Below are 461,373 nucleotides of genomic sequence, written 5' to 3' on the forward strand. Positions count from 1 at the left end.
CAGACGTCGAGCTCGGGACGGAACAGGGTCAGTGCCAGCGGCAGGCCCGAGCCGGAGATCGACTTCGAGAGGCAGACGATGTCGGGCTCGATGCCGGCCTCTTCGAAGCTGAAGAACGAACCGGTGCGGCCACAACCGGCCTGCACGTCATCGACGATGAGAAGGATGTCATGCTTCTTCGTCAGCTCCGACAGGGCGCGCAGCCATTCGGCGCGAGCGGCACGCAGTCCGCCCTCACCCTGCACAGTCTCAACGATGACGGCGGCAGGCTTGTCGACGCCCGAACCGGAGTCTGCGAGGACCCTCTCCAGCCACAGGAAGTCCGGGACCTCACCGTCGAAGTAGTCGTCGTAGGGAATCTTCGAGCTGTTGGTCAGCGGGATGCCTGCGCCTTCGCGCTTCATCGAGTTGCCGGTCACCGACAGCGATCCCAGCGTCATGCCGTGGAAGGCATTGGTGAACGAGAGCATGTGCTGACGTCCGGTCACCTTGCGGGCCAGCTTGAGGGCCGCCTCGACGGTGTTGGTTCCCGTCGGTCCGGGGAACATCACGGAGTAGTCGAGTCCGCGCGGCTTGAGGATGAGATCCTGGAAGGTCTGGAGGAACTCGCGCTTGGCCGGGGTCTTCATGTCCATCGAGTGCAGCACGGCACCCGACTGCAGATATTCGATGAGCGGACCCATCACGGCCGGGTTGTTGTGGCCGTAGTTGAGCGCACCGGCACCGGAGAAGAAGTCGAGGTACTCGTTGCCGTCCTCATCCCACTGCTTGGCGCCCTGCGAACGGGCGAAGGTGGCGGGCCAGGAGCGGCAGTAGCTGCGCACAGCAGATTCGCGAGTTTCGAAGATGTCGGGCTTGTCAGATGGTGCGGGCTTAGAGCTTTCAGTCATGACTTGAGTCCTTTCGACTTCTTAAGTTGCGCGCCTGCATCGGATGCAGGCGCCGAGGCGGTGGCCGCCGCCGCTCATTGCGGGCGATCTCTTCCGCCTCCTGGCACCTGGCACGTCCAGTCCCTTGAACCAGGGGTACACGCGGTGCCGGGGTGGGGCTCGTTACAGGGGCGCGATCTCGTAGAGGTACTCGGTGTCGTGGCCGTCCGGGTACATCTCCGGAGTGAACAGCGGGCGACGGTCGTAACCGGCCCCGCGCTGGTCCGCAAATGCCTGGAACAGACGGTTGGACGCCGCGTTGTCATCGGTGATCGTCGTCTCCATGCGGAGAGCGCCGGTGCGATCGGCCAGCTCGTGGAGCATGGTCGAGGCGAGTCCGTGACCACGGAACTTCTCGTCGACGGCGACCTGCCAGATCATCAGGGTGTCCGGATTCTCCGGACGGGTGTACCCGGTGATGAAGCCGGCGGGCTCTCCGCCGATACGCGCAATCACCGAGGTGTCCGCGAAGTCGCGGCACCACAGCAGGTAGGAGTACGACGAGTTCAGATCGAGCACGGCTGTATCTTTCGCGAGCCGCCATAGATGTTGCCCGTCCTCCAGCTCGGGAGTACGGACGTCGGTTTGCGTCTTCGGTTCAGCGAGTGCGTTTCTCACGCCATTAAACCTAACGGGATGAGAATGAGCGTCAACCCCGAAACCGTCGATTTCGGGGCACTTCCGCAACCCTCACCCCGACCTACTGACATGTAACAGACCCGGCCTTGCCCATGGCATCGTTGGGATGCGACGGGGCGCTCCTTCGCGCTCATCCCGCGCCGGAGGTTCGTTATCGTTTCGTTACATTAGGGCGCAGTTGGAACAAGGGTTCCACGTGTTCCATGTCACTTCGCGTGAATTGAGACAGCAAGGATGCCTGTTCCGTCAGGGGCTGATCGGAGGCTCTGTGAGCGACTTCGAGGCGATTCCGGGGCTACGGACGAAAGTGCGCAGCGTCGACTTCGGAGCTCGACGACGTGGATCGGCCAGAGAATCCGCCCTCGGCGCACCTGCCTCAGCACTCGACGACGTTGACGGCGAGGCCGCCCATCGCCGTCTCCTTGTACTTCGAGGACATGTCCGCGCCGGTCTGGCGCATCGTCTCGATCACCTCGTCGAGGCTGACCCGGTGCTGCCCGTCGCCCCACAGCGCCATGCGGGAGGCATTGATGGCCTTACCGGCGGCGATCGCGTTGCGCTCGATGCATGGCACCTGCACGAGACCGGAGATCGGGTCGCAGGTCAGGCCGAGGTTGTGTTCCATGGCGATCTCGGCGGCGTTCTCCACCTGCTCCGGCGTCCCGCCCATCACGGCGGCCAGTCCCCCGGCAGCCATCGACGAGGCGGATCCGACCTCACCCTGGCAGCCCACCTCGGCGCCGGAGATCGAGGCCCGCTCCTTGTACAGGACTCCGATGGCCGCCGCGGTGAGCAGGAAATCGACGATGGCCCGATGCTTAGCGGGTTCTCCGCCCTCCGCCACTGCGGGAACGTAGTTGAGCGCATAGTGCAGCACGGCAGGGATGATGCCGGCCGCCCCATTCGTGGGTGCGGTGACGACGCGGCCGCCCGAAGCGTTCTCCTCATTCACGGCCATCGCGATGAGGTTGACCCACTCGAGGTAGTAGCCGGGATCCCGGTTCGGGTCCTCGGCCTTGAGCTTGAGGTACCAGTCGTGGGCACGGCGACGCACCTTGAGTCCGCCGGGCAGATAGCCCGAGCGGTCCAGGGATGCCGAAGCGCACTCCTCCATCACCGAGTAGATGTGCAACAGGCCGTGCCGGATCTCGTCGTCGTCTCGCATCGACAGTTCGTTGGCGTGCATGATCCCGGCGATCGACAGGTCGTTCTCGCGGCAGCGCCGAAGCAGCTCGCCGCCCGAGTGGAACGGATAGGGCAGCTCCTCGTCATACGACTCGAGCTCGGCGTCGACGACGGAATCCGCGACCGCGAACTCGGCGTCTCCGCTGTCGTCTGCGACGTCCGCCTCGGCGGTCTTCTCCTTGTCGAGGAATTCGGTCTCCGAGGTCACGAATCCGCCGCCCACGGAGTAGTAGGTCTCCTCGGCGAGGGTCTCTCCGGAGGCGTCATAGGCGGTCACGGTCATGGCGTTGGTGTGGCGCGGGAGGACGGTCAGCGGTCGTTTGACCATGTCATCCTCGGTGAACGCGAGTTCGACGCCGTTGCCGGTGGAATCGCCGAGGATGATCTTCCCGGTCTCGGACATCCGTGTCCGCCGGGCGGTGAGTTCGTTGGCTTCGATGAGGTCGGGGCGGCAGCCTTCGAGGCCGATGAGGATGGCGTCGAAGGTCCCGTGACCGGCGCCGGTGGCGGCCAGGGAACCGAATACGTCGACGCGCAGATCCGCCACGGATCCCAGCGAATCGCCGAGGAGGTCGATGAAGCTCGCGCCGGCACGCATCGGCCCGACGGTGTGGGAACTCGAGGGTCCGATGCCGACCGTGAAGAGGTCGAAGACACTCAATGGCATGGCAATCACTTCGTTTCTGTGGATATGCACAGCGGGGCCGACGAGAGACCGGCTCGGCCTTCTGTCGGCCCCACTGCGGGGAGGGAGAGCGTCAGAGAGAGTTCGCCTCGGCGTAGCCGGCGGCGTCCATGACCTCGCCGACCTCGGTCACGGCGACTTCGAACAGCCAGCCATCGCCGTAGGGGTCGGAGTTGAGCAGCCCGGGTGAGTCCACGGCCGCCTCGTTGATGGTGATGATCTCACCGGTCACCGGGGTGTAGAGGTCGGACACGGACTTCGTGGATTCGACCTCACCGCAGGTCTCACCAGCGGTGATGGTGTCGCCGACCTCGGGCAGGTCGACGTAGACGACCTCGCCGAGGGCATCGGAGGCGACGGCGGTGATGCCGACTTTGACGGTCTTGCCGACGAGCTCATCGGCCTGGCCGTCGACCCATTCGTGTTCGGCGGAGTAGGTGAAGTTCTGCGGGAGCGGGGGCAGCTGTGCCATATGTCTTCCTTACTGTGACCCCACCGGAAGCGGCGGTCACGACGTTGTTGGGCCAGGTGGGACCAGTGTACGAGTCACAGGTCCCACCTGGATGAACTTTGGGTGGGCCTCAGTGGGCCGGGCGCTTGTAGAACGGCAGTTCGGCGACGGTGAAGTCGTGCGCCTTGCCGCGGATGTCCACGGTCACCGCGGTGGCCGCCTCGGCGCGATCCCGGTCGAGGTAGGCCAAGGCGATCGGGTGGCCGAGGGTCGGTGAGGGCTGACCGGAGGTGACGATGCCGACCTCGGCGCCGTCGACGGACACGGCGGCTCCGGAGCGAGCGGCTCGGCGTCCCTCCGAGGTCAGGCCGACGAGCACGCGCGGCGGTTCGGTCTCTCCCAGCTTCGCGAGGGCATCGCGGGCGAAGAAGTTCTCCTTCGTGGTGAACCCGATCATCCGGCCCAGTCCCGCATCGTACGGGGTGGTGTTCTGGTCGAGTTCGTTGCCGTAGAGGGGCATTCCGGCTTCCAGCCGCAGCGAATCGCGTGCGGCCAGTCCGCAGGGCACGAGTCCGTAGTCGACGCCCGAGGTCACCAGGGTCTCCCACAGGCGGGTGGCGCCGATGTTCGGCGCGTAGAGTTCGAATCCGTCCTCTCCGGTGTATCCGGTGCGGGCGAGCATGAGGTCGATCCCGGCGATCATCAGCGGCATCCACGCGTAGTACTTGAGCTCGCGCACTGCCTGACCGATGGTGATGGTGTCATCCCCCGCCGAGGTGGCTCCCCCGTTGGCATCATCCGTGGCCTGGGCCTTCGCGTGGTCTCCGGCACCCGTGCGGGGCCCGAATTCGCCGTGGCCGGCTTCGTCGAGAGCGCGCAGGATGATCGCTTCGGAGTTCGGCCCCTGCACGGCGATGAGCGCGGTGGCATCGGATTCGTCGGTCAGGCGCACATCGGAGCCGGGGGCGACCTCCTGGACGAAGTGCTGCACCCGGTCCTTCAGCGCCGCGACCACGACGGGCGTGTTCGAGGCGTTGGGGACGATGAGGAACTCTTCGTCGCCGATGCGGTAGGTGATGAGGTCGTCGAGGAGGCCTCCGGCCTCATTGACGATGACTCCGTACTTCGCCTTGCCGATCTTCATCTTCGAGTACTTCGCGACCAGCGCGTAGTCGAGGAAGGCGGCGGCGTCGGTGCCGCTGATGCGCACCTCGCCCATATGGGAGAGGTCGAAGAGGCCTGCGGCCTCACGAACGGCCCGGTGTTCGGCCAGTTCGGAGCCGTACTTCAGCGGCATGTCCCAGCCGCCGAAGTCGGTGAACGAGGCACCGAGCTCGGCGTGGATGCTGTGCAGCGGGGTCTCTTTGGGCGTGTTCGCAGTCGTGTCGGTCATCATTTGTCCTCTTCCTCGAACTCTTCGAAGGCCTCTGGCGGCGGGCAGGAGCACACCAGGTTGCGGTCGCCGTAGGCTCCGTCGATGCGGCTGACCGGCGGGAAGTACTTCGTGAAGCGCAGGCCGGGAACCGGGAACACAGCGGTCTCGCGGCTGTACTTTCCGTCCCAGTCGTCCATCACCACTGTCGCCGGGTGCGGCGCGATGGCCAGCGGCGACTCTTCGTAGGAGTACGACGTGCCGATCTCGTCGATCTCGGCACGGATGGTGCGCATGGCTTCGATGAAGCGGTCGAGCTCGTCCTTGTCCTCGGACTCGGTCGGTTCGACCATGAGGGTCCCGGGCACCGGGAAGGCCAGGGTCGGAGCGTGGAAGCCGAAGTCGATGAGGCGCTTGGCGACATCTTCGGCGGTGACTCCCGTCGCCGAGGTGATCGCACGCAGATCGAGGATCGTTTCGTGGCCGACGAGTCCGTTCTCACCCGAGTAGAGGATCGGGTAGACGTCGCCGAGCTTCTTCGCGAGGTAGTTCGCACCCAGCAGGGCCGAACGCGAGGCCTCGCGCAGTCCTTCGGCGCCCATGAGCTCGAGGTAGGCGAAGCTGATGGGCAGGACGCCGGCGGAGCCGAACATCGATCCGGAGATCGGTGGGGTCACGGCGTGATCGGCGTCGGCGACCATCTTCGGGTCGGTGGCGTCACCAGGCAGGTACGGGGCGAGGTGTTCGCGGACCGCGACAGGGCCGACTCCGGGGCCGCCGCCTCCGTGGGGGATGCAGAAGGTCTTGTGCAGGTTGAGGTGGGAGACGTCGCCGCCGAATTCGCCGGGCTTGGCCAGGCCGACCATGGCGTTGAGGTTCGCACCGTCGACGTAGACCTGGCCGCCGGCGGCGTGGACCTTGTCACAGACCTCGCGTACCTGCGATTCGAAGACGCCGTGGGTCGAGGGGTAGGTGATCATGATGCCGGCGATCTTGCCCTCGTGCTTGGCGATCTTCGCGTCGAGGTCGTTCATATCCACGGAGCCGTCGTCGGCGGTGCCGACGACCTGGACCTGGAGTCCGGCGAGCACCGCGGAGGCGGCGTTCGTGCCGTGGGCCGACTGCGGAATGAGGACGACGGTGCGTCCCTCCTCGCCGCCCGACACATGGTAGCTGCGGATGGCCAGCAGTCCGGCCAGCTCACCCTGCGAGCCGGCGTTGGGCTGCAGGGATACGCGGTCGTAGCCGGTGACCTCGACGAGCGAGTCCTCGAGGCGGCCGATGAGCGCGCGCCAGCCCTCGGTCTGCTCGGCCGGGGCGAAGGGGTGGATGGAGGCGAATTCCGGCCAGGTGATGGGTTCCATCTCGGCGGCGGCGTTGAGCTTCATCGTGCACGAGCCCAGCGGGATCATCGTCCGGTCCAGCGCAAGGTCCCGGTCGGCCAGGGTGCGCAGGTAGCGCATCATCGAGGTCTCGGAGCCGTGGGCGCTGAACACGGGGTGGGTGAGGAATTCGGTATCCCGGTGGAACTTCGCATCGAATGCGGGTTCCGGCACGGCGTTGGCCCCGAAGGTTCCCGCCGAGGCTGCTTCGAATTCGTCTGCGTCGACCCGGGCGTAGATGCCGAGGGCTTCGAGCAGACCACTGGCATCGGCGACCGTGTGGGGTTCGCCGAAGGAGACGCCGATGGTCGAGTCGTCGATGACGCGGATGTTGAATCCGGCCTGGTCGGCGACGAAGCGGGCGGCTTCGGCATCGGCCACACGCAGGGCGACGGTGTCGAAGAACTCCCAGGTGGCCACCTCGGCGCCGGGGGCGGTGTCCGCGGCACCTGCGAACGCGTGGGCCAGGCGGTGAACGCGGGAGGCGATGCGGGTCAGGCCGATGGGGCCGTGGTAGACGGCGTACATCGAGGCGACGTTGGCGAGCAGAGCCTGGGCGGTGCAGATGTTGCTCGTCGCCTTCTGGCGGCGGATGTGCTGTTCGCGGGTCTGCAGGGCCAGGCGGTAGCCGGGCTTGCCCTGGGCGTCCTTGGACACACCGACGAGGCGGCCGGGCAGCTGGCGCTGGAGTCCGGATTTCACGGCCATGAAGCCGGCGTGGGGGCCGCCGAAGAAGAGGGGCACTCCGAAGCGCTGGGCCGAGCCGACGGCGATGTCCGCGCCTTGGGAGGCGCAGTCCTTGAGCAGGGTCAGTGCGAGCAGGTCGGCGTCGAAGGTCACGAGTGCGCCGCGATCGTGGGCTCCGTCGACGGCTTCGGTGAAGTCGCGGATGGCGCCGGTGGTGCCGGGCTGGGCGCAGACGATGCCGAAGATGTCTTCGCCGACGAGGCCTTCGGCGAGGTCGGCGACGGTGACGCGGAAGTCCATAGCGCGGGCCCGTGCGCGGACGACGGCGATGGTCTGCGGGTGGAGTTCGGAGTCGAGGACGACGGTCGTCCCCTTCTTCACGGCGCGACGCATGAGCAGGACCGCCTCGGCGACGGCGGTGGACTCATCGAGGAGGGAGGCATTGGCGATGTCGAGGCCGGTGAGGTCCTGGACGACCTGCTGGAAGTTCAGCAGCGCTTCGAGCCGGCCCTGGGAGATCTCGGGCTGGTACGGGGTGTAGGCGGTGTACCAGGCGGGGTTCTCGACCAGGTTGCGGCGGATGACGGCCGGGGTGATCGTGTCGTAGTAGCCCTGGCCGATGAGCTGAGTGCGCATGACGTTCTGGGAGGCGAGGTCGCGCAGGTCGGCCAGGACGTCGAATTCGGAGCGGCCTGCGGCCAGGTTGAGTTCGTCGTTCTGGATGGATTCCGGGACGGCGGCACTCGAGAGTGCTTCCAGGGAGTCATAGCCGAGTTCGGCGAGCATGGCCGTGACGTCGTCGGCGCGGGGGCCGATGTGGCGGTCGGAGAAGGGGCGCGCGGTGTCCCCTGTTGCCTGCGTCGTATGGGCGAGTGAACTGGTCAATTGCCGTCCTAGGGTCGGTGTCGCGTCCACCGATAGGAGGACGCAGCGATCGCTGAGAGTCCTCCCCGATCTGTCGGAGCTGCGGCCCGTCCGGCTCGTGCGCACGTGGGCTCGATTTCGGTTGCGGTCGGGACTCGCTGTCCTTCAGATATGCCTGCAATCGGTGGTACTGGGCCTGAGAGTTTCCCGGGGAGGGAATTGCACCTACGGCGCTGCTCGGAGTCTTGTGCTTCTGCGTCAGCCGATGCTCCAGCGGTGGCTGGTGCTCGTCCGTGCGTGCAGTCGCGGCTGCCCGGCAGCTCTCCCACGTCTTGTCTTAGCGGCGTATGAAGTTGTGTGCAGAACCGCGTGGAACTGCGCCTCTGATTCTAGTGAAAGAAATCACCCCCGACAAACCTCGAGGCCAGGTGCAGGTCGGCACCCCTGCCACGGTCGTCGGTGGTCGAAATGGTCACGCAGTTCCGCGCAGAACGTGACCATTTCTCCCACCTAAGCGGCCTTCCACTCAAGCAACCCTCGCCGAGGCGGCTCTTCCAACCCGCCCTGATGCTCAGATCGCGTTGAGGTCCTTGCCCTTGGTTTCGGGCAGTTTGACCACGGCGACGATCGTCGCCAGGCAGAGCAGGACCACCCAGCCGCTGGAGAGCCAGCTGAGGTCGAGCGAGTTGAACAGACCGTTGAGGTACGGTGCCGTTCCGCCGAAAACGGCCACGGAGACCGAGTAGGCGAAGCCGATTCCCTGGGTGCGGACCTTCGTCGGGAATGCCTCGGACAGGACTGCCGACAGCAGAGCTCCTGCCATCGAGACGACGAGCAGAGCCAACGTCGACGCGACGAAGAGCGTCCAGCCGGTGTCCGTGATCATGCCCATGAGCGGATACTGCAGGATCGCCATGAGCACACCGAAGCCGATGAGCACCGGGCGACGACCGATCCGATCTGAGAGGAATCCCCAGAACGGCAGCGATACCAGAGCGATGATCTGCGCACCGACGGTCGCCCAGTAGGCGGTCTGCGCATCCATGCCGCGCTCGGTGATCGCCAAAGTCGACGCGTACGACGTCCAGGTGTAGTGAGCTGCGGTGATGCCCGAGGTCATGAGCACGACGAGGACGATCGCACGAGCCACTCGGCCGCGATCCAGCGGAGTCGGGTCGACGACTTTCTCAGCTTCGTCGGCTTCGAAGACATCGCTTTCGACCATTCCGCGGCGCATCCACAGCGCGACCAGCGCGAGCAGACCGCCGAGCGCGAACGGGATCCTCCACGCCCATTCGGCAACCGCCGCCTCGGAGAAGACGTTCGTGATCACACCCCCGATCGTGTAGGCGACGACCGACCCGCCGAAGATGGCGACGAAGACGATGGAACCCCAGAATCCGCGGCGGTGGGCCGGAGCGATCTCGGCGATATAGGAGTTCGCCGTTGCCGACTCACCACCATGGGCGAAGCCCTGCGCAACTCGGATGAGGAGGAGGACCAGTGAGGCGAAGACCCCGATCTGACCGTAGGTCGGCAGGACAGCGATGAGGAACGAACCGCTGGCCATGATGAGCATCGTGACGATGAGGACGAACTTGCGTCCCTTCACGTCGGCGATCTTGCCGAACACGATGCCGCCCAGAGGTCTCATGAGGAACCCGACGGCGAAGACGCCGAGGGTCGCGAGGACGGATGAGACCTTGTCCTCGCTGTTGAACATGGCCGCGGCAATGAACGGAGTGAACACCGCGTAGGCGCTCCACTCGTACCATTCGAGGATATTTCCGATGGTGCTCGCGACGACGGATCGCCGTTTCAGCTGCAAAGGCACCTTTGTCTCTGCGATCGTATCGGTCATAGCTTCCTTTCCACTGCTTCATTGGATGTGGTGGTGCTGCGCATCTCTGGGATGGTGCTGGCTCGGCTCGTCGCCCGGCCGAAAGGTGTTCGCAATCAGATACTCTTCGCGTCTGGAGATGTCCGATTGCGACCGCCTCTCGGTCGCTCGCCATCAGCCGACGGTGGCGGCGATGGCTTCGGCAGCCTCGATGAGTTCGGGCACTCCGGTCTCGAGGCTGCCGGTGAAATCACCGGCCGACGTGGCTTCTCCGTTGAGCCATCTCGTGTAGATGGCTTCGCTGAAGATCGCCGCCTTCCACAACGCGAATGCCTCGTACCAGGGCAGCGCGGAGAGGTCGAGCCCCGTCTTCCTCTGGTAGCGCTCGGCGAGTTCAGCGCGGGTGAGGAACCCCACCCTCGCCGTGACCGGGGTGAGGTCCATGACCGTGCGCGGGTGCTCGCGGTCGGTGTAGGTGACGAGGAAGTAGCCGAGGTCGGCGAGCGGATCGCCCAGAGTCGACATCTCCCAATCGAGGATCGCGGCGACCTCGACCGGCGAGGACGAGGCGATCATCGCGTTGCCCGCCCGGTAGTCACCGTGGACGACCGCGTGCCGCTGAGTGGTCGGAATGTTCGCAGCCAACCACTCGCCGAGGCGGCTGACCTGGGGCAGGGAACGCTGAGTGTTCTTTTCCCAGAGGGAGGCGAACAGCTTCACCTGGCGCTGCATGTACCCGTCGGGACGACCGAGCGCGGCCACCTCGGGAACGGTGACGTCGACCGAATGGAGGTCGACGAGGCGGTCGACGAGGGCTTCGCTGAAAGCGCGACGGTCGGCCGCCTCGGCGAGGAGATCAGGCAGGGCGTCGGTGACGACGGTGCCCGGCACGAAACCCATGATGTAGAACGGGACGCCGAGGACCGATTCGTCCTCGCACACGTGGAGGATGGTCGGCACGGCCACGCCCTGTGCACCCAGGACCTGCTGGATCCTTGCCTCCCGGACCATGTCGTGGGTCGACTTCGGGATCGGCGGGCGCGGTCCGCGGCGGAGCACCACATCGATGTCGTCGCGGCGGATGCGGAAGGTGACGTTCGACTGCCCTTCGCCGATGCGGTCCCAGCGGATGGGGCCTGTGCCGATGCCGTGCTTGTCGAGGTAGTCGGTGAGGACGTCGACGATGAGCAGCGGCGGCGCGGACAGTGCCCGCGCCTCGGCGGCGGTGTCGACGACGTCGATGAGCTTCACGGTCAACGCGCCTCCCCGACGATGTCGAGGCGGGGAGCTCCCGCGGCGACTTCCCTGCGGCGCTTCGACGAGGCGCGGCGGGAGATCGCGAACTTGTGCGTCTCGGTGGCGCCGTCGTAGATGCGGAACGGGCGGACGTCATTGAGGTACTGGACGAGCGGCAGCTGGTCGGAGACGCCATCGCCGCCGGTGAGCTGGATGGCCCGGTCGATGACGCGGTAGACAGCTTCGGAGCAGTAGACCTTCGCGATCGAGGACCGCGAGTTCGCCTCCTTCGCATCGGTGGCGAGCACCTCGGAGGTCTTCGTGATCATCGCATCCGAGGTTTCGATGTCGATGACCGACTGCGCGATGAGCTCCTGCGCGAGCCCCTGACGTGCGAGGATGTCACCGAAAGCCTCCCGATGTTCGGCTCGGTCGAGCGCAGTGTCCAGCGCGCGACGGGCCAGCCCCAGCCACCGCATGCAGTGGGTGAGTCGGGCGGGGGCCAGGCGCACCTGGGCATAGGCGAAGCCCTTGCCCGGTTCGCCGAGGATCGCCGAAGCAGGAACACGGACGTCATCGAAGTGGACGTAGGGGTGGCCGCCGGCGATCGTACGATCGACCGTGTTGATCGACCGACCGACGCTGACCCCGGGGGTGCCCTTGGGTACGAGGAACATCGTGGCCGCCTGCCCTTTCTTCGCCTGTGCGGAGCCGGACCCCTCGGTCGCCTCGGCGGAGTCCTCTGGGGCGGTGGCGGCCATGACGATGAAGAAGCTGCACAGTTCGGCCCCGGAGATGAAGCGTTTGTCACCGGTGATGACCCACTCATCGCCGTCTTTGACCGCGCGGGTGGCGAGCGCCGACGGATCGGAGCCGGTGCCCGGGTGCGGTTCGGTCATGGCGAAGGAGGAGCGCACGTCGCCGGCGGCCAACGGAGCGAGGAAGCGTTCCTTCTGCTCCTGTGTGGCGATCTGGGCGAGCATGTGCATATTGCCTTCGTCGGGCGCCATGCAGCCCAGCACGGCGGGTCCGATCGGCGAGTAACCGGCCTCCTGGAACACCGGGGACCAGAATTCGATCGGCACACCCTGGCCGCCCCATTCTGCGGGCACATGCGGGGCGAAGACTCCGGCGGCCTTGGCCTTGGCTTTGGGATCGGCGAGCACCACCTCGTCGAGGTAGTCCCCGGGACGAGGTTCGGCGGGCATGACGACTTCGCGGATGAAGGTGCGGGTGCGCTGGCGCAGCTCTTCGACGTCGGCGGGGATCTGGCTCACGCTGTGCCTCCTGCTGTGATGAGTCCGCCGTCGGCGGTGAGGATCTGAGCGGTGATCCAGTCGGAGTCGTCCGAGGTGAGGTATGCGGCGGCTGCGCCGATGTCCTCGGGGGTGCCGAGACGGCCGGCCGGATAGGCGGCGGTGACTTCGTCTTCTCTGCCTTCGTAGAGGGCGGTGGCGAAGCGGGTCTTGACGATGGCCGGAGCGATTCCGTTGACGCGGACATCTGGCCCGAGTTCGACGGCGAGGGTCTTCACGAGGTGGGAGACGGCGGCCTTCGAGACGCCGTAGAGGCCGATGCCTTCGCTCGGATTCTGGCCGGCGACCGAGGAGATGGACAGGATCCGGCCCTTGTTCTCACAGAAGCGCAGTCCCTCGTGGTGGACCGCGCCCTGGACCCAGGCCAATGTGCCGAGCACGTTGACCTCGAGGATCTTCCGGGCGGCGTCGAGCTCGATGTCGACGGTCTGACCGTAGACGGGGTTGATGCCGACGTTCGTGACCAGGACGTCGAGACGGCCGAACTTCTGGGCGATCGTGTCGAAGACTTCGTCGCGGTGGGCCGGATCATCGGCCTTGCCGGCGATGCCGATCGCAGTGCCGGCGGGGAATTCGGCGACGGTCTCGGCCAGCGGTTCGGGCTTGCGGGCGGTGAGGACGACGGTCGCGCCTTCGGCCTGCAGCCGCCTCGCGATGCCGAGGCCGATGCCGCGGCTCGATCCCGTGACGAGGGCGACCTGGCCCTCGAAACGGCGTCCGAACGATGATTCGCTCATTGCTTCTCCTGTGTTGCGGGTTCTCTGTCTGTGAGTTCTCTGTCTGTGGGGCCGGTCAGGGGCCGGGCCTGTCCTCGGTAGGGCCGCCTCGGTGACGGCACGATCGTCAGTTCTCAGCGGTGGTCTCGCGGCCGGAGTCGCGCAGCAGTCGGCGTTGGATCTTTCCTGTGTGCGTCTTCGGCAGATCGGACATGACATGGACGATGCGGGGGTATTTGTAGGCGGCAAGCCGTTCCTTCGCGAATGCGATGAGCTCATCGGCGCTCGCGCTCTGCCCAGCGCGCAGAGAGACGTAGGCGACGACGGTCTCACCGCGGTAGTCGTCGGGCTGGCCGACGACGGCGGCTTCGAGCACGGCCGGGTGCTCATAGAGGACGTCCTCGACCTCGCGCGGCCACACCTTGAAGCCCGAGGCGTTGATCTGGTCCTTGATCCGGTCGACGAGGTAGATCCAGCCGGCGTCGTCCATGACTCCGACATCGCCGGTGCGCAGCCAGCCGTCGTCGAAGGCCGCCTCATCGGCTTCGGGTCTGCCGAGGTAGCCGGGCGTGATCTGCGGTCCGCGCAGCTCGAGTTCACCGGCCGTGGCATCGGTGACGACGGTTCCGTCGGCGACGTCGACGATGCGGGCCTCGAGTCCGGGGAACGGCACGCCGACGGCCAGGGTGTCGGTGGCCGCGTCGACGGGTGCCTCGGTGTTCGGCGGGACTCCGATGACCGCCGAGGCGGTTTCGGTCATCCCGTAGATGTTGTGGATGTAGTGGCCGAACCGGTTCCGGAAGCGCTCCACGGTGGCCGGCGGCACGGGGGCTCCGCCGGAGTAGAGGCAGCGGATGCTCTTCAGGTCGTCTGCGGTCGCCGTCTCGTGTTCGAGCAGGGCGTTGTAGACGGTGATCGAGCCGATGGTCACGGTCACCTTGTCGTCGCGGATGGCGGTCACGATCTTCTCCGCGTTGACGCGGCCGATGAAGTCGAGTGTGATCGGGAAGATCAGGGAGGTCGCCGCGCATGCGACGGCACCGGTGATGTGGAAGAGCGGGGCGATGGCGAGCATGACGTCGCCTTCGCCGAGGTTCATCCACGCTCCGTACGACCGTGCCACTGCAAGGACGTTGCGGTGGGTGCCGACGGCACCCTTGGCCGGACCGGTGGTCCCGGAGGTGTAGGTGAGCAGGGCGGCGTCGTCGAGGCCGGGCAGCAGGTCCGTGCGGCGGTTGGGCGCATCGGCGCGACCGGCGAACGCCTCGGTGCGGTGGGCGGCGAGGAAGTCGCCCCACGAATCGACGGTGATGCCCGCATCGGGGGCGGCCGCCTCGGTGAGGGTGGCTGTGGTCTGGGTGGCGTTTCCGGTCTGAGCTGCGGTGGTGAGCTCGGCGGGGTCGCGGTCGTATTCGTCGTCATCGGTCGTGAGCACCCAGGTCAGGGAGCTGCCGGTGAGGGTCTCGCGGACCTGGTCGAGGTCGGCTTCGTCGCAGATGATCGCCGAGGCGGCCGAATCGTCGACGAGTGCGCGCAGTTCGCGACCGCGGTACATGGGGTTGAGGACGAGGGGGACGACTCCGATCTTCCACGCCGCCAGCAGTGCCACGGCGAACTGCGGGACGTTCTGGAGGTAGACGCCGACGATGCTCGACTTCGTCAGGCCGCGGGCGAGGAATCCGGTGGCGAGCGCTTCGGATTCGCGGTCGATGTCGGTGGTGGTGAATGTGCGACCGCGGTAGGTCACGGCGGTCTGGTCGGGGTGGGCCTCGACGCGGTCATTCCACGCATGGGCGGTGGACTCGTCGTGGATCGCCGGCGCCTCGCCGACTCCGGCGGGGTAGAGCCGCGTCCACACGTGCTGCGTGGGAGTAGGAGTGTCTTCGGCTGCCATCTGACTGTCGCCCTTCATCGCGTCGGATCGGAACTTTTCTTTGTGGCCGACCGAGCGCTCGCTCGGTTAGTTCTGTATCGTAGGTCACATGGTGGTCGGGCGCAAGGGCGCGCGGCGGGATGCCTCGGCGGTCAAATGGAACCGCCGGGCCGGATTGGCCGTAGATTAGGGATGACGAGACAGTGAGACGGATCAGGCAAGGACACCCCGTGAGCAACACACCCAAGCCCGACTGGCGAGACTACGACGCGCCACTGCTGACGCCGATCCTCCAGTCCGCGCTCGACAGCTTCGTCAAAGGCGGCTTCCACGGCACGAGCATCCGCCAACTCGCCGGTGCCGCTGGTCTGTCAGTGCCCGGTCTCTATCATCACTTCGCGTCGAAGCACGCGATCCTCGCCGAGATCGATCGCCTGGCGATGGAGGATCTGTGGCAGCGCAGCGTCGCCGCACTCGCCGACGGAGGGCAGGAGCCGACCGCGCGGTTCGATCGGCTCATCGAATGCCTGCTGCTCTTCCACGCTCACCAGTCGGATCTCGCCTTCATCGCGTTCAGCGAGATCCGGGCCCTGCAGGATCAGCACCGGGACGCCCATATCGCCGCGCGTGACCGGCAGCAGAAACTCCTCGACGAGGTGGTCGAGGAGTGTGTTGCCGACGGCAGTTTCAGCACGGAGTTCCCGCGTGATGCCTCACGTGCGATCACGACGATCTGCACAGGTGTCTCACAGTGGTACCGGACCGGCGGCGAGCTGACACCAGCGGACTTGGCCGACCGCTACGGACTCATCTGCGCCCACGCCGCCGGCCTCCCGGTGAAGTAGCGACCGGCGCTCAGGCGCTGCCGCTTGCCCGCACGCGGCAGCGAACACCTTCTGCACTGGATTGTTGGGGCGATCCACGGTGGTTTCCACGCCTGAAACACCGTGGATCGACCCACCAATGCGCCTCAGAAAGGTACCGCAAAGAACTTAGGTCGCCATCGGATACTTTCCGTCAAGAGAAGTATCCGATGGCGACCTGAAATCGAGCCGCAGGCTCAGTCTCAGGCGCTGCCGCCGGCGGTGACGACTCCCCCATCGGCGGTGAGCACCTGGGCGGTGATCCAGTCGGCGTCGTCGGAGGCGAGATAGGCGACGGCACCGGCGATGTCCTCGGGAGTGCCGAGGCGCTTGACCGGGTACGCGGAGGCGACCTCCTCTTCCCTGCCCTCGTAGAGCGCGGTCGCGAACTTCGTCTTCACGACCGCCGGGGCGACGGCATTGACGCGGATGTCGGGACCGAGCTCGACTGCGAGCGTCTTCGTCAGATGCGAGACCGCAGCCTTCGAAATACCGTAGAAACCGATCCCCTCGCTCGGGACCTGTCCGGCGACCGACGACAGGGTCACGACGCGGCCTCTGTTCCCTCGGAAGTTCAGGCCCGGGTGGTGGACAGCGTCCTGCACCCAGGACAGCGTGCCGAGGACGTTGACGTCGAAGATCTTCCGCGCGGCATCGAGGTCCATGTCCACCAGCGGCCCGTAGACGGGGTTGATCCCGGCGTTGGCCACGAGCACATCGAGGCGGCCGAATCTCTGCGCGACCGTGTCGAACACCTCTGCCCGGTGAGCCGGGTCATCGGCCTTGCCGGCGATGGCGAGCGCCGTGCCTTCGGGGAACTCGGCGGCCGCTTCGTTCAGCGCCTCGGGCTTGCGTGCGGTGAGGACGACAGTGGCCCCCTCCGCGTTGAGCCGCCGAGCGATTCCGAGCCCGATGCCACGGCTGGCACCCGTGATGACGGCGACCTGCCCTTCGAACCGACGACCGGACTTCGGAGCCGCCGAGGCGGCTGCCGGCTGAGTGGCTGAGGTGCTGTCTGACATAGATGAACTCCAGTGTTCGTGCGGTGACATGAGCATTCGGTGCTGAGCTGGCGAAACGCTGTGAAGCGAGCGTTCGTTCAGCGATCAGTTCTCATCGTAGGCATGGGCACCGAAGGAAGACAAGGACAGCGGCATTGAGTTGGGACGAGAATGAAGACATGAATCACCTCGAGTTCCATCTCGACCTCGGTCCGGCCGACCGGTTCCCGCTCGCTCGGGAGGCCGTCTTCTCGTGGACGCTCCAGGAGCTCGCGGGCGTCGTCGTCCGCCCCGCCCGGCGCGTGACCGCAGGCCAGATCGTCGATCTCCACCTCAATCCCGTATGGCCGATCTCGCCGAGGCGGCTGCACGGTCGGGATCTGCTCGTGCCGGTCGGTTCGTGCGTCGTCACCAGAGTCGTCGACGAGGAGGACCGGGCCGGGTTCACCTATCGGACTCTGCCGGGGCATCTCGAGGACGGGGAGGAGACCTTCCTCGTGTCCATCGGGTCCGGCGGCCGCCTCGGCGTGACCATCAGCGCCGATTCCGTTCCTGCTCATCCGCTGCTTCGCCTGGCCGCTCCAGTGACGGTGGCCGCGCAGGAGATGATGGCCGGGCGCTATGCCGAAGGGCTGAAGCGGCAGCTCAGAACCGCCGACGGCAGTCGTCTCGCACGCGCCCTCGCTTCGGCCTCGGCCCTGCTCGGGCGGGAGCTGAGCTTCGTCGAAGCCCTTGCCGGCGGTCAGCACGCGGTGACAGCGGCGGCCCGAGTCGGAGACGAGGAGCTCGTCGTCCGCCTGTTCCCCGTCGGCCACGACGCAGCGATCCGAGAGACCGCTGTGCTGGATCGGCTGGCCCCTCTCGGTGATCTCGTCCCCCACCTCGTCGCACACAGCACAGACCTGCACGACCCGGTCATCGTCACGACCCGCGTGCCGGGCTCAGCACCGGATCCGGCGACGCCACTGACCACCATCGCCCGCGAGATGGCAGCAGCCCTGATTCGCATCCACGCGCTCGACGGGACCGGCCTGCCTCCGACGCCGCAGTCCCCGCCGAACGGAGACTCAGCCCTCGCCGTTCGGGCACAACGGGAGTGGGTGAGCCTCGACATGACCGATCCCGTCCTCACACATACGGACTTCTGGACCGGCAATGCCCTTTGGGCGCGGGGACGCCTCACCGGAATCGTCGATTGGTCGGGCGCGAGCCGCGGACCGCGCGGCGTCGACCTCGCCTGGTGCCGCCAGGATCTCGTGCTCCTCGGCTCCCCCGAGGCGGCGCACATCCTCCTCGACGAATACGAACGTCTTCTGGGCCGCCGCATCTCCGACATCGGCGCGTGGGACGTCCAAGCCGCGGCACGTGCCCACGAACGCGTCGAGACCTGGCTGCCCAACTATCACGGGATCGGTCTCACGGACATGACCGCCGAGGATCTCCGCCACCGCCTCGACACATGGAACGCGCGGCTGTGAGCACCGCCTCGAAATCTGGAACGCGAGGCTGTGAGCACCGCCTCGACACTTGGAACGCGGGGCTGTGAGCACCGCCGGACGCCAGCTGCAACACCATCGGACAGCAGGGCTGACACTGCGCCCAGCCGGCGGTCGGTGCCTCATTCCACGGTCGGCAGGACCGCCTCGGCGAGGGTGAGCACCGCCTCCACGGATGCCTTTCCGTGGTCGGTGCGGTGGGCGAGGTAGAGCTTCGTGGGCTCGTCGGGGATGTCGAGCGGCACGGCGACGGTGCCGGACTCACGCGTGGCGGCGGACACCGAGTCGAAGGTGATCGAGATGCCGACCCCGGCCGCGACCAGAGCCCCGATCGTCTGTGAATCCGGCGCGCTCTGGACCAGCCGCGGCGAGAATCCCGCTTCGTGGCACAGCCGCAGCGTCGTCTCGCGCAGCGTCGAGCTCGGGTGCTCGGGCAGAGCGATGAAATCCTCGTCGGCGAGCTCATCCACCCGCACCGAGGCGCGTCCCACCAGTCGATGCCCCACCGGCAGTGCGGCCGAGAGCCGCTCGACCATCACCGCCCGGCCCGTGACCCCGGGCGGCCGCTTCGCCCACCTCACGAGGGCGAGGTCGAGCGAGCCGTCGACGAGGCGGGTGATCCCCTCCTCGGCGTAGACATCGGACTCGAGCCCGAAGCTGATCCCCGGTCTGTGCTCAGTCGATGCGGCCACGAGCGCGGCGGCCAGCCTGCGCGAGGACGAGCGGGCGAATCCGAATTCGATGCGCCCCGTCTCTCCGTCGGCCGCCCGGCGCACCGCCTCGGCGGCCAATGATCGGTACTCGACCATCTTCCGAGCCGGCTCCAGCATCGCCTCCCCCGCCGCGGTCAGCGCCACATGGCGGGTCGTGCGCCGGAACAGATCGACGCCGAGGTGGTCCTCGAGCGCACGGATCGTGCGGCTCAGCGGCGGCTGCAGCATCCCGAGCCGCTCGGCCGCGCGACCGAAGTGCAGCTCCTCAGCGACGGCGAGGAACGCCTTGACCTGCTGAATCTCCATCGACTGCCCTTCTTCCCACTCCGCGCCGATATCCGTCTTGATAATAATGCATGTACATTATTGCCGGTTTTGTTATATGGTGGGACGGACCACGCGCCGACCGCGCAGGCTCGAGCCTCGAATGCCGAGCCCGACAGCGCGCAGCAGCGCCGCCGGACCACGACAGACAGGAAGACTTTCGACGATGAAGCAGTCGACCACTTCTGAGCACGACCACCGCCGGTCGCCTGCCCACGACCGCCTCGAGGAGTTCCTCCCCCGCGCCGGCTCGGGTCCGCTGTCGGGACAGATCGTCGTCGACTTCTCCCGCGTCCTCGCCGGACCGTATTCGACGATGATGCTCGCCGACCTCGGCGCCACCGTCATCAAGGTCGAAGGACCCAAGGGCGATGACACCCGGCATTGGGCTCCGCCGGTACGCGACGAGGACGCCACCTACTATCTGTCGATCAACCGCAACAAGTACGACATCGTCCTCGACTTCACCGACCCCGACGACCTCGCCACCGCGCAGAAGCTCGCGGCCGAAGCCGATATCGTCGTCGAGAACTTCAAGCCCGGCGGGCTGGCGAAGTACGGCCTCGACTTCGACAGCGTCTCCACGACCAATCCGACGGTCGTCTATGCTTCGGTGACCGGTTTCGGGCGTGAGAACCCGCTGCCCGGATACGACCTCCTCATGCAGGCGCTGTCCGGTTTCATGTCGGTCACCGGCAGCCCCGACGGTTCGCCGTACCGCGCCGGTGTCGCCGTCTTCGACGTCATGACCGGCCTGCACACGACGATCGGCATTCTCGCCGCCGTCCAGCACCGCACCCTGACCGGAGAGGGTCAGCTCGTCGAGACCAACCTCATGTCCTCGGCCATGTCCGGCCTGGCCAACCAGTCCGGCGCCTATGCCGCCGCGGGCGTCGATCCGACCCGGATGGGCAACGCCCACCCCAGTCTCTACCCCTACCAGCCGATGGCCACGAAGTCCGGCGAGATCATCGTCGCCGCGGCCAATGACGGCCAGTTCCGGATCCTCGCCGAGGTGGTCGGCCGCCCCGATTGGTGCGACGACGAACGATTCGCCGACGCGAAGAACCGCAACGCCAACCGCGACGCCCTCGAGCCCGAGCTGCTCGAGGCCCTTCGGGCCCACACCGCCCAGGAATGGTTCGACAGGCTTTCGACCGCCGGGCTGCCCTGTGCCCCGATCAACACGATCGCCGAAGGCGTCGAACACGCCAAGAGCCTCGGCTTGGAGCCGGTCGTGGACACCGGCAGCGGCGGACGCGTCGTCCCGACCGTCCGCAACCCGATCACCCTGTCGAGGTCGCAGGTCTCCTACGATCTCGCACCGCCGGAGCTCGGCGCCGACTCCGATCGGGTCCGTGCCTGGCTCGACAGCCTCTAGACCGCACCAGTTCGCACTCATCCAGTCAGAACCTCACCCCCGACGCCTGGCCGCAGACACCTGCACAGCGTCCGTCCGAAGGAGACACAGCAATGGACAACTCGGAACTCGACGACATCCTCGCAGCCGTGCGCGAATTCGTGCGCGAGAAGGTCGTCCCCCTCGAGACCCAGGTCGAGGACGAGGACGCCTTTCCCGAGTCGATCATCAAGGAATCCGCCGAGATGGGACTCTTCGGCTGGGCCCTGCCCGAGGAGTACGGCAGCCTGGGCCTGAACGCCGAACAGGACGCGCTCCTGGCCATGGAACTCGGCTACACGACCCCGTCGTTCCGCTCGCTGTTCGGCACGAACAACGGCATCGCCGGACAGGTGCTCGTCAGCTACGGCACCGATGAGCAGAAGTCCGAGTGGCTGCCCCGTCTGGCCTCCGGCGACGTCGTCGCCTCCTTCGCCCTCACCGAGTCCGAGGCCGGTTCCGACCCCTCGGGCCTGCGCACGAAGGCCGAACGCGTTGGCGATGACTACATCATCAACGGCTCGAAACGCTTCATCACCAATGCCGAGGCCTCCGATGTGCTCATGGTCTTCGCTCGCACCGACCCGAACGCCACCGGGTCGAAGGGCATCTCCGTCTTCCTCGTGCCCACGAAGTCCGCAGGCGTGACCGTCGGCCCGCACGATCACAAGATGGGTCAGGCCGGAGCTTGGACCTCGGAGATCTTCTTCGACGACGTCCGCGTGCCCGCCGCCAACCTCATCGGCGGTGAGGAGGAGAAGGGCTTCTACGCAGCCATGGCCTCTCTGAACAAGGGTCGCCTGCACATCGCCGCGATCTGCGTGGGCCAGTCCATCCGCATCCTCGACGAATCCGTGCGCTTCGCCGCCGAGGCGAAACAGGGCGGGGAGCCGATCGCCCGGTTCCAGCTCGTCCAGGCGATGCTCGCCGATATCTACACCGAGGTGGCTGCCGCCAAGGCGCTCGTCCTGTCGGCCGCGCAGCGCTGGGACGCAGAGACCGATCGCAAGCTCGGCCCCTCCTCGGCGAAGCTCTTCGCTTCCGAAGCCCTCGCCCGCATCGCCGACAAGGGCGTGCAGATCCAGGGCGGAATGGGCTATATGCGCGAATCCGCGGTCGAACGCTTCTACCGTCACGCTCGCCTGTTCCGCATCTATGAAGGCACCTCCGAGGTCCAGCGCGTCGTCGTCGCCCGCCAGCTCCTCAAAGGCGCACACAAGCCGCAGTTCAACCTCTGAGAACAACCAACCACGTAAGAAAGGCATCACATGACTGAATCCACGACCGGGAACTCCGGCATCACCATCACCGAAACCGGCGGAGTCACCGCCGTCCCCGGCCTGCTGAACGGCAAGGTCGCCGTCGTCACCGGCGGCGGACAGGGCCTCGGCCTGGCGATGGCCCGCAGCCTCGTCGACTCCGGCGCGAAGGTCGTCCTCGCCGATATGAACGAGGAGAGCCTGCAGGCGGCCGTGGTCGAACTCGGCGGGGACGGCGTCGCCACCGGCGCCGTGTGCAATGTGGCCGACCTCGCCGCCGTCGAGAAGCTCGCCGAGGCGGCCACGACCGCTTTCGGCGGCGTCGACATCTGGGTCAACAACGCCGGCATCACCCGCGATGCGACGATCCGGAAGATGACCGAGCAGCAGTTCGACGACGTCATCTCCGTGCACCTGCGCGGCACCTGGAACGGGCTCAAGGTCGCGACCGCGCTCATGCGCGAACAGGATCGCGGCGGCTCGATCGTCAACGTGTCCTCGATCAGCGGCAAGGTCGGCAACCCCGGACAGTCGAATTACTCCGCGGCGAAGGCGGGCATCGTCGGTATGACGAAGGCCGTGGCCAAGGAGGTCGCGTTCAAGAACATCCGCATCAACGCGATCCAGCCCGGCTTCATCAACACCGCGATGACCGCGGCCATGCCCCAGCACGCCATCGATTCGAAGCTCGCCGAGATCCCGCTCGGCCGTCCGGGCGAACCCGAAGAGGTCGCATCCGTCGTGCTGTTCCTCGCCTCCGGCCTGTCGAGCTACCTCACCGGCACCGTCACCGAGATCTCCGGCGGCCGCAACATCTGATCGAGCCTGCCCTCGCCGAGGATCAGCTCTCCGTCGTTCGCCTGCCGGGGAGGCGGACGACGCCGAAGGCGACCATGCCGATGAGCGGCAGCAGCGGCCAGATCCAGGTGACGCCGTCGTCGACCATCCCGGTGTCGGCCATGATGGCCAGGCCCGCACAGATGGTCGCCGAGGCGGCGATCGGCATCCACATGGGAGGGGCAGGCCGGTCGTCGGGCGCGGGCGTTTCGAATCGGCCGAAGATCACGACGAGCACACCGGTGATCGCGAGCAGGACGAGAGCCCACAGCGGGCGGGTCAGCCACCAGATCCCGGTCAGCGGAGTCGGCAGGAGGGCATCGGCGCCGAGGGCAACGAGCGCATTGGCCAGGGCCGTCAACGAGGTCAGATGCCAGAGGAACCAGGTCATGATGCGCTGGTTGACGAGCACCGTGAGGAGCCAGAGTCCGGGACTGCGCAGGAGCTTCGCCAGCGGACGCTGGAGGATGAGCACGATTCCGGCCTGGGCCATGCCGAGAAAGGCCATGGTCACTCGGGTCGGGGCGGAATTCGAGATCGTGTCGGTGCCTGCGGTGATCATCGAGACCGGGTAGGGGCCGAAGCCGACGAGGAGTCCGAGGCCGACGGCTCCGATGACGAAGAGCAGCAGGCAGCGTTTCAGGCTGGTCAGTCGGCCGTCGAGCCAGGCGTAGCCGAACTGGTGGAAGCTCGCCCAGACGAGCAGGTAGTTCGGGTAGCCGGCGAGCCTGCTCTCGGCGACGATGCTGATGAGGTCGATGAGGCCGGCCAGGCCGACCCCGACGATGATCGACCACCAGCCCCATCTCTCCCACAGGATCAGACACGGCGGGGCGACGATGACGACGAGCAGGTACGCGGCGAGGAACCAGGTCGGCACGAGTGCCATCTGAGACGCCAGCTGCACCGAGGCAGGTTCGGCGCCGGCGGCCAGGGCGATGACGCAGGTGGCCAGCCACACGAGCAGCAGCGGGATGAGCGGGAGGCCGAGTCGGCGCAGGCGGGCCCGCAGCCATTCGGCGTAGCCGGTCTGCCGCCGGCGTGCCAAACGCCAGGACAGAGCATTGGAGTAGCCGCCGACGAGGAAGAAGATCGGCATCACCTGGAACACCCAGGTCAGAGGGTGCGTCCACCGGGCCTGGTCGAGCAGTCCGTGCGGGTCGATTCCGCCGTCGACGCTGACGGCGATGATCGTCCAGTGGCCGAGCACGACGACGGTGATCGCCGCGGCCCGGAGGAAGTCGACCTCGCGGCTGCGGGTGTCCGGGGTCGCCTCGTCGACCTTGCGGGCCTGGGCCAGGAACGAGCGGGGCATGCGGGGATGTCCTTGTCGGTTGATGTTGAGGGGGGCGACGGTTGGGGCTGGGGGCTGCGGCTGAGGTTGGGGCTGTTGCTGAGGGGGCCGCAGGTCAGGCCCGGTATCTGATCTCGCCGCCGACGACGGTGAGTGCGACTCGGGTGTCTCGGATCGCCTCGGCGTGGGCGAACAAGGCTTCCTCGGAAGCGTAGCCGAGGAGGTCGTCGGGTCCGGCGGCAGTCGCATCAGGGTTGAGCCCTTCGGCTGCGCACGGATCGGTGTCGACGAGGATGAAGTCGGCGTCCATGCCCGGAGCCAGGTATCCGCGGCGGTCCTCGAGTCCGGCGGCGAAAGCGGGACCCTGAGTGTGCAGGCGGATCGCCTCGACCGCACTCAGGCGACGGTGTGCCTGGAAGGTCGTGGACGCGTCACCGGAGATATCGGCTCTGGTCATCGCCGCATAGATCGCGGCGAAGGGGTTGGCGGGTTCGACGGGGCCGTCGGAGCCGAAGACGACGTGCGCACCCGCGTCGAGCAGGTCCGGCCAGGCGTAGGCGGCCAGCTGTGCGGATTCGTCGATGAGGTGGAGTAAGTGCAGGTCGGAGATGCAGTGACGCGGCTGCATGGATGCGATCACCCCGAGCTCGGCGAAACGGGTGACGTCCGTCGGCTGGATGAACTGGGCGTGTTCGACGCGGTGGCGTATGGGCCGGTCGAACTTCTCTTCCGCGGCCTGCGTAATGTCGCGCAGCCGCTCGTAGACGGCGAGCACATGGTGGTTCGCCTGGTCGCCGATGGCGTGGATGGCCACGGAGATCCCCGCCTCGGTGGCGATGTGCGCCTGGTCGAAGAGTTCGTCCTCGGTCATCTGCGCGATGCCGAAGTTCCCGGTCTCACCGTCGGTGTCGGGAAACGGTGAGGACATGTGGGAGGTGTGTGAGCCGAGTGCCCCGTCGGAGAACAGCTTCAGTCCCCCGCATTGCAGCCAGTCGTCTCCGTCGCCGGTGTGCCACCCGGTCTCGATCGCCCACGGCACCTCCGGTGAGCGCAGGAACAGCGTGACCCGCATGTCCTGTCGTCCGGCTTCGTGCAGGTCGCTCCACCCCAATGTCGCGGCGATGCCGTCGAAGTCGTGGATCCCGGTCAGCCCCTGGGACAGAAAGAGCTCCTGTGTGGTGGCGAGGCGTTGGACCTGTTCCTCGCGGCTGGGTTCGGGGATGAAGCGGGCGACGAGGTCGGTGGCGTCCTCGCGCACCAGACCGGTGAGCTGCCCGTCGTCGTCGCGGACGAAGCTCCCGCCCGAGGGATCGGGGGTCGCCGCGTCGATTCCGGCGATCTCGAGAGCGTGGGCGTTGGCCCACAGGGTGTGCAGGTCGAGTGACCACATCGCCACGGGATGGTCGGGAACCTCGGCGTCGAGCAGCGTTCGGTCCGGATAATCGGGCACATCCCATTTGTTGAGGTCCCACCCGGAGCCGACCACCCAGGAGCCCACCGGGAGGGAATCGGCGCGTTCGCGGATGGCCGCGACCGCCTCGGTCAGCGATTTCGTCTGGGACAGGTCGAGATCTGTCAGGGAGTCGGCGTACATGACCGAGTGGATGTGGCCGTCGACGAATCCGGGCAGGATGACCTGACCGCTGCAGTCGATCTCGTCGATCTCGAGGCCGGGGATGACCGTGGTCGCGCCGACCCCACCCGCCGAGGCGAGCGCCGCAGTCGTCGACGACTGCGCGGCGGCGATGTCGAGGAGTTCGGCCCGGGTGCCGACGGCGACGATGGTCTCCCCGTCGACGAGGATCGCATCGGGGGCGGGCCGGGTGAGGTCGAAGGTCGCGGCAGTGGGCGCTGCAGGGGTGTTCGTGGCGGTCCGGGGCGCGAAAGTGCGCACGACGGCGTTGGAGAACAGACGCATGGACACCAGTCTAGAGCGGGTGCGGCGGTGAGACTGGTCGGGCGCGGATCGGACGCGGCAGACATTTTTCTACGAAGGGTAGAATCGGGATCATGACTCACTTCTTCAGCACCGATGACTCGCGACTGGCGGCGGGCGCTCGGATCATCCTGCCTGCCGTCTGGCTCGGGCTCATCATCGGCATCTCGCTCATCGAGGCGCCGCTGAAGTTCACGGCCCCGGGCATCACGATCCCGCTGGGGTTGGGCATCGGCCGATTGGTGTTCGGCGTGATGAACTGGGTCGAGCTGGTCATCGCCGTGATCCTGCTGTGGGCGCTGCTCAAGTCGGGCGTCGACCGGGCCTACCGGAGCGTGGCCTGCGGGCTCATCGCGGTGCTCATCATCAAGGTCATCGTCATCCGACCGCTGCTCAACCAGCGCACCGATGCTGTGCTCGCCGGCGTCGACGAGGGCGGGTCATCGTTGCATCTGCTCTACATCGCCGCGGACGGGCTGCTCATCGTCGGACTCATCGCAGCACTCGTCCTCGCGGTGCGCCGGTGGGTGACGATCCGACCGGCGGTGAGAGCAGATTCCGCGGCGGAGTGACGCGAGCCGAAAACGTCATCACATTTCGTCCCCTGATGAGTCACGTTTCGCACTGGTCATCTGGATTTGCCCTGATGACCTGTTCAGAACGTGATGACGATCCTGGACCCGGCGGGGGCCGAGCCGGTTGAGGGCCCGCCGGCCGCGATCAGAGCGTGACGAAGGAATAGCCCACGTCGGTGGCGGCGACGAGGTCTCGGTCGTGGGTCGCCCAGACGATCGTCTTCCCCGCCTCGGCGAGGTCGTTGATGAGCCAGGCGATCCGTGCGGCATTCGACGAGTCGAGCGCCGCCGTCGGCTCGTCGCAGACGATGGTGTCGATGCCGCTGGCCAGCGCACGGGCGATGCACACGCGTGCCGCCTGACCGCCCGAGAGCTCGCCGCAGCGATGCTGAGCCAGCTCCGGGCCGAGCAGCGCCCGATCGAGCAGGGCCGGCAGGCCGAGGCTGTTCCCGGCACCACCGGAGGCAACACGGTCCCGTCCTGCACCACCGGCACCACGCGCGGCGCGAGTGTGTTCGATGACCTCGGCGACGGTCAGGCGCGGGTTGAGCCATTCGCGCGGGTTCTGCGGAACGAGCACCCCGAGGTCCCCCTCGATCTGCCCGCTGCTGGGCGTGAGGAAGCCCGTCATCGCCAGGCACACGCTGGTCTTTCCGCTGCCCGACGCGCCTTGAAGCACCGTCACCGTCCCCGCGGGGACGTCCGCGTCGACCGGTCCGACACGGGTCGAACCGTAGTCGATGACCACGTCTGTCAGCCTCATTTGGGCCCTCCCCCATCGACCGTACCCTCGCCGAGGCGGCGCAGCTCGTCCCCGGCCCTGTACACCCACGGCTTCGGTCGAGGCCCGTCGGCCAGCGGCAGCGGGTGCGCGCCTGCCGCAGGTGCGGCCGCGGCCAGGGCCTGAACATAGGCATTCGCGGCGCGACCGGCGAAGAAGTCCGCGACCGAGCCGTTCTCGACGATATGTCCGTTGAAGACCACGGCCACTCGATCGCCGGGACGGGCATTGCGCTGCAGACCCGACAGGTCGTGAGTCACCGCGAGCACGGCGCGGCTGCCGGCCGCTGCCTGTGCATTGAGCACGCCCACCACGGCGTCGGCCTGCTCGGGGTCGAGGCCCGCAGTCGGCTCATCGCAGGCGAGCAGCCGCGGGGACTTCGCCACCGCCGCCGCCAAGGAGATGCGCGAGATCTGTCCTCCGGAGACCTGATGCGGCAGCCTGCGAAGGATCGAGTTCTCCAATCCAAACGGTGCCAGGTCGGGACTGTCGAGCCCCGCCCGAGCGAACCACTCGGCCAGGCGCATCGCCGGCGGGAAGGTGTCCATGGCATTCTGCGGAGCCCAGGCGATCACCCCGCCACGTCGCATCGTCGCCATCGCGCGGCGCCCCCGACCGGTGCCGAGGTCGATCCGACCGCCTCCGGGTCCAGCCGCCTCGGCGATGTCGCGCTTCCCACGGGCACCCCGCCCATCACGGTCGCCGACGATCTCACTGAGATCCAGCACCCCGCTGACCTTCGCATCGACGGGACTGAGGCCGGCGAGCAGATTGCACAGCGTGGACTTCCCGGCCCCCGATTCGCCGACGAGCCAGGTGATGCCCCCGACGCGCATCCCGAGGTCGAGGGCTGACAGCACCTCACCGGTGCCCGGCAGACTCAGCGTGATGTCACGGAGATGAAGAGCAGTCACAGCGATCGGGGCCTCTCTCCGAGGCGGCGGGCCAGGATCGTCGGCGGCAGAAGCAGCAGCATGAGCGCACACGTCGGCACGACCAGCGTCCACCACGCCCCGACCGTCATATCCGACTGCCCCCACGCGATCAGCGGCCCCAGCGACACCGCGGCCGGATCGACACCGATCCCCAGAAACGCGGTCGTCGCCTCGTGCACGACCGCCGACGGGAAGATCACGGCCATGGCCGCCGCCACCCGTCCCCCGGCCGCCGGCAGCACGTGCCACCGAAGGATCTGGACTCGACCGGCACCGAGGCGCTGATCGAACCGCACCCACCCGGAGGCCCATTCCTCCCGCACCTTCGGTCCGATGAGCTGAGCCGCCAACGGCCAATGCGTCAGTGCCACGGTCACCATGATCGCCGTGCGACCACCACCGAGGATGCCGACGACGATGAAGGTGAACAGCATCGACGGCACGACCAAGGTGGCGATGAGCAGTCCCGTCGACACCTTCGACAGACCGTGAGACAGGGTCGAGATCACACCGAGGCCGGCGCCGATCGCGGTGGTCACGGCCGCGGTGATGAGCGCGGCCAGAGCCGAACCGCCCGCGGCATCCCACACGGTCACGGCCACGCTGCGACCGAAATGGTCGGTCCCCAGCAGCCCGCCGAGGCCCGGCGGCAGGAGTGCGCGCGAGAAGTCGGTGCCCTCGCCGGGCATGAACCGTCCGCAGATGAGCAGGATGAGCACGATCCCAAGCATGATGGTGCCCCAGATCCGCCGGTTCATGCGTACCCCTTCCCGAGCACACCGGCATCCGCACCGGCGGCGAGGAATCGGTCGTCACCGCCGGCGCCGAACGAGCGCACACCGAGCACCAGTCCGGTCGTGACGGCCGCGGCGATCGCCGTGACCGTGGCCAGCAGCGGCAGGTCGGCACCGGCCGCCGCCTCGACGAGGGCATTGCCCAGGCCCGGATAGGACAGGACCGCTTCGACGGCGGCCTCACCGAGCACGACGACGGGAACATAGATGACAGCCGGAGCCCGCACGGCCGCCACGACCGACGGCAGCACGGTGCGCACCCGTGCCGTCGAGGAGAAGCCGCGGCCGATGAGGGCGCGCGCCCACGGCGTCGACCACACCTCGGCGGCGGCGGATCGGGCGGCGGCGATGAGCATCGCCGACCACGCCAGAGCGATCGTGATCGCCACTGGAGGAATGAGGGTGATGGGGGCGCTGGTCGCCGGGTTCGGCAGCTGGCGTCCGAAGGCCACGACGATGATGAGCGCGATGAGGAACGACGGCACGGCCAGCCAGGCGCCGATGAGCCCCGAGGTGGCCGAATTGTGAGCGAGCCCGGGGAATCTGGCCAGCACCACGGAGGCGATGAGCACGATGACCGCAGTGATCACCACGGCACACAGGGTGGCGGCCATGGTGTTGAGTCCGCGGCCGAGGACCACCTCGGTCACATCAGTGTGCAGCAGCCGCGAATACCCGAGGTCACCGGTCGTGACCGTGGTCAGCAGCCACTGCCACCACACACCCGGCCAGCCTCCGGTGTCATAGGCGGCGGCGAGATTCTCCCGAGCCTCCGCGGAGGCGAATTCCCACCCGGCCACGGTGTGTGCCAAGGGGTTCGACGGAGAGGCCGCGGACAGGGCGAACACTCCTGCCCCGCCGGCCAAGCCGGCAAGGATCATCCCGCCGAGGACGATTCCGCCTCGGGCCACGATGTGCCGGATCCGGGATGACCTGGAACCGGTCGGGTGCGATGTCAGTTCTTCTTCCAGTCGGCCAGATTCCACCACGGTCCCCAATCGGAGCCGTGGACGTGTGGTTCGAACGTCGTGTCGGGAACATCCCAGTCTTCGGTGTCGGCGACGTAGGTGTGTTCGAGGAAGGCGACGATGAGGTAGCTCGGCGCCTCCATGTACTTCGACTGCACTTCGCGGTAGTCGGCATCGGCCTCGGCCCGGTCGGTTTCGACGGCGGCATGGTCGAGCAGCTCATCGGCTCCCGGGACCGCCATGTTCGCGGGGTTGTCGAAGACCCCGGAGGTCTTCGTCTGCGTGTGCAGCGAGGCCCTGATCTGGTGGTCGATATTGTAGGGCTGCTCGCCACCGGCGTAGACGATGGCCTGCCCGGCCAGGTCCTTCTCGATGTCGTCCCATTCCTGGCCCTTGATCTCGAGCTTCACACCGAGTTTCTCCAGCTGTGCGGAGATCTCGGCGGCGATGTCACCGCGCACCGTGTCTCCTGCCGGGTAGGTGACTGCGATGACGGCCTTCTTCCCGTCCTTCTTACGGACTCCGCCGTCGGCTTCCTTCCACCCGGCCCCGTCGAGCAGCTTCTTCGCCTCGTCGAGGTCGACGTCGAACTCGGCACCAGGGTCATAGGCGTCACCGTAGAACTCGCCGACCGGCGTCGAGGCGGGTGTGCCATGACCGGCGAGCACCTCGTCGACCAGCTTCTGACGGTCGATGGCGAGGTTGAGTGCCTTGCGGACCTTCGCGTCCTTGGTGAATGGGTTGTCGCTGGGCAGGGTGAGTCCGCGCCAGTCGGCGGTGCGGGCGGTATAGATCTCCTGCCCATCGCCCTTGATCTGGTCGACCGAGCGCGGGGGCACGGCGGCGCCGGAGACCTTGCCGTCCTTGACCGCCGCGGCCAGCGCGGAGGTGTCGGCATAGGCCTGCAGGGTCACGGACTTCAGCTCCGGCGTCGTCCGCCAGTAGTCGTCGCGGGCCTTGAGCACCGCGGTGTCCGCGGTGAGCGAGTCGAGGGTATAGGCACCGGTGCCCACGGGTTCGGAGTTGACCTTCCAGTCCGCGGCCGGCGTGCCCTCTTCGATGGCTTCGGACGGCAGGATGCCGACGGCCAAGCGCGAGGTGAAGGTGGGGGTCGGTTCGTCGAGTTCGAAGATGACCGTGTGGTCATCGGGGGTCTTCACCGTCTTGATCATGCGGAAGGCGTCGACGGATTCGGACGCCACCTCGGGATCGACGATGGCCTCATAGGTGGCGGCGACGTCCTTCGCGTCGAAGTCCGATCCGTCGGAGAAGGTGACATCGTCGCGCAGCTGCACCGTCCACTCCGTCGAATCGTCGTTCGACTGCGGCTCCTCTGCGGCCAGTGCCGGTGCGAGTTCGGGCATCTCCCCGGAACCGGAGTCTTCTTGCAACCGCAGCAGCCCGTCGTAGAAGGGAGAGTTGCCGTCGACGGAGTAGCCGTTGACGGGGTTGTACCCGCCGAGGTTCTCCGTGCCGATGACCAGGTCCGAGTCTCCCCCACTGGGGGCTTCGCAGCCGCTGAGCAGGAGCGCGAGTGCCCCCACACCGGCCGTCCAGGCCGTCGCCTTCCGTCTGTTCATCCGTCGTTCGACCGCCTGGGCGGCTGTCCTTCCTGTTCGTGTCTGCGCACCGAGTGGGGGTCGGGTCCGACCCCCACCTCGGTGACGGTGTCATCAGTGGCTGTGCGCGGCTTCGCCCTCGTCGTGGGTGTGCATGTATCCGCCGCCGTCGGCGTCTTCGTCGGCGTGGAAGTGCGGGGCCATCGGGCCCGGATCCACCGGGGTGTGGTCGCCCTTGACGAAACGGGCGTGGACCTCGCGGACCCAGTCGGCCAGGGCCTCGACGGTCTCGGGGATCTTCCGGGACACCCCGAGCACGGGGTGGCCCTCACGGGCCTCCTTCGCATCGGCGAGCATCTGTTCGACGTCGACGTCGACGTGAACGCCCAAGTCGATCTTGTTGATCACGAGCAGATCGGCGCGGCCGATTCCCGGTCCGCCCTTGCGTGCCACGTCGCCGCCTCCCGCGACGTCGAGGACGAACAGCTGTGCATCGACGAGTGCCGGGGAGAAGGTCGCGGTGAGGTTGTCGCCGCCGGATTCGACGAGGACGATGTCGAGCGGGTCGAAGTCCTCTTCGAGAGCCTCGACGGCGAGCAGGTTCATGCTCACGTCATCGCGGATCGCGGTGTGCGGGCAGGCACCGGTCTCGACGGCGCGGATGCGCTCCTCGGGCAGGACACCTGCGGCCTTGAGGAAGCGGGCGTCCTCATCGGTGTAGATGTCGTTGGTGATGACGCCGATGCGGAACTCATCGGCCAGGGCCGTGCAGATGTTCGCGATCGACGAGGACTTGCCGGTCCCGACGGGTCCGGCGATTCCCAGGCGCAGTGCGCGCTTTCCGTTGCTCATGGTCTCCTCCAATGTGCGTTGCGGTTGATGTGATGGTCTTCAGGATCTCGCCGAGGCGGCTCTGCGTCACCGGGGCACCGCCGACCAGCCGGTCTCCCGGCCCCAGGGTTCGCCGAGTTCGGTCAGGGCTGCGTCGAGGCGCTTGCGCAGAGCCAGCCCGTCGTCGCCGAGCGAGTTGACCTGCACGCAGGTCTCGTCGATGGGCAGCAGAGCCGATTTCGGATCGGCGATCGCGGTCGCACTCGGCAGTCCCCCATCGGGTTCGACGATGACGACCGAGCCGACGCCGAGGGATCCTCCGACCACGGACGGGGTGTCGAAGCCCTTCCCGGCGGGGCCGAGATCGAAGCGTTGGATGCTCAGGGGGCGGCCGCCTCGGCGGACATTGAGTCGGGAGCTGAGGTTCCCGGGATCCTCACCGTGGCGACCGAGCAGCAGCTCTTCGCGGAAGAACAGGCGAGCATCCTCGGCGAGGTCGATGTCGACACGGTGCGTGTGGTGGCAGCCTTGGGCGGCGATGACGGGTTCGGGCACCCAGATCAGGGTGCCGCCCGATTCGACGGTGACTCGGCAGTGCATGAGCGAGGGATCGCCGTGGGCTCCGGGCAGGACCAGGGTCGCCGAGACCTCGCGCAGCAGCAGGGTCGAGCCGGCACCGACGTGGACGTCGAAGATGTAATGGTCCCCGCCGAGCGGACCGGCCGCCGCAGTCGTCAGCGCCACCCGGGCGATGTCCGGGTCGCCGTCGACGAAGGGTTCGAAGCCGCTGGCTCCGGTGGGGCGTGGGACGAGTGGGGCCTGGCGGCGCAGTCCGTCGATGCGGGAGCGGGTGCGGCCGTTGGGGCCGGTGCCGTCCGTGGTCGTGGCGACCGAGGCCCGGCAGGTCATCCCGCTGGCCGACCCCTGCGGGTTGAGCGCCCAGGTCTCAGGAAGCGAAGAGTCGGACATTGTCCCCCTCGTGCAGTTCGGCGGCGAAGTCCGACAGCGGCGCGCTCAGCGCCGGAATCTCGGCCGGATCGCCGCGACCGAAGTCCGCGGCGCGTTCGGCCGCTTCGTCGAGGTCGGCGGCGAGGTCGATGATCGCACCGTGGGCCTGGAACGGATCGATGTGCATGAGCTTGACCGCCGCCGTCGCGGGACCTGTGACCGCCTCGTGGAGGATGGTCGCGGCCGTGTCGGCATCGCTCAAGCCGAGCACTCGACCGACCGCACCATAGACGAGCGGCTGCTGCAGGCCCTTCGGGAAGTCATCGAGCAGCGGGTGCGGATGGATGCTGCGCAGGGATCGGAGCATGAGCGTGCCCAGCCATGACCCGATCCGGCGCAGGGCCGGGGACGGGGTCCGAGCGATGAGCTCGGCGTCGAGATCGCGCAGGGCCGTCTCGGGGAAGGCGCCGGTCTCCGGGGTCGGCTCTGCGGTCGACGCGGAAGTGGGGGCAGCCTCGGCGAGGGCGCCCACATCCAGGGCATTCCACGCGGCCACAGCGAAGGCCGCGTTCATCAGTCCCGTCGTGTGCAGGCGACCGCGCAGGAAATCGCGCAGCCCGTCGATGTCGTTCACCCACCCCTGACGGATGGCCTGCTCGAGCCCCGCGGAATGGGCATACCCGCCGGTCGGCAGGCGCCCGTCGGCGAGGACGAGCAGTGCGGAGCGTGATCTCAAGCGCTGCCTCAGAACAGGAAGTAGCGCTGGGACATGGGCACGAACTCCGCGGGCCGGTGCTCGACGAGTTCCCCGTCGATCTTCACCGCATAGGTGTCCGTGTTGACCTCGATGTCCGGGCGGGCGGAGTTTTCGATCATGTCGTCCTTCGTGACCTTCCGCGTCGAGGTGATCGGCACGAAGTCACGCTGGACACGGTCGAGCTTGCCCGCGATGTCGTCGGCGATGGCCTGCTCGGACACGAACGCGAGGCTCGTGGCCGCCGCCGAGGCGGAGCGGTAGTTGAAACCGAGTCGCTCGGACACCGGCTGCGGGGTCGGGATCGAGGCGTTCGGGTCGCCGAGAGCGGCGACCGCGGCCATTCCGCCCTTGAACACGGTGTGCGGACGGACGGCGAACATGGAGGGCTGCCAGAGCACGAAGTCGGCGAGCTTGCCCGGTTCGATCGAACCGACATAGGAGTCGATCCCGTGGGCGATGGCCGGGTTGACCGTGTACTTCGCGATATAGCGGCGGGCTCGGTTGTTATCGGCCCGGTCGTCCCCGGCCAAGGGTCCGCGCAGCTTCTTCATCTGATGTGCGGTCTGCCAGGTGCGCATGGCGACCTCACCGATGCGGCCCATCGCCTGCGCGTCCGAGGACATGATCGACAGGGCTCCGAGGTCCTGGAGCACGTCCTCGGCCTCGATGGTGCCGGCGCGCACGCGCGATTCGGCGAAGGCGAGGTCGTTGGGCACCTGCGGGTTGAGGTGGTGGGCGACCATGACCATGTCGAGATGCTCGTCGACGGTGTTGACCGTGAACGGACGGGTCGGGTTCGTCGAGGCCGGGAGCACGTTGAGCTCCGAGGCGATCTTGATGATGTCCGGGGCGTGACCGCCGCCGGCACCCTCGGTGTGGAAGGAGTGGAAGGTCCGGCCGGCGACCGCTTTGAGCATGTCTTCGACGAATCCGGCCTCGTTGAGCGTATCCGAGTGGATGGCGACCTGGACTCCGGTGTCATCGGCCACGGACAGGGCCTTGTCGATGACGGCCGGGGTCGCCCCCCAGTCCTCGTGGATCTTGAAGCCGGCGGCTCCGCCGCGCAGCTGCTCGTACATGGCCTCTTCGTTCATCGTGTTGCCGCGGCCGAGGAACAGGACGTTGACCGGCCACGGGTCCATGGACTCGAACATCCGGCCCAGCCACCAGGGGCCGGGGGTGGCCAGGGTGGCCTTCGACCCCTCGGTGGGTCCGGTGCCGCCGCCGACCATCGTCGTGGTGCCGGCCATGAGGCCGACCTCGAACTGGTCGGGGCCGACGAAGTGGATGTGGGTGTCGATGGTGCCAGGGGTCATGATCAGACCATTGCCGCTGGCCACCTCGGTGTTGGGGCCGACGACGAGGTCCGGGTGGACACCATTCATCGTATCCGGGTTGCCGGATTTGCCGATGGCTGTGAACTTGCCGTCGCGGATGCCCACATCGGCCTTCACGACTCCCCAGTGGTCGAGGATGATCGCCCCGGTGATGATGAGGTCAGGGGTACCCTCGGCGCGTGTGCGCGAGGACTGGGCCATCGATTCGCGGGCGGACTTGCCGCCTCCGAAGACGACCTCGTCGCCGCCGGCGCAGTAGTCCTTCTCGATCTCGATGACGATGTCGGTGTCGGCCAGGCGCACCCGGTCACCTACGGTCGGTCCGAACGACGCGACGTATTCCGAACGCGAAATCTCAGCCATCCAACTCTCCTCTGCAGTCTCCGCGGAATCCCAGGGCGATGCGCGCACCCTGGATCGGGATCAGTTCGACTTCTTCATCGGCCCCGGGTTCGAAGCGCATGGCACCGCCGGAGAGCACGTTGAGGCGCTTGCCCCAGGCGCGGGCACGGTCGAACTCGAGGCCGGGGTTGACCTCGGCGAAGTGGAAGTGGGACCCGATCTGGATCGGACGGTCCGAGGTGTTGGCCACGTGCAGGGACGTCACGGCCAGTCCGGCATTGATCTCGACCGGTTCGTCCTTGAGGAAGATCTCGCCGGGGATGACGCGGTCGGCCGAGGTGACCGGTCGGTCGTGTTCCTGCCGGGGCGCCTGCCGTGCGCCGGAGCCGGGACGACGGGGGCTCGACGGGCTGCTCTCACCCGAGGACGGATGGCGTTCGCGGTCGCCGTCGATGCCGGGTTCGTCGATGACGGTGGTCTCGGCCTCGTCGTAGCTGCGGCCGGGGTCGTCGGTGGCGTGTTCGGCCTCGAGGTGGCGGTCCTCGGGCTGGAGCTCTTCGTTTTCGAACGGGTTGTCGTCGAGAGACTTGTTGTCGTCGTTCTGCTCGCCAGGGGCGTTCTCGTTGCTCATCATTGCAGCGGCCCCGTCACCGTGACGAGCTTTGTTCCGTCGGGGAACGTCGCCTCGACCTGAACCTGTGTGAGCATTTCGGGAACCCCTTCCATGACATCGTCTTTGGCCAGCACGTGGCGGCCGGATTCCATGAGGTCGGCGACGGATTTGCCGTCGCGCGCTCCTTCGAGCAGGTACGAGGTGATGATCGCCGTTGCCTCGGGCAGGTTGAGTTTGAGGCCACGGTCCTTGCGCTCGAGCGCAAGCTTTCCGGCGGTGTAGATCATCAACCGCTCTTGTTCGTACAGACTGAGAAACACTGCTACTCCCGGTGAAGTCGGCTGGACAGCGTCGATTCGCTCGGATGATCTGGAATGCCTGCGTCGCACCGGGTGGTTCCGACCCGATTCGCAACCGGCATCTCCTATGCCGGAATTCGGCCTCTCACCCGCGAGAATGCGCTCATGCTCGCTACTCTACCCACCGGCCGGGGCCAGTCAAGCCCGACGAGCGGGTCGGTTTCGATCGGTGACGGACACCACCGAAAATGCCGCAGGGGCGGTGACGGACACCACCGGGAAGGCGGAAAGATGCGGGGTCGGGGCCGCAAGGCGGCCGGGTCGGTGGCGCCGGGAAGGCGGCCGGGCCGGGAACACCGGAAAGGCGGCCGGGTCGGGCCGAGCTCAGACCGTGAGCGCGGCCATCCTCCGCGACCTCACCTGGTCGGAACGCCACCTCGTCGAGAACGGACCAGCTTCCGGGCTGAACCGCCAGCGGCCGGGACCTCTTGTCGCCTGGCGTCGAGATACGCGCAGCGCCAGCGGGCGTTATAGCGAATCGTCATCACGTTTTGCTTCCAATTTGGTCGATAGACCACTCTTAGTATGGGTCATCGGGTTTTGCTCCGATGACCTGTTCAGAGTGTGATGACGTTCGGGACCAAACGTGATGATGACGGGCACCAAACGCGATGAAGCTCTGTTGCTGTCACCGGCCCCTGCTGCCGACGAATCGTTTGAGGCCGGGTGCCTGCGAAAAGATCTTTGCCGAGAAGTCGCTGATATTGAGCAGGTCTCGGAACGCCAAGTGAATGACCTTGTAACCGGCGCCGAGCAGCCGATTCTGCTGCTCACCTTCTCGCCGCAGCAGCGATGAACCGACCAACGCGTACTTCCCACTGCCGTCAACGGCAATGATTGTGCGGGTCGCTTCGTGTAGAAAGTCCACGCGGCTGATGAAGCCACGACTGTCTGTCACAACTGCCTGCTGAGTAAACCCCTTCAGCTTCAGCACATTGAAGTTGAAGGAACAGTAGCTCTCAGCCAGGCTCTCGGACATTGGGCTCAGTGCCTCAGCCATGCGCATACTTGTGGCTTGGCCTGTCGTCATCCGAAGAATTGCAGGGTGGAACTCCTCTTCGATGCGTTGCCGAGCCTCAATCAGGAAGTCTTTTGGATATCCGAATTTCGGGTTGAAGCTCGGGTACTGCTCTATCGTCGCCTGTCGCAGGACCCATTCCAGCGCAGCATATGCCTCTCGTTGGCCCAGTTTCCGTATAAGCTCCAGCCCTGTTCGAACTGGCGAAGTAACAACAAGGTGACCCATCTGAATCTGGTCTTCCGCGGGAACTGTACATCTCAACCTGACGAGCTCGTTGGAACGCGAGTTGCTCTTCGGATGTTTGACCGAGATCCTCGTCGATTTGTCATCGTAAAGTGGGATTCCGTGAAGCACTGCGGCCGATGTTCCAGCAATCACATCATCGGGTCGATACCAGCGATAATTGCGGATCCGGATCGTCCGCAACAGCGACTGGTAGTCGAAGTCATCGAGCAGCTCGGACTCTGTCTTCCCGGCATGGAACTCCGTCCATTGCCGATCATCGATGAAGGAAGCTATTCGCCGATGTCCCGTGACTTTGCAATCTCGGGTCACCGAGTAGAGCCCCCGACAGAGTCGAAGCAGGCAACAGTTCTGTGCGTCAGAGACCGTTTTGGAGGAGATCCCTGCGGCGGAGAGTTCCTCACGATAGACCGTGTTGTACATCTTGCGAGTATCAGCGGCTCGTTCAATTGGAGAACACCTTTGGATTCTTGACTGTGGATTAGGCGGATTCGCGCACAGGCTCGAGGTGTGCGAGTCGACCGGTCCTCCACAGTTCACCGTGGTTGAGTCGCGCAGCTTCGCCGCACAGAACGCGATCACAGACGCGGTTCCGGGCAGAGCGGACAGGGCTCATAGGTGCTGACCGGAGTGGGCCGACGGATTGCCACGAATCACCTGGAAGCGACCTATCCGTCAATCCGACATTCAGGTGTGTGCGCAAGCCATGAACTGTACGGAAGTCAGTGCCAGGCAAGTCGGCATCCCCAGCCGCTGGCACTCGAGTGGACGACCCGTAGGGGCTTCGGCGGTTGCCGTCCTCTCGTTTTGCCCCTCGCCAGCGTCATCACCTTTGGTACCCAGGATCATCACGTGTTGAACAGATACTCGGGCTCTGCCTCGATGACCTGTTCAAAAAGTGATGAAGACAGGAAGTGACTCCGGATAAGTCTCGGCGGGCAACGAATGGCTCGCCTGCCAGGGACCGGTCGTCTGGCTCAGTCGACTCGCGCCACCGGACCGTCCCCCGCGTCAGTAGTACACGGCCAGCGGGCCGCGCGGGCCGTCGACGACGTCGACCGGGGTGTCGAAGACTCGTGTGAGCACCTCGGCGGTCATGATCTCTTCGGGCGGGCCGAACTCGACGACCTTCCCCTGCTTCACCGCGCATATGTGGTCGGCGTAGTGACCGGCGAAGTTGATGTCGTGGAGGACGATGACGATGGTCCGATCCATCTCGGCCGCGGCCCGTCGCAGGTGCTGCATCATTTGCACGGAGTGCTTCATGTCGAGGTTGTTGAGCGGCTCGTCGAGGAGCACGTAATCGGTGTCCTGGGCGAGCACCATCGCCACATACGCCCGCTGGCGCTGTCCGCCGGAGAGCTCGTCGATGAACCGGTTCTCCAGGTCACCGAGCTCAAGGAAATCGACGGCCTGAGAGATGATCTCCTCGTCAGCTGCGGTCAGTCGCCCCTTGGAATAGGGGAAGCGGCCGAATCCGACGAGCTGCCGGATCGTCAGCCGGGTGATGAAGTGGTTTTCCTGCCGCAGGATCGACACGACCTTGGCCAGGTCCTTCGACTTCGTCGAACTCACGTCATAACCGGCCACTGCGATGGCTCCGGAGTCGAGCCCGAGCAGCCTGCCGACCATCGTCAGCAGAGTAGACTTTCCCGCACCGTTGGGACCGACCAGCGCGGTAACCCCGCCGGTCGGGATCTGCAGATCGACGGGTCCGATCTCGATCTCGTCGCTGTAGGTTTTGCGGACATCGCTCAGTGTGATCACAGGCGTCCCTTTCTCATGATGACGACGAGGAATGCCACGCCGCCGACGACCTCGACGATGATCGAGACGACGCCCTGGGCGTAGAAGATGTTCTTCATGACGAAGTACGCCCCGCCGAGGACCGTGAACGCGATGAGGGCCGCCATCGGCAGGATGTACTTGTGGTCATAGGTGTCGGAGAACTGGTAGGCGAGCATCGCGACGAGGAATCCGAGGAAGACCATCGGTCCGATCATCGACACGGACACGGCCATGAGGACGGAGACGAAGAAGAGGATCTTCATCATCTCGAATTTGTGGTTGAGACCGAGGCTGCTCGTCGTGTCCCGACCCAGCGCGAGGACGTTGAGCCTCCCGGAGCTGACATAGATCGCGAAGCAGGCGAGCACGCACAGCGGGATCGCGAGCGGCAGATAGGCCGAGTCCGAGTTCGCGATCGAGCCGAAGAGTCGGGCGGAGAGGATGTCGAACTCACTCGGCGTCAGGGTCCGCTGCATGAAGGTCGCGATCGAGCCGAGTCCACCGCCGATGACGACTCCGATGAGCAGCATGATCGCCACGCTGCCGTGCCTGCCGGAGAGCAGCCAGCCATACAGCGCCAAGGACAGGCCGATCATGACCACCAGTTGGATGGCGAACGGCGTCAGCCCCTTGAGATCGACGATCGCGGTGACGCCGAAGAAGTACATCGCCCCGGTCTGGATCGCCACGTAGAGAGATTCGAAGCCCATGATCGACGGGGTGATGATGCGGTTGTTCGTCACCGTCTGGAAGGCGACGGTGGCGAAGGCCTGACTGAGCGCGACGATCGCGAGGACGACGAGGTTCTTCACTCGCAGCTGGGCGATGAGCCAGAATCCGTCGTCGGTGATGGGCATCGGATTGTCCCAGGCCAGGAGGCCGAGCGCGACCGCTGCCGAGACGATGACGAGTCCGGTCATGATCGCCCAGTACCGGCGGCGCGCCCGCGAGGTGGGCAGCGAAGCCGCCGACCGCTGCGGTGGACGAGGAGTCACTCCCGATTCCGACCTGGAAGTCGCCCGCTTCACTTCGCGGAAAGCCGTGCGCGAAGACTCCACCCCCTCCACTCGCCGAGGTGGTGGTGCGGCCTCGGTGGGATGCGAGTCAGTCGTGGTGGGACGCGAGTCAGTCGTGGGTGTCGTTTCGTGCATCTTCACCCCTTCCTCCGTGCGCGCAGGAGGAGAGCGACGAACACTGCGGCTCCGACGACTCCGAGGATGAGGGATACCGGCACTTCGAACGGCATGACGACGGTGCGGCCGATGAGATCGCAGATCGTGACGATCGCAATGCCGAGCAGGCACACCCAAGGCAGGTTGCTGCGCAGGTCGTCTCCGCGCAGCATCGAGACGATGTTGGGCACGATGAGTCCGAGGAACGGCAGGTTGCCGACGACGACGGTGACGATGCCCGTGGCGATGGCCACCAGGATCGTGCCGATGAGGATGATCCGGTTGTAGTTGAGCCCGACGTTCGTCGCGATCTCCTTGCCCAGACCCGCGACGGTGAAGCGATCGGCCGTCACGAAGACGGCGGCGACGACGAGGACGACGATCCACAGCAGTTCGTACTGTCCGCGCAGAATGGAGGTGAAGCTGCCGGCGAACCAGATGCCCAGGCTCTGGAGCATGTCCATCTGGACGGCGACGAAGGTCGAGATCGCCCCGACCACGGCCCCGAGCATGATGCCGATGATCGGCACGATGAGCGAGGACTTCAGCGAGACGCGGCGCAGGAACAGGAAGAAGATGAGCGTGCCGAGGAATGCGGCGATGATCGCGCCGACCATCCGCGCGAGGATCGAGGCATCGGGATAGACGATGACGGTGAGCATGAGTCCGAGGCCAGCCCATTCCGTCGTGCCCGTCGTCGTCGGTTCGACGAATCGGTTCTGGGTGAGCAGCTGCATGACGAGCCCGCACATCGCCATCGCCGCCCCCGAGAGGACGAGGGCGATGGTGCGCGGAACGCGGGTGATCTGGAACATCTCCGCCCCGCCGTCGCCGCCGAAGATGTCGTAGACGCCGGTGAGCAGGGACGCGGCGAGAAGCGCCAGAACTCCGAGGACGCTGAGCAGGAACTTCCAGTTCAGCAGCTGCCCCACCAGCGCCGAGGCGGTTTCCCCGGAGCCGCCTTTCCCCGTCGCGGGAGCAGCCGCGGTCAGAGCGGAACGGTCGGCCGCCTCGGTGCGGGGAGAGCGGGATTCGGAACCGGAGATGGGAGCCGAATGATCGGCCGCCTCGGTGATGGTCATGCGACTGCCGGCACCGGAGTCACCGGTGCCGGCAGTGCTGCGCGGGGCTCGTGTCATGCGCGGGAGCGGGCCTTACTTGTCTTCGAGCTTGTCGGCGAAGTCGTTGAAGAACTCGGTGTAGGTCTGGATTCCCTCATTGAGGTAGGTGTCCTCGGGGAAGTAGACGATCTTGTCATCCTTGATCGCGGGGACGTCCTTGAGGGCTTCGGAGTCCTCGAGAACCTCGGCCGCGGGCGCCGACCCTTCGTCACGTTCCTCGGGGGCGAAAGAAGCGTCTCGGTCCATGACGACCATGAGATCGGGGTTCGAGTCGGCGATGGCCTCCACGGAGACGTCGTCTCCCTGGTGGTCCTCGCTGCTCTGCTCGACCTCGAGGGCCGCGGTGAGGTCGAGGATGTCGAAGACGGGCCCGACCGTGCGGCCGACCGATGGGGCTCCATAGCCGATGTCGCCGGCCGAGGTGATCAGACCCATGGCCTTATCATTCCCGTCGTAGGCTCCCTTGGCGCGCTCGATGGAGGCATCGAAGTCGTCGACGAGCGCCTTCGCTTCATCCTGTTTGCCGAAGACCTCGCCGAGGACGGTGGTCTGGCGCTTGAGCTCTTCGCCGAAGTCCTCGTCGTCGCGGGGGTCGAGCTCGAGGATGGTCGCGTCCGGGGCGAGCTTGGCCAGATCGTCGTGGTACTGGGAGAAGCGCTGGCCGTTGACGATGAGGTCGGGCTTGGCCTCGACGACCTTCTCGAGGTCGGGCTCGCGGTGGCTGCCGAGATCGAGGACCGAATCGTCCTTCGTGTAGTCGAGGTCCTCGCTCATCAGAGACACGGCTCCGGCGCTGAGGTCGATGTCCCAGTCGGCAAGCGTTTCGAAGGTGCGGTTGTCGGTGGCGACGACGGACTGCGGAGGCGAGGCGACGGTCTGCTTGCCGTTGTTGTCCTCGACCTCGATCGTGCCGCCGGAGCCCTCGGCGTCGGCCTGTGCCGAATCGGAGTCTGCAGAGCCGCAGCCGGCCAGAGCGAGAGCGACAACGCCTGCCAGGGCGCTCAGTTGAAGGCGAGCCGAAACCATGGGGTCCCACTTTCAAGAATGAACGTATAAGAAAAGCGTGTGCGCACACTGAAAGTAAGCTTAGCCTATGCTTTGAGAATAAGGGCAGAAAAACGTGTTGTTAACTGCATCACACCTGAAGTGGACTGGGCTCAGATGGCTGCGACGAGGCGGTCGACCTCTTCCTGTGAGTCGGCGGCGGCGGTGGGCCCGCCGGACCCTCCGCGGCTGACCTTGAGTCCGGCCTCTTCGACGATGACGGCCCCACCGGCGTAGTCGTAGATGCCCAGGCCGCGTTCGGCGTATCCGTTGACCCGGCCTTCGGCGACCATGCACAGGTCGAGTGCGGCCGAGCCGCACCGGCGGATATCGTCGTAGCCGGTCATCAGATCGTCGAGCTTGGTCAACTGGGCTCCACGATTGCTCAGCGCGTAGGCGAACCCGGTGGCCAGGAGCCTGCCGGACAGCCCGGGCGGAGTCCCGCGCAGGCGTCGCGCCGGAATGGCGGAACCGCCCTCGCGGCAGTCGGACAAGCGCCCGTCGATCCGAAAGGCGCCGCGGCCCGCGGCCGCCAACCAGGTGGCACCCAGTCCGGGTGAGGCGACGAGTCCGATCCGCCAGTCTCCGAGCCCGAGGCCCGCCTCGCGTCCATCTGCTGCCTCGCAGACACCGACGGAGAATGCGTGGTGTTCGATATTGCGGACATAGTTGACGGTTCCGTCGATCGGGTCGACATGCCACTCCAGACGCGGTCCGCTGTCCTCTTCCCCGACGTCCGGCCCTGCGGCGCCGGGCACTCCGGCATGTTCTCCTGCTTCGCCGAGTTCGACGAGTCCGCCGGCCTCCGAGTCGAAGGCGTGGAGCTTGAGCAGGAGGTCCGGCGGGAAGAACTCGACCGGGTCGAGCGCTTCCGCCCCCTCTTCGCCGACCATGAGGTCGTGTGGCCTGACTCGATTGAGGTATCCGCGAACGAGTGCTTCGATCTGCGCGTCGGCGCGAGTGACGAGGTCATTCGGTGAGGTCTTCGTGTCGACGACACTGGCATCGAGGCTCGCGCCGAGCAGCGGCCGCCAGGCGACCATCTGCTCCCACGCCATGAGTGAGAGATCGGAGGCGATGCGGAGCAGAGGAAGGCCGACGATCTCAGCGGGCAGCGATTCGAGCTCGGAGTTCATACGGCCACTCTAGACAACCCGCTCCGGGCCTCGCCCGAGTGTCCGCAGACGGATACCTGCTCGCCCGCACACAGCCACTCCGCCTTATAGCCGCTGTGCGCTCACTGCGTGTTCACCCAGCCATCTGCGAGCACCGCAGATGCGCACTCTGTGTAACAAGACTGCAATACAGCGACGAATATGTACTTCTTGTATCTAAGCCCCCTCAGCCGGAAGAGAAGTCCGGGGTCACGGTCATTCCCGCCCATTCGAAACGCATCTGCGGTTGCCGATACGACGCCTCCGCCGCGGTCATTTCACAAAGCGGCGAAGAGTCAAATCCGGAACGTTTTCCACACACTGAAGAGAAATCGCTTCAGAGATTTGCCCCTTCTCCGGCTCCGTTGTCCCCAGAGTGAGAATTCCGGTTGCCGACCGGCCCGATGATCCGGTCACGGAACCGTCAGAAAACGTCCATGAATCGCACAAGGGCGGTGATCCGTATCGAGTATGGATCACCGCCCTGGTCTCTGCGCGGGAAGTCTGAGCACACAGGCGACCGGCGAATGCCGTTTGGCCCTGCAGATCCTGGAATCAAGCGGGGTCGGCCACTCCGGGCTTCGGCTCGCTGCGCTTGACCGGTCCGTGCCTGCGCACGATCTCCTGAACGGCCTGCGAGGAGGTGCCGGCCGCCTCGGCGATCGCACCGAAGGTCGCACCTTCTTCACGGGCGCGCAGAATCGCCATCACATAGTCGGTGTTGATTTTCGAACGCTGTCGCGCGACCTTTCGGACGACTCCGACTAATGCAGTCTGATCAACTGTCAATTCACGAGCTCGACGAGACATGGCTTCTTCCCTTGCATTCATGTAGTGGCCCGTTGCCACGAATTGGTGTAGTCCCATTAGATACCACGAATATGTCAAGACGCCAAGAATTCCCGGATATAGGAACTCAGGCTACCGAGTAGCACCGTTCTGAGCATGTGAGATAACGAACGCATAACGTTTGTTGGAGTGGATGATGACCGGCTCCCACGACTCCCGGGCGTGGAAGGGATCGATATTCCGGCAATCCAAGTGGCAGAATGCGGACATGACGACTATGGCCCATCCCACTGGAGCGAATCGGGCGACCGTCGACGAAGACGAGTCCCAGACGGCGCTTCCCACCACACTCGCCGAGAGGTTCCGCATCGCCGGCATCCGCGATTTCAGCATCGACGACACCGACCGTGCAGCGTACTCCTCCGATGCCTCGCTCTTCCGGCTCGTCCCCGCCGCCATCGTCTTCCCCCACGACGAAGAAGAGGTGGCAGGTGTCCTCTCCATTGCGCGCCGCCTCGGTGTGCCCATCACCAGCCGTGGTGCGGGCACCTCGATCGCCGGCAACGCCATCGGCCGCGGCATCGTCTTCGACTTCTCCCGCCATATGAACGAGGTCATCGAACTCGCCCCGGAGGAGCAGTCGGCTTGGGTGCAGTCCGGTTGCATCCATGCCCACCTGCAGAAACAGGCGAAACCGCACGGTCTGCGCTTCGGCCCCGACCCCTCCACCCACACCCGGTGCACGATCGGCGGGATGATCGGCAACAACGCCTGCGGCCCCAGGGCACTGGGCTACGGTCGCACGGGCGACAACATCCTGGAGCTGAAGATCATGCTCATCGACGGCACCGTCGTGACCCTCGACGACTCGGACGCCTCCACGACCTTCCCGCGACTGCACGAACTGATCGCTGCGAATCTCGGCACCATCCGCACGAACTTCGGCACGTTCTCCCGCCAGGTCTCCGGCTACGGACTCGAGTCCCTCCTGCCGGAGAACGGCTTCGATGTGCGCCGAGCCTTCGCCGGCACCGAAGGCACCTGGGGTGTCATCCTCGCCGCGAAGGTGCGCCTGGTCAAGGAGCCGAGCTTCACCTCGGCGGTGGTGCTCGGCTATGAGGATATGGTCGCCGCCGCCCACGATGCACCGCTGCTGGGGGACTTCCCCGTCGCCGCCTGCGAGGGCCTCGATTCGCGCATGCTTGCCCGGGTCATCGACACCAAGGGCGCCGAGGCGGTCCCGCCGCTGCCCGAGGGCGCGGGCTGGCTCGTCGTCGAACTCACCGGCGAGGACGAAGCCGCATTGGAGAAGGAGACTCAGCGCCTCATCGCCGAATCGAAGTCGCTCGATTCCGCGGTCCTCGGCCTTCAGGCGGCCGCAGAGGTGTGGGCGATCCGCGCCGATGGTGCCGGTCTGGTCTCACGCACCCCCGATGGGCGCGACGCCCATGCGGGGTGGGAGGATTCAGCGGTTCCGGTGGACCACCTCGGCGATTATCTGCATGACCTCATGGAGCTGCTCGAGGAACACGGGCTGTGGGCCATTCCCTATGGGCACTTCGGTGACGGCTGCCTGCACATGCGCGTGGATTTCCCGCTCGCGGACCCGAACGGTGGGCAGGTGATGCGCGATTTCATGGTCGCGGCCACCAAGCTCGTCGCCCGCTACGGCGGCTCGGTCTCCGGTGAGCATGGGGACGGTCGGGCGCGTTCCGAGCTGCTGCGCCTCATGTACACGCCGGCAGCTCTCGATCTGTTTGCCCAGGTGAAACGGCTCTTCGACCCTCGGCATCTGCTCAATCCCGGTGTCATCGTCGACCCGGATGCCCTCGACGAATCGGTCCGGCTGACCCAGCTGCCGCTGCGTCAGGAGCTGCCCGGGACCTTGGCGATGGCGTACGAAGGCGAATCCGCGGGCTTCGCCTCGGCGGTTCACCGATGCACCGGAGTCGGCAAGTGTCGTGCGGACTCGGCGGCCGGCGGCGACATCATGTGCCCGTCGTATCAGGCCACCCGGGATGAGCGGCATTCGACGCGGGGCCGCGCACGGGTGCTGCAGGAGATGGTGTCGGGGGATCTGCTCGAGCCGCGGTGGGACTCCCCCGAGGTGCACGAGGCCCTCGACCTGTGCCTGTCGTGCAAGGCCTGCGGCACCGAGTGCCCGACCGGCACGGACATGTCCACGTACAAGGCCGAAGTCCTCCACCAGACCTATAAGGGCAAGATCCGGCCGATGAAGCACTATTCGCTCGGTTTCCTCCCGCAGCTCGCCCGCCTCGTCACCCCGGTGGCGCCGGTGCTCAACCGGGTGTCGGGCCTGCCGGGGCTGACGACGCTGGCGAAGAAGATGGCTGGGATCGACGTCCGCCGGTCGATCCCGCAGTTCGCGGCCACGACGTTCAGGAAATGGTGGAACACCACCGCCGAGGCGGCACCCCCGTCACGTCCGACCGCCGAGGTGGTGCTGTTCGCCGATTCCTGGTCGAACCATTTCGCCCCGCGCATCCTCGCCGCGGCCGTCGCCGTGCTCGAACATGCCGGTGTGCACGTGCGGGTGATCGATCAGACCGTGTGCTGCGGACTGCCGCTCATCTCCACCGGTCAGCTCGATGCGGCGAAGACGAATCTGTCGGAGACGATCACCGCTCTCGATGCCACCGGCGATGTGCCGATCATCGGCGTCGAGCCCTCATGCCTGGCCACGCTCAAGGACGATTCGCCCAAGCTCGTCGCCGATGAGGCGTCGAACCGAGTGGCCGGACGAGTGCAGACTCTCGCCCAGTACTTGCTGAGCATCGGCGCCGAACTGCCGGACCTGTCCGGAGTCGAGGCGCTCGTACAGCCGCACTGTCACCAGTCGGCGATCTTCGGCACCGCCGCGGACAGGGAACTGCTGGCCAGGACCGGAGCGAGCACCGAGTTCCTGGGCGGCTGCTGCGGTCTGGCCGGGAACTTCGGCGTCGAAGAAGGACACTTCGAGACCTCGGTCGCCGTCGCCGAGGTGGCTCTGCTGCCCGCGTTGCGCAATCGAAGGAAAGCAGGGGGTTCAGAGCCAGCACCCGATTCCGGCGCACACGCCTCGTCGGTTGGCACGGCAGATGCTCCGCCGACCGGTTCGACGGAACCGGTCACGGCCGACCGGCTGCAGATCGTGCTGGCCGACGGGTATTCGTGCCGCACGCAGATCACGGATCTCAGTGACGCCGACGGCGTGTCGCTGGCCGAACTCCTCGCATGGGGATGGGAGCTGGAACCGCGGCGATAGGACCGGGGCCGGGACCGCCTCGGCGGGGTGTCAGGCCTTTGCGGTCAGCACCGGGACCTCGGCCTCGAGGAGGATGCGCTGTGCCTGCGAGCCGAGGATGAACTTCCCGATCGCCGAGCGTTTGCGCAGGCCGATGACGATGAGCTGGGCCTTGTACTCCTCGGCGAGGTCGTTGAGCGTGCCGGGCAGATCGTCTTCGTGATCGGGCTGGAGCACCTCGACCTCGATGTCCGACTCCTTGCCGAGGTCGACGATCCGTTTGATCTCGTCCTCACCGATCTCGGTCGGAGTCCCACTGGCACCTCGTCGCTGTGAGTTGATCACGACGGCAGCGCTCGACCGCAGCTTGGCTTCTGCGAAACCTGCACGCAGAGCAGCCTCACCCTCGGGAGCGGGTAGGTAGCCAATGAGAATCGTCATGGCCCCCAGTATATGGACTCACCGATGATTCATTCACTTCGGGATCACGCTGCGGTCAGGTAGGCGCAACCCCCATTGCCTCCCATTTGCTACCCGACGGCGGCGCAGCAACCTCGCGCGAGGTTGCTGGGCCCCCGTCGGGTGGCAATTAGGGCGTTGAGGCGTCGACGACCGCTTGCGCTCTCGCCGCGTGGTCACGCAGGGAGTCGATGAGCTCCGGCGGGTGGAGCACCTCGATCTCGGCAGGGATGCCGGCCAGGGTGGCCGCGACCCATCTGAGGTCCCAGAATCCGCAGGTGATGCGTGCACCGTCGGCCGCCTCGGTGATGGTGGCACTCCGGGTGGGGAACCATTCCTTCGCTTCCTGCGCCGAGGCGGCCGTGCGCAGAACGACGGTGTGCGGATACGCGGTGGTGGTGACGGCGGCGGAGACGGCCGCCTCGGCGTCGGGGTGCTCCCGCGAGGTGACGTTCAGCGTCGTCGCGTGGACCTGGCTCATCCGGTCGAGGCGGAAGACCCGGTGGTCATCGCGGTCGAGGTCGAAGGCGAAGAGATACCAGTGCGCGCCGAAGACGACGAGGCGGATCGGTTCCACCCGGCGAGGGGACGAGGTGTGCTCGTCGGCCTCAGTTCGTCGCGTCTTCCGGTAGTCGAAGGTCGCGATCGTCGAAGCATTGATCGCCGAGGCGAGGGCGATGAGCGCGCCGATGTCGACTCCGGGGACATTTCCTTCGGACACGGACACTGCGGCCGCGATATCCGCGACGGTCGCCCGCATCGCAGCCGGGAGCATCGCCTGCAGCTTCGTCGTCGCCGAATCCGCATATTCGGTGTCCAGACCGGCCCCGCGCAGCAGTGCCAGGCCGACCGCGGTGGCCAGCGCCTCCCCCGCCTCGAGCTGCAGCGGCGGCAGCACTGTCCGCGATTCGGCGCGGTAGCCCCCGGCGAGACCGGGAATCGACGAGATGATGTAGCCGAGCTCGCGCAGCGCGGCGATATCGCGGCGGACAGTTCGCGGGGTGACGTCGAAGCGAGCGGCGAGTTCGGCGGCGGTGTACGCACGGCCGGAGGCGAACAGGCTGAGCAGGCTCAAGAGCCTCGTCTCCGACCGCATGGCACCTCCACGTGGAATCCATCCAAGTGGAATCCATTCACACTGACTTCTTGATGCGGACAGTATATGTCCGCAGATGATCAGAGGATGGGATCACCGACGCAGCGATCCGACTGCGTCGACCGTGCCAGGCGGAGACCTCACAAGGAGAGACCATGCCGTTCTTCACCCCGACCGTTACGACCGAAGCCGATTCCGCATTCACCTTCATGGCCCAGCAGTGCACTCAGCTGCGCCTGACCGCCCGCGGCCTGAGCGATGAGCAGGCCCGGTCCGCTCCGACAGCGAGTCCGCTGAGCATCGCGGGGCTCATCGCCCATGTCGCACAGGTCCTCAACGGCTGGCTGCAGATGGTCAAGGAACCCGATCAGAAGCTCAGCGTCGATGACTTTCCTGCCATCAATGCCCGGATCGGCCTGACGGAGATGTACGACGGGTCGACTCTGCCCGATCTCGACATCGCCGATGTGCTGACCGCCTTCGATCGCGCCGTGGACGAGCTCGAAGACACGCGTCGAGTCGTCGCCGAGAAGAACACCGACCTCGGCGCCGAGGTGGCCGAGCTCGACAATCCGTGGATGCCCGACGACTTCGATATGAGCGTGCGCTGGATCCTCTGGCACCTGGCCACGGAGATCGCACGGCACGCCGGTCACGCGGACATCATCCGTGAGTCGATCGACGGTGCGATCGCCTACCAGCTCAACGCCGAGGCCGACGGTGAACCATGGCCGCCCGAGGGCATGGACTGGAGCTGAGTCCCCACAGACTCCCTCCAGAACTACCTGACGGCGGCCCAGCAACCTCGCGCGAGGTTGCTGGGCCGCCGTCGGGTAGTAGTTGTTAGGCTACGAAGGCTTCGCTGGCCTTCGACACCCGGTCGACCAAGTGGTCGGTGTAGGCCGGCATGGTGAGGAACTCGGCGAACTCCTCGCCCAGCGCCGTCTCCCGGAAGATCTCCACGGCCTCGTCGAAGTGGTCGTCGGCGCGACGCTCCATGCCCGCCAGCTCCTCGCCGAGGTAGCGCTCCACCAGACGCGAGGTCAGCTGCTGGCCGTTGTCCAGGGCCACCTCGTGACGGAGCCACTGCCAGATCTGCGAGCGGCAGATCTCGGCCGTCGACACGTCTTCGAGCTGGTTCTCCAGAGCCACGTGCCCATTGCCGCCGAGCCATTCGTTCATGTATCCGATGGCCACGCGGATGTTCACCCGCACGCCCTCTTCGGTCACGATCGGTTCGAGACCGGTGATGTCGAGGATGTTCTCGCTGGTCACCTGCACATCCGGGCGCTTGTTCTCCAGCTGGTGCGGCTCCGATCCCAGAGCGGCGTCGAACACGGCCAGAGCCGCCGGAACCAGAGCCGGATCGGCCACCCAGGTGCCGTCGAAGCCCTGCCAGGCCTCGCGGGCCTTGTCCTCACGCATGCGCTCGAACTCGGCGGCCACGAACTCCTGGTCCGGGTGGTCGGCCATGAGGTTGGACATGGTGCCGATCGCGTGTGCTCCGCGGCGGTGGCAGGTGGCCACGAGGCGATCGGTGAAGGCCTTCATCAGCGGCAGGTCCATCGTCAGACGCTCGCGGTCGGGCAGAACGTAGTCGGTGGTGTTGCGCAGGTTCTTCACCACGGAGAACAGGTAGTCCCAGCCGGCGGCTTCGAGGCCGGCGCAGTGGTCACGCAGCTCGAAGAGGATCTCTTCCATCTGGAACACAGCGGTGATCGTCTCGATGTGCGCGGTGGCCCGGATGGTGCCCTGCTCGATGCCGAGCATGTTCTGTGCGCTGACGAAGACCTTGTTCCACAGGCGTGCTTCCTGCGAGGACTCGAGCTTCGGCAGGTAGAAGTACGGGCCGGAACCGTTGTCGATGAGGTGGCGGGCATTGTGGAAGAAATACAGACCGAAGTCGACCAGCGCTCCGGAGGTCGAGAATTCCTGGCCGTTGTCATCGACGTAGATCAGGTGCTTCTCGGGCAGGTGCCAACCGCGGGGGCGCAGTCCGATGGTCGGCTGGTTGTCGTTGTTGACGCCGGGCAGCTGTCCGCGGATCGCGCGGAACAGATTGACCTGTCCGCCGATGATGTTGGCCCAGGTGGGGCTCGTCGCGTCTTCGAGGTCGGCCAGCCACACCTTCGCCTGCGAGTTCAGTGCGGCCACGACTTCGTCTTCGGTGACCGGACCGGTGAGCTCCACGCGGCGGTCTTCGAGGCCGGGGGCGCCGGCGGATCCGGCGACCGACCAGGAGCGGTCGGCGCGGATGCGGGCGGTCTCGGGCTTGAAACGGGGGAGGGTGCCGCCGTTCATCTCGGCCGCGCGGACCCGGCGCGTGCGCAGCAGGTCGCTGATGGTGCCGGCGAACTCGTCGTGGAGCTTGGCGATGAACGTCAGGGCAGGCTCCGAAAGGACGGTGCCGAAGCCGGTTTCGAGCGGCGCGTTGATCTTGATGTAAGACATGGGCTTCTCCTCACCCGTCGTAGTGTGTGCCTGGAATGTGCGGCTTGGGTCTGTGGGTGATCCTCGCCGAGGCGGCTCTGCGTGATCGTGAGCGTCCCGGTGGGATCGTGGCGGGGTTCGATGTCATCTGTGGTGTGACGGAGCGGATCGACAATGCAAACCCCGTGAAAACTTTGCCGATCCGCCCCGAGTTCCTGGTGGGTCCGTCCCCGCCGGTCAGCAGGGTGAGAACCCGGTGCGGCTCAGCTGAACTGAGCGGTTTCGGTGGAGCCCTTCAGAGCCGTGGTCGAGGACTCCGGGTTGAGTGCGGTCGAGACCAGGTCGAAGTAGCCGGTGCCGACCTCGCGCTGGTGGCGAGTCGCGGTGTAGCCGCGGTCCTCGGCGGCGAACTCGCGTTCCTGCAGCTCGACGTAGGCCTTCATCTGCTCACGGGCGTAGCCGTGGGCCAGATCGAACATCGAGTAGTTCAGGGCGTGGAAGCCGGCCAGGGTGATGAACTGGAACTTGTAGCCCATGGCTCCGAGCTCGCGCTGGAACTTCGCGATGGTGGCATCGTCGAGGTGCTTCCTCCAGTTGAACGACGGCGAGCAGTTGTAGGCCAGCATCTGGTCCGGGTACTCCGCGTGGATCGCGTCGGCGAATTCCTTCGCTGCTCCGAGGTCGGGCGTGGAGGTCTCCATCCAGAGCAGATCCGCGTAGGGAGCGAAGGACAGACCGCGGGCGATGCCCGCTTCGATGCCGTTGCGGATCTTGTAGAAGCCCTCGGAGGTGCGCTCACCGGTGACGAACTGCTGATCGCGCTCGTCGATGTCCGAGGTCATCAGCGTGGCCGCTTCGGCGTCGGTGCGGGCGATGACGAGGCTGGGCACGTTCTCGACGTCGGCAGCCAGGCGCGCTGCGTTCAGCGTGCGGATGTGCTGCGATGTTGGAACGAGGACCTTGCCGCCGAGGTGGCCGCACTTCTTCTCGGAACCGAGCTGATCCTCGAAGTGCACACCGGCAGCGCCGGCGGCGATCATCGAACGCATGAGCTCGTAGACGTTGATCGAACCGCCGAAGCCTGCTTCCGCGTCGGCCACGATCGGAGCGAACCAGTCATCGACCTGCTTGTTGCCTTCCGAGGTCTCGATCTGGTCGGCGCGCATCAGCGCGTTGTTGATGCGGCGGACGACCTGCGGCACCGAGTTGGCCGGGTAGATCGACTGGTCGGGGTAGGTCTGTCCGGCGGCGTTCGCGTCGGCGGCGACCTGCCAACCGGAGAGGTAGATGGCGTTGAGGCCGGCCTTGACCTGTTCGACGGCCTGGTTGCCGGTCAGCGCACCGAGAGCGTTGACGTATTCGCCCGACTTGATGTCGCTCGAGCTGATCTGCTTCCAGAGGCGCTCGGCACCGTGACGAGCCAGCGTGTGCTCCTCGATCAGGGAACCGCGCAGTTTGACGACATCCTCGGGCTCGTAGTCGCGAGCGATTCCCGACCAGCGGGCGTTGGTGGCCCAGTCGCGGCGGATGGCTTCAGCATCGTGCAAGCTGTTCTGCGTGGTGTTCTCAGTCATTGTCCTTCTCTTTCCGGATCTGTCGGGGTCGTTGATGTATCCAGTCTGCGGGGGCCGCAAGGGCTCTCGCATTGAAAATGCGTAAGAATAATCGCGATATTTCCGGTTTCAGAAATTTCGCGGTTCTGTCATACTGATTTTCAATCGTGTGAACCAGCACACAGCAGCGAAGGGAGACGCCTTGGTCAGCGTTGGAGCGGAAGTCGAGAGCGAAGAACAGCAGACCGACCCACTCAGCATCGGCAGAAGAATCCGATTTTTTCGCAAGAAGCGTGGATTGACCCTCAACGAGCTGGGGCAGGAAGTGGGCCGCGCGGCCTCTCAGATCTCCACGATCGAGAACGGCAAGCGAGAAACTTCTGTCACCCTCTTGGCCGCGATCGCTAAGGCGTTGAAGACGGATGTCTCCGAGCTCATCGACCCCGCACCGATCGACGAACGCCAAGCCCTCGAGCTCGAGGCGGAACGCAATCAGGCCTCCCCCATGTATTCCTCTCTGGGGCTGCCGCAGGTGCGGATCAAGTCGCTGCCGGCCGACGCCCTCGAGGCGATCGTCGGTCTCCAGCGGCAGCTCGGCGAGGTCCTCGAACGTCGTGCGGCCACCCCCGAGGAGGCTCGGCGGGCGAACCGCGAGCTGCGCGATCGGATGAAGGAGAAGAACAACTACTTCGCCGATCTCGAGGCCACCGCTGCCGAGCTGCTCGACCTAGTCGGCTACGAATCCGGAACGGTGTCACAGCGGCAGACGGCGCTCATCGCCGAGAAGCTCGGCTTCAGCCTCCACTACGTCTCCGACCTGCCCGAATCGACTCGGTCGATCTCGGACACCGCGAACAAGCGGCTGTATCTGCCCAACGCCGATGCCGCTTTCGACCCTCGCTCGCACCTGCTCATGAGCTTGGCTCCGCATGTGCTCGGCTATGACTCTCCGAAGGACTTCCACGAGTTCCTCCAGCAGCGCGTCGAGGCCAACTATCTGGCTGCGGCGATCCTGCTGCCCGAGTCCGCGGCCGTGCCGATGCTCGAGGAGGAGAAGAAGAAGCGAGTGCTCTCGGTCGAGCATCTGCGCGATATGTTCGGCGTCGGCTACGAGATGGCGGCCCACCGGTTCACGAACCTCGCCACCGAGCACCTCGGACTGCCCGTCCACTTCATGAAGGTCCACAATTCCGGCACGATCCACAAGGCGTACTCGAACGACGGGCTGCCGTTCCCCACCGATCCCCTCGGCGCCATCGAGGGCCAGTTCGCGTGCAAGCGCTTCACTTCACGCACCGTCTTCCGCGTCGCCGACCGGTTCAGCCCGTACTACCAGTACACCGACACCCCGCAGGGATCGTATTGGTGCACCGCCCGCGTGCTGCCCGGCGGCGACTTTGCCATCAGCGTCGGCGTCCCGTTCTCCCACGTCCGCTGGTTCGAGGGGCGGGAATCGCCGATCCGTTCGCAGTCGGCATGCCCGGATCCGTCCTGCTGCCGGCAGGCGCCGGAAGACCTCGCGGAGAAATGGGAGGATCAGGCGCTGCCGTCGGCGCGGATGCACGCGTCCCTGCTGGCCGCGGTTCCGCCCGGTGCGGTGCCCGGCGTCGACGACACCGAGGTCTACGAGTTCCTCGAGCGCCATTCCGGCTGATCGTCGACACCGATCGACGGTGCAGAAAATCCTCGCCGAGGCGGCTCCCCCACTTCGGGTGCCCCGTGACCGCCGCTGACGAGCGTTCGGATCATTCCGCCAGGACTTCCGCCAGGCGGACGAGCATGAGTTCGCGCCACCACAGGTATTCGTGCCCGCCCACGAACGGTCGAGGAGCGATGTCGATGCCGCGAGCGGCGAATTCTTCGGTCGCCTCGGCGACGGAATCTGCGATGGTGGTCTCGAGGATCCCGTGGTCGACGCAGAACGTCGGACGTGCGGCGGTAGCCGTCCGGGTTTCCACCGTCCGAGACTCCGGCTCCCCCGCGGGCCCGCCCGGCTCACTGTCGGCTCTGCTCGGCGAGAGATCCCAGATCCTGCGCCCCCGATCGTCGGATTCCCAGAACGACGGCGAAAGGCAGATTCCGCGGAACGACTCCGGGTGCCGCAGAGAGAAGAATGCCGCGGCCAGCCCTCCGTATGAGGCCCCTGCGACGATCGTGCGGACCGAGAACTCCGGCACCGTCTGACGAACGAGAGCGAGGACGTCGTCGCAGAACCGCGGATTCATCACGAGGTCATCGGCGCGCTGGCAGACGGCCGCGCCCTCGTCGGGGCCATCAGCCCCGACGGGTGCATGGTCGACGGCGATGACCACTGACGGAGGGGACACCAGCTCGTCGATGGCCGTGAGCAGTCCGCCGCGGATGAACCGCAATCCGTCGAAGACGACGAGCACCGGCGCCGAGGTGGGACCTCGCTGCGGTCGGTGGATCCAGATCCGCCTCGGCGAGGCACCGAGGGTGAGCACGTGCTCGTCGGCGGACGGCCGATCATCCCCGGCCCCGCCGGGCACCTCCGATGCCGGCGCGTCCCCACCGGTCCAGATCAGGGGTCGGGCATCAGGTGCGGCGATTTCGAGGACCTGCTTCCCGCGCATGTCCGTGACCTCGCGCAGGCCATGGTGGCCGGCGGGAACGAATCCCCGCTCGAGAACATCGAGCCAGGTCGGACGGTCGGCGACCTGGAGCCCTCGCGGCACGGGCAGGAACTGGAGGGACCCACGGTAGCCTCTGGGAACCGCCAGCTCGATCGAATACTTCGTCTCATCGGCACAATCGACACTGTCGCCACCCTCATCCCGGACTGAGTGCCGAGCCATGATTCCCCCGGGCACATTGCGCCGGTCCGTGACTCCGTTGAGGTCGACGAAGATCTCCTGCTCGTCACCGGGAGCCGCCTCGGCGGGGATGGTTGAGGCCGGAAGATCCACCTGCAGCGCCCAGCTCTCGTCCGGACCGTTTTCGATCCATGTGCACAGCGCGGGGACCAGTCGAGTTGTGCTCATGGACACAATCACCTTCATTATAAGTTTGGTTAGCCTCAGCTAAGTTATCACGGTCCATGCGCACAGATCCCCAGGGATCTCCGACCTCGACAGCGGTGACGGTCGTCCGGCGAGGGGCCCTCAGCGGGCCGCGTTCTCGAAGGCCCGATCGACGATCGATTCGGCGATCGCCAGCGCCGAGGTGGCCGCCCACTTCGGCACGGACCTGACCACGGTCAGCCTTCCGCGCCTGGTCATGGTGAGTTCGTCGATGAGTTCGCCTTCGGCGGTCATCGCCTGTGCTCGGACTCCGCGAATGCCGGGAGTGACGGCGTCGGGGTCGAGTTCGGGGACGAAGCGGCGGATTCCGTCGACGAAGGCGGTCTTGCTGACCAGGGGTCTGACACCGCGGACAGCTGTCTTCGCGGTCTGCGCGGCGAACTTCCAGAATCCTTTGGATCTGGCGGTCGAACCGATGTCGGCGAGGTCGAATCCGGGCCGGTCGTAGGATTCGCGGCCGAGGGCGACGAAGGTGTTCGGTCCGAGGATGAGCCCGTCGTCGAGTCCGCGCACGATCGAGGTTTCGGCGAAGGGAGCCTGCGGGTCGGGAACGGACCCGATGATGCCGCGGACCACCTCGGTGTCGGAGGCCGGGATCCGGTAGTAGTCACTGGTGAAGGGCACGATCCGCGGTTCGGCGTCGAGTCCGGCGGCGACCGAGAGGCGATCGGCCTGGAGACCGGCGCAGACGATGACGATGTCGAAGGTGCCGAGCACTTCCTCGGCGGCAGCGTCCCGATCCGAGCCGTCGCGGTGCGGGGCCTCGTTCTGCCCGCCGTCGGTTCGTGAGCCGTCGCTGCGAGCACTGCTGCGTTCGTCGTCGATGCGCCCATCCGGTGGGCGCCTGTCGTCACGACGCGACCAGGAGTCCGAGAGCTTCTGCGTCCACTCGCCGATCGTCGACTCGGCCTGCTTGAACCAGTCTTGCCCGCCGAAGCGATCGCGCAGCTCATCGCCGATGCCGATGACGGGCTCGCGGCGGTGATACGTGCGCGGCCGCTCGTGGCGGTGATCTCGATCGCCGGCAGTGCCCTCGTCAGGGCCGGACGCGACATCGCCGTCCCGAGCGCCGGCAGCGCCCTGGCCCCGGTCGTCATCACCGGAATCCCCGGCTGCGGACTCATGCCCCGACGGCGAGTCATCTGCCGGAACGGATCGCCCGCGCAGTCGGACTTCGCTGCTCATGGTGTCGAAGGCGGTGACCTCGGTGCGGAAGCGGAATGTCCCTCCCGCGGCGCGCACATCGGAGGCGAGCGCGTCGGTGAGTGCCGAGAAGTCGGCGATGGCCGCGTGGGGTGAGAAGAGTCCGAGGACGCCTCTGACGGCTGGTTCGACGGCTCCGATCTCGTGGCGTTCGAGCAGTCTCGCGCCGGGGACCTCATTGTCTTTGGCGCGGGCGAAGATCTCTTCGAGACGTTCTGCTTCGTCGGTGTTCTGGGCGATGAGCAGCTGACCGCATTCCCGGTAGGGCACTCCGGCCTCGGCCATATAGGGGATGAGCAGCTGGAGGCCTCGCCGGGTGAGCTTCGCTTCCGCCGCCCCGGGCCTCTGGTCCAGTCCGGAGTCGACGATTCCGGAGGTGTGGCCGCTCTGATGTGCGGCGACGGAATCGGCCTTGTCGAAGACGGTGACCTCGGCGTCGGGGTGCCTCATGGTGACTTCGCGGGCGGCGGCGACACCGAGGATGCCGGTGCCGACGACGGCCACTCGTGAAATACTCATACAGCAATCTTGGCACCGTTCGGGGTGAAGGAGAAGGATGACGACCGTCTTGGAGTGGCCGGGCAAGGCCGCCGCCTTCGCCCTCGGTCGCCGCCTGGCCGCGGAATCCGGAACCGGGCCCTGCCTCGGTGCGGGTGAACGGGAGCCCATGCGCCGCCTCGGGGACGGTGTCTCCGAACGGGAGGGTCGCCTCGGTGGGGGTCGTCCGCACCTGCGGGATGCCGACGGCTCCTCTCATGTTCCCGATCCGCGCGAGAATCTGCTCATCGTCGGGGACAATCTGCCCGCGCTGACGGCGCTGCTGGCCACGCATCGCCGACGGGTCAAGGTCGTCTACATCGACCCGCCGTACAACACGGGCAATGCTCATACGTACAAGGACCACGGGCACGATCACGCCAGCTGGCTGTCGTTCATGACGCCGCGGCTGCTGCTGGCGCGTGAGCTCATGCGCGACGACGGGGTGCTGTTCCTCCATCTCGATGACAAGGAGAGCGCGTGGGCGCAGCTGCTCGGGCACGAGATCTTCGGTGAGGACAACTCGCTGGGCACGCTCATCCATCAGCGGGCGAAGGGCGGGGGCAATGCGCGCTCGTTCGTGCGCGGACACGATTATGTGCACGTGTGGGCCCGCGATGCGAGCCGGGCCGGGCCGTTCCTCACGGAGAAGAAGTCACCGGCGAAGCTCGAGGTCATCGATGGGCGCCGCATGCTCGTGGAGACCGACGTGCTGCGTGCCGGATTCGGTCGGTATGCGCGCGGGTCGGAGCGGCGCCTGATGTATGAGGACATCTTCGCGGTCAAGGGCGAGACGAAACTCGCCGAGGTGGACGCGAAGCTCGCGACCGGCGAGTACATCCTGCGGCCCTGGGGCTCGGAGGGCAAGCACGCGGTGGTGCGGGTGACGCCGGCGGAGAAGGCGAGCTCGAAGATGTACTCGATCGTCAAGGCTCTCGGCGGGCAGAACGACCTCGAGCCGCTGGGGCTGGCCGGGGTGTTCAGCTATCCGAAGCCGGTCGAGCTGGTCAAGGCGCTCGTGGCCTCGCAGACATTCTTCGATCCCGATGCCATCGTGCTCGATTTCTTCGCGGGGTCCGGGACCACGGCGCAGGCCGTGATGGCCGCGAACGAACGGGACCAGGGGTCGCGGTCGTTCGTCCTCGTGCAGACTCCGGAGCCGCTGCGGTCGAAGACGGCCCGGGACGTGGTGGCTGCGAGCGATGGAGTCGGTGCGGGCGGCATCGGTGTCGACGTTTCCGAGGCCGGCGGTTCGGAAGCCGGTGGCTCGGAAGCCGGCGCGCCAGACTCAAATGCCGGTGGCGGGTTCCCGACGATCAGCGAGCTCACCGCCGAACGCATCCGCCGCGCCGCCGACATCCACTCCCCCGGCCTGGCGTTCACGCAGCTCGAGGTCACTGAGCTCGGTCGCACCGAGTAGAGCTGCGCGAGCTCCTCGAGCCGCCGTGGAGCCGCCCGACCTGGAGAATCGACGCCCTTGGAGAGATTCCCTCCGTTCAGCCGCACTCGTTGCGGCCGCGCACGTTGCGGCCGCGCTCGTTGCGGCCGCGCACGTTGCGTGGATTGTCTGGTCGATCCGGGGCGGTCTCACGCGGCAGAACGCCGTGGATCGACCAGACAATCGCTTCCGACTGGGCTTCGCCTCACCCCGCCCGTCTAGCGCGGGGTCAGTGAGTGGCCAGCGGTGCGAGTTCCGCCTCGAGGATCTCCTTCGCCGAGGCGGCGCCGCGCTCATCGAGCATGACCTCCTGAGCCAGCCCCTTGCCCAAGGCGATCATCCGCATCGCCCACGTGCGAGCAGCATCGCCGCCGCTTGAATCGTCAGAACCGGCTTCAGTGCCGACGGCTGCCCGATACAGCCGGATTCCGAGCGTGAGAGTCGCACGGTCGCTGGCGCGGATGATCTCGGCGATCTGCTCGTCCATCACCGCCCTGGCGACGTACGTGTACCACACGGACGCACCAATGCGCATGGCCTCACCTGCGGGAACGAACGCGAAACAGAACTCACGGAGCGCGCTCAGCGCACGCACGGAACCGGGGCCGGATGACGCATCGACGTCCTCCGGATCGGCCACCTCGGCGCCTTGGACGAGCTGTCGGCAGCCCTCGAGGATGAGCTCACTGCGCGAGGGGAAGTAATGCTGTACGCGGCCGACGGAGATTCCGGCCGCCTCGGCGACCGAACGGAATGACACTCCATCGATCCCTTTGAGGTAGATGACCTGCCACAGGGTATGAACGATCTCGGTGCGGCGCTGGGCATGGTCGACGATCTTCGGCATCCTCCCACTTTACAATACGATCAACTTGAATCATTATTGCAGTATGAGTGTATTGCCATCGAAAAATGAAGGCATATCGGTGCGCGGGCTGACGAAGAGCTACGGCGACCATCGAATCGTGGACGATCTCAGCTTCGATGTCGCATCAGGCCAGGTGACGGGGTTCCTCGGTCCCAACGGCGCAGGAAAATCAACGACGCTGCAGATGATCCTCGGCCTCGCCTCGCCGGACTCCGGCACCGCGACCATCCACGGCCGCCGTCTGCCCGAACACGCAGAACCTGGACGCATCGTCGGAGCGTTCCTCGGCGTCGAACATATGCTGCCGGGGCTCACCGTGCGGGGGCACCTCGACTGGATCGCCACTGCGACGGGAACTGAGCCCGCCCGGATCGACGAGATGCTCGAACTCGTCGACCTCAACCATGCATGCTCCCGCCGCATCTCCCAACTGTCATTGGGCATGCGGCAGCGGCTGGGGATCGCCGCCGCACTGCTCACCGACCCCGAAGTGCTGATCCTCGACGAACCGCTCAACGGACTCGATCCTGCCGGAATCTCCTGGCTGAGGTCTCTGCTCACCCATTTTGCGAGCACGGGCAGGACGGTTCTGCTGTCGAGCCACCTGCTCCGGGAGATGGAGCTAGTCGCCCATCACGTCATCATCATCCGCGACGGCCTCCTCATCGCCGACCGCTCCCTCGACGCACTGCGGCGGGAGTCCTCGATACGGGTGCGCGTTCAGGGCGCGAACCTCGCACCGCTGCTCGAACATCTGCGGGCAGATGGCATCTCGGCCGAGCCCGATGACTGGGGCACTCATGCCACGGTCTCCGGGCGCGAACCCGGCGAGATCTTCCGACTCTGTGTCCGCCTCGGAGTGGAACTCACGGGGCTCGCCGCCGAGGAATGCGGCCTCGAAGACACTTTCCTCGGCCTCACCGACGCCACCGACGATCGGCACAGACACACTCCTCGACACCCGAGACAGGGAGCGACGGCATGACCACGACTCCACCGACCGCATCGATCTCCACAACCGGACCGTCCTCGCCGATCATCGCTCGGCCACGATGGACAAGGGCCGAATGGGCGAAGTTCCGTGACCTGCGACGGCCGCGGCAGCTGCTCATCGTCACGCTCATGCTGGGCGTGGTCTCGGCCGTCCTGCTCGTGCTCACCATCCCCGCCACCCGCGGTACCCCATTGTCGGAGACCAGCACCGAGGATGTTCTCTCGGCCAGCGTCCTCGGCGTGGATGCCGCCGCGGCCGTTCTCGTCGTCCTCGCGGCCTGGTTCGCCGGGGTCGAATTCCGCACCGGCGCAATCACCGATGCCCTGCTGCGCGCCCGCGGCCGATCGAGCATGGTCACGGCGAAGGCCCTCGTCATCGCCGCAGCAGCAGCCGGCACCGCGATCGTCACGGCCGTGGCGGTCACGATCGCCGGCAGTCTCCTTGCGAGGACTGCCGCCGGTGCGGACTGGACCGAGGTCCTCGCCGCAGTCGGCAGCCTCGATCATCTGCGGCTGGTGTTCGGCAGCACGCTCCTTCCCGTGGTCTGTTCGATCCTCGCAGTCTTCGGTGCGATCGTCTTCCGTTCGGTCACCGGCGGGGTGCTCACTCCGCTGGCCCTGCTGGCCGGTTCCATGCTCGCCGGCTGGCTGCCGGAAGGTATCGCTTCCATGCTTCGACCGTCCCTGCCCTTGGGTGGTGTGCACAATATCAGCGGGGTCGCCGAGGCGGGAGGAACCGAATACATCGGTGCCCTCCCGGCTCTCGTGGTCCTCGTCGCGTGGGTGGCCGGTGGAGCGCTGCTCGCGGCGTGGCGTCTGCGCCGACAGGATTTCTGAGACAGGTTCTGAGACTCCGAGTGCGAACAGTCGGACTTCTGAGACAGCACTCGGCTCGGCGTCGTAGGGTCGAGGTGACTCAGCTGCACAATCCGAAAAGGAGCAACCATGTCCGTCGTCGCCATCAACACCCTCACCGTCCCCGAACCGGCCCGCGCCGAACTTGAGAAGCGCTTCGCCGAGCGCAAGCACTCCGTCGACGGCGCCCCCGGGTTCGAAGGATTCCAGCTGCTCCGCCCCGTCGCCGGCGGCGACCAGTACTTCGTCTACACGCAGTGGGCGACTCATGAGGACTTCGAGAACTGGCGCGCCAACCGCTCCTCGGCGCACGAGACCAGCGGCAAGAAGCCCGTGTCCGAGCAGGCGAATCTCCTCGAATTCGAGGTCGTCGACCTCGGCGAGTGAGGGCAGCACCCGCGGATCGGGCGCACCCGAACCTGGGCTGCCTCGGCGAGAGGACGTCGAGAACTCAACGGCCCGCCTCGGCGAGGCAATACCCATACCCAGGGACGTCGACCTACGGGCCGGCGTCCTTGTCCGTTCCACTCAACTCCTGGACTTTTCTGAACTCCTCGACTTCTCTGGACTCCTCGACTTCACCGGCCACGAAGATCTCATCGTCGGCGCACAGCGTCACGTCGCGGTCGGCGATGTCCCGGTGCGAGCGATCTCGGCGCGTGAAGGCGCACCTCGGAGATGCGGCACCATCGCAACGGTTCGCCCCTGCACGCAGACAACTCATCGGTAACGATCAGAATCCTGCTACTCTGCTTTATCGGAACTGCCGTGCGTTTTCGGAACTGCCGTGATTCGGCTTGTGCCCGCGGCACAGCCCTGCATCTGTTCGTCCATCCACAGAGAAGTGTCGAGGAAACTCATGAGTCAACCTGAAACACAGACGGTCACCGACGATCGGGGGCACGGCTTCGTCCGGGCCCTCGGCACGGTCGACGCACTCTTCATCGGCTTCGGTGCCATGATCGGCTTCGGCTGGGTCGTGCTCACCGGAGAATGGCTCAACGGTGCGGGCACACTCGGTGCCATCATCGCCTTCGCCGTCGGCGGTATCATCATGTGCTTCGTCGGCACCGTGTATTCGGAGATGGTCGCGGCGATGCCGCACGCCGGCGGTGAGCACAACTACCTCATCAGGGCGATGGGCCCGCGGGTGTCCCTGTTCGGCTCGTGGGCGATCACCGGCGGCTACATCAGCGTCGTGATGTTCGAGGCCGTATCGGTGCCGAAGACCGCCGTCTACCTGTTCCCGAACCTCGAGCAGATCAAGCTCTGGAATATCGCCGGCTTCGACGTCTACCTCACCTGGGCTCTCGTCGGTACGATCACTGCGATCATCATCGCCCTCGTCAACATCCGCGGCGTCAAGGTCGCCTCCCTGGTCCAGACATTCGTCGTGTGGTTCCTCATCATCGTCGGTCTCATGCTGCTCACCGGCGGGTTCGTCGGCGGCAGCCTCGAGAACACCGAACCGCTGTTCACCGGCGGTGGCGCCGGGTTCATCGGCGTCATGGCGGTCGTGCCGTTCCTCTTCGTCGGCTTCGACGTCATCCCGCAGTCCGCCGAGGAGGTCAAGCTGCCACCGGCGAAGATCGGCAAGCTCGTCGTACTCTCGGTCGTCATGGCCATCGTCTTCTACATCATCATCATCGGCACCACCTCGATGGCGATGCCCGCCGATCAGCTGGGCACTCATGATCTCGTCACCGCAGACGCACTGTCGATCATGTTCGACTCGGACATCTGGGGCAAGATCGTCATCGCCGGCGGACTCGCAGGCATCATCACGTCATGGAATGCCTTCCTCATGGGCTCGTCCCGTCTCATGTGGGCGATGGCCGCGGCCGGCATGATTCCGAAGTGGTTCGGCAAGCTCCACCCGAAGTACCGCACCCCGTCGAATGCCATCATCTTCATCGGCATACTCTCGGCGATCGCTCCCTTCTTCGGCACTGCGGCGCTCGGCTGGATCGTCGACGCCGGCTCGCCTGCCATCGTCATCGCCTACTTCCTCGTCAGCGTCGGCTTCCTCGTCCTGCGCAAGCGCGAACCGAACATGGAGCGCCCGCTGCGCATCGGCGGGGATCGCAATGGAGGGGTGGTCATCGGCGTGATTTCGGCTGTGCTCACGCTCATCCTCTTCATCCTCTACATCCCGATCACCCCGGTCTCTGCACAGCTGGCGTGGCAATCGTGGGTCGGATTCGCCGTCTGGCTGCTCGTCGGCATCTGGTTCATGTTCCGCCTGCCCACCGGCATCAAGGCCGGGCCGAACGCCGAGAGCGAACTGCTCGCGAAGGTCAAGGCACTCCGCGGGAAGTGATCGCGCCGCCGCGCCGCACGGTTGGCCCGCTTGTTCGCCGAGGCGGCCCGCCCACCGAGACGGGGCACCCCATTTCGTCTCGCCGCCGCGCCGCACGCTCACGCATCCCTCGCCGTCAGTCGCACTCCTCGCCGTCAGTCGCACCCCGCACCGTTGCGAGCGCCCCTCACACTTAGCGGCTCATCACCCCTTTGCCACAGGGTGATGAGCCGCTAACGGTGAGGGGTGTTTTGCTACCTGTAGGAGAAGCCGCTCGGGGTGGGGGATACCTGCGTTCCCGACGGGAGGATTTGGCGCTGTCGGTGCGTGGTGCCGACGCTCTGCGGAGACAATTGCGACCGGGCATCCAAGCGGCCGCGCCTACAAGCGGCCGGACTTCCCAGCGTGCCGGGCATGCGAACGCGGCCGCCGGCTCGAAGCAACGGCGACCGCGCTCGGTCTCGGGGCGGGAGCGGTCTCAGACGGCGGCGTCGAGGCCGCGCATCTTCAGACGCTCACGCTGGTTGGGGTTCACACTCGGGCGGAACGGCATCTCGACCACCTCGGCGCGGACCGGGACTCCGGGGGTATCTGCGAACGGCTCAGGCAGGTGCACCCAGTATTCGGTGCCGATCTCAGTTGCCGACACCGGCACGTGCGCCATGGCGATATTCGCTTCGAGTTCCGGCGAATACCACGGCGAGGTCACGTATCCGACCGCCTCGCCATCAGGAGCGGCGGAGACGAGCCAGAAATCCGGGGCGTAGTCCGTGATCGGTCTGCCGCCGACCAGCAGACCCACCAGCTGCGTGCGATACGGCGGGGTTCCGGCTTCGATCAGCCCGCGCACCTCTTCGAGCCTGGCCTTGCCGATATAGTCGGCCTCCTTCTTCCGCGGCACCTGGTAGGACAGGTTGACCTGGAACGGGAGTGTCTCGAAGTCCATGTCCTGGCCCCACGAGAGGATGCCGGCGGCGATCCTGCGGTGATGGCTGGGGGCGACGACCTTGAGGTTGTACGGCTCGCCGGCGGCCAGGACGGCGTTCCACATGTCCTCGGCGTACTTCGTCGCATCCTTGAGATAGATCTCGTAGCCCTTCTCACCGGTGAATCCGGTCTGGGAGATGATGACATCGCGACCGCCGACCTGGGCCTCCATGAGTCCGAAGCTCGGCAGTGTGCGTCCCTCCTCTCCGACGAGGTCGGCGATGACGTCGACGGACTTCGGCCCCTGGACCTGCACGGGAGCGACATCGATCTCGCCGATCGTGACGTCGAACCTGCCGCCGACATTGACTCCCTGCAGCCAGAGCATGAGGTCGGTGTCGGAGAGGCTGAACCAGAACTCGTCGATGCCGACCCGCAGCAGGATCGGATCGTTGAGGATGCCGCCCGCCTCGTTGCACAGGATGACGTAGCGGGCACGCATGACCGGGATCTTCGTCGCGTCACGGGTGATGACGAAGTTGACGAATGCCTCGGCGTCGGGCCCCTTGACCTGGATCTGCCGCTCGACGGCGACGTTCCAGAGGGTGACGTCGTTGACGAGGGGCTGGTACTCGGCCATCATCCCGCCCTCGTCGCGGGGAATGTAGCCGCGCGGGTGATACATGCGGTTGTAGATCGACGCCCGCCAGCACCCCTGCTGCATGGACAGCTCCCAATAGGGCGACTTGCGGACACGCGTGTCGATGAGCATTTCCACCGGGGTAGGGCCGGATTGACGAAGGTTGATCGGGACTTCTCTGTCGCTTTGATCCACTGACGGGACATTGTTGTCCATGGTGTTCCCCCTGCTCGCACAGTTTTATATTATGGAACTTGATTCCCATATCATGGGTATAATGAGTGTAGGATCGGACACACCAGGACGCAAGGGACTCGAACTCCGAGTTTCATGAATCGACCCCACAAGGGAGACGAGGATGTCACAGGCAACGCTGCGCACGCTCCTGACCACCGCCCGCTACGAGGTTCTGCCCACGGCCGGAATCGTCGAACGCATCGAGGAGTACGTGGCGCCCGGCCGCGAGATCACGGTGACCGCGTCGACGGGGCTGACCCTGGAGGCGACCCTGTCCACGGCCGAGCAGCTCCAAGCCTTGGGCTTCCGCGCCGTGCCCCATCTCGCGGCACGGATGATCCACGGCAGACCCGAGCTCACGGAGATCGTCGATCGCCTCGCCGAGGCGGCCGTGGACCGGATCTTCGTCCCCGCCGGCGACGCCACTCCCCCTGCCGGCGGTTATGTGGGTGCGCACGACCTCCTCGTCGATCTCTCGAGCATGGCCGCACCGTTCCGACACATCGGCGTCAGCGCCTACCCGGAATCGCACCCGCTCATCCCCGACGACGTGACGATCCAGTCCATGTGGGACAAACGCGACTACGCCACACACCTGGTCTCGAACCTGTGTTTCGATCCCTCCGTCATCGCGTCTTGGGTGCCCAGGGTGCGCGCACGCGGCGTCGAACTCCCGCTCGTCCTCGGCATCGCAGGCAAGGTGGAGCTGACGAAGCTCGCCCGAGTGGCGACGAAGATCGGGGTGGGCGAGTCCACGCGGTTCCTGCGCAAGAACACAACGACGTTCACGCGGATGGCCAAGCCCGGCGGCTACAACCCGCGGAAGTTCCTCGACAAGATCGGCCCGGTCCTCGATGATCCGAGCATGGGCGTCGCCGGTCTGCACATCTATACGTTCAACCAGATCAAGGACACCGAGGTGTGGCGCCGCAGACAGCTCGCAGCGCTCGGCGGCGCCGAAGAGGTCTCGACAGCGTGGTGAGCAGCCACCGCACTCAAAAATAGGTCGCAATCGGATATTTTCAACGCCGGGAAGTATCCGTTAGTGACCTATTTTCGGCTCGCTTACCGGTGGGTGACCTTGCGTTTGAGGGTGCGCGAGAGCAGGCCCGCTTCATCGACCAGCAGCGCACCGAGGCGGTCATGGTGTTCGGCGATCCGCATCGTCGGTCCGGAGATTCCCACGGCCGCGACGACGTCACCGTCGATGCCGAACACCGGTGCGGCCAGAGCGTCGAGGCCGATCTCGAACTCTTCGTGCACGATGGCGTATCCGCGTTCGCGCACCGTGGCGAGGTCGTCGGTGAGTTCCCTGCGTGAGCCCAAGGTCTTCTCGGTGCGACGCTCGAGCCGACCGGTCGGCAACGGGATGACGTCATAGGCGAACATGACTTTGCCGAGAGCCGAGCAGTGCGGCGGAACCTCGACATCGGCCCAGTTCGTGGCGCCGAGGACGAAGGTCGAGTCGACCTGAGCGACCTGCACGACGCCCTTGGGCCCCGGCATGGCGAGGTTGACCGTCTCGCCGGTCTCCTCGCTCAGACGCTGCAGGGTCGGGTCGGCCGCGGAGACGAGATTCTCCACTCGGTCGAAGCGGGAGGCATAGGTCGCGAACAGCGATCCGCCGCGGTAGAGGCCGTCGCCGTCGCGTTCGACCAGACCGTTGCGCTCGAGAGCGGAGAGCAGGCGCGAGACCGTCGACCGAGCCAAGGCAGTCTCTTCGACCACCTCGGTGTAGGAGATCGGGGCGTCGGATCTGACGACCAACGACAGTATCTCTGCCGCCCGGTCGATCGACTGGGTCCCATTGCTCATCGTGCTCAGCTCCGTCGGGGAAAGGGGGCCGGCGGAATCGAGGTCCACCGACCGCACTCACCCTACCCCACGCCCTCAGCCTCTGGTCGGGTTGCGCGTCGTGAGTTACAGTTTCGAAATGAGCAACAGCGAAGCGGGCTCGGGCGGCGTCCAATCCGTGGATCGGGCTGTGACGATCCTTGAGATCATCGCCCGCACGGGGCTGGCCGGGATCACCGAGATCGCCGGTGAGCTCGGGGTGCACAAATCGACGGCTTCGCGCATCGTCTCCACTCTCGAAGCTCGCGGCCTCGTCGAACAGGACCAGCATCGCGGCAGGTACCGGCTCGGCCTGGCCATCCTCCGCCTGGCCGGAGCGACCACGGCACGTCTCGACATCGTCCAGGAGGCCCGACCGATCGCCAAGATGCTCGCCGAGGCGACTGGTGAGACCATCAACGTCGCCGTCCTCTCCGACGGCGCCGCCCTCTACCTCGACCAGGCGGCGTCGACCGCCTCGGTGCAGAGCCACAACTGGGTCGGTCAGCGCATCCCGCTGCATGCGACCTCCAACGGCAAGGTCCTGCTCTCCGGCCTGAGTGAGGCGAGCATCCGTGAGACTCTGGGCACGAAGCTGCCCCGATACACCCCGCACACCGTGACCTCGATTCCGCAGCTGCTGACCCAGATCGCCGAGGTGGCCGCCACCGGATTCTCGCTCGTCATCGATGAGCTCGAGGTCGGGCTCACCGCTGTGTCCGCTCCCGTGCTCAACGCCCACGGAGACGTCATCGCCTCGATCTCGGCCTCGGGACCGAGCTTCCGCTTCACCGCGGACAAGGTCGCCTCGGCGAGGGGCCTGCTCATTCAGGCGGCCGCCGACATCTCCGCCCGCCTCGGTTGGCGCGAACACTGAACAGCGTCGATTTCCCCGAGCGCTGAGCCAGCTCGGCCGGCGCGACCGCTGACCCCGCGGGTACGGCGCGGAAGAACCTCTTGACACACCCGCCTCGGCGGAGGACGATCATCGTACGCAGTTCCACATAGCGCGCAACGTTGCTTAATTCGCAACAATGCCGGTGAAGGCGATGATGCCTTCAGAGAGGAGCCGCTCATGGCTTCCGTCCCCGCCCAGGCCAGCGTCGTCGTTGTCGGAGCCGGCATCGTCGGCAACAGCCTCGTCCATCACCTCGCCGAGCTCGGCTGGACCGACATCGTCCAGGTCGACAAGGGTCCGCTGCCGAATCCGGGCGGCTCGACCGGGCATGCCTCGAACTTCATCTTCCCCGTCGACCACTCGCGTGAGATCACCGACCTCACCTTCGACAGCATGCGCCAGTACAAAGAACTCGGCGTCTTCACCGAATCCGGCGGCTACGAGGTCGCCCGCACCGAAGAACGTATGGAAGAGCTGCGACGGCGAATGGCCTCGGCGCGCGCGTGGGGCATCGACTCCTCACTCGTCACCCCCGCCGAGGTCGCAGAGAAGGTGCCGTTCCTCGATCCCGAGGTCATCCTCGGCGCGCTCTGGACCCCGACCGTCGGAGTCGTCGATTCGGTGCGGGCGGGCACGATGATGCGCGAATCCGCCGAGGCGAAGGGTGCGCTCATGGTCTCCCCCAACACCGAGGTGACCGGCATCGACGTCGATCGCGGGCAGGTCGTGCGCGTGCACACGACGAAAGGTGAGATCGCGACGAACCGGATCCTCATCGCCTGCGGAGTCTGGTCCCCGCGCATCGCCGCCATGGCCGGTGCCGCGATCCCCCTGACCCCGGCCGTGCACCAGATGATCAGCGTCGGGCCCGTCCCGCAGCTGGCCGAACGGCCCGGTGAGATCTCGTTCCCGATCGTGCGCGATATGGACACCTTCTGCTACGAACGTCAGCACGGATCGGACATGGAGATCGGCTCCTATGCGCACCGGCCGATCCTCCACGACCCGGATGAGATCCCCTCGATCGAGGCCGCGAAGCTCTCCCCCACGGAGATGCCGTTCACGGACGAGGACTTCGACCCGCAGCTCGAACAGGCCGTCGAACTCATGCCCGAAGTGCTGTCGAACCCGGACGTCGAGATCCGCTACGCCATCAACGGCCTGCTCTCGCTGACCCCGGACGGCCCGCCCATCCTCGGCGAATCACCGCAGGTCACGGGCCTGTGGTCGGCGGCGGCAGTATGGGTGAAGGAAGGGCCGGGAGTCGGTCGTGCCGTGGCCGAATGGATGACGAACGGGCTGCCCGAGATCGACGTCCAGGGCGCGGACATCGCCCGCTTCCACTCCCATCAGCGCACCCGCACCCACGTCAAGGCGCGCACCTCAGAAGCTTTCAACAAGACCTACGGCATCGTCCACCCGGCCGAGCAGTGGAACTCCGATCGCAACGTCCGCCGCTCACCGATGTGGCAGCGTGAGTCCGAGCTCGGGGCCGTGTTCTTCGAAGCCGGCGGGTGGGAGCGCCCGCAGTGGTTTGAGTCGAATGCCGGTCTGCTCGAGGAGTTCGGTGACGCCGTCATGGACCGCAGCGCCGAATGGGACTCCCGCTGGTGGTCCCCGATCATCAACGCCGAACACCTCGCCATGCGACAGCGCGCCGGACTCGTCGATCTCTCCAGCTTCGTCATCTTCGACGTCTTCGGGCCCGCCGCCCTCGACGCGGTCCAGCGTATCGCCCTGGCGCAGATGGATGTGGCCGTCGGTCGCGTCGTCTACACTCCGATCCTCGATGAGGGCGGAGGGTTCCGTTCGGACCTGACGATCATGCGTCTGGCCCACGATAGGTTCCGTGTCGTCACGGGCGCCGCCCACGGCATGGTCGACGTCAAATGGTTCGCCGACCGACTGCCCGATACGGGCGCGCAGATCGCCGACCTCACGAGCTCGTGGACGACGATCGGTCTGTGGGGACCGCGAGCCCGCGACATCCTCGGCGGTCTCACCAGTGCCGATGTCTCCCATGAGGGGTTCAAGTTCGGCACAGCCCGCACGATCGAAATCGGTTCGCTCGAGGTTCTCGCCTCTCGGATCTCCTATGTCGGCGACCTCGGATGGGAGCTCTACGTGCCGATGGAATCCGGGCTGCGACTCTGGGATGCGCTCTACGAGGCCGGGCAGGAGCACGGCCTGATCCCCGTCGGCCTCGGCGTCTACAGCACCACAGGGCGGATCGAAAAGGGCTACCGGGCCTTCGGAGCGGAGCTCGATTCCGAACGCAGCGTCGTCGAGACCGGCATGAGCCGACCGAAGGTGAAGGCCCAGGACTTCATCGGCAAGGCCGCTCACCTGCGCCACCGGGAGGAAGAGCCGAAGACGGTGCTGTGCTCGCTCACGGTCGATGACCACACGAGTTCCAGCGGTGAGGCACGGTACATGCTCGGCGGGGAACCCATCGTGGCTGCGAACGGTGAACCGCTGACCGACGGGCGCGGGCGCCATGCTTATGTCACCTCGGCGGGGTCGGCTCCGAGCCTCGGCAAGCATGTGCTCATGGCGTTCCTCCCACCCGCCGAGGCTGTGCTCGGCAATCGATTGCAGGTCGTGTACATGGAGGAGTTCTTTTCCGTCACGGTGGCGTCGATCGATTCGACACCACTGTTCGATCCCGACAACGAGTGCATCAGGAGATGAGATGAATATCCTCGTCTGCATCAAACGCGTCCCCGATATCGCCGGTTCCGTCGTCCTCGACGACACCGGGACCGGGATCGACGAATCCGGGCTCGGCCACACCATGTCCTCACATGAGGAGTGCGCGGTCGAGCTCGCGATCCAGACCGCCGCCGCGACCGCTGGGACGGTCACGGTGCTCACGGTCGGTCCCACCGAGGCGGTCGAACAGCTGAGAGCGGCCGTGGCCGTGGGCGCGAACGACGGAATCCTCGTCGAGGCTGCCGACCCGTCCGTGTTCGCTCCCGAGGACATTGCGCAGGTCATCGGTGACGTCGTCCGCGATCGCGCCGAGGCGGGACAGACCTTCGATCTCGTCCTCACCGGTGATGATGCTGCCGACACCGGTGATTTCCAGGTCGGGATCCGGCTGGCATACGACCTCGGGTACCCCGCCCTCACGAACATTCAGACGATCAGTGCCGCCGACGGTGACAGCGGCACGGGCGGCTCGGGTCCGGCTCCGGGAGGCGGCGAGCGCAGCTCCGGACGCATCGAAGCCCGCGGGATCGGGCCGGCCGGCACCGAGATCTTCGCACTCGACCTGCCCGCAGTCATCGCCGTCCACGAGGGCGGGGTCGATCCGCGCTATCCATCCATCACGGGGCGGATGAAGGCGAAGAAGGCGACGATCGTCGAGTACGACGCTCCCGAACCAGGGACGGGCAATCCGCGAATCCGCCTCGAACTGCCCGAAGTGAAGGCCAGTTCGGTGACCATCCTCGGTGAGGGCCCGGAGGCGGCTCCCGCCCTGGTCGATGTGCTCGAAGAGATCGGAGTGATGAGGCCATGACCGTCGTCTACGTCGAAACGGACCCCGCCGGCGAGGTGACTCTCACCTCCGCCGAAGCCATCACCTTCGCCCGCCAATTACTACCCGACGGCGGTCCAGATACCTCGCGCGAGGTTGCTGCGCCGCCGTCAGGTAGTCCTGAGGGGGTGGTGATCGGGCAACTCAGCGATTCTGCCGTCGCAGAGCTGGGGCGGCTCGGGGTGAGTGTCATCCACCATCTCGAGCATCCGGATCTCGCGGAGTACTCCGCTGCGGCTTGGGCGCAGGCGATCGTCGACATCACCCCGGAGTCCGGCACTCTGCTGGCCTCGGGCACTCCGCGCGGCATGGAGCTCATGGCCCACGTCGCCGTCCGCACCGGTCAGCGCATGGCCGCCAACGTCATCGGCGCCGACGAGGAGGGTCTGCTGCGACAGGTCCACGGCGGCACCGCCTTCGAACGTCTCCGCCTCGATGGTGAGCTGCACGTGCTCACGATCGCCGGCCACGCCTGCAATCCGGAGGAGACGACCCCGGTGACCCCGGAGGTCTATGACTACGAGCTCGACGTCGCCGAGGCGGACCTGGCCACCCGTGTGCAGCGCACCGAGGCAGAGGCCGCCGATGATGCGTCCGGACTGACCTCGGCCAGGGCCGTGGTCGGCGCCGGCCGCGGGGTCGGTTCGGAAAACGGCTTCTCCGAGGTCCTCGAACTCGTCGACCACCTCGGCGGAGCCCTGGGCGTCTCCCGTGTGGTCACGGGACTGGGTTGGCGCCCGCACGCCGAGCAGGTCGGCCAGACCGGCAGCCGCATCTCCCCCGACGTCTACATCGCCTGCGGCATCTCCGGAGCGATCCAGCACATGGCCGGAATCGAGGGCGCGAAGACGCTCGTGGCGATCAACTCCGACGAGGAGTCCACGATGGTCCAGCGTGCCGACTATGCGATCATCGGCGACCTCCATGAGGTGGTCGGAGCCGTCAACGAGGAGATCGTCCGCCGGAAGCAGTGATTTCCGTGGCCGCCCGCAAACTGATTAACTATGGAACGATCGTTCAGACGTTGTTCCCAATCAGCTCCAGGAGGCAGTTATGGCCACATTCGAACTCTCACCCGAGGTGCGCTGGTCGGATCAGGATCTGCTCGGCCACGTCAACAACGCACGGATGATCACCCTCATCGAGGAGTGCCGCGTCCGCTGGATGCATGAGATCCGGGCCGGACACATCACCGGCGGCGGGCTGCTCGTCGCCCGCCAGGCCATCGACTATCTTCTCCCCGTCATGTACGGCCCCGAACTGACGATGACCGTGACGGTGAAGAAGCTCGGCAACTCCTCGTTCACCGTCAACACCCGCGGTGACCAGGACGGACGTCAGGTCTTCGACCACGACTGCGTCCTCGTCCACATCGACCGCGAGACCGCCGAGCCGACCCCGCTGACACCCGAGCTGCGCGCAGTCTTCGAACCCTACCTGCAGGGCTGAGGCGCGAACCCGTCGGTCCGCACAAGGATGGCCGGCCATTTGAGCCTGCACGCCCGGCGACCGGTTGCCCAAGCGCAGTCCGCACGCTTAAGTGGGAGAAACAGTCACGAAAACCCGCGGTGGGCGTGACCATTCTGCCCACCTAGTGTGACCGTTTCGACAGCCCAAGGGCAGCGAGAACGTCCAGAGGGTCGCAAGGTCATGGCCGATTCGTTCAAGCCGACACCCCGCCCGTCCGCATAGTCTGAAGCCATGAAACTCGACGCGATCTCCATCATCACCTCAGACATGCCCGCCGCCATCACCTTCTACTCCGCGCTCGGCCTCGAGCTCGTCGACGGCGGCCCGGATGCCCCGCACACGGAGTTCACCTCCGGCGCCCTGCGCATCCTCCTCGACACCGAGGCGGTCGTTCTCGGCATCGACCCCGAATGGACCCGACCGACGGGCGGAAACACGATGTCTCTGGCCTTCGACTGCACTGCCGCCGAGACGGTCGACCAGGCATTCGCCCAGCTCACCGGGCCCGGCGACGGGGGAAGCGATCCTGTGGCTAAAATCGTCCACGAACCCTGGGACGCGTTCTGGGGACAGCGCTACGCCGTGGTCTCCGACCCCGACGGCAACACGGTCGACCTCTTCGCCCCCCTCAACTCCTAATTGCTACCCGACGGCGGCTCAGCAACCTCGCGCCGGGTTGCTGGGCCGCCGTCGGGTAGTTCTAGGCGGGGGCGAACTTACGGAACGAACGCCGAGAGCGCCATCATCCGATGAGTGAGCGCTCGTCCCGGCGCAGGTGAGCGGCATCGGCATACCCGACCTCGGCCGCGGCCTCGGTGCGCGACCGCCCCGCCTCGATGAGGTCTCGCGCGGCCTGCCAACGCAGGATCTTCGCCAAGTGCTTGGGCCCGTAGCCGAACCATTCGGCACTCAGCCGACGCAGCTGCCGCGGTGAGTACGCGAACTGGTCAGCCGTCTCGGTGACGGTCTGCGCCGCCGACCCCGAGCGCACATCCAAGCGTTCGGCCAGCGCCATCGGCCGCGGATCCAGCAGCGCCCGGTCCGACAGGCCACAGGCCATGTCGAGCAGGGCCCGCACAGATCCCGTCACCGAGGCAGCCCCTTCCTCACCGTCATCCGGTGCCACCGAATGACGACCGCCGATCACCGCGTCGAGGGGCGTGACCCGGTCGGCCAGCTCATCCGCCGAGGTGGTCAGAAGCTGCGGCAGCACGCCCGAGTCGAAACGCAGGCCCACGGTCGGTACGGCCGAACCGTGAAACGGCCGGGCCATGGAATCGGCGCCGGCGATGACGATCTGCCCGGCGATGACGATGAGGTCCATGCACCCGTCGGGGACGATGAGCGAGGCCCCGGGCCCCGCCTCGGCGAGGGAATCTGACTCAACGGGAGCCGAGACCCACAGGCTCGCCCGCAGGCGGGGGATGCGGGTCTGTCGATACATGGGCTCGGCCTCTTGTCGCTCTCGGCGGTAAACTCGTCTGTGTTCATCTGGTGCGGGCGGCGCGATCTGCCCTCAGAATAACGCGTGGACGGCCCGGTCGGGCCGAATGCCTGAGCTCACGGGAAGGAATGATGGCTGCAGCACCCTCGGCGCCGAAGTCGGCGCGCAGGCAGGCTCGCCATGTCACGGTCTTCCTCGATGTCGATGGCGTCCTCAACTCCTACCCGGTGCCCCGGCTCCGCGGCATGGCCGAGGGGCGGAAGAAGCTGCATGCGTGGCACTACGAACTCCACTACCGGCCTTCCGTCGTCGAATTCTTCGACCGCATCGTCGAGACCCATGAGGTCGACGTCGTGTGGCTGTCGACCTGGTCTCAGCGATGCAAATCCGAGCTCGAACCGAAGTTCGGTCTGCGCAACTCCTTCGACGTCATCGAAATGCCTGACCAGACGCACAATCGCTTCGCCCACGATCCGCAGCAGTGGTGGAAGGCCCGGGCCATGGAGGACTGGCTGGCCACGCACGAACACGGGCGTGCGATCTGGATCGACGACGACCTGGCCTGGCCGGCCACCCGCGAATACTTCCTCGAACACTACTCGCCCAACCGCCTCAAACTCATCGCCCCGGACTTCGCCCACGGTCTGACGAAGGCGCATCTCAAGGAGATCCGGGAGTTCGCCTACCCGAAGACCGGCGATCCGACGACCGGCGATCCGACAGCATCCGACCCGAAGGGGACTTCATGACGCGCATCGGCCTGCTCGATTCCGGACTCGGACTCCTCGGCACCGCCGACGCGCTGTTCAATCTCGCCCCCGACGCGGACCTCGTCCTCGCGATGGATCCGGACTACACACCGTACGGCAGTCTGAGCACCGACACCCTCCAACAGCGGGCCCTGCATTCTGCCGGTGTGCTCGCCGAATGGGACCCCGACGCCATCGTCGTCGCCTGCAACACCGCCTCGGTGCAGGCACTCGAAGCCGTGCGCGCCCGCTACGAACCCGCCATTCCCGTCATCGGCACCGTTCCGGCGGTGAAGATGGCCGCCGGCACCGGCCAGGACTTCGCGATCTGGGCGACCCCGGCGACCACGGGCAGCGACTATCAGCAGAACCTCATCGACTCCTTCGCCGCCGACCTGCACGTGGCCAAGGTCGCCTGTCCGGGGCTGGCCGAGGCCATCAACGTGGCCGATCTGGACAAGATCGATACCGCCATCGAGGATGCCTTCACCCAGATGGGGCCCGGAATGGAGACCGTGGTGCTCGGCTGCACCCACTACGGACTCGTCGCCGACCGCATCATGGCCGCCCGTGCCGGTGCCCTCACCGTCTTCGACTCTCCCATGCCGGTAGCCAAGCAGACGCTGCGCCGCATCGGCCTCGAACCCGCCGGAGTCGGCGATGCCCAACCGGGCACCGGACAGGTGCTGGCGGCCTTCGCCTCCGGCAGACGCGTCAGCCTGCCGGAATCACTGGCCGCCTACCCGGCGGGCAAGCGACTGCTGACGCGGGAAGCCTGAGCGGCCCCATGGAGCCGTGAGCGACGGCTGGGAGACGTGAGCGTCGCCCTGGAGGCGTGAGCGGCCGCCGAGAAGAGCATCCGCACGCGGGGAGTGAGCGGACAGCCGCCTCAGCGTTCCCTCTGAACCCCGGGCTTTCCGCACCCCGAAAGAGTAGAATAGAGCGGACAGTCAATCGTCAAAGGAGGCGATTCGGCATGTTGGCACTCAGTATCCTCGCCGCACTCGTCGCGCTCGGAGCCATCACGCTGGGAAACAGCCTGAAGATCGTCAAACAGTATGAGCGCGGGGTGGTCTTCCGCCTCGGCAGAGTCAACGCCGAGCCCAAGGCCCCGGGGATGACAGCGATCGTCCCCTTCGTCGACAAGCTCGAGAAGGTCAACCTCCAGATCGTGACGATGCCGATTCCCGCTCAGGAGGGCATCACCCGCGACAACGTCACCGTCCGCGTCGACGCGGTCATCTATTTCAAGGTCGTCGACCCGCGCAAGGCCGTCGTCGATGTCGAGGACTACCAGCTCGCCGTCGGCCAGGTCGCCCAGACCTCCCTGCGGTCGATCATCGGCCAGAGCGAACTCGACGATCTGCTCACCAACCGCGAACGCCTCAATCAGGGGCTGGCGATCATGATCGACAGCCCCGCCGTCGACTGGGGCATCCACATCGACCGCGTCGAGATCAAGGACGTGGCCCTGCCGGAGACGATGAAGCGGTCCATGTCGCGCCAGGCCGAAGCCGAACGCGAACGCCGCTCCCGCGTCATCATCGCCGATGGTGAGCTGCAGGCGTCGAACAAGCTCGCCCAAGCCTCCGAGGCCATGGCCCACACCCCGTCCGCCCTGCAGCTGCGCCTGCTGCAGACCATCGTCGAAGTCGCCGCCGAGAGGAACTCGACCCTCGTCCTGCCCTTCCCCGTCGAGCTGCTGCGCTTCCTCGAGAACAACACCCCCGCCGCTCCTCCCACCGCCGAGGCGAAGGCCGAGCCCACGACGGACACCCCCACCGAGGCGGCCGACCGGTCCGCCGCGGGCGCGACATCGAGCGCCCCGGCCGACCTCGATGCCATCGTCCAGGCGATGTCCGAATCGCTCAAGCTCACCGGGCTGATGCCCGAGCAGGAGCGTGTCACCTCGGACATGCCGGAGGAGGAGCGGACCACGTCGGATTCGGCCGCACAATCCGACTCAGCCGAACAGGAGGAGCACCTCGGGCACGCCTGAAGCGCAAGCGCCCCGCTCATTCACCGACCCCGTCTCGCAGTCTTCAGCGTCTGTCCAATCCAGAGGACTAGGCTGAGCGCATGGACCTCAAGCGCACTGGAAGAACAGTCATCGTCAACGGCGTCATCGCCCTCGTGATGGGTGCGCTGATGATGGTCTGGCCCGGCACCTCCGCCGAGGTGGTTGTGCGGATCTTCGCCTGCTGGCTCGCCGTCATCGCCATCTCCTCCCTCGTGTTCGCGCCGCGGGGAGGCCGCACCGGCAGTTTGGTCACACGCGCGGTGCTGCTCATCCTCCTCGGTGTGCTCATCTTCCTCACCCCGATGCTGTTCGCATCCATGGTCACGGTCCTCACCGGTTTCGCGATCATCTTCTTCAGCTTCCTCGCACTCACCGTGTCCCTCTTCATCCGCCGGATGGGTGTCAGGTCCTGGTGGGTGCTCACCGTCATCGGTGTCCTCGGCATCATCCTCGGCGCTTTCTTCCTCTTCGCCCCGGGCGCCGGGGTGACCGCGCTGATCTTCACTCTCGCCGGATTCATCATCCTCGTCGGAATCGCCCTCATCGCGCTCGGCCGTCGCCTGCGCAGAGTCGATCGGCAGATGAAGTCCGATCCGCACCGGAACCGTCCCGACGACGGTGGCGGCGACGTCATCCGCGGCGAGATCATCGACTGAATCGGGCCGCCTCGGCGAGCTCCTCCGGCTTCGACTGAGCCCGGATCCGCAGAAGCGCGGATCCGGGCTCGTTCGTGCACCCGTTTCGGGCCGAAGTGGTCATTGTCACAACATGACTTTTCGCGCATGCAACCTCCACCCGCTCCTCCCGCGAGGACCCGCTCATTTAGCACCTGACCTGGAACATTGCGTGAACGGACGGCGAAAAGCACCGATTGTGCATGAGCATTTCGCGGATGCCGGCATGCGAGTTAACCGTCCATTCACTTTCCTCGTAACCTGGCGGTCATTCGGCCTGCGAATCATGGAGGCAGACACCGCCTCATCGACTGAATCTCGCTAGGAGTACGAATGACCCAGGTTCTGGCACCGGAGCGCCACACTCCGCCGCCTGCCGTCGGCCGCAGCAACGACCGTCTCTGGCATCTGGCCTTCGGCGGCCTGCTGGCGATCACCCTCATCGCCTTCACCCTGTGGTCCTTCGACTTCGTGGGCCGGGACGCACCCCGCATGGTGCTCATCACCACGGTCATCTTCGGCGCCTTCATGGCCTTCAACATCGGCGGCAACGACGTCGCCAACGCCTTCGGCACCTCAGTCGGCGCCGGCACTCTGACGATGAAGCAGGCACTGCTCATCGCCGCGATCTTCGAAGTCAGCGGCGCGCTCCTCGCCGGCGGAGACGTCACCGACACGGTCAAGAGCGGAATCGTCGACCTCAGCGGGGCCGACATCAACCCGATGGACTTCGCGTTCATCATGATGGCGGCCCTCCTCGGCGCCGCGGTGTGGCTGCTCCTGGCGACTCGGATGGGTTGGCCGGTGTCGACGACGCACGCCATCATCGGCGGCATCATCGGCGCCTCCCTGACGATCGGCTTCGTCACCGGCACCGGCGGATTCGCCATGGTGCAGTGGTCGGAGGTCGGTCAGATCGCGATCTCCTGGGTCCTCTCCCCAGCTCTCGGCGGACTCGCCGCGTTCATCATCTACGGGCTGATCAAGAAGTACGTGCTCGGCAAGACGCTGTCGCACACGCTGAAGCCCCACATGCTCGCCCCGGTCTCCGCGGCCGAGGGATCCGTCGACGCACAGATCGACACCGCCGCCGAGGAGGCCCCCACCGGCGACGGATCGATCGGCACGCACTCGGCACTGCAGCGGTGGGTCCCCCTCATCGCCTCCGCGGGCGCGGTCATCATCACCGCAATGCTGCTGTTCAAGGGTCTGAAGAACCTCGACATGAGCGTGACCACCGTCGGCGGCCTGCTCATCATGGCGATGATCGGCGCGGCCGTGTGGCTGGCCGTGTTCGTCTTCGCCAAGACGCTGCGCAAGCAGACGGTTCCGCGTGCCACGTACATTCTGTTCTCCTGGATGCAGGTGTTCACCGCCTCAGCCTTCGCGTTCAGCCACGGTTCGAATGACATCGCCAACGCTGTCGGCCCCTTCGCCGCCGTCCTCGATGTGCTCCGCACCGACAGCATCAGCTCCGAGACGACCGTGCCGTTTGCGGCCATGCTCACCTGCGGTATCGCCCTCATCGTCGGTCTCTGGTTCATCGGCCGCAAGGTCATCGCGACCGTCGGAACGAACCTCACCGAGATCCACCCGGCCTCCGGATTCGCAGCGGAGCTCGCTGCCGCGGGAATCGTCATGGCCGCCTCGGTGAGTGGTCTTCCGGTGTCGTCGACGCACATCCTCATCGGCGCGATCATCGGTGTCGGCCTGGTCAACCGCTCGGCGAACTGGAAGCTCATGAAGCCGATCGCGCTGGCTTGGATCATCACCCTTCCGGCCGCCGCGGCCATCGGTTCGATCGGCGTCATCACCCTGCGCACCATTATGGGATGACCCACTGACACGAACGCCCCACAGCCGTTCGCCGGGACCCAGTCGAGACATCAGTTCGACCGGATCCGATCTCCCGCCCCGCCGATTTCCACACGAAGTCGGCGGGGTGTTTTTCGTCCGCACCCTGGTGGAGGCAAAGCCTCCTGTGCTATCTTGTTCGGCATGGGAACATTGAACAGCAGCGCAATGACTGCGCCTTGCTTCTACATTCGTCACCGCAGCGCCTGACAGCGCGCCAGACGAATTCTTCTGTGATCGGCTGACCGACGACGGTCACCCTGATCTCCTCTGCAAGCGCGTTGTCCTCCCGGAGAGCCCTCGGCATCCGGGCGATGCGGCAATCGGCTGAATCCCTTCCGGCCCTGTGACCACCTCGATCGTCAATGGTCGACCAGGTCATCACGGACCGATCTGACTCACCATCATTGCGCTGCCTCGGGTGCCTCCATCTTCTTGACTGGAGCACATCCCATTGCGACCCCAATCGCCAGGAAACCGTTCGACACATCCGCGTTCGACTTCACGGTCGATGCACGGCGGCCGGCATGAACTCGGCCAGAACTTCCTCCGCTCACACACCACCATCACAACGATTGCGAGCCTGGCTCGCTCCACCTCCGGACCGATCATGGAGATCGGCCCGGGCGACGGGGCAGTCACCGCCGAGCTCTACCGGCTCGGGCGAGAGCTCACACTCGTCGAACTCGACGAAACGAGGTTGGATCACCTTGAAGACACGTACCCGCGGGCCGAGGTCCGCCACGCCGACGTACTGACCACCCGGCTCGACCGGCCGGTCATCGTCGGCAATCTGCCGTTCCATCTCACCACTCCCATCCTCCGCAAGCTGCTGCGCTCCGGACGCTGGCAGCAGGCGATCCTGCTCACCCAATGGGAGGTCGCTCGCAAGCGCGCAGGAGTCGGCGGGTCGACCATGATGACCGCCCAGTGGGCCCCGTGGTTCGACTTCCGCCTCGTCACTCGCGTCCCCGCAGACGCGTTCACCCCGAAACCCAGCGTCGATGGCGGCATCCTCACCATCGATCGCTGTCCCACCGGATCGATCCCAGCCGGTGCTCGATCCGATTATCAACAGTTCGTCCGTTCGGTCTTCACCGGTCGCGGGCGAGGAATGAAAGGAATTCTTACGAAGATGAGCATCACCGATCACCGCACGCTGCAATCGACCATGGACCGCAATGACATCAGAGGAGACACCTTGCCCAAAGACCTCACCCCCGACCAGTGGACCGGACTGTTCACCGAACTCGCCGCCGAACCGAGCCCGAAGAACACCGGTGACCGACAGAAATCCGCGAAGACCGCGAAGCAACAGAAGACTGCGAAGAAGGGAAAGACCATGCGCAACGACAGAGGGCCCAAGAAGAACCCCATCACCGAGGCGGCACCGCAGACACCGTTGATCACCGGGGAGCTGCCCATCGTCGGCGCCAAACCGGCGACCGAGAAGCTGCAGGCCCCCATCCCGGGTGCCGATCCGAAGGCGAAGAGCCATGACAAGGGTCATCTGCAGGCCGAACGCGGTTTCATGAATCAGCATCAGAAACCGCAGCAGCCCCAGCCGAGGTGGAACCTGCCCCGCAGGTGAGTCTCCAGCGCCTCGGCCCGACGTTTCCCCGTCGGGCCGGGGCGCTGACAGGCCAGTGTGCTGACGGATCAAGTCACCGCAGCTCCGTCATCTTCTCCGGAAGTTCATCTTCACCGGCCGCCGACGCCGATGAAGAAGGACTCGTCCAGCCTTCTCCGCGGCGAGACCATAGAACTCGTCTAACCTCCCAACCGGTCGTGTCAGACCCTCCGTCTACACTGAAATCACGTTCGCGAGCTGTGGCCATCGGTACCTGGCCGGCCACACGGCAACCCGTCATCGACCGGGTGCCCCAGGGGAAGAACGGGCCCGCGCCGACCGCTCGGGCAAGCTTCGATTCGGGCCGATGCGCCCGAGAAGGACGGTCCGCCATGTCCGCAGACTTCCATGACAACTCAGACTTCCACGACGATTCCGCGCCCGACGGTTCAGCCGATGGCCGTGGTGCAGCCGAATTCAATGAAGCAGCCGATCGCCGCGATGCCGAAAACCGCCGCAGGGCGGCTGAACAGTGGCCGGGTTTCGAGCCCGAGGAGGCGCTGCACTGGTCGAAGGTGCTCCTGCATCACTCCCCCGGTCCAAAGCGGGCCGCCATCAAAGCTCAGATGAGTTCAGCGATCGCCCGCGGAATTCCGATCGCCGGCCCCGATTGGGTGCCCACCGCCGACTCTGCCCGCGCAGACGGCTTCAACCCGGTGCTCTATCAGGCGCTGTTCGAGAGCCTGCGCACGATCTCGAAAACGGCATTCCGGTCCCATCCTGGACACCGGCAGTCGACATTCAAGACCTATCTGCCCGGCACACCGTATGAATCCGAACTCTGGTGCGATTGGCCGAAGCTCTTCCTCACCGAGGGATTCGATGCCCGCACTGCCACGGCCCTGACGCTGCTGCGCGCCGAACCGAAGTTCCCGCGGCCGCGCACCGACGACTGAGGCGAGAGTCGCCGACCTGGCCCAACCCAACTGCCCGAGCCGGTCGGATCAACCGGACCGACCCGGTCGATCAGCCTGTCGCCGCGGCCGCGCGCAGGTACACGGCCGCGGCGAGCGCGGCAGCGATCGTCTGCCGGGTGCCTCCGATGTCCACGGTGACCTCGTCATCGGTGCGGTCGAGGACCTCGAGCGCGACATCGGGGAGCACCCCCGCCTCGGCGAGCTTCCCGAGAACAACAGGATCGGCGTCGGAGACCCTCAGCACCGCATAGGGCCCGGCAGCAGCCTCGGCGAGGAGGGTCGGGGTATGGGAATCGACGGCACCGTCGGCACCCGGAATGGGATCGCCGTGCGGGTCGGACGTCGGGTGGCCGAGGAACGCGTCGATGCGGTCGATGAGCCTATCGGAGGCAGCGTGTTCGAGGATCTCGGCCTCATCGTGGACCTCGTCCCAGCCGTAGCCGAGCGACTCGACGAGGAAGGTCTCGATGAGCCGGTGCCTGCGCACCATCGACAGGGCGATCCCCTTGCCCTGCTCGGTGAGCACCGGCGGGCGGTAGGGCACCCGGGTGATGAGGTCGAGCTCGTCGAGACGTTTGAGCACCTCGGAGACGTTGGCCTTCGTCGTCCCGAACCGGTTCGCAAGCTCGGTGGCCGTCATCGGGTCCCCGCCCCATTCCTGGGCCGACCAGATGGCCTTGAGGTAGTCCTGGCTGACCTCGGAGACTTCACCTGCACGCATGCCTTCAGTATCCCATGGACGAACCGGCACAGATGTTGCGAAACGATTACCTGCGATCCGGCCCGGCACCGAGGCGGCCCTGCCAGAATCACAGACATGACCCCACATTCCCTCCCCTCCGATCCCGTTCCCCCAGACGACGCCGATCGATCGGAATCGGCCCGACCCGAGATCCCCGACGGTCCCCCCGCTGGGGCGGGGTCGCCGCTCCGCGTGTTACGCCGCTGGTGGCGAACCCGCAGGACGGCATCAGCAGCCCGTCGAAGGCCGAGCAGCCCACGGACGCGATCAGAGTCGATCGACGCGACCGGCCTGTTCCGCCCCGGTGAGATCGAATACCAGCGGCTGCAGAGTCTGCCGCCGTTCGACACCGATCTGCTCATCCTCACCGACCTGCGGATCATGCGGGTGCGCACCGATGCCCAGGGCTCCGTCGCCCAGCTCTCGCAGGCGACTCCGCGGCAGATCGGCGCAATCCGAGCAGAAGAGTTCCGTGGACGTGCGACCGTCACCGTCGAACTGCACGTCGGATCGTCGATGCGGCTCGAGGAGACCACTCCCGCAGAGGCGCAGCGTTTCGTCGACACCGTCACCGAGGTGGCTGCCCGCTCCCGGACATGACGACGTCCGTGCCGATCCTGACCACACCCGCTCCCGGACATGACCACGCCCGCTCCCGAGCCTGAACTGGACAACCCTGCGGCTTAGTCCGTTTCCTGAAAACAGGGGGCGCTGAATTTGTGAGAAACCTCCACCCGTAGAATGGATCGGGCCCGATTTCGGGCCCTGTCCCCTTTTTTGTCTACCGGAGGTCGATGCGTGCAGGATCCGAACGAAGAGAAGTTGAAGCGCCCAGTCGTCGAACGAGAACGATTCGGCGGCACCGACCGGGCGACGAGAATCAGCAGGCACGTCGACCCCGAGAAGCGCGCTCCGATCGACAGCACGGAGATGAGCAAGGGCCCGGAGGAGCTCTCCGACGAACGCGGCTCCCGAGTCAATTGGCGGGTCTTCATCGTCGCCTCCCTCATCATCCTCGCCTTCTCCGTATGGGCGATGATGATGCCGGACTCGGCTCAGTCGACGATGAAGACCGCCGTGGACTGGATCGCAGAGAACCTCGGCTGGTTCTATGTCGTCACCGTCACCGTCGTCATCGGCTTCGTCCTCTGGGTGGCACTGTCCAAGGAAGGCAGCGTCAGGCTCGGCCCGGACCATTCCCGTCCGCAGTACAACCTCTTCACTTGGGTCGCGATGCTCTTCGCCGCCGGCGTGGGCATCGATATGCTCTTCTACTCGGTGACCGGACCGATCACCCAGTACCTCCACCCCGTCAATGCCTCCCCGGAATCAGCGGCTGCCGCCCAGGACTCGGTCGTGTGGACGATGTTCCACTACGGCATCGCCGGCTGGTCGATGTACTCGCTGCTGGGCATGGCGATGGGCTACTTCGCGTACCGCTGGGGCATGCCCCTGTCGATCCGTGCGGTCCTCTACCCGCTGCTGGGCAAGCGCGTGCGCGGCACCACCGGTGACGTCATCGACATCTTCGCGCTCGTCGGCACCGTCTTCGGTGTGGCCACCTCGATGGGCATCGGCGTGGTCCTGCTCAACGTCGGATTCGCCACCCTCTTCGGCCTCGAAACAGGATTGGCCCTGCAGATCGCTCTGGTCATCGTGGCCGTCGTCATGACCGTCGCCGCCTGCACCTCGGGCGTGGACAAGGGCATTCGCCTCGTCTCCGAACTCAACCTCTGGTCGTGCGCGGCGATGATGCTCTACATCCTCGTCACCGGCAAGACCGCCTTCCTGCTCAACGCCATGGTCGAGAACATCGGCCGCTTCATCTTCACCCTTCCCGAACGCACCTTGTCGACCTTCGCCTATGTCGACGGCGGCTCCGAATGGATGGGCGGCTGGACCCTCTTCTTCTGGGCCTTCTGGCTCGCCTGGGGTCCCTTCGTCGGCCTGTTCCTGGCCCGCATCTCCCGCGGACGCACCCTGCGTGAGTTCGTCATCGCCGCAATCACCGCTCCCGTCATCTGCGACTTCATCATCGTCACGATCTTCGGCAACTCGGCCCTGTCCGAGGTCTTCAACGGCAACGACGAGTTCGCGCAGACGGCCATCGCCTCCCCGGAACAGGGCTGGTACGACCTGCTCGGGATGTTCCCGGGATCGACGTTCCTCATCGGCCTGGCAACCCTGTCGGGACTTCTGTTCTACCTCACGAGTGCGAACTCCGGTGCCATGGTGATGTCGAACTTCTCCTCCTCGATTCCCAACCCGGAGGAGGACGGAAAGAAGTGGCTGCGCATCTTCTGGGCCCTGGTCACTGCGGTGCTCACCATCGCCATGCTCGTCGCCGGCGGTGTGACGACGATGGAGTACGCGACCCTCATCTTCGCCCTGCCGGTCACAATCATCGCCTACCTCGTCATGGCCTCGTTCTCGAAGGTGCTGCGCATGGAGCGCGCCGAGCGCGAGGGCCGGATCCGTCGTCGCCGCACCACCGCCGCCCACGGCGGGCGTGCTCCGGAGAAGACCTGGCGTCAGCGTCTGGCGACCCTGCGGTCCTACCCGACGAAGAAGTCCGTCGAACGCTTCGTCGCCGAGGTGGTCGGACCGTCCCTGGAGGCCGTGGCCAAGGAGTTCCGCGAACTCGGCTACACCGTCGATCACATCCAGACCCTCGACGAGGACAGCGAGATCACGACGAACACGCTCAATGTCGACATGGGCGATCAGCGCGACTTCCACTATGAGGCCGCGGCCATCGAGGCGAATGTCCCGTCGTTCGGCGCCCGCAATGCCCCGCGCGGTGACGACAAGTACTTCCGCATCGAGGTCTTCACCCAGACCGGCTCGGAAGGCTACGACCTCATGGGCCTGAGCGCTCAGCAGATCATCGACGACGTGCTCGACCGGTACGAGAACCACCTGTCGTTCCTCGCCTACTCGCACGAGCATTCGTATCAGTCGGTCGTCACCCCGCCGACGCCGCCGACCACGGACACGATTCCAGCGGTGCCCAAGGACGCCGACGAAGTCGAGGAGCTCGACGAGCCGAAGCACTGAACCCGATTCGGTGAAGGCATGAGTTCGGAAGGAGCGGTGGCCCATCGGGTCACCGCTCCTTCTGCATCGTCGAACCAGAACTGGAACAGAATATCTCTGCGCGATGCGGATCCGGCTGAGAGAATCGATTCATGAAGCTGAGAGCCCGAAAGCTGAGCACGACAGTTCTCTACGGAATTGCCCTCGCCGGATTCGTCACTGTCGTCTTCTTCCTGACGAACGCAGGCATCGATCCGCGACCCAATCGCTATGGCGACTTCGATCCCGCGGGCGCCGGCACTGTGGGCATCGGTCTCTTCGGTCTCTATCATGCGATCGCGATCATCTTCTTCGACGACGACCCCGCACTGGTCTCTGCCGAGGATGGTCGGCAGTCCGATGATCCGACGGCACCGAGGAAAGCCGGGTCATTCACCGAGTTCGTCCGCCAGCCGGCGCTCAAGGTCTTTTCGGTCGGCCCGATCTGGGCGGCGGCCTCGGCGGCGGTGATCTTCATCTGGTTCGCTGCGGCAGAGGTGCCCGGCACCATCGGAACGGTGTGGGGCGACTACGGCCATTCGCCGCTTCCGGCACTGGCCGTCTTCTGCGGCTGCTGGGCGGCGACGAATCTCTGTTTCATCCTCTCCACCCTCGCCGAGGCGGGCCGCCGTGACAATCCGCCGCTCTGCATCGTCTCTTTGGTACTGCTCTTCCTCGCTGCCGCAGGAGTCGTCGTCGTCTTCCTGGCCGCATTGCCGGACATGCAGCCCGGCACAGCACTGGCCGGGTGCGGATCTGCCCTCCTCGCCTCCCTGGCTGGGCTCACCGGTGTGCGGCTCTGGGCGATGCCCCGTTTCAGGGCCGAAGCGAAGGAAGATCAGCTGGGAGCCCGCGCACGCCGTCGGCGGAAGCGGTTCGGATCACGCCACCAGGGCACCGGTCAGCCGCCGTATGACATACTCGGTGCCGGGGAGACGCTGCTCGCCCACTTCATCGGCAGCGGGGCGCCGGAACCGGAGATGCTCGTCGCCACGAATCGCCGAGTAGTCAGGGCCCTCGTCCGCGCACCGGGACAGACTTTCGTCATCGAGCAGGCCGAGCCCGGCCAGCTCCTCGGCGCGCGCTCCGAACGACTCGGAACAGGACTCGGCAACCCAGGACCCGGCGGGCCGGGACCCGAACCGTTCGAGACCGACCTCGTCACCGCCATCGGTCTGCGCGGACAGCAGGAGATGACGGCACACGGCGGCGATCCGATCGCGTCGCAGCGCTTCGCCGATGCACTCAATTCGCTCGCCCGTACGGGCAGTCTGCCGAGGTGACTCATGGAACTCAGCCAGCTGACCGCTCTGCTCACCGCAGGCGACTACACGATCTCCCGCGAGATCATCCAACGCGGCTTCGGTGTGCTCTTCCTCATCGCCTTCGTGTCCGCGTTCAACCAGTTCCCGGCCCTCCTCGGCGAACGCGGGCTGACCCCCGCCCCACGGTTCATCGCCCTGACCACGGCAAGGCAGGCTCCGAGCCTCTTCCGGTGGAAGCGGTTTTCGTATTCGGACCGACGGCTGCGCCTCGTCTGCGTGATCGGAATGGTCCTGGCCGCCTCGGCGATCGTCGGCCTGCCGCAGGCGGGCCCTGCGTGGGTGCCGATCCCGGTGTTCCTGGCGATGTGGGCGATGTACTTCTCGATCGTGTCGATCGGGCAGCGCTTCTACGGCTTCGGCTGGGAATCGCTGCTGCTCGAGGCGGGATTCCTCATCGGATTCCTCGGCTCCCACGAGGTGGCCCCGGCCCTGCCGATGATCCTGCTGCTGCGGTGGTTCGTCATCCGCGTCGAATTCGGTGCCGGAATGATCAAGATGCGCGGGGACTCATCCTGGCGCGACCTCACCGCGATGGACTATCACCATCAGACTCAGCCGATGCCGAACCCGGCCTCCCGTCTGGCCCACCTCATGCCCGGCTGGTGGCACAAGGGCGAGACCCTGGGCAGCCATATCGTCCAGCTCGTCGCCCCGTGGCTGCTGTTCGCACCGCAGCCGATCGCCTCCTTCGCGGCCTCAGCCATCATCATCACCCAGCTCGCACTCGTGATCAGCGGCAACTACGCGTGGCTGAATTGGGCGACGATCCTGCTCGCCTGCTCCGGTCTCAGCGACACCTTCTTCCGCTGGATCGTCGGCGGACCGTTCCCCGGGTGGGGGTGGAATGTGTTCACCGATTCCACCGGCACCGAGGCGGCCGACCGTGCCGCTGCCACCTATCCCGGCGAGGCTCTGCCCGTCTGGTGGCTGATCGTCGTCCTCGTGTTCGTCGCGTGGCAGGTATGGCTGAATGTGCCGGCTCTCCGGAACCTGTTCTCCCCGAATCAGCTGATGAATGCGAGCTTCAATCGGCTCGGCCTCGGCAATGCCTACGGGGCATTCGGGTCGATGACCGAGACCCGCAACGAGATCATCATCGAAGGGTGGATCGGCGACGGCGACGCTGAGGGCGCAGCCATCGACAGCGCAGACGCCGGCGGTACCCGCGCAGACGGTCCGAGCCGCGATGACCCAGACGCCGGTTGGCGGGAGTATCGGTTCAAGGGCAAGCCCGGGGATGTTCTTCGCCGCGGGCCCGTCGTCGCGCCCTATCATCTGCGGCTCGACTGGCTCATGTGGTTCGCCGCGCTCGGTGACTATCGGCAGACCTGGTTCTCCGAGCTCGTGCGCCGGATCGGCTCCGGGGACGGCCAGATCCGCCGCCTCATGGGATCAGACCCCTTCGACGGCGTGGCGCCGGACCTCATCCGCGTCCGCGTCTTCACCTACCGTTATGCCACCCGCACCGAACGCCGCGCGGCGAAGGCCGCGGGTGAGCCGCGACCTTGGTGGGTGCGTTCGGATCCGCGCATCCTCGTCCGCCCGATCGGCCTGCGGGAGGACTGACCGGTCTTGCGCGAACGCAGACGAGGCCTCTCCCCCACCCTCGCCCGCGCGGAGATCCTCCCCGTCTGAAGAGACGCCTCGGTGACGAGGTGCGACTTGGCTTTCCCACGGTCAGACTCTAAAGTTAACGTACCTTAACTTTTATTCGGGACCCCGACGACAAGGAGCCCCTCGTGTCTGACCACAGCAGTTCCACCACCTCCGCCGAGAGACCATCCGCCCCCGACGACGTTCCCGCAGAGCAGGGTGTTCGCCGCGCCCACCGCGCAGCCGCTGCAGCCCTGGCCGCGGCTCTGCCCCTCGGTCTGGCCGCCTGTGGCGGCACCGCGACCGCCGAGGATGCCGGCGACAGACCGGTCGTGCTCACGACGTTCACGGTGCTCGCCGACATCGCAGACAATGTCGCGGGCGAGCACCTCGATGTCGAGTCGATCACGAAGGCCGGAGCCGAGATCCACGGCTACGAACCCACTCCCGGCGACGTCCGCAAGGCCGCGAAGGCCGACCTCGTGCTCGACAACGGACTCAACCTCGAACAGTGGTTCTCCCAGTTCGTCGACGAGATCGACGTCCCCCACGTCGTCGTCAGCGAGGGTGTCGACGAGCTCTCGATCACCGAGGATGCCTACGCCGGCAAACCCAACCCGCACGCGTGGATGAGCCCGCTCAACGTCCAGATCTACGCCGAGAACATGGCCCGCGCCTTCGCCGACCTCGATCCGGACCACGCCGAGGACTTCACCGCGAATGCGAAGGACTACGGCGAGCAGCTGCAGACGGTCCAGGACGACCTCGTCGACGACCTCTCCACGCTGCCGAAGTCCCAGCGTGCGCTGGTCACCTGTGAAGGAGCGTTCTCCTACCTCGCACGCGATGCCGGACTGAGCGAGAAGTACATCTGGCCCGTCAATGCCGAATCGCAGGCGACACCGGGCCAGATCACCTCGGCGATCGACTTCGTCGAGGACAACGAGGTGCCAGCGGTGTTCTGCGAATCCACGGTCTCGCAGGCGCCGATGGATCGAGTCGTCGAGGCCACGGAGGCCGAATTCGGCGGCACACTCTACGTCGATTCACTGTCGGAGGCCGACGGTCCGGTGCCCACCTACCTCGACCTCATCCGCCACGACGCATCGGTCATCTCCGAGGCGCTGACCGGGAGCGAATCGTGAGTTCCGCAGCCGCTGCGTCCGTGAACGAACAGAAGAGCTCCACGGTCGGGCCGGCCGGCGATGCACCACCGGCGATCACCGTCGACGAGGTGACCGTCCACTACGGGGACACGCTCGCTCTTGATCGCGCCTCCCTGACGCTCGAGCGGGGACGCATCTGCGGGCTGATCGGGATGAACGGCTCGGGCAAGTCGACCCTGTTCAAAACGATCATGGGCATCGTCGACCCCGACACCGGGCGAGTGAGCATCGACGGCGGCCCGACACGGCGGGCCCGCAGGGCCGGAGCACTCGGCTATGTCCCTCAGAGCGAGGACGTCGACTGGGACTTCCCACTCTCGGTCCGCGATGTGGTGATGATGGGTCGCTATGGCCGCATGGGCCCACTCCGGATGAGCCGGAGAGCCGACCGCGAAGCCGTAGAGAGTGCCCTGGACCGCGTCGAACTCACCGAGTTCGCCGACCGCCAGATCGGTCAGCTCTCGGGCGGGCTGAAGAAACGGGCCTTCGTCGCCCGCGGACTCGCGCAGGGGGCGACGATCCTGCTCCTCGACGAGCCTTTCGCCGGCGTCGACAAACGCAGCGAGGCGACGATCACCGGCCTGCTGAAGGAACTCGCCGAGTCGGGGGCGACGGTGCTCGTGTCCACTCACGACCTCAATGCGCTGCCTGCACTCGCCGACGAGGCGATCCTCCTGATGCGCCGCGTCCTCCTCCACGGCTCTCCTGCCGAGGTGCTCCGACCGGAGAATCTCGCCCTGGCGTTCGGCCTCGACCCGTCCGGTGCGAGCGAGACACCCCGGGACGGTGAGAGTCCCAACTCCGACCGAGCCGACCGCATCGAAGGAGAGACGGCATGACGCTCATCGACTTCCTGCTCGAGCCCTTCGGCTTCGACTTCATGCTCCGCGCCTTGGCGACGACTCTCATCGCTTCGGTCGTGTGTGCCGTTCTCTCCTGTTGGCTGGTGCTCATCGGCTGGTCACTCATGGGCGATGCCGTTTCGCATGCAGTACTGCCCGGAGTCGTTCTCGCCTATGTCGTCGGCGCGCCGTTCGCCCTCGGTGCGGTGGTCTTCGGATTCCTCGCAGTCGGACTCATCGGAGCCGTCCGCGATACCAGCCGAATCAAGGAGGACGCGGCGATCGGCATCGTCTTCACTTCGCTCTTCGCCCTGGGCCTCGTCCTCATCTCTGTCACCCCTTCCCACGTCGACCTCAACCACATCATCTTCGGCAACCTTCTCGGAGTCTCGAGTTCCGAACTGGTCCAGGTGGCCATCCTCGGGGTGATCACCCTGCTCGTGCTCGCAGCCAAGAACCGCGATTTCACGCTCTACGCCTTCGACCCGACTCATGCACATGCGCTGGGGATCAATCCGCGCCTCCTCGGCGCCGCGCTGCTCGGGCTGCTCGCCCTGACCTCCGTGGTCGCACTGCAGGCGGTCGGGGTCGTGCTCGTCGTGGCAATGCTCATTGTGCCCGGCGCGACCGCATACCTGCTCACGGACAGGTTCCAGCGGATGCTGCTCATCGCCCCGGTGATCTCGATTCTGTGCGCAGTGATCGGTCTCTATTCGAGCTACTACCTCGACACCGCATCCGGTGGGATGGTGGTGCTTTCGCAGGGCACGGTCTTCGCGCTCGTCTACCTCTTCGCTCCTCGACACGGGCTCATCGGCCGTCGCCTGGCAGCGATGCGCCGACGGCGCGGGAATACCCGGATCCGCCCGGTGTCGACCGAAGCCGGCCGCCCCGCCTCGGCGAGGGTCAGTCCACGCCGAGCGCGAGCAGAACGATGAGGACGACGTTGAGGACGATGATGAGCACCGAGGCGGCCACGGCGATGAGCGTGATCCAGCGTGCGTTCGCGAATTCGCCCATCACTCGGCGGCTGCTCGTGAGCCTGACCAGGGGGATCATCGCAAACGGGATGCCGAGGCTGAGCACGACCTGGCTGAGCACGAGCGCCCAGGTCGGGTCGACGCCGATGGCGAGAACGATGAGCGCCGGGATCATCGTGACCGCGCGCTGCCACACGATCGAGATGTTCACGCGCAGCAGGCCCTGCATGATCGAGGCGCCCGCATAGGACCCGACGGCGCTCGAGGCCAGCCCGGAGGCGAGGAGTCCGATGCCGAAGAAGAGGCCGACGATCTCGCCGAGGTTGGCCGTGACGACCGCGTGCGCACCTTCGATGGTGTCGGTGCCGGTCTGGCCGCGCAGGGAGGCGGCGGCCAGGAGCAGCATGGCGATGTTCACGGATCCGGCGACGACGAGGGAGAGCACGACGTCCCAGCGGCTTGCGCGCAGCAGCTGTCCGGTCGAGGCGGTCGCATTGTCGCGGTGACGGTCGACCGAGAGCGCCGAGTGGAGGTAGATCGCGTGGGGCATGACGGTGGCGCCGAGCATGCTCGCGGCCAGGACCACGGAGTTCGTGCCTTCGAGCCGGGGCACGATTCCACCTGCGGCTTGCCCCCAATTCACGTCCCCGACGAACAGGCCTGCTAGAAAGCCGATGGCGATGATGACCAGGAATCCGATGATGACGAACTCGAAGGGACGCTGACCGCGGGTGGATTGGATCGAGAGCAGGAACAGCGACACCACTCCGACGATGACCCCGCCCAGCAGGAGCGGCAGGTCGAAGAGGATCTTCAGGGCGATCGCACCGCCGATGACTTCGGCGAGATCGGTGGCGATGGCGACGACCTCGGCCTGTCCCCAGTACGCGAGGCGGGTTCGCCTGCGGAGGCGATCACCGAGGAGGCTCGGCAGCGACTGCCCGGAGACGAGCCCGAGCTTCGAGGACAGGTATTGGACGAGAACGGCGATGAGATTCGCAGCCACGAGCACCCAGACGAGGAGGTATCCGTACTCCGCGCCGGCGGTGAGATTGGCCGCGACGTTTCCCGGATCGACATACGCGATGGCAGCGACGAAGGCCGGGCCGAGGAGGACGGCGGTGGAGATCTTCTTCCGGCCGTGCTTCTTCCGCCTGCGCCAGCCGGCGTGTACAGCGACAGAGGGATCGACGTTCATGAAGTTAAGGTACATTGACTTTGCCGATTCGGGCAACACGGCGAGCGCGGCTGGCACAACCGGCGAGTGCGGCGGGCGAAGCCGGCGGGCACGGGCTGCGCGGCATGGAACCGGGCCGGCTGCACTGCGTTGAACGGATGAGGCTGCGCGGTATGGAAACTGAACAAGGACCTAGGCTTCGAGCATGGTTGGTGAACGCGTTCAATTCCGCTCCGAGAAGTGGCGGCAGACGGAGGCCCGGATCATCCGCGCCGCTGCCGATCTGTTCCTCGAGCACGGATTCAGGGCCACGACAGTGCGCGCCGTCGCCAGGGCCGCCGAGGTGTCCGTCGGCCGGGTGATGTCGGTCGGCGACAAGGACGCGATCCTCGTCGCCTGTTTCGACAGGTGGATCGGCCAGCTCCAGGACGGGACATATTCGCCGCTGCCTCGGCGAGCGAGCCTGTCGAAGCGGGGAGCCGGAACCGCGCCGCGAGCATCTGCGGGAACCGGAGTGTCGGCGAATGCCACCTATGCGGCCGCGCCCGGGCCTCCCAGGGCCACCTCGGCGGTGCAGCGTCATCTGCCTGAGCTCTTTCTGCCGTTCCTCGAATTCTTCGCCGCGCATGAGGACCTGTCGCGGGACTATGCAGCGGCGATGATGCGGGTCAAGGCTGAGCCCGAGGTGTTCAACGCTCTCGCGCTGGATCTGCAGGGCCGCCTCAGCGAGTCCTTGATCTCGATCGGAATCGACGACGGCCATGCGCGCGCCAGCGCTGCGGCACTCTACGACTCCTACCTGGGGATTCTCTTCCGCTGGGCCGCGACGACGATGACGCTGTCCGAGGCGAGTGACGCGCTGCTCGCCACGATCGCCTTCCACACGCGTGCACGGGGGCCGCTGTGACTCTGCTGCCCGACCCGGTCTGGCCGGCCGTCGTCCTTGCCGTCATCGTCTTCGGGGACGGTCTGCTCACCTTCCGTCCGCCGCGGGCGATCGCCGACTGCCTCGACGGGGTCGGATTTCCGCGCGACTGGTGGTGGGTGCTCGCGGTCGTGAAATTCCTCGCTGCGGCGGGGCTGGTGGCCGGGATCTGGGTTCCCGGCCTCGGCGCGGCAGCCGCGGCGGGCCTCGTCGTCTATTTCCTCTGCGCAGCTGCCGCGCACCTGCGCGCCCGATATGTCGGGCGGGATTTCTGGCTCAACTGTCTGGGAATGCTCATCGTCTGCCTGGCGGTCCTCGTCTTCAGCTTCCTCGGATAGGGGCCGGGCCCCAGAGCCGGCGCCTAAGTCTCAGTACGGAGAATGCTTCTCCCACATCCTGCACGTCGGCCGTGTTTTGCCCTAGAGTCGAAGTACGGCACCGGCGCCGCCGAGGCGCTGAGCCGACCGGCAGCATCGCTGAACTGCCCGGCAGTGCGGCCGGGCCACCCCGGCAGAGGAGTGTAGACATGCCCGAATATGCCGACAGCAGTCGCACCCGCGACGAGACTCCCCACGAACGCCATGAGCGGTGGGCCTGGATCCATGAGACGGCGTCGATGACGGGGTGGGATTTCTCTCCGCTGTCCGGCCGCCTCATCGCCGATGATCCGCCATGGGACTTCGATCAGATCTGCCTCGACGCGATGGCCGAGTCGAGCAGCTGCCTCGATATGGGCACGGGAGGCGGCGAGCGCCTCGGCGAACTCATCGATCGTCTCAACGAGGCCCGGCCTCCCGGCGAATCGTCACCGACGATCTCCGCGACCGAGGGGTGGGAGCCGAACGTTCCCTTGGCCACCTCGATGCTGGAGGACTACGGCGTCGAGGTCACCCGCTACGACAGCGATCATCACCCGGAGATGCCGTGGGGCGACGGGGAGTTCGACCTCGTGATGAACCGCCACGAAAGCTACGACCTCGCCGAGGTGGCCCGCGTGCTCTCCCCGGGCGGGCTGTTCCTCACCCAGCAGGTCGACGGCACGGAGGCGCAGGAGTTCCGCGACCTCTTCGGCGGTGGGGTGGGCGATCTGCATCAGCAGCTCGAACCCTGCATCAGCGATGCCGAGAGTCAGGGCCTGTCGATCGAGGCGGCTCGCAAATGGCAGGGGACGATGCGCTTCACCGACGTCGAGGCGGTCATCGAGTACCTCGCCTATATTCCGTGGGACGTGCCCGGGTTCACCGTCAGGTCCAACCTCGACGTCCTCAGACGCCTGGCCGAGTCGAGTGAGCCGATCTCGGTCACGCAGAAGAGGTTCCTCATCGTCGCCCGCAAGCCCTGAACCCCGAACATAGGTCACCAACGGATGCTTCTCGCGCCCGCTCGAAAGTATCCGTTTGCGACCTATGTTTGCGGCGACCGGTCGGGCAGTGACCGGAAGGAGGTTTTCCCGACCCCACTCATGGGATAGCAGGATGGGACGCCGATGGTCCGCGTCGATAGCGTCGAAGCATGACTTCGACGGACTTCTCGTACCCCCAGCCCACCGATGATGAGCTCGCGGCACAGCAGCCCCGGGTCCCGAACCCTCCCGCCCAGCCGATCTATGCCTCTCCGCACCCCGACGACCTGGACCATGCGCACGATGCTGGCGCGACGGCTCGAATGGATGGTGACGCCTCGGCGAAGTCGCCGACACTGGGCAAGGCGGCGTTGACCCTCTCGATCGTCGCCATGGTTCTCAGTCTGGCCGCCTCGGCGATTCTGGGAGCCACCGCCGGGCCCTCCGAGGCGGCGTCCGGCTACTACTTCACCGACACGCCGGACTGGTATCAGACCCTGGCGACCGTGCTCGTCGGGGTCCAGGGCCTGTGCACCTGCGTGGGCATCACGGGCATCGTGCTCGGCATCGTCTCCACGGTCACCGGGCGGGGCCGGACACCCGGCATCATCGCCATCGCAGTGGCAGCGATTGCCCCGTTCGTCTCCTTCGGCACCTTCGTCGCCCTCAGCTTCATCTTCGCCTGACACCGCTCTCGCCCGTCACTGCCCTTACCTGTCTCCGCCGAGAGACTGGCTGCAGGAGGCCAAGGCGTCGGTGCCGCGGCAGCAGCAGCCACGGTCGTTCAGATGGCCGACGCTCATGCCTGCAGCCTGAGTCTGAGCACGGCAGAGTTTCGAGAGCGCTCGGGTCGCCCCGCGGACCCTGAACCCCAAACTCAGGTCGCAAACGGACACTTCTGAGCCGGCGAAAGTATCCTTAGTGACCTATGTTTGAGGCGGCTGGTGGCCTGGTGCCGTGCACGCGCCTGCCGTCCGAATTCCGAACCAGTCATTGACACCGCCTCTCCCGCGATGCACGATTGAACAAATCGATTTGGCCGCTGGATTTCAGGCCGATCACGATGTGCCTCGAGGAGCAGTGCCATGCCCGCAACACCCGATCCGGACAAATCCGACAGCACCGCCGGCAACGACGCCGACACCGCCGTCGAAGCAGACACAACCCCATCCGCGGACACCGACGCATCCGGCACGGCCGTCCACCCCGTCGATCAGCTGCGTCCGATCCGCAACCTCATCCCGTTCGCCATTCAGCACGTGCTGGTCATGGTGGCGACTCCGATCTCGTCGGTGTTCCTCATCGCCACCGCACTGGGGCTGGATGGGCAGACCACCTCGGCGGTGCTGTCGGCGGTCTTCGTCTTCTCCGGTCTCGGGTCGATCCTGCAGTCGGTGGGCGTGTGGAAGATCGGCGTCCGACTGCCGTTCGTAATGCTTCCCGGTGGGGCGGCGACGATCCTGTTCATCACGATCGCGCAGGGCACCGATGTCGAGACCGCGGTCGGTGCGGTCCTGCTCACGGGTGTCTTCTACATCCTCGCGGTGACGCTGTTCGTCAAGGTGCTCAAGTTCTTCCCGCCGCTGGTCATCGGGATCGTGGTCATCGTCATCGGCATCAACCTCGTCCAGGTGACCGGCAAGCTCATGGTCGGCGAACCTGATTCGCCGGACTTCGGCGACCCGCAGAACCTGCTCCTCGGCCTCATCACAATCGTCATCACCGTGCTGTGCTTCCGGTTCTTCCGCGGAATGCTCGGCAAGCTCTCCGTGGCCGTCGGGCTCGTCGGCGGCACCATCGTCGGCGCGCTCATGGGCGCCACCGACTTCTCCGGCCAGACCGACGGCCCGCTGTTCGCCGTGCCGACCCTCTTCCCCTTCGGCTCGCCGAAGTTCGATCTCATCGCCGCGATCCCCATGCTGCTGTGGGCGCTGGCGTCGATGGCCGAGGCGACCGGACAGACGATCATCAACGGCGAGATCGTCGGCAAAGAGGTCGAACCCCACCGCGCGGTCCCCCGCCTCATCCGCTCCGACGGCATCATCACCGTCCTCGGCGGCCTCTTCGGCACCCCGGCGATGGTCACCAGCGGCGAGAACGTCGGAATCGTGCGTGCCTCGGGTGTGCGCAGCCGATACGTGACCGCGATCGCCGGAATCCTCCTCATCCTCATCGGCCTCAGCCCCGTCGCACGCATCCTCAACGGTGTGCCCTCGGCCGTCGTCGGCGGCACCGCCGTGGTCGTCTTCGCGATCATCGCCGTCCTCGGCATCCAGATGCTCGCGAAGATCGATTTCAATCAGACGGGCAACCTCATCACGGCCACCGTCGGCCTGGCCGCAGGACTCATGCCGGTGCTCATTCCCGGCATGTACTCACAGCTGCCGCAGAGCGCATCGTCCCTGTTGGGAAGCGGTGTCGCCATGGCTGCGTTCGTCTCCGTGCTGCTCAACCTGCTCTTCCACCACACCGGCAAGCGCAATCGGCACCCGAAGGCCCGGACCCCGATCGCCGATCCGAGCAAGCTCGACCAGAGACCCGCCGACTACCGGATCTGAGGTTCGGCCAGGAACCGAAGTCCCAGCTCGAGTATCCAGCTCAGTCCCTGCGCCTGTCCGGGGATACGCCGGCCGTTGATTCCCTGACGACAAGGGCAGGGCCAGATGAACCCGCCGAGGCGGCCGACCCGGAATCGTCCGCCGCGGCGGGTCCCCTGTCGCCGCCGACAAGGGCTGCTCCCGCATTCGACGCGTGGTCGCCATCGAGAACGGTCACTAGCATCTCGACCGCCGCACTCGAGATCGCCTCGAGCCCGAGGTCGACGGCGGTCAGCGGCGGATTGCTCGTCCGGGCGCGCAGACCGTCGTAGCGAGTGGCGACGAGCAGGTCTTCGCCGACCGTCCGACCGGAGTCCTGGGCGGCCCTCACCGCGCCGGTGGCGAAGGTGTCGATGGGGGCGAGCACCGCGTCGATGTCCGGGTGCTCTGCCAACAGCCTCTTCGTGGCGGAGAAGGCTCCGTCTTCTCCGGAGGTCTCATCCGCCTCGGCGATCAGCGGTGTGAAACTGCGGGCTGCGGCGGTCTCTGCGTAGACTTCGCGGGCCGCTGTCTGGGCGCCGCGCAGGCTGCGGCTGACCAGCAGCGCCGGCTGTGCGGCGCCCTGCTCGACGAGGTGGTCGAGCAGCAGTCCGGCTGTCGCCCGGTGGTGCAGGTCGATGCTCCACTTGCTGTCGGCCCCTGCTTCGGCATCTCCGGCCTGATCGACCGGCAGTCCGCCACCCGCGCCCGGCCCGACTCCCGCACCTGGTCCGCCACCCGGGCCCGGCCCGTCGATCGTGACGTAGGGGATGCCACGGTCACGCAGCGCCTCGGCGAGGGGGTCGTCGACGGTCGGCTCCAGGAGGATCGCCCCATCGATGTCGAGCAGGTCGACGGGATTGGTCTCTTCATTCGGCGGAGCGAGGGCGAACACATAGCCCTCGAGCAGCGCGGTTCGCGCACACCCCATGGCCAGTTCGGTGAAGAAGCCGAGTTGGGAAGGCCCCGCGGAGACGGCTGCCGGCATCGACGACAGGAGGGCCAGGGTCTGCGACTTACCCGATCGGAGGCTCTGGGCTCGGACGCTGGGCCGATAGTTCAGCCGGTCGGCGACCTCTTTGACCTTGGCACGGGTGGCGGCGTTGACCTTCCCCTGACCGCTGAGCGCATGCGAGACCGTCGTCCGCGAAACACCGGCCTCATGCGCCACATCGGCGATCGTGACGCGGTGTGCGCGTGGGAAGTCAGACATGGAATCAGCCTACTTCACGCCTGGCAACCGCCCTCACGCCTGGACGATGACGATGATGCCGGAGACGATGGCGAAGCCGAGCACGATATAGCGCAGCACCGGCCCGTCGAGGCGGTGGTGGACGTAGCGGGAGAGGAACGATCCGACGGCGAGGAACGGCAGCATCCACGCTGTCGTGATCATCGTCTCCGTCGACACCTGCCCGCTGAAGGCCAGCACGATGAGCGAGATGACCTCACCGACGAGGAAGCACACCGCCACCGTCGACCGCAGCTCCGGCCCCGGGCTGTGCTGATAGGCCAGCGCATAGGGCGGCCCGCCGATGCCCGTCGAAGTCTCGGTGACTCCGGTGACGAGCCCGACCGTCGCGAGCACCGGCTTGTTCGGCGTGAATTTCGGCGCCAGCAGCGCGACGACCGCGGCGATGAGCGTCGACCAGCCGATGAGCAGCGCGAGCTGGTGGAGGTTGACGATGACGAGGATCCACAGACCGGCGAATGTGCCCGCAAAACGCCCGACACTGATCCATTTCACCCCGGTCCAGTCGATATGCTCCCGCTCCCGCGCGGCGATGTAGAGGTTGAGCGGGATCATGAGCACGAGCAGCATCACCGGGATGAGACTCGGGTCGATGAACGTCACGACCGGGGCGAGGAGCATCGCGAACCCCATCCCCGTCGATCCCTGCACGAACGCGGAGATGAGGACGACCGCGGCGATGATCGCGAACGCGAGCATCGACATCAGAAGTCATCCCTCGCCGAGGCGGCTGCTCCGTGCAGTTCCGACGTCGGCTCGTGCTCGGCCATCCATTTCGCTCTGTGCTCGGTCGCGCTCGGGTCGATGCGCGTGATCGGTGAGTTCTCTACGACGCGGCGGGAGACGTCTTTCGCCTGCTCGAGGAATGCCCTGCCGTCCCAGTCGACTGGCCAACCGTGTTCGAGGCGCAGCTTGCCGTCGACGATGACCGCTTCGATCTGGTCGCGATTGGCCAGGCGCACGAGTTCCCACGGCACATCCCACGAGGGCACGAACTCCGGGGTGTCGATGTTGAGAACGAGCAGGTCGGCACGGGTGCCGGGCGAGATCTCTCCGATCTGCCCGCCCAGTCCCACGGCGTCGGCACCGCCGCGCAGACCCTGTTCGAGCCAGGTCCAACCGCCGCCGGCGGAGGAGTCGATGACGTCCATTCCGCCGGTGAGTCGCTGGGCGGTCTCGGCGGCGTCGAGGAGGCGGAAGGCATCCGAACGGGTGCCGTCGGTGCCGAGGCCGATGCGCATACCGAGCTCGTGCATGAGCAGAGCCGGCGCCACTGCGTTGCCCTTCCACGAACTCGCGACCGGATTGTAGGCGATCGCGCCCCCGGAGTCGCGCAGCAGTCGGATCTCGCGCGAGGTGAGCAGCGTGGCATGAGCGGCCAGCAGTTCCGGCCCCAGAGCCCCGAGGCGGGCCAAGCGTTCGAGCGGGCGTTCACCGCTGGAGATGAGGGAGCGCTCGACGGCGACGATGTGTTCGTTGAGGTGGGTCTGGAAGGGCACCCCCGCGCCTCGGGCCATCTGCGTGATCTCCACGAGCGCCTCGTCGGAGGCGCCCTCGGGGATGGACACGGCCAGGGAGGGATGGACGAGGGGCTCGGCGTCCCACCTGTTCAGATGTCTATCGGCGGCGGCGACCACCTCGGCGACGGTCGAGGTGCGCACTCCCCCGCCGAGGTCGTTGCAGATGACGCCGAGCACGCAGCGCAGGCCGACGTCCGCTGTGACGTCGGAGATCGCGGAGACGTCGACGCTCGAGCGGGTGCCGGCGTCGGCGACGGTGGTGAAGCCGCCGCGCAGGGACTCCCAGGCTGCCAGTCGGGTGGCGACGTCGATGGCTTCGGCGTCCATGTTCGACTCCATCGGCACCCATACGCGCTGGAAGATCTCCGAGGGTTCGCCGAAGACGAGGGACTTGCCGAAGGTCTGCGTCAGGTGGTGGTGTGCGTCGATGAAGCCGGGCATGAGCAGGCGTCCGGGCAGGTCGATGCGGGTGAATCCGGCTGCTCGGTCAGCACGGAGATTCGGATCGTCGGCATCGGCACCGATGAGCAGCGATTCGGCCTGGGCGGCCACCTCGGCGAGGGGACCGACGGCAAGGATCCGACCGTCGTCGACGAGCACCGCATGGCCGGTCTGCGCGCCTTCGGGCAGGAGGACCTTCTCCGGGACGAGCAGGGTCGGGGATTCGTGGAGGCCGCGCAGCTGAGTCATGGGGTCCTTTGCGCTCGAGGGTGGGCCAAATCGATTTGGCTAAGTCCAGTCTACGGCCCCCCGTGGGCAGGGTCAACGGGATCTCCCAGGAGGATCGCCGATTAGAATGAGGGGATGACAACCCTGCCGCTCACCCCCGCCTCGGCGGATCATGGGCACCTGCATTGCGGCTATTTCGAGCGCGGGGAATGCCGTTCCTGTGCGCTCCTCGAGACCTCTTACGGACAGCAGATCACGGACAAGGAGGCCTGGTGTCGGGAAATCCTCGCCGAGGCGGCCCCGCGGGAATGGCTGCCGACCTTCGCCGGCGGAGTGCGGGGCTTCAGGAATCGGGCGAAGCTCGCCATCGGAGGTTCGGCCGGGCGGGTGACCTTGGGCATCCTCGATCAGGAGTTCCACGGCGTCGACCTGCGCGAATGCGGGATTCAGGCTCCGGCGATCCGAGCTGTCATTCCGGTGCTCGCGAACTTCCTCGATGCCACCGGACTCGAGCCCTACGATGTCTCTGCTCGTCGCGGAGAGTTGAAGTTCGTCCATGTCACGGCGGCTCCATCGGGTGAGCTGATGATCCGGTTCGTCGTGCGCACTCAGCATGGTCTGGACGTGCTGAGGTCGCGGCGAGCGCGATTGATCGAACGTGTGCCGGATGCCTCGGTGGTGTCGGTGAATCTGCTGCCCGAACACAAGGCGGTCCTCGAGGGCAGTCGGGAGGAGATGCTTCGCGGCGAGTCGCTGCGGATGAACCTCAATCGGGTCGATCTGCATCTGCGGCCGCAGAGCTTCTTCCAGACGAACACGCACGTGGCTATCGGCTTGTACAACCAGGTGGCCGAGTGGGTGGACGCGGTCGAGTCTGCGAATCTGTGGGATCTCTACTGCGGTGTCGGTGGGTTCGCGCTCTACTGTGCGACCCCGTCCCGTCGGGTCACCGGCGTCGAGGTCAGTGAGCAGGCGATCGAGTCGGCGAAGATCAGCGCCGGTGAGCTCGGTGTCGATGCCCGGTTCCTCGCCGGCGATGCCACGGAGTTCGCCGAGGCGAACTTGGTCACCTCAACCGATGCGACCGGCCCTGCCGGCGTCGAACGTCCGGACTGCGTGATCGTCAACCCGCCTCGGCGAGGGATCGGTGCACGGCTGTCGGCCGCGCTGGAGGGTTCCGGACTCGAGCACATCGTCTACTCGAGCTGCAATCCCACCTCTCTAGCGAAGGACCTCGCACGGATGCCCAGCTATCAGGTGGCTCAGGCGCGGATCTTCGACATGTTCCCGCACACAAAGCACCTTGAGGTCGCGGTGCTGCTCGAGCGGCGGTGAGGCCGGTCCGCGGGGGACGGCAGCGTCGGTGCTCTACCGCGAGAAGACTCACACTCTGCCGTTTCCGTCCTCAACCATGTGGTGATTCGTCACGGAGCGCATAGACTCGTCAGTCGCACGGCCCCACGAACGTCCCAGTTCGCGGGGCCTGTTGCGTAATCTGCCGATTCCGACCAACCGCCCCGACTACTGCTCATGCCTGCCACCGAGGCGGCCATGAGTCCGGAGACCACGATGACGATGCTGAACTCACCCGCCCCTGGACCCGCAAGCAGCACTGCAGGCGGATCCGATCGCTCAACTGCGACCGCCTCCTCGAGCGGGTCCGACGACCCTCCCCCTGCTGACCGGACCGGGACCGAGCCCGGTCCGGGCGACGGCCAGACTGTATTTGCCGCGGCCACCCGCTCGAACCGGGTCGGAAAAGTGTTCGTGTGCTCGGTCGCCATCGTCATCGCGTTCATGGTGTGGGCGACGATCTCTCCTGACGCCCTGGCTGGGATCATGACGCGGGCGATGACCGCGGTCTCCACCGGATTCGGCTGGATCTACCTCGTCGTTCCCTTCGCCGCGATCGCGATGCTGGTGTGGTTCGCCGCCAGCCGCTTCGGTCGCCTCCGCCTCGGCTCATCCGATTCCCGCCCCGAATACCGGACGATCACCTGGTTGGCGATGATCCTAGCCGCCGTGATGGGAATCGGTCTGGTCAGCTATGGAGTGGCCGAACCGATGTCGCACTTCATGGTTCCGCCCCACGGTCTGGCCGAGCCGGAGACCATGGACGCGGCGATTCGCGCGATGCAGTTCTCCTACCTCGACTGGGGCTTCCAGGCCTGGGCGATCTTCGGCGTCTTCGGACTGGCGATCGGCTATTCCACCCACCGGAAGGGTCGTCCGGCACTCGTGTCGACGATGCTGCGCCCCGTCCTCGGCCGATTCGTCGACGGCTGGGTCGGCAACGCGATCGACATCCTCACCATCATCGCCACACTCTTCGGGACGACGACGTCCCTGGGCCTCGGCGCCTCGCAGATCGGCGAAGGTCTCAACACGATCTTCGGCATCGACTCCACCATCATCCTGCAGATCCTCGTCATCTCCGTCCTCACTCTCCTCTTCACCGGGTCGGCCCTGACCGGAGTGAGCCGCGGCATCAGATACATCTCACAGATCACCTTGACCATGGCGACGTTGCTCGGGCTTTTCGTCTTCGTCACCGGTCCCAGCGGCTTCATCTCCAACCTGTTCGTTCATTCCGTCGGCGCGTTCGCCGGCGACTTCATCGAACTGAGCTTCATGACACCCACGAACGCCGAGGACAGCGAATGGATGCTGAGTTGGACGTACTTCATGATGGCGTGGTGGCTGTCGTGGAGCGCGTTCGTCGGCATCTTCCTGGCGAAGATCTCGAAGGGCCGCACGATCCGTCAGTTCGTCGCCGGAGTCCTTCTCGTGCCGAGCGCCGTATTCTTCGTCTGGTTCACCGTGATGGGCGGTTCGGCGATCAAGTTCGACCTGGACGGGGCCGGAATCGGTGAGGCGACTCAGGACAACTTGGACACCGCGTTCTTCAGCCTGCTCGACCAGCTGCCGCTGTCCATGCTCGCCTCGGTCTTCACGATCATCATGGTGATCCTGTTCTTCGTCTCCTCAGCCGACTCGAACACCTTCGTCCTCAGTTCCCTGTCCTCGCGAGGGTCCTTCGCTCCCCGGCGCCCGGTCATCGCGACCTGGGGCTTTCTCACCGGAGCCTGCGCGATCGTGCTGCTCCTCGTGGGCGGGCTGCAGGCTCTGCAGCAGGCGGCGATGCTCTCGGCGGTTCCGTTCACCGTCATCGTGGTCATTCTCGGCATCGCACTGGTCAAGGAACTGCGCAGCGACCACCAGATCGTCGAGGAGGTCGCACGCGAACGGCGAGTCCTCGGATTCTGACACTCCGTCGGCAAGGACTTTCAGCTGCGGCAGCCGAAGCAGGTGGCGTGACCAGAACTGAACAATGTCACCGCAGCTTGGCGGTCACCTCGGCGGCGGCGGTTCTGACCCGCTCGATCAGAGATTCGGTGTCCTCTGGCAGGGTCTCGGTGACGAACGAGAGGCCGATGGCCGCGATCGGGCGACCGAGCACGTCGAAGACGGGAGCCGCGATCGTCGAGATTCCGGGGGTGACTTCCCCGTGTTCGATCGCACTGCCGGTCCGTCGTTCCTGGGCGAGGACCGCGTTGAGCGCCTTCACCGAGTTCGGGCCTTTGCCGGTTCGAGTGACGAACTCGGTCTCGGACTGCAGCATCGCGAGCACCTCGGACTTCGGCAGCTGCGCGAGGATCGCCCGTCCGGTCGCCGTGAGGTAGCTGGGCATGCGCACCCCGGTGGCGGTGATGAGTGCGACGGATTTGAGCGACTGCTCCTTGAGCACGTACTCCGTCTCCCAGCCGCGGATGACGGCGAGCTGTGCGGTCGTGGCCGTATCCTCGGCGAGCTGACGGACGATCGGCTGCGCCAACCGCTGCAGGGGGTTCGTCCGCAGGTAGGACGACCCGAGCTCGTGCACGCCGGCTCCCAGCACATACCCGGATTCGGTTCGCGCCACGAGCCCGAGTTCCTCGAGCACGGCGAGGATGTCGTACGCGCTCGACCGGGGAATATCGAGGGACCGGACCAGCGCACCGGCCGTGATCGCCCGGTTCGACGACGCCATGTGCCGCAGGATCGCGATCGCCCGCCGCAGTGCGGGAACCTCAGCCACGACTCAGCCCTCCATCTCCAAGGCTGCGAAGGCCTGCGCGTAGAGTCCGGAGATATCGCCGAGGTCGGTGTGCACTCCGTCGCGCACGCGGACCCGGCCGCCGCTGACGGTCAGATGCACATCCGCCGAGGTGGCCGTGAGGATGATCTGTTCGTCCAGTGATCCCATGGTGCGCATGCTGTCGGTGCGCAGGGCCACGAAGTCACACGCCTTCCCGACCTCGAGCGAGCCGACGGGAAGCTCGAGGCTGTGCGCCCCGCCTTCGGTCAGCGCCGTGATGAGTTCGGCTGGGGAGAAGCGTCCGCGCTGTCCGGAGCGCAGGCGTTCGCCAGCCTCGAGTCCCTGAGTCTCCCGCAATGCGTCGAGGACGACGTGCTGGTCGGAGCCGAGCGAGATCACGGCTCCGGCGTCGGCGAGTTCCCGCGCCGGTCCGATGCCGTCGGCGAGGTCCGCCTCGGTGCACGGGCACATGACGATCGTCGAGCGTGAGCCTCCGAGGAGCGCGATGTCCTCATCGCTGAGGTGGGTGGCGTGAACGGCCGAAAGCCGGTCGTCGACGGCTCCGGAGCGGGCGAGCACCTCGGTCGGGGTGGCACCGTACGCGGCCTGGCAGGCTTCGTTCTCCGCCGGCTGTTCGGACAGGTGCACATGCACGGGCCCGGTCAGTTCGGTGAACCTCGGCAGGTTCGCGGCGGGCACGGCGCGGATCGAGTGAATGGCCGCCCCCACGTGCACGAAGCTCTCACCTGGAGCGTTGACGGGAAATTCCTGCGCGAAGGATTCGGCGAGGGCAGAGTGCCGGTCCATATAGCCGTCGATCGTGCCGTCGCCGAATCGGGCCTGTTCGACCGAGAGTTCGGCGTCGATGGCGCCGGTGAGGTAGCAGGTGTCGAGCAGTCGAATCCGGATCCCCGCCGAGGCGGCCGCCCGTGCCAGCGCTCGCTCCATCGCGTGGGCCCGAGGCCCGGCACCGGCGTCCGCGTCCCCGCGGGGACGTTCGGTGTGGTCGTGCGCCTCGGCGACCGGATCCGCGCCGTCCCTGTGGGGACGGTCGGTTCCGTACGGCGTCCCGTCCTGGTCGTGGTGGATGTAGTGGAATTCGCCCACCGAGGTGTACCCGCCGGCGAGCATCTCGGCGAAGACGGCACGGGCTACGGTCTCGTAGGACTGCGGGTCGAGTTTCGCGGCGACGGAGTACATGACCTCGCGCCAGGTCCAGAAGGTGCCGCCGTCACCGTGGGTGCGGCCGCGCAGCATCCGGTGGAAGGCATGCGAATGCGCGTTGACTCCGCCGGGCAGAACGAACCCGTGTACCGCCTCGGCGTCGGAGGGTGCGGTGTCGATCCCGGTTTCGACGGCGGTCAGCGTTCCGGCGTCATCGGCGCTCAGCAGGACTCCGCGGGCGACGGCTCCGTCGACCCAGGCGGATTCGCACCAGTAGCGGGTGCTCATTGCGCACCTCCTGTCGTCGGGCTTCCGGCGGCACCGTCGGCGAGGGCGTCTTCGATCCCGAGTTCGCGGGCGAGCACCTTGACGAGCGCATCGACTCCGGCTCGCTGATCGTCGACCTCGCAGGCTTCTTCGGGAGCGTGGGAGACACCGGTCGGGTTGCGGACGTAGAGCATCGCCGAGGGCACATGGGCTGCAAGGATTCCGGCGTCGTGCCCGGCACCTGAGGGCAGCAGCGGCGCATCCGGCAGCACCGAGGTCAGGCGCGAGTTGAGGTCGGCGGTGAAGTGGGTCGTCGGCGAGTACGACTCCTGCGAGATGCTCACCTCGACCCCGCCGTCGGAGGCGTGATCGCGGGCCCAGCGGCTGATGGCCTCGAGCACCTGATCGACGACGGCGTCGTCGGGGTGGCGGATGTCGAGCCAGAAGCTCATGGCAGAGGCGATGACATTCGTTCCGCCCGGATGGATGAGCGTACGGCCGACGGTTGCCACGGCGGTCGCGTCAGTGGCGGCCGCTAGGGTCGGGATATCCCCGATCACTCGGGAGGCCGCGACCACCGGGTCGGCGCGATGACTCATCGGCGTCGTGCCGGCATGGTTGCCCTGACCGGAGAAGGAGAAGTGCCACCGCCCATGGCCGATGATCGAGGAGCCGATGGCGACGGCCTGATCGGTGCCCACCAGACCCACGCCCTGTTCGACATGGAGTTCGATGAAGGAACCGATTCCGGCCAGCCGAGACTGGTCACGCCCGATCCGATCCGGATCGAGGCCATAGCCACGGGCGACGTCGGCGAAGGTGTCACCGGCTGCGTCCTGGAGACCGAGTGCCCGGTCGGCGTCGATGGCACCGGTGAGCAGTCGCGAACCGAGGCAGGCGACACCGAAGCGTGAGCCTTCCTCCTCGGGGAACACGGCGAGCGCGAGGGGCCGGGTGGACCGTTCGAGTGCACCGGAGGCCTTGAGCACGTCGAACGCCGCCAGCGCCGAGGCGACGCCGAGGGGCCCGTCGAACTCACCGCCGCCGGGGACGGAGTCGAGGTGGGATCCGGTGACGACGGCATTCGCGCCCTGCGGGGTCGCCCATGCCCAGGTGATGCCGTTGGCGTCGATCTCCGTGTCGAGACCGCGGCGGGCCGCCTCGGCGAGGAACCACTCACGCAGTTCCCGCTCGGTGGCGGAGAACCCGGGCCGCTGGTAGCCCGGGCCGCGGGTATCGCGGCCGGTGTCCTCGATCTGGCTCAGCAGCGAGACGACATCGCTCATTACAGTTCACTCCGTTCGAAATCGGTCGGATCCGGTCGACGACCGGCCCCTGCCCAGGCCGGCCGGGTAAAGGCGGGCCGCTGTGCAGACCGGGCTCGGGTGGGCCAGCCGCATTGCAGGATGGGCCCCGAATCGGTCTCAGTCCTGGTGGGTGGTGGCGGCGTCCGTGCCCGATGCTTCGGCTGCGGCTTCGAGATTGCCCAGCGCCGTGAACTCGGGGTCGTTGACGGCCGGTCCGCCGCCGACCGGCTGCCAGGTTCCGGCAGCGGAGGTGACGGTGTGGTTCAACGGTGACACCGACTCCGCGGCGGCGACCAGCGTCCCGTCCTTGACCTTCGCGATGGTCTCGGCGAGTTCGGGCGAGAGGAACCGGTCGGGGCCGGGTCCAGGCACGGTCTCGCGAATCGCTGCGATCACGGCTCCGGTCACCGGCGCCGGTGCTGCTTCCCGCATATCGCAGGCTCGGGATGCGGCATAGAGTTCGATGCCGACGACGGAGGCGAGGTTGTCGACGACCTTGCGCAGCTTGCGTGCGGCCGACCAGCCCATGGACACGTGGTCTTCCTGCATCGCCGAGGACGGGATCGAGTCGACCGAGGCCGGTGTCGCGCCCCGTTTGGCCTCCGAGACCATGGCCGCCTGCGTGTAGTGGGCGATCATCAGGCCAGAGTCGACTCCGGCATCATCGGCGAGGAACGGGGTGAGGTTCTGGTTGCGGGCGACATCCATCATCCGGTCGGTGCGACGCTCGGACATCGAGGCGACGTCGGCGGCGACGATGGCGAGGAAGTCCAGGGCGTGGGCCAGGGGTGCGCCGTGGAAGTTGCCGTTCGAGGACACCATTCCGTTGGTGAGCACGACCGGGTTGTCGATGGCGGCGCGCAGTTCGCGCTCGGCGACCTGGGTGGCAAACGCAACGGTATCGCGGGCGGCACCGTTGACCTGCGGGGCGCAGCGCATCGAGTACGCATCTTGGACGAGGTGGGTGGAGTCGCGGTGGCTGGCGGTGATGCCCGAGTCGGCCAGCGAGGCGAGCATGTTCGCGGCCGAGGCGGCCTGGCCGTCGTGCGGACGCAGCGCGTAGTGGAGTTCGGGAGCGAAGACGGCGTCGGTGCCGAAGAGTCCTTCGATGCTCATGGCCGCGGAGACGTCGACGGCGGTGAGCAGGTTCTCCAGGTCGGTCAGGGCCATGATGAGCATGCCGAGCATCCCGTCGGTGCCGTTGACGAGCGCGAGGCCCTCCTTCTCGGCTAGCGTCACCGGGGTGATGCCGGCGGCGGCGAGGATCTCATCGGCGGGGCCTGCCACTCCGTCGGGTCCTTCGGCCACGCCTTCGCCCATGACGACGAGCGCGCAGGCCGACAGTGGCGCGAGGTCGCCCGAGCAGCCCAGCGAACCGTATTCGTGGACGACCGGGGTGATGCCGGCGTTGAGCAGGTCGACGTAGGTCTGGAGGACCTCGGCGCGGACGCCTGCCCGGCCGGTGGCGAGCGTCCGGGCGCGCAGCAGCATCAGCGCCCGCACGACTTCGCGTTCGACGGGTTCGCCGACGCCGGCGGCGTGGGAGCGGATGAGGGATTTCTGCAGCTGAGTGCGCAGTTCGGCGGGGATGTGCCGCTGGGCGAGTGCCCCGAATCCGGTGGAGACACCGTAGACGGGCTTCTCGGCCTGGGCGAGGGCGTCGATGGCCTCGCGGTACTTGTTCACTCGGGCCAGTGTGGCCTCGCTCAGGGAGACCTTCGCGTCGTGGCGGGCGACGTCGACGACCTGGGCGAATGTGAGGGTGTCGGGGTCGAGATCGATGAAGACTGACATCTGGGACCTTTCGGTTGCTTGAGTGAAACGTTCGTGTGGTGCTGTTATGCGCTTCGTGTGGTGGCGTTAGCCGGTGAAAGCGCGGAAGTGCCCACGACGCCTGTGCGTCTCAGACCTGTGGGCGGTTGTCGACGATGAGCTCGCCGCCGGAGTAGACGCGTTCGACCAGTTGGACACCGGGCCGGTAGGCCAGGTGCCGGCAGCTCGGCGCGTCGAGGACGGCGAGGTCCGCACGGGCTCCCACACCGAGGTGGCCGACGTCGGTCCGCTGCAGAGCGTTGGCTCCGCCGGCGGTCGCCGCCCACACCGCCTGTTCGACGGTGAAGTGCATATCGCGGACGCCGATGGCGATGACGAACGGCATGCTGTTGGAGAACCCGGAGCCGGGATTGCAGTCGGTGGCGATGGCCAGCGCGACTCCGGCGTCGACGTAGCGGCGGGCGTCGGGGTAGGGCTGGCGGGTGGAGAACTCGATGCTCGGCAGCAGGGTGACGACGGTGCCCGCCTCGGCGAGGACGGCGAGGTCCTCATCGGAGGCGAAGGTGGCGTGGTCGACGGACACGCAGCCGAGTTCGGCCCCGAGCTTGAGCGCCCCACCCTCCGTGAGCTGATTGGCGTGCAGCCGCGGTTTCATTCCGACGGTCTTGCCGGCGTCGATGATCCGCCGCGTCTGATCCTCGGTGAAGGCCCCGGTTTCGCAGAACACGTCGATCCACTTCGCCTTGCCTTCGGCTGCCGGGATGATCTCGTCGACGACGAGGTCGACGTAGCGTTCCGGATCGTCCTTGAACTCGGGCGGGACGACGTGGGCGGCGATGAGCGTCGATTCCGCGGTGTGCCGGTTGATGATGTCGAGGGCCTGGATCTCATCGGCAACGGTCAGTCCGTAGCCGGATTTGATCTCGAAGGTCGTCGTTCCCTGCCGCCTCGCCTGGTCGAGGAGGTGGACGAGGTTGGCTTCGAGTTCGGCCTCGGTGGCGGCGCGGGTGGCGGCCACAGTGGTGGCGATGCCCCCGGCCGAGTACTTCTGCCCGGCCATCCGGGCGGCGAATTCCTCGGACCTGTCACCGGCGAAGATGAGGTGATTGTGGCTGTCGACGAAGCCGGGGATGACGGCCTTGCCGCCGAGGTCGGTGGTTTCGACTTCGGCCAACCCGCCCACCGAGGTGACTTCCCCGTTGACGATGTCATCGTCGTTGACCGTGGCCACATCGGCCCGCGGGGATGCTGGAGCATCCGCATTGGCATCGACGAAGTGCTCCTGCAGCGCCGTGTCCGCCTCAGCGGACGGTCCGGACCAGACGACTCGACCGTCGTCGATGAGCAGGGCGGCATCGGTGATGACGCCGAGTTCTCCGAGTGCATCGAGGTCGTTGACGACCAATTCGCTGATCCCGGTGATGAGCTGCATGACGGTCGGCCCTTTCCGATCGAGAGTGGTTCCCTCTCAGTATGGACGCACTCGATGGCGGGGCAGAACCGCTCTCGCCGATAATTGTCCGATATTTCGGACAATCGGCGTTCTAGGCACATGCCCGCGATCCGGGACCGTGCGGGTGGTCCGGACCCGTGCGGGCGATCGGAGGTGACGGCCTGGGCACAACCTCCGGCGACGAGTAGCCTGGCAGCATACCGACGACGTCCACCGATCCACGGACACGATCAAGGTTCCACTGACAGAGGAGACGGACGATGACCACTGACAACAACCTCGGCGCAGGAGGAGAATCCGGTCGTTCGCTGGCCGGTCGAACGATGATCATGAGCGGCGGCAGCCGTGGAATCGGTCTGGCGATCGCTCTGCGCGCGGCCCAGGACGGGGCGAATGTCGCGCTGCTGGCGAAGACCGCCGAACCGCATCCGAAGCTCGAGGGCACGATCTATACCGCGGCCGAGCAGATCGAAGCGGCCGGCGGCAAGGCCCTGCCGATCGTCGGCGATGTCCGCGGCGAGGAATCCGTCGCGGAGGCGGTCAAGCAGACCGCGGAGACCTTCGGTGGGATCGACGTCGTCGTCAACAACGCCAGCGCCATCGATCTCTCCTCGACCGAGGACCTGCCGATGAAGAAGTTCGATCTCATGAACTCGATCAACTCGCGCGGCTCGTTCCTGCTGGCCAAGACCGCCATCCCCCACCTGAGGGCCTCGGATGCCGCGCATGTGCTCACGCTGTCTCCGCCGCTCAACCTCAATCCGGCGTGGGCAGGCAAGCACTTGGGCTACACGATGGCGAAGTACGGGATGTCGCTGGTCACGCTCGGGCTGGCCGAAGAGCTGCGCGGGTCGGGAGTCGCGGCCAACAGCCTGTGGCCGCGGACGACGATCGCGACGGCCGCTGTGAACAACCTCCTCGGCGGCGAACAGCTCATGGCGCGCAGCCGCAAACCCGAGATCATGGCCGAGGCCGCATGGGCGATCCTCACCTCCGATCCGCGCGAGGTCACGGGCAGCTTCTTCATCGACGACGAGGTGCTGCAGGCTCGGGGCGTCACGGATCTGTCCGTCTATGCATACGATCCGTCACGGCCCGGCTCTGTCGGTCACGGCCCCGACGACCTCGAACTCGACCTCTTCCTCGACGAATAGGGGTGGGCGGCGGCCGATGACTCGCGGTCGGCAACTCCCCGCGACACACAAAAAGTCGAGCAGCACAGTTTCAAACCTGTGCTGCTCGACTTTTTCCGAGCTATTCAGCGGGTTCGTGCTGTGGATTCCACGTTCGGTACACCTTTCTCTGAAATGCCCCCCGAGGAACGTGAGCATTTCGCAACAGCGTGTACCAAAGAGCCTGCTTGGACCGCAGGCCGCTTACTGTGCGGCGGATTCCTCGTCGCGTCGATCGAGCTCGGGGATCATCGGCACGCGCTGGCCGCGTTCTTCGGCCACCTCGGCGGCGCGGTCGTAGCCGGCGTCGACGTGGCGGATGACGCCCATGCCCGGGTCGTTCGTGAGCAGGCGCGCCAGTTTCTGGGCGGCCAGTTCGGTGCCGTCGGCCACGGAGACCTGTCCGGCGTGGATGGAGCGGCCGATGCCGACGCCGCCGCCGTGGTGGATCGACACCCAGGTGGCACCCGAGGAGGTGTTGACCAGCGCATTGAGCAGCGGCCAGTCGGCCACGGCGTCGGTGCCGTCGAGCATGGATTCGGTCTCACGGTAGGGGCTGGCCACCGATCCGGAGTCGAGATGGTCCCGGCCGATGACGATCGGGGCCGAGATCTTGCCTTCGGCGACGAGTTGGTTGAACAGGAGTCCCGCCTGGTGGCGTTCCTTGTAGCCGAGCCAGCAGATGCGGGCCGGGAGACCCTCGAACTCGACGTACTCGTTGGCAGCGTCGAGCCACGTAGCCAGGTGTTCGTTCTCCGGGAAGAGTTCCTTGAGAGCGGCGTCGGTGACCTCGATGTCCTTCGGATCGCCGGACAGCGCGACCCAGCGGAACGGTCCGAGTCCCTCGCAGAAGAGGGGACGGATGTAGGCGGGGACGAAGCCGGGGAATTCGAAGGCGCGGTCGTAGCCGGCCTTGCGGGCCTCGTCGCGGATCGAGTTGCCGTAGTCGAATACCTCGGCGCCGCGGTCCTGGAATTCGACCATGGCCTTGACGTGCTTGGCCATGGACTCCTCGGCGCGGATGGTGAACTTCTCCGCATCCTGTTCGGCTTCGTCGTGCCAGTCGTCGACGCTCACGCCCACCGGCAGGTAGGACAGCGGGTCGTGGGCCGAGGTCTGGTCGGTGACGATGTCGACTTCGGCTGCCTCAGGGCGGTCGAGGATGAGCGGGAGGATCTCGGCGGCGTTGCCGACGAGTCCGACGGACAGGGCCTGCTTGTTCTTCTTCGCTTCGATGACCTTGGCCAGTGCGGTGTCGAGGTCGGTTTCGACTTCGTCGAGGTAGCGCTTGCCCTTGCGGCGATCGAGGCGGGTCTTGTCGACGTCGATGATGAGGCAGGCGCCGCCGTTGAGGGTCACGGACAGCGGCTGGGCTCCGCCCATTCCGCCGCAGCCGGCGGTGATGGTCAGGGTTCCGGCGAGGGTGCCGTCGAAGCGCTTGCGGGCGATGGCGCCGAAGGTCTCGTAGGTGCCCTGGAGGATGCCCTGGGTGGCGATGTAGATCCAGGACCCGGCGGTCATCTGGCCGTACATCATGAGGCCTTCGGCCTCGAGTTCGCGGAAGTGCTCCCAGTTGGCCCAGTCGCCGACGAGGTTGGAGTTCGCAATGAGCACGCGCGGGGCCCATTCATGGGTGCGCATGACACCGACGGGCTTGCCCGACTGGATGAGCAGGGTCTCGTCGTCCTCGAGGTCGTCGAGGGTGCGCACGATCGCATCGTAGGCTTCCCAGGAGCGGGCGGCGCGACCGGTGCCGCCGTAGACGACGAGGTCCTCGGGACGTTCGGCGACCTCGGGGTCGAGGTTGTTCATGAGCATGCGCTTGGGTGCTTCGGTCTGCCAGGACTTCGCGGTGATCTCGGTTCCGCGGTCGGCACGGATGACGCGGGACGGGTCGTGCTGGGTGAACGACGGCTTGGTGGTCATGGGATTCTCCTTGTCGCTGTGTCCGACGAGGCGGATGCTTGGCTACCGCTTCGCCGTCGCGCCGAGGTGTGGGCTCCCCTGCGCTGTCGGCTCTGACTACACCATCCATTCTGACGACTGGAGCAGAATGCGAAAGTGGCCCGCATCAAGTTCCGTCCGACATTTCGGACATAGATGAATCGATGCCGGGTTCGCCGCTCCCCGAGACTCACGCAGCACTGGTCGGTTCCACGCGCCACCCACACAGATTTCCCACCGAGGCAGCCCCGGCAGTTTCGTTCAGATCCTCGCCGACTCCTCGACAGCCGCGTGCGGGTGCCCTTCGACCTCCGCGCCATACTGCCCTTCGCCATCGTCCCCGCCGGCGACCTCCGCAACCGGCTGCACCGGCGAGATCCGGTAGCTGGCCGGAGTCCGGGCGAGCTTGATCGGCGAGGCCACTCCGCGGTAGCCGTCGCCCATCTCCACGACCATCTCCCGGTGCGCGGTATGCGGATGCTCGACCACCTCGGCGGCGTCGAGGATCGGACCGGCGGGCACGCCGATGCTCATGAGCTCCTCGGACAGCGCCTCTGCCGACGTCGAGACCATGAGCGCTTCGAGTTCGACCCGCAGCGCATCCCTGTTGCCCAGACGCGCAGCATTGTCGACGAACCGCGGGTCCCGGGCGAGCCCCGGAGCACCGAGGTGGTCGACGAGCTTGGCGAACTGCCCGTCGTTTCCGGCAGTGATGAATACCTGCCCGGCCCCGGTCGCGAACGCCGAATACGGGGCGATGTTCGGATGGTCGTTGCCGGACAGCTTCGGCACGGCCCCACCGCCGAAGAAGTTCGGCAGGTGCGGATGCATGACGGAGATTCCGCAGTCGAAGAGCGTCGTCTCGACCCGCTGACCGCGTCCGCTGGTCACCCGTTCCTTCAGCGCCATGAGCACGCCGATGGCCGCGTTGAGCCCGGTGACCATGTCGACGGCGGGCATGCCGATGCGCATCGGCCCGGTCGACTCATCCCCGTTGACCGACATCAGTCCCGACATCGCCTGGATGATCGCGTCGTATCCGGGCCGCCCACCCAGCGGACCGTCATCGCCGAAGCCGGTGATGGACGCGTGCACGAGGTGCGGGTAGCGGTCCGGAATGTCCGACACCGGGTCAAGCCCCCACTTCGCCAGGGTCCCGGTCTTGAAATTCTCGACGAGCACATCGGCCCCGGCCAGCAGCCCGTGCAGCGCCTCCTGTCCCTCCTCGGTGCGCAGGTCGAGGGTGATCATCCGCTTGTTCCGGTTGATCCCGGCGAAGTAGCTCGACACTTCCGGCGCCACGAACGGCGGCCCCCAGCTGCGCGTATCATCGCCGGCCGGAGGTTCGACCTTGATGACCTCGGCACCGTGATCGGCCAGGATCTGCGTGCAATAGGGCCCGCCGAGGATGCGCGAGAGATCGATGACCGTGATCCCGGCGAGTGCTCCCGCGCTCACTGCCCGCTCCCTCCGGAACGCGCAGTTCCATCCTCGGCGGACTGAGCTGCTCCACCCTCGCCGAGGATCTCCTCGACAGCCGCGAACGCTTCGTCCCGGCCCATGCCGGCACCGTCGATGAGGGCGTCCAGTACGGCATCGTCTTCGACGACCGGGACGAGCGGGTTCTGCGGCATCAGCTTGTGGCGCAGCACCAGTGCGGCGATGACGATGCGCGACCAGTCGCCGCGGCTGTCTCCGATCCGCGCGCCTTCCGAGGCCATGATGGACGCGCACACGAGGTTGTAGGTCGCGGTCGCGAGCTGACGCACCCGTGCCTGCTCAACACCTTCGGGCGTGGACTCGAGCGCGTGCAGCAGCGTCGAGCTCAGCGATTGGATCTGGCTGCGGAACGCGGCCGGGAGGTCGGCCGCCTCGGCGATGAGCGTCTCCAGGTGCAGGAACAGCGGTTTGAGCGTTCCCGCCCGGTGAGCGGCACGGATGACGTCGAGGGCGACGATGTTCGAGGTGCCCTCCCAGATCGATCCGAGCTGGGAGTCGCGGAAGACGCGGGCGTCACCGTACTCCTCGATGTAGCCGACTCCGCCGCGGATCTCCATCGCGTCCGCGGTGACCTTGCGGGCGTCGCGGGTGGCGCGGAACTTGATGAGCGGAGTGAGGATGCGCAGCACCGAGGCGGCTTCGGCATCACCGGCATCGGCCCGGGCGAAGACCTCCGCCGTGTGCAGGGAGATCGACAGCGCCTGTTCCGTGGTCGTCATGATCTTCGCGAGCTGGCGACGCTGCAGGGGCAGCTTGCTCAACGTCGAACCGAAGGCTTCGCGATTGCGGCAGATGAACTTCGACTCGCCGAAGGCCCGCCGCATGAGGCCGGCCGCGCGCACGGCGTTGGACAGGCGGGAGGAGTTGACCATATCGGCCATCTGCACGAATCCGCGTCCGATATCGCCGACGAGGTAGGCCGTCGCTCCCTGCAGGCTCATCTCGCCGCTGGGCATCGACCGGGTGCCGAGCTTGTCCTTAAGGCGGACGATGCGCATGGAGTTCGGCGAACCGTCCTCAAGAGTGCGCGGTAAGAGGAAGAGTCCGATACCCTTGATTCCCGGCTTCGCACCCTCGGGGCGGGCGAGGACCATGGCGAGCTCGGCGTCGGCGTTCGAGCAGAACCACTTCTCACCGGTCAGCGCCCAGGTGCCGTCGCCGTTGTCGACGGCCGTGGTCGTCGCCCGGCCGACGTCGGAGCCGGCGTCCTGTTCGGTCATGAACATCGCACCCTGGGTCAGAGCGTCGACGTCGGTGCTGGTCAGCCCGTCGATGAAGCGGTCGACGAGTTCGGGTGAACCGTACTTGCGCAGGGTGCGGGTGAGCGAGTCGGTCATGTTCACCGGGCACAGCAGTCCGAATTCCGCCTGCGTGAAGAGGTACACGAGGAGGTACTTGACGATCGGAGGCATCGGTTCGTCCCAGCCGAGGACGCCGGGCCGGTGGCTCATCGCGGCCAGGCCGAGTTCGCCGAAGGCGACTTCCTGGAGACGACGGTAGGCCGGATGGATCTTGATCGACTGCTGATCGGCGCCGTTGCGGGTGCGGTGCTGGAGAACCGGAGGATTGACGTCGGCATCGTGGGCGAGGTCGTCGAGTTCTCCGCCGAGGCGGGGCCCGAGGTCCTCGAACACCGGTCGCAGATGCGCGAGCAGCTTCTCGTCGAGGTAGAGCGGCAGCAGGTCGTTAAGCGACCGGTCGTCGGCGAATCGGTCGATGCCGAAGCTGTCCGGCACGGGGGTCATGGTCGTATCGGGCGACGGGATAGTCTCGCGCAAGATAATCTCCTTTGATGGTTGCTTCGACGGTACGCCCGCGAATCTGCGGCTGACAAAGACATTTCTCTTATCCCTGATAATCTTCGGTTATGGCTGAACCGAGTCTCAAGCGCCTCCAGTACTTCATCGCTCTGGCCGAGCACGGCAAATTCCAGCTCGCCGCCGATGCTGTGAACATCTCGCAGCCCGCTTTGAGTGCCGAACTCAAACGCCTCGAGGACTTCGTCGGCAAGCCGTTGTTCCAGCGGAGCCCCGTGACGAAGCTGACGGCAACGGGAGCGGCACTGCTGCCCTATGCGAAGTCCGCCGTCGGCGCCGCCCACCGATTCAACGAATTCGCCGTGGCCGTGAACACCGGGGCGCCGACGTCGATCTCGATCGGCACCGTGGCCACATTCCTCCACCGCGGTCTGCCGCAGACGATCACTGACTTCTCCGACGCACACCCGGATATCCTCGTCACCACCGAAGAGGCCACCTCGGCGGCGCAGTCGGATATGCTGCTCGGCCACGATATCGACATCGCCTGTGGACACATGCCGCTCCAGAACCCCGGCGTCGTGTGCACCCCGGCGGCCAGGGAGTCCTTCTGGCTGTGCACTCCGGCGGGATCGCCGATCACCACCATCGCCGAAGCGGTCGACTCCCCGTTCGTCATCTTCCGCAAGAGCGCGTCCCCGATCTACCACGACACCGTCGTGGGCATCTGTCGCACGCATGGCTTCGAGCCGCAGATCCACCATCGGACGGCAAGCTGGTCTGCGGCCGTCGAAATGGTCGCCCACGGACTCGGCGTCTCCCTCGTCCCCTCACCCGTGGCGCGCAGCTACCACGGCGATGAGCGACTGACCTTCACGCGGGTCGGCACTCGCCCGAATGCCCCGCAGGCGTGGATCACGGTCCGCCGGGAAGATCAGTCGACGCTCATCGGCGATCTCGCGCTCGACCTCGTCATCGCTTCGGAAACTCTCGCCGACCCGGTCGCCGACTGAGGAACCGAGCCCCGCCGCACGGACACTCCGGCCCGGCTGGAACCGGGCGGCCCCACCCCGCCCGGCACCGCAACGGCGAGCGAGAGCATCTGCTTCGCTTGACGTGCGGGCACAGCCGCCTCGGCGAGGGCTTGGCCGCACTCTGATACACATCGCGCAACAATCCGTTACTCGACTACCGGTGCCAGTATCAGCAGAAATTCTCTCCTCGCGTCCTACGGCCCGGTAAGCCGCAGAACATAAGGGAACCCGGCTATAGCATCACTCCAAGTTATGACGATATAACTAGAAAGTGTTTGCGCGGCCCACAAGGGCAACTTACGGTGAACGAGCACCCATGCCACGTCAGAGACGCCTGGCATCGGTCGGCGCAATGACGCTCCACCTGAGAGGAATCGCATGTCTGATTCGGTCAACACCGCGAAACGTGCCCGCAAAGCCGGAATCGCATCATTCATCGGAACCACCATCGAGTGGTACGACTTCTACATCTACGGCACCGCCTCGGCGCTGGTCTTCGGGCATGTGTTCTTCCCCGACACCCTGCCTGCCGGCGTCGGCACTCTGCTCTCCTTCGTCACACTGTGGGCGGGTTTCCTCGCGCGTCCGCTCGGCGGCATCATCTTCGGTCACTTCGGTGACAAGTACGGCCGGAAGAAGACCCTCGTCGTCACCCTCGTGCTGATGGGCGCGGCGTCGTTCCTCGTCGGTCTGCTGCCCGGATATGCGACCATCGGCATCGCCGCTCCGATCATCCTCACCTGCCTGCGCATCCTGCAGGGCATCGCGGTCGGCGGCGAATGGGGCGGATCCGTGCTCATCGCCAGCGAGAACGCCCCGAAGGGCAAGGGAGTCCTCTACTCGGCCTTCGCCCAGCAGGGATCACCGGCAGGAAATCTCATCTCCTCGGGCATGTTCTTCCTCCTCGCGCTCCTGCCGACCCCGCAGTTCCTCCTCTACGGCTGGAGGATCGCGTTCCTCGCCTCGATCTTCCTCATCGTCATCGGCCTCGTCATCCGCCTCAAGCTCGAAGAGCCGGAGAACATGAAGGTCGTGAAGAAGAAGGACGCCGTCGCCAAGGTTCCCGCCTTCGAGGCGATCAGGAAGCACTGGGTGCTCATCCTCCTCGGCGCCGGTGCGCTGCCGCTCATCCAGGTCACCTACCTCAAGACGACGTTCGCCACGGCCTGGGCCACGGACACCTCTCACTCTTGGGCGTACAGCTCGTCGACGTTCCTCGCCGTCGTCACGCTCGCGCTCGTGGTGCAGTTCATCGTCCAGCCCTTCGGCGCGATCATCCTCGACCGGGTCAAGGACATGCGCAAGGCGATCTTCTGGATCATCCTGCCGGAGTTCGTCCTCATGCCGCTCATGTTCTTCGCGATCGAATTGGGCCATCCCGGCATCGCGCTGGCAGCCATGGCCGCTGCGACCGTTCCGCACTCGCTGTTCTATGCCGGCATCGGCGGCATCATCGCCCGGGCGTTCCCCACGCGGGTCCGGTACACGGGAATCTCGCTGGCCTACCAGCTGTGTTCGATGACCGTGGGCGGCGGCACCGCTGCGGCAGCACAGTGGATGTACACGAGCTCGGGATCCATCGTTCCGGTGGCGATCCTCAGCGCCGGCTATGCACTCGTCTCCCTCGTCTGCACGCTCATCCTGCTCAACAAGACCGGCTGGACGGCCAGCGAGAATTCGAAGGCCGAGGCCGCCGACGAGGAGGAGTTCGCCGCAGCCCTCGCCGCCGAGCAGACCGAGCGCGACGCCGACTCGAAGGGCGCGCCTGCCGACGCCGCGGTCGCGCCTGGCGCGACCGGCTCGGCGCCGGCCGCCGGCTCCGCGGACGCGGTCGGCACGAGCGATTCCGTGCCGGCCGCCGACGCCACAGGCGCGGACTCCGAGCCTGCACCGGCGCGCGCTCCCGTCACTCCCTGAGGTCTTCGCCTCGACGGCGATGAGGCCCCGGCCTCAACAACGATGACCTCAACAACGATGAGGCCCCTGCCTCGATAACCATGCGGTCCCGAGTCCCCTGATGGGCTCGGGGCCGCACGGATTTGCTCGGCCTGCTAGGTGTCAGAGGTCAAGACGCTATCGACGGGGGCAATCAGCCGAAGAAGTGGAACTGCGACCAGCAATGCCGTTGCGGTCGCGACGACGGCAACCCAAACAGGTCCGAGAGCACCTGGCATGACGCTGAGTGCCACAGCGGCAAGGACGGGGCCGACGGCTGCGCCGATGTTGAGTGCTGCTGTCGCATACGCCCCCGCCATGGTGGGCGCACTCGCCGCCGCATAGAGCACTCGCGTGATCAGCGTGCTCCCGACAGCGAACCCCAACACTCCCTGAGCGAAGATGAGCCCGAGCAGGGCAACGGGGTTCGTCGCGAATATTGCCACCGCGATCCACCCGAGCACAAGGATGCTTCCGCCGCCCACGATGACGATTCGGGGTCGGGAGTCTGAGAACCGTCCTGCAACTGTGACGCCGATGAAGGAGCCAACACCGAAGAGCACAAGAGCCACCGACACCCACCACTGGCTCAGCTCGGCGGTATCAGTAACGATCGGCGCCAGGAAAGTCAGAGTGGAGAAGGTTCCGGCATTCACCAGGGCGGCGAGCAGCATCGTCAAGACGAGGCGAGGGGAGGCAAGCTGCGACAGCTCCGCCCGCAGCGAAGTCGAGAACGGCTCCTCCTCTGACGGGTCCTTTGACGAATCGTCAGGTTGAGCAGTGAAGCCCGTGGCAATGCCGACGGCGGCGGGATGCAGAGAAGAGCGATCGCCCAGAACGTCGACTGCCAACCGAGTGCCGTACCGAGCAGAGCCCCCGCTGGTACGCCGGCGACGGTTGCGACGGTGGTCCCCGCCAGCAGAATCGCCACGGCCCGACCTTTGGCATCGGGCGCCACGAGTTTCGTCGCCGCGACCAGGGCGACAGCCAAGAAACCTGCATTGACAACTGCGGCGATCACGCGCGCAATGAACAGAACAGTGAAGTCGGGCGTGAGTGCTCCGACGGCATGGGACAGCGCGAACACGACTACGCAGCCCACGAGCGTCGCTTTCACTGGGAGGCGACGAGTGAGCGCGGCCATCGCAGGTGCGCCGATCACCATCCCTACAGCGAACGCCGATGTCAGGAGACCGGCGGTTGCCACGGAAATGCCGAAATTGGTCGAGATGTCGGGCACGAGGCCGGCAAGCATGAATTCGGAAGTACCCATGGCGAAGACCACCAGGGCAAGAAGATAGAGAACGAAAGGCATCGATTCAGCTCCGAAGCGAGAGTACGAACAAGAGAACGTCTCGTCACCACGGCCAGCACCCAAAGAAACACCTGAAGATCGAGCTGCGTGCAGCACTGGGCAGCAGCGTCAGGGGTTCAGCGAAGGTGAGGGGCTGACGGCGTGACCGACAGCCCCTGAGTGTCCGATTCAGGGCTCGACATACGGCTCATCGTACGGGTCTGCACCGCACCTCCCAAGACACGTCAACAACTTCATGGCCAGCAACGTTGAGGTACTGTCTGCTCTGAACTGCTCACGTTCCTCGGTGGGCAATTGAGAGAAAAGTGTACCGTCTCGACATTCCACTCCCGCAGCCAACAGCTGACGGCACTGTCTACGACGAATAGCACGGGTTGCAACCAGTGCTATTCGTCGTAGACAGTGCCGTGGCGCTGGTGCCCTCGGGCTGGCGCAGCGGGGCTGGGGCCGGCCGACCAAACTCTGCCGACTCCCGCACCCGCCCCCGCCTCAGCGCAGGTAGAGGCGGACCGTGTCGATCTCGTCACGGAGCAGGCGCACTTCTTCGGCCGTCGGCGCCTGGGTCTGCGTGACATCCTCGGCGACGGCGAGGTCCCAGCCGGTCGCTTCCTGCACCTGCTCGACGGTCACTCCCGGGTGGACCTCGCTGAGTTCGAGCTCACCGAGGCGCTCACGCCGCCGCAGGATCCCCAGTGGGGTGATGACGGTGGAGACTCCGAATCCGCGCGGTTGGATGAAGTCCGGCTGCTCCGCCGCGCGCACGGGCGAGGCCGAGGTGACGAAGTCGAGTTCGGCGGGAAAGGCGGCCGGGTCATGGCGGCGGAGGACGACGAAGACCTCTCCGGCATTGGCCATGATGTCGGCGGCGCCGCCCGAACCGGGCAGACGCACTCTCGGAGATTCCCAGTCGCCGATGACGGTGGTGTTGAGCGAACCGAACCGGTCCACCTGCGCTGCACCGAGGAATCCCACATCGACGTTCCCACCTTGGAGGACGTAGCCGAAGAGAGCATGCATGCTGACGACCGCCTCGGCCCCGGAGACGACGACGGAGTCCGCGATGCCTTCGGCCATCGATTCGGGGTGCGCGCCGGCGACCCCGGATTCGTAGATGAGCTGGATGCTCGGATTGACCGTGCGGTGGGCGAGGTCGACGGCCAGCGTGGGCAGGCCGACCCCGGCGAAGACGGTGCGGCTGCGGGCGAGCATCTTCGCAGCCGCGCAGACGATGAGTTCGGTTTCGGTGAAGTCCTTCGCCGAGGCGGTGCTCACTTCAGGCTCCCTTCGCTCGGTTGCGTACGGCGTCCGTAATCGACCACGCCCGAGGGGTGCGGATCCACGAGCAGACCGCGGAGACGATCGTGACCGATCGATTCGAGGTACTCGGCATGGTCGCGGGCCCCGCGCACATGGACGTCGAGCCACTCCTGCAACCGGGCGGGGTCCTTCGAGATCGCGGTCCATTCGCGATAGAAGGCATTGTCGCGATCGTAGGAGCCCTGCACATAGGACGGGTGCGCCCCGGTTCGCACTTCGCACACCGCGTCGACGGCGTGAGCCGGGATGAGAGTGCGGTTCGGGTCGGAGCGGACGACCTCGTCGTCGACGATCTCCTCGACGGTGACGATGACATGGTCGGCCGCGTAGACGGCTTCCTGCTGAGTGCCGGTGATGCCCCAGATCTGGACGTTGCCATGACGGTCGGCGCGCTGGGCGTGGATGATCGTGACATCGGGGTTGAGCGGCGGCACGACGTACGTCTTCTTGCCCGAATACGGGTCGACGACGGAGCGGATGTCCGGGTTGATGCCGGGGATGTCGGAGCCGACGAAGGAGCCGATCGGAGCAAACGGCAGGCGAGCGGCTCCGGCGTGATAGCGCAGGGTCATCGCGTGGTGTGAGTACTCTTCGACCGCGAGCGGCCGCGGGTCGGCCGATTCGATGCGGCGCCGCGCCTCGTAGAGGCTGCCGGCCGAACCGGAGGCGAAGAAGGAGCAGACAAGGCGATCGACGCAGTCGGCGGCGATCATCATGTCGCTGAGCAGATCGGGGGTGAGCCGGCAGAAGGTGAGTCCGGAGATTCCCTGTCGGATGATCTCGTGTCCGGCGGCGAACGGGATAAGGTGGGAGAACCCCTCGAGCGCCACCGTGGCCCCGTCCTCGACGTAGCGTTCGATGGCCTCAGGCAGACTGACGACTGTGTCACTGTGCATGGTTCGCAGGCTATAGCAATTACCGAAATCCGCAAAATATCTCTGTGATTATTGTCAATTCATGCAATAATTAAGACATTCGCCCGGACCGCCTGATACAGGAGAACACAGTGGAGCTGCAGCAGATCCGCGCCTTCGTCGCCGTCGCCGAGGAACTCCACTTCGGCCGCGCCGCCGAACGCCTCGGCATGGCCCAGCCCCCGCTGAGCCGCACCATCCGCTCCCTGGAGACCGAACTCGGCGCCTCAGTGTTCCAACGCACGACGCGCTCAGTCAGCCTCTCCCCCGCCGGTGAGGCTCTGCTCGAACCGGCCAAACACATGCTCGCCACCCAGCAGGCCGCCATCGAATCCGTCCACCGTTCTTCCAGCGGCGAGGTCGGCCGCGTTCGCTTCGGGTATTCGCACCCGTCCTCCCGTGACCTGGCCGCCACCCTCGTAGCGGCCTCGCACGAACGCAATCCGGGCATCACCTTCCAGCTCGAGTCGACGATCTATGCCGACGAGGGACTCGAGCGGATCATGGACGGCACTCTCGACCTCGCGCTGGTCCGCTGGCGCAGGCGACCTCCGCTCATCGCCGGCCGCCCCGTGGCGATCGAGCGCCCCTGCGTCGCCATGCCGAGCTCCCATCGCCTGGCAGGTCGGAAGAAGATCGGCGTCGACGAGCTCGCCGACGAACCGTTCGTCCTCCTGCCCGCGCGACCGAATTCGAACCTGCGCGAGACCGCCATGCGCCTGTGCCTCGATGCCGGGTTCAGCCCGCGCACCGTCCAGGAGGCGCCCGACTCACAGTCGATCTCTGCGCTCGTGGCCGCCGGGATGGGCGTGACGATCACGTTCGACTCCGTCGCCGCCGGCTATGACTCGCGGATCACTGCGGTGCCGCTCGATCTCCCGAACGAAGCCACCCAGCTGCACCTCGCCTATCGACTCGATCAGCAGGACGCGGCCCTGAATACGGTCCTCGATGTCGCCGAGGCGGTCCTGCCGACAGTCCGCTGAGCTCGGCCGGTCTCACCGACGTTCACAGAACCTCCGCGACCGTCGCCCACGCGACCGGCCCCACCACCGCGCACGCGTCCGCCGTCGGCGCATCCGCCGTCGGCGCGTCTGCCGGCCATCAGCTGCGTGTCCGGATGCCCATTCATTGAGACGACCTCTTGTCTCCGGCAATCTATTCGGATATGTTCATAAATCAGAATGTATTGATATCAGCTTCGGCAGTGATGCCGAAGGGATCGATGCCCCACCGCCGCGGCAGGACGGCTCGATCACAACCAAAAGGGAGACACTGTGTCCGAAGACATCGTCATCTGCGAACCTCTCCGCTCCCCCGTGGGCGGATTCGGCGGACAGTTCAAGGACGTTCCGCATGAGGAGCTCGGCCGACAGGTCCTCACAGCCCTGCTGGAGAAGACCAACCTGCCGGGCGAGGCAATTGAAGATGTCGTCCTCGGCAACTGTTATCCGCACATGGAGACGCCGGCGATCGGTCGCGTCGTCGCCCTCAATGCGGGACTGCCGATCACCGTTCCCGGCCGCCAGGTCGACCGTCGCTGCGGCTCCGGCCTGCAGGCGATCGCCGACGCTCACGCGATGATCTCAGCCGGCTTCGCCGACCTCGTCGTTGCCGGCGGCGTCGAGTCGATGAGCCGCGCACCGTTCTTCAACGAGGAGATCCGCTGGGGCGTCAAGGGCGGCAACATCGAGCTCAAGGACGGTCTCGTCCGCGGCCGCCTCACCGCCGGCGGCAACGATTACCCGGTTCCCGGCGGAATGATCGAAACCGCGGAGAACCTGCGTCGGGAGTACAAGATCTCGCGGGAGGACCAGGACGCCTACGCCGTTGAATCGCATCGTCGGGCCGCCTCGGCGACGGAAGAAGGGAAGTTCGCCGATGAGATCGTGCCGATCACCCTGCCTGCCACCCGGAAGACTCCCGAACAGGTCATCACGACCGACGAGCACATCCGTCCCGGATCGACGGTCGAGAAGCTCGCGAAGCTCAAGCCGATGCTCGGGAAGTCCGACGATGAGGCCACGGTGACCGCCGGCAATGCCTCGGGCCAGAACGACGGCGCTGCTCTGTGCATCGTCACCACCGCGTCCAAGGCCGCCGAGCTCGGCCTGCGGGTCTTCGCCCGCATGCGCAGCTGGGCAGTGGCCGGAGTGCCGCCGAAGACCATGGGCATCGGTCCGGTCCCGGCGACCGCGAAGGCACTGCAGCGAGCGGGTCTCGAACTCGGCGAGATCGACCTCATCGAACTCAACGAGGCATTCGCGGCGCAGGTGCTCGCCTGCACGACCGAATGGAAGCTGTCCGAGTCCGACTTCGCCGAGCGTCTCAACGTCAACGGCTCGGGCATCTCCCTGGGTCACCCGGTCGGCGCGACCGGTGGGCGCATCCTCGCCACCCTGCTGCGCGAGATGGATCGCCGCGAATCGCGCTACGGCCTCGAGACCATGTGCATCGGCGGCGGTCAGGGCATGGCAGCCGTCTTCGAACGCGTGGCCTGACAGGAGGGCCTCGCCTGAGGCCCACAGCTCACCGCAGGCCGAGTGAAGGGCCGTCCGCATCTGTCGCGGACGGCCCTTCATACCGACTCAAGCCACCCCAGCGACGGACCGCCCGTCAGCACCCGTGACAGTCCGACACCTCGGACGAAATCCTCGCCAACCCCGTTGTCTTCGCCCTGGTCAGCGCCGAGGATGAGGATCATGAACGCAACGAAGCAGCTGCTGACCGGGGTGCGAGTCGCCGATTTCTCCCGCGTCCTCGCCGGTCCCTACGCCACGGCGATGCTCGCCGATCAGGGTGCCGAGGTCATCAAGATCGAGATGCCCGGTCACGGCGACGATTCCCGACATCTCGGACCCTTCACAGAATCCGGGTCGACTTACTTCACCGGACTCAACCGCGGAAAGCGCTCGATCGAGGCCGATCTCAAGGACCCAGAGGACCACGCTCGCCTACTCGAACTCATCGCCGAATGCGACGTCGTCGTCGAGAACTTCCGCCCGGGTGTCGCAGCGAAGCTCGGCCTGTCCTACGAGGACCTCAAGGCCGTCAAGCCCGATATCGTTTACGCGTCGATCTCCGGCTTCGGCCAGGTCGGGGAGCAGGCCAAACGCCCCGCCTACGACACCGTCATCCAGGCGCTGAGCGGACTCATGGCCTCGACCGGCTTCCCCGAAGGCTCCCCCACCCGCGTCGGCGAATCCATCGCCGACGTCTCCGCGGGAGTCTTCACCGCCTTCGGCATCTCAACGGCGCTCTTCCACCGCCAGATCACAGGCGAGGGCGCCCATATCGACATTCCGATGCTCGACGTCATGCTCGCCATGCAGCCGACAAACGCCTCCATCCACGCCGCCGGCACCAGCCCGACCCGAGTCGGCAACCGCCACCCGGTCTCGGCCCCTTTCGACACCTACCGCGCCGCCGACGGACTCCTCGTCATCGCCGTGGCCAACGACCGGCTCTTCGGCGCTCTCGCCCGCACCCTCGGCAAGCCCGGACTCGCCACCGACCCGCGGTTCGCCACGGACGGGCAGCGCTCGGCCAACGACGAGTCACTGCGCACCGAGATCGAGGACTTCACCATCGGCCGCACCGTCGCCGAGCTGTGCGAGCTCTTCGATGACGCGGGAATCCCGAACTCCCCCGTCCTCGATTTCGCCGAGGCGGTCGACGGACCGCTCGGCACCGCCCGGGGGCTGACAGCCGCCGATGCCCGCACCGGGCACGCCTATCTCGGCCATCCGCTCCTCGTCGACGGCACCCGCCCCGCGTCAACGCTTCCGGCACCCCGCCTCGGCGAGCACAATGCCGACTTCGCCGAGGCGGAATCCCCGGACTGAGCGCCTGACCGCAAGGCTCGGCCCCACCCCGCGGCCGGTCGCACTCCACGATCGGCCCGCCTCGGCGATCCGATCGGCCTCATCCCACATCCACGACACCTCCAAGGAGCACTCATGGCCTTTGACATCACTGCCGACGAACAGGAATTCGTCGATGCCGTCGCCCAGATCAGCAAGGACGTCCTCGTCCCACAAGCCGCGGCCGCCGACGCGAATGAATGCGTCTCGGATGAGACGTTGCAGACCCTCGCCGAGGTGGGAGTCATGGGACTGAACCTGCCCGAGAAGTTCGGCGGGCCGGGAGTCGGTTCGGTGGCGATGAGCCAGATGGTCGCCTCCGTGACGGAGGCGTGCGCCTCGACCGCGTCGATCGTCACCGCGCAGTTCCTTGCCACGGATTCGATCCTGCTCGGCGGCACCGACGCTCAGCGCGTAGCGTGGCTGCCGCGGGCCGCCGCCGGCGAGGTCATCGGCTCGTTCGGACTCACCGAACCCGGTGCCGGCTCGAACCCTGCGGAGATGTCGACGAAAGCCACCCGGGTCGACGGCGGCTGGCATCTCAAGGGCACGAAGTGCTTCATCACGAACGCCGGGTTCGCGGACTTCATCGTCGTCTACGCGAAGACCGACGTCGACGCCGGCCACAAGGGAATCAGCGCATTCATCGTCGACACCAAGGCCGCGTCGTCGGGGTTGGACTTCAATCCCCCGGAGAAGACGATGGGTCTGCGCGGAAGCCCCGTCTACGAATTCGTCATCGACACGGTCGTGCCCGAGGACGCCCTCCTCGGCATCGAGGGTGAGGGCTTCACCACGGCCATGCGGGTGCTCGACCGCGGCCGCATCGAGGTGGCGGCGATGAGTCTGGGGATCGGCAAGGCCGCCCTCGACGCGGCCGTGGATTGGGCGGGCGAGCGCACGATCAGCGGCAAGCCGCTCAACCGCCTGCAGGGCATCGCGTTCAAGCTCGCGGACATGTACACGAAGTACCGCTCGGCGTGGCTGCTGACGATGGACGCCGCCGAACAGCGCGACGCCGGAGTGGACTTCACCCGGTCGTCGGCGACGGCGAAGCTCGCCGCCTCCGAGGCCGCCGCGTTCATCGCCGACGAAGCACTGCAGATCCACGGCGGCTACGGCTTCACCCGCGACTTCCCGCTCGAGCGCTACGTCCGCGACGCCCGGATCTACCGCATCTACGAAGGTTCCTCGGAGATCCAGCGCACGATCATTGCGCGCTCCCTGTCGCGCTGAGAGGCAGATGCCGAGGACAACGGCGCCGAGGCCTCGGACTGCCTCGGCGGCATGTCGACGACTCACGATTCTGCGGGAACTGACTGTTGAATTCCGACGCCACAATCGACACTCTTCTCCCGCGGAATCTTCAACCCTCCGCGTACGGCCCGAAGATCATGGCGTCCTCCAGGCACCAGCGCCCCAATTCCGATATTTCGGGCAGAAAGTGTGATCCGGGCCTCGTCCAGGGTTGCTCAGCGGTGGCACACTGAACCAGGTTCATCAGTTCAAAGGAGAAGATCATGGCTGGTACGACCAATTCGGGGATCGAGAAGCGGTCCATCGAGATGGTGCCTGACGCCGAGCGTCACGGAACACCGCGTTCCCAGTTCACCCTGTGGTTCGGCGCCAACACTCAGATCACCGCCATCGTCGACGGGGCCCTGGCCGTCGTCTTCGGCGCCGATGCGCTGTGGGCCATCGTCGGCCTGCTCATCGGCAACATCATCGGCGGCATCGTCATGGCTCTGCACTCGGCACAGGGACCGCAACTGGGTCTGCCGCAGATGATCTCCTCGCGCGCCCAGTTCGGCATCATCGGCGCGATCATCCCACTCGTGCTCGTCGTGCTCATGTACATCGGCTTCGCCTCGACCGGCGCGGTGCTGTCCGGTCAGGCCGTCAACCTCATCATCGGCGTCGAGACTCCGTGGATCGGCATCGTCATCTTCGGTGCGCTCACCGCGCTGGTGGCCCTGCTGGGATACAAGTACATCCACGTGCTCGGTCGGATCTCCTCGGTGACGGGTCTGCTCGGGTTCCTCTTCATCACCTACTGCGTGCTCACGCAGGTCGACGTCCCCGGACTGATCTCGAACTCGTCGTTCGCCTTCCCGGCCTTCCTGTCCGCAATCGCGCTGTCCGTGGGCTGGCAGCTGACCTATGGGCCGTATGTCGCCGACTACTCGCGCTACCTACCGCGCTCGACCCCGTCGTCGAAGACCTTCTGGTTCACCTTCGGCGGATCGGTCATCGGTTCGCAGTGGTCGATGACCCTCGGTGCGCTCATTGGCGCCGCCGCCATGACGGAGTCGGGCAACCTCTTCGTCGAGAACCAGGTCGCCTATGTCGGCGACATCGTCGGCGGGGGCCTGTTCGCACTCCTCATCTTCATCGTCATCCTGCTGGGCAAGCTCACCGTCAACACGCTCAACGCCTACGGCGCGTTCATGTGCACGCTGACGATCCTCACCTCCTTCGGCAACCGGGCGACGATCCGCCGTTGGACCCGTGCGGTCTTCGTCGTCGGCATCGTCACCCTCACCGTGCTCGTGGCGCTGCTGGCATCGGCGGACTTCCTCGCGAACTTCAAGAACTTCGTGCTCGCGCTGCTCATGGTGTTCACGCCCTGGAGCGTCATCAACCTCACCGACTACTACCTGATCTCGAAGGACCGGTTCGACATCCCCGCGTTCTACCACCGGGCCGGCCGCTACGGCGCATGGAACTGGCGCGCGCTGGTGGCCTACGGAGTCGGTATCGTCATCCAGATCCCGTTCCTCGCTCAGTCCTTCTACACCGGCCCGCTGGTCGCGAAGCTCGGCGGCGCTGACATCTCGTGGCTCGTGGGCATCGTCGTCACCTTCGTCCTCTACTTCGTCCTCATCCGCAATCACGGGGTCGCCCCGAAGGAGACGATCTACCCGAGCCTCGAGGAGCTCGAGCGGAAGTAGAGACTCTGCGGCTCGTCATTTGCGGACGGGCTGGCGATTCGGCCGTCGGTCGGCAGCGCACCAGGCTGTCGACCGGCGGCCGCTGTCGTGCCGGGGCGATCCCAGGGAGATCGTGATCGCCAAGGTTGCTGTTCCCGCTTCGCCTGAACAGTCGTCCACTTCGCCTGAATAGTCGTCTATTTCGCCTGAATAGCCGTCCGCGTCACCAGCGCTTGAATCGACGCAGAACAGAGTTCGCTCCTTAACTACCGTTCGGTTCTACTATCCAGTAATGTGGGTGACGCCCGTCACGGATCGGGCACCGCACTTCGGGTGGCTTCGACGACGACACCCCTGTCCCGAGGCTCAACTCCGCTCAACCGTACGACCTCAACGCAGAGTTCCACGACTGAACAGGACAACCGCCTATGCGCACAACCGCCTATGAATCCGCACTCACTCACGAGGGCACACTGCGGCGCCGCAGACGTCTGACCGCCGTGGTCGGAGCCGCAACGCTGACCAGCCTCGCGCTCGCCCTGGGCGCCCCCGCAGCTCCCGCGAATGCCGCCGACCTGGTCCCGCAGACCGAGTCCGAAGCCGAACAGCTCATCGAAGACCGCGCAGCTGAGGATCCGAGCTCACTCGACCGCAGCAGCGTTCCCGAAGGCGTCAGCGTCGAACGGGCGCAGAAGGCCGTCGAGAAGTCCGATGAGCTCACCACAGCCGACGTCGAATACGCCGCCGCGCAGGAGGACCTGCCCGTGTCCGGAGTCCCCGAGGACTTCTATCAGACTCCGAACTCGCTGCCGAGCGAAGACGGCGCAGTGCTCAAGCAAGCCGATTCGGAGTTCTACCTCGATCCCGTCAAACTCATCAAGCATGACGCGAAGTCGACGGTCTTCATGTACAAAACCACCGATGAGAAGGGCCAGGCCCGAGCCGCCACCGCCACCCTGCTCACTCCGAAGGGCGCGAGCGGCCACGCCGATGACGCCGTCGTCCTCTCGCCCGGGACCCAGGGGATTGCCGATAAGTGCGCTCCCAGCCGTCAGATGGGCATGGGCACCGAGTACGAGGGCATCTCCATCGCCTCGGCCTTGGCCGCGAAGCATCCCGTTGTCGTCGTCGACTACATGGGCCTCGGCACCGAAGGCACCCACCACTTCGTCAATCGTGTCGAAGAAGGGCGTTCGGTCCTTGATGCGGCGCGCGCCGTCCAGCAGGTCGACGGCAGCGACGTCGACGAGGAGACTCAGCTCCAGCTGCGCGGATACTCGCAGGGCGGCCACGCCACGACCGCGGCCCTGGAACTGCAGAAGGAATGGGCACCCGAGCTCAACATCGCCTCCGCCTCGGCGGGCGCCGTTCCCACGGACCTGTACAAGACCGTGTCCGAGCTCTCGAGCGTCTATACGGCATTCGCGCTGTACGGTGTCGCCGGGTTCGCCGATCAGGCCGACATCGATCTGTCCGAATTCCTCAACGAGAAGGGGCAGAAGACGGTGGCCGAAACGTCGAATAAGTGCACCGTCGAGGCGCTGCTCTCGACTGCGTTCACGGATTCGCAGTCGCTGACGAAGGACGGCCGGACCCTCCAGGAGATCATCGATGAGCGGTTCCTGGACATCGCGGACAGGCAGCGCTTGGGCGAGGCTCCCGTGCCCGATGTCCCGCTGCTGGTCAACCACAGCCGCCTCGATGACGTCATTCCGTTCGAACAGGGCAAGGAGCTCGCCGCGACCTGGTGCCGCGCCGGTCACAAGGTGGCGTTCGAGGACAATCTCGGCCCCACTCACATCGGCGGCTACATCGCTGCGCTGCCTCGCGTCGAAACCTTCACCAGTCGCACCTTCGCCGGCAAGGCTCCGCTCGACAGCTGCTGGAGGCTGTGACCTCCCACCTCGCCGAGGCGGCCCACCCCACCGAGGCGGCCCGACCTCACCGAGGCGGTCCATCCCACCGAGGCGGTCCATCCCACCAGGGTGGGCCGCCTCGGCGACATTCACCTCACGTTCGCGCAGCCCACAGCACGTACGACTGGATCATCGACACGAGCGTGGCGATGATAAGAGCTCGGTCTCGTCGAGGCCGCTCATCCCAGCCGAGAGGCGAAGGCGAGGAGTTCGCGGTCACCGCCGGGACGTCCGACCAGCTGCACGGCCTGCGGCCCTTCCGACGTTCCGGCCCCGGGCAGCGGGATCGTCAGCGCCGGCCAGCCGAGGACGTTGAACGGCATCGAATAGCGCATGAACTTCGCAGCCGAATCCGCGGCGATCTCGTCCCAGCGGATCACGGGTCCGTCGATGGCTGGAGTGAGCAGGAAATCGGCGGCATCGAACACCGTGAGCGCCCGTTCCCGCAGTTCGGCGAGCGCCTTCAGCTGCATCCGATATTCGGCCTCGCCGAGGCCCAGGCCGGCTTCGATCTTCTTCGCCACCCCGGGCTGATAGTTCGCGGCGTGCTCGGCGAAGAGCTCCCGATGCACATCGAATGCCTCGTAGAGGCGGATGAAGTCGTAGATCGGTGCAAGGTCGTCGAGGAGTTCGACCAAGCCCGGCCCGTTCGCCGAGGTGATCGTGAGGTCCGGGACCGTCATGAGCAGGTCTCTCGCCCGGTCGTCCTCATCGGCGAAGAGACTGACATCGATCGTCCGTTCGCCGCTGCCCGCGGGGAAGGACGCCGCACTCGAACCGGTGGCCTCGCCGGAATCGTCTTCCCTGATCACCTCGAACGCCGTGGTCAGCAGGCCGAGGTCGGAAGCAAACAGTCCGACGGTGTCGAAGGCAGGCGAAAGCGGGAACACCCCGTCGACGGGCACGACGCCGAAGCTCGGTTTGAACCCGAACACGCCCTGGCAGGCGGCGGGGACACGCACGGATCCGGCCGTGTCCGTGCCCAGCGCCAACGGCACAGCGCCGGCAGCGACGAGTGCGGCCGAACCCGAGCTCGACCCGGCGGTGCACAACGCCGGATCGACGGTATTGACGACGCGGCCGAATGCGGATTCGTCACCGAGGATCCCGTACGAGTACTCCTGGCAGTTCGTCTTCGCGACCGGGATCGCACCCGCTTCCTCGAGTCGGGTCACGACCGTCGCCGAGGCTGCCGCCGACTTATCGCTGCGCACGTCCGATCCCATCGTCGTCGGATATCCGACGAGGTCGATGACGTCCTTGATCGCGAACGGGATCCCTTCGAGCCGCCGAGGCGGCTGGCCGGAGTCCCGACGCTCGGACGACTCGGCGTCGACTGCTTCGGCGCGGTCAACGGTCATCGCTGTGACGGCGTTGAACTGCGCACCGGCACGCTCCACCTCGGCGAGGGTGTGCGCATCCATCCGATGAGCCTGCCGGCCCATCGGCTGAACCTGTCCATCCGTCGGCTGCGACTGCCCGTCGATCATCTGCCTGCTCCTTCTCATTTGGCTATGGAACGATTTCTGTCGTCGAAGAAGACAAAGACCCCTGCCAACAGGTTAGCCGCAACGAGGTACAGGGCCACTGGCACCCACGACTGGAACGTCGTGAACAGCAGCACGGAGATCATCGGTGCCGGAGCTGAGGAGATCAGACCGCCGATTTGGTAGGAGATCGATGCGCCGGTATAGCGGACCTGCGGGTCGAAGAGTCCGGAGATGAAGCCCGAGGACGTCGCATAGACAATCGAATGTGCGACCGGAAACGCGATGATCATGGCCAGCACGGCACCGAGGAACGTCCCGGTATTGATCGCCCAGAAGATCGGGATTGCTGCGATCGCGGTAACGAGGCTGCCGATGAGCATCATGGTGCGCTTGCCGTGCCGGTCGGCGAAGATCGCCACGAGAGGGATGGCGATGACATCGAAAGAGGCACCGATAGCAATCGCCAGCAGCACCTCACCGCGAGTCAACCCGGTGGCCTCTGGAGCATAGGACAGAAGGTAGACGCTCGCGATATAGAAGAGGGTGTTCGAGCCGACGAGGCAGAAGACGCCGATGAGCAGCGACTTCTTCGAGGCTTTGAAGAGTTCGATGAACGGCAGACCGGCGACCTTCTTCTCTTCCTTGACCTCATTCAGTTCCGGAGATTCGGTCAGGCGCAGGCGAATGAAGAGGCCGATGAGAACGAGCACGGCGGAAATGAGGAACGGGATGCGCCAGCCCCAGGACATGAACTGGTCATTGGGCATGAGCTGGACGAGAAAGAACACGAGGCTCGAGAGGACTGACCCAGCTGGCACACCCGCCTGCGGCCAGGCTCCGTAGAACGCCTTCTTATGCGGAGGGGCATGTTCGACGGCCATGAGAACCGCGCCTCCCCATTCCCCTCCGACACCGAAGCCCTGGACCACCCGCAGGAGCACGAGAAGGACGGGTGCGGCGACACCTATCGTGGCGTAGCCGGGCAGCAAGCCGATGGCGAAGGTCGCCACACCCATCATCAGCAAGGACAGCACGAGCATGGATTTGCGGCTGAGTCGGTCACCGAAGTGCCCGAAGATCACGCCGCCCAGGGGCCGTGCGACGAAGGCGACTGCGAAGGTGCTGAGCGAAGCTAGCTGACCGGCGACAGGGTCGAGCGAGGGGAAGAACTGCTCATTGAGCACGAGCACGGCTGCGGTGCCGAAGAGGAAATAGTCATACCACTCGACGGTAGTGCCGATGAAGCTGGCGAATGCAACCTTTCCAGGGTTGGTGCTTGCGCCGCCCGCGGGACTGGTCAGAGCACCCTTACGGGTCGCACTCTGTGGGCTCGTGCCATGTGGATCAGACGTCAATGTTGGTCCTTCGTGCTGAGTGATTTGTCAGTTTCTATAGGAATCGAATGGCCTTGCCGCCTCTGGTCTGGGCGTCACCTGCCCTCGGTGTCACATTGGCGCGAGCCCCGTCCACGGACGCAGTGCCTCGATCGCGGCGGCGACGTCGAAGGCAGTGCCGTCGTCAAACGGGTGGGCGATGACCTGGACGCCGGTGGGGATGCCGCAGTCGGCCATCCCGGAGGGCACGCCCACGATCGGCACCCGGTTGCAGATGTTGAACGGCATCGTCATGTGCGCCTGCCAGTAGTGATCGAGGCGCACACCAGCCGTCCCACCAGTGGCAGCGACTGCACCGTCACCTGCGCCCTCGCGACCGACTCCGTCGCCACCGACCGTGATCCCGTCGAGATAGCTGGCTCCGGCTTCCAATCCCGCCACCGCCGAGGTGGGGGCTAGCAGCACATCGAATCCGTCCATCGCTGCGGCGAGCTCCGCCTGGATCTGCGCTTCCATGGCGAGACCGTCATAGAAGGAACGACGGGAGGCGACCGCCTCGGTGTCGGCCATGAACCGCAGCGTGTAGTCGGCCAGAGTGTCCTCGTGGCCGCGGGTGGCCGCGCGCATGGCGGGGGCGAGCAGGTACCCGAAGTGCGTGAACGCGGTCTCGAAGATCCGCTCGTATGTCCACGGCAGTTCGATCTCCTCGACTTCCGCGCCCGCCGACTCCAGCGCCGAGGCGATCGCGCGGGTGTTCGCTTCGATGTCCTTCCCGACGGGGAAGTCCCCCAAGCGCACGCACAGCGCGACCCTGCGTCCGCGGAGCCGGTCGGCCGCCTCGGCGGGGTCGAAGTCATCGAGGAATCCGGGCGAGGCGATCGTCGCGTGATCGCTGGCATCGACTCCGACCATCACCCGGGCGAGCAGGGCGGTGTCGGCGACGGAGCGGGCCATCGGCCCATCGCCGCGGTACCAGTCCGCGGCCAGGGGCTGGACGCCGGGGATGCGGCCGTAGGGTGCCTTGAACCCGACGGTTCCGGTGAACGCTGCGGGCAGCCGCGTCGAGCCGGCGATGTCCGAGGCGGTGGCCAGGGACGCGAAACCGGCGGCGAGCGCGGCACCCGATCCGCCCGAGGACCCGCCCGGTGAGAGCTCGAGGTTCCAGGGATTGCGGGTGACTCCCCACATCGGCGAATGCGTGATCGTCGCGCAGCTGAACTCCGGAGAGGTCGCTCTGGCATGGACGTACCCGCCGGCGGCGCGGATGCGTCCGATGATCGCGGCGTCGGCTGTCGCGACGGTGTCGCGTTCGTGGAGGAGACCCTGGGTCAGCCCGCGCCCGGCCAGGGCGTGCTTCTCCTTGGCGATCACGGGAAGTCCGAGCAAGGGCCGGGTGGCGGCCGCCTCGGCGAGGTCATCGCTCGTGGCGTTCGCGTAGAAGTCCTCCGCCTCCCGCGCCGAGGTGACCGCCTCCTCGATGACTTCCGTGACCGCATTGATGCGCTCATCTTCGGACGTGATGCGGCCGAGGAGAGAGGTCAGGTAGTCGACCGGCGACAGCTCCTTGGACCGGAAGGCGGCGAGCGCCTCGGTGGCGGACAGGGTCCAGGGTTCGGTCGCGTGGCTCGGTGGGGTGGCTGGCCCGGTTGGATTGGCGGTGCCGGGGCGCGGGGTGTCGGTGTTCATGCGCGCACCTCGGCAACGGACGAACCGACCCACACGGCGCCGTCACGGACATCGGCGAGCTCACCGCGGACGAGTTCGCCGGCCACGGACGTGAGCACGCGGACACCGCGAAGCATGTCCTCATCGGTGGTGAACTCGCGTTCGCAGTGGGAGACGCCGTCGACGCTGGGCACGAACATCATCACGGCGGGCACACGGTGATTCATCGCTACGGAATCGTGACCGGCCATCGTCTCGAGGCGGCGGATGCTCAGGCCTTCGTTGGCGACGGCCTTCTCGGCGAGTTCGACGCCTTCGCTCGGGAACTGGCGCTTGTCGCGGATGTCGAAGTCCTCGACGTTGATGGTGATGTCGTGGGCGCGGGCGATCTCAGCGATCTGCGATTTCAAGGAGTCTCTGGCTGCCTTGACGATGGCTGGGTCGGAGGAGCGGAGGTCGGCGACCATGTGGACGCGGCGGGGCACGACGATCGGCGAGTTCGGTTCGACGACGTGCTGGCCGACCGAAGAGACGAGGGCTTCTTCCTCGAACTCGTTCACCACCTCGGCGACGGCGAGGACGACCTTCGCGGCCGCGACGAGCGCATCGTGACGATCGGCCATGGCTGTGGCGCCGGTGTGGGACTGTTCGCCGAGGACGTCGATGTCGAGCTTCTGCGTGTACCAGCTGGATTCGACGACGCCGATGTCCGTGACTTCACGCTCGAGGATGCGGCCCTGTTCGATATGGATCTCGGCGTAGGAGATCGCCTCGGGCGGGGCGTCGGTGCCGGCGTAGCCGATGGCGTCCAGCGCCTCGGCGACGGAGGTGCCCTCAAGGTCGGTGACGGCGAGCATCTCGTCGAGGTCGAAGAGTCCGGCGTAGACGGAGCTGCCCATGATCGACGGGGCGAAGCGGCCGCCCTCTTCGTTGAACCAGTTGACGACAGCGAGGTTGAAGGTGGGTGGGAGCCCGGATTCGGCGAGCTCCTCTTTCACACGCAGGGCCGCGAACAGGGCGGCGATGACGCCGTAGGCGCCGTCGAAACGGCCGCCGAACGGCTGTGAGTCAAGGTGAGAGCCGATGAGGACGTAAGGGGCGCCGGGAACGAACTCGAGGCACGCGAACATATTCCCGATGGCGTCCACGCGCACGTCGAAGCCCTTGTCGGTCGCCCAGCCGCGCATCCAGTCGCGCGTCTGCTTGTCCTCCGGAGTCAGCGCCTGACGGTCGACGCCGTTGTTGTCCGTGGCGCCGATGGTGGCGACGAAGTGGAAGTCGGTGAGGAAGGCTGCGTCGGAAGACGGGGCTGCGTCGGAAGACGGGGCTGCCTGATGGTTCATTGCTGATCGCTTCTCTCTGGTGGGTTGGGTGTGGATAGGCTGGCGGCGGCCTCTGCTGTCATCGCGCACTCACCCCAGCCTGCCGCGGGTCTCGGGCAGACGGGTGACGAAGATGAGGACGAGGCACACGGCTGCGGCCGCAGCCATGTAGTAGCCGGGTGCGGTGTTGACGCCGGTGATGTCGACGAGCCACGTGCCCACGAATGGCGCGGTTCCGCCGAGCACCGCGTAGGAGATGTTGTAGCTGATGGCCGCCGAGGTGAATCGCGTCTTCGTCGAAAAGCGCTCACAGAAGAAGGTGTAGCAGCCTCCGCCGTAGCAGCAGAGCGCGAGGACGAAGATCGTCTGCCCGAGGAATGCCAGCCCCATGTGTCCGCTGGTCACAAGCCCGAATGCCGGCACCGAGGTGACCGCGAGCAGAATCGCACCCGCGATGAGCATGGGCCGACGTCCGAACCGGTCACCGAGGTGGCCGGCGATGGGCAGGAAGATCGTGTAGCTGGCCATGGCGATCGCGTTGGTCAGCAGCGACTGTTCGCGGCTGAGGTCGCCGGTGGTCTGGATGTAGGTGACGAAGTAGGCCGAGAGCATGTAGAAGCCGAGCGCGGTGACGCCGAGGACGAAGAAGACCTGGAGCATGCCGACCCAGTTCTCGCGGAAGGAGTCGCGGATCGGGCTGAATTCCTTGGGCCGTTCGGCGGCTGTCTTCTTGAACAGCTCGGACTCGTCGGTCTTCGTCCGGATCCACAGACCGACCGCCGACAGCGGCAGTGCCAGAAGGAACGGAACACGCCAGCCCCATGAGTCGAAGGCAGCGTCGCTCATCACGGTCGACAGCAGGAGTATGAGGCCGCCGGCGAAGACCGAGGGCAGAGCGGTCGCGGCCAGAGTGATGTTGATCCACAGTCCGCGCTTGGTCACGGGGGCGTGTTCGTAGACGAATGAGGGCCCGCCCACGGATTCGCCGCCTGCGGAGAAGCCCTGGCCGAGTCGGGCGAGGATGAGCAGGATCGGGGCGAACCAGCCGATCGTGTCGAACCCGGGGAGGATGCCGATGAGTGCGGTGCAGGCTCCGACGAGGAAGATCGTGATGGTCAGAGTCTGGCGCCTGCCCACTTTGTCACCGAGAGCTCCGAAGAACAGTCCGCCGAGGGGGCGCATGACGAAGGCGACGCCGAAGGTCGCGAAGATGACCAGCAGACCGGTGATCCGGTCGCCGTCGGGGAAGAAGTATTCGGACAGGATGACGGCCGAGAGCCCGTAGAGCGTGAAGTCGTAGAACTCGACGAACTGGCCGATGCTGCCGCCGAGAAGCACCTTCCGCTGCATCTTCGTCGATCGGCCGTGACCGTCGGCTGCCGGCGCGTGGTCCTGGCCGGTGATGGGAGTGGACATCAAAGCTCCTTTGCTCTGTCACCCTCTCGGGTCTGTCGTCCTGGTGGGCCTGTCACCCTGGTGGGACTGTCACTTTGGTGAGCGTGTCACCCTGGTGGGCGGATGCATCACTGTCTGTCCCAGTGATGCTTGCCATTCATTCTCATCAGCGAATCGGGATCGGTCCAACAGATACTTTCTAACATTGTCATCAAATGAATCCATGGCAGAGGCTCAGGCTGTCTTCCGTTCCGCGTCTGCCGCTCAGGAACGACGCGGTCGCCGCTCAGGGCCTTCGCGCTTGCCGCTCAGGAACGCCGCGCTTGCCGCTCAGGGCCTTCGCGCCTGCCGTTCAGACAACCCGCGCCTACCGCTTCGACGGACCGCACATACAGGTCAATTCCGAGGCATCACCCTTTCGAAGCAGCACCCAGCACCTCTCTGCTGACTTCACAGAAGGCTCTCCCGCGCCGGCTCAAACGCACGCCATTGGGCCAGATCACGGCAAGATCGATGCTCGGGAAGTCGTCGAGCAGGGGAACATCGACCGTCTGCAGACCGATATAGGTTCCCGATGACACGCTTTGGCTCAGCAGCGAGTACCCGTGCCCCATCGCCACGAACGACCGCAACGTCTCATAGCCGGAGAACGAGTGCCGAATCTTCGGCACAACCCCGGCGATGCGGAACAGCTCGTCGTAGTACTGCCTGGTGAACGGCAGATCGAGTTGAATGTAGTCTTCTGCGGCAAGCTCACGCAGGTGCACCGGCTTCGGCTTCCCACCCCTGGCAAAGCGATGATCGCGGGACACCAGAACGTGAGGTTCGACGACGTCGAGAAGGAAGGTGTCGAATCGGCCCGTCGGACCGAGCATGTACGTCAGCGCCAGATCGCAATCGCCTGCCGCGACGGCTTTCTGCAGGTCCTCCAGATCGGCCTCGAGGTACGTCACCTGCACCTCCGGGAACCGCTTTGCGAACTCGTCGTGGATCAGCGGCAGCCGAGTCGGCGCAATCGGCGAGAACACGCCGACGGTCAGACTCCCACTCAGAGACCGGGACAGCCCCTGCGCGGTCTCGCCGAGCGCGTCAGAGGCCTCGAGGAAGCCGGTCACTTCGGCAAGGAAGCGCTTCCCTGCCGGAGAGAGCACGACAGACCGGTTCCTCTGCCGGATGAACAGGTCCAGTCCGATCGACCGCTCGAGCTGAGCCATCGCCGTCGAAATCGCCGACTGTGTGACGTTGAGCTGCTTCGCCGCCTCGGTCATATTCTCCCGCCGGGCGACCTCCTGGAAGTACCGCAGCTGCACGAGTGTGAAATCGAGTCCCATAGCTCCTCATCTTCCCACCCACAATGACCCTGCATTCAGACGCAACCCCGCCGAGGCGGTCCCGCCGAGACGAGGAGGCCCTACCGGGGCCGCTCCGCCGCAGAGAATCCGCTCTCCGGCTCAATCGGCACCGCTCCATGTCAGTGCCGACGAGTAGAATCGACGTCAAATCAACCCTGAAACAAGCATTCGCCGCCGGCAACATCTCAAACACCGACTATGCCAGTTCAAATCGAATTATTTTCGAAGTTTCTATTGTTTTATCCAGATTGACTGTCTACACTATGAATAAGAGACCTTCAACGACGAACGGAACTCGACAGCGATGACCTTCACCCCCGACCGCAAGCGACGCAAGTCAGGAAAGCGCGACCGTCGTGCCGCCGCTGACTCGCGCAGCGGAGCGAGCAGAAGGCCGCCGATCAATTCGAACCCTGCGGATTTCCCCGACCTCCCGCCGCGCGCTGCTCAAGAATCCGCGGACAACGCACCCGTGCAGCCCGAAGCCAAGTCACCACACCCTGCATCTCTGGCGGAACAGCTCAAGGCAGCCGGACTCGATCTCAGCGGCCACTACCTCGCCGAGATGTTCGACGCCCTTGACCCTGTATCGACCGACGATCCTCCGTCGACCGACGGTCCTCTGACGACCGACGGGCCCCCGCCGACCGACGGCAAAGAATCGCGCGAAGATACGTCGGCTCCCGACGCCGAACAACCGACCGAAGCCGTCGAACCAGCGATTTCCGCCGAGGCTGAACCGAACGCACAGACGGATTCGACTGCACAGTTCGATGCGAATGAGCAGACCAGCTCAACCACGCAGCCCGAGACCTCCGGGCCCGCGAACCCGACCGCCGTAGGCAGCCACAGCACAGTTCCCGTTGCTGCTCAGCCCGAGGCTGGAGACGATTCTCAGCGACCCGCCTCGCAGCACCCGATCCTCACCGACGCGGCTTGGAACGACCTTGCCGCGAGCGCTCCCGAGATCACTGACTCGATCGCCTCGCTGACCGGACTGGTCGGAGCGCTTCGGGCATTCGACCGACCGATGGGGCCGAGCGAGGCCCTGCAGGTCATCGATGGTGCGGAGGCTCTGCGTCGGCTCAGCGAATCCCTGTCCACTTTGGCGCTGGCCGTCTACGAACGCGTCGGCACGCCCACAGACAGTGGCGCCAAGTCGACCAAGGCGCTCATCCAGGAACGCCTCAATCTCTCGGGGCGAGAAGCGAATCGCCGGGCAAAGCTCGCAGAGAATCTTGGTGGACGTGTCGCACTCGATGGCCAACCGCTCGAGCCCGAACACCCACTCGTTGCCGAGCAGCTCCACCTCGGCACCCTGCCGGCCGAGCATCTCACTGTCATCGAAGACTGCCTCAAGGCGCTGCCCGCATGGGTGGACCAGGAGACGAAATCCCGGGTGGAAGCCGACCTCGTGAAGTACGCGGCGTCGGTGACCGTCAGCGAGCTCCGCGACATCTTCCGTCAGATGCTCGCTCTCATCGACCCCGACGGTGTGGAGCCGCTCGACCCCAGCGATCGCTCCGCCTACTTCGTCACCGCCCGTCCCAAACGCAACGGCGATTGGAGGCTGGAGGGCGTCCTCGATCCCGTAGCGGGATCCGAGCTTCATGGGCTGCTGACATCGCGGATTCAATCCGGCAAAGGCAACACATCGAGCACAGCGGGAGCAGAGCCCACGAACGCCGAGGCGGCCGTTGCCGAGGGCGAAGACGTTCCAGCAATCGTCCCGAACGCCGGACTCGGTCAGCCCCCCGGCGAGGAACGGTTCGAACCGATCGACGCTGTACTCACCGGAGACCGTTTCGACGCACCCCCGTGGGCCGTTGTCGAGGCTGCCGGTGAGACCGAGGCCGGTTCCGCAGATTCCCCTGCCGACCGCTCCATTCCTGCCGGTCACGGTGTCCGCGCCGACGGTGCGGCCGTTGATCTCATGAGCGAGCAGCCCGGCGCGAGGGTCTGGATCTACGAGCGTTTCGCCACCCTCATCTCGCGCATCAGTATGAAGGAAGCCGCCAAGGGTTCGCCTTATGCTCTCGTCGTCACAGCCAAGGCGTCTGATGTCGCCGACGGCACCGGCGAAGCCACCACAGGCTCCGGCGACCGCTTCCCGATGAGCGACATCACCCGTCGCGGCCTCAACGGCACGGTCTTCTTCCACTTGATGGACGAAAAAGCTCGCACGGTGGAAGTCCGCACGGATCAGCGCTTCGCCAACAAGAAGCAGACTGCGATCGTCACCGCCCGGGATCGCGGATGCGTGTTCCCCGGCTGCGACGCACCGGCGGGATGGTGCGACGTGAACCATGTCGTGCCGCACGCCAGGGGCGGTGAGACCGACATCAATAACATGTGCCTGCTCTGCAGCTTCCACCACCACCTCATGGACCGCTCTGACTGGGAAGTCCGTATGCTCACTGATGGGCGGCCGGCCTGGCGCCCGCCAGAGAGCATTGACCCCGCTCGCGCTCTCATCCTGCACTCACGGTTCATCACCGACGACATCATCGACGGTCTCTTCGGCACGTAGCTCTGCTCGGTCGCTCAATGGCACCGTTGTGTCTTCATCCCGGCGTGAGCGCGCAGGACACAATCCGCGCCCACACCCACAATCGGCGTCCGCACCGCAGTCTGACTCCACGACCGCCGCCCTGCCGACCACATTTGATCCATGTTTCATGACGCGAGCAGATGCGCGAGACGCGAAATGACGCAGACGCACACTGCAGCCTGTGCGAAATATGGCCAGTCGGCCTCACAGCGCGAGCCCGCACACCGTCACCGAAAAGGATCCGTGATTTCGCGCAGTTCGATGAGCAGCCGGCGTAGCGTGTCGAATGATTCGTCCCCGAGGTGGTTCGACCATTCTTCCTCGACCTCGGCCTCCGACCGACGGGCGACAGCGATGACCTCATATCCTCGATCGGTGATGGTGATGAGCTTGGCGCGGCCGTCCTCAGGATCATGCGAACGCCGCAGGTAGCCTGCCGCAATGAGTTCGTCGACGAGGTAGGCAGCACTCTGCTTCGTCAGCTGCGCGGACTCGGCGAGTTCGGTCAGTCGTGAGCCTTCCGGGTTCACTCGCTCGAACAACCTCGCCTGCGACAGGGTGATGGAGTGCCCGGCGGCTTCGACGGCGGCCATCGACCGCATCTCCACCTGCCGGTAGGCGAGGAAGGCGAGCATCCCGAGGCCCGGCTGCCCGCTCGGACGCGACAGCTCACTTGAACCCGATTGCGCGCTCTTCCCATCCATCAGCATTCCCCCACCGCTCGAAATAGCTCTTGTGCCGCTTCACTGCGGCTCCTATAATAGTCAGACTATCTGACTATTATTGTTCGTTCCACCGCCCTCACCGATCGCGAATAACTACTCGAAATCCGAAACGGGCCGTCCCCCGCAGACGGGAGTTCCCGCGCAGACTCGCTGTCCCGCACAGACGGGCCGCCCCCACACAGACCGGCCATCCCGCACAGACACGCCGTCTCACACAGACGCGTCAACCCGCACAGAAGAACAGAAGTAACGCTCTTCACAGAGGAGAAAGCATCATGGACGATGCACTGTGGTCCACTGTCGAAGCCGAACGCCTCAGCCTGGCCGAGACACTCGACTCACTCACACCCGAGCAGTGGGCGACTCAGTCCCTGTGCTCCGAATGGAGCGTCCGGGACGTGGCAGCACACTTGGCCATGACACCGACCGCGCCCACATTGGGACAGATCGCCGTCGGCCTCCTGCGCTCCCGCGGCGACCTCTGGGCCTTCGGCCGAGACATCGCCCGAGACTACGCCCAACGAGCGACCGACAAGATCGTCGCCGAACTCCGCCGCACCGCCGCCTCCCGACACCTGCCGCCACTGACCAATCCGGACAACGCCCTCCTCGACATCATCGTCCACGGACAGGACATCACACGGCCGCTGGGAATCGACCGTCCGGCCCCCACCGGCGCGGGCCTCGCCGCCTTCGACCGCGCCTGGTCGATGGGCTGGCCCTTCCACGCACAGCGACGCCTGCGCGGCATCCGGCTCACCGCCACGGACGCGGAGCTCGCCGTCGGATCGGGCGCACCGGTCGAGGGCCGCCTCGGCGATCTGCTCCTGCTCGTCACCGGTCGCACCGAGGCCGCGCTGCCGCACCTGTCCGGAGCGGGAATCTCTCTGCTCAATTCACCACCGATCCCAAGGAAATGATCATCATGATCGCCATCGTCACCGTGCTCGGAGCCTTCGGGCTCGGCTGCCTCCTCCACTCGCGGCTGGCCGCCCACCTCAGCTATGCCGTCGCCTACCTCTGGGCATTCGTCTTCCAGACTCTGTACCTGCTTCTGGCCAGTTTCGATGAAGCCGATGACCCGGTCTTCGCCCCGGGATCGTTCCCTCTGGAGTACGGGCTGTTCACCCTCGGGATCCTCATCATCGGCTTCGCCCTGGTCGAAGCCGGCCACCGACTGCGGGCCCGACTGCGCCACCGCCGGAGCATCCGCGCGGAAGAGACGGCCGACGGCGGGCTGGCGGCCGCATAAGAGATTCTCAGGCGGGTGCAAATAGACTGGACTCATGCCTGCAGTTCCCACGAGCGCGCTCCTCGCCGAGACCACCCTTCCGCACGACATCTCGGCAGCGATCCCCAGCCCATCCGTTTCGAGCTTCCAGCTCGGGCCGCTGACGATCCACTTCTATGCGCTGTGCATCCTCGTGGGCATCATCATCGCAATCGTGCTGACCAACCGCCGCCTGACCAAGCGCGGCGTCGAGGACTGGCAGGTCCTCGACATCGCGACCCTGGCCGTGCCGATGGCCATCGTCTTCGCCCGCATCTACCACGTCATCACGCATTACACCGACTACTTCGGTCCCGGCCGCAACCCCTGGAATCCGTTCGAACCCGGATCCGTGTGGGCGATCTGGGAGGGCGGCATCGCCATCTTCGGCTCCCTCATCGGCGGCACCCTCGGCGCGTGGATCATGTGCCGCAGACTCGGTCTCAGACTCACCACCCTGCTCGACGCTCTGGCCCCGGGCCTCATCCTCGCCCAGGCCTGCGGACGCTTCGGCAACTGGTTCAACCAGGAGCTGTTCGGCCTGCCCACCACCCTGCCCTGGGGCCTCGAGATCGATCCCGGCAATCCGGCCATTCCGCTGGGCACTCCTCCCGGCACCCTGTTCCACCCGACGTTCCTCTACGAGGTCATCTGGAACAGCCTCGGCGCTCTCGTTCTGCTCTACCTCGGCCGGCATGTCTTCTTCCAGTGGGGACGCCTGTTCGCCGTCTACCTCATGTGGTACGGCGCCGGCCGCATCGTGTGGGAATCCATCCGAATCGACCCGAGCTTCGTCATCCTCGGCCTGCGCACGAACGTGTGGGGCGCGATCGGCGCCGTCGCCCTCGGAGTGGCGATCATGCTCATCCAGTGGAAACGCCACCCCGAACCCGAGGAATCACCGTTCATCCCCGGCCGCGAACCCCAGCCCGCGAAGGACTGAACGAACCCCTCGCCGACAAGCAAACCCTCGCCGAGGCGGCTCTCCCCTTCGCGCAATCGTTCACTCCCAGCCGAGGCGGCTCCCCCGCTCGCGGAAGCATTCACCCCCAACCGTGAAAACTCTCTCCCACCCGGGATGCGTTTCCATGTAAAGCTACTGTCAAGTAACATAGTTCGTATGCACTTCCTACGCATGCTCTTGCACCTGCTCAGATCCCGGCGACGTTCTGCACGCGACATCTGGGACACGTATTCCCTCCCCATGCGCGTTCACCTGGGCGAGATCGACATCTTCATGCATCTCAACAATGGCAAGTACTTCTCGATCATGGATCTGGGGCGACTCGACATGATGGTGCGCAGCGGAGCATGGCAGGCGATGCGGGACCGCGGATGGACCGGCGTCGTCAGCGCCGAGACCATCAGCTTCCGCAAGTCGCTGAAACTCTGGCAGAGCTACAGCCTCGAGACCAAGGTCTGCGGGGTCGACGAGCGCACAGTGTTCTTCGAACAGCGCATGGTGGTCGACGGAGAGATCTTTGCCCGGGCCTTCGTCGCCACACGCCTGATCTCCGAGAACGGCACGCTCACCAGGGACGACCTCGGGGATGCATTCGGGATGCCGGAGATAGAGCCTGAACTGCCCGACTGGATCCACGACTGGCGCCGTCACAACTCGCTGCCGAGCACTCGACGACCGGCGTGGCACAGCTGGGCCTAGCCGAGCCAGTGGCCAGGCTCGGCTGGGCTCTGTCGGTCATGCCCGGGCTCCCGTCCCCCGCGGTGCACGGCTGGATACGGGTCCGGATCGGACAGGAGCCCACCGCACGAGCTACTCGCCCGCAGCGATCCACTCATTGAGGCGGCCGAGCCCGGTCGTGATCGCGGCTTCGTCGATGCCCGAATAGGCCAGACGGATATAGGAGCGGTCCTCCCCCGGCTGCGGTGAACCGAAGTGCTCACGCGTGCAGAATGAGACTCCCGTATTGTGCAGGGCTTCGGTGGAGAAGTCGGCCAGGGTCGCGATCCCCTTCGCTTCCATCGCCTCGGTGACATCGGGGAAGACATAGAACGTCGACCCGGGAGTCGCCACGCTCATCCCGGGAATCTCATTGATGAGGCGGCAGGTGGCATCGCGACGTTTGCGCAGCACCTCCAACATCTGGCCGACCGGTCCCTGCGGTCCGCGCAGCGCAGCGATCCCGGCCCACTGCACATACTGGTTCGTGCAGGATTCGTCGTTGGTGTTCATGGTCGAGATCGCCTCGGCGACCTCTTTCGGCGCCACCGCACAGCCGAGCCGCGAACCGGTCATCGCGTACTTCTTCGAGAACGTGTAGAGGATGACAGTGCGCTCGCGCATACCCGGCAGAGCGGCGATCGACTGGGAACGGCCCTTATAGCGCATCTCGAAGTACGCTTCATCGGAGAGCACCCACAGGTCGAATTCCTGCGCGATCGCGGCAATGGCCTCACGCTCGCCCGGAGTAGATTCGGCGGAGATCGGGTTCTGCAGATCGTTGTAGATGATGGCCGTGGTGTTCTCATCGATCGACGCCCGCAAGTGATCGAGGTCGATGGCGAAGCCGTCAGAGGTCGGCACATACCGGTACGGCAGCGCCGTGCCGCCGAGGTACTCGATCTGGGACTCGTAGATCGGGAATCCCGGGTTCGGGTAGAGCACGCCTTCACCGGGGTTCATCACCGCTTGGAGGAATTTCGTGATCACGGGTTTGCCTCCGGTGGTCACGACCACCTCGGCGGGGTCGATCGTCATTCCGCGCCGGTAGCCGATGTCATCGGCGAGCGCCTCCCGCAGTTCGGGGATGCCCGGTCCGGGGCAGTAGCCGGTCTTGCCGTCGGCGATGGCCTGCTCGAGCGCTTCGACGATATGCCCGCCCATGGGGAAGTTGAGGTCGCCGAGGTGGAACGGGAACACCTCGTTGCCCCGTGCCTTCCACTCGGCGGCGGCTTGGGCCACACGGAACGCGGTCTCGGTGCCGAGGTTGTCCAGGCGGTGAGCAGTCTTCATTTCGGCTCCTTCATATAGGCGATCGCGAAGCCAGTACTCGGCCCGGCTCGTCACGGTTCACTCACGATAGAACACCAGGACTGGAAATGTCAGTGGCTTCGGCGTCCCGGACCGGCCCCAGCCCCGGCAGAGACGGTGCCGGAACCGTCCCGGCCCCGGGCCCAGCCCCGGCAGAGACGGTGCCGGAGCCGTGGCGGCCACAGGCATCCCAGCCCGTGCGGGACGGCACCGGGCCTTCGCACGTCGACCGCTGCCTCAGCCGGCTGCCGACGCACTGCGTCCGGCCAGCAGACACCACAGGCCGATGACGAGGAAGACCGGAGCGCCGAGGATCCCGCACCAGAAGCTCGGCGCGGCAGTCTCGCGCGGCAGGACGAAGGCCAGGACTGCGATGAGCGTCAGCAGCGCTCCCGCCAAGTGGAGGACGGGCTGCCCGAACACAACGGCGAGCGCGAAGAAGTGGACGCCGACGATCGCGAGGATGAGCGGGGCGACGATCTCGGCCTGTCCGGTGCGAATGAGGAAGAAGCTCGCCACCGCCCCGATGATGACCTCCGCCCAGAACACGATGAGGTAGAGCGTGAACGCTGAACTCCCGGTGGTGAGGGCACTCGATTCCGACCAGCTCCCGATGACTGTCAGGATGCTCGGGATCATCAGGCACAGGCCCGCGACGGTGAGACCGGCGAGGACGAGGCGGAAGATGAGGCCCTTCGGCGGAGCTTCCTGCGCCCAACCGGCCCAGGCGAAAGCGGCGAGCCCGAAGATCGCTCCGATCATCAGGAGGTCGCGGGGGTGAGCCAGGTCGATCATCGGAGTTCCTCTTCATCGAGGACAGGTCACCTGCAAGCCTATCCCGGTTCGCGATCTCGGCCGACGAGCGGAATATCGGCTCAGGCAGTGCCCCAGATGTCATCGCCGCGGCTGAGGGCGTCGAAACCGCCGTCGACGAAGATGATCTGCCCCGTCATCCGCGAATTCGCCGCGGAGACGAGGAACGCGTGCACCGCCGCGATGTCCTCGGCGTCGGCGGGGCCGTTGAAGGGCGTGGGCATGGCCGTCGCAGCCTGCTTCCGTCCCTCCTCGGAGGCGAAGAGCTCCTTCGTCATCGCGGTGCGCACCTGACCGGGCCCGACCCCGTTGATGCCGATGCCCAGCCCGGCGTAGTCGTCAGTGGGCGCGACTCGGCGGATCCACCGCGAGATCGCCCGCTTCGAACTCGAGTAGTTCGCATATCCGGCCTCGGGTCCCTGCTCGGCCAGTTCGGCACCGCGGGCCAGAGCCGCCTCGACGTCTCCGTCCAGCAGAAGGTCGACGAGCTTCTCGTCGTTTCCCTGCAGCGTCGCCGCTGAGGTGGTCACACTGATCCGCGGCGCCCCGGATTCGACGAGCAGCGGGCGCAGGGCTTCGATGAGCCGGACCGTGCCGATGTAGTTGATCTTCGGCGACAGCGGAGTCGGGAAGGAGACGCCGGCATTGGCCACGAGGCCGTCGATGCGACCGCCGCTGATGTCTGCGATCTTCTGGGCGACCTGTGCGATGGAGTCCCGGTCCCCCAGGTCACCGGTGACGTCTCCCTTCTCGAGGTCGACGCGGAGCACGGTGTCTCCCTGGCGTTCGAGGATCTCGGCGGTCGCCTCCCCGATTCCCGATGCTGCTCCGGTGACGACGATTGTCCGTGCCACGATGCCTCCTTCAATCTCCGCAATGGCTTGAATCTCCGCAATGGCTTTGTCTGCCGGGCGTTTGGCCCTCAGCCCAGTCTAGGGATGATGCAGCTGAACCGGCACCGTCGACGACAGGTGAGCTGGGGATGCTCGCTGGTCGGCCGCCAACCTGAGCAGTCAGAGGATTCAGCATGGAGCCAGGACGATATCAACAGTCGATACATTCGGGCGCAACCATTTACTTCGCCTTGAGCGTGAGATAGAACTGTTTCCGTAGGCAACCGACTGGTCCGCCTCGAGTTCAGGAGTTGATCCGTGTCCTACTTCAATGGTGAAGCCTCGCACTGGCTGGCGGCCTCCCCCGCCGAAGACATCGCCCCCGCCCCGCTGCCGCGCGAGAAACAGGATCTCGTCATCGTCGGCGGCGGGCTGACCGGCCTGTGGTCGGCGTATTACGCCAGACGGGCCCATCCCGATTGGTCGATCACGATCATCGAGGCCCGTCACATCGGCTACGGCGCCTCCGGCCGCAACGGCGGATGGCTGTCGACCCTGATGCCGGGCAACAGGGCCAAGTTCGCCGAGGCGGTCGACCGTGCCCGCAAGGACGATCCCGACGGGCCGGTCGGGTCCGCGGGGCTCGACGGTGTGGCAAGTGTGCGGGCCTTCCAGTCCGCGCTCTTCGACTCCATCGACGAAGTGCTCGAGGTCTGTGCGACCGAGGGCATCGATGCCCACCAGGTGCGCGGCGGCCATATCGACATCGCCCAATCCGAAGCCGGCCTGTCCCGGCTGGGAGATCTGTTCGAGGGGAATGAGAAGTTCGGCTACGGGGCCGAGGACATGCAGTTCCTCGACGCCGAAGCCACCCGCGCTCACATCAACGTCGACGGTGCTCTCGGCAGCATCTTCTTCCCCGGCACCGCCGCCGTCGATCCGGCGCTGCTCACTCAGGGACTGGCCCGGACCCTGAGGGAATCGGGCGTGACCATCTGCGAAGCCACCTCGGCGAGGCATATCCGCAAAGATTCGGTCGCCACGGACCGCGGTCCCGTGTACGCGGACACGATCTTCGTGTGCCTCGAAGGGTATTCGGACACGGTCGGCGGCGAGCTTCCGGGGCTGAACGGGCGGCAGGTCATCCCGGTGTTCTCGTCGATGATCGCGACCGAGCCGCTGTCAGCCGAGGCGTGGGAGTCGATCGGCTGGGAGGGGCGCGAATGCCTCGGCGATACCGCGCACACCTTCATCTATGCCCAGCGCACCGCCGATGAACGGATCGCGCTCGGCGGCCGCGGGGCACCGTATGCGTATCGGTCGGGACTGCCCGGTGACGGCAAAGTTCCCGCCGAGGTGGTCGACCTCCTGGCCGGGCGCCTGTCCTCGCTGTTCCCGGACCTCGATTTCGAGGTCGCGCACGCCTGGCGCGGGGCGCTCGGAGTGACACGCGATTGGTGCGCCGGGATCTTCTTCGATCGGCAGCAGCGGATCGGCGTGGCCCGCGGCTATGCCGGGCACGGAGTGACGGCCACGCATCTGGCCGCGAAGACCCTGCTCGATCGGGCTGCCGGGGCGTCGACCCCACTGACCGGGTTGCCGTGGAACGATCACTTCTCCGGTCAGTGGGAGCCCGAGCCGATCCGCTGGCTGGGCATCCGGTCGATGTACAGGATCTTCGGCATCGCCGACTCCTGGGAGGCCGCAACCGGGGCGAAGAAGACGAGCCTGCTCGCCCGCTTCGGCTCCCGCCTGGCCGGGCTGCACGAGTGACGGGATGGCTTCGGCTTCGGCTTCGGCTTCGGCGTCCACCAGGCGAGCCGACGTGCGGGCCCTCCGGCAATCCGCGCTACCAGCTTGGTGGACCGACAAGAGCTTGGCCAGGGACCGAGCTGTTGTCATTTCACCAAGCTGAAGTGCTGGATCGCTCAGAAGTTCGGCACTGACGAAACTGCTCATCTGCAGTCACGGTCTTACGCTGTGACCGACCTCTGTCGCACGTGCAGAATCGGGTGCAGACTGAGGCCATGACGAGTTCGCACAGCCGCATCTCCCCCATGGCCACCTCCTACCCCGCCTCGAGCATCCGCAAGATGTTCAACCGCGCGCTCGATTTCCCCGACGCCGTGAAGCTAACCGTCGGCGAGCCGGACTTCAACACCCCTGAGCACATCAAGGCCGCCGGAATCCGCGCCATCGAGAATGACAACACCCGCTACGTCGCCAATGCCGGCGTCCCCGAACTGCGTCAGGCGATCGCCCGGAAGTACTCGGCCCGGTGGAATCGCAGCATCACGTCCGAGAACGTCATGGTCTCCTTCGGTGCGATGGAGGCACTCACCTTCGCCCTCGACATCACCGTCTCCCCTGGTCAGGAAGTCATCATCCCCGACCCGAGCTTCCCGAACTACATGGGTCAAGTGCATCGCCTCGGCGGGTTGGCCGTGTCCGTCCCCGTGACTGAGGACAACGACTTCAAACTCCGCGCCGAGGATGTTCGCGCCGCGATCACGGACAAGACCGCAGCGATCATCATCAACAGCCCCTCGAACCCTCTGGGCTCGGTGATGGACCGCGCCGACATCGAACAGATCGCCGACCTGGCCGATGAGCACGGTTTCACCGTCATCTCCGATGAGGTCTACGACGAGATGGTCTTCGATGACGCTGCCTTCACCTCCATCGCCGAGGTGCGCCCCGACTTCGATCGGTTCCTCGCCGTCGGCAGCTTCTCGAAGACCTATGCGATGACAGGCTGGCGGTGCGGTTTCGTCATCGGTGCGACCGACTTCATTGCCCCGATGGCGCTGCTGCAGGAGGGGCTGACCTCGAGCCTGCCCGGCTTCGTCCAGGAGGCAGCTCTCGCAGCGATCGAGGGACCGCAGACCGCGGTCGAGGAGATGGTCGCCTCGTATGCGCGACGGCGCGAGCTCATGGTCGAACGCATCAATGCCATTGACGGCCTGAGTCTGCTGCGGCCGGCGGCGACGTTCTACGCGTGGGTGAACGTGTCCGAATGGGGTTTGGACTCTTGGGAGCTCGCCACTCGACTGCTCGAGGAGCACAATCTCGCGACGATTCCCGGTTCGGCCTTCGGCCCGGCCGGCGAAGGCTACCTGCGTCTGACCTTCGCGGTGTCCGAGGACACCATCAACACGGCGTGCGACCGGCTGGAGGCTTTCGCCGCCGGGCGGTGAGGTCTCAGGTGCGCGGGTCAGTCATCAACGCGGCTGACTTCCACGCGCCCCACCGGTCAGCGGTGAGGTGTGAGGAATCCCTCCAGCCGAGCGGCAAGAACTACGGGATCGACGTCATGGGCCTGGCCGGCGAGGGTGTCGAACCGTCCCTGGCTCACCGCCCTGGCAAGTTCCTCGGCGCCCCACCGCAGCGAGTCAGTCGAGTCTCCTCCGGCAAGCGCCAGAGTGGGCGCGGACACTTCGGAGGCAGACTCCGGAACCGCCCCGTCCGCCATGATCTCGTTGTCATAGGCCAGCGTCGGCGCAATGGCCGTGAAGGTCTCCCATTCCGGCGACTGCTGCATTCCCTCGATCATCGGCAGGGGCATACCGATTTGGTTCATAAAGGCTGCGACCGCTCCGCTGTGATCGTCGGCTTCGAGACACGCGGCCACCTTCTCCGCCTGCTCCACGGTGTTGGAGTCGGCGGGTTCCGCCGAAAATGGAGGTTCGTAGACGAGCAGGTGAGTCGCCGCTGAGCCGACCTTTGCCGCGGCCCGAACAGCCAGAGCACCGCCCGACGACATCCCGAACAGAGCTGCTCGTCCGCCCACTTGCGCGATGAGAGCCTCGATATCCTCGACTTCTCGGGCGGGTGCATAGGGAAGAGTGTCACCGCTCTCGCCACGGCCGCGCCTGTCGTAGAGACACACGGTGTGAGTGCCTTGCAGCTGGTCGGAGATCGCGCGCATCGGGCCTGCCTCGCGGTAACACATCGCCCCGTCGACGAGGATGACGGGCGGACCCTCGCCAAGGAGTTCGTAGGCGATGGACGTACCGTCCGCGGAAGCTGCTGTGCTCATGATCTCTTTCCTCTCTGGTTCAGGATCAGTTCTCTCAGTCGGGCGAGCGCGGCGGAAAAGTCCTGTTCGACATCTCGCCCCTCACCCCACAGCGGCGAGTGCTGCGTTCCAGGAACCATAGAACTTACGCACGGCCGCAGCTGAGGGCACCTCGCCCTTGTGCTCGGCAGCGTATTCCGTATAGGACTTGTAGGTGGCTCCGACGCCGCGCGATTCGCAGTCGGCGACGAAGGCGGCGATCGCCTTGTCGTAGGCGGCCGAGTCAAACCGCAGCTGCCCCTTGGCACGGCCGACCTTGTTAGTCGCCAGTCCCGCCGCCTTAAGTGCTTCGTTCCAGGAGCCGAACCGCTGCACCGCGGTCTGACTGGTCGGCGGCCAGATGGTCGCGCCCTTCGCTGAGGTCGCTCCCAAACTGTCGAGTACCGTTGTGCGGACCTTGTCATACCTGCTGGCGGTGAGACTCGGGACCTCGGCCCGACCACGGACGTACGCTACCGCCGCCGCCACCTCGGCGAGAATTGACGTCACGGACGTCGCTGAGTCCTCGAGTTGGACGGTCAGTGCGGATTCCACCTCGGCGAGGGTCTCCCGGTCGGTGGGGCTGAGCTTCGCGGGGTCGGCGCTCGCGGGGATCCCCGGCGCGCCGGTGGAGTCGAGGCTGCGGGCGGTGATGAACAGCAGCGCACCGAGCACGGCCAGCGACGAGGTGTGGGTTCTCCCGGTATCAGACATCCATTCCATCTTACGATCTCAGGCGTCGGCGCGCGCCTAAGACGGGAAATGCATGTGCCCGACCGCGGATGCTCAGGTCGATCATCGTGCTCAGCATGAAGATCACTGCGCTGACGACTGCCGCGATGAGGACGGACAGCGGCACCGAATCGATGATGAGCAGGTAGCCGCCGCCGAGGAGGAGCAGGGACGCGGCTGCAGAGATGGCTCGGCCGGTGAGCGTTCCGCTGATCGCGCTGCCGTCGAGGATGACGTCGATCGTTCGGGAGACGACGAACCAGGCGCTGAAGACTCCGAGTGTGGCCAGCATCGACTCGGCGAAGTTCAGTCGCATCGGCAGCTGCATCGTCCACCCGATGATCGTCGCCGAGAACGGAAGGACGATCGGCAGACCCAGCGCGACGATGACGAGCGCGGAGAGAGTCAATGGGCTCCGATGTCGGTGGGCGATGGTCATGGGACGTCCTTTCTCGTGCGGACTCGGTGATGGGTGGGGAGGCGGTGCTGAGTCGAGCGGCGGTGGCGCTGCGGCTGTGGGCGCTCGGTCTCAGCCCGCCAGCAGGGCGAGCGAGCCGGTGGCGATGAGCGTGGTCAGGGTCGTCCAGGCGATGATCGCGATGCCCTGCCACAGCAGGATCCACGAGGTCTTCACACCGGCGCTGACTAGGATCGTCGACGTGATCTGAGTGGGAATCGCGAGCGGTCCGAGCAGGCTCGCACCGGGAACCCCGAAGCGGGTGAGGAACTTCTTGAACTTGACCCGCCCCTTGGATTCGGGCTTCCCATCCTCGCCGAGGCTGCCCTCCGTGACCGTCTTACCTGCAGTGATATCGGCAGGAGTATCAATCGCCGACAGGTCGACGGCACCGTCGATTCCTGACAGATCGGCTGCGGCCTTCGACGGTGCAGACATCATTGGAGGCGCTGCAGGGGCGGCACCGAGGGCGGCGAGTTCACGTTTCTCGTTCTGACGAGCCGCGACGGCACGGCGGGCCCTGGCGCCGAGGAGCACGATGACGGTGACGCAGATGAAGTTGCCTACAGCTCCTGCAATACCGGCAAGGACGGGGTTCATCCCCGCCCAGACGCCGATGATCGACGAGACCTCACCCTCGATGAAGGGGATGGCACCGGCGGTCGCGATGATGAAAGGCTGCAGCAGATCGGGGACCTGGGCGGCGAGGCCTTGGAAGAATTCGATGATGGGGTTCATGGGCGTCCTCCTGAACGTGTTCGGCAGAGCCGGCCCCGATGGACCGGATCTGATGGTCGATACGTTCAGTACAGACTGTGTTCTCGGAACAGGGTCAAGCCCTCATCGGCGAACCCAGCGAATCCTCAGCTCTCTTCCTCGGCCGCCATCTGTTTGATGAAGGCGATGAATCGCTCGCGATCGTCGTCCGGAATATCGAGAGTCGGGAAGACGGAGATGAAGGCGCGCTGGATGACGTCGATCTGGGCGTCGTTGTACAGCTCGCTGATCGTGCCGATGATGGCGGCTTGGCCCATCCTCACGTCCCCGGTCATCCGCTCGGTGGGTGCGAGCATCCAAGGTTTGGCCTCGAGATGACGCTTCATCGTCGGGGCGATCTGCTCGGCCAGTCGCGCACGGGTGGCTTCATCGGCATCCTCGGCGAGTTCGTCGACCTCCTGGTCATAGGGCGCGGTCTCGGACATGATGCTTCTCATCTCCGCCAACGCCGAGTCTTCGTAGAGGCTCGAGTAGATGTTCATCAGACTGCGGTCGGCGCTCGACATCCTCGTGGCGATGTCGATGAAGCTGGAGGCCGTATCGATCGGCGCGCCGTGTTCGAGGAGTTGGGCCACCTCGGAGCGGGCTTTCTCCAGGGCAGCGATCTGGTCGCCGAGGTCGCTCTCGAGCTGTTTGAGCGCAAGCTGCTGCTGTTCGTGGTCGTCCGCGACCGAACCGATGTCGGACAGCGGAATCCCCAGCTCACGCATCCGCCGGATCTGGTTGAGCCGCAGCAGGTGAGACGCCCCGTACTGCTTGTAGCCGTTGCTCATCCGTTCGGGCTCGGTGAGCAGGCCGAGCTTGTGATAGTGCCGAATGGTGTTGACCGTCGTGCCGGTCAGGCGCGCCAATTCGCTCGTGCTCCATCCCACGGTCAGGTCCTTCCGCCGATGCCGTGTGGTTCCGTGTCGATTGGTTCCGTGTCGATTCCGGATGGGGTCAGTCTATGCGTACGGACTGACATGGACGGTCTGATGTGCTCGGACTACCGTGAAGCCATGAACGCAGGATTCGATTCGGTCGAGGCCCTCGTCTTCGACATGTTCGGCACCGTCGTCGACTGGCGTGAGAGCGTAGCCGCCGAGGTGGCCGTGCACTTGCGCGACCACGTTCCCGACCTCGTGCCGCGGGAGTTCGCCGATGCATGGCGGGCCGAATACCAGCCGTCGATGGAGCGGGTGCGCAACGGTGAGCGAGAGTTCGTCCGTCTCGATGTGCTCCATCGGGAGAATCTCGAGGCGGTTCTCGAGGGCCTCGGCGTGATTCCTTCCTCGATCCCGGCCGAAGTGCTCGACGAAACCAATCTTGCCTGGCACCGACTCGATCCGTGGCCGGATGCCGTTCCCGGACTGACCAGGCTCAAGAGGAGTTTCATCATCGCGCCGCTGTCGAATGCGAACCTTCGCCTGGCCCTCGACGTCGCCAAACGTGCGGGCCTGCCGTGGGATGCGGTCCTCGGCGCCGAGGTGGCTCGTGCCTACAAACCCGATCCCGACGCGTACCTGCGCACCGTCGACATCCTCGGCCTCGAACCGCATCAGGTCGCCATGGTCGCCGCACACAACAGCGACCTGGCCGCGGCGCAGGCTCTCGGGCTGCGCACTGCCTTCGTCCGTCGCCCCACCGAGCACGGTCCTGAACAAACGACGGATCTCGAACCCTCCAGTGCCTGGGACGTCGTCGCCGACGACTTCGAGGACCTGGCTGACCAGATCGGCTGACGCATCGAGCAGGCGCTCGGCCGGAGTCCCTTCAGAATGTCAGCGAGTCGTTATGGGCAGCGCGACCGGCGAGGATGCCGCCCAGTGCGGTGATGAGCATGCTCAGTATCAGCAGAACTGCGGTGGCCCAGATCGTCCCGCCGAACACGGTCACCGAAGCCAAGGCGACCGAAGGCGCGAAGCCGCCGATGGCTCCCGAGACGTTGTAGGAGACAGCAACAGCGGTGTAGCGAGATCGATCGGGGAACATGTCCGCCATCATCGAACCCAGCGCCCCGTATGGCAGGCCGAGCAGTCCGATGCCGACACCGATGCCGATGATCACCAGCGGCGGTGAGGCCGTACCGACCAGAGCCATCAGCGGGAAGGCAAGGACCACAGAGAGCAGCGCCGTCATTCCTACGGCTTTCCAGGGAGTGAACCGATCGCCGAGCTGACCGCCGAAGAAGATGGCGATGCCCTCGAGGACGGCGCCGAGCATCGTACCCGTCAACAGTATGCCGGCGGCCAGATGGAGAGTCTCGGTGCCGAAGTTGACGATGAAAGTCGTCAGCAGATAGAAGGGCGCGCTTCCGACGAGGCTGGCACAGACGCCGATGAGCACCCGACGCCAACTTGTTCGGAGCACATGGAACAGGGGGACCTTGACCCTTCGGTCCTCCTGAACGATCTTCCGGAATTCCGGTGTTTCGTCGACCTTGAAACGGATGTAGAGCGCAATGCCCATGAGGAGGAAGGACAGGAGGAACGGAACGCGCCAGCCCCATGCGATGAATTGGTCGTGGGGAAGCAGCGTCACCAAAGCGACGATTCCGCTCGAGCCCAGATTGCCGATCGGTGACCCGTACTGTGGCATCGCGCCGTAGAACGCGCGTTTCTCGGGTGGGGCGTGCTCGACGACCATCAGCACGGCGCCGCCCCACTCACCGCCGACGGACATCCCCTCGATGATGCGCAGCACAACGAGCAGAATGGGAGCCCACACCCCGATCGTGTTGTACGTCGGCAGCAGACCGATGGCGCCTGAGCTGATGCCCATGACGAGGACTGTGGCGATGAGCGTGTTCCGGCGCCCGATCTTGTCGCCGAGATGACCGAAGACGATCGACCCCACGGGACGGGCCAAGAAGCCGATGGCAAATGACAGAAACGCCACGATAGTGCCTACGGCGGGGTCGAACGTGGGAAAGAAGAGCTCGTTGAAGGCCAGAGCGGCAATGAGGCCGTAGATGAAATAGTCGTACCACTCGATGGCGGTGCCGATGAGGGAGCCCGCCGAGACTCGCCGCAGCTGCGCTGAGTCGATATGCGTTGATCGGAAGCTGTCTGCTTCATCTGCAGTCATTCGACGTCATCCCCATTGAAGTCGGTCTTTCATCCGGTCGAACTCGACGGACTCGTTGAATGCTCCCACGGCTCCGGGGGTTCTCCCTGACGCAGTCAGGTAGGTCGTCATTCTACGCGCGCTCACAGTTGGATGACCAGGTTGGAACGGTCGGCTGGTCCCCTCGGCGGTTCTATTTCAGTGGCTCCAACCCGCACCACTCGGCGATGAAGAGCGCTATGGTCTTCGTGATGTTGCGGACGGACTCGATGTGGACCCGCTCGTCGAAGGCGTGGATATCGAGGGATCGCGGCCCGTAGGTCAGAGTCGGCATCGACCCGTAGTTCGTGTAGACCCGACCGTCGAGGTAACCCGGCGTGGTGAACGACTGCAGGGGCTGGCCGAACACATCGTGATGGGCCGAGCCGAGCACGGCCTCTGCGTCGCCGCCTTCCTCGAGCCGATATCCCGCGGCGAAGAAGCCGGTTCGCTCCAGGCGCGGCAGGCGACTGTCCTGACCGCGCCGGGCGATGCTCGCGTGCCGGACGTGCTCCTGGATCTCTTCCCACGCCTGTTCCGGGTCGATCCCCGGATAGATGGCGGCACGCACGGAGATCTCACACCATGACGGGACACTGGAGGGCCAGTCTCCACCCGTGATCTCTCCGACGTTGAAGTTGATGGGATGATCGACATCCTCGAAGCCCGGGTACCGGTCCTTCTGAGCATTCCAATCGGCCTCGAGTGTGCGCAGGTCGGCGATCACTTCATTGGTCGCGTCGAAGGCGTTGAAGCCCTGGCTCATCTCCCGGACATGGCTCGGTTTCCCCTCGACGCGAACGGTGAACCAGATGACTCCGACGTTGGTTCGCACCAGAGCATTCTCTTCTGGTTCCGGAATGAGCACGGCGTCGCCGGTGTACCCGCGCAGAAGTGCTGAGAGCGCACCGTTGCCGGTGCTCTCCTCCTCCACCACGGACTGGAAGTGAATAGGGGCTGCAGGAGAGAATCCGGCAGCGGTGATCGCGTCGAAGGCGAAGAGGTTGGCAGCGAGACCGGCTTTCATGTCCCCGGCGCCGCGTCCGTAGAGCCAGCCGTCCTCGACTCGAGGCTCGAAAGGCGGGGTGGTCCAATTCTCCAGGGGCCCGGTCGGCACGACATCCACATGACCTTGCAGGATCAGGGATCGGCCCTGTGAGACTGCCGGCCGATAGCTGCCGACGATGTTGAAGTCTTCGTCGTAGGGCACGGTCATCGGCCCGAAGCCCTCATGGTCCTCGATGTCCTCTTCGTCGATGCGCCAGCGGTCGATCTCAAGTCCTCTGTCGGCGAATTCCTGTTCCATGCGGTCCTGGATCGCCGCCTCACTGCCTCGGACAGAAGGACAGCGGATCAGATCACCGGTGAACTCGAGCTGTCGATCGAACGCGTTGTCGACGGCGTCGGTGATGGCCTGGGCGACTTCTCGATTCATGCTTCGCTCTTCCAGATTCTCGGGTTGACGGTTGACGGACATACCGATGACAAGTGAGCTCTGTCGGCTATGTGAGCTCTGTGGGCTATTCTGCATCCCTCGACGAGCTTCCGGAAGAGCAGCCTGCGTCCGCTGCGACCGATTGTGCGCCCCCTCCCCTCATTCGGAATGAGGGTATAGCGTGGTCGGACAGGGACGGGTCGACCGACCCGTACTTGAGCCACCACCTGACGAAAGGTGACAAGCATGAGTGACACGAGTATCAGCGCTTCCCGGACGATCGATGCCCCTGCGGAGGACATCTTCCACGTTCTCTCCAATCCCGAGCGGCACGCCGAGATCGACGGCTCGGGGATGGTCCAGTCGGATGACAAGACCGATCGCATCACCGAGACCGGCCAAGTGTTCACGATGAACATGAACTGGGACAAGATGGGCGGCGACTACAAGACCGACAACTACGTCAACGGCTATCAGGAGAACAAGCTTCTCGCCTGGAAGACGGCTCCGGCCGGTGAAGAGCCCCCGGGCTGGGAGTGGGTCTGGGAGCTCACTTCCCAGGGGCATGACTTGACCGAGGTCTCCCTGACCTATGACTGGAGCGCGGTCACTGACAAGGACGTGCTCAAGCAGATCAGCTTCCCTGCCGTGAGCGAAGAGGATCTCGAGTCGTCCCTCGGCAACCTGGCAGCAGCGGTGTCCGGGGTCTGACGCAACGGGGCAGCTCCTGAGGACCACTGCCCACACCTGACAAGGCGGTCCTGACCGAGCTCACCGCAGTTCGTTCAGGGCCGCCTCCGCGCGCCGGCGGCGGTCTTCGACCGTCATCTCCCACCAATATTCGCCGCGTTCGCCGAGACCGTGCTTCGCGACATTCACCTGCCGCCTCGCCTCCGCGAGATCGTTTTCATCGCCCCGCTTCTTCGCTTGTCTGACGGCGTTCCTCGCTGCGCCGAGGCGGCTCATGAGTTCCTCGATGACACTCGGTTCCAGTGCTGGGTCGGTTCGTCGCCACCGGCGCCCTTTGACGATCAGCCACCGATCGTCATCATTGTCGCCGTTCTCGCTCATGCGACGAAGATGCAGAAGGGGTGGCCGGAGGGATCGGCGAAGACGTAGAGGGGCTCATCCTCGTCGTCGGTGCGATCGACGAGCAGTTCGGCGCCCAGGTCTTCGGCTCGCTGCCGCTGTCGTTCCAGCATGGTCATGTTCGGCACGGTGAGATCGAGATGCATCTGCATCGGCACGCCTGTCATCGGCCAGGTCGTCGGTTCGAGGTGCTCGACTTTCTGAAACGCCAGCTTCCGGTGGCCCAGCGAGTCTGTGAGCACCAGCCAATCTGTTTCGTCGATCTCGCCCGTTGACGGCTCGTCACCCGGGCGATAGAGGTAGCCGAGCAGGTGGCGGTAGAACTCGGCCAGCTTCCTCGGCTCGGTGGTGTCGATGACAGTGTGCAGCAGCTCAGGATGACCGGACGTGCCCGTCTCGCCCGTCATCTGCGAGTCCCTCTCACCCGATTGCCCCGTCACCCGAGCTCCAAAGGTGTCAGCACGGCGATCTTCCAACCCGCATCAGTACGCACCAGCTGATACATGTTCCGCTCATCAGGCGCTCCTCCCTGATACTTCCAGGTGACATCGGCCCAGATACTGTGCCCGGTTGACGCGGCTACGGTGACGACGACGTCGGTGTCCGTGACCCTTTCGTACTGCTCGAAGGCACTTTCGAAGAAGCTCTTCGTCTGTTCCGCGTCGGTGACGAGTATTCGCTCTCCCGGGAACTCGATGAGCGCCGGCACCGCATAGTGATCGGCGATCGCCGCGGCATCCCGATCGACGAGCGCACGGGTATAGGCGTCGAAGAACTGTGTGTGAACCTCATTGTTCTCATCCATACCGCGAACGCTACACCGCGCCTCTGACGCCCGCGCGAAGAACGGCGAAAGTGATCGGGACGCACACCATGCCGGTGCGTCCCGGTGACACTGCTTCAGTTCATCGAAACGAGGATCTTCACCTCGTCGAGGCTGTTCGTCAGCCGTTCGATGCCCTTGCTGACGATGTCTTCGGCAACGATCTTCGAGGTGATGAACGGGGCCAGGTCGATCTTGCCTGAACTGACGAGTTCGATCGCCTCGGCGTGGTCATCGGCATAGCCGACACTGGCGCCGAGGCTCCGATCCTGCATCATCAGCTTGCCCGTGATGTCGACCTCAACCGGTCTGCCATGGATGGCGATGACCTGGAGACGACCGGTGGCACCGAGCACATCGAGGAGCTGACCGACTACCGGAGCGGCGCCGGCGGCATCGAAGGAGACGTCTGCCATCGCGCCCGCAGTCTGCTTCGACACGATCGCCTTGAGGTCCTCACTCGTCGGGTCGACCACGACATCGGCGACGCCTGAGCTCAGTGCCTTCTCACGTCGCACCTGCGAGACCTCGCTGATGATCGTCTTCAGGCCCTTGGCCTTGAGCACGGCTGCGACGAGGAGGCCGATCGGTCCGGCTCCGCCGACGACTCCGACCTGACCATCAGCGGCCGAAGTCTGCTTGACTCCGTGAAGTGCGACGGAGAGAGGCTCGATCAAAGCCGCCTGATCCAGCGGCATGTCACCGACCGGGTGAACCCAACGGGACTCGACGACGATGTGTTCGCTCAGGCCCCCGCCGAGACCCGAGATGCCGATGAATCCCATTTTCTCGCACAGGTTGTAGGCACCGCGTTGGCAGGCCGGGCAGGTTCCGTCGACCATCAGCGGTTCGACGGCCACGGCGTCACCGATCGACAGTCCTTCCACTCCTGCGCCGATCTCCTCGACGACACCGGAGAATTCGTGACCGAACACCACGGGAAGGGTCTCTCCGGACAACGGATGAGCCGCCTCGGCGGTGGGTGCGGGCGGAATCGGGCCGTCATGGTACAGGTGCAGGTCGCTGCCGCAGATGCCGTTGAAAGCCGGGGCGATCTTCACAGTCCCCGGGCGGATCTGGGGCTCATCGATCTCCTCGACTCGCACATCCTCTTTGCCGTAGTAGCGGACTGCCTTCATCAATACTCACTCCTTCGACTCGAGGTCGATCGGAGCGGAATGTCCCGATCGGCCGTTCACTGTCGACGCTACCCCTGCCCCGTATATTCGACAATGAACTTGCGACGAAGGTGAGCAACGAGACACGTCCGTCCGACCTGGTTCGGCAAACTCCCCCGCAGATCGCGCCCACACTCACCTTCCGTGTCACCGGCAAATGAGAAGATGGCCTGGTGTCTGACAACCGTGCCGCCCTCCCTGCCGATTGGCGTGAGGCCCTCGCCCCGCTCGCCGAGGCGGCTCCGCATTCATACACGCCCGTGGCCCTGGGATTTGAACTCGTCGAGGTCATCCCCCGCACGTGGTTCGAAGCTCAGCATTCCGTGCTTCTCGACAGAGACGCCGTCACTCCGGGCACGAATCCGAGCCTGGCGATCCGGCCACTCATGCTCAGCGACTCCGGCAACTGGGTCAAGAAATCCCTGACCTGGCGCACCGTCAACCGGATGGCCCGGCAGTTCGACATCGATCCCGCCCACCAGGAATGGTTCGCCCAGCTCGCAGGGCTCCGGACCCGGGGCAAGACCGACTTCACGCCCGATGGTGCGCCGTACCACCTCGGCGACTTCCACACTCCCCTGCTGTGGGAGCATTTCACGCAGGGGAAGAGCCTCGGCATCGAATTCGTCGGCATCAATCCCGACATGGGCATCCGCATCGGACACAGCGCCAAGGCCGCCATCGACATCCGCCGGACGCAGGGGCGTCTGCGCGTCCAAGCCCAGGTGAGCATTGACGAACGCGAATTCGCCCCCGGGCTCGTCAAACCGATCTGGACGCACGGGTTCTTCGGCATCGACGTCACCTCCGGGTTCACCGTCACCCTCGCCCCAGCCGCAACCCCGACGAAAGAATCGGCCCTGCCCGTCCTCCGCTCCCCCGGCCCGATCACCATCCCCGAGACAGAGGCCGAGGAGTTCTTCGAGGAGTACTACCCGCAGCTGCGCTCCAGCGCCGAGGTCATCAGCAGCGACGACACCGTCACCTTCCCGCAGTACCGGGCGCCCCGCCTCGTCGCGTTCGCCGCCTTCGGCGCCGGCGACAAACTCAGCTTGCGCTGGTACTGGGAATACTCGGGTCCCCGCCGGTCCTTCCCAATCATCGACCGAGACAGACTCAGCGCCGCCTCGGCGAAGGATCTTTCCCAGGTCCGCGACCTCGACCACGAAGAGGCCGTCATCGCCGAAGTCGAGAAGCTCCTCGCCGACACTCATGAGACCGGATCCGCGATGCGGACCATCACGGACGCCGAACTCGACGACGCGGACACCGCGGATTTCGTCGTCAACGTCCTGCCCGGGCTCGAGGAGATCGAGCACGTCAAGGTCATCACGCGAGGGAAGAAACAGCCCTACCGGGAGCTCGGCGGGGAACCGAACGTGAAGATCACCGCCGTCGAATCCGAGAAGAACGACTGGTTCGACCTCGGCTTCCAGATCAGCGTCGACGGCCACCCGGTCCTCTTCGTCAAGCTGTACAAGGCGCTGGCGCGCGGGACGAAGAAGATCAAGCTCGCCGACGATTCGTTCCTGTCGCTGAACAAACCGATCTTCGACCGGCTCAAAGCCCTGCTCGCCGAGGCGGACCTCATCCCCGAATGGGAACCCGCAGCGCCGAAGATCTCGAGGATGCACGTGGGTCTGTGGTCGGATTTCGAGGACCTCGCCGACGAGGCAGAACCCGCCGTGACCTGGCGGGAGTCCGCTCGCGCGCTGGCCGACCTCGAACATCTGCCCGCCACCGAGGTGCCCGACCTGAACGGCGCCAAGCTGCGGCCGTACCAGGTCCAAGGCTTCCGCTGGCTGGCGCTGCTCTACCGGTGTCGCCTCGGCGGGATCCTCGCCGATGACATGGGCTTGGGCAAGACCCTGCAGACGCTGGCGCTCATCAAGCATGCGCAGGCGGAGAGCCCGTTCCTCGTCGTAGCGCCGACTTCGGTGGTCCCGAATTGGGTGAAGGAAGCGGCTGCGTTCACCCCTGATCTCGATGTTCGCGTGATCGCAGAGTCGACTCGGGCGCGTGGAATCGACCTCGCCGAGGTGGCCGACGGTGCCGATGTCATCGTCACGTCGTATGCGATGCTGCGGCTCGAGGAGGACCCGATCTCGCGGATGGAGTGGGCGGGGCTCGTCCTCGACGAGGCGCAGTTCGTCAAGAATTCGTCGGCACAGACCCATTTGGCGGCGAAGGAAGTGCGTGCGCCGTTCCGTCTGGCGCTGACGGGCACTCCAATGGAGAATTCGCTCAAGGATGTGTGGTCGCTGTTCTCGATCACCGCGCCGGGTCTGTTCCCGAGTGCGCACCGCTTCGATGACGAGTATGTCCGACCGATCGAATCGGGTGAGAACCCGGGCCGGATGCAAAGACTGCAGCGGCGGATCCGCCCGTTCATGATGCGGCGGACGAAGGATCTCGTGGCCGCAGACCTGCCGGAGAAGCAGGAACAGGTCATCACGGTCGAGCTGAATTCGGCGCATCGGAAGCTCTACGATCGGGTGCTCCAGAAGGAGCGGAAGAAGATCCTCGGCTTCATCGACAGCGCGTACGACAAGCAACGGTTCATCGTCTTCCGGTCCCTGACGCTGCTGCGCATGCTCGCACTCGATCCCTCCATCGTCGACGCCGAGCATGCCGAGGTGCCGTCGTCGAAGTTGGCCGCCCTCGTGGAGCGGCTCGACGATGTCATCGCCGAGGGGCACCGGTCGATCGTGTTCAGCCAGTTCACCTCGTTCTTGGCCCATGTCGCCGCCGAACTCGAGGCCCGCGGGATTCCCTATGTCCTCCTCGACGGGTCGACGCGGAACCGCGGGGCCGTGGTCGATGCGTTCCGTTCCGGTGAGGCGCCGGTGTTCCTGATCAGCCTAAAAGCCGGTGGTTTCGGTCTCAACCTCACCGAGGCGGACTACGTCTTCCTCATGGACCCGTGGTGGAACCCCGCTTCGGAGAATCAGGCGATCGACCGGGCGCATCGGATCGGGCAGACGAAGAACGTCATGGTCTACCGCTACGTCGCCGAGGGCACGATCGAGCAGAAGGTGCTCGCCCTGCAGAAGCGCAAGGCCGAGCTCTTCGACGACCTCATGTCCGATACCGGCACCTATGAGGGCCGCGGCCCCGGCGGTCAGGCGTTCAGCCAGACCGTGACGGCCGCCGATATCAAGGGGCTGCTCGAGGGGTAGGGGTATTGGCCGGCGGAACCATCCGTAATGCGCAGAGTCCGCCTCATACCGGCCCGCATCTAAACTCACAGGTCCGGCGAGAATATTTACTTTAGGCCACCTAAAGTAAATATTCTCCTCAGGCGGACGTCTAAGCGAGGTAGCGTTTCACAGTTTCTCGGATTGTCTCAGCATGAAGGTAGATCTCGTCGAGCCCCTCGATCGGATGCCTGGTCTCGACCTTGTCGGCGTCAAAAGTTCCCAGGTATTTCTGCTTCTTGCCATTGAAGTGAAGGCGGGCGATCGGTTTTCGATTGTTATCGTCCAAGAGCACAGCGAAGTAGGACTTCGCATCACGCTGCGCCACTCTTTCGGGCTTCACATCACTGCAACCGATGGCCTTGACGATCTGATAGCCTTCGAGCTCTTCCAAAGTGGTTTCGATCTCTGGATCTCGTTCTAGATCAGCCTCTGCGACGGCTTCACTGGAGACGGCCTCAGGATGAGTGGAACTATCGACCGGGGTGGCGTAGGACGCGCCCAAAGCCGTCTTCAGACGGTCATTCACCTGCTCATTGAGAAACTGCTTGGCGGCTTTGGCGACCAGTTGGGTGAACTGTGCTTTCGTGTCCTGGGTGAACCGCCCGTCATAGACTCTGCCGGTGAAGAGACGAACGAACGATTCGTCGGGGTCCTTGAACTGTGCAGCGATCTCGCGCTTGATCGCTCCGACGTACTTGAGTTCTTCTGCTGCGCTGATGACCGAGTCGAGGTCGAAGTTCTCTTTCGAGAGTTTGCGCAACTCCGGAAGCAAGGTCTCGTCGACATCGTTGAGATCGAGCACCAAGAACGGCCGGTCGTCCATTTTATTCGGCGCATCGAGGTCGGTGTAGAAGTTGTACACCTCACCGTTCGTCAACACCGCTATCCGAGCATTGGTGACTGAAAAGTATCGGAACAGCTGCGAAGCGTGCTCGATCTTCAGTACATCGTTCGACTTCTTACACTCGATGAGCATCTGAACCTCGCCATCGCGCATGATGGCATAGTCGACCTTCTCTCCACGTTTGACTCCAACGTCAGCAGTGAATTCGGGGACGACCTCAAGCGGGTTGAAGATGTCATAGCCGAGAATCGTCGAAATGAAAGGCATGACGAATGCGTTCTTCGTTGCCTCTTCTGTCTGAATGGCGTCTCGCTGATTCTCCACTTTCGACGCCAGTGCGCCTAGACGCTCCGCAAACTCCATAATATCTCCATTCAAACGTCATCAATAGTATCCGTAAGTTTCACTGTAACCCGGCTTGCGCCCCGAAGTGCCACAGGGTCAATGGCGAAACAGCACGATCACGTGGAAGGAGGAGACTGACACAGATCTCGACGGATTCCAGTTCCGCTTGAGTCGCTCGGCGATCTCCACGCTTCACACAACCAAAGCACTTATACGTTCAGGGGCTCGCGTTTCGCCGAGAGCCGGAGAGTTGCTGCCATGTCAGAGCTGACCGCCCTGCCGACGCAGACCGAACACTCGAACGACTCCGAGGAAGCCTTTTCCACACGGCCCGGCGTGGGAGCCCTGGACTGGCCGGCTAGAGCCCGGCTGAGCTCGTCGAAACCCGGCTGATTTCACTCTCCGTAGCTGAGCAGCCTCTCGACAAGTTCTGGTACATTCCTTGTCACTGTTTCCCAGAAAATGTCATCGTTCATCGACGCATAACCGGCGTGAGCGACGATATTCCTCATCGTTCGGATCGCGTTGATCTCGTCATCGGTCAGCATGGCCGCCCACGGCCCGAACTCAGGTCGTTCGGTGAGCGAGGCCAGACGAATGATCAGCATGCTCGCAACGTCGTAGGCATCCGTGCCGTCAGCGAACTCGGCACGTGATCTCGACGCAACCGACCGGGCGCGAAGGAGAATCTGCGACAGTTCACGCCGAATGTTCTCCTCATCATGCCCCCGAAAACGCTTCACCCGTCGAGGCCGGAGGGGATACGGATTGTCCGTGAGCTCGAAGTTCATCAGACGAGCACCGCTTCTTCCAACGCGGTCCAGTGTGGCGGGAAGGTTCCAGTGTCGACGATGACCTCGGCCGGAAAGCCAGTGATCCGACGGACGTCATCGCTGAAGTTGGCGATGTCGAACATCGTTACCCCTTCGTCCGGCGTGACGAGAAGGTCGATATCGCTGCCAAACCCGTCCTCACCACGTGCGACCGAGCCGAATACTCTGACATTTCGGAGCCCGCGATTCGCCGCGGCCCTCCTGACCAAATGGAACGAGCGAGCTAGCGCGAGATTCGGCCGATAGTCTGCAGCTTTCAATACACGTTCGAGCATGTCAGAGGAGACATTCCGATTGCCCGACTCCATCTGCGCCAGGCTCGACTGGCTCAAACCCGCGCGCCGCGCCAACTCGGTCTGAGTGACTCCCAGATCGAGACGCGCCTCGCGAATGAGTTCGCCCGGATTGTCCGAATGGAACCGTCCCATACACAGCATTATAGCGCTGTGCAATGGGTGGCGGCAGGTCGGGTCATCGACTCGATGCCTGCTGAACATAGGGTGACTTATGCAACCATTCACCGAGCACTCGGCGAACTCGTCGATGCGGGAATTCTGCGAAAGACCAAGAACCACAAGGAGAAGATCGTCTGCTTAACGGCTGACCAACATCTCACCTACGTGGAGCTCTCCGAAGCCCGACGCCGCAGACATTGACCCTCATTCGGGGATATCCGGCCGGATCGGCCCGACCCTCTCAGGCCATCGAGAGGAAGAGCTTCTCAAGCTCTTCGGTGCGCACTTCGTCCTCGTCATCTTCGAGGCAGTCCCGCAGAGCCGTCGAAATGATGAGGAATCCCGCCCGGTCGAGGGCCTTCGAAACCGCCGAGAGCTGATGAATGACGTCGCGGCAGTGGTTTCCGTCCTCCACCGCGGTGATCACCGCCCCGAGCTGCCCCTGCGCCCGGCGCAGCCGATTGAGGATCTTCTTCTGCGCGTCGGGGTCGGCGAGCATGCGCCCTCCCGGGTCACCATCAGCGCCCTTCGGCTCAGTCCGGGCCGCGTCGCGTTCGCTCATCGTCGTCCTTTCACATCCTGAATGTTGACATCCAATATACCCCTCCGGGTATATTTGAGCCATACCCCCTTGGGTATTCGGAAGCAACGATGAATAGTCCAGCAATGGCCGAAGAAGGAGACAGACACATGTGTCGAGCAGCGACGTGCCGAGTGTGCGGAAAGACCACGTGGGCAGGATGCGGGCAGCACGTCCAGTCGGTGAAGAGTACGGTTCCGGCGGGCCAGTGGTGCAACGGCAAGCACACCCCGGCCGAAGAGGACGCAGCCCGAGCGGCCAAACCCGGCTTCTTCGCCCGCCTCTTCGGCCGCTGATCGCGGCACGGCCCGTCAGCCCCAGCCGGGGACGACGAAGACCAGCCAAGTGACGATAGGAGCGATGACGACCATCGAGAAGCCCCACACCATCAGCTGCTTGAACACCTTGTCCCGCTGATCCTCCGGAGAGTTGGCGACGACGAGCGCACCCGAGGTCGAGAACGGTGACGAATCGACGACCGAGGACGAGATCGCGAGAGCAATGATCAACCCGATCTCGCCGACACTGCCGGTGAGCAGGAAGGGCACCGCCAACGGGATGAGAGCACCGAGGATGCCCGTCGTCGACGCGAACGCCGAAACCACCGCCCCGATGAAGCAGATGATGAGCGCGGCGAAGAGAGGCGCACCCATTCCGGCGACCTGATCACCCAGCCAGTCAATCGTGCCCAGCCGCTCCATGAGCTCGACGTAGGTGACGATGCCGCAGATGAGCAGGACGGTCGGCCAGGCGATTTTGCTGACCGCACCCTTGCTGATCCGGGGCGAGAAGAACGAGATGATCACGGCGATGCTGATCGCGGTGAACCCGACGTCCTGATTGAGCGGCGGAACGACCATGACTGCGAGGACAACGAGTCCGATGAGGGTGACGATCCTGTTCCTGTCGAGACTGGTCACGGTGATGTCGTCGTCGCTGTCCTTGACCATCGTCGTCTGAACCGACCGGCGAGCAGCCCGTCGTTCGGGATCGTGATAGGGAGCAGGCGACCCGCCTCGGGGACTGTCGCCGCCATCCCGCGGCTCGCCGGATCCGCCCGGCAGTTCGCCACCCGATGCCGCTCCCGAATCAGCTGCCACACCGCCTTCGGCCCCAGCACCGCCTTTGTCCTCGAGGCCGTGGCCGCGGTCTCGCTTGCCCAGCAGGTCGCGTCCGCCGAAGAGGAAGAAGCAGATGAAGCCGAGAATGACGTTGAAGACGAAGGATGCGAGGAAGAGCAGAACCGGGCTTCCCGGCAGATCATTGCGCTCCACGACCTGATTGGTGATCGTGCCGAAGATGCTCAGCGGAGAGAAACCGCCGGCGGTCGCACCGTTGATGACCATCAGGCCCATGAGAAGTGGTCGGATACCGTACCTCCGCGAGAAGCCCATGCCCATCGGAGCGATGATCGCGATGGCGGCCGGCACGACCGAGCCGAAGCCCGAAAGCAGCGCCGTGACGACGAAGAACACCCACGGAATGAGCGCAATCCGCCCACCGACTGCCTTGACGAGTATGTGGACGATCCAATCGACCGTCCCGTTGTCCTTCGCCAAGGCGAAGAGATACGTGACTCCGACGAGGATGAGGAAGAGATCGGCGGGGAATCCCGACAGCAGGGTGTCGACGTCCTCCCCCAGCACGAAGGTGCCGAACAGGAAGGTCGCCATGAGAGCGAGCGCACCCATATGGACCGAAACGAAGGTGGCGATGACGAACAAAGCCACAAGGACGAGTATCGAAGCTATTTCCAATGACACAATTCGCTCCTATGCGATGTGTTGATCAGTCGGAATCGACCTCATTGCCGCCTCCGACATTCCACAATGTGGAAATCCAGCCGCACTTTAATGAAAGTCTGCCCCGAGGGGTAAATGACCGTCAAGACCCCGACTTCACTTTCCCGAAGAATAGGAATATGCATACCGAGAATCGAACTCACAGCGAAGAAACCGACCCCTCAGATATAGATGTTCCCAGGTCAACCATGTCAGAATAGTGGAATACCGCGAGGCGAAAACGCGAACCGGACCCCTCACGGCCAAGCCGCCGACCGCCGAATAATCTCCATTCCGATATCTGGAAAGACCATTCTCCAAGCGATTTCCCTGTGGTAGCGTAAAATGAAATCGATGTACCGCATCGTGGAATCAGAGAGGATTCTTCAATGAGCAGCAGCGGACGGCATTTCCTTCAGATCCCGGGACCGAGCAACGTCCCCGACAGCGTTCTCCACGCGATTTCCATGCCCACGATCGACCATCGAGGACCGGCATTCAAAGATCTCTTCAGCCATGTCCTCGCCGGCATGGCCGACGTCTTCGGAACCACCAACCAGGTGGTCATCTATCCGGCGACCGGAACCGGAGCCTGGGAAGCAGCTCTCGTCAACACGCTGAGCCCGGGCGACGAGATCCTCTGCTACGAGACCGGACACTTCTCGTCCCTGTGGAAGTCCATGGCCGAGAAGTGGGGACTCGAACCGACCGTCATCTCCGGCGACTGGCGCACCGGCGCGGATCCGCAGAAGATCGGCGAAGCCCTCGCCGCCGACCGCGACCATCGGTTCAAAGCCGTCTGCGTCGTTCACAACGAGACCTCGACCGGTGTCACCAGCCGGATCCCCGAGATCCGGAAGGCCATCGATGACGCTGACCACCCGGCACTGTTCCTCGTCGACACGATCTCCTCACTCGGCTCGGTCGACTACCGTCACGACGAGTGGCGCGTCGACGTCACGGTCTCCGGTTCGCAGAAGGGCCTCATGCTCCCCCCGGGACTGTCCTTCAACGCCGTCAGCGACAAAGCCCTCGCCGCTCACGAGGCATCGACGATGCCGAAGTCCGTGTGGAACTGGTCGGAGATGCTCGCCGCCGGCAGAAACGGGATGACCCCGTACACCCCGAGCACGAACCTCCTCTACGGACTCAAGGAGTCTCTGCGACTGCTCAACGAGGAGGGGCTGAACAACGTCTTCGACAGACACGAACGCTTCGGGCGGGCGACCCGAGCCGCAGTCGAGACCTGGGGTCTCGAAGTGCTGTGCACGAACGAGTCCGAGTACTCCCCGGTCCTCACGGCCGTCGTCATGCCCGACGGATACGAGGCCGACGAACTGCGCGCGATCATCCTCGACCGTTTCGATATGTCGCTGGGCGCGGGCCTGTCCAAGCTGCAGGGAAAGGTCTTCCGGATCGGCCACCTCGGCGATCTCAATGATCTCACCCTCGCCGGCGCCCTCGCCGGCGTCCAGATGGGACTCCAGCTGGCTGGGGTGAAGATCGACCCTGCCGGACTCGGCGCCGCCCACGACGTCCTCCGCGACAGCTGAGCCGGTCATGAGCGACGTCATCGCCGACCTCACCCGCAGCATCGAAGGAACCGTCGACGCCTCGGCCAGGCGTCTGGCCGAATACGCCGTCGATGCCTCGAACTACCGAGTGGTGCCGCAGGTCGTGGCCTTCCCGAAGACCACGGCCGATGTCGACACGATCCTCGACGTGGCCAGGTCCCATCGCGTTCCGATCACCTCCCGCGGAGGCGGCACCTCGCAGGCGGGGAACTCGATCGGGCCCGGCATCGTCATCGACTTCTCCCGCCACCTGAACAGGATCCTCGACATCGATCCGGTGGAGAAGACCGCCCGGGTTGAGCCCGGGGTGCTCATGAGCGAGCTGCAGAAAGCCGGGAAACCGCTCGGGCTGACCTTCGGTCCCGACCCTTCGACGAAGAACCGGGCCACGATCGCGGGCATGATCGGCAACAACTCCTGCGGCCCACACGCGATCTCGGCCGGCCGCACGGTCGACAACATCGTCGAGATGACGGTCATCGACGGAACCGGGCGGTCCCTTCTCGCCGGAGCCGGACTCGGTCCCGTGCCCGGACTCGCCGAGGTGGCCGGCCGTCATCTCGGAGTCATCCGCACCGAATTCGGCCGGTTCAGCCGCCAGGCCTCGGCATACGCCCTCGAACACCTGCTGCCGGAGAACGGCCCGAATCTCGCGAAGTTCCTCGTCGGCAGCGAAGGCACTCTGACGACGATCACGGAGGCGGTCGTCAGCCTCGGCGATCTTCCGAATTCACCGACGGTGCTGGCTCTGGGCTATCCGCACATGTTCGATGCCGCCGATGCCGTCCCCCGGGTCCTGCCGCACGGTCCGCTCGCCGTCGAGGGCATCGATTCGCGGCTCATGGACATGGTCCGGGCGAACAAAGGCAAGAACGCGGTCCCCGAACTGCCGGAGGGGAGAGGCTGGCTGCTCATCGAGGTCGCCGGTGACACTCCCGCCGAGGCGGTCGCCAATGCCCAGATCATCGCCGCTGATTCGGGCACCGACCACTACCGCATCATTCCCGCGGGCAAGGAGGCGAGCACACTGTGGGGCATCCGCGCTGATGCCGGCGGACTGGCCGGGCGCACCGAGGACGGTGAACCGGCCTGGACGGGGTGGGAGGACGCCGCCGTCCCTCCCGAAGTGCTCGGAGACTACCTGCGCGACCAGGAGGAACTCATGAGCTCCTACGGAGTGCGCGGTCTGCCCTACGGTCACTTCGGTGACGGCTGCGTGCACATGCGCACGGACTTCCCCTTCGACCGACCCGACGGCACCCAGGTCTTCCACGACTTCGTCATGGAGGCCGGTCGCCTCGTCACGAAGTACGGCGGTTCGGCCTCCGGTGAGCACGGCGACGGGCGCGCCCGCTCCGAGCTGCTCGGCATCCAGCACTCGGAGGAGGCGATCGCGGCCCTCGGTGAGGTCAAACAGCTCTTCGATCCGCAGAATCTCCTCAATCCCGGCATCATCGTCGATCCGCTGCCGATCACCACCGATCTGCGTCGCCCGCAGGCGATCTCGATCGGAACCGCCGGCGGCTTCTCCTTCGCTCACGACAAGGGCAGCTTCACCGATGCTGTCCACCGCTGTGTGGGTGTCGGCAAGTGCCGGGCCGACACCTCCGGGTCCGGCGGGTTCATGTGCCCCTCGTATCTGGCGACCAAGGACGAGAAGGATTCCACTCGCGGTCGCGCCCGGGTGCTCCAGGAGGTGACCAACGGGGGACTCTTCAACACCTGGGACAGCGCCGAGGTGGCCGAATCCCTCGACCTCTGCCTGAGCTGCAAGGCCTGTTCGTCCGATTGTCCGGCCGGGGTCGACATGGCCCAGTACAAGTCCGAGGTCCTCCACCGCACCTACCGCGGACGGCTGCGTCCGGTCTCTCACTATTCGCTCGGCTGGCTGCCGACCTGGGGCCGTCTCCTCACCGCGATCCCCGGCGTCAGCACCCTGGCGAACGCGGCGCTGGAATTCCGTCCCCTGGCCAAACTGGTGCTCGCCGGCGGTGGGATGGACGCCCGACGGAAGATGGTCCGATTCAACGAGCAGCGGTTCTCCCGATGGGCGAAATCCCGCGTCTCCCCCGCCGAGGCACGTGATGCCTCGGCCGCCGATCGTGATGCTCTCGTCGCCGACGAGTACGTCAGCAGTTCGCGGGAAGGCAGGAAGCAGGTGCTGCTGTGGGCGGACTCCTTCACCGAATACCTCTCCGATGCCGGAGCCAGGACGGCCGTCGACCTGCTGGAGAAGGCCGGGTTCGAAATCGTGCTGCCGGACCGGCAGGCCTGCTGCGGGCTCACACTCATCTCGACCGGTCAGCTCGATGCGGCTCGGAAGAAGCTCGAGTCGACGATGGAGATCCTCGAGCCCTATGCCCGCAAGGGCATCCCGATCGTCGGCATCGAACCCAGCTGCACCGCCGTTCTGCGCAGCGACCTCGGCGATCTCTTTCCCGATGACGAACGCGCCCGGCTCATCGCGGCCGCGACCTCGACGCTGGCCGAGGTCCTCGTCGACACCGAGTTCGACGTCCCCGACCTCACCGGCCGCACCATCGTCGTCCAACCGCACTGCCACCAGCATTCGGTGATGGGATTCGCCGCGGACCGGAAGCTCATCGAACGAACCGGAGCGACGGTGCGCGAGCTCGCAGGTTGCTGCGGCCTGGCCGGCAACTTCGGCATGGAGGCCGGCCACTTTGAGACTTCCGTGGCAGTGGCCGAGAACGCGCTGCTGCCGGCCCTGCGCGACGCCCCAGCGGATTCGATCTATCTGGCCGACGGCTTCTCGTGCCGGACCCAGGCCGCAGACCTCGCCGAGGTGCACGGCATGACTCTGCCCCAGCTGCTCACGGGGACGGCATCGACATCCGGCCACTCGGCCCGCGCGCATCGACTGCCTGAGGCCGTCGATGCGTGAACCGGTCCGATCTGTGAGCACAGACCGGCGAACCACGACAGCAGTGAGGAAACGATGACCGAGGACAGAACCGCAGGGCCGCTGTCGGGCGTCACAGTGCTCGAGCTCGGCGTATTCATCGCCGGCCCCTATGCGACGATGCAGCTGGCCGACATGGGTGCCCGCGTCATCAAGATCGAACCGCCGGGCGGCGATCCGATGCGCGCCTCGGGGCCGTTCGTCGACGGCGAGTCGAGCCCGTTCATTCGGCTCAACCGGAACAAGGAGTCGATCGTCCTCGATCTCAAGTCCGAGGTCGGCAGGACAGGGCTGCACACTCTGCTGAAAGAGGCCGATGTCCTCGTGGAGAACATGCGACCCGGAGCGTTGAAGAAGATGGGGTTCGGTTACGAGGACCTGCGCAGCGAGCATCCCGGGCTCGTCTACGCGTCCGCCTCCGGGTGGGGTCAGGACGGGCCCCTGTCGCCCCTGGCAGGACTCGACATCATGGCCCAGGCCAGGTCGGGACTGATGAGCATCACCGGGTTTCCGGATCAGCCGCCGGCGAAGGTCGGGGTCCCGATCTCTGATCTGTCGACCGCCCTCTATGTGGCGCTCGGCATCGTCTCGGCGCTCTATGAGCGCAGGGAGTCAGGGACAGGTCAATACCTCGACGTCTCCCTGTTCGAGTCCGCGGTGTCGTTGGCGGTGTGGGAGGCCGGCGGCTACTTCGGGGCCGGGGCCGTGAGCGGTCCCAACGGTTCGGCTCATCAGGCGCAGGCACCCTATCAGGCGATCGAGGTCGGGGACGGCTTCGTCACCATCGGCGCGAACACCCCGGCCACGTGGACCAGGTTCTGTTCGGCTTTCGCCCTCGCCGATCTCGAGAACCATCCGAGGTATGCCGAGCCCGCGCTCCGGTTCGCCAACCGCGAGGCGCTCATCGCCGTCATCGAGGACCGGCTGCGCCACCGCACCATCGCCGAGGTGGTCGAGGAGATGAATCGTGTGGGCGTCCCCGCCGCTCCGATCAACGACTACGAACAGGTCTTCACCGACGATCATCTCCAGCAGCGGAACTTCTTCTGGACCTCGCGGCACCCCCGCCTCGGCGAGGTCACGCAGCTGGGCAATCCGATGCGGTTCTCGCGCTCGCGAATGACAGAAGGACCGGCCGGACCGTCATTGGGTGCGGACACGGAACGGGTGCTCGCCGAGTTCGCTGAGTCCGCAGACGCCGAGGCCGGTCCCGAGACCGACACCACCGCAAAGGAGGGACAGACATGAGCGATGAGGTGCTCACCGAGGTGACCAGACGCAGTCTCCGGGTGACCTTCAACCGCCCGGAGGCTCGGAACGCGATGACGTTCGAGATGTATCGGAAACTCGCCGAGGCGGCCGCCCAGGTCGATGCCGATGACGAGTTGCGCGCCTTAGTGCTGCGCGGAGCTGGTGGTCGGGCCTTCGTCGCCGGCACCGACATCGCGCAGTTCCGCGGGTTCACCGGTGAGGACGGAGTCGCGTACGAGCAGCGCATCGACGAGGTGCTCGGAGCGCTGGCGGCGGTGCACAAACCGGTCATCGCCGTCATCGACGGACACTGCGTGGGAGGCGGACTCGGCATCGCCTGCTGCGCCGATGTCCGCATCGGCTCGGCCACCTCGTCGTTCTCCGTCCCCATCGCCCGCACCTTGGGCAACACGCTGTCGGCAAATACTCTGCGGAGGCTGGTGCGCGCCTTCGGCGAACCGCGGACGGCGTCGATGCTCATGACCGCGCGGAAGGTCGACGCTCAGGAGGCGCTGGACTCCGGGTTCCTCACCTCGCTCGCCGAGGATCTCGACTCCGAGGCGGAGGCCCTCATCGACAGGGTAGTGACAGGGGCGCCGCTGACGCAGTGGGCGATCAAGGAGAACCTGCGCCGGCTGAGCGCAGGAGAACCCGTCGACGATTCCGACGTCGTCTCCACTGTCTACGGCAGTCGGGACTTCGCAGCCGCCGTCGAGGGCTTCCTCACGAAGACCCCCGTTGAGTGGACTGGGGAGTAGACGCCGACCCGCGCGACGCTCGATGGGACATCGCCTCGATTGCAGTCGTCCCTGTGATATTCGGGTCGTTCGGCATGTGGCCCCACCGGTGCAGAACTGCAGCTGGCTTCGGTAGGACTACGAGTCGCTCTCTCCGACAACGCCGGAATGCCGTGTGAGCACACTCATCATGTGGTCGCGCGCCCGCTCGATCCCGCTCAGCGCAGTGCTGCGGATGACGACCTCATCACGAGTCATGATCGCGTCGACCAGACGGCCGTGGTTGACCGCCTTGTAGGGACGCCCGAGTTCTCTGCGGAGGTTGAGACAGCGTTCGATCTCCTCATGCATCGCCCGCACCGTCGTCGCCAGCAACGGGATGCCGGAAAGTTCGGCAATGCGCACATGGAGCCTGCTGTTGCGCTCATTGAGCACGAGCTTCTCGACGTCCGGGTCCGTGCTCAGTGCGCTGAGTTCCTCGAGCTCGGTGAGCTCTTCCTCTGTGGTTCTCTGCGAGGCGATCACCGCCGCCTCGGGCTCGACAAGGGTCCGCAGAGTGTAGAGGTCGTGGATTTCGCCGAAGTCAAGTGGTTTGACGAAGGTTCCCCGCTTCGGAAGTACGACGACGAGCCCCTCTCGGCGGAGGTTGTTGATCGCCTCTCGCACCGGGGTACGACTCATCTCGTACTGTTCAGCGAGGGCCGAATCCGACAGAACCCTCCCCGGGCGCAGCCGTGCTTCGATGATGTCCCTCTTCAACCGGACATAGGCCCGATCGGCCATTGACTCCTTCGAAGCCATCGAACACCCACTTCCGCTCTCGGGTCCCAACCCGCGTGTTCGCTGAGGGTTGACTTCACCTACTTTCGAACTCTAGCATTCCTGTTATATATTTCATGTACGTAAGTTGGATGAAACAACTTTGCTGCCAGTCCTCGACGAGGACCTCACCACAACGACGTGCCACGAGTCCACGACCCGCAGGAGGGCCTTCATGACACCCCGAACCGTCGACGCTGATCCGGGAATCAACCCTGACAACCGCTTCTACCGAGCACTCAGTGCGATCGAACGCGCGGGAAACCGACTGCCTCACCCGTTCTGGCTCTTCGCCATCCTCTGCCTCCTGCTCGGAATCACAAGCGCAATCATGTCTGGGCTCGGAGTCTCCGTAGTCCTGCCGGCCGACGGATCGACAGCTCAGGTCAAGAACCTGTTCTCGATCGACGGCGCCCTCTTCGCCATCGAGAACGCTCTGACGAACTATGCGACGTTCCCGCCGCTGGCGATGATCGTCGTCGTCCTACTCGGCGTGAGCATCGCCGAGCGCAGCGGAATGCTCACCGCGCTGCTGCGAGTCACGGTCGGACGCCTGCCGAGAGCATGGCTGACCTTCTCTATCGCCTTCGCTTCGATGATCGCGCATGTGATGTCGGATTCCGCCTACCTCGTGATGATTCCGCTCGGCGCACTGGCGTTCAGAGCCGCAGGACGCAGTCCGCTGCTGGGCCTCATGGTCGCCTATGCGGCCACTGCTGTCGGATTCAACGCCAGCCCGCTCGTCACACCCTCTGATGCGATCCGCGCGTCCCTGTCGATGGCTGCCTCGCACATCGTCGACGAGGACTACGTCGTCACGCCCTTCGCGACCTACTTCTTCACGGCGGCCTCATCGGTGATCCTCTCGATCACGATCGCCGTCGTCGTCGACAAGCTGCTCACCCGTCGCCCGGAATTCTCTCCGAGTCGCTTGGACGCCGACTTCGCCGTCTCCGACAAGCTGTTCAACACCGATCCGACGATGCAGGCAGGCGGCTCGGTGAGCCTGCGCGCAGAGGAGCGTCGGGGACTCATCGTGTCAGCCGTCGTCTTCGCCATCGCGGCAGTCGGCATCGCACTGATGCTCATGCCCGGCTCTCCGTTCCGCGGTGAGGGCGGCAGCATCGTCCAGTCGCCCGTCCTCAAGAACATCGCGATCTTCATCGCCACCGTGTTCGGTCTGCTCGGAATCGTCTATGGCCGGATCACGAAGTCGATTCCCACCCTCGGCGATGTGCCGCCTGCGATGGCCGAGGGCATCCGAACGCTGGCACCGGTGCTCGTACTGTTCTTCGTCGTCGCGCAGTTCCTCGCCTACTTCGAGTGGACCAATATCGGGTCGGTCATCAGCGTCAATGGTGCTGAGCTGTTCAAGCAGCTCAGTGCCCCGCACCTCGTGCTGCTGCTGCTCATCGTTGTCGCCATCTGCATACTCAACATGCTCATCACCAGCGGTTCGGCGATGTGGTCGATTCTCGCACCCGTCCTCGTCCCGCTGGTCATGTACATCGGCATGCGTCCCGAATCGGCAATGGTCGCGTTCATGATCGGCGACTCGGTGACCAACTGCCTGACACCGCTCAATGGCTACTTCGTCCTCGCTCTCGGATATGTCCAGCATTTCCGCAGAGGCGCCGGCGTCGGCACGATGCTGTCGTTCACCCTTCCGCTCGCCGTCGCGGTGCTCATCGTATGGACGACGTTCTTCGTCCTCTGGTACCTCATCGGGATCCCTCTCGGTCCGGGTGTACCTGTGCGCTGACCTCGCCGCTTGTGGTGCCGACCGAACAACTGCTGTAACAACGAAAGGAACAGAGACATGGGAACGATCGCCGTCATCGGTGCAGGCAACGTCGGACAGACGATTGCCGGACACATGACACTGAAAGGGCATTCGGTTCGGATGTACTCGGTATGGGACCGAGAGTTCGATCCGATCCGCGACCGAGGAGGTATTGAGCTCTTCGGAGATGTCGAAGGCACGGCGATGCCGGCGTTGCTCACCACCGACATCGAGGCCGCCGTGGCCGGTGCCGAGGTCATCGTGGTGGCGGCACCTGCCTTCGCTCATCCTGGGCTTTCGGCATCCCTGGCACGGGTTCTCACTCCGGAGCAGCTCGTCGTCTTCCAACCCACGGTGCTCGGCAGCGGTGTCGAACTATCCCGTCAGTTCGCCCTGGAGAATCGTCGACCCAGCCTTATCGCGGAAAGCGCGACGAGCCTCTACACATGCCGACTCAAGGAACCAGCCCGGGTGTTCGTGGGCGCTGTCAAGGACTCGATACGGATCTCGAGCCTGCCCAACAGCCGGACGCAGGAAGTGATCGACCGCTTGACTCCTTTCTTCGGGGAGCACTATGTCGCGGCCGTAGACAGTCTTGCGGTAGGTCTGAGCAACTCCAACCCGATCTATCACGTTCCGCCGGCAGTGCTCAATTTCAAGACGGTTGAGGATGCCGATCGTCTGCCCCAGCACACTCTGGTGACTCCACGAATCGCCGAGGCCATCGAGGCTCTCGATCAAGAGAGATTAACGCTGTCCTCGACTCTGCACACGGACACGACCGGATTCTGGCAGTTCCTCGCCGACGCCTATGGGGTTACCGAAGGATCGTTCGTCGACCGCGTCGTCCAAGGCTATGGTCGGCAGGCGTTTCCGGAACCGGATTCGCTGACCCATCGCTACTTCACCGAGGACATCCCCTTCGGGCTGGTCATCTGGAGCTCGATCGGGCACGAGGTGGGTGTGAAAATGCCGCTCACCGACGGATTCATCGCTATCAGCAGCGTGCTGTGCGGCGTCGATTTCAAGGAGACCGGTCGTACGGCCGACTCTCTCGGGCTCACGGGCGCCGGGGTCGATGACATTCTTGGTGTCTTTCGCCACGGGGCACCTTGAAACAACAAATGGCTATGCGGCTGTGCCGGGAACCTCAGCGAGGTTCCCGGCACAGCCGCATACCGAGATTCACCCCTCCTGGATGGGCACTTCGTCCAGCTCCCCGGTCATCTCGTCGCGGGGAACCGCCTCGGCGGAGTCCGGATCCGTCGTCACGCTGTCATCGGCGGGCATTCCGGTCAGCCTCTCGGGCCGGAGGATCTCGCCGAGCTGGTCACGCTCGAGCAGATCGTGTTCGACGACGAGGTCCGAGATCGATTCGTTCCTCGCCAGCGCCTCCTTGGCCAGCTTCGCCGCGGCTGCGTAGCCGATGACCGGGGCGAGCGCGGTGATGACGGTGACCGAGCGGTCCACCATGTCCTCGAGCCGATCCTCATTGGCCGTGATCCCGGTGACGCAGTTGACGCGGAAGGTCTGGCAGGCGCGCTCTAACCACGTGATCGACTGGAACAGCGAATGGGCGACGATCGGTTCGAAGGCGTTCAGCTGCAGCTGCCCGGCCTCGACAGCCATCGACACCGTGACGTCGGCTCCGGCCACCGAGTACGCGACCTGGGAGACCGCCTCGGGGATGACCGGATTGACCTTGCCGGGCATGATCGACGACCCCGCCTGACGGGCGGGCAGGTTGATCTCCCCGAGGCCGGCCTGCGGTCCCGACGACAGCAGACGCAGATCGTTGGCGATCTTCGACAGCTTGAGCGCACTGCGCTTGAGCGCACCCGAGAACGTGATGAAGACCCCCGTGTCCGAGGTCGATTCGACGAGGTCGCCGGCCGTGACGAGGTCAAGCCCGGTGATCTTGCGCAGATGCTCGATCACCGCTTCCTTGTACCCGACCGGGGCGTTGATCGACGTGCCGATCGCCGTGGCACCCATGTTCACCTCGCCGAGGAGGGCCACCGCCTCCTCGAGCCGCTGCACGTCCTCACGCAGGGTCACCGCGAAGGCGGTGAACTCCTGGCCGAGCGTCATCGGCACCGCGTCCTGCAGCTGGGTGCGTCCGACCTTGACGATGTGCGAGAACTCCCGACCTTTCGCCGCGAAGGCATCGGCGAGCAGGGTGAGCTCGCCCAGCATGTTCTTCAGCGAGAACGCCAGTGCGATCTTGATCGCCGTCGGGTAGGTGTCGTTCGTCGACTGACTGTGGTTCGTGTGGTCGTTCGGGTTGAGGAAGGCGTAGTCGCCCTTGGGCCGACCGGCGATCTCGAGGGCACGGTTCGTGATGACCTCGTTGGCATTCATGTTCGTCGACGTCCCCGCCCCTCCCTGGACGACGCCGACGGTGAACTGGTCGTGGAGCTTGCCGGCCTTGATCTCCTCGCAGGCGGAGTCGATGAGGTTCGCCCGCTGCTCGTCGAGGGCCCCGATCTCCGCGTTCGCCCTGGCCGCTGCCTGTTTGACGCAGGCGAAAGCGCGGATGAAATCGGGGTAGACGTTGATCGGGCGACGGGTGATCGGGAAGTTCTCGTTCGCCCGTGCCGTGTGCACACCCCAATAGGCGGTGTCGGGGATCTCCATGCTGCCGATCGAGTCGGTCTCGGTGCGGGTGGGGAGGTTCTGGCTGGTGGGGGTCTGGTTCGTCGAAGTCGGCGAGTTGAGGGGAAGAGAGGCGGTGTTGGGATCTGCGGAGGCATTCGACTCAGTCATAGTGGTTTCAGGCTGGCACACCTGCCGAGAGCTGACAAGACACGCTCACCAGTCAGCGGGAGACGCTTCCTCGATTCAGTCAAGCCCCGGCCTTAGACACCCCCGAGAACCATGTCCCGTTAGCCCCACAGTTGGATTGGCAATCGCGACAATATGAAGGCATACCCTCCACCGAGAAGATGCTGGAGCAAATCAACTTCGCTGCGCAGAACGGTCCTCTCGACACGGCCAGATCGTCTCTACTACGTCTGCGAAACGCAGTATCCTTAAGCCACCTGAACTGCACCTGTACGGGCAAACATTCGCCAGAACTTCTACACGTACTTGGGCAAGGCCGTCAAAGAAGACGTCGAATAACTAAATGCACTAGGAGTAAACCATGGTAGATCAAATTGCTCACGGTCTTGGCATAGGTCGCGGTAGCTTGTACGAATTCTCAGATGGCACAGTCGCCTATCGTCCTACTGGTTCACTCCTTCCCGCTTTCCGCGTAAATATCGCTGATGTGTCAGGCTTCTCAACCCGTCATGCGACGCCGAGGGATCGCCGGCAGTTAAAGGCAAACAACTTACAACAAGTGCTGACCGTCCATGGGCTCGGAGGCGTGCTTGCTGAAGCAGCAATGAACTATGGGACTGCAGAGCTGATCCAATCATGGTTCTGGCAAAAGCAAACAGCAATCCACAGCCAACCTCTCCCCTCGCCTGATTCTGCGGAACTCAGTTACAGCACGGCTGACGAGATAACCAAGCTAAAGGCGCTACTTGACGACGGAGTCATCACACCCCGCGACTTCAAGAAACGCAAGAAGATGCTACTGAAGAGACGATGAGGCCCAACAAAGAACCTCCTAGACGATTGATCACAAGGGACGAAGGTGCCAATTGAAACGAATGACCCTGCTGGCAATGGCAATATCCGTGGTTGTCATCACAGGTTGCACGTCTAGCCCAGCTAATGATGCCCCCAGCTCTCCGTCAGAATCGCAATCTCCTCAAGCAAAGAGTTCTCCGTCAGAATCGCAATCCACGCCGCCCGCAAGCGCAAAAAACAGCAAACCCGCAAAGAAAGCAAACAACGCACCAAAACACACTGTGCAAGCTGGCAAGAACGAAGCGCGGTTCGGAGAGGCACTCGTCTTTCCAAACAAAATCGCCGTGACCGTTGAGTTTGTCAAGTACTTCGAGATATCGGACGACGGCTACGCAATGGGAGCTGAACCTGGCGATGACGCAGGTCTGTTCAAAGTCTCGCTATACAACGGGTCGAATGCCGACTTCGACGGAAGCGTCGCCGGCATATCGGCGATCGACTACGGAAGCGGCTTGTCTACCGAAATCGTTTTCGATGAAGCCGCTGGAGCTAAAGGCGCAAGCTTTGGCAATGTAAAACCCGGCGAGACTGCGGAGATTCGGGACGGTCGCATACTCCCAAAGACGCAGCAAGAGATTTCGATTGAAGTGTTCGGAGATTCCCCTGGAACGGATCACCCCCTCGCTAAGGGAACAGTAGTTGACCGCCCGTAGGTGAAGCCGCTTCCCTTCCGAAATCATCATTGCGCACCCCGATACAGCACCGCGAGTACGCGAGAATTCGGCTTTCGCATTGCCTCACCTTCTGAGTACGGCCCGCCTCTACTTCACCGGGGGTGCCGCGTGAATTCATCTCCTCGAACGCACGGTCACAATTTCCTCTCTCCTGGCCTGTGCGAGGTGGATCTCCTGTGAGAGGTGCGCATCAAGGATAATTTGGTCACGTAGCTAACCGAGATCCTCTCTCACCCGCCTCAGGAATCAACGGCGCTTGCACCAGCCAAAATGTCCGAACGCGCCGAAGAGCAGCAGGTCAATTACTACAATGTCGGGGTTGTTGGTGGCCGTCCGGGTAACGCACTTGGCGCAATAGCAGGAGCCAGCGGCATTGAGGGTCTGTCGCACCAAACAAAGGGAAAGCTCACGCTCCACTATATTCTCGTGTTCCCCGGCCAGGCGGCAACGGAATCGAAAGAGTACATTTCTATTCTCTGGGTGGCGCCGTGCGAAGGAGAAGCGCCTAAGACGGCACTGAGGTGCCTCGTTATTAGGCCCAAACACTTTGACACTTCGACTGCTTCACTGATCGGCGAAGTAGAGAGCCGAGTGGGCCGCGCAGCGGGGGTTGAAGGGGGAAGCGCATTCGGGGCAGCCGTCGGCTGATTTGTACGTCTCGATTGTCAGTTCTGTCCGACAGTTCCCGCACAGGATGGCGGGCTGGTCGAACTTGTCCTGCGGCCATTGCTGCGCGGGATGATCTGCCGTCTCGGAGTGGCAAAGGTGGCAAGGATAGTAGCGGTCGCAGCAGGCGAAGCGGATGGCGATGATATCGAGTTCGATGGCGTAGTGGACGCACCTAGTGTGATCATCGACCGTCGGGCCGAATACTTCGGGGGTCCGCGTCATTGCTCACCCTTCCTTCCTGCGCGTCGCGACCGGGGCTAGTCCTTGTCCGATCCAGCCTAACCGTTGCGGTTCGCCACCTGGTCTGGTGATCATCCCAGTAGAGTGGAAGACCCCGAGCCGATGAGGATCCATGCCGCAGATAGACGATTACGTTCGCCCTTTCGCCGAGGTGGCGCTGAGCAACATCACCCGTGAGTATCCGTTCGCCTCCCATCATCTGGCGCGGAGTTTGGCCGACATCGTGCCCGCGGTGGAGAAGCACCCGGCGTTCGCGAACTCCTATGACTGGCATTCGAGCGTGCACATGCACTACCTGCTGGTGTCGCTGCTGGAGACCGAGGCGGCCCAGGGCGCTGGTTGGCGCGAACGCGCGATCGACGTTCTGTCTTCACACCTGAGCGAGGAAAACATGCTCGCCGAGGCTGCCTTCCTCCGTGAGAATCCCTCGTGGGAGCGGCCGTATGGCTGGGCCTGGACGGTCGAGCTCAACCGAGTGCTCAATGCCAGCGAGGTTTCGGAGTTGCGCGCGTTTGGCGCGAACACTCAAGTGCTCGCGGATACGGTCTTCGACCTTGCATCGACGTGGCTGCCGAAGGTGGCCGCGCCGGTACGGCATGGAGTGCACTCGAATACCGCGTTTGGGCTGCGCCGAATCCTCCTCGGCGCACGGGCTGCGGACAGACATGATGTTGTCGACGTCATCGCGGGAGCGGCTCGTCGCTTCTTCGCCGAGGATGTCGCGTGGAACTTCACTCAGGAGCGCAGCGGTCACGACTTCCTCTCCCCCGGCTTGTGCGAGGCCGACCTCATGGCTGAGATCCTCACCGAGGATGAGCTCACGTCATGGCTGCCGGAGTTCCTTTCGGAACTTTCTCCCGAATCGCCGGCGCTTACTCCCGTGAAAGTCCTCGACCCGACCGACGGTCAGCAGAGCCATCTCTACGGTTTAGGACTATCTGTCGCCTCGTCAGTCATGCGATTGGCGCCGCAGTTGGAGGCGCTCGCCCAGAAGACAGACCACGACGAGCTCACAGCTCAGGGCAAAGGCATGCTCACGCGAGTCGACTCACTGATGGCTCCGGGCCTCGAGGCTGCTGTCTCAGACGAGTACGTGTCTTCCCACTGGCTCGCAACCTTTGCATGGGAGGCGCTAGCCTCGAGATTTCATGATTAGGATCGACCGGATGGTGGACTGACACAAGAAAAGTGCTCCTGACCAGGGATAATGGTGCTTGCGAAGACAACAAAAACCCATTGGAAAAGGAGCACTCTCAGAGTGAAGCCTACCCGCACCTATCCTCGCTTGCACATCGATACCGCGCCCAGCAACGCCCTCGGGCAAGCCGGCGGCATGCTGCTCACCGAAACCGTGCACACCAGCGGGCTCGGCCATCACCTGAAGCAGGCTCTGGCGGCATGGAAGAGACCCTTCGCCATCCACGACCCCGCCAAGATCCTCATCGACATTGCCATCACTTTGGCTCTCGGCGGTGACACACTCTCCGATAGTTCCGTCCTCCGCGACGAGCCCGATCTCTATGGGCCGGTGGCATCGAACCCGACGATCACTCGCCTCATCCGCACTCTCGCCGATGATGCCGACCAAGCCTTGGCCGCGATCAACACCGCTCGGACAGCTGCTCGTGCCCGCGTGTGGGAACTGGCCGGGGCTCAGGCACCGAACCATGACAGTGATGCTCGGGCTCCGCTGGTCGTTGATATCGATGCCACCTTGGTCACCGCCCACAGTGAGAAGGAAGAGGCGAAGCCCACGTACAAGAAAGGGTTTGGATTCCATCCACTGCTGGCGTTCATCGACCACGGACGATCGGGTTGCGGCGAACCCGTTGCCGGGCTGCTGCGACCGGGCAATGCCGGATCGAATACCGCTAGCGATCACATTCGGCTGGTCAAGGAAGTTCTCGCTGGTCTTCCCGGCGGCAGGCCGCGTCCGGGTAAATCGGTGCTCATCCGGACCGATACCGCCGGTGGCACCCATGGCTTCCTGACTTTCCTCACCAGGAGGCGCCTGTCGTACTCGGTCGGGTGGATGCTGCCGGCAACGATGCCTGATCTCTATCGCCAACTCATGAAGCTGGACGCGTGGGAGCCGGCCTACGACACCGACGGTCGTCCCCGCGAAGGTGCCGACGTTGCTGAGCTCACCGGAGTCCTCGACCTCAACGATTGGCCGGACGGGATGCGAGTCATCGTCCGTCGGGAACGACCCCACCCTGGTGCGCAATTGCGTTTCGATGACGTTGATGGGTACCGGCTGACCGCGTTCGCGACCAACACTCGCGGTATGCAGTTGGCCGATTTGGAAGTCCGGCACCGCTCCCGGGCACGGTGCGAGGACCGGATCCGCATCGCCAAAGACACCGGGCTGGCCAATTTCCCCCTCAAAGGCTTCGACCAGAATCGGGTCTGGTTGGCCATCGTCGCTCTCGCCGGGGATCTGCAGGCCTGGAGCGGACTGTTGACGTTCGTCGATGACGAGATTCGTCGGTGGGAGCCGAAGAAGCTGCGTATGCACATCTATACAGTGCCAGCGACGATCGCGAGGACGGCCCGTCGGGTGGTGGTGCATGTGAAAAACACTGCTCGATTCGCGCAAGACATCGTCGCTGGCCTGAACCGACTGCGTTCCTTGCCAGGGCCCGAGCCGGGATAACCATCGTGGTGTCCGTGTTCGTTCGAGTAGAGGAAACCAGTTGGGGTCGGAGTCCCCGCCCAACCGTGGCGACACACGGTGGCCGCGTCACACCCGAATGGCAAAATCAGAAACGAATGCGCTCCACAGCGCGAGAATCAAGGCGCGAGCCACACCGTGAAAAATTGAGGCTAGTCTTCACGAATATTCTGTGAGAGTTGGTCAGCAACGGCAGCATTATCCAAGTTCCTTCAGTCGTGATCGCCATGCCTCAATGATCGTAGCGACTACTTTTTCTGAATCTTCATGTTCCCAGAAACGCAGGACTAACCAGTCTGCCCTTTCAAAATTCCAGTCTGTGTCTCTGTCTCTATCCCAATTCTGCTGAATTTTGAGTTTCCAGAACTTCGAATTAGTCTTGGGCAAGGTGAAGTGTTCAGGGCACCGATGCCAGAAACAGCCGTCGACAAAGATCACAATTCTCGCACGAGTAAGCACGATATCCGCTCGACGGCGTATTGATTTCACAGGTGGAAAATCAACACGAAAACGCAATCCCTTTTGGTGCAACGCTGTTCTAATCAGCAGCTCTGGCTTCGTATCCCGCCTCCTATTGGCCTTCATAGTGCGACGGGCATGTTCCGACGATGCCCAACTCATCGCAGGTGATACCCCCTTGAATGTGCCCCTCGCCCCTCAGCCATATAGTTCGTCAGGAACATCGGGTCCTACCGACAGCGCTGAGAGTGAAGTGGAACTCCAGCAGTTTCGTAGGAATGATCGCGACTGTTCCCAAATTTACTTGCCCCTGGAGCTGGATGCTCGAACTTCTTCAAGGATTCCCTCCAGAAGTCCTGGCACATCTCGCCCGCCAAGGACCAACTGTCGATCTAGCAATCGATTCGCAGTCTCACAAGAGGTCTCGCTCACCAACGAACACCCGTGGCATGCTGACAGATTCAAGTTCGACGATCCCTGGCTGTCACTTTCGATGCAAACTGGGTCATTCGAACACACGTCGGCATCGTCCAGAGCGGCGAGAAGTAAAGGAACGAGTTTTTCGGGAGATCCAAGTCGAACCAATCCGCCCATCGTTCCTTGTGCATCCCCTGACGCAGTGTAGATCAAAATGCCCGCAGTCCGATCGGGCCTGCTTGAGTCCGCATAGATACGTTCTTGAAGAGAAGCAGACGAATATCCTGATTCGTGCGCCAAACGACGTATCAGCAAGTGAGCAATAGTGTGAAGCGCGACAAAGCGTGCTTCCGGGATACTAAGCCGTTGAGCCCAATCAATCTCATTGCGCCGGTTCTTCAGAATCTCAGCTCTCAGCCTGACGTTGGTGTTCTGTTCCCAATCGGCAAGCTTTGCTTCATCGAATTGGAGGAAGATACCTTCACCAAACATCTCGATCGCGGGAAGAACCTGTCTACGGATGCTCTTTACAGACATATCAGCGGGAATCAGTTCCGAATCGGCGCTGTGACGACGAAAACCCTTTAGCGCACGGACTTCTCGCACTCTCCGGACCTCGCCGACGGCCGACAACACCCCAGCCAATGAGGTCGGGAAAGCTGGCACAGAAGCTGTCAACCATGAATCGACGACAAAGTTGTCGTCACTTTGATCGCGCCCTAAAGAGGTTAGCTTTTTGTGGAAAGCAGCCCACTCGCCATCTTTGAGGCTGGTCAAAATGTCATCGTCTTGGATGTCGCCCTCTGCGGCCAATCGCGTGACCTCCTCTACAGTGGTTCCGACCTCATCAGCGATCCAGCCACTAATCATCTCGGATTTGGGCCCGCCATTGTCTGATACGACTCGGTGGAAATCCTCATGTCCACGTATTGCATCCGCTATTGCAAGTGACTGCGGCTTCTCCTCCGGGATGTCGAGAGCGGATACTCGCTCAGCAATGTAGTTGCTGGTTGCTCCCCGTTGAACGGCGACGAGTGGATGCTCGCAGGCGGATGCCTGATCGCGATCAAGCCAAGGCTGCGCACCCTCGCACCGAATACCGTCTCGAGCAAGGGCGTCTTTCAAAACGAGTTCGGAGAGCGACCTCGAACGCTTGCAGCCATCACAAACGATTCGGAGGGAATTCAACCCCTCTCCGCTCTTTGCCGATCGCACGAATCGTATCTCCTTATACGCCCGGCAGAATCTCACTTCCTCCGTGACTCCGTCATCATGTCCACGGTGCGCCCATTTGAACCACGGGACGTCCTGTATATGACTTCCCTTAGTGCAGATGGCGACGTATCTCATGGGGACAAGCGCACCTCCGCAGTCACACTTGTTAGTCCACTTGCCACGATTCCTTCCGGTCCGACGAGATAGCGCAGCGCAACGCTCGCAGAACCGCCACTCAGGAAAACGCCAATACAACAGTCCATTTGTATCCTTACCCGCCCGATTGGAGTGAGTCGGAGCCTCCCGGAGAACTGTTGGACCAAGTCGTTCGACGAGACGTTCGCAGTGGATCTCGGGGGACTGGCGCTCGTTCCACCATGAAGTGTCAGGAGCGATTAGGGATTCGCCTCGTATGTCTACGATTGCTCCCACACCAAACGGCGAAACCGTTTCGGACAGCCTCAGATCATGCTTTATTCGTTGCAATGACTTCTCCCTCAAACGGTTCGCGCACTTCGACCGCAACGTTTGGTTCAACGGACCTCATCGAGTCAGCAACCAACCAGCCAACACCACTTTGCCCGAACCTCTTAAACAGTGCGGCGTCATCACTGTTGCGCTGGTCATAGAAGAGATCTTCATTCAGTTCTCGGGCTGCTCTGGCTCTTTTATCCCACTCTCGAAGCAGCGAATCGATCCGATCACGCGTATCTGGAGCCTCTACTGGATCGGCTCTTTCGACGAGTTCGATAAATCGGTCCTTGAGCGCATCGATTATGGTGCGTTGCGCCGAGTTCTCCAGGTCGAATGACTTTGCGGAACCATTGGTAGATAGGCCCGGCCCAAGATGTCGGATCAGAGTCACAATGGCGCCAGCCAGTGATCTGTCCCTCGATGCTAATGACCACGGTGTGACGCTTGTCGGTTCAACGCTCCTGTAGAGCGCTTCATGATAGCTGCGAAAAGTTTCGAAATGCGATCTATCTCGAGCCCTGTTCGAGCGGAATAGGGTCGCTACTACGCCGCGAACATCACCTCGCCCGACACGACTGGTCGCTTGAATGTATTCTGACGTCGTTTTGGGCTGGCCGATCATGAGCATCAGCGCGAGTCGAGAAATATCAATGCCCACTGACAACATGTTCGATGACAGAACGACGTCAATGGCATCGCCTGATTCGTCAACCGTGCGACGCAGTTCTCTCAGATCGTTCGGCAATTCCTCCGGGCCGCGTCTACTAGTCAGTTCAAGTACACGGTCCGCTCGAACCTTCCTGAGCTCCAGGTCCAGTCGCTCTGCGCGAGGTTCGAGCCGAGCATTTACGTCATCGACGACGAGAGTGCCTGTTCGCCCCAACTCTCGCAGGCTGTTGTGGTACATAACAGCAGTCCAATATGCGTCATTTCCAACCTTGCCCTCGGGGTCTTTCCGAAGAATTTGCGGAATCTCGATCAGCGGAGCCGCCGCTGAAACGGTTGCTGACATCTGCGAGAGGGCCTGAGGCATGAGTCCCAAATAGAGGCGTCCCTCCCCGCTCTCCAGCGGACGAGAGAAGAATGTCCTATCGTCGTCGAGCCCTGAAGGTGGATACAAGGCTACGTTTCGACCGTAAAGACCGCGAACCTGTTCATCAGATGCGCGGATTGTCGCAGTAGACGCGATGATCTTAGGTTTGGTTCCTCCTGCCGACAACAGCATCTGAATGACTGTGTCAAAAACAGCTACAGTCGTACCTAACGGCCCCGACAGCAGATGAAGCTCGTCCTGAATAATCAGTGAAGGTTGTCGATAGGGGGTGTTCAGTCCGAGCAGTTTTCCTGATTCCGGCTTGAATTGCAGCCGAGCGAACTTGTCCACCGTTGCGAGAAGTATCGTTGGTGGCGTCGAATAGAGCATTTCGTCGACGACGAGGACCGGAAGTTCATCTGCAAATTCACACGACGAATCTACACAGTGGATCACCAGGTCCTTTCCTTCAATTTTCATTCCATAGTCTGAACGTCGTGGTGAACGATTCTTTGGAAGTAGTGGGCCTCCACACCAGGGACAGCTTTCAACTTGGAATCGATTTGCTTCCTCGGGCCTTCCTGCTTTCCAAAGGCGGTCTAGAGCGTCCTTGGCATCACGGCTCGTTGCAGGTGTCACCTCATTGCCGACCCAGAGTCCAATCGTGAACTGGGTCATTCCGTGTGCTCGCGGATCCCCGATCCGGTCAGAACGACGAAGCAATTCCATTGCGCAGATCAGCGACGCTGCCCGCTGGAACTGCTGAGAAGTAAGCAGGCGGAGCGTATATCGGGTAAGCACCGCAGTCCCACCCCCCGTAGGTCCGTCGACTAGTCTCCTTCGAAATATTTCGATCGCGGCAAGTCCCAGGTAAGCCTCAGTCTTTCCACCGCCAGTAGGGAACCAGATGAGGTCGACGAGCTCACGTTCGTCGTGCGTATCGTCGACAGTGGATGTAAGTGCGACTAGGAGAAAGCCAAGTTGGAATGGTCTCCAAGCTGGCTCGGTTCTTCTACCAGTCCGATTGAACGCGGCCTGGCTCATCTGCAAGCGCATTGCTGCCATGCCAAGCGAGAAAGCCTTCCGCAGTGTGCCGCTTCTGTCCGCTTCAAGCAGATCAACAGTCAGCCGCATTCGTTCTAGGGCCAGCTTCGACCTGCCGACGATCCGTGCGGCCACATCCTGATTCGGACCAAAGTGATCGACGCGAGCGTCCTGACTTTCAACCCAGCTCCCGAAAGCTTGAACAAAGGCACGCAGGGAGTCGATCACGGGAGAGGGAGCAACGTCCAAGGTCTCGAGATGTCTGAGTTCAAGAGCGGTCGCTTCCAGGCTCCCCTCTTCGAACCCAGTAGTTTCGACATCGGGAACTACAAAATGTGGAACCGGTTCGAGCCGAACCTCTGAACATTCTTCGTTCGCGATCGACCAGTCAGCAGCCATTCCATGTCCAACGGCATAGACTTTCTTATTGCGAAACCTCAGTCGTAACTCGGCGGTTTCGGCATCGCTGACAATGCTTCCTTTGGGGTCGTACTCGCGAATTTCACCATTTCCCACAGCTTTGACGCTCATCGCCACCTGGTAAAGCATTCTCACCGCGTCAAGGCGCATCTCACCCGTTGCTGCCGCTAGGACGCGTACGTGAACGGTGACCAGGTACGCATCACCAAAGGTCCGCCATCTTGATCCGACTTCGATCGGGACGCCACCAACTGTCTTATTATGCACACGATTCTCTGGACCCATTTCAAGGTCAGCGACGTTGAATGGATGTCGACGCCACCGAGGCGGACCGTCCTCTTCAACCGCGGAGTAAGTCGCACCGGAAACCTTACCGACCACCCGATCGCAATCAGTAACGAACGAGATCGCGGCCGACGATGGCCGCCAGTCCTCAGCAATTGGAACCGCTGCGCCGGCTTCTTCCACCTCACCGTCAAAGGAAGTTTCACCATTGACATCTGCCTCAGCCCCGCCTGATTCTCTCGAATCGTCGCCAGTTGACGATCCAACTTGCCCGGGGAATAGCATTCCGACAGCGTATTGCCTGTTGGGCGGATTGTAGACCACCTCGTCCTCTCCACCGTCTGGCCCCACATAGGCCGATTTCAAATGACGAAGCACCAATTTCTGCTCGCTGGTCAGTGTCATTGACGTCCAGCCTCCCGCCTCACCAGATGTCTCAGAGCTTTCCTGTCTTCTGTTCCTAGGACTATGTGAAGCGAGACCCTGGCTCGGGTAGCGGCGACGTAGAAGGCCGCTATGCCCGCTTCGTCGAGTCTGTACGGCAGACCGCACACGACGACGTGTTCGCTTTCCAGGCCTTTCGAGTATCGAGGGCTTGTCACAATGAATCCGCCTTCGATCGCTGGCGGTTCGACTGATCTGGGATTAATGATCCATATATCGGATTTTCGGATCCCGTCCGCAACTAGCTCAGCAGCAATTGCGATTCCGTCATCCACTCCGGGCGAACCGTCAACGTCGTGCCATTGCACTCTCTCGCCTTGCACAATGCCAGGATCGCCTACATCTGCATTAAGGTATTCCTGCACAACATGAACGATGGCGCGAGTGTTCCTGACATTGAGTGAAAGGTCCACCGTGATCGCTTCTGCAGCAATCAATTCCGCGATGTCTGCGTCATAGGCTCCGTCAATATGTGCTTGATTGTTCGGGTCCAGAAACATACGCCAGCGGCCGTGCGCTCGACCTCCGATAATCACTTCGTCGATCCGATCCATGGCCTCAGCCGTCATCATGTCCTGAGCTTCGTCGACCAACACGACGTCATACCGACTGGCAGCCCCCAAATCGTCAAATGCTTTTACGTCGACGTCTAAGTCTCCGAGATGAGGTGCGCTCGTCAAGTTTTTGAGACAAGTGATCGTTGATTCTTACGCGGCCAGGTCCTCCTGGCTGACTCCTTCGTACTTCGCCCACGCCACTGCCGGGGCACGGAAACCCGCCCTGGCATTCGGGCGCTGACGGTTGTACCAAACCTCGATGTACTCCATCACCGCAGTCCTGGCCTCTAGCCGCGTGCCGAAGGATTCGTGGTGGTAGAACTCGGTCTTCAGATGCGAGAAGAAATTCTCCGCCACCGCGTTGTCCCAACACACTCCGACCTGGCCCATCGACTGGGTGACCCCGTTGCCGGCACACCACGCCTGGAACCTCGCCGATGTGAATTGGCTACCCCGGTCTGTGTGATATATTGCCTGGTCAGAGCGCATGAATCCGTGGTCGCGAGCCATTTCCATCGCCTCGATGACCAAGCTCGTGCGCATGTGATCAGCCATTGACCAGCCGATGATCATGCCGGTGCACAAGTCGAGGACCGTGGCCAGATACAACCACCCCTCACCCGTACGCAGGTAGGTGATATCGCCGCACAGTCGCGTCCCGGGAACCTGCGAGGAGAAGTCCCGATTGCCGTCGGCATCGAGCATGTGATTGACGATATGGGCCGTATTCGCCTGCGGGTCCTGGACAGTCGTGGTCTTAAACGCCCGCAACCGTTTCGCCTGGAGACCGTGGGCGCGCATGATCGCTCCGACTGTGGATTCAGAGACGGCGATGCCATCATCGTTCAGCAGCACCGTCAGCGCCTGCCGCCCGGCCATGCCCTTCGTCGCCTTCGCCTTGGCCTTGACCGCCACGACCAGTTCGTGATGCCGTGTATCGCGTTGTGTGGGGCCTGCGTCCTTGCGCTTGAGCCAACGGTAGAACGATGCGCGGGCGATGCCGAGAGCCGTGCACATCATCACGATCGAATAGGTGGCCTTCTCTGCCTGAATGAACTCGTAGACATCCTCTACTGTCGCTTCGCTGCAAAGAAGGCGCTGACTTTTCCCAGGAACTCGTTCTCCTGCTTCAAGCGTGCGTTCTCGGCCACGACCGCCTGGTGATCGGCCCACGACACCGATTCCGGCTCGTCAGTGGCGAACTTTTCGGGATGCTCAGCCCGGTATTTCTTGATCCAGTTGCCCAACGTTCCGGCCTTGACACCGACTGACTCCGCGACCTGGACGATCGGTCGGTCCGAGGTCAGGAAGAGCTCGACGGCGTCTTCCTTGAATTTCTGGGTGTACTTCTTCCTGCTGGTGGTCACGATTGTGAGTGCTCCTTAAACCTGTCTCACAAAACCATACGGCCGCAAGGCGAAAAGTAGTCGGCAAGCGAGGGCGAGCGGAAGGTCACCAAGACAGAACGTCCTTGCTCCGACTCTTGTTTTGCGGCTTCAACCAGAACCAACGATTTGCCTGTTCCGGCTCCTCCCGAAACGAGCATTCGGTCATTTCTAACCAGTGCTGCCAAGACGCGAGACTGTCCCGAAGTCGCTCGATTCTGTTCTTCTATCACTGCGCCACGTTGCGCGTCAACGACCGGCATGCGAGTGAACTCGCCGAACAGGCGCGCGCGCAGGTCGGACAATCGTGCAAGCTTTGATCTCGGCGGTGCCGATCTGGAGTTTTCCGCAAGTGCTTCAAGTCGCGCGGTAATTCGTTCGACAGTCATTGACTCGTGCGCGATCCAGTTGAGCGGATTCCAATCGACAGCATTCGGAGGTGAGCCAATATCCGGAGTGATGACCAGAGCCTCATGGGCATACCAACCAAGGCCCTGTTCCCGAAGAATGTCTGCTAGTGCATATGCTGCAGTTCTCGCCTGTTCCATCGGCGAAGTGCGCAACTTATGCCAGTCTTTTCGTCGATCAATGCTGTACCACACGCCGTCATGCTTGCGCACGCCTCCGCCCTTAACCTCAACAACGATGACAATTCCACGCCAAAGGATCACAAAGTCGGCCTCTGCCTGCTGCTTATACGGATGTGATCGAAGACCGACGGAGTAGAAGGCGACTGCGTCGACATCTGCGTCGACTTCTTTCAGCAGCCTCGCTACTCTCCGTTCTGCTTCACTCCTCGAGGAGGTCTCGATATCGGTCAGAGAAGGTACAAGTATCATCAGTACTGCTCCTTCCAGAGCTCTTCGTATTCTCGGTATCCGAGGAAGTCGTTCATCGCTCCCCAGTTGTCGGCCACGTCAACTATGAGACATTCCTCTTTGCCCCCGTTTTCCTTACCGCGTAGGCCGCGACCAGCCATCTGAATATAAGCACCCGGGCTGAACGTCGGCCTAGCGATATATAGTGCTCTAACTCCAGGCGCGTCGAACCCCTGAACTAGCAGGTCACAATTCGCAAGAACTTGAATTTCACCCTCTTGGAACTGCCTAATGACCTCACGGCGCTGCTGACGGCTGGTCTGCCCACTTACTGATTGGGCTCCGATTCCCCGATACCGAAGCGATGCAGCCAATACCTGTGCCGAAAGCACACTCGGCGTGAACACGAGAATGGGCCAATCAGCGTGAGTGCTGATAGTCCGTAGAATGTGGTCTACCAGAACCTGCATTCGATGTTCGTTGCGACCAATTCGTTCATAGACCGCACGATCGATCAACCTCTTCGATTTCAATGATTGTTGCTCAGAGTTATCCAAACTGATTTCGATGCCCGTGTCCAAGACCTCGTGCTTGACATTGGCCAGGACCCCCAACTTCACGAGCTGCCGATAAGGGTCTTCACCAGGCAGCGCTAGTCGATTTGATCCGAACCGTGCGACAAGCTCCTTGGTACCGCTGTGGTCATCGGCACGACCTTTAAATGGTGTGGCTGACAAACCGACAAGTGGCCGGTCCCAACTCAATCCGCCAACGCCCAGCCATCGGAGAATGGACGTGTATCTGGTCGATCCTCCCGCCCGATGTGCCTCATCGATGAATACTGCCTGTGGAGTCCTCAGCCACTCGTATTCGGTCTGTCCCATGATCGCCTCAATTTTCGCGTCGGTTGCGACAATCACAGCAGCTTCAGTATCTGGTTCCAGGACGGTATTGGTGCTCCACAACCGACCGACAGTCAATGGACGCTCGTCACCCAAATAGCGCCAAACTGCTCCGAACGTCTGAACAGCCTGTTCGCAGAGTTCCTCTGACTGAGCGATCCAAAGGACAACTCCCGAGTAGACTTCGTCGACGAACAGCCTTAGGACGGTTTCCGTCGCAACTCGGGTCTTGCCAGCCCCGGTCGGAAGTTCAACCATTCCCTTCTGTGCGGGCCCCTTATCCGACGGCTGCGTTAGCACCGTACGAAGATCTTCACTTATCTTCTTTTGATAACTATGAAGTCTATTCAGCCGAACTGCTCCAGGAACGACAAATTCTCCGCTGAGCTGACGGTTACGCTGGCCAGCATACTGAGTCCCGAATCCCATTTTCCGCACCCACGAAACAGCAGCAGGTAAACCTGCCCACCTCTCAGGTACATCGGTGAACCCGGCCTCGCGGAACAAGCTCTCAAGCATCCGGAGGGAATCAGCGCCGTAAACTGTCAGAAACAGTTCTGCTACTGACGTCTCGTCTGAGACCAAATTCTGTGCTTCAAGCGCACTCCAAAGGCCAGTAGGTAGAGCTTCTTTTAGATCGTCAGGACCAATGTAAAGGTCCAGGCGCTCTGCGTCATTATCGATCGAGCATGCCTCTTGACGTTGCAATTCGAGCCGATGCTCCAGGCCAGCGTCTAAGACCTCGGAAAGCCGGATGTTATCCAGGCCCAATTCAAATGCTTCGTTGACAAACTGGAGGGTCCGCCTTTCATCGGCGTCGCTTTGCACAATCAGATCGTGTCCGTCAAGATACCAATCGCGGACCTGGTCTTCTACCCCGTCGTCAGTTACTACCCTTTTTGCTATCAGTTGTGCGCTTGCAACTTTTGCTGTCCCCAACCGAACGCCATAGCCAGAGCGAAGTCCCGTGTAGACGTCGAGCACTCGTTGAAACTCTCTTTGCCCCTCAACCACCATGGCGAACGAAAAACTGTCCGCAAATGGACGACATCCGACTACATCAACAAAAGCATCTATCTCGTCTGGCTCGACTCGTAAAAACGGACGGGAACGTCCACGAAGTATTTCCTCTTCCTCATCAGAAGAGGCCAGGTACACCGACGAAGGAGGAACCGGCTCCACAGTTCGATTGATCTTCGCTGGGATAGAAGTTGGCTTATCTTCCGTATATCCGATGCGGGACGCAGTGAGAATGAACTCCGAAAGAATCTCACTCTCGATCGCAGTCGGGAACACCTCTCCTTCAAGCATTTCACGGTAAACATGAGGAGGGACGGACTCTAGATCGTCTGGCAGGTTCAGTGTCGACAGAGCGTGGTGTGCACCCTTAAACAGCGGAAGTAGGGGACCGAACTTCACTAACGAAGGTGCTACGACATCTTTCGGTTTGCGGTACCCACGCGTTGATGGAAGAAGACCAGCCTCGCCTACGGCCCAGTCGACTGGTGACGGAACCGAATAAACCCTTCCGGTGGCAAGATCTTCCATGGTCCATGCGGCCGCTGGAAGGGAAAGCAATCCCATGGTCCACGATGCCCGCTGTTCGGCGGACGCCCCGACATGACGGAGCATCAACAAAACAGACACAGGACCCGGTCCTTCACCGGGCAAGACTTCTACCCGTTCGACGCGTCGCTCACCAGGACCAAGGTGGTCGTTGATGCCTGCAATTATCGTTTCTAGATAACTGTTTCGCTCAGTTTCGTCGTCGATGGAGTACCCATTAGATGGGCGCTGCACCACGCCGAGTTCATGTGCGACGCTTGGGAGGCAACGTCTACGGTCAAGAAGTACCCCAGCGAACTCTTCGCTTAGTGGAATATCTAAGTCCAAAACCTGTCCGGGCCAAGCCCAATCGCCGTCTTGGGTAGGTACCATAATTGACGCAGTTGACGCGGCCATCATTTTCACAGCAGTCGCGTGACTGACTGATAGCGCCGCATCCCATAGATTTTCAAGTTCGTCGCTTGTCGGCTCGACCGACAACATCGCAATCCGAGCATTGAGAATCGCTTCAGGATCAAGGTCACGAAATCCTCGTTCCCGTAGCAACTTCTCAACTCCGGGTTCGGTAAGGAAGTCAGGATCAATGAATACAGCGTCATCAATCCGGAGTCCTTCCTGACCACGGAGGAATACGATGCTACGGTCATCAAGGGATTTCATGCCATCAGACGTAGGTAATACCTTGGCACTGGAAATGGATTCCAAAGTTGGGTGCCTGATAACGGTTCGCAAAGCGTTAGCCGCCGATTGAGGGTCGTCTCCCTCGGCCCATTCGCGCAACCAGGTGAGAAGCCCCCGTTTGGGCATGATCTCCAATGCATTACGAACATCTCGAGCGCTCGGATCCAGGTCAGGCTGATTTGCAACGACAAACAGATCCCTGAGCCGGGACTGCCGAACATTGCTGGTGTAGCATCGCCAATGCGGTACGTCGTCTCCAGTGTTGGGAGACACGGACCACCCTTCGTGAACAGTATCCTCAAACCTGACGCCCAATTCCAAGGGCCGCAGCTGCAGGCCATTCCGTAGCGTTCCCAGTGCATCGGGGATAAATTCGCCTGATCCGGCCAATGCCACCACATGTGCGCCGAGAACGTCATCTGCGAAACCATGGCTCTCCTGCGCTCGTCCACGAGCGGGAAGGTAATCGAGGTGCCCCGCCGGATCCGCACTTCTTACCGAATTGAGCAGCGGAACGAACAGGTTCGCTAAACTACGAAAAATCTCGCGGTTATAACCATTATCCAGAAGGTTCGTGCGATCATCATTTATGCTCCATGGAGCATTAAATAATGCTGAGATCGAAGTTGTATCCTGCAGTTTGAAATATGACCAAAATTGCCCGACTCGCAGCTTTGATTGTCTGGCTGGCAATGCAACGCTGACTTTGACTTGTTCGCGTGACACCGCCTCGCCGACTTCGTGGCGGGCACTAGCAGTCGGAGAATGCATTGCACTACTGACGAACCATTCGTCATCTTCGCCTTCGGGGCGAACAATTCGAAACCGTCCTTCGCCAAGCGCACGTGATGCATGTTTAGTCTCGAACGGCTCCGATCCCAGTATTCGAAGTCGAATCTCGCGCACAGCCTCAACAAACAATAGGAACTCCGACGAAAATCCTTCAATCTCATCTTTGAGCTTATTCAGGTTAGCTGCGCCAGGCAGCTTTATGATGGTTGTCGCCCAAGAAGCGAGTTCGGCGAGAATTGGGTCGGCAGAAATTTCAGAGTTTGCATCCAACGACGTGGCTGTTCGCAATATCGGAAACTGCTTGGCCGTCGATACGGCAGTCAATGCGTTTCGCGCCTTTGCGGAGTTGAATTCGAAGGATATGGATCGACTCAGGACCTGTGGGGCCTCTGAAACAGCCAACACCGATTTGAACCCTAGACCGAAACGCCCGATCTCGTCTCCTCGTTTGCTACTCAGGTGCGCCATAGTCAGAGCCGTAAGACCACTCTTGGAAAATGGGCGCCCAGCGTTTGCACAGTAGAGTACCCGATTTTCCGTATCCAAGATGATCTCAACTCGGCCGCTATTATCTAGGCCAGATCCGTCAACTCCAGTTAATGCGTCAGCAGCATTCTGAACAAGTTCGAGCAGAGTTCTATTCGCATAGCCACCAGTGCGAATAGATTCCTCATGATTCCGATGCTCAGAAACGAGATCAGGATGAACTTTATAAGATTCGATAGTTTTGTCGAACTGAACACTAAGCTCGGCTTCTAACGTCGGATCTGGCTCCCAGGCCTCACGGTCATACGTCACTAGCGACAACTCCTTCGCTCCGGACAATACGTTCCGGACGTCACCAACGCTTCCACAACGACCAGCAATCGAACTTGCGGACCCTTGAGCTTGCACTTGGAAGGTCTTAACTACAGCTGACAACTGCATCCTACCCACAAAAAACGATTGCCAAGCGATCTAAATTCAGAATGTTCCGACACTGCCCAGCTTCCAAGTTTCACGCTCCACGACACTCCGTGCACGTCAGGGTAGAAGAGTCTTCGGAGGGGATCCTCCTAGAACAGAGATGAGTCTTTACTCACGGAGCCTTTCCCCTACAATTCACATCAACAGGAGTGTGGAATCCGTGTTAAACCACGAGGAATGTCATTCGATCACTTAGACTCTCCATTGTCGTGTCAGCCGGTCTGGCTAGAGTGGAAGTCAGTGTCAGCCCGCTCTTCGCAAACAGGCGCGTGGAGCTGACGTAACGGTATTGGGCGAAAGGAACCGCAAGTGGAGCTCGAAGTTCTGGATCTATTTACCGGAGCAGGCGGTCTCACCCAAGGCTGGCACGAGGCCGCGAAGGCACATAGCGTCGAGACTCGGACGGTGGGCGCAGTGGAACTCGATCCGACTGCCGCTGCTACCTACCGTGAGAACTTCGGCGACGCGGGACAATTCGTAGGTTCGATCGAGGACTGGTTGAATCAGATTGATACGCCTTCCGCAGATGTCATTCTAGGAGGACCGCCCTGCCAAGGCTTCTCCAAATTGGGCAAACGCGATATCAACGATATCCGGAACTTGCTGTGGAAGAAGTACGCAGAGACAATCGTTCGCGCTGAACCGCAGTATTTCGTCCTCGAGAACGTCATTCCGTTCCTGAGTTCGAGTGAGTATGTCGCGTTCAGGAACTCGACTCTATCCGGTGGGCTGCTACAGGACTACATCCTCGAACCTCATAGATTGATTGCGACCGACTATGGTGCACCTCAGAAACGTAAGCGCGCGGTGGTAATTGGCCGCCACAAGGATCTTCCGCAAGTGGGAGCTCCAACAGTCACCCATCCGGACAAGAAGAACGATTGGGTCACTGTAGGTAAAGCGTTCGCAGGAATTGAAACGCTGGTCGACGGCATCCATTTACCAAAGCGCACGTCTCCCGAAGGGTTCGAAGGACCGTACGAATCACGCGAGCTCCACCTCGGGCGTACGTACACCGATTTGTCTTTGAAACGCTTTGCAAACATCCCGCGCAATGGCAATCGGTTCGATATCCCAGACGAGCTGTTATCACCTTGCTGGAAGAGGACTCGTACTGGCTATTCCGATGTCATGGGCAGACTAGACGAAGACAGTCCATCGGTCACGATCAGAACTGAATTCGACAAACCGGAAAAGGGTCGTTATCTCCACCCCACGGCGCACAGAGCAATCACCCACTTCGAGGCAGCCCGCCTTCAAGGATTTCCGGATGACTTCAAGTGGCTTGGGTCCAAACCGAAAATTGCTCGACAAATTGGTAATGCTGTGCCCGTTCAGCTGGCTAGGGCAGTATCAGAACGCATTATCTTCGCCGCCAAAGGTCTACTACCGCTATCAGACGACAAGCACGAACCTGAACTTCCATTCGGCCCAAGCACAGGAGAGATGGCGGGCTGATATCCGCCAGCCTTCCGGTTGAACAAGCAATCGAATTCAGCCTTGTTCGCACGCCTTGCAGTTAACGTGCATCAATTATTGGAAAAATCACGGGCCCCGATCATTTCGACCGCGTCTTGGCGTCATACTTTGCATTTGGAACTATCCAGAAAGAGTTTGCGCCCGCCCGGAGCAACAGATGCTCCGGGCGACTTTCTCTGTGGCAACGACCCCAACCAAGCTCAATCATCACGAGCGAGGCGGCTAAGACTAAGCTCGGACTCGATGACCGCCTCAGTGTCCCCGCCCAATTGGGGCGCAGGAACAGCATCTGGCACCGGAGTCCCGCCGAACGCCAAAGGCACCCTCGGCGCCAGCACACAGCCAACACCCGGCTGATCGATCTCGGTGAGCATCGGGTTCTCCGTCGAACACCTCGGATCTGAGTTCACGAGTTCTCCGAAGGTCTGGAATCCGCCGACGAGCACCCCTGCCTCAGCGAGCAACTTTGTCGCTTCTTCGGAACGGTGCTTGGCGAACCAGGGACGCACCACAGCATCAATAGCCTCACGCGCCTCGAACCGACCACCCTCGGTCGACAAGTCGACGTCGAGCAGCTGACCGATCATTTCGAGCTTCTCGCTCAAGTCTGTCGCCGCACCGAGGCCTCGCCAGTGCTTGTTCGAAATCACGACGACCATCACCTGACGACCGTCCGCACACTCAAACGACTGACCATAAGCGCCATAAAGCCCATTGCCCAAGGCACCTCGGGTCTTCCCCGTCGCCTGCACCTCGGCGATGTAGCCGAGATTGCCGACAGTCGCGAGCATGACATCCGACAAAGCCAGGGTGATCTCCTGGCCCTTGCCCGAGGAACGACGACCGAGCTCCGCGGCCATGATCCCGTTGGAAATATAAAGCCCCGCAGCAACATCCCAGGCCGGCATCGCATTGTTGACCGGCCGCTCGTCATCACCAGTGATGATCGGGAAACCACTGGCCGCATTCACCGTGTAATCCACTGCCGGGGAACCGTCGTGCCACCCGCCCAGGCGGAGCATGACGAGATCCTCGCGATGCTGCTTGAGATTCTCATAGCTCAGCCACCCCCGCGCCGGCAGATTCGTGATGAGCGTGCCCGCCTCAGCAATCAGCTGCGTGGCGATCCTCTGCCCTTCCTCGGACTTCAGATCCAGCGTGACCGAACGCTTCCCCTTATTCAGAGACGCCCAGTAGATGCTCGTACCGTCATCGCTGATCGGCCACCGATTCGCATCGATGTTCCCACCGATCGGATCGATGCGAATGACATCAGCACCGAGCTGAGCGAGCGTCATCGAGCCCAGTGGGGCTGCGACGAAGGCAGAAATCTCAATTACTTTGAGGCCGGTCAGAGGTGCGGGGCGAGGGTCAGTCATGGCGGTGTTCCTCAGTTCTTCGTCGTCACGGTGGCAGCGATCGCGGTCTTCCCACCCGGGGCGATGGCCTGGAGTTCGTGGATACCGGGTTCGGTCTCCCGGCCGACGAGGTGGATCTGCTCATTCGCGAACAACGGGGACTTCGCAGTAAACCGATATTCGGCCACGACCGCCTCGGGGTGGGTGGACATGAACGCATCCAACAACAATGTCGCGGTCAAGGGGCCGTGCGTGACCAGGCCGGGGTAACCTTCGACCTCGGTGACATACGGGTGGTCGTAGTGGATGCGATGGGAGTTGAACGTCAACGCCGAGTAGCGGAAAAGCATGACCTCGTTCGGTCGCACGCTCTTCACCCAGTCCCAACCGTCTGGTGCCGGCGAGTCTTCACGTGGGGGCTTCGTCGCCGATCCCTCCGGTACCGAGGTGGCTTCCCGGTAGACGATTGTGTGCCGATCCGTCGTGGCAGGCTTCCCGTCAGCAGTGAGCTCGTGACGAAGCACGACGAAACACAACGGGCCGGTGCTGCCGGTCTTCTCCGTGATCGAGTCGATCGTCGTCGTCCGCTCAATCGTCTGCCCGGGCAGAATCGAAGCGTGGAAGGTCAGGTCGCTGCCGGCCCACATCCGCCTGGGCAGGGGCACCGGGGGCATGAACCCACCGAGCGCGGCATGCCCGTCGGCGCCGAGGTCACTCATCGGCACATCATCTTCAGAGAAGTGCAGCCAGTGCCCCATTGGGAACAGCGGCGACGCCGGGTCACCGTCATGGCCGAGCAGTGTCGCCAGGCGTGCGGCCCGTTCCCCATCGGCGATCTCAGTGGCGGTGGCACTGCGGCCGACCCAGTCTTGGAGGTTCGTCTCACTCATCGCAGTCAAGTTCCTATCATCAGTTCGTTAATGCGCCCACAACCTGCCAATTACTACCCGACGGCGGCGCAGATACCTGGCGCGAGGTTGCAGGGCCGCCGTCAGGTAGTAATTCAGCGGCCGAGGAGTTCGTCGGAGATGATGCGCATCTGGATCTCCGAGGACCCTTCGAAGATCTTCGTCAACCGGGCATCTCGCCAGTGGCGTTCGACGGCGAAGTCCTTCGTGTACCCGGCACCACCGTGGATCTGCAGAGCCTCCGAGGTGACCTTCTCGCTCATTTCTCCGGCCAGGTACTTCACCATCGCTGCTTCCTTGTCACAGCGGCGACCGGAATCGATCTCCGTGCACACGTGGTACATCAGCTGCCGGCATGCCTCGATCTGGGCAGCCATGTCCGCGACCTTGAACCGCAGATGCTGGAAATCCGCGAGGGGATGCCCGAACTGTTCGCGTTCCTTGAGGTACTTCACCGAGTCCTCGAGAGCCGCCTGAGCCAGTCCGATCGACCGCGCCGCCGTGTGCGCACGCCCGACCTCAAGACCGGACACCGCTTGGTAGAAACCGCGGCCTTCTTCGCCGAGGAGGGAATCAGCAGGCAGGACGAAGTTGTCGAACGACAGCTCCCAGGTCTTCCACCCGTGGTAGCCGATCTTCTTCGCCGGTGCCCCGGAGATCCCCTCGGGAAAGGTGCCGCGTTCCTTCTCGACGAGGAACACCGAGATCCCCCGATGCCGCTTCTCCTCCACCGAGGTACGAGCGAAGAGGACGATGTAGTCGGCCTGATCGGCGTACGTGCACCACATCTTCGTGCCGTTGATGACCCAATCACCATCGGCATTGCGCTCGGCCTTGCACCGCAGGTTCGCCACATCCGACCCGGCCTCGGCCTCGGAGAGGGCGAAGGCCCCGAGGTACTCACCACTGGCGACCTTCGGCAATAGCCTGGCTTCCTGTTCGGGCGAGAACCCACCACCCATGCCGTTGCCACGGGCGAGCAGTCCGGCCACGGACATCCAGGCACGGGAGAGTTCCTCAGCCACGAGGCAGTACTCGAACACACCCAAACCGAGGCCGCCGTACTCTTCGGGGATGAGGATGCCGAAGAACCCCATCTCCGCCATCTGCTTGACCATCGAATCCGGGAACTGCCCCTCGACAGGGTCAAGCTCATTTGCAATCGGGAGGACGACATCACGGACGAACTCGCGGGCGAGCGCCTGAATTTCGAGGCGCTCCTCGGTCATCATGTGCGGAGTGTCCGGGCGTGGACGCGGCTTATGAGTCATGGGTGGATCCTCCCTCAGGCCCTGTTGCGGCCGATGAGCTGCTTGGCGATGACGTTCATCTGGATCTCGTTCGTGCCCTCGCCGACGATCATCAGCGGGGCATCCCGGTAGTAGCGTTCGACGTCGTATTCGGTGGAGTATCCGTAACCGCCGTGGACGCGGATGGCGTCGAGGGCCACCTCGGCGGCCATCTCCGAGGCGTAGAGCTTCGCCATTCCGGCCTCCATGTCCACACGCGCCCCCGAGTCATACGTGCGGGCGGCGTGGAGGACGAGCTGCCGGGCGGCCTCGAGCTTCGTGGCCATCATGGCGAGCTTGTTGCCCACCGACTGGTGCTTCCAGATCGGCTTGCCCATCGACTCGCGCTCCTGCGAGTACTTCACGGCATCATCGAGGGCGGCCTGAGCGACGCCGAGCGACCGGGACGCGACCTGGATGCGGCCGATCTCGAGTCCCTTCATCATCTGCTTGAACCCGACACCCTCGGTCTCGCCGAGCAGCTGCGACTGCGGCTGCCGGAGTCCGTCGAAGGACAGCTCGCAGGTCTCGACGCCCTTGTACCCGAGCTTCGAGAGATCCTGGGAGACGGTGAAGCCCTCCCCCTTCTCGACGAGAATGATCGAGATGCCCTTGTGCCGCGGTTCCGCCTCGGGGTCGGTCTTGCACAGCAGCGCGATGAGATCGGACTTCCGGGCGTTCGTGATCCACGTCTTCGAGCCGTTGATGACGTAGTCATCGCCGTCCTTGACAGCGGTGGTGCGCATGGCCTGCAGGTCGGATCCGCCGCCGGGTTCGGTCAGTGCCATCGTCGCCCGCAGCTCGCCGGTGGCCATCCGCGGCAGGTACTGATCCTTCTGCGCGTCGGTGCCGTATTCCTGGATGAGCTTCGCTACGACGGTGTGCCCGCCCATGGCACCTGCCAGCGACATCCACCCGCGGGCGAGCTCCTGGGTGATGAGTGCGTAGGTCTCGGTCGAGACCTTGCCCATCCCCCAGGGTTCGTCGATGGCGAGCCCGTAGATGCCCATGTCCTTCATCGTCTGGATCCACGCTTCGGGGTATTCGTTGGCGTGCTCGACCTTGTTGACGCTGGGCTTGACCTGTTCGTCGATGAATTCGGCGACCAGGTCGATCATCATCTGCTCTTCGTTGCTCACTGCCATGCGGGATCCATCTCCTCGATCATTGAGGGCACCGCCTGCAGACGATGCTCTGAGTGATCGCCCGGCCCGCATCACCCGCTACCCGCTCAGCCGTGCCGGTCAAGTGCCGAACCGTGGCTGCGCAATGATGCGGTCGATCTCGTCGGCGAGCTCTCACCATTAGTTAATGAGAGAATAACAATATAGATCAATTATTGCCACAATCCATAACAGTCGAGGATGGTCCGACGAAATCGCCAATCGGTGAGTGCTACCCCAACATCCCCATCACCGACTCCCGCACCTGCAGGGCGGCGAGGAACCCGAACAGGGCCAGACACACACCCAGCAACACGTTCGACCACTTCGTGTTGCGCAGCTGCGCCGGCACGGTCGACCGATTGAGGATGACGAGCAGAGCGAGTGCGAGCACCGGCAGGATGAACGCGCTGATCGCCGCGTAGACGAGCACCAAAGTGACCGGTTTGCCAAGGCTCATGATGACCAACGTCGCGATCGAGAGATAGACCAGTGCCCCGCGGAACTCGACCGACTTCGCCGACATCTCGTGAGCCGGTTCGTCCTGATGCGGGTAGCGGCGCAGCACGCGCAGGCAGTCGGCAGTGACGTAGGCGATGCCGGAGAACCCGCCGAGCACGCTCGTGTACACCACCGCGAGGAAGCTGATGAGGAACACAAGGCGCCCGGTCTGACCGATCCGCCCGACGAGGTCATCGGCGATGGCGAACAGGGCGTCATTGTCCGAAATCGTGAAACCCTGCCCATAGAGGATGAAGGCGCCGACGGCGCTCATCGCCACTGCGAAGACGAAGACGAGTCCGTAGCTGATGAACAGGTCGAGGCGTACGACCGGCTTCCAGTCAGGTGTGCGCCAGGCCTTCTCTCGGATCCAGAACGAGTAGGCGAGGATGCCGGTCGCTCCCCCGACCCCGCCGATGAGTGACATCACCGTGATGATCGAGGCGTTCGGGAACGTCGGCGCGATCGTCGCCGCGGCCACGTCCTGAGCATCCTGACCCTGGAACACGGAGATCGCCAGCGCCAAGATACCGAAGAACATGATGAAGCCGAAGCCCATCATCGCCTTCTCGACGATCCCGTACCGGCCGATGCCGACAAGCACCGCGGCGGAGAGAAGCACGACGATCGCGGTCGGCCAGAACGGCAGGACGGGGAAGATCGCCTGCAGGATCGTCGTTGTCACCGCGATGACCCCGGCTCCGAAGAACAGCCCGACCAGCAGCTCGGCGATGAGGAAGAGGATCGGGAACGTTCGTCCGCCGAACCGCGTGAGGTGGGAGATCAGGGAGCGGTCCCCGCTCATCTGCAGCCGGGAAACCGCCTCGGAGAGGACGAACTTGAGGACAATGCCGACCGTGAACACCCAGATCAGCGCGAGCCCGTACTCGGCGCCGGAGTTCATCGTCGTGATCATGTCCGAGGCCCCGACGCTGGCCAAGGCCAAGACGATGCCCGGCCCGATGAGCCGCAGCCGTCCGGTCAGTGATTTCGGCGCCGAGGCGGCGTTCTTCGTCTGCGACGTCATATCGGCGGACATAGGCGGGTGAGGCTCCTTCACGTGGGTAGGTCGACGACGCCACCGGAATTGTTCACTCGGGGCATCGTTCGCTCAGGAGAGTATGGCCGAGGTCGCCGCATCTCGGGACGGAAGTCTCAACACCCGGGAAACACCTCTGTTGCAGCGCTGCTCACCAACCGCTCAAGACCCAATCTAGTCGCCGATTCTGAAGCCGATCCGCAGTTTTTGAGCGTATATTCGACGCCATGACCGAAGCACTCGATGAGGGCCCCTTCTTCCACGGCACCCGTGCCGAACTCGCGCCTGGGGACCTGCTCACCGCAGGTTACGCGTCGAACTACCGGCCGGAAGTGACGATGAACCACATCTACTTCACAGCCCTGCCCGATGGGGCAGGACTAGCCGCCGAGGTGGCCGCCCTGAACTCCGGATCACCGCACGTCTACGAGGTCGAGCCCCTCGGCGAGTTCGTCGACGACCCGAACGTCACGGACAAGAAATTCCCGGGCAACCCCACCCGTTCCTACCGCAGCGCCGAACCGCTGCGCATCGTCCGTGAGGTCGCCGAATGGAAGCGACTGAGTCCGCAGGAACTGCAGATGTGGGGCGAGCGCCTCGCCGCCATCCGCGAGGACGATGACAAGGAGATCATCAACTGAGACCCTCTCGGGCTGGGAGGAATCAGTCCTGCTTGGCTCCGAACACGGGATGGTCGCTGGCGATCGAGATGCGGTTGAACGCGTTGATGAGGATGGTCGACCATTCGATCGCCGAGATCTGCTCCGTCGTCAGGTGCTGAGCCACCTCGGCGGCGATCGCGTCGCGATCCTCCGTCTTGTCCAACACGGTCAGGGACTCGGCCAAGGTGAGTGCGGCGAACTCCTGATCAGTGAAGATCTCGGCCTCATGCCAGCTCGGCAGCACGTCGAGCTTGAGCTGCGAGACCCCGGCCTTCCTGGCGGCCGGAGCATGGATGCTCAGGCAGGTGCGGCAGCCGTTGATCTGTGAGACCCGTGTGTTGACGAGCTCGATGAGCCCGTCATCGAGGCCTGCGGCACGTGAGGCCTTCCGCGAACTCGCGGCCGCTTGGGCCAGAGCCTTGTAGTTCTCGGGGTGGATCTTGTCGATGAATGGTCGGCTTGCGTTGCTCATTCCCTCACTCACGCCTGTCGTTTGACGATGTCGATGTCGGCACCGGTCGCGTTGCGGAACTTCCCGCCCTGCGCGGCATAGTCATCGCCGGTCTCCTTCAGCTTCTTGACGAAGAGCGGGCAGACAGGAACGACGGTGATCTCGCGCTCAAGCGAGTCCTCGAGCGCCTCGGCGACGAGGATCTTCGAGAGTCCGCGACCGCCGAACTCCTCATCGACGACCGTGTGATGGAAGATGCGTTCGGTCTCGGCGTCGGGGCCGGGCAGGAAATAGGCGTGTCCGGCGACGGTCCCGTCGGCCACGGTGATCTGGTAGGACTGTGTCGATTCGCTGAGGTCGACGGCCACTTCGGCGCCGGTTTTGTCCTGGAATGTCTTCGCCATGTTCACAGACTCCTTCGGTAAGGACCGGTTGCCCGGTCATCGAGTACGACAGATCTCGGTGCGGGCTTATTCCCCGGTGATCATTCCTCGGGTCCGCCTTGGACCCGCGGCGGCGGATTCTTCCGCGCTTTGATGGTCACGTCGGGCAGCCTCGGTGCGGGGAGCCTGTCCATGCCATCGGCATTGCGTCCGGGACCGCCTTTGCCGACGTAGCTGTCGACGGCACCGAACCGGTCCCCTTCGGCCTGCCATTCCTCCCGGTAGGCCGCGATCTCCTCGTGGGTGCGCCCGACGAAATTCCACCACATGACGATCTCCTCGGGGAAGGGTTCCCCGCCGAGGAGGATGAGCCGGGCGGGTTCGTCACCGCGGTTGGCGATGCGCAGCTCGTCGACCCCGACCCCGGTGTAGCCGATCGCCGCGACCGGCAGGTCGACGTTCTCCAAGGTGATGTCGCCGGAGTCGACGAGGAGGCCGTGCTCGAAGCGCGGATCGGCGGGCAGGTCGATGCTCGCACCCGGATCGAGGCGGATCTCGGCACCGAGCAGCGGCGAATGCGTCTGCACCGGTGAGGCCGTTCCCCACAGCTGCCCGAGGAAGACGAGCAGCTGCCCGCCGTCGAAGGCCACAGGCGTGGGTTCATAGTGCTCGAATTCGCGTTCGGGCAGGTGGCGGGAGGCCTCGGGCAGGGCCAGCCACAGCTGCACACCGTGGAGGTTCGTCGTGTCCTCGGTCGAGACCTCGGAGTGGCAGATGCCGGCGCCGGCCGTCATGAGGTTGACCTCGCCGGGCAGGACGAGGCCGGCATTGCCGCCGGAATCGATGTGCTGGATGGCGCCGTCGAAGAGCCAGCTCACGGTCTGCAGACCGGTGTGCGGGTGAGGTGCGACATCCATGCCGCCGGTGGCCGAGACATCGGCAGGGCCGTAGTGGTCGACGAAGCACCACGGTCCGATGAGCGAGCGCTGCCGCTGCGGCAGAGTCCGCCGCACGGTCATCGCGCGCGGTCCGCCCAGAGGCACTTCGCGGGAGGTGATGATCTCGACGGCGGAACGCCCCTGCTGGTCACAGTTGGGACCGGGAAGTCCGCCGGCAGTGCAGACGACTTGTACGGGGCGGGTCTCAACGTTGCTCATGGCCACATCGTAGCCCTCTTCGCAGTGCCCGGGGCGAGGTCTCGTCAGGCAGGATGAGGGCTCATGGCCTGTCTGGCAGAATTCGGCCGCACTCAGCCGGCCGGCCTGACCTTGCTCACGAGGTCGAAGATCTCTTCCGCCTCGGCGTCGGTGACTCCGCAAAAGCCGGTGAAGATGATTTCGGCGTTCGTCTTCGCCGCCGCGTCACGCAGCTCCTCCCCCGCCGCGGTGAGGCCGACAAGAACTCCGCGATTGTCCTCGGGGTCCGGCGCCTGGGTGAGCAGGCCCCGATCCTCGAGCTTGCGCAGCAGGCGGCTGAGCGCGCTGCGACTGAGCACCATGCTGCGCAGCAGATCACGGTGCCGGATCATCTCTCCGGGGAGGCAATTGATGAGCGCGTCGAATTCGTTGAGCGTAAGGTCGTGCCGCTCACGAAAGCCCAGCTCGAACTGCCGCATGAAGTCCTGATGCTTCTCCATCATCAGGCGCCAGGCCGCGATCTTGATCGGACCGTTCTTCCTGATCATGCTGCTTACGGGAGTCGTCTCTTCCATCTGCCTGTCCATCCGCACGCGATGCGATTTCCGGTGTGTCGCCGGACATATTTGTTGCGCCGTCAACAGAATCGTAGTTCAATGGCATTCCTGGCCCCATATCGTGGGGTCGTATCGACGATCCCCTCGTCGAAGTACCGGAGTATCCCCTACGTACCCCCGGCAGTCACGGATGGACACGGTCGCCCCACGGCCCCTCATCCCGGGGCCGGGGGTATCGTATTGCCGACTCTCCCCCGCTCCCCGACCACCGGCTGAGGTGCCGGGTGCTCCGTCTTCGGTTCGCGAACGCTCAGTCGCGTGGAATCCTCTTCCGCCATGGCCACCACACGGCCCGCCCGACGTCGTGGACCAACGCCGGCACCACGAGCGAGCGCACGAGGATCGCGTCGAGCAGCACGCCGAAGGTGACGATGAAGGCGAGCTGGAAGAGGAACATGATCGGAATGACCGCCAACGCCGCGAAGGTCGCCGCGAGCACGACGCCCGCCGAGGTGATCACCCCGCCCGTGGCCACGAGCCCCTTGAGCACGCCGGCCCGAGTCCCCAGGTGAAGGGACTCCTCCCGCACCCGCGACATGAGGAAGATGTTGTAGTCGATGCCCAGCGCCACGAGGAAGACGAAGGCGTAGAGCGGCACCGACGGGTCGGCACCGTCGAAGCCGATGACGTGGTTGAACACGAGCGCCGAGACCCCGAGTGCCGTGCCGAAGGACAGCACGGTCAGGGCCACGAGCAGCAGCGGGGCCAGTAGCGACCGCAAGAGCAGGACGAGGATGACCGTGATGACGAGGAGGATGAGCGGGATCGCCAAGGTCCGGTCCGCCTCGGCGGTGGTGTTCGTGTCGAGATCGACCGCGGTCTCTCCGCCGACGAGCGCGTCGGCGTCGAGTGGGTGGACGGCGTCTCGGATGTCGGTGACGGTCTCCTCGGCGGCCAGGGAATCCGCGGCGTCGGACAGGGTGACTTCGAGCAGCACCTGACCGTCGACCGTCGTGGGAGTCGGAGTCGAGGGCGAGTCCCCCATCGGTGGGCCCTGCGACGGCGCGGCTTCGATCTCGCCGTCGGCAGTCACGGTCGCCGTTCCGCTCGGGGAGTCCTCGGTCGTGACCGCCATCGACTCGACACCGCCGAGGCGCCCGATCGCCTGCGCGGCATCGTCGAGTTCGTTCTCGCCGACGACGACCTGGGTCGGTGAGCCCGACCCGCCGGGGAAGTGTGCGGACAGGACGTCCTGACCGTCGCGGGCCTCGGACTCGCCGAGGACGAATTCGGACTGGGCGACGCCGGAGGCCTTGAACTGGGGTGCGGCCAGCAGCGGCAGGGCGAGGATGATGACGAGCCCGATCCAGATCATCCGCGGGCGCTTTGCGACGAACCCGGCGATGCGGGCCCACACGCCCGCCCGTTCGGCCACCGCCGAGGCGGGGCGGGATTTCGGCTGGAAGGGCCAGAACACGGCACGACCGATGACCATGAGGGCCGCCGGGAGGAAGGTCAGGGCGGCGAGGATCGCCATGACGATGCCGATCGCCGCGACCGGTCCGAGAGCACGCGTCGACGCGAGGTCGGTGAGCAGGAGGACGAGGAGACTGGCGATGACGGTGCCGCCGGAGGCGAGGATCGGCTCGAGCACGCCCTTGAGTGCGCTCAGTCCCGCCCGCACGCGATCGGGTTGGTGGAGCAGGGCGTCGCGGAAGCGGGCGACGACGAGGAGGGAGTAGTCGGTGGTGGCGCCGACGACCAGGATGAAGAGGATGCCCTGGACCTGACCGTTGACGAGGAGGATCTGCGCATCGGCGAGGTGCCAGACGACGAAGATCGATGCCGCGAGCGCCGCCACCGAGGTGAAGAGGACGATGATCGGCAGCAGCGGGGAACGGTAGACGATGACGAGGATGACGAAGACCGCGATGAGGGCGACGAGCAGCAGGATCCCGTCGATGCCGGCGAAGGCCTCGCTGAGGTCGGCGGCGAAGCCGGCGGGACCGGTGACGTGAACGGTCACAGCCGTCCCGCTGTCATCGGTGCTGCTCGGGAAGGCATCGGCGATGGCGGTGCGGATGCTCTCGACATCCTCGGCGGTGGCATCCGAGGACACGGGCAGAATGAGCTCCAGGGCCCGACCGTCCTCGGAGGGGATGGTCGGTGAGGCGTCTGCGGCGAGGACGCCGTCGTCGTCGAGCGAGGCTGCGAGGTCCTTCAGCGTCTGCGCGTCGTCGTCGGTGATTCCATCGGAGTTCTCGAGCACGACGATCGCGGGCACGGCGTCGTCATCGCTGAACCGGTCGATGGCCTCCTGGGCGCGAGTCGATTCCGCCGATTCCGGCAGGAAGCTCGAGCGGTCGTTCGTGGCGACATCGGAGATCTTGCCGAAGTAGGGGCCGCCGACTCCGGCGATGCCGACCCAGGCGACGAGGAGGACTGCGAAGAGGGCGAGAAGCGCCTTCCGACCGCGGACGGGGGCTCCGGCACCGCTGCCGGCCTCGTCGGCTGAGCGTTCCGCGTCCCGATCGTCGTCGGGGTGAGAGGGCTGCGGGGTGCGGGTCAGCAGGAAGTGCGGCATGACCTCAGCCTACGCGGAAGGTCGGCTCACCGGCGCCGGCGCAGCGAGGCGGAAGCGATACTCGAATACGAGTCGCGCGAGTTGACTGCTGCGATCAGTCGGCCGACAGTGAGAGCGGAGAGTGTTCCGCAGAGCGAGGAAGGTCAGCAGCATGCCCACAGCAGCAGTCGTCCAAGCAGGATCGATTCCCTTCGACGCCGGAGCTTCCGTCGACAAGGCGATTCGCCTGATGAGAGAAGCCCGCGACAACGGCGCCGAGATCGCCGTCTTCCCCGAAGCGTTCATCGGCGGCTACCCGAAGGGCAGCACGTTCGGTGCTACGGTGGGTCTGCGCACGGACGACGGCCGCAGGCAGTACGAACGCTACAGCTCCGGAGCGATCTCGCTCGACGGCCCGGAGGTCGAACGATTGGCCGAAGCAGCCAGCGAGCTCAACCTCTTCGTCGTCATCGGGATCATCGAACGCCTCGGCAACACCCTCTACTGCACCGCCCTCATGCTCGACCCCGGTTCCGGGATCGCAGGTGCGCACAGGAAACTCATGCCCACCGGTTCGGAACGGCTCGTCTGGGGTTTCGGCGACGGGTCGACGCTCGACACCATGGACACACCGCTCGGTCGGGTCGGTTCGGTCATCTGCTGGGAGAACTATATGCCGCTGCTGCGACAGGCGATGTACGCCAAGGGCGTGGAGCTCTACTGCGCCCCGACGGTCGATGACCGCCCGACGTGGCCCGCGACGATGACGCACATCGCTCTCGAGGGGCGGACGCATGTGCTCTCGGCCTGCCAGTTCATCACAAAGGACTCCTATCCGGCCGACCATCCGTTCGAGGCCGACCTGCCTTATGGCAACACGGCCATCCGCGGCGGCAGCATCATCATCGCCCCCTCCGGAGAGGTCCTCGCCGGGCCGGTCTATGACGAGGAGACGATCCTCTACGCCGACATCGACCCTGCCGCGAAGACCCGCTCCCACCTCGACTTCGACGTCGTCGGCCACTACTCCCGCCCGGATGTCTTCGAACTCACGGTCCACTCCGAGCCACGCAGCTCGGTGAGCTTCGACTGAGCGCGGGCCGCAGGAAAGGAACCGCAATCATCGCTGCTGCGGCATCCGCCTCGTCCGCATCCAGAGGCTGACCTGGGCGGACACGTACGATTACGAGAATGAGCACCTTCGTCATTCCCGCCTTCGTGGCCGTCCTCGTCGGCTGCGGCATCGCCGTTCTCGCCTTCGTGCCGTTCGTCGCGATCAGCTATCGCCGCCGAGGCGGACTGTCGTTCTGGCGCACACTGGTATGGCTGGCCGCCGCCATCTACGCGATGGCGCTGTGGACGTATACGCTGCTGCCGGTCCCTCCTGCCGATGAAATCACCTGTGCGGCAGTGCAGCTGCGACCCTTCCAGTTCATCGCCGACATCCTCAGCTTCGACACCGGCAGCGTCCGTACGCTGATGACCAACCCTGCGGTCCTGCAGGTGGCTCTCAACATCATCCTCTTCGTCCCGCTCGGCTGGTTCGTCCGGCAGCTCGCCGGACGAGGCATCGTCGTGGCGACGATGACGGGGCTGGCCGCCTCGGCGCTCATCGAGATCACCCAGATCACCGGGATCTGGGGCCTCTACTCCTGCGCCTACCGGGTCTTCGACGTCGACGACCTCATGATGAACACTCTCGGCGCGGTCCTCGGCTCTCTCGCAAGCCTGCTCCTCCTGCGCAGGCGTGAGGGCCTGCAGGAGGTCGACGCGCCACGCCCGCTCACGGTGACCCGTCGGCTGACCGGCATCCTCTGCGATCTGCTCATCTGGGGGCTGTTCGGGTGGACCGTCGCCCTCGCCGTCGGAGTCATCGCCGCCGTCCTCGACGACGGGACGATCAGCGAACCGGGGCAGATCGTCACATTCATCGGCTTCGCCCTGCCCTTCGCCGCACAGCTGCTCTCGGTGCTCGGCAGAGGCGTGACCCTCGGCGAACGGCTCGTCCTCATCGCGGCCGTGCAGGTGAGGCGCCCCGCGGGACTCAGCCGGATCCTGCGGTTCCTGTTCGGCATCGGCGGATACATGCTCCTGACCCAATGGACGTTCCCGCTCTCCGGGCTGCTCCTCTTCCTCCTCGTCGCGGTCTCCGCCGTCATGGTGTTCACAACCCGCCGTCACCGCGGCCTGGCGTGCGTGGTGTCGGGAACCGAAATCGACGACATCAGGGCGAGGGCCCAGGCAGTGCCGGATTCGGTCGACGACTGAACGCTCCGTGGCCGATCGCAGTCAACCCCTGCTTCGACGAGGTGGCTCCGGCCTCGGCGGGGAGGTTCTGCCTCAGTGAGGTGGTCCCGCCTCGGCGAGGTGGGCGATTAGGGGCCAGGTGTGCGCGGACCGCTGGAGGGCGTACTCGCTGTCGGCGGCATCGACGGCGCGTGCCTGCCATTGGGCCCAGTTCATGCACAGCCGCATCAGCGCCATCTCGCCGACGATCTCGAGTTCGGCCGGCTCGGGTTCGAGCACGCTGCGATAGCCGTCGACGACGGCACGGAACGCGGTTTCCGGATCGCTTCGGCGCAGCATCGCATATGCCCCTGAGATCGCGAGGTCCGAGATCCGCGGGGCGCACACGGCATCGTTGAAGTCGATGACTCCGCCCACGGCCGTCCCGGTCTCGTCGAGGACGACGTTCGCGTCGTGCAGGTCGTGGTGGATGACCGACCGTGGAAGGTCACCGAGTCGCGGGAGCACGCGCTCGGCGAAATGTTCGGTGATGTCCCGCACGACCGACACCTGCCCTCCCCGCTCTCTCCCGGCCAGGTCTCCCCGATCTTGCTCAAGCCGGTCGAGCGCGCGTCCGACGACGAGTGGGCCGCGCTCGATCATCCAGTCGTGACCGGGGAGATCCGCCGGCATCTCGACTGCGGCCAGCGCCAGTGTCAGCCGTGCCGAGGCCTGCCCGAGCGAATGCAGCAGCTCGGCCCCGGCGCCGTCGACGCTCGGATTCTCGTTCCACAGCCGCCCGGGAATCCACGTGACCACCCGCACGAGGTGCTCGCCGATGCGCACGTGCCCACGCCCGTCGAGTGCCGGCAGAATCGTCGGGGTCGGGAACGTCACTTCCGGGCTCGCCGCCGCAGCCTCGAGCACCGTCTCCTGCCAGCGAAGCATCCCCTCGCCGAGACTGTCCGCACTCACTTTCGCCAGCAGCATCCCGTGAGTGGGATCAGCGAACCGAACATTGACGTCGAACTCGCCCTTGAGCAGCTTCGGCTGCTCCACCCGCACCCCATAGAGGTCGCCGAGTTCGGCCATGATCGCAGTGAGATCAGGCGGCAGCGTGTCCTCGGTCGAGGGCACGGGCTCACTCGCCTGCATTTGCGGCTTCCGCTTCGCCTCGGACGAGTACGCGGGCGAACCCGCCGGCGAGCTCACGCAGTTCGTCGTCGGTGATGACCAGCGGAGGCCGGATCTTGAGCACCGAGCCCGCCCGCCCGGTCGTGCTCACGAGGATCCGCTCGGCATACAGGCGCTCGACCATGGCCTTCGCCCGCTCGGCCGCCGCCTCGGCGGTGATGCCCCCGGTCTCGAAGTCGATGCCGACCATGAGTCCGCTGCGGCGCACCAGCGCGGGTGTGCCCGAGGACTCGATCGCCTCGGTGAGCAGACTCTCGAGCAGTCGACCGCCCTCCCGTGCCCGTGCGGCCAGGTCGCCGGATTCGAGGGCGGTAAGCACCACCTCGGCGGCGGCGACGGGAACGGCTGTGCCAGCGAACGTGTTGAAGTAGCGCTGCTCGGCACCGAAGTCGTCGAAGATCTCCCGTGGCCCGAGCACCGCAGAGATCGGCAGTCCGTTGCCCATCGGCTTGCCCAAGGTGACGAGGTCGGGGATGAGGTTGAGACGCTGGAAGCCCCAATCGGCACCCGTGCGACCGAATCCGGACTGCACCTCGTCGGCGATCCAGAGTCCCCCGTGGTCGCGCACGGCCCCTGCCGTGGCTGCGAGAGAGCAAGGTTCGAGGATCCCGTCGCTGGTCACGGTCGAGTCGAGGATGAAGGCTCCGAGGGGATGCCCGCGTGCCTCGAGTCGCCGGGCGGCTCCGGCGATCGCCCCGGCGAGCAGTTCGTCGAAGTCCGCGGCGTCCCAGGCAGGCAGGTCGATCGGTTCCACGTGCTCGCCGACCTCGGTGCCGACGAGGCTCGGGGAGATCGCGGCGACCGCCGAGGTGGTCCCATGGTAGGCATGGCGAGTGACGATGAGTCCGTCACGGCCGGTGGCATGAGTGGCCAGGCGCAGAGCGAGGTCATTGGCCTCGGAGCCGCTGCAGGCGAAGACGACGGCTTCGAGGGGTGTGGGAAAACGGTCGACGAGGCGCCGCGCATAGTCGATGACTCCCTTGTCGAGGTAACGCGTGTGCGAGTTCGCGCGACCGAGCTCCGCGGCGACGGCGGAGCGCACGGCCGGAGAGGAATGGCCGAGGACCGGCACATTGTTGTAGGCGTCGAGGTAGTCCTCGCCGTTGACATCGGTGATGGTGCAGCCGTGGGCGGAGGCGACGGTGAGCGGTTCGGAGTAGAAGGTCCGATAGGTCCCGCCGAGCACGCGTGAGCGGTCCTTCGCCAACGCGGTCGCTGGTGCTGATTCGTCTGCCATGGTCGACTCTCCTCATCGAAACGTCTGTGAGCTTACCTCAGTGGCACCGTCAGGCCGACCTTCGCGGCGTCCATGACGACCTGGGTGCTGAAGCGTCGAATATTGTCGTCGCCGAAGAAGAGCTTCCTGGTCAGCTCCGTGTACTCGGCCATGTCCCGGACCAGCATGATGAGCACGAAGTCCCATTCGCCGGCCACGTAGTAGCACTGCTGGACCTCCGGACGTTCGACGAGCGAGGCGCGGACCGCATCGAGCTTGTTCAGCTGTTCGCTCTCGACGGCGAGCTGGGCGATGACCCGCACCGGGCGGCCGAGGAGTTCAGGGGCCAGACTCAGAGTGCTGCCGACAATGATGCCGGCTTCGGTCAGTCGCTTGAGTCGCCGATTGACCGCGGCCGTCGACAGCCCGACGCGTGCGCCAAGCGCGGATTGAGGCAGGCGCGCATCGGCCTGCAGAGCTTCGAGCAGTCTCAGATCGATGTCATCGAGAGTCGTATCCACGCCTCAAGTCTCAACGATTCACCATCGGCGCGCAAAGATATTGCGTCTGGCCCTACATAAACCGATCACTTTGTCAGTTGCAATTGAATGACTTCGCGCCGGTGCAGGAGTCTGAGGTCATGACAACAGACCACATCGACCTGGCCACCCGGTGGCGCAGGCACCTTCACCAGATCCCGGGCACCGGATTCGACGTCGGCGAGGCCGCCGATTTCGTCGCCCGCACCTGCACCGCCCTCGGTTGGGAGGTCACGACAGGGATCAGCGGCAACGGTGTCGTCGCCTCCCTCGCCCGCGGGACGAGCTCGCGGACGATCGCATTGCGAGCGGACATGGACGGGCTGCCCATCGAGGAACGCACCGGCGTTGCCTACGCGTCGAAGAACCACGGCACCATGCACGCCTGCGGACACGACGGGCACATGGCGATGGTGCTCGGAGCCGCCTCGGCGCTGGCGAAGGACATCGCCTTCGACGGAACCGTCCACCTGATCTTCCAGCCGGCCGAAGAACCGGGCACCGGCGCCGAAGCGATGATCGCCGATGGACTGTTCGACCGATTCCCCACCGACGAGATCTACGGGCTCCACAACATCCCGGGCCTGCCGGCCGGCGAGATCCACACCCGCCCCGGACCGCTCATGGCCGCCGAGGACAACTTCGAGATCCGCATCACCGGCCGAGGCGGGCACGCCTCAGCCCCGCATTTCGTCATCGACCCGATGGTCATCGGCGCCGAGATCGTCCTGTCGCTGCAGACCATCGTCGCCCGCAACGTCGACCCGCTCGACGCAGTCGTCGTCTCCTGCACGGAGCTGATCACCGACGGTGCCCGCAACGCCATCCCCGATCAGGTGGTCATCCGCGGGGACGCGAGGACGTTCACCGATGCCGACAGCGCTCTCGTCGAAACCCGCATCCGGGAGATCACCGAGGGTGCCGCATTGGCTCATCGCGCCTCGAGCGAGGTTGTCTACACCCGTGTGTTCCGCCCGACGATCAACGACGCCGACTGCGTCGCCCATGCCGCCGCCGCAGCTCGGCACGCGGTGGGAGCCGACAGGGTCGACGCGTCCTGCCGGCCGATCACCGCCAGCGAGGACTTCGCCGCCTATGCCCGCGCGGTCCCGGCCTGCTTCGCCTTCCTCGGCGCCGGCGAGATCGCCGAGGGCGGTACGACCGGTGGTGGCGGCACGGCACCGCTGCACAGCCGCGACTTCGACTTCAACGACGCGATCCTCGGTGCGGGGATCGACTTCTATACCGCACTCGCCACCGCCCGCTTGCCCGAAGGGAACCGCTCATGACCACGACGACCGCCGCCGCCTGGACCGCCAACGACCGTGACCGCACCTGGTCGAGCCCCGATCAGGACGATGCGGCCCTCAACTTCCACCGCGGACTGACCGGTTACGAGCCCACTGCCCTCGTCGCATTGCCGGAGCTCGCCCGTGAGCTCGGCGTCGCCGCGGTCTTCGCCAAGGACGAGTCGACACGGCTGGGCCTGCCCGCGTTCAAGGCCCTCGGTGCCTCTTGGGCCGTCCACCGTGCACTGGAGGCGTCGAAGGCGGATCCCGGCGCCGAGGTGGTCACCGCCACCGATGGCAACCACGGTCGGGCGGTCGCCCGGTTCGCCCGGGAGGCGGGGCATCCGGCCCGCATCTTCGTGCTGGCCGGTGGCATCCACCCGAGCGCCGTCGCTGCCATCCGCGATGAAGGTGCCGAAGTCGTCGAGCTCGACGCCAACTACGATGAGACCGTTGCGGCAGCAGCCGACTATGCGGCTGAACATGGTGCCGTGCTCGTTCAGGACACAGCGTGGGACGGTTACGAAGAGGTTCCCGGATGGATCGTCGACGGTTACTCGACGCTGTTCCGCGAAATCAACGCTCAGCTGAGCGATGCCGGTCATCATGCCCCCGACCTCATCTGCGTCCCGACCGGTGTCGGTTCGCTGCTGCAGGCCGCACTGGCGCACTATCGCCGGGCGAGCACCGTAGATACCGCGGTCGTCTCCGTCGAGACGGAAGCGGCAGCATGCATGGGGCCGAGCCTCGACGCGGGCCACCCCGTGACGGTGGAGACCGGGAAGACGATCATGTCCGGACTCAATTGCGGAACCCCCTCTTCGCTGGCGTGGCCTTTGGTTCGCGACGGCCTCGACGCTGCGGTGGCCGTCAGCGACGACGCCGCTATCGATGCTGCGCACCGGCTCGCCGAACTCGGAGTCGCGGCCGGACCGTGCGGAGCCGCCTCGCTGGCAGGAGCCAAAGAGGCGCTCACCGGTTTGGACAAGGACTCCCGTCGCCGGCACCTGGGCGTCGACGCCGACAGCGTCGTCGTCCTGACCATCACCGAGGGTGCTGAGGCCAACCCGGTGCCGGCGATCTGAGCCGGCGGATCAGCTCCTCACACCTTCGCCCGGCGACGCGCTCGGACACCGAGGGCGACGTCGACGGCGACGAACACGATGAGGCTGATGCCCACCATCGGGAGGAACAGACCGATACCGACGGCGGCGAGGACGACCACGGCGAGGCCCCACCACGGTGCTTTCGCAAGCGCACCTCGCGCGGGAACGACTCCGAACCTCTCCGACGGATCGTGCTTCGGACGCCGCTGCCACCACATGCGGTAGCCCCACATCACCATCGAGGCGATGCCGACGGCGAGGACGAAGAGCACGATCTGGTTGACCAGGCCGAACATCAAGCCCATGTGCAGGTCGATGCCCCAGCGCGCCAGCTTCGCGGGCACACTGTAGTCGGCGAAGTCGACCCGATCGGTGACCTCCATCGTCTCGGGGTCGAAGGCGACGGCGTCGACCTTCGTGGGGAAGCTGCGCTGGATCTCCTGGACCACCCACGCCGAGTGGTCGTCGGCAGGCGACAGGATCTCGACGAGCCCGGTGTCGATATTGACGTCTTGTCCCATCGACAGCATCATGTCGAAGTCGGCAGGATCGATTGCGGCCTGGTCATCGGCACTGCCGGCCTCCTCGGTGGAGGAGCTGTCACCGTGGTGATGGGCATGCTCACCCGTCGCCGAGGCTCCGCCGAGTTCCGTCGAAACGGCCGGCGTCTCCCAGCTCAGCGCCGCCCGCAGCTTCGTGACATTGTCCCCGCCGAGCTGCGACCAGGTGATCCCGGTCGCCGAGAGGAACAGCATGCCGATCGCCGCCCACACGCCCACCGAGGAATGCCAGGAGAAGGTGCGCCGCAGTCCCTGATGCTTCCGGCTCGGTCGCAGCATCGCGGTGGGTTTCTTCGTCCTGCGCGCGCGGAGGATCCAGAGCACGAGACCCGCGGCCGCGACGATTCCCAGCCACGAGGCGGCGAGTTCGCTGTAGAACCGGCCGACGTCGCCGAGGTGGAGGCTGCGGTGCATCTGGTCGATCCACGTGCGCAGCGGGAGGGCACCCGAGGTTCCGTAGACGGTGAGGTCACCGACCACCTCGGCGGTTCCGGGATCGACGAAGACCGCCCGGGATTCGCTCTCCCCCAGGCTCGGATCGGAATACATCACTCGGGTGGTGTCTCCCGGTTCCGGCGCCGGCCGCACCGCGGACGGCGTCGCCGCATCGCCGATGACGGCGTTCGCCGCCTCGACCTGGCTGGCCAGCGGCAGAGGGTGATCGGTGGGTGGGGCGCTCAGCTGCTCGGCATAGACCGCCTTCTCCAGCTGCGGGCTGATTGCGTAGAGCGCCCCGCTGAGCGCGGCGATGAGGATGAACGGGCCGACGAGGATGCCGGCGTAGAAGTGGAGGCGGCGCAGGAGCGCGCCGAACCACGGGGCAGAGTGCCTCCGGTTTTCGGGCACGGTTGCAGAGGGTGTTGTCATGATGATGCTTTCTCTCAGTTTCGCTGACTCAGCTGAGGTCAGCACGGACCGCTCCGGCTCAGAGGAGCCGATGTGCGGGTGTGGTGAGTGTCAGAAAGCAGGCTGCGGAGGTCCCCGCCGCAGCACCGGGGACCGGAGCACGCCGAGGCTGCGCGGCACCACCGGCTCGACGCCGATCTGGCGCCGCGGTCCGGCGATGAGCGGGCGAAGGACGACGAGTCGCGGGATGACCGCCCGGATGATGAGGCGAGCGAACTCGCCGAGCATGACCGGCAGCCGCTCGGCCCAGTAGATCATCGCGATCGTCACGATCCCCGCGATGCAGTGGGCCACGAGCATCGCCGGGGAGGCATGGGAATGCATCGCGTGCCCAGCGGCCATGGTCCCGTCCGGGGACGGGTGCGCATTCTGAGCGGAATGCATCGCGTGCGCCCCGGCCATGCCCGAGGCGTGGCTTGCGGTGCTGTGAGCCGAGTGGCTGCCGAGCAGACCGGTCAGTCCGCCGCCGGCCGCGGCCGAACCGGTGGCGGTGAACAGGGAGAAGAGCAGATGGAACAGCGTCTGGCTGACACCGACCGAGATCGTCAGCCTCGGCAGCGACAGTCGGCGCCCGGCGAGCAGAACGCAGACGAGGCTCGACAGTGCCAGCGGCACGATGACACCCATCGCCGTCGGGAAGGTGCCCCCACCGAGGATGTGCGAGGTCAGTGCGACGAAAGTCGCCGCCGTTGCGGCAAGGGTGCCGCGCAGAGCGCGCCGGTGCCTGACTCTCATCCCCACGGTTTCATTGTCACACAGCGAACTGCGAGGGACTGCTCTTGCCGAATGCAGTGAACCTTAGGTACAGTACCAGCATGTCTACAACGCCGCAGACAACATCGCCCGCCAATGCCCGCACTCTTCTGCTTCCGTATACGCTCGGCCTCATCATCGCCATGGCCATCGTGCAGATCGTCATCGCAGCCACCGGCGGCGAGGTCACGATCCTCTCCGGAATCCTCACCGCCGTCGTCGCCTTCGGCATCGTCGTATGGCTGTGGCGGAATCTGCGCGTACTCAAACGCGTGCGCTTCGGGGTCGCCATCGCCCATGTCATCGCGTTTGTCACCGTGACGACCTCGTACAACCTCCATGCGATCGTCCGCCTCATGGCCGCAGGCGCCGTCGACAGGACTGCTTCGGACATCGCTCGGGCCGCCCTCGGCGGTTCGTGGTTCGGAGTCACTGTTGTGATGAGCGCGCTGTGGGGTCTCGGACTGCTCATCCACCTCATCGGCAGCGTCCTCGGTCGCGGCTGGGAGGACTGAGCGTGGCGGCCGAAACTCCGGAAGAGCAGGAGTGGCTCGATCACCGCGTCGATTCCTGGGTCGAGACGTACAAGAAGTCGATGCTCACCCCCGTCGCGCTCTCGCTGGTCGCCACTCATCAGCCGGCCGAGATCTCGACCATCGCCGAGGCGGTCACCGCGGCCACCGGCTGGCAGATCACCGAACGCGGCCTCTATCGCACGATCAAGCGCCTGCAGGACTCCGGGCTCCTGGTGAGCGCGGCCGTCGATGCCCCGCGGACCGGTGCGAAACGCAAGCTGCTGTCCCTGACCCCGCTGGGCGCGAGCTATCTGTCGGAGATCCGGGGCCACCTCGTCGAGGTGCCTCGTGGCTGACACCGCAGTGAAGCACGCGCACCCGCCACAGTGCGCATTGCCCACTACGCTGGAACCGCGGTGGTCGCTGCTCCGGGAACCGCCGCGGCCGCTCACCCCTCCAGCAGGCCCTTGATGTCCGCGGCCGAGATCACCTCGCTGAACGCACTGCCCTCGTCCATGAGCGCGGTGAACAGTTCGGCCTTCTTCGTCTGCAGCACCAGCACCTTCTCCTCGATCGTGTTCTCGGCGACGAGTCGGTAGACCATCACACTGCGGGTCTGCCCGATGCGATGTGTCCGGTCGACGGCCTGATTCTCGGCCGCGGGGTTCCACCACGGGTCGAGCAGGAACACGTAATCCGCTTCGGTGAGGGTGAGTCCGAATCCGCCGGCCTTGAGGCTGATGAGGAACACCGGGGCGCTGCCCTCGCGGAAGGCTTCGATGACCGTCGTCCGATCCTTCGTCGACCCGTCGAGGTAGACATAGTCGATCCCGTTGGCCTCGAGTTCGACGGCCACCGCACGCAAATAGCTCGTGAACTGGCTGAATACCAGGGCCCGATGGTCTTCATTCCGGACCTCACCGAGGTGGCTCATCAGGACACCGAGTTTGCTCGAGGTGATCCCCGAATCCGCGTATTCGGTCACGATGCCCGGGTCGAGGGCGAGCATTCGCAGCAGGGTCAGCGACCGGAAGATCGCGAACCGGTTCTTCTCGAACTCGCCGAGGAGGCCAAGCACCTGCTTGCGCTCGCGCTGCAGAACCGTGTCGTAGAGTCGCCGATGCGCCGGTTCGAGTTCGACCGTGAGCACCTGCTCCTGCTTCTCCGGCAGATCCGCTGCGACGAGGTCTTTCGTCCGCCGCAGCATGAATGGGCGCAGTCGCGACCGCAGCCGATCCATCCGCTCCGGCGCCTCACCCGATTCGATCGGCCGGACGTAGTCCTCCTTGAACCTCTTCGCATCCGGGAACAGCCCGGGCGAGGTGATCGCGGCCAGCGACCACACGTCGGTCAGCGAATTCTCCATCGGTGTGCCCGTGATCGCCAACCGGAAAGGAGCCTCGAGGCGCCGGGCCGCGCGGTGCGTCTTCGCCTGATTGTTCTTCATGAACTGGGCCTCGTCGAAGACGACTCCCGCCCATTCGACGCCGGCGAATTCGTCGATGTCCAAACGCATCACCGCGTACGAGGTGACGACGATGTCGGCACCGGTGACCGCCTCGGCGACGGGTCGCTTCCGCTTCTTCGCCGTCTCCCCCACTGCGGTCACGTTCAGATGCGGGGTGAACTTCCGCGCCTCCAGCACCCAGTTCGCCACCACCGAGGTGGGGGCGACGACGAGGAACGGCGGTCGGTGATCGGTCGGCCGCAGTGTCCGATCGCGGTCGATGAGGGCAAGCGTCTGCAGGGTCTTGCCCAGTCCCATGTCGTCGGCGAGGATCCCGCCGAGGTGGTGCTCACGGAGGAACGCCAGCCACCGGAATCCCTCGGCTTGGTAAGGCCGCAGCTGCGCGTTCACGGTCTCGGGCACGGCCACCTCGGCGATGGTGTCGAGACCCCGCAGCCCGTCCATGAGCGCGGTCCAGCGCGGATCGTCCGCGACGTCGTCGGCGAGGTCCTCGAGCTCATCGTAGAGAGCCGTCTGATAGCGGCTGATCTGCGGATTCTCCGGTGAGAAGCCATCGAGGGCGTTCGCCTCGGCGAGGAGTTCCCGCAGTCGGTCGAAGGCGGGATTCTCCAGCGAGAAGAACGAACCGTCGTCGAGGATGAGGTGCGACTGCTCTTGGGCCAGAGCGGTGAAGAGGTCGACGAAGGGGATGTCGCGGCCGTCGACGGTGACGTCGATGCCGAGGTCGAACCAGTCCGAGTCATCGGTGGCCGACGTGCGGAGGCTCACCTGCGGAGTCGCCTCGAGCTCGCGGAAGTCAGGGGCAGCATCGGCGTCGGCGACAGTGACCTCGACGTCGTCCAGTTCCCGGATCCGGGGCAGGGTCCGGGTGCTGTAGGTGGCGGCGTCGATGCCGGTCAGCGTGGTCGATTCCGCTCGAGCGGCGTCGGGGTCGATGGCGCGCAGGCGGCGGAGCACGGCGTTTTCGAACTTCTGGTCGCGTCCGCGCACCTGGTCGGACAGTTCGCTGTGATGAGGGACAAGGGCACAGGTCCGCTGAGGAGAGTAGTAGGTCCATGACCAGGCCAGACGCATCGTCGGCGTGGTCGGCCCCTTCCCACGACTGCGTGTCCCGGGAGTTTCGTAGCGGATCTGCAGGTTGAGGTGGGGAGACTTCTCGACGGGCAGGTCGACCGATCCGTCACTGCTGATGAGCCGTTCACCGTCGGCGCGGGCACCGCCCGGCCGGTTCGGGGGTGTCCGCAGAAGCGGGAGGATGCGGTCGAAGAAGTCCTCGTGCGCCGTGGCGGGGATTCTGGTCACGGCGGCATCGTTGAGGATGGTGCGCTGCGGTGGAGTCAGAGGTTCATTCAGCGGCGCAAGAGTGATCGCGGCCTTCGCCTTGCCGACCATCTCCAGACTGTATACGCCGCTGCGACCGATGGGCCGCACATCGCGGGCGGACACCGAATGGCCGTCGATGGCGAGAGCGGCGCTGAGGAGGAGGTCAGCGTCGTCGCGCGTGACGTCGAGGTGGAATTCTGTCTGCCGGCCCAGCCGGATCTCGATCTGCTTGTCGGCACTGACAAGAGGAATGTCGAGGTCAGCGGCCTGGCCGAGCAGTTCCCAGAGGAAGGGCGAGCCGAAGTCGTCGAGTGAGATCATCGAGCTCGCGGTCGAATAGCCGGGACGGCCGAGGCCGTCGTCGAGGGTGACCAGTCGGTAGAGCCATTCGAACTGGTCGGCGTCGAAACGAGAGGAATTGAGTCGTGATGTGAACCAGTGCCATCCCGCCTGCCCTTTGATCCAGTTGCCCTTCGCCCCGGGCACGAGCGGCCGTACGTACAGCTGTGGCTCGGGTTCGTCGGGGAGTTCGGAGACCTTGAGCTTGGATGGAGCCCTGTTGAAGTAGCTGCGCTGCGGAGGACGATGAAGTTCGAAGCCGAGGGCCACGGTCTCGGTTTTCGGGCTCGACCTGCGCGAGGCCTCGACGATGCGGTCGAGTCGCTGCTGCCACTCGGGTTTCTGCGCGCGTCGAGGCGGCGACCACCCTCCCCAACGACTCGTCTGCTGCCCGCCCGGATCGGCGATTGCGGTCGAACTGTCGGCGGTCGGGTCGGCTTCGCCCGGCCGGCGAATGGAACCGGCGTCCAGGATCGCCGATGTCCGCAGCTCCAGCATCTGCTGGTTGTTGACGATGAGCACGGCCACACAGTGTTTGCAGTAGCCGCCGACCGGGCAGGTGCAGTCGGTGCCCAGGATCTCGCAGGGCTCTTCTTCGTCGTCGAAGACGATGGTGGTCTGGTAGAGCCCACCGGATCCGGCGACATCGGCGACGAGCTCCCGCTCTGCTTCGTGCCAGGCCACCCCCAGCACTTGCCCGATCCTCGCGTAGTCGCTGCCGCGCGCGAAGGTGCCGGGATCGGCGAGGCTTCTCAGCTCCTCCGTCGGCACGATTGTCATGGCTCGATCCATGACACCAGTCTTTCATCCGCCGCTGACACGGGCTGCCCGTGCTCATGCCGCGCAGATCGACCGCCCCGCCGATTCGCTGAGCAGCACTCCCGACCTGGGCTGGGCCCCAACCTCACATCTCTTCGTGGGTGAGCGGATCCCGGTCCTTCATCCGGCCGCGCTCGAGTCCGGAGATCGCGGCCACCTCGGCGGGGGTGAGGGCGAAGTCGAAGACGTCGGCGTTGCGGCGCTGGCGGTCGAAGTTCGCCGATTTCGGGATCGGGATGGAACCGACTTCGATATGCCAGCGCAGGACGACCTGGGCCGGGGTCACATCGTGGGCGGCGGCCGCCTCGGCGATGGGGGTTTCGTCGAACAGTCCCTGGTCACGGTAGAGCGGGGACCAGCTCTCGGTCTGCACGCCGATCGAGCGGTGGAAGGCGATGAGCTTCTCCTGCGGGAAATACGGGTGGAGCTCGACCTGATTGACGGCCGGTGTGACCCCGGTCTTCTCGACGAGCTCGGCGAGCATCGCCTCGGTGAAGTTCGAGACGCCGATGGACTTCACGAGCCCGCGTTCACGCAGCTCGATGAGGCCGCGCCAGGTGTCGACGTACTTGCCGACGCTGGGATTGGGCCAGTGGATGAGGTGGAGGTCGAGGTAGTCGAGGCCGAGCCGGGCCAGGGATTCCTCGGTGCTGGCGATGGCCTCGTCGAAGCCGTGGTGGCGACCGGGGATCTTGCTCGTGACGAACAGATCCTCGCGTGGGGCGCCGGTGTTCACGATGGCCTCGCCGACCTCGCGCTCGTTCTCGTAGTTGACCGCCGTGTCGAGGAGGCAGTAGCCGTTGTCGATGCCCGATTCGATCGCGTCGATGCCGTCCTCGCCCGTCATCGCGTAGATGCCGAGCCCGAGCTGCGGGATCGCGCGACCGTCGTTGAGGTCGAGGGTGGGGATGATGGCTGGGGTGGTGTAGTCAGCTGAGTTGGCCATGGTCCCAGCCTATGTCCGCCGAGGTGGAGCTGGCCAGGGTCGTCACCGAAGTGCCGTACTCTGCAGGTGTGCGCGAACGCCAACGGAAACCCTTCTCTCTGCGATGGAACGTCATCGTGCCCTGGACGCTCGTGACGGTCGCGGTCCTCACGATCGTCAGCGGGGGCCTGCCGGGCGCTGACGTCGTCGCGCTTGCTGAGACGACGGGCCCCGTCCTCATTTTCGTCATCGCGATGACGATCGTCGCCGAGCTCGCCAGCGCCGCAGGCGTGTTCTCGGTCGTCGCCGAACGCCTGGCTGTGTGGGGGCGGGGACGACGCGTGTTGCTGTGGGTGTTCGTTCTGGCGATGATCACGCTGAGCACGGCGTTCATGTCCTTGGACACGACGGCGGTGCTCATCACCCCGGTCATTGTGGTCCTGGCCCGGCACGTCGGCGTCTCTCCGCTGCCATACGCCCTCGCCACCGTGTGGCTGGCCAACACCGCTTCGCTGTTTCTGCCAGTGTCGAATCTGACAAACCTGCTGGCCGCGGACGCCCTCGGGGGTACGCCGCTGGGCTTCCTCGCCGAGTTCTGGGCTCCGGCTCTCGCGGCGGTGCTCATCACCGTCGTCGCGCTCACTCTCATCCACCGCAGGAGTCTGGCGGGCCGCTACGAGCTCGCGGGGACGACCGCGATTCCCGACCGGCGCCTGCTCATCATTGCAGCCGTGGTCGTCGCCGTGCTGTTGCCGATGCTCGTTTCCGGAGTTCCTGTCGCACTCGTCGCCGGTGTCGCGGCACTCGTGCTCGTCGCGGTCTTCGCCTTCCGCAGGCGCAGCGTCCTCACGCTGCGCCTCATTCCCTGGCAGACCATGGGGATCGCAGCGAGTCTGTTCGTCATCGTCGAGGCGATCCACGTGCAGGGTTATGACACGGTTCTCGGCACCGCGGTCGGTCAGGGTCAGGGCGTGCTCGACCTGCTGCGGATCGCGGGCATCGGAGCCCTCGGCGCGAATGCGGTCAACAATCTGCCGGCCTACCTCAGCCTCTCTGCATTTGCGGACACACCTCTGCGGCTCGGAGCCCTGCTCATCGGCGTGAATCTCGCCCCGCTCATCAGTCCGTGGGGGTCGCTGGCCACTCTGCTGTGGCACCACAGGCTCACAGCGATGAGCGTCGAGATCTCTTGGCGGAGGTTCGCAGTGCTCGGACTCGGCCTGAGTCTCGTGCTCGTGCCGGTGACGACCCTGGCACTGTGGCTGGGATGACGGCGTTCAGGCCCGGGACCAGCAAGGCGGTGCCGTCAGTCCTCGATGAGCCTCGCGAGCCCGGCGGGGGCAGTGTTGCGGTAGGAGTCGGCGAGGACGTCACGCAGCTCTGCATCGCTCAGCTGCTCGACATCGAGACCGATCCACCCGGTCGGACCCAGGTACATCGGCACGAACGAGTCCGGTCGCTCGAGCATCACCTCGGCGTCCAGGGGATCGAGGAGGACGAGGATGCCGTGCGGGTGCTGCATGACCTCACCGGACGCGTCCTTGCGGGCTGCGCCGAAATAGGCGAAGACCTTCTTCGTGAAGAAAGTCGGCCGTCCGTGGGAGACTTTCTCCTTTGCCTCGGGGAGGCTCAATGCGATGGTCCGGAACCGCTCGAGCACCGGATCGTCGTCGTCGAACATCTGCGGATGCGCCATGACCCCACGATACGCACCCTGTGGGATTCTCAGACGAGCCCGGCTGGGATTTTTCCGTCGAGTGCGTTGATGACCACATATGTGTTGGGGTGAGCCTCCCAAACAGTTCTGGTCCGACCGAAGGTTCCGGTCGGACCAGAAGCTATTCGCGTACAACCGCTGCGACCGGTTATTTGTTCACCACATCGGGTTCATAGCCCTGGGGTCCCTCTCCGGAACCGCTCGTCGCTGGTCTGCCAACTTCTCCGAGAGTCGCTCTACGGCTCCTCCCGACGAACTCATCTGCCTTCGAGAATTCAGCAGGAGTCGACAACGACACTCCCACATAGAGAACGAGGCTGATGCAGAGGCCGATGAGCACCCTTGTCACAGATCCCGCGCCCCAGAACGACGGCAGAGCAATGCCGAGTTCGATGAGGAACCCGTAGAGGATGAAGCCTCCCCCGCCGATGATCGAGGCGATGGCTCCGGCGGAGTTCGCGCGTCGCCAGAAGAAGCCGAGGACGAGGGGGAAGAACACGCCTGCGGCCAGCATCTCGGAGGCAAGGGCGAGCAGCGTCAGCGCGCTCGGCAGCTGGACGGCGACGACGAAGCCGATGATCGCAGCCGCCAGAGTGGCGCCCCGGGCGATCCACACCTTCTGCTTCTCCTCGACGTCGCGACGCAGTGCTTTCGTCGTCAGCTCGGTGAGGTAGAGCGAGGACAGGTTGAGAGTGGTGCAGATCGTCGACATGATCGCCGCTGCGATGCCGATGAAGACGATGACACCGAAGATCGGCAGGAAATGGCTGGTGGCCAGCGTGGCGACGAGCCCCTGCTCCGGCGGTTCGTTGAACGCCGCGATCGAAGCGATGCCGGCGAAGACGACGAGGAAGTACAGCGGGAGGAAGTAGACCATCGCATGCACGGTGACGTTCCGCGCCTCCTTCGGAGACTTCGTTGCCTGCAGGCGCTGCCAGGCGGCGGGGTCGATGGTGAAAGCCAGACCGAAGGCGATGACGTAGCCGAGGTTCGGACCGAAGCCCTCCCACAGGTTGAGGAATGCCGCATCGCGTTTGGCCTCGATCGTCTGGATGATCGCGTCGGGGCCGCCGGAGACGATGACGGCTCCGACGAAGGTGACGATGAGCCCGAGCATGAAGAATCCGAACTGTGCCGTCTCGGTGAGCACGACGGCCCGGAAGCCGCCGATCATCGCATAGGCGAGTGAGAACGCTATGGCGACGGCCACACCCCAGGCGAAGCTGATCTCGAAGAACACCATGAAGAAGAGGCCGAGGGCGACCATCTGACTCGCACCCCACACGATGAGGTAGATCGCGGTGACGATGGAGAGCACGGTCCCGGCCGTCTTGTTGTACCGCGAAGTCATGATCCCGTCCTGGGACAGCAGGCCCGCACGGCGGATGATCGGCCCGAGGAAGAAGAGGGCGATAACGGCGATGACGGTCGGACCGCCGAGCACCCACCATGACCCCATCCCCTGGGTGTTCGCCTCATCGACGGAGATGAGGGCCGAGTTGCCGCCGTACCAGGTGGCGACGAATGCCATGGCCAGCATCCAGGCGGGAATCGTGTTGCCGCCGAGGAAATAGTCGGTTTCGGTGTCGGTGCGTCTCTTGTACAGGGAGACACCGAGCAAAATGAGAAAATAGGCGGCGAGCGCGCCCATGAGCCAAAAGGGAGACACCGTTGTTTCCTTCCGCAGAGGGTTCTGTCACCGTGAACTGAAATGCGGCTGCTCCTTCGCTTCACCACATTCGCCGCTGACGGTTGACGCCAACTCTTCTGCGGGGCTGTCGATCGCGACAACTGCGATTCCCAACGGCTGAGAATGCCAGTCGCGGCTCGTTCCCGGCGAGTCCAAACTGGTGACGTATACGCGGCCCGAGCGACGAAGCGATGAGGCCACTGAAGTCTGGAGGACCAATGACGGCAACCATGCACGGCAGTCCGGCGATCGGTGATTTCGACGGCATCGATCTCGACATGCTCATCCGTCAGGGGTTCCGTCCAGTGCCCGTCAGCGCCCTCCGCGCACTCACCCCTGAGGTGCTCGGCATCGACCTCGCCCCTTCCGAGGCGGCTGCCGATTCCGCTCCGGGCTCCCATATCGAGGTGGCAGTTCCCCTGCCGGACGGGCCTGCGATCCGTCACTACTCGCTCCTGGCCGGACCCGCGGAGTCCCTGCGCGTCGCGGTGCTGCGGGAACACCACAGTCGGGGCGGATCCGCCTGGCTGCACGCGAATCTCGGCTCGTGCACATCCCTGCTCGTCCGCGGTCCTCGTGACACCTTCGGCTACTCCGGCACCGGTCCCGCGTACTTCGTCGCCGGCGGCATCGGCATCACCCCGCTGACGGCGATGATCGCCGCGGCAGCTGCGGCAGGCCGTGACTGGCATCTGCTTTACGTCGGGCGTCGGCAGGAATCGATGGCCTTCGCGGATGCTCTCGTCAGGGAGTATGGATCGGACAGAGTGACGATCCACATCACCGAGGCGGCCGGACGGCCCGATGCGGTGTCCGCTGCGGAGGACTGGGCGTCGGTCCGCCAAGAACCAACTACCGTGTACAGTTGCGGTCCCATGCCTCTGATGCGGGCTCTCGAAATCGGTTTCGTGGACCACCCGAGCATCTCTGTGATCTGTGAGGACTTCGACGATGCCAGCGAACCGGCACGGTCAGCTCCACACCTTGGTGGTACCGCCTCGGCGGGCGCTCCCAGATCCGACCCGCCAACGGACACCGCGCCCGACACCGAGGCTACGGGAACTGACGAGGACTTCATCGTCGAGCTCGGGGATGGTTCCGAGATCGATGTGCCAGCCGGCTGCACGATCATCGACGCCCTCAACAACGCGGGCGTACGTACCTTGAGCTCGTGCCAGAAAGGCACTTGCGGCACTTGCGAAACCGTCATCCTCGACGGGCAGGCCGATCACCGGGATTCGGTGCTTTCTGCCGAAGAGCATATGGCACAGGAGACAATGATGATCTGCGTCTCCCGCGCCTGCGGCAGGCGCATCGCCCTGGACCTCTGAGACGGCGAACCAGATCTGTGCACACCCGTGCCCGGTGATGACTGCGATTCGCAGCCGTCACCGGGCACGGGATGTCTCAGCTCCGGGCGGCAGAGAGAACTGCACGCTGCTTGACCAACGACGCGGCTGTGCGCACCTGCGGGTAGAGGACGACATCGCGAGTGAGGTGGGCAATCGTCTTCCCCTGTTCGTCGGGCGCCGATCGCAGCATCGCCGACACCGTCTGCGCCGTGGTAGACAGGTCGGATTCCGAGACCGAAGTCCCATCGGGCCGCCCGGCCTGCACCCTCAGTTCGAGTGCCTGCACCGACATAAGGAGTTCAACGCCGACGACAACCTCCACATTGGCAACGATCTGCCGCAGGTGCCGGCCGGCGTTGTTCGCCATCGACACGTGGTCCTCCTGATTCGCCGAGGTGGGGATCGAATCAACAGAATCGGGGTGGGCCAGAGTCTTGCAGTCGGAGACAAGCGCGGCGGCGAGGTACTGCGGGAGCATGAAGCCGCAGTCGAGACCGACCTGTTCGGAGTCGACGAGCATGTCCGGCAGACCCCGGTTGAGCGTGCCGTCGTCGAGGCGAAAGATCCGACGTTCGGTGATATTGCCGATCTCGGTGGCCGCGATCGAGAGGAAGTCCGCGGCGAAGGCGACATATTCGGCGTGGAAGTTCCCGCCCGAGACTGCCTTGAGGTCGCGGCCCAGATCGGGGAAGACGAGCGGATTGTCCGTGGCCGCATTGATCTCCCGCTCGATGATCCCGAAAGCGAAGTCGAGGGTGTCGGCGATTGGCCCGAAGACTTGCGGAACGCACCGCAGGGAGTAGGCGTCCTGGGGCGGTTGGCGCTGCGGGTCGTGGTCCCGATCACCCGTCGTCAGCTGCGAGTCGTTCATGTACTCACGCATCCGCCCGGCGACCTGGAGCTGTCCCTTTTGGCCCCGCGCCTCGTGGAGCTCGGCGATGAAGGCATCTCCGAAGCCCAACAGCGCCTCGATCGACAGACAGGCGGTGACTTCGGCGGTGTGGAGGGCGCCCTGCACATCCCAGGCGGCGAGCGCGGTCTGAGCGAGAGAGAAGGATGTGCCGTTGAGGAGTGCGAGTCCGTCTTTGGCGCCGACGGGGATGCGTGCGATTCCCGCAGCGGCCATTGCCTCATGGCCGGACACGACGCGGCCGTCGAGGATCGCTTCCCCGGAGTTCTCCGGTTCGTCGCTTCCGTCCGGGGCGGTCGTGAGCACAAGCGCGATATGGGCCAGCGGAATGAGGTCTCCGGAGGCACCGAGCGAGCCGTATTCGGGAACGGCTGGCCACACATCGGCGTTGAGCATGGCAACAAGACCTTGGACGAGCGCCCACTGGATCGCCGAATGGCCCTGAGTGAGTGAGACGACGCGGATGAACATCGTCGCCCGCACGACCTCCTCGTCCACGATTCGGCCCACGCCGGAAGCATCGGCGAGAATAAGCCGCCGGGAGAGTTCGGCGGCATCATCGGCCGAGGGGAAGGCCTGCCGCCCGGCCAGAGAGCCGAACCCGGTGTTGACCGAGTAGATCGCTTCTACGTGCTCGCCGGCGTGCATGCGGGCAATGACGTCGTCGAGCCATTCACGTGACTTCGCGCAGTGGGCCTCGACTTCCGGGGCCAGGCGGATACGGCGACGGAATCGTGCGACGTCGATCAGCTGGTCCAAGGTGGCCGGTTCGAGTCCGAGGACGAGATCCTCTCCGGGGAACTCCTCGCGGGTGCAGGCTGCGGCGGTATCGATCACATCGAGTCCTCTCGTTCGGGTCGGGCTGGTGTCCGTGCGTGGGCATTGTGGCGGTGGGTCGTCGGAGTCAGCAAATCGTGCTTTTGCCGTTCAAACGACGGTTGGGCGTCAGGCCGCATGCGCTTTCAGCGGCACCGTCGCATAGCTCTGCAGCGTCGTGTGGACCAGTGGTTCCGTCGGTCCCGTCGGCTCGAGTCTTGCGATGCGAGTGACGAAAGCGGAAAGGAAGGCGTCCATCTCCATTCGCGAGATCGGCTGGCCGACGCACTGGTGTATGCCCATCCCGAAAGTCAGGTGCCCGCTCGAGTCCCTGTCGAACCGGTAGATGTCGGCGTCGTCTCCCCATCTGTTTTCGTCCCTGTTCGCGCTGCCGGGGAACACGAGCACCTTCGTCTCGGCCGGGATCTCGACCCCGGAGAGGATCGTGTCCTTCGACGTGGTCCGGTAGAAGGCGTAGAACGGGCTCTCGAGCCGCAAGGATTCGTCGATGGCGAACCGCACCAACCGCGGGTCGGCGTGGACCTTTGCGTACTGTTCGGGGTGACGGGCCAAGGTGTTGAGCGTGTTCGTGATCGCAAAGATCGTCGTGTCCAAGCCTGCCGACAGAAGCGCTCTGACCAGCAGCGTCGCCTCTTCCGGGCTGATCTCACCCGAGTCGGCGAACTCCCATAGTTGGGCTCCCATACCCGAGGGGTCGAGGACTTCGCGAGCGCAGTTCGCCAGTACCCAGTCGTAGGTGCCTGCGGACTCGTCGATCCAGCGTTTGGCGATCTCGTTCTGCGGGCCGAAGGTCGCAAAGTTCGCCGCCCCTTGAACAAGGAGATTCTCGGCTCGGCCTTCGCGGGGAATGCCGACTGCGTCGCCGAAGACGCGCAACACGTACTGTTCGGACAGACGAGCGGCATCGAATTCCCCGTCGTCGGTCGACAGGATCTCATCGATGACATTCTTTGCGTATGTGGAGAAGTCCTTCCGCCGGGGTCGCAACCGTCGCGGTGTGATGACGCCGTCCATGGCCGAGCGCATTCGTGTGTGCAGCGGCGGGTCGACTTCGAGGATCCCGGGCTTGCGCAGCGGCGGATTGTGATGAATGTTGACACTGCCGACGCCCGCTCCGGAGATGAAGGTGCGGTAGTCCTCGAGAATCTCGCGCACCTCGGCATCACGGCCGAAAGCGGGCACTCCGTACTGTCTCAGCCAAGCGGCAGGACCGGCAGCTCGCAGTCTGCTCATGAATGGGTAGGGATTCGAGAGGTTGCCCAGCGAATAGGGGTCTTCATCGAGGACGGGGATATCGGGGATCCGAGCGTCTGATGTGGCAGACCCTGCGGTGGCAGAGTCCGTCGCTGCGTTCACCATGAATGACCTCCATTGCTCGTTCTGGGGCGAACCGCACCAGTGTCTCTCTTCTGCGGGCGGCGTGGGCACGTACGCGTGCATTCCCTGCAGAATAGGAACTCCGGTGACGCCCGGCGAATCGAATTCTCAGCCTGCGGGAATCAGTCTCTTGGCTTCAGCAGACCTCGAGCAGCTCGGCGCGGAGCGCCTCGACCGCCTCGGTGAGGACTGGCTTGAGTGAGGCTGCGGTCGAGTTTCCGAAGCGTTCAGAGCGTCCGGCCAACGTGAGGGAGCACAGAACCTCTCCGCGGACGATGACCGGGTAGGACAGTGCATTCGCGCCAGTGCCCAGCTCGGATTGGGAATAGGCGAACCCGTCGGAACGGATCCGCTGGAGCGACGTCACCAGGGTCTCTTCGGCAAGACGGGAGTCGGCGATCACCTCGGCGATGATCTGGGCTGGAGCATGAGCGAGCAGGACTCTCTGCCCTGCGCCTCTGTCCAAGGGCAGGACCTCGTAGGTGCGGAAGGCGATCTCTGCGTCCTCATCGGGGGCCACTTGGCGCAGGCACACGGCGTTCCGGCCTTCGCGCACGGCGAGGACCGATGTTCTGCCGCTGCGTTCGCTCAGCTCTCTGAGGAACTTGTTTCCGACATCAAGCAGATGCGACCGAGTAGTCGCGGCACCTGACCACGAACTCAGGCGGGAGCTGGGCAGATATCGTCCACCGTATTCTTCGACAAGATCGAAGCTGCGCAGAGTCTTGAGGTAGCGATAGGTCGTCGACAGAGGCAGGCCCAGAGCGGCGGCAAGGTTCTTCGCATTGGTGTCCCCTGTTTCGGCGACGGTCGAGAGGATCCGCAGGCCGCGCTCGAGCGATGTGTCGCGTCCTCTGCCATCGTGCGCAGACGGGGGACGATCCGCTGCGCGGATCCTCTTGCCGTGATCAGGCGACTCTACCATCGGGACCTCGTGTCTTCAGGGGCGTCCGGGTGCGGCGCCCACCGTCCCAGCGATCATATCCGTGCCGGTCTGCACGTGCCGCCGCTCCTAGTGAGCCCGACGCAGGCACTGTCTCACGTCAGCGTACCGAGCACCTCGTTGAGCGCCTCGGTGGCCGAGGGGTGGGTGTAGATCGTGTCCCGCAGCTCGGTCGCGGTCACGTCGTGGCGCATGGCCAGCGCGACGGTGTTGATGACCTCCTGCGAATGCACGTGCACGAGCGCCGCGCCGAGGACGTGGTCGGTCTTCGCGTCGACGACGAACTTGACGATGCCGCGCGGGTCGCCTTCGATCTTCGCCCGGGGCGCCGCGGCGATATCGGCCATGAGCTTCGCGCCGACCTTGATCTCATGCCCTTCGTCCCGGGCGGCCCCCTCGGTCAGGCCGACGCGGGCGACGGGCGGGGTGAGAAACATCGTGTACGGCACGCTGTTGCGGTCCGTCGTCGACCGCTTGCCCTCGCCGAGGAGCTGATCGGCGAGGATCCTGTTGTCGTCGAGGGAGATATAGGTGAACATCGGTCCGCCGTTGACGTCGCCGAACGCGTACACGCCCTCGGCGGAGGTGCGCAGGTACTCATCGGTGGTGATGAAGCCGCGGTCATCGGTATCGATGCCGGCCTTCTCGAGACCGAGGTCCGCGGTGGCGGGTTGGCGTCCGACGGCGAGGAGGACCGCCTCGGCGTCGATGGTCTTCTCTTCGTCTCCGACCGTGTAGGTCACTGTCGCGGAGTCTGCAGCGTCGTCGACCGCGGTCACGGACGCGTCGTTGACGATGGTGACCCCGTCATCGGTCAGAGCCTGGGCGACCACCTCGGCGACGTCGTCGTCCTCATTCGCCAGCGGACGCGGGCCGCGGTCGAGGACGGTGACCTGGGAGCCGAAGTGGGCGAACATCGATCCGAACTCGAGGCCGATGTAGCCGCCGCCGACGATGACGAGGCGCTCGGGGAAGGGATCGACGTGCTGCAGGGATGCGGAGTCGTGGATGCGGCCGCCGAGCCGGGCGCCGTCGATCGGCGGGATGTTGGCGAGGGAACCGGTGTTGACGACGACGGTGTCGGCGGTGATCGTCATGGTGTCGGCACCGCCGGTGACGCGGACTTCGCGGTCGCCGGAGAACTCGGCGCGACCGTTGACAAGCAGAACCGAGTCGAGGTCGGCGAGCATCGAGTGGTTCTTCTTCCGCATCGCCCCGGTCAGTGTGTCGCGGCGTTTGACAGTCTCGGCGAAGTATTCGTCGGTGTCATCGTCCGCCCGTTTGTTCTCGGCATCGTGGACGAGGATCTTCGTGGGGATGCAGGCGATGTTGATGCAGGCGCCGCCGATCATCATCTCCGACTGTTCGACGACGGCGACCTTCTTGCCTGCCCTGGCCATGGTGCCGGCGAGGGTCTTGCCGCCCTTGCCCCAGCCGATGACGAGGAGGTCGACGTGCTCGGTGTGGTCTGCTGCGGTAGTGGCGGAGGTCTGCTGCGTCGTGGCCTGAGTCGTCATCCTCTGTCCTCTCACGTGTGTGGTTGTCACTCTATTCCCGGGCGGCCTGCCCGCCGGAGGATTTCGTGACTGTCTGCACAGAGTTCAACGGTTCGTTTCGTCTCGTATTCCACGCTCCGCACCAAGGAGACCATCCTCACCCTCCACTTGCTCAGCGACAACTGCTACGTGAGACCTACAACGTGACGGCGCCCCAGCAACGTGGCGAACGGTTGCTGGGGCGCCGTCGGGTAGTTCGGGTGGGTGGTTCTGGCTGCGACTTCTCTGTCAGTCGTCCACTGCCGGTTCTGCCACTTCCGCCGCCCCAGGCTCTTCCTTGATTCCTGCGCTCCTGATGAAAGCCTCATGCTTGTCCGTCTGCGGCTTGGAGGCGAGGGAGACTCCGACGTAGAGCACAAGACCGATGACCACGCCGAGGATGATCGCTGTGCTCTCTTCCTGCCAGAAGGTCGGCAACGGAAGGCCGAGGCGGCCCATGTAGTCATAGAGCACGAATCCGCCTCCGCCGATCATGCAGGCGATCGCTCCCGACGATGTGGCTCGGCGCCATACGAAGCCTCCGATCACGGGAACGAATGCTCCGGCGGCGAGGATGTTGCTGGCAATGGACAGCACCGCCAGTGCGTCCCGCAGCCTGATGGCAACGACGAAGCCGAGCGCACAGGCGATGATCGTCGTGACGATGCCGACACGCACGCTTCCCTTATTGCTCAGGTCCGGCTGCACATATTTTTCGTAGAGTTCCGACATGTAGAGGGCGGAGGCGTGAAGGGCCGTGCACATCGTCGACATGATCGCGGCAGCGACGCCGACGAAGACGACTGCCCCGAGGCTGGTCGGCAGGTGGTCGGTGATGATCGTCGTGACGATGCCGTTCTCAGGCAGCGTGTCGAACATCCCGGCAGCCGCGACACCAGTGATCGAGACGAACGCGAACAGAGGGATGAAGATGATGAGCGCAAGACCGGTTGCCTTACGCGCCTCGTTCGGATTGCGACTGGCCGACAGGCGCTGCCAGATCGAACCATCGATGATGAACGCGAGAGAGAACCCGACAATATAGGCCAGGTTCGCGGGGAAGGAGGTGATGAGATTGAAGTAGTCAGGAGAATCGCTGGCTGCTGGCGAGTTTGTGATCGCGTCGAGCCCGCCCGAGTTCCCCAGTGCGACGATCATCGTCACCAGCAGGCCCGCGGTGAGCAGGAAGAACTGGATCATCTCGGTCATCACAACACCCCTGAAACCGCCGAGTGCCGAATACACCAGTGAGATCGCGACGGCGATGACGACTGCGACGAGGTAGGACGTGTCGATGAACGGTGCGAGGAAGTTCCCGACCGCCACCATCTGCGAGGCAGCCCAGGTGATGAAGAAGAGGATGAACAGCACGGAGAGGATATTGCCTGCCGTCTGGTTGTAGCGTTTTGTGACGATGCCGTTCTGAGTCAGCAGACCGAGCCGTCTGATCGGTCGGGCGAAGAAGTACATCACAATGACGGCAACGACCGTCGGCCCGCCGAGGACCCACCAACCGCCGAAGCCCTGTGCGAACGATTCATCGACGGAGATGAGCGCCGAGTTGCCGCCGAACCAGGCAGCGACGAACGCGGTTGCCAGAATCCAATACGGAGTCTTGTTCGAGTTGAGGAAGTAGGCTCGTCGGTCCTTGTTGCGGTTGTTGACGAAGGCGACGAACAGAAGGACGACGAAGTAGAGGATCAGTCCGCCGATGAGCCAAGTTCGCAGTGACATGTCACGACTCCTTTGTTGTGAATGCTGTGGTTGGATGTTGCGGCACGGAACCCGTGCAGTTCGGTGATGCGTCGTGTCTCAGAGATCGACGACGAGTGTGTCGCTCAGTGCTCGACCGACGCAGATCATCATTGATTCCCCTCGTTTCTTCTCCTCTTCGCTGAGCAGAGAATCTCGGTGGTCGGGGACTCCGTCCACGACTCGTGTCTCACATGTGCCGCAGACGCCCATCTGACACGAGGTGCGTGCTCGGATTCCGTGACGGCCCAAGGCCTCGATGATCGTCTCTGATTCACCGACTGGGACCGTCAGGCTGCTGGACGCACAGACGAGCTCAAACGGCGTGTCATCCTCGCGGAGTCCGTTCCCGCCCGAATAGGCGAAGAGCTCGCTGCGATGAGTCAGGCCCCTGCGTGTGCTGATGTCGGCGACTTCGTCGATGAGCGTTTCAGGTCCACAGGTGTACACGCGTGCCTCTGCCGGCGCCTGTGCCAGCAGGGACTCGAGCAGCTCTTCGGGGCGAGCTGCGCTGGGAACGAACTGCACGCGGTCGCCGAATTGGGCGAGACGTTCCCTGAAGGGCATCGATTCCAGGGTTCTCCCGAGATAGGTCAGGGACCAGTCCACGCCGGAGGCGTCCGCCGAGTCGATCATCGACAGGAGCGGGGTGATGCCGATGCCGCCGGCGATGAAGTGAAGTCTCTGGCCCTCCGTCGGAGAAGCGAAATTGAAGTTGTTCCGCGGAGCGATGACATGGAACTCGTCGCCGATGCCTGATTCCCGGTGCAGGTAGAGTGAGGCCTGGGCCTCGTCATCGCCGGTCAGGCGAACTGCGATCTGCCACTTCTCGCGGTCCTTGGGGTCGCCGATGAGGGAGTAATGACGGATTCCGATGTCGGCCACGTCGATCTCGATGTGGGCACCGGGCTCCCAGGGCGGCATTGGCCCGCCGTCTGACCGGACGAACTCGAGCTGCAGGACTCCTTCGGCGATCCTGTCCCTTCTTCGCAGCGTGAGCATCATGTCGCGTTCGGCATACACGCCTGCCGTGTAGATGCGTTTCGTCATGGGATCCAGACCAATCCAGTGTGCGCCAGTGAGCCGAGGCGGATGAGAGCGAAGCCTGCCTGGCCGTCTGTCGGCCGTGCGTCGACTCTGTAGTGTTCGTTTCCCGACAGGATCGCCGCGTCGCCCGGCCGGAGACAGTGCTGATCGAAGGCGAGCTCTCCGGTGTGCATGTAGATAACGACCAGCTCGCCGTCCTCACGACCGAGCTCGAATCGAGAGTCCTGGACCTCCGACCGCATGGTTCCGGTGACCAGTTTCTTTTCGCAGGCGAGTTCGAGGATCTTCTGACTCCCGGACTTCGGATCTTCCAGTGTCAGGCTCTGTCCGTTCAGCGTCGATTCCCGTGACGGCTCGTCGCCGACGGTCAATCGCCATTGCCACGGCTCGTTGGACCGTCCGTTGTCGGGTGCCGCCGCGATCTTCAGCTTCCCGGATGGCTCGATTTCCTTCTCGATCGCCGAGGAGCGGATGATGACCATCACAGCGCACGCACCTGGGTGGTGTCGGCACCTGCCAGCGGTGCCTGCTGTGAACCGGACGAGCCGTCCTGCTCCGGTGCGGTCCATTCGGTGTCGAGGAGGTGATTCATCACCCTGCGAGCCATGGCCACCCCCGCGTCCTGAGCGATGAGGACGTCATCAATGTCCTCATCGGAAGCGTCATGGCTTGCCTGCTGATGTTCGAGAGCCCAGGCATCCTCGTCCAACACGGTTCCCTGGCTCTTCGTCAGAACCGCGTTCATCTCCTCATTGCCCACTTCGAAGTTTCGGCAGAAGGCGTAGAAGTACCATGACTGTCCTTGTGCTGCCGGAGTGATGGCGTTGAGGACTTCGAACCGATATCCGTCTTCGCGGCGCCCGCCGGGTTCGACGACACCGGCGTGGATGATGTGAACGGCCGGCAGCTGGAATTCGGTTGTATGCCAACGATCGACCACCTCGGCGTTGGTGACCTGCGCGAACAGGGGCGAGGGATAGCACCCGGGCATGAATCTGTCGACGTTGACGATGTTGTCTTCGACCTCGATGGTCACACCGTTCTCGAAGACGGCGTCATCGCCGATCGTCGAGGTATGGAGGAAGGACTCGTGGGTGAGATCGAGGAGGTTGTCGTTGAGCAATCCGGCGCTGCAGCCGATGAGCCGAGTATGTGTGACGCGATCCCACTCGGGGTCGTCCATCCAATGCGTATCAGGGACTGTCGATGGGTCGGCCACCTCCGGGTCGCCGAACCAGGCCCAGACCCAGCGATGGGATTCCACGGTGGGGAAGATGCGCTGTCGGCCCCCAGGCGGAATCCGCCATTGGCCGGGCACGTGCACGCAGGCACCGGTGTGGTCGTATTCGAAGCCGTGGTAGCCGCACTGGATTCCCCGTTCGGTCGTCCGACCTTCCGACAGGGGGAAGCCTCGGTGGGCGCAGCGGTTGTCCATGACCACGGCCTGTCCCTCCGGCGAGCGGAACATCACCACAGACTTCCCCAGGATGCTGCGTCCCAGCGGTTTGCTCTGAGTGACTTCTTCAGACCACGCGACGACATACCAGGCGTTGTGAACCCATTCTTCGTGCGTACTCATTTCTGCCTCCTTCGGTGTCGGTACTCACCCCCAAGCTAGCCGTTTGTGATCAAGCGCACATCACTGTTTCATGTTCCGATGTCTGGTACTCCGGACACCGGTCGGGTCTCATTGCCCGATCGTCGCCGCGCCCGACCCGCACCGCCCACTACGCTGATCCGACTGCATGGCATTTGCTTGTGCGTCGGAGTTGATTCACGGAGGAGGAAGACTTGAGTCGCATCACGCCTCCTCCCGGTGACAAGGTTCCCGCCGCTCACAATGCGCTGCGCATACTCTCGCTGTTGGCGGCTCGCCACGTTCCGGTCTCCGCGGCGTCCGTCGCGACAGCGCTCGATCTGCCGAGGTCGAGCGTCTACCACCTGCTGTCGGTGCTGGTGGAGAACGGCTTCGCCGTCCACCTGCTCGAAGAACGCAAATACGGCCTGGGGATCGCCGCGTTCGAACTGAGTTCGTCGTATGCGCGGCAGGCACCGCTCTCCCGCCTCGGCGCTCCGATCCTCGCTGCTCTTGTCGATACCATCGGCGAAAGCGCACACCTGGCCGTGCTCAATGGCAGCGATGTCGTGTACGTCGTCGAGGAACGAGCCAAATTCCGACCGGCTTTGGTCACCGAGGTCGGCGTGCGGCTGCCGGCGCATCTGACCGCCAGCGGTCGGGCGATCATGTCGGCGATGCCGCTGGCGCAGGTGAGGGCAATGTATCCGGCCGGGTCGACCTTCGCTTCCCGCAATGACCGTGAACCCACGGTCACCTCATACGCCGACCTCAAGGTCGTCCTCAACGCAGCCCGGCAGCGCGGGTACGCCTTCGAAGACGGAGAGGTGACTCCGGAGCTGACGACGCTCGCCGTCCCGGTGAAAGACCACCTGGGGTGGCCGGTCGCCGCGGTCGCCGTGACTTTCACGAGCACAGGCTGGCCCGACAGCGACCGGCCGGAGCTGGTTGCAGAGATCAACAGCGCCGCAGATGAGCTTTCGAGACGAATCTACGGGCAGCCGCGATAGCGCCCTCGCCCTTCCGTGCTACCCGACGGCGGCGCAGCAACCTGGCGCCACGTTGCTGGGCCGCCGTCGGGTAGCAAATGGGAGTCAGGCGCCGGAGATCAAAGACATCGAACTCGGGTTTCCGCGGGTCGAGTTCATCGTGAAGCTCGCCTTCCACGGCAAGTACCGGTCGTCGGAGGATTCGATGACGTCACTGACTGTGGTGAAGGCTCGCCTGCGCACTCGCAACAGCGGGGTGCCCTCCGGGACCTCGAGGAGTGCCGCGTCGTCCGCGTTCGCTCCGACCGCGTCGATGGTGCGTGAGGCCCTGTTGATGTCGACGCCCTGGTCGATGAGCTCCTGATAGATCGACCCGGAGTCGGTGTCGAAAGCCAACACGTGCCGACCGAACTCAAGCGGATAGTTCAGCCGCTCGACCATGGCCGGCACCTCGTCCATGAGCCGCAGCCGGAACACCGAGACGACGGGGGCTCCCTCGGAGATCCGAAGACTCGCCGCGAGCGATTTCTCGGCCGGCTCGCGCGCCACCCTCTGCGTAATCTGACCGGGAACGATGTCCGAGGCGTGACACCACTGGGAGAAGGAGATGACATCGTCGAAGGACTGCGTGAGGACGTTGTCGAGCACGACCGTGCGCCTCCCCCTCCCCGAGGAGATCAGCCCCTCCCCGCGCAGAGCGGACATCGCCTGCCGCACCGGACCGCGAGAGCTGGAGAACTTCCGCGTCAGCTCCGCCTCGGAGGGCAGCTCGTCGCCGGGTTGGAACGAGCCTTCGCGGATCGCCGTGCGCAGGTAGTGCGCGATCTCGTCATGCTGCTGACGAGTGCTTTGCCTCGGGCCGGTGGTCATGACTTCTCCTTCGACGGTGCTCGTTCGGTGGCACAGAGGACAGCTTCGGCAGCACAGGTGCCGGCGATCCATGGTCTCGGACGTGCCGCCTCGGTGAACTCGGTGTGGCTCGCTGGGGTCGCAATGTCACATTCAGGTGAACAGACATCAAACTTGTACATACATATCTTCATCTTATCCGACGACCGCACGAACATGAGGGAATGCCGACAACAGATCTCATCATCACCGGCTCAGGCATCCTCGGCCTGGCCACCGCATTCCTCGCCCACCGACAGGGCCGCAGCGTCCGCATCATCGACCGCTCCGACCGCCCCGTGGGCTCATCCATCCAGAACTTCGGCCACGCCTGCTTCACCGGCCAATCCGATGCCGCACAGCCGATCGCCGCGAAGTCCCGCGAAGGCTGGCTCGACGCCGCAGCCGCCATGGGACTCTGGGCCGCCGAATCGGGAACCTTCATCCCGGCGATGACCGAGGCCGAACTCACCGTCCTCGAGCAGTTCGCCGCCCATCGCGGCCCCGAGCAGGCACGACTGCTCGATCCGGCAACGATCGCCGAGGCGGTCGGCAACCCCGGACTCGCGACCGTCGGCGGCGCCCATCTGCCGCTGGACATGCGGGTCGACCCCCGACAGGCGGCGCCGCGGATCGCCGCCTGGCTGGCCGAGCAGGGCGTAGAGTTCACCTGGAGCACCCAGGTCACCGAGGTGGCCGACGGCACGGTGTCGACGACGCGCGGCGACTTCCACGCCGAGGAGGTCGTCGTCTGTCCCGGATATCAGCTGACCAGCCTCTTCCCCGAGATCGCCGAAGCCTACGAGATCCGCATCTGCTCGCTCGTAATGACACTCATCGAGGCCCCGCAGACCTTCCCGACGGGCTTCGCGATGCTCACCGGAACATCGCTGGCCCGCTACGACGGCTTCGCGGCGATGCCCGGCGCCGAGGCGTTGCGCCACGACCTCGACGAACGGGAACCGGAGCTGCGCGCCTGCATCGCGAACCTCATGGTCACCGACATCCCGCAGGGCCTGCTCATCGGCGATTCGCACGCCTACGACCGCAGTCCGGAACCGTTCATCGACGAGAGGATCGGCGCGCTGCTGCTCGATCGCGCCACCTCGGTGCTCGGCATCGATCGCCCCACGGTGCTGCAGCGATGGCTGGGGATGTACGCCGACAGCCCGACGACGAACCTCGTCCTCGAACGCCCGGACGAGCGCACCACCGTCGCCGTCGTCGCCTCGGGGATCGGCATGACCCTGTCATTCGGCATCGCCGATCTCATCCTCTCCGGCGGCACTGCCGATATCTGAGGCGACTCCCACCCCGACTCCGAACCGATCATGAAGTTGTCATGGCCAGTCGGTGAACTACCCCAACTTGTATAGACATTCGCCGGTGATCTCGGCACGATGAATGCGAACGATCACCTCAGCGCCTCTGCCGCACTGCTCTCCGAAAGGCCATTCGCCATGACCATGACCCCCCCCTCCTCCGCTCCAAGACGGCTCGGACCTTCACCGCCGGTCTCCTCGCCCTGCCCCTGCTCGCCGCCTGCGGCAGCTCCGGAGGAGGCGGCGACGAGACGATCACCTTCGCTGCCGTGCCTGCCGAGTCCTCCTCGACGTTGGAATCCTCGTTCGAGAACGTCACGAAGCTGCTCGAGGAAGAGACCGGCAAGAAGGTCGAGTTCCAGAACGCCTCGGACTACGCCGCCGTCATCGAAGGCATGCGTGCCGGCCAGATCGACGCCGCGTCGTTCGGCCCCTTCGCCTACGTCATCGCCAAGGACTCGGGCATCAACATCGAACCGGCCGCGGCACCGACGAACGACAAAGCCAAGGATCCCGCCTACACCTCACTGGCCTATGTGAAGAAGGGCTCCGACGTCAAAGACATGAAGGACCTCAAGGGCAAGAAGGTCTGCTTCGTCGATGCCGCCTCCACCTCCGGCTACCTCGTGCCGATGAAGGGACTCCAGGATGAGGGAATCGACATCGACAAGGATCTCGAGCCTGTGATGTCCGGCGGCCACGACGCCTCGCTGCTGTCGCTGAACTCCGGTGACTGCGATGTCGCCTTCGCCCACGACGCCATGCTCACGACCCTCGAGAAGTCCGGCCAGGTCGACAAGGGCAGCCTCGAACCCATCTGGGAATCAGACCCGATCACTGAGGACCCGATCGCGGTGAACAACGACTCCCTCGACGCCGATACGGCCGCGAAGATCACCAACATCCTGCGCGAGAAAGCCAACGTCCCGGCGATGGTCGAGGCCGGAATCTGCGACTCCGAGGACGACTGCGTCCTGCCCGAGGAGATCACCTACGGCTACAAGGAAGTCTCCGATTCGAACTTCGATTCGATCCGCGACATCTGCGACGCCACCCGGGCCGACGCCTGCAAGAACATCGGCAGAGAAGGATGACAATGACTGAATCACACCTCACATCCCGCCCGACCACGCCCGAACTCCAAAGGGAGATCGACTCCATCTATTCCGTCCAGCTCGACCATGTGACGAAGGACTTCGGCAGCGGAGTGCTCGGCCTCGACGACGTCACCCTCGGGTTCCGCACCGGCGGAATCAGCGTCCTCCTCGGCCTCTCCGGCTCGGGCAAATCCACCCTGCTGCGCCATATCAACGGACTGCACACTCCCACCTCGGGGCGGGTGCGCGTCCTCGGTGAGGACATGGACCGGTTGCGCGGATCGGAACTGAGGGCCGTGCGCCGCGACATCGGCGTCATCTTCCAGTCCTTCAATCTCGTCGGACCGATGTCCGTGCTCGAGAACGTCTGCGCCGGGGCGCTGGGATCGCTGCGCGGACCGCGCATCACCCTGATGATGTACCCGAAGGCCATCCGCCGGGAGGCTCTCGAGAAACTCGATCGCGTCGGCCTGGCCGACCGGGCCTACCAGCGCGCCGACACGCTGTCCGGCGGTCAGCAGCAGCGGGTCGCGATCGCCCGCGCACTCATGCAGCACCCGAAGGTGCTGCTCGCCGATGAGCCGGTCGCCTCCCTCGACCCGGTCTCCGCGCGCGACGTCATCGACCTGCTGCGCCAGATCTCCGCCGAGGATGAGCTGACCGTCGTCGCCTCCCTGCACCAGGTGCAGCTGGCCATTGATTTCGCCGATCGGATCATCGGTCTGCGCACCGGCCGGGTCGTGCTCGACCGTGAGACCGCCGGGCTCAGCGCCGAGGAGGCCTCCCAGATCTACTCGAGCGTGTCCGGATTGGACACCGACACCGAGGCGGGCGACAGCACCGCCGAATCGCACATCGCGAAAACCCGCGCCGAGGCGGCTGCCCGGGTGGGAGCCACCCGATGAGTCTCGTATTCGACCGAGAGGCTCCCGCCGTCGTCGAACCGCAGCGTCACCGCCCGTCGGGGAATTCCGCCGTCGCCGTCATCGTGCTCATCGGCCTCGCCGTCGCCGGCGCCTGGTCGGTGTGGTCTCTCGGCATCGATATAGCCACGATCGCCTCGTCGTTCGACAATGCCGTGGGGTTCTTCTCCCGCATCGTCCCGCTCGACTTCCCGGCCTTCGGTGAGACAGTCTCTCTTGTCGTCGAGACCTTGGCGATCGTGTTCCTGGCGACTCTGCTGTCCGTCGTGCTTTCGATCCCCGTCGCTCTCTTCGCCGCTCGTCCCACCCGGATGGGTCGCGGTTCGCAGTGGACGGCGCGCACCCTCATCGTCCTCGCCAGAGCGATTCCCGACCTCGTGCTCGCCATCGTGTTCCTGCGGATGTTCGGACTCGGCGCCACGGCCGGCATCATCGCCATGGGCATCCATTCGGTGGGGATGATCGGCAAGCTCTACGCCGATGCCATCGAAGAGCTCGACGACGGACCCCGCGAATCGATCGAGGCCCTCGGCGGCAGCCGCTCACAGCAGATCCTCACCGCGATCCCTCAGACACTTATGCCGCAGCTCATCGCCACGGCTCTGCACCGCTTCGACATCAATCTGCGCACCTCGGTGCTGCTCGGCTATGTCGGCGTCGGCGGAATCGGGCTGGCCATCGCGGACTCCCTGCGCACCCTGGACTACCAGCGCGGGATGGCACTGGCGGTCATCGTGCTCGTCCTGTGCATCGTCATCGAACTCGTCTCCGGATCCATCCGAGCCGCGCTCATGGCCTCGACGGGGGCGAAGATCACCGGCGGCACCTGGGTCGACCGGATGTTCAACCGGGGTCGGGGAACCGGGGTCGGCGATCTCACGCTCACCCCACCGTGGAGCGTGGCACGGTTCCGTCGTTTCGCCTCGGCGGCGGTGCTCATCGTCCTCACGATCGCCGCTCTGTGGCGGGTGGACGTGTCATGGTCGGCTCTGGCCGCGGGTTTGCTCGACCTCCCGCGGACCGTGAGCCTGTTCTTCCCGCCGTCGACCGGCGGGACGCTTACCAACCTCGTCGAGCAGCTGCTCGTCACCATCCAGATCTCGCTGGCGGCGACGTTCATCGGGGTGATCCTCGCGGTGCCCATCGGCGTCCTCGCCGCCCGCAATGTCGTGGCGAACCGGGCGGTGCACAAGACGTTCCGCGTCCTCATCGTCGTCGTCCGCGGCATCCCCGAGCTCATCCTCGCGATCATCTTCGTCGTCATCTCCGGACTCGGCGAGGTGGCCGGAACTCTGGCACTGTCCATCGGTGCGATCGGCCTGCTCTCGAAGCTCATCGCCGACTCCATCGAGGAGACGGACCTTCAGGTCCAGGAGGCGGTGCGGGCCACCGGAGCCGGCGAGGCGCAGGTGTTCTTCTCCGCCACCCTGCGGCAGGCGGCGCCGGCGTTCGTCGCCCACATCATGTACCTGCTCGACACGAACATCCGCTCGGCCACGCTGCTCGGCGTCGTCGGCGCCGGAGGCATCGGATTCCTGCTGCTCAACGCCTCGCGGGTCAACCAGTTCGATGTCGTGACGATGGTGCTCATCCTCATGGTCGCCGTCGTCCTCCTCGTCGAGGCCCTGTCCATGTGGCTGCGCCGAGCCGTGCGCTGAGTCTCGTACCCACCCAATTCTGTCCGCGGACTTACGCGGGCACCACCGCAAGAGAAAGAGAATCGACATGACTGAACTTGCCGTCTTCGACATGGCCGGAACCACCATCGATGAACGCGACGAGGTCTACCGCGTGCTGCGCGAGGCCACCGAACGTGAGGGCACGGACTACTCCGATGAGGTCTTCCAGAAGTGGATGGGCACGGAGAAGCACTGGGCGATCGAAAATCTGCTCCGCCTCGGCGGAATCGAGGTCACCGAGGAGGTCCACGAGCGGGCCTGGCAGTGGTTCCGAGCCGAACTGCGCGAGACCTACACCAAGAATCCTCCGCGACCGTTGCCCGGAATCGAGGAGGCCCTGTCGACGCTGCGGGACCGTGGGATCGAGGTGGGACTGACCACCGGATTCTCCCGCGAGATCGCCGACCTCATCTTCTCCACCATGGGGTGGGCGCCGGGTGAGACCTTCGACGTCGCGGTCACCGGCGACGAAGTGCCTGCCGGACGTCCGGCGCCGGACCTGATCAACAAGGTCATGGACACGGTCGGAGTCACCGACCGCGCTGCCGTCGTCAGCGTGGGAGACACCTCGGCGGATATCGAATCGGCGCTCAACGCCGAGGTCACGGCCGTGGGAGTGCTCACCGGGCACCTGAGTCGGGAGGATTTCGCGGCCGAGGGCGCGCACCTCGTCCTCGATTCGGTGGCGGACCTGCCCGCTGTCCTGGCCGAGCAGGAAGCTGCGGTGGTCGCGAAGTGAAATCGACCGTCCCCGATTCGACGATGACAGGCACCGAGACGGCCGGTCGTGGCCACGTGACCGCTCAGCCGTTTGCCCAGGTGTGGACCGGAGGCTCGGATTTCGAGCTCCGCACGTTCGACCGGCCGCAGTTGGCACCGGGCGAGAGCCTCATCCGGCTGACTGCGGCCACGGTGTGCGGGTCCGATCGGCACACCGTCAGCGGACGTCGGCCAGGGGCGTGTCCCTCGGTGCTCGGTCACGAAGGCGTCGGCATCGTCGAGGAGACGCGCGGGGATGTGCCCGTCGGCACGCGCGTGGTCTTCTCGGTCACCTCGGTGTGCGGGGAATGCCGGAACTGTCGACGCGGGCTGAGCGCGAAATGCAGCTCGGTGCGCAAGGTCGGCCATGAATCGGCCGAGTCGGATTGGGCGCTGTCGGGCACCTACGCCAGCCATATCCACCTGCCCGCCGGGGTGGCGGTGGTCCCGGTGCCGGACTCGCTGCCCGACGGCGTGGCGGCGACCGCGGGGTGCGCCGTGGCCACGGTGATGGCGATGTGCGAAGCAGCCGGTGACCTGCGGGGACGACGGGTGTTCGTCAACGGCATCGGAATGCTCGGGTTGACCGCGGTCGGGGCCGCTCTGGCACGCGGGGCTGCCGAGGTCATCGCCGCCGATCCGCACCCGGACCGCCGCTCTTTGGCCGACCGCGCGGGGGGCGACGGAGACGATCGAACCGGGAACGGAACTGTGCGATATCGACGTCGCGCTCGAACTCTCCGGCGCCGAGGCGGGAGTGCGTTCGTGCATCGGCTCACTGGGCGTCGGCGGGACCGTCGTGCTCGCCGGCAGCGTGACGCCGGGGCCGCAGGTGTCGATCGATCCCGAGCAGATGGTGCGCGGATGGCGGACGATCACCGGAGTCCACAATTTCGAACCCCACCACTTGGTCGAGGCCGTGGAGTTCCTGGCAGCCGACGGGGCCACTCTGCCGTGGAAGGACATCCTAGGCGGCCCGATCCCTTTAACGGATCTGCCGCAGGAGTTCGCTCACCCAACAAGGGCCCTCCGCACAATCACCACCCCCTAACTACTATGTGACGGCGGCCCAGCAACCTTGCGCCAGGTTGCTGGGCCGCCGTCGGGTAGTAATTAGCGGAGCAGGGCCGGTTTCTTGGCGTCGAAGGTCCAGCCGGGGATCAAGTACTGCATGGCCGCCGAATCGTCGCGCGAACCCAGGCCGCGTTCGACGTAGAGTTCGTGGGCTGCGGCCAAGCGGTCCTCGTCTATGGTCACGCCGAGCCCCGGAGCCGTCGGCACCTGGATCTCACCGTCGACGATCTTCAGCGGCTCCCGGGTGAGCTCCTGACCGTCCTGCCAGATCCAGTGCGTGTCGAGTGCCGTGATCTCTCCCGGCGCTGCCGCTCCGACGTGGGTGAACATCGCCAGGGACACGTCGAAGTGGTTGTTCGAATGCGAACCCCAGGTCAATCCGAAATCGTGGCACAGCTGGGAGACCCTGTGCGATCCGGACATCGTCCAGAAGTGCGGGTCGGCCAGCGGGATGTCCACGGCGTTCGTCCGGATGGCATGTGCCATCTCCCGCCAGTCGGTGGCGATCATGTTCGTCGCCGTCCGCAGTCCCGTCGCCCGGCGGAATTCTGCCATGGTCTCCCGACCGGAGAACCGCCCTTCCGCGCCGACCGGGTCCTCCGCGTAGGCGACGACCCCGCGCATGGCCTTGCCGTACTCGATCGCCTCGTCGAGCAGCCACCCGCCGTTGGGATCGAGTGTGATCCGTGCATCGGGGAATTCCTCGGCCAGGGCCGTGACGGTTTCGACTTCGGCCTCGCCGGCCAGCACTCCGCCCTTGAGCTTGAAGTCCTTGAATCCGTACTTCGCCGAGGCGGCTCTGGCCAGTTCGACGACCGCTGCAGGAGTCAGCGCCTCCTCCCTGCGCAGACGGTCCCACCCGTCCGCGTCGGGTTCTTGCAGATAGTCGAGGTCTGTGGCGTCGGAATTGCCGACGTAGAACAGGTATCCGAGCATCGGTACGGCGTCTCGCTGCTGACCGGCGGCCAGCAGGTCCGCGACGGGCAGCCCGAGGAACTGGCCGTGCAGATCCAGCAGCGCCGATTCGATCGCGGCCGTCGCGTGCACGCCGACTCGCAGGTCGAAGGTCTGGTTGCCGCGACCACCGGCATCGACGGCGGCGAACCGCTGGTGCAGCTCGGAGACGATCCGATTGACCTGGGCGACGCGTCGTCCGGACAGCTCACGCCCTGCCTCTTCGATCGCGGCCTTGATGTTCTCACCTCCAGGCACTTCGCCCAGTCCCGTCCGCCCGTCGCTGTCGCCGATGAGGACGATGTTGCGGGTGAAGCAGGGGCCGTGGGCGCCCGAGAGGTTGAGCAGCATCGAGTCCCTGCCGGCGACCGGCACCACGCGCACGGATTCGATGGTCGGGGTGGTGACCTGCGTCTGTGTCGTCATCGACGTTCCCTTCATGATCCGGCCGCGCCCGCTCCGCTGAGGACCGAGGATCCTGCCTGGTCCGGAGTCGTCACCACACCATCGATCATCTGCACGACCGACCACGGGTTGTCGTCGGCGATCGGTTCGGGCAGCAGTCCGCTCGGCACCGACTGGTAGGCGACGGGGCGGAGGAACCGGTCGATGGCGAGCGTGCCCACCGACGTCGTGCTCGGCGCCGAGGTGGCCGGGAACGGTCCGCCATGAACCATAGCGTGTCCGACCTCGACCCCGGTGGGCCATCCGTTGAATAGGATCCGCCCGCACAGATCCTCGAGGGCCGGCAGGAGCCGGCCGGCCGCCTCGGTGTCGGCGTCGGTGGCGTGGATCGTCGTCGTCAGCTGCCTTTCGATCCCGGTGAGGGTCGTGAGCAGATCATCGCTTCCGTCATAGCGGACAAGCACCGAGGCGGCTCCGAAGATCTCCTCGCTGAGCACCTCGTTGCCCCGCAGAGCCGCCGAGGAGGTGGTGAAGACGATGGGGGCGGGGGCGTTCTCGCCCTCCCCCACGGTTCCCTCACCCACCGTGGACACGTCGTCCTGAGCACTGAGCTGTGCCACGCCGCGGTCGAACGCCTCGGCGATGGAGGGGGTGAGCATGGTCTGCCCGGCCTGCTGGCCGATCAGCTGGCCGACCGCCTCGGCGAAGGCATCGCCGTCGGCTCCGGTCGGGACCAGCACGAGCCCGGGTGCGGTGCACAGCTGTCCGCTCGAGCCGGTCAGGGAGGTGACGAACTGTTCGGCGAGATCGCGGGCCCCGTCCCCGGTCAGGGCACCGTCGAGGAGGATGACCGGGTTGATCGAGCTCATCTCCGCAAACACGGGGATGGGCACCTTCCGGGCCTGAGCGGTGGCCTGCAGCGCCAGTCCGCCGGAACGGGATCCGGTGAAGCCGACCGCGGCGATCCGCGGATCGGCGACGAGCTGCTGACCGACCGACGATCCCGAGCCGAAGACGAGGGAGAACACTCCGGGGTGCAGACCGCTCGTGGTGACCGCCTCGGTGATGGCTCTGCCGACGATCTCCCCCGTTCCTGGGTGGGCGTTGTGGGCCTTGACGATGACGGGGCAGCCAGCGGCGAGCGCCGAGGCGGTGTCACCGCCGGCGACGGAGAATGCGAGCGGGAAGTTGCTGGCTCCGAAGACGACGACGGGTCCGACGGGAACCTTGCGCTGCCGGATGTCGAGGCGCGGTGCCGGGGTGCGTTCGGGTTGGGCGGGGTCGATGCGGGAGGCGTGGAAGTTCCCGGCCCGGACCACCTCGGCGAAGAGCCTCAGCTGTCCGACGGTGCGGCCGACTTCGCCATTCAGCCGCGCTGACGGGAGCCCGGTCTCAGACATGGCTCGTTCGACGAGCGGCTCGCGCACGGCTTCGATGTTGTCCGCGATGGTCTCGAGGAATGCGGCACGCTGGCCCGGTGTGGTCGCCCGGTAGCTGGCGAACGCCTGCGCAGCGGCATCGACGGCGGCGTCGACCTGTGCCTCGTCGAGGAAGGTGTAGTCGGGGGTCAGGGTCTGCCCGGTGCTCGGGTCGACGGCGTTGGTGGTGGCGCCGTTGCCGGTGACCGGGTCCCCTGCGATGAGGGAGAGTCCAGTGAGCGCGGTCATGAGTGTCAGGCTCCGATCTTGATCTCGGTGTTGGGGTGGATCTTCGCTGCGGCGATGAGGTCGGCGAGATCGGCGACATCCCGTTCGCGGAGGCTGTGCAGCGGTGGGCGGACGGGGCCGGCGTCGCGGCCGATGGCCTTGAGTCCGCCCTTGACGATGGAGACTCCGTAGCCCTTTCCGCGGTCGCGGATGTCGAGGTAGGGCAGAACGAAGCGGTTGAGCTTCTCTGTCACGGCGTCCCGGTTCTGAGCGCGGACGTCGGCGTAGAAGTCGAGGGCGAATTCGGGGACGAAGTTGAACATCGCCGAGGAGTAGGTGCTCATGCCCAGCTGCAGCAGCGGCAGGGCGAAGGTCTCAGCCGTGGGCAGTCCGCCGAGGTAGAAGAGGCGGTCGCCGTTCTTCGCGTAGACCTTCGTGAGGTGTTCGATATCGCCGATGGCGTCCTTGAACCCGATGAAGTTCGCGTGGTTGTCGGCCAGTCGGGCCACGGTGTCGGCGGAGTAGACGGCGTTGGCGCGGTTGTAGACGATGACGCCGATGTTCGTGGCTTCGCAGATTGCTGCGACATGTTCGTAGAGACCGTCCTGGTCGCATTCGGTGAGGTAGGGCGGGAGGACGAGGACACCTTCGGCGCCTGCGGCTTCGGCATCGCGGGCGTTGCGGACGGCTTGGACGGTCGGCCCGCTCGCCGAAGCCAGGACCGGGACCTCTGGGCGCGAGGAGGCGACGGCGAGTTCGACGACGCGGGCCGCCTCGTCGGGACTGAGGCTGAATCCCTCACCGGTGCCGCCTGCGGCGAAGAGGCCGGCGACGTTGTAGCTCGACTGCCATTCGATGTGGCTGCGGTAGCCGGCCTCGTCGAGGCTGAGGTCGGAGCTGAACGCCGTCGCGGGGAACGAGAGCAGTCCGTTCTTGAGGTGAGCTGCCAGGTCCTGTGGGGAGAATTGAGCCATTGTGGTTCCTTTGCTGACTACTTCGATGGAGTGATTCGGAAGCGACTCTAGGCCGCCCGATGATGCCTGTCTAAGGCCCATACGATATCGACTCATGCAGGAAAGGTATTGGCCTCATGGGGCGAACACCGATGTCATTGAGTCGGCACTCACCTCACCTGATGTCGGCCGATGACCGGGTGAGAGCGACTTCGAATCGGCACAATCAAGGAGCATCAATGGCGTACACCACCGACGCGATCAAGACGATCACCCTGTCATCGATTCGATTGCCGTTGGAGGTTCCGATCTCCGATGCCAAGGTCTTCACCGGCCGGCAGAAGCCGATGACCGAGGTCGCCATGCTCTTCACCGAGATCACCACCGCCGAAGGGCATGCGGGGATCGGGTTCAGCTATTCGAAGCGCGGAGGCGGACCTGCTCAGTACGCTCATGCGAAGGAGATCGCCGAGGCGGCCCTGGGCGAGGACCCCAACGACATCGCCAAGCTCTACACGAAGCTGCTGTGGGCCGGCGCCTCGGTGGGACGGTCGGGTCTGGCCACTCAGGCGCTGGCCGCGATCGACGTCGCGCTCTACGATCTCAAGGCGAAGCGCGCAGAGCTGCCGCTCGCGAAGTTCCTCGGCAGCCACCGCGATTCAGTGCGCACCTACAACACCTCCGGAGGGTTCCTCAATGCCTCGATCGACGAGGTGAAGGAACGCGCTTCGAAATCACTGGAAGACGGCATCGGCGGAATCAAGATCAAGGTCGGTCTGCCCGACAGCGCCGAAGACCTCCGCCGGGTCAGCGCTGTGCGTGAGCACATCGGCGACGCTCCCCTCATGGTCGACGCAAACCAGCAGTGGGATCGCGCGACCGCGCTGCGCATGGGTCGGACCCTCGACGAACTCGGACTAGTGTGGATCGAAGAGCCGTTGGACGCCTATGACGTCGAAGGCCATGCCCGCCTGACGAGAACTCTCGACACTCCCATCGCCACTGGTGAGATGCTCAGTTCGGTGGCGGAACACCGAGCTCTCATCGACGCGCGGGCCTGCGACATCGTTCAGCCCGATGCTCCACGAGTCGGAGGAATCACCCAGTTCATGCGTCTGCTCACCCTAGCCGATGAGGCGGGACTCGATATCGCTCCGCACTTCGCCATGGAGATCCACCTGCACCTGGCGGCCTGCTACCCGCGTGAGACCTGGGTCGAGCACTTCGATTGGCTCGATCCGCTGTTCAACGAACGCCTCGAGACCAAGGACGGTCGGATGCTCGTCCCGGACCGTCCCGGCCTCGGCATCACGCTCAGCGATCAGGCACGGGCCTGGACCACCGATACCGTGACGATCAGCTGAAGGAATCCGACCACTATGTCTTCTGCCGAGCGCACCCACATCGCCGTCATCAATCTCACTCCAGTCGCATTCGCCGATCCCCCGCTGCTCAACGCCGTGGGAGTCCACGAACCCTTCGCCATCCGCACGATCATCGAGGTCATCACCGATTCGGGCATCTACGGCCTGGGTGAAACCTACGGCGATGAGGCCCATCAGAGCCGTCTGAGACTCGCCGCTGACGCCCTCATCGGCAGCGACGTCTTCGACATCAATCGAGCGCGCGGAGCTGCCGAGGCCGCGTTGGCTGCCGATTCCACCGCCGGCGGTCACGGAATGAGCGGGATGATCACCGATTCATCGACCCTCGACCGGGTCTTCTCGCCTTTCGAAGTCGCCTTTCTCGACCTGCAGGGGAAGATCCTCGGGGTTCCGGTCTCGGACCTCCTCGGCGGTCGGGTCCGCGATCGAGTCGACTTCAGCGGCTACCTGTTCTACAAGTGGGCGGGTCACCCGGGAGATCCCGATGACAAGTGGGGCGAGGCTCTGGATCCTGCCGGCATCGTCCGACAGGCCGAGACGATGATCGACGAATACGGCTTCACGGCGCTCAAGCTCAAGGGCGGAGTCTTCCCTCCCGACGAAGAAGCCGCCGCCATCGAGGCCCTTGCCGCTCGCTTCCCCGAGGTTCCGCTGCGCATCGACCCGAACGCAGCGTGGACGGTTGAGACCTCGATTCGCGTTGCCGAACGTCTGGACTCCACCCTCGAATACCTCGAGGACCCGACACCTGGCTTCGACGGCATGGCCGAGGTCCGAGCCGCCGCGAACATGCCGCTGGCGACGAATATGTGCGTCGTCGCATTCACTCAGCTGCCAGATGCCGTTGCCGCCGGCAGCATCGACGTCATCCTCTCCGACCATCATTTCTGGGGCGGACTGCGCCGGTCCACCACGCTGGCCGGCATCGCCGAGACCTTCGGCATGTCATTGTCCATGCATTCGAACTCGCACCTGGGTATCAGCCTCGCAGCCATGCTGCATCTGGCTGGAGCGACGAAGAACATCGACTATGCCTGCGATACCCATTGGCCGTGGAAGAACCGAGAGGACGATGTCATCGTCGGCGACCCGTTCGGCTTCGTGGGCGGCGGTCTCGAGGTGCCCACGCGTCCAGGGCTCGGAGTCGAATTGGATCGCGACCGACTTGCACAGCTGCATCAGCGATACCTCGACTGCGGCATCAGAAGTCGTGATGACACCGGATACATGCAGAAGTTCAACCCCGACTACGAAGCCGTGGCCCCACGCTGGTAACGGCGCAGGCCGCCGAAAGGACACAACTCACAATGAGTGGCAATAGCAACGACGCTGCCAGCACAGTCAGCTCAGACAACTCGCTCACAACCGCCCCGAAACGACGCGGAATCCTCGGGAGCCTACGCGAATTCGGCCCCGGAATCATCGCCGTCCTCGCCATGATGGGCGCCGGCGATCTGGTCACCGCCTCGGTGTCGGGGTCGAACTATGGTTACAACCTCATGTGGCTGCTCGCAGCCTCCCTGCTCATCCGGTTCGTCATCGTCAACATCATGGGCCGCTACCAGGTCCTCAACCTCAAGAATCAGTCCATCATCGAAGGCTACCGCGATGTCGCTCGGTGGTATCCGTGGGCGATCGGCATCGCCGCCCTCATCAGCGGACACCTGCTCAACGGCTACATGGTCCGCGGAGCCGGTGAGGCTCTGGCCAGTATCTTCACCATCGGCGATCCGTTCCTGTGGTCGTGCATCCTCGTCATCGGCAGCATCTTCGTCATCGGCAAGAACGTCTACAAGACCATCGAAAGCATCATGAAGCTGCTGCTCGCGATGATGACCGTTGTCTTCCTCGGACTCGCGATCTACAGCGTGCCCGACGTCGGTGAGATCGTGCGCGGCACCATCGGCTTCGGCATTCCGGACAACACCGGGGCGATCGGCGTCTTCGCCGTTGCGCTCTCCCTCATCGGCGCGGTCGCCGGTTCGATGGCGAACTTCCTCTACCCCTACTACGTTCGCGACAAGGGATGGCGGGGTGTCGGCTTCAAGAAGCTGCAGCGCAACGACATTCTGTTCGGAATCTCCTCGGCGATCGTCATCAGCCTGTCGATCTGGGTCGTCGGTGCCGAGATCCTTCGTCCGAACGGCATCCAGGTGACCAACCTCGACGACATCTCGCAGGCGCTGTCGATCCACCTCGGCGCTGTCGGCGGAATCATCTTCTATCTCGGCGCGTTCGGCATCCTCTACAGCAGCGTCGTCGGCTTCGCCAACGGGTTCCCGAAGATCATCGTCGACTGCCTGCACATCATTCGGCCTGCGCGGCGCGAACGCTACGGAGATCATTTCGAAGACGACCCCTCCTTCAAGTGGTTCAGCCTCTTCATCCTCGTCTCGCCGATCATCTGGGCCTTCCCCGGGATGCCCGGATTCGTCACGATGGCCGTCTTCGTCACCGGGCTACAGGCAGTCGTCGTCCCGCTCGTCGCGATCGGTCTGCTCATCCTGGCGAACAAGAAGAGTCATTTCGGGGAGCACAAGGCGAACCTCTTTGAGAACATCATCCTCGTGCTCACCACCCTGCTGACGATCTGGGTGACGGTCCAAGTCATCATCGGCTGGTTCTAGGCCCGAACGACACCCACACGCAGTTTGAGCCTCGACTTCGATTCGACGATGTCGAGGCTCCAACTGCTGCTTCAGCGCACCTGATCTGCGCTGACTGCGTTGACGGACGCTCAGTAGCTGCGGTGCAGGTCGATCTCGGCCTTCAGCGTCCTCCCGGATGCGTATCGGCGCAGGTTCTCCTCGACGAGGCTCGCGAAGTTCTCCAACATCCGATTCTGCGGATTGGCGACGTGCGGAGTGATGAGGACGTTGTCCATTCCCCACAGCGGGTCCTCGGCAGGAAGCGGCTCGGGATCGAATACGTCCAGGCCGGCTCCACCGATGATCCGACGGTGCAACGCATCGGTCAGTGCTGCCGTGTCGACGAGGTCTCCCCTGGCGATGTTGATGAGCACTCCAGGCGATCCGTCTCGTGGGTCAGAGCCCAACGCGGCCAGCTGCTCTTTGCCGATGAGGCGCTGAGTCTCGTCCGTCGACGCTCCCGCCAGTACGGCATCATCGGCAGCTGCGAGCGCTTCATCGAGATCCCGAGAGGTCACTGTTCGCTCTGCGCCCTCGACTTCCCGACCTGACCGGTTGACGGCGATCACTTCGGCCCCATGCGCCTTGAGCAGGGGAATCATCGATCGTCCTATCGAGCCGGCACCGACGATCGCGACGGTTCGCCCGCGCAGGGAGCGAACCGTGCCCCAGGTATGTTCCTTCAGCCAGGTATTCGCTCGAGCGTGCAGCGTGAATTGGCGCAGACAGCCGAGGAGCAGAGCCACTGCATGCTCGGCGACATCCGCGCTGTAAGCACCCACTGCCGATGTCCACGTTCGCTGCGAATCGATGCGTCCCGAATCGATCCACGGCTTCACACCTGCGGATTTGAGCTGAACCCATTCGACGTTGGCTGGAAGGCTCGATGGGAACCCAGTCTGATCGGAGCTCGTCCAGACCAATGCCTGAGCGTCGTCCAATGACGTGACTGCTGCATCAGCAGACTTCAGCACGGCGTCGAGGTACGTGGTCGAGTTCGGCAGCACTGCCACTCTGAGGGTCATATCAGCTCCATATTCGATTCGCTGCGACGTCATCGGTCGACGCATACAGCAGACCGACACCAGCTGTGCCGGTGTCGGTCTGCGGGAGGGTGGATCAGTTGGAGACCTTGACGGCCATGACGGGCATATCGGCCTGCAGCAGAATTCTCTGAGCTGAGGAGCCCATGATGAATTTTCCGACCTGAGAGCGTTTGCGCATGCCGATGACGATGAGATCGACGGACCATGCGTCTGCCGCCTCCAGCAGCGAGTCGACCACGTCGTCCTCGTGAGCCAAAGTGAAGACCTCGACATCGACTCCTGCGTCCTCTGCTCTCTTCTTCACTGCTTCGAGGTCCTCGACCTCGGCCACCGTGCCTTCGACCAGCGGACCGCGTCTGCGTGAGTTCGCAATGCGGAGCTTCACTCCTCGCCAGCCGGCTTCTCTGATGGCCGCATCGACAGCGGCCTCTCCTGACGGAGAGGGAACATATCCGACCAGAATGCTCATGACACGAGCTCCTTGCTCTTCGATTTGGCTTTGGCGCTGCGAAGCGTCCTCTGAATGATCGGCAGAAGGATGACGATCAGGAACACGAACAGCAGAGTGACGGTGATCGGACGGGAGAACACCTCACCGAGGTTGCCCTCGAAGAGGATGAGCGAGCGCCGCACACTCGATTCGAGGAGTTCGGCCAGGACGAAAGCGAGAACGAGCGGTCCCGGCTCGAATCCGGCCTTCTTCATGAGATAGCCGATGATTCCGAAGAGGACGACGAGGCCGACATCGAAGACCGAGTTCTTGATCGTATAGGCACCGATGAGAGTGATGAGCACTGTGATCGGGGCGAGGATCGCCGGTCGGACGCTGAGGATCTTGACGAACACGCCGATCAGGGGGATCGCCATGATGAGCAGCAGGATATTGCCGATGTACATGGAGTTGACAACGCCCCAGAAGAGTTCGGGTTCGTCGGAGACCAGAAGCGGTCCCGGTGTGATCCCCTGGATGAGGAGGGCCCCGAACATCAGCGCCATCGTGGCGTTGGCGGGGATGCCGAGGCTCAGCAGCGGAATGAACGACGATGTCGCCGCGGCATTGTTCGCAGATTCCGGTCCGGCCACGCCTTCGATGGCACCCTTGCCGAAGCGCGACGGGTCCTTCGCGACCTTCTTCTCCACACCATATGCGGCCAGCGAAGAGATGGTCGCGCCTCCGCCGGGCAGGATCCCGAGGAAGAAGCCGAGGATCGAACCGCGTCCGATCGCCGGTGCCGACTGCTTGAACTCGCCCTTCGTCGGCCAGACACGTTTGGGTTTCTCGGGAGTGGCCATCGCCTTGTGGCGTTCCTCCAGGTTGTAGAGGATCTCACCGAGTCCGAACAGTCCCATGGCCACGGTCACGAAGTCGATGCCGTCGCTGAGGCTGAGATTGTCGAAGGTGAATCGTTCGGTGCCGGTGAAGACGTCACGACCGACCATAGCGAGGAATACGCCGATGGATGCGGCGATCAGTGCTTTGACTTTATTGCCGGAACTGATCGTTGCGACCAGGGTGACACCGAGGAGGGACAGCGCCGCATATTCGGGAGGACCGAAGTCGAGGGCGAACCCGGCGATCAGCGGAGCGAGGAACGACAGGCCCAGGATTGCGGCCGTTCCGCCGATGAATGATCCGACTGCTGCAACGCCGAGCGCAGCACCTGCACGACCCTGTTTGGCCATTTGATAGCCGTCGAACACGGTGACGACCGAACTCGCCTCGCCGGGCAGCCGCAGCAGCACCGAGGTGATCGTGCCACCGTATTGTGCGCCGTAGAAGATGCCGGCGAGCATGATGATCGCGGTGACTGGTTCGATTCCGAAGGTCATCGGAAGGAGGATGGCCATCGTCGCTGCGGGACCGAGCCCGGGCAGCACGCCGATGAGCATGCCGACGAGCACGCCGATGAAGCAGTACAGGAGGTTTCCGGGGTCGAGGACGGTGCCGAACCCTTCGATTACCGGGGCAAAGAAGTCCATGTATTCGTCCTCCTCAGAAGAGATGCGGCAGCTGCGTGCGCAGTGCCACGACGAAGATGAGATAGAAGGCGGCGACAGTCAGCACCGAGTAGAGAGCGGCCGATCGCCAGGATTCGCCGCCCAACCACTTCATCCAGACGAAGGACAGGAGAAGGCCGGGAATTTCGAATCCGATGTGTGGAAGCAGGGCGACGAACACCAGGAGGCTGATGATTCCCCACATGACCGTGACCGAGTAGCGGCTGAACTTCTCACCGTCGCCTCCGCGGCGGCCCAGAATGAGCTGGGCCACCGAGAGGACTGCAGTGATCAGTGAGATGACGAATGGGAAGAAGCCCGGTGCGGGATCTGTCAGGCTGCCGAGGGATAGGTTCCAGGACAGCACCATTCCTGCGACGCCGAATGCCAGAGTCAGCGCACAGGCGACGAGGTTGGCGATACCTCCGGCGGGATCCGGAGCTTCCTCTTCCCACAGAGCAAGGAGCTCTTCGGGAGTGTCCGCTTCGTCGCCGACGGCCCGGATCTCAGATCGGTCGTCGCGCTCGTCGGGCTTGTCCACGGTTGTCCGATCAGTCTGCGAGATCGATGTCATACTCATCAACCAGCTTCTTGTAGCGATCTGCCAGGTCCGACCATTCGGCGGCAATCTCATCGCCGGGGATCTCGGTCGGGGTCAGCAGGTTCTTCTCGTTGAACTCCTTGTAGGCGTCCGTTTCGAATGTCGTCTTGAATGACTTGTCGAGTTTGTCGATCACGGCATCGGGGGTGCCCTTCGGTGCCACAACCGCGCGGTACTGCGAGACCGGGATGTCGTAGCCTTCCTCGGTCGCCGTCGGTACATCCTTGAGGAACTTGTTGCGCTCTTCGGAGAAGACCATGATCGGCACGAGCTTGCCCGCGTCGATGTGTGGCTTCGCCTCACCGAGCTGAACGGTGGAGACATTCACCTGGTTGCCCAGAGTCGCAGTCACTGCGGGGGCACCGGAGTCGAACGGAACCTCTTTGAAGTCGGTATCGATCTGTGCCAACAGGAGGCTCTGAGCCAGCTGCGAACCGGTGCCGACGCCGGCCGTGCCGAAGGAGAGCTTCTTATCGCTCTTCTTGATCTCATCGACAGTCTTCACACCGGCATCCGGATTCGCGACCATAACGTAGTCGTCCTGAGATACTCCGGTGATGACCTCGAAGTCGTCGATGCTCACTGCCTCGTCGTCACCAACGGCCAGCGGAGTGATTGTGATGAGGGAGGCGTTGAGGGTCGCGAGGTTGTAACCGTCGGCCTCGGCAGCCTGGACTTCCTTGGCTGCCAGGGTGCCGTTGGCACCGGGCATATTGATCACCGGCATGGCCTGACCGAGATCGGACGAGGCGCCATCGGCCAGCGCGCGTGCGATGAGGTCGGTGGATCCTCCCGCGGCAGCTCCGACAGTGATGGAGACTTCCTTCGTCGGAAAGTGCTCCTCACCGCCGCCGCCTGCGGCGACGTTGCCGCCACAGGCGGACAGCGCGAGGGCCACGACAGATCCCAGGGCCAGCGGCCCGACTACTCGTTTGGAGAGGTTCTGCATTTTTCTGGTCCGTTCCTTTCGGGCTCGGTCGATACCTCTGCGTATCTGTTGAGCACTTCGGAACGAGCCTAAGAACCGGCCATAATATTGTCTATGATGATATCTGCATGAAGTAATGCTCGAAAGGTATTGTCGTTCCATGTACACCTTGGACCAGGTTCGGTGCTTCGTCGCAGTCGCCGAACACCTGCATTTCGGCAAAGCGGCCGAAGCCCTCTCGATGACACAACCACCGTTGAGTCGGCAGATCCAGAAGCTGGAACGATTCGTCGGGGTGGACCTGCTTGAGAGAGACAACAAGCGTGTCACCCTCACCGCTGCCGGAGAGGCATTTCTCGACAACGCTCAAGTTCTGCTGGCCATGGCCGATCGGGCTCCGCAGGATGCGCGTCGCATTGCATCGGGACAATGGGGGCGGCTGAGCATCGGCTTCACTGCGGCCAGCGGGTTCGGAATCCTCGGCAGCCTGGTCACTGCCATCGAGGAGAACTTCCCCGGCATCGACCTCGACCTCTATGAGATGGTCACCGGCGAACAATTGGAGAATCTTGCGGAGGGCCGTATTGACCTCGGTCTCGGCCGGTCGGACACTACGCCCAGCTTCATCAACTCGGAACTGCTACTGGCCGAACGACTGCTGCTCGCGATCCCAGACGGCCATCGCCTGATGGAGTTGGATCGGCCATTGCGCAAAGACGATGTCACCGGGGAACCGCTGATCATGCATTCGGCGACGAAGGCGACGTCTTTCTACGACCTCATCATTCGGCATTTCCCGATCGACCATCACATGGTGAAGCATTCGATCAGTCAGGTGCTCACGATGATCAACCTCGTCGCAGACAACCACGGGCTCGCGTTCGTCCCGGAATCGGCATCGCTGGTCAGCGTGCCAGGAGTCCATTTCATGGCGTTCGAAGACCTCAGCGAGGAAATCGTCGAGCTCAAGGCGATGTGGAACGTCCAGTCGAAGAATCCAGCGCTGCAGCAGGTCGTCTCCCTCCTCAGGTCCTAACCCCTCCCCTCCCACAACTACCTGACGGCGGCTCAGCAACCTCGCGCGAAGTTGCTGGGCCGCCGTCGGGTAGCAATTGGGGAAGCTCAGGAGCGGGCGGTGGTCAGGTCCTCGCGGAAGGCTCGGCCCGCGGCTCCCAGGTCGCCGCATGAGGTGATGAAGCGGAAGCCCTGTTCCTTGCGCAGCTTGGCCTCGGCACCGTCGCCGCAGTGGATTCCCGGGACGATGCCCGCGGCATCGGCGGCAGTGCGGATACGCACGAGCGCCTCGGCGTGGGCCTCGTTGTGCTGGCCCGGCAGCGCACCGACGGCGAACGCGAGGTCCGAGGGTCCGACATAGACCCCGTCGATGCCGGGCACCGCGCAGATGTCCTCGACGTTGGCCAGGCCGTCCTCGTTCTCGATCATGACGAAGAGCAGCGGGCGCTCGGCCGTGGTGTCCTGCACGGCATTGTGCATGATCTCCGCGGCCGGTCCCCACGATCGATCCCCTCCTCGCGAGGGATAGTCGAGGGCACTAACAGCTGCTTCGGCCTCCGCGACCGAGGACACGAGCGGGACGATGATCGCTTCGACGCCGGCGTCGGCGAGCGCCCCGATCTCCGTGAACCGGTTCGCCGCGACCCGCGCGGTCACGAGCGCATCCCCGCTGGCGCGCACGGCATCGCTCAGGCGCAGCACATCGGTGGGCCGGATCAGCCCGTGCTGCAGATCCAGGCAGACGTAGTCGAATCCGGACGACGATCCGATCTTCGCAAGCTCCGGACTCGTCGACATCATCCACAGTCCGTTGTAGGTCTCCCCCGCGCGCAGGCGGGCCCGATGATTCTCAATCGCAGCAGTCATGCCTGCATCGAATCACGGAACCCCGCCTGGCCACCAGAGGTGCCCGATATCCGGATGAACCTCGCCGAGGCGGCCCACCCCTGCGTACGAATCATCGATCACTTCGCCGAGGCGGCCGTGTACATCCGCACCAGGGATCCTCCCGTACGAAACCTCGTACCTCCTCGGCGAATGGACGATGCGGGCGAGTCTTCAGCCGTCCTCGAGAAGCGTCACTCTGCCGGGCTGTCTTCGAGGAGCGGTCCGATGACGCGGTGGCGGGCGATGACGAAGGGATCGCTGCGTCCGACGTCGAGGAGTTCGAGGTCGAGTCGGCGCGGCAGCAGCGGGCGTCCCTTGCCGAGGACGACGGGAGCCGTGAAGGTGATGATCTCGTCGAGGAGCCCCTCGTCGGCGAACTGGCCGGCGAGATCGCCGCCGCCCATCACCCACAGGTCTCGATCGCCTGTGGCGGTGCACATTTCGAAGTAGTGGTCGGAGACCGAACCCTTCGCGAATCGAATGTCGGGAGTCTTCCCATCCTTCCCGACTTCGGGCGGGGAGAGTCTGCGGTGGGTCATCACCCAGGCAGGAACCTCGTAGGGCCAGGGCCCGTCGAGGTTCCGCAGCACCCACTCGTACGTCGTCGCACCCATGACCATCGCTCCGACACCGTCGATGAACCCGTCATCCGGCGGTTCCCCGGTCTGGCGCAGCAGCCATTCGAGCGAGTCATTCGGGTCGGCGATGAACCCGTCGAGCGTGGTCGCGGTGTAGTAGACGGTACGTGGCACGAGCATTCTCCTCCTGAGTCGGTCTCTCTTTCATCCTATTGCGCCGAAAGGACCTGCTGGCCGATCAGTGGGCAGTTTTGTGCCGGGATGAGTTTCCCCAGCAGCTCGATGAACCTGCAGCAACTCGGCCCATGGACCAAGCTGCTGCAGGTTCACCAAGCTGAAGACCGACCGCGTCCTCAGACCTCCCCGGTCCGCAGCGCCTCGGCGATGTAGTCGGCCTGGCGGATCGCCAGCGCCACGATCGTCAGTGTCGGGTTCGCCGCGGCGCCGGAGGTGAAGACCGAACCGTCTGAGATGAAGAGGTTCTTCACATCGTGGGTCCGGCCCCACTTGTCGACGACCCCGTCCTCGGGCCGTTCGCTCATCCGCGCGGTGCCGAGGTTGTGCGTCGACGGGTACGGCGGAGTGTGATGCGAAGTCGTCGCCCCGACCGCCTCGTAGACTCTCTGCCCTGCGGCATAGGCGTGTTCGCGCATCGCCAGGTCGTTGGCGTGATCGTCGTAGTGGACGTTCGGCACGGGCAGACCGTTCGTGTCCTTGACCGTCGTATTCAGCGTCACCCGATTGCTCTCCTGCGGCATGTCCTCGCCGACGATCCACATTCCCGCGGTGTTGAGGTACCGGTCGAGCAGTGCCGCGAAGTCCGGTCCCCACCCGCCGGGTTCCACGAAGGAGGCCATGAACGCTGGGCCCAGCGAGATCGTCTCCATGTAGTAGCCGCCGGAGAATCCGCGGTCGGGATCATGGATCGACTCATCGGCGATGACTCCGGCCATCGTCTCCCCGCGATACATCCGCACCGGCTTGTCGAAGTGCCCCCATACGGTGCCGGTCAGGTGGCTCATATAGTTCCGGCCCACATGTCCGGACGAGTTCGCCAACCCATCGGGGAAGGACGGTGTGCCGGAGAGGAGGAGCAGCCTCGGCGTCTCGATCGAGTTGCCGGCCACGCACACGATCTTCGCGGCCTGGCGGTGGAGGTTGCCGTCCTTGTCGAGGTAGAGCACGGCGTCGACACGACCGTCGGCGTCGTGGGTGATCTGCACGGCCTGCGATTCCGGGCGCAGGTCGAGCAGCCCCTGTCTGCGGCCCCGGGCAGCTCTCTGACCAGGGTCGACCATTTGGACTTGTTCTTATCTCCTTGGAAGTTGAAGCCGTCTTGAATGGAGGCGGGTCGGCCGTCGTACTCTTCGGCGTTCGTGGCATACGGACCGGTGGCGTAGAACTTGTAGCCGACCTCCTTCGCACCTTCGGCGAAGAACTTGTAGTTGTTGTTCGCCGGCAGCGGCGGGCGCCCGTGGACATGCGTCGAGCCCATCGCCTTCTCGGCCCGGTCGTAGTAAGGGGCCATCTCGTCGAGGGTGATCGGCCAGAGCTGCAGATCGACTGACCCCTCACCGAGGAAGTGGGTCGCGGTCAGGCGCTCAACTTCGCCGAGGCAGTCGCGCGGGTCCGCTGATGCTTTCAGCGGGCTCGCGCGTCACGTTTCCGGTGCCGCACTCATCACCAGCTTGGTGAACCTGCAGCAGCTCTGTCCCTGCACCAAGCTGTTGCAGGTTCACCAATCTGAGGCCCGGTTAAGTCTATTCCCTTACCATATGCCGATTGATAAGATAGGCTTATGGCTTTCGTTGATGAGTACCGCCACGCGCAACGCTGCGAAGACGTTGCGCGACTGCGCCGTGCACTCGCGCTCCGAGCCATGCTCGCCACTGGCATGAGTCAGCGAGAGATCGCGAAAGATCTTGGAATCTCGCAGCCTGCCGTGAGTCAGCAGCTCAAATTCGCCCCCGCTCTTGATCTGGTTCATCCGGAGGTCCTCCTGGAAGCCGCTGTCCCGATTCTCACGAAACTAGCCTCAGATCACGGCTATGAGAATTTGGCTGTCTTCGGTTCCGCCGCGCGCCGCGAAGCTCGAATGGACTCCGATATCGACTTGATCGTCGACGCTCCAGAAGGCACTTCGTCTTTTGCCTTCATCCGCTTCAAACAACTTATCGAGAAGGTTCTCGGCAGAGAGATCGACTTGGTCGACTATGGCGGCCTGAAGCCGGGGGTAGACGATGACATCCGCCGAGAAGCGGTGTCGCTGTGATGGATCGCAGAATTGCTAAGGAACTGCTTCACATCGAAGCGTGGCTCGAACGTGTTGATGAAATCGTCGCCCGAGGGAAAGACGATTATCTCGAAGACGAGTTGCTTCAGGAAGCCGGAGATTCCCTGATGATGAAACTCGGCGAGGCCACAAATCGGCTGTCCCGCATGGAAGCGCGTTCGCCAGCGGGAATAGATTGGGCTCTGGCCACCGCCAATCGCAATTTCATCATCCATCAATACGACGCAATCAATCGCTCCGTCACCTGGCTGACCCTTCCGTCGACCTCGGCCAGTGGAAACAGGCGCTTCAGCCCTCGTTCAGAGCGGCGCAATCCTCATTGCAGAGTGCTCCCGAACAGACCGACTGACACGCGGCCGGTCAATGCCCGCCAGCTAGGTCCATGGACCAAGCTGGCGCCGGTTCGCCAAACTGAAATTGGGCCTCAGCGGGCCCGCGCGCTATCAACCTTCAACCGCGCTGCGGCAGGTACGCCTTCTGGCTGTCGACCCATTCGTCGAGCACGCTCGCGCGGTCGTCGAACTTCGCAGTCGGGAACGCCAGACCCTTCGTCGGCACGCTGGCCCCGAGTTCGACGAGGAGGGGCCGCAGTGTCGTTTCGACGGCCAGGGTGTGCGCCGGGGACCCGATGGTGAGGACGGGGATCGCGATCAGGCCGTGCAGACCGTCCGCGTCGTACCGGTCGAGGAAGGCTTTGAGCAGTCCGGTGTAGCTGGCCTTGTAAGTCGGAGTGGCGATGACGGCGAAGTCGGCAGTGGCCAGACGCTCGGTGAGCTTGTCGAGGCGGTCGGACTTCCACTCGAAGATCTCATCTGTCACCTCGGCGAGCTCGATCGTTTCGTCGATCTCGGATCCGGTGATCTCGGCGATCTTGGCGGAGAGGTCTTCGGCCACTTGGCGGGTTCGCGATTTGGGGCTCGGGTTGCCGACGACGACGGCGATGCGTGTGGTCATAGGGGATCCTCCCGTTGTGCGGTGTACGCGATTGTCCGGGTCGTTGCACCCGGGTACCCACACTAGAAGAGGCCGGCCGCAGCGAAACCGTCACCGTTCATCTGGCGTCATCGCGGCGATGCCCGTGGTCCCACACAGCGTTCCCCCGATTCAGCGGGAACAGATTGTTGGTTTCAAGGTCGGGAAATCTACAGTCTGCTCCCGCGAAATCGGATTCACTCGGCACCGGCGGACCATCTGCTATCTGCCACCGCCGCCGGCTCTCCGCTCGAGGTGGTACCGAATCTTCCGCTCGAGCAGCGCCCTGCTCATCTGGCTGGTCACCCTCAGCACCTCCCAGCCTTCGTGCCGCAGCGCCTCGTCCCTGGCGATGTCACTGGCCCATTGCATTTTGGACATCAGATGGTGCTCACCGTCGTACTCGAGCGCCACCATCGCGTGCGGATAGCCCAAGTCCGGCTCGACTGTGCGATTGATCAGCCGGCAGTAGACCCGTGGATGGACCACCGGCTCCGGCAGTCCACGGCTCATTGCCCACAGCCGAAGATCCGTCTCCTGCGGCGAATCGACGTCCTCTCGAATCAGTGACAACGCTGCTCCGACCCGAACACGCTGGCGCAGGTACTTCCGCTGCGCGATCTTCGTCCTCAGGAACTCGAGGCTGCACAGCGGCGGTCCGTGCCACCCGCCGACGATCGAGTCACCGAGCACAACGAGTTCGTCACGTGTCAGCTCGGCACTCAGATCGAGAAAGACGCCGACGGGTGAGTGCATCGGCAGCTCAAGCCAATACCCGGCTTCCTCACGAGAGTGACGTCGTACGCTCATGCCCTTCCGTGCCACCTTCCGACCCGAATCGAACGTGACCAGGTGCAGATGATCGTCGACCAGCCTGTGCGGCAGAGGCAAGCCGAACAGTCGAGCTGCCGAGGCGCCTCCTGCGGCGATCCTGGGAACGACCATCGTCACCGCCCTGAGCCGGAGGCTCTCCTCCATCCAGGTCTCCTCGGCCCAGCTGGGAGTCGGGTGCTCGACACGTCTCACCTCATCTCGGTGGATGCCGGCCGTGACAGCGCTGAAGCGCGGATCGTATCTCAGATGGTGCTGGCTGATTCCCCTTTCCTCGGCTTCTCCGGTTCTGAAGAGCGACGGATAGCTGCGATGCTCGATGCGGAGGTCCATGTCCAACAAGAGTGTCGGATACGCCTCGGACCGCAAGGCACCAGTTGCCACCCTGTGGACGCAGCTGACGTCTCCACAGGGTGTCCGCGCACGAGTCCAATTCCATCCACAACCACTCGACACACGAGTGGCCCCATATGCCCTTCCTCGCCAGAACCACGTCGCCGGCCGGGCCCTGCGCGATTTTCGCGGGAAAGAAAAGTAGAAATCCCGAGCCGAAATCTACATTCTTCTCCCGCCGATTCCCATGCTCAGACCGACGAAGCATGCTCGGCCCACAGGCGCCGGTGCACGAGTGAGCAGCCGCCATCTCGGGCCGGCTCGCACCCCTTACTCCCCCGCTTGCTTTCGTGCACCCAGTGCCAGCCGCGCAATATCGCGCAGCACTTCGAGCTCCTCGCTGCCGTCGAGCAGCGCCCGCAGTTCGATGGCTGCCCGACTGAGCAGGCTGCGGTAGGCGCCGGCGACGTTGTCCGGCTCCCGGGTCAGCGGGTAGGACACACAGAGGGCGAACACGATCGCGCCGACCGTGAACGCCACACTCGCCGAGGCGGTCCCGGCCACCCGTGCCTGCTTCGTCGCGTAGAACTCCGCCGGGTTGCCCGGCCCGCACAGCGCCAGGGCCGCCGAGCCGCCGTCGACGAGCGAGAGCACTGTCCCGACTCCGCGAGAGACGCGCAGCTCATGATCGGCTTCGACATTGCGCACGCACACTCGGTCCTCACCGACCCGGACCCACAGCTGCACGGATTCCCCGGTCATCGACCGCAGATGCTCGAGCACTGAATTGGTCGTGGCGATATTGCGCCGACCGGGGAAGGGCCCTAACCGCAGCAGTCCCGAGGAATCGCGGACGATGAACTTGTGCGCCCGCAGATCTGTCAGCAGCCGGTACGTCGTCGACTTCGAATAGCCGAGCCGGCGGCACACCTCCGCAGCCGTCATCGGCGAGTCCTGGAGAACCGCAAGGATGGCCGCACTGCGGTCGATGACACCGATCTCCGGCAGTGGATTGTCAGCAGGAGCCTTCATACTGCCGTTCACGACACCGCCACATCGGCCAGCAGCTTCCGCCGGGACACCCACCACCGGAAGATGATGGGCCCGATGATGCCCAGAACCATGAGAATGATGATCGACAGCGACACCGGCCTGGTGACCAGAGGCGCGAACGATCCGCCGGAGATCTGCAGCATGCGCCGGAAGTTGTCCTCGAGCAGCGGTACGAGCACGAGCGCAAGGATCGCCGGAGCCAGCGGGATCCCGCCCTTCTCCATGAGGTAGCCGATGACTCCGAAGATGCCGAGCATCATCAACCCGAACAGGCTGAATTCGATGGCATAGGCGCCGATGACCACGAGCACGAGGATCGACGAGAAGAGGATCTCCTTGGGCATCTTCAGCAGCTTCACGAACACCCCGACCAGCGGCAGGTTGAGGATGATGAGAGCGATGTTGCCGATGTACATGCTCGCGATGATCGTCCAGATCAGACCGGTGTCGTCCCGGAAGATCAGCGGCCCGGGCTGCAGACCGTACATCGTGAACACGAACAGCAGCAGCGCCGTCGTCGCCGAACCCGGGATGCCGAGGCTGAACAGCGGGATCATGGCTCCGCCGACGCCGGCATTGTTCGCCGCCTCCGGACCAGCCACTCCTTCGATGGCGCCGTGGCCGAATTCGTCCTTCCGCTTCGAGATCCGCTTCTCCATGATGTAGGACATGAACGAGGCCAGCGAGGGGCCGACGCCGGGCAGGATGCCGATGATGAAGCCGACCACCGAGCCGCGGGCCCACGGTCCGGCCGACCGCTGCCAGTCCTGCTTCGTCATCCACTTGTCGTCACCGAAGCTCTGGATCACATCCTTCGCCCCGCGTCCGAGCGCCAGGTTGCGGATCGCCTCGGGGATGGCGAAGAGCGCCATTGCGAAGATCGTGAAGTCGATCCCGTCGGAGAGCAGATCGACACCGAACGTCTGCCTGGGCAGTCCGGTCTGGAAGTCGAGACCGATGAGGCCCACGGCCAGGCCGATGAAGATCGACACAAGCGCCTTGGCTCGCGAGCCCGCCGACATCGTCGACGCGAGCAGCAGGGCCGTGGCCATGAGCAGGAAGTATTCGGTGGCACCGAAGACGTTCGCAAGCTTGACGAGGACGGGCGAGAGGAACGTCAGTCCGATGATCGCCAGGGTGCCGGCGAGGAACGAACCGATCGCCGCGGTCGCCAGGGCCGCCTTGCCCCGACCTCGGCGGGCCATCTCGTAGCCCTCGATCGCTGTCACCGCGCTGGCCACCTCACCAGGGGTTTTGATGAGCGTGGCGGTGATCGAACCGCCGTACATCGACCCGTAGTAGATTCCGCACAGCAGGATGAGGCCGTGGACCGGCTCCATGCCGAAGGAGACCGGGATGAGGATCGCGATCGCCGAGATCGGTCCGATTCCCGGCAGCACGCCGACGACGGTGCCCAACAGCACGCCGAGGAGGGCGAAGGCGAGGCTGACCGGCTCCAGCGCCGAGGCGAAGCCGCCTCCCAGATCGATGAGAGTATCCATGTCCGCCCCCTATCCCAGGATCCCGACCGGCAGGTACACGGCGAGTCCGTAGACGAACGCCGCGTAGACCACGACCGCGAAGACGACGGAGAAGATGAGGTTGCGGATCCACTTCTCACGCGCATAGATGCTCGTCAGCCCCATCAGGAACGCCGCCGTCGAGAGGAGGAACCCGACCGGGATGAGAATCGCCAGATAGACGAAGAAGAGCGCGAACTGGAGGACGACCTTGCGCACCTGCGGCTCCGGCGGGGCCTCGAGGACGACCCCGCCGGCCCCCTCCTCACCGGGGGCGGCATCTGTCGACTCAATGGACCCGGAAGACCCGGACCCCGCTTCGGCGAGGGTGGCCTTCCGGTGCCGGAAGACGGCCTGGCCGGCGAGAAAGAGGCCGAGCACGATGAGTGCGATGCCGACGATGGCGGGGAAGGTGCGCGGGGTGACGATGTTCGCGGTCTCCTGAATGGAGAACGTCGCGATGTAGTACACCGCGCCGATGACGGCGATGGCGACGCCGGTGATGAGGTCGGTGCGGTGAGCGGTCATTTGCTGTTGCCCAGGTCGGTCTCCTTGACGCCTTCGGCAACCGTCTTCGCCGCCTCGTCGACGTAGGCCTGGGCGTCGTCACCGGTGTGGAACTCTGTGGCCCACTGGTTGTTCTTCAGGGTCTCCTGCCACGCATCGGACTTGCTCGCGTCCTCCAGCGCCTTGGCCCAGAAGTCCACGGCTTCCTCGGGCATCTCGGCGGGGCCGTAGACTCCGCGCCAGTTGCCCAGGGTCACGTCGTAGCCGGAGTCCGTCGCGGTGGGCACCTTGTCGAAGGGTGCTGCCAGCGGGTCTTGGGCGAAGGTGACGAGAGGTTCGATGTCACCGGCTTCGATGACGGAGCGGAATTCGCTCATGCCGGCGATGGCGACCTTCGCATCCCCGTTGAGCATGGCGGTCGTCTGCTCTCCGCCGCCGTCGTAGTTGACAAAGTTGATATCGGCCGGGTCGACGCCGGCTTCCTTCGCGAACAGGGCGAACGGCAGAGTGTCGTCTCCGGCGGCCGCGACGGTGACCTTCTGCGGGTCGTCCTTGAGCGCCTTGACCAGGGCGTCGAGGTCCTTGAAGTCTCCGTCCTTCGGGGTCACGACCATGAAGTCCTCGACGTAGAGGGTCGCGATGAGAGTGGCGTCCTCGGGGCCGTATTCGCAGAGGTTGCGGGCCTTCATCGTCTGGCTGGCCAGGGAGGTGATGGCGATCTGATCGTCCTTGCCCTTCTCCTGCTGCATCATCGACGTCAGCCAGGAGCAGCCGGTGCCGCCGGGCTTGTTCTGCACGGGCAGCGGCGTGGAGACGATGTCGTCCTTCTGCAGCGCCTCGACGAGCGCGCGTGCCGTGGTGTCCCAGCCGGATCCGGGTTCGGCCGGGGCGGTGACCGTGACCGGCCCCTTCGGGTAGTCCCCGCCCTCGCCCGGGGGCTGCGCCTTGTTCCCACAGGCGGTGGCGACGAGGGCGACCGATGCGAGCGCGGCACCGATCGTCGCCGCGCGCTTGCGGGCGCGCTTCGTTGCCTCCCTCGCCGAGGCGGCCGTCCGTGTGCGTGTGATCGTCGTTGATCGCATGAGCTGTCCCCTTGTGTGTTCGGTTCTCGATAGTGGTCGGTGTGCTGGTGGTGGGTGCTTCGGTGCTGGGTGTTCTGGTGCTCACCGGTCCGCAGCCGGTGACGTCGGCGTTCGGGCCGTCAGTCAAGACGGTTCTCGTCGGGCTGAGGCCCGTCGACCGGTGGGCCTGTCGGCACTGCGGGGCCGTCCCGGTAGTGGCCGTTGTGCCGGCCCGGTTCGGGCACGTCGCTGCGCAGACCGAGCCGGCTCCCGTCGAAGGTCAGCGGCAGCAGCGGCACATCGACGCCGGCTCCACTCGGCAGCCTGGTGTGGGCGAGCGCTCCGGATGCGACGAGGTGCGGGTCGTCGGTGAGATCGGCCGGGGTGTTGACCGGAGCGACGGGCAGGCCGCGGCGGGTGCACTTGTCTTCGATCTCGGCCAGGCTCAGCTGGGACAGCGCCTCCTGGAGTTCGCGGTGGATGCGTTCGCGCTGGTCGACTCGTCCCTGGTTGGTCAGCATGTCCGGGTCGGCGGCGAGACCGGCCAGTCCGAATTCGTCGCAGAGGTCGCGCCACTGCCCGTCGGAGACGGCGGCGACGAAGACCTGGTTGTCATCGGCATCGCGGAAGATGTCGTAGACGGCCCATGTGGCCTGCCGGGTCGGCATCGGGCGGGGAGGTTCGCCGCTGATCTGGGCCTGCGCCATATGCGTGCCGACAAGGAACGCGTTGTTCTCGAACAGCGCGGAGTTGATGAGTTTGCCGCGGCCCGTGGTCTCGCGCACCCGCAGTGCCGACTGGATGCCGATGACTCCGAACATTCCGCCCATGATGTCGTTGACGCTGGCGCCGGCGCGCAGCGGCTGGCCGGGTGGACCGGTCATATACGCCAATCCCCCGAGCATCTGCACGACCTCGTCGAGAGCGGCCCGGTTCCCGTAGGGGCCGGAGAGGAAGCCCTTGAGCGAACAGTAGATGAGTCCGGGGTTGCGGGCGGCCAGTTCCTCGTATCCGAATCCGATCGATTCCATCTTCCCGACGCGGAAGTTCTCCAGCAGGACGTCGGCGGAATCGATGAGGTCGAGGACGCGGTCACGGTCGGCCGCCTCGGCGATATCGAGTTGGACGCTGTGCTTATTGCGGTTGAACGCGGGGAACAGTCCGGATCCGGACCCGGGCAGGTAGCGGGTCTTGTCGCCTGCTCCACGGGGTTCGACCTTGATGACCTCGGCGCCGAGGTCGGCGAGGATCATCCCGCAGCTGGGGCCCATGACCATATGGGAGAACTCGATGACGCGGATGCCTTCGAGCGGCAGCGGTTCGGCGGTCGGCTGGGTTTGGATCGTGTCCGCAGACGCGGTGCGGGTCGCCTCGGTGCTCATATCAATCCCTCGCCGAGGCGGGGGCGAACCGGCCGTCGAAGACCGCGGGGGTGGCCGGAATGTCGGACAGGCTCGACGTCAGGTCGTGCCCGACGGCGGCGATGAGGGGGTCGCGGACCTCGGTGAGGGCGTCGACGTCGACGCCGGTGGCCACACTTTCGCGGTGGAGGAGGTGGACGAGATCATCGGTGCCGATGTTGCCGGCCGCTCCCGGCGCGAAGGGGCAGCCGCCGAGTCCGCCCATGGCCGCGTCGAAGTGCGCGATGCCCAGATCGAGGGCGGCGATGACGTTGGCCATGCCGAAGTTATAGGTGTCGTGGAGGTGGAGGTTGACCGGCTTGTCCGGGAAAGCCTCGACGACCGCCGAGGTGTTGCGGCGCACCAATGATGGGTTGGCGTTGCCGATCGTGTCGGCCACCCCGACGCCGTGGGCACCGGCGTCGACGAAGGGACGGAGCACCTCGACGAGGTGGCCCGCCTCTGTGATCCCGTCGAAGGGGCAGACGAAGCTCACGGCGGTCGTGATGTCGAAGCGCAGCCCCTGGTCACGGGCGAAGTTCGCGGCGTCCATCAGACGATCGGACGCCTCGGCGATGGAAGCGTCGGAGTTCGCCTTCGAGTGTCCTTCAGAGGCCGAGAGCACGAGTTTGATGTTCTTCGCCCCGGCATCGACGGCACGCTGGGCACCCTTGAGGTTGAAGACGAGAGTATAGAACTCGACACCGTCGACCTCATGCGGAGCCAGCCGGCGCAGCAGCTCGTCGGTGTCGGCCATCTGCGGGACCTTCTTCGGGTTGACGAAGGACCCGACCTCGATGTGCTTGAGCCCTGAGATGATGAGCTTCTCTGCCAGCGCAACCTTGATATCGGTGGGCACGATCGTCTCTTCGATCTGCAGCCCGTCGCGCAGAGTGGTGTCGAGGATGTCGACGGAGGTGGGCCGGACCATGGGACTCCTTCACGCATGCTCCCGCTGAGCGGGAAACGATTCGTCGCCGCGCTCCAGTGTGCGGCGTCACTTTCGTTATACATGGCGCTCAGTGCACGGAACAGAGACTGTTCGGCATTTGAGAATGCAGCGTGAATTGCCTGTGCCTGGTCCCGTTTATCGGGAAGCCGAGGTAGCGGGCCGGTACGTCAGGATGGCGTGCCCGGCTTCGAGTTCGTCGCGACCGACGAGTTCGAGATCGACCACTTCGCTCAGCCCGGCGAAGAGATAGGGTCCGTGGCCGGCGATGCAGGGGTGGACGACGAATTCGAACTCGTCGATGAGACCGAGTTCGGCCAGTGCCAACGGCAACGTCACTCCTCCGACGGCGAGTCCTGTCACGGACTGTTCCTTGAGCTCGCGGACCGCGGTGTCGAGATCGCCGCGGATGAGTTCGGAGTTCCAGTCGACGCGGTCCAAGGTGCTCGAGACGACGTACTTGCGGGCCGGGTCGATGGCCGCGACGAATGGGTCGAGGTCCGCCTCCGGGGTCGTGTCACCGTCGGGTCGGCGCCAGGCGTCTTCCATCATCTGGTAGGTGACGCGGCCGAAGATCAGCCCGTCGGCACGCTTGAGATTGTCGGCATGGTGGCGGTGGAATTCGTCGCTGATGACCCCCACGCGATGATCGCAGCAGCCGTCGACGGTGACGTTGATCGAGTACCTCAGCTCGCCCATGGCATAAGAATAGACCTGGGCAGTCGCCGCCGGAAGAGGCCTGAGCGCTCAGTCCTCCTGGCCGCTCAGCCCCAGCCACGACAGCACTTCGTCAGTGTGCTCTCCCAGGTCGGGTCCGAGGTGGTCGATCGCGATCGATTCGCCGCCGATGACCGGGGTGATTCCGGGGAAGGCGACGTCTTCGAGCACCTCCTCACCGGTGGAGACGTCGTGGTTCTGGATCATTCCGCGGGCAGCGAGCTGCTCATCGGCGACGAGGTCCTCGGCCGTGTAGATGGGCCCGGCCGGAACACCCACTTCTTCCAACGCCTCGACCACGACCTCAACCTCACGTTCGGCGCACCACTCACCGATCGCCTCGTCGAGTTCGTCCCGCCGCTGCCAACGGCCGGCGTTCGTCTGCAGGTCGCCATCCTCGGCGAGGTCGGGACGGTCGATCGCCGTCATCAGCCGCGGGAAGATTCCGTCCCCGTTGCCGGCGATGACCACGGATTTCCCACCGGCGCAGAGGTAGCCGTTCGAAGGCGCGATGCCCTCCATCCGACCGCCGGTGCGGGTGCGGATCTCGCCGAAAGCGGAGTAGTCGGGGACGAGGGATTCCATCACGGAGAACATCGCCTCGTTGAGCGCGACGTCGACGGTCCGCTCCGACAGCGGGCCCTTGCCTTCGAAGCTGTGTGCGGATCCGACGACCGCCTCGGCGGCTCCGGCGATCTTCTGCCGCTGTCGGTCGAAGAGCATCATCACAGCACCGAATGCCGCCTGCATTCCGGCGATGGAATCGCCGATCGAGATGCCCACACGCACGGGTGGGCGATCGGGGTCGCCGACGAGCTCGCGAAAGCCCGAATATCCTTCGGCCACAGCGGCGAACCCGGGTCGCGACGACATCGGCCCGGTCTGGCCGAACGCGGAGATGCGCACGAAGACGAGGTCGGGGTTGGCCTCTTCGAGGACGTCGGGGCCGAGCCCCCATTTCTCGAGTGTGCCGGGGCGGAAGTTCTCGAGCAGGATGTCGCTGCGGCGGACGAGTTCGAGCACGGCCTCGCGTCCCTCGTCGCTGCGCAGGTCGAGCACGACCGACTTCTTGTTGCGGTTGATCGTGCGGTAGAGCATCGACGTGTCGCCGGCCTTGAGCCGCCAGTTGCGCAGTTCGTCGCCGGTTCCGGGGCGTTCGACCTTGATCACCTCGGCACCGAAGTCCGCAAGCATCCGCCCGGCGGTGGGTGCGGCGATGTAATTGCCGAGTTCGAGGACTCGCACACCGGAAAGGGGAAGTCGGTGCGTGCTCATGACGATGCTCCTAGTCGTGCGTGGTTCGGTTCTCCCATGGTGCCAGGTGTCGGGGCGATCGGCGCGGATATCCGCCTCAGGGAATCTCGAATGAGTGGCATCGCATGCCCGTCAATGATCCCGTCGCTGTCCACCAGTTCAGTACATCGCCGACTACCGGGCCAGGCCATTGTCCACCAGAACCGAATCCCAGTAGCGTAGAGCCCATGACTCCGCCTCCTGGTCCATTCGATCCCTCTCGCGCTGAAGAGCCCGAGCTTCTCGAACTGCTCGACAATGCCTCCCGCAGCGAGAGCCCGCTGATGCTGCTCGACATAGCGAGCACCATGCTGGCCTCCATCGACGCACCCGACACGGACGACGCGGACCCGACGGAAATTCCACCGATTCGCGAACTCGCCGCGAACATGCTCGAAGCAACACCGGTTGAGACCGAACCATTAGTGAGGATCTGGGCACAGATGCTCGACGATGAACTCTTCGGCCGCATCGCCAAAATGCTGCCGACCCCGAACTCCAAGCGCCTGCCCGAATGGATCCGCCGCGCCGAAGAGATCAAGCCCTTCCGCGCGGCAGCCTTGGTTTCGCCGGTGAAGATCGAGGAGACGGTCCTGCTCGAGATCTCCACAGCCGGCAGGTCGGTCACTCTGGCTGTCGCCGTGGATCGCAGCGGCTCGCCCTACCTCGAGGACGCCTACCTTTCCGACGGGCCCCTGTCGACTGTCGTCGAGTTCAGCCGAACCGAGCTCGAGCTCCCCGTCGACGAGGTCACCCTCAGCCTCGCCGATGCCGGGGCCAGGCTGCGTGAGGCCCTCGAGATGAGCACACACATGTTTCCCCCGATCGAGACCGAGAGCTGGCCGGGCACCCGACCGCTGCTCGAATGGATGCTGCGGAAGCTTCCCGACAGCGGCACCGGCTACGAGATCAGAATGTGGGAACCGGAGGAGATTGATGAACTCGTCGCGGACTTCCGCGCTTCGCCTTTTGCCGCTGGGCTGACCGAGGACGAGATCAGTCATGCCCATCTGCTCTTCGAGTTCCAGTGCAACTACGGCAACAACGATCCGCTGAGGTGGTCGGGCACTTTCGTCGAACGCCTCATGTGCGACCTCTATCCGCGCAAGGTGATGTCGCCCGAAGACGATCTGCTCCTCATGCCCACTGCCCTGGCAGCGCTCGTCCGCTTTGCCAACGATCGCAGCGGAGTCGATCCTGTCTTCACGGAGAACGCTATTGCCGCGATCGAGGACAATCGGGAGGAGTACGAAGCGCGAGTGCGCGGCGACCAGCCCGAAAGCACGAGTGCCCTCTTCGCGCGCCTGCTCACCGGAATCGATGACGACGCTCTGCCTCTGTCGGAGCCTTTGTCAGATCTCGGTGATGAGTTTGGTGGGGGATCTTTCTTCGGTGATCAGGCTTCGATGCTGGCCGAGATCTTCATCAGCAGCGGGGCCGAAGCGGTCGGCGGCATCGATGCTCTGCAGGCACTGACCGATGAGCCGCTGCCCACCGAAGGCCTCGACACTGCTGCCGTGGCCGAAGACGTTGTCGACCGCCTGAACTCGTTGGTCCCGGAGATCCGGCGGATCGCGGATGAGGTGTTCGACGAGCCGGAGCTCGCGACGGCCGCACTGCGGCTCCTCACAACGATCGGACGGGTCGGCCCCGCGATCTTCCGCCGTCGCATCGCCGACCGGAGTCTGCTCGCGGCACTGTTCTGGATCGTCGGGAAGGACAATAATCTCTTCACCGGTCAATGGGGCAGCGAGGGCGGCATGACGATCGGCGAACTTCAGAACCACCTCGGCGTCTCGAGTTCACCGAAGCCGACTGCCGAGAAGATGCTGCGCGCCGCCGGCCACGAGCTCTCCGACGTCGAGGTCATCCTCGGCGATCCGCGCTATCTCATCTCACGCAGGCGGCAGCGCATCATCGCAAACCGGGACACGTACTGGGACGATCTTCCGGAGGACTGGGAGTACTGAGGCTCAGCCCGTGACGGTCACGACCTGTCGGTGCCGGCCGAGACCCTCGAGTTCGAGCTCAACGACGTCCCCGTCGGCCAGGTACGGGTACTGTCCGGACATTGCCACGCCCTGCGGGGTGCCGGTGAGGATGACGTCTCCCGGTTCGAAGGCCATCGCCTGGCTGAGCTGATGGATGATCTCTCCGACGGAGAGGATGAGGTCACTCGTCGTCGAATCCTGCCGCTCTTCGCCGTTGACCCAGCTGCGCAGTCGCAGATCACCGGGGTTCACCTCGGCGGCGGGGCGGATCCACGGGCCGAGCGGGGTGAACCCGGGCAGATTCTTCCCCTTCGACCACTGACCGCCGGATTCCTCGATCTGCAGGCGACGTTCGGACAGATCGTTCGCCAGCACGTACCCGGCGATATGGTCGAGTCCTTCCTCCGCCGAGGCGACTCTGAAGGTTCGCGTACCGATGACCACTCCCAGCTCGACCTCCCAGTCGGCCTTCATCGCATAAAGCGGCAGCTCGATCGGGTCGGTGGGCCCGGCAATGGTCGAGGGCATCTTGAAGAAGATGACGGGGCGCTCGGGAGGCTCGGCACCGGCCTCTCTGGCGTGGGCGGCATAGTTCATACCCACGCACACGATGGAAGAGGGTCTGGTCAGCGGCGCACCGATGCGCATCTCATCAGCATATTCGAGTGGGCTGAGCTTCCCGACGGCGAGCGCATTTCGGACGCGTTCGATGCCGTCGGCGGCGAAGAAGTTCGGGTCGATGTCATCGGTCAGCGGGCGGAGGTCGAAGCAGACTCCGTCGTGGCGGGCTGCCGGAATCTCGTGTCCGATCGGTCCCAGTCGCAGCAGTTCCATGCGGTTCCTCTCTACTAGCTCTCGGCCACGTCGTTGTGACCTGACCTCAGGCTAGCGAAGCCCTCACGCTTAGATTGGAACTGCTCAAGTATTGGACACTCCCGGCCGCGCTCTGCGCTCACACTCACCGCCATCAGCATCGGACCATCTGTCATCATTCGCGGCAGTTCACCCCACCGCGCGATCATCACTCACCGGTCACGACACACCGTCCCGCTCCTGCAGGAGGTTAAGGCACGAAAGGTGAGGGATGCTCAGAAAGCCCGGCCGTCACACGGTCTGCTGGCGGATGTAATCGGCTTTTGCGCGGCGCGGGACGACGACGATCGGCACCGGAGAGTTCTGCAGGATCCGCATCGCGTGGCTGCCCAGAGAGACTCGCTTGAGCGCGCCGAGCCCGGAGGATCCGAGCATCATCACTTCCGGATGCTTCCACTCGACAGCGGTCAGCGCCGCGGCCCAGTCAGCGCCCGTTCCCACGACCACATCTGTCTCGCCGGGCTTGATGTGCAGCTGTTCGATCGAGCATAGGATCTTGTCCGTGTCACGCTGGACGACCTTCGTCCACTCGTCGACGACCTTCGACTCCATATCGAAGGGGACGTTCGCGGATGCGACCACCCGTGAGCGCGGGGCGAACGAGGCGATGCGGAATGGCACGTCCGACTGCGCAGAGACCATCGCGGCACCGAGAATGAGGTCCGCCGAGGTGGACGATCCCGAATACGCGGCCGTGATCCGCTCCAGCCGCGCACCCTCCGACGCCCGGAATCCGGCCGGGGCCAATGCCACCGGCAGCCGTGCGCTGTGCAGCAGTCCGTTCGATACCGACCCGAGCGCGATCTTGCCCGGCTTCCCTTCCGACGAGGGTCCGACGACAAGCCGGTAGGCATCGGTCTTCTCGCACATCTCGAGCAGACCGCGCCGAGACGACCGCGAGGAGTGGAGGACGCATTCGGACTCGATATCGCTGGGAATGAGCGCACGCGCTTCGTCGAGAGCCGCCTCCGCGACGGTGCGGAAGCTCTTCTCGTACTGGCTCTCGAAGTGCACGGGCGCCATCGGGAACGCGGCGGAGTCAACGGCTGTCGCGACGATCCGGTGCCGATAGGTGCGGGCGAGGACGATACCCAGCTCGACGGCGGCTCGGTTGTCCTGACCTGGGGCAAGACCGACGACGATGCTCATTTGGCTCCTCCTGTGGAGTCCGTTCCGGCGGAATCGGGATTGGCGGGCCCCGCCTCGGCGAGCTGTCTGCCGAGGACGGAGGACTTGCGGCCGAAGATGAAGTACAAGCCCAGGATAAGGGCGGTCCAGATGACGAAGACGACAATCGTGATGACCTGCAGACTCGAGATGATCCAGAAGCAGCCGATGATCGACAGCACCGGCAGGACAGGATAGAACGGGACCTTGAAGCCGCGTTCGAGGTTCGGTTCGCGCACGCGGAGGATGATCACGGCCAGGGACACGACGACGAAGGCGACGAGGGTGCCGATCGAGGTCATCTCGGCGAGGAAGTTCAGCGGGATGAACCCGGCGAGGATCGCGATGACGACGGTGACGACGATCGTGCCCTTGACCGGGGTGAGCGTGCGGGGATTGACCTCGCGGAAGAGCTTGGGCATCATTCCGTCGCCGGCCATTGTGAATAGGATGCGCGATTGGCCGTAGATGGACACCAGGGTGACGGAGAAGATCGAGATCACCGCGCCTGCGGCGACGACCGTGCCGGGCCACTGTGAGCCGACGATGTTCTCAAGGATGGCCGACAGACCGGCGGTCTGCCCGTCGAATTCCTCCCACGGCTGGGCAGACAGGGCGGCGACGGCGACGAGGACGTAGACGGAGGTGACGATGATGAGAGCGGCGATGAGGGCCCGGGGCATCGTCTTCTTCGGGTTCTTCGTCTCGTCTCCGGCGGTGGCGACGGCGTCCATGCCCACATAGCTGAAGAAGATGAGCCCGGAGCCGGCGACGACTCCGGAGATGCCGAAAGGCGCGAAGTCGGCGAAGTTGTTCGAGTCCCAGCCGGTGACGCCGACGCAGATGAAGAAGACGAGGACGCCGATCTTCAGGCACACCATGATCGCGTTGACGACGATGGATTCGCCGGTGCCGCGGACAAGCAGGAAGCAGCACATCGCCAGCAGGAGGATGGCCGGCAGGTTGACGATGCCGCCTTCCTCGGGCGCGTAGGCAAGGGCGTGCGGGATCTCGAATCCGAAGAGGTTGAACAGCAGCTGGTTGACGTACTGCGACCAGCCGACAGCGACGGCTGCTCCTGCGACTCCGTATTCGAGGAGGAGACACGCGGCCACACCCATTGCCGGCAGCTCGCCGAGGGTCGCGTACGCGTAGGAGTAGGAAGAGCCGGAGACAGGGACGGACCCGGCGAGCTCGGCGTAGCAGATGACTGCAAGTCCGGCGACGAGGCCGGCGATGACGAACGACCAGATCACGGCAGGCCCCGCCACGGGCACGGATTCGGAGAGGATGAAGAAGATGCCGGTGCCGATGGTCGACCCGACGCCGACCATCGTCAGCGAGAACAGACCGATCGTGCGCTTGAGGTCGGTCTCGACGTCTTCCTTCTGCCGTGGGACCGGTTTGATCCGGAACAGCTGCTGTCGCAGTGTGGGCATCTTCTTCTCCAGACTTCTTCGTCTCTCGCGTATCTGAGCATCCGCATCCGGTCGGTTGTTCACCTGGGCCATCATCGGCCCCGGTCGCGGCACTCGAACGCTCAGCTCTTCTTTCGACGATACGACAGAGCTGCCTTTCCGAGGTGATGATGAGGGAAGTTTGTCGGTGCGGATTCCGTGGAGAAGATTGTGGGCCGCTGACTGTGCCACACATACCTGCAGGTCAGGTGGGAGAATCCGGGCTGCGAAATCTTTATTCAACCAAACGGTTGACTTCGATTCAAGAGCGGGCGTATCTTGTACTCAACCATCGAGCTGAATACAGGAGGGGCAGTGGACGATCAGCTCTCGAAGGTCTTCGCGGCCCTATCCGATCCGACCAGGCGGGACATGGTGGCTCGACTCAGTGTCGCGGATGCGACGGTGAACGAGCTCGCCGAACCCTACGATGTCAGCGTCCAGGCCGTGTCGAAACATCTCAAGGTGCTCGAGGACTCCGGACTGGTCTCCCGCACCCGCGATGCCCAGCGCAGACCGGTCCACCTCGAAGACAATGTGTTCGATCTGATGACGAAATGGATCGAGAGATACCGACAGCAGGCAGAGGAACGCTACCAACGCCTCGACGCCGTCCTCGAACAGATGAACGAGGACGAGGCAACACACAGCACGGACCCGAGCGCCGCCTCGGCGAACGGATCCGATGGCACTTCAACCCACAGAAGATCACGCAAAGGAGCATGACATGACCACCGCCGACACCGCAGCCGACTATTCGACGCTCAAGCTCGACGTCCCCGAGGGCGTTCAGACTGTGTCGATCACCCGCGACTTCGCGGCCACTGCGGACAAGGTCTTCCGGGCCCACATCGACCCCGAGCTCTTCGTCAAATGGTGCGGGCCCGACACGATCACGAACACGATCCGCGAATGGAACCCGACGACCGGCGGGAACTGGAGCTACGTCTCGAGCGATGATCACGGCGAGTACGCATTCTTCGGCTCCTTCCACGAGGTGCGCGAGAACGAACGCATCGTCCAGACCTTCACCTTCGAAGGCTTCCCGGACGCAGTCAACCTCGAGATCCTCACGCTCACCGACCTCGGCGACGGACGGACCAGGCTGACCTCGACCTCGGTCTTCGATTCGCTCGAGTCCCGCGACGGCATGGTCGCCTCGGGCATGGAGCACGGCATCGTCGAGGGCTACAACAAGCTCGACCGCCTCCTCACCACCCCCTAATTACTACCTGACGGCGGCCCAGCAACCTCGCGCGGGGTTGCTGGGCTGTGTTGTCTCAATAGGTTGCTGACAACCTGACTCAATACGTTGCTGACAGTATGTCTCAATACGTTGTTGACACACTTCGGGCCATGCCTGAAGCACTTTCAATAGCCCAACGCCGCGCGATCATCGACTTCGACCCCAACGCACCAGATTCACCATCGATCACCGAGTTCTGCCGTCAACACAGCGTTACTCGAACGTCGTTCTATGCGATCCGCAAACGGTACAAAACCGAGGGGTTACGGGCACTCCATGCCCGTTCATCGGCGCCGAAGAACACCGTGCGAATCTACGACCAAGAAACCACCGATCTCGTCTTGAAGATCCGTGCCGAACTCGAGTCCACCGGGTGGGATGCCGGACCGAAATCGATCTGGTACGAAGGCGTCGATACCGGCCGATTCACCGAACCCATCCCATCGGTGGCCACGATCGGACGGATCCTCTCCGACGCTGGACGGGTGAAGGCGAACCCGAAGAAGCGTCCCCGATCATCATTGATCCGATTCGTCCGTGCCAACGCCATGGAACTGTGGCAACTCGACGCTTTCGAATTCGAACTCACCGGCAGCACCACCAAGATCACGGTGTATCAGCTCCTCGACGATTCCACCCGCTTCGACGTCGGCACACAAGCCTTCCACGGAGTGGAAAACGGCAATCATGCGATCACGACGATCTCTGATGCCTTCGCCAACTACGGGGTGCCCCAAGAGATGCTGACCGATAACGGCAACGCCTTCAACGGCAACAGGCAGGGTTGGGTCGTGGCCACTCAGCTCTTCCTCGCCGACTATGGGTGCCGAGGAATCTCCGGCATGCCCGGACACCCACAAACCCAGGGAAAGAACGAACGCGGCCACCAAACACTGCTCAATGTCCTCAGGGCCCACCGACCCCGCAGCCTCGCTGAAGCACGGAAAGTGATCGCGATGTTCCGCGACCGCTACAACTATCGGCGACGGCATCAGTCACTGCCAGGAGACATGAATCCTCACCAAGCCTGGCAAGCAGCAATCCACACTCCTTCAGACGGCACACCGATCCCGCATGCTGAAGTCGAAGCGATCGCACGTGAGTACGCTCAACGGCGACGCGTCCTAGCCGCAATGAACCAACCACACGTCGATGACGAGAAATCGGCCGGTGAACCTCTCCCGACCGCAGCTGACTCAGTACCAGACCGTGTCGTCATCGCTGAGGGCAATCCACAGATCTATTTCCATGCTGTCGGACTCGGAGTACCGAGAACATTGGCCGGAACTTATCAATCAGTCGTCACTGACGACTTCTACGCCCTGTTCGACACGACCACTGGCGAGGAAGTGGTGTACTTCCCTCTTCCGATCCGCACCGCGGAAACGCAGAGACGATATCCGCTGTGGAGAGTCGTCGGTGCCAGAATGCGTGGAGCTTCGAGCCTGTGGTTGAAGAAGCAGCGCGACTACATGCTCAAGCATTTCCCCAGCGAGGCTCCGGCTAATCGAATCGTTACGAAATGCCACTGACAACCCCACTCATTTGGTGTGAGCAACCTATGGAGTCAGGTCGTTCGCAACCTGGTGAGCGAGGTTGTCAGCAATGTGTTGAGTGAGGTTGTCAGCAAGGTCGCGAGTTTCCACGCGGGGTTGCTGGGCCGCCGTCAGGTAGTGCGGGGAGCTTCGGGGGCGGAGATGCTGGTGGCGGCGGACATCATCGCGAAGTACGAGTCGCGGCTACGGCGCACGTGCCGGGCCATCACTTCGGCGGCCTTTGCCTCCTGGCCGGCGTCGATGGCCGCGATGATCTCGCGGTGCTCGGGCCAGGCCTGGGGTCCGCGACGGGTGACGTTGAGCGAGTACAGCCACTCGATCTTGCCGGAGATCTGCTTCAGCAGGCTGATGAAGGACACGCTGCCGCTGAGTTCGGCGACCGCGAAATGGAAGCGCATGTTGAGCACTGCGAGGTCTTCGAAGCGCTCCTGCCCGATGACGATGTCCCCAGCATCGAGGATGTCGTTGATCTCCTTGCGCAACTCCCGCCATTTGAGGTCAGGAGTGTCGCTGGCATTGAGGTCGGCCGCACGCCTGGCCGCACGTTTCGCGGTCGCCGACTCGAGCACGATGCGGATCTCGAAGAGATCTTCGGCGTCCTCGACGGGTGAGGGCGCGACGATCGAGCCGCTGTACTTCCTGGACTCGACGAGCCCTTCAGCCTCGAGGGATCGTAGGGCCTCACGGATCGGGATCCGCGAGACCGCGTACTGCTCGGCCAGAGCTACTTCCCGCAGCTTCGCTCCGGGAGCATGGACACCGGTGATGATGTCGGCGCGGATCCGCGCACCGACGTCCCCGCTGCTCGTTGTGGCCGAAGGCTGTGCAGAATCAGACATTGAGGAGACCGGAACCGGGCACGGCCGCCAAAAGCTTCTGAGTGTATTCGGCTGTCGGGTGGTCGATGACCTCCCTAGTCGCGCCGGCTTCGACGATCTCTCCGCTCTTCATCACTACAACATCGTCGGCCAAGTTCGCCACGACTGCAAGATCGTGGGTGATGAACAGACAACTCACACCCAGATCCGACTGCAGGTTCCGCAGCAGGTCGAGGATCTGTTCCTGCACGAGGACGTCGAGAGCCGAGACGGCTTCGTCGCAGATGAGGAGCTCAGGCTCACTGATGAGCGCCCGAGCGATCGCGATCCTCTGTCGCTGCCCACCGGACAAGTCGGCGGGGCGGCGGTCGCTCATCGACGTGGGCATCGCCACGTGGTCGAGCACCTCGGCGACCTTCTTCGCCCGTTCCGCGCGGGTGCCGATCTTGAAGACGTCGAGCGGTTCACGGACGATCCTCTCGATGCTCCACGTCGGATTGAGCGAGGAGAAGGGGTCCTGGAACACGGGCTGGCTGAAGCGCCGCAGGATGCTGCGCTCTGATTTCGAGGCCGCATCGACGTTGCGCCCACCCGCGAGGACCGTTCCGCTGGTGGCCTTCTCCAGTCCGAGAACGATCTTCGCGATCGTCGACTTTCCCGATCCGGACTCACCGATGATCGCGGTCGTCTTTCCCCGCTCGGCGGTGAGACTGACGCCCTTGAGGGCGTGCACCTCCCGACCCCGCCCACGCAGCCGGTACACCTTGTGGAGGTCGTCGATCTCGAGCACATTCGCCGAGGCGATCGCAGCGTCGGATACGCCGGCACCGTCGGGCTCTTGGCCTCCGTTTCGATCGACGACGATGCTCGGCGCGGCCTTGACCAGCGCCCGAGTGTACTCGTCATGAGGGTCGCCGAGCACCTGCTCGGGCGCACCGCGCTCGACGACGCGTCCTTCATTCATCACGAGGACGGTGTCGGTCCTCTCCCCCGCCACGCCGAGGTCGTGGGTGACGAACAGCAGAGAGGTGCCACGTTCGGTCACGAGTTCCTGGAGATGGTCGAGGATCTGCTTCTGCACCGTGACGTCGAGCGCGGACGTCGGTTCGTCGGCGATGATGAGGTTGGGATCGCCGGAGAGTGCGATCGCGATGAGCACGCGCTGCCTCATCCCGCCGGAGAACTCGTGCGGATAGGACCGCCGCCGCGTCTCCGCGTCGGGGATGCCGGCCTCGGTCATCAGCCGTACCACGGTTCGAGTCACCTCGCGGGAATCCGACATTCCATAGGTGCGCAGAGCGTCGGCGATCTGATCGCCCACGCGCATGCTCGGATTGAGGCTGGCCATCGGATCCTGCGGCACCAGCGCGATCGACCGGCCGCGCAGCGACTGCAGGCGAACACGGTCAGCATCGACGAGTTCTTCTCCGCGATAGCGCACCGATCCCGCGCTGACCCTGCCGGAACCCGGCAGCAGACCGAGGATCGCGCCGATCGTCGTCGACTTTCCCGAACCGGATTGCCCGACGAGGGCCAGTCTCTCCCCCGGTGCCAGCGTGAAGTTCACGTCATGGAGGACGGGAGCCCCGTAGGAGACTTCGAGGCCGGAGACCTCAAGGACGAATTCCTCGCTCATCGTTCTCACCTTCCTGCCGCGTACCCTTGGGCCCCGCGGGGATTCGCTCCGGCCGTGAGACGACCGGTGTCCGGATCCCGGGTGACGCAGGAGAGTCGACCGAGGTCCCAGGAACCGGCACGGGTCACCGTATGTCCGCGGGCGATGAGCCCGTCGATGACTTCCTCGCCGAGGCGGTCTTCGACGACCGCACCACCGGGCACCCAGGTGCGTGGCCAGAACGATCCGGCCAAGGCTGTCGTATGCAGCGCCGGAGCATCGATGGCCTGCTGAGCGGTGTAACCTCCGACGAGGAGACGGAGGATGAGCAGCAGCTGCCACTGCTCCTGCTGGTCGCCGCCGGGCGATCCGAGTGCAATGACGGGTTTGCCGTCCTTCGAGATCAGCGTCGGTGTCAGCGTGGTCCGCGGGCGCTTGCCTGGGGTGAGCGCCGACGGTGAGGTCTCATCGAGCCACATCATCTGCAACCGGGTGCCGAGGCAGAACCCGAGCTCCGGGACCGTCGGAGATGACTGCAGCCACCCTCCCGACGGTGTTGCCGAGATGATGTTGCCCCACCGGTCAACGACGTCGATATGGCAGGTGTCGCCGTTGTTCGTGCCGTTCTTCTGCACGGTCGGCTCGCCGATCCCGGCCTTGATGAGCTCATCCTTGTCCGCCCCCTCGGGCACGAGCGGCGGCTGGAAGGCGGGCTCGGCACCGTCGCGACCGGCACCTGGTCGGAAGTCGTGCGAGGCGTCGTCAGTGATGAGCGCACGGCGGCTCGCGGCATAGTCGTCGCTGAGCAGCCAGTCGAGGTCGACGTCTCCGTCACCGTAGTAGGTGTCGCGGTCTGCCATGGCGAGTTTGAGTGCTTCGAGGATCGTATGTGCACCGATTTCGCTTGCGGGATCAAGCCGCTCGTCGTCGAATCCCTCAAGGATCTTCAGGGTCTGCAGCAGCGCTGGCCCCTGACCCCAGGCACCGATCTTCGCGATCTGGTATCCGCGGAAGTCGATCGTCACGGGCGTCTCGAAGTGGGCATCGAATCCGGCGATGTCCGCCCGCGTCATGACACCGGCGTGATCACTTCCGGTGGCATGCCGGTGCGGGGTGGTGACGAAGCGGGCGATCGCCTCGGCGACGAATCCAGACTTCCATTCCTGGCGCGCGGCCTGGATGCGGGCCTCGCGGGTCTCGGCACCGTCGCCGGCGGCGATGAGCCGACGCAGCACCTCGGCGTATGGACGGTTGAACACGAGGTCTCCGGCCCGAGGAATCTCTCCCTTGGGCATCCACTGCTCCGCCGAGCTCGGCCAGTGATCGGTGAAGAGTTCGCGGACGCGCTCGATCGTCCCGACCACGCGGTCGAGTACCGGGTGGCCGTTCTCTGCATAGTCGATCGCGAAGTCGAGCACGTCTGCGAGTTCCCAGGTGCCGTGATGATCGAGCAGGTTGAGCCAGGAGTCAACCGCGCCAGGGACAGCAGCAGCGAGCGCCCCCGCACCGGGAACCATGTCGAGTTCTTCACCGCGGTAGTGCTCGATCGTCGCTGCTGCGGGCGCGGGACCCTGCCCCATCATCACCTGTGGATGTGCCGGGTCATCGGCGGTCGCGAAGATACCGGTCATGTCACCGCCCGGGCCGTTGAGGTGAGGTTCGACGACGTGGAGGAGGAACGCACCGGCGACCGCTGCGTCGAAGGCGTTGCCGCCGCGCTCGAGAACAGCTTGGGAGGCCGCGGTGGCCAACCAGTGCGTCGAGGCGGCCATCCCGAAGTGCCCTTCGAGCGTTGGACGGGTGGTGAAGACGGCGGGTGGAGTGTACGACACGTCAGTGTCCTTTCTTGGAGTTCGGATCGAGGGCGTCGCGCAGAGCGTCGCCGAAGAGGTTGAAGGCCAGGCAGATGAACAGGATGGCCAGACCGGGAAACAGCGCAGTCGAGGGCGCGCGGAAGATGTACTGCTGCGCGTCGGAGAGCATGATTCCGAGACTCGGAGAGGGCGGCTGGATACCGAGTCCGAGGAAGGAGAGCATGGATTCTCCGATCACTGCGGTCGGCAGGATCACCGTCGCCTGGACGATGATCGCCGAGGCGGCATTGGGCAGGATGTGCATGCCCAGGAGACGAGTCTTCGAGGCGTCGGTCGCGATTGCGGCCTTGACGAAGTCCGCGGATTTCAGCCGCATCGTCTCGCCCCTGACAACGCGGATCATCGTGGGCACCTGCGAGATGCCCAAGGCGATCGCGGCATTGCTCAGGCTGGGTCCTGAAATTGCTGCCAGACCGACTGCGATGATGAGGAACGGGAACGCCAGAGTCACATCTGTCAGCCGTGAGATGACAGAGTCGAGTCCGCGGAAATAGCCGGCCAGCAGGCCAAGAGGTGTGCCGACGACGACCGCGAGTGCCACCGCCAGCAGCCCCACCTGGAGGGAGGCCCGGACACCGAAGGCGAGTCGCGAGAGGATGTCACGGCCCAGGTCGTCTGTGCCGAATGCATAGCCGATGGTCCCCGGAACCTGGAACGGGACCTCGAAATTGGTCTGGGCGAATCCGTAGGGGGCGATGAGCGGAGCGAAGAGCCCGATGAGGAGGACGATGACGACCATGACCGAGCCGATGATGCCCAACGGGGTCGACAGGATCGACCGCAGGAGCCACAGTGCCCGATTGCTCGAAGCGTGGAACTCGGGGGCGAGTCCTTGGGTGTTCTTGTCCGTATTGGTGACGATGGGTGTGCTCATGAGGCATCCTCGCTGACGCGGATCTGGGGGTTGATGACCGAGTAGAGGATGTCGACGGCCAGATTGATGAGAATGTAGGAAGCGGTGATGACGAGGACGACAGCCTGGATGACCGGGTAGTCGCGGGAGAAGACCGCATCGAGGGTGAGTTTGCCGATGCCCGGCAGAGCGAAGATCCGCTCTGTGACGACCGCGCCGGAGATCAGCCCGCCCAATTGGAGGCCGACGATGGTGACGAGGACGATGAGCGAATTGCGCAAGCCGTAGCGGAAGAGCACCCTCGGTCGCGAGAGTCCTTTGGCTCTGGCCATCCGCACATAGTCGGTCCCCATGGTCTCGATCATCGAGGCTCTCGTCTGCCGGGTGATCACCGCGGCAAGACTGGTACCGAGGATCACCGCCGGCAGGGTGAGGTAGTAGATCCCGCGAATCGGATCGGAGAGCACATCGACATAGCCCGAGGCGGGGAACCAGCCCAGGCTCACCGCCAGGGCGAGGATCGCTAAGAGACCGAGCCAGAAGTTCGGCACAGAGAGTCCCAGCAGCGCGATGAAGTTGCTCCCGATCTCCGGCCACTTCCCGCGATAGCGTTCGGCGAGCATGCCCAGCGCGATGCCGACGACCGTAGCGACGACGATGGCGTAGAGGGCCAGCCATAGAGTCACCGGCAGTGTGGTCGCGATCATCGAGGTGACCGGGAGCCCCGTACGGGTGGAATCGCCGAGGTCGCCGGTGACGATCGAGCCTAGGAACTTGAGGAACTGAACGAGGAGCGGCTGGTCGAGTCCGAGGTCGGCACGGATCGCATCGAGCCGTTCGGGGGTCGCCTCTTCGCCGGCCATGGCCAGAGCGGGATCGCCGGGAAGGAGACGCACGCCGAAGAAGATGACGATTCCCGAGAGAACGAAGGTGATGATCGCGTGAAAGATCTTGGTGAGCACGAACCGGGTCATCACTGACCTCCGTTCTTGAGGAAGCCTGCTTCCGAGAGATGCACGACACCGTCGGAGTAGACGTCGATTCCCGCGACATTCTCGGTGTAGGCGGTGAGGTTCTTCTGGCGATAGAGATAGATGATCGAGTTGATCTCACCTATCCGCTCGGAAGCCTGGCCATAGAGTTCGGCGCGTTCGCCTTCGTCGGTGACTTCACTGGCCTGGGTGAGCAGGTCGCTGAGTTCGTCATCGTCGACCCCGGTGACGTTGTTGGCGGCCCCCGGGTAGTGGAAGGTGTAGAGGTTGCCGTGCGGGTCGACGCGGCCCGACCAGCCGAGTTGAAGCAGTTCGTAGTCACCGCGGTCCTGAGCATCGAGGAGGGCGGTGTACTCCATCGGCTGCACTTTGATGTCGAAGCCGGCTTCCTTGGTCGCCGCCTGTACCGCCTGGGCGAAACGAAGGGTGTCCTGGGTGTTCGAGACCTTCATGTTGACCTTCAGCGGCAGCTCGACCCCGGCATCCTCGAGGAGCTTTTTCGCTCCTTCGGGATCGTAGTCGACGCAGTCGTTGCTCGCATCCGTTGCGAAGGGGCTGTCGGGGGCGATACCGGAACAGGCCGGTGAGAACCATCCGTTGAAGACGGTGTTGACCAGGGCCTTGCGATCAATGGCCATCGACAATGCTCGACGTACCTCAGGGTCCTGCCCCAACGGTGTCTTGAAGTTCTCGGGGTTGTCTCCGAAGCCCAAGTTGACCGTGAGTCCTTGGTAGCCGAGCGAATTCGACTGCAGGAGGCCGATACCAGTCTCCTCGTCGAGGGCATCGACATCCTGTGGAGAGATCGTGTCGGCGACCTGAACGTCTCCCGACCGAATGTTCGCGGCACGGATATTGGCGTCCGTCATGATCTGATAGGTGATCGAGTCGAGGTGGATCTTGTCTGCTTCGTAGTAGTTGGGGTCTTTGACCACCTTGATCGAAGTCTGGGCGATGCGCTTCTCGAACTTGAAGGGGCCCACGCACACGGGGTTGTCACCGAAGTCGTCGCCCTCGTTCTCCAGGGCTTTCGGCGACATGATCATTCCGGCGCGATCGGCCAGCGCTGCGGTGAAAGGAGCGAAGGGTTTCTCGAAGGTGACTTCGAGAGTGTGGTCGCCCAGTACGGTGACATCGTCGATTGGTCCGAGCTCGGCAGCTCGAGAAGACTCTTCGAGATTGAGTCCGCGTTCGATGGTCGTTTTGACCGCCTCGGCGTCGAAGTCAGTGCCGTCGGCGAACTTCACACCGTCCTTAAGCGGAATCCGCACAGTCTTGCCGTCCTTGGAGATCGCCGGGAGCTCGGTCGCGAGCATAGGGGTGATCTCGCCGTTCTCGTCGATGTCGTAGAGCTTCTGGCACATCGTCTGCATGACGTAGCGGGTGTAGAGCGACGAAGAGGTCGTCGGGTCGAGACGATCCGGCTCCGAGGAGAGAGCCATGACGAGGTCACCTCCCTCCCTGAAATCTCCCGACTCCGCGCCGACAGACTTCACGTCGGTGCGGTCGGGCGGATCTTCCAATGGTTGGACCGGAACGCATCCGACCAGAAGAACGGCACCGGCAAGCGCTGCAACCATCCGTATTTTCACACGCACTCCCATGAGGGCAACAGATCAATCAGGAATATTTGCATACAATCTATACGCTGTTTAAAGTTTTGTATACAAGTGCTGTGGATTTTCTGAACGAGGGGATACCTCCATGACTCGTCGCCTCGACCTGGCCATGCTGCTGTTGCTGACCTTCTCGACCGGCATGGTCGACGCCATCGGCTATCACGGCTTCGACAAGGTCTTCACCGGCAATATGACCGGCAACGTCGTCATCCTCGGCATGGGTCTCGCCGGTGCCGACGGCGTCCCCGTCCTTCGCCCCGCCCTGGCGCTCGTGTTCTTCATGGTCGGCGCCGCACTGTCCGGTCGCATCCTCGGCGACATCGGTGAGGCCTGGCATAGGCGGACGACCCTGATCTTCGCCATCGTGGCCGTCGGCTGTGCCGCATTGTCCCTTTACGTGGCACTCGTGCCCGACCCGGAGATCGGCCTCGCCGGCACGATCTTCACCTCCGCGCTCTCGGCCCTCATGGGCGCCCAGGCGGCCGCCGCACGGAAGATGAAGATCGCCGACGTCACCACTGTGGTCGTGACGTCGACGATCGTCGGGCTGGCCTCGGACTCCCGATTGGCCGGCGGCGACAGCATCCGCTGGGTCCGCCGCCTGCTCGCCGTCGTCCTCATCCTCATCGGCGCGCTGGCCGGAGCCGCGACCCTCATGCTCAATCAGTGGATCGGCATCGCCGTCGTCGCTGTGATGATCGCCGCCGCAGCCGTGATCGGCCACCTCGGTGAGAAGAAGCGGACCCGCGCCGAGGCGGCCGACCAGTCCGTCAACGCGTGACCACGCAGCGAGGATCGACCCAACCTGCGCCCCGTTCGCACCGGATCTGCCGTCGCCCGCCCCGTCTTGCCCTAGGAATGTGGTCACTCGACCGAGGCAAATCCGAGAGATCGGCCATCTCGCCTCGGTCGGATGACCACACACGCGCTGTGACTCAGGACCCGCATCGCCGTCGTGATCGGCGGGCGAAGTCTGGGACTCTCCGCGCGGATCTCAGCGCACCCCGAGCTTCTTCCACACCACGAGGATCGCCGTCACGCTCAGCGCCCCGGCGAGCAGCACCCAGTAGGCCGGGGCCTTCGCATCACCGGTGATGCCGATGAGCCAGGCGGCCACCAGCGGAGTCAGTCCTCCGAAGATTGCGACGCCGACGTTGTAGCCCAGGGACAGCCCCGTCCCGCGCACCTCAGTCGGGAAGATGTCGCCCATGACGCTGGCCAGAGGCCCGTAGTAGGCGGCCTTCAAGAGTGAGAAGATGACGACCACGACGATGAGCACCGTCAGCGCGTTGGCAGCGACGACCCAGGTGAAGAGCACCCAGGTGAGCACCATGACGGCGACCGCCGCGGGAATCATGAAGGTCAGCCGTCCGACCTTGTCGCAGAAATAGCCGGCGACCGGAGTGCACAACAGCAGCACGAGTCCGGAGACGAGAGTCGCCCAGAATCCTGCCGAACTCGTCATCCCCAGGTTGTCCACGGCGTAAGTCGGCACGTACGTGATGAAGTAGTTGAGGCAGGTCGAGACCGCGATCGCACCGATCGCCAGCACCACGGCCAATTTGTGATGGCGCAGCACTCCGCCGATGGCTGCCGCTTCCTTCGGCTTCTCAGCCTGCGAAGCGGCGAACTCAGGAGATTCGGGGACATGCCGTCGAATGTAGAGCCCGACCGGTCCGACGAGGAGGCCCACGATGAACGGCAGGCGGAAGCCCCACGTCTCGAGCTGATCTTGAGTCAGCGTCGTCGTCACGGCCACGCCGATGACGGAGGCGAGGATCGTCGACATCGCCTGCGAAGTGAACTGCCAGCTGGCGGCGAATCCCCGACGATCAGGCAGGTGCTCGACCATGAGCGAGGTCGCCGAACCGAATTCTCCTCCGGCGGCAAAGCCCTGGATGAGCCTGGCCAGCAGGATCAGCAGCGGTGCGGCCAATCCGATGACGTGCGCCGGAGGCATGAGCACGATCATCAGAGTGCCTGCGAACATCAGCCAGATCGTCAGCGTCAGGGCCGGTTTGCGTCCCCGACGGTCGGCGAAGCTGCCGAGCACGATCGCTCCGACCGGACGGATGAAGAACGACAGAGCGAAAGTTCCCAAGGCGAGCATCACCGAGACCGCATGACTCTCGGAGGGGAAGAACGCCACCGAAATGTAGACGGAGAAGTACGCATAGACCGAGATGTCGTACCACTCGAGGGCGTTGCCGACCGAGGCCGCGGTGATGACCTTCCACGATTTCACCGGCTTGTTCTCAGCAGCATTCTGCGCGGACAGCTGTTCTGTCATGTCTGGGCTCCTTCGCCTGCAGTGTGATGTTGGGACGAGTTGTTCTTCGGCGTCACGGTGTTCCGGACAGTCGGTGGGATCATTTCGAGGTGAACCAGTCGCCCGGACTCATCCGCATATCCCAGAACATTCCCGTCATGATCTCCGCTCCCTGCTCGAGGATCGATACCAGTGCATGTTCATCGGGTGCATGCTGGTTGCAGCCCGGGTAGGAATGCGGCACCCAGACGGTCGGCAGCCCGAGCACCTCGGCGAAGACATCGTTCGGGATCGTCCCCCCGAGGTTCGGCTCGACGGCGACCTCGAGTCCGGTCGTCTCGCGGATCGAGTCCACCGCCGCCGTGACGACCCGTGCTCCCGGGTCCAGGCGCGTGGCCGGCATGCAGTGTTCGAGCTCGACCGCGACCCCATGGATCCCTTGTTCCTCAAGGAAGGTCCGGACCCGGTTCTCGAAATCGCTGACATCCGTGCCGACGACGTATCGCAGCTGCATGCTCGCCGAGGCGGCGCCGGGGATCGCGTTGACGACCTGAGCCGGATCGCCCGCATCGAGGGCGAGGACCTCGAGCACATTGAACGCGAAGACCCGTTCGGCAGGGCTGAGCCCGGGCTCACCCCAGTCCGGGTCGGTCTCAGGGGCTCCGTCTTCGACGACGTCGGGCAGCTTCGCCACCGCGTCGAGCACCGAGGCGGGAGGGTCGTCCGGGCGCAGGGCGGGAATCCGGATGACTCCGTTGCCGTCGACCAGAGCGTTGATGGCAGCGGCGATGACCGTGGCCGGATTGCGCAGGCGACCGCCCCAGTTTCCCGAATGGTGGTTGCCGTCGCGCTCATGGGCGATGAGTCGGAAGTTCAGAGCCCCGCGGGAGCCGAGGAAAAGCGTCGGCACCTCGGCGGCGATCCGCGGACCATCGGAGGCGAGGAAGAGATCGGCTGCGAGGTCATCGGCACGTGCGGCTGCGAAGGTTCGCAGCCCCTTGGACCCGGCTTCCTCGGCAGTTTCCATGAGGATCGTGACGTTGTATCCGAGACTCGCCTCGGCGGCGCGTCCCTTGGAACCGAGTCCCTCGAGCACGGTTCGCAATGCCACGGTGTTCACGCTGTGCTGTCCCTTGTTGTCGGCGGTGCCGCGACCGTACAGGCGATCTCCGTCACGGGTGAGCACCCAGGGGTCGAGGCCTTCGGCCCACTGCGCGTCGTGCGCGAACTGCACATCACCGTGACCGTAGAGCAGCACCGTCGGCAGGTCCGGGTCCTCGACGCGCTTGGCGATGAGCAGAGGGTGTTCGTCGGATTCCGGGTTGTCGTGGATAGTCGATTCGAAACCGAGTTCATCGAGTTCCGGAACGATCTCTTCGCTGAGGTAGGCTCGGGCTGCCGACCCGCCCCCGGGGGCCTGGCTTTCGGTGCGTCGCGCGACCCGCCTGGAGAGCCCGTCGATGAAGGGCACGCTGCGGACGAATTCGCCCGTGCTTCGGGCCAGGTCGGCACGGATCTCTGTGGAATCTGCCGCAACCCTGCGGCCGGTGTTGTCTTCGCTCATGCCTGCCAGCTTCGCCCAGGCGAAGACTCAGCAACACCCGGATCCGTCCACTCCCGGGTGCATTTCCTGCACCGAGGTGGTGCGTTCGGTGCACCACCGACGTAGCCTGGAATCGCCCCCAACCGAAGGACGACCACGATGACCGATCTGCGCAGTCTCAAGACCTTGCTCGCCGTCGTCGAATACGGGTCGATCCATCTTGCGGCACGGTCGATTTACATCTCCCATTCCACGGCCAGTCGGCAGATCAGAAGTATGGAGGAGCATTACGGCACACAGCTCTTCGAACGGTCGAGCTCGGGAGTCTCTCCCACGCCTCAGTGCCTTGCCGTCGCTGATTTCGCACGCCGGACGATCGCCGAATCGGAGCTGCTGGCCGACTCCTTCGGTGAGTACTCGGGCGCGGTCGAAACGGTCTCGATCGTGACAAGCACCGGTTTGGGCCAGACCGTCGTCGCCGATGCCGTCAACCGCCTGATGCGCACGACCGACAGAGTCCAGATCAGCATCATCGACCGCGGCTCTGTCGAGGCTCTGCAGGTGCTGCGGAATCGGCAGGCCGATCTCTGCGTGAACTTCTCGGTCTCCAGCCAGGAATTCGGCACTCTGCCCGGAGTGCGCAGAGTCGCCGAAGTCGAGGCGGCGAACTTCGCGATCCTCGACGAACAGCACCCGCTGGCAGGGCGTTCCAGTCTCTTCATCAGAGACATGATCGACTATCCTGTCGGCACTCTGCCGGCGGGAAACACAGCGAGGATGCGCATCGAACAGGCGGTTCGGGCCCAGGGGCAGGTCTTCTCCCCTTCGCTCGAGGCAACGTGTCCAGTTCTCATGGTGCGCTCGCTGACAGGAACGTCGATGATCGCCATGATGGCCGGTCGGACCATTCCGACGAACCTCAATGCGGTCGGCTGCAAAGCGATTCCGATCATCGATCCGGATATCGAATCACGGTATATTCAAGTGCTCGAAGCCGACCCTCGACGCGAATCCCACGGCCTCGACCTCGTAGTGGAGGCTCTGCAGAACAGCCTCTGATTCCTAGCGAGGTTTTCAAACCTCACGTTCCACCACTTGGATCTTCGGCGACAACGACGCCGGCCTCCAACGATAATCGAGACATGAGCAATGGAGCCGAGACGACAGCACTGACGCAGCCGACCTTCCCACTCAAGGCACCGGGAACTGCGGTCGTCCACGCGGGTCCGCGACAGGCTCCCCGCATCGTCTCCGTCCCGACCCGCAGCTCCGAGCACCTCGTCGAACTCTCGGAGGGCGCGGACCTGTTCGCCGCTCTCGAGCAGTGTCTGACCGACTTCGCTGTTCCCGGCATCATGGGCGAATTCGTCTCCGGGCAGTTCGGCCGCATCGACTATGTCCACCCGGCTTACGGTCCCGACGCCGAGCACCCGATGTCGTTCACCGAGGCGTTCAGCGTCGACGACCCCACTCAGCTGCGCCACGCATCTGCGACGATCGGCTTCCGCGAAGGCACACCGTTCTGCCACATCCACGGCTCGTGGACCGGTGCCGACGGCGAAACCAAGGGCGGCCACCTGCTGCCGGGCACTTCGGCAGGGCCGGCCGGGCTGAGGATTCGGCTCTTCGCTCTGTCCGATGCCCGGCTGATCAGCGAGGTCGATCCCGAGACAGGATTCTCGGCCTTCGCCCCAGCTCCCGCCCGCACATTCCCGTCAGACCCGGCCGAGCATGGACGATTTCCATCCGATGAGGAGCCTCCGCAGTCCACGACGGGCGCGGTGCCCTCGCCGCCCTCACTCGATGCCGTCGTCTCCCGCGTCCGTCCCGGTGAGATCCTCGACGAGGCGGTGCTCGCCGTCTGCCGGACCGCCGGATTCGACTCCGCCGAGGTGGTCGCGAGTCTCGGCAGTACGACCGGAGCCGTTTTCGTGAACGGCAGTGCCCCGTGGCCGGCCGTCGAATTCACTTACCTGAGCGGAACCGTGACCGGAGCGACCGCAGATGGAGCCTCCTCAGCCGGACCACAGAACCCGCACCCGCAGATCAGCCTCTCCGGCGAGGTCGTCGACGTCGCCGGAGAGGTCCGCTCCGGGGTTCTCGAACCCGGGGCCAACCCCGTGGCAGTGACCTTCGAGCTCTTCGTCCGCCGCACGGCATAGACGCCTCACCTCTTCATCCGCCGCACGATCTGAGACGCACCCGCTGACCCGCGCATACAGACGCCCCGGCGCAGTCGGCACCGGAGCGTCTCCGCAGAAGCTCAGACATCGCTCACGACATCACGGCCCCGCCGTCGACCCGGAGGATCTGTCCCGTCGTGAACGCGGCACCGTCGGTGGCGAGGTAGGCGACCGCCTCGGCGATCTCATCCGGCCGTCCCATCCGATCGAGCGCCTGACCTGAGGTGTCGTAGGTCTGTCCGACGGTGAGCGCGGATTCGACCGGCCCCGGCGCCACCGAATTGCAGCGGATGCCTTGCCGTCCGTACTCCTTGGCCACCCACTTCGTCAGTGCGATGATCCCGCCCTTGCTCGCCGCATAGGCCGGTCCCGACCGGGCTCCGGCCTCCCCGTCGGAGACCGCTCCGCCGTTGATGCCCGAGATCGAGGAGATGTTGATGATCGAACCGGTGCCTGCATCAGACATGTGCGGGTGGACGGCGGCCTTGATGAAGTTGAACGTCCCGCCGAGGTTGGTCTCGATGTCACGCTGCCACTGCTCGGCGGTGATCTCGTCGATGCCGATGCGCGCGGCCGTGCCCGCATTGTTGACGAGGATGTCGAGTCCCCCGAACGTCGAGACGAACGATCCGACCGCAGCCGTCACTTCCTCGGCATCGCGGACGTCGAGTGAGAACGCGGCGAACCGCTGATCCGGGTACTCCGAGGCCAGACCGGCGGCCGCCTCCTCGGCGCCCTTGAGGTCGACGATCCCGACCGAGGCGCCCCGCCTGGCCAGTGCCGATGCGATGGCCAGACCGATGCCCTGCGCGGCACCGGTGACCAGCGCGGTCTTGTTCGTGAGCAGATACGGTTCCATGTTTCTCCTTGACGAAAGATTGAGTGAAGCGCCGTCCGGCGGCAGGTCGAACTCACCCGGCACCGGCAAAGGCGCCGATGCCGCGACAACGGCCCCGACTACCCGACCCCGAGCAGGTCGGGCAGCCAGTTCGAGATCGCCGGGATGTAGGTGATGAGCAGCAGGGCGATGATCGCGCAGATGAGGAACGGCACGACTCCGCGCACGACCTCCTCGAGTCTGATCTTCCCGATGCCCGCACCGACGTAGAGGTTGAGGCCGACCGGCGGGGTGAACAGTCCGATCGCGAGGTTGACGGTCATGAACACGCCGATCGTCGTCATGTCCACGCCCACGCCGATGAGGATCGGCACGAGGATCGGGATGAACAGGTAGAACGCGCTGATCGCGTCGACGAAGGCGCCGACGATGAGCAGGATGATCGTGATCGCCGCGAGGATGAGGTACTTGTTGTCCGTCACGCTCAGCACTGCCGTCGAGATCCGATCGGCCACCCCTTCGACGGTGATGACGTAGGAGAAGAGGCTGGCCACGCCGACGATGAACATGATGACCGCGGTCGAGACCCCGGACTCGAGGAACACCTTCGGCATGTCCTTCCAGGTCAGCTCCCGGTAGACGAACACCCCGACGATGAGCGCGTACACGGATGCGACGGCTCCCGCCTCGGTGGGGGTGAAGATGCCGCCATAGATCCCGCCGAGGATGATCACCGGGATGAGCAGGCCGGGGATCGCCTTGACCAGCGCGGTCATGACCTCGCCGAACCCGCCCTCGACGTCGACCGTGACCGTCGGATCCACAGATCCGACGCCTGATCCGGAACTCGCCGAGGCGGCCCTCCCCTTCGTCGTCAGCAGCTGAGTCCTGCCCCCTGCCGCACCGTCACCCGAACCGCCGTTCCCGACGGAACCGTTCCCAGCGGAACCAGCACCGACCGAACCGGACTCAGACGTCACCGTCGACGTGGACCTTGCGGCCGCCTCGGCGCGGGGCCCGGCCTTCACCGGCAGACCAGCGAGCTCACGCACCCGCGGGACGAACAGGGCGGCGATGAAGAATGCTGCGGCCATGATGATGCCGGGCACGATGCCGGCGATGAAGAGCCGGGAGATCGAGATCGACCCGAACTCGGCGGCGACGACGGCGAAGATGATGAACGCGATCGAGGGCGGGACGACGATGCCCATCGACCCGGAGGCCGCGACGAGGGAGACCGCGTGTTTCTTCTGATATCCGTTGCGCACGAGCGCGGGGATGAGGATCGCACCGATCGCGGCCACGGTGGCCGGGCCGGATCCGGAGATCGCGGAGAAGAAGAACGCGGAGATGATCGTCACCGCGGCCAGACCGTGGCTGAACCGGCCGAAGATGAGGAACGCGAGGTCGACGAGTCGCTGCGAGATGCCGGTGTACTGCATGACGATGCCGGCGAGGATGAAGAACGGGATCGCCAGCAGCGTGCCCGAACTCATCGACGGGAACATCACCGATGGCACCACGTCGAGGACCTGCACACCGTCGGTGGTGATCAGTGTGACGACGGCGGACAGGCCGAGGGCGAAGGCGACGGGGATCCCGAGGCCGAGGAAGAGGAAGAAGCTGCCGAAGAGCAGTAGCGCGATCATTTGCGGCCTCCTTCGATTTCGGACGAGAATTCGTCGGCGTCGATGGTCGGTGCGGCTTCGCTGGCGAGCCTCTCCATGACCGCCTCGGCGGAGGTGTCCTCATGCAGAGCCGTCCGCAGGGCTTGGATGCTGCGGAGGATTCCGAGCAGGCCGGCCAGGGGGATGGAAAGGGTGAACAGCCATTGCGGGATGCCCAGCGACGGGGTCGCTCGGCCGCGCAGGCCCTGCGCGATCGTCATCTCGCCGCCCCAGATGAGGAGGACTGCGAGGAAGAGAACGATGAGAGTGGTGCCGGTGATGAGCAGGACGCGGCGGGTCCGGCCCTTCGCGTTCTCGACAAGGTAGGTGAAGCCGAGATGCGCGCCGAGGCGGATCCCGACGACGGCTCCCATCATCGTGAGCACGACGAGGAGGTTGATGGTGATCTCCTCGGAGAAGGCCAGCGAGGCCTTGAAGATGTAGCGGGAGAGGACGTTGACGAAGGTGACGAGCACGATCATCATGAACGAGGCGATGATGACCCAGTCCTCGAAGAATCTGCTGGCTCTCATCTCACAGTCCTTTCGGGATGAACGCCTGGGCCATGTCCGGTCCCCAGACCTTGCGGTATTCGTCGTAGATCGGTGCCAGTTTCTCCCGGAAGGCGTCCTTCTCCTCGTCGCTGAGTTCGTTGACCTCCATGCCGGAGTCCTCGAGCTCGGCGATGAGCTTCTCTTCGCCGTCGCGGTTCTTCTGGATCTGGAATTCGTTGGCCTCGCCGGCCAGACGGCTCACGAGCTTCTGGTCCTCGGGAGTCAGGGAGTCATAGAGGTCCTTGTTGATGCCGAGGATGAGCGGGTCGTAGGAGTAGTTCCACAGCGTCAGGTATGGCTGGACCTCCTGCAGGTTCGAGGAGTAGATGACGTCGATCGGGTTCTCCTGCCCGTCGATCGCGCCCTGCTGCAGGGCGGTGAAGACCTCGCCGAAGGGCATCGTCGTCGGGTTCGCGCCGATCTGCCGGTAGAGGTCGGTGTACATGCCGAAGCCGGGGATGCGGAACTTCAGGCCCCGCATGTCATCGGGGGTGTGGATGGGCCGGTGCGTGTTCGTCAGCTGACGCATCCCGGATTCGCCGAACCCGAGCAGGTGCACTCCGCGTTCGGCGAGGTAGTCGCCGTAGACGTCTCCGCCGGCTCCGGCGAGCGCCTTCTGCCCGTCCTCGACGGAGTCGAAGACGAAGGGGGCGGTGACGGCGCCGAAGCGCGGGTCGACGCCGGCGTAGATGATCGGCGAGTTGTAGGAGAAGTCCTTCGCCCCGTCCATGAGCTGTTCGACTCCGGCCGTGGCCTCTCCCGCGGACAGCCGTTCGTTGGCGAAGACCTTCATGGTGATCCGTCCGTCGGTCTCCTCGTCGAGGTCCTTCGCGAACTTCTCCGCCGCGAGGTACCAGGTGCTCGTCGAGCCCGTGGTCACCGTCATCTTCCACCGGTAGCGCTGCTTGCCGTTGTCGGTGGTGCCGAAGTTCGTTCCGCACCCCGCCAGCAGCAGGGCGCACACCATCAGTACGGCGGACCAGACGAGCATGGTCCTCGTCGTCCGTGTTCTCGGCACCATTGCCTCCTTCGTTTCCGTTATTTCACTGTCGTGTCGTGGTCGGCGGGGTCATACCTTCGCCGAGGCAGCCCGGTCGTTCACAATTACGTGCGCTGACCGCGGCGGTCGGGGTCTCCCCCGCCGAGGCGGTGCTCGCCTCGGCGTTCACGTGCCCAACCGTCGCGGTCGGGGTCTCCGGCGCCGAGGCGGCCCATCCCGTCACCGCTTCGGCATCCCCGCATAGTGGGTCAGGCCCCCGTCGACGGGTATGAGCGTGGAGTTGATGTAGGCCGATTCGCTTGAGGCGAGGAACACCGCGAGGTCCGCGACGTCCTCGGGACGGCCCATCCTCCCCGTCGGCGACTGGGCGTGACGGGCCGCGAGCATGTCCTCGATCGAGTCATAATGGCCACTGATCGAGCGGTGGATGAGCGGGGTCTCGATGAGGCCCGGAGCGATCGAGTTCGCGCGGATTCCCTCGGAGGCGTACTGCGCGCCGACGACCTTCGTCAGTTCGATGAGTCCGGCCTTCGACGCCGCATACGCCGGGTAGTCATAACCCATGTAGCGCATCCCGCCGACCGAGGACACCGTGATGATCGACCCATGACCGGCTGCGCGCATATGCGGCAGGGCATGTTTGATCGCGGAGAACGCCCCGGTGAGGTTGATGTCGAGGGTGCGGCGGAATCCGTCGGTGTCGAGGGTGTCGACTCCCCCGTTGACGACGATGCCGACGTTGTAATGGAGCACGGTCGGTCCGCCGAGGTGGTCGGCGCAGTGGGCGAATGCCGCAGCCAGCGAGTCTTCGTCGCCGACATCGGCGACGACCGTGGTCAGCTGGGCGTCGAGATCAACCCCACCGAGGCGGCCCCGCTCAATCGTGACCGCGCCGTTCGAGTCGGTCTGGGCAGCCGCCTCGGCGAGGGCCCGTGTCGCTTCGTCAAGCGCCTTCGGGTCGCGGTCGACGATGCAGACTTTCGCTCCTTCGCGCAGGAATCCGATCGCCGCGGCGAAGCCGTTGTTCACCTCCCCGTCCGGGGTGCCGCAGCCGATGGCCATGATCGTCGTGCCGACTAACCTACCCGCCGGCACTGACACGGCTGCCGTCACTGTCGTGTTCATCGTGCGCTGCCCCGTCCTTGGGAGTATTCGGCCTTGAGTTCCTTGCGTGCGAGTTTGCCGTAGGCGGTGACCGGCATCGTGTTGACGACGTGGATCTCCTTGGGCACCTTGTATTTCGCCAGCCCCGACTTGCACAGCGCGGTCAGCCGCTCGGTCAGGTCACCGATGGTGCTCGCACCCGCGGCGCCTCCCCCGTCCCCGTCGCTCTCTTCGCCGCCGGCGCCGAACTCCGCATCGCCACCGGCGGAGATCTCCGCGCGTTCGATGACGGCTACGCCGATCTCGCCCCACTGCGGGTCGGGAACGCCGACGACGACGGCCTGGGCCACCTCGGTGTCGGTGAGCAGGAGTTCTTCGATCTCGCGCGGGTAGACGTTCGAACCGCCGGAGATGTACATATCGGATTTCCGGCCGGTGAGGAACAGGTATCCGCGGTCGTCGAGGTAGCCGACGTCGCCGGTGTGGAAGACACCTCCGGCGAAGGATTCGGCGTTTGCATCGGGGCGGCCGAGGTAGCCGGCGCACACGGTCGGTCCGGCCACGCAGACTTCGCCCTGAACGCCTGCGGGCAGCTGCGTGCCGGTTTCGTCGACGATGACGATCTCGACTCCGGTTCGGGCGCGGCCGCAGGTGCCGATCCCGGCGTCATCGACGGGGATGGCTCCGTGATCCTCGGGGCGGAGGATCGTGATCGCTCCGGTCACCTCGGCGAGCCCGAAGTACTGCACGAGACAGGGCCCGAGTCGGTCGAGGGCCCGGGCCTGGTCGGCGGCGAGCATCGGGGCTCCGGCGTAGATGACGCGCTCAAGGGTGTGATCCTCGGGCCCCCGGCCGTTCGGGTAGCCGGCGGCGATGCGGTTGAGAATCGTCGGGACGGTGAAGGCGTTGGTGATGCCATAGGCGTCGATGGACGGCCACAGGGACTCCACGCTGGGCTTGCCACCAGGGTGGATGATCGACGGAGTGCCGCCGAAGACCTGCCCGAGCATGTGGATGCCCGCACCGTGCGACAGCGGCGCGAGCACGAGGGAGGCCCCGGTCTCATCCTCATTGGGGAAGAGGTCGCAGCGGTGGTTCATCAGCACCGCGCCGAGGTGGCGGTGCGTGAACGTCGCGGCCTTGGGTCGGCCGGTCGACCCGGAGGTGAAGAAGTACCAGCAGGGGTCATCCTCCTCGACCGCCGAGTCGACGGGGATCACGGGAGCTCCCGCGGTTCCGGCCGTCTCGGTGGAATCGACCGCCTCGGTGCCGGTGGGCAGCTCCCCGATCCACAGGACGGGGCCGGTGAAGCCGGTGTCCTTGAGCGCCGTGACGAAGTCCGAATGGGAACGGTCGGCGATGACGGCGGCGGGGGCCACCTCGGTGCTGATGCCGAGCAGCTCCTCGGTCGACAGGGCCGCATTCGGTGGGGCAATGACGCCGCCGGAGCGCAGGATCCCCCAGAAGGACTGGACCACCTCGGCGTGGTTGGCCGAGACGAGGAGGACGGTGTCGCGGCGGCCGACGCCACCGGTCTGCAGGGCGGCGGCGAGCGCCTCGGCGCGGGCGTCGAGTTCGGCCCAGGTCCAGCGCTGCCCGTGATCGTCGTCGACGACGGCGAGCCGGTCGGGCAGGCGCCGGGCGGTCTGGGTGAGGAAGTGGGAGACGTTGACCCCGCGCCGATGCGTGGGCGTGAAATCCTTCGCCGGGGAGGTCTGGGAGATGGCGCGCATCAGCGGACGCGCTCGAGGACGGAGGCGAAGTTCGACACGGCCGCACCACCCATGTTGAAGACGCCGGCGAGTTCCGGGGCCTCGATCTGGATGCCGGGTGAGCGGCCGGTCAGCTGTGCGGCGGCGAGGGCGTGCATGGACACACCGGTGGCACCGATGGGGTGGCCTTTGGCTTTGAGACCGCCGGAGGGGTTGACCGGCAGCCGGCCGCCGACCTCGGTGGCGCCGTCGTCGAGCAGGGTGTGGCCGTGGCCGGGGGCGGCGAGTCCGAAGGCTTCGTATTCGAGGAGTTCGGCGATCGTGAAGCAGTCGTGGGTCTCGAGGAAGTCGAGCTCGTCGATGCCGATGCCGGCGGTTCTCAGCGCCTGTTCCATGGCGGCGCGGGCACCGGCCATCTCCAGGGGGTCACGCTGGGACAGCGGCAGGACGTCGTTGGCGTTGCCCATGCCTCGCCAGGACACGGCCTGCGGGGCTGAGGCGGCGACATCCTCGGCGGCCAGGACCAGTGCCACGGCTCCGTCGGAGACCATGGAGCAGTCGGTGCGGCGCAGGGGTTCGGCGACGTACGGGTTCTTCTCGCTCACGGTGTTGCAGAACTCGAACCCGAGGTCCTTCTGCATGTGAGCGAGCGGGTTCTGCGATCCGTTGGCGTGGTTCTTCGCGGCGATCTTCGCGAGGGCTTCGGAGTGGTCGCCGTAGCGGTCGAAGTACTGGCGGGCGATCTCGCCGAAGACTCCGGCGAAAGACTTGAAGTGCTCCTCCTCTTCCCGATAGCTGGCACTGAGGAGGACCTCGTTGACGTCGTGGCCAGAGGCCTGGGTCATCCGCTCGGCGCCGATGACCAGGGCAGTCTTGTGGCGGCCGGCGGCGATGGAGTCGTGGGCTGCGAAGATCGCAGCGGAGCCGGTGGCGCAGGCGTTCTCGTGACGGTGGGCAGGTGTGCGGGCGAGTTCGGGGAACACGGTACCCGGCAACGCGGCTTCGAAGCCCTGGCGGGAGAGTCCGTTGTTGAAGACGCCGACGTGGATGACGTCGATGTCGGCCGGTTCCAGTCCCGCCTCGGCGATGGCGTCGCGGGCGACGTCGGCCATCATCTGGGGCAGCGGTGATTCGGACCGGCCGAACTTGCCGTGGGACCAACCGATGATTGCAGGTGAGGACATGGACACTCCTTCGGGTACCGGGCTCGCGGGGTGCCTGGGACCGGTGTTCGCAACTCCTTGTCCAAGGCGAGCGCTCTGCACGAGCACTGTCCCCTCATACTTTCCCGGTCCCAACAGTCGGTCAACAAAAATCCACCATATGGAACATCGGTGTCATGGCTGGCCGTCCATTTCCCACTCGCAGCCGCGACTCGGAACCTGCCGCTCCGTCCCCCGAATTGCTTCCTCGTTAGGTGGTCGTTATGGTCACGGCCACCCCGCGAAGAACGTGACCAGAGTGACCACCCAAGCCACAGCCAGCGAGCCGCTCCGGCAAACGCCCCTCCTCTTTGAATGAGGTCACTCCGCCGAGGCGATTTCGCTGAATCAGCGGTTTCGCCTCGGCGGAGTGACCTCAAACGCAGCTGTTGCTGCAGCGATGCGCGTCCCGACGGGAGGCCCTGAGGTCCGGTCGTCCGGCCATCGTCGTGACCAGTGCCCCGATCGGCTGCAGGTCCACGTCAGAGCTTCCCGACTTACCCCTTGAGGCGCGTCATCTCGGGGTCGAAGAGCGGCTCCGCGGTCACCGTGGCCGGCAGGCGACGGCCGAGGTACTCGATCTCCACGGCGTCACCGACCGACAGAGTGTTCGGCAGCCAGGCGTAGGCGATCGACTTCCCGATCGTGTATCCGTACGCCGCCGAGGTGACGTAGCCATCGGCGACACCCGTCCCGATCGCTTCGTCCGACTTCGCCGAGGTGACGTAGCCGTCCGCGACACCCGACCCACCGACCACGTACACCGGTTCCTTGCCGAGTACGACATCGGACGGTACGTCAAGCGTCAGGCAGGTCAGCTTCGTGGCCGCGGCCGCCGCCCGCTCGGCCAACGCAGCCTTGCCGATGAAGTCGTCGGTCTTCGACGCCTTCACGGCGAACCCGAGTCCGGCCTGGACCGGTTCGTGTTCGCTGGTCATATCGGTGCCGAAGGACCGGAAGCCCTTCTCCAGGCGCATCGAGTTGAAGGCTTCGCGTCCGCCGGCGATGATGCCGAACTCCTCTCCGGCTTCCCACAGCACGTCCCACAGCCGCGAACCGAGATCCGCCGAGGTGTAGATCTCCCAGCCGAGCTCACCGACATAGGACAGGCGCATCGCCGTGACGGGCACGCCTCCGAGCACTGCGGGCTTCGTGCGGAAGTATTTGAGTCCGGCGTCGCTGAAGTCCTCGTCGGTGACCTTCGCGATGACGTCCCTGGCCAGGGGTCCCCACAGCCCGATGCAGCAGGTACCCGGCGTCGTCTCGCGCACGGTCACCCACTTCGACGGGTCGGCGGCCGACTGATGCCTGGCCGCCCGAGAGATGGCGGCGAGGTCGATGTTCGAGTTCGCTCCCACCTGATAGGTCTCCTCGTCGAGGATCGCGACCGTGATGTCGCTGGTGATGCCGCCGGCCTCATCGAGCAGCAGCGTATAGCTGACCGCTCCCGGTTTGCGCAGCATCGACGACGTGGTCATCCCGTGCAGGAGTTCACCCGCCCCGGGTCCGGTGACTTCGAAGCGTTTGAGCTGGGTCATATCGAACATCGCCACCGAGGTGCGCGTCTTCCACGCCTCGGCCGCGGCGATGGGCGAATGGAACTGATCCGCCCAGGCGTCCCGCTCCGGTGCCGCCCACTCGGACGGCATCTCCGACAGCAGCGTCGCATTCGCGTCGAACCAGTGCGGCCGCTCCCAACCGGAGGTCTCGAGGAAGAACGCACCGAGCTCCTCCTGCTGCCTCCGGAACGGGCTCGAGCGCAGATCCCGCGGGGAGACCCGTGGCTGCAGAGGGTGGATGATGTCGTAGATCTCGACGAAGTTCTGCTGCGAGGTCTCGCTGACGTAGTCCGGTGTCGTCTGCACATCCTCGAAACGGTTGAGATCGATTCCTGACAGGTCGGTCTTCGACCGTCCTTCGGCGATGAGTTCGGCCACGGCGCGGGCGATGCCCGCACCGTGAGTCACCCACACCGCCTCGGCGACGAAGAATCCGTCGACCTGACGGGACTGTCCGACCAGCGAACCGCCGTCAGGGGTGAACGAGAAGATGCCGTTGAAGCCGCGTTGGATCTGAGTCTGAGCGAGTTCGGGCAGCAGTGTCTTCGTCGCCTCCCACTCGGGGGCGAAGTCGTCCGGGGTGAATTCGAGACTCGAGGGCATCCGTTCGCTGGTGATCTCGTCGGGATCGTAGGTCGGCAGGGTGTCCAGATCGACGGGCATCGGGCGATGAGCATAGGAGCCGATGCCGATCCGCTCTCCCCATTCGCGGTAGTACAGGTCCTTGTCCTGGTAGCGCAGGATCGGGGCCTGCGCACCGGCCGGCTTCTCGTTCTTGCCGATGAGCGAGGGCACCTCTGTGGTCCAGGCGAACTGATGCCCCAGCGGCAGCAGCGGGATCGGGGTGCCGACCATCTCGCCGATCTTCGGCCCCCAGAATCCGGCGCAGGAGACGACGATGTCGGCGGGGATCCGGTCGTCACCAGCGATGACGGCGCTGACCCTGCCCCCGGTCGTCTCGACGTCGGTGACGGTGGTCCGGTCGCGGAATTCGACTCCGACGGCACGGGCGCGTTCGATGACGAGCTGGGTGCCCTTCGCGGCCAGCGCGAGCCCGTCGCCGGGGGTGAGCAGCCCGCCGTGGACCATGTCCCGGTCGAGCATGGGAAAGAGCTTTGCGCACTCGTCGGCGTCGATGACGTCGGCTTCGACCCCGTAGGACCGGTTCCAGCCGGCCCGTCGGTGCAGGTCCTGCAGCCGGTCGGGGTTCGTCGCGATCTCGAGTCCGCCGACGGGCAGGAACGAGCCGCGACCGTCGGGCCCGGTCAGCGAGGTGAGCTTGTCGATCGTGTACTGCGCGAACTCGGTCATCGACTTCGATGGGTTCGAGGAGAAGACGAGCCCCGGTGCGTGCGAGGTCGACCCGCCGGGGATGTCGAGCGGGCCCTGCTCGATGACGAGCGTGTTGGTCCAGCCCAGCTGCGCGAGTTCGTCGGCGAGGTTGGCGCCGACGATGCCGGCTCCGATGATGACGACTCGAGGTGATGAGTTCGGCACTGAGTACTCCTTAGTGGTGAAGATTGTGGGGGCTGATATCGCGGCGGACGGCCGGGCCGTGACCGCGGCTTAGGCGTCGATGACGAGGTCGGACTTCGCCGTCGAGCAGCAGGGCAGGAATTTGCCCGCGTCGATCTCCCTGGCGCGGATGCCGCCCTGGTGGTTCAAGTCGACTTCGCCGTCGAGCTTGACGACCTTGCAGGACCCGCACATGCCCTCCTGACAGTTCGCAGGGATCTTCACCCCCGCTTTCCGCGCCGCCTGGAGGACCGTCTCGTCCTCCCCGACGCAGACGTTGAGGCCGGTGCGCACGAACGACATCGTGTGCTCTCCCTGACCCACAGTAGGCAGTGCGGCGGGGTCGACGATCTCCGTTTCGTCATCGGCGTTCGTCTCCGACGGTCCCATCGCCGAGGCGGTCGCCCCGCTCTCAGCCGGGACCGCGGACCCAGCGTCGGACGCAGGCCCGGGCTCCGCCTCGGCGAGGGTGTCGTCGGTGACCCCGACGACCTCGATCTCGACCTCGTCCTCGACGGGCACTGCTGCCTGGGCGTCGACCGCTTCGGTCGGCGCTCCGACAGCCTCGACCGGACCGTCGGCGTCGTATTCGGGTTCGTACATGTCCAGCGCTGCCGGCTGGGACTCGAAGTACTCCTCGGTCGAGGCCGCGATCTCCTCGGCGATCTCGCCGGCGATGGCGACTTCCTCGGCGTATTCGGCGCGGATCTCGCGGTCGCCGGAGAAGAACTCCATGAACACCGAGGTGTCGTCGACGCCGACGTCGCGCAGCAGGTCGGTCGCGGAATTGAGGTACCCTTCCGGGCCGCAGGCGAAGACCTGCCGACCGTTGGCGTCGGGGACGAGCTCGTCGAGCAGCGACGCCGACAGCCGTCCGGTCCGTCCTTCCCATTCCTCGCCGCATTCCCGATCGCCGAGGCAGTAGAGGACCTTGATCCGGAAGTCCACGTTCGCGAGGAAGTCGAGTTCCTCGGAGAAGGCGAAGGAATCAGGGGCCGCACCGTGGTAGAGGAGGACGACATCGGCCTGTCCGGGCAGCGAGTGGACGGTCCGGACCATCGACATCAGCGGGGTGATCCCGGCTCCTGCCGCGAGCAGCAGGAATCGGGCCCGCCGATCGTAGTCGGCCAGGTGGAAGGCGCCGACCGGGCCGAGCATGTCCAGGGTCGTGCCGGGGCGGATGTTGTCGTGTGCCCAGGGCGAGACCCTGCCCTTGGGGTCGCGTTTGATGGTGATCGAGAACGTCCACGGCTCGGTCGGGGCCGACGAGATCGAATAGCTGCGGGACACCGGTTCGGCGCCCGGACCGTCGATGGGGAAGTCGATGTTGATGTACTGGCCCGAGCGGAAGGCCAAGGGCGCCCCGTCCATGCGACGGAAGACGAAGACCATCATTCCTCCCGCCTCGGAAATGGTCTCCACACATTCGGCGGCGAACTCCTGCGGGTGCCAGGGACCGAGCGCGGTGGCGGCTCCGGCCGGACCCGTGGCACTCGAGAGCACCCGGTTCCACGGCATCTCCAGTCCGCGCACCCGCTGGGCCAGCGGCAGCGCGGGCACGGCGGAGGACCTCATCCCACGTGCTCCCGCATCCGCTGCACGTACCAGCCGATGAAGGCCTCGACCTGGTATTCGCTCTTCATGTACGGACCCTGCTCGTAGAACGGACTCGCCGCTCCCTGCTGGCAGAGTTCGACGAAGTTCTTGTCCTGCAGGTTCGTCTGCTTCCAGGTGTGCGTGAGCGATTCGAGGTCGTAGTCGACGCCTTCGACGGCGTCGTCGGCGACGAGCCAGGTGGTGCGCACGAGCGTCTTGGTCGCACTGATCGGGAACGCCGCGAAGGTGATGACGTGATCGCCGAGGAGGTGGAACCAGGAGTTCGGCTGCAGGTGCATCGAGCAGCGCCCGAGGCGGAAATCCGGCAGATCGCCGAGCAGCTTCTTCGACAGCCGTCGCCCGTCGGCAGAGAACGACTCACCGGCGCCGTCGAGCGATTCGCGGGAGATGCGGATGCCGCCGACGCGGGTGTCGAGCTCTTCGACGACCTCGTAGGGCAGACCGTAGCGGCGGCAGCGGTACTCGAGGGAGGCCTGGGCCTGCTGATTGCGGTCCCAGACGTCTTCGAGGTGCGGCGGGATGGTCTCGTCGGTCAGGCCCCAGGTCGGGAACAGCGAGCAGGCGAGTTCCGGGTGGCCGTCGCAGTGGTAGCACTCGCGGTTGTTCTCCATCACGAGCTTCCAGTTGCCCTCTTCGACGATGTTCTGCTGGTAGGCGACCTTCGTCTTCTCCAGCTCGTGCGGGGCGACATAGGGTTCGAAGATCTTCGCCGTCTCGTGGAAGTCCGTCGGCGGTTCTTCGGCCAGGCAGATGAACACGAGTCCGGCGGCGATCTTGCCGTGGGCGCGCTTGAGCGAATAGCAGGACTTGTCGAAGGTCATCTCTCCCGGCGCCGAGGCGTGGATGAGGTCGCCCTCGGGAGAATAGGTCCACGAGTGGTAGCCGCAGACGAGGTTGCCCGTCGTTCCCTGCGACTCCGTGAGTACGCGAGCGCCGCGATGCCGGCACACATTGTGGATGACGTTGACGCCGCCGTCGTCGTTGCGGAGGATGATGATCGAGTACGGCCCGTAGTCGAGGGTGACGTAGTCGCCGGGCTCGGGGATCTCGGCGACGCTGCAGGCGAAGACCCAGTGCTGGCCGAAGACGCCCTGCATGTCGAGGTTGAACAGGTTCGGGTCCGTGTAGAACGGCGCTTCGAGCGAGAAGCCGGTCCGACGGGTGTCGAGCCGGATACGGGTCTCATCGAGTTTGTCCTCGGTGAATCCGGCGGGGAAGCCCTTCTTCGTCGGTGCCAGATTGGTAGCGGTCAATTCTCATCTCCCTTGATGTCTGCCGATCGTGGTCTCACGACGCTGCGTACGCCCTTTCGACCACGGTCCTCGAACTCGGTGAGCTCGATCACGGATGACACATTAGCGAGCTTCACCCTGCAGGAAAAGCGCGAGATTCTGTTTCATACCGTGCGGAATCAATGCATAATCGTGACCATGATCGATCCGCGGCTGACCACCCTGCGCACCTTCGCCGAGTGCGGCACCATCGCCGCCACCGCCGAACTCACCGGATACTCTCCCTCGGCGGTGTCCGGGCAGCTTCGAGACCTGCAGCATTCCTTGGGCATGACGCTCTTGGTCAAGGACGGACGCAGCCTGCGACTGACGTCGACCGGCCGCTACCTGGTCCGCCGTTCGGATGCTCTCGCAGCGGTGTGGGAGGACATCCGAGCCGGTGCCCTGAGTGCCGGAGACCAGGCCCCGAGGCACTTCGGCATCGGGGGATTCTCGACCGCTTCGTCGAACCTCCTCGCACCCCTGGCCGCGAAGCTGCGCACCAGCCGACCCGAGGTCCGCGTGCATGTGGTCGAAGCCAGCCCGACCCGCTGCTTCGAACTCCTCGTCGCCGAGCGCATCGACCTGGCCGTCATCGTGTCCATGCAGGGCCATGTGCAGGTCGAAGAGGATACGCGCTTCGAAAGCGTCGACCTCCTCGACGACCCCCTCGACGTCATGGTCCCCTCCGACCACCCGGTGGCACGGCGGGAGTCGGTGACCCTGGGCGAACTCGCGGGAGAGGAGTGGATCACGGCCGGCCCGGGATCGCCCTATCACTCACTCTTCGTCGCAGCGTTCACTGCGGCGGGAGTGACGCCGTCGGTGGCGCACGAGTCGGCGGAATGGGAGACCTCGGCCGCCCTCGTCGGCGCCGGCATCGGGGTCAGCCTGCTGCCGCGACTCGCCAGCCTCGCCGGCGAGGACAACGTCAGTCGCGTCCGCCTGACCGGCTCCGGTCGACTGAGCCGCAAGATCATCGCCGCCATGCGGGCAGGCAGTCGCAGATCCCCGCTGATCAGAGATTCCCTTCAACATCTCCGCACGACCTCCCAGTACATCCTCTCGACGCGCCTGCGCGAAGACTCCTGAGCCTGCAGATGTTCCCTGGAGGTGGATCCACCTCGATCCACGCGTGTTTTTCGAGCCGGATCCGCCTCCAGGCGACACTTCTGCCGACCGACTGTGCGCCGAGCACCTCCGCCCGGCCACCGGCACGGGGGGGCTTGACAGAGTTCTGTCACGACGGCGAGACTGCTCCTAAGTCTGATGTCAGACTGATATTTCAGTGAGATCGATGGACTCCAGTCCGTCAAACTCACATGTCGAACTCCCACGCATTCGCACTCATGGAGGCTCAACGATGAGCAATAGGGCAATCAGCTACGCCGGTCCCGGGAAGGTCGAGGTCATCGACACCGAATACCCGGAATTCGTTCTCAAGGACGGGCCTGGAGTCAATCCCGCCAATATCGGCCGCAAGGTCGATCACGGCGTCATCCTCAAGACGGTGGCGACGAACATCTGCGGCTCCGACCAGCACATGGTCCGGGGCCGCACGACTGCCCCGGAGGGTCTCGTGCTCGGCCATGAGATCACCGGCGAGGTCGTCGAGGTCGGCCGCGACGTCGAGTTCGTCAAGGTCGGCGACCTCGTCTCCGTGCCGTTCAACATCTCCTGCGGTCGCTGCCGCAACTGCAAGGAGGGCAAGACCGGCATCTGCCTCAACGTCAATCCCGATCGTCCGGGTTCAGCCTACGGCTATGTTGACATGGGCGGCTGGGTCGGCGGTCAGGCCGAGTACGTGCTCGTGCCCTATGCCGACTGGAACGTCCTGAAGTTCCCGGACAAGGATCAGGCGATGGAGAAGATCCTCGACCTCACGATGCTCTCCGACATCTTCCCCACCGGGTTCCACGGTGCCGTAAGCGCCGGCGTCGGTGTGGGTTCGACGGTCTACGTCGCCGGTGCGGGTCCGGTCGGAATCGCCGCGGCCACCTCGGCGCATCTGCTCGGCGCAGCCTGCGTCATCGTCGGAGATCTCAACGAAGATCGCCTGGCCCAAGCCCGCGGATTCGGGTGCGAGACGGTCGACGTGTCCAAGGGCGACCCGAAGGACCAGATCGAGCAGATCCTCGGCGAGCCCGAGGTCGACTGCGGCATCGACGCCGTCGGCTTCGAGGCGCGCGGACACGGCAAGGACGCCAGCCACGAGGCGCCGGCAACGGTGCTCAACTCGCTCATGGACATCACCCGAGCCGGCGGCAGCCTCGGCATCCCCGGTCTCTATGTCACCGGCGACCCGGGAGCCCCGGACGAGGCGGCGAAGGAAGGGTCGCTGTCGATGCGCTTCGGCCTCGGTTTCGCGAAGTCGCATGTGTTCGTCACCGGCCAGTGCCCGGTGATGAAGTACAACCGGGGACTGATGCAGGCGATCCTGCACGACAAGGTATCGATCGCGAAGAACGTCAACGCGACGCCGATCCGCCTCGAGGATGCCCCGCAGGGCTACGCGGACTTCGATTCGGGCGTGGCGAAGAAATTCGTCCTCGACCCACACGGCCTCATCTCCGCCTGAGGCCTCTTCAGATCTCGCGCTTCACCCGTGCCTCTGATGGCTCCGAGACGCGGGTGAAGCTGTGAGGAGTGGTCGCCGGTCGATCCGAGGGTTTCGCCGCCGAAAACGACTCGGAATGACCAGAGAATGCCGGCGAACAGCGCGGAGAGGTTCTCCATTGCGCCCCGGCAGCGCCCCAACCGCCTCAGCCCCGCTCGTCCTCCAACCGCGTGAACGCCAAGTGGGCGAGCGCCGCGGCCTGGTCGCCGAGCAGACCGTCGTCGAACTGCACGCGCGGCGAGTGGTTCGTCTCCGCGTCGGGGTCGATGCCCTCGGGCGTCGCACCTAGGAAGACGAACGTGCCGGGCACTCTCTGCAGCACGAAGGAGAAGTCCTCGGACCCCATTCGCGGATGCTCCATCTCGACGACCCGCTCGGCTCCGAAGACCGAGCCCAAGCGTTCGAGCGCGACCGCTGACTCGGCGGGATTGTTCACGGTCACGGGGAATCCCACCTGGAAGTCCAGCTCGGCGGTGCAGCGATGTGCCCTGGCGATGTTCTCGGCGATCTCGGTCACCCGCTCCTGCAGCAGTCCCAGGGCTTCGGCCGAGAGGAAGCGGATGGAGGCGATGAGCCTCGCCGAGTCCGGGATGACGTTGCTCGCCTGCGCGGCTTCGAGCTGGGTGACCGAGACGACCACGGGGTCGAAGATGTCGAAGGACCGGCCGGTCATCGTATTCAGCGCCAGCACTACCTCGGCGAGGGCGGGCACGGGATCTCGGGTCGCCTGCGGTTGGCTGCTGTGCCCGCCGGCGCCGTGGATGGTGACGGTGAGATCGGCGAATCCGGCCATGAGCGGGCCGCCCTTCGTCGTGAAACGACCCCGCACATCGGCTTCGACGTGGATCCCGTAGGCCGCGACGACGGGGACGCCTGCGGCCTCGAGCACGCCCTCGGCGATCATCGGTTCGGCCCCGCCCTCGACCTCCTCGGCGGGTTGGAACATGAAGATGATCGAGCCGGGCAGCTCCTCCCGGTGAGCGGCGAGCAGGCGGGCTGCGCCGACGAGGCCCGCCGTGTGCAGGTCGTGCCCGCACGCGTGCATGTTCCCGTTCGTCGACGCGAAGTCCAGTCCGGTGTCCTCGGCGACGGGCAGGGCGTCCATGTCCCCGCGCAGCAGCACCGCGGGTCCGGGCTTGCCTCCCTTGAGGACGGCCACCACCGAGGTGAGCGACTGACCCGTGGTGATCTCGAGTCCCAGCCCGGCGAGCTCGTCGATCACCGTCTGCTGCGTGAAGGGAAGATCGAATCCGAGTTCGGGGTTCGCGTGCAGCTTCCGCCGCAGGGAAATGAGCTCGCCGAGGTGGCCCTGAGCTTCGGTGCGGAAATCTGGGATGGTCATGGGGCTCCTCATCGTGTGGGTGGCGTGCGGTTCGGTTCGACCGGTTTCGGTCGGCTGCTGTTACCAATCTATGCCCTGCGGTGGTCAACGCACCCTTGTTGCCGGTCTACACGGGCAAGTAGTGTTGATTACCCACGTCACTCGATGAGGAGACCGACCGTGCGCATCATCATCACTCAGAACACGACTCTCGACGGCCGCGTCGAGATGCTCGACGACTGGTTCGACCCGCAGGCTCAGGACGAGGAGCTCACGGCCGAACTCATGCGGCAGTCCGCGAACGAGGACGTGCTGCTGCTCGGTCGGCAGACCTTCGAGGACTTCCGCAGCTATTGGCCCCACGCCACCGATGACACAACCGGGGTCGCGGCCCACCTGGACCAGGTCGACAAACGCGTCGTGTCATCGACGCTGACTGACCCGGGGTGGCAGAACACGCAGATCATCAGCGAAGATCCGATGCGGGCGGTCGCGCACCTGCGCGAGCAACCGGGCCGCGACATCATCGTCACCGGCAGCATCACCCTCGCCCACGAACTCATCTCGGAGGGCCTCGTCGACGAGTATCGGATGTTCACCTACCCCGTATGGCAGGGCCGCGGACGCGGATACTTCCACGACGGAGCACACTCGGCCAGGCCACCTCGCCTCAAGCTCATCGACTCGAAGGCCTTCCCCAGCGGCATCACCTACGCGGCCTACGAGCCGAGCTCCTGAGGGACGACCTGCAGCCAGGACCGAGCTGACCACCCCTCACGCCGTACCGAACATGACCTTCCGACCGTCGGGGTCCTCGACGGTGACGACGACTTCGTCGACCTCGATGAGCGGGACACCCGTTCCCTTGATCCGTTCGAGGAACTCCGCCTGATCGGGGATCCGGAAGTACAGATGGGTGAGATTCGACTCAGCCACGGGCGGGAACGCGTAGTCTGCGAACGCCTCCGCCCCGTGGAGAGCGATCTGGATTCCCTCGGCATCGATGACGAAGTACGTGTAGTCCTCATCGCCAGCCGTCTCGAGCGGAAGATCGGCGATCTCGCGGTAGAAGGCGGCGGTCGCCTCGGGGTCGGTGCAGGTGAGGAACACCCCGCGAAACGTCGATTCCATGGCCGTCTCCCTTCGCCGCGGAGGACACAGACCGTTCTCCGTGTCCTTCCGGTAGCCGCAGTGTACCCGCCGAGGCGGCCGACCGTCAGCCTCGACCGACGAATCCCCGTCGAACAGAGGGTGCCCGGAACCATCCCGATCCCACCGGCGCCGATCGCCCTTGCCAAGTGACGCACATGCTCCATACATTCTTCGGGGAGTCGGCCCTGTTAGCCTGGCAGGCTGAAACCGATGAGCAGGAGTGAATGTGCGAACGAACCGGTGGCTGCTGGGCCTGGCCATGTCCGTGACCGTAGTGGGGCTGGCCGCCTGCGGAGGTCAGGGCGACGACGCGAAACCGCAGGAGTCCTCGGCCGCGGCCGAACAGTCCCCCGGCGCCGACTCCGCTCAGGACCAACAGGGTCAGCAGGGCAAGCCGAACACGAAGGACATCCCCGAGGTGGTCGCCGAGGTCAACGGGGAGAAGATCGTCAAGGACGACTTCGTCCCCCTCTTCGAGACCCAGTACCAGCAGATGCAGATGCAGGCCCAGCAGTCCGGCCAGCCGGTCGACGAGAAGGACCTGAAGAAGCAGACCGCTGAGAACCTCGTCAGCACCGAAGTGCTCGTCCAGGAAGCCGATAAGCGCGACATCTCGGTGACGGACAAGGACATCGACAAGGGACTCAAGGAATCAGCGAAGTCGGGACAGATGAGCGAGAAGGACTTCCTCAAGGCCATGAAGGACCAGGGCATGGATGAGGAGAAGGTCCGCTCTGAGCTGAAGAACCAGCTGAAGATCGAAGGTCTCGTCGAGGACGAGTACGGCGAGTTCAAGGTCAGCGGCGAGGAGATCGGCCAGGCCTACGAACAGGCGAAGGCCCAGCAGGAGCAGATGGCTCAGCAGGGTGGCCAGGGCCAGCAGGAGATGCCGCCGATCGAGGAGATGCGCCCCCAGCTCAAGGAACAGGTGAAGAACCAGAAGTCCACCGAGGCGACTCAGAAGTACGCGAAGAAGTTGCGCAAGCAGGCCGACGTCACGATCCACCTCTGAGTTCGCCGGGCTTCCGGTCGGGCCCCGCCCCGGCGGCCCTCACCCCTCAACCACGGATTCCGTCCCACTTGGCAAGAAATTGCCGCCTTTTCTCAAGAAAACACTGAGTGTTCCTCGCATTTCTCTTGTGTGGAACTTACCCTGATGTGGACTATTCGATCGGTCGGACCACTGCCGGTCGTACGCTCCGTCCGCTGACCGGTGTCGACGGTGACACGAGTCTCACTGCAGAAAAGGACTTCCCGTGGCTTCCATTCTCACGCGCTCGGCGATCGTCGCGCCGAAGAACTTCAACCGGTGGCTGATCCCACCGGCGGCTCTGGCCATCCACCTGTGCATCGGCCAGGTCTACGCATTCAGCGTCTTCAAGATCCCGTTCATGACCCATTTCGACGCCGGCGAGGTCTCGATCGGCTGGATCTTCTCGATCGCGATCCTCATGCTCGGCATCTCCTCGGCCGTCTTCGGTCCCTGGGTGGAGAAGAACGGTCCGCGCGCTTCGATGGTCGCGGCCGGAACCTGCTGGGTCGTCGGCTTCTTCATCGCCTCGCTCGGCATCGTGGCCGGTCAGCTGTGGCTGGTCTACCTCGGCTACGGAGTCATCGGCGGAATCGGCCTGGGCATCGGCTATATCTCCCCGGTCTCGACCCTGATGAAATGGTTCCCGGACCGTCCCGGCCTGGCCACGGGCCTGGCCATCATGGGCTTCGGCGGCGGCGCCCTCATCGCCAGCCCGATGTCGAACCAGCTCATGGCCTTCTTCGGCGGCGGTGCCGATCCTGAGCACCTCGTCGCCGGTCTGACCCCGACCTTCGTCACCCTCGGCATCGTCTATGCCGTCGTCATCGCCGCCGGTGCCTTCGTCATCCGCGTCCCCCACCCGGAATGGACCCCGAAGGGGTTCGACCCCTCGAAGGTCGCAGCGAAGCCGATGCAGACCAAGGGCAACGTCTCGGTGCGCAACGCCATCCGCACACCGCAGTTCTGGCTGCTGTGGGTCGTCCTGTTCCTCAACGTCACCGCGGGCATCGGCATCCTCGAGAACGCCGCCCCGATGATCCAGGCCTACTTCGGCATCACCGCCGCCGCAGCCGCCGGCTTCGTCGGACTGCTCTCGATCGGCAATATGGGCGGTCGTTTCATCTGGTCGACGACGTCCGACTACCTGGGCCGGAAGAACAACTACATGATGTACCTCGGCGTCGGGGCGATCCTCTACCTCCTCGTCGCGCTCTTCGGCGGCGGTTCGATCATCCTCTTCGTGCTGGCCACCCTCATCATCATCTCCTTCTACGGCGGCGGATTCTCCACCGTTCCCGCCTACCTCAAGGACCTCTTCGGCGTCTACCAGGTCGGCGCCATCCACGGCGCGCTGCTCACGGCATGGTCGGCGGCCGGTGTGGCCGGTCCGCTCATCGTCAACTCCGTCGTCGAAGCCGGGGAGGCGGCCGGAAAGTCCGGCCCCGCCCTCTACACTCCCGGCATGTTCATCATGGTCGGCGCGCTGGTCGTCGGCTTCATCGCCAATGCGCTCGTCCGCCCGGTCAGCGAGAAGCACTTCGAACGCGAAGAGGACGTCGCCGCCGAGCAAGCCGCCGCCCTCGAAGAGAACTGAAGGAAGGACATCCACCATGAGTGATTCCACCCCCGTCGCCCACGTCCCCGACTCCGGTTCACCGCAGTCGCCCGTCGGCGGCGCCTATAAGACCATCGGCACGACCCTGACCGTCGTCGTGGTCGGCGGCCTCGTCTGGGGCCTGTCCCTGACGGTGGTCAAGGCCGTCGCGATCTTCACCGGCTGACACCCTCGCCGAGGCGGCCCTGCGCAGCCGTCCACCCGACGTCTTCATAGCGGGCCGTCTCCGATCCTCGGCAGAACCGAGAATGGTTCTGCCGAGGATCGATCGTTTCCGGTCGCGGTCCGGCCGCGTTTCGCAATTCGGGGACCGTCTGGACGAAAGCTGGATTCACCACGTACCCGACTCAGTGGCGCGGGTTGGAGTCCCCTGTGCGAATCACTGGGCCCGTGCACCGGCATCGAACTCGACGAAGAGGTCTACAAACTCGTTCGGCTTCCCCGCCGCTGGAGAGAACAGGGACAGTGAGCTTGACGTTCCGCTGCAGGTCCCTGCGGTGGATGTCAGCGTCGTGGTCGAGAGGGCCGGGAGACCATAGGACTCCTTCTCCCTCCCAGCGCGGCCCGGCAGCTGGGAGAATCGAAGTCATGAGCAGGAAGAAACAGACCTTGAGTGAGTTCCTCACCGCCAAGCGCGCCGCCGTCCGGCCCGAGGATGCGGGAATCAATGACGCTGGTCCGCGTCGCGTGCAGGGGCTGCGCCGCGAGGAGGTCGCGGTGCTCTCCGGTGTAAGCATCGACTGGTATGTGCGCCTCGAGCAGGGACGTCAGGTCATCCCGTCGGAGTCCGTACTCGCGGCCGTCGCGCGCACTCTGCGGCTCGACGCCGCCGAGCGGGAGTACCTGTTCAACCTCGCTCGACCAACATCTGGCACCACGACTGCCGACGGGAACGCAGTTGTCCGCCCGGGCATCCGGAGGATGATCGACGGGTTGCAGAACCAGCCGGCGTTCCTCCTCGGTCCGCGCATGGAAGTCTGCGCCGGCAACGAGCTCGCCTGGGCTCTGTTGGCCGACTTCCCTGCCCGCGAGCCAGATGATCGGAACCTGCTCCGCTGGATTTTCACCGAGCCCGGGGCCCGTGACCTCTACCTCGATTGGGAGAACGTCGCCTCGGAACTCGTCGGCGTGCTGCAGCTCGAGGCCAGCGCAAGTCCCAGAGATCCCGCCATCGCTGCACTCGTCGGTGAACTCGCCACCGCCAGCCCAGAGTTCGCGGAGTGGTGGGCGCGCCCCAATCCGCAGGGGCGCTCCTCCGGGACCAAACGCTTCGCGCACCCCGTTGCCGGGCGCCTCACTATCGACTGGGAAGCTTTCACCGTCCCCGACGACTCCACTCAAACCCTGTTCGTCTACTCCGCCGCCGATGACTCATCGGCCGAGGCACTCCGGCTTTTGGCGACATGGCGCGCCACAGAGCGCGCCGAGGCCGACGACTCAGCAGACGTGACACATCAGCAACCAGCAGACAGGACCACAACGTGACCGGAATCGCACTCGTCACCGGAGCATCCTCAGGGATCGGCTTCCACATCGCCCGGCAGCTCGCCTCCCGTGGATACGACATCGTCGGCATCGGGGCGAGCGAGAGAATCCTCGCTCTGCCCGATAGGCTTCCGCAGGTGAAGGTGACGCCGGTGCGTGCTGATCTCACCGACCGCGGGCAGCTCGATGCCGCTTGGCGGTCCTTCGAGGAACTCGGGGTGCCGCTCGACGTCGCGGTTCTCAACGCCGGCAAGAGCCTTGGCGGCGGTTTCGTCGACACCGACCTCGATGAAGAGCTGCACATGCTCGATCTCAACGTGACCAGTCAACTCATCCTCGCCAAGCGAGTAGTCCGTCGGATGGCCGAGCAGAAGCAGGGGCGAATCCTGATCACCACCTCGCTGTCGGCAACGACACCGACCCCGTACGAGTCGATATACGGACCGACCCGGGCCTTCATGTACAGCTTCGCCCAGGGTCTGCGCGAAGAGATGCGCGAGTACGGAGTCTCCGTCACAGCCCTGCTTCCCGGCGCTACCGCAACGGATTTCCACGACACCGCCGGTATGCAGGACACCAAATTCGGCGACAACTCCTGGAAGAACGACCCCGAACTCGTCGCAAGACTCGGCGTCGACGCGCTATTAGCCGGACGCGACCATGTAGTGGGCGGCGACCGCAACACGCGCTGGTCCGCCTTGCGCAACAAACTCATTCCGGAACACGTCAAAGCCCGCAGATTCGCCAGTGATTCCAAACCACATACGTCGAAATGACGCTTAGCCGGTAAAACGCCAACGCGGGAATCTTCGCCCAACGACATCGTTACGGCCATCGGCATCGCCGCCTCAGTCGGCCCTGTCGGATCGACCGGTCCGCCCCGAGCCGGTCTCGTCTCTCTCAGCCTCCGACTGACAAAGTCGAAGCCTCGCTCCAGCTGCGCCACAGCCTGGCCACAGCGTGCGGGTGCTGAATAGGAGTCATCAAGCACTCCCCAACTGCTGAGAAAGGCACAGACCATGAACGAGTCGAGGCACACGAGGACGGCATACGCACAGAAGGACACGCACAAGCGCCGCCTGGCGCTGGCGGTCACGGGTGCCGCCGCCGCGCTGGCGCTGACCGCCGCTGGCCTCGCCGGAGTTCCCGCCTCGGCGGCGTCGAATTCCGCTGTGGCTGCCGACTCGGGCACGGCGATGCCCTTCACCGGTCAGCCCACCGACAACGGCAGCAGCACGAGTCCTGGCAGCGGCAGCGCGACTCCTGGCACGGGCGACGGCTCGACCCAGGAGGACGCCACTCCGGCGAGCACGAAGGAGTCCACCGGTGTCGTCCTCATCGACACCCGGCTCGGCTATGAGAACGCCGAGGCGGCCGGCACCGGCATGGTGCTCAGCCAGGACGGACTCATCCTCACGAACAACCATGTCATCTCCGGTTCGACGAAGATCGCGGTCACCGTGGCCACGACGGGCAAGCCCTATGAGGCCTCCGTCGTCGGCTCGGACTCGACGAAGGACGTGGCCGTGCTCAAACTCAAGGACGCCTCGAACCTGCAACCGGCCACCCTCGATGACGACTCCGTCTCGGTCGGCGACGATGTCACCGCCGTCGGCAACTCCGAGGGCGGCGGACACCTGCAGGCCGCCGACGGATCGGTCACCGACCTCGGCGCTTCCGTCACCACGACAGCGCAGGCCACCGAGGATTCGGAGACGCTGAATGACATGATCGAGGTCCAAGCCGATATCGTCTCCGGTGACTCGGGCGGTGCACTGCTCGATGACGAGGGCGAGGTCGTCGGCATGAACACGGCCGCATCATCCGGCGCCCCCGTCGTCACCGGCTATGCCATCCCCATCGAGACCGCGCTGACGACTGCGGAGTCGATCATCGACGGTCAGCAGACGAGCACGAACACCCTCGGCTATCCGGCGTTCCTCGGCATCGGCGTCGGCCAGTCCGATGACTCGGGACAGCAGGGTCAGTCCGGTCAGCAGGGCCAGTACGGCAGCGACGCGAACGGCCGATACGGGCAGTCCGGTGCTTCCTCGCAGACTGATGGCGCAGTGGTCGCCGGGGTCTACGAGGACACTCCCGCCGCCGAGGCGGGGCTCACCGCCGGTGACACGATCACCGCGATCGGCTCGACGCAGATCACCGACGGCACCGCCCTGTCCGAGGCCATCGCCGAGCACAAGCCCGGAGACACCGTGCCCCTGACTTGGACGGACGCCGACGGCCAGTCCCACACCTCGAATGTGACACTGACCGAGGGCCCCGCCGCCTGAGGGGAAGATTGCCCCACCACGCCGGGCGAGACGTAAGATCGGGCCATGCCCGGACACGAAGACGCCTCGCCCGCGGAGTGGTCGCCCCGCAACCGTCACAACCGAGGGCGCCTCGACTGGTCGACGATCCTGCGCAACATCGCCCTGGCCCTGGCGCTGCTGGCCGCGGTGTGGGCGATCTTCAACGTCCGCCTGCCCTCGATCGACGTCTTGCAGGCCGATATCGCGGCCGCCGGCTTCTGGGGCTTCGGCGTCTTCATCCTCATCTACGCGGTCGTCGCCGCCACCCCCATCCCGGTGACGATCATGGCGACCGCCGGTGGTCTGATCTTCGGTCTGGCCTTCGGGACTCTGCTGTCGATGATCGGGGTCGTGCTCGGCTGCTGGGGCGGGTACTGGATCGCTCGGGCGCTCGGCCGGGAGACGGTGATGCGTCTGCTCGGTTCGCATGCCGAATCCGTCGAGTCCCGACTCACCGGCGGCGGGTTCTACGCAGTGTGCACCCTGCGCCTCATGCCCGGCTTCCCCTACTGGCCGGTGAATTACGGCAGCGGGGCATTGGGGATCGACAGCCGCACGTTCCTCACCGCCACCGTCATCTCGTCCCTGCCGGGTCAGCTCTCGCTGGTGGCCGTCGGCGCCTTCATCGGGGGACCGAACGCCCTCAACGGCGTCGCCGTGGGAATCTCCTGGGCCCTGGTCATCACGCTCACGATCATCACGATGCGCCGATGGAAGTCAGCCCGCGAGAACGGCCACGGCTCCGCTGAGACCTGAGAGAGTGAGGACGTCAGTCGCCAGAGGCGCGACGTGCTCGTGACGCCGCAAGATGGGTGCGGTTGGCGCAGCTGCGCACATCGCAGAAGCGCTTCGACAGGTTCCGAGTGAGATCGGCGAACGCCGCCGAACAGTCACTGCCTGCGCACGGGCGCAGACGAGCGAGGTCTCCTGTGCGGACGAGATCGGTGAGGACGAGGGCGATATCGGAGGCCATCCGCTCACCCAGGGTCGATCCGGCCCCGGCGGCGTGGAGATGCCAGCCCCACTGGCCATGGCTGACAAGTCGGGGTTGCACCCGGATCTCATCGAAGCTCATGTTGACGGCCGCGACGACAGCGTCCGTATCGTCGCCGAGCACGATGCGGAATCGCTCGCGCAGTAGGACGGCGACACCGACGTCGAAGACGTTGGCCTCCACTGGTCCGGAAAAATCGTGATCGCGCACGAATTCGCTCAACTGAGCCGGGGAGGCGAGGAGGTCGTCGGTAGAGAGTATTCCAGGTGCCGTGTTGAGCAGGTCGACGAGCATCTGCAGATTCGCTCGGACATCGATCGGGAAACTCACGTCTCAATAGTAACTCAGACATTCTCAACATCCCAATAGCCGCTTTCAATCTCCCAAATCCACTCGCATTGACATGACCGTACCGATCTTTGCTACTGTCATAGCGAAGACGTCCACAACGGAGGCAACGAGGTCATGCGAAGCGGCACTCTCCTGGGTTTCACCTTCACGCTGCTATCTGCCGCATTCTTCGCCGTATCCGGTCCCGTCGCCAAGACGTTCTACGACATCGGCTGGTCACCGGGGTCGGTCGTTCTGCTCCGACTCGGCGGTGCCGGGCTGGTCATCCTCATTCCCTCGCTCGCGATACTCCGCGGCCGCTGGGACAAACTCAGACGCGCCTGGCCGATCATTGCGATCTACGGTCTGGTGACCATGGCGGGGGTGCAGATCTTCTTCTTCCTCGCACTCGAGAGTCTCGACGTTGCCGTCGCGGTGCTGCTCGAAATGATGGGGGCACCCGTGCTCATCGTGTTCTGGCTCTGGATCCGACACCGACGGCAGCCCCATCTGCTTACCGGAACCGGGATCCTCGCCTCTCTCGTCGGGGTGCTGCTCGTCCTCGATCTCACCGGAGGCGCCGGCAGTTGGGTCGGGGTCGCCTGCGCAGTGGCCGCAGCTGCATGCTTCGCGTGCTATTTTCTCGTCTCGTCGGATCAGCGGATCGATCTGCCGCCTCTCGCGCTGACCGGTCTGGGGATGGCGGTCGGAGCGATCGCGACTGTGCTGCTCACCGTGACGGGTCTCCTGCCGGCCACCTTTGCACTCACCAGCGTCACCTTCGCATCCGCCCCGATGTCGTGGACGCTTCCCGCCGTTCTTCTCGTGCTCTTCACCGTCGGGGCATACACCTGCGGCATCATCGGCCTGCGGCTGCTCGGTCCGACTGTCGGCTCTTTCGTCAATCTCAGCGAAGTGCCCTTATCCGCCATCGCAGCATGGATCATTCTCAGCGAGTCGCTGACCACTCTTCAGCTTCTCGGCACCGCCGTCATCGTCCTCGGCGTCTGCCTGGTCAAGGTCGGCGACCTGCGCACGACTCACTCGAAGTTCGGTTTGCGACGCTCCTGGAAGGCTGTGAACCCTTCGGCATAGTCCGGGGTCTGACGAGCCGATTCCTGCAGGGCAGCCTCTTGGGCGAGCACCTCGGCGAGGTTCGGGCGTTCGTCGGCGAGCTTCTGCACGAAGCCCTTCTCCATCGCGAAGGCCTCGGCCGGTCCGGTGACGATCTTCTCCAGCTTCGATTCGACGAAGTCGGTCAATTCCGCGGCGGGAACCGCACGTGAGACGATCCCGGTGGCGGCCGCCTCGGCGCCGGTCATGAAATCACCGGTGACGATGAGATCCATCGTCCGGTGATAGCCGACCCGGTCGAGGAACACGTGGTGGGCGCCGGAATCGAGCATCGCGCCGATTGCGGCGAACGGGGACCCGAACTTCGCATCATCGGCGGCGAAGATGATGTCGGCTGCCGCGGCGACTCCGTAACCGAGCCCGAGGGCAGCGCCCTGGACCTGGGCGATCACGGGGATCGGCAGCGCCCTGATCGATTGGAAGACGGGGGCGAAGATGTCGGCGAGGAAGGCGTGGGCGTCATCCGTCTCGACGTCGACATTCGCGATGTCGCGACCGGAGCAGAAGACCTTGCCCTCTCCGCGGACGAGGAGCACGCGGACGTTCGGGACCGCCTCGGCGACCTTGGCCACGGCGGCCGCGATATCGCGGAGGTTGTCCGCGTCGAGGGCGTTGCGGGACTCGGGTCCGTCGAGGACGAGCTCGGCGATCGGGCCGCGGTTCTTCAGTTGGATCTCGGTCATGGATGCTCCTTTGCGTGTCCTTGCGGTGGCGGCACCCCCTGGTGACGGACGCAGTCGCGCCCGTCACCAGGGGGTGCCGGGTGTCACCAGGTGTAGAAACCCTGCCCGGTCTTGCGGCCGAGCTCACCGGCGGCGACCTTGTCCTTGAGTATCTGCGGGGGTGTGAACCGTTCGCCGATCTCGGCGGCGAGGTGCTCGGCGATTCCCAAGCGCACGTCGAGGCCGACGATGTCCGTCGTCTGCAACGGGCCGGCCGGGTGCCGGTAGCCCAGGGTCATGGCACGGTCGATGTCTTCGGCACTGGCGACGCCGTCTTCGACCATCCGCATCGCTTCCAGCGCCAAGGCCACGCCGAGGCGGGAGGAGGCGAATCCGGGCGAGTCCTTCACTGTGATCGCCGTCTTCCCCAGTGCCGTCACCCATTCCTTGGCGACGTCGACGAGTTTGGGATCGGTGTGGGTGCCGACGACGACCTCGACGAGTTCGGACACGGGCACCGGGTTGAAGAAGTGCAGCCCGATGAGCGCCTGCGGCCGCGGCAGGGCTGCGGCGAGCTCGTCGATCGACAGTGCCGAGGTGTTCGTGCCGATGCTGGCGGCCGGAGCGTGCTTCGCGACAGCGGCGAGCACCTCCTGCTTGAGTTCGACGATCTCGGGCACGGCCTCGACGACGAGGAGGGCCTCGTCGAGCAGGGTCGGGTCGCGGTCGACGACGACGGTTCCGGGCACATTGATGCCCTTGGACTGCGACTTCTCGATCGACGCGTCGATGCGTTCCCGGGCGGCGGCCACGGTGTCGTCGGTGTTCTCGATGACGATGACTCGGGCACCGGCGGTGGCGAAGGCATGCGCGATTCCGGCACCCATCCGGCCGCCTCCGAAGACGCCGACGACATCGGGGACGCGGGCGGTGGTGGTGGCCGCCTCGGTGGGGGTGTCAGTGGTGTCGCTCATGCGTTGTCGCCTTCTTCTCGGGTGCGCGAATCGCGCTGCTGGTCGATCGCTTCGGTGGTCACGGCCTCGGCGCGTGCGCGCTCGGCCTTTTCCTGCTCGGCTGCCTTCTTCGCCTTCTTGGCCTCGCGCTTGGACAGGAACGCGTCCATGCGGGCGAACTTCTCCTCGGTTTCGAACAGCACGGCCTGGGCCACATTGTCGATGAGCGGATGCGCTTCACGCGGGGCGTGGAACGCCGACTTGCTCAGGCGCACGGCCAGGGGTGCGAAGCTCGCGATCCGATCGGCCAGCGCCTGACCGGCGAGTTCGAGATCCTCGGGGTCGACGACGTCATTGAGCAATCCGATGGCTTTGGCTTCATCGGCCTGCAGGGTCCGTCCGGCGAGGAGGATCTCCTTGGCGCGGGGTTCGCCGACGAGTTCGCGCAGGCGCCACGCGGCTCCGGCTGCGGCGAGGATGCCCAGACCGGTCTCCGGGTTGCCGATCTTCGTCGACGGGGTGCCGATGCGGAAGTCCGCGGCGAAGGCGAGCTCGGCACCGCCGCCCAGCGCGAATCCCTCGATCAGGGCGATGACCGGCATCGGCAGTTCCTGGATGCGGGAGAAGATCTTCGAGTTGATCCCGGCCAGGGCATCATCGCGACGCCGATTGCGCAGCTGCGAGATGTCGGCCCCGGCGGCGAAGACTCCGGATGTGCCGGTGAGGATCGCAACCTTCGGTTCGGCCTCGAGTTCGGCGCACACGGCGTGGAGGGCATCGACCATCGACTGGTCGATGGCGTTGCGGACCTCGGGCCGGTTGAGTCGGATGATCATCCGGTCCTCGTAGCGCTCGATGAGCAGCGGGGAGGCGGAATCGCTCACGCCGCCGGCGCTCACACGCGCTCCAGCAGCAGCGCCGATCCCTGGCCGACGCCCACGCACATGGTCGCCAGGCCCTTCGTCGCCCCGGCCTGTTCCAGACGGTTGAGCAGGGTCAGGGTGATGCGGGTCCCGGAGCAGCCCAGCGGGTGGCCGAGAGCGATCGCTCCGCCGAATCCGTTGACGGTCTCCGGGTCGAGCCCGAGGTCGCCCATGCACGCCAGCGACTGGGAGGCGAAGGCCTCATTGAGTTCGACGGCCTCGAGGTCATCAACGCTCCAGCCGGTGCGTTCGAGCACCTTGCGGGTCGCCGGGACGGGTCCGATGCCCATGATCTCCGGGGACACACCGGCATTGGCACCGGCGACGACCCGGGCGCGCGGGCTCAGACCGTGCTTGTTCGCATAGTCCTCGGATACGAGCACGACGACGGCGGCGCCGTCGTTGAGCGACGAGGAGTTTCCGGCGGTGATGACGCCGCCCGGTCCGTGGATGGGACGCAGCTTGCCGAGCTTCTCCAGCGTCGAATCGCGCGGACCCTCATCGGCGGTGACCTCGCCGACGGGCAGGATCTCACGCTCGAAGCTGCCGGCCTTCTGCGCGGCCAGCGCCTTCTGATGCGACTGGAAGGCGAATTCGTCGAGAGCCTCACGGGTGAGCTGCCACTTCTCGGCGACGCGTTCGGCCGTCTGCGGCATCGACAGGGTCACGTCCTCACCGAAGGCGGGGTTCGCGAACCGCCAGCCGATGGAGGTGTCCCAGGTCCGGCCCGGCTTCGACCACGCATGCGAGGGCTTCTCGCTCACCCACGGGGCGCGGGTCATCGATTCGACACCGCCGGCCACGACCACATCGGCGTCTCCGGCGGCGATCATCGCCCGCGCCGTCGTGATCGCGGTCATTCCCGAGGCGCACAGGCGGTTGACGGTGAATCCGGGCACGGATTCGGGCAGCCCGGCCAGCAGCACGGCCATGCGGGCGATGTTCCGATTGTCCTCACCGGCCTGATTCGCCGATCCGAGGAGGACCTCGTCGATGTCGGAGGCGTCGATGCCGGAGCGTTCGATGACGGTCTTGAGCGTTGTGGCCACGAGGTCATCGGGTCGCTGGTCGGCCAGAACTCCTCCGTAGCGTCCGATGGGGGTGCGCAGTCCGTCCAGAATGAATGCCTCGGGCATGGGTCTCCTCGCTGACGAGTTCGGGTAGGTGACATGGTACGGGCTTGCGCCCGGATGGCTTCGAGTCGCTCAGGAGTCGAAGTCGACGAGGACTTCGTCGCTGACGGGGAACGTCTGGCAGGTGAGGACGAAGTTCGCCTCGACCTCGGCGTCTTCGAGTGCGTAGTTGCGGACCATGTTGACCTCGCCGCCGCAGATCTTCGCACGGCAGGTTCCGCACACGCCGCCCTTGCAGGCGAACGGCAGATCGGACCGGGATTCCTGCGCGGAATCGAGGATGGTCTTGCCCTGCGACATCGCCGAGGTGGAGCGTTTGCCGTCGAGGACGACCGTGACATCGCTCGTCGCACCTTCGACCACCTTGTCCGCGTGGACGACCTCCGGCGGCGGTTCGTCGACATAGAAGAGCTCGAAGTGGATCTTCTCCTTCGGCACGTCGAATTCGGCGAGCACCTTGCGCGCATCTTCGAGCATGCCGAAGGGTCCGCACAGCCACACATGGTCCATGCTGCCGATCGGGACGATGGCGGTCAGCAGATCCCTCAGCTTCTCCTCGTCGAGGCGGCCGGAGAAGAGCTCGACATCGCGGGGTTCGCGGGAGAGCACGTGGACGAGGTCGAGCTGCTGGTTGCGGGCGTCCTTGAGATCGGCGAGCTCCTCGGCGAACATCACGGTGTTCGTGTGCCGATTGCCGTAGAGCAGAGTCACCGAGGCTTCGGGGTTGGACAGCACGGTCGAGGCGATGGAGAGCATCGGGGTGATTCCCGAACCTGCGGCGATGCACAGGTGCCTGCCGCCGGCAGAGGCGTCGGCGCGGAAGCTGCCCGAGGGCGGCTGCACCTCGATGGTGTCGCCGGCTCGGACCTCGTTGACCAGCCACAGGGAGAAGAGTCCCTCGGGGACTTCGCGCACGCCGATGCGCGGAGCGGTTCCGGCCGGGGCGCAGATCGAGTAGCTGCGACGGTGCTCGGCACCGTCGATGACGCGACGCAGGGTCAGGGACTGTCCTGCCGCGAAGTCGAAGAGCTCGGAGTACTCGCCCGGCACGTCGAAGGTCACGGCGGCCGAATCCTCGGTGAGGTGGTCGACGGAGCTCACGGTCAGCGGGTAGAAGGCCGACCGGGAGAGTCCGTCGGCGGGTTCGGTGGCGGGCGCCGCCTCGGCGGTCTGATCGATCGTGTCGGTCATCAGATCTCCTTCACATGGTCGAACGGTTCGAGGCAGTCGTTGCACTGGTACATCGCCTTGCATGCGGTCGCGCCGAATTCGGAGGACAGCCTGACATCGTCCGATCCGCACAGCACACAGGTCACTGCCCGGCGGGTGGGCATGAGCGTCAGCGCGACCGGGCCCTGCCGGGCCGGTGCGGCTCCGGGTGGGGAGATTCCGGCGTCCTTGAGCGCCTTCTTCCCGCGCTCGGTGATCCAGTCGCTCGTCCAGGCAGGTGTCAGGGACACACGCACCTCGGCGTCGGGGAATCCGGCGTCGAGGAGTTCGCGCTGCAGGTCATCGCGCATCGTCGCCATCGCCGGACATCCCGAATAGGTGGGGGTGATGGTGGTGACGACGTGGTCGTTCTCGATCGTGACGTCGCGCAGGACGCCGAGGTCGAGCAGAGTGAGCATCGGCATCTCGGGGTCGGTCACACGTTCGGCGGCGGCCCAGGCACGGTCGATCGCCTCGGCGTCGTCGGCCGGGGTGTGAGCTGCGCGGACGGCGGTCGGGTGCGTCTGAAGCATGGCGGTCACCACTGCCCCTCCGGGTGCTCCCGGGCGACGACCTGCATATCGGCGAGCAGCTTCGACAGGGCTTCCGTGTGGAGTCCGTCGCGACCCTTGCCGCCGTGGACGCCGACCCCGGCCAGACCGCCGCACTCGGGCCGGTCGATGCCGGCCGCGGCGAACACCTGATCGATGATCACGGAAGCTTCGTCGGCCACCTCGGCGGGGTCGACGCCGATGCCGGCTGCGGCCACGGCGGCTTCGACCGGGTGGGTCTCGAAGAGTTCGGTCCACAGCGGCCACAGGCCGTCGAGCGCGCTCATCAGGCGGGACTTCGATTCCTCGGTGCCGCGGGCCAGGGTGAGCACCCAGCGTCCGGCGAAGTCGCGGTGGTAGGACATCTCCTTCACACCCTTGGCCGCGATGGCCGCGAGCACGGTGTCGCGGCTGCCGGTGAGGCGTTCGAAGATCGCCAGGCGCCAGGTGGAGTAGATGAGGATCTTCGCGACCGCCTCGGCGAAGTCGCCGTTGGGGACCTCGGCCAGGCGGACGTTGCGGAAGGCGAGGTCGTTGCGGAAGTACGCGAGCCGGTCTTCATCGGGCACCGGGGAGCCTGCGGGCAGTTCGGGCACGAGCTCCGGGTCGGCGGCTGCGGCGCGGGCGAGCAGGAGACGCGCCTGGCCGAGGAGGTCGAGGGCGATGTTCGCCAGCGCGATGTCCTCTTCGAGGTCAGGGGCCATCGAGCACCACTCAGAGATCCGCTGGCTGAAGACGAGCGCGTCATCGCCGAGCATCAGGCAGTACGCGCCGAGGTCCTTGGGGTCGACGCCGTCGGGCACGGTCGTGTCGACACCGGCCAGGGGGTCTTCGAAGTCGGTGCCGAAGGCCCAGTTCGCGTCGTTGACGAGCAGTCCGGAGTACGCGTTGTCGTGCGTATCGTGGTCGACGTTCGTGCCGGCTTCGTCGTGTTCGACGTGGATGGTGGGTTCGTTGTTCGCAGTCATTTCTCGCCCCTTCTCACATATGGGGGACATCGTCGGGGATGTCGTAGAAGGTGGGGTGGCGGTAGACCTTGTCGCCGCTGGGGGCGAACATCGGGTCTTTCTCGTCCGGGCTCGAGGCCGTGATGTCGGCTGCGCGGACGACCCAGATGCTCACGCCTTCGTTGCGTCGGGTGTAGACGTCGCGGGCGTGGTGCAGGGCCATCTGATCATCGGCGGCGTGCAGGGATCCGACGTGGACGTGGTTGAGTCCGCGCTTGCCGCGGACGAAGACCTCGTAGAGCGGCCATTCGCCGCGGGGTGCCTTCCCCGAGGCGGTGTTGTCATTCGCCGAGGCTGGGCCCGGGTTGGTCTCGGTCATTTCGCTGTCTCCTCGGGTGTGGTGGTGTCGACTCCGGCTGCGGGGGACGACGTTTCGGGGGCGGCCGCCTCGGCGGCTTGGTTCTCGGCGAAGGCGAGCGCGGCTTCGCGCACCCAGGCCCCTTCGTCCCAGGCGCGCCTGCGGTGGTTGAGGCGCTGTTCGTTGCAGGGGCCGTTGCCCTTGACGACGTCCCAGAATTCGTCCCAGTTCGGGGTGGAGAAGTCGAAGTGTCCGCGCTCTTCGTTCCACTTGAGGTTCTCATCGGGGAACGTCACGCCGAGGGCCTCGGCCTGCGGGACGGACATGTCGACGAACTTCTGGCGCAGCTCGTCGTTGGTGTGGGTCTTGATGCCCCAGGCCATCGACTGCTCGGTGTTCGGCGAGTTGTCGTCGGGCGGTCCGAACATCATCAGCGCCGGCCACCAGAAGCGGTTGACCGATTCCTGGACCATCTCACGCTGGGCCTCGGTGCCGCGCATCATCGTCATCAGCAGTTCGTAGCCCTGGCGCTGGTGGAAGGACTCTTCCTTGCAGATGCGGATCATCGCGCGGCCGTAGGGGCCGAAGGAGGTCCGGCACAGCGGCACCTGGTTGCAGATGGCCGCCCCGTCGACGAGCCAGCCGATCGTACCGACATCCGTGTAGGACAGGGTCGGGTAGTTGAAGATCGAGGAGTACTTCTGCTTGCCGGCGACGAGCTTCTCGGTGAGCTCGTTGCGCGTGGCCCCGAGGGTCTCGGCGGCCGAGTAGAGGTAGAGGCCGTGTCCGGCTTCGTCCTGGACCTTGGCCAGCAGGATCGCCTTGCGCCGCAGAGAAGGCGCGCGCGAGATCCAGTTGCCTTCTGGCTGCATGCCGATGATCTCCGAGTGCGCGTGCTGCGCGACCTGGCGGATGAGCGTCTTGCGGTAGGCCTCGGGCATCCAGTCCCGGGGTTCGATCCGATCCTTGGCCTCGATCGTGGCGTCGAACTGCTCCTGCAGCTGCGCCTCGTCGTGGCGGTTGTCGTTCATTTGAGTTGTCATGACCACTCCACCCTTGGATGTGCCCTTGTCAGGACCTGCCTCGGTCAGCGGCTGCCGACCTCGAATCGGTCCGACCATCGTAAGACCTTCGGCCCGGGGCATCCATTTACTGACCATTTGTTCTGTATTGTTGCCACAAGTGTCGCACACCCCGCGCCCGGGTGCAATGCCGCCCACGACGGAGTCGTCCCGCCGCGCCGCCGTGCCGTTCAGCGGATTGTTGGGTCGATCCACGGCGTCCTCAGCGACGAAACCACCGTGGATCGACCCAACAATCCGATTTCTGCCGCCGAGCAGCACTCTGGCACGACCGATTGACACCGCAGAACTTGACAGCGTCGGCGATCGGAACGATATTTATTGACCAGATGGTCGTTTATTCTCCGACGGGCTGACCGTCCGGGATCCCGGGGAACTCTCACCGTCGTCCACACGCAGCGGCGCAGGCACTCCTCGTGCACCGGCGCCCGAACCCGCGACTCGAGGAGGAGCCGACTATGGGCCAGCCCGCCCACGATACGACGACCGCGGAGTCGGAGACCCCAAGCGACCCCTCCCCCACCGAGGCGGCTCCCGAATCTCGCACCGAGGCGGCCACTCCGCCCCCCGCAGATTCCCTCACAGAGGCGGGCCCAGAGACCGAGGCGGCCCACGAAACCAGTGCGTCCCCCGCAGATTCCACCACCGAGGCCGCGCCCGAGTTCACCGGTGCGGCCGCGATGTTCGCCAATGATCGCGCCTCCCAGCACCTGGGCATCACCGTCGATGACCACGGACCCGGCTGGGCGCAGTGCTCGATGACGGTCACCGAGATCATGACCAACGGCCACGACATCACCCACGGCGGCTACGTCTTCCTCTTCGCCGACACCACTTTCGCGATGGCCTGCAACTATCCCGGCTCGATCACCGTCGCCTCGGGAGGGGACATCGACTTCCTCAAACCCACCTACCTCGGTGACGAGCTCGTCGCCCGCGGCCACGAAGTCGTCAAGCAGGGCCGCTCGGGCATCTACGACGTCACGGTCACCCGCGGCGACGACATCATCGCCACCTACCGCGGCCGCTCCCGCACGCTGCCCGCCCGCAAGTAGACCCGGCCGACTGCACGACCTCCCGGCCCGCGTCCGGCTCCCAGCCGCGCCGGACCACCCCCACCGCACCACCCGTCGACGACCGGACACCGAAGCACGGTGGACCACCTCGGCGGTCTTTGGATCTGGCACACAGAAGCTATTCGCAAGGAGACGATGATGACTGAGACCGACCTCGACGCCGGCGAACGGATGAGCCTGGACGAGCTGCGCGCCGACCAGCTGAAGAACCTCAAGACCTCGGTGACCTCGGTGTACGAACGGGTGCCGTTCTACCGGAAGGCCTTCGACGACCTCGGCGTCACTCCCGCAGACATCACGAGCCTCGAGGACATCGCGAAGCTGCCGTTCACGACCAAGCAGGACCTGCGCGACAACTACCCGTTCGGGCTCTTCGCCGTCCCGCAGGACCAGGTCGCCCGCATCCACGCCTCCTCGGGCACCACCGGCCTGCCGACGGTCGTCGGATACACGATGGGCGATCTCGATCGGTGGGGCAGCCTCATCGCCCGGTCCATCCTCGGTGCCGGCGGCAAGCGCGGACAGATGATGCACAACGCCTACGGATACGGCCTGTTCACCGGCGGACTCGGCGTCCACGGGGCGGAGCGTCACGGGTTCACCGTCGTCCCGATCTCCGGCGGTCAGACCCCGCGCCAGGTGCAGCTCATCCAGGACTTCAAGCCGGACATCATCACGGCCACCCCAACCTACCTGCTCACGATCCTCGACGAATTCCACAAGCAGGGCATCGACCCGACCTCGACGAGCCTGAAGACAGCGATCTGCGGCGCGGAGCCGTGGACGGACGAGATGCGCAAGGAGATCGAGAACTCCTTCAACATCAACGCCGTCGACATCTACGGCCTCTCCGAGGTCATGGGCCCCGGCGTGGCCTGCGAATCCGCAGTCACGAAGGACGGCCCGACGATCTGGGAGGACCACTTCTACCCGGAGATCGTCGATCCCTTCACCGGCGAGGCGCTGCCCGACGGCCAGGAGGGCGAACTCGTCTTCACCTCGCTGACGAAGGAAGCGCTGCCGATCATCCGCTACCGCACGCACGATCTGGCGACGCTGCTGCCGGGCACCGCACGTCCGAACTTCCGCCGCATCTCGCGCATCACCGGCCGCTCCGATGACCTCATGATCATCCGCGGCGTCAACGTCTACCCCGCGAACGTCGAGACCGTGCTCTTCGAGTTCGCGCCCCTGAGCCCGCACTTCCAGCTCGTCCTCACCCGCCCGGGTCGGATGGATGAGATGACCGTCGAGGTCGAGGCCCGAGAAGGCGTCGGCGCCGTTGAGATCGATGGTCTCGACAAGCTCGTGGCCGCCCGGATCAAGGAGCGCCTCGGCGTCTCCTGCACCATCGACATCAAGCTGCCCGGTGACCTGCCGCGCTCGGTCGGCAAGATGAAGCGCATCATCGACCGCCGCGAAGGCGTGCGCTGAGATGAGGCGCTGGGCATGCGCTGAGGTCAGTCCTGCTGTGAGTGCTGCAGTGAGTCCTGCTGTGAGTGCTGCTCTCAGTGCTGTGACCTGCGTCGCGGCACTCGCCGAGGTGGCCGATTAGACTGATGCGCATGCCCGAATCGTCCTCACCCGCGTCGACATCTCCCGGATCGACGTCGCCGACGTCTGCATCGAACGCTTCGGCCGCGGCAGATCCGTCGACCACCCCCGCCGAGGCGACCGCCCCCACGCCTGCCGGCTCCGCCGAGGCGACCGCCAAACGTTCGCGCCGCGGCCGTCCCGGCTACGACCGGGAGACGCTGATCAACAAGGCCACGGAGGTCTTCGTCTCCCGCGGCTACGACGGCACCTCCATGGACACGGTCGCCCGTGAGCTCGGCATCACGAAGTCAGCGATCTACCACCATGTGAAGTCGAAGGAAGAGCTGCTGCATCTGGCGATCAGCCGCGGGATCCGCGCGCTCGACTCGGCAGTCGAGACCGAGAGCCTGCGTGAGAACCTCACCGCGCTCGAGCGCCTGCAGCTGGCCGTGCGCGCCAGCGTGGTCATCCTCATCGAGTACCACCATTCGGTGACCCTGCTGCTGCGCGTGCGCGGCAACTCACCGCTCGAGCGCGACGCACTTGAGGCCCGCCGCAACATCGATGCGAAGGTCCGTGCGCTTGTCGAAAGCGCCATCGCCGAGGGCGGTCTGCGCTCGGACTTCACCCCGGGTCTCATCACACGTCTGCTCTTCGGCATGGTCAACTCGATCACCGAGTGGTATCGACCCGGCTATCCCGTCGACCCCGACACCATCGCCGAGGCGGTCACGACGATGGCCTTCCAGGGCCTGGAGAGCTGATCACCTTCCCGGCCTCTCAGCCGAGGTCGAAGCCGAGCGCCGACATCCCGGCGGCGACGACCCACTCCACCGTCCCGTCCATCTCGGCCAGCAGCTCCTCGCGCGGCGGCTCGTAACCGCTGATCACCCAATCGACGACGAGTTGGATTCCCGCTCCGACGAGCACATCGCCGAGGATGCGCCGCTTTTCGTCCGTGGCCCTCAACCCGGGGACCGACGCGGCCAGACGGTCGACCAGTTCGCCGCCGATCGACCTCCCATGTCGGCGATAGAGCTCGTCGACCCGCGCGCTGACCCCGAGCACTTCGAAGAGATGCACGCGTGCCCTCACCGGATCGGCCTGAGCCCAGTGGAGGAAGGCGGCGATGAAGCCGCGCAGCACCTCGGGGGCGCTGTCCCCGCCGCCGGCGAGCACAGTCGCGCGCAGATCGGCGACGACCTGCTCGTAGACCGCGCAGAGGAGGTCTTCGAGGGTGGAGAACGATTCGTAGAAATAGCGCTTGTTGAGGCCCGCGGACTCACAGACCGCCCCGACTGTCGTCGCCCGATACCCCTGGGTGCCGAAAAGGGAGAGGCCGGCCGCGATGATCTGCTCGCGACGAGCGCTGGTGCGCTCTGCGGCGCTGCTGCCGGCGTACTGGCGTCCCTCATCACTCACACTGTGATCTTGACAACATCGGCGAACGATTGCAAACTGGTACGCACTCGTACCAGAAAGGACGCCGATGAAGTCCACCCTTCCAGGAGACTCCGCGCTCAACGCTGGTCGACGAGCTCGGGACCTCGCCTCCGTCACCGAAGGCGAGGTCGACCTCGTCGTCATCGGCGGCGGATTCACCGGCGTCGGGGTCGCCCTCGACGCGGCGGCCCGTGGGCTCAGCGTCGCCCTCGTCGAACGCGGCGACCTCGCCTCGGGCACCAGCAGCTGGAGCTCCAAACTCGCCCACGGCGGACTGCGCTACCTAGCCAAGGCCGACATCGGGATCGCATGGGAATCAGCCGTCGAACGCGGCCGGCTGATGAACACCATCGCCCCGCACCTCATCCGGCCGCTGCCGATGATCTTCCCGCTGCACCCGGGGATCGGCCGCGTCGAGGCCGCCGTGACGAGCGCCGGCTTCCACGCCGGCGACGCCCTGCGGATGCTCGCGCGCACCCCGAAGGAACTGCTCCCCCACCCCCGCCGGATCTCGGCCGCCGCAGTCCGGCGGCTCGCCCCGACCACCGACGCCGCTGGTCTGCGCGGCGGACTGCTCAGCTGGGACGGCCAGCTCATCGACGACGCCAGGCTCGTCGTCGCCTTGGCCCGCACGGCCGCAGACCATGGTGCACGCATCATCACCTACGCCGAGGCGACCGCCGTCGAACCCGGCCGCGTGCACGTCAGGGACCGCCTCACCGGGGACGAGCACACCATCGGCGCCAAGCAGATCGTCAACGCCGCCGGCGTCTGGTCCGATACGCTCTCCGACGAGGTCGAACTGGCCCCCAGCAAGGGTTCGCACATCCTCGTGCCGGCCGCTCGCCTGGGCCACCCGGAGGCCGCGATCACCGCACCGGTGCCCGGTCATTTCGGCCGCTACGTCTTCGCTGTGCCGTGGCACAACGGTCTGGTCATGATCGGCCTCACCGACGATCCGCATCATGGGCCGATCCCGGAGCGCGCCCACCCCGACGGCGACGAAGAGACGTTCCTCCTCGACACGATCAACGCCGTCCTCGGCGACAAGCTCACGCCTGAGGACATCGTCGGCAGCTACGCAGGCTTCCGCCCGCTGATCAAGAGCGCGGGAGCGTCAGCCAGCGCCGACCTCTCCCGCAGGCACGCCCTGCTGCGCGACTCGCGGACCGGTGCGCTGACCATCGTCGGCGGCAAACTCACCGCCTACCGACGCATGGCCGAAGACGCCGTCGACGCCGTGGTCGAAGCCGGCGGCCTGTCGGCCGGGCCGTGCCGGACCGCCGAACTCGGACTCGTCGGCAAGGGCACCCCCGCCCCCGGCCTGCCCGAACGCCTGGTCGCCGTCTTCGGAACCGAGGCCGCGAAGGTCGCCGCCTACGGTGACGCCGACCCCGCCCTCAACGAACCGGTGAGAGAGGGGATCCCGCTGACCGGGGCGGAAGTCCGCTTCGCCGTCGAGCACGAACTCGCCCTCACGGTCGAGGACGTCATCGACCGGCGGTCTCGTTGGGGTCTCGTCGACGCCGATCGCACCGACCTCTATGACTCTGTGGTCCGGCTCGCTCCGGAACTCATCACCGAATCACGACACGAAGGATGACGAACATGGACAACACTCGACCGCGCATGCGCTGGTGGGGCTGGGGCGAGGACGGCAACGACGGCCCCGTCAAGCCCGGCGCGAAGAAGATCCTCAGCAGGCACTGCGGCTGGCCGGCCGGGGTCGATCACCCGCCGGTGGCACTCGAGGACGTCTCGCTGCCCGAATCGACGCTCACCGATGAGGTGCGCACCCGCCTCACCGAGACCGTGGGCGAGGACTTCGTCCGCGACGATCGTGCCGTCCGCGTCTCCCATGCGGCCGGCCGCAGCCTGCCCGACCTCATCCGCCTGCGCAGCGGAGCGCTCACCCACGCTCCCGATGCGGTGGTCTACCCCGCGTCCGACGCCGAGGTGGACGCCCTGCTGACCGTGTGCAGCGAAGAATCCGTTGCGGTCGTTCCGTTCGGCGGCGGCACGAGCGTCGTCGGCGGCATCACCGCCGCCCGTGCGCAGTTCTCGGCATGCGTGAGCATCAGCCTGGCCCGCCTCGACAAGATCGTCGACATCGACGAAGAATCGCTGACGGCCACGGTCCAAGCCGGCGTCTTCGGACCCGATCTGGAGGAGGCGCTGCAGGCTCGCGGCTTCACGCTCGCCCACTACCCCCAGTCCTTCGAATTCAGCACCGTCGGCGGCTGGGTCGCTACCCGATCTGCCGGTCAGCAGTCGACCGGATACGGACGCATCGACGAGAACGTGTACGGCCTGCGCTGTTCGACTCCGTGCGGTCCGATCGAGCTGCGGACCACCCCAGCCACCGCGGCCGGCCCGAATCCGCGCCAGCTGTTCGTCGGCTCCGAGGGGACGCTGGGCATCATCACCGAGGTGACGCTGCGCATCCGCCGCACACCGCAGTCGAGCCTGGCCGACTCCTGGTTCTTCCCCGATTTCGCTTCGGGAACCGCGGCGCTGCGTGACATGGAGCAGTCGGGACTCCGCCTTGACATCGCGCGGCTCTCGGATGTCAACGAGACCGCGTTCGGGCTCTCTCAGCTCGGCAGCGAACTGCAGCGCAAGGGCATCCTCGCCTATCTGCGCGCTCGCGGAGTCTCGACTCCCTGCCTGCTCGTCGTCCGCTTCGACGGACGCCCGACCGAGAATCGCTCACGCCGCTCCGAGGCCCGCTCGATCGCCCGGAAGCACAAGGGCGCCAACCTCGGCGCGGCTCCGGAGACGACGTGGGAGAAGCACCGCTTCTCGACCCCGTACCTGCGCGATCAGCTGCTGCAGGAGGGGATGATCGTCGAGACGTTGGAGACCTCGGCACCATGGTCGACGGTCGAACAGCTCCACGACACGATCAGCGCCGCCGTCGAGAAAGCCCTGGCCGATCGCGGGACACCCGCGTTCGTGCTCTGCCACGTCTCGCACCTCTACGCCTCGGGATGTTCGCTGTACTACACGATCTTCGCCGAGCAGCAGCCCGGTGCGGAGATCGCCCAGTGGAAGGCGCTGAAGTCCGCGGCCGGCGACGCCATCGTCGCAGGCGGCGGCACGATCACCCACCACCACGCCGTGGGCACCGACCACGCCCCCTGGATGACAGCAGAGACCGGTGGGCTGTGGCTGCGGATGCTGCGGGCGGCCAAGGCCGAGGTCGACCCCGCAGGCATCATGAATCCGGACAAGCTCATGAACGGACCTGCAAGGCTGTGAGCGGCGACCCCGAAGACAAGGACTCCACGGTCAGGGGATCCGCAGGCCCGACCGCCGATCGCTCGACCGTGCCCGTGATCCTCAATCCCACCGCACGCAGAGGCGCCGTGCTCAAGCGCATCGATCCGCTGGTCGAGGCCTTTGCCGCCCATGGTCTCGAGGCGCGGCTCGTGAGGAGCACGAGCGAGGAGCATGCGAAGGAGCTCGCCGCCGGATTCGCCGCAGATGGCGCACGGGTCGTGGGCGCACTCGGCGGTGACGGGATGGCGCGTTCGGTCGCGGCCGGCCTCGTGGATACGGAGACGTCTCTGGGCGTCATCGCCGGCGGTCGCGGCAACGACCTCATCGGCAAGCTCGGCATCCCCAAGGGCACCGAGGGGGCCGTGGCGAACATCGCCGCCGGCCGCGATCAGATCATCGATGTCCTCGACCTCGACGGGAAGGTCAGTCTCAGCAATGTCTGCCTCGGCCTCGACTCAACCGTCCAGCGCCACGCGAACTCGGCCAAGTACGTCAAGGGACAGTGGGTGTACCTGTATGGGGTCCTCCGGGCGATCCTGCCGCCGAAGAGCATCGAGCTCGAGCTGACCGTCGACGGCAAGCGCGTCGATTTCCGGGGCCTGACCGCAGGCTTCGCGAACTCGGGTCGCTACGGGGGCGGGCTCAAGCTCTCCCCCGAGGCGGAGCTCGACGACGGGCTCATCGACGTCGTCCTGCTCAAGGACGCGTTCCTGCCCAGACTCGCTGTCGAGCTCGTCGCGTTCATGTCGGGCAGGCACGACCGTCACCCGCATATCCACTTCGGCCATGCTCGCGAGATCCGCATCGATACCCCGGCCGGCGCAACTCCGGTCGCCATCGTCGCCGATGGCGACGAGATCGGCCAGACCCCGGCCACCGTGACGATTCGTCCGTCGTCACTGAAGGTCCGCGTCCCCCGCCAGTGAGGATGTCCCGCCGGTGACACGACTGAGCGCCCACGGGTCGACGCTCAATCCTTGGCCCTCAGTGGTGCCTGGCCCTCAGTTTTCGTCGACCCTCAGTACTCCTTGGCCACGAGCGTGAGCACATCGTAGTTCGCGACGGGTTCGTCGTTCTGGTTCACGACCTGGGCGTCCCAGCGGACCTCACCGTATTCGTCGGTCTCTCGCGGGGTGATGCGCTTGGCGGTGAGCGTGACCTTGAGCTTGTCGCCCGGGGAGACGGGCGTGATGAAGGTGAGCCCCTCGAGGCCGTAGTTCGCGAGCACCGGGCCCGGGTCCGGCTGGACGAAGAGTCCGGCGGCGAAGGACACGATGAGGTAGCCGTGCGCCACGCGCCCCGGGAAGAACGGGTTCGCGGCGGCCGCCTCTTCGTTCATATGAGCGTAGAAGGTGTCGCCGGTGAAGTTCGCGAAGTGCTCGATGTCGTCGAGCGTGACTTCCCGCCACTCCGAATCGAGGGTGTCGCCGAGGCGCAGATCGGCCAGCGACTTCGTGAACGGATGCTCGCCGAGGCGGCGCTGCGAACCGTTGACCCATTCCCCTCCGATCGCGGTGAGCATATCCGGGGAGGCCTGGATCGCGGTGCGCTGCATGAAGTGTTCGACGCCGCGCAGTCCGCCCATCTCCTCGCCGCCGCCGGCCCGACCGGGGCCGCCGTGGATGAGATTCGGCAGGGGCGAACCGTGACCGGTCGACTCTTCGGCATCGTCGCGGTCGAGGACGAGGACCCGGCCATGCCACGGAGCGATCCTGCGGACGAATTCGGTGGCGAAATCGCGATCGTGGGTGACGACGGAGCCGACCAGGGAGCCGCGGCCACGGGCGGCCAGGCGGACGGCCTCCTCGGTGTCTGAATAGGTGATGATCGAGGTCACGGGACCGAAGGCCTCGATGTCGTGGACGCCGTCGGCCCAGGCGTCATCGGCCTGGAGGACGGTGCCTGCGACATAGGCCCCGCCGTGCTCGGCGGCCAGCCGATCCGACTCCTCACGTCCGCCGGCGAGCAGGTGCGCTCCCCCGGCGATGATCCGGTCGACCGCGTCGAGGACGTCGGTGCGCTGCTTGTCGGAGACGACGGGGCCCAGGCGGGTGGACTTCTCGCGCGGATCGCCCACGCCTTGGGTGGCGAGCTTGGCGATGATGGCCTCAGCAACCGCCTCGGCGTGGGCCTCAGGGACGAAGGTGCGGCGGATCGCGGTGCACTTCTGTCCGGCCTTGACGGTCATCTCGGCGACGACGCCGGAGACGAAGAGGTCGAATTCTTGCGTGCCGGGTGCGGCGTCGGGGCCGAGCAGGGAGAAGTTGAGCGAATCCGCCTCGGCGAAGAAGCGCGTGCCGCGCTGGGTCACGCAGTCGAGTCCGGAGAGGTGGCGGGCGGTGTTCGCGGAGCCGGTGAAGGCGATCGCGTCCTGTTCGGCGAGGTGGTCGAACAGCGGGGTGACATCACCGCTGATCAGCTGGATCGCACCGGCGGGGAGCAGGCCGGACTCGATCATATCCGCGACGACGGCGCGGGTCAGGTGGGCGGTGTCCGTGGCGGGCTTGACGACGACGGGGATGCCGGCGACGAACATCGGCCCGAACTTCTCGAGCATGCCCCAGACGGGGAAGTTGAAGGCGTTGATCTGCAGCGCCAGGCCCTGCCGGGAGGTGAGGATGTGGCGGCCGACGAAGGTGCCGTTCTTCGACAGGCGCTCGACCCCGCCGTCGAGGTGGACGGTCGAGTTCGGCATCTGACGGCGGGCGACGCCGGAGTAGGTGAAGAGGGTGCCGATGCCGCCCTCGATGTCGACGAAGGCGTCGCGCTTCGTGGTGCCGGTGGAGAACGAGATCTCGTGGTAGCTCTTCGTGCGCTCCATGAGGTAGGTCGCGAGCTTCTTGAGGATCACACCGCGCTGGTGGAAGGTCAGCTTCTGCAGCGCCTCGATGCCGGTCGTCCGGGCGTGGTCGGCGACGGCGGCGAAGTCGATTCCGGCCGAGCTCACCGAGTGCAGGAGCTCTCCGGTGCCGGCGTCGCGGACGGGTCGGGCGGACTCGGTCGCCCCGGGCGTGTGCCAGGATCCGGCCACATAGGAACTGAGGATTTCGGTCATGCTTTGCTCTCCCTGGTGAAACGACGTCTCCCGGTCCACGGCGGCCGCTGTCGGCACCGCTGCCGATTCCTAGAAATATACTAACCAATCGGTCGGTAATTGTCATAGGGTGCCGTCAGGACGCATGGGGGCCGCCACAGGGTGAGCGCAGCATCGTATGACCGACACAGCGTGAGCGCGGCATAGGGCGAGGTCACCCGCCACGCAGCGAGATCGGTCAGAGGCGGTCGAGCAGCTCTCGCTCGGCGTCGGGATGGATCTCTCCCGTGTCCTTGTCCACCACCGGCTCGATACGGCCCTGCTGCTCCCACTGGGCGGCGATGACGCCGAGTTCGGCCTCGATGGCCTTTCGGCTGGCCCCGAAGTGCGCGGTGTCGGAGATCTCAGCCATGGCTGTCCTCCGTCGGGTCGTCAGTCGAGTCGCCGGAGATCTTCGACTTCATCTCATCGCCGACTCTCTTCGATTTCTCGCCGGCGCTCTTCAGCGCCTGCTCGGCTTTGTCCTGCACGACCGGAGCCTTCTCTCTGACTGTGTCCTCGACGTCGGACACGCGGTCTTGGACCTTGGGGTCGCTCCACAGATCCTGCGCATATCCCTTCAGCTTTTCGTAGCTCTGTCGGCCGGCTCGGGAGCCGAGGACGAACCCCACTCCGATTCCTGCCGCCAGTAGAAGTCTGCCTTTCATCATGCCCCTCTCTCTGCTGTTCCGGCCACGATAACGGCACCGGGCAACGGCGCGGAACCGGGCCGCTGACTCACCGATGACCGCCGCGAACGGGCGCAGCCTGCGGTGAGGGATCGCCTCCGGCCCTCATGCAGGTGACATCGGCCAGCATCTGCAATATAGTCAGAGGCAATTACTGACCAAGCAGTCAGCCGTGACGGGCGGCCACTCGTCACGCGCCCCACCGGCGGCACCGGCGATCACTCAGAGTCGAGGACCACCGCCGCCGGCAACGGCACCAGGCAATGTCGCCCAGCAACCGAAAGATCCTGTCATGTCCACCACAGCCCCCGGCCCGACCGAATCACAGCCGACCGAGCCCCATTCGATCACCCGCGAAGAGCGCAAGGTCCTCGCCGGCACCCTCGTCGGCACCACCATCGAGTGGTACGACTTCTTCATCTACGCCCAGGCCGCCGGCCTCGTCCTCTCCGCCCAGTACTTCGGCCCGCTGGCCTCGGACAATCCGGCGCTCGGGCAGATCATGGCGTGGGCGTCCCTGGGCATCTCGTTCCTCTTCCGGCCGTTGGGCGCGATCATCGCCGGCCACCTCGGCGACCGCATCGGGCGGAAGAAGATGCTCGTGCTCACGCTCATCCTCATGGGGGCCGCGACCTCGCTCATCGGTCTGCTGCCGAACTACGCGATAATCGGAATCGGCGCTCCGATCCTGCTCACTCTGCTGCGGATCCTCCAGGGATTCTCCGCCGGAGGCGAATGGGGCGGAGCGGCACTCCTGTCCGTCGAGCACGCCCCGATCTCCAAGCGCGGCATCTTCGGTGCCTACCCGCAGATCGGCGTGCCGGTCGGGATGATTCTGGCCACCGGCGTGATCTGGGTCCTCACCACCGTGCTCACCCCCGAACAGTTCGCGAGCTTCGGCTGGCGCATTCCGTTCCTCTTCTCCGTCGTCCTCGTCCTCGTCGGCTACTACATCCGCCGCCAGGTCGAAGAGAGCCCGGTCTTCGCCGAGCTCGCCGAACGCAAGGCCGAGTCCTCGGCCCCGCTGGGCACCCTGTTCAAGAAGAACACGAAGGAAGTCGTCCTCTCCGCGCTCATCTTCATCGGCAACAACGCCGTGGGCTACATGATCATCGCGTTCTTCGCTGCCTACGCCTCCCGCCCGCTGGCCGAGGGCGGATCCGTCGGCCTCGACCGGGCACCCGTGCTGCTGGCGACGACGCTGGCGAGCTTCGGCTGGCTGGTCTTCACGATGTGGGGCGGCGCGCTCTCGGACAAGCTCGGACGCGTGCGCACCTTCCAGATCGGCTACATCCTGCTCATCGTGTGGCTCATCCCGACGTTCCTCATGATCGACATGGCCAACATCTGGATGTACGGCATCGGCATCTTCGTCCTCACCGTCGGCATGGGCCTGTCCTATGGCCCGATGTCGGCGATGTATGCGGAGATGTTCCCCGCCCAGGTCCGCTACTCGGGTGTGTCGATCGGCTACGCGCTCGGCGCGATCCTCGGCGGTGCCTTCGCTCCGACCATCGCCGAGACCCTGCTCGCCGAGACCGGTTCGTCCATCTCGATCGCGATCTACATGATCATCGTGTGCATCATCTCGCTCATCGGCGTCAGCCTCGTCAAGGAGACGAAGGGCGTCGACCTCGGCCTGACCAAGCACCACTGAGGCCGAGCTCGGCCCCCGGCTCTTCTCCTGCCACCTGATTTCCTGGTCGATCCGAATTTCCTGGTCGATCCGAGGCGATTTCCGCGCCTGAATCACCTTGGAACGACCAGACAATCCGCCGAGGAGACGAGACCCCTCAGCAGCTCTCGCATAGGGTGATGACATGACTGAGCTGACGTATCCCGACATCGAAGCCGCCGCAGCCCGGATCGCCGGACGAGTCCGACCGGTCACCGTGGCGTCCGCGCAGCCCGGGAACCTCGCCGAGGCGGCCTCCCCCACCGCGGCTGCGTGGAGTTCCGGCCCTGCCGAGGACCCGAGCGCATCCGGCCTGCTCTTCGCCCTCGAGTTCATGCAGTACACGGGCACTTTCAAGGCCCGTGGTGCGCAGAACTTCATCCGGGCCCATCTCGAGGAGGGCACCTTCCCCGAGGCGGGAGTGACGATCGCCTCGGGCGGGAACGCGGGGCTCGCCTGCGCCTGGGCGGCCCGTGCCGCCGGTGTGCCCGCGACCGTCTTCCTCCCCGCGAATGCGCCGGAGGTCAAGGTCGATCGTCTGCGCTCCTACGGCGCCGAGGTGGTGCTGACGGGCAGCGAGTACGCCGAGGCGGCCGCGGCCTGCCGTGACTTCGTCGACTCCTCGGGGGCGTTGGCTTCGCACGCCTACGACCATCCGCTCATCGCCGCCGGCGCGGGCACGCTGATGACCGAGATTCTCACGCAGGTGCCCGATCTCGACACGGTCGTCGTCTCCGTCGGAGGCGGCGGACTGTTCGCCGGAGTCGCGACAGCCGCGACTTATCACGGGGTGCGCACGGTGGCGGTCGAACCGGAGAACTGTCGCGCGCTGGATGCCGCACTGGAAGCGGGCGAGCCGGTCGACGTCACGGTCGATTCGGTGGCGGCGGATTCGCTCGGTGCCCGTCGGGCCACACCGCTGGCACTGGACGCGGCACGGTCGGATCTGGTCACCTCGGTGCTGGTCAGCGATGAGGCGATCATCGGCGCCCGGCAGCATCTGTGGGATGATCACCGGCTGGCGGTCGAACATGCGGCGGCCACAGCTCTGGCGGGGATCAGCGGCGCCGACGAGTCGAAGACGACCGGCGGCTATGTTCCGGCTGCGGGAGAGAAGGTGTGCGTCGTCCTCTGCGGGGCGAACACCGGCCTCGGCGATCTCTGACGCAGGCGGTCAGCGCGTTCGGTCGCGGTCCTTCGACTTGAGGGAGGCCTTGATGAGGCCGAAGATCGCGAGCGCCACGACGACGGTGATGATGGCCTTGACGAGGAACCAGGCGATGGAGAACGCGACGTTGACCACCCACCACGCGATGATGACGGCGATGATCGCGCCGATGATGCTCCACACGGTACTCATCTTCATGCCTCAAGCCTAGGCCCGAGTCCACGGCGGTGCAATGCGCGCGGTGATCGTCCCAGACGATCTTCAGCCGACGGACGCGACAGACGCACTGGTCGTACGGACCGCGCGGGCGGACCAGCGGCGGTCGGCGAAACCCACCTCGATCGGATGGTCGAAGGTGGCGGAGACCTGCTCCGAGGTGAGCACCTCGGCGATGGGACCTGCGGCTGTCAGACGCCCGTCGGAGATGAGCGCGGCGTGCGTGGTGGTCTCCGGGATCTCCTCGAGATGGTGGGTGACCAGCAGCGTCGACAGCTCCGGCGAGCGCAGCGACAGGGCGTCGATGGTCTCGAGCAGCTGTTCGCGGGCGGCGACGTCAAGGCCGGTGGTCGGTTCGTCGAAGAGCAGCAGCTGCGGGTCGGCGATGAGCGACCGGGCGACGAGGGCACGTCCCCGCTCCCCCTGTGACAGCACCTTCCACCCGGCGTCGGCACGCGACGTCAGACCCACCTCGGCGATCTGAGCATCGGCCTTCGCCACCTCGTCCGATTCGGGCTCCCACCGCATGGGACGTTCGACGGTGCCGGTCAGCCCCGTGAGGACGACTTCGCGCACGCTGAGGTTCGAGCGCAGCGGATGTCGCGGGTTGACGTGTCCGATGAGCCGGCGCAGGGCCGCGAGTTCGACCCGGCCCATCCGAGAACCGAGGATGTCGACGGTGCCCGAGGTCGGGAACACCTGCGCCGAGGCGAAGCTCAGCAGCGTGGACTTCCCCGCCCCGTTCGGCCCGATGAGCACCCAGTGCTCGCCGGCGTCGATGCGCAGGTCGATGCCGTGGAGGATCTGCGTGTGCCCACGCCGGAATGTCACGTCAGCGATGTCGAGGACGGTCTCGGCCACGTCTCACTCACCCTTCCGAACCGGATCCCGGCTGCAGGCGCCACGGTGTTCGGCTCTCAGATCGATGGCCCCATCGTCCGGTGGGGCCGATCCGATTCTAGGACCCACTTCGCCGAGGCGGCTGCCGGGTCGAGAGACCGGCGTTCCATATCCTGGATCGCGAGAGCGAGCCGGTGCCGGGTTCCAGTCAGTGAAGACTCGGACGGTAGATGAGCTCCTGGATATTCCCGTCCAGCAACGTCGATTCGAGGAGGTCGAGGTCGAAGTCCGCGGCACCGGCGAAGACCGGCTGGGACCCTGTCCGACCTGTGATAACAGGGTAGACGGTGACTTGGACACGGTCCACGAGTCCGGCGGCCATGAGCGTTCTGTTCGTCGACAGGGATCCGTGGGAGCGGATCGGCACGTCCGATTCCTCCTTGAGCGCGGCGACCACGTCGACGGCGTCTCCGCGGGCAATGACGGCGTCGGGCCAGGCGAGCGGCTCGGTCAGGGTCGTCGAGATGACTGTGGTCGGGCTCCGGCGCACGGCGGTAACCCATGGGTCGAGCACATCGGGGAACTCGTCGGCGGCAGCAAGCATAGCGGCGAATTCGCGGAAGGTGGTCGCGCCGTGGACCACGCGAGAGTCGTCGTTGTATGCCTGCAGACGATGGTCGAGCAGTTCGGGACCTTGTTTGCCCCAGTAGCCTCCCCAGTCGCCCTCGGGGATGATCGAGGCGAAACCGTCGAGGCTCATGAAGACGTCGAAGGTGTAGGTCGCGGACATGGTCGCTCCTCACTGAGCAGGCTGCCGAGCATGGCGCGGCCCGATGCCGCGATGGGATTCCGCTCGGGGCGATGCCTCCAGTGTGCGCCCCGGCGTCGCCGGGGACCAGATCCGCACACGATTGAAGCGCGCATCGATCTCCGAAACCGCAGGGAAGATCTCCGTGCCGGCCGCCGCCGGTTCCGGTGTCGGCACAGGCCATAATGGAGGCATGCACAACGGCGCCGATTCGAATGAGGACCTCCGCGAGGAATATCGCATCAAGATGCGCGGTCGGCTTCTGCGCCGGTCCGCTTCGTTCAATGTCGCCCATGCCGTCGACAGCCTCGAACCGGGCACCGGCGCGCAGAGCATCCAACGTGCGCTGACGCTGCTCAACCTCGTCGGTCTCATCGCCGGGGAACGTCGCGAAGGCGCGAGCCTGTCCGAGCTGGCCTCGATCAGCGGACGCCCGAAGGCCAGCGTCCACCGCATGCTCCAGGCGCTCATCGCCATGGGCTACGTCGAACGACTCGAAGAGGGCGGATATCGGCTGGGCGTGCAGTCCCAGATCCTCGGGCAGCTCGCCCAGAAATCGGTGGACCCCCTGGTCACGGAGTCCGAGTCGAGCCTGCTGCGCCTGGCCGAGCTCAGCCAGGACACCGTGTTCCTCACCCTGCGCACGGGCAGCTATTCGATCTGCGCCCGCCGCGAGGAGGGCTTCGGCGAGATCTTCAACAACGCCCTGTCCGTGGGCGACCGCCATCCGCTGGGCATCGGAGCCGGATCCTTGGCGATCCTCTCCGAGCTCTCCCCCGCCGAGGTGGACGCCCAGTTCGAGGCCAACACCGAGATCCTGGCCGAACGGTATCCGAAGGTCTCGGTCCCGCACCTTCGCGACATCATCGATCAGGCCCGCATCGACGGCTTCGTCCACAATCCCGGGCTCTTCGCCAAGGGGTCGTGGGCCGTGGCGGTGCCGCTGCGCATCCGCGGCTCCCGCCCGCGTGCGGCCCTGTCGATCGCCTCGATCGCCGACCGCGTCACCGGCCCACGGGTCGAACGCCTCGTCGCGCTGCTGCGTCGGGAGGCGAAGGCCATCGCCGAGGCGCTGAGTTCGCAGACCGATCCCATCCCGGACTCCGGGGACCTCTGACCTGACCTCAGCACCGGTGCAGTGCACGACCTCGGGTAGCGTGAAGGGCATGCCAGAGACTTCCGACTCCCCTACCGTGTCCATGACGATCACCGAGCTGCGGGACCTGTGCATCGCAGCGATCACCGCGGCTGGCGGGTCACCCGCACTGGCACAGTCCTTGGCCGCCGCAACCGTCGCGGCCGAACGACGGGGCAAGACGCAGGTCGGAACCGCACACCTCCTCGACTACCTCGACGGCCTCGAGGCCGGCCGCATCAACGGGCAGGCGCAGCCGAAGGTGACGAACCGATTGCCAGCAGCACACCACGTCGACGCCGATCGGGGTACCGCGCAGCTGGCCTTCAACGCAGCCTTCGAGAGCTTCGCCTCGTCTGCCGCGACGCTCGGGATCTCCGTCCTCAACATCGCCAACGCCTTCACTGCCGGGGAGCTCGGCTACTTTACGACGCGGCTTGCCGAACGAGGCCTGGTGGCGTTTGCAGGGGCCAACTCACCGGCGTTGATGTCGCTGTTCGGCGCACCGGGTTCGGCAACCGGAACGAACCCCTTCTCATTCGCCGTTCCCCATGTCGAGGGCCCGCGGATGTTCGACCAGGCGACCAGTGCGACCGCGTGGGTCAACGTCCGCGACGCCGCCGATCGACGCGAGACGATCCCCGCCGGATGGGCGCTCGCACCCGACGGGGCGGCCACGAACAATGCCGAGGCTGCCCTCGCCGGTTCCCTGCTGCCATTCGGCGGGGTCAAGGGCAGCAATGTCGCGCTCATGATCGAACTCCTTGCCGTCCACGGCGGCGGCCGCTTCTCCGTCGACGCTCCCGCCTTCGACTCGGGGCAGGAGAGCCCGGGCACGGGGCTGTTCGTCATCGCGATCGCGGCAGATGCCTTCGACCCTGGCTATTCGCAGCGGGTCGCCGAGCATCTTGACCGTCTCCATGCACGGTTCGGCTTCGACTTCGGCCGCAAACGCAGCCTCGAAGTCATCGACCTACCCCGCGAACTGCACTCGGAACTCGTCAACCGCAGCTGAGCCGCCGAGGGTGGCCAGTGCTGCCTTGATCCTCTCCCTGGCGTCGGGATCGGTGTCGGCCAGGGGCCGCCTCGGCGAGCCGACGGGGACGCCGCGCAGCTCGAGCCCGGTCTTGACGGCTTGGATGAACGGTTCGGAGATCATCGCGTCGATGACCGGGTAGAGCCGCTTCCACTCCTCACGGGCACCGTTGAGGTCACCGTCGGCGATCAGTTTCGACACCGACACGATCTCGGCAGGGAGGGCGTTCGCTGCTCCCGCGACCATTCCGGCCGTACCTTCGACGAGACCGGAGTAGATAAAGCTGTCCCAGCCGATGAAGGTGGAGATGACGTCGCTGTGGTGGTGGATGAGCTTGAGCGCCTGCTCCCAGTTCGCGCTCGAGTCCTTGATGTAGCGGATGTTCGCCACGTCCTCGGTGAGCCGCTCCGCCGGTCCGGAAAACAATCGGTCCGACGAATATAGGTCAGGCCGGGTGTTGCACTAGAAGATAGAAACCGCCGCAGGAAAACTATCCGATCACGACCCATGTTTGCTGGAACGTCTCCAAAAGTGACCACTAGTCGCCGGCCCGGTCCCCAGCCCTGAGCGGACTGTCCTCGACGGTCGACCCTCAGGCCCCGAGCCCGGCGCGGATACGGCGGACGGCGTCATCGAAGGACTCTTCGGTCACCTCGGCGGCGACCCCAGGGTCACCGGCGTCGACGGCGTCCATGAGTCGGCGTTGGTGCTTGAGCAGCGGCGTCTTGGCATCGGCCGCGATCTCCCGCCTGGCACCGACGAGTTTGTACGCCCGGCAGCGCAGCCACAGGGTCCGGATCGTCTCGACGAGGACGGGATTGCCCGAGGCGGAGTAGATCGTCGCAAGCAGCTCTTCGTCGTGGTCGAGATACTCCGAGGCATCGCCGGAGTCGAGAGCCGCCTCCATCGCCGCGAACTCCTCATCGAGCCGCGCCCGGCCCGCCTCATCGAGCTTCTGCGCACCCTGGACCGTCGCGTCGACCTCGAGGATGCGACGCACCGAATAGATCTGCAGCAGCTCTTCGGCGGTGAATTCCTTGACCACTGCCCCGCGGTGCGGGCTGGTCTCGACGAGTCCGACCTCCTCGAGCCGGGCCAGCGACTCCCGCACGGGCATGACGCTCGTACCCAGGGACGCCGCGAGCTGGCGGATCCGCAGTCGATCTCCGCTGCGATATTCGCCGGAGAGGATGCTCGCCTGCAGAGCCTCGAACACCTGGTCGCCGATGCGGGGTCCGATCTCGGTCTGGGTCTCGCTCATATTCGACAGTCTATCCACGCCAAGTTTGCCGCGCAGCGGACTCGAGAGGCGTCAGCGCAGGACGACGGTCCTCTTGCCCGAGAGGAACACGCGGCCGTCGCAGTGCCATTTCACGGCATTGGACAGGGCTTTGCATTCGGCGTCGCGACCGGCGGCGACGAGGTCTTCGGGACCGAAGGAATGGTCGACTTCCACGAGCTGCTGGGCGATGATCGGACCTTCGTCGAGTTCGCTGTTGACGAAGTGCGCGGTCGCCCCGACGGTCTTGACTCCGCGCTCCCACGCCTGGTGGTAGGGCTTCGCACCCTTGAAGGACGGCAGGAACGAGTGGTGGATGTTGATGGCGCGGCCCGTGAGCTCACGGGCGAGGTCGTCGGAGAGGATCTGCATATAACGGGCGAGGACGACGAGGTCGACCTCGAAGCGGTCGACGAGTTCGAGCAGCTTCGCTTCGGCCTCGGGCTTCGTCTCCTTCGTCACGGGGATCCGGAAGAAGGGGATGTGATGCCATTCGACGAGCTCCCGATGGTCGGGGTGGTTCGACACGACGGCCGCGATCTCGATCGGCAGCTCGCCGACGCGGGCCCGGAAGAGCAGATCGTTGAGGCAGTGCTCGAACTTCGAGACCATGATGAGCACCCGCCGCTTCTCCCCCTGCGGCCACAGCTGCCAGGTCGCTCCGAACTCCTCTCCGATCGCCTCGAAGTCGGTCCGCAGCGCCTCTATCCCGTTGCCGGGCTCCGCCGAGACGCTGAAATCGATGCGCAGGAACAGGCGCTCGGTGTACTGGTCGTCGAACTGCTTGAGTTCCTTGATGTCGCCGCCGTGGGTGAGCAGGGCGCCGGTCACCGAGTGGAGGATGCCGGGACGCTCGTCGCATTCGAGGGTGAAGATGAAATCCTGCATGTGCTTGTCTTCCTGTTCGGTCGTGCCAGATCTGGGGTAGTCCAGCAGCTGGGGTGGTGCAGCAGCTGGTGTGGTGCGAAATCAGGGGCGGTGTCCGACACGGACCGGCTGCGGCGGTGCACCGAGGCCGGCCCGTGATCTCGTGCTGTTCAGCACTCGATGACGTTGACGGCGAGGCCGCCGCGCGATGTCTCCTTGTACTTCGATTTCATATCGGCTCCAGTCTGCCGCATGGTCTCGATCGCCTGGTCGAGGCTCACCCGATGCGAGCCGTCGCCGTGCATCGCCAGCCGGGCCGCGTTGATCGCCTTCACCGAGGCTATGGCATTGCGTTCGATGCAGGGCACCTGCACGAGCCCGCCGACCGGGTCGCACGTGAGCCCGAGGTTGTGCTCGAGACCGATCTCCGCGGCGTTCTCGACCTGCTCCGGTGTGCCGCCGAGGACGGCGCACAATCCTGCGGCAGCCATCGCACACGCGGATCCGACTTCTCCCTGACAGCCCACCTCGGCGCCGGAGATCGATGCATTGCGCTTGAAGAGGATCCCGATCGCCCCGGCCGTGAGCAGGAACGTCACGACGGCATCGTCGGAATCCTCCGTCTCGACGACGAACCGGTCCATGTAATGGAGCACCGCCGGAATGATGCCCGCGGCCCCGTTCGTCGGGGCGGTGACGATGCGTCCGCCCGAGGCGTTCTCCTCATTGACGGCCAGCGCGTAGAGGTTGACCCATTCGAGGGCGTCGAGCGACCCCGATGCCTGGTAGTCCGCTGCTTCGAGCTTCTCCCGCAGTTCAGGGGCACGCCTGCGCACCTTGAGCCCGCCGGGCAGCGTCGTCTCCTCACGCGTGCACCCGTTGTGCACGCATTCGCGCATCACCGCCCAGATCGCCAACAGCTTCTCCCGCAGCTGAGCATCGGTGTGAGCAGCGCGTTCGTTGACGGCCATGAGCTCGGCGATGCTCAGCCCGTGCTCACGGCAGCGGGCGAGGAGCTCATCGGCCGTGGCGAACTCGATCGCCTGACCCGTCTCCCCCTCGGTGGCGCCCTGCTGGCCGGCCGACTCGGCGGCCTCGATCGCCTCGGCGGCGTCGTTCTCGGCAGCGAGCTCCTCGGCGGTGACGACGAATCCCCCGCCGACCGAGTAGTACTCGCGCTCGATGACCTCATCGTCGACCTCGGCACGGATGACCATCCCATTGGGATGGCCGGGCAGGCTCTTCCGCAGGTGGAGGACGAGATCCGTCTCCGCTTCGAATTCGATGACCAGACGCCCGCCGAGGTGGAGCTTGCGTTGCGTCTTGACCTCCTCGACCAGCGGGCCCACCTGGTCGGGGTCGAGCGTCTCGGGATCGAAACCGCTTAAGCCCACGAGCACCGCCGAGTCCGAACCGTGCCCGATTCCGGTCGCGGCCAGCGAACCGTAGAGTCCGACGCGGACCCGGCGGACCCGGTGCAGGATCCCCTGCCCGTTGAGTTCGTCGACGAATCGGAGTGCGGCCCGCATCGGCCCCACCGTGTGGGAGGAGGAGGGGCCGATGCCGATCGAGAAGAGATCGAGGACCCCGAGTGCCATCAGCCGACGTCCTCTTCGCGCGCCGAGGCACGGCCGGCATCGCCCGCCCCGACCTCGGCACTCTCGCCGTCGTCGAGGAACTCGGCCATTCCGTCGAGCAGCCAGCGGACGGTGAAGTCCGCGAAGCTCGCTCGCGGGTAGACACGGTATTCGAGCACCGAGGAGTGGTGGAGGATGACCGGGACGGGGCCCAGCGCAGTGACGATCGCGGTGCCGACGCCGAAGGCGCGCGGGTGAAGGTCGGCGCGGCAGCTCTTCTCGAGCACTTCCCGGGCCTTCGAGCCCGAAAGCTGGAGGATCGTGCGGTTGGCGGAGAGATCGACCGCCTGTCCGGGCAGTCCTTCGAGACCCGCCTCGGCGACGAGAGTCTCCCCTGGCTGCTGCTGGCGGGAGACGTCGACGGCGAGGAACTCATCGGGGCTCAGCCACAGGATGTGCAGTCCTGCACCATCGCCGGTGACCTCACCGACCCGACGCGGCAGCGGCAGGCCGAAGACGTCTTCGAGCGCCCGCCCAGAGGCCGAATCCGGCTCTGCCCGCAGACCGAGCTGGACGGAGAACGGCAGCTCGCGCAGAGCGACCCGGCGCCCGCCGGCGGCACTCGCATCGGTCATCGCCTCGGCCAGATGCGCGGCCGGGGAGACCCGGAGGTCTTCGAGGGATTCGAGGGTGACCAGGGTGTCAGTAGAGTAGGTGGTGTCAGCCATCGCGGCGGTTCCCTTCCGGATCGTAGAAGACAGGTGAGGTGATCTCGACGTCGACCACGGTGTCCCCGAGCGGGGACTGGACGACCTCACCAGTCCGGTTGCGGCCGTTCTCGACGAGCGCGAGCCCGATGGGCCGGTCGAGGCTGGGTGAGATGTAGGACGAGGTGACGTGGCCGATCATCGGCACCGGTCCCTCCTCGGGAGTGACGGGGGTGCCCGAGGTGATGAGCTGGGCGCCTTCGGCCAGTCGCGTGGTCCCGTCGACCGGCAGCACTCCCACGAGATGCTTGCGGTCCTCCCTGACGTTGTCGGCCCGTGTGTAGGAGCGCTTGCCGATGAAGTCCTTGAGCTTCGAGACGATCCACTCCATACCCGCATCCTGCGGGGTCACGGTGCCGTCGGTGTCTTGACCGACGATGATGAAGCCCTTCTCGGCACGCAGCACGTGCATGACTTCGGTCCCGTACGGGGTGATGTCGTACTCGGCACCTGCCTCGGCGACGGCCTCCCAGACAGTCAGCCCGTAGAACGTGTCGACGTTGATCTCGAAGGCGAGCTCGCCGGAGAAGGAGATCCGGCAGATCCGTGCGGGGATGCCGTTCGCCAACGTGGTCTCTCGGAAGCCCATGAACTCGAAGGCCTCGTTCGACACGTCGAGGTTCGGAGCGAGCTTCGCGATGACGTCCCGTGACCGGGGACCGGCCACGGCGACGGTCGACCACTGTTCGGTCACCGAGGTGAAGACGACGTCGAGTTCGGGCCATTCGGTCTGGTGCCATTCCTCGAGCCATTCGAGGACGGTCGCCGCGCCGCCGGTCGTCGTCGTCATGTAGTAGCGGTCCTCGGCCACCCGCAGGGTCACGCCGTCGTCGAAGATCATTCCGTCGGGCTTGCACATCAGTCCGTAGCGGCCCTTGCCGACCTTGAGCTTCTTGAAGCCGTTCGTGTAGATCTGGCCGAGGAATTCCCCGGCGTCCTTCCCGCGGATCTCGATCTTGCCGAGCGTCGAGGCGTCCTGGAAGCCGACGGATTCGCGCACGGCCTTGCCCTCGCGCAGCACCGCCGCCTCCATGTCCTCACCCGGCTTCGGGTAGTACCAGGGGCGCTTCCACTGCCCGACGTCTTCGAACTCGGCACCGTGGGCGACGTGCCAGGGGTGGATCGAGGTGACCCGCGCCGGGTCGAAGAGTTCACCCTTGCGCCGTCCGGCCAGTGCCGCGAAGGGCACCGGGGCGAAGGGGGCGCGGAAGGTCGTGTGCCCAACCTGTCCGAGGTCGTCGGCCTCCCCCAGCACCGAGGCGATCGCGCCGATCGCGTTGACTGCTGAGGTCTTGCCCTGATCGTTCGCCGTCGAGATCGAGGTGTAGCGCTTGATGTGCTCGACCGAGCGCATGCCCGCGCCCATCGCCCGCTGCACATCGGCGACGGTCTGGTCACGTTGGAAGTCGATGAAGTGCGTGGTCAGCGCGTCGTGGTCATCCTCGGCCGAGGTGACCAGCCACAGCGGACGGGCCGGGGCATAGGCCATCGGGAAGGCCGCGGGGACGGCGAGGGCGGCGGGGAACCCGGTCCGGTTCGCTGCGGCATTGCCCGCCTCGGCACCCTGACGCAATGCCGATTCGAGCGAGTAGTCTCCGGTGACGGAGCCTGCCGTGAACTGGTCACGCACGGGCGTCGTCGGCACGAAGGCCGCGATGTCGCCGTTCCAGTGGATCTTGCCCTTGCGCTGACCGTGCAGGTGGATGACCGGCGAGTGTCCGCCGGAGACGGCAAGCAGGTCGACGGCGATCTCTTCGCTCTCACCTGCGGCAACGCCGTCATCGTCGAGTCCGGCGACGGTGATCGCGCTGATCCGTCCGGCGGGCCCCTCACCGGCGGTGTCGGTGACGGCCGAGCCGAGGATGAGACGGGTGCCCGTGGCTTCGGTGACGGCTTCTGCCACCGCCGAGGCGGTCGGGCGGGAGTCGATGATCGCGGGGACGGTGATGCCTGCCGCGTGGAGGTCGGCCACGAGATCGTAGGCGGAGTCGTTCGTCGTCGCCACGGTCACGTTCTGCCCTGCGGCGACGCCAAAGCGGCCGAGGTAGGTGCGCACGGCCGAGGCCAGCATGATGCCCGGGCGGTCGTTGTCGGCGAAGACGATCGGACGGTCGTGGGCGCCGGTGGCGAGCACGACCTGGCCGGCGCGGATGTGCCAGACTCTCTGGCGCACTCCGCGGCCACCGGCCGCGGCGACGGCTTCGGTGCGGTCTTCGAGGGCAACGAAGAAGTTCGAGTCGTAGCTGCCGAAGACCGTGGTGTTCTTCACGTACGTGAGTTCTTCGTGCTCGGCGAAACCGGCGACGGTGGCCTCGGCCCAGGCGGTGGCGTCCTGTCCGTCGATGGTCTCGGCCGTGGCCGGTCCCGCGGCGAGCAGGGAGCCGCCGGGCAGGGACTGGTCGTCAAGGAGGAGGGTGCGCGCACCGGACTTGCCGGCCTCCCGTGCGGCGGCGAGTCCGGCGGGCCCGGCGCCGACGATGAGGACGTCGGTGTGCACGTGCTCGTGTTCGTAGGTCAGTTCGTCCTGGCCGGGATCGAGGATCCCGAGCCCGGCGAGGTAGTCGGCCTCGAGTCCTTCGGCGATGGCCACGCGTGTGGCGGGCAGCATCGACTCGGAGACGTCTCCGGAGTACCGGGAATGCACGCGGACGAGCGCATTGGACTCCTCGACGCCGGCGCCGAGGATGCCGCGGGCCCGACCCAGATAGGTCGAGTTTCCGCAGTCGATGCGGCCCGCGGCGATGAGGGCACTGGCGATCGTGTCACCGGCGAAGCCCGAGTAGGTCTGTCCGTCGACGGTGAAGTCGATCGGTCGGGTGGTGTCGATGCCGGTGGCAGAGGGCAGTCGAGAAGCGGAGTGCAGACGGGTGGTGTTCGTCATCGAACCTCTCCTTGCGTGTCGGGACGGGGCGAGCCGATCGGGTAGATCGCGGTGAAGTCGTAGGTGGCGGTGTCGCGGACGGCGTTGAACCACTTCCGGCAGCCGGCGCTGTGGCTCCACATCTCGGCAAAGGCACCGCGACTGTTCTCACGGTAGAAGAGGTACTCGCCCCATTCCCTGTCGGTCAGGGCGTACGGGTCTTCGGGGTAGGGAACGTGCGCCTGTCCGCCGTAGTGGAATTCGGTTTCGTCCCTCGGCCCGCAGTTCGGGCAGTGGATGAGCAGCATGTCGGTCCTTTCAGTCCGGTGCGTCGACTCGCTCAGTGCGCCACGGCGGCGGCGCCGTGTTCGTCGATGAGGTGGCCGGTTTCGAAGCGGTCGAGGGCGAACGGGGCGTTGAGCGGGTGGGGTTCGTCGTTCGCGATGGTGTGGGCGTAGGTGAAGCCCGCCGCAGGGGTTCCTTTGAAGCCGCCGGTGCCCCAGCCGCAGTTGGCGTAGAGTCCCTCGACTTCGGTCTTCGACACGATCGGTGAGGCGTCGAGGGTGACGTCGACGTTGCCGCCCCAGGTGCGCAGCACATGAGCGCGGGCGAAGATCGGGAAGAGCTCGACCGCCGCGGCCAGCTGCTCCTCGATGACGTGGAAGCCGCCTCGTTGACCGTAGCCGTTGTACGAGTCGACGCCGGCGCCCATGACGAGTTCGCCCTTGTGCGCCTGGGAGACGTAGACGTGGACGTGGTTGGACATGACCACGGTCGGGTGCACGGGTTCGAAGAGTTCGGAGACCAACGCCTGCAGCGGGTGGGTCTGGATCGGCAGACGGATCCCGGCCATGTCGGCGAGCACCGAGGAGTCGCCGGCCACGGCCAGGGCGACCTTCTCGGTGGCGATCGGTCCGCGGTTCGTCTGCACGCCGACGACCTTGTCGCCGATGCGATCGATGCCGGTGACCTCGCAGTTCTGGATGATGTCGACACCCATCTCATCGGCCTTGCGGGCGAAGGCCCAGGCCACGTGGTCGTGCTTGGCGATGCCGGCGCGCGGCTGATAGGTCCCGCCCATCACGGGGTAACGGAGGTCGTCGCCGATGTTGATGATCGGGCAGACTTCCTTGACCTGCTTGGGATCGAGCCATTCGGCGTCGACGCCGTTGAGCCTGTTCGCATTCACACGGCGCTGGGATTCGCGCACGTCCTGGAGAGTGTGGGCGAGGTTGAGCACGCCGCGCTGGGAGAAGAGGAAGTCGTAGTCGAGTTCGGCCGGCAGCTGCTCCCAGAGCTTGAGCGACTTCTCATAGATCGCGGCGGACTCGTCCCACAGGTAGTTCGAGCGGATGATCGTCGTGTTCCGGGCCATATTGCCCCCGGCGAGCCAACCCCTCTCAAGAATGGCGATGTTCGTCATTCCGTGGTTCTTCGCCAGATAGTAGGCGGTGGCGAGTCCGTGTCCGCCGCCGCCGACGATGACGGCTTCGTAGGACTTCTTCGGCTCCGGATTGCGCCACAGGAAGTCGGGGTGTTCGGGAAGCTGGTCAGCCATCAGCGTGCTCCGATCTCGGTGAGGGTGGGGTACAGGGGGTGGTCGTTCGCGAGTCGGGTGACCCGTTCGCTCAGCTCTGCGATGGCCTCCGGGCTCGCGCCGTTCTCGTCCGTGCCGGCCTTGAGCACCTCGGCGATGATGTCGGCTGCTTCAGCGAATGCTTCGCTGCCGAATCCGCGGCTGGCGAGCGCCGGTGTGCCGATCCGCAGACCGGAGGTGACCATCGGCGGCCTGGGGTCGTCGGGCACGGCGTTGCGGTTGACGGTGATGCCGATCTGGGCGAGCAGATCTTCCGCCTGGGCTCCGTCGAGGGTCGAGTTGCGCAGATCGACGAGGACGAGGTGGACGTCGGTGCCGCCGGTGAGGACGGAGATTCCGCGTTCGGCGACATCGTCTTCGGTCAGGCGGCGGGCGAGTTCGCCGGCCCCGGCCAGGGTCCGCTTCTGCTTGTCGACGAAGGCGTCGGTGGCGGCCAGACCGAAGGCCACCGCCTTGCCTGCGATGACGTGTTCGAGGGGTCCGCCCTGTTGACCGGGGAAGACGGCGGAATTGATCTTCTTCGCGATGTCCGCGTCATTGGTGAGGATGATGCCGCCTCGGGGGCCGCCGAGGGTCTTGTGCGTCGTCGAGGACACGACGTGGGCGTGCGGGACCGGTGAGGGGTGGAGTCCGGCGGCGACGAGTCCGGCGAAGTGGGCCATGTCGACCATGAGGTAGGCACCGACCGAGTCGGCGATGCGACGGAACTCGGCGAAGTCGAGCTGCCGGGTGTAGGCCGACCAGCCGCCGACGATGAGCTTCGGCTGGTGCTCGTGGGCGAGGCGTTCGACCTCGGCCATGTCGACGCGTCCCGTTTCGGCGTCGAGGCCGTAGGGGACGATCGAGTAGAGGCGGCCGGAGAAGTTGATCTTCATTCCGTGGGTGAGGTGGCCGCCGTGGGCGAGATTGAGTCCGAGGACGGTGTCCCCGGGACGGATGAGGGCGTGCATGACCGAGGCGTTGGCCTGGGCTCCGGAGTGCGGCTGGACGTTCGCGTACGCGGCTCCGAAGAGTGCCTTGACGCGGTCGATGGCGATGCCTTCGATCTCGTCGACGTGTTCGCAGCCGCCGTAGTAGCGGCGGCCGGGGTACCCCTCGGCGTACTTGTTCGTGAGCACCGACCCTTGAGCTTCCATGACGGCCGAGGCGGTGTGGTTCTCCGAGGCGATCATCTCCAGTCCCTCGCGCTGCCGGGCCAGTTCGGCGTCGATGAATCCGGCGATCTGCGGATCGAGTTCAGCGATCGAGGTGCTCAGTTCGACGGGTTCACGACTGGGGAAGGCTTCGGTCGTGCCGGCTTCGGCGGGGTTTGCGAGTTGCTCTGTCATGGATCTCCTTTGACCTGTCGCAATCAGCTGTCCTCAACTGATCAGCAACTAATATATCAGATGCGTTCCTGTAGTGTAGGCAGAGAAATCCAGTCGACGCAATACATTGTCAGCAGAGTTTTCCAGGAGTCTTCTCATGAGCGCATCCGCCGACGCGACGTCACCGACGACGTCCCTGGCGAATCACGCCTATGAGATCCTGCGGCACCGGCTCATCGTGCTCGACATCGCTCCGGGCGATCCGATCAACGAGGCTGCCCTGAGCGCCGAACTCGAGGTCGGCCGCACGCCGATCCGCGAGGCACTCAAACGCCTCGAGCGCGATCACCTCGTCGTGTCCTATCCGCGGCGCGGAACCTTCGCCACCAATGTCGACCTCACCGATCTGTCGACGATCTCGGAGATGAGGGAAGCTCTCGAGCCGATCGCCGCCCGTCGCGCGGCCCGCAGCCTCACATCCGAGCGGCGCATGGATTTCTCGGCCGCGATCGCCGGCCTCAAGGCACTCGAGTCGACCGACGATCAGCGCACGCTCATGGAGCGCGACCTCGAGGTCCACCGACTCATCTACGGGTCTGCGGACAATCCGCACCTGTCGGAGACGCTCATCCGCCTCGACGATCTGGCCACCCGCATCTGGTGCCTCGTCATCCCGGGGATCCCGGATCTCGTCACCCACATCCGCGAGCACATCGATCTGCTCGAGGCGATCCTCGACGGCGACGAACAGACCGTGGCCGCCCGCGCCGCCGAGCACGTCCGCGAGTTCGACAAGACCGTCCGCTCCACCTTGCGCTGAGGCGCCCCTCCACCTGGCACCGAGGGCCCACTCCGCCCCGTACCGACCTCGGCATCCGTTGACGTGATCACAAACACACGCTAACGTGCTTGAATGTGATATATCAGTTGTCGACCTGACTCTGTCGACCACCTCATTCCCTCAACGACGAAGGACTTCCATGACTGACACCTCCACCGCCGCTCATCTGGCTTCAACCGAGAAGACCAGCATCCTGCGGATCATCACATACGCCGGAGCGATCATCGCGTTCCTCATCGGCTCGGGCTTCGCGACCGGCCAAGAGATCCTCCAGTACTACGCGTCCTACGGTTTCTGGGGCGTCTTCGGCACCGGTCTTCTGGTGCTCGTGCTCATCTCCTATGTCGCCGTCGAGCTCTTCCTCACGGGCAGGCGGGAGCAGTTCGAGAAACCCTCACGCGTCTTCTACTACTACGGCGGAAAGTACCTCGGGACGTTCTTCGACTACTTCTCGATCCTCTTCGTCTTCCTCTCCTTCACCGTGATGATCGCCGGTGCCGGCGCGGTCTTCGAGGAGCATTACGGACTGTCGAAGTTCATCGGCGGGATCGCCTTGGCCGCTGTCGTCTGTGCCACCGTGTGGTTCGGGCTGACGAGCCTCGTCGACGTCATCGGCAAGATCGGCCCGGTCATCGTCGTCGTCGCGATCGCCCTCGGCGTCTACGGCATCACGCGCGACCCCGCAGGCGTCTCCACCGGAGTCGATATCCTGCCGAGCCTCGACGTCACTCAGGCGTCCTCGAACTGGTTCCTCTCAGGGCTGTCCTATGTCGGATTCTGCATGCTCTGGCTCGCAGCGTTCCTCGCCGCCCTCGGCAAGACCGTGAAGAACCGGCGCGAGGCCACGGCTGGCGGCTTCGTCGGAGGCATTGCCTTCTCCCTGGCCTGCATGGTCGTCGGCCTCGGGCTGCTGGCCAACATCGGCGAGGTCTTCGACGTCGAGATCCCGATGCTCGTCCTCGCCAGCAGCCTCGGACCGTGGATCGGGGCGCTCATCTCCGTGATGATCCTCGCCGGAATCTACACGACGGCGATTCCGCTGCTGTGGACGGTGTCATCGCGCTTCTTCGACGACAAGACGAAGAAGTTCAAGTACGTGACGATCGCACTCGCCGTTCTCGGCACGATCATCGGCCTCGTCCTGCCGTTCTCGCAGATGGTCAACATCGTCTACGTCATCAACGGCTACGTCGGCATCGTCCTCCTGGTGCTGATGATCATCCGCACGATCCGCCACGCGGCAGAGCGGAAAAGCTGACCCCGCACCGAGGCGGCCGATCACTCTCGACACATCGACCACCCGTACCGATCCCCAGAACGTCGCCTCGGATGATCCAGTGATCACCCGAGGCGACGCCACCGCTCAACGACCGCCAAGCCGCTGCGAAATCCGCCTGGCCGCCTGAACGCAGTGTTCGCCGAGCTCGACGACCCGTTCAGCGTCGGTGCGGAACTTCGGGGCGGCAATGAGGACAGCGGCGACCACTTCACCGCGATGATCGCGCACGGGGGCGGCAATGCCGACCTCGTTCGGCGAAGTCTCCGCATCATTGAGGGCGTAGGCGACACCATCGGTTCGTCCTTCACCGTCTTCGGCCTCGAGGAAGACCTTCACCGAGGCGCTGCCTTCCGTCCGATATCGTGACCCCAGGATCGACGTGTGCTTGACTGGCTGCGGGCTCGGGATCTGCTCGACGGTGATCGCCTCCGCCCCGTTCCAGACCATCAGCGCGCTCGTCTCCGCAGTGGCACGCGTCAGCGCCTGCAGAGTCGGATAGGCGGCACGCCGAACATCGAGGTCGGCCAGCAGCGGTCCTGCGATCGCGATGATGCCGAGGCCGAGCCGGTACCGCTTGGACGGCACCTGTTCGACGATCCCTTCCTGCTCGAGCGAGGCAAGGATGCGCGACACCGTGCTCTTGTGCAGCCCCACGCGTGGGGCGATCTCGGTGACTCCGAGCTCCTGCCGGTCCGGCGCGAAGCAGCGCAGGATCGACACGGTGTTCTCGATGACCGAGGCACCACGACTCATGGAATCAGAATTCGAGCTCGTTCGAGGCATAATCTCACCCTATTCCCATTTGCCGACGTCGACCTTCTGACACAGCGATGGGGAGAGCTGAGGTCTTGTCCTCAGCTCTCCCCGCTCACCGAACCGCCAGCTCACCGACCACCGTCGGGCAGTGGGAACCGGCGTTCTGACAGACTCAGGCGGGAATGATGTTGTGTTCGGGTCCGAACGGGAACTTCGTGATGTCCTCGGAGCCGTCCTCGCCGACGACGAGGATGTCGTGCTCCCGATACCCGCCAGCGCCCGGCTGACCTTCCAACACCGTGATCATCGGCTCCATCGAGACCACCATTCCCGGCTCGATGACGGTGTCGATATCCTCGCGCAGCTCCAGACCTGCCTCGCGGCCGTAGTAGTGGCTGAGAACCCCGAAGGAGTGTCCGTATCCGAAGGTGCGATTGGCCAGAAGTCCGTGCTCGATGTAGATCTCGTTGAGCTCGGCGGCGATGTCCTTGCATACAGCACCTGGCTTGATGAGCTCGATGCCGCGCTTGTGCACTTCGACGTTGACGTTCCACAGCTCCAACGACCGCTCATCCGGCTCGCCGTAGAACAGCGTCCTCTCCAGCGCAGTGTAATAGCCGGTCGGCATGGCGAAGCAGTTGAGGCTGAGGATATCGCCCTTGCGGATCCGTCGTGTCGTCGCCCAGTTGTGCGCGCCATCGGTGTTGATACCTGATTGGAACCACACCCAGGTGTCACGGATCTCCTGATCGGGGAACGTCTTTGCAATCTCATGAGTCATTGCCTCAGTGCCGATGAGCGCGAGTTCGTATTCGCTGATGCCTTCGGTGATGGCAGCCTTGATAGCCTCGCCGCCGAGGTCGCCGATGCGAGCGCTGTGCTTGATGACCTCGATCTCCTCGGGTGACTTGATCATCCGCTGGCGCATCGACTCCTGCGAGATGTCGACGAGCTCCGCTCCCGGGAAGGCGTCCTGGAGCCTGTTGCGATTCTCCAGGGGCAGGTTGTCGTCTTCGACACCGAGGCGGCGCGGGTTGCCGATGCCACGCTGACGCAGGCCCTCCTGGATCGCGTAGTAGTAGTTGTCACGGCGCCAATCGGTGTAGACGATGTTCTCCCCGTAGCTGGTCCGCCACGGCATTCCTGCATCGATGTTCGCCGTGATGGTCACGGTGTCATCTGCGGTGACGACCATCGCATAGGAGCGACCGAAGTAGGTGAAGAGGAAGTCCGAATAGTATTTGATGTTGTGATACGACGTCAGGACCACGGCATCGAGGCCCTTATCGGCCATGATGGCGCGCAGCCCGGTCAGCCTCCGCTCCATCTCCGCATCGGAGAAGGTCAGGGGCGTCTTGGATCCGTTGTGGAGGACCTTGAGACGCTCAAGTTCGGCGACGTTGGTGGGTGAGGTCGGCGCATTTACAGTCATGTTTCTCCTTTGAATCAATCGTCCGAACCAACCCTTCGATAAGAAGGCCCGCACGGACAGCATCACGACACTTTCACATGTTGCATTCAGTACAACTATGTTGCACCCAAGTTATGTGACAGGCCTGCCCCTCGTCAAGACACATTCGAAAAGTCAGTTTCGGGTACGCGTTCCCGTCGCCTGCCTGTATACACGCAACGCGACAAACAGACTGCCGACTCTTCCGGTTCCGCGCGGGTCACCGCCGATCAGTGAGAAGGTCTTCTGAAGCCTGTTGTGCATCGACTGCCGCTCTAGGAACAGGGCCCGTGCCGATGCTGTCGTGTTGCAACCGCTTATCAGCCAAGTTTCGAGCGTGTCCATCAGCGATGTGCCGCGTCTGGCATCGTGCTCAATCAGTTCCTGAAGCAGCTCATCCATCAGCTCCTGCTTGGTCTCGATGCCCAGATGCTCGGAGAGCATCCTGTCGACCAGGTAGTCATCAGAATCGACCACAACTGCTCGATTCGCGGTAACAGGTGCCACTTTCAGCGCCGCCTCCGCCTGCGTGAGCGAGCGGTAACCCGCTGCCGCACCCGAGACGAGCGGACCGACGCACACGGTCCCGTCTCCGGCAACGAGGCTGAGCTCAAGCTCAGTGATCAACTCGCGTCTCTTCGCACGTCGACCGGAATCGGAGAGAACCACAAGACCAATCAGTTCACCCGGCGTGGCGTAGAACACTGACCGGGGCACCAGGCCAGCGAGCGTGTGCTCGAATTTCCCCCTCAACCTATTCGGCTCTGTCGACCGCGCAGCGATCAGCACCAGCGGCGCTGTCGGCTCAATGCCCGCCGACGCGCACAGATCTGCCAGTGGGGCCCCACGCTCGTTGTTCGCCACCGCTCGGATCAGTTGGACTCCAGCAATATCACTGAGCGAAGGTGGACGTTGCTGCAGGAGTGCAAGTCCGAGCACATCTGCAACTCGCTCTCCGACCGTGCGTACGTATGCTTCTTCTCCGGGATCGGCTATCTCGATCTGAAGCGCAGCGGCAACAATCCCGCGAAGGGGAATCTCTACCTCGATTGGGTCCGATACGGCTTCGCCAGCGGAAGAGGGATCTGCGATGTCAACGAGATCGCGCGAAAAGGTGCCGGGAACTAGCAACGATACGGACGCAGAGAGCTCGGCTGCGATGACTCCGAGAATGTCTCGGAGCTCGGCACCGGCTGCGAGATCGACAGCAATCGTGTGCGAAAGCTCCTCCGCCTTCTGCAACATGGCCACGGAGTCGCTCACAAAAGCGCTGTTGATCGATTCGGCAATGACGACGAACGGCACAACTGCTCGCAGTTCAATGAGAATTACGTTTTCCGTTTCGGCAGTCTCGATGATGCTTGCAGGGATTCCGTCGAGGTCGCTGCAAGTCTCGATCGCCAAGGCCGCCACGTTACGTGCTGCGAGTTCCCTGACATATTGCTTCTGCTTCTCGTCGGGAGCGGACGCCAGTGCCTCTCCTCCGGTCAGAAGGAGTTCACCGCCGCGCAACAGCAGGCCGATGTCGAGGACCTCGCTCGAGTGCACCCACCGTATGTCGCGCGTGTTCACTAGTTCGGCGCCAGCTCGAACGACTGGATCTGCGGCCTTCATCGTCGGGTGGGCGAGCACCTCTGCGATATTCATGTGACTACTCCGTCCGAAATTCCGCGACTGTCGAGTTCTCGACTCGCGGATTATTGCGATGCTTCGAACAGTCTATGTCGAAGAAATTCTTTCACTTTACATTCTGTCAATACGAATCCTCAGTCACATGACGGATCGAACATTGTCGCAACAAAAACGGAACTCTAGGATGGGAAGAATCCAATGGCAGTTCGGTCGTCGCCACAGCTCGACATTGATCAGATTCGGGCTAGAGCTTTCGGCAGTTCCAGCGGATTCACTGGCAACCCAGTCGCAAAGAGCGAAAGCATCCCGTATCCAATTCGGACGCGGAAAGCAGAGTTACCACAGCCGATCACGATGATTTCTCCGATGAAAGCGCAATGACGCAGCTCAAGGAAGGACACTCGGCATGACCACTGGCCACAAACCCACCGCAGGAAACGATGGAGATTCCGAAATGCATTCAGGCGATCACAACGAAGTCGCTGCTCAAACCGAGGAGCAAGAGGCCGACGCGATTCCCGCTGACAATACAGACCAGGAGAAGGAGCCGAGATTCGTCTCCATTCCGCGATTTCGTGGATCAAAGATGGCTGCCCTCGACCGCAACATCATCATGGTGCTGCCGCCGATCCTCATTGTCACAGTCGTCATAGCCGTCACTGTCAATCCACAAGGATCGGCCGAAGTCATCAATGCGCTCCGGACTTTCGTCACCTCCAAATTCACCTGGCTGTTCGTCGCCTACTCGATCATCGCAGTCATCCTCTGCGCCTGGGTCGCTTTCAGCAGAGTCGGCTCAGTTCGGCTCGGCGGTCCCAAAGCTCGTCCTGAACATGGAAAGTTTGCATGGTATTCGATGCTGTTTGCCTGCGGCCAGGGAATCGGACTGATCTTCTGGTCCGTCGCTGAGCCGATTCTTCTCCGCGAGGGCAGTCCGGTGATTCCTCCCGGTGATTTCCTCGCCGAGGGCGGGATCGTATGGACCTACTTCCACTGGGGACTCACTGCCTGGGCCATGTACTGTCTCGTTGCACTCTGCCTCGCCTATTCCCACCACAACCTCGGTAAAACCCTGACCTTTCGTGAAGCTGTCGTTGACATCTTGCCCTTCAAGACCCGCCGAACTGCGGGAGTCATTGTGGAGCTGCTCGCAATCATCGCGACGGTTCTTGGTCTTGCGACCTCATTCGGATTCGCCGCACTCCAGTTCACGTCAGGTCTCTCATCGTTCACTGGTCTACCCAGCGGACCGACCTTATGGCTCGTTGTCATCGCCGTCCTCGGCGGGTTGACAATGGTCTCGGCCTTTCTCGGAGTGAATAAAGGAATGAAACGAGTCAGCGAGGCCAACTCAATCCTCAGCATCATTCTGATGGTCGGCGTTCTGGTGTTCGGGCCCACGATCTTCATCCTCTCATCCATGACTCAGTCTTTCGGTTCCTTCATCGGAAACTTTGTGCCGATGAGTTTCTGGACCGAAGCGCAGATCTCCGCGGCACCGCTGGGCAGCTGGGAAGATGCGTGGAACGGTTCGTGGACCGTCTTCATCTGGTGCTGGGTTATCGCGTTCTCCCCGTTCGTCGCTGGATTCATCGCGCGGATTTCTCGCGGTCGTTCGATTCGCGAGTTCGTCCTCGGAGTCACAATCGTGCCTTCGCTCATTGTCATGGTCTGGGTCGCCATCCTCGGCGGTGCCGCCATCTACTACGACGACCAAGCGGGTGGCTCAATCTCGTCCGACGTCGCCAGGGATACGTCAACCGGACTTTTCTCTATGCTCGAAATGGTTCCTGTGATCGGCGGAATTCTCCTCGTGGTCGCCACGATCCTGGTGGCCACCTACTACGTCACAAGTCTCGACTCAGGGACCTATGCGCTTGCCGAATTTGTCACAGCACCGATGAAGTCCGGCCCCTGGTTCCGAGTGGTCCTCGTGCTCAGCATCGGCACCGTAGCCGTTGTCCTTCTCACCGTCGGAGGGACATCGGTCGTCGATACGGTGCAGACGGGAACGATCATCGGCGCCTTCCCATTCACGTTCGTGCTGCTACTGATGTTCGCCAATCTCGTTCGCAGATTACGCAGCCGTAACGCGCAGATCAGACGAGAAGAAAAGATCATCAATGAAAACCACTATCTCCCAGAAGATGACTATGTCGACAAACACGGAGTTCCTATCGAGATCAGCGATCCAAGGAAATCTGAGCGACAGAGCACAGACCTCGGAGACTCTGATGATCTCCGGAACTGACTTAATCACAAGGAAATGGAGACTTCACGTTGACCGTATTTATGGAAGAACTCGACGCATTCGCATATTCCGAGCAGTTAGCGGCCGGAGCGCCTGTGCTCATTCCAGCAGGCTCTATCGAACAGCACGGGCCACATATGCCACTGCATGTCGACTCCCTGCTCTCACGCACCATAGCCGGTGAAACGGCCAGGCGCATCGGGGCTGTCGTGTCGGCTCCGATCTCCTACGGCTACAAGTCACAACAGCGATCTGGGGGTGGCAATCACCTTCCTGGGACAACCAGCCTCACTGGCGACCTGGTCACTGCAATCGCCAAGACACTCGTCCTTGAATTCGTAAGGCAAGGAGTCAAGCAGATAGGTTTCATCAACGGCCATTTCGAAAATTACCAGTTCCTCTACGAGGGCGCAGACCTGGCGCTGAAAGAACTCGCGAACGCCGGGCATGACAATATTCGAATCATGTTGCTCTCATATTGGGACTTTGTCGATGACGAGACGATCTCCAAACTGTATCCCCACGGCTTCACGGGTTGGGATCTCGAGCATGGTGGGGTTCTCGAAACCTCACTGATGCTTCATCTGTTTCCCGAACAGGTTGACATGACCAAGGTAGAGGACTCTCCCCCAGCGGAATTGCCGAACTACGATGTGCTCCCGGTCCGTCCAGAGCTCACACCTGCGTCCGGGTGCTTATCGTCGGCCGTTGAGGCGACTGCCGACAAGGGGCGGATATTACTCGAAACAGCGAGTGCGGGGATGGCAGCGGCGATCAAGAGCCAGTTCGAACACACACCTTCCAGCCCGTAGTTACCTTCACTGATGTCTCTCACAGGGGAAATACTCAACACATGGCGGGCCCCGAACGATCGAATAATCGTGCGGGGCCCGCTGTGACTTCCGGTCGCGCCGGCTACACCGCCTACCTGCTCGAGACGCGTCCGAAGAGGTTCGCGATCGGAGCCAACAGCAGCGGCCTGGCCGCGAACCAACCGGCCACGACCACGACCATCGCAACGAGGAACCAGATGAGCCCGGCCCAACCGAGCATGTTCGTCCCGGCGAACATGTAACCGAGGTTCTGCCGCAGTCCGGTCGTGAACACGAGGAATACGTGGACGAGGATGAAGAACACGAAGAACAGCATCGTCGGGAAGTGGATCGCCCGAGCCAGCGGTGCCGGGTAGATCTTGTTCAGCGTCGCAGCGTCCTTCGGCCACCATTCGCTCATCCGCACACCCGTGATCGCAGCCACCGGGGCGGCGATGAACACGATGATGAAGTACATGAGCTGCTGGAGCGCGTTGTAGTTGACCCACGCATCCTCCACCGGCCATTCCATCGTCGCGTACTGCAGCGCCGCCGACAGCGCGTTCGGGAAGACTTCCCAACTGGTCGGCACGATGCGTGCCCAGTGTCCGGAGACGAAGAGAAGCACGACGAAGACGACACCATTGGCCAGCCACAGCAGGTCGAGACCCGTGTGCAGCCAGAGGTTGATGCTGACCTTCTTCCCGCCCTTCTTCGGGGTGTAGAACGCCGGCGGCTTCTGCTGGTGTCGCACCTGCAGACCCGAACGGATGATGAGCACCATGAAGAAGATGTTGAGGAAGTGCGTCCACCGCACCCAGCCCGGGAAGCCGGGATCGACGAACTCCGGGATGTGATATTCGCCCGGGTAGCGTTCGAGGAACTCCGGCACACCCGGCAGGGTCGTGACACCACGCGCGGCGAGGATGAGGATCCCGGCCACGACGATGAGTCCGCCGAGACCCAGCCCGACGAGCTTGGACCACTGTCCCAGCGACTTCGAACCGATCATGACCGGTTCCTTCTTCGCTGCAGGCTTCGCCGAGGTGGTGCTGCCCGAACCGGACGACGCGGCCTTCGCGGCCGGTGCCGTCTTCGCGGCCGGCTTGTCCGCGGTGCGTGCCGCAGCCTTGTCGTCGGCCTTCGCGGCGGGCTTGGCCATCGGTTTGCGCTGGGCGGGCTTGTCCGTGGTCTTCGCCGCAGGCTTCGCCATCGGCTTGCGCTGAGCGGGCTTCTTCTCGGCTTCGTCAGATTTCTTCTCTGACGCCGAGGCGGCTCCCGCAGCGGCCGCACCTGCACCGGCGGCGGCTCCCGCGCCAGCGGCTGCCGCACCGACGCCGCCGATTCCGGTGCGTCGACCCTGGGGCTTCTTCTCACCGGATTCGTCAGCGGCAGCCGGCTTCGATTCCTGTTTCGCGGCTTCGCCGGACTGTGCGTGTTCGGCTGGCTTGCCTGCCTCGGCAGATGCGGCATCGGTCGACGTGGCGTCGGCGGCCTTCTCTTCAGCCGGAGCCGAAGCGGCGGCCGAGCCCGCGGCAGGTTTGGCAGCGTGTGCGGGTGCGAAGCCTTCCGGCGGCCAGGGGTCTCCCCCGACGGTGCGGGGAAGTCCTCGGCGCAGCGGTACATCGGATAGTTCTCCGGAGCCCTCACCGCTCGCGGCTGCTCCAGCCACGCCGGCACCTGCGGCACCGGCACCCGCTGCCGCAGCAGCAGGAGCAGCAGACGACGATTCAGAAACAGTGTCCGCTGAGGTCTCAGCGGCAACAGTTTCGGCAGAGTCAGGCTGAGCAGCCGGTTCTTCTGCAGCCTCGCCCGTAGGCGCAGCCGCTGCCGGAGCAGCAGCGCCAGCGGCGGATCCACCTGCGGCCTTGACGCCGGCGGGCGCGAAGCCTTCCGGTGGCCAAGGATCTCCACCGGCAACACGCGGCAGACCGCGCCGCAGTGGAACCTCGGCGGCAGGAGCTGATTCGGCGGCAGTAGCATCAGTGGCGGCAGGTTCTGCCGCAGACGACTCATCGTCCGAACCGGAAGCGACGACGGCAGCGCCAGCGGCCACTCCGGTACCAGCCGTCGCGGCAGCTGCAGCCGGGGCAGCCGAGGCCTGTTCGTCCGATTCAGCGGACGCCGCATCCTCGGTCGAATCCTCGACAGCGACATCCACTTCGACTGCAGGCTCTTCCGGAGCCGACGATTCTGCAGACGCGACAGGAGCAGCTGAGGCACCGGCGGCCTTCACTCCGGCCGGAGCAAGACCTTCCGGCGGCCAGGGCTCTCCACCCTCGACGCGCGGCAGGCCGCGACGCAAGGGCACTTCGGCCGAAGTAACTGCCTCTGCTGGTTCCTCGACGGAATCTCCAACGGTCTCCTCGACCGAATCCTCAACGGGCTCTTCGGCTTCAGCGGAAGCCACGGTCTCCGTCGATTCCTCGGCGTCGGTCACATCGGACTCGGCCGCCTCGGCGGGGGAACCTTCATCCAGTTCCTCCGTCTCGGCAGTCTCCGGCAGCCACGATGCGCCCTCCTCCAAGGGTTCGCCGATGGTGCCCTCCGGGGGCCAGGGATCTCCGCCTTCGACCCGGGGCAGACCCGAGCGCAGCGAACTGGAATAGGTTGCCATATCAGGACTTGTTCTCGTTCAGTGATTCGATGGCCTGGGGAACGACCTTGAACAGGTCGCCGACGACGCCGAAGTCGGCGATGTCGAAGATCGGGGCTTCAGCGTCCTTGTTGACCGCAACGATGGTCTTCGAGGTCTGCATTCCGGCCTTGTGCTGGATCGCGCCGGAGATGCCCAGCGCCACGTAGAGCTGCGGGGACACGGACACACCGGTCTGGCCGACCTGGTGCGACTGCGCGATATAGCCGGCGTCGACGGCCGCACGGGAGGCACCGAGTGCGGCACCGAGAGTGTCGGCGAATTGGCCGACGAGTTCGAAGGACTCTTCCGAACCGACGCCGCGACCACCGGAGACGACCTTCTGCGCACCGCGCAGCTCGGGCCGCGACGAGGTCTCGACAACGGCTTCGAACGAATCGATCGAGGCCGCACGCTTACCGGAATCGGCGACCTCGAGGGCCTGCGTGTTCGCGGACTGCGCTTCGGCGCGGGCTTCGATCGAGCCCAGCCGCACGGTGACGATCGGGGCACCGAAGGTCGGGGCCGACGACGCGGTGTAGCCGCCGCCGTAGACGGAATGGTTGACCACGATGCCCTCGGAGTCGCGCTCGAGTCCGACGGCGTCGACGGACACAGCCGATCCGCTGCGCACGGCAAAGCGACCGGCGATGTCACGACCGTCGAGAGTGTTGGGCACGAGGACGGCGTCGGGAGCGGTGAGCTCGGCGGCTGCGGCCACGGCATCGACGGCCGCGGTGCCGAGGTTGCCCTCGGCGGCTGCGGCGGTCAGGGTCGCCACGGCGCCGAGTTCGGCGGCCTTCTCGGCAGCGGCGTCGGCGGCTCCGGCGGCGAGCACGAGGGCCACGGGCGAGCCGATCTCAGCCGCGCCGCCGAGCAGTTCGGCGGCCGGCTTCTCCAACTGGCCCTCGGCATCGGCGGTGAGGACGACGAGAATGGAATCCTGCGGGAATTCTGACATGACGATTCTCCTTAGGCCAGACGGTTCTTGGTGAGGTATTCGGCGAGTTCGACTCCGCCATTGCCTTCGTCGACGACCTTCTCACCGGCTTCGCGCGGCGGCTTCTCGGCGACGGTGACCATGATGGAACGGGCCACGGACTGGTCCTCGGCGTCGATGCCGAGATCGGACAGGCTGATGACTTCGAAGGGCTTCTTCTTCGCGGCCATGATGCCCTTGAAGTTCGGGAAGCGGGCCTCGGGAAGCGCCTCGGTGATGGAGATGACGGCGGGCAGTTCGGCCGAGACCTGCTGCTGGCCGCCCTCGACGCCGCGGGTGCCCGAGACCTTGCCATCGGTCAGCTCCACGGTCGACAGGCCGGTCACGTGCGGATAGTCGAGGTGCTCGGCGAGCATCGCCGGCATCATGCCGCCGTTGCCGTCGGTGGAGACGTTTCCGGTGACGACGAGGTCGAATTCACCGCGGCGCAGAGCGGCGGCGAGCACCTCGGCGGTCAGTCCCAGATCGGCCCCGGTCAGCGACTCATCGGCCACGTGCACAGCGTCGTCGGCGCCCATCGCCAGACCCTTGCGGATCGTGGCGGTCGCGGTATCCGGTGCCATCGAGATGACGGTCACCTCGGTGTCGCCGTCACTGTCTTTCTGGGTCAGCGCAACCTCGAGGGCACGCTCACCGATCTCATCGAGGACGGCTTCCGAGGCGCCGCGATCGGCGAGCCCGGTTTCCAAGTTCAGTTTGCGGTCGCCGTAGGTATCCGGCACCTCTTTGACCAACACCGCGATCTTCAAGGATGACTCCTTAGGTTCGTGAAGCAGTTCCAGCTGCAATGAGACTTTCATCTCATAATCTACAGGTGGCTGATTTCCGTCCGTTGACCGGGTCCAGTCGGAACCGATCCTATATCCATGATCCATGGTACGTGGCGGGAACCACAGACGTGCTCGTTACTGTACGAACGATCGACAGAATTTGTCCAATGCCGGAAGCGGGTTCCGCGCAGCGGCTGCGACGAGTCCTGCGCCGAGGCGGGGCCCTAGAATGGGGTCAGACCGTGAGCATGCGGTCAGACCGACCTTTCCCGACCGGTGCCGCTTCGGTTCGGGCGGGCAGGACGCGAACATCAACGGTGAAGGAGCGCCCCGTGGCTTTCGACCTCGACGACATCGACCGCAGCATCATCGCCGCCCTCGTCGAGGATTCGCGCCTGAGCGTGCGCCAGCTGGCCGAACGCGTCCACATCTCCCGCTCCGCCGCGCATAAGCGCTTCACCACCCTGATCGAGTCGGGTGCGATCAGGAAATTCACCGCCGAGGTGGACCGCGAAGCCCTCGGCATGACCGTGACCGCGGTCGTCGTCGTCAAGATCGGCGAGCGCCCGTGGCCGCAGGTCCGCGATGACCTGGCCGCTCTGCCCTTCGTCGAGAAGGTGCAGGCCGTCAGCGGGGACATCGACGCCCTGGTCACTGTCAACGCTCCGGACAACACTGCACTTTCGCAGGTCATCCTGCGCAGAATCCACGAAGTCCCCGGCGTCGTGTCCTCCCGATCGCTGCTCATCCTCGATGAAGCCGAGGGGCACAGGCCGGGCGCCGGCTGACTCCCGTGACTCAGTCCTTCTGGTATTCGGTGATGGCCTTCTCGGCCAGGTCGAGACCGTAATCCGCGTCGGCATAGCCGGCGATCGTGGCCTTGCCGATCGGATAGACATGTCCGGCCTTGACGGCTGGGAGGTCTTTGAACACGGCGGAGTCCATGAGCGCCTTCGTCAGTGAATCGTAGTCGCCGCGCAAATCCGAGTTGACGAAGATGACGTCGGCGTCGGACAGGCTCCGGTCGAGGACCTCAAGCGAGATCTGAGCCTCGGACTCGACGGTCCCGGACTTATTGCCTCCCTGTTCGGCTTTGCCGTACTTCTTCACCATGGCGTCCTCGTCGGCCGACCAGTCGAAGCCGAGCGGGGACAGTATCGTGCCGAGCATGTTCTCGCTGCCCCACAGGTAGGCCGAGTTCTCCTCGAAGGAGGACACGACTCCGATCGTCGTACCCTCGGTGACCTCGGAGTACTTCTCGCCGAGCTTCTTCTGCCGAGCCTGGAACTCGCTGTCGAGCTCGTCGAGCTCATCGGTCCTGTTCACGGCGTCAGCGACCTCTTCGACCCGCTGCTGCCAATTCGCGCGGTCGCCTCCGCGCAGGGTGAACTGGTAGACCGGTGCAATCTCCTCGAGCTGCTCGATCATGTCCGGTTCGAAGATGTTCGGGGACAGGATGAGGTCGGGTTCGGTCTCGGCGAGCTTCTCGAGGTCCGGCTCCTGCTGACTGACCGCAGGGATCTTATCGAGCTCGTCGATCCACTCCTCGGGCACGGCCGGATCCTGGTACTCGCCTTGGGCGACGGGAGGCGCGTCAAGGTCCATGAGGGTTTCGGTGGCGGCATAGTGCAGCGTTGCGACGGCCTTCGGGTCGGCGGGCACCTCGACCTTCGCGCCGGTCGCGTCGGTGACGGTGCGCGTCTCGGAAGCATTGCCCGGGCTCGCTTCCTCACCGCCGCCTGCGCATCCGGCGAGGAGCGCGAGGCCGGCGGTTCCGGCGATGAGAGCAGAGGTCAGGCGTGTCAATGACATAGGTTGTCCTTATTCTTATCTGGTCTATTCAGTTCTGGATGGGTGTCCGGATGGGGTGCCCGGGTGAGGCGGCCGGGCGGTGGCGGGGCCGGTTCAGGAGCGTGTGGCGATCACGGCCGATCGGAAGCGGCCGAATCCCCATCCGATGTCTTTCACCTCGACGTGTGCGGCACCGAGCGCGTGCATGTCCGTGACGATCCCGTCGCTGGTCAGCGACGGGCTCCCGGTGGTGGCCAGGGTCGTGATGAGCTCCTCGGCCTGATGGTCATCGGCCTCGGCCTCGTCGGTGAAGGGTTCGACGATGATCAGGGTCCTGCTCGCTGCGAGCATCCGGTCCAGCAGCGCTGTCACCTCTGCTCGGAAACGCCCTGTCAGTCCGGCGATCACGAGGGTGCAGTCGACGTCCGGCCAGGATCGTCGGCCGGACAGGCTCTCTGCGCCAGGGGTGTGGATCGTCCGCCCGGAGTGCGGGGCCTTCCGCGTCAGGGCGGCGGCCGCCTCGGCGTCGACATCACCGACGACGGCGAGGCTCCCGGCTGTGGCCACGGGCTCGAGATCGAGGATGAGATCGAGGACGTATTGAAGGTGGTCGAGGCTGCGGCGCCGATGGGCGGCGTCGAGCCCGGGATCGGCGGCACGCTGGTCATGCCAGGTGGGAGCCTCGATCGCCGAGGCACGGGAAGTGCGGGAGGCGAATCCGCCTCTGAGCACGTCGACGAGATCGACGAGGGAGAACAGGTCGAGCAGCGCCGGATCGCTCAGGTCGAGTCCGTCGGAGGCGCCTTCGCCGGTGAGGACCGCTCCGGTCGGGGTGTTGCGGTAGGCCTCGCCCTCTCGCGCGAGGAGTCCGAGGGAGCACATGGCCGTCAGCACCGGCCGCACGCGGTCGGCGTCGATGCCGAGTTCGGCGGCGATCGCCTCGGCGGTGGCGACTCCACCGGCTATGAGGTCGTTGATGCCAAGGGTGACGGCTGTCCGGGTGATGATCGCGGGGAGCAGTTCGGTCATTTCGTGGACCTGGTGGAGGACCTCGAGAGTGCTGTCCGGTTCGGCGCGGCCCTCACTCCCGGTCGCGGCGGACCCGGCCGAATCCGGGGACCCCGCTGCGCCGGAGCCGGCCGACGTGGACACGGCGGCTGATCCCTCGAGCGTGGACCCGGCCTCCGAATCGACTGCCGCCCCGGCCTCGGCGGGGCGAGTCGGCATCTTCCGCCAGTAGCCGACGACCTCGACGTCCTCTTTGGGAAGGCCGATCTCCCGGCGCAGGTAGCGGCGGATGGGCGCGATGGTCAGCGTCTCACCCGCCCACCAGGCGAAAGTGCGACCTTCGGGCAGGCCGAGGTTCTTCACGGCGTCGAACATCAGAGTCGACTCGCCCGGCACTGCGGATTCGCGGACGAGCCAGTCGATCTCGACGTTCGCCTCCGTGGGGATGTATTGGATGTCGTCGGAGGTGGGGACTTCGACGATGATGTGCCCGCGCGTGCCCGCAGGTGCCTCTTCGAGCCAGCGTCCGACGGCGGGCAGCGCCGTCTCGTCGGCGACGAGGAGGTGGAAGTCGATGTCCTCGGCCAGACCGGCGCAGGTCTTCGGCCCGGCGAAGCTGATGCGATCACCGACCGTGACGCCGAAGGCCCAGTCCGAGGCGAGCCCGGAATCGTGTCGGACGACATCGAAGGTGAAGGAATTGCTGTCAGGGTCGACGCTGCGGACGGTGTAGTCACGGGCGCGATTGAGCGCTTCGCGGTTCCACTTGAAGCGGAACTCCTCCTGCTCGCCGATGTCGAGGGATGAGCCGTCGGACGGGGGAATGACGAGTTTCACGTGATCGTCGAAACCCTCGGAGCGGAATGCAGGCCGCGCCATCCCGTCGACCTCACCCTCCGCCAATTGATCGCCCGCCACTGTCAGGCGTCGCATATTGGGGGGTGATGTCGACGATGCCGGTGACTTCCACCTCACGCAGGATGATCGGCAGCACCTGCAGAGGCCTGGAAGTACGCGGCATGTATTCAGCTCCGAGGGTTCTTGACGTATGAAACAGCGAGAAACGGAGAAGCCGGACCCACAACTTCAAGCAGGTGTGTCAACTGCCTTAGGCAAGACCGATGTTCCCTATATCTCATAGGTGAGCCTAACCTGGGATCGCGAGAGGTGCAACCACTGATTTTCAGCACCCTCGCATCGCCGTCTCAGTTCGATCCGACGCCTCTGCTCCGGCCTCGTTCTATTCCCTCGGTCCGGAGAGCAGCATGAGGGCGGCACCGGCGACGATGCGCCGGTACACCGGCTCGACGGACAGCGTGGCTCCGTCTGCTGTGAGGAGCCCGAGCTCGGTGAGCTCCTGCAGCTCGTCTGCCAGCAGCTTCGAGAGTCGCTCGCTGCGCACCTCGCCGAGGTCGAGTTCGGGGCGTTCGGGTGCCGAGTCTGGAGTGAGGATCTCGATGAGGCGCTGGGCGATCATGATTGCCGGGGCAGCGTAGTCGTCGCCGGGGACGAGGTTGACCACGTCGAGGAGCCGTTCGTGAATGAACGCGCCGATGACCGGCAGTGCGGTATCCGCGCTCACCTCGCCCTTCTTCCACTCGTCGGCGGCGCTTCCCGGGCGGATCTTGGTGCCGGTGATCTCGGTGATCTCAGCACTCTGCATCACGGCCCACATCGCTTCGAGGACGGGCACCTCATCGGCGCTGCGCGCATAGTTCACACCGTCTTCGTACCGGGCGTTCGAAGCTACCCCGACGGCGTCGATGCCGAACTTGCCGGCCGCCTCGGCGATATCGGCTCGCTTCACGCGTCCCGTTCCGGTCAGCGGTCGGGAGTCGCCGATCCAAGCGAGGATTCCGGTGATGCCGGCGACGAGGCGGTTCTGCGGCATGGGCTGCGCGAGCTGCTCCTCGCTCAGTGCATTGGCCTCGATGGCGGCCATCAGGGCCGAGGGCAGCGGGTCGGTGCGCATGCTCGCAGCCTCGGCTCGGACGCGAGCGGCGTTCCAGCGTTCGGGGGTCTCGTCGGTGTCCGCGCGGAAGCGGAGATAGTTGTCGAGCGCCTCGAGGCTGTCGAGGAAGATCACCGTCGAAGGCGATTCGCCGTCGGCCTTCTCGGCGTCCTCCTGTCCGTCGACTGCGAAGCTCTCAAGGACGTCGAGGAGGTCGTCGATTCCCTCCGGTTCGTCGATATCTGCGCGGGAGGATACGGCGATGCAGAACAGGAGGTGGGCGATGTCGAAGACCTCTGAGTCTTCATCGACATCGTCGTAGGTCTCGGCCAGCCAGTCGCGGAAGCGCTGGTAGAGCGGCATCTCGTAGACGGTCTTTTCGACCTCGTCCATTCGCTCATCGATGCCCTGCGGGTCAGCGCCAGCACCAGCTGCATTATCGGCAGCGTTCGATCCGCCGAGCCACTCCGGCAGTTCCTGTTCCGCAGCGGGGCCGTCCTGAACTTCCCGGTCGTCCTGGATCACTCGGTCGGTGGGGCTGTAGGTGCCGGCGACCGGTTCCGGATAGCCGTCGAGTGGCATGAGCTCATCGAAGACCTCCTCCGCTGAGACCTTGTCCCGCCTGGTCAGACGCACGACCGCAGCGGCCACGGCGAGCATGGAGCCCTCGAGGACGGGAAGTCCGCTGTTGCTGGTGATGAGGCGGTCGAGGCTGTCGACGACGCGCCCCTTATGCGCCAGGGCCAGGATGTCGCGGGCCACGGCACGGGACTTCTTCGCCGACCACTTCGGTGCCATCACACCGCCGAGCTTCGGTCCATACGTCTCGTCGGTGAACCATTCGTCGACCAGGCCCATCGCCGCCCCGGTCACCTGTGCGACGCTCGGATTGAAGTCCTCGGGATCCGAGGGCAGGGAAGCCACAACAGCCTCGGCGCGCTTGATATCGCCCTCGGCGAAGGCAAGGGCGAAGGACCGCAGCTTCCCCAGCGCCAGCCCGCGATGGGCACCGACCGGAGTGAACAGGCGACGTTTGTACTCCCCCTGTGCCTTCTCCATGGCTACATGGAATTCGGCTTCGGTGAAGTCCGCATTCGGATCGTCGATGTCGACGCCTTCGGCTTTGAGGTACGGTGCCAGCTCCCGCATCATCCGATCGCCCATACCGGGGTCGTGGCTGATACTGCCGTCCGCTGCCATACCGTGGAATTCGGGACTGTCGAAGAAAGAAGACACGCGTTGCTCCTGCCGAGGATGAACTGAAGCAATAACGGTAACAAGCCCGACCTCATCCGCCACACAACCGACCCGGCATTGCCTCGCGGCTTTACCGAGATCACACTCCGGGTGTCGCCCCGATCTCGCCCACCGCTTCGGCCTCGGTCAGTGCTCAAGCTCTGGTCAGCGCTCAGCCCTCTGACGAGGCGAGAGTCTTCCGCACCGCCCTGACGGTCAATTCGAGAGACTGAGCGCGCGCGGTCGGATCGTCGACGCCGACGCTCACGCTGTAGAGGTGTCCGGAGCCGATGGTGAGGTAGACGAACGCTGCCGCCCAGCCGATCGGCACTCCTTCATCGATGGACCCGTCCGCCTGTCCTCTCGCGATGACGGCTTCGAGCGGATCGTCCTCGTCAACAGCTGCACCCGCAAGGGACCCAGCGCCTGCCGGAGAGTCAGCATCCGTCCGGGACTCGGCGGCCGCCTCGGCGAAGGTTTCATCGGTGATGATCGGGCTGTCGGCGAAGAGCAGGGTAAGTACATCGGGCAGAGTGAACAGCTCCGCACAGATCCGCTCGAGCGCAGCCAATCCGGCCCCTTCGCCGGGACGGGCCTTCATGACCGCCTCGCCGAATCGCCGGGCACCGAGCCGGCCCGCCGCGGCGACGAGCGCCTCGCGATCACCGAAATGCCGATAGAGGGTCGTACGGCCGACACCGATTGACTGCGAGAGCTCGATCATCGACGCCTGCGGGTTCGCGGCAAGGCAGGTCAGCGCCTCGCTGACCAGGGCCTCTCGGCCCAATCGACGCATGCCCTGCACCGGCACAACCCCTCCCTGACTCGGTGAACGTGACTCTGCGAATGCTCCGGGAACAGTCGCGCAGTTGATACAGACCAGTCTACTTATGGAACACTGTTGTTCCACTTTGGTATCATGGAGTACCGACAGCGCCTTCGAGGATCGAGCAAGTGATGGATAAGCCCCAGCAGAAGAACGACTCCACCGCCCAGCAGCCCCAAGCCGCGACGTTCGCGCTCGGTCGCGCCGATGTCGTCGTCATCGGTCTCGCCTGCATCGGCATCGGCGTGGCGCTCGGATTCTTCCTGCCCGCACTCGGATCGATTGCCGCGACATTCCCCATCCCCTTCGGCGACGTCATCGAGAAGCTCAGCCGCTTCGACCAGGCGTGGGTCGTCATCGCCCGACCGATCATCGGCGGAGCACTCGGACTCATCGCCGCCTTCGTCATCTCCGCCTCGACCACTCCCCTGGTCATCGATGAGCACGGAATCATCATCGGAAGAGACGACGACCACCCGCTGCGCATCTCCCGCGCCTCGTTCTCGACCGCATATTTCGCCGACGGCAAGCTCGTCGTCGTCACCGAAGGCGGGCATCAGGCCTTCAAGGGAGATATCGAGGGCAAGAAAGCCGCGATCGCCGAGGCCTTCACCTCCCGTGGATATCGCTGGGGCGAGATCTGAGGATCCCGACGGCGAAGGTGAGGACGACGCACATCGCCTCCCCGGCCCTCCAGCCAAACGTCCACTCGACCTGCCGGTACCGGCCCCTTCGTCCCGAGTTGACGCGACGAATGGCCGCCCGTCCTCACCTGCCGCGACACCGTGGAATCGTGACTCGCCTCACGCCACCATGGGGCCATGACCATTGACGTTCCCACCACAGGCCGCTCACTGCCCCAGCTGCAGCCGATCAGCTTCATCGGCGCAGATGGCCGGCTCACCGACACTCCGACCGAAGGGCTGCGGATCCCCAGCGATGCCACCCTCACCGGTCTCTACCGGCAGATGGTCCTCGTCCGCCGGTTCGAAGCACAGGTCACGCACCTGACCCGCCAGGGCCGGCTCGCGACCTATCCCTCCGCGGCAGGTCAGGAAGCCGCCGAGGTGGGGGCCACCACCGCGCTGGCCCCGAACGACTGGCTGTTCCCCACCTACCGCGACTCGGCAGCGCTGCTGACCCGCGGAGTGCCCGTCGCCGAGATCCTCGCCGCCTTCCGCGGGGACTGGCACTGCGGTTTCGACCCGCACGAATACCACACTTCACCTGCGGCGACACCGCTGGCAACGCAGACCCTGCACGCCACGGGATTCGCGATGGCCGCGAAGCTCAAGGGCGAGGATGCTGCGACTCTGACCTTCCTCGGCGATGGCGCCAGCAGCGAAGGCGACACCCACGAAGCCTTCAACTTCGCCTCCGTGTGGCAGACCCCGACGGTCTTCGTCCTGCAGAACAACCAGTATGCGATCTCCACTCCCCTGCGCGAGCAGACGAACGCGACGATGCTCGCCGACCGCGCCGCCGGCTACGGAATGCCGGGCCTGCGCGTCGACGGCAATGACGTCGCCGCCGTATTCGCCGCTGTCTCCGCCGCCCTCGAGCGCGGTCGCAACGGAGATGGTCCGACCCTCATCGAGTGCCTCACCTACCGGATGGAGTCGCACACGAACTCCGACGATCCGACGAAGTACCGCGACACCGAGGAGGTCGAGCACTGGAAGCAGTTCGATCCCATCGATCGACTCGAGAAGTACCTGCGACAGACAGGGGCTCTTGACGATGCGAGAGTCGCAGAGGTCGCCGAGGCGGCCGAGGCCTTGGCCGCGTCCGTCCGCGATGCGATGAACGCCGAGGCCGAGATCGACCCGCGCGAACTCTTCGCCCACGTCTACGCGAGCCCGCGCACGGCCCTGACCGAGCAGCGGCAGGTCCTCGAAGCCGAACTCGCAGCGGCAGGTCACGCATGAGCGTCGAGACGGGAACCGACCCAACCACCGATCCGACCGCGGTGAACGCCGAAACAGCCACAGCCACCTCGGCGAGCAATGACGGGGCCACACCGTCATCGGTGACGATGACGAAGGCCCTCAACCAGGCGCTGCGGGATTCTCTGGCCGACGACGACACCGTGCTCGTCTTCGGTGAGGATGTCGGCCGCCTCGGCGGGGTCTTCCGTGTCACAGAAGGTCTGCGGGCCGAATTCGGGTCGAATCGGGTGTGGGATTCCCCGCTGGCGGAGTCGGGCATCATCGGCACCGCGATCGGCATGGCGATGAACGGGATGCGTCCCGTCGTCGAGATGCAGTTCGACGCCTACGCCTACCCTGCGTTCGAGCAGATCGTCTCCCATGTGGCGAAGATGCGGAATCGGACGAAGGGCCGGGTGAGCCTGCCGATCACGATTCGGATCCCCTATGCCGGCGACATCGGCGGGGTCGAGCATCATTCGGATTCCTCGGAAGTCTATTGGACGTCGACGCCGGGTCTCACCGTCGTCACGCCGTCGAATCCGGCGGATGCGTATTCGCTGCTGCGCGAGTCGATCGCCTCCGACGATCCGGTCGTGTTCATGGAGCCGAAGTCGCGGTACTGGATGAAGGAGACGCTGTCCCTGCCGGTCACGACGGCACCGATGAATCGGGCGCAGGTCATCCGCGAAGGCACCGACGTCACTTTGCTCGCCTATGGTCCGACCGTGCGCACGGCGCTCGAAACTGCTGAGGCCGGAGCCGAACACGGACTGTCCATCGAGGTCATCGACCTGCGCACGCTCTCACCATTCGATGATGAGACGGTATCCGCCTCGGTGCGCAAGACCTCGCGTGCGGCAATCATCCACGAGGCCGCGCAGTTCGGCGGATACGGCGCCGAGGTGGCCGCCCGCCTCACTGAACGCAACTTCACCTTTCTGTCGGCCCCGATCCTGCGAGTCACCGGGTTCGATGTGCCCTATCCGTCGCCGAAGCTCGAGGAGTTCTACTTGCCGACCGTCGAACGTGTGCTCGATGCGCTCGAGTCCTGGGATTGGGAGCTGTGATGAGTCCTGATGTGAATACGGGCACGCGCGAGTTCATCCTCCCCGACCTGGGTGAAGGTCTCACCGAGGCGGAGCTGATCTCCTGGAGGGTCGAGATCGGCGATGAGGTCCACGTCGATCAGATGGTCGTCGAGGTCGAGTCCGCGAAGTCCGTCGTCGAGCTCCCCTGCCCGTACGCCGGGCGGATCGTCAGCCTCCACGCGAACGCCGGAGACACTGTCAGCGCAGGTCAGGCCCTGCTCTCCGTCGCCGAGGCGGGGGCCGAGGCAGGCGGGGACGCTGGGTCGGTGGATGGCGACGGTGTCGCGAGCGCGGTGGCGAGCACGACCGCAGTCGACGCAAACGGCGGAGACGGCGGAGACGGCGGTGGCCAGACTGGCGCCAGCGAATCGAGCGGCGCGAACCTCATCGGCTACGGCACCTCCGAACCGAAGACCCGGTCGACGAAGACACGGTCGTTCGGAGGCAAGCGCGCAGCCACACCGGATGCGACATCTACCGCCGCACCGACTGCGGCTCCCGCTGTTCCGACAGTCATCCCGGATGCCCCCTCGCAGCCGCCGACAGAGGCGTCGGCACCCGCTGATGGCTCGTCACCGTCCTCCACGGTCTACTCGTCGGTGTCCGCCACCGACGAATCATCGAGGGATGCGGATAATAACGCCTCCCCCGTGTCCTCGCCGCTCGTGCGCAAGCTCGCGAAGGATCACGGCATCAGCGCTAAGCACCTGCCCGGCACGGGCCCCGGTGGGGTCGTGACCAGGGCCGATGTACTTGCCGCGGTCGAATCCGGGGCGGGAACGAACCACGACGGTGCCACCGCGCACGTCCCCGCGGGGACGTCACCGGCGAACCAACCGCACCTGGGCACGGAACGGGGAGCCGCCTCGGCGAGCGTTTCTGCATCCGGAACAGCCGCCGCGGCGAAGTTGCCCGCCTCCGCCGGCGACGCCGCAGCAGTGAGCCCCGACCCTGCCGACCGCGATACCCGCACCCCGATCACGGGGCTGCGGAAGGTCGTGTCCGAACGCCTCACGAAGTCTCGGCAGGAGATCCCCGAGGCGACCATCTGGCTCGATGTCGACGCTACCGAGCTGCTCAACACGAAGCGCGCGCTCGAGGCGCGGACCGGTGAGAAGTATTCGCTGCTGTCCCTCGTCGCCCGCTTCGTCGTGGCCGGGTTGAAGAAGTACCCGATCATCAACTCGTCGATCGACACGGCTGCCGGCGAGATCGTCACCCACGGCGACATCAACCTCGGCCTGGCCGCGCAGACACCTCGCGGGCTCATGGTCCCCGTCGTCCCCGGGGCCGGCGAGATGAGCCTGCGGCAGCTGCGCGACACCGTGTCCGAGACCGTCGGGAAGGCGGCTGCGGGCAAGTTCGATCCGTCCGAACTGTCCGGCGGCACGTTCACCCTGAACAACTACGGGGTGTTCGGCGTCGACGGTTCGGCCCCGATCATCAACCTCCCCGAGGTGGCCATGCTCGGCCTCGGCCGGATCAAGGACCGCCCATGGGTCGTCGATGGCGAGCTGACCGTGCGCAAGGTGATGTATCTGTCCTTCGTCTTCGACCATCGCGCCTGTGACGGTCAGGAGCCGAGTCAGTTCCTCACCTTCGTCGCCGACTGCATCGAAAACCCGATCTCACTCCTGCCGGAACTCTGAGCGTCGCCGGGACGAGCCGCCTCGGCGTCGTTCAAGCGTCAGCGCACTTGTCGTGAGGTACACCTTTCGACAAGTGCGCTCGGCCTTGAACGACGCTGCCCGCGCCGCACTCACCGGCGAGATTCCACGATTCGGACCCTTCTCCGTCGCTCATGGTCGACACCACTAGCCTTGCCGGGTCATCTTGCCGAAGACGTACATGGTGAAAGGGTGCGCGCATGTCCCGGACTCATTATTCACGACCGCCGTCGAGACCACCTCGGCGGCGGTTCTCCCTGTTCCTGCTCATCATCCCGGTCGTTCTCTACGCCCTCACCCCGATCGTGGCGAATTCGGTCGAGCCGCGAATCGCCGGACTGCCGTTCGTCGTCACCTACACGATCATCGTCACGGTCCTCACCTGGTTCTTCGTCTGGATGACCGCACGCGGCGACCACTTCTACCGCGGTGACCTCCCCGAACACGTCCCCTCAGACGTCGCGTTCGGCGAGGACCATGCGGTCGACCCTGTCTCCGGCGATGCGCCCCACAACGACAGCGAGGAGGCCGGGACATGAGCACGTCGGCGATCATCGCCAGCATCATCTTCGGCCTCGCAATGCTCGCGACCATCGGCGTCGGCATCTGGTCTGGTCGCGGACGGGAGAAGTCCCTCGATGAGTGGTCGGTGTCAGGGCGCGGACTCGGCTTCGTCTTCATCCTGCTGCTCATGGCGGGCGAGACCTACACGTCATTCTCGTTCCTCGGCACGGCAGGCTGGTCCTACTCCTATGGTGTGCCGATCCTCTACCTCATCGGCTACCTGAGCGTCGGCCTCGTCGTCGCCTACCTCGTCGGCCCCCTGTTCTGGACCTACGCCGCCCGCCACAAGCTCGTCAGTCTCTCCGACATCGTCGAGCACCGATTCCGCTCCCGGGGGCTGGCGATCCTCGTGGCAGTGCTCGCGACGATCTTCATCGTCCCCTATATCCAGCTGCAGATCCAGGGCATGGGTGCGGTCGTCAACGCGATGAGCTTCGGTGCGATCGACCTCAAGATCGCCGCAATCATCTCCTTCATCGTCGCCGAGGCGTTCATCCTCGTCTCCGGTCTGCGCGGTTCCGCCTGGGTGAGCGTTCTCAAGGACGGACTGGTCATCCTCGCAGTGGCTTTCCTCGCGGTCTACGTGCCGCTGCACTATTTCGACGGACTCGCCCCGCTGCTCGATCGCCTCGTGGGCGAGAAGTCCCAATGGCTGACGTTCCCTGGTGCCGGTGAGGGCATCTACGGAGGCGCCTGGTTCATCTCGACGATCATCCTCAACGGCATCACCATCACCGTGTTTCCGACCTCGATCGCCGGATACCTGTCTGGCACGTCGGCGAATGCACTGCGCCGGAACTCGATCCTCCTGCCCTGGTACCAGCTGCTGCTGTTGGTGCCGATGATGGTCGGGGTGGCAGCGCTCTTCGTCGTCCCTGCACTCAAAGACGCCGACTTGGCATTGTTCTCGGTGGTCATCGACTCACTGCCCGCCCCGATCGTCGCGATCATCGGCGTCGCCGGAGCACTGTCGGCAATCGTGCCGATGAGCGTGTACATGCTCTCGGTCGGGTCGATGTGGGGCCGGACCATCCTCGGCGGCGGTTTGGCCGGGCCGAAGAATGCAGCCCAGATGACCGCCGAACAGCACGCCGCCCGTGGTCTGCGTCAGAAGGCGCTGTCCCAGTGGGTGTGCTTGGCCGTCGGTGTCATCGCTCTCGTGATGAGCCTGCTCATGCCGGATGCGCTCGTCGAGCTCTCGGTGCTCAGCTATGAAGGGCTCGCGCAGGTCGTCCCGGCCGCGCTCCTGTCCCTGTATTGGCCGCGCATGAGCAAGCAGGCTGCGGCCGCCGGTCTCCTCGTCGGCTCCGTCGTCATGGTCGCCCTCCACTACACGGGACTCGACCCGCTGCTCGGAATCAACGGCGGCCTGTGGGCGGTCGCCGCCAACCTCATCGTGGTCGTGGCGATCACCTTTGCGAAGCCGGATCCACGCTGGACGCCGAGAGCCGACCGGCAGCTCACCCGAGTGTGAGACGCCGCCAGTCCGCCAGATCCGCCAACATCTGCCGGTCGTGAGTGACGACGATGAGCGCCGCCGAGGCGGTTCCGAAGGCCTCCGTGAACTCGTCGACCAACGAGGCGGACAGGTGGTTCGTCGGCTCGTCGAGGATGAGCACATCAGGCTCGACCGCCAGGCACATCGCCAGTTGGAGTCTGCGCTGCTGTCCCTGCGACAGACGGCGGACCGGGGTCGCCGCGGCATCCGCATCGAGCAGGCCGAGAGCCTGCAGAGTGATGTCTCCACAGAAGGCCGTCGTTCGTCCATCCCCGTCGGCCTGCACAAACCTCGGTCCGCTGTCGAGTTCCGCTCGCAGGCAGTGGTCTTCGAAGACACGCTCGGCCGTGTCATCGGCGTTCCATTCCGGAACCTCCTGGCTGAGCAGTTCGACTCGTGCCTGCGGGCGCTGCCACAACTGTCCGTCACTGGGTTCGAGCCTGCCGGTGAGCACGTCGAGCAGCGTCGATTTGCCGGTGCCGTTCGCGCCGGTGATGAGCAGACGTTGACCGGGGTCGATGCTCAGGGACACCGTCTCGTTCAGCCGCCCTTGGACGGAGACCGCCTCCGCGCTCAGGAGCGGGCCGTCACCGACCGTGGAGGGCTGAGCTGCAGCCGTCGGGCGGCCAGCGTCCGAAGCCACCTGGTCGTCGTGCCGAGGCACCTGGTCGTCGTGCCGAGGCACCTGGTCGTCGTCTGCTCTCGGGACGTCGGGCCACTGCAGCCGCAAGGGCGGTTCGGGCACTGAAACGGCGTGGCGCTCGAGGTCCTCGACGCGTCGGTTGAAGGCCTGGACGACTCCCGCCGTCCTCGTCGCACGCTGATGTTTGCCCGTTCCCTTCGGCGGTCGCCATCCCGTCTTCAGCCGGGATCGGGCGTCATCGGCGGCGTCGGTCAGACGGGAGTGCTCGGCCACCTCGGCGAGGTATTCCTGTTCCCATCTCTGCCGATCCCGATGTTTCCCTTCGACCCATCCGGAGTATCCGCCGGAGTACTTCCGGGGACGGCCGTCGCGGCTCGGGTCGAGGTCGAGGAAGTCACCGGCGACGTCATGCAGCAGCGCCCGATCGTGGCTGACCAGGGCGAATCCGCCTTTGCGCTCCTGCAGACTCTTGGTGAGGAACGCCAGCGAGGACGCGTCGATGTGGTTCGTCGGCTCATCGAGCAGCAGAATATCCGTACTCGAACCGAGCACGACGGCCAAGCGCACCCGGTAGCGCTGCCCGACCGAGAGGCTCGCCAGGCTCCGCTGTCGATCGGTGCAGGCGGAGAGTCCCGCCAGTGCGGTGTCGATACGGCGCTCACCGTCCCAGGCGTCGAGGCGGGTCGCCAGTCCGAGGGCTTCCGAGAACGACTCATCGGCGCCGGGTTCGTCCCGGGCCATCGCCTCACCGGCGGCATCGAGCGCGGCCAGGGCGGCATGTTCCAGGCGCAGAGACTCATTGATGAGGTCACCGACGGTTCGGTTCTCGTCGGCATCGAGCGCCTGTTCGAGCAGGGTGACGGTTCCGGCTCGCCGCAAAGAGCCCTGGTCGGGCGGCAGGGCCCCGGCGAGGACATGCAGCAGAGTCGTCTTTCCGCTGCCGTTCTCACCGACGACAGCCAGCCGGGAGCCAGCGGAGATCGTCACGTCGAGACCGGTGAGGACCTCGCGATCGCCGAGCATGACGTGGATGTCCTCGGCCCGGATATGCGCGGCCGAACCGGCAGGCACCTGTTCGTCGCACAGCAGATGGTCAGCTGCCCGGAGTGGGCTGTCCGTAGTCGCTCGATCGTCTGCGGGCAGGGTGTGGTGGGGGAATGAAGATGTGGTTTTCGGCATCGTGGTCTTTCAGCTCGTCGTGGAGCCGGACAGCATGAAGCCACCGTCCGGCGAGGGCCAGGACGGCACACGAGATTGGAATGAAGGGTCCCGCCGCCGTCAGCGGCGGCTGCGGAGCCTTCTGGAGGGCATACCGAAGTTCATGACATCAATTCTAACAAACGCCTATGGGTGATGAGGCGACAGGTCTGCAGGGGCGAACTCGCTCAGGTAACGCGAACGTCGAAAGAGTCGTCGCCGGCTGCGCCCTTTTCGAGTTTCGCGTGACCTGAGCGAGGCCAGCGGCAGCTGCCCGCTCCTCCCTACCCGTCGAGGAGGGCCGCCGCGTACATCGGACGGGCCGCGTCGGCGCTCGGCGGGTGGAAGAGACCGGCCGTGGCATCCCGGAAGAGGCGGGAGAGTTCGTGCTTGTTGCCGAACCCGCTGCCGCTGGTGCACATAAGTGCGGTCTCGGTGGTGCGCCGGGCCGCCTCGGCGGACTTGATCCTCGCCCCCACCAAACGCAGCGGCCACCCGGCACCGTGGTCGACCAGGTCGTCGAAGTCCCGGGCGTAGGCGTCGATCATCGCCGTCACGGGCATGAAGTCGAGGTGCGCATCGGCCAGGCGAGTCCGGGTCTCGGGCACCTCGGCGAAGGTGACTCCCGCCTTCGCCGACTTCCGCCTGTGCAGTCCGGCTGCACCCAGCTCGAGCGCCCTTGCCGCGACTCCGGCGTAGACGGCGGCGATGAGCAGCTGGAAGTTGCTCGTGATCGCGAAGGTGAGCATGTCGGGGTGCTTGCCGGCGGGTATGACGCGCGAGACCCGCTCCGGTTTCATCGGCACGTGGTCGAGGATCGTCGCCCGCGACTGTGAGGCCCGCATTCCCAGCACATCCCACTCATCGGAGACCGTGATGCCCGGCGCGTCCCGTTCGATGAACCCGTAGACGAGCTGACCCTCAGCCGGCTCGTCCGCATCGGGACCGGCGATCCCGTCGTCGTCGGAGGCCACGGCGCCGTGGACGATGAGCCGCGTCCACACGGGCGAGAGCGAGGTGAAGATCTTCACCCCGGTCAGTTCGTACCCGCCGTCGGCAGTCGGCACCGCCTCGGTGTTCGATCCCTGCAGCACCCAATCGTTCGAGGGCTCCGAGATGCCGAACGCGAAGATCTCACCGGCCATGACATCGCCGAACACCCAATTCAGCGAGTCGTCGCCGCGGTCGGCCAGCGCCTTGACCACTCCGGTCGTCATGAGGTGCATATTGATCGCCAGAGCGGTGCCGGGGGCCGCTGACGCCAACCGCTGCTGCAGTCGAGATACCTCGAACAGGCTCAGCCCCGGTCCGCCGTGGGAGGCCGGGACGAAGAGGTTGAGGTAGCCGAGCTCCTTGAGGTCGGCGAGATCCTCGTCGAAGAAGCGGTTCTCCCGGTCGTAGACATCGGCTCGTTCGCGGAAGCGATCACACACGTCATCGGGCAGATAGTGCGCGGCGAGTTCGCTCAGGCGCGCCTCACGGTCGGTCATCGTCTCTCCTTCGTCGAGGGGTCGGTCATCATCTTTCCTTCGTCGACGGGTCGGTCGCATCGGTGGCCGGTGTCGCGGGCTCCGCAGTCCGACGCAGAATGATCGCGCCGTTGTGTCCGCCGAAGCCGAACGACGTCGACAGCACGGTGTCCACAGCCGCCTCGGCGCGGTCCGACACCCCACCCATTTCACGGGCGTGACCTGCAACGATGTCCCATTCTGGGAATTCATTGTCGCCGAGGTTGAGCGTCGGGGGCAGCGTCTGATCCCGCATCGTCATGGTGGCGATGATCGCCTCGACGACTCCTGATGCGCCGAGCAGGTGCCCCGTCGTCGATTTCGTCGCCGAGATCGGGATCGTCCGCCCGACCTCGCCCAGGGCTGAGTCGAAGGCGGCGAGTTCGGCTCGGTCGCCGGCCGGTGTGCCCGTCGCGTGGGCGTTGATGTGGTCGATTTCGCCGGGTCCCAGTCCGGCGTCGTTCAATGCCTGGACCACCGCCGAGGCGGCCCCCCGTCCCTGCGGATGCGGGTTCGTCGGGTGGTGGGCGTCGCTGGCGGCGCCGAATCCGGCCAGTTCGGCCAGCGGCATCGCCCCACGTGAGACCGCCGAGTCGGCGGATTCGAGGAGGATCGCGGCCGCCCCCTGGCTCATGACGAAGCCGTTGCGGTTCCGGTCGAAGGGGCGGCTGGCCGCGGTCGGATCGTCTTCGAATCCGGCGGCGAGGGCCCGCATGTTCGCATTCGAGGCGAGATTGACCGGGCCGAGGCAGTCTTCCATGCCGACGACGAGCACGGCATCGGCGTAGCCGTGGCGGATGCGGCGCATCGCCTCGCCGAGGCCGATCGTCCCGGAGGCGCAGGTCGCCGAGACCCCCTGTCCGGGTCCGCGGAGATCGAAGCGCTGGCTGATGAGGGCGGCCGCGGAGTCCGGTGCCCCGTGGATGGACAGGGTCAGCGGCACGGATCGGGGCCCGCCGGCGTCGAGGCTGCGCGTCGCCTCCTGCATGGCGTCAACCGGTCCCGAGCCGGTGGCCGCGATGACGGCCGTGCGGTCGCGATCCCAGGGCAGATCCTCGGCCGGGGCGGAGATCCCCGCCTGGTTGAGTGCTTGTTCGGCGGCGGCGATGGCCCAGTGCTGGACGGGGCTGAGACGACGAGCGAGCGCCCGGGGCAGGAGCGCCTCGGCGTCGAAGCCCGTGATCTGTCCGCCGATCCGCACCGCGAGGTTGTCGAACTGCTCACCTGCGAGGACGTCGATCGCGCTGGTGCCGTGGCGCACAGAGGTCCACAGGCCTTCCGGGGTCTGCCCGTTGGGCGTGATGGCGCCGAGTCCGGTGATGACGACGTCGCGCACGCTGTCCGTGCGGTGCTGACTGCCCCTGGAAGCATTCACAGTCTCTGTGCCTTTCCGCTCATGACCACGTCAACGGTTTCGCTGCGCCGAATCTTCCCGCCGACGGTCCGCGGCAGCCGATCGAGCAGATAGAACCGTCTCGGCACGAACTGCGGGGCCAGTTCAGCCCGGGCGTGGGCGAGCAGCGCGGCCTTGTCCGGCGCACCCGAGTTCAGCGGTCCGCCCTCGGAGCCGGGTTCTGCCGAGCCCGGTTCGATGACGAGTGCGACGATGCTGCCGAGGCCGTCATCGGGCAGCGCGATCGCGCAGACCTCGCCGAGGCGGTCCCGTCCTGTTTGCGGATCCCCGCGGTCGAATTCCTCGAAGGCCCGTTCGACCTCGGGCAGGGACACCTTGTGCCCTCCGGTGATCGCGATATCGCCGGCCCGCCCGGCGAGTTGGAGGAGTCCGTTGTCGATCCGTCCCTGATCACCGACAGTGGCCCAACCGTCGGGAAGACGCAGCTGCGCGTCCGTGGTGCCGGTGACATAGCCGTCGGAGCAGGCGGCGGCCCTGATCCAGACCGTGCCGATCTCTCCGTCGGGCAGGCGGATCCCCGCGTCGTCACGGACCTCGACGCCGATGGTGTCGTAGATCGAGATCCAGGTGCCGTCGCCGTCGCGGCTGTCGCCGATGAAGCCGATCTCGGCAGCGCCGTAGTAGCTGATCAGTCGGGTGTCGGGCAGGACGTCGGCGAGTGCCGAGCGGATGGATGCCGGCAGGTTCGCTCCTCCGGTGACGACGAGATCGAGGCCGCGGAAGTGATCGGGTGTTCGGCGGGCCGCCTCGGCGAGGGCCTTGACCACGGCGGGCACGGCGACGACGCGGGTGATGGCTTCGGTCGCGATGCGTGGGCCCATGGTGAAGGGGTCGAAGTCGTCGGCGACGTGGACGCTGCCGCCGGTGGCGAGGCTTTCGATGACGGCGTAGAGGGTGAGGCTGTACGACACGGGGCCGGGGGCCAGCGTGCCCACGCCGGGCAAGGGCTCGAGGTGGGCCGATGACACGGCCACGTTGTCGCGGTACTGTCGGCGGGTCTTGATGAAGGCCTTCGGGTTGCTCGTCGTGCCCGAGGAGAAGAGCATGAGGAACGGCTCCGACGACTCGCGGACGCTCGGCGGTGCGGTGTCGGCCGGGTCGATCGCGGTTTCGCGGGCATGGAAGTCGGCCGCGGTGATGACGGTTCCGGTCCAGCCGGCGGCGGCGAGCGCCTCGGCGAGGTCGGTCGAATCGCTGATGACGACGCCGATGCCGGTGGTCGTGATGACCCCGACCTGGTGCTCGAGCGGCCAGCGGGGGTCGATAGTGGCCGAGACCGCGCGGAAGCCGGCGAGACCCGCGATGATGCGGGAGGTCTCGAACGCCGAGGTGAGGCTCACTGCCGTGATCGGGATGCCGTGGGTTTCGGGAGCAGGTGTCGGCGGATCGGTCTGTTCGGCGTGGAGGGAGGAGGCGGAGGCGAACATCGTGCGCGAATCGTCGACGAGCTGCGCGTAGCTGAGCCGAGCCTCGGCCCCCACGATCGCGGGCTGATCGGGGCGTTCGAGCGCCACATCGAGGATCGTCGCAGTGATCGGCAAATCGGACCTCCCAGGTTCCCAGCATTCCTTCGGAGCCGGCGGCGCAGCACCGTGGCCGCCCTGCCGGTGCCGAGTCGGCACATCGACGCACCGCACCGACCGTTCCCACAGTACAACGTGGCCGAGACCGCCTCACCACACCCCATTGAGATACTTTGAAGTATTCGGATACTGTCATGTATTCTGATTTCATGATCGACTCACCCACACCTCGACTGACGCGCCGAGAGAGCCAGGAACTGACCCGGCGGCGTCTCATCGAATCGGCGGCGACGCTCTTCGCCGACCACGGGGTGCGCTCCACCTCTCTCATCGCGGTCGCGGAGAACGCCGGATTCAGCCGCGGCGCGGTCCATGGGAACTTCTCCGACAAGGACGAGCTCGCCGCCGCGGTCGTGCAGTTCGTCGTCGAGGATCTGGGTCCCGAACTCGACCGGGCGCTCAATTCGCCGGGGTCGGCCAACGACCGGCTCGCGGATTATGTCTCCACCCACATCGATTACTGTCGTCGCGAACCGACTCGGGCCGCGGCCATCATCGCCGCCGTGGGCTACCTCAGCAGAGCCGCCGCGGCGGCCTCCCACGGTCAGCCCTATGGTCAGCGCTCCGCCGATTCCGTCGCCGATCTCGTAACCCTCTTCGAGGACGGACAGCGCCGCGGCGAGATGCGCGACTTCGACCCGGTCACGATGGCCCTGTCGCTGCGCTCCGTCCTCGACACGGCGGTTCCCGCCCATCCCCGCATCGAGGCGGGCGAGATCATCGCCCTGTTCGACCACGCCACCCGAGCCGAGGAGGCCCCACAATGACCTGGAATTTCCGCATCACCGTTCGCGGCCGCTTCGCCGGGCTCGACGAGGAACAGCGCTGCAGCCTCCGTTCGGCACAGGACGATCACGATATGCTCTCCGCGAGCTTCTCTCCCGAGGGGACGTTCCTCTACACGCCCGAACTCGTGAACTATCAGCACCGATTCCTCGTCACCAGCGACGAGGCGGACCGCGATGACGCCGAAACGCTGGCGAACATCCGAGCCGAGGAGCTCTCCGTCGCCGATCTCGCCGCACGCGGCCTGGGCGGCAGGACCACGAGCGTCTCTGCCGTCTGCGTCGAAGACATCAAGGTGCGCCCGAGGACACGGTCATGAGCGGGGAGACGACCGTCGGCTCCGCCTCCGAACCGATCCTCGAGGCCGCATTGGCCCTGGCCTCGGCGACGAGTTCCCTGGACACCGCGATCGGCACCGCGCTCTCGCGCGTGGGGCTCAGCTTCACAGACCTCCGCCGGCTGCGCATCATCGGTGCACAGTCGCAGGGACTGACCAGGGAGGCTCTGGCCGAGGCGATGGGTGAGACCCGGTCGCAGACCATCCGCTCCAGCGGCCCCCTCGTGAAACTCGGCTGGCTCTCCCGTGCGGAGTCCGGTGAGTTCGCCCTCACCGACAGCGGGCGCCACCTCGTCGATCAGGCCGAAGGCATCGCCGAGAAGGCGGCCGACCGCTGGTTCACCGACTCCGGGCTCAGTCCGACAGAGGTGGTCGCGAGCGTGGGAACGACCCGTCCGCCGTCGTCGCGGTGACAGGGACACTCGGAACCTGGCCCCTTTGCCGCTGCGCCCGGAGGCAGACGACTGCGGCAGCGACCATGGCGAGACCGGACACTGCCATCAGCACGCCGGTGTCGACCTGATGCAGGGCGGCGAAAGCCGCCACACCCGCAGCTCCTCCGAGGTTGCGTGCAGTGCTTCCCGCTCCTGAGGCGAATCCCGGCCTCTGCGGCAGGGCGTGCATGGCTGCTGCCACGATCGCGGGCATGAGGGCCCCGACACCGATCGCCCAGACCACAAGGGCGATCCACAGTGCCCACAGGCTCGGTGCTGAGACGGTCAGCCCCATCAGCCCGAGGCCCACCCCGCCCACGATGAGCCCCAGCCCACTCGTCTTCCAGACCCCGAGGCGGCTGCTGATCGTTCCCGACAGCGCCCCGAAGAACGGCATCGGCAGCAGAGCGGGCAGTGTGGCCAGCCCGGCCTGAATCGGACTCAGCCCTCGATCGTCCTGGAAGTTCTGGGTGAGGAGGAACAGGGAGCCGAGGACGCAGAAGTTGAGCAGACCGGCGATGATGCAGGCGATCGCGAGCCGCGCTCGCGATGGGTGCGAGGACTCGGGCAGCCCGCCGTCCCGAGACGGTTGTTGGTCGTCGCATCGTCCGGTTGCCTTCGGCTGGGAGGAATGGACGATGATCGGGGCGAGCGCCAGGAGGATGACCGGCAGGTTGAGCCAGAAGACCGCCCTCCAGCTGCCGACGTCGACGAGCAGTCCGCCCAGCAGAGGACCCAGCGGAAGAGCGATTCCGCCCAAGGCGGCCCAGAGTCCCACGAGCTTGCTCCGCTCTCGGTCGTCCGCCGCCGATTCGGAGAGCATCGCGAGGGTCCCGGCCATCGTCGCAGCGGCTCCCACGCCCTGGATCGCTCGTGAGGCGACAAGCAGCGCGATCGTCGGTGACAGCGAGCAGGCCACCGACCCGAGGAAGAAGCAGAGGAACCCGAACACCACGACTCGGCGGTGGCCCCACTTGTCCCCGATCGCCCCGAACGCCAGCAGCAGCGCCGCGAGAACGACGGTATAGGCATTGACGACACCGGCCATTCCCGACTGGCCTGCCTGAAGTTCCGAATTGATCTGGGGCAGGGCGACATTGACCACTGTCACATCGAGGAGGACGAGGAAGTAGCCGGCGCACAGGCCGAGGACGAGCTCTCTCGGCATCCGCCTCGCCTCATTCCTCGGTTCGTTCGACGGTCAGGGACGCCACACACGGTAGCGAGCGGTTTCGGCAGGTGTCGAGATTCCGACGACCCTCACCCTCGGTGACCGCGAAAGGCGGCGCTCCGGGCGCAGCAAACGCGCGACTCACGGCTCACACCCACACCGGTCCGACACAATGAGAGTATGAGCGGAACAGGGAACCAAGGCGCAGCAGACGAACCATGCTGGCGGCGCGGCGACCAGATCCTGTGGACCTACACGAATCCGGCGCATCCGGGCCTGTACGATCAGCGCCCGGTAACGGTCATCGCCGATGACGAGAAGCACCTGGCAGTGTGGTTGGAGTCGGGGACGAGGATGCTCCATCATGTGCTCGCCGACGGGTCCGGCATCCGCACCGCCGGCGGTCCCGCCCGGTTCGGTGCCCCGCGGGCGCAGGGACTCAAACGGTGGCAGGGACCGGGCATCGTCGCCGTGTTCCGGCCGGGAGCCGACTATTCGGTGTGGTTCTTCGTCAACCGCGCGTCACGGACCACAGATGCCGAGGCAGTCTCCTCCAGGCCGCCCGCCGTCCCTGTCCGTCGGGATTCCTTCTACGTCAACCTCGAGGAGTCCTTCACCCGCTTCGACCGCGGCATCCTCACCTCCGACCACGTCCTCGACATCGTCGTCGACGCCGACGGCACCTACCGGCTCAAGGACGAGGACGAACTCGAATTCGCGCGCGGAGCCGGGATGTTCTCCGACGACAAGGTCGCACGCATCCGGGCCGCCGCCGATTCCGCCATCGACGACATCTGCGCCTGGGTCTTCCCCTTCGACTCGGACTATCCGGACTTCCGACCGGATCCGGACTGGCCGATGCCTGACCTCCCCGCCGAGGCGACCTGGGACTTCGACGCGAGCTGAGCCACCCGAAAAGCGGAGGACCTACCCAGAGCGTGTCTCCTGCGGGTGGATTCACCGCGAAATCCGCACAGAGTTCGAGGTGGATCCACCCGCGGGGAACACCCCCGTCCGACGCAGAAAGGGCTGGGCCCCGAATCGCGCGTGCTCTCACGCGCTCTTCGGAGCCCAGCCCGTCAAGCTGCAGCGGCAACGAGTCCCCGCAGGGACCCAGTCAGTCAGCCACGTAGTACATGCGCTTGTTGACGAACTCGTCCATGCCGTAGGGGCCGAGCTCGCGGCCGAAGCCCGAGCGCTTGGTGCCGCCGAACGGGATCTCCGCGCCCTCACCTGCCGGGGTGTTCACGTTCGACATGCCGACGTCGAGGCGCTGAGCGAGCTTCGCGGCACGCTCCTCGTCCTTGGCGAACACGGCGCCGCCGAGGCCGAAGCGCGAGTCATTGGCCAGGGCCAGTGCCTCATCGTCGCTGGTCACCTTGTACACGGTGGCCACGGGCCCGAAGAGCTCCTCGCGGTAGGCGTCCATCTCCGAAGTGACACCGGTGAGCACGGCCGGCGAGACGTACGCGGATCCGTCGGCGGCGAGTTCGCCGCCGACGAGCGTCGCACCCTGCTCGACGGCGCGATCGAGCTGCTTGCGCAGGTTCTCGGCGGCACCGCGCGAGGACAGGGGCGAGTACTTGCCGTCGCCCGCCTCGGCGGGGGTGCCCTTCTCCCAGGACTGGGCGCGCTCCGTCAGCCCGGCCACGAAGTCGTCGTAGATGTCGTCCATGACGATCATCCGCTTGTTCGCGTTGCAGACCTGGCCGGTGTTGTACAGACGGGTGCCCCAGGCGGTGTCGACGGCCTCGTTCATGTCATCGGTGTCGAGGACGATGTAGGGGTCGGAGCCGCCGAGCTCGAGCACGGCCTTCTTCAGGTTCTTGCCCGCGGTCGCGGCCACGGCCGAGCCGGCGCGCTCGGAACCGGTCAGGGACACGCCTTCGACGCGGTCGTCGGCGATGATCGTCTCGATCTGCTCATGAGTGGCGTAGATGTTGTTGTACACGCCGTCGGGAATGCCGGCTTCCTTCATGAGCTCAGCGATCTTCGCCGAGGAGCGGGGGCAGATCTCCGCGTGCTTGAGGATGATCGTGTTGCCGAGCACGAGGTTCGGCGCGGCGAAGCGTGCGACCTGGTAGTACGGGAAGTTCCAGGGCATGATGCCCAGCAGCGGACCGACGGGGCGACGCTGGATGAAGGCCTTGCCGCCCGACATCGATTCGATCGGCTCATCGGCGGCGAACTTCGGACCGTTGTCGGCGTAGTAGTTGAAGATCGCTTCGCAGAACTCGGCTTCTTCCTCGCCTTCGGCGGTGGGCTTGCCCATCTCCTCGGCGATGATCTTCGCGAGCTCTTCCTTGCGCTCACCGAAGAGGGCGGCGACCTTGTTGACGATCGCGGCGCGCTCCTCGATGGTCTTCTCACGCCAGCTCAGGTAGCCCTTGTGCGCGGATTCGAGGACCTGCTGGACCTCTTCGTCGGTGGCATTGTCGAACTTCTCGACGACTTCACCGGTGGCCGGGTTCTCGACACGGTAGCCGCCTGCAGCACTGCCTACGTTGCTCATTCCAGACTCCTTTGACTTATTGACTTATGCGCCTGTCGGCGCCGCTCAAGCAATTGCATACCTGTTCGCCGTCAGAATCGACGGAATGCGTATGCCTGCCACCCACGCTATCAATACGTGACCCGCGCAACAAGTGCCGAAACCTGGGGGATTCATCAGTTCCGAACGCCAGGGTCCGCCACCGCCGAGGTGGTGCGGATTCCGAATCGGATTCGACGGAATCCGTACGCTCGGTTCGGCCCCGGAAACCCAGCCGAGAAGGGGAACGGCCGCCCCACGAAGGAGCGGCCGAACCGACGAGGACACAGCCGGACGGAACTCGGTCGGCCGCCTCGGCGAGGGGATCAGTCGAGGCGTCTTGATCAGTCGAAGCGACGGGAGGAGCCGATGACGTCGCCGGCCTTCCAATCCGCCCAACCGGGCTGATCGATCATGAACGATTCGATCGTATCCCTGTCCGCCCGCAGCTGCGGGTCGTGCTTGAGGTAGAACTTCGTCTCGCGGGCGATGAGTCCGGAGAGGATGAGGATGCCGAGCAGGTTCGGCAGCGCCATGAGCCCGTTCATCACGTCGGAGAAGTTCCAGACCGGTTCGAGTTCGGTCGTGCAGCCGATGAAGACGACGAGGGAGAAGAAGATCCGGAACGGCAGCACTCCCCGCCGGCCGACGAGACGTTCGACGTTGCGGTCGCCGTAATAGGACCAGCCGAGCAGCGTGGAGAACGCGAAGAGGACGATGCCGATGGTGACCACCCAGTGGCCCCACTGTCCGGGCAGTCCGTGCGAGAACGCCTCGCCGGTCATGAGCGCCGCGCTGATCTGCTCGCCGGTCTCCGGGTCGACCTCGTCCCAGGTGCCGGTGGCGATGATGGTCAGTCCGGTGAAGCTGACGACGATGATCGTGTCGATGAAGGTCTGCGTCATCGACACGAGGCCTTGGCGAACCGGGTGCGAGGTCTGGGCGGCGGCCGCGGCGATCGGTGCCGAGCCGAGTCCCGACTCGTTCGAGAACAGACCGCGGGCGACACCCATCTGCACGACGATGATGATCGCCGATCCCGCGAAGCCGCCGGCCGCGGAGGTGCCGGTGAAGGCATCGGTGAAGATCTGCGCGAAGGCCGCGGGCAGCTCTCCGATGTTCGCGATGAGGATGAAGACGGCGCCGAGGACGTAGAAGACGATCATGATCGGCACGAGGCCGGCCGTGACGCGGCCGATGGACTTGATGCCGCCGACGAGGACCACGAGGGTGAGGACGGTGAGCACGGCACCGGTGATCCAGGCGGGCACCGACCAGCTGGATTCGACGTTCGCGGCGATCGAGTTGCCCTGCGTCATGTTGCCGATACCGAAGCAGGCGAGCACGGCGAAGATCGCGAACATGAGGCCGAGCACCTTGCCCAGCGGGCCCTTGATGCCGTGTTCGAGGTAGAATTGCGGGCCGCCGGACTTCTCACCGGCTTCGTCGGTGCGACGGAAGCGCACGGCGAGGAATCCCTCCGCATACTTCGTGACCATGCCCAGCAGGCCGGTCATCCACATCCAGAACAGGGCACCGGGTCCGCCGATGCCGATGGCCGTGGCGACGCCGACGATGTTGCCGGTGCCGACGGTGGCTGCCAGCGCCGTCGTCAGGGCCTGGAACTGGGAGATGTCGCCTTCCGAACCGGCGTCCTTGCGCTTGAGGATGCCCAGATACAGCGCCGGCGCCAGCTTCGTGAACTGGAGCCCGCCGAGTCGGATGGTCAGGTAGAGACCCGTCCCCAGCAGGAGCGGGATGAGCAGGAACGGGCCCCAGACGAAGCCGCTGATCGAGGCCAAGAGTTCGGTGAGAGCGTCCATCAGGGTCACATCACTTTCCAACGTCGATCGACGACGTGACTCAAGTCATAAGCAGTACGTTTTCTGACTGTACCCCATGAATTGGCTGTAAAGATTCCGCAAGGTTGCGATCCCATATCGTTCGCGGATTCCGGTGTCGTTCGCGGATTCACCGCCCCACGGCCTCGAGCGCCGCCGCGGCGATCGAGGCCGTGTCGATGCCGTGGATCTCGTAGGCCTCGCTCACCGAGGAGGCCTGACCGAATTCCGTGACCCCGAGGTTCCGTGTGCGGTCCCCTCGCACCCCGGCCAGGAACGCCAGAGTGTGGGGGTGTCCGTCGAGGACGGTGACGAGGGGCGCCGGGTGCGCGACGGGGAACAGCTCATCGGCGATGGCCGAGCGGTGACTGGCACGGACCTGCGAACGCTCCTGGACCGACCGGAACACCTTCGACGGCGAGGTGAGGCAGACGACACCGGCGCGGACACCCATCGATTCGAGGCGATGCGCGGCCGCAATCACCTCGGTCATGATGGCCCCGGCCCCGACGAGCGTGACCTCGTCCTCTGCGGCCGGTCGGGCGGTCAGCCGGTACCCGCCGGCGATGACCTGGTCCCGGCGGTGGGCCCGCAGCAGCGGATCCTCGGGAACTGCCGCCAGCTCCTGGGCCACGGGCTTCGTCGACAGGCGGAAGTACGCGGAGTCGCCGTCCGGGTCGGCGAGTTCGCGCATGGCCTCGAGCAGGGTCCACTCGAGATCCTGGGCGAAGGCCGGTTCCCAGCTGGTCAGGCCCGGGATCTCCAAAGTCACCGAGGGCGTGTTGAACGACTGGTGCGCCCCGCCCTCCGGGGCGAGCGAGACGCCCGAGGGCGTGCCAACCATGATCGAGCGCCCGCCCGCGTAGAGGCCGAAGGTCCACGGCTCCAGGGCCCGGTTGATGAAGGGATCGTAGATCGTCGCGATCGGCAGCAGCGGCTGGCCCCAGCGCTGCCCGGTCGCGCCGAGCTCCCCGGCCAGGGAGACGAGGTTGACCTCGGCGATGCCGAGTTCGATGTGCTGACCGCTCGTTCCCTCCTGCCAGCGCAGCACCCGTTCCCGGTCGTCGGCGAACCAGTCGTGGCGGCCCGCCGGGGACCAGATTCCGGTCTTGTTGATCCATCCGCCGAGGTTCGTCGAGGTCGCGACGTCCGGCGACAGAGTGACGACCAGCCGGGCCACCTCGGGGGCGACGTGCTTGAGGTCGGAGAGGAACCGACCCAGTGCCGCCTGGGTGGAGACCTGGGGCCTGGGGGCGAAGCCGAGCTCGACGGGCACCTCGGCGACGGCGTGCGTTTCGACCGGGTTCCGAGCCAGCCGCTGAGCCGTCCTCGCGCAGAGGCGACCGGCGGGAGTGTCCGGGTCGAAGGCGACCCACGGATCGTCGAGGTCCATCCCCGAGGCGGTCGCGAGATCGCGCATCTGCGCCTCGGTCAGCTGGGCGGCGTGGTTGCCGGGGTGGCCCTCGGTGGCCAGCCCCTTGCCCTTGATCGTATAGGCGAAGACGACGGTCGGACGGTCGTCGTCGATGGCGTCGAAGGTGGAGATGAGCTGACCGAGGTCATGACCGCCGAGGTCACGGATGAGGGAGGCGAGACCGTCGCCGTCGAATCCGTCGATGACCGTGGAGAGTCCGGCCGCCTCGGTGTCGGTGAGACCCGAGAGCAGTCGGTCGTGGATCTCGGACGGATGGGCCCGCAGCAGCCGCTGGTATTCGGGATTGGGCATCGTCACGAGCCGGTCCCCCAGCGCCTGCCCGCCGGGGGCCGCGAACACGGCTTCTAATCGGCGTCCCCACGGGCAGGTGAGCACCTGCCAGCCGGCGGCGTCGAACATGCCCTGCAGCCGGCGGATCTGGACGTCGGGGATGACCCGGTCCAGGGACTGACGGTTGAGGTCGACGATCCACACGAGTTCGCCGAGGCTGCGCACCTCCGGGTCGATGATCGCCTCCCACACAGCCCCTTCGTCCATCTCCGCGTCGCCGAGCAGGGAGTAGAAGCGGCCGGCTTCCGGGGTCTCGGGAAAGCGGTCGGAGACGTAGCGGTGCGACAGCGCCGCCCAGATCGGGGCGGTCGCGCCGATGCCCACGGACCCGGTGGAGAAGTCCACCGTATCCGGGTCCTTCGTCCGTGAGGGATAGGGCTGGAGTCCTCCGCGGCTGCGCAGGGTGTCCAGATACTCCTCGCCGAGGTCGCCGATCAGATAGCTGATCGCGTGCAGGACCGGTGAGGCGTGGGGTTTGACCGAGACCCGGTCGATCGAGCGCAGCTGGGTGAACCACAGCGCCGTCATGATCCCGGTCATCGACGCCGAGGAGGACTGGTGCCCGCCGACCTTGACCCTGTCGGGGTTCGTCCGCCCCCGGTTGGCGCGGTCGATGATCGATGTCGCCAGCCACAGCACTCTCTGAGCGATCTCGTCGAGGATCTCCTCGTCGCCGGAGGCCGAGGCTCGCAGCGGACGGTCGTTCGTCCCCGGCGGGCTGACCTGCAGCGAGGTCTCGAACTGGTGGCGTTCTGTTTCCTGCGGGGCCGGTTCCTGTGCGGTGGTCATCGTCAGAAGATCGAGGAGTAGGCGTTGAGGGCGAGCTGTCCGCCGAGGTGGGCGTAGAGGACGGTCGAGTCCGATCCGATGGTGCCGTCGCCGACGAGGTCGAGCAGTCCGGCCATCGACTTGCCCTCGTAGACGGGGTCGAGGATGACGCCTTCGAGCCGTGCGGTGGTGCGGATCGCGCCCACGGTCGATTCGTCGGGGATGCCGTAGGCGGGACCTTCCCAGCCGGTGCGGACGTCGACCTCGTCGTCGGTGATCTCGCGGCCGAGTCCGATGAGGTCGGCGGTGGTGTTCGCGATGCGCTGCACCTGGTCGCGAGTCTTGTCGATCGTGGCGGAGGCGTCGATGCCGATGACTTTGCGGGGGCGGCCGCCGGCGGCTTCGAGTGCGGCGAATCCGGCGATCATTCCCGCGTGCGTCGAGCCGGTCACGGTGCACACGACGATGGTGTCGAAGAAGACGCCGAGTTCCTTCTCCTGCTCGGCGACCTCATAGGCCCAGTTCGCGAAGCCGAGTCCGCCGAACTTGTGCTCGGAGGCACCCGCCGGGATCGGGTAGGGCTTTCCGCCGGCCTCTTCGACCTCGGCCAGGGCGTTCTCCCAGCTCGAACGGATGCCGATATCGAATCCGGCCGAGTCGAGACGCACATCGGCACCCATGATGCGCGAGAGTTCGATATTGCCGACTTTGTCGTTGCCCGGATCCTCCCAGTCGACCCAGCGCTCCTGCACGAGGCGGGCCTTCAGTCCCAGGTGAGCGGCGACGGCGGCGACCTGGCGGGTGTGGTTGGACTGGTAGCCGCCGATCGAGACGAGGGTGTCCGCCCCGGAGGCGAGGATGTCGGGGACGATGTACTCGAGCTTGCGGGTCTTGTTGCCGCCGAAGGCGAGTCCGGAGTTGACGTCCTCGCGCTTGGCCCAGACGCGGGCCCCGCCGAGGTGGTCGCTCAGTCGCGGGAGCTCGTGGACCGGGCTCGGACCGAAGGTCAGTGGGTGGCGTTCGAAGTCGGTGATGGCCATGGTGTCCTCGGTTCTCTGGGCGATGTGTCCTGGATCGCATCGTGCAATATGCAATATATTGCATTTCGGAGAAGCATACAATGGGTAGATGAATCGGCTTCGACGTCAGATCGACGCTCGATGACAGATCGACGTTCGATGACTCGAGAATCCGTCGCCGCACACACCCGCGCCCAGCGCCGCCCGAAGAGAGGACAGAACGTGCCGATCCCCACGGACAGCCCGGCGCCGCACCGCACCCTGCTGCGCGATGACGTCTACCGGTCGATCCGCGACGCCATCGTCCGCGGTCAGCTCGCCCCCGGCGAACAGCTGCGCGATCAGGAGCTCGGCGCCTGGCTCCAGGTCTCTCGGACGCCCGTGCGCGAGGCTCTGCAGCGTCTCGCGCAGGCGGGTCTCGTCGTGGCCCAACCGGGAAAGATGACGAGAGTCGCCCCCGAGGACCCCGATCTCATCGTCAGCGCCCGCCAGATCGCCGCCGAACTCCACGCCCTGGCCTTCGACCTCGCATTCTCCGCGCTCGACGAGGCGGCGCTTCACCAGATGGAGCAGGCCAATGACCGGCTGAGTGCGGCCCTGGCGGCCGGCGATGCCGAGGCGGCCATCGCGGCCGACGACGACTTCCACGAGGTGGCCCTCGATCGGTGCGCCAACCCCCTCATCCCCGAGCACCTCGAGGTGGTCACGGCCACCCTCCGTCGCGCAGAATTCCTTCACTTCGAGTCGGTCAAGGGCTCGGCCTCGCCCGAGCAGCACATCGAGATCATCAGCGCGGTCCGGGCGGGGAATCAGAGACGAGGCGTTGCGCTGACCAGAGCGAACTGGTCGACGATCACCGGGCAGCAGCCCTAGGAAATGCCGCTGATTCATTAAGTCATATGATGACTTGTGTTGGAGTCCTCACCACAGATCACCGACGATCAGAGGACCGAGGATGTCATCGACGACGAAAACACTCACGACCACACTGCTCGCGGCGGCCGCGAGCCTCGCGCTCCTGACGGGGACCGCCGGACCGACAGCAGGAGCATCGTCGGGCACGCCGCACTCTTCGAGCCCGCAGCCCGCCTCCACGACCGCTGCCGCGCAGCCATCAGCAGGTTCGATGCCGACCGCCCTGTCGGCCGGCTGCGGCACAGAGCAGAAGCCGGGCAACGACGAGAAGACCATCACCACGGCAGACGGCGAGCGCAGCTTTCGGATCAACATCCCGCGCGACTACGAGATCGCGACTCCCCTGCCGCTCGTCCTCGGGTTCCACGGCAACGGTTCCGACGGCGCCGAGTTCCAGAATTACACCGGCCTGCCGCAGCTGCCGGCGATCACGGTCTTCCCCGACGGCGACCTCAACGACGGCAAACGCTCCTGGCAGGGGGCGCCCTACGCCAGCGGTGCCGATGACGTCGCGTTCGTGGCCGACCTGCTCGATGAGGTCGAATCCGAGCACTGCATCGACCTCAATCGGATCTTCGCCACCGGCAAGTCCAACGGCGGCGGAATGGTCTCCGTGCTCGCCTGCCATCTGCGCGATCGCTTCTCCGCCTTCGCCCCCGTCGCCGGCGCCTACTACCCGCAATCGACCGAGGGGTGTGACTACTCGATCCCGACGCCGATGCTCGCCATCCACGGCACAGGCGATGCCACGATGCACTACGACGGCGGCCACCGCCAGGGCGAGGACTACCCGAGTGTGCGCGATTGGATCCGGCCCTGGGCAGACGCCTCCGACTGCGAGAAGGAGACCGAACGCCAGGTCGGCCGCAAGGGCGAAGACGTGGTGCGCACCCAGTGGACGCAGTGCGGAGCGGGAAGCCACTCGGCCGTAAAGCCCGGCAGATCCGCCGCCGTCGAGCTCTACTCCGTCGCCGACGGCGGCCACGTCTGGCCGGGCGAACTCGTCTACAGCGGCGGCGGGTACGTCACGAAGGACTTCTCGGCCACGGACACGATCTGGGACTTCTTCCTCAGCCATCCGGGCGCGACGCAGGGACCGGACCAGAAGTGACCGGACAGTGCCCGGTCAAGAGTGACCGTTGACACACCGATCATCAAAGTGATTAGATGACTTAAACACTTGAAGGAGAGCACCATGACGTCCACTGTCGGACTCGTCGAACGGCTCACGCGTGAGATCGTCAAAACCATTCGCACCGAAAACCTCCAGCCCGGGCAGACTCTGCCCTCGGCGAAAGAGCTCGCCTCCCGCTTCGAGGTCACCGTGCCCACCGTCCGGGAGGCCCTGCGCCGGCTCGAAGCGACGGGGTCGGTCGAACTCAAGCACGGCTCGGGCACCTACGTCCGCGAAGCGATCAATCGCCGCATCCTCGACAACCCGCACTATGTGCCCGTCGACCTCGCCGCCGCCATCGAGCTCCTCGACGCCCGCATCGCCATCGAACCCGGCATCGCCGAACTCGCCGCCGACGTACAGGACGCCGATGCCGTCGACTCGATGGAGTCCGCGCTCGACAATGCCCTCCAGGTCACGACCGCGGTGCCGGCCGGACACTTCCACGTCGAACTCGCCCGCGCCTCGGGCAACCGTGCCCTGCACGAGATGCTCGTGTCCCTGCTGGCCATCCATTCCCGCACCCAGCAGGCGGCACGCACGAGCTACGACCGTCTGCGCGATCACGACGAACACGCCGACATCCTCGACGCCATCCGCCGCGGCGACGGATTCGAAGCCTCCCACCGCACCCGCAAGCACCTCGAGGCGATCAAGGCCGCCGTCCTCGCCGACTGGGCCGACGGCACGACCACGGCCGACGACACGGTCCGGGCAGACGACGCCGCCCACACCGGCGACACCGGCCCCACGGAAGGATCACGACGATGACCCGGCCGACGATCACCGAGATCCGTTCGCATATCCGCGACTACGCCGACCTCACCTCACTCGAGGTCGAGCGTGCGAAGGAACGCCGCAGCCTGCTCGTCCTTCCCGTCGGCGCCTGCGAACAGCACGGTGACGGACTTCCTCTGGGCACCGACAACATCCGTGCCGCTCACGTCGCCCGCGCAGTCGTCGACGCGCTCACCGATGGCGACTCACTCACCGACGGCGCCCGGGGACGGGCCGGCAGTGCCTTCGTTCTGCCGAGCATCGACTACGGCGTCTCCCCGCATCACCGGTTCCTGCCGGGCACGATCAACATCGGCCCCCGGCTTTTCATCGACCTCGTCACTTCGATCGTGCATGAACTCGCCGATGCCGGGTTCGACAGACTCCTCGTCATCACCGGCCACGGCGGCAACCTCGCCGCGCTCGGTGTGGTCCAGCAGTCTCTGCTCGCCACCCGCCCCGACTTCGTCTTCGCCTATGCCCCGGTCTCGGCGCTGGCCAGTGAGACGACCAAAGCCCTGCCGCGCACCGAGGTCAGCGGCCACTGCGGGGAGTCCGAAACGTCCCAGATGCTCGCCATCGACGCCGACCTCGTCGACACCGACCATCTCAACCCCGGCGCCACCCGGCTCGATGATCTCGAGCCGCGCGCCCGACTCTCGCGAACGAAGTCACCGTCGACAGCGGTGACGTTCGACCGCTACGCCGACAACGGCGTGCTCGGCGATCCGCGGACCGCCACGGTCGCGGCCGGGGAGGGCATCCTCGGCGAGGTCGTCGACCGACTCGTCGCCTACTGTCGGGAGCTGCAGAGACTGTGACAGCCGCTTCTCACTGACCGGCCGCCCCGGCCGAATACCCCACCCCGTCATCACCCGATTCCAGCGCCGGAGTCACCGGGCCCTGGCGGTCCCTGCCCCAAAACACTGCCCGGCACCTCCGTCCGACCGTCCTCATCCGACCGGATTCCATCCGGATCCATCCGCCTGGACTCTCAGGAGCTCACATGAAACCGACCCAGACCACCGACACCGCGCAGACGTCCGAGCAGGAGAAGCTGCCGCTGGTCATCCGCGCCCTCAACGTCATCGAAGTCGTCGGCAACAAGCTGCCGAACCCCTTCTGGCTGTTCTGGATCCTCGCGGCGATCCTCGCCGTGTTCAGCCTCGTCCTCTCCTTCGCCGGCGCAGGAGTCGAGGATCCCGGCACCGGGGAATGGACCCCGGTGAACAATCTGCTCAGCGGCAAGGGTGTTGCCATGGCCGTGAGCACCGCGCTCGACGCCTATGAGACGTTTCCGCCGCTGATCACGATCATGGTCGTCATCATGGGTGTGGCCCTGGCCGAGCGCACGGGCCTGCTGTCGACGGCGATGAAGGTCTCGATCGCCCGCGTCCCGGCCGGGCTGATCGTGTTCACGGTCGCGTTCATGGGCACTGTCTCACACGTCGCCTCGGCGGCGGCCTACGTCATCCTCGTGCCGCTCGGCGGAATGGTGTTCAAGGCCGTCGGCCGCTCCCCCGTCCTCGGCGTCATCGTCGCCTACACCTCGATCGCCTCCGGCTACGATGCCAGCCCGATCCCGACACCCAATGATGCGATCTTCGCGGGCATCACGACGGCCGCGGCGAACATCATCGATCCCGACTACATCGTCACCCCGATCGGCAACTGGTACTTCAACATCGCCAGCTCCATCCTGCTGGCCGTCGTCATCACCATCGTCACCGAGCTCGTGCTCATGAAGCGCGACAACCTCGAGGCCGATGAGGATGCCGAGCACGAAGACCTCGTGATCTCCGACAAGGAGCGCTCGGCTCTGCGCCTGGCCATGTTCGCCGTCATCGCCGCGGTCGTCGCCATCGTCGTCCTCGTCGTCCCCGAGGGGGCTCCTCTGCGCGGTGACGGACCCTTCGGCGAGTCCCCCTTCCTCACCGGAATCGCCTTCCTCATCGCCATGCTCTTCGGCATCGGCGGCATCGTCTACGGCTTCCGCGAGGGCACGATCGAGACCTTCTCCGACGTCCCGAAGCTCATGGGCCAGGGACTGGCGTCGATCTCTGGGGTCCTCGTCCTCTTCTTCGCCATCGCACAGTTCCTCGAGTACTTCGAGTGGACGAACATCGGCATGCTCGTCTCGGTGTCCGTGTCCGAACTCTTCACCGGCCTCGGTCTGCCGACCTGGGTGGTGTTCATCCTCGTCCTGCTCGTCCTCTCGGTCGTCAACGTGCTCATCACCTCCGGTTCGGCGATGTGGGCGATCATGGCTCCGGTCATCGTGCCGCTGCTCATGCTCCTCGAGGTGCCGCCGGAGACCTCGCAGGCGATCTTCCGCATCGCCGATTCCGGTTCGACGGCGATCACCCCGATGAGCCCGTACTTCATCCTCGCGCTCGGCTTCATGCAGAAGTATCAGAAGAGCGCCGGCATCGGCACGCTCGCCTCGCACACCCTGCCGCTGGCGGTGTGCATGACGATCAGCTGGAGCCTGCTGTTCTTCCTGTGGTGGGGTCTGGGCATTCCGCTCGGTCCCGATGCGCCGGTGCGCTGACCATGCCCGCGCGCAGTCGGAACAGTCGGTCGCCGCTCAGACACTGAGCTCCTGCACTGCCGAGGCGAGGACTTCGACGCCGGCGCGGCAGTCCTCGGGTGTCGAGTATTCCCGGGGGTTGTGGCTGATCCCCTGGTATCGGCCGCGGACGAAGACCATGGCGGCCGGGGCGATCGCCGCCATCTCCTGCGCGTCGTGACCGGCCCCGGACATCAGTCGCATCGAATCGTATCCGCGTTCCTTCGCGGCGGACTCGAGGACGTCCTGGACCTCCTCGGCGAAGGGAACCGCCTTCGTCCGGGCCATCTGTGCGGTCTCGACGCGCAGCCCCGGCTGGCTGTCGGGAAGTGTGTCGAGGAAGGCGGCGAGGTCCGCCTCGGCGCGGGCCATGTCCTCATCATCGGGATTGCGCAGGTCGACGGTGATCTCGGCCCGGTCGGGCACGACGCTCGGCAGCCCGGGCGAGGTTGTGACGTGCCCGACCGTCGCGCGCAGCCGCCCGTATCTCCCGGAGTCGACCATGCGGCGGACCTCGATGATGATCTGTGCGGCGGCCAGGCCGGCGTCGATGCGCAGTTCGGTCGGGGTGGTTCCCGCATGGGCGGCACGCCCGTGGAGGGTCACCTTCTGCCAGGAGATCGACTGGACTCCGGTGACGATGCCGATGGGACGATCCTCCTGAGCCAGCACCGGACCCTGTTCGATATGGCATTCGAGGTAGGCATGCGGCGGCTCGAGGCGGGCCGGACGGTCTCCCCTGAAGCCGATGCGCATCAGCTCGTCCCCGAGCCTGGCACCCGCGGCATCGGTGAGGCCGTAGGCGTAGTCGAGACTCAGCCTCCCCGCCGCGACGGCGGATCCGAGCATATCCGTGCCGAAGCGCACCCCCTCTTCTTCGGTCCACGCGGCCACGACGATGGGACGGCGGGGACGCAGCCCCGCCTCGGCGAAGGAACGGAAGACGGCCAGTCCGCCGAGCACTCCGAGGCAGCCGTCGAAGGCACCGGCGGTGGCCACGGTGTCGATATGCGAGCCGATGAGCACCGGTGCGAGCTCGGGTTCCCGACCTTCGCGGCGCCCGAAGATCGTGCCCATCTCGTCGATTGTGATCTCGAGGCCCAGCTCCTCCATCCAGGAGACGAGCAGTTCACGGCCCGTCCGGTCCTCGTCGGTCAGCGACTGCCGGTTGACTCCGACGAGGCCGGTCGCCTCGTCGTCGAAGGCGCCGATCGCGGCGAGTTCCATGAGGTCGGCCCACAGTCGGTCTCCGTCGATGCGGAGGTCTGAATTGTCCTTGTGGCCTGTGGTCGCGGTGGTGGAGGTCATTGAGTGTCCTTTCTCGAGTCTCTGCTGTCGAGCCTACGAACACATACCCATGAAATCGATAGACTTACTTCCACCATCACTCATGAACTTCTCTCATGAGATTCTCTCTTGATCTGCACCGCGCTGGAGGCACGATGTTCAGTCTCAGACGGCTCCGCCTGCTGCGGGAGGTCGCGGCGCGGGGCAGCCTGGCCGCCGCCGCTGCCGCTCTGGGCCAGGACCCGTCCTCGGTGTCCCATCAGCTCAAGATCCTCGAGACCGAGGCCGGCGCTGTGCTGCTCGAGCGCGTGGGGCGCGGAGTCCGCCTGACCGAGGAAGCACAGATCCTCGTCACCCGCACCGAGGCGGTCCTGCGTGAACTCGAAGCCGCAGAGGCCGAGATCGCCGAGGTTCGGCATCGAGTGGGCGGGACTGTCCGTATCGCCGCCTTCCAGACGGCCCTGCACACGATCGTGCCCGGCGCTCTCGCCCGGCTGGCCGGCGACCATCCCGACCTCACCGTCATCACGACGCATATCCGCACCGAGGATGCCGTCCCGGCGCTGCTCGCCCGGGATTTCGACCTCGTCCTCCAAGAGGACTATCCGTCGCGGCCCGCCCGCCGTGACGAGGGAGTCGAGACCGAGGTGCTCGGCGACGACGAACTCTGCCTCATCACTCCCCGCACCATCGACGCCGAGGCTCCGCCGAGCCTCGCCGACTGCGCCCACCACGCCTGGGCCATGGAACCGGCCGACACCCGTGCCGGGCACTGGTCGCGTGCCGAATGCCGGAGAGCAGGCTTCGAACCCGCGGTGCACACGGAATCCTCCGATATCGTCCTGCTCGTCCGACTCGTCTCCCTCGGCCTCGCTTCGGCGCTGGTTCCCCGCCTGTCGCTGCAGGCTGCCGCTGCGAGCACGGGCACCGATTCCGGGACGATCACGACGAGCCGACTGCCCGAACCTGCGAGCAGGAGGCTCTCGACGGCGATCCGCCGCGGCAGTGCTCGGGCTCCGCGGATCATCGCCCTGCGTGCGGCTCTCGCCCACGAGTTCGCCAAGCTCTGAGCGTGGGGGTGTCGCTGAGTTTTGAAAGTTTTGTTCACGAACGGCGTCCGCTCGGATTCTGTCATCTCCGCCGGAGCAGCCGGTGCGTCGAGGGCGGGCCAAGTCACGCCCCCGAACGCTCCGACTGCACCGCCTGACCTGGAATGATGACGAACGACCGGATTCGACAGGGAAGCTTTTGACCAGGTCTCACAGGCGCCCGAGCGCTCACCCTTGAGCACGACGGCGGCAAAACCTGTTGACGCTCAAACTTCACCCGCGATACTGTCTGGTAACACCCCGTAGTAACTTACGTCACATGCCGATGCCGACCATGCCGTCGGTGGTCAAGGAGGATCAATGAAGTTCCGCAATCCCAGCCTGATCCGCAGGCTCGTCTCATCTCACGCCGGTCGCATCGCGATGGTCGCGATCCCCACCGGCGTCGTCTCGGCCATGCTCATGGGCGGGGTGGCCCAGGGAGCGGTCCCGGTCTCGTTCGCCATCTCCGGCACTCAGTTCAAGATCACCTCGTCGCAGCTCGAGGGAACCGGCTTCTCCCAGTACAGCGGAGTCGCCAAGGACGCCGAGGGCGGCGAGCACGCCGTCGTCACCGCGAACATCAAGGACGCGACACTGGAGAACCTCTGTCAGTCGGCTGTCCAGGAGACTCCTCTGGGCAAGGTCGGCATCCTCATCAAGGCCGGCGGAAAGGGCACCCCCGCCTCGGCGAAGGACCTGCAGATCGGCATGACCGGACTCGAGGGCGATGCGGAGTTCAAGAACATCCGCATCGGCGTCGACGCCTCCGACGTCAACACGAAGGCCAAGGGAAGCAAGGGCGACTTCGCTCAGGACTCCGACACCATCTCCATCAAGGGCCTCAAGCAGGACTCCTGGTCGACCACGGCTTCGGTCTTCACGCTCAAAGACATGTCGCTGAAGCTCACCGACGGATCCGAGACGTGCGACTGATGAAGGACTCAGCAGCCAACGGGCAGCCGACCGATGAACGGGAGGCCGCCGAACAGGAAGCCACCGTGCAGAAGACGAGCCTGCTTGCGCTGTCCCGGCGGAGTCGACGCGCCGATGAGCGGAGTGACCACCTCGAATCCGGCGTCGAGACGGCAGAATTCGCCGTCCCGACGCCGGAGGCGGGGGATGCTGAGCGCAGCGAGGGGGCCGAGATGACCGAAGGCGCCGAGAAAGGCCGAGGGTTCAAGCATTGGCGTCGGCAGCGTCCGTTCATCGGGGGTGTGCTTGCAGTGCTCGGAGGAATCGAACTGTTCTTCTCCGGCCAGCTGGACCTCGGCAATATGCAGATCCAATTCGGCATCGAGGGTCTGCAGGCGACGGTCATCCCGATCGTCATCGTCGTGCTCGCCCTGCTGTCGATCTTCCGGCCCACGCACCATGTCTTCTACGGGATCATCGGCCTCGTCCTCGCAGTCTATTCGCTCATCGGAGTGAACCTCGGCGGATTCATCATCGGCATGCTGCTGTCCACCATCGGCGCGATCCTCGTGGTCGCATGGATGGGACCACGCGGACCGAAGGAATCCGAAGCCGCTGAGGGGGAGACTGCATGAGGGCACCCAGCCGCCGCACGGCCTCGATCCTGGCGGCAGCTGTCCTGATCCTCCCGACGACTCTCGGGGCGGGATCGGTTGCAGCCGCCCACTCGTCACCGCTGTGCTCGCTCGTGGGCACGTGCGATGACGACGATTCCGCCAAGTCCCAGGACCCCGCACCGGCGGGAAGCCTGTCGCCCGGAATGCCCGTGAAACCAAGCGATCCGCCTACGACGGGCCCCTCGCTGCCCGCACCGGGCCCCACGGATGAACCGAGCGAGGAGCCGACGGAGGAACCTTCGGAGGAGCCCACGGGCCCGGGAGGCCTGGGACTCGATGAGCCCAGCGACGACCCGACCGAGGACGAGGATTCGGATGAGGATTCGGAGGAAGAGGGCAACGGCGAATTCCCGTCCGATGCACAGATGGATGAGAACGCGCCGGTCTTCACGAAGACTCCGGCCGCAATGGGCTCGGAAGGACTGTCATTCAAGGGCCTCAAGGGAATTTCGTTCGTCTCCGTGCCCACCGCAGACGGCGGGAGCATCGTGACGCTGAAGCTGCAGGCCGACGAGATCTCGATCAACGGGTTCTCACTGACCGTGAAGCCGCCTGACGAGGATCACGGGCTGGTGACGACGGCCGACACGATGACGCTGAAAGGCGATGTCACCGTGTACATCGGCTCGATCACCGCCACGACGAAGGACGGGAAGTCGCTGACCCTGGGCCCGGAGACGCCGCCGCCCATGGACGACGTCGAACCGGGATTGCTGAGAGTGACCATGGGGCTCGTCGGCTCGACCGCCGATGGGATCTACTACTCCAACACCGATCAGAAGCTCAAGAAGGCCGACTGACCCGTTGAGGGGAGACGGTGCCCCTCACCGAGGCGGCACCGCCCATCGAGGCGGACAGGCACGAAGGCCGCGGACTCAGTCCGCGGCCTTCGTGCATTCCTGCCTAGCGCCGGCCCTCCAGAAATCCGACGAAGGCACGAGCCAATCGCCGACCGCTGTCGACGAGTGCGGAATCGTGAGCCTCGACCTCGGCGATGATCGAGTCCTCGGTCTTGCCTGCCGGCAGGGCGAGATCGTTGCCGCTCAGCCAGCGAGCGATCTGACCGGCGCCGGTTTCCGGGTGGAACTGAGTGCCCCACGCACTCTCGCCGAGGCGGAAGGCCTGGACCGGCGCGTCGGAGCCGGTGATGAGGAGTTCTGCCCCTGTCGGCAGCGCCATCTCCTCCTGATGGAAGAGCACGGACGGCAGGGGCCCGTGGGCCAGTGCCCCGAAGACGGGGTCGGACCCGCCCGCCGAGGTGGCTCGCAGTTCGTAGATCCCGATCTGCGGGTGCATCCGACGAGTGATCGGAGCGTGGCCTGCGACGGCGAGCATCTCCCCGCCGAGGCAGATATTCAGGCTCGGGAACTCTCCGGCGATCGAGCGCCCGAGCAGCCGTCGGACCTCGGGAAACCAGGGATTCTCGGCATCTTCGAGGGGTCCGGCGGACCCGCCGAGGACGACGAGGGCGTCGAAAGAACCGGCCGGACCGGCCGCGGAAGCATTCGGATCGCGGTCAGGCGCCTCGGCGGGGAGCGCCTCGGCGGGGATCACTTCGCCGAGATACGGTCGGGTCACCACCACCTCGGCGCCGGCTTCGGCCAGCCAATCGCCGAACCGTTCCGGCCCGGTTCCACGTTCATGCTCGATGGCGAGGATGCGCACCCTGCGCGGGAAATCACTGCTCATGCCACCATTGTGGCCTTTCACCGAGGCTTTGGGGCGAAACGCGTCTGTCGAACGGTGCACGGTTCGACAGACGCTCGCCGCCTTGGACGACGGCAGCAACCCTACTCGGCGGTCACGGCCCGCCCGTTCACGACCTTCTTGCGCAGAGCGAGGAAGAACAGGACGAGGCTGACGGACAGGGCGATGTGGCCGAGTCCGGCGATGCCGGCGATCATGGCGTTCGACACCTCGCCGAGGACGGTGAGTGAGCCGTGCCAGATCATCATGCCGACCGTGAGGACGATTCCGACGTTGTAGAGCCAGAAGAACCACGAGAACAGCCTCGACCCGGACAGTCCGAACAGCTTGTCCAGCGCGAGGACGAGGAGCATGACGATGAAGCCGAGCGTGAGCAGGTGGGTGTGGACCACCGCGAGCTGCGTGAACTCGCCTTCGGGGAAGTCGTTGGCCTCGGTGAATTCGCGGTAGAACAGTCCCGCGAGGACTCCGATGATCATGTACGTGAATGCTGCAGAGAATGATTTCTTCATGCTTCCACTCCATCAGGATCCCCGCGCGGAAACCTGATCCGCACGATTGAACTGCATCCCCAACTTTCGATTGATGTTCCATCACACAGGCATCCGAAGCCGCGGAACGCGGGCGCGGAGCCCGTGGCACGGCTAGCCTGGTGGCATGGCCATGGAGACCCTGTTCGCGAAGATCGACCACATCGCCGGCGGCAAGAAGGCCGGCATCCTCGTGCCGTCGGAAGGTCTGGAGCTGCCGAAGACGAAGCGCGCCTTCGCGTGGATCACCTGGCTGCTGCTCTTCGAGCTCGTCCTCGGTTTCGGGGCCGTGGTCTACGCGATCATCATCGCCCGCGCGGGCGAGCCGGTTCCCTTTGCCGTGTGGATGCGCACGGTCGTCGTCCTCGGCATGACCGTGACCCTCTTCTACTTCTTCTGGCGCGCGACCAAGGGCTTCTACTGGGGCTACCAGCGCCTGCGCCTGTTCACGCAGATCTTCCCCATCATCACCCTTGTCATGGCCGCGATCCCCGGCCTCTACCCGGTGTGGATGATCACTGAGCAGATCGTGTTCAGCCTCGTCATGATCGGCGTCGGCGATTTCCTCACCGGCGACCACCTGCGCGAGGTGTTCCGCAGACCCGAGGACTGAGAACCCCCTTTGCCCGCCCGACATCCCTCAGCTCATCCCGCCGCCCCAATCCTCACCCGGCAACGAGACGGCGCGCCTCCTCCTGATGAGCCGCGATGAGCGCCTCCTTGTCGAGTTCGACTCCGTCCGCGCCGATGGCGCGGCCGTCGATGACCCGCCACTGTCCGCCGACCATGACCCGGTCGGCCTTCTCCGCTCCGCAGAGAACGAGCGCGGGAATCGGGTCGTGCGATCCGGAGAACGGGAGGCCGTCGAGGCGGAACATCGCGAGGTCAGCTTGCCTGCCGACTTCGATGGTGCCGATATCGTCGCGGCCGAGCGCGGTCGCCGATCCCTTCGTCGCCCAGTCGAGGACACGGTCGCAGGTGACCGCCTCGGCGCCGTAGCGCAGGCGTTGGATGTAGAGGGCCTGGCGAACCTCGCGGATGAGGTTCGAAGCATCATTCGATGCGGATCCGTCGACGCCGAGTCCGATAGCGACTCCGGCGTCCTCGAGTTCGACGGCGCGGGCGATGCCCGAGGCCAGCCGCATGTTCGAGGTCGGGCAGTGGGCGACAGAGACCCCGGCGGCACCGAGGCGACCGATCTCCGAATCGTCGAAGTGCACACCGTGCGCCAGCCAGGTCCGCTCCCCCAGCCATCCGACGGATTCGAGGTAGTCCACAGTGCGCAGCCCGAAGGTTTCGCGGCAGAAGTCCTCTTCGTCGATGGTCTCGGCCAGGTGGGTGTGGAGGCGGACATCGAGTTCCGCGGCGAGTGCGGCGCTGTCGCGCATGAGTTCGGTGGTCACGGAGAACGGGGAGCACGGGGCGAAGCCGATCTGGATCTGGGCGCCGGGTCCTCTTTGGTGGAAGATCTCGACGAGGCGGCGGGAGTCGTCGAGGATGACATCCGAATCCTGGACGGTCTGCTGCGGCGGCAGCCCTCCGGCCTCCTCGCCCAGGGACATCGACCCGCGGGTGAGCATGGCGCGCATGCCGAGTCTCCGGACGACGTCGACCTGAATGTCGATGGCCTCGTCCATGCCGGACGGAAACAGGTAGTGGTGGTCGGCGGCGGTCGTGCATCCGGATTCGAGCAGCTCAGCCATCGCCACGGTCGTGGCCAGTTCGAGAGCGCGCGGGGTCAGTCTGGCCCACACCGGGTAGAGGTTCAGCAGCCACCCGAACAGCGACAGGTCCGCGACGGGCGCCCACGCCCGGGTCAGCGTCTGATAGAAGTGATGATGCGTGTTGATCAGCCCGGGAGTGATCACGTGCGCAGAGGCATCGACGACTTCGAGGGCCTCGTCAGCGCCGGTGGCCCCGTCGGCCCCGCCCGATGAGGGCTCGCCGCCTGCGGGGACGAGTTCGACGATGGTCTCGGTGGCCCGGTCGATGACGATTCCGCGCGCCGCCTGATCCTGATCGACACCGGCACCGAGGTGGACGGCCAGCGGATCGCGCAGCCAGAGTCTCGCTGCCGGACGGATCCCTGATGCCTGGGAGTTCTCTGGTCCTGGGCGGTTCCCCGCTGCCGGTGTGTCGGTTTCGTTGGTGTCGATCATCCTGTCGCCTTTCAGCTCTTGAACCGTACGCGTCGAGCGCGCACTATTGGTCTGTGGCGACAGAACTGGGGCCGACGCCACCAGCTCAGGCTTTCCGGCGTCTGCTGCTCCGCCGTTCGGTATCTCATCGGTGATCCCCGACTGTACCCACTGGTCGGTGGGACGGTACGATGATCCAAAACCATCGAACTGAGCGAACGATCAGTAGATTGCCGAGGATGAGTACACGACTCCCGTGGACTCTAGCATGTGCCGCGAGTCACAAAAACGGCTTGCGAGCCAAATGGTATTCCTTTAGAGTTTTGCGATAAGGAATATTCCTTTCGCATAACGGAATTATGCAACCGATCCCTCGGTCGAACTGATGCCCGCTCGCATGCCAAACCGGCCACTGAGGTCGGCAAGTCACAGTGAGGTCTTCACACCGAGGACGTACTCAATGGAGAGATAGATGTCGGTATCCCATCAATCACCCAGCAGCGACCGCAGATCAGCGGTCGGCAGCAAGCCGGCCCGGCCGGAGGACGAACGGCTTCCAGTCGGCAGCTCCTTCGCCTACGGGCTGCAGCATGTGCTCACTATGTACGGCGGAATCATCGCGGTTCCCCTCATCATCGGCAATGCCGCCGGCCTCGACGGCAACGGCATCAGCCTCCTCATCGCCTCCTGTCTCTTCATGGGCGGTCTGGCGACGATCCTGCAGTCGGTCGGTGTGCCGTTCTTCGGCTCCCAGCTCCCTCTGGTCCAGGGCGTCTCATTCGCCGGCGTCGCGACGATGACGTCCATTCTGGCCGGCGGCGATGGCCTGCCTGCGGTCTTCGGATCGGTGCTGGTCGCCTCGGTGATCGGCCTGATCGTCGCGCCGGCTTTCGCGCTCATCGTGAAGTTCTTCCCGCCGGTGGTCACCGGCACGGTGATCACGACCATCGGGCTCTCACTCATGCCTGTGGCCGCAGGCTGGGCCATGGGCGGCGACGCCGAGGCCGCCGACTACGGCAGCATGCGCAATATCCTCATCGCCGTGGTCACCCTGGCCATCGTGCTCATCCTCAGCCGGATTCCCGTCGCCGTGATCTCCCGACTGTCGATCCTCCTGGCCATCGTCATCGGCACCATCGGCTGTCTCATCTTCGGCTGGGCCGATTTCTCCCATGTGCTTGATCGCGGCATCTTCGCGTTCCCCGAGCCATTCGCCTTTGGTATGCCAACCTTCTCGGCTGCGGCGATCATCTCGATGTTCATAGTCATCATCGTCACCTTCGCCGAGACCACTGCGGACATCATCGCCGTCGGCGAGATCGTCGACACGAAGGTCGATTCCAAACGCATCGCTTCGGGACTTCGTGCTGACATGCTGTCGTCGGCCGTCTCACCGATCTTCAACTCCTTCACTCAGTCGGCGTTCGCACAGAACGTCGGCCTGGTGGCGATCACCGGTGTGAAGTCGCGTTTCGTCGTCACTGCCGGTGGTGCGATCCTCGTGGTTCTCGGCCTGCTGCCGGTGATGGGCGGTGTCGTTGCTGCGGTGCCGACGCCGGTTCTCGGCGGCGCGGGCATCGTCCTGTTCGGTACGGTCGCCGCTTCGGGCATCCGCACGCTGTCCAAGGTCGAATACGAGGGCAACCTCAACATGATCATCGTGGCGGTCTCGCTGGCCTTCGGCATCATCCCGGTCGTTGAGCCTGACTTCTACAACGCATTCCCGGACTGGGTCGGCATCATCCTCCACTCGGGCATCTCCTCGGCCACGCTCATGGCGGTGCTGCTCAACCTCGTCTTCAACCACATCGGTGCGCGGACGAAGGACCGTTCGGACCGTTCGGTCTTCGTGGCAGGCACCGGTCGAGTCATCCGCAAGGAAGAGCTGCAGCGACTCATCGACAACGAGGCCATCCTCACCGAGGGCGACACCGTCAAGAACGGGAAGATCGTCGACTGCAACGGAGAAGAGGTTCCCGTCGTCACCGAGAAGCAGCACGAGAAGGTCATCGACGCCACCGAAAAGGGTGAGGTCCGCTGCCAGGACGACGTCCGCCGCCTCATCGCCGCGGATGAGGACTAGAACGACCGCTCGAGCCCCGGCCGCCGTCTGGAGGGACGATCGGCCGGGGTAACGTGCAGAATTGGGCTGCCGTCAGAACGGAGGCGGTTTCTCTGGTTTCCAATAGGCATCCCAGCTCGATTCCTGGGCGGCCCTCGCCCATTGCGGCCGGCGAGAGTTCTCTTTCTCTTCAGCCGGGGTGAGCTCGGCTTCCGAGGTCCAGCGCAGCGCCGGGTCTTCGGGCGCTGAGACATCGGGCGCTGAGTCACTGGGCGTCGCATCGCGCGCCGCGGAGTTCAGGATGCCCTTGCTCCCAGCAGTCGGGACACACTCGTCCCCTCGTTCGGAATTGCGGGATGGATCCGTGGTTTCGAGACGACTCGCGGGACTCGGATACCCGTTGTCGTGAACCGGTGGTGCGTCGCCAGGCTTCCCCTCGTCAAGCAGATTCGGCAGGTGGGCATAGTTCTCCATCTGCCGAGCATGCTCGGCGTTGATCGGGTTGTCGGGCGGATACATTCTTGCGACGACGCCCCGCGTGAAGGCATACTCCACCGCCCCGTCATCGGTCTTCCGGATCGAGAACCTGCGGTCGGTCTTCGCCTGGTGGTCAGGTGCGCACAGCGGGTGGAGGTTCTCGAACGTCGTCTGTCCGCCTCGAGCCGGATCCGCATGGTCGAAGGGGATGATGTGGTCGACTTCGGAGGTCTCTGCCCGGCGGGTGCAGCCCGGGGCAGAACAGGACTGCCACTTGCCGCTCAGAGGAGCGCGCACGTCGGCAGGGATGTAGTAGCTGCGCGAGCGGGCATCAATCGGCGTCCCGGTCGCGGGATCGGTGAGGATCCGGTGCCAAGTGGGGCTCTCTCCTGCGAGAGCCCGTGCCGCGGCCGGCGGCACCGGAGTACCGTCCGAGAACGTTCCGGGCAGCTCTGACTTGCCCACTGCGGTGAGATACGGAACCGTCACCATCATCTTCGCCTGCTCCCGCACCCATTGTCCGTGGGTGGGCATGACGAGCTTGATGGTGGTCTTCACGTCGACGCCGGTGCTGGCGAACGCTTCCGCTTCTCGTTGCGCCGCGTGCGCGGTGCGATCGACGGCTGCTGCGGTGATGGGAGCCGTGGGGTCGGCTTGGTCAGCAGCTTCGAGAGCGATCTCGTTGGTGGAGGTCTCTCCGGTCGTGGTGTCGTGCGTCGTCACGGCGATGGCCATCTGCGGGGTTGCTCGTGTGGCGATGTCGAACATGAGGGCGGCGATGCTGTCCTGATCGGCGACCTCGAGACCGGCGGTGTTCTCCTCGGTGAGTGCCGAGATGTTGCCGTTGCGAATCGCCCGAGCGAACGCCTCGATCCGCAGGTAGAAGGCGTTGAGTTCCACGGCAGGCCCCGACAGGGTCACCGAGGCGGTCCCGTCAGGGTAGGTCATGATGTCGACCCGCCGACGCCTCTCGGCCAGTTCGACCCGATCATCGACGGGTACGAGCGCCGCGATCTTCAGATTCAGCGACTTCTTGAAAGTCTCCAGGGTGATATCAGCGCGGCGGTCACCGAGGTAGGCATCAAGCCGGGGCAGATATTCGAAGGCGACGTCCTTGATAGCCCGAGTAGCTGCGAGCACATGCTCGATCGTGAACTCACCGGCGAGGCACCGCTGCAAGAACTTCGGCAGTCCGAATGCCAGGGTGACCGCGCTGGTGATCTCGTTGTAGGCACCGTCGCTCGTCGAACCGAGGACCGTGGTCAGCTCGGCGATCTCTTCGCGCGTGGCGAGGTCGTGGACCCAGCTGTTGAATGACTTGTGCAGTCCGAACTTGGGGAAATTCGGAAGCGGCTTCGCCGGCGCCTGCTCAGGAGCACTGGCACAGGTGACCGTGTCAATGGCGTCTTCCGTTTCACCATCGACTTCGGCGGAAGCGTCTTCAGGAAGGGCTTCCTCATCTGAGTCGGCATCCTCATCGGGAGTGGAAGTGTCCTCAGGCTCGACAGCGTCCGCGCGGTCAGTGTCCTCGACAGTTTCATCGAGGTCGGCATCGTCATCGGACGCATCGAGAGCGCGGTCGTCGAAGACGAAGCCGGTGGATGCCCAGGGGTCGACGAAGTCGTCCTTTTCGGGGAGCAGACCGTCTCGTGCCGTGATGAAGCGACCGGCCGTTTCGGTGAAAGTTGCGTGGTAGTAGACCGCGTCGCCCTCGGCGTAGCGAAGCTTCTCGATGGCATCGGACAGAAACAGGCCGGCGACGGCCTGGAATTCTGCCAGGCGAACGCCCGTGCTCAAGCGTGTAAGGCTGACGACGACGGCCATCGGCGAATCGGGGTCGACGTCGAGGTGACGGGGTGAGTCGGGGCCGACGAGTGGCGCCTGAGGCGAAGAAGCGGAGTCGGTCGAGGGCGCGGGAGAGTTGGAGACTGATTCATTCGAGGCAGGCTCGAGACCACTGTTGCCCGGATCCTGAGGATCCTTCATCGGTCTCGCCGCCTTTCACATCGATGTGAATGCCTTGGTTTTATTCTACTTGAGGATGGCTTCAATGAACATCACAATTCGATTACAAACAGAATCTGACCGATTTTTTATGATGTTTGATGGGTTTTGATGTTCGCAGTTTCGCGCCGCCATCGAACATCGTTCACTCGGTCCGCCATGTTCCCAAGATCGCCTTACCCTCGGTTCCCACAGGAATCGTGACCTATTCTGTGAGCAGACCAGGTATCTGCTCCATCAGGGTGAAGGTCTCGGCCGCACCCGCCGCCAACAGCGTCTCCGCGCTCTGATGCACCGGCGAATCCGGACAGAACCCGAGCACATGGGACCCGGCCGCAACGCCGGCGATCACCCCGGTGGGGGAATCTTCGATCACGGCCGCCTCGGCGGGGTCGACGCCCAAGGAATCCGCCGCCACGAGATAGACGTCCGGGGCGGGCTTCGAATTCGGCTGCTCCATACCGGAGAAGATCCTGCCCTCGAACACGTCGAAGAGGCCGATCTTGCGCAGCTGCAGTTCGATCTTCGGGCGATCCGCACCCGATGCACAGGCGATCCTGCCCGGGTAGATCTCGGCGATGCGATGAACCGCGGCCACGACTCCCGGAATCGCCTGGAGGGAGGCCGCGAGCTGGTCATTGCGGCGACGACGGAACTCCGTCATCCACTCCGCGTCGATGCGGAACCCGGTTTGCTCCTCGATGACATCGGCCTCGTCCCGGAGCATCTTGCCGACGAATCGCGCAATGCACTCCTCGGCGCTCAGCTGCCAGCCGAGCTCCTGCAGCATCTGGTGGAGGACACCGTTCGTGATGCTTTCGGAGTCGACGAGGACCCCATCACAGTCGAAGAGGACAGCGGAGAATTTCGGAAGTGCGACCATGCCCCGATTCTGCCACCCGCCACAGACGTGGAATCACGGGCATCCACCCCGCACCACGGCCCGACGGACGACATCCACGCCGACTCGCCGCCCCGCCCTCCGGCTCAGGAGCCTGAGAAAACCGCGGTCATACCGCGCCGACCGACACCGCCGTATACAGCACTCGTGCGGTGGCGAGCGCGCAGACGATGATGACCAGCGCAAACAAAGTCAGCCAGGCCCCCGCGGGCAGCGGCGAACCCTGGGCGAGGATATACGCATCGGACTGCTGCACCCGGCGCCTCCGCGTGTGGACGCGGATGACCTTGACGAGATCCTTGAGCGACCCGATCGTCAGCGCTGTGCCGAGTGCGGCGACGAAGACCGAGATCCATTCCAGAGGCAGGAACACGACGACGAGCTGGGCCGCGATCGCAGTGATCACAGCGATGACCGCACCCGCGAAGTTCCGGATGAAGATGAGCGCGACCAACAGGATCAGCGCCCCCACCGACAGCGCCAAGGGGGCCCAACCGAAGACCGCCGAGGTGGCCAGGACGAGTCCGAGCACGCCCGGTGCCGGATATCCCCAGAATCCCGCCCAGGTGGCGGAGAACCCGACTCGGCCGAATGAGTTCATCTGCCCCGAATGGTCGAAGTTCAGCGAGATCCCCTTGATCACGCGTCCGGTCATGAGGGCGGCGAAGGCGTGGCCGAGTTCGTGGACGAAGGTCACGAACATTCCGAAGAACCGCCAGATTCCCGGAGTCAAGGTCACGACCAGGGGCACCCCGATGACGAGGACGAGTCCGAGGACGTCGAGTTCGAGCCCGTCCTGTCGCCCGAAGCCCGAGGTGATGGCGTCCCACCACGTCGCCGTTGCCTGCTTGAAGTCCATAGCGGCCCAGTGTACGAACCGCCCCTGAGCGGGATCCTCAGGAGCTCCTCAGCGATTCGGGAGGTCGGGGCTCCTAGACAGCCAGCGTCTCGACATCAACCCAGGATCGTTCGTTCACGGATCGCAGCACGGCCTCCGTCACCAGCACGGCGCGCACCCCGTCTCGAAGCGTCGGCAGACCTTCGGGTCGGTCTCCGGCAAAGAGCGCATAGGAGTCGGCGACGAAGGCATTGAACGCGTCCTGATATCCCTGCGGATGACCGGCCGGAACCTTGCACAGGCGGGCGGCGTCAGCAGACAGCGAGTCGGGATCGCGGACGAGGAGGCGGCTGTCGGCACGTTTGCCGACCCACAGCTGCTCCGGCCGTTCCTGCTCGAACCGCATGCTCGCCTCGGTGCCGGCGATCTCCACGGTCAGTCCGTTCTTCCGTCCGGGAGCCAGCTGGGACACCAGCAGCGATCCGATCGCGCCGCCGGAGAACTCGACGGCGACGGCCACGGTGTCCTCCGTGGTCACTGCGGTGCCGCCTCGGCGAGGGTGGACGGTTCTCGTCGTCGCCACCAGGGATGATATCCGGTCGCCGACGATGAATTCGATGAGGTCGACGAGGTGGGAGCCGATATCGGCAAATGCCCGCGAGGGTCCGCCGCGCTCGGATTCGACGCGCCAGTTCTCATCGCCGGAGCCGAGCAGCCAGTCCTGCAGGTAGCCTGCATCGACGGTCAGCAGCGTCCCTGCCTGACCCTCGCGAAATCGAGCGCGGGCCTCACGCACCATCGGGTGGTAGCGGTAGACGAACGGAACGGTCCCCTGCAGCCCCGCTTCTTCGGCTCGGGCGAGCACGGCACGCGCGTCGGTCGAATTCGTGGCCAGGGGCTTCTCGCAGATGATGTTCGACCCTGTGTCCAGCGCCTGCAGGGACTGTGCAGCGTGGAGGTCATTGGGCGTGCAGATATGGATGGCGTCGAAAGTTCGCCCAAGCAGTTCGTCGGCGGAGGCGGAGGTCTCGAAGCCCAGCTCGGCCGCCGCCTGCACCGATCTCTCGGGCCGAGACGATGCGACCGAGTCGAGAACGGCTCCGGCCGACCGTGCGGCACGGCTGTGGACACGGCCCATGAACCCGCCGCCGAGCATTCCGATGCGGAGATCTCGTCCCCGTGCAGTGTCACCTGAGAGCATGCCTCATTATGCAATCACCATCCGCACCGAGTCGACCGACCCGCACCCCCGCCGCGCCCGCCGCACCGCCCACGCATCACAGCCGGGCCCCGCACCCCCGCAGCTGACACCCGGGGCCGATGCGAGGCAATCCACCGACGCTCCGGCCTGGGCCTTTACACTGTGAGAAGCGGCCGCGCAATCCCCGCTCGCAGCGTGCGCCGTATCTTGCGAAGGAGTGTCATTGTCACAACACCGCCGATTCGCCCAGGTCGATGTCTTCTCTGCCGTGCCCTTCCGAGGCAACCCCGTCGCCGTCATCGTCGATGCCGATGGCCTCGATGAGACGCAGATGGCCCGCATCGCGAACTGGACGAACCTGTCCGAGACCACCTTCGTCCTCCCACCCGAGGATCCCGCCGCCGACTACCGCCTGCGCATCTTCACCCCGCACCGGGAGCTGCCCTTCGCCGGCCACCCCACCCTCGGTTCGGCTGCAGCCTGGCTCGACGCCGGCGGTGCAGCGAAGCATGAGGACCGCATCGTCCAAGAGTGCGGTGCCGGCCTCGTCGACATCCGCAGAATCCCTCGCCGAGGCGACCCGACCGCGGCAACCGTCGATTCCTCCGAATCCCCCACCCAGGTTACGGACGACTCCTCCGAAACCCTTGCCTTCGCCGCACCCGACCGCCTGCGCACAGGAGCACTCGACGAGTCCTATGTCGCCGAGATCGCGACCGCTCTCGGCGTTGAACGCGACGATATCCTCGGTCATCAGTGGGCCGACAACGGTCCGGGCTGGGCGGCGGTGCGGCTGGCCGACGCCGAACAGGTGCTCGCACTGGACCCGGACTTCTCGGAGATTCCCGATGCGAAGCTCGGAGTCCTCGGCGCCCACCCGGAAGGCGCGGACCACGAGTACGAGATCCGCGCCTTCGTGCCCGGAGTCGGCGTCGCCGAGGATCCGGTGACCGGCAGCCTCAACGCCTCCGTCGCCCAATGGCTCATCGGTGCGGGCCTTGCCCCGACCAGGTACACCGCGACTCAGGGAACCGCGCTCGGCCGTTCCGGAGTCGTCTCCATCACGGCCGAGGACGACGAGATCTGGGTCGGCGGGGCCACGTCCATCTGCATCCGCGGGACGGTGCACACATGAATCGACATCTGACTGAAGTGAACAGACCGAAGAAGCGACTGCGCATCTTCCACGGTCGCATGTACTTCGCCCTCCAGGCCCTCGCCGGAGCGGCGTGGTGGCTGGGTACCGCGACGACTCCCGGCGTGGCGGCCGCAACGCTCGGCGGCATCGATCCGCTGCTCATCGCGATCGTCGACGTCCCGCTCTTCGTCATCGGCTCGGCTCTGGCCGCGCTGAACTTCCGCTGGGCCGTGTGGATCGCCACCGGCTGGACCGTGCTCGTGGCCCTGGGCATGGTCATCTATGCCACCGCCACCACCGAGGCGGGGCTCGGTGCCGTCCTCATGATCCTCGCCGCACTCGGAAGCCTCCTTGCCGGTGTGCTCATGATCCTCGGCCGCATCCCGTCCGAGAAGCTCCTCGTCGGGCCCTTCGCGTTCCACAGTTCGCACACCCGCATCCGGTCCCGCCTGCAGGTGCGGACCACAATCCAGATCGTCGTCTTCTGGGGCGTCTTCCTCATCATCATCCCGGTCATCATCAATGCCTTCGAAGACCGCTGGAATCTCGCCTACAAGGTCCCGATCCTGCTCGCCGTCTTAGGCTTCGCCCTGCTCGCCTTCTCCAGCGTCATCGGCGTGTGGTCGGCGCGGGCGATCGCGAACTTCGGCTCCGGCACTCCGCTGCCCTCTCAGATGGCCCATCATCTCGTCGCCCGCGGACCCTACGCCTTCGTCCGCAACCCGATGGCCATCGCCGGCATCGGCCAGGGTGTGGCGATGGGTCTGCTCATCGGTTCGTGGCTCGTGATCGTGTACGCGCTCGTCGGCTCGCTGCTGTGGAACTGGCTCATCCGCCCCCATGAGGAGGCGGACCTGTGTGATCGCTTCGGTGACGAATACCGCGACTACGCCGAGCGGGTGCGCTGCTGGTGGCCGAGTTTCTCGACCACCGAAACCGCTCCCGACCTTGTCGACGAGGACTGACCGGCCTACGCTCGGCTGAGAACGACCACTCACCGAGGAGGCCCCATGGTCACGTTCACCACCGAACTTCTCGCCCTAGGCAACAATGTCGGCATCGAGGTTCCCGAGCACATCGTGCTCGGCTTCGGCGCGGGCAAGCGGGTCCCGGTCATCGTCACGATCGAAGGCTATTCCTATCCGTCGACGACCGCGGTGATGGGCGGGAAGTACCTGCTCCCGCTGGCCAAGGAACATCGGGAGGAGATCGGCGTCGCCGGCGGTGAGACCCACGCGGTGACACTGACTCACGACACCTCGAACCGGGAGACCCCGGTTCCCGATTCCCTCGCCGAGGCTCTCGCCGCCGCCGGTGTCCGCGCCGCTTTCGATGCGCTCGCTCCGTCCAAGCGCAAGGAGCATGTGCGGCAGGTGACCTCGGCGAAGGCCGAGGAGACCCGCGATCGTCGGATCAAGAAGATCGTCGACTCACTCGGCTGAGGCGCGGGTGGAAAGCTGAGAGCCGTAAGGCTGGGGGAGAACCGGAATCGGCATGCCGCCCGAAGCCGCCGGCACGCCATCTAGGCGGCCGCGAGCTCCCCGCGTGCCTCGCTACTCGACCTCCGTATCGGCCATACGGCCATGCAGCACAGGCCGAGGAGCGCGCCGATTCCGGCGCCGAGCGTGTTCGTGACGAGGTCGCTGAGAGTGGCGAAGCGAGTCTGTGTGAGCACGGTGCCTTGGAAGATCTCGATGGCGGCGCTGAAGCTCGCACCGAACGCGAACCCGAGCCACCAGCGTCGGCGCCCGAAGTGGAGGGCCGCGAGGAAGCCGAAGGGAATGAACATCGCCACATTGCCGAGCTTCTCGACCCGTTCATAGGTCAGCCAGGCCGTCTCGCGGTGAGCGGCGAAGAGGTCGAGGGCGTGCCCGATGAGCGTGTCCGGACCGGTGCCCATCTGCTGCGGGGTCAGCGTGATGGCGGCGATGAACAGAGTGTAGAGAACGAGAAGGGCCAGCGGCGCACCGACGGTGCGCTGATCACGATCTGTCATCACCGTCCAACATACGACCGATTCCTTGGCACATCCTCAACCGCGGGTGCGAATCCGATCAGGGAACTGCCCCATTCACCGGACCTCATGGTCGACGGGAACCCCGTCCATCTTCGGCGGCCAGATGGTCATGACGATGAGTCCCGCCACCGCTCCGATCCCCGCGCCGAGGCTGTTCGTCACGAGGTCACTGATCGTGGCGAAGCGAGTTGGTGAGAGCAGAGTCGCCTGCGTGCCCTCGATGAGGCAGGTGAAGGCGATCCCCGTGACCCAGCCGATCCACCACCGGCTGGGCCCGCACTGCAGCGCCATGAGCAGACCGAAGGGGATGAACATCCCCACGTTCGCGAGCTTCTCGAGGATGTCGTAGTCGATCCATGCGGTCACCCTGTGGGAGGCCAGGAATTCGAGCAGCCCTGCGATGAACGACCCCGGCCCCGTGTCGAGCTGGTTGGGTGTGAGCGTGACGAGACCGATGAAGATCGTGTAGAGGATGAGCAGCGCCAAGGGCACCGTCCGCAGCCGTCGCCTCACACCCGTCATCGCTCCCCTGATCGTTCGGAACCGTTCCCAGTGAGGACTCGGCTCGGACTCGCTTGGCCCGGTCTCATTGTGCCCGTCTGCGGCATGGGGGTCGAGGGATTCCCGCAGGGATTGCGGGAATCACCCCCGAAGATTGCGGCCTCACACCGGAGCTTCGGCGGAGCTGACTCAGGCGACGGCCTCGACTCAGACGGCCTCGACTCAGACCACTTCGACGTCGTCGAAGCTCGCGGTGTCGATGACGACGCGGAACTGCACGTCTCCGGCCACGACTCGGTCGTAGGCGGCGTCCGCCTCGGTGACGGGGATCGTCTCGATCTTCGCGGCGATGCCGTGTTCGGCGCAGAAGTCGAGCATCTCCTGGGTCTCGGCGATGCCGCCGATGTTCGATCCGGCGATCGCCTTGGCTCCGCCGATGACGGCGCCGAAGGAGAACTGCTGCTTCTCGGGCGGCAGGCCGACGACGGCCATGACCCCGCGGGGCTTCAGCAGGCGCAGGTAGCGGTTGACGGGGATGTCGGCGCTGATCGTGTTGAGGATGAGGTCGAATTCGCCGGCGTGGTCGGAGAAGAAGTTGTCCTCTGTGGTGGCGAGCATCCGCTTCGCGCCGAGTTCCAGCGCCGCGCCTTCCTTCTTACATGTGCGCGAGAGCACGGTCACCTCGGCGCCCATGGCCGCGGCGATCTGCACGCCCATATGGCCGAGCCCGCCGAGCCCGAGCACGGCGACCTGCTTACGCGCGCCGTTCCTCTTCTCACCGGCGCCCCAGCGGGCAAGCGGAGCGTAGGTGGTGATGCCCGCGCACAGCAGCGGGGCGGCGACGTCGAAGTCGAGGGCGTCGGGGATCCGGCAGACGAAGCGTTCGTTGACGACGACCTTCTGGGCGTATCCGCCCTGGGTGATCGTGCCGTCGACGTCTTCGACGTTGTAGGTGCCGACGCTGCCGTTCAGGCAGTTCTGCTCCTGACCGGCCAGGCACTCCTCGCATTCTCCGCAGGAGTTGACCATGCAGCCCACACCCACGCGGTCGCCGATCTTCCAGTCGGTGACGTTCTCACCGACTGCCTCGACGACGCCGGCGATCTCGTGGCCGACGGTGAGCGGGAAGTGCGCCTCGCCCCATTCGTTGCGGATGGTGTGGATGTCGCTGTGGCAGATGCCGGCGGCCCTGATGTCGATGACGACGTCATCGGGTCGGGGATCCCGGCGTTCGATCGCGGCCACGCGGAACGGCTGGTCCGGTCCGGTCTTCTGCAGTGCCTTGACGCTGATGCTCATGTGATCTCCTTGGATTCCGTGTCCGTTGCTGGGCCACATCGTCCAGCGCCTGCGGCCGGCAGTCTATTCCATGCGTCTGCGCTTATCTTTCAGAGCCCGTTCAGCCGCACGGGGATCAGCTCTGCCCCGTCCGCGCTCACTCCTTGACCGCCCGCTGACCGATGCTCAGATCGAGGGGGAAATCGACGGGGGCATCCCCGAACAGCAGACGGCCCGCCGAGGCGGCCGCCGCCCTGATCTCCTCGGCCGCCTGATCGGCCCGTTCGGCCGGGGCATGGACGATGACCTCGTCATGGAGGAAGAACACGAGGTGAGCACGGCGGGAGAACACCGGCCCCGAGGCGGCCGCCGGGCGGGTGCCGGACCGGCCCTTCTCATCGGTACCGCCTGCCGTCGCATCGTCACCGTCGATCTCCGGCAGCCTGGCCAAGCGCAGCCGCAGGTCGGCCAGCCAGGCCAGCGCCCATTCGGCCGCGGTGCCCTGGACGACGAAGTTGCGGGTGAATCGTCCCTGGTCGCCGGCCGCCCGCCGGGCCCTCTGCTCATCGGCACCGGTGGCGTCGAAGCGGTTCGCCGCCTTCTGCAGCCTCTGCCACCCCTCGTCCGGAGGTGGGGACGTCCGACCCAGCCAGGTGGACACGACTCCTCCCGCTCGTCCCGCCTCGGCGGCGGAATCGACGAGATTCATCGCAGCGGGGAAGTTCTGCCGCAGTCGCGGCACCAAGGCCCCGGCCTCCCCGGTCGTGGACCCGTACATCGCACCGAGGACGGCGATCTTCGCCTCCTGCCGAGTGGCCACGACGCCGGCATCGACGAGCCCGGAGTAGAGGTCCCTGCCGAACCCGGCCGCGGCCATCGCCCGATCCCCGGACATGGCGGCGAGCGCGCGGGGTTCGAGCTGGGCGACATCGGCGGAGACGAGCCGCCAACCCTCATCGGCGCGCAGCGCCGGACGCAGCTGCCGGGGGATCTGCAGGGCCCCTCCCCCGCTGGCCGCCCACCGTCCGGTGACGACCCCGCCGGGCACATAGACCGGCCGGTAGCGACCGGACTCGACCCATTCATCACACCAGTGCCAGCCATTGGCGGACAGCAGCCGAGCCATCTTCTTGTACTCGAGCAGCGGAGCGATCGCGGGATGGTCGCTGTCCGCCAGCTCCCATTTCGAGGTCGAGGCGACGTTGATCCCGGCGTTGCGCAGTGAGGACAGCAGCCGGTTCGGCGAGTCGAGGTTGGCCCGCGGGTCCTCGAGCGCGGCGCGGACCTCCTCGGCCTTGGCCAGCATCTTCGCCGGCTTCCCGTCGCGGATCGGCCTGGGGCCGAGCAGTTCGGTCAGTATCCGGTCGTGTTCGGCCTCGTCCCAGGGCACTCCTGCCGCACGCATCTCTGCGGCGACGAGCCCTCCCGCCGATTCCGCGGCCAGCAGCAGGCGCAGCCTGCCCGGATCACTTGCGGTCTCGATGGCTGCGGTCTGCCTGGTGTGCTCGACCAGGGCCGCCGCGAGGTCGTGCGGGACCTGCGGGGTGAATCCGCGCCCGGCATCGACGTCGAAGAGAGCGGCGGCCTGCTCCGGTGCGGCGGCATCCGCGGGTACCTCATCCCAGTCCTCGGCGGCACGCAGCGGACCCGGGTCGGTGACGAGCTCGGAGCGGGCGAGGATCGCATGGGTCAATCGCAGATCGTGGCAGCGCTCGAGGCTCACCCCGGCGGCCAACAGCGGCGGATACCACTTCGGGGTGTCGCTGAAGATCCACCGCGTCGGAGGCGCTGGAGCGCGGCCCCCACTCCCACCCGTTTCCGTCGGGCCTGCCCCGGCCCCGTTCTCACGGTCACGGGCGAAGCCGGGGAGGGCCTCCTCGGCGAGTTCGATCCGTTTGATCTCCCGACCCGAGCGATCCAGATCGACGATGCCGATCCGTCGGCCCTCGAAACCGGTGCCGGGCAGCGTCCCGAGCACGCAGGCGGCGGGCGGCTGATCGGGGTCGTCGGTCATGGGCTCAGCCTACGCCGCGACGACCGGCGGCACGGCCCGCGCCGAAGCCGTGCGGCACCCGCCGAATCTGCCCTGTCCACTCCCTGACCTGCGCGCCGGCGGCGAACGTGATCCTGGTAACGTCGGGAGCGAATTCCGGGTGCCGAACTCCGCTCGAAAGGCCAGATACGCAACATGGACGTTGTCTCCTCTCTCACCTCCGCTCTGCCGGACTCGGCAGTCATCACCGATCCCGATTCGATGGACGCCTACCGCTGGGACCGCGCGAACGACCCCGACGCCGGAGTGCCGCTGGCCGTGGTCCGGGCGAGAACCACCGAGGAGGTGCAGACGGTGGTGCGCATCGCCGCCGAGGCAAAGATCCCGATCGTGCCCCGCGGCGCCGGATCCGGCCTGTCCGGCGGCAGCTCCGCCGTCGACGGCGGAATCGTGCTCTCCCTGGACCAGATGCGCGAGATCAGCATCGACCCCGTCACGCGCATGGCCGTTGTCCAGCCGGGTGCCTTCAACGCCGAGGTCAAGGCCGCCGCGGCCGAGCACGGCCTGTGGTATCCGCCGGACCCGTCGTCATTCGAGTTCTGCTCCATCGGCGGCAACATCGCCACGAACGCCGGCGGTCTCTGCTGCGTGAAATACGGTGTGACCACGGACTATGTCCTCGGCATGACCGTCGTCCTCTCCGACGGTCGGGCCGTGAAGCTCGGAGGACCCCGGCTCAAGGACGTCGCCGGTCTGCCCCTGACGAAGCTGTTCGTCGGCTCGGAGGGGACGCTGGGCGTCATCACCGAGGTGACCCTGCGTCTCATCCCCGCCCAGCTGCCTCCGACGACCGTCGTCGCGATGTTCGGCAAGCTCGCCGACGCCACGCAGGCCGTGCTCGACATCGCCCGGGCAATGCGCCCCTCCATGCTCGAGTTCATGGACAAGCCGTCGATCAACGCCGTCGAGGACGAGCTGAAGATGGGCCTCGATCGTGAGGCCGAAGGCATGCTCGTCGTCCAGTCCGACGAGCCCGGGGAGCACTGCGCAGCGCAGGCGGCGATCATCGAAGAGATCTGCAATGCCAACGCCGCCTCCGAGTGCTATCTCACCACCGACCCCGAGGAGAGCGAAGCCTTCGTCACGGCCCGCCGGATAGCGATCCCGGCAGTGGAGAAGAAGGGCGCGCTGCTGCTCGAGGACGTCGGCGTTCCGCTGCCGAAGCTCGGCGATCTGGTGCTCGGCATCGAGAGGATCGCGGCCGAGCGCGACGTGACGATCGCCGTCATCGCCCACGCCGGCGACGGCAACACCCACCCGCTGCTCGTCCTCGATCCCAAGGATGAGGAGCAGCAGAGGCGAGCGCAGATCGCCTATGGCGAGGTCATGGATCTAGCCACCGGGCTCGGCGGGACGATCACCGGTGAGCACGGCGTCGGCCGGCTCAAGGCCCCATGGCTCGCGCCCTACCTCGGCGAGGACGTCATGGAGCTCAACCATCGGATCAAGCAGGCCCTCGATCCGGACAACATCTTCAACCCGGGATCGGTCTACACCGGGCTCGTGTGAGGGGGTGCGGCGGGTCGGGCTGAGGCCGCGAAAGGGATTCCGTGGAAGAATTCTGAGCACGGTGTCGAATCGCCGATGATTCGATCGTCTTCTCTGTGAGCGACCGAAATCCGGCCGCCGCACACAGAACGGAGCGAACCATGCGCTGCTCACTGATCTTCCACGCACCCGAGCCCGGAGCCGACGGCCCCGCCCCCACCGAAGAGGACTTCCAGGAGATGATGCGCCTCATGGACGACTTCGGCCAGGCGCTGACCTCGGCCGGAGTCTTCGTCGCCTGGGAGATGCTCGCACCCCACACCGAAACGAAGACCGTGACCCGGCGGACCGGAGAGGTCGTCATCGAGGATGGGCCCTTCGCAGCGGCGAAGGAGGCCCTGGCCGGGGTCGTCGTCATCGACGTTCCCGACATCGAGGCAGCCCTGGCCTGGGCCGAGAAGTTCCCCGGCACGAGCTACGGCACCATCGAGGTCCGACCCGCGGCGACCTCGTTCGTCGACGGTGCCTGGACCCGACCGGGTGACGGTCCGACCCGATCCGGCGACTGCCCGTCCCGCCCGGATCGTTCCTCCTGATCGCTCGCCGATGACCGAATCCGCAGAGCAGGCCGATCCTGCCGATCGCGCGATGATCCTGTCCCGGGACGGCTGGGGCAGGATCATCGCGCTCATCGCGGCCGCCGACGGTGATCTCTCCGGCGCCGAGGATGCCCTGTCCACCGCGCTCGAACGTGCCGTCACCGCGTGGCGGGTCCACGGTCCGCCTTCCAACCCCGAGGGCTGGCTCTACCGCGTGGCGCTCAATGCCCGCCGGGACATGTGGAAATCGGCGGCGGCACGGACCTCGACGGCCCTCGATGAGGAGACGATCGACCGGATCGAGAGCCGCTCCGGCACTGATTATGGTTCCAGCCCCGGCTCCAGTCCGGGCTCCGTTCTCGGCACCGGTCCCGGTTTCGGTTCCGACCCCGCCCATCACGACCCCGAGGCTCTGCCCGACCGCCGCCTCGAACTCCTCGCCGCCTGCGCCCACCCGGACATCGATCCTCCCGCCCGGCCGCTGCTCATGCTCTCGGCGGTGATGGGGATGACAGCGAAGCAGGTCGCCGCGGCCATGACCCTGCCCGCCGCCACCGTCTCCGCCCGCCTGACCAGGGCGAAGAAGCGCGTCGCCGGTCTCGGCGTCGCCTTCGGCAGCCCCGACCGGCTCGACCTCGAGTCCCGTCTGCCCGATGTCCACGAAACGATCTACGGGGCCTTCGCCATCGAATGGTCCCAAGCGGCCGCGCAGCCACGGGAGGGCATGATCGGCGAGGCCCTGTATCTGTCCCACCTCGTGGCCGAACTCTGCCCGGGTGACGGCGAATCCCACGGACTGGCCGCCCTCATCCACCTCTCCGCCGCCCGATTCCCCGCTCGTCGAGGTCGGACCGGGGAATTCGTACCCCTTGCCGACCAGGGCCCCGACCTCTGGGACCGCGCGCTGAGCGACGCCGGCGAGAGCCACCTCGCCTGGGTCCACCGCTGCGGGCAGGTGGGGCGCTTCGGCCTCGAAGCCGCGATTCAGCTGCTCCACATGGCCGGAATCCGCACCGGATCCACGGATTGGCCGATGCTGCTGCGCCTCCACGACGACCTCGATCGAATCGCGCCGAGCCTCGGCGGATCGGTCTCCCGGGCCGCCGTCCTCGCCGAGGTCGAGGGGCCCGAGGCGGAACTGGAGGCACTCGACGCGCTCGATGCCGACTCGCCACGTCTGGCCGCCTTCCAACCGGCCTGGGTGCTGCGGGCTCACCTGCTTTCCCGCCTCGGCCGCAGCGATGAGGCGGACGCGGCCCGCCGCCGTGCCCTCGACCTCACCACCGACCCCGCAGAGCGCGCCCACCTCGCCGGGCCCACCTGAGACGGAGGTCACCTCGTCTTCGGGATGGGCGGGGGTACGGCATATGATGGTGACATCAATCCACACATCCCGAAATCCTCCTGCATGCACAATTCCTCTCTGACCGAACCGACACCGGCCTCGGCGGGCACCTCCCAGGGCTTCGCTCATGCCAAGGCGATCCTGTTCGGCGAACACGCGGTCGTCTACGGCTCTCCGGCCGTCGCCGTGCCGCTGCACGGGCTCGGCGTGCAGGCCGACATCCGCCGGTCCCCGAACCAGGAGACCCGGATCGAGAGCCAGCTGTTCTCCGGAAACGCGCAGACGGCTCCGGAGCCGATGGGACCCGTCGTCGCCGGTCTGACGGCGGCTCTCGATGCCGCAGGTGATCCCGCCGCCGAGGTGGAGCTGCTCATCCGTTCCGCGATCCCCCACAGCCGCGGATTGGGTTCGAGTGCCGCCGTGGCCACCTCCGTGGCCCGCGCCGTCGCGAATCTCCACTCCACCGTGTTCGACGAGGACACCCTCCACGAGATCGTGCAGGCGGCCGAGACCGTCGCCCACGGCCGGCCCAGCGGCATCGACGCCTGGGCCGTGGCGAAGCCCGCACCGATCCGCTTCCAGACCGGGTGCGCCGAGACCATCGACGTCGGTCAGCGCCTCGTCTTCGTCCTCGCGGACTCCGGACATCACGGGTCAACCGCCGAGGCGGTCGGAGGAGTCCGTGCCCGCCGTGACGCCGATCCCCTGCGCATCGGCGGAATGATCGACCGTCTGGCCGAGCTCAGCGACGCCGCCGTGGACGACATCCGCTCCGGTGATCGGGCCACGATCGGCCACCGCATGCTCGAAGCCCACGAACTGCTTTGCGGCCTCGGCGTGTCGACCCCGACCCTGGACTCCCTCGTCAGCGCCGCCACCACGGCCGGAGCCCGCGGAGCCAAACTCACCGGCGGCGGCCTCGGCGGCTGCGTTCTGGCCCTGGCCGATGGGGACGACGAGGCCGAGGAGCTGGCGGATGCGCTGCGCAGGGCGGGAGCGCCGCGCACCTGGACGACGGAGGTCAGACCGACATGAGAACGACGACGGCGCGGGCCTACCCGAACATCGCCCTGGTCAAATACTGGGGCAAGGCCGATGAGGAACTCATCCTGCCCGCTGCGGGCAGCCTGTCACTGACCCTCGACCACTTCGAGACCACGACCACCGTGGTGCCCGCCCCGGACGCCTCCTCCGACGTCCTCGAACTCGACGACGCACTCGCCGACGTCGGGCAGACCTCGCGCATCTCCGTCTTCCTCGACCACGTCCGCGAACTCGCCGGACGGGACGACCGCGTCCTCGTCCGGTCCCGCAACTCCGTGCCCACGGGTGCCGGTCTGGCCTCCTCGGCGTCGGGGTTCGCAGCACTGGCCACAGCCGCCGCCGCGGCCTTCGACCTCGACCTCGAACCCTCAGAACTCAGCCGTCTGGCCCGCCGCGGTTCGGGTTCGGCCTGCCGCTCGATTCCTCACGGCATCGCCGTCTGGCATGCCGGCGACGATGACTCCTCCTTCGCCGAAACCGTTCCCGCCCCGGACATGCGGATGATCATCGTCACCGTCGACCGGGCCAGGAAGGCCGTGTCCTCCCGCGAAGCGATGCGCCTGACCGCCGCCACCTCACCCTTCTACTCCGGTTGGGTGTCCTCGACCGAGGACTACCTGACGCAGATGGTCGCGGCCTGCGCCGCCGGGGACTTCACCCGCATCGGTGAGATCACGGAATCCCACGCCCTGCGCATGCACGGACTCATCCAGTCCACCGTTCCGCCGATCCGGTTCCTCAACCCGACCAGCCACGCGATCTTCGACGCCGTGGCCGAAGCCCGCGAGAACGGGATCGAAGCCTATTCGACCGCCGACGCCGGCCCGAACGTCGCCGTCATCGTCCGTCCCCATGAGGCCGAGGCGCTGGCGGAGAGGCTCTCCGGATTCGGCGACGTCCGCGTCGTCGGTCCCGGTCCGGGAGCCCACCTGCTCACCGCCGCCGACGCAGTCCCACCCGCCGACGGAACGACCCCGGCTGCGGGTGAAGGCAGCCGGGCATGATCGTGACCCGGGCGCCCGGCAAACTCTTCATCGCCGGCGAGTACGCCGTCGTCGAGCCCGGACAGCCCGCCGTGCTCATCGCCGTCGATCGATGCATCAGCGTGCGCCTGACCGAGAGCCAGGGCGCCGGCCGCATCCATTCGAGCGAATACGGTCAGGTTCCCGTCGTGTGGCGGCGCGAGGACGATGGCGAGCACATCATCGTCGATGAGCGTCCCTTCGACTACGTGCTCTCGGCGATCTCCACCGTCGAGGAGCTGCGCTCCGGCCGCGGTGCCAGCCCCCGCTACTTCGATCTCGAGATCTCCAGCGAACTCAATGACGCCGACGGCCGGAAGTTCGGCCTCGGCTCCTCGGCCGCTGTCACCGTGGCGACGATCGCCGCTCTCGATGAGTTCTATCGCCTCGGCCTCACCCCGACCGAACGCTTCAAGCTCGCTCTCCTGGCGACCATCGCGATCTCCACGAAGGCCTCAGGCGGGGACCTTGCCGCCAGCACGTTCGGCGGTTGGATCCGCTACTCCTCTCCCGACCGTGCCGCCCTGCACGCCCATCGCGAAGCCCACGGAGTCGTCTCCGCGATGAGCTGCGCAGAATGGGCCGGCTCCTCGGCCCGGCGGATCACCCCGCCGAACTCGCTCGACCTCCTCGTCGGCTGGACCGGGTCTCCGGCCTCGACCGAACACCTCGTCAAACGCGTCCACACCCCGGCACCGCAGAGGCCTCGCCCGCTGAAGTCCTTCGCCGCCGAGTCCCACACCCTCGTCGACGATCTCGTGGCGGCCTTCGATGCCGACGATGCCGAGGCCAGTCTGACCACGATCCGCTCCGTGCGCGCACTGCTGCAGCGGCTGAGCGACTCCACGGGCAGCCTCATCGAGACCGTAGCCCTGCACGATCTGTGCGAGATCGCCGAAGCCCACGGTGCCGCCGCGAAGCCTTCGGGTGCCGGCGGCGGCGACTGCGGAATCGCACTCGCCCACTCCCACACGGAAGCGCAGACCATTCTCAGCGGCTGGGAAGCCGCCGGCATCCGACCACTGGACCTCGACATCCACCGAGAGGAAGGCGAGATCGATGAGTTCTGAGTCCCCTGAAACCAAGGCCTCACGGGCCTCACGCAAAGACGACCACGTTCGCCTCGCCTCGGCGCAGCAGACCGAAGGCCCCCGCCGCACCGACTTCGACGACCTCGAATTCGTCCACCATGCCCTGTCGGGAACGAGCCCCGACCGCGTCGACCTGTCCGTCGATCTCGGCGACTGGACGTGGCCGACTCCCTTCTACGTCAACGGCATGACCGGCGGCACGGAGACCACGGCGAAGATCAACCGGGATCTCGCCATCGCCGCGGCCGAGACCGGTCTGCCCATGGCCTGCGGGTCGATGAGCGTGGCGCTCGACGACGCCGAGGCCGCAAAGGGCTTCACCGTCATCCGCGAGGAGAACCCGGACGGCTTCGTCATGGGCAACCTCGGTGCCGGCCGCAGCGCCGAGGATGCCCGCCGTGCCGTCGACCTGCTGGGTGCCGATGCCCTCCAACTGCACATCAACCCCGTGCAGGAGACCGCGATGCCCGAAGGCACCCGCGACTTCTCCACCTGGCTGAGCGGCCTCGAGGACATCGTCGCCGCCTGCCCCGTGCCCGTCGTCGCCAAGGAGGTCGGATTCGGCCTCAGCCGCCGCACCCTGAAGCTGCTGGCTGGCATCGGCCTGCAGTTCGCCGATGTCTCCGGGGCCGGAGGCACGGATTTCCTCCGTATCGAGAACGACCGTGCAGGGGCCGATGACTTCTCCATGCTCACCGGTTTCGGTCAGTCGGCCCTGGCCTGTCTGCTCGACGCCCCACCCGAGTGGACCACCGAGCCGACGATGGTCGACGGTGTCTCGAAGCGTGTGCTGCTGGCCTCCGGCGGGGTGCGCAGCCCCTATGATGTCGTGAAAGCACTGGCCTGCGGTGCCCGTGCCGTCGGCGTCGCCGGCACCTTCCTGCAGACCGTGCTCGACCACGGACCGGGGGGACTGGTCGAACTCGTGCGCACCTGGCAGACTCAGACCTCGGCTCTGTTCGCGCTGCTCGGGGCGCAGCGATCCACGGATCTCACGGGCACGGACCTGCTCACGCGGGGCCGCCTCGGCGAGTTCGCCCGTCTGCGCGGTATCGACGTCACCGCGCTCTCGCACCGAACTGACGTCCATTCGAGGAGGAATCAGCTGTGAATCAGCAGACCACGATCACCGGGATCCCCACCACGTGGGTCGGTCCCCTGCGGGTCAGCGGCGAAGCGCTGGCTCCGAACGGCACCCACACCGAGGTGGCCGTGCCCCTGGCAACGTACGAGACCCCGCTGTGGCCCTCCGTCGGACGCGGGGCGTCGATCTCGCGTGAGATCGAGGGCGGGATCCGCACCGTCATCGTCGACGAGCGGATGACCCGGTCCGTGCTGTTCGTGGCCGAATCCGCGATCGGCGCCGAGGCGGCCGCGCAGGCCATCCGTCACCGGCTGCCCGAACTCGAGGCCGTGGTCGAAGCCGGCAGCAGCCACTGCCGACTCATCGAGATCCACCCCGAGATCGTCGGGAACCTGCTCTTCGTGCGCTTCGCCTTCCGCACCAACGACGCCTCCGGCCACAATATGGTCACCCAGGCCTCGGATTCGCTCATGGACACCATCCTGTCCTGGCAGCTGGGCATCGGCTACGGCTCGGTGTCCGGCAACTACTGCTCGGACAAGAAGGCCACCGCGGTCAACGGTGTCCTCGGACGCGGTCGCAATGTCGTCGCCGAGATCGTCGTGCCTCATGAGGTCGTTCAGCGTCGCCTGCGCACGAGCGCGGAGAAGATGGTCGAACTCGTCGTGCGCAAGAACCTCGTCGGATCGACGATCGCCGGTGCCCTGCGCTCGGCGAACGCCCACTATGCGAATATGCTGCTCGCCTTCTACCTGGCCACCGGTCAGGATGCGGCGAACATCGTCGAAGGTTCGCAGGGCATCACCTATGCGGAGAACCGGGCCGAGGGACTGTACTTCTCGACGACGCTGCCGCACCTCATCGTGGGCACCGTGGGCAACGGCAAGGATCTGCCGCATGTCGATGATGCTCTGACACGCCTCGGGTGCCGTGAGGATCGTGAACCGGGAGCGAATTCGCGTCGACTGGCCGCGCTCATGGCCGCGACGGTGCTCTGCGGTGAGCTCTCCCTGCTCGCCGCCCAGACCAATCCGGGGGAGCTCATGGACACCCACCGGCAGATGGAACGCAAGGCTGAGGCGGAACTCGGTTCCGAGGCTCAGCGAGAGGACGGCGAGGCCGCATGACTTCAGACACTGCTGCGGGCACTGCACCGATCGGCATCGACGACATCGAACTGGCCACGAGCCATCATGTCGTCCGACTCGACGACTTCGCCCGGGCGAACGAAACCGATCCGGCCAAGTTCCGCCTCGGCCTCGGCCAGGACGAGTTCAGCTTCCCGGCTCCCGATGAGGACGTCGTCACCATGGCCGCCGCGGCCGTCGCGCGCATCATCGAGCGCAGCGGCACCGAGGGCATCCGGACGATGCTGTTCGCCACGGAGTCGGGCACGGACCAGTCGAAGGCAGCGGGCATGGCGGTGCACTCTCTGCTCGACCTGCCGTCGCAGATGCGCATCGTCGAGGTCAAAGAGGCCTGCTATTCGGCGACCGCCGCCCTGCAGGCCGCCGTCGGCATCGTCACGCGTTCGCCCGAACAGCGCGTGCTCGTCATCGCTTCGGATGTCGCCCGCTATGAGCTCGACACCGCCGGTGAGCCCACTCAGGGCGCCGGCGCCGTGGCGATGCTCGTCTCTGCGGATCCGAAGCTGCTGGAGATCGAACCGGTCTCGGGCCTGAACTCGGCCGATGTCAATGACTTCTGGCGCCCGAACGATTCGACGACCGCGATCGTCGATGGTGCCCTGTCGGTGACGGCGTACCTCGATGCGCTCACCGGGGCATGGACCGATCTGGCCGCGCAGGGCGGACCGACGATGGCCGAGATCGACCGCGTGCTCTACCACCAGCCGTTCACGAAGATGGCGAAGAAGGCGCAGGTCCACCTCGCCGGACTCACCGGTGAGGATCTCGATACGGAGATCGTCACCGGAGCCGGGATCGCCGGTTCCGGCGCGGGGACGACTTCCGCAGGTTCAGACGCTGGCGGTGCTGTACCCTCCGGCGCCGCCGCTGACGGTGCGGCCGCGGCCGGTGTCGTGCCTTCCGCCTCCGCCTCGGCCGGTCCCGCCACGGTCGCCTCCGCCGAGGCTGCTCCCGCCACGGCCGCCTCCGCCGCCTCGGATTCGGGTCCCACTGTCCCGCGAGATACCGGGCTGGCCACGAGCACTCTGTACAACCGCCGCCTCGGCAATTCGTACACGGCCTCGCTCTACGCGGGACTGTGTTCTCTGCTCGACCACGATGAGGATCTCGCGAGCAAGCGCATCGGGCTGTTCAGCTACGGATCGGGCAGCGTCGGAGAGTTCTTGACCGCTCGCGTCGTCCCCGGCTACGAGCGGCACTCGCGCCGGCGGGCCGTGACCGCCGCCCTCGATGCTCGGGTGCCGCTGTCCATAGATGCCTATCGTGCGCTGCACTCTGCCGAGCTTCCCAGCGCCGAGGACGTCTCGACTCCGAAGGTGACTACGGGACCGTTCCGATTCGCCGGCATCAAGGGCCGTGCCCGCGTCTACGAACGCGCCTGAGCCTGCTCCCCGGCGCCTGACACTCGCCTGTCGCCGGCCCGACGCCGGCCTGACCCTGGTCTGACGCCCGCCTCACGCGCTCACCCTGGTCTGGCGCGCTGGCCCGACGCGCGCCTCACTCTGGCCTCACCCTGGTCTGACGCGGGCCTCACCCTGGTCTGACTCCGGCCCGACGCCGGAAATGGTGCTGGTTTCTCTCAGCTGCTCACTTTCTTCTGTGGGCAGTTGAGAGCAACCAGTACCATTTTGCGAAGTGCGACCTTCGAACTGCGGACTGCAGGGTGCGGGCTGCTGACTGTGGACGCGGGACTGGGGCCGTGGCCTGCGGACTGGCAGATGCGCTTCACGCCCCGCACCTTCACCGCATTCAGCCCAGTCCGAGGTGAATAGCCCACATTTGAACCTGGGCTATCCACCTCAGACGGGGCTTTTCGCGGCCTGCGGGCGACTTCCGCTTTCCTGCGGGCACGAAGAAGCCCCTCACCGGACCTTCTGCAGGTCCCGGTGAGGGGCTTCTCATTCGCTGTGCGCGAGGGGGGACTTGAACCCCCACGACCTTGCGGCCACTGGCACCTGAAGCCAGCGCGTCTACCAATTCCGCCACTCGCGCGAACAAGGTAAAACTCTAGCATCGGAGACGGCGAAACATAAAACCGAGGGAGGTGAAACAGCCCAAACGTGTCCACCTTCACATTTACCCCGGTCACGACCACAGTGATTCACCCGATCACCACCACAGCGATACACCCGACGTCGAAGCAGTGATTCACCCAGCGTCGAAGCACCGATTCATCTCCCGTCGCAGCGTTATGCACCCCTCGTCGGAGCATTGCGCACACCGCGACTACGGCGTCCGCTCCGCCGCGGAGAAGGCCCTACACCCACCGCGACTGCTGCTGTGACTCGCTCCCGAGCCCGGCCCCGCCGACCTTCACACTTCCCTGGACACACGCAGGGAATCCCGGCACAGCTTCGCCCCGCGAACAAGCGTGACGTGAGTTGAGAGCCTCACCGCGTTAGGATTGGGTGTTGATGTGCCCAGAATGCACTCGATCAGGACCACCTGGTCAGAGCGCTCAAATACGCTTGGCGAAGATTTCGTCCGGCCACGGCAACACCTGATGAGGAGGTGCCATGGGGTTACTCGATCGCTTCGAGAAAGGGCTGGAGAACGTCGTCAACGGCGCCTTCGCGAAGGCTTTCCGATCCCAGGTCGAGCCCGTCGAACTCGCCGGAGCCCTGCGCCGTGAGGCCGACAACAAGGCCGCCGTGGTCTCCCGCGGCCGCACTCTGACGGCCAACCACTACGTCATCGAGCTCTCGCAGACCGACCACGACCGGCTCTCCGGTCTCGAGTCGGAGCTGCGCTCGGACCTGCGCCAGGTCATCGGCGACCACGCCGTCGAACAGGCCTACAGCTTCGTCGGTCCCGTCTCCGTCGAATTCGCCCTCGCCGATGACCTCGACACGGGAATGTACCGCGTCGTGTCCTCGACCCAGCGCCCCGACGGGTCCCCCGCCGCTCAGCCGGCCAACCGCGGCGGCTACGACCCGATCTCCCGCGCGAATCCGATCGTCGGCGAGTCCCCGAACTCCGGTTCCCGGCCCGTGACCCCGCGGCGTGCCCCCGAACCTTCCCGTGCGGCCCCGGCAGCGGCCCCGCGCCAGAACCCTGCCGCCCGTCCCGCGCCGACTCCTGCACCCGCTCGCGCCATCGAAGCCAGTGTGACCATCGACGGTCGCACGCAGATGCTGCGTCAGGGCACGAACACCTTCGGCCGTTCCTCGTCGAGCTCGGACTTCGTCATCGACGATCCCGGCGTCTCACGCCGACACTTCGAAATCGTCGTCGAGGGCGACCGTGCCGTGGCCAATGACCTCGGTTCGACGAACGGCACACTGCTGCACGGACGCAAACTGACATCGGCGACCCTGTCCGACGGCGATGTCCTCCTCGCCGGAGAGGCCGAGGTCCACTACAACGAGCGGGACGCCCAGTGAGCGAATTCACCGTCACCGTCTTCCGGTTGGCATTCTTCATCATCCTCTGGCTCTTCGTCCTCGGAGTCGCCGGAGTCCTCCGCCGTGACATCTTCGGCCCCCGGCGGGCCCGCGCCGGAAGGAAATCTCGCCGAGGCGGCTCCAAGTCCGCCCCGCCGCCACCGTCCCGTCCGGCTCCCGCACCTCGCCCGGCTGCCGCCCCGGTCGCCCATGCTCATCCGGGCACCATCCGCATCACCGACGGCCCGCTGGCCGGGCAGACGCTCATGCTCTCGGGGGCACCTGTGACCTTCGGTCGGGCGCCCGACAACACGATCATCATCAATGACGACTTCGCCTCCAGCCATCACGCTCGGATCTCCGCGAAGAACGGCGCATGGATGCTCGAGGACCTCGGATCGACCAACGGCACCATCGTCGACGGCTCACGCATGACCGGCCCCATTCAGCTGGCCATCGGCACCCGGATCACCATCGGACATACGACCCTGGAGACCCAATCGTGACGACCGACGGTACCATCACTCTCCGTTCGGCAGCCCGGTCTCACACCGGGCTGGTGCGTAAGAACAACCAGGACTCCGGCTATGCGGGACCGAACTTCCTGCTCATCGCCGATGGAATGGGCGGCCACGCCGGCGGAGACGTCGCCTCGGCGATCACGGTCTCCCGCCTGGCCGAACTCGACCATGAGCCCGGAGGCGAGGACGCCCTCGAACTCCTGCGCACCTCGATCCTCGAAGCCAATGACCGCATCTGCCGCGGCGTCGGCGAACAGCCCGAACTCGCCGGAATGGGCACCACCGTCACCGCCGTGCTGCGCGCCCCCGGCAACCGTCTCGCTCTCGCCCATATCGGCGATTCCCGCGGCTATGTGCTCCGCGACGACAGACTCCAGCCGATCACCCACGACCACACGTTCGTGCAGATGCTCGTCGATGAGGGCCGGATCACCGCCGAGGAGGCCGAGACCCACCCGCAGCGCTCGGTCGTGATGAAGGTCCTCGGCGACGTCGGAGCCTCCCCCGATCTCGATCTGTCCCTGCGCGAAGCCCAGGTCGGCGACCGGTGGATGCTGTGCTCGGACGGTCTGACCGGCTTCGCCGATATCGACGACATCACCCGCGTGCTCAAAGAGGTGGCCGACCCCGATGAGGCCTGCCGCCAGCTCATCGACCTGGCCCTGGCCGGCGGCGGAGCCGACAACGTCACCGTCGTCGTCGGCGATGTCCTCGAGGGCGACGTCGAGACCACCGAGGGCGTATCCGTCGGATCCGTCCACCTCAACCCCCGCTACGCCGCGATCGGTGCGAGCCCCGACACCGAAGCGTCCGTGGACACCGAAGCCCATGGGGCCCTCGCCGAGGCGGACGTGTCCGCCGACACCGCACCGATCCACGCCGTGGACGGGGAGGACGTCGAAGCTCGGGACGGCACCACTCAGCAGCTGCGGACCGATACCGCTGCGGAGGAGGAGGCCGACCTCGATGACGAGGTCGAGAAAAGGTCGTATCTCGGGTGGATCATCACCGCCATCGTGATCGTTGCGCTGGCCGTCGGCGGTTTCTTCGCCTATAACTACGTCAGTCACCAGTACTACGTCGCCAACGACGACGGCAAGGTCTCGCTCTACCGCGGCCTCGACACGACGCTCGGGCCCATCGAACTCAGCCGCCTCGTCGACACCACGGAGATCGAGGTCGGCAGCCTCAACAGCTACTCCCAGGATCGTCTCCGCGGATCGATTCCCGCCGGTTCACGCGATGAGGCCGATCGCATCATCGACAATCTGCGCAAGGAATCCGATCGCTCCTCCGGCATGTCCGGCGACGTCGAGGACTCGACGAGCCCGACCGACCCGGCACCCTCGCCTCCGGATTCGAAGTCCGCAGACCCCAGTGACGCCATCACCCGGGAGTCGCAGTGATGAACCAGGCTCCCTCGCAGACCGCGCGCCCCAGAACCTACCGTCTGGCCGAGCTCGGTCTCCTGATCCTGGCCATCGCCGTCGCCACCAGCGCTTATGCCTTGGTCGGCCTCGGTGTCGAAGACACCGTCCCGGCCAATGTCTACGGCTACGCCGCATGGCTGGCGGCCCTGGGCGTCATCCTCCACATCATCGTGTGGATCAAGGCGAAGTACGCCGATCCCGTGCTCGTGCCGATCGCGGTGCTGCTCAACGGGCTCGGACTGGCTATGATCTACCGCGTCGATCTCGGCCGCGACGAATACGTCGGTTCGGCGATGACCCAGCTGGTGTGGATGACACTCGGCGTGGGCCTGGCCATCGCCGTGATCTTCGTCGTCCGCGATCACCGCTGGCTGCGCCGCTACACCTATGTCTCCGGCTTCGCCGCCCTCGTCTTCCTCATGCTTCCGCTCATCCCCGGCATCGGCAAGACCATCAACGGCGCCCGCATCTGGATCGGTGTCGGTCCCCTGTCCTTCCAGCCCGGTGAGATCGCGAAGATCCTGCTCGCCGTCTTCTTCGCCGGCTACCTCGTCACCTACAAAGACCAGCTCGTCGCCGCCGGACCGAAGATCCTCGGCATCCGCTTCCCCCGTCTGCGCGACTTCGGACCCATCGTCGTCGCCTGGGTCGCCAGCGTCGGCGTCCTCGTCTTCGAACGCGACCTCGGCACCTCGCTGCTCTTCTTCGGACTCTTCGTCGCCATGCTCTACGTGGCCACCTCGAAGGTCTCGTGGATCATCCTCGGCCTCGGTTTCTTCTCCGCGGGCGCGGTCGCGGCCACGTTCCTCTTCTCCCATGTGGGCCAGCGTGTGTCCGGTTGGCTCAATGCTCTGACCGCCGAGGAGTACAACAAGACTCCCGGTGGTTCCTACCAGCTCGTGCAGGGCCTGTTCGGCATGTCCAACGGCGGGCTCATCGGCACCGGCTTCGGTGAGGGTCGACCGAATATGGTCCCCTACGCCGAATCAGACTTCATCTATGCCAGCTTCGGTGAGGAGATCGGCCTGGCCGGACTCTTCGTCATCCTGCTCTGCTACCTCTTCATCTTCCAGCGCGGCATCCGCACCGCCCAGCAGCTGCGCGACGGCTTCGGCACCCTGCTGGCCACCGGGCTGTCGTTCACGATCGCTCTGCAGGTCTTCGTCGTCGTCGGCGGCGTCACCCGCCTCATTCCGCTCACGGGTCTGACCACGCCGTTCCTCGCCCAGGGCGGATCCTCGCTCATCGCGAACTGGATGATCATCGCCCTGCTGCTGCGGATCTCGGACAACGCCAGGCGCCCCGTGGAGGAGTTCCACACCGGAGTGCTCACCATCACCGAGGATCCGCAGCCCGTTCCCGCGGGTGCCCCCGCGGCGGAAGCGGACCCTGCGGACGCGGAAGGCAGCGTCCCTTCCCAGGGCACGTCCGCCTCGGCGCGCACCGTCGACGAGGATGCCCCCACGACGAACCTGCCGCCGGCAGGCTCCCGTGCGTTCGACGGCGAAGCCCCGACGACGAACCTGCCGCCCGCCGACGACCGCGCACGGTCCCGCGGCCGGGCACCGGACGACACCGATGCCACCGACCAACGACCCACCGGAGGTGAACGATGAAGAAGCCATTGACGCATATCGCCGTCGTCGGATTCGTCATGTTCGCGCTCCTGTTCGGGTCGACGAGCTGGGTGCAGTACGTGACCGCGGATTCGCTGAACAACAATCCGCTGAACAACCGGCGGATCCTCGACCAGCTGGCCCGCGATCGCGGTCCGATCCTCGTCGACGGCACCCCGATCGCATATTCGGAGCCCGTGGACGACAAGTACAAGTTCCAGCGCAAATACGGCTCGGACAACCTCGATCCGCGCGCCTATGCCTCGCTGACCGGCTACTACTCCGTCGTGTCCGGGGCCTCGGGCATGGAACGCGCCGCCGGTGACTACCTCTCCGGCGACTCCGACGCCCTGTTCTACGACAAGGTCGGCAGCTTCTTCACCGGTGAGCAGCCCCGCGGCGCCGCGGTCGAGCTGACGATCGACCCGAAGGTCCAGCAGGCGGCTTGGGACGGGCTGGGCAACCAGAACGGTGCAGCCGTGGCGCTCGACCCGAAGACCGGGAAGATCCTGGCCATGGCCTCGACCCCGGGCTGGGATCCCAACGCCCTGGCCAGCCACGACTCGACCGAAGCCAGCCAGGCCTTCAAGAACCTCGAAGCCGCCGACGGCAAGCCCGTCTACAACCGTGCGATCGGCGGCAACCTGTACCCGCCCGGATCGACGTTCAAGGTCCTCGTCGCAGCGGCCGCCCTGGAATCCGGGGACTACGAGCCCGATTCGCAGCTCAACGGACCTGCCACGCTCGATCTGCCGCAGACGACGGCGACGATCGGCAACTCGCATCCCGGTGCCTGCCGCAACGGGGGCAAGCCGACCCTGGCCGATTCGCTCGCCGAATCCTGCAACACCTCATTCGCCTCCCTGGGCATGGACCTCGGGGAGGACGCGGTTGCGAAGCAGGCCGAGAAGTTCGGCTTCGGGGAGGATCTCGAGATCCCTCTCAACGTCACCCCGTCCTCGTTCCCGTCCGACCTCAACCCGCCGCAGCTGGCTCAGTCCTCGCTCGGCCAGTACGAGGTCAGGTCGACTCCGATGCAGATGGCGATGATGACCGCGGGAATCGCAAACGGCGGAAAGATGATGACGCCTCAGCTCGTCGACAGGGTGCTCAATGCGAACACCCTCGAACCGATCTCCGAGACCCGTCCGAAGCAGATGTCCCGTCCCGTGTCCGGAGATACGGCCGACAAACTCACCGACATGATGACGGGTGTGGTCGAGAACGGCACCGCCTCGGTGGCGAAGATGGGCGATACGAAGGTCGCGGCGAAGACCGGCACCGCCCAGCACGCCAAGGGCGCGGCACCCCATGCCTGGTTCATCTCCTTCGCCCCGGCCGATGACCCTCAGGTCGCGGTCGCGGTCGTGGTCGAGAACGGCGGAAACGCAGGCAATGAAGCTTATGGTGCGACGGTCGCAGGACCGATCGCGAAGAACATGATGGAAGCGGTGGTCGAGAAATGAGACCCGTCGAAGGCACCCTGTTGGGCAACCGATACAAACTCACCTCCCGCATCGCCGTCGGCGGCATGGGCGAGGTCTGGAAGGGTGTGGACTCCGTGCTCGGCCGTGAGGTCGCGGCGAAGATCCTCAAGGACGAGTACCTCTCCGAATCCACGTTCCTCGCCCGATTCCGTGCCGAGGCGCAGAACATGGGTCGCGTCTCCGACCCTGGAATCGCCGGCGTCTACGACTACGGTGACGAACAGGGTTCGCCCTACCTCGTCATGGAGTACGTGCCCGGTGAAGCCCTGTCTGCCATCATCGAACGCAGCGCACCCCTGTCCGAGACCGACACCCTGAGCATCGTCACCCAGGCCGCTCAGGCCCTCGGTGCCGCGCACAAGGTCGGCGTCATCCACCGCGACATCAAGCCCGGAAACATCCTCATGACCCCGGACTTCCGGGTCAAGATCACGGACTTCGGCATCGCCCGGGTCACCGACCAGGCACCGCTGACGAAGACCGGGCAGGTCATGGGCACCGCCCAGTACCTGGCTCCCGAACAGGCCACGGGCAAGGGATCGGGGCCCGGCTCCGACCTCTATGCACTCGGCATCATCGCCTACGAGGCCCTCGCCGGTCAGCGTCCCTTCACCGGGGATTCGCAGGTGGCCATAGCCATCGCCCAGGTCAATCAGCAGCATCCGCCGCTGCCGGACACGGTCTCCGA

At 65.3% G+C, this 461,373-nt stretch carries 391 protein-coding genes, 1 tRNA gene, 5 pseudogenes and 2 riboswitches (2 of these 399 running past the window's edge); of the genes and pseudogenes, 171 read left to right on the plus strand and 226 right to left on the minus strand.

From position 1 onward, the window contains the following. From ectB to GUY37_RS16845, 11 genes are all read right to left on the minus strand, one after another. A protein-coding gene (ectB, locus tag GUY37_RS16795) for a diaminobutyrate--2-oxoglutarate transaminase (RefSeq protein WP_166827986.1) crosses the window boundary here: on the minus strand, positions 1 to 890 show its 5' portion. 415 nt of this gene lie to the left of the window's left edge; the window shows 890 of its 1,305 coding nt (coding positions 1–890); its start codon is at positions 888 to 890; the stop codon falls past the left edge of the window. 162 nt (positions 891 to 1,052) lie between these two features. After that, the gene (gene ectA / locus GUY37_RS16800; protein ID WP_152345760.1) at positions 1,053 to 1,547 is read right to left on the minus strand and encodes a diaminobutyrate acetyltransferase; all 495 of its coding nucleotides are present in this window, start codon (positions 1,545 to 1,547) and stop codon (positions 1,053 to 1,055) included. Positions 1,548 to 1,944: 397 nt separating this feature from the next. Next, entirely contained in the window at positions 1,945 to 3,420 is a 1,476-nt protein-coding gene (locus tag GUY37_RS16805) for an L-serine ammonia-lyase (RefSeq protein WP_166827989.1), read from the minus strand. A gap of 91 nt (positions 3,421 to 3,511) precedes the next feature. Further along, positions 3,512 to 3,910, minus strand: a complete 399-nt coding sequence (gcvH, locus tag GUY37_RS16810) for a glycine cleavage system protein GcvH (protein ID WP_208094708.1) — start codon at positions 3,908 to 3,910, stop codon at positions 3,512 to 3,514. A gap of 109 nt (positions 3,911 to 4,019) precedes the next feature. After that, positions 4,020 to 5,282 (minus strand): glycine cleavage system aminomethyltransferase GcvT, encoded by a 1,263-nt coding sequence (locus GUY37_RS16815; RefSeq protein ID WP_166827991.1) that lies wholly within the window; start codon positions 5,280 to 5,282, stop codon positions 4,020 to 4,022. Beyond that, positions 5,282 to 8,215: an aminomethyl-transferring glycine dehydrogenase gene (gene gcvP / locus GUY37_RS16820; RefSeq protein WP_166827993.1), complete on the minus strand. Its 2,934-nt coding sequence runs from the start codon at positions 8,213 to 8,215 to the stop codon at positions 5,282 to 5,284. The genes GUY37_RS16815 and gcvP overlap by 1 nt, the downstream gene beginning before the upstream one ends. A 154-nt stretch (positions 8,216 to 8,369) precedes the next feature. Beyond that, a riboswitch (glycine riboswitch) is annotated at positions 8,370 to 8,532 on the minus strand. A gap of 233 nt (positions 8,533 to 8,765) precedes the next feature. After that, positions 8,766 to 10,055, minus strand: a complete 1,290-nt coding sequence (locus GUY37_RS16825; protein ID WP_166827996.1) for an MFS transporter — start codon at positions 10,053 to 10,055, stop codon at positions 8,766 to 8,768. 153 nt (positions 10,056 to 10,208) lie between these two features. Beyond that, entirely contained in the window at positions 10,209 to 11,285 is a 1,077-nt protein-coding gene (locus tag GUY37_RS16830; RefSeq protein WP_228278490.1) for a phosphotransferase family protein, read from the minus strand. A 2-nt stretch (positions 11,286 to 11,287) separates the two neighbouring features. After that, on the minus strand, positions 11,288 to 12,547 hold the full coding sequence (locus tag GUY37_RS16835; RefSeq protein ID WP_166828001.1) for an acyl-CoA dehydrogenase family protein: 1,260 nt from the start codon (positions 12,545 to 12,547) through the stop codon (positions 11,288 to 11,290). Continuing rightward, entirely contained in the window at positions 12,544 to 13,323 is a 780-nt protein-coding gene (locus tag GUY37_RS16840) for an SDR family oxidoreductase (RefSeq protein ID WP_166828003.1), read from the minus strand. The genes GUY37_RS16835 and GUY37_RS16840 overlap by 4 nt, the downstream gene beginning before the upstream one ends. A 106-nt stretch (positions 13,324 to 13,429) precedes the next feature. Beyond that, positions 13,430 to 15,196: a class I adenylate-forming enzyme family protein gene (locus tag GUY37_RS16845; protein WP_208094709.1), complete on the minus strand. Its 1,767-nt coding sequence runs from the start codon at positions 15,194 to 15,196 to the stop codon at positions 13,430 to 13,432. A 209-nt stretch (positions 15,197 to 15,405) separates the two neighbouring features. On the opposite strand from GUY37_RS16845, the gene GUY37_RS16850 reads away from it, so the two are divergent. Beyond that, entirely contained in the window at positions 15,406 to 16,020 is a 615-nt protein-coding gene (locus GUY37_RS16850; protein ID WP_166828009.1) for a TetR/AcrR family transcriptional regulator, read from the plus strand. Positions 16,021 to 16,241: 221 nt separating this feature from the next. Here GUY37_RS16850 and GUY37_RS16855 read toward each other — a convergent pair whose 3' ends face one another. Next, complete coding sequence (locus GUY37_RS16855; RefSeq protein WP_166828013.1) at positions 16,242 to 17,060, minus strand: SDR family oxidoreductase; 819 nt, start codon at positions 17,058 to 17,060, stop codon at positions 16,242 to 16,244. 158 nt (positions 17,061 to 17,218) lie between these two features. On the opposite strand from GUY37_RS16855, the gene GUY37_RS16860 reads away from it, so the two are divergent. After that, on the plus strand, positions 17,219 to 18,517 hold the full coding sequence (locus tag GUY37_RS16860; protein WP_166828015.1) for a DUF1990 family protein: 1,299 nt from the start codon (positions 17,219 to 17,221) through the stop codon (positions 18,515 to 18,517). 140 nt (positions 18,518 to 18,657) lie between these two features. On the opposite strand, the gene GUY37_RS16865 is transcribed toward GUY37_RS16860, so the two are convergent. Then, the gene (locus tag GUY37_RS16865; protein ID WP_166828018.1) at positions 18,658 to 19,554 is read right to left on the minus strand and encodes a LysR substrate-binding domain-containing protein; all 897 of its coding nucleotides are present in this window, start codon (positions 19,552 to 19,554) and stop codon (positions 18,658 to 18,660) included. 184 nt (positions 19,555 to 19,738) lie between these two features. Between GUY37_RS16865 and GUY37_RS16870 the strand changes: the two genes are divergently transcribed. The 3 genes from GUY37_RS16870 to fabG all read left to right on the plus strand — a co-directional run bounded on the left by GUY37_RS16870 (position 19,739) and on the right by fabG (position 23,049). Further along, positions 19,739 to 20,953, plus strand: a complete 1,215-nt coding sequence (locus GUY37_RS16870; RefSeq protein WP_166828021.1) for a CaiB/BaiF CoA transferase family protein — start codon at positions 19,739 to 19,741, stop codon at positions 20,951 to 20,953. 92 nt (positions 20,954 to 21,045) lie between these two features. Then, positions 21,046 to 22,209 carry an acyl-CoA dehydrogenase family protein gene (locus GUY37_RS16875; protein WP_166828024.1) on the plus strand — a complete coding sequence of 388 codons (1,164 nt, stop codon included), beginning with the start codon at positions 21,046 to 21,048 and terminating at the stop codon, positions 22,207 to 22,209. 30 nt (positions 22,210 to 22,239) lie between these two features. After that, a complete protein-coding gene (gene fabG / locus GUY37_RS16880; protein WP_166828027.1) occupies positions 22,240 to 23,049 on the plus strand; it encodes a 3-oxoacyl-ACP reductase FabG in 810 nt (269 codons plus the stop codon). A gap of 22 nt (positions 23,050 to 23,071) precedes the next feature. Here fabG and GUY37_RS16885 read toward each other — a convergent pair whose 3' ends face one another. Together GUY37_RS16885 and GUY37_RS16890 are read right to left on the minus strand one after the other, a co-directional pair. Then, on the minus strand, positions 23,072 to 24,382 hold the full coding sequence (locus GUY37_RS16885) for an acyltransferase family protein (protein WP_166828030.1): 1,311 nt from the start codon (positions 24,380 to 24,382) through the stop codon (positions 23,072 to 23,074). A gap of 94 nt (positions 24,383 to 24,476) precedes the next feature. Next, a complete protein-coding gene (locus tag GUY37_RS16890) occupies positions 24,477 to 26,279 on the minus strand; it encodes an amidohydrolase (protein ID WP_166828033.1) in 1,803 nt (600 codons plus the stop codon). A 92-nt stretch (positions 26,280 to 26,371) separates the two neighbouring features. On the opposite strand from GUY37_RS16890, the gene GUY37_RS16895 reads away from it, so the two are divergent. Next, positions 26,372 to 26,869, plus strand: coding sequence for a hypothetical protein (locus GUY37_RS16895; protein WP_166828036.1), 498 nt, complete (start codon positions 26,372 to 26,374; stop codon positions 26,867 to 26,869). Positions 26,870 to 27,017: 148 nt separating this feature from the next. Here the strand turns inward: GUY37_RS16895 and GUY37_RS16900 are convergent, their stop codons facing one another. The 18 genes from GUY37_RS16900 to GUY37_RS16985 form a co-directional block, all read right to left on the minus strand. After that, a complete protein-coding gene (locus tag GUY37_RS16900; protein WP_166828039.1) occupies positions 27,018 to 27,635 on the minus strand; it encodes an ATP-binding cassette domain-containing protein in 618 nt (205 codons plus the stop codon). Further along, positions 27,632 to 28,567, minus strand: a complete 936-nt coding sequence (locus GUY37_RS16905; RefSeq protein ID WP_166828042.1) for an ATP-binding cassette domain-containing protein — start codon at positions 28,565 to 28,567, stop codon at positions 27,632 to 27,634. Before GUY37_RS16905 ends, GUY37_RS16900 begins: the two co-directional genes overlap by 4 nt. After that, positions 28,564 to 29,346 carry an ABC transporter permease subunit gene (locus GUY37_RS16910; protein WP_166828045.1) on the minus strand — a complete coding sequence of 261 codons (783 nt, stop codon included), beginning with the start codon at positions 29,344 to 29,346 and terminating at the stop codon, positions 28,564 to 28,566. The genes GUY37_RS16905 and GUY37_RS16910 overlap by 4 nt, the downstream gene beginning before the upstream one ends. Further along, positions 29,343 to 30,293 (minus strand): ABC transporter permease subunit, encoded by a 951-nt coding sequence (locus GUY37_RS16915; RefSeq protein ID WP_166828048.1) that lies wholly within the window; start codon positions 30,291 to 30,293, stop codon positions 29,343 to 29,345. Before GUY37_RS16915 ends, GUY37_RS16910 begins: the two co-directional genes overlap by 4 nt. A gap of 44 nt (positions 30,294 to 30,337) precedes the next feature. Continuing rightward, positions 30,338 to 31,930, minus strand: a complete 1,593-nt coding sequence (locus GUY37_RS16920; RefSeq protein WP_166828051.1) for an ABC transporter substrate-binding protein — start codon at positions 31,928 to 31,930, stop codon at positions 30,338 to 30,340. A gap of 93 nt (positions 31,931 to 32,023) precedes the next feature. Beyond that, entirely contained in the window at positions 32,024 to 32,761 is a 738-nt protein-coding gene (gene ureG / locus GUY37_RS16925) for an urease accessory protein UreG (RefSeq protein WP_166828054.1), read from the minus strand. A 66-nt stretch (positions 32,762 to 32,827) separates the two neighbouring features. Continuing rightward, positions 32,828 to 33,709, minus strand: coding sequence for an urease accessory protein UreD (locus tag GUY37_RS16930; protein ID WP_166828057.1), 882 nt, complete (start codon positions 33,707 to 33,709; stop codon positions 32,828 to 32,830). Then, on the minus strand, positions 33,687 to 34,424 hold the full coding sequence (locus GUY37_RS16935) for an urease accessory protein UreF (RefSeq protein ID WP_152345786.1): 738 nt from the start codon (positions 34,422 to 34,424) through the stop codon (positions 33,687 to 33,689). Before GUY37_RS16935 ends, GUY37_RS16930 begins: the two co-directional genes overlap by 23 nt. 8 nt (positions 34,425 to 34,432) lie before the next feature. Then, on the minus strand, positions 34,433 to 36,145 hold the full coding sequence (locus tag GUY37_RS16940) for an urease subunit alpha (RefSeq protein WP_166828060.1): 1,713 nt from the start codon (positions 36,143 to 36,145) through the stop codon (positions 34,433 to 34,435). Next, on the minus strand, positions 36,138 to 36,755 hold the full coding sequence (locus GUY37_RS16945; protein WP_166828077.1) for an urease subunit beta: 618 nt from the start codon (positions 36,753 to 36,755) through the stop codon (positions 36,138 to 36,140). Before GUY37_RS16945 ends, GUY37_RS16940 begins: the two co-directional genes overlap by 8 nt. Beyond that, positions 36,755 to 37,057 carry an urease subunit gamma gene (locus GUY37_RS16950; protein WP_152345789.1) on the minus strand — a complete coding sequence of 101 codons (303 nt, stop codon included), beginning with the start codon at positions 37,055 to 37,057 and terminating at the stop codon, positions 36,755 to 36,757. Before GUY37_RS16950 ends, GUY37_RS16945 begins: the two co-directional genes overlap by 1 nt. A gap of 667 nt (positions 37,058 to 37,724) precedes the next feature. After that, entirely contained in the window at positions 37,725 to 38,783 is a 1,059-nt protein-coding gene (locus GUY37_RS16955) for a hypothetical protein (RefSeq protein WP_166828080.1), read from the minus strand. 588 nt (positions 38,784 to 39,371) lie between these two features. Further along, positions 39,372 to 40,127, minus strand: coding sequence for an iron ABC transporter ATP-binding protein (locus tag GUY37_RS16960; protein WP_152345799.1), 756 nt, complete (start codon positions 40,125 to 40,127; stop codon positions 39,372 to 39,374). Continuing rightward, complete coding sequence (locus tag GUY37_RS16965; protein ID WP_228278231.1) at positions 40,124 to 41,143, minus strand: iron chelate uptake ABC transporter family permease subunit; 1,020 nt, start codon at positions 41,141 to 41,143, stop codon at positions 40,124 to 40,126. Before GUY37_RS16965 ends, GUY37_RS16960 begins: the two co-directional genes overlap by 4 nt. A gap of 158 nt (positions 41,144 to 41,301) precedes the next feature. Beyond that, positions 41,302 to 42,459 (minus strand): ABC transporter permease, encoded by a 1,158-nt coding sequence (locus GUY37_RS16970; protein ID WP_266096647.1) that lies wholly within the window; start codon positions 42,457 to 42,459, stop codon positions 41,302 to 41,304. Between the two features lie 15 nt (positions 42,460 to 42,474). Continuing rightward, positions 42,475 to 43,467 (minus strand): siderophore ABC transporter substrate-binding protein, encoded by a 993-nt coding sequence (locus GUY37_RS16975; protein ID WP_166828086.1) that lies wholly within the window; start codon positions 43,465 to 43,467, stop codon positions 42,475 to 42,477. A 131-nt stretch (positions 43,468 to 43,598) separates the two neighbouring features. Next, positions 43,599 to 44,621, minus strand: a complete 1,023-nt coding sequence (locus GUY37_RS16980) for an inositol monophosphatase family protein (RefSeq protein WP_166828089.1) — start codon at positions 44,619 to 44,621, stop codon at positions 43,599 to 43,601. A 573-nt stretch (positions 44,622 to 45,194) separates the two neighbouring features. Continuing rightward, on the minus strand, positions 45,195 to 45,347 hold the full coding sequence (locus GUY37_RS16985; protein ID WP_166828092.1) for a hypothetical protein: 153 nt from the start codon (positions 45,345 to 45,347) through the stop codon (positions 45,195 to 45,197). A gap of 349 nt (positions 45,348 to 45,696) precedes the next feature. Between GUY37_RS16985 and GUY37_RS16990 the strand changes: the two genes are divergently transcribed. Continuing rightward, positions 45,697 to 48,693, plus strand: a complete 2,997-nt coding sequence (locus tag GUY37_RS16990; RefSeq protein ID WP_228278232.1) for an FAD-binding and (Fe-S)-binding domain-containing protein — start codon at positions 45,697 to 45,699, stop codon at positions 48,691 to 48,693. Between the two features lie 30 nt (positions 48,694 to 48,723). Here GUY37_RS16990 and GUY37_RS16995 read toward each other — a convergent pair whose 3' ends face one another. Together GUY37_RS16995 and GUY37_RS17000 are read right to left on the minus strand one after the other, a co-directional pair. Then, positions 48,724 to 49,113 carry a universal stress protein gene (locus tag GUY37_RS16995; protein WP_166828095.1) on the minus strand — a complete coding sequence of 130 codons (390 nt, stop codon included), beginning with the start codon at positions 49,111 to 49,113 and terminating at the stop codon, positions 48,724 to 48,726. Positions 49,114 to 49,261: 148 nt separating this feature from the next. Then, positions 49,262 to 50,227 (minus strand): helix-turn-helix transcriptional regulator, encoded by a 966-nt coding sequence (locus GUY37_RS17000; RefSeq protein ID WP_166828098.1) that lies wholly within the window; start codon positions 50,225 to 50,227, stop codon positions 49,262 to 49,264. 155 nt (positions 50,228 to 50,382) lie between these two features. Between GUY37_RS17000 and GUY37_RS17005 the strand changes: the two genes are divergently transcribed. Next, positions 50,383 to 50,985, plus strand: a complete 603-nt coding sequence (locus GUY37_RS17005) for a mycothiol transferase (protein WP_166828101.1) — start codon at positions 50,383 to 50,385, stop codon at positions 50,983 to 50,985. Positions 50,986 to 51,070: 85 nt separating this feature from the next. On the opposite strand, the gene aceB is transcribed toward GUY37_RS17005, so the two are convergent. Together aceB and aceA are read right to left on the minus strand one after the other, a co-directional pair. Beyond that, the gene (aceB, locus tag GUY37_RS17010; RefSeq protein ID WP_166828104.1) at positions 51,071 to 52,678 is read right to left on the minus strand and encodes a malate synthase A; all 1,608 of its coding nucleotides are present in this window, start codon (positions 52,676 to 52,678) and stop codon (positions 51,071 to 51,073) included. A gap of 242 nt (positions 52,679 to 52,920) precedes the next feature. Beyond that, positions 52,921 to 54,231, minus strand: coding sequence for an isocitrate lyase (aceA, locus tag GUY37_RS17015; protein ID WP_166828107.1), 1,311 nt, complete (start codon positions 54,229 to 54,231; stop codon positions 52,921 to 52,923). Between the two features lie 277 nt (positions 54,232 to 54,508). Here aceA and GUY37_RS17020 point away from each other — a divergent pair, with 277 nt between their 5' ends. Next, complete coding sequence (locus GUY37_RS17020; RefSeq protein WP_407645372.1) at positions 54,509 to 55,864, plus strand: ImmA/IrrE family metallo-endopeptidase; 1,356 nt, start codon at positions 54,509 to 54,511, stop codon at positions 55,862 to 55,864. 91 nt (positions 55,865 to 55,955) lie between these two features. On the opposite strand, the gene GUY37_RS17025 is transcribed toward GUY37_RS17020, so the two are convergent. Beyond that, positions 55,956 to 57,212: an alpha/beta hydrolase gene (locus GUY37_RS17025; protein ID WP_166828110.1), complete on the minus strand. Its 1,257-nt coding sequence runs from the start codon at positions 57,210 to 57,212 to the stop codon at positions 55,956 to 55,958. A gap of 120 nt (positions 57,213 to 57,332) precedes the next feature. Next, entirely contained in the window at positions 57,333 to 58,973 is a 1,641-nt protein-coding gene (locus GUY37_RS17030; RefSeq protein ID WP_228278233.1) for an FAD-dependent oxidoreductase, read from the minus strand. 37 nt (positions 58,974 to 59,010) lie between these two features. Here GUY37_RS17030 and GUY37_RS17035 point away from each other — a divergent pair, with 37 nt between their 5' ends. Next, entirely contained in the window at positions 59,011 to 60,411 is a 1,401-nt protein-coding gene (locus GUY37_RS17035) for a site-specific DNA-methyltransferase (protein ID WP_166828113.1), read from the plus strand. Between the two features lie 247 nt (positions 60,412 to 60,658). Here GUY37_RS17035 and GUY37_RS17040 read toward each other — a convergent pair whose 3' ends face one another. After that, complete coding sequence (locus GUY37_RS17040; protein ID WP_166828116.1) at positions 60,659 to 61,276, minus strand: TetR/AcrR family transcriptional regulator; 618 nt, start codon at positions 61,274 to 61,276, stop codon at positions 60,659 to 60,661. Between the two features lie 118 nt (positions 61,277 to 61,394). On the opposite strand from GUY37_RS17040, the gene GUY37_RS17045 reads away from it, so the two are divergent. The 4 genes from GUY37_RS17045 to GUY37_RS17060 all read left to right on the plus strand — a co-directional run bounded on the left by GUY37_RS17045 (position 61,395) and on the right by GUY37_RS17060 (position 65,465). Continuing rightward, positions 61,395 to 62,282: an ABC transporter ATP-binding protein gene (locus GUY37_RS17045; RefSeq protein WP_228278234.1), complete on the plus strand. Its 888-nt coding sequence runs from the start codon at positions 61,395 to 61,397 to the stop codon at positions 62,280 to 62,282. Further along, positions 62,279 to 63,127 (plus strand): hypothetical protein, encoded by an 849-nt coding sequence (locus tag GUY37_RS17050; RefSeq protein ID WP_166828122.1) that lies wholly within the window; start codon positions 62,279 to 62,281, stop codon positions 63,125 to 63,127. The genes GUY37_RS17045 and GUY37_RS17050 overlap by 4 nt, the downstream gene beginning before the upstream one ends. A 108-nt stretch (positions 63,128 to 63,235) precedes the next feature. Further along, complete coding sequence (locus GUY37_RS17055) at positions 63,236 to 63,532, plus strand: antibiotic biosynthesis monooxygenase family protein (RefSeq protein ID WP_152345812.1); 297 nt, start codon at positions 63,236 to 63,238, stop codon at positions 63,530 to 63,532. A gap of 472 nt (positions 63,533 to 64,004) precedes the next feature. Next, positions 64,005 to 65,465, plus strand: coding sequence for an APC family permease (locus GUY37_RS17060; RefSeq protein WP_166828125.1), 1,461 nt, complete (start codon positions 64,005 to 64,007; stop codon positions 65,463 to 65,465). A 457-nt stretch (positions 65,466 to 65,922) separates the two neighbouring features. On the opposite strand, the gene GUY37_RS17065 is transcribed toward GUY37_RS17060, so the two are convergent. Continuing rightward, the gene (locus GUY37_RS17065; RefSeq protein WP_208094710.1) at positions 65,923 to 67,143 is read right to left on the minus strand and encodes a glycine cleavage T C-terminal barrel domain-containing protein; all 1,221 of its coding nucleotides are present in this window, start codon (positions 67,141 to 67,143) and stop codon (positions 65,923 to 65,925) included. Between the two features lie 226 nt (positions 67,144 to 67,369). Here GUY37_RS17065 and GUY37_RS17070 point away from each other — a divergent pair, with 226 nt between their 5' ends. Then, on the plus strand, positions 67,370 to 68,230 hold the full coding sequence (locus GUY37_RS17070) for a methylenetetrahydrofolate reductase (RefSeq protein ID WP_152345815.1): 861 nt from the start codon (positions 67,370 to 67,372) through the stop codon (positions 68,228 to 68,230). An 83-nt stretch (positions 68,231 to 68,313) separates the two neighbouring features. On the opposite strand, the gene GUY37_RS17075 is transcribed toward GUY37_RS17070, so the two are convergent. Further along, the gene (locus GUY37_RS17075) at positions 68,314 to 69,063 is read right to left on the minus strand and encodes an IclR family transcriptional regulator (RefSeq protein WP_152345816.1); all 750 of its coding nucleotides are present in this window, start codon (positions 69,061 to 69,063) and stop codon (positions 68,314 to 68,316) included. 118 nt (positions 69,064 to 69,181) lie between these two features. Here GUY37_RS17075 and GUY37_RS17080 point away from each other — a divergent pair, with 118 nt between their 5' ends. The 6 genes from GUY37_RS17080 (at position 69,182) to GUY37_RS17105 (ending at position 75,629) form a co-directional block, all read left to right on the plus strand. After that, positions 69,182 to 69,958 (plus strand): IclR family transcriptional regulator, encoded by a 777-nt coding sequence (locus GUY37_RS17080; RefSeq protein ID WP_166828127.1) that lies wholly within the window; start codon positions 69,182 to 69,184, stop codon positions 69,956 to 69,958. Between the two features lie 198 nt (positions 69,959 to 70,156). Then, the gene (locus tag GUY37_RS17085) at positions 70,157 to 72,670 is read left to right on the plus strand and encodes a GcvT family protein (protein ID WP_166828130.1); all 2,514 of its coding nucleotides are present in this window, start codon (positions 70,157 to 70,159) and stop codon (positions 72,668 to 72,670) included. Between the two features lies 1 nt (position 72,671). Beyond that, a complete protein-coding gene (locus GUY37_RS17090; protein ID WP_166828132.1) occupies positions 72,672 to 73,502 on the plus strand; it encodes an electron transfer flavoprotein subunit beta/FixA family protein in 831 nt (276 codons plus the stop codon). Beyond that, the gene (locus GUY37_RS17095; RefSeq protein ID WP_166828135.1) at positions 73,499 to 74,494 is read left to right on the plus strand and encodes an electron transfer flavoprotein subunit alpha/FixB family protein; all 996 of its coding nucleotides are present in this window, start codon (positions 73,499 to 73,501) and stop codon (positions 74,492 to 74,494) included. The genes GUY37_RS17090 and GUY37_RS17095 overlap by 4 nt, the downstream gene beginning before the upstream one ends. A gap of 79 nt (positions 74,495 to 74,573) precedes the next feature. Continuing rightward, complete coding sequence (locus GUY37_RS17100) at positions 74,574 to 74,969, plus strand: acyl-CoA thioesterase (protein ID WP_166828138.1); 396 nt, start codon at positions 74,574 to 74,576, stop codon at positions 74,967 to 74,969. 252 nt (positions 74,970 to 75,221) lie between these two features. Further along, positions 75,222 to 75,629: a VOC family protein gene (locus GUY37_RS17105; RefSeq protein WP_166828141.1), complete on the plus strand. Its 408-nt coding sequence runs from the start codon at positions 75,222 to 75,224 to the stop codon at positions 75,627 to 75,629. A gap of 103 nt (positions 75,630 to 75,732) precedes the next feature. On the opposite strand, the gene GUY37_RS17110 is transcribed toward GUY37_RS17105, so the two are convergent. Then, positions 75,733 to 76,434, minus strand: coding sequence for a helix-turn-helix domain-containing protein (locus tag GUY37_RS17110; protein WP_166828144.1), 702 nt, complete (start codon positions 76,432 to 76,434; stop codon positions 75,733 to 75,735). 131 nt (positions 76,435 to 76,565) lie between these two features. Between GUY37_RS17110 and GUY37_RS17115 the strand changes: the two genes are divergently transcribed. The 7 genes and pseudogenes from GUY37_RS17115 (at position 76,566) to GUY37_RS17145 (ending at position 84,257) form a co-directional block, all read left to right on the plus strand. Further along, positions 76,566 to 77,183, plus strand: coding sequence for an HAD domain-containing protein (locus GUY37_RS17115; protein ID WP_166828147.1), 618 nt, complete (start codon positions 76,566 to 76,568; stop codon positions 77,181 to 77,183). Next, positions 77,180 to 77,962 carry a glutamate racemase gene (locus GUY37_RS17120; protein WP_166828150.1) on the plus strand — a complete coding sequence of 261 codons (783 nt, stop codon included), beginning with the start codon at positions 77,180 to 77,182 and terminating at the stop codon, positions 77,960 to 77,962. The genes GUY37_RS17115 and GUY37_RS17120 overlap by 4 nt, the downstream gene beginning before the upstream one ends. A gap of 197 nt (positions 77,963 to 78,159) precedes the next feature. Continuing rightward, a complete protein-coding gene (locus GUY37_RS17125; protein WP_208094711.1) occupies positions 78,160 to 79,182 on the plus strand; it encodes a slipin family protein in 1,023 nt (340 codons plus the stop codon). Between the two features lie 80 nt (positions 79,183 to 79,262). Further along, positions 79,263 to 79,859 carry an HdeD family acid-resistance protein gene (locus GUY37_RS17130; protein WP_166828153.1) on the plus strand — a complete coding sequence of 199 codons (597 nt, stop codon included), beginning with the start codon at positions 79,263 to 79,265 and terminating at the stop codon, positions 79,857 to 79,859. A 351-nt stretch (positions 79,860 to 80,210) separates the two neighbouring features. Next, positions 80,211 to 81,713 carry an inorganic phosphate transporter gene (locus GUY37_RS17135; RefSeq protein ID WP_166828156.1) on the plus strand — a complete coding sequence of 501 codons (1,503 nt, stop codon included), beginning with the start codon at positions 80,211 to 80,213 and terminating at the stop codon, positions 81,711 to 81,713. 529 nt (positions 81,714 to 82,242) lie between these two features. Further along, positions 82,243 to 82,974, plus strand: a pseudogene (gene erm, locus GUY37_RS17140) (23S ribosomal RNA methyltransferase Erm); the annotation flags it as partial. Positions 82,975 to 83,550: 576 nt separating this feature from the next. After that, a riboswitch (SAM riboswitch) is annotated at positions 83,551 to 83,661 on the plus strand. A 32-nt stretch (positions 83,662 to 83,693) separates the two neighbouring features. Next, the gene (locus GUY37_RS17145; protein ID WP_166828163.1) at positions 83,694 to 84,257 is read left to right on the plus strand and encodes a hypothetical protein; all 564 of its coding nucleotides are present in this window, start codon (positions 83,694 to 83,696) and stop codon (positions 84,255 to 84,257) included. 70 nt (positions 84,258 to 84,327) lie between these two features. Here the strand turns inward: GUY37_RS17145 and GUY37_RS17150 are convergent, their stop codons facing one another. Then, entirely contained in the window at positions 84,328 to 84,999 is a 672-nt protein-coding gene (locus GUY37_RS17150) for a metal-dependent transcriptional regulator (RefSeq protein ID WP_166828166.1), read from the minus strand. A gap of 96 nt (positions 85,000 to 85,095) precedes the next feature. Between GUY37_RS17150 and GUY37_RS17155 the strand changes: the two genes are divergently transcribed. The 7 genes from GUY37_RS17155 to GUY37_RS17185 all read left to right on the plus strand — a co-directional run bounded on the left by GUY37_RS17155 (position 85,096) and on the right by GUY37_RS17185 (position 93,959). Then, positions 85,096 to 85,620 carry a hypothetical protein gene (locus tag GUY37_RS17155; RefSeq protein WP_166828170.1) on the plus strand — a complete coding sequence of 175 codons (525 nt, stop codon included), beginning with the start codon at positions 85,096 to 85,098 and terminating at the stop codon, positions 85,618 to 85,620. Between the two features lie 198 nt (positions 85,621 to 85,818). Then, a complete protein-coding gene (gene betT, locus GUY37_RS17160; RefSeq protein WP_228278235.1) occupies positions 85,819 to 88,077 on the plus strand; it encodes a choline BCCT transporter BetT in 2,259 nt (752 codons plus the stop codon). 131 nt (positions 88,078 to 88,208) lie between these two features. Continuing rightward, a complete protein-coding gene (locus GUY37_RS17165) occupies positions 88,209 to 89,378 on the plus strand; it encodes a hypothetical protein (protein ID WP_166828176.1) in 1,170 nt (389 codons plus the stop codon). Between the two features lie 3 nt (positions 89,379 to 89,381). Beyond that, entirely contained in the window at positions 89,382 to 90,986 is a 1,605-nt protein-coding gene (locus GUY37_RS17170) for a lipase maturation factor family protein (RefSeq protein ID WP_166828178.1), read from the plus strand. 281 nt (positions 90,987 to 91,267) lie between these two features. Beyond that, positions 91,268 to 92,158, plus strand: coding sequence for a metal ABC transporter substrate-binding protein (locus tag GUY37_RS17175; protein ID WP_166829934.1), 891 nt, complete (start codon positions 91,268 to 91,270; stop codon positions 92,156 to 92,158). Between the two features lie 20 nt (positions 92,159 to 92,178). Beyond that, the gene (locus tag GUY37_RS17180) at positions 92,179 to 93,018 is read left to right on the plus strand and encodes a metal ABC transporter ATP-binding protein (RefSeq protein WP_166829937.1); all 840 of its coding nucleotides are present in this window, start codon (positions 92,179 to 92,181) and stop codon (positions 93,016 to 93,018) included. Continuing rightward, positions 93,015 to 93,959 carry a metal ABC transporter permease gene (locus tag GUY37_RS17185; RefSeq protein ID WP_166828181.1) on the plus strand — a complete coding sequence of 315 codons (945 nt, stop codon included), beginning with the start codon at positions 93,015 to 93,017 and terminating at the stop codon, positions 93,957 to 93,959. Before GUY37_RS17180 ends, GUY37_RS17185 begins: the two co-directional genes overlap by 4 nt. Here the strand turns inward: GUY37_RS17185 and GUY37_RS17190 are convergent. Continuing rightward, positions 93,928 to 95,199, minus strand: coding sequence for an Nramp family divalent metal transporter (locus GUY37_RS17190; RefSeq protein ID WP_166828186.1), 1,272 nt, complete (start codon positions 95,197 to 95,199; stop codon positions 93,928 to 93,930). The two genes, GUY37_RS17185 and GUY37_RS17190, sit on opposite strands and share 32 nt — an antisense overlap. Positions 95,200 to 95,383: 184 nt before the next feature. Here GUY37_RS17190 and GUY37_RS17195 point away from each other — a divergent pair, with 184 nt between their 5' ends. From GUY37_RS17195 to GUY37_RS17215, 5 genes are all read left to right on the plus strand, one after another. Continuing rightward, positions 95,384 to 96,085: a TetR/AcrR family transcriptional regulator gene (locus GUY37_RS17195; RefSeq protein ID WP_166828188.1), complete on the plus strand. Its 702-nt coding sequence runs from the start codon at positions 95,384 to 95,386 to the stop codon at positions 96,083 to 96,085. After that, positions 96,082 to 96,441 carry a DoxX family protein gene (locus GUY37_RS17200; protein ID WP_166828191.1) on the plus strand — a complete coding sequence of 120 codons (360 nt, stop codon included), beginning with the start codon at positions 96,082 to 96,084 and terminating at the stop codon, positions 96,439 to 96,441. Before GUY37_RS17195 ends, GUY37_RS17200 begins: the two co-directional genes overlap by 4 nt. A 188-nt stretch (positions 96,442 to 96,629) precedes the next feature. Then, positions 96,630 to 97,445 (plus strand): class I SAM-dependent methyltransferase, encoded by an 816-nt coding sequence (locus tag GUY37_RS17205; RefSeq protein WP_166828194.1) that lies wholly within the window; start codon positions 96,630 to 96,632, stop codon positions 97,443 to 97,445. 170 nt (positions 97,446 to 97,615) lie between these two features. Then, the gene (locus GUY37_RS17210) at positions 97,616 to 98,131 is read left to right on the plus strand and encodes a hypothetical protein (protein WP_166828197.1); all 516 of its coding nucleotides are present in this window, start codon (positions 97,616 to 97,618) and stop codon (positions 98,129 to 98,131) included. A 399-nt stretch (positions 98,132 to 98,530) separates the two neighbouring features. Next, positions 98,531 to 100,003, plus strand: a complete 1,473-nt coding sequence (locus GUY37_RS17215) for a uracil-xanthine permease family protein (RefSeq protein ID WP_166828200.1) — start codon at positions 98,531 to 98,533, stop codon at positions 100,001 to 100,003. 40 nt (positions 100,004 to 100,043) lie between these two features. On the opposite strand, the gene GUY37_RS17220 is transcribed toward GUY37_RS17215, so the two are convergent. Genes GUY37_RS17220 through GUY37_RS17230 form a run of 3 tightly spaced genes read right to left on the minus strand, consistent with a single transcriptional unit; the run spans position 100,044 to position 103,483 of the window. Beyond that, the gene (locus GUY37_RS17220) at positions 100,044 to 101,234 is read right to left on the minus strand and encodes a LacI family DNA-binding transcriptional regulator (RefSeq protein WP_166828203.1); all 1,191 of its coding nucleotides are present in this window, start codon (positions 101,232 to 101,234) and stop codon (positions 100,044 to 100,046) included. Positions 101,235 to 101,267: 33 nt separating this feature from the next. Then, positions 101,268 to 101,978, minus strand: a complete 711-nt coding sequence (locus tag GUY37_RS17225; protein WP_166828206.1) for a sulfite exporter TauE/SafE family protein — start codon at positions 101,976 to 101,978, stop codon at positions 101,268 to 101,270. Then, on the minus strand, positions 101,978 to 103,483 hold the full coding sequence (locus tag GUY37_RS17230; protein ID WP_166828209.1) for an amidohydrolase family protein: 1,506 nt from the start codon (positions 103,481 to 103,483) through the stop codon (positions 101,978 to 101,980). Before GUY37_RS17230 ends, GUY37_RS17225 begins: the two co-directional genes overlap by 1 nt. A 114-nt stretch (positions 103,484 to 103,597) precedes the next feature. Between GUY37_RS17230 and GUY37_RS17235 the strand changes: the two genes are divergently transcribed. Both GUY37_RS17235 and GUY37_RS17240 read left to right on the plus strand, forming a co-directional pair. Beyond that, positions 103,598 to 104,797 (plus strand): methyltransferase domain-containing protein, encoded by a 1,200-nt coding sequence (locus GUY37_RS17235; RefSeq protein WP_208094712.1) that lies wholly within the window; start codon positions 103,598 to 103,600, stop codon positions 104,795 to 104,797. A gap of 195 nt (positions 104,798 to 104,992) precedes the next feature. Next, positions 104,993 to 106,729, plus strand: a complete 1,737-nt coding sequence (locus tag GUY37_RS17240; protein ID WP_228278236.1) for a BCCT family transporter — start codon at positions 104,993 to 104,995, stop codon at positions 106,727 to 106,729. A gap of 67 nt (positions 106,730 to 106,796) precedes the next feature. Here the strand turns inward: GUY37_RS17240 and GUY37_RS17245 are convergent, their stop codons facing one another. From GUY37_RS17245 to hutI, 5 genes are all read right to left on the minus strand, one after another. Then, complete coding sequence (locus GUY37_RS17245) at positions 106,797 to 107,540, minus strand: IclR family transcriptional regulator (protein WP_166828212.1); 744 nt, start codon at positions 107,538 to 107,540, stop codon at positions 106,797 to 106,799. A gap of 3 nt (positions 107,541 to 107,543) precedes the next feature. Continuing rightward, positions 107,544 to 108,992 (minus strand): amidohydrolase family protein, encoded by a 1,449-nt coding sequence (locus tag GUY37_RS17250; RefSeq protein WP_166828215.1) that lies wholly within the window; start codon positions 108,990 to 108,992, stop codon positions 107,544 to 107,546. Then, the gene (locus GUY37_RS17255; RefSeq protein WP_166828218.1) at positions 108,989 to 110,257 is read right to left on the minus strand and encodes an allantoate amidohydrolase; all 1,269 of its coding nucleotides are present in this window, start codon (positions 110,255 to 110,257) and stop codon (positions 108,989 to 108,991) included. The genes GUY37_RS17250 and GUY37_RS17255 overlap by 4 nt, the downstream gene beginning before the upstream one ends. A 138-nt stretch (positions 110,258 to 110,395) precedes the next feature. After that, positions 110,396 to 112,072 carry a histidine ammonia-lyase gene (gene hutH, locus GUY37_RS17260; RefSeq protein WP_166828221.1) on the minus strand — a complete coding sequence of 559 codons (1,677 nt, stop codon included), beginning with the start codon at positions 112,070 to 112,072 and terminating at the stop codon, positions 110,396 to 110,398. A gap of 109 nt (positions 112,073 to 112,181) precedes the next feature. Then, a complete protein-coding gene (gene hutI, locus GUY37_RS17265) occupies positions 112,182 to 113,483 on the minus strand; it encodes an imidazolonepropionase (RefSeq protein ID WP_208094713.1) in 1,302 nt (433 codons plus the stop codon). Positions 113,484 to 113,764: 281 nt separating this feature from the next. Between hutI and GUY37_RS17270 the strand changes: the two genes are divergently transcribed. After that, on the plus strand, positions 113,765 to 114,658 hold the full coding sequence (locus GUY37_RS17270; protein ID WP_166828225.1) for an SDR family oxidoreductase: 894 nt from the start codon (positions 113,765 to 113,767) through the stop codon (positions 114,656 to 114,658). A gap of 222 nt (positions 114,659 to 114,880) precedes the next feature. On the opposite strand, the gene hutU is transcribed toward GUY37_RS17270, so the two are convergent. From hutU to GUY37_RS17285, 3 genes are all read right to left on the minus strand, one after another. Further along, positions 114,881 to 116,602, minus strand: coding sequence for a urocanate hydratase (gene hutU / locus GUY37_RS17275; RefSeq protein WP_166828228.1), 1,722 nt, complete (start codon positions 116,600 to 116,602; stop codon positions 114,881 to 114,883). A gap of 279 nt (positions 116,603 to 116,881) precedes the next feature. Next, positions 116,882 to 118,078, minus strand: coding sequence for a CaiB/BaiF CoA transferase family protein (locus GUY37_RS17280; protein ID WP_166828231.1), 1,197 nt, complete (start codon positions 118,076 to 118,078; stop codon positions 116,882 to 116,884). Then, a complete protein-coding gene (locus GUY37_RS17285; protein ID WP_228278237.1) occupies positions 118,075 to 119,898 on the minus strand; it encodes an acyl-CoA dehydrogenase family protein in 1,824 nt (607 codons plus the stop codon). Before GUY37_RS17285 ends, GUY37_RS17280 begins: the two co-directional genes overlap by 4 nt. Before the next feature lie 89 nt (positions 119,899 to 119,987). Here GUY37_RS17285 and GUY37_RS17290 point away from each other — a divergent pair, with 89 nt between their 5' ends. Together GUY37_RS17290 and GUY37_RS17295 are read left to right on the plus strand one after the other, a co-directional pair. Next, on the plus strand, positions 119,988 to 120,890 hold the full coding sequence (locus tag GUY37_RS17290) for a LysR family transcriptional regulator (RefSeq protein ID WP_166828234.1): 903 nt from the start codon (positions 119,988 to 119,990) through the stop codon (positions 120,888 to 120,890). 399 nt (positions 120,891 to 121,289) lie between these two features. Continuing rightward, positions 121,290 to 122,828, plus strand: a complete 1,539-nt coding sequence (locus GUY37_RS17295; RefSeq protein WP_166828237.1) for an MFS transporter — start codon at positions 121,290 to 121,292, stop codon at positions 122,826 to 122,828. A 134-nt stretch (positions 122,829 to 122,962) separates the two neighbouring features. Here GUY37_RS17295 and GUY37_RS17300 read toward each other — a convergent pair. From GUY37_RS17300 to GUY37_RS17310, 3 genes and pseudogenes are all read right to left on the minus strand, one after another. Beyond that, a pseudogene (locus GUY37_RS17300) lies at positions 122,963 to 124,161 on the minus strand (Cmx/CmrA family chloramphenicol efflux MFS transporter). Between the two features lie 489 nt (positions 124,162 to 124,650). Beyond that, entirely contained in the window at positions 124,651 to 125,433 is a 783-nt protein-coding gene (locus GUY37_RS17305; protein WP_228278238.1) for a CoA-transferase subunit beta, read from the minus strand. Next, entirely contained in the window at positions 125,430 to 126,374 is a 945-nt protein-coding gene (locus tag GUY37_RS17310) for a CoA transferase subunit A (protein WP_166828240.1), read from the minus strand. Before GUY37_RS17310 ends, GUY37_RS17305 begins: the two co-directional genes overlap by 4 nt. A 110-nt stretch (positions 126,375 to 126,484) precedes the next feature. Between GUY37_RS17310 and GUY37_RS17315 the strand changes: the two genes are divergently transcribed. From GUY37_RS17315 to GUY37_RS17340, 6 genes are all read left to right on the plus strand, one after another. Further along, the gene (locus GUY37_RS17315; protein ID WP_166828243.1) at positions 126,485 to 127,378 is read left to right on the plus strand and encodes a LysR family transcriptional regulator; all 894 of its coding nucleotides are present in this window, start codon (positions 126,485 to 126,487) and stop codon (positions 127,376 to 127,378) included. A gap of 291 nt (positions 127,379 to 127,669) precedes the next feature. Next, positions 127,670 to 128,893, plus strand: coding sequence for an acetyl-CoA C-acetyltransferase (locus GUY37_RS17320; RefSeq protein ID WP_166828246.1), 1,224 nt, complete (start codon positions 127,670 to 127,672; stop codon positions 128,891 to 128,893). A 201-nt stretch (positions 128,894 to 129,094) separates the two neighbouring features. Beyond that, positions 129,095 to 130,237, plus strand: a complete 1,143-nt coding sequence (locus GUY37_RS17325) for a CaiB/BaiF CoA transferase family protein (RefSeq protein ID WP_208094714.1) — start codon at positions 129,095 to 129,097, stop codon at positions 130,235 to 130,237. A gap of 114 nt (positions 130,238 to 130,351) precedes the next feature. Further along, positions 130,352 to 131,491: an acyl-CoA dehydrogenase family protein gene (locus tag GUY37_RS17330; RefSeq protein ID WP_166828252.1), complete on the plus strand. Its 1,140-nt coding sequence runs from the start codon at positions 130,352 to 130,354 to the stop codon at positions 131,489 to 131,491. Between the two features lie 284 nt (positions 131,492 to 131,775). Further along, on the plus strand, positions 131,776 to 133,206 hold the full coding sequence (locus GUY37_RS17335; protein ID WP_166828255.1) for a purine-cytosine permease family protein: 1,431 nt from the start codon (positions 131,776 to 131,778) through the stop codon (positions 133,204 to 133,206). Positions 133,207 to 133,613: 407 nt separating this feature from the next. Beyond that, on the plus strand, positions 133,614 to 135,080 hold the full coding sequence (locus GUY37_RS17340; RefSeq protein WP_166828258.1) for a lipase family protein: 1,467 nt from the start codon (positions 133,614 to 133,616) through the stop codon (positions 135,078 to 135,080). Between the two features lie 200 nt (positions 135,081 to 135,280). On the opposite strand, the gene GUY37_RS17345 is transcribed toward GUY37_RS17340, so the two are convergent. The 6 genes from GUY37_RS17345 to GUY37_RS17370 all read right to left on the minus strand — a co-directional run bounded on the left by GUY37_RS17345 (position 135,281) and on the right by GUY37_RS17370 (position 143,638). After that, the gene (locus GUY37_RS17345; protein ID WP_166828261.1) at positions 135,281 to 136,591 is read right to left on the minus strand and encodes an amidase; all 1,311 of its coding nucleotides are present in this window, start codon (positions 136,589 to 136,591) and stop codon (positions 135,281 to 135,283) included. A gap of 14 nt (positions 136,592 to 136,605) precedes the next feature. After that, positions 136,606 to 137,946 (minus strand): MFS transporter, encoded by a 1,341-nt coding sequence (locus GUY37_RS17350; RefSeq protein ID WP_208094715.1) that lies wholly within the window; start codon positions 137,944 to 137,946, stop codon positions 136,606 to 136,608. Positions 137,947 to 138,036: 90 nt separating this feature from the next. Then, complete coding sequence (locus tag GUY37_RS17355) at positions 138,037 to 139,611, minus strand: amidase (RefSeq protein WP_166828263.1); 1,575 nt, start codon at positions 139,609 to 139,611, stop codon at positions 138,037 to 138,039. Further along, complete coding sequence (locus GUY37_RS17360) at positions 139,608 to 140,933, minus strand: M20 family metallo-hydrolase (RefSeq protein WP_166828266.1); 1,326 nt, start codon at positions 140,931 to 140,933, stop codon at positions 139,608 to 139,610. Before GUY37_RS17360 ends, GUY37_RS17355 begins: the two co-directional genes overlap by 4 nt. Positions 140,934 to 141,002: 69 nt before the next feature. Continuing rightward, positions 141,003 to 142,328 carry an MFS transporter gene (locus GUY37_RS17365; protein ID WP_228278239.1) on the minus strand — a complete coding sequence of 442 codons (1,326 nt, stop codon included), beginning with the start codon at positions 142,326 to 142,328 and terminating at the stop codon, positions 141,003 to 141,005. 389 nt (positions 142,329 to 142,717) lie between these two features. Continuing rightward, entirely contained in the window at positions 142,718 to 143,638 is a 921-nt protein-coding gene (locus GUY37_RS17370) for a LysR family transcriptional regulator (RefSeq protein ID WP_166828269.1), read from the minus strand. A 325-nt stretch (positions 143,639 to 143,963) separates the two neighbouring features. On the opposite strand from GUY37_RS17370, the gene GUY37_RS17375 reads away from it, so the two are divergent. Beyond that, a complete protein-coding gene (locus GUY37_RS17375; RefSeq protein WP_166828272.1) occupies positions 143,964 to 146,189 on the plus strand; it encodes a DUF222 domain-containing protein in 2,226 nt (741 codons plus the stop codon). A gap of 248 nt (positions 146,190 to 146,437) precedes the next feature. Here the strand turns inward: GUY37_RS17375 and GUY37_RS17380 are convergent, their stop codons facing one another. Continuing rightward, entirely contained in the window at positions 146,438 to 146,914 is a 477-nt protein-coding gene (locus tag GUY37_RS17380; RefSeq protein ID WP_166828275.1) for a MarR family winged helix-turn-helix transcriptional regulator, read from the minus strand. Positions 146,915 to 147,210: 296 nt separating this feature from the next. Here GUY37_RS17380 and GUY37_RS17385 point away from each other — a divergent pair, with 296 nt between their 5' ends. The 4 genes from GUY37_RS17385 (at position 147,211) to GUY37_RS17400 (ending at position 149,868) form a co-directional block, all read left to right on the plus strand. Next, on the plus strand, positions 147,211 to 147,855 hold the full coding sequence (locus GUY37_RS17385) for a maleylpyruvate isomerase family mycothiol-dependent enzyme (protein ID WP_166828278.1): 645 nt from the start codon (positions 147,211 to 147,213) through the stop codon (positions 147,853 to 147,855). Continuing rightward, positions 147,852 to 148,187: a hypothetical protein gene (locus tag GUY37_RS17390; protein ID WP_166828281.1), complete on the plus strand. Its 336-nt coding sequence runs from the start codon at positions 147,852 to 147,854 to the stop codon at positions 148,185 to 148,187. The genes GUY37_RS17385 and GUY37_RS17390 overlap by 4 nt, the downstream gene beginning before the upstream one ends. A 34-nt stretch (positions 148,188 to 148,221) precedes the next feature. Further along, the gene (gene lgt, locus GUY37_RS17395) at positions 148,222 to 149,148 is read left to right on the plus strand and encodes a prolipoprotein diacylglyceryl transferase (protein ID WP_166828284.1); all 927 of its coding nucleotides are present in this window, start codon (positions 148,222 to 148,224) and stop codon (positions 149,146 to 149,148) included. 261 nt (positions 149,149 to 149,409) lie between these two features. Next, positions 149,410 to 149,868 carry an acyl-CoA thioesterase gene (locus tag GUY37_RS17400; RefSeq protein WP_323127512.1) on the plus strand — a complete coding sequence of 153 codons (459 nt, stop codon included), beginning with the start codon at positions 149,410 to 149,412 and terminating at the stop codon, positions 149,866 to 149,868. A 111-nt stretch (positions 149,869 to 149,979) separates the two neighbouring features. Here GUY37_RS17400 and GUY37_RS17405 read toward each other — a convergent pair whose 3' ends face one another. From GUY37_RS17405 to GUY37_RS17415, 3 genes are all read right to left on the minus strand, one after another. Then, positions 149,980 to 151,179 (minus strand): pyridoxal phosphate-dependent aminotransferase, encoded by a 1,200-nt coding sequence (locus GUY37_RS17405; RefSeq protein ID WP_166828289.1) that lies wholly within the window; start codon positions 151,177 to 151,179, stop codon positions 149,980 to 149,982. A 255-nt stretch (positions 151,180 to 151,434) separates the two neighbouring features. Continuing rightward, the gene (locus GUY37_RS17410) at positions 151,435 to 151,992 is read right to left on the minus strand and encodes a hypothetical protein (protein WP_166828292.1); all 558 of its coding nucleotides are present in this window, start codon (positions 151,990 to 151,992) and stop codon (positions 151,435 to 151,437) included. A gap of 80 nt (positions 151,993 to 152,072) precedes the next feature. Next, positions 152,073 to 152,864, minus strand: coding sequence for an SDR family oxidoreductase (locus GUY37_RS17415; protein ID WP_166828296.1), 792 nt, complete (start codon positions 152,862 to 152,864; stop codon positions 152,073 to 152,075). Between the two features lie 297 nt (positions 152,865 to 153,161). Here GUY37_RS17415 and GUY37_RS17420 point away from each other — a divergent pair, with 297 nt between their 5' ends. Both GUY37_RS17420 and GUY37_RS17425 read left to right on the plus strand, forming a co-directional pair. Continuing rightward, positions 153,162 to 154,616 (plus strand): NAD(P)/FAD-dependent oxidoreductase, encoded by a 1,455-nt coding sequence (locus GUY37_RS17420; protein ID WP_166828299.1) that lies wholly within the window; start codon positions 153,162 to 153,164, stop codon positions 154,614 to 154,616. Positions 154,617 to 154,870: 254 nt separating this feature from the next. Next, positions 154,871 to 156,040 (plus strand): pyridoxal phosphate-dependent aminotransferase, encoded by a 1,170-nt coding sequence (locus GUY37_RS17425; protein ID WP_166828302.1) that lies wholly within the window; start codon positions 154,871 to 154,873, stop codon positions 156,038 to 156,040. Between the two features lie 56 nt (positions 156,041 to 156,096). On the opposite strand, the gene GUY37_RS17430 is transcribed toward GUY37_RS17425, so the two are convergent. From GUY37_RS17430 to GUY37_RS17450, 5 genes are all read right to left on the minus strand, one after another. Continuing rightward, positions 156,097 to 156,882 (minus strand): alpha/beta fold hydrolase, encoded by a 786-nt coding sequence (locus tag GUY37_RS17430; RefSeq protein ID WP_166828305.1) that lies wholly within the window; start codon positions 156,880 to 156,882, stop codon positions 156,097 to 156,099. 81 nt (positions 156,883 to 156,963) lie between these two features. Continuing rightward, the gene (locus GUY37_RS17435; protein WP_228278240.1) at positions 156,964 to 157,614 is read right to left on the minus strand and encodes a homing endonuclease associated repeat-containing protein; all 651 of its coding nucleotides are present in this window, start codon (positions 157,612 to 157,614) and stop codon (positions 156,964 to 156,966) included. Positions 157,615 to 157,624: 10 nt separating this feature from the next. Further along, the gene (locus GUY37_RS17440) at positions 157,625 to 158,071 is read right to left on the minus strand and encodes a hypothetical protein (RefSeq protein ID WP_166828309.1); all 447 of its coding nucleotides are present in this window, start codon (positions 158,069 to 158,071) and stop codon (positions 157,625 to 157,627) included. A 90-nt stretch (positions 158,072 to 158,161) separates the two neighbouring features. After that, positions 158,162 to 158,827: a small multidrug efflux protein gene (locus GUY37_RS17445; protein ID WP_166828312.1), complete on the minus strand. Its 666-nt coding sequence runs from the start codon at positions 158,825 to 158,827 to the stop codon at positions 158,162 to 158,164. Positions 158,828 to 158,952: 125 nt separating this feature from the next. After that, the gene (locus GUY37_RS17450; RefSeq protein WP_166828314.1) at positions 158,953 to 159,738 is read right to left on the minus strand and encodes a helix-turn-helix domain-containing protein; all 786 of its coding nucleotides are present in this window, start codon (positions 159,736 to 159,738) and stop codon (positions 158,953 to 158,955) included. Between the two features lie 126 nt (positions 159,739 to 159,864). Here GUY37_RS17450 and GUY37_RS17455 point away from each other — a divergent pair, with 126 nt between their 5' ends. Beyond that, a complete protein-coding gene (locus GUY37_RS17455; RefSeq protein WP_166828317.1) occupies positions 159,865 to 160,587 on the plus strand; it encodes a haloacid dehalogenase type II in 723 nt (240 codons plus the stop codon). 31 nt (positions 160,588 to 160,618) lie between these two features. Here the strand turns inward: GUY37_RS17455 and GUY37_RS17460 are convergent, their stop codons facing one another. Next, a complete protein-coding gene (locus GUY37_RS17460; RefSeq protein WP_166828320.1) occupies positions 160,619 to 161,932 on the minus strand; it encodes an MFS transporter in 1,314 nt (437 codons plus the stop codon). 172 nt (positions 161,933 to 162,104) lie between these two features. Then, positions 162,105 to 163,385, minus strand: a complete 1,281-nt coding sequence (locus tag GUY37_RS17465; protein WP_166828323.1) for an ArgE/DapE family deacylase — start codon at positions 163,383 to 163,385, stop codon at positions 162,105 to 162,107. 246 nt (positions 163,386 to 163,631) lie between these two features. Between GUY37_RS17465 and GUY37_RS17470 the strand changes: the two genes are divergently transcribed. Continuing rightward, positions 163,632 to 164,096, plus strand: coding sequence for an SRPBCC family protein (locus tag GUY37_RS17470; RefSeq protein ID WP_166828326.1), 465 nt, complete (start codon positions 163,632 to 163,634; stop codon positions 164,094 to 164,096). A 60-nt stretch (positions 164,097 to 164,156) separates the two neighbouring features. Here the strand turns inward: GUY37_RS17470 and GUY37_RS17475 are convergent, their stop codons facing one another. The 4 genes from GUY37_RS17475 to GUY37_RS17490 all read right to left on the minus strand — a co-directional run bounded on the left by GUY37_RS17475 (position 164,157) and on the right by GUY37_RS17490 (position 166,436). After that, entirely contained in the window at positions 164,157 to 164,456 is a 300-nt protein-coding gene (locus GUY37_RS17475) for a biopolymer transporter Tol (RefSeq protein WP_166828329.1), read from the minus strand. Then, complete coding sequence (locus GUY37_RS17480) at positions 164,453 to 164,881, minus strand: VOC family protein (protein ID WP_166828332.1); 429 nt, start codon at positions 164,879 to 164,881, stop codon at positions 164,453 to 164,455. The genes GUY37_RS17475 and GUY37_RS17480 overlap by 4 nt, the downstream gene beginning before the upstream one ends. 29 nt (positions 164,882 to 164,910) lie before the next feature. Further along, positions 164,911 to 165,279, minus strand: coding sequence for a nuclear transport factor 2 family protein (locus GUY37_RS17485; protein WP_166828335.1), 369 nt, complete (start codon positions 165,277 to 165,279; stop codon positions 164,911 to 164,913). Between the two features lie 95 nt (positions 165,280 to 165,374). Then, positions 165,375 to 166,436, minus strand: coding sequence for an alcohol dehydrogenase catalytic domain-containing protein (locus GUY37_RS17490; protein WP_166829954.1), 1,062 nt, complete (start codon positions 166,434 to 166,436; stop codon positions 165,375 to 165,377). 212 nt (positions 166,437 to 166,648) lie between these two features. Here GUY37_RS17490 and GUY37_RS17495 point away from each other — a divergent pair, with 212 nt between their 5' ends. Then, positions 166,649 to 169,654, plus strand: a complete 3,006-nt coding sequence (locus tag GUY37_RS17495; RefSeq protein WP_228278241.1) for a DEAD/DEAH box helicase — start codon at positions 166,649 to 166,651, stop codon at positions 169,652 to 169,654. Between the two features lie 130 nt (positions 169,655 to 169,784). On the opposite strand, the gene GUY37_RS17500 is transcribed toward GUY37_RS17495, so the two are convergent. After that, positions 169,785 to 170,882, minus strand: a complete 1,098-nt coding sequence (locus tag GUY37_RS17500; RefSeq protein ID WP_166828338.1) for a type I restriction endonuclease — start codon at positions 170,880 to 170,882, stop codon at positions 169,785 to 169,787. A 240-nt stretch (positions 170,883 to 171,122) separates the two neighbouring features. Here GUY37_RS17500 and GUY37_RS19365 point away from each other — a divergent pair, with 240 nt between their 5' ends. Next, positions 171,123 to 171,257, plus strand: a complete 135-nt coding sequence (locus GUY37_RS19365) for a hypothetical protein (RefSeq protein WP_266096648.1) — start codon at positions 171,123 to 171,125, stop codon at positions 171,255 to 171,257. Between the two features lie 2 nt (positions 171,258 to 171,259). On the opposite strand, the gene GUY37_RS19040 is transcribed toward GUY37_RS19365, so the two are convergent. Together GUY37_RS19040 and GUY37_RS17510 are read right to left on the minus strand one after the other, a co-directional pair. After that, positions 171,260 to 171,655 carry a HepT-like ribonuclease domain-containing protein gene (locus GUY37_RS19040; protein WP_208094716.1) on the minus strand — a complete coding sequence of 132 codons (396 nt, stop codon included), beginning with the start codon at positions 171,653 to 171,655 and terminating at the stop codon, positions 171,260 to 171,262. Then, positions 171,655 to 172,125, minus strand: a complete 471-nt coding sequence (locus GUY37_RS17510; protein WP_166828341.1) for a helix-turn-helix domain-containing protein — start codon at positions 172,123 to 172,125, stop codon at positions 171,655 to 171,657. The genes GUY37_RS19040 and GUY37_RS17510 overlap by 1 nt, the downstream gene beginning before the upstream one ends. Before the next feature lie 72 nt (positions 172,126 to 172,197). On the opposite strand from GUY37_RS17510, the gene GUY37_RS17515 reads away from it, so the two are divergent. After that, positions 172,198 to 172,353, plus strand: a complete 156-nt coding sequence (locus GUY37_RS17515) for a hypothetical protein (protein WP_166828344.1) — start codon at positions 172,198 to 172,200, stop codon at positions 172,351 to 172,353. Between the two features lie 40 nt (positions 172,354 to 172,393). Here GUY37_RS17515 and GUY37_RS17520 read toward each other — a convergent pair whose 3' ends face one another. Beyond that, entirely contained in the window at positions 172,394 to 172,651 is a 258-nt protein-coding gene (locus GUY37_RS17520; protein WP_166829961.1) for a metal-sensitive transcriptional regulator, read from the minus strand. Between the two features lie 191 nt (positions 172,652 to 172,842). On the opposite strand from GUY37_RS17520, the gene GUY37_RS17525 reads away from it, so the two are divergent. Then, complete coding sequence (locus tag GUY37_RS17525) at positions 172,843 to 173,028, plus strand: hypothetical protein (RefSeq protein ID WP_166828347.1); 186 nt, start codon at positions 172,843 to 172,845, stop codon at positions 173,026 to 173,028. A 15-nt stretch (positions 173,029 to 173,043) separates the two neighbouring features. Here GUY37_RS17525 and GUY37_RS17530 read toward each other — a convergent pair whose 3' ends face one another. Then, a complete protein-coding gene (locus GUY37_RS17530) occupies positions 173,044 to 174,495 on the minus strand; it encodes an SLC13 family permease (protein WP_166828350.1) in 1,452 nt (483 codons plus the stop codon). 407 nt (positions 174,496 to 174,902) lie between these two features. Here GUY37_RS17530 and GUY37_RS17535 point away from each other — a divergent pair, with 407 nt between their 5' ends. The 4 genes from GUY37_RS17535 to GUY37_RS17550 are packed head-to-tail and all read left to right on the plus strand — an operon-like array spanning position 174,903 to position 181,019. Continuing rightward, positions 174,903 to 176,066 carry a pyridoxal-phosphate-dependent aminotransferase family protein gene (locus GUY37_RS17535; RefSeq protein WP_166828352.1) on the plus strand — a complete coding sequence of 388 codons (1,164 nt, stop codon included), beginning with the start codon at positions 174,903 to 174,905 and terminating at the stop codon, positions 176,064 to 176,066. 7 nt (positions 176,067 to 176,073) lie between these two features. After that, positions 176,074 to 178,992 carry an FAD-binding and (Fe-S)-binding domain-containing protein gene (locus tag GUY37_RS17540; RefSeq protein ID WP_166828355.1) on the plus strand — a complete coding sequence of 973 codons (2,919 nt, stop codon included), beginning with the start codon at positions 176,074 to 176,076 and terminating at the stop codon, positions 178,990 to 178,992. Positions 178,993 to 179,046: 54 nt separating this feature from the next. After that, on the plus strand, positions 179,047 to 180,258 hold the full coding sequence (locus GUY37_RS17545; protein ID WP_166828357.1) for a CaiB/BaiF CoA transferase family protein: 1,212 nt from the start codon (positions 179,047 to 179,049) through the stop codon (positions 180,256 to 180,258). Next, on the plus strand, positions 180,255 to 181,019 hold the full coding sequence (locus tag GUY37_RS17550) for an enoyl-CoA hydratase (RefSeq protein WP_166828360.1): 765 nt from the start codon (positions 180,255 to 180,257) through the stop codon (positions 181,017 to 181,019). The genes GUY37_RS17545 and GUY37_RS17550 overlap by 4 nt, the downstream gene beginning before the upstream one ends. A 117-nt stretch (positions 181,020 to 181,136) precedes the next feature. On the opposite strand, the gene GUY37_RS17555 is transcribed toward GUY37_RS17550, so the two are convergent. Beyond that, entirely contained in the window at positions 181,137 to 181,781 is a 645-nt protein-coding gene (locus tag GUY37_RS17555) for a GntR family transcriptional regulator (protein WP_166828362.1), read from the minus strand. A 211-nt stretch (positions 181,782 to 181,992) separates the two neighbouring features. Here GUY37_RS17555 and GUY37_RS17560 point away from each other — a divergent pair, with 211 nt between their 5' ends. Together GUY37_RS17560 and GUY37_RS17565 are read left to right on the plus strand one after the other, a co-directional pair. After that, a complete protein-coding gene (locus tag GUY37_RS17560) occupies positions 181,993 to 183,579 on the plus strand; it encodes an AbgT family transporter (RefSeq protein ID WP_166828365.1) in 1,587 nt (528 codons plus the stop codon). A 57-nt stretch (positions 183,580 to 183,636) separates the two neighbouring features. Then, positions 183,637 to 184,716, plus strand: coding sequence for an NAD/NADP-dependent octopine/nopaline dehydrogenase family protein (locus GUY37_RS17565; RefSeq protein WP_166828368.1), 1,080 nt, complete (start codon positions 183,637 to 183,639; stop codon positions 184,714 to 184,716). A 69-nt stretch (positions 184,717 to 184,785) separates the two neighbouring features. On the opposite strand, the gene GUY37_RS17570 is transcribed toward GUY37_RS17565, so the two are convergent. After that, positions 184,786 to 186,237, minus strand: a complete 1,452-nt coding sequence (locus tag GUY37_RS17570; RefSeq protein ID WP_407645413.1) for an aspartate ammonia-lyase — start codon at positions 186,235 to 186,237, stop codon at positions 184,786 to 184,788. A gap of 508 nt (positions 186,238 to 186,745) precedes the next feature. On the opposite strand from GUY37_RS17570, the gene GUY37_RS17575 reads away from it, so the two are divergent. Together GUY37_RS17575 and GUY37_RS17580 are read left to right on the plus strand one after the other, a co-directional pair. Next, positions 186,746 to 187,198, plus strand: coding sequence for a hypothetical protein (locus GUY37_RS17575; RefSeq protein ID WP_166828374.1), 453 nt, complete (start codon positions 186,746 to 186,748; stop codon positions 187,196 to 187,198). Positions 187,199 to 187,259: 61 nt separating this feature from the next. Continuing rightward, a complete protein-coding gene (locus GUY37_RS17580; protein WP_166828377.1) occupies positions 187,260 to 187,892 on the plus strand; it encodes a hypothetical protein in 633 nt (210 codons plus the stop codon). Positions 187,893 to 188,477: 585 nt separating this feature from the next. Here GUY37_RS17580 and GUY37_RS17585 read toward each other — a convergent pair. Next, complete coding sequence (locus GUY37_RS17585; RefSeq protein ID WP_166828380.1) at positions 188,478 to 188,804, minus strand: CHY zinc finger protein; 327 nt, start codon at positions 188,802 to 188,804, stop codon at positions 188,478 to 188,480. Positions 188,805 to 188,934: 130 nt separating this feature from the next. On the opposite strand from GUY37_RS17585, the gene GUY37_RS17590 reads away from it, so the two are divergent. Continuing rightward, on the plus strand, positions 188,935 to 189,978 hold the full coding sequence (locus GUY37_RS17590; protein WP_166828383.1) for a DUF2891 family protein: 1,044 nt from the start codon (positions 188,935 to 188,937) through the stop codon (positions 189,976 to 189,978). Positions 189,979 to 190,080: 102 nt separating this feature from the next. Further along, positions 190,081 to 191,478: an IS1380 family transposase gene (locus GUY37_RS17595; protein WP_166823159.1), complete on the plus strand. Its 1,398-nt coding sequence runs from the start codon at positions 190,081 to 190,083 to the stop codon at positions 191,476 to 191,478. A gap of 216 nt (positions 191,479 to 191,694) precedes the next feature. Here GUY37_RS17595 and GUY37_RS17600 read toward each other — a convergent pair whose 3' ends face one another. From GUY37_RS17600 to GUY37_RS17635, 7 genes are all read right to left on the minus strand, one after another. Then, entirely contained in the window at positions 191,695 to 192,117 is a 423-nt protein-coding gene (locus tag GUY37_RS17600; RefSeq protein ID WP_166828385.1) for a very short patch repair endonuclease, read from the minus strand. Between the two features lie 138 nt (positions 192,118 to 192,255). Next, positions 192,256 to 194,124 carry a DUF1998 domain-containing protein gene (locus GUY37_RS17605; protein ID WP_323127513.1) on the minus strand — a complete coding sequence of 623 codons (1,869 nt, stop codon included), beginning with the start codon at positions 194,122 to 194,124 and terminating at the stop codon, positions 192,256 to 192,258. Beyond that, positions 194,054 to 197,248, minus strand: a complete 3,195-nt coding sequence (locus tag GUY37_RS17610) for a helicase-related protein (RefSeq protein ID WP_166828391.1) — start codon at positions 197,246 to 197,248, stop codon at positions 194,054 to 194,056. Before GUY37_RS17610 ends, GUY37_RS17605 begins: the two co-directional genes overlap by 71 nt. Next, the gene (locus GUY37_RS17615; protein WP_166828394.1) at positions 197,245 to 197,967 is read right to left on the minus strand and encodes a DEAD/DEAH box helicase; all 723 of its coding nucleotides are present in this window, start codon (positions 197,965 to 197,967) and stop codon (positions 197,245 to 197,247) included. The genes GUY37_RS17610 and GUY37_RS17615 overlap by 4 nt, the downstream gene beginning before the upstream one ends. A gap of 27 nt (positions 197,968 to 197,994) precedes the next feature. After that, positions 197,995 to 199,211, minus strand: a protein-coding gene (locus tag GUY37_RS17620; protein ID WP_407645371.1) for an IS3 family transposase whose coding sequence is annotated in 2 segments (ribosomal slippage) — positions 197,995 to 198,953 and positions 198,953 to 199,211 — 1,218 coding nt in all. Because the reading frame shifts where the segments join, the coding sequence is not laid out codon by codon here. A 26-nt stretch (positions 199,212 to 199,237) separates the two neighbouring features. Then, positions 199,238 to 200,068, minus strand: coding sequence for an NERD domain-containing protein/DEAD/DEAH box helicase (locus GUY37_RS17630; RefSeq protein WP_166828397.1), 831 nt, complete (start codon positions 200,066 to 200,068; stop codon positions 199,238 to 199,240). After that, positions 200,068 to 204,786 carry a sacsin N-terminal ATP-binding-like domain-containing protein gene (locus GUY37_RS17635; protein ID WP_208094717.1) on the minus strand — a complete coding sequence of 1,573 codons (4,719 nt, stop codon included), beginning with the start codon at positions 204,784 to 204,786 and terminating at the stop codon, positions 200,068 to 200,070. Before GUY37_RS17635 ends, GUY37_RS17630 begins: the two co-directional genes overlap by 1 nt. A 477-nt stretch (positions 204,787 to 205,263) precedes the next feature. On the opposite strand from GUY37_RS17635, the gene GUY37_RS17640 reads away from it, so the two are divergent. Next, complete coding sequence (locus GUY37_RS17640) at positions 205,264 to 206,412, plus strand: DNA cytosine methyltransferase (RefSeq protein WP_166828402.1); 1,149 nt, start codon at positions 205,264 to 205,266, stop codon at positions 206,410 to 206,412. Positions 206,413 to 206,633: 221 nt separating this feature from the next. Here the strand turns inward: GUY37_RS17640 and GUY37_RS17645 are convergent, their stop codons facing one another. The 5 genes from GUY37_RS17645 to GUY37_RS17665 all read right to left on the minus strand — a co-directional run bounded on the left by GUY37_RS17645 (position 206,634) and on the right by GUY37_RS17665 (position 212,691). Next, positions 206,634 to 207,812: a CoA transferase gene (locus tag GUY37_RS17645; RefSeq protein ID WP_166828404.1), complete on the minus strand. Its 1,179-nt coding sequence runs from the start codon at positions 207,810 to 207,812 to the stop codon at positions 206,634 to 206,636. Positions 207,813 to 207,823: 11 nt separating this feature from the next. Next, the gene (locus tag GUY37_RS17650) at positions 207,824 to 208,681 is read right to left on the minus strand and encodes an FAS1-like dehydratase domain-containing protein (RefSeq protein ID WP_166828406.1); all 858 of its coding nucleotides are present in this window, start codon (positions 208,679 to 208,681) and stop codon (positions 207,824 to 207,826) included. 113 nt (positions 208,682 to 208,794) lie between these two features. Then, positions 208,795 to 209,970 (minus strand): acyl-CoA dehydrogenase family protein, encoded by a 1,176-nt coding sequence (locus GUY37_RS17655; RefSeq protein WP_166828409.1) that lies wholly within the window; start codon positions 209,968 to 209,970, stop codon positions 208,795 to 208,797. Between the two features lie 14 nt (positions 209,971 to 209,984). After that, on the minus strand, positions 209,985 to 211,133 hold the full coding sequence (locus GUY37_RS17660; protein ID WP_166828411.1) for an acyl-CoA dehydrogenase family protein: 1,149 nt from the start codon (positions 211,131 to 211,133) through the stop codon (positions 209,985 to 209,987). 250 nt (positions 211,134 to 211,383) lie between these two features. Further along, positions 211,384 to 212,691 carry an Nramp family divalent metal transporter gene (locus tag GUY37_RS17665; protein ID WP_166828414.1) on the minus strand — a complete coding sequence of 436 codons (1,308 nt, stop codon included), beginning with the start codon at positions 212,689 to 212,691 and terminating at the stop codon, positions 211,384 to 211,386. A gap of 227 nt (positions 212,692 to 212,918) precedes the next feature. Between GUY37_RS17665 and arr the strand changes: the two genes are divergently transcribed. Further along, positions 212,919 to 213,332, plus strand: a complete 414-nt coding sequence (gene arr, locus GUY37_RS17670) for an NAD(+)--rifampin ADP-ribosyltransferase (RefSeq protein ID WP_166828416.1) — start codon at positions 212,919 to 212,921, stop codon at positions 213,330 to 213,332. 22 nt (positions 213,333 to 213,354) lie between these two features. Here arr and GUY37_RS17675 read toward each other — a convergent pair whose 3' ends face one another. The 5 genes from GUY37_RS17675 to GUY37_RS17695 all read right to left on the minus strand — a co-directional run bounded on the left by GUY37_RS17675 (position 213,355) and on the right by GUY37_RS17695 (position 218,464). After that, positions 213,355 to 213,825, minus strand: a complete 471-nt coding sequence (locus GUY37_RS17675) for a carboxymuconolactone decarboxylase family protein (protein ID WP_166828418.1) — start codon at positions 213,823 to 213,825, stop codon at positions 213,355 to 213,357. Positions 213,826 to 213,833: 8 nt separating this feature from the next. Continuing rightward, complete coding sequence (locus tag GUY37_RS17680; protein ID WP_166828420.1) at positions 213,834 to 214,208, minus strand: GNAT family N-acetyltransferase; 375 nt, start codon at positions 214,206 to 214,208, stop codon at positions 213,834 to 213,836. Between the two features lie 80 nt (positions 214,209 to 214,288). Next, positions 214,289 to 215,344 (minus strand): pirin family protein, encoded by a 1,056-nt coding sequence (locus GUY37_RS17685; protein ID WP_166828423.1) that lies wholly within the window; start codon positions 215,342 to 215,344, stop codon positions 214,289 to 214,291. 92 nt (positions 215,345 to 215,436) lie between these two features. Next, positions 215,437 to 215,871 carry a MarR family winged helix-turn-helix transcriptional regulator gene (locus tag GUY37_RS17690; RefSeq protein WP_166828425.1) on the minus strand — a complete coding sequence of 145 codons (435 nt, stop codon included), beginning with the start codon at positions 215,869 to 215,871 and terminating at the stop codon, positions 215,437 to 215,439. A gap of 319 nt (positions 215,872 to 216,190) precedes the next feature. Continuing rightward, positions 216,191 to 218,464 carry an MMPL family transporter gene (locus GUY37_RS17695; protein ID WP_166828427.1) on the minus strand — a complete coding sequence of 758 codons (2,274 nt, stop codon included), beginning with the start codon at positions 218,462 to 218,464 and terminating at the stop codon, positions 216,191 to 216,193. Positions 218,465 to 218,615: 151 nt separating this feature from the next. On the opposite strand from GUY37_RS17695, the gene GUY37_RS17700 reads away from it, so the two are divergent. Further along, positions 218,616 to 219,536: a carbon-nitrogen hydrolase family protein gene (locus tag GUY37_RS17700; protein ID WP_166828430.1), complete on the plus strand. Its 921-nt coding sequence runs from the start codon at positions 218,616 to 218,618 to the stop codon at positions 219,534 to 219,536. 98 nt (positions 219,537 to 219,634) lie between these two features. Continuing rightward, positions 219,635 to 220,711 (plus strand): VanZ family protein, encoded by a 1,077-nt coding sequence (locus GUY37_RS17705; protein WP_166828432.1) that lies wholly within the window; start codon positions 219,635 to 219,637, stop codon positions 220,709 to 220,711. A gap of 72 nt (positions 220,712 to 220,783) precedes the next feature. Here the strand turns inward: GUY37_RS17705 and GUY37_RS17710 are convergent, their stop codons facing one another. The 3 genes from GUY37_RS17710 to GUY37_RS17720 are packed head-to-tail and all read right to left on the minus strand — an operon-like array spanning position 220,784 to position 223,600. Then, the gene (locus GUY37_RS17710; RefSeq protein ID WP_166828435.1) at positions 220,784 to 221,824 is read right to left on the minus strand and encodes a phosphotransferase; all 1,041 of its coding nucleotides are present in this window, start codon (positions 221,822 to 221,824) and stop codon (positions 220,784 to 220,786) included. After that, a complete protein-coding gene (locus GUY37_RS17715; protein ID WP_166828437.1) occupies positions 221,811 to 223,100 on the minus strand; it encodes an aspartate aminotransferase family protein in 1,290 nt (429 codons plus the stop codon). Before GUY37_RS17715 ends, GUY37_RS17710 begins: the two co-directional genes overlap by 14 nt. Positions 223,101 to 223,132: 32 nt before the next feature. Beyond that, positions 223,133 to 223,600, minus strand: coding sequence for an Lrp/AsnC family transcriptional regulator (locus GUY37_RS17720; protein ID WP_166828440.1), 468 nt, complete (start codon positions 223,598 to 223,600; stop codon positions 223,133 to 223,135). A 119-nt stretch (positions 223,601 to 223,719) separates the two neighbouring features. Between GUY37_RS17720 and GUY37_RS17725 the strand changes: the two genes are divergently transcribed. Together GUY37_RS17725 and GUY37_RS17730 are read left to right on the plus strand one after the other, a co-directional pair. Continuing rightward, complete coding sequence (locus GUY37_RS17725) at positions 223,720 to 224,907, plus strand: amidohydrolase (RefSeq protein ID WP_166828442.1); 1,188 nt, start codon at positions 223,720 to 223,722, stop codon at positions 224,905 to 224,907. Further along, positions 224,904 to 225,992, plus strand: a complete 1,089-nt coding sequence (locus tag GUY37_RS17730) for a diaminopropionate ammonia-lyase (RefSeq protein ID WP_166828445.1) — start codon at positions 224,904 to 224,906, stop codon at positions 225,990 to 225,992. The genes GUY37_RS17725 and GUY37_RS17730 overlap by 4 nt, the downstream gene beginning before the upstream one ends. A gap of 17 nt (positions 225,993 to 226,009) precedes the next feature. Here the strand turns inward: GUY37_RS17730 and GUY37_RS17735 are convergent, their stop codons facing one another. Further along, positions 226,010 to 227,440: a PepSY-associated TM helix domain-containing protein gene (locus GUY37_RS17735; RefSeq protein WP_166828447.1), complete on the minus strand. Its 1,431-nt coding sequence runs from the start codon at positions 227,438 to 227,440 to the stop codon at positions 226,010 to 226,012. A gap of 90 nt (positions 227,441 to 227,530) precedes the next feature. Then, a complete protein-coding gene (locus tag GUY37_RS17740; RefSeq protein ID WP_228278242.1) occupies positions 227,531 to 228,214 on the minus strand; it encodes a hypothetical protein in 684 nt (227 codons plus the stop codon). Positions 228,215 to 228,294: 80 nt separating this feature from the next. Here GUY37_RS17740 and GUY37_RS17745 point away from each other — a divergent pair, with 80 nt between their 5' ends. Both GUY37_RS17745 and GUY37_RS17750 read left to right on the plus strand, forming a co-directional pair. Beyond that, positions 228,295 to 228,747, plus strand: a complete 453-nt coding sequence (locus tag GUY37_RS17745) for a hypothetical protein (RefSeq protein ID WP_166828452.1) — start codon at positions 228,295 to 228,297, stop codon at positions 228,745 to 228,747. A gap of 2 nt (positions 228,748 to 228,749) precedes the next feature. Next, positions 228,750 to 229,103 carry a PadR family transcriptional regulator gene (locus GUY37_RS17750; protein WP_166828454.1) on the plus strand — a complete coding sequence of 118 codons (354 nt, stop codon included), beginning with the start codon at positions 228,750 to 228,752 and terminating at the stop codon, positions 229,101 to 229,103. 92 nt (positions 229,104 to 229,195) lie between these two features. Here the strand turns inward: GUY37_RS17750 and GUY37_RS17755 are convergent, their stop codons facing one another. Together GUY37_RS17755 and GUY37_RS17760 are read right to left on the minus strand one after the other, a co-directional pair. Further along, positions 229,196 to 232,669: a DEAD/DEAH box helicase gene (locus GUY37_RS17755; protein ID WP_166828457.1), complete on the minus strand. Its 3,474-nt coding sequence runs from the start codon at positions 232,667 to 232,669 to the stop codon at positions 229,196 to 229,198. Between the two features lie 112 nt (positions 232,670 to 232,781). After that, a complete protein-coding gene (locus GUY37_RS17760) occupies positions 232,782 to 233,642 on the minus strand; it encodes an aldo/keto reductase (RefSeq protein WP_166828459.1) in 861 nt (286 codons plus the stop codon). Positions 233,643 to 233,653: 11 nt separating this feature from the next. Between GUY37_RS17760 and GUY37_RS17765 the strand changes: the two genes are divergently transcribed. Next, positions 233,654 to 234,892 carry an SLC13 family permease gene (locus GUY37_RS17765; protein WP_166828462.1) on the plus strand — a complete coding sequence of 413 codons (1,239 nt, stop codon included), beginning with the start codon at positions 233,654 to 233,656 and terminating at the stop codon, positions 234,890 to 234,892. A 35-nt stretch (positions 234,893 to 234,927) separates the two neighbouring features. On the opposite strand, the gene GUY37_RS17770 is transcribed toward GUY37_RS17765, so the two are convergent. After that, positions 234,928 to 235,317, minus strand: coding sequence for an MmcQ/YjbR family DNA-binding protein (locus GUY37_RS17770; RefSeq protein ID WP_228278243.1), 390 nt, complete (start codon positions 235,315 to 235,317; stop codon positions 234,928 to 234,930). Positions 235,318 to 235,486: 169 nt separating this feature from the next. Continuing rightward, a complete protein-coding gene (locus tag GUY37_RS17775) occupies positions 235,487 to 237,007 on the minus strand; it encodes a sodium:solute symporter family protein (protein ID WP_166828465.1) in 1,521 nt (506 codons plus the stop codon). 239 nt (positions 237,008 to 237,246) lie between these two features. Between GUY37_RS17775 and GUY37_RS17780 the strand changes: the two genes are divergently transcribed. After that, positions 237,247 to 238,359: a PDR/VanB family oxidoreductase gene (locus GUY37_RS17780; protein ID WP_166828468.1), complete on the plus strand. Its 1,113-nt coding sequence runs from the start codon at positions 237,247 to 237,249 to the stop codon at positions 238,357 to 238,359. 76 nt (positions 238,360 to 238,435) lie between these two features. Here the strand turns inward: GUY37_RS17780 and GUY37_RS17785 are convergent, their stop codons facing one another. The 8 genes from GUY37_RS17785 to GUY37_RS17820 all read right to left on the minus strand — a co-directional run bounded on the left by GUY37_RS17785 (position 238,436) and on the right by GUY37_RS17820 (position 248,360). Next, positions 238,436 to 240,127 (minus strand): HAL/PAL/TAL family ammonia-lyase, encoded by a 1,692-nt coding sequence (locus GUY37_RS17785; protein ID WP_228278244.1) that lies wholly within the window; start codon positions 240,125 to 240,127, stop codon positions 238,436 to 238,438. A gap of 108 nt (positions 240,128 to 240,235) precedes the next feature. Further along, entirely contained in the window at positions 240,236 to 241,486 is a 1,251-nt protein-coding gene (locus GUY37_RS17790) for a cytochrome P450 (protein WP_166828471.1), read from the minus strand. 154 nt (positions 241,487 to 241,640) lie between these two features. After that, on the minus strand, positions 241,641 to 242,429 hold the full coding sequence (locus GUY37_RS17795; RefSeq protein ID WP_166828474.1) for an IclR family transcriptional regulator: 789 nt from the start codon (positions 242,427 to 242,429) through the stop codon (positions 241,641 to 241,643). 113 nt (positions 242,430 to 242,542) lie between these two features. Further along, complete coding sequence (locus tag GUY37_RS17800; protein WP_166828477.1) at positions 242,543 to 243,964, minus strand: dihydrolipoyl dehydrogenase family protein; 1,422 nt, start codon at positions 243,962 to 243,964, stop codon at positions 242,543 to 242,545. A 267-nt stretch (positions 243,965 to 244,231) separates the two neighbouring features. Further along, a complete protein-coding gene (locus GUY37_RS17805) occupies positions 244,232 to 245,716 on the minus strand; it encodes a sodium:solute symporter family protein (RefSeq protein ID WP_166828480.1) in 1,485 nt (494 codons plus the stop codon). 78 nt (positions 245,717 to 245,794) lie between these two features. Then, positions 245,795 to 246,784, minus strand: coding sequence for a PDR/VanB family oxidoreductase (locus GUY37_RS17810; RefSeq protein ID WP_166828483.1), 990 nt, complete (start codon positions 246,782 to 246,784; stop codon positions 245,795 to 245,797). Next, positions 246,781 to 247,266, minus strand: coding sequence for a hypothetical protein (locus GUY37_RS17815; RefSeq protein WP_166828485.1), 486 nt, complete (start codon positions 247,264 to 247,266; stop codon positions 246,781 to 246,783). Before GUY37_RS17815 ends, GUY37_RS17810 begins: the two co-directional genes overlap by 4 nt. Next, a complete protein-coding gene (locus GUY37_RS17820; protein WP_166828487.1) occupies positions 247,263 to 248,360 on the minus strand; it encodes an aromatic ring-hydroxylating dioxygenase subunit alpha in 1,098 nt (365 codons plus the stop codon). Before GUY37_RS17820 ends, GUY37_RS17815 begins: the two co-directional genes overlap by 4 nt. A 212-nt stretch (positions 248,361 to 248,572) precedes the next feature. On the opposite strand from GUY37_RS17820, the gene GUY37_RS17825 reads away from it, so the two are divergent. Further along, the gene (locus tag GUY37_RS17825) at positions 248,573 to 249,367 is read left to right on the plus strand and encodes an IclR family transcriptional regulator (protein ID WP_166828490.1); all 795 of its coding nucleotides are present in this window, start codon (positions 248,573 to 248,575) and stop codon (positions 249,365 to 249,367) included. Between the two features lie 84 nt (positions 249,368 to 249,451). On the opposite strand, the gene GUY37_RS17830 is transcribed toward GUY37_RS17825, so the two are convergent. Next, positions 249,452 to 250,216: a GntR family transcriptional regulator gene (locus tag GUY37_RS17830; RefSeq protein WP_166828492.1), complete on the minus strand. Its 765-nt coding sequence runs from the start codon at positions 250,214 to 250,216 to the stop codon at positions 249,452 to 249,454. 203 nt (positions 250,217 to 250,419) lie between these two features. Here GUY37_RS17830 and GUY37_RS17835 point away from each other — a divergent pair, with 203 nt between their 5' ends. The 6 genes and pseudogenes from GUY37_RS17835 to GUY37_RS19285 form a co-directional block, all read left to right on the plus strand. Beyond that, positions 250,420 to 251,535, plus strand: a complete 1,116-nt coding sequence (locus GUY37_RS17835; RefSeq protein WP_166828494.1) for a TIGR03364 family FAD-dependent oxidoreductase — start codon at positions 250,420 to 250,422, stop codon at positions 251,533 to 251,535. Between the two features lie 152 nt (positions 251,536 to 251,687). Beyond that, entirely contained in the window at positions 251,688 to 252,650 is a 963-nt protein-coding gene (locus GUY37_RS17840) for a phosphate/phosphite/phosphonate ABC transporter substrate-binding protein (RefSeq protein ID WP_166829967.1), read from the plus strand. 2 nt (positions 252,651 to 252,652) lie between these two features. Then, positions 252,653 to 253,558: a phosphonate ABC transporter ATP-binding protein gene (gene phnC, locus GUY37_RS17845; RefSeq protein ID WP_166828496.1), complete on the plus strand. Its 906-nt coding sequence runs from the start codon at positions 252,653 to 252,655 to the stop codon at positions 253,556 to 253,558. Next, the gene (gene phnE, locus GUY37_RS17850; RefSeq protein WP_166828498.1) at positions 253,555 to 255,234 is read left to right on the plus strand and encodes a phosphonate ABC transporter, permease protein PhnE; all 1,680 of its coding nucleotides are present in this window, start codon (positions 253,555 to 253,557) and stop codon (positions 255,232 to 255,234) included. The genes phnC and phnE overlap by 4 nt, the downstream gene beginning before the upstream one ends. A 67-nt stretch (positions 255,235 to 255,301) precedes the next feature. Continuing rightward, positions 255,302 to 255,994, plus strand: a complete 693-nt coding sequence (locus GUY37_RS17855) for a phosphonatase-like hydrolase (RefSeq protein ID WP_166828500.1) — start codon at positions 255,302 to 255,304, stop codon at positions 255,992 to 255,994. Between the two features lie 23 nt (positions 255,995 to 256,017). After that, positions 256,018 to 256,413, plus strand: a pseudogene (locus GUY37_RS19285) (alcohol dehydrogenase catalytic domain-containing protein); the annotation flags it as partial. Positions 256,414 to 256,418: 5 nt separating this feature from the next. Here the strand turns inward: GUY37_RS19285 and GUY37_RS19290 are convergent. Beyond that, positions 256,419 to 256,643 (minus strand): hypothetical protein, encoded by a 225-nt coding sequence (locus GUY37_RS19290; protein ID WP_228278499.1) that lies wholly within the window; start codon positions 256,641 to 256,643, stop codon positions 256,419 to 256,421. Between the two features lie 128 nt (positions 256,644 to 256,771). Here GUY37_RS19290 and GUY37_RS19295 point away from each other — a divergent pair, with 128 nt between their 5' ends. Then, positions 256,772 to 257,065 carry a hypothetical protein gene (locus tag GUY37_RS19295; RefSeq protein WP_228278500.1) on the plus strand — a complete coding sequence of 98 codons (294 nt, stop codon included), beginning with the start codon at positions 256,772 to 256,774 and terminating at the stop codon, positions 257,063 to 257,065. 62 nt (positions 257,066 to 257,127) lie between these two features. Here GUY37_RS19295 and GUY37_RS17865 read toward each other — a convergent pair whose 3' ends face one another. The 3 genes from GUY37_RS17865 to GUY37_RS17875 are packed head-to-tail and all read right to left on the minus strand — an operon-like array spanning position 257,128 to position 261,067. Continuing rightward, positions 257,128 to 258,468: an enolase C-terminal domain-like protein gene (locus GUY37_RS17865; protein ID WP_166828503.1), complete on the minus strand. Its 1,341-nt coding sequence runs from the start codon at positions 258,466 to 258,468 to the stop codon at positions 257,128 to 257,130. 11 nt (positions 258,469 to 258,479) lie between these two features. Continuing rightward, positions 258,480 to 260,114, minus strand: a complete 1,635-nt coding sequence (locus GUY37_RS17870; RefSeq protein ID WP_166828506.1) for an aldehyde dehydrogenase (NADP(+)) — start codon at positions 260,112 to 260,114, stop codon at positions 258,480 to 258,482. A gap of 5 nt (positions 260,115 to 260,119) precedes the next feature. Beyond that, positions 260,120 to 261,067 carry a 5-dehydro-4-deoxyglucarate dehydratase gene (locus tag GUY37_RS17875; RefSeq protein WP_166828509.1) on the minus strand — a complete coding sequence of 316 codons (948 nt, stop codon included), beginning with the start codon at positions 261,065 to 261,067 and terminating at the stop codon, positions 260,120 to 260,122. 218 nt (positions 261,068 to 261,285) lie between these two features. Here GUY37_RS17875 and GUY37_RS17880 point away from each other — a divergent pair, with 218 nt between their 5' ends. The 3 genes from GUY37_RS17880 to GUY37_RS17890 are packed head-to-tail and all read left to right on the plus strand — an operon-like array spanning position 261,286 to position 265,058. Further along, positions 261,286 to 262,410, plus strand: a complete 1,125-nt coding sequence (locus GUY37_RS17880) for an L-talarate/galactarate dehydratase (RefSeq protein ID WP_166828512.1) — start codon at positions 261,286 to 261,288, stop codon at positions 262,408 to 262,410. A gap of 15 nt (positions 262,411 to 262,425) precedes the next feature. After that, positions 262,426 to 263,706: a glucarate dehydratase family protein gene (locus GUY37_RS17885; RefSeq protein ID WP_166828515.1), complete on the plus strand. Its 1,281-nt coding sequence runs from the start codon at positions 262,426 to 262,428 to the stop codon at positions 263,704 to 263,706. Between the two features lie 32 nt (positions 263,707 to 263,738). Beyond that, positions 263,739 to 265,058 carry an Nramp family divalent metal transporter gene (locus GUY37_RS17890; RefSeq protein WP_166828518.1) on the plus strand — a complete coding sequence of 440 codons (1,320 nt, stop codon included), beginning with the start codon at positions 263,739 to 263,741 and terminating at the stop codon, positions 265,056 to 265,058. A 110-nt stretch (positions 265,059 to 265,168) separates the two neighbouring features. On the opposite strand, the gene GUY37_RS17895 is transcribed toward GUY37_RS17890, so the two are convergent. The 5 genes from GUY37_RS17895 to GUY37_RS17915 all read right to left on the minus strand — a co-directional run bounded on the left by GUY37_RS17895 (position 265,169) and on the right by GUY37_RS17915 (position 269,673). Then, a complete protein-coding gene (locus GUY37_RS17895; RefSeq protein WP_166828521.1) occupies positions 265,169 to 266,104 on the minus strand; it encodes an NAD(P)-dependent oxidoreductase in 936 nt (311 codons plus the stop codon). A gap of 94 nt (positions 266,105 to 266,198) precedes the next feature. After that, the gene (locus GUY37_RS17900) at positions 266,199 to 266,594 is read right to left on the minus strand and encodes a universal stress protein (RefSeq protein ID WP_166828523.1); all 396 of its coding nucleotides are present in this window, start codon (positions 266,592 to 266,594) and stop codon (positions 266,199 to 266,201) included. Beyond that, a complete protein-coding gene (locus GUY37_RS17905) occupies positions 266,591 to 268,105 on the minus strand; it encodes a tripartite tricarboxylate transporter permease (RefSeq protein ID WP_166828526.1) in 1,515 nt (504 codons plus the stop codon). Before GUY37_RS17905 ends, GUY37_RS17900 begins: the two co-directional genes overlap by 4 nt. A gap of 13 nt (positions 268,106 to 268,118) precedes the next feature. Next, a complete protein-coding gene (locus tag GUY37_RS17910; protein WP_228278245.1) occupies positions 268,119 to 268,703 on the minus strand; it encodes a tripartite tricarboxylate transporter TctB family protein in 585 nt (194 codons plus the stop codon). Beyond that, positions 268,675 to 269,673 (minus strand): Bug family tripartite tricarboxylate transporter substrate binding protein, encoded by a 999-nt coding sequence (locus GUY37_RS17915; RefSeq protein WP_166828529.1) that lies wholly within the window; start codon positions 269,671 to 269,673, stop codon positions 268,675 to 268,677. The genes GUY37_RS17910 and GUY37_RS17915 overlap by 29 nt, the downstream gene beginning before the upstream one ends. A gap of 139 nt (positions 269,674 to 269,812) precedes the next feature. Between GUY37_RS17915 and GUY37_RS17920 the strand changes: the two genes are divergently transcribed. Further along, on the plus strand, positions 269,813 to 270,688 hold the full coding sequence (locus tag GUY37_RS17920) for a LysR family transcriptional regulator (RefSeq protein WP_166828532.1): 876 nt from the start codon (positions 269,813 to 269,815) through the stop codon (positions 270,686 to 270,688). An 86-nt stretch (positions 270,689 to 270,774) separates the two neighbouring features. On the opposite strand, the gene GUY37_RS17925 is transcribed toward GUY37_RS17920, so the two are convergent. The 3 genes and pseudogenes from GUY37_RS17925 to GUY37_RS17935 all read right to left on the minus strand — a co-directional run. Further along, positions 270,775 to 271,533, minus strand: a complete 759-nt coding sequence (locus tag GUY37_RS17925) for an HpcH/HpaI aldolase family protein (RefSeq protein WP_166828535.1) — start codon at positions 271,531 to 271,533, stop codon at positions 270,775 to 270,777. A gap of 212 nt (positions 271,534 to 271,745) precedes the next feature. Beyond that, positions 271,746 to 272,312 (minus strand): dihydrofolate reductase family protein, encoded by a 567-nt coding sequence (locus GUY37_RS17930; protein ID WP_323127514.1) that lies wholly within the window; start codon positions 272,310 to 272,312, stop codon positions 271,746 to 271,748. A 173-nt stretch (positions 272,313 to 272,485) separates the two neighbouring features. Beyond that, positions 272,486 to 273,681 (minus strand): annotated as a pseudogene (locus GUY37_RS17935) (GMC family oxidoreductase); the annotation flags it as partial. Between the two features lie 249 nt (positions 273,682 to 273,930). On the opposite strand from GUY37_RS17935, the gene GUY37_RS17940 reads away from it, so the two are divergent. Then, complete coding sequence (locus GUY37_RS17940; protein WP_166828539.1) at positions 273,931 to 274,404, plus strand: nucleotidyltransferase domain-containing protein; 474 nt, start codon at positions 273,931 to 273,933, stop codon at positions 274,402 to 274,404. Next, positions 274,404 to 274,670, plus strand: a pseudogene (locus GUY37_RS19550) (HepT-like ribonuclease domain-containing protein); the annotation flags it as partial. The gene GUY37_RS17940 and the pseudogene GUY37_RS19550, both read left to right, overlap by 1 nt. 205 nt (positions 274,671 to 274,875) lie before the next feature. On the opposite strand, the gene GUY37_RS17945 reads toward GUY37_RS19550, so the two are convergent. The 10 genes from GUY37_RS17945 to GUY37_RS17990 form a co-directional block, all read right to left on the minus strand. Continuing rightward, positions 274,876 to 275,379, minus strand: coding sequence for an NADPH-dependent FMN reductase (locus GUY37_RS17945; protein ID WP_166828542.1), 504 nt, complete (start codon positions 275,377 to 275,379; stop codon positions 274,876 to 274,878). A gap of 240 nt (positions 275,380 to 275,619) precedes the next feature. Further along, positions 275,620 to 276,561 (minus strand): hypothetical protein, encoded by a 942-nt coding sequence (locus GUY37_RS17950; RefSeq protein ID WP_166828545.1) that lies wholly within the window; start codon positions 276,559 to 276,561, stop codon positions 275,620 to 275,622. Positions 276,562 to 276,891: 330 nt separating this feature from the next. Next, positions 276,892 to 277,593, minus strand: a complete 702-nt coding sequence (locus GUY37_RS17955; protein ID WP_166828547.1) for a helix-turn-helix domain-containing protein — start codon at positions 277,591 to 277,593, stop codon at positions 276,892 to 276,894. 8 nt (positions 277,594 to 277,601) lie between these two features. After that, positions 277,602 to 279,116, minus strand: coding sequence for a tripartite tricarboxylate transporter permease (locus GUY37_RS17960; protein ID WP_166828550.1), 1,515 nt, complete (start codon positions 279,114 to 279,116; stop codon positions 277,602 to 277,604). 9 nt (positions 279,117 to 279,125) lie between these two features. Beyond that, positions 279,126 to 279,662, minus strand: coding sequence for a tripartite tricarboxylate transporter TctB family protein (locus tag GUY37_RS17965; protein WP_166828553.1), 537 nt, complete (start codon positions 279,660 to 279,662; stop codon positions 279,126 to 279,128). Then, a complete protein-coding gene (locus GUY37_RS17970; RefSeq protein ID WP_166828556.1) occupies positions 279,659 to 280,723 on the minus strand; it encodes a tripartite tricarboxylate transporter substrate binding protein in 1,065 nt (354 codons plus the stop codon). The genes GUY37_RS17965 and GUY37_RS17970 overlap by 4 nt, the downstream gene beginning before the upstream one ends. A gap of 119 nt (positions 280,724 to 280,842) precedes the next feature. Then, on the minus strand, positions 280,843 to 282,084 hold the full coding sequence (locus tag GUY37_RS17975; protein WP_166828559.1) for a CaiB/BaiF CoA transferase family protein: 1,242 nt from the start codon (positions 282,082 to 282,084) through the stop codon (positions 280,843 to 280,845). 1 nt (position 282,085) lies between these two features. Continuing rightward, positions 282,086 to 283,033: a hydroxymethylglutaryl-CoA lyase gene (locus GUY37_RS17980; protein WP_166828561.1), complete on the minus strand. Its 948-nt coding sequence runs from the start codon at positions 283,031 to 283,033 to the stop codon at positions 282,086 to 282,088. A 156-nt stretch (positions 283,034 to 283,189) separates the two neighbouring features. Continuing rightward, the gene (locus GUY37_RS17985) at positions 283,190 to 283,750 is read right to left on the minus strand and encodes a dihydrofolate reductase family protein (RefSeq protein WP_166828564.1); all 561 of its coding nucleotides are present in this window, start codon (positions 283,748 to 283,750) and stop codon (positions 283,190 to 283,192) included. Between the two features lie 48 nt (positions 283,751 to 283,798). Continuing rightward, a complete protein-coding gene (locus GUY37_RS17990; protein WP_166828567.1) occupies positions 283,799 to 285,043 on the minus strand; it encodes a CaiB/BaiF CoA transferase family protein in 1,245 nt (414 codons plus the stop codon). 206 nt (positions 285,044 to 285,249) lie between these two features. Here GUY37_RS17990 and GUY37_RS17995 point away from each other — a divergent pair, with 206 nt between their 5' ends. Continuing rightward, positions 285,250 to 287,031, plus strand: a complete 1,782-nt coding sequence (locus tag GUY37_RS17995; protein WP_166828570.1) for a hypothetical protein — start codon at positions 285,250 to 285,252, stop codon at positions 287,029 to 287,031. A 3-nt stretch (positions 287,032 to 287,034) separates the two neighbouring features. On the opposite strand, the gene GUY37_RS18000 is transcribed toward GUY37_RS17995, so the two are convergent. The 3 genes from GUY37_RS18000 to GUY37_RS18010 all read right to left on the minus strand — a co-directional run bounded on the left by GUY37_RS18000 (position 287,035) and on the right by GUY37_RS18010 (position 290,531). Then, positions 287,035 to 287,886, minus strand: coding sequence for a fumarylacetoacetate hydrolase family protein (locus GUY37_RS18000; RefSeq protein ID WP_166828573.1), 852 nt, complete (start codon positions 287,884 to 287,886; stop codon positions 287,035 to 287,037). Between the two features lie 270 nt (positions 287,887 to 288,156). After that, entirely contained in the window at positions 288,157 to 289,074 is a 918-nt protein-coding gene (locus GUY37_RS18005) for a universal stress protein (protein WP_166828575.1), read from the minus strand. Further along, on the minus strand, positions 289,071 to 290,531 hold the full coding sequence (locus tag GUY37_RS18010; protein WP_166828578.1) for an APC family permease: 1,461 nt from the start codon (positions 290,529 to 290,531) through the stop codon (positions 289,071 to 289,073). The genes GUY37_RS18005 and GUY37_RS18010 overlap by 4 nt, the downstream gene beginning before the upstream one ends. 333 nt (positions 290,532 to 290,864) lie before the next feature. Here GUY37_RS18010 and GUY37_RS18015 point away from each other — a divergent pair, with 333 nt between their 5' ends. The 3 genes from GUY37_RS18015 to GUY37_RS18025 all read left to right on the plus strand — a co-directional run bounded on the left by GUY37_RS18015 (position 290,865) and on the right by GUY37_RS18025 (position 293,327). Then, positions 290,865 to 291,275 carry an ArsR/SmtB family transcription factor gene (locus tag GUY37_RS18015; protein ID WP_166828581.1) on the plus strand — a complete coding sequence of 137 codons (411 nt, stop codon included), beginning with the start codon at positions 290,865 to 290,867 and terminating at the stop codon, positions 291,273 to 291,275. Between the two features lies 1 nt (position 291,276). Beyond that, complete coding sequence (locus GUY37_RS18020; protein ID WP_166828584.1) at positions 291,277 to 291,774, plus strand: SRPBCC family protein; 498 nt, start codon at positions 291,277 to 291,279, stop codon at positions 291,772 to 291,774. A gap of 131 nt (positions 291,775 to 291,905) precedes the next feature. Next, on the plus strand, positions 291,906 to 293,327 hold the full coding sequence (locus tag GUY37_RS18025; RefSeq protein WP_166828587.1) for an integrase core domain-containing protein: 1,422 nt from the start codon (positions 291,906 to 291,908) through the stop codon (positions 293,325 to 293,327). Positions 293,328 to 293,461: 134 nt separating this feature from the next. Here the strand turns inward: GUY37_RS18025 and GUY37_RS18030 are convergent, their stop codons facing one another. From GUY37_RS18030 to GUY37_RS18055, 6 genes are read right to left on the minus strand one after another with little or no spacing between them, the layout of a single operon-like run. After that, positions 293,462 to 294,190, minus strand: a complete 729-nt coding sequence (locus tag GUY37_RS18030; protein WP_166828590.1) for a GntR family transcriptional regulator — start codon at positions 294,188 to 294,190, stop codon at positions 293,462 to 293,464. Further along, a complete protein-coding gene (locus tag GUY37_RS18035; RefSeq protein ID WP_166828592.1) occupies positions 294,183 to 295,805 on the minus strand; it encodes a dipeptide ABC transporter ATP-binding protein in 1,623 nt (540 codons plus the stop codon). The genes GUY37_RS18030 and GUY37_RS18035 overlap by 8 nt, the downstream gene beginning before the upstream one ends. Positions 295,806 to 295,810: 5 nt before the next feature. Continuing rightward, entirely contained in the window at positions 295,811 to 297,616 is a 1,806-nt protein-coding gene (locus GUY37_RS18040) for a gamma-glutamyltransferase family protein (protein WP_166828595.1), read from the minus strand. A 1-nt stretch (position 297,617) separates the two neighbouring features. Continuing rightward, on the minus strand, positions 297,618 to 298,532 hold the full coding sequence (locus GUY37_RS18045; RefSeq protein WP_166828598.1) for an ABC transporter permease: 915 nt from the start codon (positions 298,530 to 298,532) through the stop codon (positions 297,618 to 297,620). Next, positions 298,529 to 299,485 (minus strand): ABC transporter permease, encoded by a 957-nt coding sequence (locus GUY37_RS18050; protein ID WP_166828601.1) that lies wholly within the window; start codon positions 299,483 to 299,485, stop codon positions 298,529 to 298,531. Before GUY37_RS18050 ends, GUY37_RS18045 begins: the two co-directional genes overlap by 4 nt. Continuing rightward, positions 299,485 to 300,945: an ABC transporter substrate-binding protein gene (locus GUY37_RS18055; RefSeq protein ID WP_228278246.1), complete on the minus strand. Its 1,461-nt coding sequence runs from the start codon at positions 300,943 to 300,945 to the stop codon at positions 299,485 to 299,487. The genes GUY37_RS18050 and GUY37_RS18055 overlap by 1 nt, the downstream gene beginning before the upstream one ends. Before the next feature lie 262 nt (positions 300,946 to 301,207). On the opposite strand from GUY37_RS18055, the gene GUY37_RS18060 reads away from it, so the two are divergent. Then, positions 301,208 to 301,903, plus strand: coding sequence for a YoaK family protein (locus GUY37_RS18060; RefSeq protein ID WP_166828606.1), 696 nt, complete (start codon positions 301,208 to 301,210; stop codon positions 301,901 to 301,903). A 213-nt stretch (positions 301,904 to 302,116) separates the two neighbouring features. On the opposite strand, the gene GUY37_RS18065 is transcribed toward GUY37_RS18060, so the two are convergent. After that, on the minus strand, positions 302,117 to 303,412 hold the full coding sequence (locus GUY37_RS18065; protein ID WP_166828609.1) for an MFS transporter: 1,296 nt from the start codon (positions 303,410 to 303,412) through the stop codon (positions 302,117 to 302,119). A gap of 79 nt (positions 303,413 to 303,491) precedes the next feature. Beyond that, complete coding sequence (locus GUY37_RS18070) at positions 303,492 to 304,955, minus strand: M20/M25/M40 family metallo-hydrolase (protein WP_166828612.1); 1,464 nt, start codon at positions 304,953 to 304,955, stop codon at positions 303,492 to 303,494. Positions 304,956 to 305,093: 138 nt separating this feature from the next. Here GUY37_RS18070 and GUY37_RS18075 point away from each other — a divergent pair, with 138 nt between their 5' ends. Together GUY37_RS18075 and GUY37_RS18080 are read left to right on the plus strand one after the other, a co-directional pair. Further along, the gene (locus GUY37_RS18075) at positions 305,094 to 305,993 is read left to right on the plus strand and encodes a LysR family transcriptional regulator (protein WP_166828615.1); all 900 of its coding nucleotides are present in this window, start codon (positions 305,094 to 305,096) and stop codon (positions 305,991 to 305,993) included. Positions 305,994 to 306,076: 83 nt separating this feature from the next. Next, on the plus strand, positions 306,077 to 307,096 hold the full coding sequence (locus tag GUY37_RS18080; protein WP_166828619.1) for a PCC domain-containing protein: 1,020 nt from the start codon (positions 306,077 to 306,079) through the stop codon (positions 307,094 to 307,096). Between the two features lie 112 nt (positions 307,097 to 307,208). Here the strand turns inward: GUY37_RS18080 and GUY37_RS18085 are convergent, their stop codons facing one another. The 10 genes from GUY37_RS18085 to GUY37_RS18130 form a co-directional block, all read right to left on the minus strand. Next, the gene (locus tag GUY37_RS18085) at positions 307,209 to 307,976 is read right to left on the minus strand and encodes an SDR family NAD(P)-dependent oxidoreductase (RefSeq protein WP_166828622.1); all 768 of its coding nucleotides are present in this window, start codon (positions 307,974 to 307,976) and stop codon (positions 307,209 to 307,211) included. A gap of 98 nt (positions 307,977 to 308,074) precedes the next feature. Further along, on the minus strand, positions 308,075 to 309,604 hold the full coding sequence (locus GUY37_RS18090) for a TRAP transporter large permease (protein WP_166828625.1): 1,530 nt from the start codon (positions 309,602 to 309,604) through the stop codon (positions 308,075 to 308,077). Continuing rightward, a complete protein-coding gene (locus tag GUY37_RS18095) occupies positions 309,601 to 310,155 on the minus strand; it encodes a TRAP transporter small permease (protein WP_166828627.1) in 555 nt (184 codons plus the stop codon). Before GUY37_RS18095 ends, GUY37_RS18090 begins: the two co-directional genes overlap by 4 nt. Before the next feature lies 1 nt (position 310,156). Next, entirely contained in the window at positions 310,157 to 311,197 is a 1,041-nt protein-coding gene (locus tag GUY37_RS18100) for a DctP family TRAP transporter solute-binding subunit (RefSeq protein ID WP_228278247.1), read from the minus strand. Between the two features lie 198 nt (positions 311,198 to 311,395). Next, positions 311,396 to 312,301 carry an SDR family NAD(P)-dependent oxidoreductase gene (locus tag GUY37_RS18105; RefSeq protein ID WP_208094718.1) on the minus strand — a complete coding sequence of 302 codons (906 nt, stop codon included), beginning with the start codon at positions 312,299 to 312,301 and terminating at the stop codon, positions 311,396 to 311,398. Next, positions 312,298 to 314,013 carry an AMP-binding protein gene (locus GUY37_RS18110; protein ID WP_166828630.1) on the minus strand — a complete coding sequence of 572 codons (1,716 nt, stop codon included), beginning with the start codon at positions 314,011 to 314,013 and terminating at the stop codon, positions 312,298 to 312,300. Before GUY37_RS18110 ends, GUY37_RS18105 begins: the two co-directional genes overlap by 4 nt. Then, on the minus strand, positions 314,013 to 315,176 hold the full coding sequence (locus GUY37_RS18115) for a thiolase domain-containing protein (RefSeq protein ID WP_166828633.1): 1,164 nt from the start codon (positions 315,174 to 315,176) through the stop codon (positions 314,013 to 314,015). Before GUY37_RS18115 ends, GUY37_RS18110 begins: the two co-directional genes overlap by 1 nt. 515 nt (positions 315,177 to 315,691) lie before the next feature. Then, positions 315,692 to 318,250, minus strand: a complete 2,559-nt coding sequence (locus tag GUY37_RS18120; RefSeq protein WP_166828636.1) for a GcvT family protein — start codon at positions 318,248 to 318,250, stop codon at positions 315,692 to 315,694. A gap of 69 nt (positions 318,251 to 318,319) precedes the next feature. Further along, the gene (locus GUY37_RS18125; RefSeq protein ID WP_166828639.1) at positions 318,320 to 319,843 is read right to left on the minus strand and encodes a flavin reductase family protein; all 1,524 of its coding nucleotides are present in this window, start codon (positions 319,841 to 319,843) and stop codon (positions 318,320 to 318,322) included. Further along, complete coding sequence (locus GUY37_RS18130; protein ID WP_228278495.1) at positions 319,840 to 321,060, minus strand: aromatic ring-hydroxylating oxygenase subunit alpha; 1,221 nt, start codon at positions 321,058 to 321,060, stop codon at positions 319,840 to 319,842. Before GUY37_RS18130 ends, GUY37_RS18125 begins: the two co-directional genes overlap by 4 nt. Positions 321,061 to 321,315: 255 nt before the next feature. Between GUY37_RS18130 and GUY37_RS18135 the strand changes: the two genes are divergently transcribed. Beyond that, a complete protein-coding gene (locus GUY37_RS18135) occupies positions 321,316 to 322,248 on the plus strand; it encodes a LysR family transcriptional regulator (protein WP_166828645.1) in 933 nt (310 codons plus the stop codon). A gap of 271 nt (positions 322,249 to 322,519) precedes the next feature. Next, positions 322,520 to 323,734 carry a formaldehyde dehydrogenase, glutathione-independent gene (gene fdhA, locus GUY37_RS18140; RefSeq protein WP_166828648.1) on the plus strand — a complete coding sequence of 405 codons (1,215 nt, stop codon included), beginning with the start codon at positions 322,520 to 322,522 and terminating at the stop codon, positions 323,732 to 323,734. A gap of 184 nt (positions 323,735 to 323,918) precedes the next feature. Here the strand turns inward: fdhA and GUY37_RS18145 are convergent, their stop codons facing one another. Continuing rightward, positions 323,919 to 325,115 carry a M20 metallopeptidase family protein gene (locus GUY37_RS18145; protein ID WP_166828651.1) on the minus strand — a complete coding sequence of 399 codons (1,197 nt, stop codon included), beginning with the start codon at positions 325,113 to 325,115 and terminating at the stop codon, positions 323,919 to 323,921. A gap of 159 nt (positions 325,116 to 325,274) precedes the next feature. On the opposite strand from GUY37_RS18145, the gene GUY37_RS18150 reads away from it, so the two are divergent. Further along, on the plus strand, positions 325,275 to 325,832 hold the full coding sequence (locus GUY37_RS18150) for a dihydrofolate reductase family protein (RefSeq protein ID WP_208094719.1): 558 nt from the start codon (positions 325,275 to 325,277) through the stop codon (positions 325,830 to 325,832). A gap of 36 nt (positions 325,833 to 325,868) precedes the next feature. Here GUY37_RS18150 and GUY37_RS18155 read toward each other — a convergent pair whose 3' ends face one another. Then, the gene (locus GUY37_RS18155; RefSeq protein WP_152346051.1) at positions 325,869 to 326,225 is read right to left on the minus strand and encodes a VOC family protein; all 357 of its coding nucleotides are present in this window, start codon (positions 326,223 to 326,225) and stop codon (positions 325,869 to 325,871) included. Positions 326,226 to 326,472: 247 nt separating this feature from the next. Here GUY37_RS18155 and GUY37_RS18160 point away from each other — a divergent pair, with 247 nt between their 5' ends. From GUY37_RS18160 to GUY37_RS18190, 7 genes are all read left to right on the plus strand, one after another. Beyond that, on the plus strand, positions 326,473 to 327,258 hold the full coding sequence (locus GUY37_RS18160) for a SurA N-terminal domain-containing protein (RefSeq protein WP_228278248.1): 786 nt from the start codon (positions 326,473 to 326,475) through the stop codon (positions 327,256 to 327,258). A gap of 244 nt (positions 327,259 to 327,502) precedes the next feature. Next, positions 327,503 to 328,873, plus strand: coding sequence for an L-lactate MFS transporter (locus GUY37_RS18165; RefSeq protein ID WP_166828657.1), 1,371 nt, complete (start codon positions 327,503 to 327,505; stop codon positions 328,871 to 328,873). A gap of 16 nt (positions 328,874 to 328,889) precedes the next feature. After that, complete coding sequence (locus tag GUY37_RS18170) at positions 328,890 to 329,060, plus strand: hypothetical protein (protein ID WP_166828660.1); 171 nt, start codon at positions 328,890 to 328,892, stop codon at positions 329,058 to 329,060. Positions 329,061 to 329,482: 422 nt separating this feature from the next. After that, positions 329,483 to 330,379 (plus strand): helix-turn-helix transcriptional regulator, encoded by an 897-nt coding sequence (locus GUY37_RS18175; RefSeq protein ID WP_166828663.1) that lies wholly within the window; start codon positions 329,483 to 329,485, stop codon positions 330,377 to 330,379. After that, entirely contained in the window at positions 330,376 to 331,155 is a 780-nt protein-coding gene (locus GUY37_RS18180) for an SDR family NAD(P)-dependent oxidoreductase (protein WP_166828668.1), read from the plus strand. Before GUY37_RS18175 ends, GUY37_RS18180 begins: the two co-directional genes overlap by 4 nt. Before the next feature lie 243 nt (positions 331,156 to 331,398). Further along, on the plus strand, positions 331,399 to 332,670 hold the full coding sequence (locus GUY37_RS18185; RefSeq protein WP_166828671.1) for a S1C family serine protease: 1,272 nt from the start codon (positions 331,399 to 331,401) through the stop codon (positions 332,668 to 332,670). A 45-nt stretch (positions 332,671 to 332,715) separates the two neighbouring features. Continuing rightward, positions 332,716 to 333,447, plus strand: a complete 732-nt coding sequence (locus GUY37_RS18190) for a TVP38/TMEM64 family protein (protein ID WP_166828674.1) — start codon at positions 332,716 to 332,718, stop codon at positions 333,445 to 333,447. 13 nt (positions 333,448 to 333,460) lie between these two features. Here the strand turns inward: GUY37_RS18190 and GUY37_RS18195 are convergent, their stop codons facing one another. Further along, complete coding sequence (locus tag GUY37_RS18195; RefSeq protein WP_166828676.1) at positions 333,461 to 334,015, minus strand: CGNR zinc finger domain-containing protein; 555 nt, start codon at positions 334,013 to 334,015, stop codon at positions 333,461 to 333,463. Between the two features lie 135 nt (positions 334,016 to 334,150). On the opposite strand from GUY37_RS18195, the gene GUY37_RS18200 reads away from it, so the two are divergent. Next, positions 334,151 to 335,110, plus strand: a complete 960-nt coding sequence (locus tag GUY37_RS18200; protein ID WP_166828679.1) for an EamA family transporter — start codon at positions 334,151 to 334,153, stop codon at positions 335,108 to 335,110. On the opposite strand, the gene GUY37_RS18205 is transcribed toward GUY37_RS18200, so the two are convergent. The 9 genes from GUY37_RS18205 to paaA form a co-directional block, all read right to left on the minus strand. Then, entirely contained in the window at positions 335,056 to 335,832 is a 777-nt protein-coding gene (locus GUY37_RS18205; protein WP_166828682.1) for an enoyl-CoA hydratase/isomerase family protein, read from the minus strand. The genes GUY37_RS18200 and GUY37_RS18205 overlap by 55 nt on opposite strands. 83 nt (positions 335,833 to 335,915) lie before the next feature. Next, positions 335,916 to 336,785, minus strand: a complete 870-nt coding sequence (locus tag GUY37_RS18210) for a 3-hydroxyacyl-CoA dehydrogenase family protein (RefSeq protein WP_166828685.1) — start codon at positions 336,783 to 336,785, stop codon at positions 335,916 to 335,918. Further along, positions 336,782 to 337,600 carry an enoyl-CoA hydratase/isomerase family protein gene (locus tag GUY37_RS18215; protein ID WP_166829981.1) on the minus strand — a complete coding sequence of 273 codons (819 nt, stop codon included), beginning with the start codon at positions 337,598 to 337,600 and terminating at the stop codon, positions 336,782 to 336,784. The genes GUY37_RS18210 and GUY37_RS18215 overlap by 4 nt, the downstream gene beginning before the upstream one ends. A gap of 59 nt (positions 337,601 to 337,659) precedes the next feature. Beyond that, complete coding sequence (locus GUY37_RS18220) at positions 337,660 to 338,823, minus strand: thiolase family protein (protein WP_166828688.1); 1,164 nt, start codon at positions 338,821 to 338,823, stop codon at positions 337,660 to 337,662. A 69-nt stretch (positions 338,824 to 338,892) separates the two neighbouring features. Further along, positions 338,893 to 340,011, minus strand: coding sequence for a 1,2-phenylacetyl-CoA epoxidase subunit PaaE (gene paaE, locus GUY37_RS18225; RefSeq protein WP_166828691.1), 1,119 nt, complete (start codon positions 340,009 to 340,011; stop codon positions 338,893 to 338,895). Next, positions 340,011 to 340,562 carry a 1,2-phenylacetyl-CoA epoxidase subunit PaaD gene (gene paaD, locus GUY37_RS18230; RefSeq protein ID WP_166828694.1) on the minus strand — a complete coding sequence of 184 codons (552 nt, stop codon included), beginning with the start codon at positions 340,560 to 340,562 and terminating at the stop codon, positions 340,011 to 340,013. Before paaD ends, paaE begins: the two co-directional genes overlap by 1 nt. 5 nt (positions 340,563 to 340,567) lie before the next feature. Further along, positions 340,568 to 341,548, minus strand: coding sequence for a 1,2-phenylacetyl-CoA epoxidase subunit PaaC (gene paaC / locus GUY37_RS18235; RefSeq protein ID WP_166828697.1), 981 nt, complete (start codon positions 341,546 to 341,548; stop codon positions 340,568 to 340,570). A gap of 13 nt (positions 341,549 to 341,561) precedes the next feature. Next, positions 341,562 to 341,906, minus strand: a complete 345-nt coding sequence (paaB, locus tag GUY37_RS18240) for a 1,2-phenylacetyl-CoA epoxidase subunit PaaB (RefSeq protein WP_166828700.1) — start codon at positions 341,904 to 341,906, stop codon at positions 341,562 to 341,564. Next, positions 341,903 to 342,928 carry a 1,2-phenylacetyl-CoA epoxidase subunit PaaA gene (gene paaA / locus GUY37_RS18245; RefSeq protein WP_208094720.1) on the minus strand — a complete coding sequence of 342 codons (1,026 nt, stop codon included), beginning with the start codon at positions 342,926 to 342,928 and terminating at the stop codon, positions 341,903 to 341,905. Before paaA ends, paaB begins: the two co-directional genes overlap by 4 nt. A 497-nt stretch (positions 342,929 to 343,425) precedes the next feature. On the opposite strand from paaA, the gene paaI reads away from it, so the two are divergent. The 3 genes from paaI to GUY37_RS18260 all read left to right on the plus strand — a co-directional run bounded on the left by paaI (position 343,426) and on the right by GUY37_RS18260 (position 346,343). After that, positions 343,426 to 344,022 (plus strand): hydroxyphenylacetyl-CoA thioesterase PaaI, encoded by a 597-nt coding sequence (gene paaI / locus GUY37_RS19435; RefSeq protein ID WP_323127515.1) that lies wholly within the window; start codon positions 343,426 to 343,428, stop codon positions 344,020 to 344,022. 159 nt (positions 344,023 to 344,181) lie between these two features. Next, on the plus strand, positions 344,182 to 345,477 hold the full coding sequence (locus GUY37_RS18255) for an AMP-binding protein (RefSeq protein WP_166828703.1): 1,296 nt from the start codon (positions 344,182 to 344,184) through the stop codon (positions 345,475 to 345,477). Positions 345,478 to 345,608: 131 nt separating this feature from the next. Continuing rightward, entirely contained in the window at positions 345,609 to 346,343 is a 735-nt protein-coding gene (locus tag GUY37_RS18260) for a TetR/AcrR family transcriptional regulator (RefSeq protein ID WP_166828707.1), read from the plus strand. A gap of 16 nt (positions 346,344 to 346,359) precedes the next feature. Here the strand turns inward: GUY37_RS18260 and GUY37_RS18265 are convergent, their stop codons facing one another. After that, positions 346,360 to 347,001 (minus strand): TetR/AcrR family transcriptional regulator, encoded by a 642-nt coding sequence (locus GUY37_RS18265; protein ID WP_166828710.1) that lies wholly within the window; start codon positions 346,999 to 347,001, stop codon positions 346,360 to 346,362. Positions 347,002 to 347,068: 67 nt separating this feature from the next. Between GUY37_RS18265 and GUY37_RS18270 the strand changes: the two genes are divergently transcribed. The 3 genes from GUY37_RS18270 to GUY37_RS18280 are packed head-to-tail and all read left to right on the plus strand — an operon-like array spanning position 347,069 to position 351,230. Further along, positions 347,069 to 348,625: a glycerol-3-phosphate dehydrogenase/oxidase gene (locus GUY37_RS18270; protein ID WP_166828712.1), complete on the plus strand. Its 1,557-nt coding sequence runs from the start codon at positions 347,069 to 347,071 to the stop codon at positions 348,623 to 348,625. A 5-nt stretch (positions 348,626 to 348,630) separates the two neighbouring features. Next, positions 348,631 to 350,283: an FAD-binding oxidoreductase gene (locus GUY37_RS18275; protein ID WP_166828715.1), complete on the plus strand. Its 1,653-nt coding sequence runs from the start codon at positions 348,631 to 348,633 to the stop codon at positions 350,281 to 350,283. After that, complete coding sequence (locus tag GUY37_RS18280; RefSeq protein WP_166828718.1) at positions 350,280 to 351,230, plus strand: diacylglycerol/lipid kinase family protein; 951 nt, start codon at positions 350,280 to 350,282, stop codon at positions 351,228 to 351,230. The genes GUY37_RS18275 and GUY37_RS18280 overlap by 4 nt, the downstream gene beginning before the upstream one ends. A gap of 92 nt (positions 351,231 to 351,322) precedes the next feature. On the opposite strand, the gene paaZ is transcribed toward GUY37_RS18280, so the two are convergent. The 3 genes from paaZ to GUY37_RS18295 form a co-directional block, all read right to left on the minus strand. Continuing rightward, on the minus strand, positions 351,323 to 353,359 hold the full coding sequence (gene paaZ, locus GUY37_RS18285) for a phenylacetic acid degradation bifunctional protein PaaZ (RefSeq protein ID WP_166828721.1): 2,037 nt from the start codon (positions 353,357 to 353,359) through the stop codon (positions 351,323 to 351,325). 217 nt (positions 353,360 to 353,576) lie between these two features. Beyond that, a complete protein-coding gene (locus GUY37_RS18290; protein WP_166828723.1) occupies positions 353,577 to 353,750 on the minus strand; it encodes a hypothetical protein in 174 nt (57 codons plus the stop codon). Beyond that, positions 353,743 to 354,048 carry a YtxH domain-containing protein gene (locus tag GUY37_RS18295; RefSeq protein ID WP_166828726.1) on the minus strand — a complete coding sequence of 102 codons (306 nt, stop codon included), beginning with the start codon at positions 354,046 to 354,048 and terminating at the stop codon, positions 353,743 to 353,745. The genes GUY37_RS18290 and GUY37_RS18295 overlap by 8 nt, the downstream gene beginning before the upstream one ends. Before the next feature lie 310 nt (positions 354,049 to 354,358). Here GUY37_RS18295 and GUY37_RS18300 point away from each other — a divergent pair, with 310 nt between their 5' ends. Further along, positions 354,359 to 355,723, plus strand: coding sequence for an MFS transporter (locus tag GUY37_RS18300; RefSeq protein ID WP_166828729.1), 1,365 nt, complete (start codon positions 354,359 to 354,361; stop codon positions 355,721 to 355,723). Between the two features lie 163 nt (positions 355,724 to 355,886). After that, on the plus strand, positions 355,887 to 356,906 hold the full coding sequence (locus GUY37_RS18305) for a threonine/serine dehydratase (protein WP_166828732.1): 1,020 nt from the start codon (positions 355,887 to 355,889) through the stop codon (positions 356,904 to 356,906). Between the two features lie 9 nt (positions 356,907 to 356,915). On the opposite strand, the gene GUY37_RS18310 is transcribed toward GUY37_RS18305, so the two are convergent. The 3 genes from GUY37_RS18310 to GUY37_RS18320 all read right to left on the minus strand — a co-directional run bounded on the left by GUY37_RS18310 (position 356,916) and on the right by GUY37_RS18320 (position 358,755). After that, positions 356,916 to 357,107, minus strand: a complete 192-nt coding sequence (locus tag GUY37_RS18310) for a hypothetical protein (protein WP_062860502.1) — start codon at positions 357,105 to 357,107, stop codon at positions 356,916 to 356,918. 63 nt (positions 357,108 to 357,170) lie between these two features. Continuing rightward, positions 357,171 to 357,986, minus strand: a complete 816-nt coding sequence (locus GUY37_RS18315; protein ID WP_166828735.1) for an ABC transporter ATP-binding protein — start codon at positions 357,984 to 357,986, stop codon at positions 357,171 to 357,173. A gap of 187 nt (positions 357,987 to 358,173) precedes the next feature. Beyond that, positions 358,174 to 358,755: a dihydrofolate reductase family protein gene (locus GUY37_RS18320; protein ID WP_166828737.1), complete on the minus strand. Its 582-nt coding sequence runs from the start codon at positions 358,753 to 358,755 to the stop codon at positions 358,174 to 358,176. Between the two features lie 43 nt (positions 358,756 to 358,798). Between GUY37_RS18320 and GUY37_RS18325 the strand changes: the two genes are divergently transcribed. Together GUY37_RS18325 and GUY37_RS18330 are read left to right on the plus strand one after the other, a co-directional pair. Beyond that, positions 358,799 to 359,890, plus strand: a complete 1,092-nt coding sequence (locus GUY37_RS18325) for an IclR family transcriptional regulator (RefSeq protein ID WP_228278249.1) — start codon at positions 358,799 to 358,801, stop codon at positions 359,888 to 359,890. Positions 359,891 to 359,939: 49 nt separating this feature from the next. Then, a complete protein-coding gene (locus tag GUY37_RS18330) occupies positions 359,940 to 360,923 on the plus strand; it encodes an Ldh family oxidoreductase (protein WP_166828740.1) in 984 nt (327 codons plus the stop codon). Here GUY37_RS18330 and GUY37_RS18335 read toward each other — a convergent pair. From GUY37_RS18335 to glyA, 9 genes are all read right to left on the minus strand, one after another. Then, a complete protein-coding gene (locus GUY37_RS18335; RefSeq protein ID WP_166828743.1) occupies positions 360,882 to 361,370 on the minus strand; it encodes a dihydrodipicolinate synthase family protein in 489 nt (162 codons plus the stop codon). The two genes, GUY37_RS18330 and GUY37_RS18335, sit on opposite strands and share 42 nt — an antisense overlap. Positions 361,371 to 361,536: 166 nt before the next feature. Further along, on the minus strand, positions 361,537 to 362,205 hold the full coding sequence (locus GUY37_RS18340; RefSeq protein ID WP_166828746.1) for a GntR family transcriptional regulator: 669 nt from the start codon (positions 362,203 to 362,205) through the stop codon (positions 361,537 to 361,539). 51 nt (positions 362,206 to 362,256) lie between these two features. Continuing rightward, complete coding sequence (gene purU / locus GUY37_RS18345; protein WP_166828750.1) at positions 362,257 to 363,111, minus strand: formyltetrahydrofolate deformylase; 855 nt, start codon at positions 363,109 to 363,111, stop codon at positions 362,257 to 362,259. 149 nt (positions 363,112 to 363,260) lie between these two features. Further along, entirely contained in the window at positions 363,261 to 364,688 is a 1,428-nt protein-coding gene (locus tag GUY37_RS18350) for an L-serine ammonia-lyase (RefSeq protein WP_166828754.1), read from the minus strand. Continuing rightward, positions 364,688 to 365,395, minus strand: coding sequence for a sarcosine oxidase subunit gamma (locus GUY37_RS18355; RefSeq protein WP_166828757.1), 708 nt, complete (start codon positions 365,393 to 365,395; stop codon positions 364,688 to 364,690). Before GUY37_RS18355 ends, GUY37_RS18350 begins: the two co-directional genes overlap by 1 nt. Beyond that, positions 365,388 to 368,315, minus strand: a complete 2,928-nt coding sequence (locus GUY37_RS18360) for a 2Fe-2S iron-sulfur cluster-binding protein (RefSeq protein WP_166828760.1) — start codon at positions 368,313 to 368,315, stop codon at positions 365,388 to 365,390. Before GUY37_RS18360 ends, GUY37_RS18355 begins: the two co-directional genes overlap by 8 nt. Continuing rightward, the gene (locus GUY37_RS18365; protein ID WP_152346091.1) at positions 368,312 to 368,602 is read right to left on the minus strand and encodes a sarcosine oxidase subunit delta; all 291 of its coding nucleotides are present in this window, start codon (positions 368,600 to 368,602) and stop codon (positions 368,312 to 368,314) included. The genes GUY37_RS18360 and GUY37_RS18365 overlap by 4 nt, the downstream gene beginning before the upstream one ends. A gap of 32 nt (positions 368,603 to 368,634) precedes the next feature. Next, entirely contained in the window at positions 368,635 to 369,852 is a 1,218-nt protein-coding gene (locus GUY37_RS18370) for a sarcosine oxidase subunit beta family protein (protein WP_166828763.1), read from the minus strand. Beyond that, positions 369,852 to 371,219, minus strand: a complete 1,368-nt coding sequence (gene glyA / locus GUY37_RS18375) for a serine hydroxymethyltransferase (protein WP_166828766.1) — start codon at positions 371,217 to 371,219, stop codon at positions 369,852 to 369,854. The genes GUY37_RS18370 and glyA overlap by 1 nt, the downstream gene beginning before the upstream one ends. A gap of 136 nt (positions 371,220 to 371,355) precedes the next feature. Here glyA and GUY37_RS18380 point away from each other — a divergent pair, with 136 nt between their 5' ends. Next, entirely contained in the window at positions 371,356 to 372,018 is a 663-nt protein-coding gene (locus tag GUY37_RS18380; RefSeq protein ID WP_166828769.1) for a GntR family transcriptional regulator, read from the plus strand. Between the two features lie 160 nt (positions 372,019 to 372,178). After that, positions 372,179 to 373,297 (plus strand): YkvI family membrane protein, encoded by a 1,119-nt coding sequence (locus tag GUY37_RS18385; protein WP_166828772.1) that lies wholly within the window; start codon positions 372,179 to 372,181, stop codon positions 373,295 to 373,297. Positions 373,298 to 373,402: 105 nt separating this feature from the next. Here the strand turns inward: GUY37_RS18385 and GUY37_RS18390 are convergent, their stop codons facing one another. The 3 genes from GUY37_RS18390 to GUY37_RS18400 form a co-directional block, all read right to left on the minus strand. Beyond that, entirely contained in the window at positions 373,403 to 374,071 is a 669-nt protein-coding gene (locus tag GUY37_RS18390) for an IclR family transcriptional regulator (RefSeq protein WP_228278250.1), read from the minus strand. A 175-nt stretch (positions 374,072 to 374,246) separates the two neighbouring features. Further along, positions 374,247 to 375,506 carry an aminopeptidase P family protein gene (locus tag GUY37_RS18395; RefSeq protein WP_166828777.1) on the minus strand — a complete coding sequence of 420 codons (1,260 nt, stop codon included), beginning with the start codon at positions 375,504 to 375,506 and terminating at the stop codon, positions 374,247 to 374,249. Positions 375,507 to 375,659: 153 nt separating this feature from the next. Next, positions 375,660 to 377,171 carry a helix-turn-helix domain-containing protein gene (locus tag GUY37_RS18400; protein WP_166828780.1) on the minus strand — a complete coding sequence of 504 codons (1,512 nt, stop codon included), beginning with the start codon at positions 377,169 to 377,171 and terminating at the stop codon, positions 375,660 to 375,662. Between the two features lie 391 nt (positions 377,172 to 377,562). Between GUY37_RS18400 and GUY37_RS18405 the strand changes: the two genes are divergently transcribed. Further along, positions 377,563 to 379,407, plus strand: a complete 1,845-nt coding sequence (locus tag GUY37_RS18405; RefSeq protein WP_323127516.1) for a BCCT family transporter — start codon at positions 377,563 to 377,565, stop codon at positions 379,405 to 379,407. A gap of 41 nt (positions 379,408 to 379,448) precedes the next feature. Next, the gene (locus GUY37_RS18410; protein WP_166828783.1) at positions 379,449 to 380,219 is read left to right on the plus strand and encodes a creatininase; all 771 of its coding nucleotides are present in this window, start codon (positions 379,449 to 379,451) and stop codon (positions 380,217 to 380,219) included. Between the two features lie 112 nt (positions 380,220 to 380,331). Here GUY37_RS18410 and GUY37_RS18415 read toward each other — a convergent pair whose 3' ends face one another. From GUY37_RS18415 to GUY37_RS18425, 3 genes are read right to left on the minus strand one after another with little or no spacing between them, the layout of a single operon-like run. Continuing rightward, complete coding sequence (locus GUY37_RS18415) at positions 380,332 to 382,836, minus strand: cytochrome b/b6 domain-containing protein (protein WP_166828786.1); 2,505 nt, start codon at positions 382,834 to 382,836, stop codon at positions 380,332 to 380,334. Between the two features lies 1 nt (position 382,837). Continuing rightward, positions 382,838 to 383,815, minus strand: a complete 978-nt coding sequence (locus tag GUY37_RS18420; protein ID WP_166828789.1) for an electron transfer flavoprotein subunit alpha/FixB family protein — start codon at positions 383,813 to 383,815, stop codon at positions 382,838 to 382,840. 11 nt (positions 383,816 to 383,826) lie between these two features. Next, a complete protein-coding gene (locus GUY37_RS18425; protein WP_152346098.1) occupies positions 383,827 to 384,603 on the minus strand; it encodes an electron transfer flavoprotein subunit beta/FixA family protein in 777 nt (258 codons plus the stop codon). 353 nt (positions 384,604 to 384,956) lie between these two features. Between GUY37_RS18425 and GUY37_RS18430 the strand changes: the two genes are divergently transcribed. Next, on the plus strand, positions 384,957 to 385,412 hold the full coding sequence (locus GUY37_RS18430; protein WP_009883814.1) for an Lrp/AsnC family transcriptional regulator: 456 nt from the start codon (positions 384,957 to 384,959) through the stop codon (positions 385,410 to 385,412). A gap of 10 nt (positions 385,413 to 385,422) precedes the next feature. Here the strand turns inward: GUY37_RS18430 and GUY37_RS18435 are convergent, their stop codons facing one another. From GUY37_RS18435 to GUY37_RS18450, 4 genes are all read right to left on the minus strand, one after another. After that, positions 385,423 to 386,436, minus strand: a complete 1,014-nt coding sequence (locus tag GUY37_RS18435; protein WP_166828791.1) for an ABC transporter substrate-binding protein — start codon at positions 386,434 to 386,436, stop codon at positions 385,423 to 385,425. Between the two features lie 93 nt (positions 386,437 to 386,529). Then, the gene (locus tag GUY37_RS18440; RefSeq protein ID WP_208094721.1) at positions 386,530 to 388,356 is read right to left on the minus strand and encodes a siderophore-interacting protein; all 1,827 of its coding nucleotides are present in this window, start codon (positions 388,354 to 388,356) and stop codon (positions 386,530 to 386,532) included. A gap of 307 nt (positions 388,357 to 388,663) precedes the next feature. Then, positions 388,664 to 390,610 (minus strand): hypothetical protein, encoded by a 1,947-nt coding sequence (locus tag GUY37_RS18445; RefSeq protein ID WP_166828794.1) that lies wholly within the window; start codon positions 390,608 to 390,610, stop codon positions 388,664 to 388,666. A gap of 172 nt (positions 390,611 to 390,782) precedes the next feature. Further along, entirely contained in the window at positions 390,783 to 391,421 is a 639-nt protein-coding gene (locus GUY37_RS18450; protein ID WP_228278251.1) for a TetR/AcrR family transcriptional regulator, read from the minus strand. A 146-nt stretch (positions 391,422 to 391,567) separates the two neighbouring features. On the opposite strand from GUY37_RS18450, the gene GUY37_RS18455 reads away from it, so the two are divergent. The 6 genes from GUY37_RS18455 to GUY37_RS18480 all read left to right on the plus strand — a co-directional run bounded on the left by GUY37_RS18455 (position 391,568) and on the right by GUY37_RS18480 (position 398,160). Further along, a complete protein-coding gene (locus tag GUY37_RS18455) occupies positions 391,568 to 392,080 on the plus strand; it encodes a YqeB family protein (RefSeq protein ID WP_166829999.1) in 513 nt (170 codons plus the stop codon). 177 nt (positions 392,081 to 392,257) lie between these two features. Next, positions 392,258 to 393,364: a pyruvate dehydrogenase (acetyl-transferring) E1 component subunit alpha gene (pdhA, locus tag GUY37_RS18460; RefSeq protein WP_166828797.1), complete on the plus strand. Its 1,107-nt coding sequence runs from the start codon at positions 392,258 to 392,260 to the stop codon at positions 393,362 to 393,364. After that, positions 393,361 to 394,434 (plus strand): alpha-ketoacid dehydrogenase subunit beta, encoded by a 1,074-nt coding sequence (locus GUY37_RS18465; protein WP_208094722.1) that lies wholly within the window; start codon positions 393,361 to 393,363, stop codon positions 394,432 to 394,434. Before pdhA ends, GUY37_RS18465 begins: the two co-directional genes overlap by 4 nt. After that, positions 394,434 to 396,104, plus strand: a complete 1,671-nt coding sequence (locus GUY37_RS18470; RefSeq protein ID WP_166828800.1) for a dihydrolipoamide acetyltransferase family protein — start codon at positions 394,434 to 394,436, stop codon at positions 396,102 to 396,104. The genes GUY37_RS18465 and GUY37_RS18470 overlap by 1 nt, the downstream gene beginning before the upstream one ends. A gap of 218 nt (positions 396,105 to 396,322) precedes the next feature. Further along, positions 396,323 to 396,661, plus strand: coding sequence for a hypothetical protein (locus GUY37_RS18475; RefSeq protein ID WP_166828803.1), 339 nt, complete (start codon positions 396,323 to 396,325; stop codon positions 396,659 to 396,661). Next, positions 396,658 to 398,160 (plus strand): sodium:solute symporter family protein, encoded by a 1,503-nt coding sequence (locus GUY37_RS18480; RefSeq protein WP_166828806.1) that lies wholly within the window; start codon positions 396,658 to 396,660, stop codon positions 398,158 to 398,160. Before GUY37_RS18475 ends, GUY37_RS18480 begins: the two co-directional genes overlap by 4 nt. Here the strand turns inward: GUY37_RS18480 and GUY37_RS18485 are convergent. The 4 genes from GUY37_RS18485 to GUY37_RS18500 form a co-directional block, all read right to left on the minus strand. After that, positions 398,147 to 399,850, minus strand: coding sequence for an ATP-binding cassette domain-containing protein (locus tag GUY37_RS18485; RefSeq protein WP_407645414.1), 1,704 nt, complete (start codon positions 399,848 to 399,850; stop codon positions 398,147 to 398,149). The genes GUY37_RS18480 and GUY37_RS18485 overlap by 14 nt on opposite strands. A gap of 458 nt (positions 399,851 to 400,308) precedes the next feature. Beyond that, complete coding sequence (locus GUY37_RS18490) at positions 400,309 to 401,514, minus strand: acyl-CoA dehydrogenase family protein (RefSeq protein WP_166828812.1); 1,206 nt, start codon at positions 401,512 to 401,514, stop codon at positions 400,309 to 400,311. Positions 401,515 to 401,542: 28 nt separating this feature from the next. After that, complete coding sequence (locus GUY37_RS18495; protein WP_228278252.1) at positions 401,543 to 402,907, minus strand: beta-ketoacyl-[acyl-carrier-protein] synthase family protein; 1,365 nt, start codon at positions 402,905 to 402,907, stop codon at positions 401,543 to 401,545. Further along, the gene (locus GUY37_RS18500; RefSeq protein ID WP_166828815.1) at positions 402,904 to 404,487 is read right to left on the minus strand and encodes a class I adenylate-forming enzyme family protein; all 1,584 of its coding nucleotides are present in this window, start codon (positions 404,485 to 404,487) and stop codon (positions 402,904 to 402,906) included. Before GUY37_RS18500 ends, GUY37_RS18495 begins: the two co-directional genes overlap by 4 nt. A 191-nt stretch (positions 404,488 to 404,678) precedes the next feature. On the opposite strand from GUY37_RS18500, the gene GUY37_RS18505 reads away from it, so the two are divergent. The 3 genes from GUY37_RS18505 to GUY37_RS18515 are packed head-to-tail and all read left to right on the plus strand — an operon-like array spanning position 404,679 to position 406,065. Continuing rightward, positions 404,679 to 405,296, plus strand: coding sequence for a TetR/AcrR family transcriptional regulator (locus GUY37_RS18505; protein ID WP_166828817.1), 618 nt, complete (start codon positions 404,679 to 404,681; stop codon positions 405,294 to 405,296). Then, a complete protein-coding gene (locus tag GUY37_RS18510) occupies positions 405,293 to 405,634 on the plus strand; it encodes a DUF6204 family protein (RefSeq protein ID WP_166828819.1) in 342 nt (113 codons plus the stop codon). The genes GUY37_RS18505 and GUY37_RS18510 overlap by 4 nt, the downstream gene beginning before the upstream one ends. After that, the gene (locus GUY37_RS18515; RefSeq protein WP_166828822.1) at positions 405,631 to 406,065 is read left to right on the plus strand and encodes a helix-turn-helix domain-containing protein; all 435 of its coding nucleotides are present in this window, start codon (positions 405,631 to 405,633) and stop codon (positions 406,063 to 406,065) included. The genes GUY37_RS18510 and GUY37_RS18515 overlap by 4 nt, the downstream gene beginning before the upstream one ends. Here GUY37_RS18515 and GUY37_RS18520 read toward each other — a convergent pair. Beyond that, complete coding sequence (locus tag GUY37_RS18520) at positions 406,007 to 407,254, minus strand: MFS transporter (protein WP_166828825.1); 1,248 nt, start codon at positions 407,252 to 407,254, stop codon at positions 406,007 to 406,009. The genes GUY37_RS18515 and GUY37_RS18520 overlap by 59 nt on opposite strands. Before the next feature lie 183 nt (positions 407,255 to 407,437). Between GUY37_RS18520 and GUY37_RS18525 the strand changes: the two genes are divergently transcribed. Then, positions 407,438 to 408,163 (plus strand): DUF402 domain-containing protein, encoded by a 726-nt coding sequence (locus GUY37_RS18525; protein ID WP_166828828.1) that lies wholly within the window; start codon positions 407,438 to 407,440, stop codon positions 408,161 to 408,163. Positions 408,164 to 408,374: 211 nt separating this feature from the next. Here the strand turns inward: GUY37_RS18525 and GUY37_RS18530 are convergent, their stop codons facing one another. The 4 genes from GUY37_RS18530 to GUY37_RS18545 form a co-directional block, all read right to left on the minus strand. Further along, positions 408,375 to 409,769, minus strand: a complete 1,395-nt coding sequence (locus GUY37_RS18530; RefSeq protein ID WP_166828833.1) for an NAD-dependent succinate-semialdehyde dehydrogenase — start codon at positions 409,767 to 409,769, stop codon at positions 408,375 to 408,377. A gap of 362 nt (positions 409,770 to 410,131) precedes the next feature. Continuing rightward, on the minus strand, positions 410,132 to 411,610 hold the full coding sequence (locus GUY37_RS18535) for an alanine/glycine:cation symporter family protein (protein ID WP_166828836.1): 1,479 nt from the start codon (positions 411,608 to 411,610) through the stop codon (positions 410,132 to 410,134). A 148-nt stretch (positions 411,611 to 411,758) separates the two neighbouring features. After that, entirely contained in the window at positions 411,759 to 414,182 is a 2,424-nt protein-coding gene (locus GUY37_RS18540) for a transketolase-like TK C-terminal-containing protein (protein ID WP_166828839.1), read from the minus strand. A 2-nt stretch (positions 414,183 to 414,184) separates the two neighbouring features. Beyond that, positions 414,185 to 415,201 (minus strand): 1-aminocyclopropane-1-carboxylate deaminase, encoded by a 1,017-nt coding sequence (locus GUY37_RS18545; protein WP_166828842.1) that lies wholly within the window; start codon positions 415,199 to 415,201, stop codon positions 414,185 to 414,187. A gap of 138 nt (positions 415,202 to 415,339) precedes the next feature. Between GUY37_RS18545 and GUY37_RS18550 the strand changes: the two genes are divergently transcribed. The 5 genes from GUY37_RS18550 to GUY37_RS18570 all read left to right on the plus strand — a co-directional run bounded on the left by GUY37_RS18550 (position 415,340) and on the right by GUY37_RS18570 (position 420,597). After that, the gene (locus tag GUY37_RS18550; protein ID WP_166828845.1) at positions 415,340 to 416,053 is read left to right on the plus strand and encodes a GntR family transcriptional regulator; all 714 of its coding nucleotides are present in this window, start codon (positions 415,340 to 415,342) and stop codon (positions 416,051 to 416,053) included. A gap of 82 nt (positions 416,054 to 416,135) precedes the next feature. Next, positions 416,136 to 417,206 (plus strand): alpha/beta hydrolase family esterase, encoded by a 1,071-nt coding sequence (locus GUY37_RS18555; RefSeq protein ID WP_166828848.1) that lies wholly within the window; start codon positions 416,136 to 416,138, stop codon positions 417,204 to 417,206. 84 nt (positions 417,207 to 417,290) lie between these two features. Further along, a complete protein-coding gene (locus GUY37_RS18560) occupies positions 417,291 to 418,040 on the plus strand; it encodes a FadR/GntR family transcriptional regulator (protein WP_166828851.1) in 750 nt (249 codons plus the stop codon). Further along, positions 418,037 to 418,867 carry a creatininase family protein gene (locus tag GUY37_RS18565; RefSeq protein WP_166828854.1) on the plus strand — a complete coding sequence of 277 codons (831 nt, stop codon included), beginning with the start codon at positions 418,037 to 418,039 and terminating at the stop codon, positions 418,865 to 418,867. The genes GUY37_RS18560 and GUY37_RS18565 overlap by 4 nt, the downstream gene beginning before the upstream one ends. 185 nt (positions 418,868 to 419,052) lie before the next feature. Next, the gene (locus tag GUY37_RS18570) at positions 419,053 to 420,597 is read left to right on the plus strand and encodes an AbgT family transporter (RefSeq protein WP_166828857.1); all 1,545 of its coding nucleotides are present in this window, start codon (positions 419,053 to 419,055) and stop codon (positions 420,595 to 420,597) included. A gap of 36 nt (positions 420,598 to 420,633) precedes the next feature. Here the strand turns inward: GUY37_RS18570 and GUY37_RS18575 are convergent, their stop codons facing one another. Beyond that, positions 420,634 to 421,923, minus strand: coding sequence for a M20 family metallo-hydrolase (locus GUY37_RS18575; RefSeq protein WP_166828860.1), 1,290 nt, complete (start codon positions 421,921 to 421,923; stop codon positions 420,634 to 420,636). A gap of 134 nt (positions 421,924 to 422,057) precedes the next feature. On the opposite strand from GUY37_RS18575, the gene GUY37_RS18580 reads away from it, so the two are divergent. The 4 genes from GUY37_RS18580 to GUY37_RS18595 all read left to right on the plus strand — a co-directional run bounded on the left by GUY37_RS18580 (position 422,058) and on the right by GUY37_RS18595 (position 425,382). Continuing rightward, the gene (locus GUY37_RS18580; RefSeq protein ID WP_166828863.1) at positions 422,058 to 422,972 is read left to right on the plus strand and encodes a LysR family transcriptional regulator; all 915 of its coding nucleotides are present in this window, start codon (positions 422,058 to 422,060) and stop codon (positions 422,970 to 422,972) included. Positions 422,973 to 423,311: 339 nt separating this feature from the next. Beyond that, a complete protein-coding gene (locus GUY37_RS18585) occupies positions 423,312 to 423,926 on the plus strand; it encodes a DUF6230 family protein (RefSeq protein WP_166828865.1) in 615 nt (204 codons plus the stop codon). Next, positions 423,926 to 424,540 carry a DUF6114 domain-containing protein gene (locus GUY37_RS19045; RefSeq protein WP_208094723.1) on the plus strand — a complete coding sequence of 205 codons (615 nt, stop codon included), beginning with the start codon at positions 423,926 to 423,928 and terminating at the stop codon, positions 424,538 to 424,540. The genes GUY37_RS18585 and GUY37_RS19045 overlap by 1 nt, the downstream gene beginning before the upstream one ends. Next, complete coding sequence (locus GUY37_RS18595; protein WP_166828868.1) at positions 424,537 to 425,382, plus strand: hypothetical protein; 846 nt, start codon at positions 424,537 to 424,539, stop codon at positions 425,380 to 425,382. The genes GUY37_RS19045 and GUY37_RS18595 overlap by 4 nt, the downstream gene beginning before the upstream one ends. A 103-nt stretch (positions 425,383 to 425,485) precedes the next feature. On the opposite strand, the gene GUY37_RS18600 is transcribed toward GUY37_RS18595, so the two are convergent. Then, a complete protein-coding gene (locus tag GUY37_RS18600; protein WP_166828870.1) occupies positions 425,486 to 426,271 on the minus strand; it encodes a type 1 glutamine amidotransferase in 786 nt (261 codons plus the stop codon). 101 nt (positions 426,272 to 426,372) lie between these two features. Continuing rightward, on the minus strand, positions 426,373 to 426,801 hold the full coding sequence (locus GUY37_RS18605) for a DUF2871 domain-containing protein (RefSeq protein WP_166828872.1): 429 nt from the start codon (positions 426,799 to 426,801) through the stop codon (positions 426,373 to 426,375). A 145-nt stretch (positions 426,802 to 426,946) separates the two neighbouring features. Between GUY37_RS18605 and GUY37_RS18610 the strand changes: the two genes are divergently transcribed. After that, entirely contained in the window at positions 426,947 to 427,432 is a 486-nt protein-coding gene (locus tag GUY37_RS18610) for a hypothetical protein (protein WP_166828875.1), read from the plus strand. A gap of 52 nt (positions 427,433 to 427,484) precedes the next feature. On the opposite strand, the gene GUY37_RS18615 is transcribed toward GUY37_RS18610, so the two are convergent. Next, on the minus strand, positions 427,485 to 428,978 hold the full coding sequence (locus GUY37_RS18615) for an 8-oxoguanine deaminase (protein ID WP_166828877.1): 1,494 nt from the start codon (positions 428,976 to 428,978) through the stop codon (positions 427,485 to 427,487). A 451-nt stretch (positions 428,979 to 429,429) separates the two neighbouring features. Between GUY37_RS18615 and GUY37_RS18620 the strand changes: the two genes are divergently transcribed. After that, a complete protein-coding gene (locus GUY37_RS18620) occupies positions 429,430 to 431,040 on the plus strand; it encodes a nucleobase:cation symporter-2 family protein (RefSeq protein ID WP_166828880.1) in 1,611 nt (536 codons plus the stop codon). 72 nt (positions 431,041 to 431,112) lie between these two features. On the opposite strand, the gene GUY37_RS18625 is transcribed toward GUY37_RS18620, so the two are convergent. The 4 genes from GUY37_RS18625 to GUY37_RS18640 form a co-directional block, all read right to left on the minus strand. Further along, positions 431,113 to 433,482, minus strand: a complete 2,370-nt coding sequence (locus GUY37_RS18625; RefSeq protein WP_166828883.1) for an HNH endonuclease signature motif containing protein — start codon at positions 433,480 to 433,482, stop codon at positions 431,113 to 431,115. 223 nt (positions 433,483 to 433,705) lie between these two features. Next, complete coding sequence (locus GUY37_RS18630; RefSeq protein WP_166828885.1) at positions 433,706 to 434,383, minus strand: HAD family hydrolase; 678 nt, start codon at positions 434,381 to 434,383, stop codon at positions 433,706 to 433,708. Between the two features lie 127 nt (positions 434,384 to 434,510). Then, a complete protein-coding gene (locus GUY37_RS18635) occupies positions 434,511 to 435,260 on the minus strand; it encodes a M50 family metallopeptidase (protein WP_166828888.1) in 750 nt (249 codons plus the stop codon). A gap of 73 nt (positions 435,261 to 435,333) precedes the next feature. After that, positions 435,334 to 436,440 carry a Gfo/Idh/MocA family protein gene (locus tag GUY37_RS18640; protein WP_228278253.1) on the minus strand — a complete coding sequence of 369 codons (1,107 nt, stop codon included), beginning with the start codon at positions 436,438 to 436,440 and terminating at the stop codon, positions 435,334 to 435,336. On the opposite strand from GUY37_RS18640, the gene GUY37_RS18645 reads away from it, so the two are divergent. Genes GUY37_RS18645 through GUY37_RS18660 form a run of 4 tightly spaced genes read left to right on the plus strand, consistent with a single transcriptional unit; the run spans position 436,439 to position 439,020 of the window. Then, positions 436,439 to 436,606, plus strand: a complete 168-nt coding sequence (locus GUY37_RS18645; protein WP_166828891.1) for a hypothetical protein — start codon at positions 436,439 to 436,441, stop codon at positions 436,604 to 436,606. The genes GUY37_RS18640 and GUY37_RS18645 overlap by 2 nt on opposite strands. 57 nt (positions 436,607 to 436,663) lie before the next feature. Then, positions 436,664 to 437,575 (plus strand): PhzF family phenazine biosynthesis protein, encoded by a 912-nt coding sequence (locus GUY37_RS18650; RefSeq protein WP_208094724.1) that lies wholly within the window; start codon positions 436,664 to 436,666, stop codon positions 437,573 to 437,575. Continuing rightward, entirely contained in the window at positions 437,572 to 438,543 is a 972-nt protein-coding gene (locus GUY37_RS18655) for a methyltransferase family protein (RefSeq protein ID WP_166828896.1), read from the plus strand. Before GUY37_RS18650 ends, GUY37_RS18655 begins: the two co-directional genes overlap by 4 nt. A 45-nt stretch (positions 438,544 to 438,588) precedes the next feature. Continuing rightward, positions 438,589 to 439,020, plus strand: coding sequence for a YdeI/OmpD-associated family protein (locus GUY37_RS18660; protein WP_166828898.1), 432 nt, complete (start codon positions 438,589 to 438,591; stop codon positions 439,018 to 439,020). Positions 439,021 to 439,100: 80 nt separating this feature from the next. Here the strand turns inward: GUY37_RS18660 and GUY37_RS18665 are convergent, their stop codons facing one another. The 4 genes from GUY37_RS18665 to GUY37_RS18680 all read right to left on the minus strand — a co-directional run bounded on the left by GUY37_RS18665 (position 439,101) and on the right by GUY37_RS18680 (position 443,388). After that, positions 439,101 to 439,574 carry a VanZ family protein gene (locus GUY37_RS18665; protein ID WP_166828901.1) on the minus strand — a complete coding sequence of 158 codons (474 nt, stop codon included), beginning with the start codon at positions 439,572 to 439,574 and terminating at the stop codon, positions 439,101 to 439,103. Between the two features lie 75 nt (positions 439,575 to 439,649). Continuing rightward, positions 439,650 to 440,117 carry a VanZ family protein gene (locus GUY37_RS18670; RefSeq protein WP_228278254.1) on the minus strand — a complete coding sequence of 156 codons (468 nt, stop codon included), beginning with the start codon at positions 440,115 to 440,117 and terminating at the stop codon, positions 439,650 to 439,652. Between the two features lie 201 nt (positions 440,118 to 440,318). Next, complete coding sequence (locus tag GUY37_RS18675) at positions 440,319 to 441,395, minus strand: NAD(P)-dependent alcohol dehydrogenase (RefSeq protein WP_166828903.1); 1,077 nt, start codon at positions 441,393 to 441,395, stop codon at positions 440,319 to 440,321. Positions 441,396 to 441,531: 136 nt separating this feature from the next. Beyond that, positions 441,532 to 443,388, minus strand: coding sequence for a bifunctional 3'-5' exonuclease/DNA polymerase (locus GUY37_RS18680; RefSeq protein WP_166828906.1), 1,857 nt, complete (start codon positions 443,386 to 443,388; stop codon positions 441,532 to 441,534). Between the two features lie 174 nt (positions 443,389 to 443,562). Here GUY37_RS18680 and GUY37_RS18685 point away from each other — a divergent pair, with 174 nt between their 5' ends. From GUY37_RS18685 to GUY37_RS19300, 9 genes are all read left to right on the plus strand, one after another. Beyond that, positions 443,563 to 444,936, plus strand: a complete 1,374-nt coding sequence (locus GUY37_RS18685) for an FAD-binding oxidoreductase (protein ID WP_166828908.1) — start codon at positions 443,563 to 443,565, stop codon at positions 444,934 to 444,936. Positions 444,937 to 445,076: 140 nt separating this feature from the next. Next, positions 445,077 to 445,511, plus strand: a complete 435-nt coding sequence (locus GUY37_RS18690; protein WP_166828911.1) for a YciI family protein — start codon at positions 445,077 to 445,079, stop codon at positions 445,509 to 445,511. A gap of 10 nt (positions 445,512 to 445,521) precedes the next feature. Then, positions 445,522 to 446,838: an RNA polymerase sigma factor gene (locus GUY37_RS18695; protein ID WP_166828914.1), complete on the plus strand. Its 1,317-nt coding sequence runs from the start codon at positions 445,522 to 445,524 to the stop codon at positions 446,836 to 446,838. Positions 446,839 to 446,922: 84 nt separating this feature from the next. Then, positions 446,923 to 447,894, plus strand: coding sequence for a mevalonate kinase (mvk, locus tag GUY37_RS18700; RefSeq protein WP_166828916.1), 972 nt, complete (start codon positions 446,923 to 446,925; stop codon positions 447,892 to 447,894). Next, on the plus strand, positions 447,891 to 448,907 hold the full coding sequence (mvaD, locus tag GUY37_RS18705; protein ID WP_166828919.1) for a diphosphomevalonate decarboxylase: 1,017 nt from the start codon (positions 447,891 to 447,893) through the stop codon (positions 448,905 to 448,907). Before mvk ends, mvaD begins: the two co-directional genes overlap by 4 nt. Then, positions 448,904 to 449,995, plus strand: a complete 1,092-nt coding sequence (locus tag GUY37_RS18710) for a phosphomevalonate kinase (protein WP_166828921.1) — start codon at positions 448,904 to 448,906, stop codon at positions 449,993 to 449,995. The genes mvaD and GUY37_RS18710 overlap by 4 nt, the downstream gene beginning before the upstream one ends. Then, complete coding sequence (gene fni / locus GUY37_RS18715) at positions 449,985 to 451,127, plus strand: type 2 isopentenyl-diphosphate Delta-isomerase (RefSeq protein ID WP_166828924.1); 1,143 nt, start codon at positions 449,985 to 449,987, stop codon at positions 451,125 to 451,127. Before GUY37_RS18710 ends, fni begins: the two co-directional genes overlap by 11 nt. Then, on the plus strand, positions 451,124 to 452,227 hold the full coding sequence (locus tag GUY37_RS18720; RefSeq protein ID WP_166828927.1) for a hydroxymethylglutaryl-CoA reductase: 1,104 nt from the start codon (positions 451,124 to 451,126) through the stop codon (positions 452,225 to 452,227). The genes fni and GUY37_RS18720 overlap by 4 nt, the downstream gene beginning before the upstream one ends. Then, the gene (locus tag GUY37_RS19300) at positions 452,224 to 453,630 is read left to right on the plus strand and encodes a hydroxymethylglutaryl-CoA synthase (protein WP_228278255.1); all 1,407 of its coding nucleotides are present in this window, start codon (positions 452,224 to 452,226) and stop codon (positions 453,628 to 453,630) included. Before GUY37_RS18720 ends, GUY37_RS19300 begins: the two co-directional genes overlap by 4 nt. 526 nt (positions 453,631 to 454,156) lie before the next feature. Here the strand turns inward: GUY37_RS19300 and GUY37_RS18730 are convergent. Beyond that, positions 454,157 to 454,240: transfer RNA gene (locus tag GUY37_RS18730), tRNA-Leu, on the minus strand. Positions 454,241 to 454,764: 524 nt separating this feature from the next. Here GUY37_RS18730 and GUY37_RS18735 point away from each other — a divergent pair. The 6 genes in view from GUY37_RS18735 to GUY37_RS18760 are tightly spaced (each overlapping or abutting the next) and all read left to right on the plus strand, a layout consistent with a single transcriptional unit that may run on beyond the window. Further along, entirely contained in the window at positions 454,765 to 455,631 is an 867-nt protein-coding gene (locus GUY37_RS18735) for a DUF3662 and FHA domain-containing protein (protein ID WP_166828930.1), read from the plus strand. Next, positions 455,628 to 456,137, plus strand: a complete 510-nt coding sequence (locus GUY37_RS18740) for an FHA domain-containing protein FhaB/FipA (protein WP_166828933.1) — start codon at positions 455,628 to 455,630, stop codon at positions 456,135 to 456,137. The genes GUY37_RS18735 and GUY37_RS18740 overlap by 4 nt, the downstream gene beginning before the upstream one ends. Further along, positions 456,134 to 457,558 carry a PP2C family protein-serine/threonine phosphatase gene (locus GUY37_RS18745; RefSeq protein WP_166828936.1) on the plus strand — a complete coding sequence of 475 codons (1,425 nt, stop codon included), beginning with the start codon at positions 456,134 to 456,136 and terminating at the stop codon, positions 457,556 to 457,558. Before GUY37_RS18740 ends, GUY37_RS18745 begins: the two co-directional genes overlap by 4 nt. Further along, entirely contained in the window at positions 457,558 to 459,198 is a 1,641-nt protein-coding gene (locus GUY37_RS18750) for an FtsW/RodA/SpoVE family cell cycle protein (RefSeq protein ID WP_166828939.1), read from the plus strand. The genes GUY37_RS18745 and GUY37_RS18750 overlap by 1 nt, the downstream gene beginning before the upstream one ends. Continuing rightward, positions 459,195 to 460,664, plus strand: coding sequence for a peptidoglycan D,D-transpeptidase FtsI family protein (locus GUY37_RS18755; protein WP_166828942.1), 1,470 nt, complete (start codon positions 459,195 to 459,197; stop codon positions 460,662 to 460,664). Before GUY37_RS18750 ends, GUY37_RS18755 begins: the two co-directional genes overlap by 4 nt. Beyond that, positions 460,661 to 461,373: the 5' portion of a protein kinase domain-containing protein gene (locus GUY37_RS18760; protein ID WP_166828945.1), read on the plus strand. 1,114 nt of this gene lie beyond the right edge of the window; 713 of the gene's 1,827 nt are visible here — the first part of the coding sequence; its start codon is at positions 460,661 to 460,663; the stop codon falls past the right edge of the window. Before GUY37_RS18755 ends, GUY37_RS18760 begins: the two co-directional genes overlap by 4 nt.

The sequence above is a fragment of the Brevibacterium limosum genome (assembly GCF_011617705.1).
GTDB lineage: Bacteria > Actinomycetota > Actinomycetes > Actinomycetales > Brevibacteriaceae > Brevibacterium > Brevibacterium limosum.

Excerpts from the sequence above, each read along its gene's own strand:
- GUY37_RS17380 (WP_166828275.1), bottom strand. The coding sequence starts at position 146,914 with ATGGATGGGAAGAGCGCGCAATCGGGTTCAAGTGAGCTGTCGCGTCCG.
- GUY37_RS17920 (WP_166828532.1), top strand. The coding sequence starts at position 269,813 with ATGTACACCTTGGACCAGGTTCGGTGCTTCGTCGCAGTCGCCGAACAC.
- GUY37_RS19300 (WP_228278255.1), top strand. The coding sequence starts at position 452,224 with ATGACTTCAGACACTGCTGCGGGCACTGCACCGATCGGCATCGACGAC.
- GUY37_RS18380 (WP_166828769.1), top strand. The coding sequence starts at position 371,356 with ATGAGCGCATCCGCCGACGCGACGTCACCGACGACGTCCCTGGCGAAT.
- GUY37_RS16885 (WP_166828030.1), bottom strand. The coding sequence starts at position 24,382 with ATGCCCCGCTCGTTCCTGGCCCAGGCCCGCAAGGTCGACGAGGCGACC.
- GUY37_RS17950 (WP_166828545.1), bottom strand. The coding sequence starts at position 276,561 with ATGGACCTCCGCATCGAGCATCGCAGCTATCCGTCGCTCTTCAGAACC.
- GUY37_RS18275 (WP_166828715.1), top strand. The coding sequence starts at position 348,631 with ATGGACAACACTCGACCGCGCATGCGCTGGTGGGGCTGGGGCGAGGAC.
- GUY37_RS19040 (WP_208094716.1), bottom strand. The coding sequence starts at position 171,655 with ATGAACTTCGAGCTCACGGACAATCCGTATCCCCTCCGGCCTCGACGG.
- paaE (WP_166828691.1), bottom strand. The coding sequence starts at position 340,011 with ATGACCGACACGATCGATCAGACCGCCGAGGCGGCGCCCGCCACCGAA.
- GUY37_RS17685 (WP_166828423.1), bottom strand. The coding sequence starts at position 215,344 with ATGAGCAACGTTGAGACCCGCCCCGTACAAGTCGTCTGCACTGCCGGC.
- GUY37_RS17970 (WP_166828556.1), bottom strand. The coding sequence starts at position 280,723 with ATGCGATCAACGACGATCACACGCACACGGACGGCCGCCTCGGCGAGG.
- GUY37_RS17035 (WP_166828113.1), top strand. The coding sequence starts at position 59,011 with ATGACGACCGTCTTGGAGTGGCCGGGCAAGGCCGCCGCCTTCGCCCTC.
- GUY37_RS17425 (WP_166828302.1), top strand. The coding sequence starts at position 154,871 with ATGACGAGTTCGCACAGCCGCATCTCCCCCATGGCCACCTCCTACCCC.
- GUY37_RS17710 (WP_166828435.1), bottom strand. The coding sequence starts at position 221,824 with ATGCAGGCGAGTGAGCCCGTGCCCTCGACCGAGGACACGCTGCCGCCT.
- GUY37_RS18465 (WP_208094722.1), top strand. The coding sequence starts at position 393,361 with ATGAGCGTCGAGACGGGAACCGACCCAACCACCGATCCGACCGCGGTG.
- ureG (WP_166828054.1), bottom strand. The coding sequence starts at position 32,761 with ATGAGCAACGGAAAGCGCGCACTGCGCCTGGGAATCGCCGGACCCGTC.
- GUY37_RS18520 (WP_166828825.1), bottom strand. The coding sequence starts at position 407,254 with ATGCCGAGAGAGCTCGTCCTCGGCCTGTGCGCCGGCTACTTCCTCGTC.
- GUY37_RS17655 (WP_166828409.1), bottom strand. The coding sequence starts at position 209,970 with ATGACTCATAAGCCGCGTCCACGCCCGGACACTCCGCACATGATGACC.
- GUY37_RS17060 (WP_166828125.1), top strand. The coding sequence starts at position 64,005 with ATGAGTCAACCTGAAACACAGACGGTCACCGACGATCGGGGGCACGGC.
- GUY37_RS18535 (WP_166828836.1), bottom strand. The coding sequence starts at position 411,610 with ATGGACGCTCTCACCGAACTCTTGGCCTCGATCAGCGGCTTCGTCTGG.
- GUY37_RS17985 (WP_166828564.1), bottom strand. The coding sequence starts at position 283,750 with ATGGGCGAGCTGAGGTACTCGATCAACGTCACCGTCGACGGCTGCTGC.
- GUY37_RS16825 (WP_166827996.1), bottom strand. The coding sequence starts at position 10,055 with ATGACCGATACGATCGCAGAGACAAAGGTGCCTTTGCAGCTGAAACGG.
- GUY37_RS17880 (WP_166828512.1), top strand. The coding sequence starts at position 261,286 with ATGGCGTACACCACCGACGCGATCAAGACGATCACCCTGTCATCGATT.
- paaC (WP_166828697.1), bottom strand. The coding sequence starts at position 341,548 with ATGACTGCGAACAACGAACCCACCATCCACGTCGAACACGACGAAGCC.
- paaB (WP_166828700.1), bottom strand. The coding sequence starts at position 341,906 with ATGACCGAGACCAACCCGGGCCCAGCCTCGGCGAATGACAACACCGCC.
- GUY37_RS17165 (WP_166828176.1), top strand. The coding sequence starts at position 88,209 with ATGAAGCTGAGAGCCCGAAAGCTGAGCACGACAGTTCTCTACGGAATT.
- GUY37_RS18035 (WP_166828592.1), bottom strand. The coding sequence starts at position 295,805 with ATGAGCGAGGAATTCGTCCTTGAGGTCTCCGGCCTCGAAGTCTCCTAC.
- GUY37_RS17225 (WP_166828206.1), bottom strand. The coding sequence starts at position 101,978 with ATGTCGATGCTCGCGTTCGCGATCATCGCCGCGGTCGTCCTCATCTCC.
- GUY37_RS17095 (WP_166828135.1), top strand. The coding sequence starts at position 73,499 with ATGACCGTCGTCTACGTCGAAACGGACCCCGCCGGCGAGGTGACTCTC.
- GUY37_RS17385 (WP_166828278.1), top strand. The coding sequence starts at position 147,211 with ATGGACGATGCACTGTGGTCCACTGTCGAAGCCGAACGCCTCAGCCTG.
- GUY37_RS17745 (WP_166828452.1), top strand. The coding sequence starts at position 228,295 with ATGTCTACAACGCCGCAGACAACATCGCCCGCCAATGCCCGCACTCTT.
- GUY37_RS18515 (WP_166828822.1), top strand. The coding sequence starts at position 405,631 with ATGAGCGGGGAGACGACCGTCGGCTCCGCCTCCGAACCGATCCTCGAG.
- GUY37_RS17915 (WP_166828529.1), bottom strand. The coding sequence starts at position 269,673 with ATGCAGAACCTCTCCAAACGAGTAGTCGGGCCGCTGGCCCTGGGATCT.
- GUY37_RS18100 (WP_228278247.1), bottom strand. The coding sequence starts at position 311,197 with ATGGTGCCGAGAACACGGACGACGAGGACCATGCTCGTCTGGTCCGCC.
- GUY37_RS17250 (WP_166828215.1), bottom strand. The coding sequence starts at position 108,992 with ATGAGCACCCGCTACTGGTGCGAATCCGCCTGGGTCGACGGAGCCGTC.
- GUY37_RS18580 (WP_166828863.1), top strand. The coding sequence starts at position 422,058 with ATGTTCAGTCTCAGACGGCTCCGCCTGCTGCGGGAGGTCGCGGCGCGG.
- GUY37_RS18640 (WP_228278253.1), bottom strand. The coding sequence starts at position 436,440 with ATGCTCTCAGGTGACACTGCACGGGGACGAGATCTCCGCATCGGAATG.
- GUY37_RS18000 (WP_166828573.1), bottom strand. The coding sequence starts at position 287,886 with ATGGAACTGCTGCGACTGGGACCGATCGGACACGAGATTCCGGCAGCC.
- fdhA (WP_166828648.1), top strand. The coding sequence starts at position 322,520 with ATGAGCAATAGGGCAATCAGCTACGCCGGTCCCGGGAAGGTCGAGGTC.
- GUY37_RS17660 (WP_166828411.1), bottom strand. The coding sequence starts at position 211,133 with ATGGCAGTGAGCAACGAAGAGCAGATGATGATCGACCTGGTCGCCGAA.
- GUY37_RS18155 (WP_152346051.1), bottom strand. The coding sequence starts at position 326,225 with ATGGAATCGACGTTTCGCGGGGTGTTCCTCACCTGCACCGACCCCGAG.
- GUY37_RS17255 (WP_166828218.1), bottom strand. The coding sequence starts at position 110,257 with ATGAGCGATGTCGTCTCGCTGCTGAGCCAGATCGAGGACACCGGCCGC.
- GUY37_RS17975 (WP_166828559.1), bottom strand. The coding sequence starts at position 282,084 with ATGAGCACCGAGGCGACCCGCACCGCGTCTGCGGACACGATCCAAACC.
- GUY37_RS17375 (WP_166828272.1), top strand. The coding sequence starts at position 143,964 with ATGACCTTCACCCCCGACCGCAAGCGACGCAAGTCAGGAAAGCGCGAC.
- GUY37_RS17705 (WP_166828432.1), top strand. The coding sequence starts at position 219,635 with ATGAGCACCTTCGTCATTCCCGCCTTCGTGGCCGTCCTCGTCGGCTGC.
- GUY37_RS17410 (WP_166828292.1), bottom strand. The coding sequence starts at position 151,992 with ATGATCGACCTGGCTCACCCCCGCGACCTCCTGATGATCGGAGCGATC.
- GUY37_RS17025 (WP_166828110.1), bottom strand. The coding sequence starts at position 57,212 with ATGAGCACAACTCGACTGGTCCCCGCGCTGTGCACATGGATCGAAAAC.
- GUY37_RS17435 (WP_228278240.1), bottom strand. The coding sequence starts at position 157,614 with ATGTCTGATACCGGGAGAACCCACACCTCGTCGCTGGCCGTGCTCGGT.
- GUY37_RS17755 (WP_166828457.1), bottom strand. The coding sequence starts at position 232,669 with ATGGATCGAGCCATGACAATCGTGCCGACGGAGGAGCTGAGAAGCCTC.
- GUY37_RS16995 (WP_166828095.1), bottom strand. The coding sequence starts at position 49,113 with ATGACGATTCTCATTGGCTACCTACCCGCTCCCGAGGGTGAGGCTGCT.
- GUY37_RS17725 (WP_166828442.1), top strand. The coding sequence starts at position 223,720 with ATGACAACAGACCACATCGACCTGGCCACCCGGTGGCGCAGGCACCTT.
- GUY37_RS16900 (WP_166828039.1), bottom strand. The coding sequence starts at position 27,635 with ATGAGGCTGACAGACGTGGTCATCGACTACGGTTCGACCCGTGTCGGA.
- GUY37_RS17650 (WP_166828406.1), bottom strand. The coding sequence starts at position 208,681 with ATGAGTGAGACGAACCTCCAAGACTGGGTCGGCCGCAGTGCCACCGCC.
- GUY37_RS17610 (WP_166828391.1), bottom strand. The coding sequence starts at position 197,248 with ATGACACTGACCAGCGAGCAGAAATTGGTGCTTCGTCATTTGAAATCG.
- arr (WP_166828416.1), top strand. The coding sequence starts at position 212,919 with ATGACCGAAGCACTCGATGAGGGCCCCTTCTTCCACGGCACCCGTGCC.
- GUY37_RS18095 (WP_166828627.1), bottom strand. The coding sequence starts at position 310,155 with ATGAGAGCCAGCAGATTCTTCGAGGACTGGGTCATCATCGCCTCGTTC.
- GUY37_RS17565 (WP_166828368.1), top strand. The coding sequence starts at position 183,637 with ATGGGAACGATCGCCGTCATCGGTGCAGGCAACGTCGGACAGACGATT.
- fabG (WP_166828027.1), top strand. The coding sequence starts at position 22,240 with ATGACTGAATCCACGACCGGGAACTCCGGCATCACCATCACCGAAACC.
- GUY37_RS18300 (WP_166828729.1), top strand. The coding sequence starts at position 354,359 with ATGTCCACCACAGCCCCCGGCCCGACCGAATCACAGCCGACCGAGCCC.
- GUY37_RS17480 (WP_166828332.1), bottom strand. The coding sequence starts at position 164,881 with ATGACGGGCGAGACGGGCACGTCCGGTCATCCTGAGCTGCTGCACACT.
- GUY37_RS17145 (WP_166828163.1), top strand. The coding sequence starts at position 83,694 with ATGTCCGCAGACTTCCATGACAACTCAGACTTCCACGACGATTCCGCG.
- GUY37_RS17440 (WP_166828309.1), bottom strand. The coding sequence starts at position 158,071 with ATGACCATCGCCCACCGACATCGGAGCCCATTGACTCTCTCCGCGCTC.
- GUY37_RS17110 (WP_166828144.1), bottom strand. The coding sequence starts at position 76,434 with ATGTATCGACAGACCCGCATCCCCCGCCTGCGGGCGAGCCTGTGGGTC.
- GUY37_RS17965 (WP_166828553.1), bottom strand. The coding sequence starts at position 279,662 with ATGACCGCTCACCGCACCGACCTCATCACCGGCGTCGCCATCGCCGTC.
- GUY37_RS16895 (WP_166828036.1), top strand. The coding sequence starts at position 26,372 with ATGACTCACTTCTTCAGCACCGATGACTCGCGACTGGCGGCGGGCGCT.
- GUY37_RS17430 (WP_166828305.1), bottom strand. The coding sequence starts at position 156,882 with ATGAGCACAGCAGCTTCCGCGGACGGTACGTCCATCGCCTACGAACTC.
- GUY37_RS17645 (WP_166828404.1), bottom strand. The coding sequence starts at position 207,812 with ATGACTGACCCTCGCCCCGCACCTCTGACCGGCCTCAAAGTAATTGAG.
- GUY37_RS17675 (WP_166828418.1), bottom strand. The coding sequence starts at position 213,825 with ATGAGCAACGCAAGCCGACCATTCATCGACAAGATCCACCCCGAGAAC.
- pdhA (WP_166828797.1), top strand. The coding sequence starts at position 392,258 with ATGACCATTGACGTTCCCACCACAGGCCGCTCACTGCCCCAGCTGCAG.
- GUY37_RS18625 (WP_166828883.1), bottom strand. The coding sequence starts at position 433,482 with ATGAAGGATCCTCAGGATCCGGGCAACAGTGGTCTCGAGCCTGCCTCG.
- GUY37_RS17400 (WP_323127512.1), top strand. The coding sequence starts at position 149,410 with ATGCGCGTTCACCTGGGCGAGATCGACATCTTCATGCATCTCAACAAT.
- GUY37_RS18680 (WP_166828906.1), bottom strand. The coding sequence starts at position 443,388 with ATGACCGACGACCCCGATCAGCCGCCCGCCGCCTGCGTGCTCGGGACG.
- GUY37_RS18255 (WP_166828703.1), top strand. The coding sequence starts at position 344,182 with ATGACTGAGACCGACCTCGACGCCGGCGAACGGATGAGCCTGGACGAG.
- GUY37_RS18020 (WP_166828584.1), top strand. The coding sequence starts at position 291,277 with ATGACCACCGCCGACACCGCAGCCGACTATTCGACGCTCAAGCTCGAC.
- GUY37_RS17540 (WP_166828355.1), top strand. The coding sequence starts at position 176,074 with ATGAGCGACGTCATCGCCGACCTCACCCGCAGCATCGAAGGAACCGTC.
- GUY37_RS18365 (WP_152346091.1), bottom strand. The coding sequence starts at position 368,602 with ATGCTGCTCATCCACTGCCCGAACTGCGGGCCGAGGGACGAAACCGAA.
- GUY37_RS18735 (WP_166828930.1), top strand. The coding sequence starts at position 454,765 with ATGGGGTTACTCGATCGCTTCGAGAAAGGGCTGGAGAACGTCGTCAAC.
- GUY37_RS16865 (WP_166828018.1), bottom strand. The coding sequence starts at position 19,554 with ATGGAGATTCAGCAGGTCAAGGCGTTCCTCGCCGTCGCTGAGGAGCTG.
- GUY37_RS17290 (WP_166828234.1), top strand. The coding sequence starts at position 119,988 with ATGGCTGAACCGAGTCTCAAGCGCCTCCAGTACTTCATCGCTCTGGCC.
- GUY37_RS17585 (WP_166828380.1), bottom strand. The coding sequence starts at position 188,804 with ATGACGCGGACCCCCGAAGTATTCGGCCCGACGGTCGATGATCACACT.
- GUY37_RS18645 (WP_166828891.1), top strand. The coding sequence starts at position 436,439 with ATGCCTCATTATGCAATCACCATCCGCACCGAGTCGACCGACCCGCAC.
- GUY37_RS17560 (WP_166828365.1), top strand. The coding sequence starts at position 181,993 with ATGACACCCCGAACCGTCGACGCTGATCCGGGAATCAACCCTGACAAC.
- GUY37_RS18750 (WP_166828939.1), top strand. The coding sequence starts at position 457,558 with ATGAACCAGGCTCCCTCGCAGACCGCGCGCCCCAGAACCTACCGTCTG.
- GUY37_RS17310 (WP_166828240.1), bottom strand. The coding sequence starts at position 126,374 with ATGCACAGTGACACAGTCGTCAGTCTGCCTGAGGCCATCGAACGCTAC.
- GUY37_RS18115 (WP_166828633.1), bottom strand. The coding sequence starts at position 315,176 with ATGTCCTCACCTGCAATCATCGGTTGGTCCCACGGCAAGTTCGGCCGG.
- GUY37_RS17525 (WP_166828347.1), top strand. The coding sequence starts at position 172,843 with ATGTGTCGAGCAGCGACGTGCCGAGTGTGCGGAAAGACCACGTGGGCA.
- GUY37_RS16945 (WP_166828077.1), bottom strand. The coding sequence starts at position 36,755 with ATGAGCAACGAGAACGCCCCTGGCGAGCAGAACGACGACAACAAGTCT.
- GUY37_RS17055 (WP_152345812.1), top strand. The coding sequence starts at position 63,236 with ATGTCCGTCGTCGCCATCAACACCCTCACCGTCCCCGAACCGGCCCGC.
- GUY37_RS17570 (WP_407645413.1), bottom strand. The coding sequence starts at position 186,237 with ATGGAGATCCCCGACACCGCCTATTGGGGTGTGCACACGGCACGGGCG.
- GUY37_RS17800 (WP_166828477.1), bottom strand. The coding sequence starts at position 243,964 with ATGACGACTCAGGCCACGACGCAGCAGACCTCCGCCACTACCGCAGCA.
- lgt (WP_166828284.1), top strand. The coding sequence starts at position 148,222 with ATGCCTGCAGTTCCCACGAGCGCGCTCCTCGCCGAGACCACCCTTCCG.
- GUY37_RS18295 (WP_166828726.1), bottom strand. The coding sequence starts at position 354,048 with ATGATGAAAGGCAGACTTCTACTGGCGGCAGGAATCGGAGTGGGGTTC.
- GUY37_RS17405 (WP_166828289.1), bottom strand. The coding sequence starts at position 151,179 with ATGAAGACTGCTCACCGCCTGGACAACCTCGGCACCGAGACCGCGTTC.
- GUY37_RS17885 (WP_166828515.1), top strand. The coding sequence starts at position 262,426 with ATGTCTTCTGCCGAGCGCACCCACATCGCCGTCATCAATCTCACTCCA.
- GUY37_RS18355 (WP_166828757.1), bottom strand. The coding sequence starts at position 365,395 with ATGGCTGACACCACCTACTCTACTGACACCCTGGTCACCCTCGAATCC.
- GUY37_RS18615 (WP_166828877.1), bottom strand. The coding sequence starts at position 428,978 with ATGATCGACACCAACGAAACCGACACACCGGCAGCGGGGAACCGCCCA.
- GUY37_RS18170 (WP_166828660.1), top strand. The coding sequence starts at position 328,890 with ATGAGTGATTCCACCCCCGTCGCCCACGTCCCCGACTCCGGTTCACCG.
- GUY37_RS18455 (WP_166829999.1), top strand. The coding sequence starts at position 391,568 with ATGGATAAGCCCCAGCAGAAGAACGACTCCACCGCCCAGCAGCCCCAA.
- GUY37_RS17100 (WP_166828138.1), top strand. The coding sequence starts at position 74,574 with ATGGCCACATTCGAACTCTCACCCGAGGTGCGCTGGTCGGATCAGGAT.
- phnC (WP_166828496.1), top strand. The coding sequence starts at position 252,653 with ATGACTGAATCACACCTCACATCCCGCCCGACCACGCCCGAACTCCAA.
- GUY37_RS18260 (WP_166828707.1), top strand. The coding sequence starts at position 345,609 with ATGCCCGAATCGTCCTCACCCGCGTCGACATCTCCCGGATCGACGTCG.
- GUY37_RS17135 (WP_166828156.1), top strand. The coding sequence starts at position 80,211 with ATGACCCAGGTTCTGGCACCGGAGCGCCACACTCCGCCGCCTGCCGTC.
- GUY37_RS18215 (WP_166829981.1), bottom strand. The coding sequence starts at position 337,600 with ATGATCATCCGACTCAACCGGCCCGAGGTCCGCAACGCCATCGACCAG.
- GUY37_RS18755 (WP_166828942.1), top strand. The coding sequence starts at position 459,195 with ATGAAGAAGCCATTGACGCATATCGCCGTCGTCGGATTCGTCATGTTC.
- GUY37_RS17335 (WP_166828255.1), top strand. The coding sequence starts at position 131,776 with ATGGCTGGTACGACCAATTCGGGGATCGAGAAGCGGTCCATCGAGATG.
- GUY37_RS17075 (WP_152345816.1), bottom strand. The coding sequence starts at position 69,063 with ATGAGCAATGGGACCCAGTCGATCGACCGGGCGGCAGAGATACTGTCG.
- GUY37_RS18085 (WP_166828622.1), bottom strand. The coding sequence starts at position 307,976 with ATGGAACCGTATCTGCTCACGAACAAGACCGCGCTGGTCACCGGTGCC.
- GUY37_RS18030 (WP_166828590.1), bottom strand. The coding sequence starts at position 294,190 with ATGTCTGATTCTGCACAGCCTTCGGCCACAACGAGCAGCGGGGACGTC.
- GUY37_RS17240 (WP_228278236.1), top strand. The coding sequence starts at position 104,993 with ATGCCTGCCACCGAGGCGGCCATGAGTCCGGAGACCACGATGACGATG.
- GUY37_RS17820 (WP_166828487.1), bottom strand. The coding sequence starts at position 248,360 with ATGAGTACGCACGAAGAATGGGTTCACAACGCCTGGTATGTCGTCGCG.
- GUY37_RS18660 (WP_166828898.1), top strand. The coding sequence starts at position 438,589 with ATGGTCACGTTCACCACCGAACTTCTCGCCCTAGGCAACAATGTCGGC.
- GUY37_RS16910 (WP_166828045.1), bottom strand. The coding sequence starts at position 29,346 with ATGAACCGGCGGATCTGGGGCACCATCATGCTTGGGATCGTGCTCATC.
- GUY37_RS18540 (WP_166828839.1), bottom strand. The coding sequence starts at position 414,182 with ATGACCACCGCACAGGAACCGGCCCCGCAGGAAACAGAACGCCACCAG.
- GUY37_RS17630 (WP_166828397.1), bottom strand. The coding sequence starts at position 200,068 with ATGATACTTGTACCTTCTCTGACCGATATCGAGACCTCCTCGAGGAGT.
- GUY37_RS19365 (WP_266096648.1), top strand. The coding sequence starts at position 171,123 with ATGTCAGAGCTGACCGCCCTGCCGACGCAGACCGAACACTCGAACGAC.
- GUY37_RS18270 (WP_166828712.1), top strand. The coding sequence starts at position 347,069 with ATGAAGTCCACCCTTCCAGGAGACTCCGCGCTCAACGCTGGTCGACGA.
- GUY37_RS17830 (WP_166828492.1), bottom strand. The coding sequence starts at position 250,216 with ATGACCACCGGCCCGAGGCAAAGCACTCGTCAGCAGCATGACGAGATC.
- GUY37_RS17780 (WP_166828468.1), top strand. The coding sequence starts at position 237,247 with ATGACGGCAACCATGCACGGCAGTCCGGCGATCGGTGATTTCGACGGC.
- GUY37_RS18325 (WP_228278249.1), top strand. The coding sequence starts at position 358,799 with ATGCCGCGATGGGATTCCGCTCGGGGCGATGCCTCCAGTGTGCGCCCC.
- GUY37_RS16975 (WP_166828086.1), bottom strand. The coding sequence starts at position 43,467 with ATGGTTTCGGCTCGCCTTCAACTGAGCGCCCTGGCAGGCGTTGTCGCT.
- GUY37_RS17105 (WP_166828141.1), top strand. The coding sequence starts at position 75,222 with ATGAAACTCGACGCGATCTCCATCATCACCTCAGACATGCCCGCCGCC.
- GUY37_RS16940 (WP_166828060.1), bottom strand. The coding sequence starts at position 36,145 with ATGGCTGAGATTTCGCGTTCGGAATACGTCGCGTCGTTCGGACCGACC.
- GUY37_RS17805 (WP_166828480.1), bottom strand. The coding sequence starts at position 245,716 with ATGTCACTGCGAACTTGGCTCATCGGCGGACTGATCCTCTACTTCGTC.
- GUY37_RS18190 (WP_166828674.1), top strand. The coding sequence starts at position 332,716 with ATGCCCGGACACGAAGACGCCTCGCCCGCGGAGTGGTCGCCCCGCAAC.
- GUY37_RS18410 (WP_166828783.1), top strand. The coding sequence starts at position 379,449 with ATGGAAGAACTCGACGCATTCGCATATTCCGAGCAGTTAGCGGCCGGA.
- GUY37_RS17340 (WP_166828258.1), top strand. The coding sequence starts at position 133,614 with ATGCGCACAACCGCCTATGAATCCGCACTCACTCACGAGGGCACACTG.
- GUY37_RS17545 (WP_166828357.1), top strand. The coding sequence starts at position 179,047 with ATGACCGAGGACAGAACCGCAGGGCCGCTGTCGGGCGTCACAGTGCTC.
- glyA (WP_166828766.1), bottom strand. The coding sequence starts at position 371,219 with ATGACAGAGCAACTCGCAAACCCCGCCGAAGCCGGCACGACCGAAGCC.
- paaI (WP_323127515.1), top strand. The coding sequence starts at position 343,426 with ATGGGCCAGCCCGCCCACGATACGACGACCGCGGAGTCGGAGACCCCA.
- GUY37_RS19045 (WP_208094723.1), top strand. The coding sequence starts at position 423,926 with ATGAAGGACTCAGCAGCCAACGGGCAGCCGACCGATGAACGGGAGGCC.
- GUY37_RS16930 (WP_166828057.1), bottom strand. The coding sequence starts at position 33,709 with ATGTCCGACTCTTCGCTTCCTGAGACCTGGGCGCTCAACCCGCAGGGG.
- GUY37_RS18220 (WP_166828688.1), bottom strand. The coding sequence starts at position 338,823 with ATGCCCGAGGCATTCATTCTGGACGGACTGCGCACCCCCATCGGACGC.
- GUY37_RS17735 (WP_166828447.1), bottom strand. The coding sequence starts at position 227,440 with ATGACAACACCCTCTGCAACCGTGCCCGAAAACCGGAGGCACTCTGCC.
- GUY37_RS16920 (WP_166828051.1), bottom strand. The coding sequence starts at position 31,930 with ATGAACAGACGGAAGGCGACGGCCTGGACGGCCGGTGTGGGGGCACTC.
- GUY37_RS18550 (WP_166828845.1), top strand. The coding sequence starts at position 415,340 with ATGACTCGAGAATCCGTCGCCGCACACACCCGCGCCCAGCGCCGCCCG.
- GUY37_RS17195 (WP_166828188.1), top strand. The coding sequence starts at position 95,384 with ATGGTTGGTGAACGCGTTCAATTCCGCTCCGAGAAGTGGCGGCAGACG.
- GUY37_RS18480 (WP_166828806.1), top strand. The coding sequence starts at position 396,658 with ATGAGCACGTCGGCGATCATCGCCAGCATCATCTTCGGCCTCGCAATG.
- GUY37_RS17370 (WP_166828269.1), bottom strand. The coding sequence starts at position 143,638 with ATGGGACTCGATTTCACACTCGTGCAGCTGCGGTACTTCCAGGAGGTC.
- GUY37_RS18435 (WP_166828791.1), bottom strand. The coding sequence starts at position 386,436 with ATGTCATTGACACGCCTGACCTCTGCTCTCATCGCCGGAACCGCCGGC.
- GUY37_RS18185 (WP_166828671.1), top strand. The coding sequence starts at position 331,399 with ATGAACGAGTCGAGGCACACGAGGACGGCATACGCACAGAAGGACACG.
- GUY37_RS17460 (WP_166828320.1), bottom strand. The coding sequence starts at position 161,932 with ATGACTGCAGATGAAGCAGACAGCTTCCGATCAACGCATATCGACTCA.
- GUY37_RS18545 (WP_166828842.1), bottom strand. The coding sequence starts at position 415,201 with ATGGCCATCACCGACTTCGAACGCCACCCACTGACCTTCGGTCCGAGC.
- aceA (WP_166828107.1), bottom strand. The coding sequence starts at position 54,231 with ATGACTGAGAACACCACGCAGAACAGCTTGCACGATGCTGAAGCCATC.
- GUY37_RS17575 (WP_166828374.1), top strand. The coding sequence starts at position 186,746 with ATGGTAGATCAAATTGCTCACGGTCTTGGCATAGGTCGCGGTAGCTTG.
- GUY37_RS16805 (WP_166827989.1), bottom strand. The coding sequence starts at position 3,420 with ATGCCATTGAGTGTCTTCGACCTCTTCACGGTCGGCATCGGACCCTCG.
- GUY37_RS18610 (WP_166828875.1), top strand. The coding sequence starts at position 426,947 with ATGGCCATGGAGACCCTGTTCGCGAAGATCGACCACATCGCCGGCGGC.
- GUY37_RS17945 (WP_166828542.1), bottom strand. The coding sequence starts at position 275,379 with ATGACCACACGCATCGCCGTCGTCGTCGGCAACCCGAGCCCCAAATCG.
- GUY37_RS17665 (WP_166828414.1), bottom strand. The coding sequence starts at position 212,691 with ATGTCCGCCGATATGACGTCGCAGACGAAGAACGCCGCCTCGGCGCCG.
- GUY37_RS18565 (WP_166828854.1), top strand. The coding sequence starts at position 418,037 with ATGACCCGGCCGACGATCACCGAGATCCGTTCGCATATCCGCGACTAC.
- GUY37_RS17390 (WP_166828281.1), top strand. The coding sequence starts at position 147,852 with ATGATCATCATGATCGCCATCGTCACCGTGCTCGGAGCCTTCGGGCTC.
- hutU (WP_166828228.1), bottom strand. The coding sequence starts at position 116,602 with ATGACCACCAAGCCGTCGTTCACCCAGCACGACCCGTCCCGCGTCATC.
- GUY37_RS17445 (WP_166828312.1), bottom strand. The coding sequence starts at position 158,827 with ATGAACCCCATCATCGAATTCTTCCAAGGCCTCGCCGCCCAGGTCCCC.
- GUY37_RS17090 (WP_166828132.1), top strand. The coding sequence starts at position 72,672 with ATGAATATCCTCGTCTGCATCAAACGCGTCCCCGATATCGCCGGTTCC.
- GUY37_RS17215 (WP_166828200.1), top strand. The coding sequence starts at position 98,531 with ATGCCCGCAACACCCGATCCGGACAAATCCGACAGCACCGCCGGCAAC.
- GUY37_RS18045 (WP_166828598.1), bottom strand. The coding sequence starts at position 298,532 with ATGAGCACACCCATCGTCACCAATACGGACAAGAACACCCAAGGACTC.
- GUY37_RS17535 (WP_166828352.1), top strand. The coding sequence starts at position 174,903 with ATGAGCAGCAGCGGACGGCATTTCCTTCAGATCCCGGGACCGAGCAAC.
- GUY37_RS17870 (WP_166828506.1), bottom strand. The coding sequence starts at position 260,114 with ATGACCGCGCTCACTGGACTCTCCCTCATCGCAGGGGACCCGGTCACC.
- GUY37_RS18560 (WP_166828851.1), top strand. The coding sequence starts at position 417,291 with ATGACGTCCACTGTCGGACTCGTCGAACGGCTCACGCGTGAGATCGTC.
- GUY37_RS18710 (WP_166828921.1), top strand. The coding sequence starts at position 448,904 with ATGATCGTGACCCGGGCGCCCGGCAAACTCTTCATCGCCGGCGAGTAC.
- GUY37_RS18630 (WP_166828885.1), bottom strand. The coding sequence starts at position 434,383 with ATGGTCGCACTTCCGAAATTCTCCGCTGTCCTCTTCGACTGTGATGGG.
- GUY37_RS17325 (WP_208094714.1), top strand. The coding sequence starts at position 129,095 with ATGAACGCAACGAAGCAGCTGCTGACCGGGGTGCGAGTCGCCGATTTC.
- GUY37_RS18370 (WP_166828763.1), bottom strand. The coding sequence starts at position 369,852 with ATGGCTGACCAGCTTCCCGAACACCCCGACTTCCTGTGGCGCAATCCG.
- GUY37_RS18105 (WP_208094718.1), bottom strand. The coding sequence starts at position 312,301 with ATGAACACGACAGTGACGGCAGCCGTGTCAGTGCCGGCGGGTAGGTTA.
- GUY37_RS18075 (WP_166828615.1), top strand. The coding sequence starts at position 305,094 with ATGACCGATCTGCGCAGTCTCAAGACCTTGCTCGCCGTCGTCGAATAC.
- GUY37_RS18655 (WP_166828896.1), top strand. The coding sequence starts at position 437,572 with ATGAATCGACATCTGACTGAAGTGAACAGACCGAAGAAGCGACTGCGC.
- GUY37_RS17760 (WP_166828459.1), bottom strand. The coding sequence starts at position 233,642 with ATGGCCAACTCAGCTGACTACACCACCCCAGCCATCATCCCCACCCTC.
- GUY37_RS17040 (WP_166828116.1), bottom strand. The coding sequence starts at position 61,276 with ATGCCGAAGATCGTCGACCATGCCCAGCGCCGCACCGAGATCGTTCAT.
- GUY37_RS17810 (WP_166828483.1), bottom strand. The coding sequence starts at position 246,784 with ATGACGAAACGCATCTACACGGCAGGCGTGTATGCCGAACGCGACATG.
- GUY37_RS17510 (WP_166828341.1), bottom strand. The coding sequence starts at position 172,125 with ATGGGACGGTTCCATTCGGACAATCCGGGCGAACTCATTCGCGAGGCG.
- GUY37_RS16815 (WP_166827991.1), bottom strand. The coding sequence starts at position 5,282 with ATGACCGACACGACTGCGAACACGCCCAAAGAGACCCCGCTGCACAGC.
- GUY37_RS18110 (WP_166828630.1), bottom strand. The coding sequence starts at position 314,013 with ATGCGCGCCATCTCCCAGACCTCCCCGGCGAAGGATTTCACGCCCACG.
- GUY37_RS18695 (WP_166828914.1), top strand. The coding sequence starts at position 445,522 with ATGACCGAATCCGCAGAGCAGGCCGATCCTGCCGATCGCGCGATGATC.
- GUY37_RS17980 (WP_166828561.1), bottom strand. The coding sequence starts at position 283,033 with ATGGTCCGGCCCACCTCCGTCGACATCCTCGACACCACTCTGCGCGAC.
- GUY37_RS18605 (WP_166828872.1), bottom strand. The coding sequence starts at position 426,801 with ATGAAGAAATCATTCTCTGCAGCATTCACGTACATGATCATCGGAGTC.
- GUY37_RS17900 (WP_166828523.1), bottom strand. The coding sequence starts at position 266,594 with ATGAGCATTCTGGTCGGATATGTTCCCTCTCCGTCAGGAGAGGCCGCT.
- hutH (WP_166828221.1), bottom strand. The coding sequence starts at position 112,072 with ATGTCAGTCTTCATCGATCTCGACCCCGACACCCTCACATTCGCCCAG.
- GUY37_RS17485 (WP_166828335.1), bottom strand. The coding sequence starts at position 165,279 with ATGGATGAGAACAATGAGGTTCACACACAGTTCTTCGACGCCTATACC.
- GUY37_RS17590 (WP_166828383.1), top strand. The coding sequence starts at position 188,935 with ATGCCGCAGATAGACGATTACGTTCGCCCTTTCGCCGAGGTGGCGCTG.
- GUY37_RS18600 (WP_166828870.1), bottom strand. The coding sequence starts at position 426,271 with ATGAGCAGTGATTTCCCGCGCAGGGTGCGCATCCTCGCCATCGAGCAT.
- GUY37_RS16870 (WP_166828021.1), top strand. The coding sequence starts at position 19,739 with ATGAAGCAGTCGACCACTTCTGAGCACGACCACCGCCGGTCGCCTGCC.
- GUY37_RS17990 (WP_166828567.1), bottom strand. The coding sequence starts at position 285,043 with ATGAGCACGCACCGACTTCCCCTTTCCGGTGTGCGAGTCCTCGAACTC.
- GUY37_RS18400 (WP_166828780.1), bottom strand. The coding sequence starts at position 377,171 with ATGAATATCGCAGAGGTGCTCGCCCACCCGACGATGAAGGCCGCAGAT.
- GUY37_RS18090 (WP_166828625.1), bottom strand. The coding sequence starts at position 309,604 with ATGATCGCGCTACTGCTCTTCGGCAGCTTCTTCCTCTTCCTCGGCCTC.
- GUY37_RS17050 (WP_166828122.1), top strand. The coding sequence starts at position 62,279 with ATGACCACGACTCCACCGACCGCATCGATCTCCACAACCGGACCGTCC.
- GUY37_RS17695 (WP_166828427.1), bottom strand. The coding sequence starts at position 218,464 with ATGCCGCACTTCCTGCTGACCCGCACCCCGCAGCCCTCTCACCCCGAC.
- GUY37_RS18490 (WP_166828812.1), bottom strand. The coding sequence starts at position 401,514 with ATGACCGACCGTGAGGCGCGCCTGAGCGAACTCGCCGCGCACTATCTG.
- GUY37_RS17365 (WP_228278239.1), bottom strand. The coding sequence starts at position 142,328 with ATGTCCACTCCCATCACCGGCCAGGACCACGCGCCGGCAGCCGACGGT.
- GUY37_RS18125 (WP_166828639.1), bottom strand. The coding sequence starts at position 319,843 with ATGAGGTCCTCCGCCGTGCCCGCGCTGCCGCTGGCCCAGCGGGTGCGC.
- GUY37_RS17835 (WP_166828494.1), top strand. The coding sequence starts at position 250,420 with ATGCCGACAACAGATCTCATCATCACCGGCTCAGGCATCCTCGGCCTG.
- GUY37_RS18570 (WP_166828857.1), top strand. The coding sequence starts at position 419,053 with ATGAAACCGACCCAGACCACCGACACCGCGCAGACGTCCGAGCAGGAG.
- GUY37_RS17865 (WP_166828503.1), bottom strand. The coding sequence starts at position 258,468 with ATGACGACACAGACGCAGGTCACCACCCCGACCATCGAATCCGTGCGC.
- GUY37_RS19290 (WP_228278499.1), bottom strand. The coding sequence starts at position 256,643 with ATGACCTCGGCAGCCCCGCGTGCCAGAGCGGCCCCGACCGCGGTCAAC.
- GUY37_RS17115 (WP_166828147.1), top strand. The coding sequence starts at position 76,566 with ATGGCTGCAGCACCCTCGGCGCCGAAGTCGGCGCGCAGGCAGGCTCGC.
- GUY37_RS18585 (WP_166828865.1), top strand. The coding sequence starts at position 423,312 with ATGAAGTTCCGCAATCCCAGCCTGATCCGCAGGCTCGTCTCATCTCAC.
- GUY37_RS17065 (WP_208094710.1), bottom strand. The coding sequence starts at position 67,143 with ATGCTCATCGACACGCGTGTCCGCAAGTCGCCCTATTGGGAGCTGTCC.
- GUY37_RS17490 (WP_166829954.1), bottom strand. The coding sequence starts at position 166,436 with ATGAAGGCAGTCCGCTACTACGGCAAAGAGGATGTGCGAGTCGAGGAG.
- GUY37_RS17895 (WP_166828521.1), bottom strand. The coding sequence starts at position 266,104 with ATGACCCTCAGAGTGGCAGTGCTGCCGAACTCGACCACGTACCTCGAC.
- GUY37_RS16970 (WP_266096647.1), bottom strand. The coding sequence starts at position 42,459 with ATGACACGAGCCCCGCGCAGCACTGCCGGCACCGGTGACTCCGGTGCC.
- GUY37_RS18390 (WP_228278250.1), bottom strand. The coding sequence starts at position 374,071 with ATGAGTCGTGGTGCCTCGGTCATCGAGAACACCGTGTCGATCCTGCGC.
- GUY37_RS18005 (WP_166828575.1), bottom strand. The coding sequence starts at position 289,074 with ATGAGCATCGTCGTCGGTCTTGCCCCAGGTCAGGACAACCGAGCCGCC.
- GUY37_RS18135 (WP_166828645.1), top strand. The coding sequence starts at position 321,316 with ATGATCGATCCGCGGCTGACCACCCTGCGCACCTTCGCCGAGTGCGGC.
- GUY37_RS18055 (WP_228278246.1), bottom strand. The coding sequence starts at position 300,945 with ATGGCTCTCTCCTCGGAGCCGGATCGTCTCGACCCGACGACCTCTTCG.
- GUY37_RS18440 (WP_208094721.1), bottom strand. The coding sequence starts at position 388,356 with ATGCGACGCCTGACAGTGGCGGGCGATCAATTGGCGGAGGGTGAGGTC.
- GUY37_RS18685 (WP_166828908.1), top strand. The coding sequence starts at position 443,563 with ATGGACGTTGTCTCCTCTCTCACCTCCGCTCTGCCGGACTCGGCAGTC.
- GUY37_RS18530 (WP_166828833.1), bottom strand. The coding sequence starts at position 409,769 with ATGAGCAACGTAGGCAGTGCTGCAGGCGGCTACCGTGTCGAGAACCCG.
- GUY37_RS17120 (WP_166828150.1), top strand. The coding sequence starts at position 77,180 with ATGACGCGCATCGGCCTGCTCGATTCCGGACTCGGACTCCTCGGCACC.
- GUY37_RS17000 (WP_166828098.1), bottom strand. The coding sequence starts at position 50,227 with ATGCGGTCGGAGACGAGGCTCTTGAGCCTGCTCAGCCTGTTCGCCTCC.
- GUY37_RS18510 (WP_166828819.1), top strand. The coding sequence starts at position 405,293 with ATGACCTGGAATTTCCGCATCACCGTTCGCGGCCGCTTCGCCGGGCTC.
- GUY37_RS16875 (WP_166828024.1), top strand. The coding sequence starts at position 21,046 with ATGGACAACTCGGAACTCGACGACATCCTCGCAGCCGTGCGCGAATTC.
- GUY37_RS18405 (WP_323127516.1), top strand. The coding sequence starts at position 377,563 with ATGACCACTGGCCACAAACCCACCGCAGGAAACGATGGAGATTCCGAA.
- GUY37_RS17600 (WP_166828385.1), bottom strand. The coding sequence starts at position 192,117 with ATGAGTTGGGCATCGTCGGAACATGCCCGTCGCACTATGAAGGCCAAT.
- GUY37_RS17940 (WP_166828539.1), top strand. The coding sequence starts at position 273,931 with ATGGCTTTCGTTGATGAGTACCGCCACGCGCAACGCTGCGAAGACGTT.
- GUY37_RS17210 (WP_166828197.1), top strand. The coding sequence starts at position 97,616 with ATGACTTCGACGGACTTCTCGTACCCCCAGCCCACCGATGATGAGCTC.
- GUY37_RS17855 (WP_166828500.1), top strand. The coding sequence starts at position 255,302 with ATGACTGAACTTGCCGTCTTCGACATGGCCGGAACCACCATCGATGAA.
- GUY37_RS17190 (WP_166828186.1), bottom strand. The coding sequence starts at position 95,199 with ATGAACGTCGATCCCTCTGTCGCTGTACACGCCGGCTGGCGCAGGCGG.
- GUY37_RS17005 (WP_166828101.1), top strand. The coding sequence starts at position 50,383 with ATGCCGTTCTTCACCCCGACCGTTACGACCGAAGCCGATTCCGCATTC.
- GUY37_RS17470 (WP_166828326.1), top strand. The coding sequence starts at position 163,632 with ATGAGTGACACGAGTATCAGCGCTTCCCGGACGATCGATGCCCCTGCG.
- GUY37_RS17910 (WP_228278245.1), bottom strand. The coding sequence starts at position 268,703 with ATGAGTATGACATCGATCTCGCAGACTGATCGGACAACCGTGGACAAG.
- GUY37_RS18145 (WP_166828651.1), bottom strand. The coding sequence starts at position 325,115 with ATGACCATCCCAGATTTCCGCACCGAAGCTCAGGGCCACCTCGGCGAG.
- GUY37_RS16990 (WP_228278232.1), top strand. The coding sequence starts at position 45,697 with ATGACGACTATGGCCCATCCCACTGGAGCGAATCGGGCGACCGTCGAC.
- GUY37_RS18060 (WP_166828606.1), top strand. The coding sequence starts at position 301,208 with ATGACTCGTCGCCTCGACCTGGCCATGCTGCTGTTGCTGACCTTCTCG.
- GUY37_RS18620 (WP_166828880.1), top strand. The coding sequence starts at position 429,430 with ATGTCGGTATCCCATCAATCACCCAGCAGCGACCGCAGATCAGCGGTC.
- GUY37_RS17130 (WP_166828153.1), top strand. The coding sequence starts at position 79,263 with ATGGACCTCAAGCGCACTGGAAGAACAGTCATCGTCAACGGCGTCATC.
- GUY37_RS18350 (WP_166828754.1), bottom strand. The coding sequence starts at position 364,688 with ATGGCACTCGGGGTCCTCGATCTCTTCTCGATCGGCATCGGCCCCTCC.
- GUY37_RS17995 (WP_166828570.1), top strand. The coding sequence starts at position 285,250 with ATGACTCCGCCTCCTGGTCCATTCGATCCCTCTCGCGCTGAAGAGCCC.
- GUY37_RS18050 (WP_166828601.1), bottom strand. The coding sequence starts at position 299,485 with ATGACCCGGTTCGTGCTCACCAAGATCTTTCACGCGATCATCACCTTC.
- GUY37_RS17715 (WP_166828437.1), bottom strand. The coding sequence starts at position 223,100 with ATGGCAGACGAATCAGCACCAGCGACCGCGTTGGCGAAGGACCGCTCA.
- GUY37_RS17580 (WP_166828377.1), top strand. The coding sequence starts at position 187,260 with ATGACCCTGCTGGCAATGGCAATATCCGTGGTTGTCATCACAGGTTGC.
- GUY37_RS17690 (WP_166828425.1), bottom strand. The coding sequence starts at position 215,871 with ATGATCAGGAAGAACGGTCCGATCAAGATCGCGGCCTGGCGCCTGATG.
- phnE (WP_166828498.1), top strand. The coding sequence starts at position 253,555 with ATGAGTCTCGTATTCGACCGAGAGGCTCCCGCCGTCGTCGAACCGCAG.
- GUY37_RS17955 (WP_166828547.1), bottom strand. The coding sequence starts at position 277,593 with ATGAAGGCTCCTGCTGACAATCCACTGCCGGAGATCGGTGTCATCGAC.
- GUY37_RS18290 (WP_166828723.1), bottom strand. The coding sequence starts at position 353,750 with ATGGCTGAGATCTCCGACACCGCGCACTTCGGGGCCAGCCGAAAGGCC.
- GUY37_RS17875 (WP_166828509.1), bottom strand. The coding sequence starts at position 261,067 with ATGGCTCAATTCTCCCCACAGGACCTGGCAGCTCACCTCAAGAACGGA.
- GUY37_RS18575 (WP_166828860.1), bottom strand. The coding sequence starts at position 421,923 with ATGACCTCCACCACCGCGACCACAGGCCACAAGGACAATTCAGACCTC.
- GUY37_RS17765 (WP_166828462.1), top strand. The coding sequence starts at position 233,654 with ATGTCCGCCGAGGTGGAGCTGGCCAGGGTCGTCACCGAAGTGCCGTAC.
- GUY37_RS18080 (WP_166828619.1), top strand. The coding sequence starts at position 306,077 with ATGAGCAATGGAGCCGAGACGACAGCACTGACGCAGCCGACCTTCCCA.
- GUY37_RS17150 (WP_166828166.1), bottom strand. The coding sequence starts at position 84,999 with ATGCGTGCAGGTGAAGTCTCCGAGGTCAGCCAGGACTACCTCAAGGCC.
- gcvH (WP_208094708.1), bottom strand. The coding sequence starts at position 3,910 with ATGGCACAGCTGCCCCCGCTCCCGCAGAACTTCACCTACTCCGCCGAA.
- GUY37_RS16845 (WP_208094709.1), bottom strand. The coding sequence starts at position 15,196 with ATGGCAGCCGAAGACACTCCTACTCCCACGCAGCACGTGTGGACGCGG.
- GUY37_RS16860 (WP_166828015.1), top strand. The coding sequence starts at position 17,219 with ATGAATCACCTCGAGTTCCATCTCGACCTCGGTCCGGCCGACCGGTTC.
- GUY37_RS18525 (WP_166828828.1), top strand. The coding sequence starts at position 407,438 with ATGAGCGGAACAGGGAACCAAGGCGCAGCAGACGAACCATGCTGGCGG.
- GUY37_RS16890 (WP_166828033.1), bottom strand. The coding sequence starts at position 26,279 with ATGCGTCTGTTCTCCAACGCCGTCGTGCGCACTTTCGCGCCCCGGACC.
- GUY37_RS18670 (WP_228278254.1), bottom strand. The coding sequence starts at position 440,117 with ATGACGGGTGTGAGGCGACGGCTGCGGACGGTGCCCTTGGCGCTGCTC.
- GUY37_RS17890 (WP_166828518.1), top strand. The coding sequence starts at position 263,739 with ATGAGTGGCAATAGCAACGACGCTGCCAGCACAGTCAGCTCAGACAAC.
- GUY37_RS17030 (WP_228278233.1), bottom strand. The coding sequence starts at position 58,973 with ATGAGTATTTCACGAGTGGCCGTCGTCGGCACCGGCATCCTCGGTGTC.
- GUY37_RS18320 (WP_166828737.1), bottom strand. The coding sequence starts at position 358,755 with ATGTCCGCGACCTACACCTTCGACGTCTTCATGAGCCTCGACGGTTTC.
- GUY37_RS17520 (WP_166829961.1), bottom strand. The coding sequence starts at position 172,651 with ATGCTCGCCGACCCCGACGCGCAGAAGAAGATCCTCAATCGGCTGCGC.
- GUY37_RS17230 (WP_166828209.1), bottom strand. The coding sequence starts at position 103,483 with ATGACTCAGCTGCGCGGCCTCCACGAATCCCCGACCCTGCTCGTCCCG.
- paaA (WP_208094720.1), bottom strand. The coding sequence starts at position 342,928 with ATGACAACTCAAATGAACGACAACCGCCACGACGAGGCGCAGCTGCAG.
- GUY37_RS18475 (WP_166828803.1), top strand. The coding sequence starts at position 396,323 with ATGTCCCGGACTCATTATTCACGACCGCCGTCGAGACCACCTCGGCGG.
- GUY37_RS18025 (WP_166828587.1), top strand. The coding sequence starts at position 291,906 with ATGCCTGAAGCACTTTCAATAGCCCAACGCCGCGCGATCATCGACTTC.
- GUY37_RS16840 (WP_166828003.1), bottom strand. The coding sequence starts at position 13,323 with ATGAGCGAATCATCGTTCGGACGCCGTTTCGAGGGCCAGGTCGCCCTC.
- GUY37_RS18360 (WP_166828760.1), bottom strand. The coding sequence starts at position 368,315 with ATGACGAACACCACCCGTCTGCACTCCGCTTCTCGACTGCCCTCTGCC.
- GUY37_RS18010 (WP_166828578.1), bottom strand. The coding sequence starts at position 290,531 with ATGCCCACACTGCGACAGCAGCTGTTCCGGATCAAACCGGTCCCACGG.
- GUY37_RS17905 (WP_166828526.1), bottom strand. The coding sequence starts at position 268,105 with ATGGACTTCTTTGCCCCGGTAATCGAAGGGTTCGGCACCGTCCTCGAC.
- GUY37_RS17355 (WP_166828263.1), bottom strand. The coding sequence starts at position 139,611 with ATGAACACCGACACCCCGCGCCCCGGCACCGCCAATCCAACCGGGCCA.
- mvaD (WP_166828919.1), top strand. The coding sequence starts at position 447,891 with ATGAGAACGACGACGGCGCGGGCCTACCCGAACATCGCCCTGGTCAAA.
- GUY37_RS17730 (WP_166828445.1), top strand. The coding sequence starts at position 224,904 with ATGACCACGACGACCGCCGCCGCCTGGACCGCCAACGACCGTGACCGC.
- GUY37_RS17085 (WP_166828130.1), top strand. The coding sequence starts at position 70,157 with ATGGCTTCCGTCCCCGCCCAGGCCAGCGTCGTCGTTGTCGGAGCCGGC.
- GUY37_RS17185 (WP_166828181.1), top strand. The coding sequence starts at position 93,015 with ATGACGCTCATCGACTTCCTGCTCGAGCCCTTCGGCTTCGACTTCATG.
- GUY37_RS18385 (WP_166828772.1), top strand. The coding sequence starts at position 372,179 with ATGACTGACACCTCCACCGCCGCTCATCTGGCTTCAACCGAGAAGACC.
- GUY37_RS17455 (WP_166828317.1), top strand. The coding sequence starts at position 159,865 with ATGAACGCAGGATTCGATTCGGTCGAGGCCCTCGTCTTCGACATGTTC.
- GUY37_RS17155 (WP_166828170.1), top strand. The coding sequence starts at position 85,096 with ATGACCCCACATTCCCTCCCCTCCGATCCCGTTCCCCCAGACGACGCC.
- GUY37_RS17700 (WP_166828430.1), top strand. The coding sequence starts at position 218,616 with ATGCCCACAGCAGCAGTCGTCCAAGCAGGATCGATTCCCTTCGACGCC.
- GUY37_RS16985 (WP_166828092.1), bottom strand. The coding sequence starts at position 45,347 with ATGGCGATTCTGCGCGCCCGTGAAGAAGGTGCGACCTTCGGTGCGATC.
- GUY37_RS18420 (WP_166828789.1), bottom strand. The coding sequence starts at position 383,815 with ATGTCAGAATTCCCGCAGGATTCCATTCTCGTCGTCCTCACCGCCGAT.
- GUY37_RS18340 (WP_166828746.1), bottom strand. The coding sequence starts at position 362,205 with ATGAGCGAGACCCAGACCGAGATCGGACCCCGCATCGGCGACCAGGTG.
- GUY37_RS17295 (WP_166828237.1), top strand. The coding sequence starts at position 121,290 with ATGTCTGATTCGGTCAACACCGCGAAACGTGCCCGCAAAGCCGGAATC.
- GUY37_RS18665 (WP_166828901.1), bottom strand. The coding sequence starts at position 439,574 with ATGACAGATCGTGATCAGCGCACCGTCGGTGCGCCGCTGGCCCTTCTC.
- GUY37_RS17930 (WP_323127514.1), bottom strand. The coding sequence starts at position 272,312 with ATGCTCGTGCCACGTACCGTCTACTACACCGCGACCACGCTCGACGGG.
- GUY37_RS18200 (WP_166828679.1), top strand. The coding sequence starts at position 334,151 with ATGCGAAGCGGCACTCTCCTGGGTTTCACCTTCACGCTGCTATCTGCC.
- GUY37_RS17235 (WP_208094712.1), top strand. The coding sequence starts at position 103,598 with ATGACAACCCTGCCGCTCACCCCCGCCTCGGCGGATCATGGGCACCTG.
- GUY37_RS17960 (WP_166828550.1), bottom strand. The coding sequence starts at position 279,116 with ATGGATACTCTCATCGATCTGGGAGGCGGCTTCGCCTCGGCGCTGGAG.
- GUY37_RS17465 (WP_166828323.1), bottom strand. The coding sequence starts at position 163,385 with ATGAATCGAGAAGTCGCCCAGGCCATCACCGACGCCGTCGACAACGCG.
- GUY37_RS18330 (WP_166828740.1), top strand. The coding sequence starts at position 359,940 with ATGCCAGAGACTTCCGACTCCCCTACCGTGTCCATGACGATCACCGAG.
- GUY37_RS16955 (WP_166828080.1), bottom strand. The coding sequence starts at position 38,783 with ATGTACAACACGGTCTATCGTGAGGAACTCTCCGCCGCAGGGATCTCC.
- GUY37_RS17205 (WP_166828194.1), top strand. The coding sequence starts at position 96,630 with ATGCCCGAATATGCCGACAGCAGTCGCACCCGCGACGAGACTCCCCAC.
- GUY37_RS17345 (WP_166828261.1), bottom strand. The coding sequence starts at position 136,591 with ATGATCGACGGGCAGTCGCAGCCGACGGATGGACAGGTTCAGCCGATG.
- GUY37_RS17680 (WP_166828420.1), bottom strand. The coding sequence starts at position 214,208 with ATGGCGAAGACATTCCAGGACAAAACCGGCGCCGAAGTGGCCGTCGAC.
- GUY37_RS17555 (WP_166828362.1), bottom strand. The coding sequence starts at position 181,781 with ATGGCCGATCGGGCCTATGTCCGGTTGAAGAGGGACATCATCGAAGCA.
- GUY37_RS18470 (WP_166828800.1), top strand. The coding sequence starts at position 394,434 with ATGAGTCCTGATGTGAATACGGGCACGCGCGAGTTCATCCTCCCCGAC.
- GUY37_RS18395 (WP_166828777.1), bottom strand. The coding sequence starts at position 375,506 with ATGACTGTAAATGCGCCGACCTCACCCACCAACGTCGCCGAACTTGAG.
- paaD (WP_166828694.1), bottom strand. The coding sequence starts at position 340,562 with ATGCTTCAGACGCACCCGACCGCCGTCCGCGCAGCTCACACCCCGGCC.
- GUY37_RS17220 (WP_166828203.1), bottom strand. The coding sequence starts at position 101,234 with ATGTCTGACTTCCCACGCGCACACCGCGTCACGATCGCCGATGTGGCG.
- GUY37_RS17550 (WP_166828360.1), top strand. The coding sequence starts at position 180,255 with ATGAGCGATGAGGTGCTCACCGAGGTGACCAGACGCAGTCTCCGGGTG.
- GUY37_RS17740 (WP_228278242.1), bottom strand. The coding sequence starts at position 228,214 with ATGAGAGTCAGGCACCGGCGCGCTCTGCGCGGCACCCTTGCCGCAACG.
- mvk (WP_166828916.1), top strand. The coding sequence starts at position 446,923 with ATGCACAATTCCTCTCTGACCGAACCGACACCGGCCTCGGCGGGCACC.
- GUY37_RS17475 (WP_166828329.1), bottom strand. The coding sequence starts at position 164,456 with ATGAGCGAGAACGGCGACAATGATGACGATCGGTGGCTGATCGTCAAA.
- GUY37_RS18305 (WP_166828732.1), top strand. The coding sequence starts at position 355,887 with ATGACTGAGCTGACGTATCCCGACATCGAAGCCGCCGCAGCCCGGATC.
- GUY37_RS17125 (WP_208094711.1), top strand. The coding sequence starts at position 78,160 with ATGTTGGCACTCAGTATCCTCGCCGCACTCGTCGCGCTCGGAGCCATC.
- GUY37_RS18415 (WP_166828786.1), bottom strand. The coding sequence starts at position 382,836 with ATGGCAACCTATTCCAGTTCGCTGCGCTCGGGTCTGCCCCGGGTCGAA.
- GUY37_RS18635 (WP_166828888.1), bottom strand. The coding sequence starts at position 435,260 with ATGGACTTCAAGCAGGCAACGGCGACGTGGTGGGACGCCATCACCTCG.
- GUY37_RS18070 (WP_166828612.1), bottom strand. The coding sequence starts at position 304,955 with ATGAGCGAAGACAACACCGGCCGCAGGGTTGCGGCAGATTCCACAGAG.
- purU (WP_166828750.1), bottom strand. The coding sequence starts at position 363,111 with ATGCAGGATTTCATCTTCACCCTCGAATGCGACGAGCGTCCCGGCATC.
- GUY37_RS18205 (WP_166828682.1), bottom strand. The coding sequence starts at position 335,832 with ATGACCGAGATCCAACTGAAGAACCGCGGCCCGATCGCCGAGCTCGTC.
- GUY37_RS17170 (WP_166828178.1), top strand. The coding sequence starts at position 89,382 with ATGGAACTCAGCCAGCTGACCGCTCTGCTCACCGCAGGCGACTACACG.
- GUY37_RS18065 (WP_166828609.1), bottom strand. The coding sequence starts at position 303,412 with ATGACAGAACAGCTGTCCGCGCAGAATGCTGCTGAGAACAAGCCGGTG.
- GUY37_RS18555 (WP_166828848.1), top strand. The coding sequence starts at position 416,136 with ATGTCATCGACGACGAAAACACTCACGACCACACTGCTCGCGGCGGCC.
- GUY37_RS17330 (WP_166828252.1), top strand. The coding sequence starts at position 130,352 with ATGGCCTTTGACATCACTGCCGACGAACAGGAATTCGTCGATGCCGTC.
- fni (WP_166828924.1), top strand. The coding sequence starts at position 449,985 with ATGAGTTCTGAGTCCCCTGAAACCAAGGCCTCACGGGCCTCACGCAAA.
- aceB (WP_166828104.1), bottom strand. The coding sequence starts at position 52,678 with ATGTCTTACATCAAGATCAACGCGCCGCTCGAAACCGGCTTCGGCACC.
- GUY37_RS17270 (WP_166828225.1), top strand. The coding sequence starts at position 113,765 with ATGACCACTGACAACAACCTCGGCGCAGGAGGAGAATCCGGTCGTTCG.
- GUY37_RS17070 (WP_152345815.1), top strand. The coding sequence starts at position 67,370 with ATGTCACAGGCAACGCTGCGCACGCTCCTGACCACCGCCCGCTACGAG.
- GUY37_RS18175 (WP_166828663.1), top strand. The coding sequence starts at position 329,483 with ATGAGCAGGAAGAAACAGACCTTGAGTGAGTTCCTCACCGCCAAGCGC.
- GUY37_RS18310 (WP_062860502.1), bottom strand. The coding sequence starts at position 357,107 with ATGAAGATGAGTACCGTGTGGAGCATCATCGGCGCGATCATCGCCGTC.
- GUY37_RS18675 (WP_166828903.1), bottom strand. The coding sequence starts at position 441,395 with ATGAGCATCAGCGTCAAGGCACTGCAGAAGACCGGACCGGACCAGCCG.
- GUY37_RS18595 (WP_166828868.1), top strand. The coding sequence starts at position 424,537 with ATGAGGGCACCCAGCCGCCGCACGGCCTCGATCCTGGCGGCAGCTGTC.
- GUY37_RS17500 (WP_166828338.1), bottom strand. The coding sequence starts at position 170,882 with ATGGAGTTTGCGGAGCGTCTAGGCGCACTGGCGTCGAAAGTGGAGAAT.
- GUY37_RS17360 (WP_166828266.1), bottom strand. The coding sequence starts at position 140,933 with ATGAACCATCAGGCAGCCCCGTCTTCCGACGCAGCCCCGTCTTCCGAC.
- GUY37_RS17080 (WP_166828127.1), top strand. The coding sequence starts at position 69,182 with ATGAGCAACAGCGAAGCGGGCTCGGGCGGCGTCCAATCCGTGGATCGG.
- GUY37_RS16855 (WP_166828013.1), bottom strand. The coding sequence starts at position 17,060 with ATGTCAGACAGCACCTCAGCCACTCAGCCGGCAGCCGCCTCGGCGGCT.
- GUY37_RS17925 (WP_166828535.1), bottom strand. The coding sequence starts at position 271,533 with ATGACTGCTGCGATTGAGAATCATCGGGCCCGCCTGCGCGCGGGGGAG.
- GUY37_RS17770 (WP_228278243.1), bottom strand. The coding sequence starts at position 235,317 with ATGGCGCATCCGCAGATGTTCGACGACGACGATCCGGTGCTCGAGCGG.
- GUY37_RS17795 (WP_166828474.1), bottom strand. The coding sequence starts at position 242,429 with ATGGTAGAGTCGCCTGATCACGGCAAGAGGATCCGCGCAGCGGATCGT.
- GUY37_RS18485 (WP_407645414.1), bottom strand. The coding sequence starts at position 399,850 with ATGCTCGGCGATCGCGAGGTCCTCACCGGTCTCGACGTGACGATCTCC.
- GUY37_RS17790 (WP_166828471.1), bottom strand. The coding sequence starts at position 241,486 with ATGGTGAACGCAGCGACGGACTCTGCCACCGCAGGGTCTGCCACATCA.
- GUY37_RS18210 (WP_166828685.1), bottom strand. The coding sequence starts at position 336,785 with ATGAGCGACACCACTGACACCCCCACCGAGGCGGCCACCACCACCGCC.
- paaZ (WP_166828721.1), bottom strand. The coding sequence starts at position 353,359 with ATGACCGAAATCCTCAGTTCCTATGTGGCCGGATCCTGGCACACGCCC.
- hutI (WP_208094713.1), bottom strand. The coding sequence starts at position 113,483 with ATGCAGCTCATCACCGGGATCAGCGAATTGGTCGTCAACGACCTCGAT.
- GUY37_RS18505 (WP_166828817.1), top strand. The coding sequence starts at position 404,679 with ATGATCGACTCACCCACACCTCGACTGACGCGCCGAGAGAGCCAGGAA.
- GUY37_RS16980 (WP_166828089.1), bottom strand. The coding sequence starts at position 44,621 with ATGAACTCCGAGCTCGAATCGCTGCCCGCTGAGATCGTCGGCCTTCCT.
- GUY37_RS18690 (WP_166828911.1), top strand. The coding sequence starts at position 445,077 with ATGCGCTGCTCACTGATCTTCCACGCACCCGAGCCCGGAGCCGACGGC.